Annotated in this window: 428 protein-coding genes, 3 tRNA genes and 7 pseudogenes (1 of these 438 running past the window's edge); 190 read left to right on the top strand and 248 right to left on the bottom strand. The window is 69.6% G+C overall.

What is annotated here, in order from left to right; genetic code table 11:
- Positions 1–6 precede the first annotated feature (6 nt).
- Complete coding sequence (locus QM772_RS02440; protein ID WP_415133810.1) at positions 7–1,308, bottom strand: M48 family metallopeptidase; 1,302 nt, start codon at positions 1,306–1,308, stop codon at positions 7–9.
- A gap of 59 nt (positions 1,309–1,367) precedes the next feature.
- On the opposite strand from QM772_RS02440, the gene orn reads away from it, so the two are divergent.
- Complete coding sequence (orn, locus tag QM772_RS02445) at positions 1,368–1,952, top strand: oligoribonuclease (protein WP_415133812.1); 585 nt, start codon at positions 1,368–1,370, stop codon at positions 1,950–1,952.
- 137 nt (positions 1,953–2,089) lie between these two features.
- Here the strand turns inward: orn and QM772_RS02450 are convergent, their stop codons facing one another.
- Positions 2,090–2,317, bottom strand: coding sequence for a BrnA antitoxin family protein (locus QM772_RS02450; protein WP_415133814.1), 228 nt, complete (start codon positions 2,315–2,317; stop codon positions 2,090–2,092).
- 13 nt (positions 2,318–2,330) lie between these two features.
- A complete protein-coding gene (locus tag QM772_RS02455; RefSeq protein WP_415133816.1) occupies positions 2,331–2,606 on the bottom strand; it encodes a BrnT family toxin in 276 nt (91 codons plus the stop codon).
- 122 nt (positions 2,607–2,728) lie between these two features.
- Between QM772_RS02455 and QM772_RS02460 the strand changes: the two genes are divergently transcribed.
- The gene (locus QM772_RS02460) at positions 2,729–2,920 is read left to right on the top strand and encodes a hypothetical protein (protein WP_415133818.1); all 192 of its coding nucleotides are present in this window, start codon (positions 2,729–2,731) and stop codon (positions 2,918–2,920) included.
- Between the two features lie 558 nt (positions 2,921–3,478).
- On the opposite strand, the gene QM772_RS02465 is transcribed toward QM772_RS02460, so the two are convergent.
- The 5 genes from QM772_RS02465 to QM772_RS02485 all read right to left on the bottom strand — a co-directional run bounded on the left by QM772_RS02465 (position 3,479) and on the right by QM772_RS02485 (position 6,765).
- Positions 3,479–3,943 carry a helix-turn-helix domain-containing protein gene (locus QM772_RS02465; RefSeq protein ID WP_415133820.1) on the bottom strand — a complete coding sequence of 155 codons (465 nt, stop codon included), beginning with the start codon at positions 3,941–3,943 and terminating at the stop codon, positions 3,479–3,481.
- 8 nt (positions 3,944–3,951) lie between these two features.
- Positions 3,952–4,269 (bottom strand): DUF4258 domain-containing protein, encoded by a 318-nt coding sequence (locus QM772_RS02470; protein ID WP_415133822.1) that lies wholly within the window; start codon positions 4,267–4,269, stop codon positions 3,952–3,954.
- Between the two features lie 54 nt (positions 4,270–4,323).
- Positions 4,324–4,881 carry a hypothetical protein gene (locus tag QM772_RS02475; protein WP_415133824.1) on the bottom strand — a complete coding sequence of 186 codons (558 nt, stop codon included), beginning with the start codon at positions 4,879–4,881 and terminating at the stop codon, positions 4,324–4,326.
- 68 nt (positions 4,882–4,949) lie between these two features.
- Entirely contained in the window at positions 4,950–5,957 is a 1,008-nt protein-coding gene (locus QM772_RS02480; RefSeq protein ID WP_415133826.1) for an MlaD family protein, read from the bottom strand.
- A 4-nt stretch (positions 5,958–5,961) separates the two neighbouring features.
- On the bottom strand, positions 5,962–6,765 hold the full coding sequence (locus QM772_RS02485) for an MlaE family ABC transporter permease (protein WP_415133828.1): 804 nt from the start codon (positions 6,763–6,765) through the stop codon (positions 5,962–5,964).
- 263 nt (positions 6,766–7,028) lie between these two features.
- Between QM772_RS02485 and QM772_RS02490 the strand changes: the two genes are divergently transcribed.
- Positions 7,029–8,354, top strand: coding sequence for a polyhydroxyalkanoate depolymerase (locus QM772_RS02490; RefSeq protein ID WP_415133830.1), 1,326 nt, complete (start codon positions 7,029–7,031; stop codon positions 8,352–8,354).
- 25 nt (positions 8,355–8,379) lie between these two features.
- Complete coding sequence (gene rsxB / locus QM772_RS02495) at positions 8,380–9,051, top strand: electron transport complex subunit RsxB (RefSeq protein WP_415133832.1); 672 nt, start codon at positions 8,380–8,382, stop codon at positions 9,049–9,051.
- A 3-nt stretch (positions 9,052–9,054) separates the two neighbouring features.
- Here the strand turns inward: rsxB and QM772_RS02500 are convergent, their stop codons facing one another.
- The 17 genes from QM772_RS02500 to scpA form a co-directional block, all read right to left on the bottom strand.
- Complete coding sequence (locus QM772_RS02500) at positions 9,055–10,614, bottom strand: DHA2 family efflux MFS transporter permease subunit (RefSeq protein WP_415133834.1); 1,560 nt, start codon at positions 10,612–10,614, stop codon at positions 9,055–9,057.
- A gap of 78 nt (positions 10,615–10,692) precedes the next feature.
- Positions 10,693–11,919 carry an efflux RND transporter periplasmic adaptor subunit gene (locus QM772_RS02505; RefSeq protein ID WP_415133836.1) on the bottom strand — a complete coding sequence of 409 codons (1,227 nt, stop codon included), beginning with the start codon at positions 11,917–11,919 and terminating at the stop codon, positions 10,693–10,695.
- 20 nt (positions 11,920–11,939) lie between these two features.
- Positions 11,940–13,361, bottom strand: coding sequence for an efflux transporter outer membrane subunit (locus QM772_RS02510; RefSeq protein ID WP_415133838.1), 1,422 nt, complete (start codon positions 13,359–13,361; stop codon positions 11,940–11,942).
- Entirely contained in the window at positions 13,358–13,900 is a 543-nt protein-coding gene (locus QM772_RS02515; RefSeq protein WP_415133840.1) for a MarR family winged helix-turn-helix transcriptional regulator, read from the bottom strand. The genes QM772_RS02510 and QM772_RS02515 overlap by 4 nt, the downstream gene beginning before the upstream one ends.
- A 94-nt stretch (positions 13,901–13,994) precedes the next feature.
- A complete protein-coding gene (locus QM772_RS02520; RefSeq protein ID WP_415133842.1) occupies positions 13,995–14,456 on the bottom strand; it encodes a VOC family protein in 462 nt (153 codons plus the stop codon).
- Positions 14,457–14,528: 72 nt separating this feature from the next.
- Complete coding sequence (locus QM772_RS02525; RefSeq protein WP_415133844.1) at positions 14,529–15,587, bottom strand: serine hydrolase domain-containing protein; 1,059 nt, start codon at positions 15,585–15,587, stop codon at positions 14,529–14,531.
- On the bottom strand, positions 15,580–15,876 hold the full coding sequence (locus QM772_RS02530) for a DUF167 domain-containing protein (RefSeq protein ID WP_415133846.1): 297 nt from the start codon (positions 15,874–15,876) through the stop codon (positions 15,580–15,582). The genes QM772_RS02525 and QM772_RS02530 overlap by 8 nt, the downstream gene beginning before the upstream one ends.
- A gap of 17 nt (positions 15,877–15,893) precedes the next feature.
- A complete protein-coding gene (locus QM772_RS02535) occupies positions 15,894–17,954 on the bottom strand; it encodes an acetyl-CoA carboxylase biotin carboxylase subunit (protein WP_415133848.1) in 2,061 nt (686 codons plus the stop codon).
- 19 nt (positions 17,955–17,973) lie between these two features.
- Positions 17,974–18,612, bottom strand: coding sequence for a hypothetical protein (locus QM772_RS02540; protein WP_415133850.1), 639 nt, complete (start codon positions 18,610–18,612; stop codon positions 17,974–17,976).
- A gap of 95 nt (positions 18,613–18,707) precedes the next feature.
- Positions 18,708–19,313 carry an HNH endonuclease gene (locus QM772_RS02545; protein ID WP_415133852.1) on the bottom strand — a complete coding sequence of 202 codons (606 nt, stop codon included), beginning with the start codon at positions 19,311–19,313 and terminating at the stop codon, positions 18,708–18,710.
- A 38-nt stretch (positions 19,314–19,351) separates the two neighbouring features.
- A complete protein-coding gene (locus QM772_RS02550; protein WP_415133854.1) occupies positions 19,352–19,792 on the bottom strand; it encodes a PH domain-containing protein in 441 nt (146 codons plus the stop codon).
- A gap of 63 nt (positions 19,793–19,855) precedes the next feature.
- The gene (locus QM772_RS02555; RefSeq protein WP_415133856.1) at positions 19,856–21,388 is read right to left on the bottom strand and encodes an acyl-CoA carboxylase subunit beta; all 1,533 of its coding nucleotides are present in this window, start codon (positions 21,386–21,388) and stop codon (positions 19,856–19,858) included.
- A gap of 24 nt (positions 21,389–21,412) precedes the next feature.
- Positions 21,413–22,243 carry a hypothetical protein gene (locus tag QM772_RS02560; protein WP_415133858.1) on the bottom strand — a complete coding sequence of 277 codons (831 nt, stop codon included), beginning with the start codon at positions 22,241–22,243 and terminating at the stop codon, positions 21,413–21,415.
- Positions 22,240–23,067 (bottom strand): hypothetical protein, encoded by an 828-nt coding sequence (locus tag QM772_RS02565; RefSeq protein WP_415133860.1) that lies wholly within the window; start codon positions 23,065–23,067, stop codon positions 22,240–22,242. The genes QM772_RS02560 and QM772_RS02565 overlap by 4 nt, the downstream gene beginning before the upstream one ends.
- A gap of 2 nt (positions 23,068–23,069) precedes the next feature.
- Entirely contained in the window at positions 23,070–24,116 is a 1,047-nt protein-coding gene (gene meaB, locus QM772_RS02570) for a methylmalonyl Co-A mutase-associated GTPase MeaB (protein WP_415133862.1), read from the bottom strand.
- Positions 24,113–24,526, bottom strand: coding sequence for a GIY-YIG nuclease family protein (locus QM772_RS02575; protein WP_415133864.1), 414 nt, complete (start codon positions 24,524–24,526; stop codon positions 24,113–24,115). Before QM772_RS02575 ends, meaB begins: the two co-directional genes overlap by 4 nt.
- A gap of 85 nt (positions 24,527–24,611) precedes the next feature.
- A complete protein-coding gene (gene scpA, locus QM772_RS02580) occupies positions 24,612–26,771 on the bottom strand; it encodes a methylmalonyl-CoA mutase (protein ID WP_415133866.1) in 2,160 nt (719 codons plus the stop codon).
- Positions 26,772–26,869: 98 nt separating this feature from the next.
- On the opposite strand from scpA, the gene QM772_RS02585 reads away from it, so the two are divergent.
- The 6 genes from QM772_RS02585 to QM772_RS02610 all read left to right on the top strand — a co-directional run bounded on the left by QM772_RS02585 (position 26,870) and on the right by QM772_RS02610 (position 31,454).
- A complete protein-coding gene (locus tag QM772_RS02585; RefSeq protein WP_415133868.1) occupies positions 26,870–27,520 on the top strand; it encodes a GntR family transcriptional regulator in 651 nt (216 codons plus the stop codon).
- 60 nt (positions 27,521–27,580) lie between these two features.
- On the top strand, positions 27,581–28,585 hold the full coding sequence (locus QM772_RS02590) for a helix-turn-helix transcriptional regulator (protein ID WP_415133870.1): 1,005 nt from the start codon (positions 27,581–27,583) through the stop codon (positions 28,583–28,585).
- Positions 28,586–28,632: 47 nt separating this feature from the next.
- Positions 28,633–29,694, top strand: a complete 1,062-nt coding sequence (locus QM772_RS02595) for an IS630 family transposase (RefSeq protein WP_415133872.1) — start codon at positions 28,633–28,635, stop codon at positions 29,692–29,694.
- Between the two features lie 124 nt (positions 29,695–29,818).
- Positions 29,819–30,526, top strand: a complete 708-nt coding sequence (locus QM772_RS02600) for an IPTL-CTERM sorting domain-containing protein (protein ID WP_415133874.1) — start codon at positions 29,819–29,821, stop codon at positions 30,524–30,526.
- 64 nt (positions 30,527–30,590) lie between these two features.
- Positions 30,591–31,277, top strand: a complete 687-nt coding sequence (locus QM772_RS02605) for an IPTL-CTERM sorting domain-containing protein (RefSeq protein WP_415133876.1) — start codon at positions 30,591–30,593, stop codon at positions 31,275–31,277.
- Between the two features lie 96 nt (positions 31,278–31,373).
- The gene (locus QM772_RS02610) at positions 31,374–31,454 is read left to right on the top strand and encodes an IPTL-CTERM sorting domain-containing protein (RefSeq protein ID WP_415139426.1); all 81 of its coding nucleotides are present in this window, start codon (positions 31,374–31,376) and stop codon (positions 31,452–31,454) included.
- Between the two features lie 20 nt (positions 31,455–31,474).
- On the opposite strand, the gene QM772_RS02615 is transcribed toward QM772_RS02610, so the two are convergent.
- Entirely contained in the window at positions 31,475–31,678 is a 204-nt protein-coding gene (locus QM772_RS02615) for a hypothetical protein (RefSeq protein ID WP_415133877.1), read from the bottom strand.
- Positions 31,679–31,862: 184 nt separating this feature from the next.
- Between QM772_RS02615 and QM772_RS02620 the strand changes: the two genes are divergently transcribed.
- From QM772_RS02620 to QM772_RS02655, 8 genes are all read left to right on the top strand, one after another.
- On the top strand, positions 31,863–32,555 hold the full coding sequence (locus QM772_RS02620) for an IPTL-CTERM sorting domain-containing protein (RefSeq protein WP_415133879.1): 693 nt from the start codon (positions 31,863–31,865) through the stop codon (positions 32,553–32,555).
- A 108-nt stretch (positions 32,556–32,663) separates the two neighbouring features.
- Positions 32,664–34,067: an agmatine deiminase family protein gene (locus QM772_RS02625; RefSeq protein ID WP_415133881.1), complete on the top strand. Its 1,404-nt coding sequence runs from the start codon at positions 32,664–32,666 to the stop codon at positions 34,065–34,067.
- Positions 34,068–34,159: 92 nt separating this feature from the next.
- On the top strand, positions 34,160–35,176 hold the full coding sequence (locus tag QM772_RS02630; protein ID WP_415133883.1) for a helix-turn-helix transcriptional regulator: 1,017 nt from the start codon (positions 34,160–34,162) through the stop codon (positions 35,174–35,176).
- Between the two features lie 129 nt (positions 35,177–35,305).
- Complete coding sequence (locus QM772_RS02635; RefSeq protein WP_415133885.1) at positions 35,306–35,983, top strand: IPTL-CTERM sorting domain-containing protein; 678 nt, start codon at positions 35,306–35,308, stop codon at positions 35,981–35,983.
- 64 nt (positions 35,984–36,047) lie between these two features.
- On the top strand, positions 36,048–36,698 hold the full coding sequence (locus QM772_RS02640; protein ID WP_415133887.1) for an IPTL-CTERM sorting domain-containing protein: 651 nt from the start codon (positions 36,048–36,050) through the stop codon (positions 36,696–36,698).
- 5 nt (positions 36,699–36,703) lie between these two features.
- Positions 36,704–37,396 (top strand): IPTL-CTERM sorting domain-containing protein, encoded by a 693-nt coding sequence (locus QM772_RS02645; protein WP_415133889.1) that lies wholly within the window; start codon positions 36,704–36,706, stop codon positions 37,394–37,396.
- A gap of 65 nt (positions 37,397–37,461) precedes the next feature.
- Complete coding sequence (locus QM772_RS02650; protein ID WP_415133891.1) at positions 37,462–38,133, top strand: IPTL-CTERM sorting domain-containing protein; 672 nt, start codon at positions 37,462–37,464, stop codon at positions 38,131–38,133.
- 65 nt (positions 38,134–38,198) lie between these two features.
- Positions 38,199–38,879: an IPTL-CTERM sorting domain-containing protein gene (locus tag QM772_RS02655; protein ID WP_415133893.1), complete on the top strand. Its 681-nt coding sequence runs from the start codon at positions 38,199–38,201 to the stop codon at positions 38,877–38,879.
- Between the two features lie 109 nt (positions 38,880–38,988).
- On the opposite strand, the gene QM772_RS02660 is transcribed toward QM772_RS02655, so the two are convergent.
- On the bottom strand, positions 38,989–39,495 hold the full coding sequence (locus QM772_RS02660; protein ID WP_415133895.1) for a bacteriohemerythrin: 507 nt from the start codon (positions 39,493–39,495) through the stop codon (positions 38,989–38,991).
- 148 nt (positions 39,496–39,643) lie between these two features.
- On the opposite strand from QM772_RS02660, the gene QM772_RS02665 reads away from it, so the two are divergent.
- The 4 genes from QM772_RS02665 to nth all read left to right on the top strand — a co-directional run bounded on the left by QM772_RS02665 (position 39,644) and on the right by nth (position 43,932).
- Positions 39,644–40,498 carry a peptidoglycan DD-metalloendopeptidase family protein gene (locus QM772_RS02665; protein WP_415133897.1) on the top strand — a complete coding sequence of 285 codons (855 nt, stop codon included), beginning with the start codon at positions 39,644–39,646 and terminating at the stop codon, positions 40,496–40,498.
- A gap of 158 nt (positions 40,499–40,656) precedes the next feature.
- Positions 40,657–41,718, top strand: a complete 1,062-nt coding sequence (locus QM772_RS02670) for a formylglycine-generating enzyme family protein (RefSeq protein WP_415133899.1) — start codon at positions 40,657–40,659, stop codon at positions 41,716–41,718.
- 471 nt (positions 41,719–42,189) lie between these two features.
- Positions 42,190–43,269: an acyltransferase family protein gene (locus QM772_RS02675; protein ID WP_415133901.1), complete on the top strand. Its 1,080-nt coding sequence runs from the start codon at positions 42,190–42,192 to the stop codon at positions 43,267–43,269.
- A gap of 24 nt (positions 43,270–43,293) precedes the next feature.
- A complete protein-coding gene (gene nth, locus QM772_RS02680; protein ID WP_415133903.1) occupies positions 43,294–43,932 on the top strand; it encodes an endonuclease III in 639 nt (212 codons plus the stop codon).
- Between the two features lie 57 nt (positions 43,933–43,989).
- On the opposite strand, the gene QM772_RS02685 is transcribed toward nth, so the two are convergent.
- From QM772_RS02685 to QM772_RS02715, 7 genes are all read right to left on the bottom strand, one after another.
- Entirely contained in the window at positions 43,990–45,438 is a 1,449-nt protein-coding gene (locus QM772_RS02685; protein WP_415133905.1) for an efflux transporter outer membrane subunit, read from the bottom strand.
- Between the two features lie 191 nt (positions 45,439–45,629).
- A complete protein-coding gene (locus QM772_RS02690) occupies positions 45,630–48,866 on the bottom strand; it encodes an efflux RND transporter permease subunit (RefSeq protein WP_415133907.1) in 3,237 nt (1,078 codons plus the stop codon).
- The gene (locus QM772_RS02695) at positions 48,863–52,096 is read right to left on the bottom strand and encodes an efflux RND transporter permease subunit (protein WP_415133909.1); all 3,234 of its coding nucleotides are present in this window, start codon (positions 52,094–52,096) and stop codon (positions 48,863–48,865) included. Before QM772_RS02695 ends, QM772_RS02690 begins: the two co-directional genes overlap by 4 nt.
- 670 nt (positions 52,097–52,766) lie before the next feature.
- Positions 52,767–54,236: an efflux RND transporter periplasmic adaptor subunit gene (locus tag QM772_RS02700; RefSeq protein WP_415133911.1), complete on the bottom strand. Its 1,470-nt coding sequence runs from the start codon at positions 54,234–54,236 to the stop codon at positions 52,767–52,769.
- A gap of 115 nt (positions 54,237–54,351) precedes the next feature.
- Entirely contained in the window at positions 54,352–54,669 is a 318-nt protein-coding gene (locus tag QM772_RS02705) for a DUF2322 family protein (protein WP_415133913.1), read from the bottom strand.
- A gap of 205 nt (positions 54,670–54,874) precedes the next feature.
- Positions 54,875–55,699 (bottom strand): undecaprenyl-diphosphate phosphatase, encoded by an 825-nt coding sequence (locus tag QM772_RS02710; protein ID WP_415133915.1) that lies wholly within the window; start codon positions 55,697–55,699, stop codon positions 54,875–54,877.
- A 104-nt stretch (positions 55,700–55,803) separates the two neighbouring features.
- Complete coding sequence (locus QM772_RS02715) at positions 55,804–56,511, bottom strand: ankyrin repeat domain-containing protein (protein WP_415133917.1); 708 nt, start codon at positions 56,509–56,511, stop codon at positions 55,804–55,806.
- 159 nt (positions 56,512–56,670) lie between these two features.
- On the opposite strand from QM772_RS02715, the gene QM772_RS02720 reads away from it, so the two are divergent.
- The 8 genes from QM772_RS02720 (at position 56,671) to QM772_RS02755 (ending at position 62,723) form a co-directional block, all read left to right on the top strand.
- The gene (locus tag QM772_RS02720; protein WP_415133919.1) at positions 56,671–57,087 is read left to right on the top strand and encodes a DUF2306 domain-containing protein; all 417 of its coding nucleotides are present in this window, start codon (positions 56,671–56,673) and stop codon (positions 57,085–57,087) included.
- 44 nt (positions 57,088–57,131) lie between these two features.
- Positions 57,132–57,692 carry a DUF6622 family protein gene (locus QM772_RS02725; protein ID WP_415133921.1) on the top strand — a complete coding sequence of 187 codons (561 nt, stop codon included), beginning with the start codon at positions 57,132–57,134 and terminating at the stop codon, positions 57,690–57,692.
- A 13-nt stretch (positions 57,693–57,705) separates the two neighbouring features.
- Complete coding sequence (locus tag QM772_RS02730; RefSeq protein WP_415133923.1) at positions 57,706–58,002, top strand: 2TM domain-containing protein; 297 nt, start codon at positions 57,706–57,708, stop codon at positions 58,000–58,002.
- 17 nt (positions 58,003–58,019) lie between these two features.
- Positions 58,020–58,985 carry an alpha/beta hydrolase gene (locus tag QM772_RS02735; RefSeq protein ID WP_415133925.1) on the top strand — a complete coding sequence of 322 codons (966 nt, stop codon included), beginning with the start codon at positions 58,020–58,022 and terminating at the stop codon, positions 58,983–58,985.
- A gap of 45 nt (positions 58,986–59,030) precedes the next feature.
- Positions 59,031–59,699, top strand: coding sequence for a glutathione S-transferase (locus tag QM772_RS02740; RefSeq protein ID WP_415133926.1), 669 nt, complete (start codon positions 59,031–59,033; stop codon positions 59,697–59,699).
- Between the two features lie 62 nt (positions 59,700–59,761).
- A complete protein-coding gene (locus QM772_RS02745; protein ID WP_415133928.1) occupies positions 59,762–60,853 on the top strand; it encodes an alpha/beta hydrolase family protein in 1,092 nt (363 codons plus the stop codon).
- Positions 60,850–61,887 (top strand): sensor histidine kinase, encoded by a 1,038-nt coding sequence (locus tag QM772_RS02750; protein ID WP_415133930.1) that lies wholly within the window; start codon positions 60,850–60,852, stop codon positions 61,885–61,887. Before QM772_RS02745 ends, QM772_RS02750 begins: the two co-directional genes overlap by 4 nt.
- Before the next feature lie 2 nt (positions 61,888–61,889).
- A complete protein-coding gene (locus QM772_RS02755) occupies positions 61,890–62,723 on the top strand; it encodes a LytR/AlgR family response regulator transcription factor (RefSeq protein ID WP_415133932.1) in 834 nt (277 codons plus the stop codon).
- Positions 62,724–62,824: 101 nt separating this feature from the next.
- Here QM772_RS02755 and QM772_RS02760 read toward each other — a convergent pair whose 3' ends face one another.
- Entirely contained in the window at positions 62,825–63,166 is a 342-nt protein-coding gene (locus tag QM772_RS02760) for a hypothetical protein (RefSeq protein WP_415133934.1), read from the bottom strand.
- A gap of 154 nt (positions 63,167–63,320) precedes the next feature.
- Between QM772_RS02760 and QM772_RS02765 the strand changes: the two genes are divergently transcribed.
- The 4 genes from QM772_RS02765 to QM772_RS02780 all read left to right on the top strand — a co-directional run bounded on the left by QM772_RS02765 (position 63,321) and on the right by QM772_RS02780 (position 68,068).
- Positions 63,321–65,174, top strand: a complete 1,854-nt coding sequence (locus QM772_RS02765; RefSeq protein ID WP_415133935.1) for a glutamine--tRNA ligase/YqeY domain fusion protein — start codon at positions 63,321–63,323, stop codon at positions 65,172–65,174.
- A gap of 252 nt (positions 65,175–65,426) precedes the next feature.
- Entirely contained in the window at positions 65,427–65,975 is a 549-nt protein-coding gene (locus tag QM772_RS02770) for a YagU family protein (RefSeq protein WP_415133937.1), read from the top strand.
- Positions 65,976–66,062: 87 nt separating this feature from the next.
- Positions 66,063–66,902: a DUF4377 domain-containing protein gene (locus QM772_RS02775; protein ID WP_415133938.1), complete on the top strand. Its 840-nt coding sequence runs from the start codon at positions 66,063–66,065 to the stop codon at positions 66,900–66,902.
- Positions 66,903–66,991: 89 nt separating this feature from the next.
- The gene (locus QM772_RS02780) at positions 66,992–68,068 is read left to right on the top strand and encodes an acyltransferase family protein (RefSeq protein ID WP_415133939.1); all 1,077 of its coding nucleotides are present in this window, start codon (positions 66,992–66,994) and stop codon (positions 68,066–68,068) included.
- Here the strand turns inward: QM772_RS02780 and QM772_RS02785 are convergent, their stop codons facing one another.
- The 20 genes from QM772_RS02785 to QM772_RS02880 form a co-directional block, all read right to left on the bottom strand.
- Positions 68,069–68,593, bottom strand: a complete 525-nt coding sequence (locus QM772_RS02785; protein WP_415133940.1) for a phosphoribosyltransferase — start codon at positions 68,591–68,593, stop codon at positions 68,069–68,071.
- Positions 68,594–68,667: 74 nt separating this feature from the next.
- Positions 68,668–69,996, bottom strand: a complete 1,329-nt coding sequence (locus tag QM772_RS02790) for an adenylosuccinate synthase (RefSeq protein WP_415133941.1) — start codon at positions 69,994–69,996, stop codon at positions 68,668–68,670.
- Positions 69,993–71,177, bottom strand: coding sequence for an ATP phosphoribosyltransferase regulatory subunit (locus tag QM772_RS02795; protein ID WP_415133942.1), 1,185 nt, complete (start codon positions 71,175–71,177; stop codon positions 69,993–69,995). Before QM772_RS02795 ends, QM772_RS02790 begins: the two co-directional genes overlap by 4 nt.
- 164 nt (positions 71,178–71,341) lie before the next feature.
- Positions 71,342–71,530: a DUF2065 domain-containing protein gene (locus QM772_RS02800; protein ID WP_415133943.1), complete on the bottom strand. Its 189-nt coding sequence runs from the start codon at positions 71,528–71,530 to the stop codon at positions 71,342–71,344.
- 10 nt (positions 71,531–71,540) lie between these two features.
- The gene (gene hflC, locus QM772_RS02805) at positions 71,541–72,431 is read right to left on the bottom strand and encodes a protease modulator HflC (protein WP_415133944.1); all 891 of its coding nucleotides are present in this window, start codon (positions 72,429–72,431) and stop codon (positions 71,541–71,543) included.
- A 16-nt stretch (positions 72,432–72,447) separates the two neighbouring features.
- Positions 72,448–73,815: an FtsH protease activity modulator HflK gene (gene hflK, locus QM772_RS02810; RefSeq protein WP_415133945.1), complete on the bottom strand. Its 1,368-nt coding sequence runs from the start codon at positions 73,813–73,815 to the stop codon at positions 72,448–72,450.
- Positions 73,812–75,029, bottom strand: a complete 1,218-nt coding sequence (hflX, locus tag QM772_RS02815) for a GTPase HflX (RefSeq protein WP_415133946.1) — start codon at positions 75,027–75,029, stop codon at positions 73,812–73,814. Before hflX ends, hflK begins: the two co-directional genes overlap by 4 nt.
- 85 nt (positions 75,030–75,114) lie before the next feature.
- Entirely contained in the window at positions 75,115–75,360 is a 246-nt protein-coding gene (gene hfq / locus QM772_RS02820) for an RNA chaperone Hfq (protein ID WP_415133947.1), read from the bottom strand.
- A gap of 122 nt (positions 75,361–75,482) precedes the next feature.
- Positions 75,483–76,820 (bottom strand): ribosome biogenesis GTPase Der, encoded by a 1,338-nt coding sequence (der, locus tag QM772_RS02825; RefSeq protein WP_415133948.1) that lies wholly within the window; start codon positions 76,818–76,820, stop codon positions 75,483–75,485.
- A 25-nt stretch (positions 76,821–76,845) separates the two neighbouring features.
- Positions 76,846–77,979 carry an outer membrane protein assembly factor BamB gene (gene bamB, locus QM772_RS02830; RefSeq protein ID WP_415133949.1) on the bottom strand — a complete coding sequence of 378 codons (1,134 nt, stop codon included), beginning with the start codon at positions 77,977–77,979 and terminating at the stop codon, positions 76,846–76,848.
- A complete protein-coding gene (locus tag QM772_RS02835) occupies positions 77,976–78,653 on the bottom strand; it encodes a YfgM family protein (RefSeq protein ID WP_415133950.1) in 678 nt (225 codons plus the stop codon). The genes bamB and QM772_RS02835 overlap by 4 nt, the downstream gene beginning before the upstream one ends.
- Positions 78,654–78,670: 17 nt before the next feature.
- Complete coding sequence (gene hisS, locus QM772_RS02840) at positions 78,671–79,987, bottom strand: histidine--tRNA ligase (RefSeq protein WP_415133951.1); 1,317 nt, start codon at positions 79,985–79,987, stop codon at positions 78,671–78,673.
- A gap of 66 nt (positions 79,988–80,053) precedes the next feature.
- Positions 80,054–81,313, bottom strand: a complete 1,260-nt coding sequence (gene ispG, locus QM772_RS02845; protein WP_415133952.1) for a flavodoxin-dependent (E)-4-hydroxy-3-methylbut-2-enyl-diphosphate synthase — start codon at positions 81,311–81,313, stop codon at positions 80,054–80,056.
- Between the two features lie 5 nt (positions 81,314–81,318).
- The gene (locus QM772_RS02850; RefSeq protein WP_415133953.1) at positions 81,319–82,188 is read right to left on the bottom strand and encodes a helix-turn-helix domain-containing protein; all 870 of its coding nucleotides are present in this window, start codon (positions 82,186–82,188) and stop codon (positions 81,319–81,321) included.
- Complete coding sequence (pilW, locus tag QM772_RS02855) at positions 82,181–82,999, bottom strand: type IV pilus biogenesis/stability protein PilW (RefSeq protein WP_415133954.1); 819 nt, start codon at positions 82,997–82,999, stop codon at positions 82,181–82,183. Before pilW ends, QM772_RS02850 begins: the two co-directional genes overlap by 8 nt.
- Positions 82,996–84,153: a 23S rRNA (adenine(2503)-C(2))-methyltransferase RlmN gene (rlmN, locus tag QM772_RS02860; RefSeq protein WP_415133955.1), complete on the bottom strand. Its 1,158-nt coding sequence runs from the start codon at positions 84,151–84,153 to the stop codon at positions 82,996–82,998. The genes pilW and rlmN overlap by 4 nt, the downstream gene beginning before the upstream one ends.
- 25 nt (positions 84,154–84,178) lie before the next feature.
- A complete protein-coding gene (gene ndk / locus QM772_RS02865) occupies positions 84,179–84,604 on the bottom strand; it encodes a nucleoside-diphosphate kinase (protein ID WP_415133956.1) in 426 nt (141 codons plus the stop codon).
- Positions 84,605–84,682: 78 nt separating this feature from the next.
- Positions 84,683–85,936, bottom strand: a complete 1,254-nt coding sequence (locus QM772_RS02870; protein ID WP_415133957.1) for a pseudouridine synthase — start codon at positions 85,934–85,936, stop codon at positions 84,683–84,685.
- On the bottom strand, positions 85,933–86,721 hold the full coding sequence (gene scpB / locus QM772_RS02875; protein ID WP_415133958.1) for an SMC-Scp complex subunit ScpB: 789 nt from the start codon (positions 86,719–86,721) through the stop codon (positions 85,933–85,935). Before scpB ends, QM772_RS02870 begins: the two co-directional genes overlap by 4 nt.
- A gap of 130 nt (positions 86,722–86,851) precedes the next feature.
- On the bottom strand, positions 86,852–87,805 hold the full coding sequence (locus QM772_RS02880) for an RluA family pseudouridine synthase (RefSeq protein ID WP_415133959.1): 954 nt from the start codon (positions 87,803–87,805) through the stop codon (positions 86,852–86,854).
- Positions 87,806–87,855: 50 nt separating this feature from the next.
- Between QM772_RS02880 and QM772_RS02885 the strand changes: the two genes are divergently transcribed.
- Together QM772_RS02885 and QM772_RS02890 are read left to right on the top strand one after the other, a co-directional pair.
- On the top strand, positions 87,856–88,659 hold the full coding sequence (locus tag QM772_RS02885; RefSeq protein ID WP_415133960.1) for an outer membrane protein assembly factor BamD: 804 nt from the start codon (positions 87,856–87,858) through the stop codon (positions 88,657–88,659).
- A 134-nt stretch (positions 88,660–88,793) separates the two neighbouring features.
- Complete coding sequence (locus QM772_RS02890; protein WP_415133961.1) at positions 88,794–89,747, top strand: hypothetical protein; 954 nt, start codon at positions 88,794–88,796, stop codon at positions 89,745–89,747.
- 95 nt (positions 89,748–89,842) lie between these two features.
- Here the strand turns inward: QM772_RS02890 and QM772_RS02895 are convergent.
- The 3 genes and pseudogenes from QM772_RS02895 to QM772_RS02905 form a co-directional block, all read right to left on the bottom strand.
- Positions 89,843–90,019: pseudogene (locus QM772_RS02895) on the bottom strand (helicase C-terminal domain-containing protein); the annotation flags it as partial.
- A gap of 177 nt (positions 90,020–90,196) precedes the next feature.
- A complete protein-coding gene (locus QM772_RS02900) occupies positions 90,197–90,574 on the bottom strand; it encodes a helix-turn-helix domain-containing protein (RefSeq protein ID WP_415133962.1) in 378 nt (125 codons plus the stop codon).
- Positions 90,571–90,984, bottom strand: a complete 414-nt coding sequence (locus QM772_RS02905) for a type II toxin-antitoxin system HigB family toxin (protein WP_415133963.1) — start codon at positions 90,982–90,984, stop codon at positions 90,571–90,573. The genes QM772_RS02900 and QM772_RS02905 overlap by 4 nt, the downstream gene beginning before the upstream one ends.
- On the opposite strand from QM772_RS02905, the gene QM772_RS02910 reads away from it, so the two are divergent.
- The gene (locus tag QM772_RS02910) at positions 90,983–91,276 is read left to right on the top strand and encodes an AbrB/MazE/SpoVT family DNA-binding domain-containing protein (RefSeq protein ID WP_415133964.1); all 294 of its coding nucleotides are present in this window, start codon (positions 90,983–90,985) and stop codon (positions 91,274–91,276) included. The two genes, QM772_RS02905 and QM772_RS02910, sit on opposite strands and share 2 nt — an antisense overlap.
- Entirely contained in the window at positions 91,273–91,680 is a 408-nt protein-coding gene (locus QM772_RS02915; protein ID WP_415133965.1) for a PIN domain-containing protein, read from the top strand. Before QM772_RS02910 ends, QM772_RS02915 begins: the two co-directional genes overlap by 4 nt.
- A 52-nt stretch (positions 91,681–91,732) precedes the next feature.
- On the opposite strand, the gene QM772_RS02920 is transcribed toward QM772_RS02915, so the two are convergent.
- Positions 91,733–93,724, bottom strand: a complete 1,992-nt coding sequence (locus QM772_RS02920) for an ATP-dependent DNA helicase (RefSeq protein WP_415133966.1) — start codon at positions 93,722–93,724, stop codon at positions 91,733–91,735.
- Positions 93,721–93,924, bottom strand: coding sequence for a YdcH family protein (locus tag QM772_RS02925; RefSeq protein WP_415133967.1), 204 nt, complete (start codon positions 93,922–93,924; stop codon positions 93,721–93,723). The genes QM772_RS02920 and QM772_RS02925 overlap by 4 nt, the downstream gene beginning before the upstream one ends.
- Before the next feature lie 91 nt (positions 93,925–94,015).
- Between QM772_RS02925 and QM772_RS02930 the strand changes: the two genes are divergently transcribed.
- Positions 94,016–94,816 carry a PP2C family protein-serine/threonine phosphatase gene (locus tag QM772_RS02930; protein WP_415133968.1) on the top strand — a complete coding sequence of 267 codons (801 nt, stop codon included), beginning with the start codon at positions 94,016–94,018 and terminating at the stop codon, positions 94,814–94,816.
- Positions 94,817–94,830: 14 nt separating this feature from the next.
- On the opposite strand, the gene QM772_RS02935 is transcribed toward QM772_RS02930, so the two are convergent.
- The 18 genes from QM772_RS02935 to iscR form a co-directional block, all read right to left on the bottom strand.
- Entirely contained in the window at positions 94,831–95,256 is a 426-nt protein-coding gene (locus tag QM772_RS02935; RefSeq protein WP_415133969.1) for a hypothetical protein, read from the bottom strand.
- On the bottom strand, positions 95,253–96,359 hold the full coding sequence (zapE, locus tag QM772_RS02940) for a cell division protein ZapE (protein WP_415133970.1): 1,107 nt from the start codon (positions 96,357–96,359) through the stop codon (positions 95,253–95,255). The genes QM772_RS02935 and zapE overlap by 4 nt, the downstream gene beginning before the upstream one ends.
- A 68-nt stretch (positions 96,360–96,427) precedes the next feature.
- The gene (lpdA, locus tag QM772_RS02945; protein WP_415133971.1) at positions 96,428–97,849 is read right to left on the bottom strand and encodes a dihydrolipoyl dehydrogenase; all 1,422 of its coding nucleotides are present in this window, start codon (positions 97,847–97,849) and stop codon (positions 96,428–96,430) included.
- Positions 97,850–97,922: 73 nt separating this feature from the next.
- Positions 97,923–99,194 carry a 2-oxoglutarate dehydrogenase complex dihydrolipoyllysine-residue succinyltransferase gene (gene odhB / locus QM772_RS02950; protein ID WP_415133972.1) on the bottom strand — a complete coding sequence of 424 codons (1,272 nt, stop codon included), beginning with the start codon at positions 99,192–99,194 and terminating at the stop codon, positions 97,923–97,925.
- Between the two features lie 96 nt (positions 99,195–99,290).
- Complete coding sequence (locus tag QM772_RS02955) at positions 99,291–102,164, bottom strand: 2-oxoglutarate dehydrogenase E1 component (RefSeq protein WP_415133973.1); 2,874 nt, start codon at positions 102,162–102,164, stop codon at positions 99,291–99,293.
- A 168-nt stretch (positions 102,165–102,332) separates the two neighbouring features.
- The gene (locus QM772_RS02960; protein ID WP_415139428.1) at positions 102,333–104,261 is read right to left on the bottom strand and encodes a propionate--CoA ligase; all 1,929 of its coding nucleotides are present in this window, start codon (positions 104,259–104,261) and stop codon (positions 102,333–102,335) included.
- Positions 104,262–104,383: 122 nt separating this feature from the next.
- Positions 104,384–104,803 (bottom strand): polyhydroxyalkanoate granule-associated phasin, encoded by a 420-nt coding sequence (locus QM772_RS02965; RefSeq protein ID WP_415133974.1) that lies wholly within the window; start codon positions 104,801–104,803, stop codon positions 104,384–104,386.
- Between the two features lie 101 nt (positions 104,804–104,904).
- Positions 104,905–105,504 (bottom strand): isochorismatase family protein, encoded by a 600-nt coding sequence (locus tag QM772_RS02970; protein WP_415133975.1) that lies wholly within the window; start codon positions 105,502–105,504, stop codon positions 104,905–104,907.
- A gap of 64 nt (positions 105,505–105,568) precedes the next feature.
- Positions 105,569–105,643 (bottom strand) — tRNA-Val (locus tag QM772_RS02975).
- A 28-nt stretch (positions 105,644–105,671) separates the two neighbouring features.
- Positions 105,672–106,379 carry a DNA polymerase III subunit epsilon gene (gene dnaQ / locus QM772_RS02980; RefSeq protein ID WP_415133976.1) on the bottom strand — a complete coding sequence of 236 codons (708 nt, stop codon included), beginning with the start codon at positions 106,377–106,379 and terminating at the stop codon, positions 105,672–105,674.
- An 88-nt stretch (positions 106,380–106,467) separates the two neighbouring features.
- Positions 106,468–106,806 carry an ISC system 2Fe-2S type ferredoxin gene (gene fdx / locus QM772_RS02985; RefSeq protein WP_415133977.1) on the bottom strand — a complete coding sequence of 113 codons (339 nt, stop codon included), beginning with the start codon at positions 106,804–106,806 and terminating at the stop codon, positions 106,468–106,470.
- Positions 106,807–106,809: 3 nt separating this feature from the next.
- Positions 106,810–108,669 carry a Fe-S protein assembly chaperone HscA gene (gene hscA, locus QM772_RS02990; RefSeq protein WP_415133978.1) on the bottom strand — a complete coding sequence of 620 codons (1,860 nt, stop codon included), beginning with the start codon at positions 108,667–108,669 and terminating at the stop codon, positions 106,810–106,812.
- 4 nt (positions 108,670–108,673) lie between these two features.
- Positions 108,674–109,189, bottom strand: a complete 516-nt coding sequence (hscB, locus tag QM772_RS02995) for a Fe-S protein assembly co-chaperone HscB (RefSeq protein ID WP_415133979.1) — start codon at positions 109,187–109,189, stop codon at positions 108,674–108,676.
- Positions 109,186–109,380, bottom strand: coding sequence for a hypothetical protein (locus tag QM772_RS03000; protein WP_415133980.1), 195 nt, complete (start codon positions 109,378–109,380; stop codon positions 109,186–109,188). Before QM772_RS03000 ends, hscB begins: the two co-directional genes overlap by 4 nt.
- Before the next feature lie 172 nt (positions 109,381–109,552).
- On the bottom strand, positions 109,553–109,876 hold the full coding sequence (iscA, locus tag QM772_RS03005) for an iron-sulfur cluster assembly protein IscA (RefSeq protein ID WP_415133981.1): 324 nt from the start codon (positions 109,874–109,876) through the stop codon (positions 109,553–109,555).
- 5 nt (positions 109,877–109,881) lie between these two features.
- On the bottom strand, positions 109,882–110,268 hold the full coding sequence (iscU, locus tag QM772_RS03010; protein WP_415133982.1) for a Fe-S cluster assembly scaffold IscU: 387 nt from the start codon (positions 110,266–110,268) through the stop codon (positions 109,882–109,884).
- 71 nt (positions 110,269–110,339) lie between these two features.
- Positions 110,340–111,560, bottom strand: a complete 1,221-nt coding sequence (locus QM772_RS03015; RefSeq protein ID WP_415133983.1) for an IscS subfamily cysteine desulfurase — start codon at positions 111,558–111,560, stop codon at positions 110,340–110,342.
- 73 nt (positions 111,561–111,633) lie between these two features.
- Complete coding sequence (gene iscR, locus QM772_RS03020; RefSeq protein WP_415133984.1) at positions 111,634–112,167, bottom strand: Fe-S cluster assembly transcriptional regulator IscR; 534 nt, start codon at positions 112,165–112,167, stop codon at positions 111,634–111,636.
- 236 nt (positions 112,168–112,403) lie between these two features.
- On the opposite strand from iscR, the gene QM772_RS03025 reads away from it, so the two are divergent.
- Positions 112,404–112,961, top strand: a complete 558-nt coding sequence (locus QM772_RS03025; protein ID WP_415133985.1) for a BON domain-containing protein — start codon at positions 112,404–112,406, stop codon at positions 112,959–112,961.
- An 89-nt stretch (positions 112,962–113,050) separates the two neighbouring features.
- On the opposite strand, the gene uvrB is transcribed toward QM772_RS03025, so the two are convergent.
- Positions 113,051–115,141 (bottom strand): excinuclease ABC subunit UvrB, encoded by a 2,091-nt coding sequence (uvrB, locus tag QM772_RS03030; protein WP_415133986.1) that lies wholly within the window; start codon positions 115,139–115,141, stop codon positions 113,051–113,053.
- A gap of 100 nt (positions 115,142–115,241) precedes the next feature.
- Between uvrB and QM772_RS03035 the strand changes: the two genes are divergently transcribed.
- From QM772_RS03035 to QM772_RS03060, 6 genes are all read left to right on the top strand, one after another.
- Entirely contained in the window at positions 115,242–116,291 is a 1,050-nt protein-coding gene (locus QM772_RS03035) for a GlxA family transcriptional regulator (protein WP_415133987.1), read from the top strand.
- A 112-nt stretch (positions 116,292–116,403) separates the two neighbouring features.
- Complete coding sequence (locus tag QM772_RS03040) at positions 116,404–117,573, top strand: MFS transporter (protein ID WP_415133988.1); 1,170 nt, start codon at positions 116,404–116,406, stop codon at positions 117,571–117,573.
- A 55-nt stretch (positions 117,574–117,628) separates the two neighbouring features.
- Positions 117,629–118,825 (top strand): aromatic amino acid transaminase, encoded by a 1,197-nt coding sequence (locus tag QM772_RS03045; RefSeq protein WP_415133989.1) that lies wholly within the window; start codon positions 117,629–117,631, stop codon positions 118,823–118,825.
- Positions 118,826–118,941: 116 nt separating this feature from the next.
- Positions 118,942–119,325 (top strand): c-type cytochrome, encoded by a 384-nt coding sequence (locus tag QM772_RS03050; RefSeq protein WP_415139430.1) that lies wholly within the window; start codon positions 118,942–118,944, stop codon positions 119,323–119,325.
- 69 nt (positions 119,326–119,394) lie between these two features.
- On the top strand, positions 119,395–119,793 hold the full coding sequence (locus QM772_RS03055; RefSeq protein ID WP_415133990.1) for a cupin domain-containing protein: 399 nt from the start codon (positions 119,395–119,397) through the stop codon (positions 119,791–119,793).
- 22 nt (positions 119,794–119,815) lie between these two features.
- Entirely contained in the window at positions 119,816–120,412 is a 597-nt protein-coding gene (locus tag QM772_RS03060) for a nucleotidyltransferase family protein (RefSeq protein WP_415139432.1), read from the top strand.
- A gap of 38 nt (positions 120,413–120,450) precedes the next feature.
- On the opposite strand, the gene QM772_RS03065 is transcribed toward QM772_RS03060, so the two are convergent.
- From QM772_RS03065 to QM772_RS03095, 7 genes are all read right to left on the bottom strand, one after another.
- Entirely contained in the window at positions 120,451–121,416 is a 966-nt protein-coding gene (locus QM772_RS03065) for an NAD(P)H-dependent flavin oxidoreductase (RefSeq protein ID WP_415133991.1), read from the bottom strand.
- An 85-nt stretch (positions 121,417–121,501) separates the two neighbouring features.
- Positions 121,502–123,319: an acyl-CoA dehydrogenase gene (locus QM772_RS03070; protein WP_415133992.1), complete on the bottom strand. Its 1,818-nt coding sequence runs from the start codon at positions 123,317–123,319 to the stop codon at positions 121,502–121,504.
- 69 nt (positions 123,320–123,388) lie between these two features.
- Positions 123,389–124,321, bottom strand: a complete 933-nt coding sequence (locus QM772_RS03075) for an electron transfer flavoprotein subunit alpha/FixB family protein (protein ID WP_415133993.1) — start codon at positions 124,319–124,321, stop codon at positions 123,389–123,391.
- Positions 124,322–124,335: 14 nt separating this feature from the next.
- A complete protein-coding gene (locus QM772_RS03080) occupies positions 124,336–125,085 on the bottom strand; it encodes an electron transfer flavoprotein subunit beta/FixA family protein (protein WP_415133994.1) in 750 nt (249 codons plus the stop codon).
- A 122-nt stretch (positions 125,086–125,207) separates the two neighbouring features.
- Positions 125,208–126,542: a mechanosensitive ion channel family protein gene (locus QM772_RS03085; RefSeq protein ID WP_415133995.1), complete on the bottom strand. Its 1,335-nt coding sequence runs from the start codon at positions 126,540–126,542 to the stop codon at positions 125,208–125,210.
- Positions 126,530–127,324, bottom strand: a complete 795-nt coding sequence (locus tag QM772_RS03090) for an enoyl-CoA hydratase (RefSeq protein WP_415133996.1) — start codon at positions 127,322–127,324, stop codon at positions 126,530–126,532. Before QM772_RS03090 ends, QM772_RS03085 begins: the two co-directional genes overlap by 13 nt.
- A gap of 69 nt (positions 127,325–127,393) precedes the next feature.
- On the bottom strand, positions 127,394–128,347 hold the full coding sequence (locus QM772_RS03095; RefSeq protein WP_415133997.1) for a histone deacetylase family protein: 954 nt from the start codon (positions 128,345–128,347) through the stop codon (positions 127,394–127,396).
- A 52-nt stretch (positions 128,348–128,399) separates the two neighbouring features.
- Between QM772_RS03095 and QM772_RS03100 the strand changes: the two genes are divergently transcribed.
- From QM772_RS03100 to QM772_RS03135, 8 genes are all read left to right on the top strand, one after another.
- On the top strand, positions 128,400–129,320 hold the full coding sequence (locus QM772_RS03100; RefSeq protein ID WP_415133998.1) for an AAA family ATPase: 921 nt from the start codon (positions 128,400–128,402) through the stop codon (positions 129,318–129,320).
- 126 nt (positions 129,321–129,446) lie between these two features.
- Positions 129,447–130,397: a tRNA (adenosine(37)-N6)-dimethylallyltransferase MiaA gene (gene miaA, locus QM772_RS03105; RefSeq protein WP_415133999.1), complete on the top strand. Its 951-nt coding sequence runs from the start codon at positions 129,447–129,449 to the stop codon at positions 130,395–130,397.
- A gap of 141 nt (positions 130,398–130,538) precedes the next feature.
- A complete protein-coding gene (locus QM772_RS03110) occupies positions 130,539–132,269 on the top strand; it encodes a DUF1800 domain-containing protein (RefSeq protein WP_415134000.1) in 1,731 nt (576 codons plus the stop codon).
- A gap of 11 nt (positions 132,270–132,280) precedes the next feature.
- Positions 132,281–133,684, top strand: a complete 1,404-nt coding sequence (locus tag QM772_RS03115) for a DUF1501 domain-containing protein (RefSeq protein WP_415134001.1) — start codon at positions 132,281–132,283, stop codon at positions 133,682–133,684.
- A gap of 100 nt (positions 133,685–133,784) precedes the next feature.
- Entirely contained in the window at positions 133,785–134,672 is an 888-nt protein-coding gene (locus tag QM772_RS03120) for an inositol monophosphatase family protein (RefSeq protein ID WP_415134002.1), read from the top strand.
- Entirely contained in the window at positions 134,650–135,414 is a 765-nt protein-coding gene (trmB, locus tag QM772_RS03125; RefSeq protein WP_415134003.1) for a tRNA (guanosine(46)-N7)-methyltransferase TrmB, read from the top strand. The genes QM772_RS03120 and trmB overlap by 23 nt, the downstream gene beginning before the upstream one ends.
- Positions 135,415–135,479: 65 nt before the next feature.
- Positions 135,480–136,403, top strand: coding sequence for a pseudouridine synthase (locus QM772_RS03130; RefSeq protein WP_415134004.1), 924 nt, complete (start codon positions 135,480–135,482; stop codon positions 136,401–136,403).
- 13 nt (positions 136,404–136,416) lie between these two features.
- Positions 136,417–137,349, top strand: coding sequence for an MBL fold metallo-hydrolase (locus QM772_RS03135; protein WP_415134005.1), 933 nt, complete (start codon positions 136,417–136,419; stop codon positions 137,347–137,349).
- 84 nt (positions 137,350–137,433) lie between these two features.
- Here QM772_RS03135 and QM772_RS03140 read toward each other — a convergent pair whose 3' ends face one another.
- The 21 genes from QM772_RS03140 to alaS all read right to left on the bottom strand — a co-directional run bounded on the left by QM772_RS03140 (position 137,434) and on the right by alaS (position 160,121).
- The gene (locus tag QM772_RS03140) at positions 137,434–137,802 is read right to left on the bottom strand and encodes a RidA family protein (protein WP_415134006.1); all 369 of its coding nucleotides are present in this window, start codon (positions 137,800–137,802) and stop codon (positions 137,434–137,436) included.
- A gap of 16 nt (positions 137,803–137,818) precedes the next feature.
- Entirely contained in the window at positions 137,819–138,703 is an 885-nt protein-coding gene (locus QM772_RS03145) for an alpha/beta hydrolase (RefSeq protein ID WP_415134007.1), read from the bottom strand.
- A 61-nt stretch (positions 138,704–138,764) separates the two neighbouring features.
- Positions 138,765–139,748 carry a Bug family tripartite tricarboxylate transporter substrate binding protein gene (locus QM772_RS03150; protein ID WP_415134008.1) on the bottom strand — a complete coding sequence of 328 codons (984 nt, stop codon included), beginning with the start codon at positions 139,746–139,748 and terminating at the stop codon, positions 138,765–138,767.
- 26 nt (positions 139,749–139,774) lie between these two features.
- Positions 139,775–141,049, bottom strand: a complete 1,275-nt coding sequence (locus QM772_RS03155; protein WP_415134009.1) for an MFS transporter — start codon at positions 141,047–141,049, stop codon at positions 139,775–139,777.
- Positions 141,050–141,254: 205 nt separating this feature from the next.
- Entirely contained in the window at positions 141,255–142,226 is a 972-nt protein-coding gene (locus tag QM772_RS03160; RefSeq protein WP_415134010.1) for a PDR/VanB family oxidoreductase, read from the bottom strand.
- A 37-nt stretch (positions 142,227–142,263) separates the two neighbouring features.
- Complete coding sequence (locus tag QM772_RS03165) at positions 142,264–143,292, bottom strand: Rieske 2Fe-2S domain-containing protein (protein ID WP_415134011.1); 1,029 nt, start codon at positions 143,290–143,292, stop codon at positions 142,264–142,266.
- 41 nt (positions 143,293–143,333) lie between these two features.
- Positions 143,334–143,594, bottom strand: a complete 261-nt coding sequence (locus QM772_RS03170) for a recombinase-like helix-turn-helix domain-containing protein (RefSeq protein WP_415139434.1) — start codon at positions 143,592–143,594, stop codon at positions 143,334–143,336.
- Positions 143,595–143,661: 67 nt separating this feature from the next.
- Positions 143,662–144,657, bottom strand: a complete 996-nt coding sequence (locus tag QM772_RS03175; protein WP_415134012.1) for a Bug family tripartite tricarboxylate transporter substrate binding protein — start codon at positions 144,655–144,657, stop codon at positions 143,662–143,664.
- 7 nt (positions 144,658–144,664) lie between these two features.
- Complete coding sequence (locus QM772_RS03180; protein ID WP_415134013.1) at positions 144,665–145,636, bottom strand: VOC family protein; 972 nt, start codon at positions 145,634–145,636, stop codon at positions 144,665–144,667.
- A gap of 37 nt (positions 145,637–145,673) precedes the next feature.
- Positions 145,674–146,924: an MFS transporter gene (locus tag QM772_RS03185; RefSeq protein ID WP_415134014.1), complete on the bottom strand. Its 1,251-nt coding sequence runs from the start codon at positions 146,922–146,924 to the stop codon at positions 145,674–145,676.
- Between the two features lie 28 nt (positions 146,925–146,952).
- A complete protein-coding gene (locus tag QM772_RS03190) occupies positions 146,953–148,437 on the bottom strand; it encodes an aldehyde dehydrogenase (protein WP_415134015.1) in 1,485 nt (494 codons plus the stop codon).
- Positions 148,438–148,460: 23 nt separating this feature from the next.
- Positions 148,461–149,264 (bottom strand): aspartate dehydrogenase, encoded by an 804-nt coding sequence (locus tag QM772_RS03195; RefSeq protein WP_415134016.1) that lies wholly within the window; start codon positions 149,262–149,264, stop codon positions 148,461–148,463.
- 7 nt (positions 149,265–149,271) lie between these two features.
- Positions 149,272–150,963, bottom strand: coding sequence for a thiamine pyrophosphate-binding protein (locus QM772_RS03200; protein WP_415134017.1), 1,692 nt, complete (start codon positions 150,961–150,963; stop codon positions 149,272–149,274).
- A 39-nt stretch (positions 150,964–151,002) separates the two neighbouring features.
- A complete protein-coding gene (locus QM772_RS03205) occupies positions 151,003–151,830 on the bottom strand; it encodes an SDR family oxidoreductase (RefSeq protein WP_415134018.1) in 828 nt (275 codons plus the stop codon).
- Complete coding sequence (locus tag QM772_RS03210) at positions 151,830–152,690, bottom strand: IclR family transcriptional regulator (protein ID WP_415139437.1); 861 nt, start codon at positions 152,688–152,690, stop codon at positions 151,830–151,832. Before QM772_RS03210 ends, QM772_RS03205 begins: the two co-directional genes overlap by 1 nt.
- Before the next feature lie 34 nt (positions 152,691–152,724).
- The gene (locus QM772_RS03215) at positions 152,725–153,591 is read right to left on the bottom strand and encodes an alpha/beta fold hydrolase (RefSeq protein WP_415134019.1); all 867 of its coding nucleotides are present in this window, start codon (positions 153,589–153,591) and stop codon (positions 152,725–152,727) included.
- An 11-nt stretch (positions 153,592–153,602) separates the two neighbouring features.
- Positions 153,603–154,154: a cupin domain-containing protein gene (locus QM772_RS03220; RefSeq protein ID WP_415134020.1), complete on the bottom strand. Its 552-nt coding sequence runs from the start codon at positions 154,152–154,154 to the stop codon at positions 153,603–153,605.
- 33 nt (positions 154,155–154,187) lie between these two features.
- Positions 154,188–154,934, bottom strand: a complete 747-nt coding sequence (locus QM772_RS03225; protein ID WP_415139439.1) for an SDR family oxidoreductase — start codon at positions 154,932–154,934, stop codon at positions 154,188–154,190.
- A 95-nt stretch (positions 154,935–155,029) separates the two neighbouring features.
- Complete coding sequence (locus QM772_RS03230) at positions 155,030–155,998, bottom strand: Bug family tripartite tricarboxylate transporter substrate binding protein (RefSeq protein WP_415134021.1); 969 nt, start codon at positions 155,996–155,998, stop codon at positions 155,030–155,032.
- A gap of 386 nt (positions 155,999–156,384) precedes the next feature.
- Positions 156,385–157,422, bottom strand: coding sequence for a 2-dehydropantoate 2-reductase (locus QM772_RS03235; protein WP_415134022.1), 1,038 nt, complete (start codon positions 157,420–157,422; stop codon positions 156,385–156,387).
- Between the two features lie 68 nt (positions 157,423–157,490).
- Positions 157,491–160,121 carry an alanine--tRNA ligase gene (gene alaS / locus QM772_RS03240; protein WP_415134023.1) on the bottom strand — a complete coding sequence of 877 codons (2,631 nt, stop codon included), beginning with the start codon at positions 160,119–160,121 and terminating at the stop codon, positions 157,491–157,493.
- 268 nt (positions 160,122–160,389) lie between these two features.
- On the opposite strand from alaS, the gene QM772_RS03245 reads away from it, so the two are divergent.
- Entirely contained in the window at positions 160,390–160,728 is a 339-nt protein-coding gene (locus QM772_RS03245) for a hypothetical protein (protein WP_415134024.1), read from the top strand.
- Between the two features lie 33 nt (positions 160,729–160,761).
- On the opposite strand, the gene QM772_RS03250 is transcribed toward QM772_RS03245, so the two are convergent.
- From QM772_RS03250 to tilS, 7 genes are all read right to left on the bottom strand, one after another.
- On the bottom strand, positions 160,762–161,349 hold the full coding sequence (locus QM772_RS03250; protein WP_415134025.1) for a 2'-5' RNA ligase family protein: 588 nt from the start codon (positions 161,347–161,349) through the stop codon (positions 160,762–160,764).
- Positions 161,349–164,918, bottom strand: coding sequence for a PHP domain-containing protein (locus QM772_RS03255; RefSeq protein ID WP_415134026.1), 3,570 nt, complete (start codon positions 164,916–164,918; stop codon positions 161,349–161,351). The genes QM772_RS03250 and QM772_RS03255 overlap by 1 nt, the downstream gene beginning before the upstream one ends.
- Positions 164,919–165,053: 135 nt before the next feature.
- Positions 165,054–166,658, bottom strand: coding sequence for a hypothetical protein (locus tag QM772_RS03260; RefSeq protein ID WP_415134027.1), 1,605 nt, complete (start codon positions 166,656–166,658; stop codon positions 165,054–165,056).
- 163 nt (positions 166,659–166,821) lie between these two features.
- Entirely contained in the window at positions 166,822–167,760 is a 939-nt protein-coding gene (gene imuA, locus QM772_RS03265) for a translesion DNA synthesis-associated protein ImuA (protein WP_415134028.1), read from the bottom strand.
- A 276-nt stretch (positions 167,761–168,036) separates the two neighbouring features.
- Positions 168,037–168,129 (bottom strand) — tRNA-Ser (locus tag QM772_RS03270).
- A 111-nt stretch (positions 168,130–168,240) separates the two neighbouring features.
- Positions 168,241–169,509 carry an aspartate kinase gene (locus QM772_RS03275; RefSeq protein ID WP_415134029.1) on the bottom strand — a complete coding sequence of 423 codons (1,269 nt, stop codon included), beginning with the start codon at positions 169,507–169,509 and terminating at the stop codon, positions 168,241–168,243.
- Between the two features lie 56 nt (positions 169,510–169,565).
- On the bottom strand, positions 169,566–170,552 hold the full coding sequence (gene tilS, locus QM772_RS03280) for a tRNA lysidine(34) synthetase TilS (protein WP_415134030.1): 987 nt from the start codon (positions 170,550–170,552) through the stop codon (positions 169,566–169,568).
- A gap of 90 nt (positions 170,553–170,642) precedes the next feature.
- On the opposite strand from tilS, the gene QM772_RS03285 reads away from it, so the two are divergent.
- A complete protein-coding gene (locus tag QM772_RS03285; RefSeq protein ID WP_415134031.1) occupies positions 170,643–170,936 on the top strand; it encodes a YkvA family protein in 294 nt (97 codons plus the stop codon).
- Positions 170,937–170,938: 2 nt separating this feature from the next.
- Here the strand turns inward: QM772_RS03285 and QM772_RS03290 are convergent, their stop codons facing one another.
- From QM772_RS03290 to cysS, 3 genes are all read right to left on the bottom strand, one after another.
- Positions 170,939–171,913 (bottom strand): acetyl-CoA carboxylase carboxyltransferase subunit alpha, encoded by a 975-nt coding sequence (locus tag QM772_RS03290; RefSeq protein ID WP_415134032.1) that lies wholly within the window; start codon positions 171,911–171,913, stop codon positions 170,939–170,941.
- Positions 171,914–172,008: 95 nt separating this feature from the next.
- The gene (locus tag QM772_RS03295; RefSeq protein ID WP_415134033.1) at positions 172,009–172,659 is read right to left on the bottom strand and encodes a DNA-3-methyladenine glycosylase family protein; all 651 of its coding nucleotides are present in this window, start codon (positions 172,657–172,659) and stop codon (positions 172,009–172,011) included.
- Positions 172,660–172,704: 45 nt separating this feature from the next.
- Positions 172,705–174,081, bottom strand: coding sequence for a cysteine--tRNA ligase (gene cysS, locus QM772_RS03300; RefSeq protein ID WP_415134034.1), 1,377 nt, complete (start codon positions 174,079–174,081; stop codon positions 172,705–172,707).
- A 143-nt stretch (positions 174,082–174,224) separates the two neighbouring features.
- Here cysS and QM772_RS03305 point away from each other — a divergent pair, with 143 nt between their 5' ends.
- From QM772_RS03305 to QM772_RS03325, 5 genes are all read left to right on the top strand, one after another.
- Entirely contained in the window at positions 174,225–174,794 is a 570-nt protein-coding gene (locus tag QM772_RS03305; RefSeq protein ID WP_415134035.1) for a tetratricopeptide repeat protein, read from the top strand.
- A 72-nt stretch (positions 174,795–174,866) separates the two neighbouring features.
- A complete protein-coding gene (locus QM772_RS03310) occupies positions 174,867–175,532 on the top strand; it encodes a peptidylprolyl isomerase (protein WP_415134036.1) in 666 nt (221 codons plus the stop codon).
- A gap of 21 nt (positions 175,533–175,553) precedes the next feature.
- Positions 175,554–176,063, top strand: a complete 510-nt coding sequence (locus QM772_RS03315) for a peptidylprolyl isomerase (RefSeq protein ID WP_415134037.1) — start codon at positions 175,554–175,556, stop codon at positions 176,061–176,063.
- Between the two features lie 11 nt (positions 176,064–176,074).
- Complete coding sequence (locus QM772_RS03320; protein ID WP_415134038.1) at positions 176,075–176,860, top strand: UDP-2,3-diacylglucosamine diphosphatase; 786 nt, start codon at positions 176,075–176,077, stop codon at positions 176,858–176,860.
- Between the two features lie 5 nt (positions 176,861–176,865).
- Positions 176,866–177,699 carry a zinc-dependent peptidase gene (locus QM772_RS03325; protein WP_415134039.1) on the top strand — a complete coding sequence of 278 codons (834 nt, stop codon included), beginning with the start codon at positions 176,866–176,868 and terminating at the stop codon, positions 177,697–177,699.
- Positions 177,700–177,748: 49 nt separating this feature from the next.
- On the opposite strand, the gene QM772_RS03330 is transcribed toward QM772_RS03325, so the two are convergent.
- Positions 177,749–178,399, bottom strand: coding sequence for a DsbA family oxidoreductase (locus QM772_RS03330; protein ID WP_415134040.1), 651 nt, complete (start codon positions 178,397–178,399; stop codon positions 177,749–177,751).
- Between the two features lie 149 nt (positions 178,400–178,548).
- Here QM772_RS03330 and QM772_RS03335 point away from each other — a divergent pair, with 149 nt between their 5' ends.
- The 4 genes from QM772_RS03335 (at position 178,549) to QM772_RS03350 (ending at position 183,479) form a co-directional block, all read left to right on the top strand.
- Positions 178,549–181,026: a TonB-dependent siderophore receptor gene (locus QM772_RS03335; protein WP_415134041.1), complete on the top strand. Its 2,478-nt coding sequence runs from the start codon at positions 178,549–178,551 to the stop codon at positions 181,024–181,026.
- Between the two features lie 175 nt (positions 181,027–181,201).
- Positions 181,202–181,534, top strand: a complete 333-nt coding sequence (locus tag QM772_RS03340) for a DUF3649 domain-containing protein (RefSeq protein ID WP_415134042.1) — start codon at positions 181,202–181,204, stop codon at positions 181,532–181,534.
- Positions 181,510–183,189, top strand: coding sequence for a PepSY-associated TM helix domain-containing protein (locus QM772_RS03345; protein WP_415134043.1), 1,680 nt, complete (start codon positions 181,510–181,512; stop codon positions 183,187–183,189). Before QM772_RS03340 ends, QM772_RS03345 begins: the two co-directional genes overlap by 25 nt.
- Positions 183,186–183,479, top strand: coding sequence for a DUF3325 domain-containing protein (locus QM772_RS03350; protein ID WP_415134044.1), 294 nt, complete (start codon positions 183,186–183,188; stop codon positions 183,477–183,479). Before QM772_RS03345 ends, QM772_RS03350 begins: the two co-directional genes overlap by 4 nt.
- Here QM772_RS03350 and QM772_RS03355 read toward each other — a convergent pair.
- A complete protein-coding gene (locus QM772_RS03355) occupies positions 183,476–184,351 on the bottom strand; it encodes an alpha/beta fold hydrolase (RefSeq protein ID WP_415134045.1) in 876 nt (291 codons plus the stop codon). The two genes, QM772_RS03350 and QM772_RS03355, sit on opposite strands and share 4 nt — an antisense overlap.
- An 85-nt stretch (positions 184,352–184,436) precedes the next feature.
- Between QM772_RS03355 and QM772_RS03360 the strand changes: the two genes are divergently transcribed.
- From QM772_RS03360 to QM772_RS03370, 3 genes are read left to right on the top strand one after another with little or no spacing between them, the layout of a single operon-like run.
- Entirely contained in the window at positions 184,437–184,718 is a 282-nt protein-coding gene (locus tag QM772_RS03360; RefSeq protein WP_415134046.1) for a type II toxin-antitoxin system RelE/ParE family toxin, read from the top strand.
- Positions 184,719–184,730: 12 nt separating this feature from the next.
- A complete protein-coding gene (locus tag QM772_RS03365; RefSeq protein ID WP_415134047.1) occupies positions 184,731–185,033 on the top strand; it encodes a HigA family addiction module antitoxin in 303 nt (100 codons plus the stop codon).
- 41 nt (positions 185,034–185,074) lie between these two features.
- Positions 185,075–185,305, top strand: a complete 231-nt coding sequence (locus QM772_RS03370) for a hypothetical protein (protein ID WP_415134048.1) — start codon at positions 185,075–185,077, stop codon at positions 185,303–185,305.
- A 205-nt stretch (positions 185,306–185,510) separates the two neighbouring features.
- Here the strand turns inward: QM772_RS03370 and QM772_RS03375 are convergent, their stop codons facing one another.
- The 3 genes from QM772_RS03375 to QM772_RS03385 are packed head-to-tail and all read right to left on the bottom strand — an operon-like array spanning position 185,511 to position 187,966.
- The gene (locus tag QM772_RS03375) at positions 185,511–186,392 is read right to left on the bottom strand and encodes a thioredoxin fold domain-containing protein (protein WP_415134049.1); all 882 of its coding nucleotides are present in this window, start codon (positions 186,390–186,392) and stop codon (positions 185,511–185,513) included.
- A 12-nt stretch (positions 186,393–186,404) separates the two neighbouring features.
- Complete coding sequence (locus tag QM772_RS03380; protein WP_415134050.1) at positions 186,405–187,127, bottom strand: hypothetical protein; 723 nt, start codon at positions 187,125–187,127, stop codon at positions 186,405–186,407.
- A gap of 23 nt (positions 187,128–187,150) precedes the next feature.
- Entirely contained in the window at positions 187,151–187,966 is an 816-nt protein-coding gene (locus QM772_RS03385) for a hypothetical protein (RefSeq protein WP_415134051.1), read from the bottom strand.
- Positions 187,967–188,131: 165 nt separating this feature from the next.
- On the opposite strand from QM772_RS03385, the gene QM772_RS03390 reads away from it, so the two are divergent.
- From QM772_RS03390 to QM772_RS03400, 3 genes are all read left to right on the top strand, one after another.
- Positions 188,132–188,575 carry a transcriptional regulator gene (locus tag QM772_RS03390; protein ID WP_415134052.1) on the top strand — a complete coding sequence of 148 codons (444 nt, stop codon included), beginning with the start codon at positions 188,132–188,134 and terminating at the stop codon, positions 188,573–188,575.
- 276 nt (positions 188,576–188,851) lie between these two features.
- Positions 188,852–189,070: an AbrB/MazE/SpoVT family DNA-binding domain-containing protein gene (locus tag QM772_RS03395; RefSeq protein WP_415134053.1), complete on the top strand. Its 219-nt coding sequence runs from the start codon at positions 188,852–188,854 to the stop codon at positions 189,068–189,070.
- Complete coding sequence (locus QM772_RS03400) at positions 189,067–189,486, top strand: putative toxin-antitoxin system toxin component, PIN family (RefSeq protein ID WP_415134054.1); 420 nt, start codon at positions 189,067–189,069, stop codon at positions 189,484–189,486. The genes QM772_RS03395 and QM772_RS03400 overlap by 4 nt, the downstream gene beginning before the upstream one ends.
- A gap of 186 nt (positions 189,487–189,672) precedes the next feature.
- Here QM772_RS03400 and QM772_RS03405 read toward each other — a convergent pair whose 3' ends face one another.
- A complete protein-coding gene (locus QM772_RS03405) occupies positions 189,673–190,122 on the bottom strand; it encodes an RNA-binding S4 domain-containing protein (protein WP_415134055.1) in 450 nt (149 codons plus the stop codon).
- A 114-nt stretch (positions 190,123–190,236) separates the two neighbouring features.
- Here QM772_RS03405 and QM772_RS03410 point away from each other — a divergent pair, with 114 nt between their 5' ends.
- The 5 genes from QM772_RS03410 (at position 190,237) to QM772_RS03430 (ending at position 195,184) form a co-directional block, all read left to right on the top strand.
- Positions 190,237–190,869, top strand: a complete 633-nt coding sequence (locus QM772_RS03410) for a LysE family translocator (protein ID WP_415134056.1) — start codon at positions 190,237–190,239, stop codon at positions 190,867–190,869.
- Positions 190,870–190,975: 106 nt separating this feature from the next.
- A complete protein-coding gene (locus tag QM772_RS03415) occupies positions 190,976–191,944 on the top strand; it encodes a Bug family tripartite tricarboxylate transporter substrate binding protein (RefSeq protein ID WP_415134057.1) in 969 nt (322 codons plus the stop codon).
- A 79-nt stretch (positions 191,945–192,023) separates the two neighbouring features.
- Positions 192,024–192,584 carry a tripartite tricarboxylate transporter TctB family protein gene (locus tag QM772_RS03420; RefSeq protein ID WP_415134058.1) on the top strand — a complete coding sequence of 187 codons (561 nt, stop codon included), beginning with the start codon at positions 192,024–192,026 and terminating at the stop codon, positions 192,582–192,584.
- 15 nt (positions 192,585–192,599) lie between these two features.
- On the top strand, positions 192,600–194,093 hold the full coding sequence (locus tag QM772_RS03425) for a tripartite tricarboxylate transporter permease (RefSeq protein WP_415134059.1): 1,494 nt from the start codon (positions 192,600–192,602) through the stop codon (positions 194,091–194,093).
- A 101-nt stretch (positions 194,094–194,194) separates the two neighbouring features.
- Positions 194,195–195,184 carry a Bug family tripartite tricarboxylate transporter substrate binding protein gene (locus tag QM772_RS03430; protein ID WP_415134060.1) on the top strand — a complete coding sequence of 330 codons (990 nt, stop codon included), beginning with the start codon at positions 194,195–194,197 and terminating at the stop codon, positions 195,182–195,184.
- 171 nt (positions 195,185–195,355) lie between these two features.
- On the opposite strand, the gene QM772_RS03435 is transcribed toward QM772_RS03430, so the two are convergent.
- From QM772_RS03435 to QM772_RS03445, 3 genes are all read right to left on the bottom strand, one after another.
- The gene (locus QM772_RS03435) at positions 195,356–196,975 is read right to left on the bottom strand and encodes a hypothetical protein (protein WP_415134061.1); all 1,620 of its coding nucleotides are present in this window, start codon (positions 196,973–196,975) and stop codon (positions 195,356–195,358) included.
- A 250-nt stretch (positions 196,976–197,225) separates the two neighbouring features.
- Positions 197,226–198,593, bottom strand: coding sequence for an MATE family efflux transporter (locus QM772_RS03440; RefSeq protein WP_415134062.1), 1,368 nt, complete (start codon positions 198,591–198,593; stop codon positions 197,226–197,228).
- Between the two features lie 61 nt (positions 198,594–198,654).
- Positions 198,655–199,245: a DUF2239 family protein gene (locus tag QM772_RS03445; RefSeq protein ID WP_415134063.1), complete on the bottom strand. Its 591-nt coding sequence runs from the start codon at positions 199,243–199,245 to the stop codon at positions 198,655–198,657.
- Between the two features lie 75 nt (positions 199,246–199,320).
- Here QM772_RS03445 and QM772_RS03450 point away from each other — a divergent pair, with 75 nt between their 5' ends.
- From QM772_RS03450 to QM772_RS03480, 7 genes are all read left to right on the top strand, one after another.
- Positions 199,321–200,841 (top strand): sigma-54 interaction domain-containing protein, encoded by a 1,521-nt coding sequence (locus tag QM772_RS03450; RefSeq protein WP_415134064.1) that lies wholly within the window; start codon positions 199,321–199,323, stop codon positions 200,839–200,841.
- Positions 200,842–200,998: 157 nt separating this feature from the next.
- On the top strand, positions 200,999–202,189 hold the full coding sequence (locus QM772_RS03455; protein WP_415134065.1) for a substrate-binding domain-containing protein: 1,191 nt from the start codon (positions 200,999–201,001) through the stop codon (positions 202,187–202,189).
- Positions 202,190–202,258: 69 nt separating this feature from the next.
- Positions 202,259–203,020: an ABC transporter ATP-binding protein gene (locus QM772_RS03460; protein ID WP_415134066.1), complete on the top strand. Its 762-nt coding sequence runs from the start codon at positions 202,259–202,261 to the stop codon at positions 203,018–203,020.
- Entirely contained in the window at positions 203,017–203,742 is a 726-nt protein-coding gene (locus QM772_RS03465; protein ID WP_415134067.1) for an ABC transporter ATP-binding protein, read from the top strand. Before QM772_RS03460 ends, QM772_RS03465 begins: the two co-directional genes overlap by 4 nt.
- A gap of 71 nt (positions 203,743–203,813) precedes the next feature.
- Positions 203,814–204,797 carry a branched-chain amino acid ABC transporter permease gene (locus QM772_RS03470; protein ID WP_415134068.1) on the top strand — a complete coding sequence of 328 codons (984 nt, stop codon included), beginning with the start codon at positions 203,814–203,816 and terminating at the stop codon, positions 204,795–204,797.
- 96 nt (positions 204,798–204,893) lie between these two features.
- Positions 204,894–205,994 (top strand): branched-chain amino acid ABC transporter permease, encoded by a 1,101-nt coding sequence (locus tag QM772_RS03475; RefSeq protein ID WP_415134069.1) that lies wholly within the window; start codon positions 204,894–204,896, stop codon positions 205,992–205,994.
- A complete protein-coding gene (locus QM772_RS03480; RefSeq protein WP_415134070.1) occupies positions 205,991–206,893 on the top strand; it encodes an alpha/beta fold hydrolase in 903 nt (300 codons plus the stop codon). Before QM772_RS03475 ends, QM772_RS03480 begins: the two co-directional genes overlap by 4 nt.
- A 56-nt stretch (positions 206,894–206,949) precedes the next feature.
- Here QM772_RS03480 and hemH read toward each other — a convergent pair whose 3' ends face one another.
- The gene (gene hemH, locus QM772_RS03485; protein ID WP_415134071.1) at positions 206,950–207,993 is read right to left on the bottom strand and encodes a ferrochelatase; all 1,044 of its coding nucleotides are present in this window, start codon (positions 207,991–207,993) and stop codon (positions 206,950–206,952) included.
- Positions 207,994–208,008: 15 nt separating this feature from the next.
- Between hemH and QM772_RS03490 the strand changes: the two genes are divergently transcribed.
- Positions 208,009–208,752 carry an HAD family hydrolase gene (locus tag QM772_RS03490; protein ID WP_415134072.1) on the top strand — a complete coding sequence of 248 codons (744 nt, stop codon included), beginning with the start codon at positions 208,009–208,011 and terminating at the stop codon, positions 208,750–208,752.
- Between the two features lie 71 nt (positions 208,753–208,823).
- On the opposite strand, the gene QM772_RS03495 is transcribed toward QM772_RS03490, so the two are convergent.
- The 12 genes from QM772_RS03495 to QM772_RS03550 all read right to left on the bottom strand — a co-directional run bounded on the left by QM772_RS03495 (position 208,824) and on the right by QM772_RS03550 (position 221,766).
- Positions 208,824–208,900: transfer RNA gene (locus QM772_RS03495), tRNA-Pro, on the bottom strand.
- A 12-nt stretch (positions 208,901–208,912) separates the two neighbouring features.
- The gene (locus tag QM772_RS03500; protein WP_415134073.1) at positions 208,913–209,383 is read right to left on the bottom strand and encodes a MerR family transcriptional regulator; all 471 of its coding nucleotides are present in this window, start codon (positions 209,381–209,383) and stop codon (positions 208,913–208,915) included.
- Positions 209,384–209,511: 128 nt separating this feature from the next.
- Positions 209,512–209,883, bottom strand: a complete 372-nt coding sequence (locus QM772_RS03505; RefSeq protein ID WP_415134074.1) for an integration host factor subunit alpha — start codon at positions 209,881–209,883, stop codon at positions 209,512–209,514.
- 25 nt (positions 209,884–209,908) lie between these two features.
- On the bottom strand, positions 209,909–212,344 hold the full coding sequence (gene pheT / locus QM772_RS03510; protein ID WP_415134075.1) for a phenylalanine--tRNA ligase subunit beta: 2,436 nt from the start codon (positions 212,342–212,344) through the stop codon (positions 209,909–209,911).
- 25 nt (positions 212,345–212,369) lie between these two features.
- A complete protein-coding gene (gene pheS / locus QM772_RS03515; RefSeq protein WP_415134076.1) occupies positions 212,370–213,443 on the bottom strand; it encodes a phenylalanine--tRNA ligase subunit alpha in 1,074 nt (357 codons plus the stop codon).
- Between the two features lie 119 nt (positions 213,444–213,562).
- Positions 213,563–213,919, bottom strand: coding sequence for a 50S ribosomal protein L20 (rplT, locus tag QM772_RS03520; protein WP_415134077.1), 357 nt, complete (start codon positions 213,917–213,919; stop codon positions 213,563–213,565).
- A gap of 26 nt (positions 213,920–213,945) precedes the next feature.
- Positions 213,946–214,149 (bottom strand): 50S ribosomal protein L35, encoded by a 204-nt coding sequence (gene rpmI, locus QM772_RS03525; RefSeq protein WP_415134078.1) that lies wholly within the window; start codon positions 214,147–214,149, stop codon positions 213,946–213,948.
- A gap of 157 nt (positions 214,150–214,306) precedes the next feature.
- The gene (gene infC, locus QM772_RS03530) at positions 214,307–214,918 is read right to left on the bottom strand and encodes a translation initiation factor IF-3 (protein ID WP_415139441.1); all 612 of its coding nucleotides are present in this window, start codon (positions 214,916–214,918) and stop codon (positions 214,307–214,309) included.
- Between the two features lie 80 nt (positions 214,919–214,998).
- Positions 214,999–216,906: a threonine--tRNA ligase gene (gene thrS / locus QM772_RS03535; RefSeq protein WP_415134079.1), complete on the bottom strand. Its 1,908-nt coding sequence runs from the start codon at positions 216,904–216,906 to the stop codon at positions 214,999–215,001.
- A gap of 527 nt (positions 216,907–217,433) precedes the next feature.
- Positions 217,434–218,415, bottom strand: a protein-coding gene (locus QM772_RS03540) for an IS5 family transposase (RefSeq protein WP_415134080.1) whose coding sequence is annotated in 2 segments (ribosomal slippage) — positions 217,434–218,060 and positions 218,062–218,415 — 981 coding nt in all. Because the reading frame shifts where the segments join, the coding sequence is not laid out codon by codon here.
- A gap of 68 nt (positions 218,416–218,483) precedes the next feature.
- The gene (locus tag QM772_RS03545; protein WP_415134081.1) at positions 218,484–220,487 is read right to left on the bottom strand and encodes an acyl CoA:acetate/3-ketoacid CoA transferase; all 2,004 of its coding nucleotides are present in this window, start codon (positions 220,485–220,487) and stop codon (positions 218,484–218,486) included.
- Positions 220,488–220,761: 274 nt separating this feature from the next.
- Positions 220,762–221,766: a helix-turn-helix transcriptional regulator gene (locus QM772_RS03550; protein ID WP_415134082.1), complete on the bottom strand. Its 1,005-nt coding sequence runs from the start codon at positions 221,764–221,766 to the stop codon at positions 220,762–220,764.
- A gap of 150 nt (positions 221,767–221,916) precedes the next feature.
- Between QM772_RS03550 and QM772_RS03555 the strand changes: the two genes are divergently transcribed.
- On the top strand, positions 221,917–223,278 hold the full coding sequence (locus QM772_RS03555; RefSeq protein ID WP_415134083.1) for an IPTL-CTERM sorting domain-containing protein: 1,362 nt from the start codon (positions 221,917–221,919) through the stop codon (positions 223,276–223,278).
- 44 nt (positions 223,279–223,322) lie between these two features.
- Here the strand turns inward: QM772_RS03555 and QM772_RS03560 are convergent, their stop codons facing one another.
- Complete coding sequence (locus tag QM772_RS03560) at positions 223,323–224,312, bottom strand: AraC family transcriptional regulator (RefSeq protein WP_415134084.1); 990 nt, start codon at positions 224,310–224,312, stop codon at positions 223,323–223,325.
- Positions 224,313–224,429: 117 nt separating this feature from the next.
- Between QM772_RS03560 and QM772_RS03565 the strand changes: the two genes are divergently transcribed.
- From QM772_RS03565 to QM772_RS03575, 3 genes are read left to right on the top strand one after another with little or no spacing between them, the layout of a single operon-like run.
- The gene (locus QM772_RS03565) at positions 224,430–226,646 is read left to right on the top strand and encodes an IPTL-CTERM sorting domain-containing protein (RefSeq protein WP_415134085.1); all 2,217 of its coding nucleotides are present in this window, start codon (positions 224,430–224,432) and stop codon (positions 226,644–226,646) included.
- Positions 226,647–226,698: 52 nt separating this feature from the next.
- Positions 226,699–227,799, top strand: coding sequence for an IPTL-CTERM sorting domain-containing protein (locus QM772_RS03570; RefSeq protein WP_415134086.1), 1,101 nt, complete (start codon positions 226,699–226,701; stop codon positions 227,797–227,799).
- Between the two features lie 41 nt (positions 227,800–227,840).
- Positions 227,841–229,058 (top strand): hypothetical protein, encoded by a 1,218-nt coding sequence (locus QM772_RS03575; protein WP_415134087.1) that lies wholly within the window; start codon positions 227,841–227,843, stop codon positions 229,056–229,058.
- Positions 229,059–229,070: 12 nt separating this feature from the next.
- On the opposite strand, the gene QM772_RS03580 is transcribed toward QM772_RS03575, so the two are convergent.
- Positions 229,071–230,072 carry a helix-turn-helix transcriptional regulator gene (locus QM772_RS03580; protein WP_415134088.1) on the bottom strand — a complete coding sequence of 334 codons (1,002 nt, stop codon included), beginning with the start codon at positions 230,070–230,072 and terminating at the stop codon, positions 229,071–229,073.
- Between the two features lie 178 nt (positions 230,073–230,250).
- Here QM772_RS03580 and QM772_RS03585 point away from each other — a divergent pair, with 178 nt between their 5' ends.
- Positions 230,251–231,555, top strand: coding sequence for a hypothetical protein (locus QM772_RS03585; protein WP_415134089.1), 1,305 nt, complete (start codon positions 230,251–230,253; stop codon positions 231,553–231,555).
- A gap of 189 nt (positions 231,556–231,744) precedes the next feature.
- Here QM772_RS03585 and aceA read toward each other — a convergent pair whose 3' ends face one another.
- A complete protein-coding gene (aceA, locus tag QM772_RS03590; RefSeq protein ID WP_415134090.1) occupies positions 231,745–233,073 on the bottom strand; it encodes an isocitrate lyase in 1,329 nt (442 codons plus the stop codon).
- A gap of 245 nt (positions 233,074–233,318) precedes the next feature.
- Positions 233,319–233,744, bottom strand: coding sequence for a gamma-glutamylcyclotransferase family protein (locus tag QM772_RS03595; protein ID WP_415134091.1), 426 nt, complete (start codon positions 233,742–233,744; stop codon positions 233,319–233,321).
- A 90-nt stretch (positions 233,745–233,834) separates the two neighbouring features.
- On the opposite strand from QM772_RS03595, the gene QM772_RS03600 reads away from it, so the two are divergent.
- The gene (locus QM772_RS03600; RefSeq protein ID WP_415139443.1) at positions 233,835–234,725 is read left to right on the top strand and encodes a DMT family transporter; all 891 of its coding nucleotides are present in this window, start codon (positions 233,835–233,837) and stop codon (positions 234,723–234,725) included.
- 146 nt (positions 234,726–234,871) lie between these two features.
- Positions 234,872–236,101 (top strand): MFS transporter, encoded by a 1,230-nt coding sequence (locus QM772_RS03605; RefSeq protein ID WP_415134092.1) that lies wholly within the window; start codon positions 234,872–234,874, stop codon positions 236,099–236,101.
- 26 nt (positions 236,102–236,127) lie between these two features.
- Here the strand turns inward: QM772_RS03605 and rraA are convergent, their stop codons facing one another.
- Positions 236,128–236,628: a ribonuclease E activity regulator RraA gene (gene rraA, locus QM772_RS03610; protein WP_415134093.1), complete on the bottom strand. Its 501-nt coding sequence runs from the start codon at positions 236,626–236,628 to the stop codon at positions 236,128–236,130.
- 304 nt (positions 236,629–236,932) lie between these two features.
- On the opposite strand from rraA, the gene QM772_RS03615 reads away from it, so the two are divergent.
- On the top strand, positions 236,933–237,340 hold the full coding sequence (locus QM772_RS03615; RefSeq protein WP_415139445.1) for an SWIB/MDM2 domain-containing protein: 408 nt from the start codon (positions 236,933–236,935) through the stop codon (positions 237,338–237,340).
- Positions 237,341–237,460: 120 nt separating this feature from the next.
- Here QM772_RS03615 and QM772_RS03620 read toward each other — a convergent pair whose 3' ends face one another.
- Both QM772_RS03620 and QM772_RS03625 read right to left on the bottom strand, forming a co-directional pair.
- Positions 237,461–239,152, bottom strand: a complete 1,692-nt coding sequence (locus tag QM772_RS03620; protein ID WP_415134094.1) for a thiamine pyrophosphate-binding protein — start codon at positions 239,150–239,152, stop codon at positions 237,461–237,463.
- A 37-nt stretch (positions 239,153–239,189) separates the two neighbouring features.
- Positions 239,190–240,431 (bottom strand): MFS transporter, encoded by a 1,242-nt coding sequence (locus QM772_RS03625; protein ID WP_415134095.1) that lies wholly within the window; start codon positions 240,429–240,431, stop codon positions 239,190–239,192.
- A gap of 117 nt (positions 240,432–240,548) precedes the next feature.
- On the opposite strand from QM772_RS03625, the gene QM772_RS03630 reads away from it, so the two are divergent.
- From QM772_RS03630 to QM772_RS03645, 4 genes are all read left to right on the top strand, one after another.
- Positions 240,549–241,391: an AraC family transcriptional regulator gene (locus QM772_RS03630; RefSeq protein WP_415134096.1), complete on the top strand. Its 843-nt coding sequence runs from the start codon at positions 240,549–240,551 to the stop codon at positions 241,389–241,391.
- A gap of 390 nt (positions 241,392–241,781) precedes the next feature.
- Positions 241,782–242,753 carry an isopenicillin N synthase family dioxygenase gene (locus QM772_RS03635; RefSeq protein WP_415134097.1) on the top strand — a complete coding sequence of 324 codons (972 nt, stop codon included), beginning with the start codon at positions 241,782–241,784 and terminating at the stop codon, positions 242,751–242,753.
- Positions 242,754–242,773: 20 nt separating this feature from the next.
- Positions 242,774–243,745 (top strand): ABC transporter substrate-binding protein, encoded by a 972-nt coding sequence (locus QM772_RS03640; protein WP_415134098.1) that lies wholly within the window; start codon positions 242,774–242,776, stop codon positions 243,743–243,745.
- Between the two features lie 140 nt (positions 243,746–243,885).
- A complete protein-coding gene (locus QM772_RS03645; RefSeq protein ID WP_415134099.1) occupies positions 243,886–244,725 on the top strand; it encodes an outer envelope protein in 840 nt (279 codons plus the stop codon).
- A 30-nt stretch (positions 244,726–244,755) separates the two neighbouring features.
- Here the strand turns inward: QM772_RS03645 and QM772_RS03650 are convergent, their stop codons facing one another.
- The 3 genes from QM772_RS03650 to QM772_RS03660 all read right to left on the bottom strand — a co-directional run bounded on the left by QM772_RS03650 (position 244,756) and on the right by QM772_RS03660 (position 248,382).
- Positions 244,756–244,926 carry a hypothetical protein gene (locus QM772_RS03650; protein ID WP_415134100.1) on the bottom strand — a complete coding sequence of 57 codons (171 nt, stop codon included), beginning with the start codon at positions 244,924–244,926 and terminating at the stop codon, positions 244,756–244,758.
- A 243-nt stretch (positions 244,927–245,169) separates the two neighbouring features.
- Positions 245,170–247,773, bottom strand: coding sequence for an ATP-dependent chaperone ClpB (clpB, locus tag QM772_RS03655; protein WP_415134101.1), 2,604 nt, complete (start codon positions 247,771–247,773; stop codon positions 245,170–245,172).
- 57 nt (positions 247,774–247,830) lie between these two features.
- Complete coding sequence (locus tag QM772_RS03660) at positions 247,831–248,382, bottom strand: thermonuclease family protein (protein WP_415134102.1); 552 nt, start codon at positions 248,380–248,382, stop codon at positions 247,831–247,833.
- Positions 248,383–248,584: 202 nt separating this feature from the next.
- Between QM772_RS03660 and QM772_RS03665 the strand changes: the two genes are divergently transcribed.
- The gene (locus tag QM772_RS03665; protein ID WP_415134103.1) at positions 248,585–249,421 is read left to right on the top strand and encodes an acid phosphatase; all 837 of its coding nucleotides are present in this window, start codon (positions 248,585–248,587) and stop codon (positions 249,419–249,421) included.
- A 189-nt stretch (positions 249,422–249,610) separates the two neighbouring features.
- On the top strand, positions 249,611–250,483 hold the full coding sequence (locus QM772_RS03670) for an EamA family transporter (protein ID WP_415134104.1): 873 nt from the start codon (positions 249,611–249,613) through the stop codon (positions 250,481–250,483).
- Between the two features lie 23 nt (positions 250,484–250,506).
- Here QM772_RS03670 and QM772_RS03675 read toward each other — a convergent pair whose 3' ends face one another.
- Positions 250,507–251,067 carry a molybdenum cofactor biosynthesis protein MoaE gene (locus tag QM772_RS03675; RefSeq protein WP_415139447.1) on the bottom strand — a complete coding sequence of 187 codons (561 nt, stop codon included), beginning with the start codon at positions 251,065–251,067 and terminating at the stop codon, positions 250,507–250,509.
- 171 nt (positions 251,068–251,238) lie between these two features.
- Between QM772_RS03675 and QM772_RS03680 the strand changes: the two genes are divergently transcribed.
- From QM772_RS03680 to QM772_RS03690, 3 genes are all read left to right on the top strand, one after another.
- A complete protein-coding gene (locus QM772_RS03680) occupies positions 251,239–251,640 on the top strand; it encodes an RcnB family protein (protein WP_415134105.1) in 402 nt (133 codons plus the stop codon).
- A 255-nt stretch (positions 251,641–251,895) separates the two neighbouring features.
- A complete protein-coding gene (gene dapA / locus QM772_RS03685) occupies positions 251,896–252,831 on the top strand; it encodes a 4-hydroxy-tetrahydrodipicolinate synthase (protein ID WP_415134106.1) in 936 nt (311 codons plus the stop codon).
- Positions 252,832–252,874: 43 nt separating this feature from the next.
- Positions 252,875–253,663, top strand: a complete 789-nt coding sequence (locus QM772_RS03690; protein WP_415134107.1) for a transporter substrate-binding domain-containing protein — start codon at positions 252,875–252,877, stop codon at positions 253,661–253,663.
- A gap of 3 nt (positions 253,664–253,666) precedes the next feature.
- On the opposite strand, the gene QM772_RS03695 is transcribed toward QM772_RS03690, so the two are convergent.
- The 7 genes and pseudogenes from QM772_RS03695 to QM772_RS03725 form a co-directional block, all read right to left on the bottom strand.
- Complete coding sequence (locus tag QM772_RS03695) at positions 253,667–253,921, bottom strand: MoaD/ThiS family protein (protein ID WP_415134108.1); 255 nt, start codon at positions 253,919–253,921, stop codon at positions 253,667–253,669.
- Positions 253,918–255,172: pseudogene (gene glp, locus QM772_RS03700) on the bottom strand (gephyrin-like molybdotransferase Glp). Before glp ends, QM772_RS03695 begins: the two are co-directional and overlap by 4 nt.
- Positions 255,169–258,354: a bifunctional cytochrome P450/NADPH--P450 reductase gene (locus tag QM772_RS03705; protein WP_415134109.1), complete on the bottom strand. Its 3,186-nt coding sequence runs from the start codon at positions 258,352–258,354 to the stop codon at positions 255,169–255,171. Before QM772_RS03705 ends, glp begins: the two are co-directional and overlap by 4 nt.
- A 110-nt stretch (positions 258,355–258,464) precedes the next feature.
- Complete coding sequence (gene mobB, locus QM772_RS03710; protein WP_415134110.1) at positions 258,465–259,001, bottom strand: molybdopterin-guanine dinucleotide biosynthesis protein B; 537 nt, start codon at positions 258,999–259,001, stop codon at positions 258,465–258,467.
- A gap of 61 nt (positions 259,002–259,062) precedes the next feature.
- On the bottom strand, positions 259,063–260,502 hold the full coding sequence (thrC, locus tag QM772_RS03715; RefSeq protein ID WP_415134111.1) for a threonine synthase: 1,440 nt from the start codon (positions 260,500–260,502) through the stop codon (positions 259,063–259,065).
- Positions 260,502–261,842 (bottom strand): homoserine dehydrogenase, encoded by a 1,341-nt coding sequence (locus tag QM772_RS03720; protein WP_415134112.1) that lies wholly within the window; start codon positions 261,840–261,842, stop codon positions 260,502–260,504. The genes thrC and QM772_RS03720 overlap by 1 nt, the downstream gene beginning before the upstream one ends.
- 38 nt (positions 261,843–261,880) lie before the next feature.
- A complete protein-coding gene (locus QM772_RS03725; RefSeq protein WP_415134113.1) occupies positions 261,881–263,155 on the bottom strand; it encodes a pyridoxal phosphate-dependent aminotransferase in 1,275 nt (424 codons plus the stop codon).
- A gap of 82 nt (positions 263,156–263,237) precedes the next feature.
- On the opposite strand from QM772_RS03725, the gene QM772_RS03730 reads away from it, so the two are divergent.
- The 4 genes from QM772_RS03730 (at position 263,238) to QM772_RS03745 (ending at position 266,881) form a co-directional block, all read left to right on the top strand.
- Positions 263,238–263,633, top strand: a complete 396-nt coding sequence (locus QM772_RS03730) for an Mth938-like domain-containing protein (RefSeq protein WP_415134114.1) — start codon at positions 263,238–263,240, stop codon at positions 263,631–263,633.
- A gap of 119 nt (positions 263,634–263,752) precedes the next feature.
- Complete coding sequence (locus QM772_RS03735) at positions 263,753–264,229, top strand: peroxiredoxin (RefSeq protein WP_415134115.1); 477 nt, start codon at positions 263,753–263,755, stop codon at positions 264,227–264,229.
- A gap of 180 nt (positions 264,230–264,409) precedes the next feature.
- Positions 264,410–266,095: a PhoH family protein gene (locus QM772_RS03740; protein WP_415134116.1), complete on the top strand. Its 1,686-nt coding sequence runs from the start codon at positions 264,410–264,412 to the stop codon at positions 266,093–266,095.
- A gap of 240 nt (positions 266,096–266,335) precedes the next feature.
- Positions 266,336–266,881 carry a superoxide dismutase family protein gene (locus QM772_RS03745; RefSeq protein ID WP_415134117.1) on the top strand — a complete coding sequence of 182 codons (546 nt, stop codon included), beginning with the start codon at positions 266,336–266,338 and terminating at the stop codon, positions 266,879–266,881.
- 17 nt (positions 266,882–266,898) lie between these two features.
- Here the strand turns inward: QM772_RS03745 and QM772_RS03750 are convergent, their stop codons facing one another.
- Positions 266,899–267,915 carry a zinc-binding alcohol dehydrogenase family protein gene (locus QM772_RS03750; RefSeq protein ID WP_415134118.1) on the bottom strand — a complete coding sequence of 339 codons (1,017 nt, stop codon included), beginning with the start codon at positions 267,913–267,915 and terminating at the stop codon, positions 266,899–266,901.
- Between the two features lie 107 nt (positions 267,916–268,022).
- Here QM772_RS03750 and QM772_RS03755 point away from each other — a divergent pair, with 107 nt between their 5' ends.
- From QM772_RS03755 to QM772_RS03775, 5 genes are all read left to right on the top strand, one after another.
- Entirely contained in the window at positions 268,023–268,388 is a 366-nt protein-coding gene (locus tag QM772_RS03755) for a winged helix-turn-helix transcriptional regulator (protein ID WP_415134119.1), read from the top strand.
- Between the two features lie 177 nt (positions 268,389–268,565).
- The gene (locus tag QM772_RS03760; RefSeq protein ID WP_415134120.1) at positions 268,566–268,937 is read left to right on the top strand and encodes a VOC family protein; all 372 of its coding nucleotides are present in this window, start codon (positions 268,566–268,568) and stop codon (positions 268,935–268,937) included.
- A 19-nt stretch (positions 268,938–268,956) separates the two neighbouring features.
- Positions 268,957–269,391, top strand: a complete 435-nt coding sequence (locus QM772_RS03765; protein WP_415134121.1) for a PaaI family thioesterase — start codon at positions 268,957–268,959, stop codon at positions 269,389–269,391.
- The gene (locus QM772_RS03770; RefSeq protein ID WP_415134122.1) at positions 269,388–269,825 is read left to right on the top strand and encodes a GFA family protein; all 438 of its coding nucleotides are present in this window, start codon (positions 269,388–269,390) and stop codon (positions 269,823–269,825) included. The genes QM772_RS03765 and QM772_RS03770 overlap by 4 nt, the downstream gene beginning before the upstream one ends.
- 17 nt (positions 269,826–269,842) lie before the next feature.
- Entirely contained in the window at positions 269,843–270,538 is a 696-nt protein-coding gene (locus QM772_RS03775; RefSeq protein ID WP_415134123.1) for a helix-turn-helix transcriptional regulator, read from the top strand.
- An 87-nt stretch (positions 270,539–270,625) separates the two neighbouring features.
- Here QM772_RS03775 and QM772_RS03780 read toward each other — a convergent pair whose 3' ends face one another.
- Positions 270,626–273,967, bottom strand: coding sequence for an SNF2-related protein (locus tag QM772_RS03780; RefSeq protein WP_415134124.1), 3,342 nt, complete (start codon positions 273,965–273,967; stop codon positions 270,626–270,628).
- Between the two features lie 232 nt (positions 273,968–274,199).
- Positions 274,200–274,796: a TetR/AcrR family transcriptional regulator gene (locus QM772_RS03785; RefSeq protein ID WP_415134125.1), complete on the bottom strand. Its 597-nt coding sequence runs from the start codon at positions 274,794–274,796 to the stop codon at positions 274,200–274,202.
- Between the two features lie 69 nt (positions 274,797–274,865).
- Between QM772_RS03785 and QM772_RS03790 the strand changes: the two genes are divergently transcribed.
- The 7 genes from QM772_RS03790 to QM772_RS03820 all read left to right on the top strand — a co-directional run bounded on the left by QM772_RS03790 (position 274,866) and on the right by QM772_RS03820 (position 281,816).
- Entirely contained in the window at positions 274,866–275,903 is a 1,038-nt protein-coding gene (locus QM772_RS03790; RefSeq protein WP_415134126.1) for an NADP-dependent oxidoreductase, read from the top strand.
- A gap of 80 nt (positions 275,904–275,983) precedes the next feature.
- A complete protein-coding gene (locus QM772_RS03795) occupies positions 275,984–276,511 on the top strand; it encodes a MarR family winged helix-turn-helix transcriptional regulator (protein WP_415134127.1) in 528 nt (175 codons plus the stop codon).
- Between the two features lie 46 nt (positions 276,512–276,557).
- Positions 276,558–277,730 carry an MFS transporter gene (locus QM772_RS03800; protein ID WP_415134128.1) on the top strand — a complete coding sequence of 391 codons (1,173 nt, stop codon included), beginning with the start codon at positions 276,558–276,560 and terminating at the stop codon, positions 277,728–277,730.
- Between the two features lie 61 nt (positions 277,731–277,791).
- Positions 277,792–278,451, top strand: coding sequence for a hypothetical protein (locus QM772_RS03805; RefSeq protein ID WP_415134129.1), 660 nt, complete (start codon positions 277,792–277,794; stop codon positions 278,449–278,451).
- Between the two features lie 32 nt (positions 278,452–278,483).
- Entirely contained in the window at positions 278,484–279,389 is a 906-nt protein-coding gene (locus tag QM772_RS03810) for an SMP-30/gluconolactonase/LRE family protein (protein WP_415134130.1), read from the top strand.
- A 73-nt stretch (positions 279,390–279,462) separates the two neighbouring features.
- Positions 279,463–280,443: an SDR family NAD(P)-dependent oxidoreductase gene (locus QM772_RS03815; RefSeq protein ID WP_415134131.1), complete on the top strand. Its 981-nt coding sequence runs from the start codon at positions 279,463–279,465 to the stop codon at positions 280,441–280,443.
- 95 nt (positions 280,444–280,538) lie between these two features.
- Positions 280,539–281,816, top strand: a complete 1,278-nt coding sequence (locus tag QM772_RS03820; RefSeq protein ID WP_415134132.1) for an NTP/NDP exchange transporter — start codon at positions 280,539–280,541, stop codon at positions 281,814–281,816.
- A gap of 39 nt (positions 281,817–281,855) precedes the next feature.
- On the opposite strand, the pseudogene QM772_RS03825 reads toward QM772_RS03820, so the two are convergent.
- The 5 genes and pseudogenes from QM772_RS03825 to QM772_RS03845 all read right to left on the bottom strand — a co-directional run.
- A pseudogene (locus tag QM772_RS03825) lies at positions 281,856–281,945 on the bottom strand (DUF4102 domain-containing protein); the annotation flags it as partial.
- 39 nt (positions 281,946–281,984) lie between these two features.
- Positions 281,985–284,582 (bottom strand): bifunctional aconitate hydratase 2/2-methylisocitrate dehydratase, encoded by a 2,598-nt coding sequence (gene acnB / locus QM772_RS03830; protein ID WP_415134133.1) that lies wholly within the window; start codon positions 284,580–284,582, stop codon positions 281,985–281,987.
- 82 nt (positions 284,583–284,664) lie between these two features.
- Positions 284,665–285,228 (bottom strand): hypothetical protein, encoded by a 564-nt coding sequence (locus tag QM772_RS03835; protein WP_415134134.1) that lies wholly within the window; start codon positions 285,226–285,228, stop codon positions 284,665–284,667.
- Positions 285,229–285,273: 45 nt separating this feature from the next.
- Complete coding sequence (locus QM772_RS03840) at positions 285,274–286,263, bottom strand: HpcH/HpaI aldolase/citrate lyase family protein (protein WP_415134135.1); 990 nt, start codon at positions 286,261–286,263, stop codon at positions 285,274–285,276.
- Positions 286,264–286,364: 101 nt separating this feature from the next.
- Positions 286,365–287,351 (bottom strand): malate dehydrogenase, encoded by a 987-nt coding sequence (locus QM772_RS03845; RefSeq protein ID WP_415134136.1) that lies wholly within the window; start codon positions 287,349–287,351, stop codon positions 286,365–286,367.
- A 157-nt stretch (positions 287,352–287,508) separates the two neighbouring features.
- On the opposite strand from QM772_RS03845, the gene QM772_RS03850 reads away from it, so the two are divergent.
- From QM772_RS03850 to QM772_RS03880, 7 genes are all read left to right on the top strand, one after another.
- The gene (locus QM772_RS03850; RefSeq protein ID WP_415134137.1) at positions 287,509–288,288 is read left to right on the top strand and encodes a GntR family transcriptional regulator; all 780 of its coding nucleotides are present in this window, start codon (positions 287,509–287,511) and stop codon (positions 288,286–288,288) included.
- Positions 288,289–288,394: 106 nt separating this feature from the next.
- Positions 288,395–288,826 carry a succinate dehydrogenase, cytochrome b556 subunit gene (sdhC, locus tag QM772_RS03855; RefSeq protein WP_415134138.1) on the top strand — a complete coding sequence of 144 codons (432 nt, stop codon included), beginning with the start codon at positions 288,395–288,397 and terminating at the stop codon, positions 288,824–288,826.
- 26 nt (positions 288,827–288,852) lie between these two features.
- Complete coding sequence (gene sdhD, locus QM772_RS03860; protein WP_415134139.1) at positions 288,853–289,218, top strand: succinate dehydrogenase, hydrophobic membrane anchor protein; 366 nt, start codon at positions 288,853–288,855, stop codon at positions 289,216–289,218.
- Between the two features lie 35 nt (positions 289,219–289,253).
- Positions 289,254–291,059: a succinate dehydrogenase flavoprotein subunit gene (gene sdhA, locus QM772_RS03865; RefSeq protein ID WP_415134140.1), complete on the top strand. Its 1,806-nt coding sequence runs from the start codon at positions 289,254–289,256 to the stop codon at positions 291,057–291,059.
- 28 nt (positions 291,060–291,087) lie between these two features.
- Entirely contained in the window at positions 291,088–291,792 is a 705-nt protein-coding gene (locus QM772_RS03870) for a succinate dehydrogenase iron-sulfur subunit (protein ID WP_415134141.1), read from the top strand.
- A gap of 31 nt (positions 291,793–291,823) precedes the next feature.
- The gene (locus tag QM772_RS03875) at positions 291,824–292,135 is read left to right on the top strand and encodes a succinate dehydrogenase assembly factor 2 (RefSeq protein WP_415134142.1); all 312 of its coding nucleotides are present in this window, start codon (positions 291,824–291,826) and stop codon (positions 292,133–292,135) included.
- 14 nt (positions 292,136–292,149) lie between these two features.
- A complete protein-coding gene (locus QM772_RS03880; protein WP_415134143.1) occupies positions 292,150–293,445 on the top strand; it encodes a citrate synthase in 1,296 nt (431 codons plus the stop codon).
- A 50-nt stretch (positions 293,446–293,495) separates the two neighbouring features.
- Here the strand turns inward: QM772_RS03880 and QM772_RS03885 are convergent, their stop codons facing one another.
- Entirely contained in the window at positions 293,496–294,734 is a 1,239-nt protein-coding gene (locus QM772_RS03885; RefSeq protein ID WP_415134144.1) for an MFS transporter, read from the bottom strand.
- 280 nt (positions 294,735–295,014) lie between these two features.
- Here QM772_RS03885 and QM772_RS03890 point away from each other — a divergent pair, with 280 nt between their 5' ends.
- The 13 genes from QM772_RS03890 (at position 295,015) to accD (ending at position 309,202) form a co-directional block, all read left to right on the top strand.
- Positions 295,015–295,950, top strand: a complete 936-nt coding sequence (locus QM772_RS03890) for a LysR substrate-binding domain-containing protein (protein WP_415134145.1) — start codon at positions 295,015–295,017, stop codon at positions 295,948–295,950.
- Between the two features lie 30 nt (positions 295,951–295,980).
- Positions 295,981–297,432: a 3-isopropylmalate dehydratase large subunit gene (leuC, locus tag QM772_RS03895; protein ID WP_415139449.1), complete on the top strand. Its 1,452-nt coding sequence runs from the start codon at positions 295,981–295,983 to the stop codon at positions 297,430–297,432.
- Positions 297,433–297,495: 63 nt separating this feature from the next.
- On the top strand, positions 297,496–297,687 hold the full coding sequence (locus QM772_RS03900; RefSeq protein WP_415134146.1) for an entericidin EcnAB: 192 nt from the start codon (positions 297,496–297,498) through the stop codon (positions 297,685–297,687).
- A gap of 55 nt (positions 297,688–297,742) precedes the next feature.
- The gene (gene leuD / locus QM772_RS03905; RefSeq protein WP_415134147.1) at positions 297,743–298,399 is read left to right on the top strand and encodes a 3-isopropylmalate dehydratase small subunit; all 657 of its coding nucleotides are present in this window, start codon (positions 297,743–297,745) and stop codon (positions 298,397–298,399) included.
- Between the two features lie 82 nt (positions 298,400–298,481).
- Positions 298,482–299,549, top strand: coding sequence for a 3-isopropylmalate dehydrogenase (gene leuB, locus QM772_RS03910; RefSeq protein ID WP_415134148.1), 1,068 nt, complete (start codon positions 298,482–298,484; stop codon positions 299,547–299,549).
- Between the two features lie 17 nt (positions 299,550–299,566).
- Positions 299,567–300,268, top strand: a complete 702-nt coding sequence (locus tag QM772_RS03915; RefSeq protein WP_415134149.1) for a haloacid dehalogenase type II — start codon at positions 299,567–299,569, stop codon at positions 300,266–300,268.
- 303 nt (positions 300,269–300,571) lie between these two features.
- Positions 300,572–301,708, top strand: coding sequence for an aspartate-semialdehyde dehydrogenase (asd, locus tag QM772_RS03920; RefSeq protein WP_415134150.1), 1,137 nt, complete (start codon positions 300,572–300,574; stop codon positions 301,706–301,708).
- Between the two features lie 204 nt (positions 301,709–301,912).
- The gene (locus QM772_RS03925) at positions 301,913–304,582 is read left to right on the top strand and encodes a FimV/HubP family polar landmark protein (RefSeq protein ID WP_415134151.1); all 2,670 of its coding nucleotides are present in this window, start codon (positions 301,913–301,915) and stop codon (positions 304,580–304,582) included.
- 78 nt (positions 304,583–304,660) lie between these two features.
- Positions 304,661–305,443: a tRNA pseudouridine(38-40) synthase TruA gene (gene truA / locus QM772_RS03930; protein WP_415134152.1), complete on the top strand. Its 783-nt coding sequence runs from the start codon at positions 304,661–304,663 to the stop codon at positions 305,441–305,443.
- Entirely contained in the window at positions 305,440–306,234 is a 795-nt protein-coding gene (locus tag QM772_RS03935; protein ID WP_415134153.1) for a phosphoribosylanthranilate isomerase, read from the top strand. The genes truA and QM772_RS03935 overlap by 4 nt, the downstream gene beginning before the upstream one ends.
- Positions 306,231–307,496 (top strand): tryptophan synthase subunit beta, encoded by a 1,266-nt coding sequence (gene trpB / locus QM772_RS03940; RefSeq protein WP_415134154.1) that lies wholly within the window; start codon positions 306,231–306,233, stop codon positions 307,494–307,496. Before QM772_RS03935 ends, trpB begins: the two co-directional genes overlap by 4 nt.
- The gene (trpA, locus tag QM772_RS03945; protein WP_415134155.1) at positions 307,493–308,302 is read left to right on the top strand and encodes a tryptophan synthase subunit alpha; all 810 of its coding nucleotides are present in this window, start codon (positions 307,493–307,495) and stop codon (positions 308,300–308,302) included. Before trpB ends, trpA begins: the two co-directional genes overlap by 4 nt.
- A 27-nt stretch (positions 308,303–308,329) precedes the next feature.
- Positions 308,330–309,202 (top strand): acetyl-CoA carboxylase, carboxyltransferase subunit beta, encoded by an 873-nt coding sequence (gene accD / locus QM772_RS03950; RefSeq protein WP_415134156.1) that lies wholly within the window; start codon positions 308,330–308,332, stop codon positions 309,200–309,202.
- A 9-nt stretch (positions 309,203–309,211) separates the two neighbouring features.
- Here the strand turns inward: accD and QM772_RS03955 are convergent, their stop codons facing one another.
- A complete protein-coding gene (locus QM772_RS03955) occupies positions 309,212–309,781 on the bottom strand; it encodes a YggT family protein (protein WP_415134157.1) in 570 nt (189 codons plus the stop codon).
- Between the two features lie 26 nt (positions 309,782–309,807).
- On the opposite strand from QM772_RS03955, the gene QM772_RS03960 reads away from it, so the two are divergent.
- Complete coding sequence (locus tag QM772_RS03960) at positions 309,808–310,458, top strand: LON peptidase substrate-binding domain-containing protein (RefSeq protein ID WP_415134158.1); 651 nt, start codon at positions 309,808–309,810, stop codon at positions 310,456–310,458.
- A 386-nt stretch (positions 310,459–310,844) separates the two neighbouring features.
- Positions 310,845–311,495 (top strand): hypothetical protein, encoded by a 651-nt coding sequence (locus tag QM772_RS03965; protein ID WP_415134160.1) that lies wholly within the window; start codon positions 310,845–310,847, stop codon positions 311,493–311,495.
- Between the two features lie 150 nt (positions 311,496–311,645).
- On the opposite strand, the gene QM772_RS03970 is transcribed toward QM772_RS03965, so the two are convergent.
- The 8 genes and pseudogenes from QM772_RS03970 to QM772_RS04005 all read right to left on the bottom strand — a co-directional run bounded on the left by QM772_RS03970 (position 311,646) and on the right by QM772_RS04005 (position 319,959).
- Positions 311,646–313,496 (bottom strand): polysaccharide biosynthesis protein, encoded by a 1,851-nt coding sequence (locus tag QM772_RS03970; protein ID WP_415134161.1) that lies wholly within the window; start codon positions 313,494–313,496, stop codon positions 311,646–311,648.
- Positions 313,497–313,584: 88 nt separating this feature from the next.
- A complete protein-coding gene (locus tag QM772_RS03975) occupies positions 313,585–314,190 on the bottom strand; it encodes a sugar transferase (protein WP_415134162.1) in 606 nt (201 codons plus the stop codon).
- Positions 314,187–314,882, bottom strand: a complete 696-nt coding sequence (locus tag QM772_RS03980; RefSeq protein ID WP_415134163.1) for a methyltransferase domain-containing protein — start codon at positions 314,880–314,882, stop codon at positions 314,187–314,189. Before QM772_RS03980 ends, QM772_RS03975 begins: the two co-directional genes overlap by 4 nt.
- A complete protein-coding gene (locus tag QM772_RS03985) occupies positions 314,879–316,042 on the bottom strand; it encodes a DegT/DnrJ/EryC1/StrS family aminotransferase (protein WP_415134164.1) in 1,164 nt (387 codons plus the stop codon). Before QM772_RS03985 ends, QM772_RS03980 begins: the two co-directional genes overlap by 4 nt.
- 1 nt (position 316,043) lies before the next feature.
- On the bottom strand, positions 316,044–317,072 hold the full coding sequence (locus QM772_RS03990) for a glycosyltransferase family 2 protein (protein ID WP_415139451.1): 1,029 nt from the start codon (positions 317,070–317,072) through the stop codon (positions 316,044–316,046).
- A gap of 117 nt (positions 317,073–317,189) precedes the next feature.
- Positions 317,190–318,146: pseudogene (locus QM772_RS03995) on the bottom strand (glycosyltransferase); the annotation flags it as partial.
- Entirely contained in the window at positions 318,143–318,727 is a 585-nt protein-coding gene (locus QM772_RS04000; RefSeq protein WP_415134165.1) for an acyltransferase, read from the bottom strand. The gene QM772_RS04000 and the pseudogene QM772_RS03995, both read right to left, overlap by 4 nt.
- Entirely contained in the window at positions 318,724–319,959 is a 1,236-nt protein-coding gene (locus tag QM772_RS04005; RefSeq protein ID WP_415134166.1) for a lipopolysaccharide biosynthesis protein, read from the bottom strand. The genes QM772_RS04000 and QM772_RS04005 overlap by 4 nt, the downstream gene beginning before the upstream one ends.
- A gap of 237 nt (positions 319,960–320,196) precedes the next feature.
- Here QM772_RS04005 and lysS point away from each other — a divergent pair, with 237 nt between their 5' ends.
- Positions 320,197–321,744 (top strand): lysine--tRNA ligase, encoded by a 1,548-nt coding sequence (gene lysS, locus QM772_RS04010; RefSeq protein WP_415134167.1) that lies wholly within the window; start codon positions 320,197–320,199, stop codon positions 321,742–321,744.
- Between the two features lie 5 nt (positions 321,745–321,749).
- Positions 321,750–322,337, top strand: coding sequence for a mechanosensitive ion channel domain-containing protein (locus QM772_RS04015; protein ID WP_415134168.1), 588 nt, complete (start codon positions 321,750–321,752; stop codon positions 322,335–322,337).
- A gap of 76 nt (positions 322,338–322,413) precedes the next feature.
- Here QM772_RS04015 and QM772_RS04020 read toward each other — a convergent pair whose 3' ends face one another.
- From QM772_RS04020 to QM772_RS04130, 23 genes are all read right to left on the bottom strand, one after another.
- Complete coding sequence (locus QM772_RS04020; protein WP_415134169.1) at positions 322,414–322,791, bottom strand: hypothetical protein; 378 nt, start codon at positions 322,789–322,791, stop codon at positions 322,414–322,416.
- Positions 322,792–322,822: 31 nt separating this feature from the next.
- Positions 322,823–323,878 (bottom strand): beta-N-acetylhexosaminidase, encoded by a 1,056-nt coding sequence (gene nagZ / locus QM772_RS04025; RefSeq protein WP_415134170.1) that lies wholly within the window; start codon positions 323,876–323,878, stop codon positions 322,823–322,825.
- Between the two features lie 70 nt (positions 323,879–323,948).
- Positions 323,949–324,341: a holo-ACP synthase gene (gene acpS, locus QM772_RS04030; protein WP_415134171.1), complete on the bottom strand. Its 393-nt coding sequence runs from the start codon at positions 324,339–324,341 to the stop codon at positions 323,949–323,951.
- 57 nt (positions 324,342–324,398) lie between these two features.
- Positions 324,399–325,148, bottom strand: a complete 750-nt coding sequence (locus tag QM772_RS04035) for a pyridoxine 5'-phosphate synthase (RefSeq protein WP_415134172.1) — start codon at positions 325,146–325,148, stop codon at positions 324,399–324,401.
- On the bottom strand, positions 325,145–325,903 hold the full coding sequence (gene recO / locus QM772_RS04040) for a DNA repair protein RecO (RefSeq protein WP_415134173.1): 759 nt from the start codon (positions 325,901–325,903) through the stop codon (positions 325,145–325,147). The genes QM772_RS04035 and recO overlap by 4 nt, the downstream gene beginning before the upstream one ends.
- A 121-nt stretch (positions 325,904–326,024) precedes the next feature.
- The gene (era, locus tag QM772_RS04045; RefSeq protein ID WP_415134174.1) at positions 326,025–327,008 is read right to left on the bottom strand and encodes a GTPase Era; all 984 of its coding nucleotides are present in this window, start codon (positions 327,006–327,008) and stop codon (positions 326,025–326,027) included.
- A complete protein-coding gene (gene rnc / locus QM772_RS04050; RefSeq protein WP_415134175.1) occupies positions 327,005–327,694 on the bottom strand; it encodes a ribonuclease III in 690 nt (229 codons plus the stop codon). Before rnc ends, era begins: the two co-directional genes overlap by 4 nt.
- A 4-nt stretch (positions 327,695–327,698) precedes the next feature.
- Positions 327,699–328,067 carry a DUF4845 domain-containing protein gene (locus tag QM772_RS04055; RefSeq protein WP_415134176.1) on the bottom strand — a complete coding sequence of 123 codons (369 nt, stop codon included), beginning with the start codon at positions 328,065–328,067 and terminating at the stop codon, positions 327,699–327,701.
- Positions 328,068–328,095: 28 nt separating this feature from the next.
- Positions 328,096–329,064: a signal peptidase I gene (gene lepB / locus QM772_RS04060; protein WP_415134177.1), complete on the bottom strand. Its 969-nt coding sequence runs from the start codon at positions 329,062–329,064 to the stop codon at positions 328,096–328,098.
- Entirely contained in the window at positions 329,064–330,872 is a 1,809-nt protein-coding gene (lepA, locus tag QM772_RS04065; RefSeq protein ID WP_415134178.1) for a translation elongation factor 4, read from the bottom strand. The genes lepB and lepA overlap by 1 nt, the downstream gene beginning before the upstream one ends.
- Before the next feature lie 484 nt (positions 330,873–331,356).
- Positions 331,357–332,838, bottom strand: a complete 1,482-nt coding sequence (locus tag QM772_RS04070) for a DegQ family serine endoprotease (protein WP_415134179.1) — start codon at positions 332,836–332,838, stop codon at positions 331,357–331,359.
- A 34-nt stretch (positions 332,839–332,872) separates the two neighbouring features.
- Entirely contained in the window at positions 332,873–333,871 is a 999-nt protein-coding gene (locus QM772_RS04075) for a MucB/RseB C-terminal domain-containing protein (RefSeq protein ID WP_415139453.1), read from the bottom strand.
- A gap of 65 nt (positions 333,872–333,936) precedes the next feature.
- Entirely contained in the window at positions 333,937–334,569 is a 633-nt protein-coding gene (locus tag QM772_RS04080; RefSeq protein ID WP_415134180.1) for a sigma-E factor negative regulatory protein, read from the bottom strand.
- Positions 334,570–334,603: 34 nt separating this feature from the next.
- Entirely contained in the window at positions 334,604–335,236 is a 633-nt protein-coding gene (gene rpoE, locus QM772_RS04085) for an RNA polymerase sigma factor RpoE (protein WP_415134181.1), read from the bottom strand.
- Between the two features lie 30 nt (positions 335,237–335,266).
- Positions 335,267–335,734: a hypothetical protein gene (locus QM772_RS04090; protein ID WP_415134182.1), complete on the bottom strand. Its 468-nt coding sequence runs from the start codon at positions 335,732–335,734 to the stop codon at positions 335,267–335,269.
- Between the two features lie 58 nt (positions 335,735–335,792).
- Positions 335,793–337,037, bottom strand: a complete 1,245-nt coding sequence (gene fabF / locus QM772_RS04095; RefSeq protein WP_415134183.1) for a beta-ketoacyl-ACP synthase II — start codon at positions 337,035–337,037, stop codon at positions 335,793–335,795.
- A 6-nt stretch (positions 337,038–337,043) separates the two neighbouring features.
- Positions 337,044–337,280, bottom strand: a complete 237-nt coding sequence (gene acpP, locus QM772_RS04100) for an acyl carrier protein (protein ID WP_106703654.1) — start codon at positions 337,278–337,280, stop codon at positions 337,044–337,046.
- Positions 337,281–337,374: 94 nt separating this feature from the next.
- Positions 337,375–338,124 carry a 3-oxoacyl-ACP reductase FabG gene (gene fabG, locus QM772_RS04105; RefSeq protein ID WP_415134184.1) on the bottom strand — a complete coding sequence of 250 codons (750 nt, stop codon included), beginning with the start codon at positions 338,122–338,124 and terminating at the stop codon, positions 337,375–337,377.
- Positions 338,125–338,129: 5 nt separating this feature from the next.
- Complete coding sequence (fabD, locus tag QM772_RS04110; protein ID WP_415134185.1) at positions 338,130–339,086, bottom strand: ACP S-malonyltransferase; 957 nt, start codon at positions 339,084–339,086, stop codon at positions 338,130–338,132.
- 61 nt (positions 339,087–339,147) lie between these two features.
- Positions 339,148–340,128: a beta-ketoacyl-ACP synthase III gene (locus tag QM772_RS04115; RefSeq protein WP_415134186.1), complete on the bottom strand. Its 981-nt coding sequence runs from the start codon at positions 340,126–340,128 to the stop codon at positions 339,148–339,150.
- Entirely contained in the window at positions 340,125–341,165 is a 1,041-nt protein-coding gene (gene plsX, locus QM772_RS04120; protein ID WP_415134187.1) for a phosphate acyltransferase PlsX, read from the bottom strand. Before plsX ends, QM772_RS04115 begins: the two co-directional genes overlap by 4 nt.
- 129 nt (positions 341,166–341,294) lie before the next feature.
- Entirely contained in the window at positions 341,295–341,477 is a 183-nt protein-coding gene (gene rpmF, locus QM772_RS04125) for a 50S ribosomal protein L32 (RefSeq protein ID WP_415134188.1), read from the bottom strand.
- Between the two features lie 134 nt (positions 341,478–341,611).
- On the bottom strand, positions 341,612–342,160 hold the full coding sequence (locus tag QM772_RS04130; protein ID WP_415134189.1) for a YceD family protein: 549 nt from the start codon (positions 342,158–342,160) through the stop codon (positions 341,612–341,614).
- Between the two features lie 27 nt (positions 342,161–342,187).
- Here QM772_RS04130 and QM772_RS04135 point away from each other — a divergent pair, with 27 nt between their 5' ends.
- The 3 genes from QM772_RS04135 to QM772_RS04145 all read left to right on the top strand — a co-directional run bounded on the left by QM772_RS04135 (position 342,188) and on the right by QM772_RS04145 (position 345,943).
- On the top strand, positions 342,188–342,790 hold the full coding sequence (locus QM772_RS04135) for a Maf family nucleotide pyrophosphatase (RefSeq protein ID WP_415134190.1): 603 nt from the start codon (positions 342,188–342,190) through the stop codon (positions 342,788–342,790).
- A gap of 61 nt (positions 342,791–342,851) precedes the next feature.
- Entirely contained in the window at positions 342,852–343,619 is a 768-nt protein-coding gene (locus QM772_RS04140; protein ID WP_415134191.1) for an SAM-dependent methyltransferase, read from the top strand.
- Between the two features lie 11 nt (positions 343,620–343,630).
- A complete protein-coding gene (locus QM772_RS04145) occupies positions 343,631–345,943 on the top strand; it encodes a tetratricopeptide repeat protein (RefSeq protein WP_415134192.1) in 2,313 nt (770 codons plus the stop codon).
- Here the strand turns inward: QM772_RS04145 and QM772_RS04150 are convergent.
- The 4 genes from QM772_RS04150 to QM772_RS04165 form a co-directional block, all read right to left on the bottom strand.
- On the bottom strand, positions 345,918–346,874 hold the full coding sequence (locus QM772_RS04150; protein WP_415134193.1) for a S49 family peptidase: 957 nt from the start codon (positions 346,872–346,874) through the stop codon (positions 345,918–345,920). The genes QM772_RS04145 and QM772_RS04150 overlap by 26 nt on opposite strands.
- A 66-nt stretch (positions 346,875–346,940) precedes the next feature.
- Positions 346,941–347,309 carry a Rieske (2Fe-2S) protein gene (locus QM772_RS04155; RefSeq protein ID WP_415134194.1) on the bottom strand — a complete coding sequence of 123 codons (369 nt, stop codon included), beginning with the start codon at positions 347,307–347,309 and terminating at the stop codon, positions 346,941–346,943.
- Between the two features lie 67 nt (positions 347,310–347,376).
- Entirely contained in the window at positions 347,377–348,039 is a 663-nt protein-coding gene (locus tag QM772_RS04160; RefSeq protein WP_415134195.1) for an HAD family hydrolase, read from the bottom strand.
- Positions 348,036–349,031: an RluA family pseudouridine synthase gene (locus QM772_RS04165; RefSeq protein ID WP_415134196.1), complete on the bottom strand. Its 996-nt coding sequence runs from the start codon at positions 349,029–349,031 to the stop codon at positions 348,036–348,038. Before QM772_RS04165 ends, QM772_RS04160 begins: the two co-directional genes overlap by 4 nt.
- Positions 349,032–349,611: 580 nt before the next feature.
- Between QM772_RS04165 and QM772_RS04170 the strand changes: the two genes are divergently transcribed.
- Positions 349,612–352,476, top strand: coding sequence for an Rne/Rng family ribonuclease (locus QM772_RS04170; protein ID WP_415134197.1), 2,865 nt, complete (start codon positions 349,612–349,614; stop codon positions 352,474–352,476).
- 258 nt (positions 352,477–352,734) lie between these two features.
- On the opposite strand, the pseudogene QM772_RS04175 reads toward QM772_RS04170, so the two are convergent.
- Positions 352,735–353,303 (bottom strand): annotated as a pseudogene (locus QM772_RS04175) (IS5 family transposase); the annotation flags it as partial.
- Between the two features lie 378 nt (positions 353,304–353,681).
- On the opposite strand from QM772_RS04175, the gene QM772_RS04180 reads away from it, so the two are divergent.
- The 9 genes from QM772_RS04180 (at position 353,682) to QM772_RS04220 (ending at position 361,705) form a co-directional block, all read left to right on the top strand.
- On the top strand, positions 353,682–354,671 hold the full coding sequence (locus QM772_RS04180; protein WP_415134198.1) for a Bug family tripartite tricarboxylate transporter substrate binding protein: 990 nt from the start codon (positions 353,682–353,684) through the stop codon (positions 354,669–354,671).
- Positions 354,668–356,287 (top strand): GMC family oxidoreductase, encoded by a 1,620-nt coding sequence (locus QM772_RS04185; RefSeq protein ID WP_415134199.1) that lies wholly within the window; start codon positions 354,668–354,670, stop codon positions 356,285–356,287. The genes QM772_RS04180 and QM772_RS04185 overlap by 4 nt, the downstream gene beginning before the upstream one ends.
- On the top strand, positions 356,284–356,979 hold the full coding sequence (locus QM772_RS04190; RefSeq protein WP_415134200.1) for an EthD domain-containing protein: 696 nt from the start codon (positions 356,284–356,286) through the stop codon (positions 356,977–356,979). The genes QM772_RS04185 and QM772_RS04190 overlap by 4 nt, the downstream gene beginning before the upstream one ends.
- Before the next feature lie 138 nt (positions 356,980–357,117).
- On the top strand, positions 357,118–357,813 hold the full coding sequence (locus QM772_RS04195) for an EthD domain-containing protein (protein WP_415134201.1): 696 nt from the start codon (positions 357,118–357,120) through the stop codon (positions 357,811–357,813).
- Between the two features lie 69 nt (positions 357,814–357,882).
- Positions 357,883–358,428, top strand: a complete 546-nt coding sequence (locus tag QM772_RS04200; RefSeq protein WP_415134202.1) for a VOC family protein — start codon at positions 357,883–357,885, stop codon at positions 358,426–358,428.
- Between the two features lie 192 nt (positions 358,429–358,620).
- Positions 358,621–359,625, top strand: coding sequence for a Bug family tripartite tricarboxylate transporter substrate binding protein (locus tag QM772_RS04205; protein ID WP_415134203.1), 1,005 nt, complete (start codon positions 358,621–358,623; stop codon positions 359,623–359,625).
- A gap of 34 nt (positions 359,626–359,659) precedes the next feature.
- On the top strand, positions 359,660–360,361 hold the full coding sequence (locus tag QM772_RS04210) for a Crp/Fnr family transcriptional regulator (RefSeq protein ID WP_415134204.1): 702 nt from the start codon (positions 359,660–359,662) through the stop codon (positions 360,359–360,361).
- Positions 360,362–360,493: 132 nt separating this feature from the next.
- The gene (locus tag QM772_RS04215; protein WP_415134205.1) at positions 360,494–361,249 is read left to right on the top strand and encodes an SDR family NAD(P)-dependent oxidoreductase; all 756 of its coding nucleotides are present in this window, start codon (positions 360,494–360,496) and stop codon (positions 361,247–361,249) included.
- Between the two features lie 93 nt (positions 361,250–361,342).
- Complete coding sequence (locus tag QM772_RS04220) at positions 361,343–361,705, top strand: hypothetical protein (RefSeq protein ID WP_415134206.1); 363 nt, start codon at positions 361,343–361,345, stop codon at positions 361,703–361,705.
- Between the two features lie 131 nt (positions 361,706–361,836).
- Here QM772_RS04220 and crcB read toward each other — a convergent pair whose 3' ends face one another.
- Positions 361,837–362,220 carry a fluoride efflux transporter CrcB gene (crcB, locus tag QM772_RS04225; RefSeq protein WP_415134207.1) on the bottom strand — a complete coding sequence of 128 codons (384 nt, stop codon included), beginning with the start codon at positions 362,218–362,220 and terminating at the stop codon, positions 361,837–361,839.
- Positions 362,221–362,458: 238 nt separating this feature from the next.
- Between crcB and ahpC the strand changes: the two genes are divergently transcribed.
- Together ahpC and ahpF are read left to right on the top strand one after the other, a co-directional pair.
- A complete protein-coding gene (ahpC, locus tag QM772_RS04230; protein WP_415134208.1) occupies positions 362,459–363,028 on the top strand; it encodes an alkyl hydroperoxide reductase subunit C in 570 nt (189 codons plus the stop codon).
- Positions 363,029–363,169: 141 nt separating this feature from the next.
- Positions 363,170–364,774 (top strand): alkyl hydroperoxide reductase subunit F, encoded by a 1,605-nt coding sequence (ahpF, locus tag QM772_RS04235; protein WP_415134209.1) that lies wholly within the window; start codon positions 363,170–363,172, stop codon positions 364,772–364,774.
- A gap of 66 nt (positions 364,775–364,840) precedes the next feature.
- Here ahpF and QM772_RS04240 read toward each other — a convergent pair whose 3' ends face one another.
- The 10 genes and pseudogenes from QM772_RS04240 to QM772_RS04285 form a co-directional block, all read right to left on the bottom strand.
- Positions 364,841–366,181, bottom strand: coding sequence for an MFS transporter (locus tag QM772_RS04240; protein ID WP_415134210.1), 1,341 nt, complete (start codon positions 366,179–366,181; stop codon positions 364,841–364,843).
- A 100-nt stretch (positions 366,182–366,281) separates the two neighbouring features.
- Positions 366,282–367,151 carry a 3-hydroxyacyl-CoA dehydrogenase family protein gene (locus QM772_RS04245; RefSeq protein WP_415134211.1) on the bottom strand — a complete coding sequence of 290 codons (870 nt, stop codon included), beginning with the start codon at positions 367,149–367,151 and terminating at the stop codon, positions 366,282–366,284.
- A gap of 39 nt (positions 367,152–367,190) precedes the next feature.
- Positions 367,191–368,099, bottom strand: coding sequence for a 3-hydroxyacyl-CoA dehydrogenase (locus tag QM772_RS04250; protein WP_415134212.1), 909 nt, complete (start codon positions 368,097–368,099; stop codon positions 367,191–367,193).
- 218 nt (positions 368,100–368,317) lie between these two features.
- Entirely contained in the window at positions 368,318–369,589 is a 1,272-nt protein-coding gene (locus tag QM772_RS04255; RefSeq protein WP_415134213.1) for a heme biosynthesis protein HemY, read from the bottom strand.
- A 5-nt stretch (positions 369,590–369,594) separates the two neighbouring features.
- On the bottom strand, positions 369,595–370,659 hold the full coding sequence (locus QM772_RS04260) for a uroporphyrinogen-III C-methyltransferase (RefSeq protein WP_415139455.1): 1,065 nt from the start codon (positions 370,657–370,659) through the stop codon (positions 369,595–369,597).
- Complete coding sequence (locus QM772_RS04265) at positions 370,656–371,060, bottom strand: uroporphyrinogen-III synthase (RefSeq protein ID WP_415139457.1); 405 nt, start codon at positions 371,058–371,060, stop codon at positions 370,656–370,658. The genes QM772_RS04260 and QM772_RS04265 overlap by 4 nt, the downstream gene beginning before the upstream one ends.
- Positions 371,061–371,175: 115 nt before the next feature.
- Positions 371,176–371,505, bottom strand: a pseudogene (locus QM772_RS04270) (uroporphyrinogen-III synthase); the annotation flags it as partial.
- A gap of 140 nt (positions 371,506–371,645) precedes the next feature.
- Positions 371,646–372,551: a hydroxymethylbilane synthase gene (gene hemC, locus QM772_RS04275; RefSeq protein WP_415134214.1), complete on the bottom strand. Its 906-nt coding sequence runs from the start codon at positions 372,549–372,551 to the stop codon at positions 371,646–371,648.
- A 30-nt stretch (positions 372,552–372,581) separates the two neighbouring features.
- Positions 372,582–373,322 carry a LytR/AlgR family response regulator transcription factor gene (locus QM772_RS04280; protein WP_415134215.1) on the bottom strand — a complete coding sequence of 247 codons (741 nt, stop codon included), beginning with the start codon at positions 373,320–373,322 and terminating at the stop codon, positions 372,582–372,584.
- Positions 373,319–374,374, bottom strand: coding sequence for a sensor histidine kinase (locus QM772_RS04285; protein ID WP_415134216.1), 1,056 nt, complete (start codon positions 374,372–374,374; stop codon positions 373,319–373,321). The genes QM772_RS04280 and QM772_RS04285 overlap by 4 nt, the downstream gene beginning before the upstream one ends.
- Positions 374,375–374,475: 101 nt before the next feature.
- Here QM772_RS04285 and argH point away from each other — a divergent pair, with 101 nt between their 5' ends.
- Entirely contained in the window at positions 374,476–375,927 is a 1,452-nt protein-coding gene (argH, locus tag QM772_RS04290) for an argininosuccinate lyase (protein WP_415134217.1), read from the top strand.
- A gap of 69 nt (positions 375,928–375,996) precedes the next feature.
- The gene (locus QM772_RS04295; RefSeq protein WP_415134218.1) at positions 375,997–380,274 is read left to right on the top strand and encodes an Eco57I restriction-modification methylase domain-containing protein; all 4,278 of its coding nucleotides are present in this window, start codon (positions 375,997–375,999) and stop codon (positions 380,272–380,274) included.
- Positions 380,275–380,686: 412 nt separating this feature from the next.
- Here the strand turns inward: QM772_RS04295 and QM772_RS04300 are convergent, their stop codons facing one another.
- Both QM772_RS04300 and QM772_RS04305 read right to left on the bottom strand, forming a co-directional pair.
- Positions 380,687–381,121 carry a type II toxin-antitoxin system VapC family toxin gene (locus QM772_RS04300; protein ID WP_415134219.1) on the bottom strand — a complete coding sequence of 145 codons (435 nt, stop codon included), beginning with the start codon at positions 381,119–381,121 and terminating at the stop codon, positions 380,687–380,689.
- On the bottom strand, positions 381,118–381,366 hold the full coding sequence (locus tag QM772_RS04305; protein ID WP_415134220.1) for a hypothetical protein: 249 nt from the start codon (positions 381,364–381,366) through the stop codon (positions 381,118–381,120). The genes QM772_RS04300 and QM772_RS04305 overlap by 4 nt, the downstream gene beginning before the upstream one ends.
- Before the next feature lie 101 nt (positions 381,367–381,467).
- On the opposite strand from QM772_RS04305, the gene QM772_RS04310 reads away from it, so the two are divergent.
- Complete coding sequence (locus tag QM772_RS04310) at positions 381,468–387,371, top strand: alpha-2-macroglobulin family protein (RefSeq protein WP_415134221.1); 5,904 nt, start codon at positions 381,468–381,470, stop codon at positions 387,369–387,371.
- Positions 387,372–387,453: 82 nt separating this feature from the next.
- On the opposite strand, the gene QM772_RS04315 is transcribed toward QM772_RS04310, so the two are convergent.
- Positions 387,454–388,113 (bottom strand): aspartate/glutamate racemase family protein, encoded by a 660-nt coding sequence (locus QM772_RS04315; RefSeq protein WP_415134222.1) that lies wholly within the window; start codon positions 388,111–388,113, stop codon positions 387,454–387,456.
- On the bottom strand, positions 388,110–389,522 hold the full coding sequence (locus QM772_RS04320) for an MFS transporter (RefSeq protein WP_415134223.1): 1,413 nt from the start codon (positions 389,520–389,522) through the stop codon (positions 388,110–388,112). The genes QM772_RS04315 and QM772_RS04320 overlap by 4 nt, the downstream gene beginning before the upstream one ends.
- Positions 389,523–389,933: 411 nt before the next feature.
- Here QM772_RS04320 and pobA point away from each other — a divergent pair, with 411 nt between their 5' ends.
- The 7 genes from pobA to QM772_RS04355 all read left to right on the top strand — a co-directional run bounded on the left by pobA (position 389,934) and on the right by QM772_RS04355 (position 399,066).
- Positions 389,934–391,136 carry a 4-hydroxybenzoate 3-monooxygenase gene (gene pobA / locus QM772_RS04325; protein ID WP_415134224.1) on the top strand — a complete coding sequence of 401 codons (1,203 nt, stop codon included), beginning with the start codon at positions 389,934–389,936 and terminating at the stop codon, positions 391,134–391,136.
- A gap of 89 nt (positions 391,137–391,225) precedes the next feature.
- Positions 391,226–392,131: a CoA transferase gene (locus tag QM772_RS04330; RefSeq protein ID WP_415134225.1), complete on the top strand. Its 906-nt coding sequence runs from the start codon at positions 391,226–391,228 to the stop codon at positions 392,129–392,131.
- Positions 392,132–392,403: 272 nt separating this feature from the next.
- Entirely contained in the window at positions 392,404–393,867 is a 1,464-nt protein-coding gene (locus QM772_RS04335) for an RNB domain-containing ribonuclease (protein ID WP_415134226.1), read from the top strand.
- A gap of 208 nt (positions 393,868–394,075) precedes the next feature.
- Positions 394,076–395,056 carry an IS5 family transposase gene (locus QM772_RS04340; RefSeq protein WP_415134080.1) on the top strand — a complete coding sequence of 327 codons (981 nt, stop codon included), beginning with the start codon at positions 394,076–394,078 and terminating at the stop codon, positions 395,054–395,056.
- 180 nt (positions 395,057–395,236) lie between these two features.
- Positions 395,237–396,580 (top strand): choice-of-anchor Q domain-containing protein, encoded by a 1,344-nt coding sequence (locus QM772_RS04345; RefSeq protein ID WP_415134227.1) that lies wholly within the window; start codon positions 395,237–395,239, stop codon positions 396,578–396,580.
- Between the two features lie 96 nt (positions 396,581–396,676).
- Complete coding sequence (locus tag QM772_RS04350) at positions 396,677–397,333, top strand: response regulator transcription factor (RefSeq protein ID WP_415134228.1); 657 nt, start codon at positions 396,677–396,679, stop codon at positions 397,331–397,333.
- Positions 397,330–399,066 carry an ATP-binding protein gene (locus QM772_RS04355; RefSeq protein ID WP_415134229.1) on the top strand — a complete coding sequence of 579 codons (1,737 nt, stop codon included), beginning with the start codon at positions 397,330–397,332 and terminating at the stop codon, positions 399,064–399,066. Before QM772_RS04350 ends, QM772_RS04355 begins: the two co-directional genes overlap by 4 nt.
- 96 nt (positions 399,067–399,162) lie before the next feature.
- Here QM772_RS04355 and QM772_RS04360 read toward each other — a convergent pair whose 3' ends face one another.
- Together QM772_RS04360 and QM772_RS04365 are read right to left on the bottom strand one after the other, a co-directional pair.
- Entirely contained in the window at positions 399,163–399,606 is a 444-nt protein-coding gene (locus QM772_RS04360) for a PaaI family thioesterase (protein ID WP_415134230.1), read from the bottom strand.
- 4 nt (positions 399,607–399,610) lie between these two features.
- Complete coding sequence (locus QM772_RS04365) at positions 399,611–400,333, bottom strand: leucine-rich repeat domain-containing protein (protein ID WP_415134231.1); 723 nt, start codon at positions 400,331–400,333, stop codon at positions 399,611–399,613.
- A gap of 229 nt (positions 400,334–400,562) precedes the next feature.
- Here QM772_RS04365 and QM772_RS04370 point away from each other — a divergent pair, with 229 nt between their 5' ends.
- From QM772_RS04370 to fusA, 4 genes are all read left to right on the top strand, one after another.
- Entirely contained in the window at positions 400,563–401,498 is a 936-nt protein-coding gene (locus QM772_RS04370) for an alpha/beta hydrolase (RefSeq protein ID WP_415134232.1), read from the top strand.
- Positions 401,495–401,719, top strand: coding sequence for a hypothetical protein (locus QM772_RS04375; protein WP_415134233.1), 225 nt, complete (start codon positions 401,495–401,497; stop codon positions 401,717–401,719). Before QM772_RS04370 ends, QM772_RS04375 begins: the two co-directional genes overlap by 4 nt.
- Positions 401,720–401,858: 139 nt before the next feature.
- Positions 401,859–405,407 (top strand): hypothetical protein, encoded by a 3,549-nt coding sequence (locus QM772_RS04380; RefSeq protein ID WP_415134234.1) that lies wholly within the window; start codon positions 401,859–401,861, stop codon positions 405,405–405,407.
- Positions 405,408–405,747: 340 nt separating this feature from the next.
- Positions 405,748–407,796: an elongation factor G gene (gene fusA, locus QM772_RS04385; protein WP_415134235.1), complete on the top strand. Its 2,049-nt coding sequence runs from the start codon at positions 405,748–405,750 to the stop codon at positions 407,794–407,796.
- Positions 407,797–407,833: 37 nt separating this feature from the next.
- On the opposite strand, the gene QM772_RS04390 is transcribed toward fusA, so the two are convergent.
- On the bottom strand, positions 407,834–408,145 hold the full coding sequence (locus QM772_RS04390; RefSeq protein ID WP_415134236.1) for a type II toxin-antitoxin system RelE/ParE family toxin: 312 nt from the start codon (positions 408,143–408,145) through the stop codon (positions 407,834–407,836).
- A complete protein-coding gene (locus tag QM772_RS04395) occupies positions 408,142–408,441 on the bottom strand; it encodes a YlcI/YnfO family protein (protein ID WP_415134237.1) in 300 nt (99 codons plus the stop codon). Before QM772_RS04395 ends, QM772_RS04390 begins: the two co-directional genes overlap by 4 nt.
- Positions 408,442–408,546: 105 nt before the next feature.
- On the opposite strand from QM772_RS04395, the gene QM772_RS04400 reads away from it, so the two are divergent.
- Complete coding sequence (locus tag QM772_RS04400) at positions 408,547–409,515, top strand: ROK family protein (RefSeq protein ID WP_415139459.1); 969 nt, start codon at positions 408,547–408,549, stop codon at positions 409,513–409,515.
- Between the two features lie 204 nt (positions 409,516–409,719).
- Here the strand turns inward: QM772_RS04400 and QM772_RS04405 are convergent, their stop codons facing one another.
- From QM772_RS04405 to QM772_RS04435, 7 genes are all read right to left on the bottom strand, one after another.
- Complete coding sequence (locus QM772_RS04405; protein ID WP_415134238.1) at positions 409,720–411,105, bottom strand: alpha,alpha-trehalose-phosphate synthase (UDP-forming); 1,386 nt, start codon at positions 411,103–411,105, stop codon at positions 409,720–409,722.
- Positions 411,102–412,889, bottom strand: coding sequence for a glycoside hydrolase family 15 protein (locus tag QM772_RS04410; protein WP_415134239.1), 1,788 nt, complete (start codon positions 412,887–412,889; stop codon positions 411,102–411,104). Before QM772_RS04410 ends, QM772_RS04405 begins: the two co-directional genes overlap by 4 nt.
- Positions 412,886–413,653, bottom strand: coding sequence for a trehalose-phosphatase (otsB, locus tag QM772_RS04415; RefSeq protein WP_415134240.1), 768 nt, complete (start codon positions 413,651–413,653; stop codon positions 412,886–412,888). Before otsB ends, QM772_RS04410 begins: the two co-directional genes overlap by 4 nt.
- Positions 413,654–413,842: 189 nt before the next feature.
- Entirely contained in the window at positions 413,843–414,703 is an 861-nt protein-coding gene (gene ygiD / locus QM772_RS04420; protein ID WP_415134241.1) for a 4,5-DOPA dioxygenase extradiol, read from the bottom strand.
- Positions 414,704–414,797: 94 nt separating this feature from the next.
- Positions 414,798–417,077, bottom strand: coding sequence for a YgiQ family radical SAM protein (locus tag QM772_RS04425; protein ID WP_415134242.1), 2,280 nt, complete (start codon positions 417,075–417,077; stop codon positions 414,798–414,800).
- Positions 417,078–417,138: 61 nt separating this feature from the next.
- Positions 417,139–417,630, bottom strand: a complete 492-nt coding sequence (locus QM772_RS04430) for a CHRD domain-containing protein (protein WP_415134243.1) — start codon at positions 417,628–417,630, stop codon at positions 417,139–417,141.
- Between the two features lie 24 nt (positions 417,631–417,654).
- Entirely contained in the window at positions 417,655–418,317 is a 663-nt protein-coding gene (locus QM772_RS04435) for a CHRD domain-containing protein (RefSeq protein ID WP_415134244.1), read from the bottom strand.
- A 192-nt stretch (positions 418,318–418,509) separates the two neighbouring features.
- Between QM772_RS04435 and QM772_RS04440 the strand changes: the two genes are divergently transcribed.
- Positions 418,510–418,938: a PaaI family thioesterase gene (locus QM772_RS04440; protein WP_415134245.1), complete on the top strand. Its 429-nt coding sequence runs from the start codon at positions 418,510–418,512 to the stop codon at positions 418,936–418,938.
- On the opposite strand, the gene QM772_RS04445 is transcribed toward QM772_RS04440, so the two are convergent.
- On the bottom strand, positions 418,910–419,371 hold the full coding sequence (locus QM772_RS04445; RefSeq protein ID WP_415134246.1) for a SixA phosphatase family protein: 462 nt from the start codon (positions 419,369–419,371) through the stop codon (positions 418,910–418,912). The two genes, QM772_RS04440 and QM772_RS04445, sit on opposite strands and share 29 nt — an antisense overlap.
- 9 nt (positions 419,372–419,380) lie before the next feature.
- A complete protein-coding gene (locus QM772_RS04450) occupies positions 419,381–420,214 on the bottom strand; it encodes a GNAT family N-acetyltransferase (protein WP_415134247.1) in 834 nt (277 codons plus the stop codon).
- A 137-nt stretch (positions 420,215–420,351) separates the two neighbouring features.
- Here QM772_RS04450 and QM772_RS04455 point away from each other — a divergent pair, with 137 nt between their 5' ends.
- The 5 genes from QM772_RS04455 to QM772_RS04475 all read left to right on the top strand — a co-directional run bounded on the left by QM772_RS04455 (position 420,352) and on the right by QM772_RS04475 (position 423,795).
- Positions 420,352–420,897: a DOMON-like domain-containing protein gene (locus QM772_RS04455; protein ID WP_415134248.1), complete on the top strand. Its 546-nt coding sequence runs from the start codon at positions 420,352–420,354 to the stop codon at positions 420,895–420,897.
- Positions 420,898–420,976: 79 nt separating this feature from the next.
- Positions 420,977–422,176, top strand: coding sequence for an exo-beta-N-acetylmuramidase NamZ domain-containing protein (locus QM772_RS04460; RefSeq protein WP_415134249.1), 1,200 nt, complete (start codon positions 420,977–420,979; stop codon positions 422,174–422,176).
- 9 nt (positions 422,177–422,185) lie between these two features.
- Entirely contained in the window at positions 422,186–422,542 is a 357-nt protein-coding gene (gene arsC, locus QM772_RS04465) for an arsenate reductase (glutaredoxin) (protein ID WP_415134250.1), read from the top strand.
- 75 nt (positions 422,543–422,617) lie between these two features.
- Positions 422,618–423,202 (top strand): chromate transporter, encoded by a 585-nt coding sequence (locus QM772_RS04470; RefSeq protein ID WP_415134251.1) that lies wholly within the window; start codon positions 422,618–422,620, stop codon positions 423,200–423,202.
- A complete protein-coding gene (locus QM772_RS04475; protein ID WP_415134252.1) occupies positions 423,199–423,795 on the top strand; it encodes a chromate transporter in 597 nt (198 codons plus the stop codon). The genes QM772_RS04470 and QM772_RS04475 overlap by 4 nt, the downstream gene beginning before the upstream one ends.
- A gap of 32 nt (positions 423,796–423,827) precedes the next feature.
- On the opposite strand, the gene QM772_RS04480 is transcribed toward QM772_RS04475, so the two are convergent.
- Positions 423,828–424,580: an SIR2 family NAD-dependent protein deacylase gene (locus QM772_RS04480; RefSeq protein ID WP_415134253.1), complete on the bottom strand. Its 753-nt coding sequence runs from the start codon at positions 424,578–424,580 to the stop codon at positions 423,828–423,830.
- 178 nt (positions 424,581–424,758) lie between these two features.
- Positions 424,759–425,403, bottom strand: coding sequence for a TetR/AcrR family transcriptional regulator (locus QM772_RS04485; RefSeq protein ID WP_415134254.1), 645 nt, complete (start codon positions 425,401–425,403; stop codon positions 424,759–424,761).
- A 115-nt stretch (positions 425,404–425,518) separates the two neighbouring features.
- Here QM772_RS04485 and QM772_RS04490 point away from each other — a divergent pair, with 115 nt between their 5' ends.
- The 6 genes from QM772_RS04490 to QM772_RS04515 all read left to right on the top strand — a co-directional run bounded on the left by QM772_RS04490 (position 425,519) and on the right by QM772_RS04515 (position 429,239).
- Positions 425,519–426,019: a VOC family protein gene (locus QM772_RS04490; RefSeq protein ID WP_415134255.1), complete on the top strand. Its 501-nt coding sequence runs from the start codon at positions 425,519–425,521 to the stop codon at positions 426,017–426,019.
- A gap of 156 nt (positions 426,020–426,175) precedes the next feature.
- Entirely contained in the window at positions 426,176–426,628 is a 453-nt protein-coding gene (locus QM772_RS04495; RefSeq protein WP_415134256.1) for a VOC family protein, read from the top strand.
- 10 nt (positions 426,629–426,638) lie between these two features.
- Positions 426,639–427,103, top strand: coding sequence for an SRPBCC domain-containing protein (locus QM772_RS04500; RefSeq protein ID WP_415134257.1), 465 nt, complete (start codon positions 426,639–426,641; stop codon positions 427,101–427,103).
- Positions 427,104–427,189: 86 nt separating this feature from the next.
- A complete protein-coding gene (locus QM772_RS04505; protein WP_415134258.1) occupies positions 427,190–427,636 on the top strand; it encodes an SRPBCC family protein in 447 nt (148 codons plus the stop codon).
- A 13-nt stretch (positions 427,637–427,649) separates the two neighbouring features.
- Positions 427,650–428,027 carry a DUF1428 domain-containing protein gene (locus tag QM772_RS04510; protein WP_415134259.1) on the top strand — a complete coding sequence of 126 codons (378 nt, stop codon included), beginning with the start codon at positions 427,650–427,652 and terminating at the stop codon, positions 428,025–428,027.
- A gap of 6 nt (positions 428,028–428,033) precedes the next feature.
- On the top strand, positions 428,034–429,239 hold the full coding sequence (locus tag QM772_RS04515) for an MFS transporter (protein WP_415134260.1): 1,206 nt from the start codon (positions 428,034–428,036) through the stop codon (positions 429,237–429,239).
- Here QM772_RS04515 and rlmB read toward each other — a convergent pair.
- Entirely contained in the window at positions 429,236–429,973 is a 738-nt protein-coding gene (gene rlmB, locus QM772_RS04520) for a 23S rRNA (guanosine(2251)-2'-O)-methyltransferase RlmB (RefSeq protein ID WP_415134261.1), read from the bottom strand. The genes QM772_RS04515 and rlmB overlap by 4 nt on opposite strands.
- 193 nt (positions 429,974–430,166) lie before the next feature.
- Here rlmB and QM772_RS04525 point away from each other — a divergent pair, with 193 nt between their 5' ends.
- The 3 genes from QM772_RS04525 to QM772_RS04535 all read left to right on the top strand — a co-directional run bounded on the left by QM772_RS04525 (position 430,167) and on the right by QM772_RS04535 (position 434,007).
- Positions 430,167–430,928 (top strand): hypothetical protein, encoded by a 762-nt coding sequence (locus QM772_RS04525; protein ID WP_415134262.1) that lies wholly within the window; start codon positions 430,167–430,169, stop codon positions 430,926–430,928.
- A 64-nt stretch (positions 430,929–430,992) separates the two neighbouring features.
- Entirely contained in the window at positions 430,993–432,249 is a 1,257-nt protein-coding gene (locus tag QM772_RS04530) for a hypothetical protein (protein WP_415134263.1), read from the top strand.
- A 93-nt stretch (positions 432,250–432,342) separates the two neighbouring features.
- A complete protein-coding gene (locus QM772_RS04535; protein WP_415134264.1) occupies positions 432,343–434,007 on the top strand; it encodes an AfsR/SARP family transcriptional regulator in 1,665 nt (554 codons plus the stop codon).
- A gap of 52 nt (positions 434,008–434,059) precedes the next feature.
- On the opposite strand, the gene QM772_RS04540 is transcribed toward QM772_RS04535, so the two are convergent.
- A complete protein-coding gene (locus QM772_RS04540) occupies positions 434,060–434,788 on the bottom strand; it encodes an ABC transporter ATP-binding protein (RefSeq protein ID WP_415134265.1) in 729 nt (242 codons plus the stop codon).
- A gap of 44 nt (positions 434,789–434,832) precedes the next feature.
- Between QM772_RS04540 and QM772_RS04545 the strand changes: the two genes are divergently transcribed.
- From QM772_RS04545 to QM772_RS04560, 4 genes are all read left to right on the top strand, one after another.
- Positions 434,833–435,429, top strand: coding sequence for an arylesterase (locus tag QM772_RS04545; RefSeq protein ID WP_415139461.1), 597 nt, complete (start codon positions 434,833–434,835; stop codon positions 435,427–435,429).
- Positions 435,426–436,151, top strand: coding sequence for a Crp/Fnr family transcriptional regulator (locus QM772_RS04550; protein ID WP_415134266.1), 726 nt, complete (start codon positions 435,426–435,428; stop codon positions 436,149–436,151). The genes QM772_RS04545 and QM772_RS04550 overlap by 4 nt, the downstream gene beginning before the upstream one ends.
- A gap of 94 nt (positions 436,152–436,245) precedes the next feature.
- A complete protein-coding gene (locus QM772_RS04555; protein WP_415134267.1) occupies positions 436,246–436,992 on the top strand; it encodes an SDR family NAD(P)-dependent oxidoreductase in 747 nt (248 codons plus the stop codon).
- Positions 436,993–437,028: 36 nt separating this feature from the next.
- Entirely contained in the window at positions 437,029–438,006 is a 978-nt protein-coding gene (locus tag QM772_RS04560) for a Bug family tripartite tricarboxylate transporter substrate binding protein (protein WP_415134268.1), read from the top strand.
- Here the strand turns inward: QM772_RS04560 and QM772_RS04565 are convergent.
- From QM772_RS04565 to QM772_RS04625, 13 genes and pseudogenes are all read right to left on the bottom strand, one after another.
- Entirely contained in the window at positions 437,993–438,142 is a 150-nt protein-coding gene (locus QM772_RS04565; protein WP_415134269.1) for a hypothetical protein, read from the bottom strand. The genes QM772_RS04560 and QM772_RS04565 overlap by 14 nt on opposite strands.
- A gap of 273 nt (positions 438,143–438,415) precedes the next feature.
- The gene (locus QM772_RS04570) at positions 438,416–438,973 is read right to left on the bottom strand and encodes a hypothetical protein (protein WP_415134270.1); all 558 of its coding nucleotides are present in this window, start codon (positions 438,971–438,973) and stop codon (positions 438,416–438,418) included.
- Positions 438,970–439,215, bottom strand: a complete 246-nt coding sequence (locus QM772_RS04575; protein ID WP_415134271.1) for an AHH domain-containing protein — start codon at positions 439,213–439,215, stop codon at positions 438,970–438,972. Before QM772_RS04575 ends, QM772_RS04570 begins: the two co-directional genes overlap by 4 nt.
- Positions 439,113–440,774 carry a hypothetical protein gene (locus tag QM772_RS04580; protein WP_415134272.1) on the bottom strand — a complete coding sequence of 554 codons (1,662 nt, stop codon included), beginning with the start codon at positions 440,772–440,774 and terminating at the stop codon, positions 439,113–439,115. Before QM772_RS04580 ends, QM772_RS04575 begins: the two co-directional genes overlap by 103 nt.
- A 301-nt stretch (positions 440,775–441,075) precedes the next feature.
- Complete coding sequence (locus QM772_RS04585; protein WP_415134273.1) at positions 441,076–441,747, bottom strand: hypothetical protein; 672 nt, start codon at positions 441,745–441,747, stop codon at positions 441,076–441,078.
- A 50-nt stretch (positions 441,748–441,797) separates the two neighbouring features.
- Positions 441,798–443,861 (bottom strand): hypothetical protein, encoded by a 2,064-nt coding sequence (locus QM772_RS04590; RefSeq protein WP_415134274.1) that lies wholly within the window; start codon positions 443,859–443,861, stop codon positions 441,798–441,800.
- Positions 443,862–444,136: 275 nt separating this feature from the next.
- On the bottom strand, positions 444,137–444,706 hold the full coding sequence (locus tag QM772_RS04595; protein ID WP_415134275.1) for a hypothetical protein: 570 nt from the start codon (positions 444,704–444,706) through the stop codon (positions 444,137–444,139).
- Between the two features lie 2 nt (positions 444,707–444,708).
- A complete protein-coding gene (locus tag QM772_RS04600) occupies positions 444,709–445,032 on the bottom strand; it encodes a hypothetical protein (RefSeq protein ID WP_415134276.1) in 324 nt (107 codons plus the stop codon).
- Positions 445,033–445,291: 259 nt separating this feature from the next.
- Positions 445,292–445,834, bottom strand: a pseudogene (locus tag QM772_RS04605) (IS110 family transposase); the annotation flags it as partial.
- A 517-nt stretch (positions 445,835–446,351) separates the two neighbouring features.
- A complete protein-coding gene (locus tag QM772_RS04610; protein WP_415134277.1) occupies positions 446,352–448,403 on the bottom strand; it encodes a hypothetical protein in 2,052 nt (683 codons plus the stop codon).
- Positions 448,404–448,793: 390 nt separating this feature from the next.
- Complete coding sequence (locus QM772_RS04615) at positions 448,794–449,036, bottom strand: hypothetical protein (protein ID WP_415134278.1); 243 nt, start codon at positions 449,034–449,036, stop codon at positions 448,794–448,796.
- The gene (locus tag QM772_RS04620) at positions 449,033–450,052 is read right to left on the bottom strand and encodes a hypothetical protein (protein WP_415134279.1); all 1,020 of its coding nucleotides are present in this window, start codon (positions 450,050–450,052) and stop codon (positions 449,033–449,035) included. Before QM772_RS04620 ends, QM772_RS04615 begins: the two co-directional genes overlap by 4 nt.
- Positions 450,049–450,393 carry the final stretch of a hypothetical protein gene (locus QM772_RS04625; RefSeq protein ID WP_415134280.1) on the bottom strand. It continues 522 nt past the right edge of the window, so the window shows 345 of its 867 coding nt (coding positions 523–867); its start codon lies beyond the right edge, outside the window; it ends in the stop codon at positions 450,049–450,051. Before QM772_RS04625 ends, QM772_RS04620 begins: the two co-directional genes overlap by 4 nt.

A 450,393-nucleotide genomic window follows, 5' to 3' on the forward strand; every position in this document is an offset into this window, starting at 1 on the left:
GGTGGGTCATAGAACCTGCGCGCCCATGCGCGCGATGCGCTCGCTGGCGGGCGGGTGCGAGTAGTAGAAGCGCACGTACACCGGGTCGGGCGTGAGCGTGCTGGCGTTGTCCTTGTAGAGCTTGACCAGCGCGTTGCTCAGGTCTTGCGCGCTGGCCTGGGCGGCGGCGTAGGCGTCGGCCTCGAACTCGTGCTTGCGCGACAGTTGCGCCATCAGCGGCGACAGGAAGAAGCTGAACACCGGCACCACCAGCATGAACAGCAGCAGCGCCAGCGCGTGGTTGGGCACGGTTCCGCCCAGTTCGGCCGGCAGGTTGGGCGTGACGCCCAGGCCCGCATAGAACCAGCTCTGCCGCGCCAGCCAGCCCAGCAGCGCCAGCCCGCCCAGGCTGAGCGCGAACATCCCGGCGATGCGCTGGGCGATGTGCCGGTGCTTGAAGTGGCCCAGCTCGTGCGCCAGCACGGCCTCCACCTCGGGCGGGGTGAGCTGCTCCAGCAGCGTGTCGAAGAACACCACGCGCTTGGCGGCGCCGAAGCCGGTGAAATAGGCGTTGGCGTGCGCGCTGCGGCGGCTGCCGTCCATCACGAACAGGCCCTTGGCGGCAAAGCCGCAGCGGGCCATCAGGCCGGTCACCCGCGCCTTCAGCGACTCGTCCTGCAAGGGCTGGAACTTGTTGAACAGCGGCGCGATGAACATCGGGTAGACCACCAGCATCAGCAGGCTGAAGCCCATCCACGCGCCCCAGGTCCACAGCCACCACCAGGCGCCGGTGGCGTTCATCAGCCACAGCACCAGCGCGGCCAGCGGCACGCCGATGGCGATGCCGAGCAGCGTGGACTTCAGCAGGTCGCCCAGCCACAGCCCGAGCGTCATCTTGTTGAAGCCGAAGCGCTGCTCCAGCACGAAGGTGTTGAACAGCGCCACCGGCAGGTCGATCAGCCCGTTGATGGCGGCAAAGGCCACCAGCAGCGCCAGCGGCTGCAACAGCGGGCGCTGGGCGCCCATCAGGTCCAGCAGGGCGCCGTTCAGCCCGTCCAGCCCGCCCAGCAGCGTCCAGCCCAGCAGCACGGCGGCGCCCAGGGCCAGCTCGATCAGGCCGAAGCGCAGCTTGGCCACCGTGTAGTCGGCCGCGCGCTGGTGCGAGGCGAGCGGAATCGCCTGCGCGAACTCCGCCGGCACCTGGGCGCGGTGGCGGGCCACAGCGCGGATCTGGCGCGAGGCCAGCCACAGCTTGACCAGCAGGTTGGCCAGCAGCGCCGCGCCCAGGATGAGGCTGACGACGAGGGCGGGAGTGAGCGGTTCGTTCAAGGTGAAAGGTCGGGTTGGCGGCCGAAGCGCCGAGTGTAGAACGTGGACAATCGCCCCCCATGACCGACCAAGCCCCCTCCCCCAGCGACGCCCTGCCCAAGTCCGACCAGAACCTGGTCTGGCTGGACTGCGAGATGACCGGCCTGGACCCGGAGAAGGAACGCATCATCGAGATCGCCGTGGTCGTCACCGGCCCGCAGTTGACGCCGCGCGTCGAAGGGCCGGTGCTGGTCGTCCACCAGAGCGACGCCGTGCTGGACGCCATGGACGCCTGGAACAAGGGCACGCACGGGCGCAGCGGGCTGATCGACAAAGTGAAGGCCGCCACCACCACCGAGGCCGAGGCCGAGGCCAAGCTGATCGCCTTCCTCTCGCGCTACGTGCCCAAGGGCGCCTCGCCGATGTGCGGCAACACCATCGGCCAGGACCGGCGCTTCCTGGTCAAGTACATGCCGCGGCTGGAGGCGTTCTTCCACTACCGCAACATCGACGTCAGCACGCTGAAGGAACTGGCGCGCCGCTGGCGGCCGGAAGTGGTCGATGCCTTCACCAAGCGCCAGGCGCATACGGCGCTGGCGGACGTGCATGAGTCGATTGATGAACTGGCGCACTACCGCGAGCGCTTCATCCGGCTGCACGGCTGACACCCCCTGTCGGCCCGCATCTCGCCCACCTGCCGAGAAACACCGGCATTGCGCCGGGCCGCCTCGGTGCGCGTCCAGTCGAGCACATCAACGCCCAAGCTCAGCGGGTGCCGCAGGCGGTCTATTAGAGTGAAGAGTCAGACCGCAGAGGCATCCCGAAAAGCGCGAAGAACAGAGTTGATCCGCGTCTGGTAGCCAGCGCCTTGTGCCTTGAACCACTCAATAACGTCCTGGTCAATGCGCAGCGAGATCAGTTCCTTATTGGGAACTGGCGCAAGCCCGCGCCGGACGATGCCGCGAACGATGTGATCCGGGTCGAACTCGGGATGCTCTTGAGACGGTTGGGCCTGGGTGTTGGGCGACATGAGCTGGGGCCAGTCAGTTCTGGACTTGGCTGAAGAAGAAGCGCGCTTCTCGATCGGTTGCTTTGCGGAAGGAGATGATGCGGATTTCATCGTTGGTCTCCGTGTGAGCGATGGACACAGGCACCCCGGCCAGAAGGCCCAGCGTGACGAAGCGTTGTTCACCGTAGTCGAAGCGGTCATCCTCGTAGGTGAAGGTCAAGCCTTCAAAGACGCGCGGTGCATCAACGAAATCAAGGCCATGATCCTTGAGATTGATCCCGCGCTTGCGCTCTGACCATGTGAAACGCATGCAGCATTGTAGCTACAAGGCGTAGGTGCATCAAGGGCGGGGGATTCCTGCGACTCAAGGATTTAATTTTCATCTGACCCTGATTTCCTCAAATTTTCATCTGACCCTGATTTCCTTCAGACGTGGCCGGCCTGATCGACGCCGTGCACGTGAAAAATGTTCTTCGCCAGATCGATGCCAACGGTGGTAGCTTGCATGGGGGACGCTCCTGTCTGGATGACAAGTGGTTGTTCGGACCTCCACTTTGGCTCTTCAGGGCCGATCAGGTGGGGGCGTCCATTCCATTAATTACCCCGCTGATTTTCCCGCCCTGATTTCTCATGACCCAAATTTCCCCCTGATTTTTCCTAGTGGTTTGATGAACCGTTCAGGAGACATCAGGCCCTTGCTCCTTATTCCCTCGTGGCTGAGATAACAAGCTGGCCACAGCTGAAAAGGCCATGCTAGTCAACCAAAAATAGAAGCCTAAACCCACTGTATATGGAAAGTCTCCCGCGCTTCCAACTGGGATTGTGGTGCCGAGTGGAAACAATGCGGCCACGACGAGTGCCAATGAAGCGAGCATGAACCCTAAGCCAGGGTCTGTGCGCTTACCCCAAGCGAACCATAAAAGCACGTTGGCCAGCCAAGAAAAGTGGCCCGCAAATATGCCTATTGGCCCAAGTAGCAGTGCCTCAAGGCCGTAGTGGGGCTGTAGCTTCCCATAGTAGTCAGCAAAGTACGCCGGAAACGCAAGGCTTGCTGCATACAAGCCAATGCTGAGCCAGCCGCACAACTGCGACAGAATTTGAGAGCGACGTCGCACGCGTCTCCTAACGGACAAAGTAAGAGGGAAAATTAGGGAAAATTAGGGTCAGATCACAATTTATTCCCTATGCCACGGCTTCCTCGGGTTCACTCTGGGTGTGTCCTACCCATTTGCCGCGCCGTTCGGTGGCGACCAACTTCTGGTTGCAGAGCCGGTCAACGGTGTTGATCCGGTCCAGAATTTCAGTGACCTTGCCGTTGCCCTTGAACTTCTCGAAGGCAACGATGCGCAGCAGGGCATCGGCCTGGGCGGGTACTCGGCCGGTTCTCTCCCACAGGGAGACGGATTGCTCGGTCGTCAGCAGCACGCGCTGCGCCAGCGACTGCTGCGACAGGCCCAGCAGCGTGCGCAGAAAGCGCAGCTCCTTGCCGGTGATGCGACCAGGCTTCTTGATGATCGACTGGGCGATGACGAGGTGCAGGCCGTCGGTGTCTTCAATGGACACGCCTTTGCCGTAGGGCGTGCGGTGGATGGTGTAGCCGTTTTCCAGCCACACGTTGTCGAGGCCGGATTCCGTGTAGTGGTACATGTCAGCTCTCATTCAATATAGAAGACCGTGACCATGATGACGTTGGGCGTGTCGTCGCTGATGGCCGCGACGACGCAGCAGTTGTGGCCTGAGCAGAAGTGCTCCATCCGGCACTCCAGTGTTCCCTTGTAGGTATTGGGCTCGGGAGTGCGCCGAATCACACCTCTGCGCAGACACTCGATGGCTACGTGCAGCGGCATCTTCCGATCCTTCATCTGCTTGCGGGCATGCGCGGTGATGATGACCTTTGCAGAATCGCCCGCCGCAGACCTGATGAGCTTCGCAAGCTGCGATTTCGATAGCGTGAAGACCGAGCCTGTGACCATAAAATTTATGGGTTCATGGTACCCCATAAATCAAGGGTCAGATCAAGATTTTTCTTACCGCCCTGCCCCCACCAAATCCATCCGGCGCCTGAGCCGCGCCGCCTCGTCCGCGCCGCCCCGCTCGTCGGCCAGCCGCGCCTGCACGCCCAGCCAGGCCAGCAGCGGGCGGCGCCAGCCTTGTTGGGACGCGGTATCGACCGCACGCGCCACCACGTTGGGGCTGGCGTCGGCGCGGCGCAGTTGCACGCCGGCGGCGATCAGGCGGGCGAAGGGGTCGGCGGGCGGGGTGGCGCTGCGGTGCGGTTCGGGCAGCAGCGCGGTATCGGCGGCGGTGAGCCGCTCGCCGGCCAGGTAGCGGGCATAGGCGCGCTCGGCGTCGCCGGCGTCGGCGCGCAGCGGCTCGAAGCCGGCGCAGGGCTCGAACACCAGGCTGGCGACCTGCGCGGCGCAGCGCGTCAGCTCGATGCGGGCCACCAGCTCGGGGCGACCGGTGCGGGCGGTTTCGGCGCGGGCCTGCTCGAACTCGCGCGCGGCGACGCGGGCGTCGCCTTTCAGGTAGGCCTCGGCAAAGCGCTCGGCGTGGCCGACGGCATTGATGCTCCAGTCAGGCACTTTCGGGCCACCAGCGCAGGCGCAGAGCGCGCCGGCAGCTATCAGAAGTGAAGCAATGGTGATTCGCCTCATGGCAGCTTCACCTCCTTCTCCTTCGGGGCGAAGGGCCACTTGCGGTTCAGCTCGGCGATCAGCGCGTCGATCTTGCGCAGGCTGCTTTCCACGTCGGCGCGCAGGCCGCCCAGGTCGGCGGTGGCCTCGCGCGCGTTGCCGGCGACGGCCTGCACGTCCTTCAGCACGGCATCGACCTGCGCCATGCTCTGGCGCACGTCCTTCAGCAGCGCGTCGAGCTGGCCGACGGCGGCGCGGGCGCCGTTGACCAGGCCGTCCTGGCCCAGCACCTGCTGGTCGGCCTTCTTGAGTACGCCGTCGGTGCGCACGGCCACGGCGTCGAGGTTCTTCACCAGCTGGTTGGTGCGCTCCAGCAGCTCGGCCACGCGGCGGGCGTCGGCCTCGTTGCCGGTCAGCGCGCCCAGCAGGCCGCCCTGGGTGCTGTTCATCTTCTGGGTGAAGGCGCGCACGTCGGCCAGCATGCCGGCCAGCGCGGACTGCTCGGCGGTGAGCTGGCTGAGGTTCTGCAACACGTCGCGCGCGTCGGCCACCATCTTGGGGATCTCGGCCGACACGTCGCCGCGCAGCACGGTGCGCTCGGCGCCGGCGGGCAGCGGCGGGTCGTCCAGGATGCCGGTGAAGGCGCGCAGCCGGGCGGCGCCGACCAGCCCTTTCTCCAGCGTGAAGATGCTGGAGGTGCGCAGCCAGTGCGCGTCCTTCAGCGGCACGTCCACCGCGATGCGCACGGTGCCCTGCTCGACCAGCTCGATGCCGCTCACGCGGCCGACGGGAAAGCCGGAGAAGGTCATGTCCATGCCGACCACCACGCCCTCGGAGTCGTCGGTGGCCAGGTACAGGCGCTGCGTGGCCTCGAAGGCACCGCGCGCCCACATCAGGTACAGCACCACGCCGGCGATCAGCGCCGCCATGAACAGCAGCAGCAGCGCGGCGCGCACCTCCAGGCCGCGCTGGGCGCGGCTGGCGGCCAGCGGGGGCGGGTCGTCGTCTTGGGGGGGGCTGCTCATGCCCTCAATAGTAGTTGCCCACCAGCGACGCGATCTCGATCACCAGCATCAGCACGAACATGCGCACCAGGCCCTGCAACTCCACGCTGGTGCGCGAGGCGCGGTGCGGCATGTCGCGCAGCGCGTTGGCCACCGGCAGCAGCGCCACCGCCAGCGCGAACAGCAGCGTCTTCAGCCCGAAGATCAACGACACCACCGGGTTGAAGATGTGCCCCACCCCCCGGTTGTACGCCGCCATGCCGGCCAGGTTGAAGCCGTGCACGCCGATGTAGGCCAGCACCAGCGAGATCACGCAACTGAACGCCGCCAGCAGCAGCACGGCGGCCACGCCGGCCAGCACGCGCGGCAGCACTTCATGCACCAGCGGGTCGATGCCGCGCGCGCGCAGCGCCTGAAAACCGCCGTCGCGCTTGAGTTTGTACAGCTCCGAGCCGCTCGGGATGCTGTATTCCACCGCCACGAACAGCGCCGCCGCCAGCGGGATCAGCTCCAGCACCAGCACGCGCACCACGGCGTCCAGCGCGTACTGCGTCAGCCCGTAGGCGAAGGCGGTGACCACCACGATGCGGATCACCACCACGTTGAACAGCGCCATCAGCGTGGTGAAGCCCGGCAGCCCCGGCCCGGCGGCGGCGTACACCTGCCGCAGCACGGCGCCGCGCGTCTCGCGCCGCCAGCTGGACGGCGACAGCGCCAGCACCGCCACCTGCGCGCCGATGAAGGCCATCAGCCACCAGCCCCGCAGCCATTGCAGCACCTCGCGCCCCAAGTGCAGCAGCCAGCCGTACAACGAGAAACCCGTGGTCATGCGGGCATGATACGACGGGCGCCGCGTTCAGGCATTAAATTGGCCTTCAGCGCTTATGGGGCAATCGCTGGCAGCTATCATTATTGAAGTCATCGCGCGCATGCGCCGGGCACGTTTTCGCGTCCGGCGCCACACTGGCGCAATCTGCGCCACACTGGCGCAATCTGCGCCACAACTGCCCTCGTTTAGAGATTCATGCCCACTGCAATCCGCGCGCGCCTGCGCTATATTGCACCGCAGCATCCGCCCATAACAACCGCCCCATGCTCTACCAAATCTACGACGCCCAGCGCTCCCTGATCGAACCCTTCGCCGACATGGCCGACGCCACGGCCAAGCTGTACAGCAACCCGCACACGCTGTGGGGCCAGATGCCGATGGCGCAGCGCGTGGCGGCCTCCTTCGCGCTGTTCCACCGCCTGGGCAAGGACTACGAGAAGCCCGAGTTCGGCATCCGCCACGTCGACGTCGACGGCGTGCACGTGGCCATCGACGAGCGCATCGAGCTGGAAAAGCCCTTCTGCCAGTTGCGCCGCTTCAAGCGCTTCACCGACGACACGGGCACGCTGGGCAAGCTCAAGGGCCAGCCGCCGGTGCTGGTGGTCGCCCCGCTGTCGGGCCACTACGCCACCCTGCTGCGCGACACCGTGCGCACCCTGCTGGAGGGCCACAAGGTCTACATCACCGACTGGAAGAACGCCCGCATGGTGCCGCTGTCGGAGGGCAGCTTCCATCTGGACGACTACGTGAACTACGTGCAGGACTTCATCCGCCACCTGCAAGGCATCTACGGCAACTGCCACGTGATCAGCGTGTGCCAGCCCACCGTGCCGGTGCTGGCCGCGGTGTCGCTGATGGCCAGCCGGGGCGAGAAGACCCCCATCACCATGACCATGATGGGCGGCCCCATCGACGCGCGCAAGTCGCCCACCGCCGTCAACAACCTGGCCGTGCAGCGCAGCTTCGAGTGGTTCGAGAACAACGTGATCTACCGCGTGCCGCCCAACTACCCCGGTGCCGGCCGCCGCGTGTACCCGGGCTTCCTGCAACATACCGGCTTCGTGGCGATGAACCCCGACCGCCACGCCAGCAGCCACTACGACTATTTCAAGGACCTGATCAAGGGCGACGAGTCCAGCGCCGAGGCGCACCGCAAGTTCTACGACGAGTACAACGCCGTGCTCGACATGGACGCGGACTACTACCTCGAAACCATCCGCACCGTGTTCCAGGACTTCAGCCTGGTCAACGGCACCTGGGACGTGCGCAACCCCGCCGGCGAGCCCGAGCGCGTGCGCCCGCAGGACATCCACGCCACCGCCCTGCTCACCGTCGAGGGCGAGTTGGACGACATCTCCGGCTCCGGCCAGACGCGCGCCGCGCATGGGCTGTGCACCGGCATCCCCGAGGCGCAGCGCGACCACCTGGAGGTGCCCGGCGCCGGCCACTACGGCATCTTCAGCGGCCGCCGCTGGCGCACGGTGGTCTATCCGCGCGTGAAGGCGTTCATCGCCGAGCACGCCCAGGCCCTGGCCGCGCCGGCCCTGGCCGCCGCGCCCAAGGCCCCGGCACGCCGCCGCGCCGGCTGACCGCCGGCATGCCCGGGCCCGGCCGGTGACCGCCCTGCCCGCCGCCGACCTGGCCCGCCGCGTGCTGGACGCGCTGCCGCAGACGCAGTGCACGCGCTGCGGCTACCCCGACTGCGCGGCCTACGCCGAGGCCGTCGCCCTGGGCGAGGCCGGCATCAACCAGTGCCCGCCCGGCGGCGCCGAAGGCGTGGCGCGGCTGGCCGCCCTCACCGGCCGGCCGGCCGGGCCGCTCAACCCCGGCAACGGCCTGGAAGGCCCGCGCGGCGTGGCCTGGATCGACGAGAGCTGGTGCATCGGCTGCACGCTGTGCATCGCCGCCTGCCCGGTGGACTGCATCGTCGGCGGCAACAAGCGCATGCACACCGTCGTCGAGGCGCAGTGCACCGGCTGCGCGCTGTGCATCCCCGCCTGCCCGGTGGACTGCATCGCGCTGGAGAACGTCACCGGCACCCGCACCGGCTGGGACGCCTGGTCGCCCGCCCAAGCCGGCGAGGCCCGCGATCGCTATGAATTCACGAGCTGGCGGCGCAAGCGGGAAGCGGGCGAGCAGGCCAAAAGGCTTGAAGAAAAGGCCGCGCGCAAGCTGGCCCATCTGCCTGAGTTGACGCACGGCGCCGAGGGCGCCGAACAGGGCCGCAAGCGCGCCGTGATCGAGGCCGCGCTGGCGCGCGCGCGTGCCCGAAAGAACGCCGGCTGATCTTCAATGCGCCCCGGCGGCGGCATCGCCCCCCGCCCCGCCGTGCGTGCGCCTGGCGAACCACACCAGCCCGATCAGCGCCAGGAACAGCAGCGCCGAGCCGTAGAAGATCTCCTGCGTGGACAGCATGAAGGCCTGCTGCGTCAGCAGGTTGTTCACCATGCCCAGCGCCTGCTCCTGCGTCAGGCCGCTGGCGCGCAGGCCGTCGAGCGTCTGCATGGCGACGGGGTTGCCGGCATTGATCGACTCGGCCAGTTGCGCGTGGTGCAGCGCGCTGCGGTTCTCCCACAGCGTGGTGCTGATCGAGGTGCCCATGGCGCCGGCCGTGATGCGCGTGAAGTTCGACAGCCCCGAGGCCGCCGGGATCCGCGCCGGCTCGATGCCCGAGAGCGTGATCGTCACCAGCGGGATGAAGAAGAACGCCATCGCCACGCCCTGCACCAGGGTCGGGATCATGATGGTGGTGAAGTCGGTCTGCGTGGTGAACAGCGAACGCATCCACAGCACCACGGCGAACACGAGGAAGGCGAAGCTGGCGTACAGGCGCGGATCGACCCGGTTCACCGTCAGCCCCACCAGGGGCGACAGCACGATGGCCAGGATGCCCACCGGCGCCAGCACCATGCCCGCCTGCGTGGCGGTGTAGCCCATGAACTGCTGCAACCACAGCGGCAGGATCACCACGTTGCCGAAGAACACGCCGTAGCCCACCGCCGTGGCCAGCGCGCCCGACCAGAAGTTGCGCCGCGCGAACAGCGACAGGTCCACCACCGGGTGCTCCTCGGTCAGCTCCCAGACCAGGAAGAAGGCAAAGCCCACCACCGCCACCACGGCGAAGGCCACGATCTGCGGCGAATGGAACCAGTCCAGCTCCTTGCCCTTGTCCAGCATGAGCTGCAGCGCGCCCACCCAGACCACCAGCAGCGACAGGCCGATGGCGTCGATCGGCAGCTGGCGCGTGGCCGACTCGCGCTCGCGGTAGATCAGCCAGGTGGCGCCGGCCGCCAGCAGGCCCACCGGGATGTTGATGTAGAAGATCCACGGCCAGCTCACGTTGTCGGTGATCCAGCCGCCCAGCAGCGGCCCCATGATGGGCGCCACCAGCGTGGTCATGGACCACATCGCCATCGCCAGCCCGGCCATGGCCCGCGGGTAGCTGGACAGCAGCAGCGTCTGCGACAGCGGGATCATCGGCCCGGCGACGAAGCCCTGCAGCGCGCGGAAGGCGATCAGCAGCGTCATGTTCGGCGCCAGCCCGCACAGCCACGAGGCCAGCACGAACAGCAGCACGCTGGCCATGAACAGGCGCACCTGGCCCACGCGCTGCGTCAGCCAGCCGGTCAGCGGTACGGCGATGGCGTTGGCCACCGCGAAGCTGGTGATGACCCAGGTGCCCTGCACCGGGCTCACGCCCAGGTCGCCCGAGATGGCGGGCAGCGACACGTTGGCGATGGAGGAGTCCAGCACGTTCATGAACGTGGCCGCCGACAGCGCGATGGTGCCCAGCACGCGCGCGCCGCCGGTCAGCGGCGGGTGCGCGGCGTGGGCCGGGGTGGCGCTCATGAGGGTTCGCCTTCCTGCACGGATTTATGAATCAAATCGGCCTCCAGCGCCCGCCAGGCAAGCGCTGGCAGCTATCAATCATGAAGCGTGGCGGGCGCCCATGTTGCGCGCGATGATCTCGCGCACCAGCGCCTCGGCGCCGCCGTCGGCCTGGGCGAACACGCGGGTCTGCGCCAGCGGCTCGGTGCGCGCGGCGGAGGCCAGCTCGGCGCCGCTCTGGTCGGCCACGTCCACGCGCGCCTCCATCGACAGGCCGACGCGCAGCGGGTGCGCCTTGACCTGCTCGGGCTCCAGCGCGATGCGCACCGGCACGCGCTGCACCACCTTGATCCAGTTGCCGGTGGCGTTCTGCGCCGGCAGCAGCGCCGAGGCGGCGCCGGTGGCGATGCCCAGGCCCGCCACCCTGCCGCGGAATTCGACCTTGCCGCCGTACATGTCGGCCGTCAGCGTGACGGGCTGGCCGACACGGATGTGGCGCAGCTGGTTCTCCTTGAAGTTGGCATCGACCCACAGCTGGTCCAGCGGCACCAGCGCCATCAGCGGCGCGCCGGGCGCCACGCGCTGGCCGAGCTGCACGCTGCGCTTGCTGACGTAGCCCGACACGGGCGCCGGCAGCTCGGTGCGGTGCGCGGCCAGCCAGGCCTCGCGCAATTTGGCGGCGGCGGCCAACACGCTGGGGTGCTGGTCCACGTCGGTGCCGTCGGTCAGCGCCTGGTTGCTGGCCAGCTGCTCGCGCGCGGCGGCCACGGCGGCCTGGGCGGCGTCGAGCGCGCTCTGCGCCGCCGCGACCTGGGCGCGCGCGTGCGCCAGCTCCTCGCCCGAGACGGCGCCGCCGCCGGCCAGGCCCTGGCGCCGCGCCAGGTCCTGCTGCGCGGTGGCGAGCTGGGTGCGGGCCTTGGCGGCGTCGGCCTCGCGCAGCTTGACCTGCGCGCCGAAGGAGGCGTTGTTGGCGTACAGCGTGCGCACCTGGCGCACCGCCTGGCCCAGCGCGGCCTCGGCCTGCGCCTGCGCCACGCCGGCGTCGGCCGGGTCGAGCCGCACCAGCGGCTGCCCGGCCTGCACGGGCTCGGTCTCGTCGGCGAAGATGGCGGTGACGGTGCCGCCGATCTGCGGCGTGATCTGCACCAGGTTGCCCTGCACGTAGGCGTTGTCGGTGTCCTCGAAGTGGCTGAGCACCAGCCAGTCGTACACGCCCCAGGCGATGGCGGCCAGCAGGACGACGCCGGCGAGCCCGGCCAGGGCGCGCCTGCGGCGCGGGTTGCCGTTGGGAGCCGGCTGGCTTGGGGCGGATGTGGGATCGGCCATGGTGTTCTTCTCTGAAAGGTTCAGTGGTTCGACGGCAGGTCGGGCGTCGGCTGCCAGCCGCCACCCATGGCCTGCGCCACGCCGGCCTGGCTGATGAAGGCCTGGGCCGCCAGGTCGGCCTGCTGGCGGCGCTGCGCCAGCACGGCGGTCTCGGCCGTCAGCACCTGGAGGTAGTTGCCCAGGCCCGCCTGGTAGCGCTGGCGTGCGATGTCGTAGGCGCCCTCGGCGGCTTGCAGCGCGCGCGCCTGCTCGGCCTGCTGGCGGGCGGTGGCGCGCACCGCCTGCGACTGGTCGGCCGCCTCGCGCATGGCGTCGATCACGGTGGCGTTGTAGGTCTCGATGGCGGCGTCGACGTCGGCGCTCCTGGCGGCCAGGCCGGCGCGCAGGCGCCCGGCCTCGAAGATGGGCAGGCGGATCGCCGGGCCCACGCCCCACTGGAAGCTGTCGCCCTTGAGCAGGTTGCCGAAGCCCAGGCTCTGGAAGCCGGCGAAGGCCGCCAGGTTGATGTTGGGATAGAACTGCGCCCTGGCCACGTCCACCTCGCCGCGCGCGGCCTCCACGCGCCAGCGCGCGGCCACGATGTCGGCGCGGCGCGCCAGCCAGTCGGCGTGCAGTTCGGACGGCACGGCCAGCGGCCGCAAGGCGGACAGGCTGGGCGCCTGCACGTCATCGGCCAGGCGCGGCTGGCCCAGCAGCGCGGCCAGGGCGTTGCGGCTGGCTTCGATCTGCTGGTCGAAGGCGGCGATCTGCGTGCGCGAGTCGGCGCGCACGGTCTCGTTCTGGCGCACTTCGAGCTGCGTGTCCAGGCCCGCCTGCACGCGGTCCCGCACCAGCGCCACCATCTGCTGGCGCTGTGCCAGCGCGCGTTCGGCCAGCGCGCGCTGCCCGGCCAGGCGCGCCCACTGCACGTAGCCGCGCACGACGTTGGTGGCCAGCAGCACGCGGGCGGCGTCGGCCTCGGCCTCGGCGGCGCGCAGCTGGCCGACGGCGGCGCGGATGGCGCCGGCGTGCCTGCCGAAGAAGTCCAGCTCCCAGCCGCCGTTGATCTGCAGGTTGCCCAGGTTCTGGGTGGAGCCGCCGAGCGGCGCCGGGTAGATGTAGTTGCCGGAGAAGGCCTGGCGGTTCAGGTCGAGCGCGCCGTTGACCTGCGGTTGCAGCGCGGCGGCGGCCACCTGCTCGGCGGCGCGCGCCTTGGCCACGCGCGCGGCGGCCACTTGCAGGCCGGGGTTGCGCGCCAGCGCCTCGGCGACCAGGCGGTCGAGCTGCGCGTCGCCCAGCGCCGTCCACCAGTCCTGCGCCGGGGCGATGGTGGGCGATTCGGCATCGAGGCCCAGCGCGGCGGGCTCGGTGAGTTGCGCCGACGAGCGGATGCCCCGCGTGTCGGCACAGCCGGCCAGCAGCGCGAGCGCGGCGAGGCCGATGGCGGCGGTCCGGCGGATCATGGCCGGGTCTCCTGCGCGGCAGCCCGGCCCAGCAGGGACTCGGCCTTGCCGGCCACGCGGTCCAGCAGCATGCGCAACTGCGCCCACTCCTCGGGCGTGAAGTCTTCCAGCACCTCGTTGTAGACGCGGGCCAGCACGCGCGGCATCTGCTCGGCGGCGGCCACGCCTTCGGGCGTGAGCGCGATGTGCACCACGCGGCGGTCGGTCTCGGAGCGCACGCGGCGGCACAGGCCGCGCGCCTCCAGGCGGTCGAGCAGGCGCGTCATGTAGCCGGCGTCCACGGTGCAGCGGCGCGCCAGGTCGGCCACGGTGTCGGCCTCGCCGCGGTGGATCTTGTAGAGCGGCACCCATTGCGGCACGGTGGCGCCGCCCAGCTCGGTGGCCTCGCTGACGAGCTGGCCGATGGCCACCTGCGCGCGGCGCAGCATCCACAGCACGCTGGTCTCGGGGCGGATGCCGTCGTTGTCGAAGAAGGGCTTGGACGCGCGGCGGCGGCTGGCGCGGGGCGCGGGTTCGGGCGCGGATGCGGTGGCGGGCATGGCGGCGGGTTCGGGCTGAACGGCCGCCATCTTATTTGCCCATGCAAACATTGTGATCACAATGTTTGCATGGGCACGTTCATGGCAGGGGCATTCAGCCCAGCGCGGCGATCACCTCGGGCGGCGCCTGCACCAGCTCGATCAGCACGCCCTCGCCGGCAATGGGAAATTCGTCGTTCGCCTTGGGGTGCAGGAAGGTGATGTCGTGGCCCGCCGCGCCCTTGCGGATGCCGCCGGGCGCGAAGCGCACGCCCTGGGCGCTGAGCCATTCCACCGCCTGGGGCAGGTCGTCGATCCACAGGCCGATGTGGTTCAGCGGAGTGGCGTGCACGGCGGGTTTCTTCCCGGGGTCGAGCGGCTGCATCAGGTCCACCTCGACCTTGTGCGCGCCGTGGCCCATGGCGCAGATGTCCTCGTCCACGTTCTCGCGCTCGCTTCTGAAGGTGCCGGTCTTTTCCAGGCCGAGCATGTCCACCCAGAGCTTTTGCAGCCGGTGCTTGTCGGGGCCGCCGATGGCGACCTGCTGGATGCCGAGGACTTTGAAGGGACGGGTCATGGTGTGCTCCGGTTGACTACGAATTCGATAGCTGCTTGCGCTTGCCAGTCAAGCGCTGGAGGCCTATTTTCCTCATGAACGCGGCACGGCGGGCAGGATCTCGCGCCGGATCAGCGCCAGCGCCTGGTTGCGCGCGGCGCTGTCGGGCGTGCGGCGCGAGGTGGCGGCGATCACCGCCTGGCGTTGCGCATCGACGTAGATCCACTGCCCGCCGTAGCCGCTGGCCATGACGGCCTCGGGCGACACCCACCACAGGTAGCCGTAGGGCGTGAACGCCGGCCAGCCGCCGGCGTTGCGGCGCGTGGTGGCCTGGCGCAGGTAGTCGGCCGGCACCAGTTCGCGGCCCTGCCAGCGGCCGCCGGCCAGCACCAGCTCGCCCACGCGCGCCATGTCGCGCGGGCTCAGCATCAGCCCGAAGGCGCCGATGGCGTGGCCCTGCGCGCCGCGCCGCCAGTCGAAGCGCGCGATGCCCAGCGGCCCCAGCAGCCGCTGGCGCGCGTAATCATCCAGCGGCCGGCCGACGGCGCGCGCCAGCGCCAGGGCCAGCACGTTGGTGGCGCCGTTGTCGTAGGCGAAGCGCGCGCCCGGCTCGGCCACGAAGGGGCGGCGCGCCAGCCAGCCCAGGTTGTCGTCGCGGTCGCGCCGCGCGGTGACATCGGCGGTCCAGCCGGCCGTCATCGTCAGCAGGTGGGCGAAGCGCAGGCGCTGCAAACGCGCGTCACCGCCCAGGCGCAGCATCTCGGGCAGGCGCATGGCCACCAGTTCGTCCACGCCGCGCACGTGCCCGTCGGCCAGCGCGCAGCCGAACAGCAGCGAGAGCACGCTCTTGGTGACCGACTGCACGTCATGCAGGCTGTCCGCCGTCGTGCCGGGTCGATAGAACTCGAAGGCCAGCGCGCCGCGCTGTACCACGGCCACGCTCAGCACGTCGGGCGCCAGCGTGGCGATGCGGGCGGCGAGGCCGCCGAAGCCGCGGGCGCGCTGCGCATGCACGGCGGGCCAGCCGGCCAGGCCGGCGCCCAGGACCAGCGTACGGCGGCGCAGGGCTGGATAATTTGAATCAAATCGGCCTCCAGCGCCCGTCCAGCAAGCGCCAGCAGCTATGTTTATAGAAGCATCCGGCTCACGCATCGCCCACCGCCATCCAGTCCGCGACCAGCGCCCGGGCCGCCGCCAGCGCCGCCGCATCGTCGAAGCGCACGCCCAGCGTCTTCTGCCGGCCGGCGGCGCCGTGCAGCAGCTCGACACGGGCCTTGGGCACGCCGAAGGCGCGGGCGGCCCAGTCGATCAGCGCGGCATTGGCCTTGCCGTCCACCGGCGGCGCGCCCAGCCGCACGCGCAGCGCGCCGGCGTAGGCGCCCGCCGCTTCGGTGCGCTTCGCGCCTGGCGTGGCGTGGACGGGGAGTTTCAGCACGTGCATCGCGCGCGGCGCAGCGCTTACTCGAACTCCACGATGGCCTGGTCCACCGCCAGGCTCTCGCCCTGCCGGGCCTTGACTTCCTTCACCACGCCGTCGGCGCTGGCGAACAGCACGTTCTCCATCTTCATCGCCTCGATCACGGCCACGCGCTCGCCGGCCTGCACCTTCTGGCCGGGCTGCACGGCCACCTGCACCAGCAGGCCGGGCATGGGCGAGAGCACGAAGCGGCTCATGTCGGGCGGCGCCTTGTAGGGCATCAGCCGGTGCAGCTGGGCGGTGCGCGGGTGCATGACGATCACGTCCATCTGCGTGCCGTTGTGGATGACGCGGATGGCCAGCGGGTTGCGCGCGGCGCCGCGCTCCAGCTGCGCGGTGAACGGCCGGCCGTCGACGGTGCCGGTGACGCGCGCCTCGCCCAGCGCCTGGTCCACCACCAGCTCGTACACCTTGTCGCCGCCAGGCAGATGCAGGGTGACGGTGGCCGGGCCGTCGGGTTCGGCCTCGCCCACGGTGCAGTCGGTGTAGGTGTTGCTGCCGCCCTCGCCCAGCACGCAGAGGCTGAAGTCGCGCCGCACCGGCGGCCGGTAGCCGGCCCAGAACTGGCCCTGCAGGCCGGTGGCGCGGTCGCGGTAGGCCATGTGCAGCCGCGCGGCCAGCGCCTGCAGAAAGCCCGGGTCGTCGTGCGGCACGTCCTCTGCGCGGAAGCCGTGGGCGTAGTGCTCGGCGATGAAGCCGGTGTTGAAGTCGCCCGCCACGAACCTGGGGTGCGCCAGCAGCGCGGCCTGGAACGGGATGTTGCTCTGCACGCCGCGGATGACGAAGCCGTTGAGCGCCTCGCGCATCTTGCCGATCGCCTCCAGGCGGTCCTTGCCGTGCACGATGAGCTTGGCGATCATCGAGTCGTAGTGCATCGGGATCTCGCCGCCGTCGACCACGCCGGTATCCACGCGCACGCCCACGTCGGTGGTGGCCTGGCCCTGGAACAGGTTCTGCTCCGGCGGCGCGAAGCGCACCAGCCGCCCGGTGGAGGGCAGGAAGTTGCGGAACGGGTCCTCGGCGTTGATGCGGCACTCGATGGCCCAGCCGTCGCGCCGCACGTCCTGCTGCGTGAACGCCAGCTTCTCGCCCGCCGCCACGCGGATCATCTGCTCCACCAGGTCCAGGCCGGTGATGCACTCGGTCACCGGGTGCTCCACCTGCAAGCGGGTGTTCATCTCCAGGAAGTAGAAGTCCTGCTCCTTGCCGACCACGAACTCCACCGTGCCGGCCGACTGGTACTTCACCGCCTTGGCCAGCGCCACGGCCTGCTCGCCCATGGCCTTGCGCGTGGCGTCGCTGATGAAGGGCGAAGGCGCCTCCTCGATCACCTTCTGGTGGCGGCGCTGGATGGAGCATTCGCGCTCGTTCAGGTACACCACGTTGCCGTGGCTGTCGCCCAGCACCTGGATCTCGATGTGGCGCGGCTGCTCGACGAACTTCTCGATGAAGATGCGGTCGTCGCCGAAGCTGTTGCGCGCCTCGTTCTGGCAGGCGGTGAAACCCTCCAGCGCCTCCTTGTCGTTGAAGGCCACGCGCAGCCCCTTGCCGCCGCCGCCGGCGCTGGCCTTGATCATCACCGGGTAGCCGATGCCCTTGGCGATCTCCACCGCCTTCTCGGCGGATTCAATCGCGTCGTTGTAGCCCGGGATGGTGTTGACCTTGGCCTCGTTGGCCAGCTTCTTGGAGGCGATCTTGTCGCCCATCGCCGCGATGGAGTGCGCCTTGGGGCCGATGAAGGCGATGCCTTCGTCCTCGCAACGCTGGGCGAAGGCTTCGTTCTCGCTCAGGAAGCCGTAGCCCGGGTGCACGGCCTGCGCGCCGGTCTGCTTGGCTGCCTCGATGATCTTGTCGGCCAGCAGGTAGGACTCGCGCGATGGCGGCGGCCCCAGGCGCACGGCCTCGTCGGCCATCTGCACGAAGCGCGCGTCCTTGTCGGCGTCGGAATACACCGCCACCGTGGCGATGCCCATCTTGCGGGCGGTGGCGATGACGCGGCAGGCGATTTCGCCGCGGTTGGCGATGAGGATTTTTGTGAACATGGGGACTCCAGAGCTGCGTTCAGATGCCGCAGGATTTCAATAAAAGTTGTGAAAGCTCGCGGCGCTGCGCTGCCGGGGGCATGCGCTCCAGCAGGGAACGCGGGCCACCGCGCCAAGTGGTCATCGTCTTGAGGGGTGTTTGAAACCAGCCGATGTTGAAACACACCTCGTCGGAGTGCTCCGGCGTGGCGAAGAATTCGACATGGCTCCACTCCGCCAGGTTGTCGTGCATCCACCATGCGAGCGCCTCATAGGGCATCTGGCCGCTCAGAACAACGCGCGAGATTCGGGGGATGCTGATGCAGGCGGTGGCGCCCATGCCGTTCTTGCGGCCGGGGTGATCCCAGGTATGAAGGCCATCGTTGTCCGCCGCGCAGTTGTGTTTGCCGACGCCTGCTTCATTCACCGCGCGGCTGCGGTAGCCGGAGCGCACATGGATGCGGCCAAACCGCGCCTGCAAAGGCTCCAGCAGCAGGGTGCATAGCTTGGAGCCCGCCTTGATCGCGGTCTCGATATGCGCCGCATCGGGCACGTTGCGCAGCCCGTAATGCACGGCGATTTCGCTGTGGAGAAATTCGCGCAGGTGGAAACTGTCGGACAGCGGGATGCGCCCGAGCCGATCCAGCCCCGAGTAGGTCTGAGGATCAAGACGAATCACGGGTAATCCTTGGGGGTCTGAAGGTCGAACAATCAAGTGCTCCGAAATGCACCGTTAACTACTGGAATCAGGGTTTTCTGTTCAAAAGAGAACGCTTATATCGAGGCCATCTGGCGCCCCATCCGGGTCAAGCCGTCCCAGGCATCGCGGATGGGAGGGAACGCACGTGGATCGATGAAGCCCACCTCCTCCAGCGTCCACTGCCCACGGCCGAACTGGCAGGCATTGCATGCCGTCACGAGATTCGGTTCGTCGTTGGTGCCGCCCCGGCTGTGCGGCACGACGTGGTCCAGCGAGGCGCTCAACGCGGCCAGCGCGCTGTGCTTGTCGGCGTTGCGCGCACCCCAGCGGGCCGCCTCGGGCATCAGCCGATGCAGCCGGGTGCGCATGGCGCGCTCGACGACGCGCGTGCCGCAGTAGCGGCAGCGCCAGCCGTCTCTCATGTAAATGGCGCGCTCCCGGCTTGCGGAGGGCATGCGCGGGGCGCTGCGCGCCAGCCCCGGGGCTGCGGCGGGCATGGTGCGCTGCCAGTGCACCAGGGGGTTGACCGCGCCGGTGATGAATGCCGTGTACTCGGCGATCAGCGGCAGGTCGGCACGCGCGACGAGTTGGCGCGCCTCGGCCATCCGGCCCGCCACCACGCAATCGGCCGCCTCGCCCAACAAATCGGCCGCTGCGGCCAGTTCGGGGATCGGCGTCATGAAGCAGCGCCTGGATGGGACATGCTGGCCAGGCATGGTCAGGCACCCTCCGCCTGAATGTGCGGGTTGCCGTGCCGCAGCGCCTGCACGAACGCCCGCGGGTCCTTCGGCGACACCAGCACCTGCCCGGCGCGGCCGTGGCGGATGCGCAGCCGGTCGAGCGACAGCGCGGGCGAGGACAGCCAGCTGCGCGAAGGCTCCACCGCGTGGATGTCCTTCAGCGGAATGCGCCAGCGGAACGGGCCGCTGCGGATCACCAGCGCGTCCTGCCCCACCCGGTAGCCGGTGGCCGCCAGCACCCACAGCGGCAGGCCGGCGCCCAGGGCCAGCACGGCGACCAGCAGCACGGCGTGGGCGGGCGCTGCCTGGCGCGGCCAACCGGTGATCACCGCAGCCAGCACCAGCAGCGCGCTGGCCAGCAGCACGGCCGCCAGCCAGGCATCGACCTTGGAGGGGAAGGTGTGCGTCGCTTCGGACATGGCGATTATTCAAGCGTTTTATGCCTCCAGCGCTTATGTGTCATGCGCTGGCAGCTATCAAAATCAAAGCGGCATGTTCCCGTGCTTGCGCCACGGGTTCTCCAGCTTCTTGTCCTTGAGCATGGCCAGGCTGCGGCAGATGCGCTTGCGCGTCTCGTGCGGCAGGATCACGTCGTCGATAAAGCCGCGGCTGCCGGCGACGAAGGGGTTGGCGAAGCGGGCCTTGTATTCGGCCTCGCGCGCGGCGAGCTTATCGGGGTCCTTCTTCTCCTCGCGGAAGATGATCTCCACCGCGCCCTTGGCGCCCATCACCGCGATCTCGGCGTGCGGCCAGGCCAGGTTGACGTCGCCGCGCAGGTGCTTGGAGGCCATCACGTCGTAGGCGCCGCCGTAGGCCTTGCGGGTGATGATGGTGATCTTGGGCACGGTGGCCTCGGCGTAGGCGTAGAGCAGCTTGGCGCCGTGCTTGATGATGCCGCCGTACTCCTGGCTGGTGCCGGGCATGAAGCCGGGCACGTCGACGAAGGTGAGGATGGGGATGCTGAAGGCGTCGCAGAAGCGCACGAAGCGCGCGGCCTTGATGCTGCTCCTGATGTCCAGGCAGCCGGCCAGCACCAGCGGCTGGTTGGCGACGACGCCCACCACCTGCCCGTCCATGCGCGCCATGCCGATGACGATGTTGGCGGCGTAGTCGGGTTGCAGCTCGAAGAACTCGGCGTCGTCCACCACCTTGGCGATGGCTTCCTTGATGTCGTAGGGCAGGTTGGGGTTGTCGGGCACCAGGGTGTCGAGGCTGGCGTCGGCGCGGTCCACCGGGTCGTGCGTGGGGCGGTGCGGCGCCTTCTCGCGGTTGCTGGCGGGGACGTAGTTGAAGAAGCGGCGCAGCATCAGCAGCGCCTCGACGTCGTTCTCGAACGCCAGGTCGGCCACGCCGCTGCGGGTGGTGTGGGTGACGGCGCCGCCCAGTTCCTCGGCCGTGACTTCCTCGTGGGTGACGGTCTTCACCACCTCGGGGCCGGTGACGAACATGTAGCTGGAGTCCTTCACCATGAAGATGAAGTCGGTCATGGCCGGCGAGTACACGGCGCCGCCGGCGCAGGGGCCCATGATCATGCTGATCTGCGGAATGACGCCGGAGGCCATCGCGTTGCGCTGGAACACCTCGGCGTAGCCGCCCAGGCTGGCCACGCCCTCCTGGATGCGCGCGCCGCCCGAGTCGTTGAGGCCGATGACGGGCGCGCCCACCTTCATGGCCTGGTCCATCACCTTGCAGATCTTCTCGGCGTGCGCCTCGCTGAGCGCGCCGCCGAAGACGGTGAAGTCCTGGCTGAAGACGAACACCAGCCGCCCGTTGATGGTGCCGTAGCCGGTAACCACGCCGTCGCCGGGAATGTGCGTCTCATCCATGCCGAAGTCGGCGCAGCGGTGCTCGACGAACATGTCCCATTCCTCGAAGCTGCCGACGTCGAGCAGCACCTCGATGCGCTCGCGCGCGGTGAGCTTGCCCTTCTTGTGCTGCGCCTCGATGCGCTTGGCGCCGCCGCCCAGGCGGGCGGCGGCGCGCTTGCTTTCCAGTTGTTCGAGTATCTGCTTCATGGTCTCGTGCCTTCAAAGAATCGGTCAGGAAGCCTGGCCCGTCGCGGAGGACGTGCCATGCCGTTGGGAGAATCGGTGAGCGGCGGCGGCAGCGGCTTGCAGGGCCACGGTGTCGCGGCCGAAGCGCCTGCTGCGCGGCAGGTGGCGCAGCCAGCCCAGGCCGCGGCCCGCTCGCAGGAACAGCGCGCGCACGGGCGGCGGCTCGGCCGCCATCCAGGCGTCCAGCCGGGCATCCACTGCGTCGGCAGGCAGCGCCAGCGTCCACAGCGTGCTCTGCAGGAAAGCCAGCCAGTCGCGCACCTGTGCCTCGGGCACGCTCATCACTTCGGCCGGATCGTCCTCGAAGTCGATGGCGCCGGCCAGGCGCGGGGGCTGGGCCTGGGTATCGACGATCAGGTTGCGCGCGAAACCCTGGCTGAGGTACTGCCCGCGCTCGTGCATGCGCACCAGCGCGTCGCCCGCCTCGCGCCACAGCGCGGGCGCATGCGGGTGGTGGGCTTGCAGCAGCGTGCCCAGGTGCTCGTCGCCCAGCCACTGCATGACGAAGTGGTCGGGCGCCACGTGCAGCACCTGGGGCACGTGGGCACCAGCGGCGTGCAGCGCGCGCAGGCGCGCCACCTCCACCTGCTGCGCCCGCGCGCCGCCGTGCATGGGCGCGGCCTTGAGGAAGGGCGCGCCGGTGAGCCGCGCCAGCGCGTTCAACAGGCGGTACAGGGCCGGATGCCGCTCGGGCCGCTGGCCCTTGGCCAGCACCTTGCCCAACGCGGTGTCGAACACCTCGATGCGGCGCGCGCGCCAGCCGGGGGACTGGCTGATGCGCGCCAATTCTTGCGTGGAGAGGGTCATCGCGGTCACGCCGTCTGCTCCTCGGCAACCCGCTCGCCGCGCGCCGATTGACGCACCAGCCCGAAGATGCCCGCTTCGATGCGCGCCAGCGAATGCGGCAAGGCGTACCGCCGCCTGAACCGGCGCAACTCGTGCATGAAAAAGGCGTAGCCCGCGGGGTTCAGGGCGAAGCCCAGGCCGATCGACAGCACTTCGTCCAGCACGGCATAGCGTTCAGGCGCCAGGAAGCGCAGATGCTTGCTGGCGAAGGAAACGCCCAGGCCCTTGATGTCGAGTCCCCCTGCAATCGCGTCTCTGTCATCGTCTGAGGCTCCCACGCGGTCGAACCATTCGCGCAACGCCTTCTCCAGCGCGTCCTGCGTGTAATGCCTCTCCAGGTTGCCCCAGACGCGGTGCCCCCGCCCCCATTTGCAGGTGTGTTGCGAGAACTTGTAGGCTTCGCGCGACGTGCCTGCCAGCAGCGCACTGCCCCGCACTTCCAGCTTCTCGATTTCGATCCCCGTCTTTTTGTCTTCCACCTGGAGCCAGTGCAGCGAACTCTCGAAGGCCGACACGGTGAACCGGAACTGGCAGAACTCATAGACCGAAGGCGCCGCCCCATCAAAGTCGCGCACCGTGGCCATCAGCCCCTGGCTGGTGGAAAACGGAATGGGGTTCTGGAGCTTGGCCCCCAGAAGATCAGCATGTGCGCGCGGATCAACCGGCACCCGATCTTTCGGCCGGAAAGGACCGTTGGGATGCGTGACTCCCGTCTCGGATGAAACCAGGCGCAGCGTCCTGCCATTGATCCAGCAGCCGCGCGTGTCCAGTGGCTCGAAGGTCGGCGGTGGCATGGTCAGTTCGCAATGTCCTGCGGCTGGGCCGCCTGCGCCAGCAGCAGGCCTCGCGCGGCGGTGCTGGCCGCGATGCGCCCCTCGGCCACGTCGGCCTGCAACTGCGGCAGCAGTGCCTTGACTCGCGGATGCGCGCGGAAGGCTTGTTTGAGCCCGGCGTCGATGCGCTCCCACATCCACGCCAGCGACTGCCGCTGACGCCGCTCGGCCAGCCGGCCGTTGGCGGCCTGAACGTCGCGGAAGCGGGTGACGGCGGACCAGAACGCATCCAGCCCCTCGCCCTTCAGGCCGCTGATCTGCATCACCTCCGGCTGCCACTGCGCGGCGGCGGCTTCGGCATGCGGGTCGCCCCGGGCCGGGTTGCCGTGCAGGCCGAACAGGCGCAGCGCCGACTGGATCTGCGCCCGCGCGCGCGTGGCGGCGGCGGGGTCGATATCGGCCTTGTTGATGACCACCAGGTCGGCCAGCTCCATCACACCCTTCTTGATGGCCTGCAAGTCGTCGCCGGCGTTGGGCAGTTGCAGCAGAACGAACATGTCGGTCATGCCGCTGACGGCGGTCTCGCTCTGGCCCACGCCCACGGTCTCGACCAGCACCACGTCGTAGCCGGCGGCCTCGCACACCAGCATGCTCTCGCGCGTCTTCTCGGCCACGCCGCCCAGCGTGCCGCTGCTGGGGCTGGGGCGGATGTAGGCGTGCTCGTGCAGCGACAGGCGCTCCATGCGCGTCTTGTCGCCCAGGATCGAACCGCCCGACAGCGTGGACGACGGGTCGATGGCCAGCACCGCCACGCGGTGGCCGCGCTCGATGAGGAAGAGGCCGAGCGTCTCGATGAAGGTGCTCTTGCCCACGCCCGGCACGCCGCTGATCCCTAAGCGCAGCGCATGGCCGGTGTGCGGCAGCAGGGCCGTCAGCAGCTCGTCGCCCTGCGCGCGGTGGTCGGCGCGGGTCGATTCGAGCAGCGTGATGGCCTTGGCCATGGCGCGGCGCTGGGCGGCGGGCGTGCCGTGCAGGATGGCGTCGGTGCTTGCGACGGCAGGCAAAGTCATCGGCTCGGCTCCTCTGGTAGAGGCTCTTCCCCCCACCGTTCGGGCTGAGCTTGTCGAAGCCAGGGACCAGCCGCTGTCGTACCCTTTTGCCCTTCGACAGCGCCAGAGGATGCGGGTGAACGGGCAAGGCCTGTGCGGGAACGCGCCAACTGCTGAATCGCGGCCCAGTCCCCACGGATCAGCGCTTCCTTCTTGGCTCGGGACCACCCTTTAATCTGCCGCTCGAATGCGATCGCGCCTTCGCGCGCCTCGAATTCGCCCTGCCAGAGCAATTCGACCGGCTTGCGCGTCGCGGTGTAGCCGATCAAGCCGTCAGCGTGCTGCCGCATGCGTAACTCTATATCGTCGGTTTGTCCTACGTAGTAAGACCCATCCGAACAACACAGCAGATAGACAAAGAAGGGTTTCAAGCGATGGGGCGAGAAAGGGCTTCGACAAGCTCAGCCCGAACGGTGGAGCATAAGCATCGCACGGGCAAGACGCGATACACCGAAGTCAGGCAGCCATCGTCGCTCTGATCTGCTCCAGCACATCCTTCGCACTCGCCGGAATCGGTGTTCCCGGCCCATAGATGCCCTTGACGCCCGCCTCGTACAGAAAGTCGTAGTCCTGCCGCGGAATCACCCCGCCGACGAAGACGATGATGTCGTCCGCGCCCTGGCGCTGAAGCTCGGCGATGATGGCCGGCACCAGGGTCTTGTGGCCGGCGGCCAGGGTGCTCACGCCGACGGCGTGCACGTCGTTCTCGATCGCCTGGCGGGCGCACTCCTCGGGCGTCTGGAACAGGCTGCCGATGTCCACGTCGAAGCCCAGGTCGGCGAAGGCCGTGGCCACCACCTTGGCGCCACGGTCGTGGCCGTCCTGGCCCAGCTTGGCGATCATCACGCGCGGGCGGCGGCCCTGGGCTTCGGCGAAGCCGGCGATCTCCTTCTTGAGGTTCTCCCAGCCCTCGGCCGAGTCGTAGGCGGCGGCATAGACGCCGGTGACTTTCTGCGTGTCGGCGCGGTGGCGCCCGAAGACTTTTTCCATGGCGTCGCTCACTTCGCCCACGGTGGCGCGGGCACGGATGGCCTCGACGGCGGCGGCCAGCAGGTTGCCGTCGCCGCTCTCTGCTATTTTTGTGATAGCTGCCAGCGCTTGGCTGACGCGCGCCGCGTCGCGTTTTTGCTTGATATCGTTCAGCCGCGCGATCTGCGCGTCGCGCACCTTGACGTTGTCCACCTCCAGGATCTCGACCGGGTCCTCGTTCTTCAGCCTGTACTTGTTGACACCGACGATCACGTCCTTGCCGGAGTCGATCATGGCCTGCTTCTCGGCCGCGGCGGCCTCGATCTTCAGCTTGGCCCAGCCCGAGTCCACCGCCTTGGTCATGCCGCCCATGGCCTCGACCTCCTCGATGATGGCCCAGGCGGCGTCGGCCATGTCCTGCGTCAGCTTCTCCATCATGTAGCTGCCGGCCCAGGGGTCCACCACGCTGGTGATGTGCGTCTCCTCCTGGATGATGAGCTGCGTGTTGCGCGCGATGCGGGCGCTGAATTCCGTCGGCAGCGCGATGGCCTCGTCGAGCGCGTTGGTGTGCAGGCTCTGCGTGCCGCCGAACACCGCCGCCATGGCCTCGATGGTGGTGCGCACCACGTTGTTGTAGGGGTCCTGCTCGGTCAGGCTCCAGCCGCTGGTCTGGCTGTGCGTGCGCAGCATCAGGCTCTTGGGATTCCTGGGGTTGAACTCTTTCATGATGCGGCACCACAGCAGGCGCGCGGCGCGCATCTTGGCGATCTCCAGGTAGAAGTTCATGCCTACCGCCCAGAAGAACGACAGGCGCCCGGCGAAGGCGTCCACGTCCAGGCCCTTGGCCAGCGCGGTCTTCACGTACTCCTTGCCGTCAGCCAGGGTGAAGGCCATCTCCAGCGCCTGGTTGGCGCCCGCCTCCTGCATGTGGTAGCCCGAGATCGAGATCGAGTTGAACTTGGGCATGTGCTGCGCCGTGTACTCGATGATGTCGCCGATGATCTTCATCGACGGCTCGGGCGGGTAGATGTAGGTGTTGCGGACCATGAACTCCTTGAGAATGTCGTTCTGGATGGTCCCCGCCAGCTGGTCCTGGCGCACGCCCTGCTCTTCCGCCGCCACGATGTAGCCGGCCAGGATGGGCAGCACGGCGCCGTTCATCGTCATCGACACGCTGACCTTGTCGAGCGGGATGCCGTCGAACAGGATCTTCATGTCCTCCACGCTGTCGATCGCCACGCCGGCCTTGCCCACGTCGCCCGTCACGCGCGGGTGGTCGCTGTCGTAGCCACGGTGCGTGGCCAGATCGAACGCCACCGACACGCCCTGCCCGCCCGCGGCCAGCGCCTTGCGGTAGAAGGCGTTCGATTCCTCGGCGGTCGAGAAGCCCGCGTATTGGCGGATCGTCCACGGCCGCACCGCGTACATGGTGGCCTGCGGACCGCGCAGGAAGGGCTCGAAGCCCGGCAGCGTGTTCGCGTAGGGCAGGCCCCGCACGTCCTCGGCGGTGTAGAGCGGCTTGACGGTGATGCCGTCGGGCGTGACCCAGTTCAGCGCCGCCACGTCGCCGCCGGGGGCGGACTTGGCGGCGGCCTTGTGCCAGTCGGCCAGGGTCGAGGGCTTGAATTCGGGGTGGTCGGTGCTCATGGCGCGCGCGTGATGGAGATCGGCTGATCGATACCCGTAATTATTAATTCAAAACCCTCTCGGCGGCTTACAATCGCCGAAATTTTTTCGCCCGACCGATGAACGCGCCTCCACCGCTCGCCCCCCGCGCCTTGTACGAAGAGGTGGCCGAGCACCTGCGCCAGCGCATCTTCAACCGCGCGCTGGCGCCGGGCGACTGGATCGACGAGGTGCGCATCGCCGAAGCGCTGGGCATCAGCCGCACGCCGCTGCGCGAGGCGCTGAAGGTGCTGGCCGCCGAGGGCCTGGTCACCATGAAGGTGCGGCGCGGCGCCTACGTCACCGAATCCAGCGCCAAGGACATGGCCGACGTGTACCACCTGCTCGCCCTGCTGGAGGCCGACGCCGCCGCCGCCACGGCCGAGCGCATCACCGATGCCGAGCTGGCCGAGCTGCGCGCCCTGCACGCCGAGCTGGAGGCCGCCGCCCGGGCCGGCGCGGCGGGGCGCGAGCACTTCTTCGCCCTCAACGAGCGCTTTCACCTGCGCCTGCTCGAAATCGCCGACAACCGCTGGCGCCTGCAGATGGTGGCCGACCTGCGCAAGGTGATGAAGCTGCACCGCCACAACTCGCTGCTGAAGACCGGCCGCATCGCCGATTCGCTGGCCGAACACGGCGCGGTGATGGCCGCCGTCGAGCGGCGCGACGCCACCGCCGCCGCCGCGCGCATGCGCGAGCACTTCGCCAGCGGGCTGGAAGCGGCCGCCTGATGCTCCCAAGACCATAGCTGCCCGCGTTTGACGGACAATGGCTGGAGCCCTCTTCGAGCCATGAACGCAGCTACCCCGCCGTCCGCCGTCCAGCACGCCCGCGTCTCCTCGCACGACCTGCCCGCGCGCCACAAGGCCAGCGCGCTGCGCGAGCTGCTGGGGCGCGAGCTGATGCGCGTCGACCTGCTGCCCGCCGACGCCGACGCGCGCCCCATCGAAGCCTTCCGCTACGACGCGGCCGTCAGCACCCTGGGCAGCGGCACCGCCTACGCCCACGTGCGGCATACGCCCGTGCACTACCGGCGCACCGCCGAGCTGATGCACGACGGGCTCGACGACCTGTTCCTCACCACCACCCACAGCCGGGGCGGCTACGTGCTGCGCCACCGGCAGGGCGACATCGCCGTGCCCTCGGGCAGCATCGCGCTGCTCTCCAAGGCGCGCCTGCACGACGGCATCACGCCGTGGGGCGGCACCAGCACCTGCATCCAGGTGCCGCGCGCCGCCCTGGCGCGCCTGCTGCCCCGGCTCGAAGAAGCGCCCCTGCACGTCTTCACCCCCGGCACGCCAGGCGCCGACAGCGCCGCCCTGGCGCTGGCCTACGCCGGGCTGCTCACCAGCCAGGGCACCCTGGCCGGCGCGCCGCTGGCCAGCGCCGTCGCCCACCTGCACGAGCTGATCGCCGGCGCCATCGCACCCCGCTGGGCCGCCGGCCAGCCGCCCGGCGGCGAGGCGCAGCGCGCACCCCTGCTGGCCCTCGTCCAGCAGAGCATCCGCGCGCGGCTCGAATGGCCGGGGCTGGACCTGGCCCACGTCGCCCGCCTGCACCACACCACCCCGCGCCAGTTGCAGCGCCTGTTCGCCAGCCAGGGCACCTGCTTCACCGACTTCCTGGCCGAGGCGCGCATGCAGCGCGCCCGCGCCCTGCTGGCCAGCCCCGCGCAGCGCCACCGCCGCGTGCTCGACATCGCGCTGGACTGCGGCTTCGACAACCTCTCGGCCTTCGGCCGCGCCTTCCGCCGCCGCTTCGGCATCACGCCCGGCGACGCGCGCCAGGCCGCCTAGTCCATTGAAACATTGAAATCGGATGCATTGACCTCAGATGATGAGGCATGCAACGAATCATGCTGACGCCCGACCAACGCGAGGAACTTGAAGCGATGCTGCGCAAGCACAGCGGTGGGGCGGCGCAGGCGCGCCGCGCACGGTGTGTTCTGCTTTGGGCCGATGGCCAGCGGCGGGTAGACATCCGCTCGAAGCTGGCTTGCAACGACGCGTTCGTCACCCGTTGGACGACCGCGTATGGCGAGCAAGGCGCGGCGGGCCTGGTGTCGCTTTATCCGGGCCGCAAGCCGACCAAGCCGGTGGCGCGCCTGGAGGCACGGGTGTTGGACCGTACGCTCAAGCACAAGCCCAAGGATGGGTCCACGCACTGGAGCAGCCGCAAGCTCGCTGCGGAACTCGGCGATATCTCCTTCATGACCGTGCAGCGTATCTGGAGCAAGCACGGGGTGCGGCCTCACCGTTTGGAGCGCCACATGGTGTCCAACGATCCCGACTTCGAGGCCAAGGCGGCCGACGTGATCGGTCTGTACCTGAGTCCGCCGGCACACGCGGTCGTCTTCTGCGTCGATGAGAAGACCGCCATCCAGGCCCTGGACCGCAAGGACCGGATGCTGCCGCTGTCGCCGGGCCGCGCCGAAAGCCATGGGTTCGAGTACAAGCGCAATGGCACCCTGAGCCTGTTCGCCGCGCTGAACACAGCCACGGGCCAGGTGCTGGGCAAGACAGCTGCGCGCCACACCAGCGAACAGTTCGTCGCGTTCCTGCAAGACATCGTCTCCTCGCAATCGCCGCGGCGCGAGATTCACGTCATCTGCGACAACGTCAGCAGCCACAAGACCGAACTGGTCGAGCAGTTCCTGGCCAAGCATCGTCACGTGCAAATCCACTACACCCCCACGTACTCGTCTTGGTTGAACCAGGTCGAGAACTGGTTCGCCCGCATCCAGCGCGACGTGATCACCCGCGGCATCTTCACGTCCACCAAGGACCTCGACAAGAAGCTCATGCGATACATCCGCCAGTACAACCAGCAAGCCAAGCCCATCATGTGGAAGTACTCCGATCCGGGGCGCCGCATCACATCCAGTTCTTCTGTTTCAGTGGACTAGTTCCCCCGCGCAGGCGCACCGGCGCGCGATTGTCGCGCCGGGCACAACCGAAAGTCGGTTTCGGCACAGCCGCGCGGCGGCCGTTTTCCAAGAATCGGCGGCTGTCCGCTCTTTACGCCCGCCCATGCCCCTGCCCGTCCACCCCATCCGCGTGCTCACCCGCGCCCTCGCCCCCGCCCTGCTCGCCTGCGCCGCCGCCAGCGCCCAGGCGGCGCCCTACGCCACCACCTACGGCAGCCGCATCGGCACGTCCACCATCCCCCAGGTCATCTCCGGCGAGGACTACACCGTCACCCTGGTGTTCGACAACGGCGGCGCCAGCGCCGCCAGCCAGACCTGGAACGCCTCGCACCTCACCTGCGTCATCTGGCGCATGAACGACGCGGGCAACGTCGTCCACGCGCAGAACATGGCCGCCGCGCCGCCCTACCAGTACCAAGGCAGCATCGTCACCAACGCCAGCGGCGCCATCCTCTTCTTCTTCGGTTCGCTGCGCGGCCGGGACGCCCCCGCCAGCGCCACCTATTCCAGCGGCTTCGCCCCCGGGGCGGGCGTGGCCGACTGGTTCATCGGCGGCCTGGCCTCGCCCGCGCCGCTCGTGCTGCCAAACACCCAGCAATCCTTCTACGACGCCGACGGCAACGGCGGCGTGCCGGTGGATCCCGCCGGCTGGAGCGCCCCCGCGCCCTACGCCGAGTCCTGCCCCGCCGCCGCCCCGTCCGCGCCGCCTGCGCCCGCCGCCATCCCCACCCTGGGCCATGCCGCGCTGGCGCTGCTGGCGGGCCTGGTGGGCGCGGCGGGCTTCGTCAGGCGCCGCAACCCATCTTCTTGAAACCTTTTTGGTCCACAGCGCTTGCCAGTCAAGCGCAAGCAGCTATCAACCCAGGAGCAAACCCATGACCTCTTCCACCCCCCGCCACACCCTGGCGGCCTGCGCGCTGGCGGCCTGCGCCCTGGCCGCCACCAGCACGCAGGCTGCGCCGTTTTCCACCACTTACTTCGGCCAGCTTGGCCCCGGCACCAACTTTGCCGACATGCATGCCGGAGAGCCGTTTACCGTGTCGCTGGTGTTCGACAACGGCGGCAACTCGGCCAACGGCCAGACATGGGAGGCGGCGCACCTGACCTGCGTGCTCTGGGCCTTCAACAGCGCGCAGGACGTGGTGTATGCGCAGAACCTTTCGGCCGTGCCCGCCACCACGGTGGCCGGCACGGTTTCGTCCAACGCGGGCGGCACGCTGACCGGCATGTTCACCGAAGTGGTGGCGCAGAACGTGGCGCCCGGCGCCTATGCGGCCAGCGGCTTTGCGGCCGGGCCGGGAGTGGTGAGCTGGTTCATCAATGGCGTGAATGCCGTTTTTTTCAGCGGAGCCAACGACCCACGCGCCACCGGCAACCCGGCGGGCGTTTCCGTCAGCCCCGCCGACTGGAGCGCGCCCGCGCCCTACGCGGGCCCCTGCCCAGCGCCCACGCCCGGCCCGTCGCACGCCACCCCCGTGCCCACGCTGGGCCATGCCGCGCTGGCGCTGCTGACCGGCCTGCTGGGCGTGGCGGGCTTCATCAGCCGCCGCAAGAAAGTTTGAAGCCTTTTTGACCCTTGGCGCTTGCAAATCAAGCGCTGGCAGCTATCAAAGAAGAAGCAATACCATGAAACACGCCACATCGCCACGCCGGTGCCCGTGCTGGGGCCGGTGGGGCTGGGGTTGATGGCGGGGTTGGTGGGAGTGGCTGGTTTTGTGGGGCAGCGCAGGACGGCTTGAAGAAGCCCCGGCCAGCGTCTTCAAGCCAGCGAGTTCGAGCGCAACCCCAGCTCGGGCAGATTGCGCACGGCCCTCACCTCTGCCACCAGCGTCTTTTTCTCGTCGGCGGTGAAGGTCTGCAAGTCGCCGTCGTTGAAATACACCAGCGCCTTCAAGCTCTCGCTGGGTTGAAAGTTCGGCCCAAAGAGCTGGCGGGCGGATGCCAGCCCGCGCGGCAGGCTCACGCCGGCCTGGCGCCTGCGCGGCGGGCCGTGGGTGCTCGCGCGGATGCCGATAACGGCTCGGGGACGAGCCGAACAAAAAAAGTCGCGCCAGGCACATCGAATGTCGGGCGGAGCACAGCAGGGCGGCGCGGGTTTTTTCAGAATCGCCGCCCATCGTATCACAACATCCAGAGGGAACCTTTCCATGCCCATCCACCACCACACCGCGCGGCGCCACCTGGGCACGCTGCTGGCGGGCGCCGCGCTGGCGGCGGCCACGGGCGCCAGCGCGGCGCCGTTCGCCACCACCTACGCGGGGCAGGTCGCCGAGAGCGGCTTCGGCACGGTGTCCGGCGAGCAGGACTTCCGCATCACCCTGGTGTTCGACAACGGCAACGCCACGGCCGGCAACCAGACCTGGGAGGCCAGCAACCTGCGCTGCATCCTCTGGCGCTTCAACAACTCGCAGAACGTGGTGTACGCGCAGAACCTGGTGGCCGCGCCGCCCACCGATTTCGGCGGCGCGGCCCACACCGATGCCAGTGGCGCGCTGGACGGCTTCTTCAGCTCGCTGATCGCCCACGACGTGACCAGCGCCCAGTACACGGCCAGCGGCTTCGTGCCGGCGCTGAACGTCGTGCACTGGCACATCAACAACCAGGACTCCATCTTCTCCAGCCAGGCAGGCGCGGACTTCCTCAACATCGAAGCCGTGGGTGATGGCGTTTCAACGGCGCCGGAGCGCTGGTCGAACCCCGCTCCCTACGCCGGCAACTGCGCGGCGGCGACCACCACCACGCCACCCGCCGCCGTGCCCACGCTGGGCCACGCGGGGCTGGCGCTGCTGGCCGCCGCGCTGGGCGCGCTGGGCTGGCGCGGGCGCCGCCGCGGCACGTGAATCGGGGAAACGCGGGAGCCGCCGCGCTCCTGCTTCGATAGCTTCCAGCGCTTGTCTGGCGGGCGCTGGAAGCTTTTTTTATTCATGAATTCACCTCAAGGAAACACCATGTCCACATCCACTTTGGTGCGCCGCCGCAGCCTGCTGCTGAGCGCCGCCGCATCCGCCGCGCTGGCCGCCTGCGGCGGTGGCGATGACGACGGCGCCGCCGACGCGCCCGCCGCGTGGCGCGTGCCGGCCGAGACCGAGCCGCAGCAGGCGGTGATGCTGGCCAGCATCGGCTACGACTACAAGGTGGGCTGGTCCATCCTGGAGACGCAAGCCGCGATGATCGCGGCGCTGGCGCCCTCGGTGCCGGTGGTGTACCTGGTGAACAGCGCCGAGGAGCGCGAGGCCATGCGCCTGGCGCTGGGCGCGGCGCAGATGTCGGGCACCCAGATCGCGCAGCGCGTGCGCTTTTTGACGGTGGAACACGCCGAGATGTGGGTGCGCGACTACGGCGGCATCTTCCAGACCACGGCGCGAGGGGATCTGCGCATGGTGGACTTCGACTTCGACGGCTATGGCTACAACGCCTTCTCGGGGCCGGACACCAACGACACCTACAACACCGACAACGACCTGGCAGTGCGCGTGGGCGCGGCGATGGGCGTGGAGTGCGTGCGCTCGCCGCTGGTGTGCGAGGGCGGCAACCTGCACTTCAACGGCCGGGGCACGGTGATCGCCCTGCTGGGCGACGGCACCGAGGGCGTCGGCCTGCTGGGCCGCAACAAGGGCTGGACGGCCGCGCAGATCGAGGCGGAACTCAAGCGCGTATTCAGCGTGACCAAGGTGATCTTCCTCAAGCGCAACATGCCCAGCGACGCGCACACCGTCATGCAAACGCCCTACCGCATGCCCGACGACGTATGGGCCTACAACGTGGGCGTGACCCACATCGACGAAATGATCGCCTGGGTGGACGAACGCACCCTGCTGCTGCCTGAGGTGACCGGTGCCGAGCTGGCCGCCGCCATCGCCGCCGGCGACCCGGTCACGCAGCTCGCCCACGACGTGCTGCAAGAAGCCCACGCCATCCTGAGCGCCGCCACCGACCAGGACGGTCGGCCATTCACCATCGTGCGCGTGCCCGAACCCGGCCCCATCGTGGTGGAGCTGACGCCCGACGACAACGCCTGGTGGATGATCGCCGACATGAACCAGCACCCCACGCACAAGCTCAAGGGCGCGGAGCGCTTCGCCAACGAAGAGCCGGTGAGCTACCTGCTGCCCGCCAGCTACATGAACTTCGTCGTCTCCGACGGCGTGGTGCTGGTGCCCCGCTTCTACCAGCCAGGGCGCGACCTGACGCTCAAGGACAAAGACGCCGCATTCGCCCAGATCATCGCCGCGCGCTACCCCGGCCGCCGCGTCGTGCAGATCGCGCCGGATGCGCTGCTGGCCGGCGGCGGCGGCCTGCACTGCATCACGCAGCAGATTCCGAAGCAGGTGGCCTGGCAATTCGCGGTGTAGCTCGCCCCCGGCACGGCAATTTGTCGCGCCGGGAACAGCGAATGTCGTGCTGGGCACAACGCAGCCGCCGCCGCATCTGAAAAATCGCGGCCATGCCTGACGAAGCCGCCCCGCCCCCCGCCATCCAGCACCTGCGCATCTCCACGCACGACCTGCCCCACGGCGACTACGTGGCCGCCGTGCGCGAGCTGCTGGGGCGCGACCTGCTCGGCTCCGACCTGCGCCACGCCGACGGCGGCGTGCGCCCGCTGGCCGGCTTTCGCTACCACGCCACCCTCAGCCTGCTCGGCCCCGGCGCCGCCTACATCCACGGCGCGCACACGCCCATGCAGGCGCGCCGCACCGCCGCGCTGATGGCCGACGGCATGGACGACATCTTCATCGCCCTCACCCACGGCACCGCAGGCAGCGCCACCCTGTGCCACCCCAAGGGCGAAATCGCCGTGCCGCAAGGCAGCATCGTGCTCATGTCCAAGGCGCGCGAGCACTGCGGCATCAACCCCTGGCACGCCGTCACCACCGGCCTGCAAGTGCCCCGCGCCGCCCTGGCGCGGCGACTGCCCCGGCTGGAAGAAGCGCCCATGCACGTCTTCCACCCCGGCGCGCCCGGCACCGACAGCGCCGCGCTGGCGCTGGACTACGCCGCGCTGCTCGCCCGCCAGGGCAGCCTGTCGTGTACCGCCCTCACCGCCGCCGCCGAACACCTGCACCAGCTGCTCGCCAGCGCCATCGACGCCCCCCGCGCCGCCAGCCGCCCCCCGCCCGGCCAAGCCCAGCAGGCCCGCCTGGCGCTGATGCGGCGCGACATCCACAAATACCTCAACCAGCGCGGGTTCGATCTGCGCCAGCTCGCCCGCCTGCACAACACCACCCCGCGCCAGGTGCAGCGCATGCTGGCCACGCAAGACACCAGCTTCACCGGCGTGCTAGGCGAAGCGCGCATGCAGCACGCCCACGCACTGCTCACCAGCCCCGCGCACCAGCACCTGCGCGTGCTGGAGATCGCGCTGGACAGCGGCTTCGACGGCATCTCGGCCTTCAGCCGCGCATTCCGCAGGCACTTCGGCATCACCCCCACCGAGGCCCGCGAAGCCGCGCAAGCCCGCTAGTTCCCCCGCCGCGCGGCGGGCGCGCACGAAAGTCGCGCCGGGTATGCCGAATGTCGTGCCAGGGCCAGACAGGCCACGGCGGTTTTCCAAGAATCGGCGGCTTTACCCTTGCCGCCCTCTCGCAAAACCATGCACAACACCCGTACCGCCCGCACTACCCTCGCCCTCCTCGCCACCGCCGCCGCCCTGGCCGCCCCAGCCCACGCCGCGCCCTACGCCACCCTGCACAGCGGCATGGTCGATACCTCCAGCGTCCCCGGCGTCAACGCGGGCCAGTCGTACACCGTCACCATCATCTTCGACAACGGCGGCACCAGCGCCGCCAGCCAGACCTGGGAGGCCGCGCACCTGGTCTGCGCCATCTGGCGCTTCAGCAACGGCAGCACCCAGTTCACCCAAAGCCTGGCGGGCGCATCGCTCTCCTACATGGGCCATGCCCGCTCCAACCCCGCCGGGGCGCTGGGCGTCATGTTCGACAGCATCCAGGAAGACGACGCCAGCACCTACACCGCCACCGGCTTCACCACGCCGCTGACGCAGCCCGTCGAATGGCGGATCACCGACAGCAACCCCATCTTTGCCGACACCAACGGCACGGGCGGCACCGTCACCGCCGTCGGCGGCGTGCCCACCAACGCCCAGTACTGGTCGGCCCCCGCGCGCGTCACCGCCGCCTGCGACGACGAGCCCTACACCGCGCCGCCCGCCACCCCCACCGCCGTGCCCACGCTCGGCCACGCCGCGCTGGCGCTGCTGTCGGGCGTGCTGGGCGCTGCGGGCTGGCTTAACCGCCGCCGCAAGGCTTGAAGCCATTTCAGCCCCCAGCGCTTGCCAGACAAGCGCCACCAGCTATCAAAACAGAAGCAACACCATGACAACACGCCACATTGCCGCCGCCCTGCTCGCCTGCGCCGCCGCCACCGCGCAGGCCGCGCCCTTCGCCATCACCTACAACGGCACCATCGGCACATCCAGCCTCCCTGAAATCCACAGCGGCCAGCCCTACAGCATCACGCTGGTGCTGGACAACGGCGACACCAGTGCGTCAGATCAGAGCTGGAACGGGGCACACATCACCTGCGTCATCTGGCGCATGAACACCGCGCAGAACGTGGTGCTGGCGCAGAACGGGCCGATCACGAACACGGCCAACACCGCCAGCACCAACATGAGCGGCACGCTGACCGGGTTCTTCGACTATGTGGTCGCCAACCCCGTAGCTGCGGGCAGCTACACCACCAGCGGCTTCACCTCGCCGTTGGGTGATCCGGCCTGGTTTATCAACGGGGACAACGCGGTCTTCTCCTCGAACACCCTCGACCACTTCGACGATGCCAGCGGCGGCGTACCCACCACGCCCGCCAGTTGGAGCAACCCCGTGCCCTTTACCGGCTCCTGCGCCGCCCCCACGGCCCCCACCGCGCCCAACGCCACGCCCGTGCCCACGCTGGGCCACGCCGCGCTGGCGCTGCTGGCGGGCCTGCTGGGCGCGGCGGGCTTCATCACCCGCAGAAAGGCGTAAACACCATGCAGCGCACGCTCCACCACGCCGTCGCCGCCCTGCTGCTCGCCTGCGCCGCCACCGCCGCGCAGGCCGCGCCCTTCGCCATCCAGCAAAGCGGCAGCATCGCCTTCACCCAACTGCCCGGCGTGAACGTGGGCGACGGCTACACCGTCACCCTCATCTTCGACAACGGCGGCACCAGCGCCGCCAGCCAGACCTGGAGCACCGCGCACCTGACCTGCGCGCTCTGGACGGTGGACGGCGGCGGCCCCATCGCCTACACGCATCCCATCAGCCCCAGCGTGAACAACTTCGTCGCCAACGGCAGCGCCACCACCGGCGCCAACGGCGCGCTGACGGGCCTGTACACCTTCGTGTTGGGCGCCACCCCGGCGGGCCAGTTCGCGCAGACCGGCACCACCGCGCTGGTGCCCATCGTGGAGTGGTCAATCAACGGCGCAAACCCCGTGTTCATGGACAGCTCGGGCACCGGCAACCTCCTGCGCGAGCTGTCCGCCACCGGCGGCGGCGTCAGCGTGGCCCCCGCCGCCTGGACCGCCCCGCAGCGCGTGACCGGCCCCTGCGACCCCGCGCCCTACACCGCGCCGCCCGTGCCCAACGCCACGCCCGTGCCCACGCTGGGCCACGGCGCGCTGGCGCTGCTGACGTGCGCCCTGGGCGTGGCCGGGTTCACCCGCCGCCGCCAGCGGGGTTGAAGCCTTTTTGGCCTCCAGCGCTTGTCCACCAAGCGCCACCAGCTATCAAAGCAGAAGCAATCACCATGAAAAAAGCCCTTGCCGCCGCCACCCTGGCCCTGCTGGCCGCCGCCGCCGCGCACGCCGAGCAATTCGCCACCCGGTATGCGGGCACGGTGGCCAATTCCGACATCCCCGACGTTACCAACGGCCAGCCCTACTACGTCACGCTGGTGTTCGACAACGGCGGCAATACCGTGCTGAACCAGTCCTGGAGCGTCAGCCAACTCACCTGCGTGATCTGGGAAATGGCGGGCGGCACCATCGTCTATGCGCAAGACCTGGCCGCCCATCCGTCCGAAGGCGCTGGCACCTTCACCACGGGCGCCAACGGCTACCCGACCAGCGTGTTCAGCACCGTTTCCACCACGCACTACGCCAACTACAGCGCCACCAGCCCCATCACGGGCAACGCCGGATGGGTGGCCAATGGCACGAATCCCGTCTTTGGCTACCAGCCAACCCCGTCGGTTGACTTGGGCTTTCACGACGCCGACGGCGGCGTGCAGATGGCCGCCAATCGCTGGGGCCCGCCCCAGCAATTCAGCGGCATCGGCAACGGCCAGTGCGCCGCGCCCGCCGCCCCGCCACCCACGCCTGCGCCCACGCCCGTGCCCACCCTGGGCCACGGCGCGCTGGCGCTGCTGGCGGGCGCCCTGGGCGTGGCCGGGTTCACCCGCCGTCGCCAGCGGGGTTGAATCCTTTTTGGCCGCTGGCGCTTGTCCAACAAGCGCTGGCAGCTATCAAAACAGAAGCGATCACCATGAAGAAAACCCTTGCCGCCGCCGCCCTGCTGGCCGCCGCTGCCGCCGCGCAGGCCGTGCCCTTTGCCATCACGGCCGAGGGTGCGATCAGCAACTCCGAATTTCCCGACATTGCCAACGAGACCTACAGCGTCACCTTCATCTTTGCGAGCGGCGGCAACACCACCGACACCAGCACCGCCAGCCGGGTGTGGGACTGGGACTATCTCACCTGCACCATCTGGCGCATGAACACGGCGCGCGACGTGGTCTACCAGCAAGACCTGGCGGCCACGCCGCCCACCAGCGGGCAGGGCAGCTTCGTCACCGACGCCAGCGGCGCGCTGACGATGGTGCCCACCCGCGTGGAGGTGGACTCGCCCGCCGCCCAGCCCGGCCAGTACGCCGCGCAGGGCAGCATCCAGGGGGCGGTCAAGTGGTTTGCCAGCAATGGCGGCGCGGGCGTGGTCTTTATCGACCGCGTGGGCAGCGCCAGCCCGCGCACCTTCTCCACCGGCAGCGGCCTGATGCAGCCCAGCCGCTGGAGCGCCCCCGTGCGCGTGGCGGGCCCCTGCGACCCCACGCCCTACGCCGCCCCGCCCGCCGCCACGCCGGTGCCCACGCTGGGCCACGCGGGCCTGGCACTGCTGGCGGGTTTGCTGGGCGCGCTGGGCTGGCGCACGCGGCGGCGCGGCGCGTAGCCGCGCGGCAACTGCCGGGAGGTTTTCGCTCCTGTTTTCGTAGCTTCCAGCGTGTGTCTGGTGCGTGCTGGGAGCTCTTTCGTGAGCGCCCTGCGCGGCCCGCCCGCCCTCAGCCGAACAGGCGCGCCAGGATGCCCCGCCGGCGCGGCTGCCGCGACAGCTCGCGCAGCACCTCGGCCTTGATCTGGTCCAGCTCGGCCGCGCGGCCCTTGCCGGTCATGCGCTGGTAGGCCTTGACGGCATCGATGTAGCCGTGGTCCTCGTTGCGGATGTGGTTGAACAGCCAGCGCGAGAGCATGCCGTGCAGCTCGGCGGTGACGTTCTCGCCGGCATCGAAGCGGCTCTGCATCTCGGCCACCTTGCGCGTGAACAGCTCGTGCACGCGCTTGTGCGGGCCGGCGAACATGTAGCCGGCGGCCTCGATCACGCCCTCCTCGAAGGCGAAGTGCGAGATGGTGTAGTCCACCGTCTCGGCGATCACGTCCGCCAGCGCCTCGCGGTCGGGGCTGTCACGCAGCTCGTACAGGCGGTTGATGTAGTCGACGATGCGCCGATGCTGGACGTCGATTTCCTCGATGCCGGTGTCCAGCTCGGGCACCCAGTGCAGGATGGCCATGAAATGCTTTCAAGCAGAGTTTTTGGGGATGCGCGCAGTATCTGTTTGATACATCTTCATCGGATTGACACACGTCAAACGGGCCGCACGGTCGCCCTGTCGCTACACTATTCATAGCTTCCGGCGCACAGTGCATCCACGGCAGACCATGTTTTCATCCTCAAGACTTCAGCTCCCCGGGCGCCGGCGCGCGCTGCTGGCCGCCGCCGCGTGGCCGCTGGCGGCGCGCGCGCGCGGCGACGGCCCCGGCCTCTGGCCGCGCCCGGCCGCCGTGCCCGGCGGCGTGGCCCGGCTCGACCTGGGCCCGGCGGCCGAGCGGCCGCGCGCCTTCGCGGACGACGTGCCGCTGCTGGTGGTGGGCGACGCCATCAGCTGGACGGCGCTGGTGGGCATCCCACTGTCGGCCACGCCGGGCACCGCGCGTATCCGCGTGCCGGGCGCGGGCGGCGAACGCGAAATCGCCTACGACGTGGCCGGCAAGCAGTACACCGAGCAGCACCTGAAGGTGCCGCCGCGCACGGTGGACCTCTCACCCGCCGACCTGGCGCGCCACGAGCGCGAGCGCGCGCACCAGCAGCAGGTGATCGCCACCTTCAGCGCGCCGCCGGCGGGCGAGCTGCGCATGCGCCAGCCGACGCCGGGGCGCCGCTCCAGCTCGTTCGGGCTGCGGCGCTTCTTCAACGGCCAGCCGCGCAACCCGCACAGCGGCATGGACATCGCCGCGCCCACCGGCACGCCGGTCGTAGCGCCGATGCCAGCCACGGTGATCGACACCGGCGACTACTTCTTCAACGGCCGCACCGTGTGGCTCGACCACGGCGGCGGCCTGCTGTCGATGATGTGCCACCTGAGCCGTATCGACGTGCAAAACGGCAATCGGCTGGCCGTGGGCGAGCGCCTGGGCGCCGTCGGCGCCACCGGCCGCGTCACCGGCCCTCACCTGCACTGGACGGTGGCGCTCAACCGCGCGTCGGTGGACCCGGCGCTGTTTCTGGAAGCATGAGCGCGCCGGGCCGCCCCCAAGCGCTCATCCCGCAGCGCGCTGCGCGCTGCGCGAAGGGTCGTCCAGTACCGCGCCCCGCCCGCTGGGAACGATCCGCGTTGACAGCCCCTGACTCAACTGAGAGCATCGTCGCCGTTCGCTTAACCGCTCGCATGCCCATGACCCTCGCACTTCGCGGCTTCGCGCCACTGGCCGCCGGCCTGGCCGTCTCCCTGGCTGTCCTGGGCGGCTGCGCCGCGCCGCCGGCCGGCACCGCACCGGCATCGACCGCTGCGCCCCGCGCCGCCGCCGCAGGCGGCTTCACGGACAGCATCGGCATGCGCTTCCAGCACATACCGGCGGGCGAGTTCCTGATGGGCGGCGACGAGTCGCCGCAGGCGCTGGCGCGCGCCTTCCCCCATGCCGACCCGAAACGCCTGAAGGAGCTGACCGACGAGGCCCCGGTGCACCGCGTGCGCATCTCGCGCGACTTCTGGCTGGGCGCGCACGAAGTCACGGTGGGGCAGTTCCGCCGCTTCCTGCAGGCCTCGGGCTACGTGCCCGAGTCGGTGCGCGACGGCACCGGCGCCTACGGCTTCAACCCCGACTACGACCCGGCGCGCAGCGAGCGCGGCGACCTGTTCGAGGGGCGCGATCCGCGCTATTCATGGCAGGCCACCGGCTTCGCGCAGACCGACGATCACCCGGTGGTCAACGTCACCTGGAACGACGCCCTGGCCATGGCCCGGTGGCTGAGCCAGCGCGAAGGCGTGACCTACCGCCTGCCGACCGAGGCCGAGTGGGAATACGCCGCGCGCGGCGGCACGCGCACGCGCTTTCCCGCCGGCGACGACCCCGCCGTGCTGCCGGCCACCGCCAACACCTTCGACCGCGAGACCGCCCTGCGCTGGCCGCGCTGGCGCGAGCAGGCCGGCGACGGCAGCGACGGCTACCCCTTCACCGCGCCCGTGGGCAGCTTCGCGCCCAACGCCTTCGGCCTGTACGACATGATCGGCAACGCCTGGGAATGGTGCGCCGACTGGTACGGCGAGGACTACTACGCCCAATCCCCCGCCGCCGACCCGCCCGGCCCCGCCACCGGCAACGCCCGCGTGCGGCGCGGCGGCTCCTGGCATACGTGGCCGCTGTACGCCCGCGTGGCCTTCCGCAACTGGAACACGCCCGAGACGCGCTACGTGCTGGTGGGCTTCCGCCTGCTGCGCGAGCAGGGGCCGCGCTAGGAGTCTGCGCGGCAGAACCTGCGCCGGCTGCAACGCGCGAGAAAACGGTCCATCGCGGCGCTACCGCCTGCGCCCAGGGGGCCTACCCTGGGCTTGTCGGTATCACCACGCTGTCCTCGTTTTTCGCGCGTTTCGCTTCGGCGGCTTCTGCCGCGCAGACTCCTAGCTCCCGGCATCCCCGCGCCCATTCCCGGCATCCTCGCGCAGGCGGGGATCCGCGTCCGCCCCGGCCTCAGCCCGGCGCCTTCGCCAGCCGCCGATACGCCCCAGCGCTACTCCTGGCGGTGTCTTGCAAAAAGCAAAACCTGTGTCGGCGGCTCACATTTGCACCCATCGGCACGCATCGGCCGCTATAGTTTTTCGATCCGCAGGGCTGGCCCGCGCCGGCTCCGCATGTGCGCGGCATCCCCTCGCCCGCCGCGATCGAGGACAGCAGTTTTGTCGGCTCATCACCTCCCCTACAACCCCGCGATGGACGGCCTGCGCGCGGTGGCCATCGTGCTGGTGTTTTTCTCGCACGCGCACGTGCCGATGTTCGACGGCGCGTTCTTCGGCGTGGACATCTTCTTCGTGCTCAGCGGCTTTCTCATCACCTCGCTGCTGCTGATCGAGCACGGGCAGAGCGGGCGCATCGACTGCTGGCGTTTCTACCGCCGCCGCTTCTTCCGCCTGATGCCGGCGCTGCTGCTGTTCCTGGCCGTCTATTGGCTGGTGGCGCCCCGGATCTGGCCCGAGGACGACAGCACCACGCAGGACGTGCTGGTCTCCATGCTGTACCTGGCCGACTACGGCATCGCCTTCTTCGACAGCCCCGACGCGCTGCTGCACATGTGGTCGCTGTCGGTGGAGGAGCACTTCTACCTGGTCTGGCCGCTGCTGCTGGGCCTGCTGCTGCGCAAGCTGCCGGCGGCGCGCGTCTGGGGCACGGTCGCGCTGCTGTACGTGCTGGGCTTCGTGTGGCGCCTGTACTGGGTGCAGTCGGGGCAGCTCTTCTACGAGGTCTTCTTCCGCTTCGACACCCGCGCCACCGGCATGCTGCTGGGCAGCCTGCTGGCCACGGTGGCGGTGCAGCGGCCCCAATGGTTCGCCGCATTGGTGGCGCGCCAGCGCTACCTGCTGTGGCTGGTGCTGGCCTTCCCGTTCGCGGTGGCGGGCTTCGCGTGGGACGGCAACGGCGCCCTGCTGTGGGGCATCGCCCTGACCGAGCTGGCGGCTGCGGCGGTGATCATCGCCATCCACCAGCGGCAGGGCGTGGTGTTCGACATGCTGAGCATCCCGGCCCTGGTGTGGCTGGGCCGCATCTCCTACGGCGTCTATCTATGGCACTACCCGGTGGTGCGCGTGCTGCGCAGCGAGTTCTCGTGGCCGCTGGTGGTGGCGCTGGGCCTGCCGCTGTCGATGGGGCTGGCGGCGCTGTCGTTCTACACCGTCGAGCGCTGGGCGCTGCGCTGGCGCGACGGCCAGCGCCTCCCGGCCGGACGAGCGGCACCGGCGAAGGTCAAGGCACCGGCCAAGCCGCCCAAGCTGGCGCAGGCCGCCAACGCCGCCTAAGGCGGCGCCCGATAATCCGGGCGCATGACGCCCACCCAGATCGAGACCTTCTTCGCCACCCTGCAAGCAGCCAACCCGCAGCCGCAGAGCGAGCTGGAATTCACCAGCGTGTTCGAGCTGCTCGCCGCCGTGCTGCTGTCGGCGCAAGCCACCGACGTGGGCGTGAACAAGGCCACGCGACGGCTGTTTCCGGTGGCCAACACGCCGCAGCGCATCCTGGACCTGGGCGTGGAACGGCTGGAGGGCTACATCAAGACCATCGGCCTGTACCGCAGCAAGGCCAGGCACCTGGTGCAGACCTGCCGCATCCTGGTGGAGCGCCACGGCGGCGAAGTGCCACGTACGCGCGAGGAGCTGGAGCAGCTCCCCGGCGTCGGCCGCAAGACCGCCAACGTGGTGCTGAACGTGGCCTTCGGCGAGCCCACGATGGCGGTGGACACGCACATCTTCCGCGTCGGCAACCGCACCGGCCTGGCGCCGGGCCGGACGCCCTACGAGGTAGAGATGAAGCTGCTCCAGCGCGTACCCGCCCGGTACATGGAGCACGCCCACCACTGGCTGATCCTGCTCGGCCGCTACGTGTGCGTGGCGCGCAAGCCGCGCTGCTGGGAGTGCCGGGTGGCACCGTGCTGCGACTATTCGCCGAAGACGCCGGCGCCCTGATACTTCTCTTTTGATAGCTACCGGCGCTTGCCTGGCAGGCGCTGGCGGCCTATTTCATCAAGAACCAGCCGGCGCCTGGGCCCACGGCGCCTGCCAGCCCCCGCCCAGCGCCTGGATCAGCCCCAGCGCGGCCTGCTGGCGCTGCACCTGCAATTGCAGCAGGCTGCGCCGGGCGCTGAGCGCGCTGGCCTGCGCGGTGACGACCTCGGTGTAGGACGTCAGGCCCGCCTGGTAGCGGTTCAGCATCTGCTGCTCGATGCGCTCGGCCAGTTCGGCGGCGGCGCGCGCATGGTCGGTCTGCGTCGCCAGGGTGGCGAGGGCATTGAGCTGGTCCTCCACCTCCTTCATGGCCGTCAGCGCGGACTGGCGGTAGCGCGCCACGGCGGCGTCGCGCGCGGCCAGGGCCTGGTCCACCTGGGCGTCGCGCGCGCCGCCGTCGAACACGGTCTGCGCCAGCGCCACGCCCAGCGACCACAGCAGGCTGGGCGCCGACAGCAAATCGCCCAGATGGCTGCCGCTGGCGCCCAGTCCGGCGCTCAAGGACAGGCTGGGAAAGTACGCGCCGCGCGCCACGCCGATCTGCTGGTTGGCGGCGCTGACGGCGCGCTCGGCGCTGGCCACGTCGGGCCGGCGCAGCAGCAGCAGCGAGGGCACTTCGGCCGGCACGACGGGTACGGCGCCCGTCCACGGCGCGGGGCCGACGGCAAAGCCCGCCGGCGCCTCGCCCGCCAGCAGGGCGATGGCGTGCTCGTAGCCGGCGCGCGTGCCCTGCAGCGCCACGCGCGAGGCCTGCGCGTTGCGCAGCGTGGCCTCGGCCTGGAAGGTGTCGGTGCGCGGCACCACGCCAACGTCGTAGCGGTTCTGGGTGATGCGCGCGCTGCGCTCGTAGCCGGCGATGATCTCGTCCATCAGCGCCAGCTCGGCGTCGGTCTCGCGCAGGGCGAAGTAGGCCTGCGCCAGGCTGGCCTGGGCGTCGAGCCGCGCGCCGGCCAGGTCGGCCTCGCTGGCCTGCGCGCTGGCCGCCTGCGCATCCACGGCGCTGCCGATGCGGCCCCACAGGTCGGGCGCCCAGCTGGCGGTGAGGCTGAGGCTGGCCGAGCGGGTGGTGGCGCTGTCGTCGCCGCCGCTGCGCTGCTGGCTCGCCTGCGCGCCGAGCTGCGGCCACAGCCCGGCACGCTGCTGGCGCAGCAGCGCCTGCGCCTGCGCCACGTTGGCGGCGGCGGCCTTCAGGTTCTGGTTGTTCAGATCGACGCGCGCCAGCAGGCCGTGCAGCACCGGGTCGTCCCACAGCAGCCACCACTGGCCGGCGTGCCAGGCGCGCGCGGCGTCGGCGCTGACCCAGCCGGGGGCGGTGGGCGCGTGCTTCCACGCGGTGGGCGTGGGCAGGGGCTCCATGGCCGTCTCGGGCGCCAGCGAGCAGGCCGAGAGCAGGCACGCGGCGCTGACGCAGATTGCAAGTGTTTTTGGCCTCCAGAGCTTGTCTGGCGTGCGGTAGCAGCTACTCATTCAATAGCACTCCGTGATTCGTTTCAGATGTCCATGACGCCGCATACCGTCGGCAATGAGTGAAATCCGAAGAGCCCAATGGCTGCGGAGCAAGCCACACCAGCGAACGCCGTGGACGGACCTGCGCCGGCCGCTGGCGTTGTCCCCCTCCCGAAGAGAGAGGGGGAAGGCGCGAAGCGACTCAGGGGGTGTCATCCGATGCCCCGCGCCAGCTTCGCCTCGCCCACCGGGTGGCGGCGCAGCTTGTCGAGCAGGATATAGACCGCCGGCGTGGTCAGCAGGGTGAGCATCTGGCTGGCGATCAGGCCGCCGACGATGGTCACGCCCAGCGGCTGGCGCAGCTCGGCGCCCTGGCCGAAGCCGATGACCAGCGGCAGCGCGCCCAGGCCGGCGGCCAGCGTGGTCATCAGGATCGGCCTGAAGCGCAGCAGGCAGGCTTCGCGCGCGGCCTGCACCGCCGTGAGGCCGCGCGAGCGCTCGGCGTCGAGCGCGAAGTCGATGATCAGGATGGCGTTCTTCTTGACGATGCCGATCAGCAGGAACACGCCGATCAGCGCCATGATGGAGAAGTCCATGCGCATGGCCAGCAGCGCCAGCAGCGCCCCGAAGCCGGCCGAGGGCAGCGTGGTGAGCACCGTCAGCGGGTGGATCAGGCTCTCGTACAGGATGCCGAGCACGATGTAGATGACGACGACGGCGGCCAGCACCAGCACCCACTGCTGCGACTGCTGCTGCTGCGCCGCCCCGGCCGCGCCGGCGAACATGCCGCGCACGGCGTTGGGCATGCCGATGGCCGCCTCGGCCTCGCGCACGGCGCGGCGGCCTTCCTCGATCGAGACGCCGTCGGCCAGGTCGAACGACAGCGTCCACGACAGCTCGCCGCCGTCGTGCATGACGGTGGTGGGCACGGCGCGCTCGCGCACGCTGGCGAAGGCGGACAGCGGCACCATGTAGCTGGCGCTGGCCGACAGCGGCTGGCCGGTGGAGGCGCCGCGCTGCCCGGGGTTGGCGGACGTGCTCGTGGCCGTGGCGGTGGCGGTGCCGGAGGTGGCCGCCGTGGCCGCGCTCACCCGCCCGGCGGGCACGTATACGTCGCGCAGCGCCACGGGCGAGCGGATGTACTCGGGCGCCCACTCCATCACCACCGAATACTGGTTCAGGTCGGCGTACATGGTGGCCACGCTGCGCTGGCCGAAGGCGTTGTAGAGCGCGCCGTTCAGCGCGCTGGTGGTCACGCCGAGCTGGGCGGCGCGGTCGCGGTCCACCTCGACGAGGGTCTCCACGCCGTTCTCGCTCTGGCCGCCGTCCACGTCGACCAGGCGCGCATCTTGTTGCAGCGCGGTGGTCAGGCGCGTGGCCCAGGTCTTCAGGTCGGCCTGGTTGTCGGACTTCAGCGTGAACAGGTAGCTGGAGCTGGCCGAGCGCCCGCCGCCGCCCATGCGCAGCTCCTGCGCGGGGCTGAGGAACACGCGCAGGCCGGTGATCTGGTTGAGCTGGGGGCGCAGGCGGTTGATGACCTGGCGCGTGCTCTCGCGCCGCTCGCCGCCTTGCTTGAGCGTGGCGCCCAGGAAGCCACCCGCGCCGCGCCCCGAGAAGCCCACCACCGTGGCCACCGCCGGGTCGGCGCGGATGATGTCCACCGCCTGCTGCAACTTGTCGGCCATGGCGATGGACGAGATGCTCTGGTCGGCGCGCAGCCCGCCCATGATCTGGCCGTTGTCCTGCTCGGGAAAGAAGCCCTTGGAGACGGCGGCGAACAGGTAGACGTTGAGCGCCACCACCACCGCCAGCACCGCGACCACCGTCCAGGGCGAGGCCAGCGTCCAGTCCAGCGCGTGGCCGTAGATGCGCTCCAGCCCCGCCTGGGCGCGCTCCAGCGCGCGCGCGATGGCGCCGCGCCCGCGCTGCGCCAGGCTGCGCCGCTCGCCGTGGGCCGGCCCGGCCTTGAGCAGCAGCGCGCACATCATCGGCGTGGTGGTCAGCGAAATGACGAGCGAGATCAGCACCGCCACCGACAGCGTCATGGCGAACTCGCGGAACATGCGCCCGGTCTGCCCGCCCATGAACAGCAGCGGGATGAACACCGCCACCAGCGAGACGCTGATGGTCAGCACGGTGAAGCCGACCTCGCGCGCGCCGCGCAGCGCCGCCTGCCGGCGCGGCTCGCCGCGCTCGATGTGGCGCGAGATGTTCTCCAGCACCACGATGGCGTCGTCCACCACGAAGCCGGTGGCCACGGTCAGCGCCATCAGCGTCAGGTTGTTGAGCGAGTAGCCCAGCAGGTACATGGCCGCGAAGGTGCCCAGCAGCGACGCCACGGTGGCCACGGCGGGGATCAGCGCCGCGCGCAGGTTGCGCAGGAACAGCCCCACCACCAGCACCACCAGCGCGACGGCGATCACCAGCGTCAGCTCCACCTCGTGCACCGAGGCGCGGATGGTGCCGGTGCGGTCGATCGCCACGTCCAGTTCGATGTCCTGCGGCAGCTGCGCGCGCAGGCCGGGCAACAGCGCGTCGATGGCGTCGGCGGTCTCGATCAGGTTGGCGCCGGGCTGCTGCGTGACGTTGACGATGATGGCCGGCCGGCCGTTGAACATGCCGCGCGTGCGCGAGTTCTCCACGCCATCGCTCACGCGCGCCACGTCCGACAGGCGCACCTGCGCGCCGTCGCGCGAGGCGACGATCAGCCCCTGGTAGTCCGCCGCGCGCAGCCCGGGCGCGGGCGTGAGCACCTGCAGGGCGCGCCCGTCCTGGCTGCCGCCCACCTCCACCGTGCCCTTGGGGCGGTTGGCGTTGTTGGCCTGGATGGCGGCGCGCACGTCCTCGCTGGACAGGCCCAGCTCGTGCAGCGCGAAGGGGTTCAGCTCCACCCGCACGGCGGGCAGCGAGCCGCCGCCCAGTTCCACGTCGCCCACGCCCGCCACCTGCAGCAGGCGCTGGCTGACGACGTTGCTCACGGCGTCGTAGATCTGCCCCGGCGTGCGCGCGGCCGAGGTCAGCGCCAGCGTCAGGAAGGGCTGCGCCGCCGGGTTGGCCTTGCGGTAGGTGGGGTTGCTGCGCAGCGTGGCCGGCAGGTCGGCGCGCGCGGCGTTGATGGCCGCCTGCACCTCGCGCGCGGCGCTGTCGATGTCGCGGTTCAGATCGAACTGGAGCGTGACGCGGGTGGAGCCGACGTTGCTGTCGGAGGTCATCTCGTTCACCCCGGCGATGCTGCCCAGCGTGCGCTCCAGCGGCGTGGCGACCGAGCGCGCCATGTCGGACGGGCTGGCGCCCGACAGGCTGGCGTTGACGGTGATGACCGGGAAGTCCACCGCCGGCAGCCGCGCCACCGGCAGCAGGAAGAACGACACGATGCCCGCCAGCGCCACCGCCACGGTCAGCAGCACCGTGGCCACCGGGCGCTCGACGAAGGGGCGCGACAGGTTCACCGCCCCGCCCCCGGGGATTCAGCATCCAATTGGCCTCCGGCGCCCGTCTGGCGGGCGCCGGCAGCTCCGTTTTTGGGAGCATTTCGGGCCAGCCGGTCGAACGCGAGGTAGACCACCGGCGTGGTGAACAGCGTCAGCAGCTGGCTCAGCACCAGGCCGCCGAAGATGGCGATGCCCAGCGGCCGGCGCAGCTCGGCGCCGTCGCCCCAGCTCAGCATCAGCGGCACGGCGGCGGCCAGCGCCGCCAGCGTGGTCATCAGGATGGGCCTGAAGCGCAGCAGCGCCGCCTGGTGGATGGCCTGGCGCGCCGGCATGCCCTGCCCGCGCTCGGCGTCGAGGGCGAAGTCGATCATCATGATCGCGTTCTTCTTGACGATGCCGATCAGCAGGATCAGGCCGATGATGCCCACCACGTCCAGCGCGTGCCCGGTGACCCACAGCGCCAGCAGCGCGCCGACGCCGGCCGAGGGCAGCGTGGACAGGATGGTGAGCGGGTGGATGTAGCTCTCGTACAGCACGCCCAGCACGATGTACACGCACACCACCGCCGCCAGGATCAGCCACAGCTGGTTGCCGAGCGAGCCCAGGTAGGCGCCTGCCGTGCCCGTCATGCGCAGCGTGATCGAGGGCGGCAGCCCCTCGGCCGCCGCGTGGGCGCGGATGGCGGCCACCGCCGCGCCCAGCGACACGCCGGGCGCCACGTCGAAGCCCACGGTGGCGGCCGGGTACTGCGCCACGCGCGTGACCTGCAACGGCGCCGGCTGCTCGGCGATGCGCGCGATGGACGACAGCGGCGTGGTGCCGCCGCCGCTGGTCTTCAGCGGCAGGTCCAGCAGCGCGTGCAGCGAGGCCGCCTCGTCGCGCCCGGCCTCCAGGATCACGCGGTACTGGTTGGTCTCGGTGAAGATGGTGGAGACGATGCGCTGGCCGAAGGCGTTGTAGAGCGCGTCGTCGAGGCTGCTGGCCGTCACGCCCAGGCGCGCGGCGCTGTCGCGGTCCACCTGGACGAAGGCCGCCAGGCCCTGCGCGCCGGCGTCGGTGGTGGCGGCGCGCAGCTCGGGCAGCCGGCCCAGGCCCTCGGCCAGGCGGCGCGCCCACTGGTCCACCAGGGCGGTGTCCACGCCTTCGAGGGCGAAGCGGTATTCGGTGGGGCCGCTCTCGCTGTCCACCGTCAGGTCCTGCGTGGGCTGCGCCTGCACGGTGACGCCGGGCGCCGCCGCTTCGGCGCGCTCGCGCAGCCGCTGCATCACCGCCGCCTGGCCGCCGTCCAGCACGCCCAGCGGGCGCAGGTTGACCACCACGCGGCCGCTGTTCAGCATGGTGTTGTTGGCCGCGTCCACGCCGACCACCGAGCTGAGCGAGCGCACCGCCTCGTCGGCCAGCACCGCCTCGGCCGCCGCCTGCTGGAGCGCGGCCATGCGGTCGAACGACACGTCGGGCGCGGCCTGCACGCGCAGCTGGATCTGGCCGGTGCTCTGCGTCGGGAACAGGCCCTTGGGGCTGACCCAGTACATCAGCGCCGTCAGCACCAGCGTGCCCACGGCCACCAGCAGCGTCAGCCCGGCGTGCGCCAGCACCCAGGTCAGGCCCTGGTCATAGCGCGCGACGATGCGGTCCATCCAGCGCTGAACAAACCCACCCACGCCGCCGCCCGGCCGCCCGAAGGCGGCGTGCGCCCCCTCGGGGGGCAGCGCGCCATGCGCAGCAGGGGAGCGTGGGGGCGAAGTGCTCAGCCAGCGCGCGGACATCATGGGCACCAAGGTCAGCGACACGACCGCCGAGATCAGGATGGTGATGGCCAGCGTGACGGCGAACTCGCGGAACAGCCGCCCGATCACCTCCTGCATGAACAGCAGCGGGATCAGCACCGCGATCAGCGACACCGTGAGCGAGATGATGGTGAAGCCGATTTCGCCCGCGCCGCGCATGGCCGCCTCGAACGGCGGCACGCCGCGCTCGCGGTGGCGCGAGATGTTCTCGATCATGACGATGGCGTCGTCCACCACGAAGCCGGTGGCGATGGTCAGCGCCATCAGGCTGAGGTTGTTCAGCGAGTAGCCCAGCAGGTACATCACCCCGGCCGAGCCGATCAGCGAGATCGGCACCGCGATGCTGGCGATGACGGTGGCGCGCAGGCTGTGCAGGAACAGGAAGATCACCAGCACCACCATCACCACCGCCAGCAGCAGCTCCATCTGCACGTGGCGCACCGAGGCGCGGATGCCCTGCGTGCGGTCGGCCAGCACCTGCACGCGCACGCTCTCGGGCAGGCCGGCCTGCAGCTCGGGCAGCTGGCGCGCGATGGCGTCGGCGGTGGCGATCACGTTGGCGCCCGGCTGGCGCTGCACGTTCAGGATGATTGCAGGGGCCAGCGGCGCGCTGGCCGCGCCGTCGGCCTTGATGCCGGCCCAGGCGCCCAGGCGGCTGTTCTCGGCGCCGTCGATGACGCGCGCCACGTCCTTCAGCCGCACCGGCGCGCCGTTGCGCCAGGCCACCACCAGCTCGCGGTACTGCTCGACGGTCAGCAGCTGGTCGTTGCTGTTGATGGTGTAGGCGCGCGTCGGCCCGTCGAAGCTGCCCTTGGCGCCGCTGACGTTGGCCGCGGTGATGGCCGAGCGCAGGCTGTCCAGCCCCAGGCCCATGGCGGCCAGCGCGTCCAGGTTGCCCTGCACGCGCACGGCCGGCCGCTGGCCGCCGGCCAGGGTGACCAGGCCGACGCCGCTGATCTGGCTGATCTTCTGCGCCAGCCGCGTGTTGACCATGTTCTGCACCTCGGTCAGCGGCAGGCTGTCGGAGCTGATGGCCAGCGTCAGGATGGGCGCGTCGGCCGGGTTGACCTTGGCATAGACCGGCGGCGCCGGCAGGTCGGCCGGCAGCAGCGAGCCGCCGGCGTTGATGGCCGCCTGCACCTGCTGCTCGGCCGCGTCCATCGACTCGGTCAGCGCGAATTGCAGGGTGACGATGGACACGCCCGCCGCGCTGGTGCTGCTCATGCGCGCCAGGCCCGCCATCTGGCCGAACTGGCGCTCCAGCGGCGCGGTGACGGTGCGGCTCATCACGTCGGGGCTGGCGCCGGGGTAGAGCGTCTGCACCTGGATGGTCGGGTAGTCCACCTGCGGCAGCGCCGCCAGCGGCAGGAAGCGCAGGCCGACCAGGCCGGCGAGCACGATGGCCAGCATGAAGAGGCCGGTGGCGACCGGGCGCTGGATGAAGAGGCGCGAGACGTTCATCGTCGCTTGGAGTTAGGGACGCTGCTGGCCGGGAGTTCGCCCCGGCGGGCGACCTACTTTCTTTGCTTCGCCAAAGAAAGTAGGCAAAGAAAGGCGACCCCAAGTCTGCGACCCCTCCGCTGCGCTGCGGGGCAAACCTGCGTCGCGGGGCTTGCGGGGTGCGCCGCAGAACTCACTTCGCGCCTGCGGCGCTCCGTTCAAACAACCGCGGCGAGTCAGTCCACGAAGCGCGTGCATGCTGCGCTGCACGCGCCACCCCGCAAGCCCCGCGCCGCAGGCGCAGCCACAGGGGGCTTGAAGTCCACACGGGCCATCGCTGCGCTCGGCCTCGCTTTTGGGGCCGAGCGCAGCGATGGCCCGTTGGGGTTCCCCCTCCCCTCTGCGCGTGCCGAGGAGCGCAGGGCGTGGGGCGGGCGCATGCACCGCAGGATGCATGCGCTTCGTGAACTGACTCACTGCGGTTGTCTGAACGCAGCGCCGCAGGCGCGAAGTGAGTTCCGCAGTGCCGCACCACGACCGAGCACCGCAGGTTGCCCCGGAGCGCAGCGCAGGGGACACGCGAAGTGGGGTCGCCTTTCTTTGCCTACTTTCTTTGGCGAAGCAAAGAAAGTGAGTCGCCCGCCGGGGCGAACTCCCGGCCAGCGGCGCAGCCAACACCCCAAGAAACAATTCAACGCCCCTCACGCTGCTCGCGCTGCTTCTGGAAGAACGCCCGCCGCTCCTCCGGCGACATGGCCTGCACCTTCTCCCGCATCTCCGGCGGCAGGCGCTCCATGAAGTTCGCGCGGCTGCCCCCGCCGGCCGGCGCGGAAGCGCCGCTTGCTCTTCTTTCAGGAGCTGCCAGCGCCCGCCCCACGGGCGCCGAAGCCGTATTCGATGCCGAACCCGCCGTCGGCGCCGCCAACTGCACCCGGCCGCCGTCGCGCACGCGGTCGCCGCCCTCCGTCACCACCGTCTCGCCGGCCTGCAGGCCGGAGGCGATCAGCACGTCTTCCACCGTGGCGCCGCCGCGCCGCACGGCGCGCATGCGCGCCACCTGCTCGCCGTCGACCACGTACACGTAGTCGCCCTGCGGCCCGGTGCGCACCGCCGTCACCGGCACCAGCACGCCGGGCGTGGCGCCCAGGCGCAGGCGCACGTTGACGAACTGGTTGGGGAACAGCTCGCCGCCCGCGTTGTCGAAGCGCGCCTTGCCCAGCAGCGTGCCGGTGGTGGTGTCGATCACGTTGTCCAGCGTCAGGAAGGTGCCGCTGGCCACCACGTCGTCGCGCCCCCGGTCCAGCGCCTGGACGGGCAAGGTTGCGGCGCGCTGTGCCTTCAGCACCTCGGGCACGCGGTCCTGCGGCACGGCGAACTTGACGTCGATGGGCGCCATCTGCGTGATGGTGGCGATGCCGGCGGCGGCGCCGGCCGTGACCATGTTCCCCGGGTCCACCGCGCGCAGGCCGATGCGCCCGCCGATCGGCGCGGTGATGCGCGCGTAGCCCAGGTTGATGCGCGCGCTGTTCTCGGACGCCTTGTCGGCCAGCACGGTGCCTTCGAGCTGCTTGACCAGCGCCGTCTGCGTATCCACGTCCTGGCGGGCGATGGAGTCCTGCTTCCAGAGCTGCTCGTAGCGGCCCAGCGTCACGCGGGCGGCGGCCAGCTGCGCCTCGTCGCGCACCCGCTGGCCCCGCGCCTGCGCCAGCGCCTGCTCGAAGGGCGCCGGGTCGATGCGCGCCAGCAGCTCGCCCTTCCTCACCGTCTGGCCCTCGGTGAACAGCACTTCGGTCAGCACCCCCGACACCTGCGGGCTCACCACCACCTGGGTGACCGGCGTCACCGTGCCCAGCGCGTTGATGAGGATGGGCAGCTCGCCCTGGCGCGCCACCGCCACGCCCACCGTGGCGGACAGGCCGCCACCGCCCGCGCCCGGTCCGCCGGGGCCGCCCGGCCCTCCTGGCCCGCGCGCCCCCCCCGGAACGCCCGCACCCTGCGTCGGCCCGGCCGGCGTCTTGGCGCGCTGCACCAGCCACCAGGCGCCGCCCGCCAGACCCAGCACCAGCAGCAGCGCGAGAAAACGCCCCAGCCAGCGGCGCGGCGGCGGCGGCGGCGCAGGGTCGGCCGCTGGGGGATCGGTCGGAAGCTCGGGGCTGGGCATGGTCGCTGCGTGGGTGTGGGAAATCGGGCTCGCGCCATCCTATCGGCCCACTCGCGCGGCCCGGTGACTGGCGCTTGAAGAAATGTAAAGCCGGCCGAGCCCGGCCGGATCGGGCTCAGGCCGGCAGCGGCACCAGGCGCCAGCCCGCCTGCGCGGTGGCGGGCGCCAGCAGCAGGTCGATGTTGGGGTGCGCGCCGGGCCGCGCGCGGGCGTCGGCCGCGTGCTCGGCGAACCAGGCCAGGCCCTGGGCCACGGCCTCGGCATGCAGCGCGCCGCCGAAGCGCTCGGCCAGCGCGTTGTACACGCGCAGCGAGCCCATCTTGCCCGGCGCGGCCGGGATGTGGTGTACCACGGCGCCGTGGCCGTCCACCACGTCGAGGCCGCGCAGGTGGTCGGCGCTGGGCAGGGTGGCGAGGGTGTCCTGGAAATTCATGGCTTTATCCATCAGGTCAAAAGAAATCAGTTCTCGACGGTGCTGCCCACCACCGGCAGCGCTTTAAACCCCAAGAGCCCAAAGGCTGCGGAGCAAGCCACGCCAGTGCACCCGTGGCCGGGGTTCCCCCGGCCAGTGGGTGCGCCCCCTTCAAGGGGGGCAGCGCAACATCGCGCAGCGAGTGAGGCAACGGGGGTGATTCACTTCAGTCGGCCCAGGTCACCCAGCCCGTCCACCACGTCAGCAGCACGACGGCGCCGAACGCCAGCCGGTACCACGCGAAGGCCACGAAGCTGTGGCTGGAGATGTAGCGCAGCAGCCAGCGCACGCACAGCCAGGCGCTGAGGAACGAGAACAGCAGCCCCACCGCGAACATCGGCGCGTCGGCCCAGGACAGCAGCGCGCGCTCCTTGTAGAGCGAATACACGCCCGCCCCGATCAGCGTGGGCATGGCCAGGAAGAAGGAGAAATCCGTCGCCGCCTTGCGCGACAGCCCCAACAGCATGCCGCCGATGATGGTCGCGCCCGAGCGGCTGGTGCCCGGGATCATGGCCAGGCACTGCGCCAGGCCGACCTTGAGCGCGTCCCACACGGTCATGTCGTCCACGCTGTGCACGCGCGCGGCGCTTTGCGGGCGCCGCTCGGCCCACAGGATGACGAAGGCGCCCAGGATGAAGGTGGTGGCCACCACCTGCGGCGTGAACAGGTGCGCCTTGATCGCCTTGCCCGCCAGCAGCCCCAGCACCACGGCCGGCGCGAAGCCGATCAGCACGTTCAGCGCGAAGCGCCGCGCCTGCCGGCTGCTGGGCAGCGCGACCAGCGTGTCGCGGATCTTCTGCCAATACACGATGATGACCGCCAGGATCGCCCCGGTCTGGATGGCGATCTCGAACACCTTGGCCTTGGCGCCGGTGAAGTCGAGCAGGCTGCCCGCCAGGATCAGGTGGCCGGTGCTGGAGATGGGCAGGAATTCGGTCAGGCCCTCCACGATGCCCATGATCGCGGCCTTGACCAGCAGAACGGTGTCCAAACGCTGTCCTCGGAGAATGTCGAAACGGCCCGGATGCTACACCATTTGTAGCTGCCGGCGCTTTCTGCACGGGCGCTGGAGGGCGATTTTGCTTGGAATCACCGTCAGCGCCCGCCCGCCGCGCGCAGCAGCGCCGCCACCTCGGCCTGGCCCTGGCGCAGCGCGTGCCGCAAGGGCGTGATGCCGTCGCGGTCGGCCAGGTTCACGCGGGCGCCGCGCGCCAGCAGCAGGCGCACGATCTCCTGGTGCGGCGCGCCGCCCTGCCCCAGGATCACGGCCTCCAGCAGCGCCGTCCAGCCCAGGCGGTTGACGTGATCGACGTCGATGCCGGTGGTGAGCAGCAGGCGCACGGTCTCGACGTGGCCGCGCTCGCAGGCCGGGATCAATGCCGTGCCGCCGTAACGGTTGGTGATGCGCCAGTCGGCCCCCGCCGCCAGCGCCGCGCGCACGATCTCGGTCAGCCCGCGCGCGCCGGCCAGCAGGAAGGCGCTGTCCTGCTGCGCGTCCTGCGCGTTCACGTCGGCGCCGCGCGCGATCAGCCGCCGCGCCGCCGCCACGTGGCCGCCCTGCGTGGCCAGCAGCACCGGCGTGCGGCCGCGCGCGTCACGCGTCTCCAGCTCGGCGCCGGCGGCCAGCGCGCGCTCGATGGCCGGCACGTCGCCGGCGGCGGCCGCGCGCAGCAGGTCGAGGATGGCGGGTGACGGCGCGGACATGGCGGGGGTGGCGGCGGCGACGCCGGCCAGGCCCGCCAGCAGCGCCAGCACCCGGCGCCGGCGGGCACCGGGCAAGCAGGCGCGTGGAGCGTCGAACATGCCGCCGATTATCGGCGCCGCGCCCCGCGGCCGCCCCGCCGTTCGCGCCCGCCTGGGCGCGTTTCGCGCCGCGCCACCGCATTCCATCGCAAGCCGCTCGCCCGGCGCGTGGGCGGGCGGCACAGTGGCGCCCGTCGCAGCCCCACCGGACATCGCGCCATGCAACTCACCCCCCTCATCGCCGTGCACATGAGCGTCGCCACCGCCGCCCTCGCGCTGGGCCCGGTGGTGCTCTGGGCCCGCCTGGGGCAGCGCCAGCGCCCGCGCCTGCACCGCGCCATGGGCTACACCTGGGTAGCGCTGATGGTGGCCACCGCCCTCACGGCCGTCTTCATCCGCGACTTCAAGCTGCCCAACCTGGCCGGCTACACGCCGATCCACCTGCTGGTGCCCGTCGTGCTGGGCAGCCTGGTGGCGGCGTTCTGGTGCCTGGCCCGGCGCGACGTCAGGGGGCACTCGCGCTGGATGCGCAACCTCTACTTCCTGGCGTGCATCGGCGCCGGCATCTTCACCCTGCTGCCCAACCGCTACCTCGGCGGGCTGCTGTGGGGCAGTCTGGCCCGCGTGCTGGCCTGACGCTCTTTTCATCGGCACCGCTTCACCCACCTGGAGACCTCGCCATGCTGCTCACCGACCTGCTCGCCCAGCACCCCGAAGCCCTCATCGACATCGTGCGCCGGACCCCGCCCTGGGTGGCCGGCGTGCTGGCCGCGCTGCTGGCGCTGGGGTTCTCGTCCGCGCGCCCGCGCCGCATGCCCCTGGCGCGCCTGCTGGCCATGCCGGCCGCCATGGGCGCGCTGGCGCTGTGGGGCGTGCAGTCGGCCTTCGGCGCCACCGGCCACCTGCCCGCGCTGCTGGCGCTGTGGGCTGGCGGCTGGGCCGCCGTCGTGGCCATCGGCGCGCGCCTGGCGCCGCCCGCCGGCACCCGCTGGGACGCCGCCGCGCGCAGCTTCCACCTGCCCGGCAGCTGGGTGCCGATGGGGCTGATCCTGGCCGTGTTCCTGATGAAGTACGGCATCAGCGTGCAACTGGCGATGGAACCCGCGCTGGCGCGCGATGCCGGCTTCGCCTTCGCCGTCACCGCGCTGTACGGCCTGCTGTCCGGCCTGTTCGCGGCCCGCGCGTTGCGCGTGCTGCGGCTGGCGCGCGGCGCTTCGTCCACGCACCTCCACCAAGCCTGAAAGGAGTCCTTCCATGTCCCACGTTCAACACACCGAAGATGACCACATCGAACGCCTGGCGCGCCGACGCGCCGGCGCCAAGATGGGCTGGCACCTCCACGCGCTGGTCTACCTCTGCGTCAACGCCGGCCTGGCGCTGATCGCCTGGCAGACCGGGCGCGCCTGGGCCATCTACCCGTTGGCGGGCTGGGGCCTGGGCCTGGCGCTGCATGGCGTGGCCGTGTGGCTGCTCGGCCCGGCCGCCAGCCTGCGCGAGCGCCTGGTCGAGACGGAAGTCCGCCGGCTGCGCGAACGCGAGGCGCGCCGATGAGCGCCCGAGGCATCGCCATGGCCGCACTGCTGACCGGTGTGATTTGCATGGCCGCGCTGGGCAGCGCCCTCTGGCTGGGCGGCCCGGCGCCGATCGCGCCGCTGGCCAGCATCAACCAGCCCTTCAGCCGCGTCGACTTCAGCCGGCTGCCGCCGCTGGCGCGCTACGCAGCGCGCGACGGCCAGGCGCTGGCCTACCGCCGCTACGGCCCCGCGCCGGACGCCGCCGATGCGCGGCGCCGCATCGTGCTGGTGCACGGCTCGTCGGCCCACGGGCAATCCATGCATCCGCTGGCCGAGGCGCTGGCGCGGGCGGGCTTCACGGTAGACGCGCTGGACATGCGCGGCCACGGCAGCTCGGGCCCGCGCGGCGATATCGCCTACGTCGGCCAGCTGGAAGACGACCTGGAGGACTTCGTTCGCCAGGTGCCCTTCGCCGGCCCGGGCACGCTGCTGGGCTTCTCGTCCGGCGGCGGCTTCGTCCTGCGGGTGGCCGGCGGCGCGCGCCAGGGCTTGTTCGACCGCTACGTGCTGCTGTCGCCCTACCTGCGCCACGACGCGCCCACCGCCCGCCCCGACAACGGCGACTGGGCCAGCGTGGGCGTGCCGCGCCTGCTCGCGCTGAGGCTGCTCAACCGCCTGGGCGTGACGCGGTTCAACCACCTGCCAGTGGTGCGCTTCGCGCTGGACGACGCCGCGCGCGCCCACCTCACGCCCAGCTACAGCCATGCCCTGGCCGCCAGCTTCGGGCCGAGGGGCGACTATGCCGGCGACATCGCCCACGCGCCGCCGGCGCTGCGGGCGCTGGTGGGCGGCAGCGACGAACTCTTCTACCCCGATCGCTTCGACGCCGTGTTCGCGGCGGCCGGCAAGCCTGGCGTGGTCACCGTGGTGCCCGGCATCGACCACATCGGCATGACGCTGGCGCCCGCCGCGCTGGACGCCGTGGTCGCGGCGTGCCGGCAGGCGCCGCCGAAACTCTGATTCAATCGTCCCTGCGCCCCCAACCCTCACGCCCGCACCCTCGCCATGCCGCCCACCATCACCGTCCACCACCTGAACGCCTCGCGCTCGCAGCGCATCCTGTGGCTGCTGGAAGAACTCGAACTGCCCTACGAGGTCGTCCGCTACCAGCGCGACCCGAAGACGATGCTGGCGCCGCCCGCGCTGAAGGCCGTGCACCCGCTGGGCAAATCGCCGGTGGTGGAGGTCGATGGCGAGGTGCTGGCCGAGTCCGGCGCCATCGTCGAGACGCTGGCCGAGCGCTTCGGCGCCGGCCGGCTGGCGCCGCCGCCCGGCACGCCCGAGTCCACGCGCTACCGCTACTGGTTGCACTACGCCGAGGGCTCGGCCATGCCGCCGCTGCTGCTCAAGCTGGTGTTCGACCGCATCGCCGCCGCGCCGATGCCCTTCTTCGCCAAGCCCATCGCCCGCAGGATCGTCGGCCAGGCCATGGCCGGCTTCATCGGCCCGCAGCTCAAGCTGCACCTGGGCTACCTGGAGGGCGAGCTGGCCCGGCGCGACTGGTTCGCCGGCGACGCCTTCAGCGCCGCCGACGTGCAGCTCAGCTACCCCATCGAAGCCGCCCGCCAGCGCGCCGGCCTGAACGCCACGGATCACCCGCGCCTCACCGGCTGGCTGGCCCGCATCCACGCGCGGCCCGCCTACCAGCGCGCGCTGGCGCGCGAGGCGGCGTGATGCGGATTCAGTATCAAATCAGCCCCCAGCGTTTGCTGGACAAGCGCTGGCAGCTATCTTTTATGAAGCAAATTTGCATCGGCTTGAGCCGGCGCGGCGCACGATGGCTGGCCTTCTGCCTGGCAACGCTGGCCGCCACCGCCCACGCGGGCCTGGGCCTCGCCACCCTGCCGGGCCGGCAGGGCGACTGCCCGGTGACGGTGTTCTACCCCACCGCCCAGGCCGATGCGGCCACCCGGCGCGGCCCGTTCAACCTGCACGCGGCGCCCGACGCGGAGCCCGCGCGCGGCAACGGCCGGCTGGTGGTGGTCTCGCACGGGTCGGGCGGCTCGCCCTGGGTGCACGCCGACCTGGCCCGCGCGCTGGTCGAAGCAGGCTACGTGGTGGCGCTGCCGGAGCACGCGGGCGACAACTACCGCGACCCCTCGCGCCCCGGCCCCGACAGCTGGAAGCGCCGCCCCGCCGAGGTCTCCCGCGCCATCGACGCCGTGGGCGCCGACCCGCGCTTCGCCCCGCTGCTGGACCTGGGCGCCGTGGGCCTGTTCGGCGGCTCCTCCGGCGGGCACACGGCCCTGGTGCTGGCCGGCGGCCAGTGGTCGCCCGCGCGCATGCGCGACCACTGCATGGCCCACATCGCCGAGAACTTCTCTGCCTGCGCCGGCTACGTGCTGCAATTGAAGGGCAACGCGTGGGACGGCCTCAAGCAGTGGGCCGTGCTGACCGTGCAGCGCTGGAGCTTCAGGGACGACACGCCCCAGGCGGCGCACGATGCGCGCATCCGCGCCGCCGTGGCCAGCGTGCCCTACGCCGCCGACTTCGACATGGACACCCTGGCCGCGCCACGCATCCCGCTGGGCCTGGTCACGGCCGCGCTCGACCTCGACATGGTGCCGCGCTTCCATTCCGAGCGCGTGCTCGCGGCCTGCGGCGGCCGGTGCGAACAGCTCGCGCACTTCGCCGACGGCGGGCACAGCGTGATGCTGTCGCCCTGGCCGCCCGAGGGCATGGCCCTGCCCGCGGCCATCGCGGCCGTCATGACCGACCCGCCGGGCTTCGACCGCGCCAGCCTGGCCGCCGTGGACCGGCGGATCGCCGACTTCTTCGGCCGCCACCTGGCCCGCCCGGGCGACGCGGCGCGGAGGCAAGTCCGATGACCATCGCCTGGCGAAGCATCGCGCACCACCTGCTGCAGGTGGTGGCGTTCTGCTGCGTGATCGCGGTGCTCACCACCGCCATCTGGCCGCGCCACAGCTACGGGGTGCAGCTGGTGGGTTCGCTGTGCATCGGGCTGGTCACCTGGGCGGTGATCGAGTTCGGCCGCCTCCTCGTGCCCGCGCGCCTGTGCCATACCGACAGCGAAGGCGGCCACGGCTGGCCCAAGGGCTGGCGCGGTGGGGCTCTGGCGGCCGCGGGCATCGGCACCGGCTTTCTGCTGGGCGATCCGCTCGGCCAGTGGCTGACGGGCACGGGCGGCTACCGCTCGGCGCGCGACGGGCAGCTGAGCCTGCTCATCACCATCGCCGCCGGCGCCGTGGCGACCTACTACTTCCACATGCGCGGCCGCGCCGCCGCGCTGGAGGCCGCCCGCAACGCCGCCGAGCGCGACGCCAGTGAGGCGCGCCTGAAGCTGCTGCAAAGCCAGCTCGAACCGCACATGCTGTTCAACACGCTGGCCAACCTGCGCGCGCTGATCGGTGTCGATCCGGCCGCCGCGCAGCAGATGCTGGACCGGCTGAACGACTACCTGCGCGCCACGCTCGCCGCCTCGCGCGCCACCCGGCACCCGCTGGCGGCCGAGTTCGAGCGCCTGCGCGACTACCTGGCGCTGATGGCGATCCGCATGGGCCCGCGGCTGGCGTTCGAGCTGCGCCTGCCCGATGAATTGCGCGAGTCGCCCGTGCCGCCGCTGCTGCTGCAACCGCTGGTGGAGAACGCCATTCAGCACGGGCTGGAGCCGCGCGTGGGCGGCGGGCGCATCGACGTGTCGGCCGCGCGCGAGGGCGATGCGCTGGTGCTCGCGGTGCGCGACACCGGCGTCGGCTTCGACCCCGCCCATCGGCCCGCCGGCCGCTTCGGCATGGCGCAGGTCACCGAGCGCGTGCTGTCGGCCTACGGCGGGCGCGGGCGCGTGGACGTTCAGTCGCGCCCCGGCGAGGGCGCCATGATCCGCCTCACCCTGCCCCTGTGACCATGCCCACCGCCCTGATCGCCGAAGACGAGCCCCTATTGGCCGCCGCGCTGCAAGCCGAGCTGGCGCGCGCCTGGCCCGAGCTGAGCATCGTCGCCACCGTGGGCGACGGCGCCAGCGCGGTCGATCAGGCGCTGGCGCTGAAGCCCGACGTGCTGTTCTTCGACATCCGCATGCCGGGCATGAGCGGCCTGGACGCCGCCGCCGAGCTGGCCGACGCCTGGGACGAAGCCGCCGCGCCCTTCCCCGCGCTGGCCTTCGTCACCGCCTACGACCAGTACGCCGTGCAGGCGTTCGAGACGCAGGCGCTGGACTACGTGCTCAAGCCCGTGCAGCCCGCGCGCTTGCAGAAAACAGTGCAAAAACTGCGTCTGGCGCTTGACCAGCGGGCGCTGGCAGCTATTAATCCAGGAGCAATCGGTGATACGGGCGTGGACGCGGCTGCCGCGCAGCTGCGCCAACTGCTGGCCGCGCTGCAGGGCGCCGCCGGCGCGCAGGCGCCGCTGCGCCAGTTGCAGGTGGCCGCCGCCGGCTCGGGCGGCGCCACCCTGCGCATGGTGCCGCTGGCCGACGTGCTTTACCTGCAAGCGGCCGACAAGTACGTGCGCGTGGTCACCGCCGAGGGCGAGCACCTGCTGCGCACGCCGCTGAAGGACCTGCTGCCGCAGCTCGACGCGCGGCAGTTCTGGCAGATCCACCGCTCCACCCTGGTGCGCGCCGACGCCATCGACAGCGTGCGGCGCGACGAAGCCGGCAAGCTGCACCTGCACCTGCGCGGCCACCCCGACCGCCTGGCGGTCAGCCGCCTGTACGCCCACCTGTTCAAGGCCATGTAGCCCAAGAAAAAGCCCGCTCGGAGAGCGGGCCGCAAGGGTGGTCACCTTGGAGAATGCCGGCCTGGGCACTGGGGCCCATTCACCGGCAAGGATGAACGGTCTCAGTAGCGGTAGTAGGGGTCGCCACGGTAGCCGTAAGGGCGGGGAGGGCGATGCCCCGGCCGGGCGTGGTAGCCCGGCGGGCCGTAGTACCCGCGCGGCGGCCCGTAGTAAACGGGCGGCGGGCCGTAATAGACCGGACGCGGCCGCACGTACACCGGCGGCGGCCCGTAGTAGACCGGCTGCGGGTACACCACCGCCGGCGCGTTGCCCACGCCGATGGCCACCCCGGGCGCGCCCACGCCGACCGACCAGTACACGTCCCGCGCCTGCGCCACGCCAGCGGCGCCCAGGGCGCCGGCAGCCAGCAGGCCGGTGGCCAGAATGCGCTGTATCGTCTTCATGACTCGAAACTCCTCTTGGATCTGTGCGGCCGGGCAGCCCGGACGCGTTGGACACGCCCATTAAACGGCCCAGGACGCGATACAGACCACGGTGATCGCGTGAAACCCGTATCCAGCGGTAACCGGCCGCCGAACCCCCGCCTAGAATTCCGCCATGTCCACCACGCATGCACCGCCCGAGGGCGACGCCAAGCCGCACAACTTCATCACCCAGGTCATCGACCACGACCTGGCCCAGGGCACCTACGCCGGCCGCCAATGGGGCGGCGCGCCGGGCGATGCCGCCGCGCACCAGGCCGGCATGCCCGACCCGGCGCGCATCCGCACGCGCTTTCCGCCCGAGCCCAACGGCTACCTGCACATCGGCCACGCCAAGAGCATCTGGCTGAACTTCAGCCTGGCGCGGCAGTACGGCGGCGTGTGCCACCTGCGCTTCGACGACACCAACCCCGAGAAGGAGGAGCAGGAGTACGTGGACAGCATCCGCGAGACGGTGCGCTGGCTCGGCTGGGACCACCATTTCGCCGACGACCCCGCGCGCCCCGGCGTGAAGCAGCCGCACGAATACTTCGCCAGCGACTACTTCGACTTCATGTACCGCGCGGCCGAATACCTGATCGAGGCCGGCCACGCCTACGTGGACGAGCAGACCGCCGAGGAAATGCGGGTGAACCGCGGCGACTTCGGCACGCCCGGCGTGGACAGCCCCTTCCGCAGCCGCACGCCAGCCGAGAACCTGGCGCGCCTGCGCGAGATGCGCGAAGGCAAACATGCCGACGGCGCCATGGTGCTGCGCGCCAGGATCGACATGCAGTCGCCCAACATCAACCTGCGCGACCCCACGCTCTACCGCATCCGCCGCGCCACGCACCACAACACCGGCGACCAGTGGTGCATCTACCCCATGTACACCTACGCGCACCCCATCGAGGACGCGCTGGAGCAGATCACCCACAGCATCTGCACGCTGGAGTTCGAAGACCAGCGCCCGTTCTACGACTGGCTGCTGGCGCGCCTGGTGGAAGGCGGCCTGCTGCTGGCGCCGCCGCCGCGCCAGTACGAGTTCGGCCGCCTGAACGTCGGCCACGTCATCACCAGCAAGCGCAAGCTGCGCCAATTGGTGGAAGAAGGCCACGTCGCCGGCTGGGACGACCCGCGCATGCCGACGCTCGCCGGCCTGCGCCGGCGCGGCTACACGCCCGAAGCCCTGCGCCTGTTCGCCGAGCGCAGCGGCGTCACCAAGACCGGCAACGCCTGGACCGACTACGCCGCCCTCGACGCCGCCCTGCGCGAGACGCTGGACCCCGTCGCCCCGCGCGCCATGGCGGTGCTGGAGCCGATCAAGCTCGTCATCGAGAACTGGGCCGAGGTGTTCGGCAGCGACGGGCACCTGGAGCCCTGCCACGCCCCCGCGCACCCGCACCACCCCGAGATGGGCGAGCGCCGCTTCATGCTGGGCAAAGAGCTGTGGATCGAGCGCACCGACTACGAGGAGACCCCGCCCAAGGGCTTCTTCCGCCTCTATCCGCCGCGGCAGGCGGCGGACGGCTCCATCACGCCCGGCAACAAGGTGCGGCTGAAATACGGCTACGTCATCGAGTGCCTGGGCGCTACCAAAAACGAAGCTGGCGGCGCAAGCGTGGTGCGCGCCAGGCTGCTGAAAGACACCAAATCCGGCACCCCCGGCGCCGACAGCGTGAAGGTCAAGGGCGTCATCACCTGGGTCGGCGCCCACGACGGCCTGCCCGCCGAGGTGCGCCTGTACGACCGCCTGTTCACTGAGGAGCAGCCGGATGCCGGCGGCCGCGACTTCCTGAGCGTGCTGAACCCGGCCAGCCTGAAGACCGCGCAGGCCGTCGTCGAGCCCGGCCTGGGCCAGGCGCAGCCGGAGGAGCGCTTGCAGTTCGAGCGGCATGGCTTCTTCATCGCCGACCGGCGTGAACACCAGCCGGGCGGCCGGCTGGTGTTCAACCGCGTGACGGGGCTCAGGGATTCGTGGGGCAAGTAGCCGGAATTGCGGCGGCCATTTCCGGAAACAGCGTGCTGCCCAGCGCGCGCGCCGCGAGCGGAATGCGCAGCGTGGAGGGAACCGCGGAAAGGACGGGAGGCCGTGTGGCCATGATGGCAAGGTCCACTGGTCGGGATCAAGGGTTTTCCAGCCACCTGACGCGGATACTGATCTACATTAGTCAATCATCATTTTCATCAACGGAAGGCCCTTGGCGGACAGGGGCCGGCTTTTCTTGCAGGAAACCGATCCATGCTGGACAACAAGGTCAATCGCCAGGTCGTCGTCTGGGGCACGCTCGTCGGGGGCTTCATCAGCTCGCTCGTCAAGTGGGGCTCCGAGGTCAACATGCCCCCGCGCGTGCCCGGCGAGGTCTCGCCGCCGGGCGCGCACATCGACGCCTGGCTGGGGTGGCTGGGTGTCAACTCGCACTCGATGGACTACATCTACCAGGGCGTGAAGGTGGCCGGCGCCGTCACGCTCTACCACTGGCTGTTCAGCTTCGCCTTCGCGTTCGTCTACGTGCTGGCGTCGGCCTACTGGCCGCGCGTGCGCCTGTGGTACGGCGCCGCGTTCGGCCTGGTGATCACGGTGGTCATGCACGGCTTCCTGATCCCGCTGCTGGGCTTCAGGAACCCGGTCTACGCCAACGGCGCGACGGGCTGGCTGTGGAACCTCAACGGCTACGAGCTGTGGAGCGAGATCCTCGGGCACATGTACTGGTCGGTGTCCATCGAGGTCTGCCTGATCGCCGTCCTGGCCCACTTCGGCCGGCCCATCCGGGGCGCCTGGACGCAGTGACCGGCGAACCCGATGGCCGAGGCGGTGGCGCCCCGCCCACATGCGCTATGGTTCGTCCTGCCGCTTTCTTCCCGGAAAGAACCTGAGATGACCTCCTTGCCCCAAGCCATCGGTTCCCTGGCCCTGGCCGCCCTGCTGTCGGCCTGCGCACAATCGCCGCAGACGCCGCCCGCCCCGCCACCCCAGGCGCGGCCCGCGCCCCCACCCGCACCGATGGACTTCAGCCAGACCCTGCCCGCCTACGACTGGGACCTCGCCGCCGCCTACGACGCGCGCGGCCAAAGCATGCCGGGCTGGCGGCTGCCTGGCCGCCAGCCGCTGCGGCTGCATTTCCAGGACGACCGGCTGGCCGTGCAGAACCTGTGCAACGCCATCGGCGCCAGCTACCAGCTGGCGGGCGAGCGTATCGAGGTGGGCCTGGGCGTGATGACCAAGCGCCTGTGTCCCGAGGCCGGCCTGATGGCGCTGGAGCAGCGCGTGGCCGCCCAGCTGCCGCTGGCGCAGCGGCTGGTGCTGCGGCGCGGGGCCGGCAATGCCGCGCCGCAGCTGGCGCTGCACTTCACCGACGGCGCGCGCTGGGAGCTGGTGGGCGCGCCCACGCCTGCCACGCGCTACGGGTCGGCCGGCGAACGGGTGTTCCTGGAGGTGGCGCCCCGCACCGTGCCCTGCAACAACCCGCTGATGCCGCGCGCCCAGTGCCTGCGCGTGCGCGAGCTGCGCTACGACGACCGCGGCCTGCGCCAGAGCGCGGGCGAATGGCGCGTGCTGCACGGCGGTATCGAGGGCTTCGAGCACGAGGCGGGATTCCGCCAGGTGCTGCGCGTGCAGCGCTTCCCGACGGCGCGCCCCGGCCAGCCCACGCCGGCCGACGCGCCCACCCATGCCTACGTGCTGGACACGGTGATCGAGACCGAGCGCGTGCGCTGAGTGCGCCGGCACCACGGCGCCCGGCCAGCGCCTAGAATCCGGGTCTTCCCGAAAGAGACGGCTGCGGTCGGCCGCGCCGTCCATGCATCATGCCGCCCGCCCTTACCGCCAACGCCCAGCCCTGGGTGACCTGGGGCAAGGCCATCGCCTCGCAGGTCATCGTCTGGCACCACCTGCTCATCTACGGCCCGCTGGCGCCCGCGATGGAAGACGCCTGGCCGGCGGCCACCGACTTCCTGCAGGCGCACGGCCGCCTGGCGGTGCAGGTGTTCCTGGTGGCGGGCGGCTTCCTGGCCGCGCGCAGCCTGTGGCCGGCGCCCGGCGCGCCGCGCGTGACGGCGCGCGGCTGGGCCGCCCGCGTGTGGGCGCGCTACCTGCGGCTGCTGCCCATGCTGCTGCTGGCGCTGGCCGCCGCCGTGGCCGCCGCCGCGCTGGCGCGCGCCTGGATGCCGGATGCCGACACCCCCGCCGCCCCCACCCCGGCGCAGCTGCTGGCGCACGTGCTGCTGCTGCAGGACATCGCGGGCGAACCGGCGCTGAGCGCGGGCGTGTGGTACGTGGCGATCGACCTGCAGCTGTTCGCCCTGCTGGCGGCCCTGGCCGCGCTGGCGCATGCGGTGCCGGCCGCCCTGCGCGCGCCGGCGGGCGCGCTGGCGGTGCTGGCGGGCACGGCGGCGTCGCTGGCCTGGTTCAACCTGCGGCCCGGCGCCGACATGTGGGCGCCCTACTTCCTGGGCGCCTACGGCCTGGGCGTGCTGGCGGCCTGGGGCCAGGGCGGCCCGCGCCGGGGCGGCGCCACCGCGCTGCTGGCGGCGTTGACGGCGCTGGCGCTGCTGATCGACTGGCGCGAACGCATCGCCGTCGCCGGCGCCACCGCGCTGCTGCTGCTGTGGCAGCCGGGGGCGGCGGCGCTGGCGCGCTCGCGCCTGGCGGCGCCGATGGCCTGGCTGGCCGCCACGTCCTACGGCGTGTTCCTGCTGCACTACCCGCTGAGCCTGGCCGTCAACGCGGCGGTGATGCACGCCACGCCGGCCACGCCCGCCTGGCGCCTGGCCGGGCTGGTGGCGACCTGGCTGCTCAGCCTGGTCTGCGGCGGGCTGGCCTGGCGCTGGCTGGAAGCCGGCGGATCGCGCGCGCCGCGCGGCGCGGCGCTGGCGCGGGGCTGACTACACCTTCCACTTGGCCAGCAGCTTCTCCGGCGTCAGGCTGTCGTACATCTCGAAGGGCTGGTGGATCCAGGGGTTGGTGGGCAGGTGCTCGACGGAATAGTCGGACTGGAAGGTGGAGCAGCCTTTGGTCCAGATCACCGCCGTGCGCAGTTCGCTGATGGGCTGGTAGTTGTTGCGCAGCCGGTCCACCACCGCCTGCAGGGTGACCCCGGTGTCGGCCAGGTCGTCCACCAGCAGCACCTTGCCGGCGATCTGGCCCTTGGGCGTGGTGATGTAGTGGGCGATGTCCAGGTGGCCCTGCACCTTGCCGTCGTCGGCGCGGTAGCTGCTGGTGGACATGATGGCCAGCGGCACGTTGAAGATGCGGCTGAGGATGTCGCCCGGCCGCATGCCGCCGCGCGCCAGGCACAGGATGGTGTCGAACTTCCAGCCCGACTGCTGCACCCTGATGGCCAGCTTCTCGATCAGGCTGTGGTACTCGTCGTAGCTGACGTAAAGGTGCTTGCCGTCTTCTGTCAACATCCTTGTTTCTCCTTTTTTGATAGCTGCTGGCGCTTGCTGGACGGGCGTTGGAGTCCGATTTGGCTTGAAAAACTTCAGGCGAGGAACGGGTGCCGAACCATGATGGTGTGGTCGCGGTCCGGGCTGGTGGAGATGATGTGGATCGGCACGCCGGTGGCGTGCTCGATGCGCTGCAGGTACAACCGCGCGTTGACCGGCAGCCTGTCGTAGTCGGTGACGCCGACGGTGCTCTCGCTCCAGCCGGGCATGGTCTCGTAGATGGGCTTGCAGCGCGCGATGTCGTCGGCGCCCAGCGGCAGGATGTCGATGTGCTCGCCGTCCAGTTCGTAGCCGGTGCACAGTTGCAGTTCGGGCAGGCCGTCGAGCACGTCGAGCTTGGTGATGCACAGGCCCGACAGGCCGTTGACCTGCGCGCTGCGCTTGAGCAGCGCGGCGTCGAACCAGCCGCAGCGGCGGCTGCGCCCGGTGGTGACGCCCTTCTCGGCGCCGACGGTGCTCATGTGCCAGCCGGGCGTGCCCGGGTTTTCCCAGTCCAGCTCGGTCGGGAACGGGCCGCCGCCCACGCGCGTGCAATACGCCTTGGTGATGCCCAGGATGTAGTGCAGCAGGCCCGGCCCCACGCCGGCGCCGGCGGCGGCGTTGCCGGCCACGCAGTTGCTGCTGGTGACGTAGGGGTAGGTGCCGTGATCGACGTCCAGCAGCGTGCCCTGCGCGCCCTCGAACAGCAGGTTGGCGCCGTCGCGGTGCGCCTCGTTCAGCTCGCGCGAGACGTCGGCGATCATCGGCTTGATCTGCTCGGCGTGGCGCATGGCCTCGGCGTACACGCTGTCGAAATCGATGGCGGCGGCGCCCAGCACCTCGGTCAGCACGTGGTTGTGCAGCGCCAGCAGCTCGTGCAGCTTCTCGGCGAAGCGCGCGGGGTGCTTCAGGTCCTGCACGCGCAGGGCGCGGCGGGCGATCTTGTCTTCATAAGCCGGGCCGATGCCGCGCCCGGTGGTGCCGATCTTCTCGACGCCGCCCTTCTCGCGGTAGGCCTCGCGCGCCACGTCCAGCGCGGCATGGAAGGGCAGGATCAGCGGGCAGGCCTCGCTGATGCGCAGGCGCGAGCGCACTTCGACGCCGGCCTTCTCCAGCCCCTCGATCTCCTCCAGCAGCTTGGCGCACGAGAGCACCACGCCGTTGCCGATGTAGCAGGTGACGCCGGCGCGCATGATGCCGCTGGGGATGAGGTGCAGCGCGGTCTTGACGCCGTTGATGACCAGCGTGTGGCCGGCGTTGTGGCCGCCCTGGAAGCGCACCACGCCCTGCGCGCTTTCGGTCAGCCAGTCGACCAGTTTGCCCTTGCCCTCGTCGCCCCATTGGGTGCCGACGACGACGACGTTGCGTCCGGTGGTGGGTTTCATTGCGTGCTCGGTTTCCTGTGATGCCTGTCCATGACGACCCACTGCCCGGCGGCTTCGGTCAGCTCGCGGTCGCAGTCGAATTCGTCGATCTCGTCCTCGTGCCCGGGCAGCACGCAGACCACGGTCTCGCCGCGCGCGCGCAGCGCCGCCACCGCGGCGCGCAGGCCGGGCGCGTCGCTCCAGGGCGCGCGGATGGCGGCGCGCAGCGGGCGGGCGGCGGTCGCGCGCGCGAGCTGCCGCACGTCGAGGCTGAAGCCCACGGCCGGGCGCTCGCGGTCCAGCTTGTGGCCGAACACGGCGCCCACGCCGTCGTAGCGGCCGCCGCGCAGCACGGCGTCGCCCGCGCCGTCGGCGTAGACGGCGAAGCGCAGGCCGGTGTAGTAGCCCCAGCCGCGCGCATCGGCCAGGTCGAAGACGACGCGCACGCCTTCCAGCCGCTCGGCCAGCCACCTCAGATTTGATAGCGCTTCGCGCACGCCTGGCGAGCCCTGGAGGGCTTTTTCGGCCTCATCCAGCACCTCGGCACCGCCGTACAGGCGGATCAGCGCGCGCAGGCCCTCGCGCGCGGCGGGCGCGAAGCCTTTGGTGAGCTGCGCCAGCGCGCTGGCGTCCTTGGCCGCCAGCGCGGCGTGCACGGCGTTCAGCACCTGCGCATCGACCATCGCGCCGGCCAGCAGCGCGCGCGGGATGCGGGCGTCGGCCAGGTCCACCGTGAGGCCCTCCACGCGCGCGGCGCGCAGGCAGTCCAGCGCCAGCAGCAGCGCCTCCAGGTCGGCCTCGCGGCCGGCGTGGCCGTAGATCTCGGCGCCGAACTGCAAGGGCTCGCGCGTGGCGTGCGGGCGCTCGGGCCGCGTGTGCAGCACCGGGCCGCAGTAGCACAGGCGGGTGACGGCCTGGCGGCCGAGCAGGTGGGCGTCGATGCGCGCCACCTGCGGCGTGGTGTCGGCGCGCACGCCGAGCGAGCGGCCGGAGAGCTGATCGACGAGCTTGAAGGTCTGCAACTCCAGCGCCTCGCCGGTGCCGGTGAGCAGCGAGTCCAGGTGCTCGACCAGCGGGGGTATCACCAGCTCGTAGCCGTAGCCACGGGCGGTGTCGAGCAGTTCGCGGCGGAGTTCCTCGATGTGCCGGGCCTCTGAGGGCAATACATCGGCGATGTGATCCGGCAGGAGCCAGGCGGACATGGCTTAAGCAGCTTTCGCGGGGCTGTTAAAAACGTGATTCTACCGACTAGAAACGTGCCCCCACGCTTCCCCGCTGCGCGTGGTCCGCTGCCCCCCGTGGGGGCCCCGGCCGCCTTGGGAGCGGCCCGGCGGCGGCCGGCGTTGACTCCCGCGCACGCCCCTGCTCAGCTCGCGATCCAGATCAATGCCAGACCGGCCATCAGCCCAAGCAGGCCGAAGAAGCGGATCTGCCCGTCCTGCATCTGAAGGAGTTGGCTGAAGGCGCTGCGCCACGCGCGCGGCGCGATGAAGGGCAGCAGCGCCTCGATGATCAGCGCCAGACCGAGCGCGGCCAGCAGCGTGTCGCCGTCCACGCGCGCCGCTTCAGCGCCGGCCCGAGACCGGCGGGTTGCGCATGTTGCGGAAGAAGTCCGACGAGGCCGGGTCGATCACCAGCACGTCGCCCGGCTTGCCGATACTGGCGCGGTAGGCGTCCAGGCTGCGGTAGAACTCGGCGAACTGCGGATCCTTGCCGAACGAGTCGGCGTAGATGCGGGTGGCCTCGCCGTCGCCCTGGCCGCGTACCTTCTCGGCGTCGCGGTAGGCGTTGGCCACCGTCACCTCGCGTTGGCGGTCGGCGTCGGCGCGGATCTGCTCGCCCTCGGCCTGGCCGGTGGAGCGCAGTTCGTTGGCCACCTGCTGGCGCTCGGCCTGCATGCGGCGGTAGACCGACTCGGTGATCGACTCCACGTAGTCGGCGCGCGTGATGCGCACGTCCACGATGTCGATGCCCCAGGGCTTGCCGCCCTTGACGGATTCGGTGACCTCGCGCTTGACGTCGGCCATCAGCGTCTCGCGGCGGGTGGAGATGAGTTCGCGCACGGTGCGGCGGTTGATCTCCTCCTGGAAGGCGTTGCGCACCACGCGGTTGAGCTGCTGCGCGCCGGCCATCTCGTCCAGGCCGACGTTGCGGATGTAGGCCTGCGGGTCGGTGATGCGCCAGCGCACGTACCAGTCGATCACCACGCGCTGCTTCTCGGCGGTGAGCACGGGCTCGGTGTCCATGCTGTCGAGCGTGAGCAGGCGCTTGTCGATGTAGTTGACGTTCTGCACCAGCGGCAGCTTGAAGTTCAGGCCCGGCTGGGTGATGACTTCCTTGATCTGGCCGAGCTGGTAGACCACGCCGAACTGGCGCTGGTCCACCACGAACATGGTGGCGCCGAGCAGCGCCAGCACGATGAGGACGGTGGTTCCGATGAATCCGACTTTGTTCATGTCCGTGGCCTGGTCTTTATCGGGATTCACGGTCGCGGCTGCGCGCGGCGTCGCGTGAACGGCCATTGGCGGCCGCGTTGGCAGCCGGCGCGGCCGGCACGGCGGCGGCGGGCGCCGGCGCGGTGCTGGCCGCTGCTGGCGCAGCGCCGGCGGCCTGCATGACCTTGTCAAGCGGCAGGTACATCAGGCTGCCGGAGCGGCTGTCCACGATGACCTTGTTCACGCCGCCGTAGATGTCCTGCATGGTGTCGAGGTACATGCGCTCGCGCGTGACCTGCGGCGCCTTCTGGTACTCGGCCAGCACGGATGCGAAGCGCTGCGCGTCGCCCTCGGCCTGCGCCACCACGCGGGCCTTGTAGCCGTCGGCCTCCTGCTTCAGGCGCGCGGCGGTACCGACGGCCAGCGGCACGACCTGGTTGGCGTAGGCCTGCGCCTCGTTCTTGACGCGCTCGCGCTCCTGGGTGGCCTTGAGCACGTCGTCGAACGCGGCCTGCACCTGCTCGGGCGGACGCGTGCCGCCCTGCTGCATGTTGACGGCCACCACCTCGATGCCGACCTGGTAGCGGTCGAGGATGGCCTGCATCAGGTCGCGCACGCGAGGGGCGATCTGGTCGCGCTCGTCGGCCATGGCGTTGTCCATGGTCATCTTGCCGACCACCTCGCGCACGGCGCTCTCGGCGGCCTGCACCACGGCGTCGTCGGGGCTCTTGCTCTCGAACAGGTAGGCGCGCGCGTCGTTCAGGCGGTACTGCACGGCGAACTTGATCTCGACGATGTTCTCGTCCTGGGTCAGCATGGCCGACTCGCGCAGGCCGGTGGCCTTGACCACGCTGTCGCGGCCGACGTCGACCGAGCGGATCTGCGTCACGCGCACCGTCTCGTGCCGCTGGATGGGGTACGGCAGGCGCCAGTTGAAGCCGGCGCTGACGGTGGAGTGGTACTTGCCGAACTGCGTGATGACGGCCTGCTGGCCTTCCTGCACGATGAAGAAGCCGGTGCCGAGCCAGATCAGCGCGGCGATGCCGGCGATCACGCCCACGCCGAAGCCGGCGCTCTTCATGTCGGGCTGGAAGTTCCCGCCACCGCCGCCGGAGCGGTTGCCACCGCCGCGGCCGCCGAACAGGCCGCCGAGCTTGCGGTTGAAGTCGCGCCACAGCTCGTCGAGATCGGGCGGACCCTGGTTGGGGCCCCGGCCGCCGCCGCGCGGCGGCTCGGGCGGCTGGCGCGGGGGCTCGGCGGGGCGTTGCGGCTGGTCGTCCGGGCGCGGCTCGCCCTGGCCGGACGGCTCGTCGCCGCGGCCCCAGCGCGGATCGTTCAGGTTGAACATGCCCCGGATGCGGGCCGGCCAGGCGGCCAGGCGCAAGGCGCTGGAACGGTCTTTCATTCGTCGGAGTCTCGGCTGTCGGTGTCTCGGCTGTGCAACCCGCCATTGTGCCCAATCGCGACGGGCTCCTCGGCGGCGCCGGCCTGCGCCTGGGCGCGGCGCGCCAGTTCGGCGCGCAGCAGCGGCAGGCCCTCGCCGGACCGGGCGCTGGCGAAGATGCGGGTGTGGCGGCGGCCGTCCAGTTCGATCTCGTCCTGCAAGGCCAGCGGGCGGCGGGCGGCGTCGAGCGTGTCGAGCTTGTTGAACACCAGCAATTGCGGCAGTTCGCCGGCGCCGATCTCGCGCAGCACGCGCCGCACCTCGTCCATCTGCTCGGGGAAGGCGGGGTTGCCGGCATCGACCACGTGCAGCAGCAGGTCGGCGTCGGCCGCCTCCTGCAAGGTGGCCTCGAAGGCGTCCACCAGACCGTGCGGCAGGTCGCGGATGAAGCCCACGGTGTCGGACAGCGAGACGGAACGGCCGCCCATGCCGTCGGTGTCGCCCAGGTAGAGCTGGCGCGTGGTGGTGTCGAGCGTGGCGAACAACTGGTCGGCCGCGTAGGCGCGGGCCTTGACCAGCGCATTGAACAGCGTGGACTTGCCGGCGTTGGTGTAGCCGACCAGCGAGATGTTGAAGGTCTCGCGCCGCTCGCGCTGGCGCCGCTGCGTCTGGCGCTGGCGCTTGACCTTGACCAGGCGCTCCTTGGTCCGCTTGATGGCCTCGCCGATCATGCGGCGGTCGAGTTCGATCTGCGTCTCGCCGGGGCCGCCGCGCGTGCCGATGCCGCCCTGCTGCCGCTCCAGGTGCGACCAGCGGCGCACCAGGCGCGTGCTGAGGTATTGCAGGCGCGCCAGTTCCACCTGGAGCTTGCCCTCGTGGCTGCGCGCACGCTGGGCGAAGATTTCCAGGATGAGCAGCGTGCGGTCGTTCACCGGCAGGCCGATGGCGCGCTCCAGGTTGCGCTGCTGCACCGGGCTCAGCGCCTGGTCGAACAGCACCTCCTGCGCGCCTTCGCTGGCGGCGAGCAGGCGGATTTCCTCCGCCTTGCCGCTGCCGACGAACAGCGCCGCGTCGGGCGCCTTGCGCTTGCAGGTGAGCCGGGCCACGGGGTGCAGCCCGGCGGTCTCGGCCAGCAGGCCCAGCTCTTCCAGCTCGCCGTCGAAATGCGGCACGCCCAGATCGACGCCCACCAGTACGGCGGCGGCGCTTCGGTCAGGTGTGGTGACGGTGGGCAATGGGCTGGATGGGGTGTTCAGCCACCCCACCAGCTACAAAAAGATGAGCTACTGGCGCAGGTGGCATAAGCGCTGGAGGCCGATTTCAATCAGATTCCTGACTGTCCGCATTGGCCGAGAAGTTGACCGCGCGTCCCGGCACGATGGTCGAGATGGCGTGCTTGTAGACCATCTGCGTGACGGTGTTGCGAAGGAGCACGACGTATTGATCAAAAGACTCAATCTGGCCCTGCAATTTGATCCCGTTCACCAGGTAGATGGAGACCGGGATGTGCTCGCGGCGCAGGGTGTTGAGAAACGGGTCTTGTAGAAGCTGCCCTTTATTGCTCACGATATTCTCCGTGTTCGAGAAGTTTGAAGGAGTTGGAACTTACCACATGGGGATGATCTGCTCTATCGCAAGGGTCTACAACGAACGATCCTTGCGATAGAGCCAGGCCCCGCAGGGCCTGCTTAGGACTCCTTGTCGGCGTAAGGGTTCCGCGCCGACTTCATTTCGATGCGCAGCGGCGTGCCGGTGAGGTCGAACGCCTTGCGGAAGCGCCCTTCCAGGTAGCGCTTGTAGGCGTCGGTCACGCCGTCGAGCGAGTTGCCGTGCACCACGATGATCGGCGGATTCACCCCACCCTGGTGCGCGTAGCGCAGCTTGGGCCGGTACATGCCCGAGCGCCGGGGCTGCTGGAACTGCACCGCTTCCTGCAACAGGCGGGTGAGCTGGGGCGTGGGCATCTTGCGCAGCGCCGCCTTGTGGGCGCGCGCGATGGAGCCCCACAGCGGCCCCAGGCCCTGGCGCTTCCTGGCGGAGATGAAGTGCAGCTCGGCGAACTTCAGGAACGGCAGCCGCGCCTCGATGGAGCGCTGCACCAGCTCACGCTGGTAGGCGTCGATCGCGTCCCACTTGTTGACGGCCAGCACCACGGCGCGCCCGGCGTCGAGAACGAAGCCGGCGATGTGCGCGTCCTGGTCGGTCACGCCCTGCGTCGCGTCCAGCAGCAGCAGCACGACGTTGGCCGATTCGATGGCCTGCAGCGTCTTGACCACCGAGAACTTCTCGATCGCCTCGAACACCTTGCCCTTGCGGCGCAGGCCGGCGGTGTCGATCAGCTCGAAGCGTTGGCCGTTGCGCTCGAAGGGCACCGTGATGGCGTCGCGCGTGGTGCCCGGCAGGTCGAAGGCGACCAGCCGCTCCTCGCCCAGCCAGGTGTTGATGAGGGTGGACTTGCCGACGTTCGGGCGCCCGGCCACGGCCAGGCGGATGAGGTTCTGGTCCTCGGCGGGCGCTTCTTCCTCGTCCGGCAGGTCGAGCGAATCCAGCGCCGCCTCCAGCAGGCTGCGCACGCCCTGCCCGTGCGCGGCTGAAACCGGCACCACCTCGCCCAGGCCCAGCTCGTAGAACTCGGCCAGTTGCGCGCCCTCGCGCATGCCCTCGGCCTTGTTGGCCACCAGCAGGCAGTGCTTGCCCAGGCGGCGCAGGTAGCCGGCGATGTCGTGGTCCTGCGCCGACAGGCCGGCGCGCGCATCGACGATGAACAGCACCACGTCGGCCTCGGCCACGGCCTGGCGCGTCTGCTTGGCCATCTCCTTGAAGATGCCGCTCTCGGCGTCGGGCTCGAAGCCGCCGGTGTCGATGACGATGTATTCGCGCTGGCCCAGCTGGCCCTGGCCGTAGTGGCGGTCGCGCGTGAGGCCGGCGAAGTCGGCCACGATGGCGTCGCGGCTCTTCGTCAGCCGGTTGAACAGCGTGGACTTGCCGACGTTCGGCCGGCCGACGATGGCGATGACGGGCTTCATGCGCTCGGCCGGCCTGTGGTCGGCCTCACTCGGGCACGAAGCCGTAGACGCCGCCCGACTTCGTGACCACCACCAGCGTGTTGCCGGCGGCCACCGGGGTGGCGGCGACGCCGGAGCTGTCGGTGGTCAGGCGGTTCATCGGGCTGCCGTCCTCGCGCGAAAGCAGGTGCACCAGGCCGGTGCTGTCGCCGAAAACCACCGAGCGGCCCAGCACCAGCGTGCCGGTCAGCACACGCCACTGCAGCGCATCGACGGCCCAGGCGCGATCGCCGGTGTCGGCGCGCCAGGCCAGCACGCGGCCGTCGGATTCGGTGCCGTACACGCGCTCGCCGTCGCCCGACACGCCGGTGCCGCCGTTGGCCGGGCGGCTCCAGCGCACGCTGCCACCGGCGGTATCGACACAACCGACGGCGGTCTGGAACGCGCGCGCGCAGACCACGCCGCCCTGGCGGCTGACGCCGCCCACCAGGTCGACCAGCCGCTCGACGTCGTTGGTGCCGCGCGCCGAGGCCACCGGGGCCTCCCAGCGCACGTCGCCGGTGTCGGGGTCGACGCCGATCATGCGGCCCGCCACGCCGGCCACCAGCGTGTTGCCGACCGGCAGCAGCACGCCGGCCTGGCGCAGCACCAGCGGCTCGGCGGGGCGCTGGGTATTCCACAGCAGCGCGCCGCTCTGGCCGTCGAGCGCGGTCAGCGAACGGTCGGCGCCCAGCACGAACACGCGGCCGCCGGCCACCAGCGGCGCGGTGTAGCTCTGCGTGGGCAGGCGGTGGCGCCACAGTTCGCGGCCGCCTTCCAGCGCCACCACCTGGTTGGCGCGCGTCACCACGGCGGTCACGCGGCCGTCGCCGCCGACGCCGCCGGACAGTTCGGCGCCGACGCTGGCGCGGCCCAGCTCGCGGCCGGAGGCGGCGTCCAGCGTCACCACGGTGCCGTCGCTGCCGGCCACCAGCACCTGGCCGCCAGCGGCATGCACCTGCAAGGGGAAGTTGACGGCCGGCACGCGCGCCGTCCAGGCCTGCCGCACGGCGACCACGGGCACGACGGGCTTCAGCTCGGCCGGCTTGGGCCGCGCCGTGCCGCCGGCGCAGCCGGCCAGCACGGTGGCCGCCAGCAGCGCGCCGCCCAGAAAAGTCCAGCGATTCTGCCGGCTCGTCATGATGCGGCTCCGGTGCGGGTGCCGCCGGCCTCGGGATCGATGCCGAGCGCGTTCAGCTTGATGCCGACCAGGCGGCGGTAGTCACCGGCGTCGGCGCCCAGGCCCTGGTAGGCCTTGCCGAACTCCACCGCCGCCTCGGCGCGCTTGCCTTGCAGCAGCAGCACGTCGCCCCGGCGGTCGGCCGCCAGTGGCACGAAGGGCTCGGGGAAGCTGGCGGACAGGGTTTTCAGCGCCTCGTCGTAGGCCTTGTCGCCGGTGTGCAGCGAGGCCAGGCGCAGGCGCGCGACGGCCTTCAGGCCATCGCCCGGCGCCTTCTCGGCGGCCCAGGCCAGCGCGGCCTTGGCCTCGGCGGGCTTGTCCTTGTCGTGCAGCAGCTTGGCGGCCAGCAGCGCGCCCTGGGCGGCGTAGGCGGTGCCGCCGTACTTGCCCTTCATGTCGGCCAGCGCGCGCTCGACGCGGGCGATGTCACCCGCCTGGGCGCTGCGGCCGATCTCGTCGTACAGCACTGCCGCCAGGCCGGCCTGGCGGCGCTCCCAGTACTGCCAGCCGGTCCAGGCGGTGTAGGCCGCCAGCACGGCGATCAGCAGCCAGGTGATGAGGTTGCCCCACCGGTTCCAGAAGTGCTTGAGCGCGTCAAGCTGTTCCTGTTCTTCGAGATCGAGATTGGTCGCCATGATTGGTTGGTGTTCGCTTAATCGGTCGATTTTAGGGTGCCGGCCCAGGCGGGCACATCGGCCAGCGGCCGGGCGAGCTGGTCGCCGCCGCCCCGCAGCGCCTTCACGGTGACTTCGCCGCGCGCCAACTCGTCGTCGCCGAAGACCAGCGCGAAGCGCGCGCCGCTGGCGTCGGCCTTCTTGAACTGGGCCTTCATGCCGCCGCCGCCCGCGTGCTGCACCACGGCGATGCCGGCCGCGCGCAGTTGCTCCAGCACGGGCATGACCCGCGGCAGCGCGGCGGCCGAGGGCACGACGGCGTAGGCGTCGGGCGCGGCGCCCGGCAGCGGCAGTTGCAGCGCCTGGATCAGCAGCAGCAGCCGCTCGATGCCCAGGCCGAAGCCCACCGCCGGCGCCGGCTTGCCGCCCATCTGGCCGATCAGCCCGTCGTAGCGCCCGCCGCCGCACACCGTGCCCTGCGCGCCGAGCTGGTCGGTGACCCACTCGAACACGGTGAGGTTGTAGTAGTCCATGCCGCGCACCAGGCGCGGGTTGACGCGGTAGGCCAGGCCGGCGGCGTCCAGCACGGCGCGCACGGCGTCGAAGTGCGCGCGCGATTCGTCGCCCAAAAAGTCCATCAGCCGCGGCGCCGCTTCCACCACGGCCTGCATGGCCGGGTTCTTGGTGTCGAGGATGCGCAGCGGGTTGCTGTGCAGGCGGCGGCGCGCGTCCTCGTCCAGCACGTCGGCATGCGCCTCGAAGTGCTTGACCAGCGCCTCGCGGTGCGCCTGCCGCTCGGCCGGCTGGCCCAGGCTGTTGATCTCCAGCCGCACGTGCGCGCCCTCCAGCAGGCCCAGCTCGCGCCAGAGCGCGCGCGCCATCAGGATCAGCTCGGCGTCCACGTCCGGCCCGGGGAAGCCCAGCGCCTCCACGTCGAGCTGGTGGAACTGGCGGTAGCGGCCCTTCTGCGGCCGCTCGTGGCGGAACATGGGGCCCAGCGTCCACAGCCGCAGCGGCCCGTTGTAGAGCGCGTTGTGCTCCACCATGGCGCGCACGATGCCGGCCGTGGCCTCGGGGCGCAGCGTGAGCCTGTCGCCGTTCATCGAGTCGGTGAAGGAATACATCTCCTTCTCTACGATGTCGGTCACCTCGCCCAGCCCGCGCACGAACAGCGCCGTGGGCTCGACCACCGGCGTCAGGATGTACTGGTAGCCATAGCGCGCCAGCACGCGCCGCACCACCGACTCGAACCAGTGCCACAGCGCCGAGTCGGGCAGCTTGTCGGTGCGCGGCACGCTGGCCGGCAGGATGTCGTTCATGCCTTTGACGGCAGCGATCAGCGGGGGTTTGGACATTGATGAAACTATTATTTTGATAGCTGCCAGCGCTTGCCTGGCGGGCGCTGGAGGCCTATTTTGTTCTCAACCGAAGCGCTGGGCGATGTAGCGCTCGACGATGGCGTGGAACTCGGCCGCGATGTGGTCGCCGCGCAGCGTCATCGCCTTCTCGCCGTCGATGAACACCGGCGCGGCCGGGCTCTCGCCGGTGCCGGGCAGGCTGATGCCGATGTCGGCGTGCTTGCTCTCGCCGGGGCCGTTGACGATGCAGCCCATCACCGCCACCTTCAGCTTCTCGACGCCCGGGTAGCGGCTGCGCCACACCGGCATCTGCGCGCGCAGGTGGTCGTCGATCTGCTTGGCCAGTTCCTGGAAAGTGGTGCTGGTGGTGCGCCCGCAGCCCGGGCAGGCGGTGACGCTGGGCACGAACACGCGCAGGCCCAGCGCCTGCAATATCTCCGACGCGATCACCACCTCCTGCGTGCGCGCCTCGCCCGGCTGCGGCGTGAGGCTGACGCGGATGGTGTCGCCGATGCCCTCCTGCAGCAGGATCGACAGCGCGGTCGCGGAAGCCACCGTGCCCTTGGTGGCCATGCCGGCCTCGGTCAGGCCCAGGTGCAGCGGGTAGTCGCAGCGGCGCGCCAGCGCGCGGTAGACGGCGATCAGGTCCTGCACGCCGCTGACCTTGCAGCTGAGGATGACCTGCGCCGGGTCCATGCCCAGCTCCACCGCCTGGCCGGCCGAGCCGACGGCCGAGCTGATCAGCGCCTCGTACATCACCTGGCGCGCCTCCCAGGGCTGGGCGCGGCGGCTGTTCTCGTCCATCAGGCCGGCCAGCAACTCCTGGTCCAGGCTGCCCCAGTTGACGCCGATGCGCACAGGCTTGTCCCACTTCAGCGCGGCCTCGATCATCTGGCCGAACTGCGCGTCGCGCTTGGCGCCCTTGCCGACGTTGCCGGGGTTAATGCGGTACTTGCTGAGGGCCTCGGCGCAGGCCGGATAGTCGGTCAGCAGCCGGTGGCCGTTGTAGTGGAAGTCGCCGATCAGCGGCACGTCGATGCCCATGCGATCGAGCTGCTCGCGGATGTAGGGCACCTGCGCGGCCGCCTCGGGCGTGTTGACGGTGATGCGCACCAGCTCGCTGCCAGCCAGCGCCAGCTCCTTGACCTGGATGGCGGTGCCGATGGCGTCCACCGTGTCGGTGTTGGTCATCGACTGCACGCGCACCGGCGCGTCGCCGCCCACGGTGACCACGCGCCGGCCCCAGGCCACGCGCGCCTGGCGCGTGCGGCGCGGCGCGGGCTGGGCCACTTCCACCGGCTGCGGGATCAAGGGCGCGTCCATCGGGTTCATTTGACGGTGAAGCGCGCCACGTTGGACGGCCCGAGCGACTTCAGGTCGAACGGCTGGCCGCGCACCGTGACGGTGACCGCATCCTTGCGGCCGATGGTGACGGCCAGCGGCGGCTCGCCGGCGACGCCCAGCGTCTCGCCCGCCGCCAGCGCGCGATTGACCAGCGGCTTGCCGGCGGCGTCGCGCACGGTGATCCAGGTCTCGCCAGCGGCGGTGAAGGCCAGCACGCCGGCGGGCGCGGCTTCGACGACGGCCGATGCGGCGGCGGCGGGCATCGCCGCGCCCTGTTCGACGGACGCGGCGCCGGCCGGCAACTCGGCGGGCGCGGGCTCGGCCGCCAGCGTGGGCTCGACGCTTTCGCGCACCATGCCGCCGTCGGCGGGCCTGGCCGCCTCGGGCGGCGCGCCGAGCTGGATCGGCAGCGTCGGCAGCAGCCACAGCGCGGCGGCGCCGAGCAGCAGCGCGGCAATGGCGATCAGCGCCGGTTTGGAGAAGCTGCCCGTGCCCATCGGCGCCGGCCGGTCGCCGGCGCGGCGAAACGGCTGGTTGATGGCGTGGTCGCTCGCGCGCAGGCCGGGCGCGGACACCGGCATGCGCTCCAGCACGGGCGCCGGATCGGCGCCGAAGGCGCGGCAGATCGCCGAGGCCAGGCCGCGCGCGAAGGTGATGTCGGGCAGCTCTTCCAGCCGGTCGCTTTCCAGCGCCTCCAGCTTCTGCAGGGACACCTTCATGGCGCTGGCCACCAGCGCGGCATCGACGCCGGCCGATTCGCGCATCTCGCGCAGCATGGCGCCGGCGGTCGGGCGGCCAGGGGACGCGGCCGCCGCCTCGGACAGGCCGGCCAGCCCGGAGTCGCGCTCACTCATCGAAAGCCCTCCGCTCGTAGGCCTGCAGCTCGCGCGACTGCGGGAAGCGCCGGCGCAGCTGCGAGGCCAGTTGCTCCATGGCCTGGCGGTTGTTCAGCCGGTTCTCGACCCGGATGCCCAGCCACAGCGATTCGGCGTTGGCCCGCTCGCTGTTGTTGAGGCGCCGGATGTAGAACTGCGCGCGGCCGTAGTCGCCGCGCTGGTACAGCAGGTGCGCCAGGTTGTAGCCCGTCACGGGATTGCCGGCGTCCAGCTCGTAGGAGCGCTGCAGCGTGGCCTCGGCCTTGGCCGCGTCGCCGCCGCGCGCCTCGCAGATGCCTTGCGTCATCAGCGTCTTGGCGCGCTCCTGGTAGGTGGGCACCGCGACCGCGCGCTGGAACGACTGCGTGGCCGCCGCGTACTGGCCCTGCTGGCATTGCAGCCAGCCGAGGTTGTGCATGGCGCTGGCGTCGCGCGGGTTGAGCGCGATGGCGCGTTCGAAATGGCTCTGCGCCAGCGGCCGCTCGCCCAGCGCCATGTAGATCAGGCCGCCCAGGTTGTAGACATCGGGGAAGGTCGGGTCGGCCTGCATGGCCTTCTTCATCTCGTCCAGCGCGACGGTGGTCTGGCCGTTCTCGTAGTAGCTGGAGGCCAGCATCAGCCGCGTGCGGGCGCGCTTGCGGGCGTCGGTCTCGTCGGAGGCGGTCTGCAGCTCGATGGGGGTATCGCCCAGGCCGGGCCGGGTGGCGCAGCCGGCCAGCACGCCCAGCAGGGCCAGCGCCGCCCAGGCACGCAGCGGCAGCCGGCTGGAGAGCGAGGTCGCAATGATCATGAATGAGCCTTTCTCGTCGGCGCGGGGGCGCGCGCCGGATGCAGCACCACCGTGCGCTGGCGCGCCATGCGCTCGCGCACGCGGGTGCGGTCCTGCACGTCGCCGGCCAGTTGCCCGCAGGCGGCGTCGATGTCGTCGCCGCGCGTCTTGCGCACCGTGGTGACGATACCAGCATCGTTCAGCAGTTTGCCGAACGCCAGCACGCGCGGCAGGGGCGAGCGCACCAGGCCCGACTGCGGGAACGGGTTGAACGGGATCAGGTTGAACTTGCAGCGCAGGCCCTCGGCGCCGTGCCGCCGCACCAGCGCGATCAGCGCCTGCGCGTGCTCGGGCGCATCGTTGACGCCGTCGAGCATGCAGTATTCGAAGGTGATGAAGTCGCGCGGCGCGCTGGCCAGGTAGCCGGTGCAGGTGCGCAGCAGTTCGTCGATGGGGTACTTGCGGTTCAGCGGCACCAGGTGGCTGCGCAGCTCGTCCATGGGGGCGTGCAGCGACACCGCCAGCGCCACCGGACAGTCGCGCGCCAGGCGCTCGATCATCGGCACCACGCCGGAGGTGGACACCGTCACGCGCCGGCGCGACAGCCCGTAGCCGTGATCATGAAGCATGGTGCGCAGCGCGGGCACCAGCCGGTCGTAGTTCTGCAGGGGCTCGCCCATGCCCATCATCACCACGTTGGAGATGACGCGCTCTCCCGTGCCCAGGTGCTTGCGCAGGAAGTGCTCGGCGAACCAGAGCTGGGCGACGATCTCGCCCGTGGTCAGGTTGCGGCTGAAGCCCTGGTGACCGGTGGAGCAGAAGCGGCAGCCGACCGCGCAGCCGGCCTGGGACGAGATGCACAGCGTCCCCCGGTCGTCCTCGGGGATGAACACCGCTTCGACGGCGTTCCCGCCGCCGACGTCGAACAGCCACTTGATGGTGCCGTCCTTCGATTCGTGCTGGCTGATGATGGGCAGGCCCGCCACCATGGCGCGGCCAGCCAGCTTGTCGCGCAAGGACTTCGCCAGATCGCTCATCTGGTCGAAGTCGGCCGCGCCGCGCTGGTGGATCCAGCGAAAGAGCTGGGTGGCGCGAAAGCGCTTCTCGCCCAGGCCCTCGCAGAACGCGGCCAGCCCGTCGAGGTCGAAGTCGAGCAGGTTGACCGGAGTGTTCATGCCAGCGGGGCCGGGCCGCGCGCGCTCAACGCGAGTAGATCGCCAGGCCGGGGAAGAAGAAGGACACCTCGACGGCGGCCGTCTCGGGCGCGTCGGAGCCGTGCACGGCGTTGGCGTCGATGGAGTCGGCGAAGTCGGCGCGAATGGTGCCCTTGTCGGCCTTCTTGGGGTCGGTGGCGCCCATCAGCTCGCGGTTCTTGGCGATGGCGCCCTCGCCTTCCAGCACCTGGATCATCACCGGGCCGGAAATCATGAAGTCCACCAGGTCCTTGAAGAAGGGGCGCTCCTTGTGCACGGCGTAGAACTGCTCGGCCTCGCGGCGCGACAGGTGCTGCATGCGGGCGGCGATGACCTTCAGGCCGGCGGCCTCGAAGCGGGCGTAGATCTGGCCGATGACGTTCTTGGCGACGGCGTCGGGCTTGATGATGGAGAGGGTGCGTTCGGTGGCCATGCTGATGGTTTCCTGGGTTTTGATTGAAACGGCGAAGCCCGCATTGGGCAAAGCCCTTGATTTTAACCGGCGGGCGTGTCAGCGGCGTGGCCCGCCGCTGCGCTTGCCGCCGGGTTTGGCATTGGGCTTGCCCTTGGGCGCGGCGCGCTGGCGCGACAAGGCGTCGGCGCCGATGTAGCCCTGGGAGGTCTTCAGCGGATCGGGCTGGCCGGTCTTCCTGGCGGGGCCGCGCCGGCGCTGCTCGGGCGGCGGGGCCTCGCCGCGCGGCGCACCGCCCACCATGGCGGGCCGGGGGCCGCTGCCGCGCCCGCGGTCGGCGCGGGCGCGGCGCGGCTTGTCGGCCGGCTGCGGGCTCGGCTCGCGGCCGCCGCGGATCACGCGCTCGGGCGTGTCCGACGCCTCGCCCAGCGCGCGGATGTCGCGCTCGCCCAGCTCCATCCACATGCCGCGCCGCAGGCCGCGCGGCAGCAGCATGGCGCCGTAGCGGATGCGTATCAGGCGGCTGACGGCGTGGCCCACGGATTCGATCATGCGGCGCACCTCCCGGTTGCGGCCCTCGGAGATGGTCACGCGGTACCACTGGTTGGCGCCCTCGCCCAGCCCCTCGGCCTGGATGGCGCTGAACTGCGCCGGGCCGTCGTCGAGCTGCACGCCGTCGAGCAGGCGCTGCTTTTCCTCGTCGCTCAGGGCGCCCAGCACGCGCACGGCGTACTCGCGCTCCAGCCCGAAGCGCGGGTGCATCAGGCGGTTGGCCAGCTCGCCGGAGTTGGTGAAGAGCAGCAGGCCCTCTGTGTTCAGGTCCAGCCGGCCGACCGACTGCCACTTGCCCTGGCCGGGCAGCAGGCGCGGCAGCTTGCGGAACACGGTGGGGCGGTTCTGCGGGTCGTCGGCGGTCACCACCTCGCCCACCGGCTTGTGGTAGGCCAGCACGCGCGCCGGCGGCGGGGCGATGCGCAGCGGCACGGGCCGTCCGTTGACCTTGACCTGGTCGCCGTACTGGATGCGCTGGCCGACGTGCGCCGGCTGGTTGTTGACCGAGATGCGCCCATCCAGGATGAGCTGCTCCATCTCCAGCCGCGAGCCCAGGCCGGCCTGGGCCAGCACCTTGTGCAGCTTGGGGCTTTCGGGCTGGGGCAGCAGCACGCGCTTGGGCGGCGCGGCGGGGGCGGCGGCTTCGTCGTCGAAGCGGCCGGAGAGCACGTCGTCGATGGCGACGGGTGCGTCATCGGCGGTTTTTGCTACATCTTCAGGAGCTGCCAGCGCTGTACTGGCGGGCGCTGGAGGCTTATTTTCCTCGAAATCCGGGGCAGGGATCGGCTCGTCGGGGTTCATGGCGCGGGGGACTCCGGTGAAGAGGGTTCGGCCAGCTCGTCAGGTTCCGGTGCCTCGGCTTGCGGCGATTCGGGGAGCAGATCGTCAGCCTGCGGCCCGGCAGCGGCCGGCGCGATGGACGCCGATTCGTCGGCAAGCGGCTCATCGGCCGGAGATGCGAGTTCGGGCCCTTCGGCAACTTCACTGCCGAACGACTCCTCGGCCTCGGGCGCTTCGACAGCAGCCTCCGCCGCCGCCGGCCCCAGTGCGTCGAACATGCTCGCGGCCTGCTCGGAAGGCGATTCCAGCACCGGCAGCTGGTCCAGCGACTCCAGCCCCAGGTCGTCAAGGAACTGGCGCGTGGTGGCGTACAGCCCCGGGCGGCCGACGGTCTCGCGGTGGCCGATGACCTCGACCCAGCCACGGTCCTCCAGCTGCTTGAGCAGTTGCGAGTTGACGGTGACGCCGCGGATGTCCTCGATGTCGCCGCGCGTCACCGGCTGGCGGTAGGCGATGATGGCCAGCGTCTCCAGGGTGGCGCGGGTGTACCGGGGCGGCTTCTCGGGGTGCAGGCGGTCGAGGTATTCGCGCATCTCCGGCCGGCTCTGGAAGCGCCAGCCGCTGGCCACCTGCACCAGTTCGACGCCGCGCTGCGCCCATTCGTCCTGCAATTCGAGCAGCATGTTCTTGAGGGTATCGGCCCCCAGCTCGTCGGCGAACAGCACGCGCAGCTCGCGCACCGGCATGGGCTGCTGGGCGCAGATCAGCGCCGTCTCCAGGATGCGCTTGGCGTCGGTGGAATTCACGGGGCGCCTCCGGGGCGCGGTGGGAAGCCTGTGCGGGTCATGCGTGCGAGGGGGTTGGCGCGCGGCGGACGGCGGCGCGGGATGCCGGGGCATCCGGTACGGAGGTCGTCACGGGCCGGACGACGAAGGCTCAATTGTAGTCAAGCCCCCAGGCCGCCAGCGCGCCGGCCAGGTCGGCCGGCAGCGGCGCCTCGAAGGCCAGCGCGGCGCCGGTCACAGGGTGCTCGAAGGCCAGCCGCCGCGCGTGCAGCGCCTGCCGCGCCAGCCCGGCCGCCGACGCGCCGCCGTACAGCGCGTCGCCCACCAGCGGGTGGCCCAGGTGCGCCATGTGCACGCGGATCTGGTGCGTGCGCCCGGTGCGCAGCAGGGCGCGCACCAGGCAGCCCTGCGGCGCGTTGGCGATCAGCTCTAAGCGGGTCTGCGCCGGCTTGCCGGGCTGGCGCTGCAAATCGACCACCGCCATGCGCAGGCGGTTGCGCGCGTCGCGGCCGATGGGCGCGTCCACCTCGCGCCCAGGCAAGCCGGCCCAGGAGCGGTGCGCCAGCGCCAGGTACTCGCGCCGTACCTCGCGGGCGGCGATGCGGGCCACCAGCGCGTCCATCGCCGCGCGCGTGCGCGCCACCACCATCAGGCCGCTGGTGTCCTTGTCCAGCCGGTGCACGATGCCGGCGCGCGGCAGCCGCGCGGCCTGGGCGTCGCGCGCCAGCAGCGCGTTCAGCAGCGTGCCGCTCCAATGGCCGGCGGCGGGGTGCACCACCAGGCCGGCGGGCTTGTCGATGACCAGCAGGTGCGCGTCCTCGTGCACCACATTCAGAGGGATGGCCTGCGGCACGAAGGCCTGGCTCATGGGCGTGGGGCGCAGTTCCACCGCCAGCTGGTCGCCGGCGCGCACCTTGTGCGCAGGCTTGCGCACCGGCTGGCCGCCCAGTTGCACAGTGCCCTCCCCCACGAGCTGGCTCAGGTAGCTGCGCGAGAACTCGGGCACCAGCGCGGCCAGCGCGCGGTCCAGGCGCTGGCCGTGCAAGTCGGCGGCGACAGTGAAGGCGCGGCGCTCGGACTCGGCCTCCACATCGCCTTCGTCCAAGGGGGTGGCCGATATAATCGAGACAGCTTGATTCAAGAGGTTTGCCACTGATGCAACGTGCCCGATTATCGGCCGCTGGTGTAGGTATTCTGGCGCTGGCGGCGCTGCTGGCCGGCTGCTCGTCCAAGCCGGTGGACAAGACCAGCGGCTGGAGCCCCAACCGCATCCAGGCCGAGGCCAAGGACGAGTTAGGCGCCGGCGCCTACGACAAGGCCATCCCCCTGCTCGAAACGCTGGAGGGCCGCGCCGCCGGCACGCCGCTGGCGCAGCAGGCGCAGCTCGACAAGGCCTACGCGCAGTTCAAGGACGGCCAGAAGCCCGAGGCCATCGCCACGCTCGACCGCTTCATGCGCCTGCACCCGGCCAGCCCGGCCATCGACTACGCCCTGTACATGAAGGGCGTGATCAACTTCAACGACGAGCTGGGGCTGTTCTCCTTCCTGTCGCGGCAGGATCTGTCCGAGCGCGACCAGAAGGCCGCCAAGGAGGCTTTCGAGTCCTTCAACGAACTGGTCACGCGCTTCCCCGACTCCCGCTACACGCCCGACGCGCGCGCGCGCATGCGCTACACCGTGAATGCGCTGGCGCAGTACGAGGTGCACGTGGCGCGCTACTACTACACGCGCGCCGCCTACGTGGCGGCGGTGAACCGCGCGCAGCAGGCCCTGTCGGACTACCGCGACGCGCCGGCGCTGGAAGAAGCGCTCTACATCCTGGTGCAGTCCTACGACAAGCTGGGCATGAACGACCTGCGCGACGACGCCCGCCGCGTGCTCGACCAGAACTACCCCGGCAGCGAATACCTGGCGCGCGGCTTCAGGAAGGCCGACAAGCCCTGGTGGCAGTTGTGGTGACGCGGCGCCTGGCGCTCTTGTTTCGATAGCTTCTGGCGCTTGATTGGCGGGTGCTGAAGCCCGATTTCATTCAAACCCGCAGCCGGAGTGGTGCAGCGCATGGAGCGAACACCCCTTCAAGCAGAATCCGCCTCATGAGCCGCCTGCTGCTTCTCCCTGGCCCGCGCCTGCTGCGGCGCAACGAGCACCCTGGCGATGGGCCGGCCGGCGCCGAGGCCGATGTCACCGAATCGGCCCACGAATACCTTTTCGACCCGCTCGAACTCGACCCCGCGTTCACGCTGGGCGATCTGTTCCGGCTGCTGGCCCGCTGCGAGGATTTGCAGCGCGTGTTCCGGCGCGACTTCGCGGCCGAGTTGTGCGCCGAGGCGCGCAAAGGGCCAGTGCCCCCCCGGCGCGGCAGCGATCCGCCCGAGGTAGGCGGCATCGAGTACCTGGAGCTGTACCGGAACTGGCAGCTGAATACAGGCGACTCCACGTATTCGTGGGTGGATCACCTGGATCTGCATGGCGTGGGCAAGGTGCTGGCCGTCGATGCGCCAGACCACGGCCGCAAGGCCGGCGAACGCATCCAGTGGGCTGTTTCGCTGACGCCGCTGCGCGAAATGCTGGTGCTGCCGCTGCGCTTCAACCCGACGCTGAAGGTGATCGAGGACGACCTCGATACCCTGGCCTACGGCGATACCCTCGCCCGGGCGCGCTGCGCCGAACTGTGCCTGGGGCAGTTCGTCCATGCCGTGCTGTGGGAGCTATCGTTCCACGGCGCGCCGGCGGATCAGGCAGCCGTCGTGGCCGAACTGACCGAGCGCAAGGCGGAACTCGACACCGGAACGCCCCGGTATGTCTCGGGCGACGACCTGTTCGCCGAGCTTGATCGCCCCGGATTCGACACGCTGTTCGAAACCCTGGCCGACGTGCCCCCGTCGCAAGTGCGCAGGGCGATCCGCGACTTGGCGGACGACGCGCCCGCCGCCGCGCACTTGGCGCAGGTGTTCGGCGGCCGGGTCATCGTCCGGCCGGCCTTCCGCGCCTTGGCGGGGCGGGCCTTTCGCAAGGCGTTTCGCACGGCCGGTGACGCTGAGCCTTGAGCGAATCTGTGCCGAATCCGGGCGATGGGCACATTTTTACTACAAATTCAATAGCTGCCAGCGCTTGATGGGCGGGCGCTGGGGCCACTTTTTCCTCAAATCTCCGCAGGCGCGGCCAGCGCCTCCAGCGCCGCCTCGAACTCCGCCGCCGAGCCCAGCCGCCGCATCGGCGGCAGCGCCGCCAGCAGGCGGCGGCCGTAGCCCATCGTCGTCAGGCGCGTGTCGCAGATCAGCAGCAGACCGGTGTCGGTCTCGCGCCTGATCAGCCGCCCGGGCTTCCTGGGGTCAGATCAAGATTTCCACTCAACGCTCATGATTCGATAGCTCCCGACGCTTGACTGGCGCGCGTTGGAGCTTCTTTTTCCTATAAATTTTCCCCATCATTCCAGCGCGGGCGGGAATGACGAGTCAAAGCGAAATCAGGGGTAGATAAAAATGGCCCCTCCCCGCTATGCCGCCATACCGATCAGCACATCGGTCGGAATACCCAAGCCCCGATGCAGCTTGCGGATCATCGCCAACGACAGCGGGCGCTTGCGTGCCAGCACTTCATAGACCCGGTTGGGCTGGCCGATCATGGGGGCCAGGTCCTTGATGGTCAGGCTGCGCTGCTCCATGCAGAACTTGATGGCCTCGATCGGGTCGGGCGGGGCAATGGGGTAGTGCTTGCGTTCATACGCCTCGATCAACGTGACCAGCGCATCGAATGCCGCGCCCTCCTCGCTGTCCGCGTCGGGTTCGGCAGGCGCGTCGAAGAAGGCTTCCGCCACCTTCAGCGCGGCCTGGCAATCGGCTTCGGTGCGGATGGGTTTGAGCTGGAATGTCATGCCTTGTGCTCCACGGTTGCAACGTCGATCCTGTCGTACCTCTCATGTGTGCCAACGAACTTGACGAGCAGCACGCCCGCCCGGTAGACGACAGCCACCACCAAGCGGAAATTTAGTCCCATTTTGGGATTGCCGTGAATCAGCCATCGGCGCTTGAAGCAGAATCCGGCCTCATGAGCCGCCTGCTTCTTCTCCCCGGCCCGCGCCTGCTGCGGCGCAACGAGCACCCTGGCGACGGGCCTGCCGGCACCGAGGTCGGCCAGTCCGGCCTTCCGTAGCCTGACGGAGCGCGCCTTTCGCCAGGCGTTCCGCACGACTGGCAACGATAGGTGAAACAGATTCACCCTGTTGGGAAATTTTCCGAATTTCATGATAATTTCCGAAAATCCCCTGAACAGGAGAAAACCCATGCACGCCACCGTCAGCAACAAGGGGCAAGTCACCCTGCCCAAGGCCATCCGCAATCAATTGGGGCTGGTGGAAGGCACGCGGCTGGATCTGGACATCGTCGATGGCGCGATCCGCGCCCGGCCCATCAGTCGCACCGCGCTGGACATCTTCGGCGCGTTGCACCGGCCCGGCGCGCGGCCCGTCAGCGTGGAAGACATGGCGCGCGCCATCGAGGCCGCGGCCGTGGCCCGGTTCGCGGCCACCACCACCGACGCGCCGAAGGCAGCGGGCCGCCGCAAGAAGGCCGCATGATCGGCTTTGACACCAACGTGCTGGTGCGCCTGCTGGTCAACGACGACCCGGCACAGGCCCAGGCCGTGCGCGATCTGTTGGAGCCGATCAACGACGTGCCCGAAGCGGTTCTGCTCAGTGATCTGGTGCTGGTGGAAACCATGTGGGTGCTGAAGGCGCGCTACGGCATGGACAAGGCGGCGCAGGCGGGCGTGATCGATCTGCTGCTGACGGTCAAGACCTTTGCCTTCGAGCATCGCGCCACGCTGGAACAGGCAGCCAGCGCCTTCCGCCACGGCAAGGCCGGCTTTGCCGACTGCCTGATCGCGGCCCGCAACCGCCGCCTGGGCTGCGAGCACACCGTCAGCTTCGACAAGGCGCTGGCACAGCATCCGGACGTTCGCTGGCTGGCCGCAGATAGCTAGCGTTTCAATAGCTGCCAGCGCTTTACTGGCGCGCGCTGGGGCCACTTTTTCCTCAAATCTCCGCAGGCGCGGCCAGCGCATCCAGCGCCGCCTCGAACTCCGCCGCCGAGCCCAGCCGCCGCATCGGCGGCAGCGCCGCCAGCAGGCGGCGGCCGTAGCCCATCGTCGTCAGGCGCGTGTCGCAGATCACCAGCAGGCCGGTGTCGGTCTCGCGCCTGATCAGCCGCCCGGCGCCCTGCTTGAGGGCGACCGCCGCCTCGGGCACCGAGTAGTCGGTGAAAGCGCTGCGCCCCCCGGCCTCGATGCGGCGGCAGCGCGCCTCCACCAGCGGGTCGCCGGGCGGCGGGAAGGGCAGCTTGTCGATGACCACCAGCTGCAACGCCTCGCCGGGCATGTCCACGCCCTCCCAGAACGAGGCGGAGGCGACCAGCACGCAGCCGGGCTCGCCGTTGGCGTTGCCCTGACGGAAGCGCTCCATCAGCACGCGCTTGGGCAGTTGGCCCTGCACCAGCACCTCGATGCCGCTGCCGGGGCCGAAGCGCTCGGCCAGCGCGTCGCCGATGCTGCGCAGCGCGCGCAGCGTGGTGGTCAGCACCATGGTGCGCCCGCCCAGGCGCGCGGCGGCATCACCGGCCAGGCGCGCGACCTGCGCGCTGTGCGCCGGGTCGGCCGGGCGCGCGATGTGCGCGGGCACGTACAGCGCGGCCTGGCGCGCGTAGTCGAACGGGCTGCCGACGCGCAGCACCTCGGCCTCCTGCAAGCCGCAGGGCTGGGTGAACCACGTCAGCCGCGCGTCGTCGCCCAGCGTGGCGGAGACGAACACCCAGGCGCGGCCGCGCCCCTCGGCATCCGGCGCGGCGAGCAGCCGCGTGCGCACGGCGTCGGCGATGTCCAGCGGCGACTCGACCAGGCGCAGGCCGGCGCCGACGTCGGCCCAGCGCACCAGGGCCGGGTCACAGGGGGCGCCGAAGCGCTCCACGCGCGCGGCCAGCGCGAGCGCGCGCTCGTGCAGGCGCGTGAAGTCGGGCGCCAGCTCGCTGACCGTATCCAGCGCCTCGGCGGCCTGGGCCAGGGCGCCGCCCAGCCGGGCCAGGCTGCGCTGCCAGTCGGCCCCATCCAGCCCCTCGGGCGCCGCGCCCAGCCAGCGCAGGCGCGCGCCGGCGCGGGCGCCGCCGGCGGCCAGGCGCAGGTCGCGCGCGGCCACCTCCACCCCGCCGGCCAGCGTCATCCAGTCGGCCAGCCCGCGCGCGTGCTGCAGGCCGGCGGCCAGCAGGTCGCGCGCCAGGTCCAGCAACTGCCCGGTGGCCAGGTGCTGGCCGAGGAACTGGATGCCGGTCTCGTTGAGCTGGTGCGCCTCGTCGAAGATCGCCACGCGCGCGGTGGGCAGCAGCTCGGCCATGCCCGATTCGCGCACCGCCAGGTCGGCGAAGAACAGGTGGTGGTTGACGACCACCACGTCGGCCGCCATCGTCTGCCGCCGCGCCAGGTTGACGTGGCAGGCGCGCCACTGCGGGCATTCGGCGCCCAGGCAGTTCTCGCGCGTGGAGGTGACCAGCGGGATGACGGGCGAGTGATCATGAAGCCCTGGCAGCTCGGCCAGGTCGCCGGTGCGCGTGGCCTGCGCCCAGCGCTCCACCTGGGCCAGCGCGTGGCGCACGCGCGGCTCGGCCGCCTGCCCTGCGAAGCCCAGGCGGTGCAGGCACAGGTAGCTGGCGCGCCCCTTCAGCAGCGCCATGCGCGCCGGCACGCCCAGCGCCTGCGCCAGGCGCGGCAGGTCGCGCCCGAAGAGCTGGTCTTGCAGCGTCTTGGTGGCGGTGGACAGCAGCACGCGCTCGCCCGACAGCAGCGCCGGCACCAGGTAGGCGAAGGTCTTGCCGACGCCGGTGGCGGCCTCGGCCACCAGCACGCCGCCCTGCTCCACCGTGCGCGCCACGGCCAGCGCCAGCTGCGTCTGGCCGTCGCGGGTGCGGAAGCCCTCGGCGGCGACGGACAGCGGGCCGCCGTCGGCGAACACGGCCTGTACGGTTTCCCCCAGAGCGCTCATGCGGGTTCTTTGGGGTCCAGCGCCAACTCCAGCCGCGCGATGGCGTCGCGCAGCGCCAGCCGGCGCTTCTTCAGGCGCTGGAGCATGAGCTGGTCGAGCGGGGACTGCTCGGCCAGGCGGTCGATCCAGGCGTCGAGGTCGGCGTGCTCGATGCGCAGCTCGATGAGCTGTCTTTCCGGGGAATGCAGGTTGAACGTCACGAAAACGATGCCCGGCGCGCGAGAGCGCGGCCGGGACTTCGTTCAATAATACGGCCTCGCCAAACAACGGCGTGCGGAAGGGCCGAGAAAAATGGACAAGGGTTATCGACTGAACGCCGCCACCGGCTTGCACAAGGGAGACCGGGAGTACCAGCAGGACCAGGTGGGCCTGTTCGCGCACCCGCGCGTCAATGGCTGCGTGATGGGCGTGGTGGCCGACGGCATGGGCGGCCGCACGGGCGGGCGCAAGGCCTCGGACCAGGTGCTGCTGACCTCGCGCCAGCTGTTCGAGCGCTACGCGCCCGACCAGGAAGACGCCGGCGCGCTGCTGCGCCAGATCGGCCAGGAGGCGCACCTGGTCATCAAGCTGACCGCCATCGCCGCCGAGCAGGAGCCGCACAGCACGATGGCGGCCTTCCTCATCAACCCCGGCGGCGAATGCCACTGGGTGCACTCGGGTGACTCACGGCTGTACCACTTCCGCGGCGCCACGCTGGTGCGGCGCACCAAGGACCAGTCCTACGTGCAGGCGCTGGTCGACCAGGGCGAGATGACCGAGGACGAAGCCGCCGTGCACCCCAAGTCCAACGTGCTGCTGGGCTGCCTGGGCACCGAGGAGGAGCCCAAGCTGGAGGCGCACTACATCCCGCAACTGCAGATCGGCGACTCGCTGCTGGCCTGCACCGACGGGCTGTGGCACTACTTCACGGTGGACGAACTCGGCTCGGTGCTGCAATCGCTGCCGCCCCGCGAGGCCAGCCAGTTCCTGGTGGAGAAGGCGCGCACGCGTGCGATGGGCGGCGGCGACAACCTGGGGCTGGCCATCGTCAAGGTGGAGCCCTTGATGCCGGACAAGCCGGTCGTCGGCTCGGCCTTCGCCCCCCTGCGCTGAGCGCGGGAATCCCGCTACGGCGCGGCGCCTTTGCGCGCCGCGTCTTCCTGCTTCTGCCGAAGCTGGCGCAGGCGCGTCTCGGTCAGGCGCTGGCGCTCGACCTCGTTCAGCGCCAGGTCTTCCTGGCGCAGCCGGTCCAGCACGGCGCGCCGCTGCTGGCGCGCCTCGCGCAGGCAGGCGTTGACGGCGAAGCGCTGCCAGCAGGTTTTCTCGGCCTCGTCGAACCGCTGCCGCGCCGCGCCGCGCGCGGCCTCGATGCGCGCGCGCTCGGCCGACAGCCAGGGCGCCAGCGGCGCGCCGTCCGGCGGGGCGGTGGCGGCCAGCGCCTGGGCGGCGGCGCGGTCGGCCGCCTCGGCGGCGTCGCGCTCGCCGGCGGGCGGCGTGGAAGAGCACGCGGCCAGCAAGGCGGCGAGCAGCAAAAGCGGTGTGGCGCGGGTCATGTCAGGTGGGTATCGACGGTGCGACGCTCCAGGGCCAGGTATTCGGCCGACTGCATCTCGTTCAGGCGCGAGATGGTGCGCGGGAACTCGTGCGCCAGCGGCCCCTCGGTGTAGAGCTGCTCGGGCGGCACCGCCGCCGAGAGGATGAACTTGCAGCGCCGGTCGTACAGCACGTCCACCAGCCAGGTGAAGCGGCGCGCCTCGGAGGCGTGGCGCACGAACATCTGCGGCACGCCGGACAGCAGCACGGCCTGGAACTGGCTGGCGATCTCCAGGTAGTCGTTCTGCGAGCGCGGGCCGCCGCACAGCTCCTTGAAGTCGAACCACACGGTGCCGCCGGCGCGGCGGCGGGCGCGGATCTCGCGCGCCTCGATATGCAGCACCGGGTCTTCGTCGCGGCCGGTGGCCAGACTCTCGAAGGCGGCGGCCATGGCGGCGTCGGCCTCGGGCCCCAGGGGCGCATGGTAGAGCTGCACCTGCTCCAGCGCGCGCTGGCGGTAGTCGGTGCCGTTGTCCACGCTGAGCACCTCCATGCGCTCGTTCAGCAGCGCGATGGCGGGCAGGATGCGGTCGCGGTGCAGGCCGTTGGGGTACAGGTCGTCGGGCCTGAAGTTGCTGGTGGTGACGAAGCCCACGCCGTTGTCGAACAGCGCCGCCAGCAGGCGGTGCAGGATCATGGCGTCGGTGATGTCGGCGACGTGGAACTCGTCGAAGCAGATCAGCTTGTAGCGCGCGGCGATGCGCCGGCCCAGCTCGTCCAGCGGATTGGCGGTGCCCTTCAGGCCGTTGAGTTCGCGGTGCACCTCGCGCATGAACTCGTGGAAGTGCAGCCGCGTCTTGCGGCGGATCGGCACGGCATCGAAGAAGCAATCCATCAGGAAGCTCTTGCCGCGGCCGACGCCGCCGTGCATGTACACGCCCTTCGGAACGTCAGGGCGATTGAACAGCTTCTTGAGCGTGTTGGAGCGCTTGTCCTTGTAGGCCGCCCAGTCGTCGGCACAGCGCTGCAGCGCCTCGACGGCGCGCAGCTGGGCCGGGTCGCTGTGGAAGCCGCGCGCCTTCAGCTCAGCCTCGTAGGTGGCGCGCACGCTGGTCGGGGTCAAGCCATCTCCGCTATTCAATCAATAGCTGCCCGCGCTTTCTGGATAAGCGCTGGCGGCCGTTTTGCAACTCAAAAGTTGAGCGTGCGCTTGTCCACCGCCAGCGCCGCTTCCTTGGTGGATTCGCTCAAGGACGGGTGCGCGTGGCAGATGCGCGCGATGTCCTCGCTGCTGGCGCGGAAGGCCATGGCGACACACGCCTCGGCGATGAGCTCGCTGGCCATGGGGCCGACGATGTGCACGCCCAGGATTTCGTCCGTGGCCGCGTCGGCCAGGAACTTGACCATGCCGGTGGTGTCGCCCAGCGCGCGCGCGCGGCCGTTGGCGAGAAAGGGAAAGGTGCCGGCCTTGTACTTGACGCCCTGCTCCTTCAGCTGCTGCTCGGTCCTGCCGACCCAGGCGATCTCGGGGCTGGTGTAGATGACCCAGGGCACGAGGTTGAAGTCCACGTGCCCGTGCTGGCCGGCGATGCGCTCGGCCACGGCCACGCCCTCCTCCTCGGCCTTGTGCGCCAGCATGGGGCCGCGCACCACGTCGCCCACGGCCCACACGCCCTTCAGGCTGGTGCGGCAGTCGTCATCGACCACGATGGCGCCGCGCTCGTCCAGCTTCAGGCCCACGGCCTCGGCGTTCAGGCCGGTGGTGTTGGGCACGCGGCCGATGGAGACGATGAGCTTGTCCACCTCCAGCGCCTGGGCCTCGCCCTTGGCGTTGGTGTAGGCCACGCTCACGCCCTTCTTGCCGGACTTGATCTCGCCGACCTTCACGCCCAGCTCGATCTTCAGGCCCTGCTTGTCGAAGGCCTTTTTGGCTTCCTTGGCGATCTGCTCGTCGACGGCGCCCAGGAAGGTCGGCAGCCCTTCGAGCACCGTCACCTCGGCGCCCAGGCGGCGCCACACGCTGCCCATCTCCAGGCCGATCACGCCGGAGCCGATCAGGCCCAGCTTCTTCGGCACGGCGCCGATGCGCAGCGCGCCGTCGTTGGAAAGGACGTTCTCCTCGTCGAACGGCACGCCGGGCAGCGCGCGGGCGTTGGAGCCGGTGGCGACGACGACCTGCCGGCCCACCAGCGTCTCGTCGCCCGCCTTGATCTCGTAGCCGCCATCGACCGCCTTCACGAACGACCCGCGGCCGTGGAAGAAGGTGACCTTGTTCTTCTTGAACAGGTACAGGATGCCGTCGTTGTTCTGCTTCACCACGGCGTCCTTGCGGCCGATCATGGTGGCGACGTCGATCTTCACGTCCTTGGCGGTGATGCCGTGCTCGGCGAAGTGCTTGTTGGCGTGCTCGAAGTGCTCGGAGCTTTGCAGCAGCGCCTTCGACGGGATGCAGCCCACGTTGGTGCAGGTGCCGCCCGGCGCGGGGCCGCCCTGGGCGCTCTTCCACTCGTCGATGCAGGCCACGTTCATGCCCAGCTGGGCGGCCCGGATCGCCGCGATGTAGCCGCCGGGGCCGGCGCCGATGACGATGACGTCGAATTGTTTGTTAGCCATGTGAATTCTTCAGTTCCGGGTCAGGCCCGCTACACACAAGGACACGGCCCGTGAGGGCCGTGTTTCCATCCGTTCAGATATCGAACAGCAGGCGCGCCGGATCCTCCAGCGCCTCCTTCATCGCCACCAGGCCCAGCACGGCCTCGCGGCCGTCGATGATGCGGTGGTCGTAGCTCATGGCGAGGTAGTTCATCGGGCGGACGACGACCTGCCCGTTCTCGACCACGGCGCGATCCTTGGTGGCGTGCACGCCCAGGATGGCCGACTGCGGCGGGTTGATGATGGGCGTGGACATCATGGAGCCGAACACGCCGCCGTTGCTGATCGAGAAGGTACCGCCGGTCATCTCCTCGATACCCAGCTTGCCGTCGCGCGCCTTGGCGCCGAACTCGGCGATCTTCTTCTCGATGTCGGCGAAGCTCATCTGGTCGGCGTTGCGCAGGATCGGCACCACCAGCCCGCGCGGCGAACCGACGGCGATGCCGACGTCGAAGTAGCCGTGGTAGACGATGTCGTTGCCGTCCACGCTGGCGTTGAGCACCGGGTACTTCTTGAGCGCGTGCACCGCCGCCTTGACGAAGAAGCTCATGAAGCCGATCTTGACGCCGTGCTCCTTCTCGAACTTCTCCTGGAAGCGCTTGCGCATATCCATCACCGGCTGCATGTTCACTTCGTTGAACGTGGTGAGGATGGCGTTGGTGGCCTGCGACTGCAGCAGGCGCTCGGCCACGCGGGCGCGCAGGCGCGTCATGGGCACGCGCTGCTCGGGGCGGTTGCCCAGATTGGGCGCGGCGGGGCTGGCGACCTGGGGCAGGCTGCCGGTCGGCGCGCCGGTCGGGATTTGAGCGGGTTTTTGGCCCGCAGCGCCCGCCTGGCCTGCGCCGGCAGCTCCTGATTGAATAGCACCGAGCACGTCGCCCTTGGTCACGCGGCCGTCCTTGCCGGTGCCCGCGACGCCGGACAGGTTGTTGTCCGCCATCAGCTTGGCGGCGGCCGGCATGGCGATGCCGGATTTGTCGCCGCCCGCCGGTGCGGCGGCTGCGGGTGCGGGTGCGGGCGTTGCCGCCGGTGCGGCAGCCGGCGCGGAGGCGGCGCCGGCCACGGCGGCGGTGTCGATGCGGGCCAGCAGCTGGTCGGCCACCACGGTGGCGCCGTCGGCCTCGACGATCTCGGCCAGCACGCCGGCGGCGGGCGCGGGCACTTCCAGCACCACCTTGTCGGTCTCGACCTCGATCAGGATCTCGTCGGCCTTGACGGCCTCGCCGGCCTTTTTCTTCCACTGCAGCAGCGTGGCCTCGGCCACGGACTCGGACAGTTGCGGGACTTTGACTTCAACGATAGCCATGTTCTTTTCCGTTCAGCGTTGGGAGTTGAGCGTTTAGCGCGGGACGTTGGAGCACCTGGGCGCCGAGCGCGAAACGCCCGGCGCCCAACGCTCAACTTATTTCTGAAGCACGAAGCCCTTGATGCGACCGAAGGCGGCGTCGATCAGCCCCTTCTGCTGCTCCTGGTGCAGGTGCGCATAGCCGACGGCCGGCGAGGCCGAGGCGGCGCGGCCGGCGTAGCCGAGCTTCTGGCCGGGCAGCATGTTCTCGTGCACGAGGTGCTGCACGAAGAACCAGGCGCCCTGGTTCTGCGGCTCGTCCTGGCACCAGACGATGTCGGTGGCGTTGGGGTACTTCTTGATCTCGGCGGCGAAGGCCTTGTGCGCGAACGGATAGAGCTGCTCGACGCGGATGATGGCGACGTCGTCGGCTCCTCTCTCGGCGCGCTTCTTGACCAGGTCGTAATACACCTTGCCGGAGCAGGCGATCACGCGCTTGACCTTGTCGGCCTTCAGCTCGCCCTTGTCGCCGATGACAGGCTGGAAGCCGCCCTTGGTGAACTCGGACAGCGGCGAGGTGGCGTCCTTGTTGCGCAGCAGGCTCTTGGGCGTCATGATGACCAGCGGCTTGCGCAGCGGGCGCACCATCTGGCGGCGCAGCACGTGGAAGATCTGGCTGGCGGTGGTGGGCTGCACGACCTGCATGTTGGTGTCGGCGGCCAGCTGCATGAAGCGCTCCAGGCGCGCCGACGAGTGCTCGGGGCCCTGCCCTTCGTAGCCGTGCGGCAGCATCAGCGTGATGCCGTTGACGCGGCCCCACTTGACCTCGCCGGAGGCGATGAACTGGTCGATGAGCACCTGCGCGCCGTTGGCGAAGTCGCCGAACTGCGCCTCCCAGATCACCAGCGTGTTGGGGTCGTTCGACGCATAGCCGTATTCGAAGCCCAGCACGGCCTCCTCGGACAGAATGGAGTCGATGACGACGAACGGCGCCTGATTGTCATTGACGTGCTGCAGCGGGATGTAGGTGCCCTCGTCCCACTTCTCGCGCTTCTGGTTGTGCAGCACGGCGTGGCGGTGCACGAAGGTGCCGCGCCCGCAGTCCTCGCCCGACAGGCGCACCGGGTAGCCGCTGGCCACCAGCGTGGCGAAGGCCATGTGCTCGCCCATGCCCCAGTCGACGTTGACCTCGCCGCGGCCCATGGCGGCGCGGTCCTCCAGCACCTTCTTGACCAGCGTGTGGACGGCGAAGCCCTCGGGCACGGTGGTGATGCGCTCGGCCAGGCGCTTCCACTCGGCCAGCGGGATGGCGGTCTCGGCGGCGTCGGTCCACTTGTGGTGCAGGAAGGGCGACCAGTCGACGGCGTACTTGCTCTTGAAGTTGGTCAGCACCGGGTCCACGGTGTGCTTGCCGGCGTCCATGGCGGCGCGGTAGGCGGCGACCATCTGGTCCGGCCCCTCGGGCGGCAGCACGCCTTGCGTCACCAGCTTGTCGCCGTACAGCTTGCGGGTGCCGGGGTGCTGGCCGATCTTGGTGTACATCAGCGGCTGCGTCAGCATCGGCGTGTCCTGCTCGTTGTGGCCGAGTTTGCGGAAGCACACGATATCGACCACCACGTCCTGGTTGAACTCCTGGCGATATTCCAGCGCGAGCTGGGTGCACAGCACCACGGCCTCGGGATCGTCGCCGTTCACGTGCAGCACGGGCGCCTCGATCATCTTGACGATGTCGGTGCAGTACAGCGTGGAGCGCGAATCGCGCGGGTCGCTGGTGGTGAAACCGATCTGGTTGTTGATGACGAGGTGCACCGTGCCGCCGGTGTAGTAGCCGCGCGTCTGGGCCAGCGCCAGCGTCTCCATCACCACGCCCTGGCCGGCGAAGGCGGCGTCTCCGTGCACCAGCACGGGCAGCACCGAGTCGCCTTCGGCGTCGCCGCGGCGGTCCAGGCGGGCGCGCACGCTGCCTTCCACCACGGGGTTGACGATCTCCAGGTGCGAGGGGTTGAAGGCCAGCGTCAGGTGCACCGGGCCGCCGGCCGTGGACACGTCGGAGCTGAAGCCCTGGTGGTACTTCACGTCGCCGGCCGTCAGTTCCTCGGGGGCGGTGTGGTCGAACTCCGCGAACAGCATGCCGGGCATCTTGCCCAGCGTGTTGACCAGCACGTTCAGGCGGCCGCGGTGGGCCATGCCGATCACGATCTCCTGCACGCCGGCCTTGCCGGCCTCGTTGATCAGCTCGTCCATCGAGACGATGAAGCTCTCGCCGCCTTCCAGCGAGAAGCGCTTCTGGCCGACGTACTTGGTGTGCAGGAAGCGCTCCAGGCCCTCGGCCGCGGTCAGGCGCTCCAGCACGTGCGTCTTTTCCTCGGCGTTGAGCTGCGGGTTGGTGCGCGCGCTCTCCAGCTTCTGCTGCCACCAGCGCTTCTGCGTCTGGTCGGTGATGTACATGTACTCGGCGCCGATGGTGCCGCAGTAGGTCTCGCGCAGCGCGTTCAGCAGTTCGCGCAGCGGCATGTTGTCCTTGCCGAAGAAGGTGTTGCTGGTGTCGAACACCGTCTCCATGTCGGCGTCGGCGAAGCCGTAGAAGGACGGCTCCAGCTCGGGGATGGACGGGCGCTCGGCGCGCTTGAGCGGGTCCAGGTCGGCCCAGCGGGCGCCGACGTTGCGGTACGCGGCGATCAGTTGCTGGACGGCGGTGCGCTTGCGGCCCAGGTCGGAGTCGGCCCCGGAGGCATCGACCACCCGCGTGCCGCCCTGCTTGGCGCGCTCGGCGAAGGCGTTGATGACCGGCATGTGCGGCACGTCGCGCGTGTTGCTGCCGTCGGCGGCGGGCACGTGCTGCAGCGCGTCGAAATACTCGCGCCAGGAATCGGGCACGCTGCCGGGGTTGGCCAGGTAGTTCTCGTACATCTCCTCGACGTACGGCGCGTTGCCGCCGAAGAGGTAGGTGTTGCCCTGGTAGGTCTGGTAAACGGACTTTGTCTCGCTCATTGCTGCGCTGGCCTTTCGCACCCCTGCAGGGCGCTCAAGTTGGTAAATACACCTTCCGCGTCACGGCTGAACCGTAGGGCGGACGCGACTGGCTGGGAAGGGCCGGGTACTTCGCAAAGGGGTGATTCTGCCACCGAACGGCGCGAGGCCGCCGGGCAGAGGAAGTCCTCAGGCCCGGCCTTCGACCATGTCCTTGATCTGCTGGAGCGCGGCCGGGTCTTCCATGGTGGTCAGGTCGCCGGGGTCGCGCCCCTCGCACACCGCCTGCACGGCGCGGCGCAGCAGCTTGCCGGAGCGGGTCTTGGGCAGTACGTTGACGAAGCGCACGCGCGCCGGCCGCGCCACCGCGCCGAGCGAGGCATCGACGGTCTTCATCACCTCGCCCTCCAGCTTGAGCAGCGCGTTCTCGTCGCCCAGGACGCTGGCGTCCCTGAGCACGGCGAAGGCCATGGCGACCTGGCCCTTGAGCTGGTCGGCCACGCCGACCACGGCCACCTCGGCGATGGCCGGGTGGCCGGCGATGGACTCCTCGATCTCGCGCGTGCCCAGGCGATGGCCGGCGACGTTGATCACGTCGTCGGTGCGGCCGAGGATGAAGTAGTAGCCGTCGGCGTCGCGGATGCCCCAGTCGAAGGTGCTGTAGACCAGCTTGTTCGGCACGCTGGACCAGTAGGTGTTGACAAAGCGCTTGTCGTCGCGCCACACGGTCTGCATGCAGCCGGGCGGCAGCGGGCCTTCGATGGCGACCACGCCCTTCTGGTGGGCGCCGGTCAGCTCGGCGCCGGTCTGGTCGTCGAGCAGCTTCACGTCGTAGCCGTACACGGCCTTGCCGGGCGAGCCGAAGCGCGAGGGCTGCGGCTCGACGCCGTTGCAGACGGTGAGGATCGGCCAGCCGGTCTCGGTCTGCCAGTAGTTGTCGATGATGGGCTTGCCCTTGAGGCCCTCGCTGATCCACTGGGCCGTGGGCTCGTCCAGCGGCTCGCCGGCCAGGAACAGGGCGCGCAGGCTGGAAAGGTCGTATTTGCCCAGGTAGGCCGGGTCCTGCTTCTTCAGCACGCGGATGGCGGTGGGCGCGCTGAACATGACGGTGACCTGGTACTTCTCGACCAGCTGCCACCAGATGCCGCCGTCGGGCCGGATGGGTGTGCCCTCGTACATGAGGGTGGCCATGCCGGCGATCAGCGGGCCGTAGACGATGTAGCTGTGGCCCACCACCCAGCCGATGTCGCTGGTGGAGAAATAGGTCTCGCCCGGGCGGCCGTCGAAGATGTATTTCATCGACGCCGCCAGCGCCACCGCGTAGCCGCCGGTGTCGCGCTGCACGCCCTTGGGCTTGCCGGTGGTGCCGCTGGTGTAGAGGGTGTAGCTGGGGTGCGTGGCGTCCACCCACTCGCAGGGCACCTGGGTATCCAGGTGCTGCTCGCGCAGCGGCGCCCACAGGTGGTCGCGGCCTTCGGTCAGCTGCATCGGCGCCAGGCCGCGGTCCACCAGCAGCACGGCCCGCGGCTTGTGCTGGGCCAGGTTGATCGCCTCGTCCAGCAGGTGCTTGTAGGGCACGGCCTTGCCGCCGCGCGAACCGGCGTCGGCGCTGACGATGACGGTGGGTTCGGCATCGTCGATGCGGGTGGCGAGCGAGCCGGAGGCAAAGCCGCCGAACACCACGCAGTGCAGCGCCCCGATGCGCGCGCAGGCCAGCATGGCGAAGGCGGCCTCGGCGATCATGGGCATGTAGATCAGCACGCGGTCGCCCTTGCCCACCCCCAGGCTTCTCAGCGCGGCGGCCATGCGCTGCACCTCGGCGTGCAGCTCGCGGAAGGTGTAGGTCTTTTCCTGCCCGGTCTCGGTGGAGACGAAGATCAGCGCCGGCTGCTCGGCGCGGTCCTTCAGGTGCCGATCGACGGCGTTGTGGCACAGGTTGGTGGTGCCGCCGGCGAACCATTTGGCGAACGGCGGATTGCTGTAGTCGCAGACGGTCTGCGGCGGCGTCTGCCAGTCGATCAGGCGGGCCTGCTCGGCCCAGAAGGCATCGCGGTCGTCGATGGAGCGGCGGTAGAAATCGGCGTAGCGGGTCATGGTGTCTCCTCGGTCCCTGTGGATGGCCTTCGGGCGCGCGCCTTGACCGATGTCAAGAGCGCGATCACCGCGACGGCATTCGGATGGCGCAGCCCTTATTCTGGCGGCCGGGCACTTGCTCGAAGCTGACGCCGGCGCCCGCGCCGTCAGCGCGCCGGGCGGCTCAGGCGCCGGGCGTTGTCCACGGCCCGGCGGTGCACCGGGGCCATGCCGCGCAAGGCCACGTCCAGCGCGGAATCCATCAGATGCCGGCCGGCGTGCGCCGACAGGTGGCCCACGGTCGGCGGGTTCATCCAGCCGCCCAGCGCCACCCGCCACCAGGTCTGGAACCACCACAGCGCGAAACGCTGCTGCGCCAGCACGCCCTGCGACGCCATGGCCAGCCACGATTCCCAGAACGCCTCCACCTTCTCGGCGCCCATGCGGTAGAACTCCCGCTGGTCGCGCGCGTTCGGCACCGGGCCGGCCGCCAGCATGCGGCCGATGCGCAGGGCAACCACCTGCGGCACTGCGCTGGCCAGTTGGCCGGAGCGGCGAGAGAGGCGATAGGGTTTGGTGGACTTCATGGGGTCACTACGCTTTCGATAGCTGCTCGCGCTTGACCAGCAAGCGCTGGAGGCCGATTTCATTCATAAGCCTGGTCAAAGCCGGCTGCGAGGCCGCAGCCTCACCTGATCAGCGCCAGCCAGTCCTTGAAGCGCGGATGCTCGCAACCGCGCAGCCATTCGAAGCCCACCATCTCGGTCGTCACCAGCTCGCAGCCGGCGCCGGCCAGGCGGTCGAAGGCGGCGTCGCGGCTGCGATCGGTGCGCGAGCCGCAGGCGTCGGTCACCACGCACACGTCCCATTCCTGCTCCAGCAGCTCCAGCGCGGTCTGTAGCAGGCAGACGTGGGCCTCGCAGCCGGCCAGCACCAGGGTGCCGCGCTCGGGCTCGGCGGGCTGGGCTTTTTGCAGGTGGCGCGGCAGGCTGCGCGCGTTGCCGCGCGGAGCCTGCGCGGGTGGCGCCAGCACGGCTTGCAGCGCCTCGGTGGCACTGAAGGCCATCTTGTGCACGATGCGGTCGCACAGCAGCGCCAACTCCGGTTCGGTGCCGCCCAGGCGCGCGGGGTTCTGCTCCGACGCCCACACCGGCACACCCAGCAGGCGCGCCATCTGCGCCAGCCGGCGCGCGTTGGCCAGCACGGCAGGCGCGTCGTGGATGGCGGGCATCAGGCGGGCCTGGTAGTCGACCAGCACCAGTTGGGAGTCGTCGGCGTCGAGCAGCATCGGGGAATCTCCTGGGCCAGAAAGCACAAAGGCCGCTGCGGGCGGCCTTTGTGCTGAAACATTCTGGTGGGTGATGCAGGGTTTGAACCTGCGACCCCTGCCGTGTGAAGGCAGTGCTCTACCGCTGAGCTAATCACCCGTCTCCGCCAAACTGGCGAAAGATGGAATTATAGCTCAGCGCGCCGCCACACCGCCTGGACGCCGGCGGCCTTGTCGAGCTGGGCCAGCACTTCCTCGTGCGCGGCCAGCTCCTGCGCGTTGGCGGCGAGCACGGGCAGCGCGAACGTGCTCAGGTCCACGCGTTCGCTCACCGCGCCGGCGGGGCCGACGTCGCCCAGGTCGATCAGCAGCGCCTCCTGCCCGCGCGTGAGGTTGATGTACACGTCGGCCAGCAGCTCGGCGTCGAGCAGCGCGCCGTGCAGCGTGCGGCCGGAGTTGTCCACGCCCAGGCGGTCGCACAGCGCGTCGAGGCTGTTGCGCTTGCCGGGGTAGAGCTGCTTGGCCATGGCCAGCGTGTCGGTGATCTCGGCGACGAAGCTGCGCAGGGGCGGCTTGCCGAGCAGCTCCAGTTCCTTGTTCAGGAAGCCGACGTCGAACGCGGCGTTGTGGATGATGAGTTCGGCGCCTTCGAGGTAGCGCAGGATCTCGTCGGCCAGCTCGGCGAACTTGGGCTTGTCGCGCAGGAACTCGTTGCTGATGCCGTGCACCTTCAGCGCGTCCTCGTGGCTGTCGCGCCCGGGGTTGAAGTAGAAGTGCAGGTTGTTGCCGGTCAGCTTGCGGCCGACCAGCTCCACGCAGCCCAGCTCGATGATGCGGTCGCCGCTTTCGGCCGACAGGCCGGTGGTTTCGGTGTCGAGGACGATCTGGCGCATCATGCCCTCCGCCGGGCCGCCCCAAGGAGGGCATGCGCCCCCTCGGGGGGCAGCGCAGACACGCAGTGCGGCGCGTGGGGGCGAACGTTCATCAGTGATTCTCCTTCGCGTGGTTGATGGAGTAGCGCGGAATCTCCACCGTCAGGTCTTCCTTGGCGACGATGGCCTGGCACGACAGGCGCGACTGCGGCTCCAGGCCCCAGGCGCGGTCGAGCAGGTCTTCCTCCTCCTCCTCGGGCGGGTTCAGCGAGCCGCCGCCCTGGCGCACGATGACGTGGCAGGTGGTGCAGGCGCAGCTCATCTCGCAGGCGTGCTCGATCCCGATGTCGTGCTCGAGCAGCGCCTCGCAGATCGAGTCGCCGACGTTGGCCTGGATTTCGGCGCCTTCGGGGGCGTATTCGGGGTGGGGCAGGATTTTTATCGTGGGCATGTTCTACAGGGACTCGACGCGCTTGCCGGCCAAGGCTTTCTGGATGCTGGCGTTCATGCGCGCGGCGGCGAAGGCTTCGGTGCCGTCGGCCAGCGCTTTGGTGGCCGCCTCGATGGCGGCGGCGTCTTCGCTGTTGGCGGCGATGGCGCGCAAGCCGAGCATCAGCGCGTCGATCCCGGCGCGTTCGACGGCGCTCAGCAGCGCGCCGTCGGCGTCCAGCGCGCTCCGGGTGGCGAGCAGCATGCGGTCGGCATCGACGCGCGCCTCGGCCAGCGCGCGCGCCTTCACGTCCGCCTCGGCGGTGGTGAAGGACTCTTGCAGCATGCGGGCGATCTGCTCGTCGGACAGGCCGTAGCTGGGCTTGACGTCGATGCGCGCCTCCACGCCGCTGGTCTGCTCGCGCGCGCTGACGCTGAGCAGCCCGTCGGCATCGACGGTGAAGGTGACGCGGATGCGCGCCGCCCCCGCCGCCATCGGCGGGATGCCGCGCAGCTCGAAGCGCGCCAGGCTGCGGCAGTCCCGCACCAGGTCGCGCTCGCCCTGCACCACGTGCAGCGCCAGCGCGGTCTGGCCGTCCTTGTAGGTGGTGAAATCCTGCGCCATCGCCACCGGAATGGTCTGGTTGCGCGGCACGATGCGCTCGACCAGGCCGCCCATGGTTTCCAGCCCCAGCGAGAGCGGGATCACGTCCAGCAGCAGCAGGTCGCCCGCCGCATCGTTGCCGGCGAGCTGGTTGGCCTGCACGGCGGCGCCCAGGGCCACCACCTCGTCGGGGTTGAGGTTGGTGAGCGGCTCGCGGCCGAACAGCCCGGCCACCGCGCGGCGGATGACGGGCATGCGGGTAGAGCCGCCGACCAGCACCACGCCCTGGACTTCAGCCGGCGACAGCTTCGCGTCGCGCAGCACGCGGCGCACGGCGTCCGTGCAGCGCACGGTGAGGTCCGCGGTGGCGGACTCGAAGTCAGATTTCTTCAGATCAAATCGGGCTGTAGCGCCCGCCAGACGAGCGCTGAAAGCTACAATTTCGGTAGCGCTCAGCGCCTCCTTGGCGGCGCGGGCGGCAGCGTGCAGCGCGGCCTTGTCGGCGGCGCGGACGGCCTGCCAGCCGGTCTGCGCCAGCACCCAGTCGGCCAGCGCGCGGTCGTAGTCGTCGCCGCCCAGGGCCGAGTCGCCGCCGGTGGCGATGACCTCGAACACGCCCTGCGTCAGCCGCAGGACGGAGATGTCGAAGGTGCCTCCCCCTAAGTCGAACACGGCGTAGACGCCCTCGGCCGCGTTGTCCAGCCCGTAGGCGATGGCGGCGGCCGTGGGCTCGTTGATGAGGCGCAGCACGTTCAGGCCGGCGAGCTGCGCGGCGTCCTTGGTGGCCTGGCGCTGCGCGTCGTCGAAGTAGGCGGGCACGGTGATGACGGCGCCGTACAGGTCGTCCCCCATCGTGTCCTCGGCACGCTGGCGCAGCGTGGCCAGGATCTCCGCGCTGACCTCGACCGGCGACTTGGCACCCTGCACCGTCTGCACGGCCACCATGCCGGGCTGGTCGATCAGCTGGTAGGGCAGCTTGTCGCGGCCGGCGATGTCGGCGATGCCGCGGCCCATCAGGCGCTTGGCGGATGCGATGGTGTTCTCGGCATCCTCGGCGGCCTGGGCCAGCGCGTCGTGGCCGATGCGGCGCCCGCCGCCGGCGAGGTAGCGCACGACGGAGGGCAGCAGCACACGGCCGTCGGCGTCTGGCAGGCACTCGGCCACGCCGTGGCGCACGGCGGCCACCAGCGAATGCGTGGTGCCCAGGTCGATGCCGACGGCGATGCGCCGCTGGTGCGGGTCGGGCGACTGGCCGGGTTCGGAGATTTGCAGCAGGGCCATGGGCTTAGGAAATTGTTGAGCGCTTGCGGTCGATTTCATCCGCCAGGCGGTCCAGGAACATCAGCGCGCGCACCGACTGGGCAGCGGCTGGCCAGTCGGCCTCGGCGTCGATCTGACGCTCAATTTTCGAGAGCAGCTCGCGCCGCAGCGACGCCGACTGCTGGTCGATCTTCTCCATCGACGCGGCGTCATCGGCCTCGTCCAGCGCCTCGCGCAGTTCCATCTGCTGCATCAGGAACTCGGGCGGCATGGCGGTGTTGCGCTCGGCGTCGATGGGCGCGCCGTGCAGCTCGCACAGGTAGGCAGCGCGCCGCATCGGGTCTTTCAGGCGGCGGTGCGCCTCATTGATGCGCGCCGACCACTGCATGGCCACGCGCTGCGCGGCCGGCCCCTGCGCGGCGAAGCGGTCGGGGTGCGCCTCGCGTTGCAGCGCCTTCCAGCGCGCGTCGACGGCGCCCGAGTCCTGCGCGAAGCGCGCGGGCACGTCGAACAGCTCGAAGTCGGTGGATTGCAGGTTCATGAAGACACCATTTCGCGCGGCAGTTCGCTCAGGGCCTCGGGCGGCGCCTCGACGCGCCAGATGTCGACGCAGCAGCCGCAGCCGTCGTTGTCCGAGCAGCGGATGCGCGGGCCCCAGCGGCGGAACCAGGCGTTGACGGCGGCGACCTCGCGCTCGTTGTCTATCGTGACGATCACGGTCGCCGTCGCCATGGCCAGCGGTCAGAGGCTGAGAGTTTTTTGGCCGTGCCCGAAAGGCGCGTCAAAACGCCCCGGATCTAGGCGCAAAGCGCAGACATAGCCTGAGCTATGGCGAGCATTTGCAACGACGAGCCGGGGTGTTTTGGCGTGCAAGGCGGGCATGGACAAGAGACTCTCAGCCTCTCTAGACCCGGAACGATTCGCCGCAGCCGCAGCGGTCGCGCTCGTTCGGGTTGTTGAAGCGGAAGCCCTCGTTCAGCCCCTCGCGCACGTAGTCCAGCTCGGTGCCGTCGATGTAGGCCAGGCTCTTGGGGTCGACCATCAGCTTGACGCCGTGCTGCTCGAACAGCGCGTCCTCGGGCGCGACCTCGTCCACGTATTCCAGCTTGTAGGCCAGGCCCGAGCAGCCGGTGGTCTTGACGCCCAGGCGCACGCCCACGCCCTTGCCGCGCCGGGCGAGGTATTTGGTGACGTGCCGCGCGGCGGCTTCGGTCAGCGAGACGGACATCTCTCTCAGGCGGCGTGCTTGTTCTTGTAATCGGCCACGGCCGCCTTGATGGCGTCCTCGGCCAGGATCGAGCAGTGGATCTTGACCGGCGGCAGCGCCAGCTCCTCGGCGATCTGGCTGTTCTTCAGCTCGGCGGCCTGATCCAGCGTCTTGCCCTTGACCCATTCGGTCACGAGCGAGCTGGAGGCGATGGCCGAGCCGCAGCCGTAGGTCTTGAAGCGCGCGTCCTCGATCACGCCCGTGCTGGGGTTGACCTTGATCTGCAGCTTCATCACGTCGCCGCAGGCCGGCGCGCCGACCATGCCGGTGCCGACCGATTCGTCGCCCTTGTCGAAGCTGCCGACGTTGCGCGGGTTCTCGTAGTGGTCGATGACTTTTTCAGAATAGGCCATGATGTTGCTCCTTCTTTGATAGCTGCCAGCGCTTGTCCATAAAGCGCTGGAGCCCGATTTCATTCAAAACTTCAGTGCGCCGCCCACTGGATGGTGGACAGGTCGATGCCTTCCTGGTGCATCTCCCACAGCGGGGAGAGTTCGCGCAGCTTGGCCACGTTCTCGCGGATGGCCTGGATGGCGTAGTCGATCTCCTCCTCCGTCGTGAAGCGGCCGATGGTCATGCGCAGGCTGCTGTGCGCCAGCTCGTCGCTGCGGCCCAGGGCGCGCAGCACGTAGCTGGGCTCCAGGCTGGCCGAGGTGCAGGCCGAGCCGGACGACACCGCCAGCCCCTTGATGCCCATGATGAGCGACTCGCCTTCGACGAAGTTGAAGCTCATGTTCAGGTTCTGCGGCACGCGGCGCGCCATGCTGCCGTTGATGAACACCTGCTCCACGTCCTTCAGGCCGTCGAGCAGGCGCTTTTGCAGCCGCGCGGCGTGGGCGTTGTCGTCGGCCATCTGTTCCCGGGCAATGCGGTACGCCTCGCCCATGCCGACGATCTGGTGCGTGGGCAGCGTGCCGCTGCGCATGCCGCGCTCGTGGCCGCCGCCGTGCATCTGCGCCTCCAGCCGCACGCGCGGCTTGCGGCGCACGTACAGGGCGCCGATGCCCTTCGGGCCGTAGGTCTTGTGCGCGGTCAGGCTCATGAGGTCGATGGGCAGCGCGCTCATGTCGATCTCGACGCGGCCCGTGGCCTGGGCGGCATCCACGTGCAGCAGCACGCCCTTCTCGCGGCAGATGGCGCCAATGGCGGGAATGTCCTGGATGACGCCGATCTCGTTGTTGACAAACAGGATGCTGGCCAGGATGGTGTCGGGGCGGAGGGTGGCCTTGAACTTCTCCAGGTCGAGCAGGCCGTCTTCCTGCACGTCGAGGTAGGTCACCTCGAAGCCCTGGCGCTCCAGCTCGCGCATGGTGTCGAGCGTGGCCTTGTGCTCGGTCTTGAGCGTGATGAGGTGCTTGCCCTTGCCTTTGTAGAAGTGCGCCGCGCCCTTGAGGGCCAGGTTGGTGGACTCGGTGGCCCCCGAAGTCCAGACGATCTCGCGCGGGTCGGCGCCGATCAGGTCGGCCACTTGCCCGCGCGCCTTCTCGACCGCGGCCTCGGCCTCCCAGCCCCAGGCGTGGCTGCGGCTGGCCGGGTTGCCGAAGTGCTCGCGCAGCCAGGGGATCATGGCGTCCACCACGCGCGGATCGACCGGCGTGGTGGCGCCGTAGTCCATGTAGATGGGGAAGTGCGGCGTCTGGCTCATGGCGTTTTCTTCAAGCTTTTTCGTGGGTTTTCGCAGGCGGGGCAAGCGCCGGCAGCTATTTATTCAGTAGCAATCATTTGCTCGCCACGCCGCCCAGCGCGAACACCGAGTTGGGCGCGTTCACGCGGATCGGCTTGACCACCGGCTGGGCCGAGATGGCGCGCTTGGCGGCGGGCTTGTCCTCGATCTCGACGCCCCTGGCGTGCTGCTCGTCCACCAGCTTCTGCAGGGTGACGGACTCCAGGAATTCGAGCATGCGGGCGTTCAGCGTGGTCCACAGGTCGTGCGTCATGCAGCGGGTGCCGTCGCTCTGGCAGTTTTCCTTGCCGCCGCAGTGGGTGGCGTCCAGCGGCTCGTCCACCGAGACGATGATGTCCGCCACGGTGATCTCGCCCGCCTTGCGCCCGAGCGAATAGCCGCCGCCCGGCCCGCGGGTGGACTCGACCAGTTCGTTGCGGCGCAGCTTGCCGAACAGCTGCTCCAGGTACGACAGCGAGATGTTCTGCCGCTGGCTGATGGCCGCCAGCGTGACCGGGCCGCTGTCCTGGCGCAGCGCGAGGTCGATCATGGCGGTGACCGCGAACCGTCCCTTGGTGGTGAGGCGCATGTGGATTCTCCTGCTCGCTGGGTTGCACTGCGGACTCGGATCGCGGCCCCAAGGGTTTACCCCGGGATTTCGCGGCTCAATTCCGAGTGATTTGATCAAGTATACCGCAAATCCGAGTGCCGCGTGGGGCTTTGCCCGAGCCCGCTTTGTCCTACACGAGGCCGCCACGCGCACCGACATCGTGCGCGGCGGTGCGACGGAACAATGAGCTTTGCATCTACAAAGGAGCGATTGACATGCAACGACCCACTTCCCGCCTGGCCGTGCTCGCCGCCGCCGCCGCACTGGCCGCCGGTCTGGCCGCCTGCAACAAGGCCGACCAGGAAGCCGCCAGAGCCGAGGCGGACAACGCCGTCGCCCGCACCGAGCAGGCCGCGCGCGACGCCCAGGCCCGCGCCGCCGAGGCGGCCCGCGAAGCCCGGCAGGCCACGACCGAGATGGGCCGCGACATCAGGCAGTCGGCCCAGTCCGCCGCCGCCGACGCGAAGGTCGCCGCAGCCAACGCTGGCGCCGACATCAAGCAAGGTGCCAGCGAGCTGAAGGCCGAGGCCGGCGCCGCGCTGTCCAGGGCCGGCGACGCCATCGACGACGTGGCGATCAGCGCCTCGGTGTCGGCCGGCCTGGCGAAAGACCCGGACCTGAGCGCGCTGCGCATCACCGTGGACACCCAGGACGGCGTGGTGTCGCTGAGCGGCCCCGCGCCCTCGGCCGCCGCCAAGGCGCGCGCGGAGACCATCGCCAGGAACGTGAAGGGCGTGAAGTCGGTCCAGAACAACCTGGCCGTGAGCGGCTGACGCGCTGGAGTGCTTTCTGACCGATCCCGTCATCCCCGCCCGCGCGGGGATGAGGGAGGTTGTCGCTGCTGTCTTCTTCGAAAAGCGCGCTATGCCGCCGCGCTGCCCTCGCCCGCCGCGCCGAACACGCGCGACTTCAGCAGCGCCAGCTGGTCGCGCACCCGCGCGGCCTGCTCGAACTCCAGATTGCGGGCGTGGCCCTGCATCTGCTTCTCCAGCCGCTTGATTTCCTTGGCCAGGTCCTTCTCGGACAGCACCAACTCTTCCACCGGCCCGGCAACAACGCTGCGGCGCTCGGCGTCCTTGCCGCTCTTTTCGCTGTACACCCCATCGATCAGATCGCGCACTTCCTTCACGATGCCGCGCGGCGTGATGCCGTGCTCGGCGTTGTAGGCGATCTGCCTGGCGCGCCGGCGCTCGGTCTCGCCGATGGCGCGCTTCATCGAGTCGGTGATGCGGTCGGCGTACAGGATGGCCTTGCCGTTGACGTTGCGCGCGGCGCGGCCGATGGTCTGGATCAGGCTGCGCTCGGCGCGCAGGAAGCCTTCCTTGTCGGCATCCAGGATGGCCACCAGCGACACCTCGGGGATGTCCAGCCCCTCGCGCAGCAGGTTGATGCCCACCAGCACGTCGAACTGCCCCAGCCGCAGGTCGCGGATGATCTCCACCCGCTCCACCGTATCGACATCGCTGTGCAGGTAGCGCACCTTCACGCCGTTGTCCGACAGGTATTCGGTGAGCTGCTCGGCCATGCGCTTGGTCAGCGTGGTGATCAGCACGCGCTCGCGCTGCTCCACGCGCAGGCGGATCTCCTGCAACACGTCGTCCACCTGGTGGGTGGCGGGGCGCACTTCCACCTGCGGGTCCACCAGGCCGGTGGGGCGCACCACCTGCTCCACCACCTGGCCGGCATGCGTCTTCTCGTAGTCGGCCGGCGTGGCGCTGACGAAGACCACCTGCCGCATGCGGCGCTCGAACTCGGCGAACTTCAGCGGCCGGTTGTCCATGGCCGAAGGCAGGCGGAAGCCGTATTCCACCAGCGTGGACTTGCGCGCGCGGTCGCCGTTGTACATGGCGTTGAGCTGGCCGATCATCTGGTGGCTCTCGTCCAGGAACATCAGCGCGTCGCGCGGCAGGTAGTCGGTCAGCGTGGCGGGCGGGTCGCCCGGCTGCGCGCCGGAGAGGTGCCGCGTGTAGTTCTCGATGCCCTTGCAGTGGCCCAGCTCGGTCAGCATCTCCAAATCGAACCGGGTGCGCTGCTCCAGCCGCTGCGCCTCGACCAGCTTGCCCTCGCCGACGAAGTATTTCAGCCGCTCGGCCAGCTCCAGCTTGATGGTCTCCACGGCCGCCAGCGTCTTCTCGCGCGGGGTGACGTAGTGGCTGCTGGGGTAGACCACGAAGCGCGGCACCTTCTGCTGCACGCGGCCGGTGAGCGGGTCGAACAGCGACAGCGCCTCGATCTCGTCGTCGAACAGCTCGATGCGCACCGCCAGCTCGCTGTGCTCGGCCGGGAACACGTCGATGGTGTCGCCGCGCACACGGAAGGCGCCGCGCGCGAAGTCGGTGTCGTTGCGCTGGTACTGCATGCGCACCAACTGCGCGATGCCGTCGCGCTGGCCCAGCTTGCCGCCCACCTTCAGGATCAGCCGCATCTGCAAGTAGTCGTCCGGCGCGCCGATGCCGTAGATGGCGCTCACCGTGCCCACGATCACCACGTCGCGCCGCTCCAGCACGCTCTTGGTGGCCGACAGGCGCATCTGCTCGATGTGCTCGTTGATGGCCGAGTCCTTCTCGATGAACAGGTCGCGCTGCGGCACGTAGGCCTCGGGCTGGTAGTAGTCGTAGTAGCTGACGAAGTACTCCACCGCGTTCTTCGGGAAGAACTCGCGGAACTCGCTGTAGAGCTGCGCCGCCAGCGTCTTGTTGGGCGCGAACACGATGGCCGGCCGCCCCAGCCGGGCGATGACGTTGGCCATGGTGAAGGTCTTGCCCGAGCCGGTCACGCCCAGCAGGGTCTGGAACGCCTCGCCGTCCTGCACGCCCTCCACCAGCGCCTCGATGGCCGCCGGCTGGTCGCCCGCCGGCGGGTAGGGCTGGTAGAGCTGGAACGGGGAATCGGGGAAGCTGACGAACTGGCCGCCCGCCTGCGGGGGGGCGATGGAGACTTCTTGCACGCGCATGCCGGCATTGTCCTCCCGCCGCGCCGAGCGCGGCGCGGTGGCAGAAAACGCGCGACGAATGTCGTTGCTGCCAGCGCCGCGCGCTGCCATAGTCGCCGGCATGCCGCGCCAGCCCCGCTCCACCCGCCCTGCCCGCCCGCCCCTGGCCGCCCGGGGCGCGCCGCACCGGGTCGTCTGCCTGGCCTTCCCGCAGGTGATGAGCCTGGACGTCACCGGCCCCTTGCAGGTGTTCGCCACCGCCAACGACCTGCGCCGCAGCCACGGGCTGGCGCCGCGCTACCAGCTGGAGCTGGCCGGGCCGGAGGCGGGCGTGGTCGCCACCTCGGCCGGCATCGGCCTGGTGGCCACCCGCGCCTGGCGCGACGTGAAGGGCGGCGCCCGCTGCACGCTGCTGGTGCCCGGCGGTGACGGCATCGACGCCGCGCTGCAGGGCGGCGAGCTGCTGGCCCAGCTGCGGCGGCTGGCGCCCCGCGCGGGCCGGGTGGGCTCGGTGTGCTCGGGCGCCCTGGCGCTGGGGCAGGCCGGGCTGCTGGACGGCGTGCTGGCCACCACGCACTGGTCGCGCGCCGAGCAGCTGCGCCAGTGCGCCCCGCGCGCCAGCGTGGAGACCGACCGCCTGCACACCTTCGACGCCGCGCACCCGGTGCGCTCGCGCCGCTTCACCTCGGCCGGCGTCACCGCCGGCATCGACCTGGCGCTGGCCCTGGTGGAGGCCGACTGCGGCCGGCCGCTGGCGCTGGCGGTGGCGCGGCAGCTGGTGATGTTCATGCGCCGCCCCGGCGGGCAGGCGCAGTTCAGCCCGCTGCTGGCGCCCGGGCCGGTGCACGCGCCGCGGCTGGCGCGGCTGCTGGAGTGGATCCCGGGCCAGATCGGCGCCCCGCTGACGGTGGACCGGCTGGCCGAGCAGGCCTGCCTGCCGCCGCGCACGCTGGCGCGCGCCTTCCGGCAGGAGCTGGGCACCACGCCGGGCCGCTACGTCGAGCAGGTGCGGCTGGAAGCCGCCTCGGCCCTGCTGGGGCAGCGCCAGGCCTCGGTGGCGACGGTGGCGCGCCTGTGCGGCTTCGGCCACCCGGACACGCTGCGCCGCAGCTTCCAGCGCCACCTGGCGATCAGCCCGCGCGCCTTCAGCGAGCGCTTCGGCGACGGCTAGGGCGCGCCGCGCCTCGGCATCGAAAACTACATTTTTCATAGCTGCTCGCGCTTGATGGGCGGGCGCTGGAGCCACTTTTTTCCTAAAACCCACTCGCCCAGGCACCTCCGTCATGAAAACCCCTGCCCAGGATCTCGCCGTGCTGGCCATCGGCCAGGCGCTCACCAGCACCGTCGTCTCGCTGCTCACCGCCGTCTCCAGCCTGTCGGGCGAGCACCTGGCGCCCTCGCCCGCGTTCAGCACCCTGCCGGTGACGGCCACCGTGCTGGGCGCGCTGGCCATGGTGTACCCGGCCTCCACGCTGATGGGCCGGCTGGGCCGGCGCAGCGGCTTCCTGCTCAAGGCGCTGGCCGGCATCGCCGGCGGCGCCCTGGGCTGCGCGGCGCTGTGGGCGCACAGCTTCGCCCTGCTGGTGGCGGGCGCCTTCCTGCTGGGCGTGTTCAGCGCCTTCGGCCAGTACTACCGCTTCGCCGCCATCGACGCCACCCGCGACGCCACCGAGCGCACCCGCGCCGTATCGCTGGTGATGGGCGCGGGCGTGGCCGGCGGCATCGCCGGCCCCTGGCTGGGCAGCGCCAGCGGCGCGTGGTGGCCCGGCGTGCCCTATGCCGGCGCGTTCGCCGCGCTCGCGCTGGTGTGCGTGGCGCTGGCGGTGTCGCAGCTCTTCCTGTCCACCGGGCTGGGGCGGCAGGACGCGGCGGCTCCCCTGCCCACGGACAGCGCGGGCGGCCGCGCCGCGCTGGGCGCGGACTTCTACGCCGCCACCGCGCTGTGCGCCATCGGCTTCGCCGTGATGACGCTGGTGATGAACGCGGCGCCGCTGTCCATGCACCATGGCGGGCATTCGCTGCGCGACTCCTCGCGGGTGTTGCAGGCGCACTTCGCGCTGATGTACCTGCCGGCCTTCGCCACCCCCTGGCTGGCGGCGCGGCTGGGCCTGCGCGGGCTGGTGGCGGCCGGCCTCGCGGCGGGCGCGGCCGGCTGCGCACTGGCCCAGTGGCCCACACAAAGCTTCGGTCTGTACATGGTCGAGCTGGGCCTGGCCGGCGTGGCCTGGAGCTTCATCTTCAACGGCGCCACGCTGCTCACGGCCCAGACCTACCCGGCGGCGCAGCGCGCGCGGGCGCAGGGCCTCAACGCCAGCCTGGTCTACCTGGCCAACGTGGCCGCCGCGCTCGCCGCCGGCGGGCTGCTGCACTGGCAGGGCTGGGCGGCGGTCAACCTGGCCTGCCTGCCCTTGCTGGCGGCGGGCGCGTGGCTGCTGGCGCGGCGGGCGGCATAGAATCCAAGGGTTATCCAGTACTGGACTTTCTCCCCTCAACACCGCAGGCCCTGCCATGTCCCTTTTCTCCGCCGTCGAACTCGCCCCGCGTGACCCGATCCTGGGGCTGAACGAGCAATTCGCCGCCGACACCAACCCCCGCAAGGTCAACCTCGGCGTCGGCGTGTACTTCGACGACGACGGCAAGCTGCCCCTGCTGAAATGCGTGCAGGCGGCCGAGAAGGCGCTGATGGACGCGCCCAAGCCGCGCGGCTACCTGCCCATCGACGGCATCGCCGCGTACGACGCCGCCGTCAAGGGGCTGGTGTTCGGCGAAGGCAGCGAGCCCGTCAAGAGCGGCCGCGTCGCCACCGTGCAGGGCCTGGGCGGCACCGGCGGGCTGAAGATCGGCGCCGACTTCCTGAAGAAGCTCTCGCCGGACGCCAAGGTGCTCATCAGCGACCCGAGCTGGGAGAACCACCGCGCCTTGTTCACACAGGCCGGCTTCGAGGTCGGCACCTACCGCTATTACGACGCCGCCAAGCGCGGCGTGGATTGGGGCGGCATGCTGGCCGACCTGAAGGCCGCCGCGCCCGGCACCATCGTGGTGCTGCACGCCTGCTGCCACAACCCCACCGGCTACGACATCACGCCCGCGCAGTGGGACCAGGTGATCGCCACGGTGAAGGAGCGCAAGCTCACGCCCTTCCTCGACATGGCCTACCAGGGCTTCGCCCAGGGCATCGCCGAGGACGGCGCCGTGGTCGGCAAGTTCGTCGCCGCCGGGCTGGACTTCTTCGTCTCCACCTCGTTCAGCAAGAGCTTCAGCCTGTACGGCGAGCGCGTGGGCGCGCTGTCGGTGCTGTGCGCCAGCAAGGACGAGGCCGACAAGGTGCTGAGCCAGCTCAAGATCATGATCCGCACCAACTACAGCAATCCGCCCACGCACGGCGGCGCCGTGGTGGCCATGGTGCTGGGCGATCCCAAACTGCGCGCGCAGTGGGAGGAGGAACTGGCCGGCATGCGCACCCGCATCAAGGCCATGCGCCAGAAGCTGGTGGAGGGCCTCGCGGCCGCCGGCGTGAAGCAGGACATGGGCTTCATCACCACCCAGGTGGGCATGTTCAGCTACTCGGGCCTCAGCAAGGAACAGATGCAGCGCCTGCGCAGCGAGTTCGGCGTGTACGGCACCGACACCGGCCGCATGTGCGTGGCGGCGCTGAACAGCAAGAACGTGGACTACGTGTGCCAGGCCATTGCGAAAGTCGTGTAACACGCCCCCGACTCGCTTCGCGCTTTCCCCCTCCCTCGAATTGCCATGCAATTCGGGAACGGGGACACCGCCAGGGCCTGCCCTCGATTCCGATCTGACCCATGCAGCAGGGCCGCATGAAAACAAAAATACTATTCGTGGCCTGGCTAGGAGCATGGGCAACAGCCCAAACACCCCCATCCTTCGCCGATGAGGCCAATGGGAAGAGCCTCTATTCGCAAAGATGCGCCATGTGCCACGGGGTAGATCTCAAAGGAACAGGGCCGCTGGCGAATAAAAGCAACCCTCCTACACCTGACCTGACGACACTCGCCTTCAAAAAACGGCTGAATGATTATCCGGGCGTTATCGTGTCGTCGGTCGTACTCCGCCCCAATGGAGACTTGATTCCAAGAACCTTGCAAGAGAATGGCGTGAAGCTGCCGCCGTTTGCTTGGAGGATCAAGGACCTGCGCGATGTGAATCAATACATGAGCGGGATGATTTCAAGAAGCCGATGATCTTGAAATGAGAAGTGCGACTTGAGAGCCCGTGTGACGCTGCCAGCCCATTCGTTGCCAGGAGGTGAAATGAGCTCTGTCAAAGACATTTCCAGCACTTACCTGCACTTCCAGGACAGCGGACGAGTCGATGCGATTCCTGTCTCGGCGTCGTTCTGGGCGGAGGTGATGGCGGGCAGACATCCACAGCTGAATCAGGGCCGGCTCATGACGGCCTTCACCTTCTCCGAACCGTGGGCCACGTGGGAGCGTCATCCCGCCGGGGAAGAACTGGTCATGCTGCTCTCGGGCGCCGTCACCCTGCTGCTCGAAGAATCCGGGCAGGAGCAAGCGGTACAACTGAACAGTCCCGGCTCGTACGTCGTCGTGCCGAGAAACGTCTGGCACACGGCGAGAACCGCAGCGCCCACCACCATGCTGTTCATGACCCCTGGCGCCGGCACGGAGCACCGTCCGGTGGTCGCCTAGCCATTCATCCAGCTTGCTTGTTATCGACCAAGCGCTGGCCAACCCGGCCAACCGCGCCATCCTGCAACGCCTGCCGGCGCTCGGCCTGCCCGATGCCTGGCTGGTGGCCGGCTGCCTGTTCCAGACGGTATGGAACCTGCGCGGCGGCCGTCCGCCGGCCGAGGGCATCCGCGACTACGACCTCTTCTACTTCGACGCCGCTGACCTGTCCGCCGAAGCCGAGAACGCCGTCGGCCACCGCGTGCAGGCCGCCTGCGCCGACCTGGGCGTGACGCTGGAGGTGAAGAACCAGGCCCGCGTCCACACCTGGTACGAGGCGTACTTCGGCGCGCCCTACAGCCCGCTGCGCAGTTCGACGGAGGGCATCGACCGCTTCCTGGTGGACGGCACCTGCGTCGGCCTGCAACCGCGCCCCGGCGGCCTGACGCTCTACGCACCGGACGGCCTGGACGGGCTGATGCAAGGCGTGCTGCGCCCCAACCGGCGCAGCCCCGACGCGCGCCTGTACGCGGCCAAGGCGCGCGACTACCAGCGCCGCTGGCCCTGGCTGCGGGTGCTGGACCAGGTGGCACAGCCGGCTGCCGAGGCCCTTCTCGTGCACGGGATGGCCGCGCCCTAACCCCAGGTCCTCTCCCGGGTGCGATTCGCGCCGATCGGCTATAGCGCCAGCTGCTCCCGCGCCGCCCGGTATTCGCGCTGGAGCCGCGCGATCAGCACCGCCGCCGGTTCGACCGCCTTGATGGCGCCGATGCCCTGGCCGCAGCCCCAGATGTCCTTCCAGGCCTTGGCATTGTTGGCGCCCTGGCCGGTGCCGAAGTTCATCCTGCTCGGGTCGCTCTCGGGCAGGTTGTCCGGGTCCATGCCGGCGTTGCGGATGCTGCCCTTCAGGTAGTTGCCGTGGATGCCGGTGTAGAAGTTGCTGTAGACGATGTCGTCGGAATCGCAGTCCACGATCATCTGCTTGTAGCCCTCCACCGCCCTCGCCTCCTCGGTGGCGATGAAGGCCGAGCCGATGTAGGCGAAGTCGGCTCCCATGGCCTGCGCGGCCAGGATGGCGCCGCCCGAGGCGATGGCGCCCGACAGCGCCACCGGGCCGTCGAACCACGCGCGGATCTCCTGCACCATGGCGAACGGGCTCTTCACGCTGGCGTGGCCGCCAGCGCCGGCGGCCACCGGGATCAGGCCGTCGGCGCCCTTCTCGATGGCCTTGTGCGCGAACACGTTGTTGATGACGTCGTGCAGCACCACGCCGCCCCAGCCGTGCACGGCCTGGTTCACGTCCTCGCGCGCGCCCAGGCTGGTGATGACGATGGGCACCTTGTACTTGGCGCAGAGCGCCATGTCGTGCTCCAGCCGGTCGTTGCTCCTGTGCACGATCTGGTTGATGGCGAACGGGGCGGCGGGGTTGTCAGGGTGCGCCTTGTCCCACGCGGCCAGCCCTTCGGTGATCTCGGCCAGCCATTCGTCGAGCTGCTCGGCCGGGCGGGCGTTGAGCGCCGGCATGGAGCCGACCACGCCCGCCGTGCACTGCGCGATCACCAGCTTGGGGTTGCTGATGATGAACAGCGGCGAGCCGATGACGGGGAACTTCAGTCGCTGGAGAACGGGGGGCAGTCGGGACATGGCGAACCTTGTTGAAGGATTTGAATGAAATCGGCCTCCAGCGCCCTTCAGCCAAGCGCCGGCAGCTATCAAAAACGTAGTTCTCTCAGAACGACTCCAGCGGCAGCGCCGTGACGCTGCCGGCGCCGTGCACGATGGCGTCGCGCACGCCCGGCGCGCGCGCGAGGATGTGCTCGGCGTAGAAGCGCGCGGTGGCGATCTTGGCCCGCATGAAGTCCGCGTCCTGGCCGGCGGCGAGCTGCCGCTCGGCCGCCAGCAGCGCGCGGCCCATCTGCCAGCCGGCCACCAGGTTGCCGGCCAGCAGCAGGTAGGGCACGCTGCCGGCGTAGGCGGCATTGGGATCGGCCTTGGCCTGCGCGGCGATGAAGTCCACCGCGTCGACGAAGGCCTGGCGCGCCGCGCCGAGTTGCCGGGCGACCACCTGCGCATCGGCGCTTGCGGCGGCCAGCTCTTTCTCGGTGGCTTCGATCTGCGCCGCGATAGCCTTGGCCGTCTGGCCGCCGTCGCGCGCCGTCTTGCGCCCCACCAGGTCGTTGGCCTGGATGGCGGTGGTGCCTTCGTAGATGGTCAGGATCTTGGCGTCGCGGTAGTACTGCGCGGCGCCGGTCTCCTCGATGAAGCCCATGCCGCCGTGCACCTGCACGCCCAGGCTGGTGACCTCCAGGCTCATCTCGGTGCTGTAGCCCTTGACCAGCGGCACCATGAATTCGTAGAAGGTCTGGTTCTGGCGCCGCACCTCGGCGTCGGGGTGGTGGTGCGCGGCGTCGTAGGCAGCGGCCGCGGCGCTGGCCATGGCGCGGCAGCCCTCGGTCAACGCGCGCATGGTCATCAGCATGCGGCGCACGTCGGGGTGGTGGATGATGGTGGCCGGGCCCCTCACGCTGCCGTCCACCGGGCGGCTCTGCACGCGGTCGCGGGCGTATTCCACGGCCTTCTGGTAGGCCCGGTCGGCGATGGCGATGCCTTGCACGCCCACGGCGTAGCGGGCGGCGTTCATCATGATGAACATGTATTCGAGGCCGCGGTTTTCCTCGCCGACCAGGTAGCCCACGGCGCCGGGTCCGGCGCCGTTCTTGCACATCGCCGCCGTGCCATCGCCGTATTGCAGCACCGCCGTGGGGCTGGCCTTGATGCCCATCTTGTGCTCGATGCTGACGCAGTACACGTCGTTGCGCTCGCCCAGCGCGCCGCCCTGCTCGACCAGGAACTTGGGCACCACGAACAGGCTGATGCCCTTCACGCCCTCGGGCGCACCCTGCACGCGCGCCAGCACCAGGTGGACGATGTTGTCCGCCATGTCGTGCTCGCCGTAGGTGATGAAGATCTTGGTGCCGAAGACTTTGTAGGTGCCGTCCGGCTGCGGCTCGGCGCGCGTGCGCACCGCGGCCAGGTCGCTGCCGGCCTGCGGCTCGGTCAGGTTCATGGTGCCGGTCCACTGGCCGGAGATCAGCTTCTCCAGGTAGGTCGCCTTCAACTCGTCGCTGGCGGCGGTGAGCAGCGCCTCGATGGCGCCGTCGGTCAGCAGCGGGCACAGCGCGAAGCTGAGGTTGGCGGCGTTGAGGATTTCGCCGCAGGCCGAGCCGATGGTCTTGGGCAGGCCCTGGCCGCCGAAATCCGCCGGGTGCTGCAAGCCCTGCCAGCCGCCCTCGGCGTATTGCTCGTAGGCTTCCTTGAACCCCGCGCTGGTGGTCACCGAGGTGCCCGAATGGCTGGACGGCGCCTTGTCGGCCTCGAAGTTGAGCGGCGCCACCACGCCTTCGTTGAAGCGGGCGCACTCCTCCAGCACGGCCTGCGCCGTCTCCAGGCCGGCGTCCTCGAAGCCGGGCAGGCGCGCGATCGCGTCGATGCGCGCGAGGTGCTCGATGTTGAACAGCATGTCCTTGACGGGGGCTCGGTAACTCATGGCATCTCCTGGTATCCAATGAAAACGGGGCACCGCGCGCGATGCCCCGTGGGTGTGGCGCGGCCCGGCTTACAGCGCCTTGACGAGTTCCGGCACGGCCGTGAACAGATCCGCTTCGAGGCCGTAGTCGGCCACGCTGAAAATCGGCGCCTCCGGATCCTTGTTGATCGCCACGATCACCTTGGAGTCCTTCATCCCCGCCAAGTGCTGAATCGCCCCCGAGATGCCCGCCGCGATGTACAGCTGCGGCGCCACGATCTTGCCCGTCTGCCCCACCTGCAGGTCGTTGGCCGCGTAGCCCGCGTCCACCGCCGCCCGGCTGGCCCCGATGGCCGCGCCCAGCTTGTCGGCCAGCGGGGTCATCACTTCGTCGAACTTCTCCTTGCTGCCCAGCGCTCGCCCACCGGAGACGATGATCTTGGCCGCCGTCAGTTCGGGCCGGTCGTTCTTGGCGATCTCGCTGCCCACGAAGCTGCTCTTGCCGCTGTCGGCCGTGGGGGCCGTGGTTTCCACTGCGGCCGATCCGCCGGTGGCCGCCGCGGCGTCGAAGCCGGTGGTGCGCACGGTGATGACCTTGGTGGCATCGCCGCTCTGCACGGTGGCGATGGCGTTGCCGGCGTAGATGGGCCGCTCGAAGGTGTCGGCGCCCACCACCTTGGTGATGTCGCTGATCTGCGCCACGTCCAGCTTGGCGGCCACGCGCGGGGCGACGTTCTTGCCGCCGGCGGTGGCGGGGAACAGGATGTGGCTGTAGTTGCCGGCCACGGCCAGCACCTGGGCGGCCACGTTCTCGGCCAGGCCGTGGGCGAAGGCTTCGCCGTCGGCGTGGATCACCTTGGCGACGCCGGCGATCTGGGCGGCGGCCTGGGCGGCGGGGCCGGCGTTCTGGCCGGCCACCAGCACGTGCACGTCGCCGCCGCAGGCAGCAGCCGCGGTGACGGTGTTGAGGGTGGCGCCCTTGATGCTGGCGTTGTCGTGTTCGGCGATGACGAGTGCGGTCATTTCTCTCTGGCTCCTCAGATCACTTTGGCTTCGTTCTTGAGCTTGTCGACCAGGGTGGCGATGTCGGGCACCTTGACGCCGGCGCCGCGCTTGGGCGGCTCGGACACCTTGAGGGTCTTCAGGCGGGGCTTGACGTCGACGCCGAGGTCTTCGGGCTTGACGGTCTCCAAAGGCTTTTTCTTGGCCTTCATGATGTTGGGCAGCGTGACGTAGCGCGGCTCGTTCAGGCGCAGGTCGGTGGTGACCACGGCGGGCAGGCTGATGGACAGGGTTTCCAGGCCGCCGTCGATCTCACGGGTGACTTTGGCTTTGCCGCCTTCGATTTCCACTTTGCTGGCGAAGGTGGCCTGGGGCAGATCGGCGAGAGCCGCCAGCATCTGGCCGGTCTGGTTGGCGTCGTCGTCGATGGCCTGCTTGCCTACGATCACCAGGCCGGGCTGCTCCTTGTCCACCAGGGCCTTGAGCAGCTTGGCGACGGCCAGGGGCTGCAGCTCTTCCGTGGTTTCCACCAGGATGCCGCGGTCGGCGCCGATGGCCATGGCGGTGCGCAGGGTCTCCTGGCTCTGCGCCACGCCGCAGGAAACGGCAACGACTTCGCTGACGACGCCTTTCTCCTTCAGGCGCACGGCCTCCTCGACGGCGATCTCGTCGAACGGGTTCATGCTCATCTTCACGTTCGCGATGTCCACTCCCGTGCCGTCCGATTTCACTCGGACCTTCACGTTGTAGTCCACCACGCGCTTGACCGCGACTAGGGCTTTCATGGGCTGGGTCTCCAGGGGGTTGTGATTCGATGCGGGCGCGGGCGCCACGTGCCGACGCATTCTAGGGGCCGGAATCGGCGCCGCAGAAAAGAACGATCGTTCTTTTCATTATAGGCAGCCGCTCAGCCGTCCGGCGGCGCCTGGGCGGCCGCGGCGTGCACCACGCGCTGCGGGTACGGGATGTCGATGCCGTGCGCCCGCAGTCTGCGCAGGACGGCCAGGTTGACCTGCGAGCGCGGCCCGCCCGCGCCGAGCCGCGCATCGGCCACCCAGAAACTCAGGGTGAACTCCAGCCCATCGGCGCCGAAGTTGGCGAGCAGCGCCGTCGGCGCCGGATCGCGCAGCACGCGCTCGCCCTCCAGCGCGGCCTCCAGCAGCAGGCGCTGCACCAGCTCGACGTCGCTGCCGTAGCCGACGGAAACGGTGGTGGACTGCTGGATGCGCGCATCGGTCGAGGCGAGGTTCTCCACCGTGCTGGTCATCAGCGTCTCGTTGGGCACGATGGCGTCCACCCCGGCGCCGGAGCGGATCACCGTGTAGCGCGCGCGGATGTCGGTGATGCGGCCCTCGAAGCCGGCCACGCGCACCGGGTCGCCGATGCGCACGCTGCGCTCGGCCAGCACCATGAAGCCGCTGACGTAGTTGGCGGCCAGCTTCTGCAGGCCCAGCCCGATGCCGACGCCGACGGCGCCGCTCAGCACCGACAGCGCCGTCAGGTCGATCCCCACCGCCGACAGCCCCAGCAGCAGGCCGATGAAGACCATGAACGCGCGCACCGCATTGGCGATCACCTTGCGCACCGACAGCACCGCACCGGAGGCCGACTTCAGCAGCCGCGCCTCGATCAGCGAGGACACCCACAGCGCCAGCAGCATCAGCGCGCCGGCGGTGAGCGCGCCCTCGATCAGCGTGCGCACCGACACCTGGGTGCTGCCCATCTTCCAGGTGATGCCGTCCAGGAACTCCAGCACCAGCGGCAGCACGCCGCCGACCCACAGCACCATCGCGGCCCAGGCCGCCCAGGAGATGGTGCGCTCCAGCACGCGCACGATGGCCAGGTTCGGGAAGGCCGCGCGCAGCACGGTGACGCCGCCGCGGATGGCCACCAGCGCCACCAGCACCGGCAGCGCCACGCGCATCACCGGCGCCGGCTGCCAGTGCAGGATGACGAAGCGCGCGACGCTGGCCAGCAGCAGCCACAGCAGCGGGAACAGGATGCCTTGCAGGCCGCGCTCGCCCAGCAGCACGCTCGGGCGATGATTGGCCTCGGGCGCGGGGTCGGCCTGCGCGCCGGCGCGCGCGCGGCGCAGCGCGTGCGTGATGCCCCAGGCCAGCAGGCCGCACAGCGCCAGCGCCAGCAGCTCGACCAGCACGCCCTGCTCGGTGATGGCGTCCCACCAGGCCTGCCAATCGTCGATGTAGAGCACCGCCGGTTCGGCGCCCTTCACCGCCGCCACGCCGGCTCCCGCTTGTCGATGAAGGCTTGCACGCCCTCCTGGGCCAAGTCCAGCATCATGTTGCAGGCCATCGCCTGGCCGGCCAGCTGGTAGGCCGCCTCGATGCCCAGCTCGCGCTGGCGGTAGAACACGTCCTTGCCGCTGGCGATGGCCTCGCGCGGCTTGGCCAGGATGGCGGCCACCAGCTCTTCCACCGCCCGGTCCAGCTCGGCCGCCGGCACCACGCGGTTGACCAGGCCGCGCGCGCGCGCCTCCTCGGCCGTGATGAAACCGCCCGTCAGCAGCATCTCCATCGCCTGCTTGGGCAGAACGTTGCGCACCAGCGGCACGCTGGGCGTAGCGCAGAACAGGCCGACGTCGATGCCGTTGACGCCGAAGCGCGCGCCCTCGGCCGCCACCGCCAGGTCGCACTGCGCCACCAGCTGGCAGCCCGCCGCCGTGGCCAGGCCCTGCACGCGGGCGATGACGGGCACCGGCAGGCGCAGCAGCGACAGCATCATGCGGCTGCACTGCGCGAACAGGCCCTGGTAGTAGTCGAGGCGCGGATTGGCCTTCATCTGCTTGAGGTCGTGGCCGGCGCAGAAGGCCCTGCCCTCGGCGGCAACGATGAGCACGCGCGCGCCCTGGTCGGCGGCCACGGCGTCGATCTGCCGCTGCAATTCGCCCAGCACCGCCTCGCTCAGCACGTTGAAGGCGCGCGGCTGGTTCAGCGTCAGCACGTGCACGCCGCGCGCGTCGCGCCGGTGCAGGACAAGGGGCTCGGGGGGTGCGGCGTCGGTCATGGTACTACTCTATTGATAGCTGCCAGCGCTTGACTGGCGGGCGCTGGAGGCCAATTTGACTTATAAAAACTACAAGTCCGCCAGCACCCGCACGTGCGCCTCCACGCTGCGCGCCAGCGCGTTCAGGTTGTAGCCGCCCTCCAGGCAGCTCACGATGCGGCCCTTGGCATAGCGCTCGGCGATGTGCTTGATGCGCTGGGTGATCCAGGCGTAGTCGGACTCGACCAGGCCGAGCTGGCCCATGTCGTCCTCGCGGTGGGCGTCGAAGCCGGCGCTGATCAGGATCAGCTCGGGCCGGTGCGCCTCCAGGCGGGGCATCCACATCATCTCGACCAGCTCGCGGATGTCCATGCCCTTGGTGTAGGCGGGCACCGGGCAGTTGACCAGGTTGGCGTCGTGCTTCTTGGCCCCGCCCTCGGGGTAGAACGGGTGCTGGTAGAAGCCCACCATCAGGATGCGCTCGTCGCCGGCCACGATGTCCTCGGTGCCGTTGCCGTGGTGCACGTCGAAATCGACGATGGCCACGCGCTCCAGGCCGTGGCGCTCGCAGGCGTACTTGGCGGCGATGGCGACGTTGCTGAAGAAGCAGAAGCCCATCGCCTGGTTGCGCGTGGCGTGGTGGCCGGGCGGGCGGGTGCAGCAGAAGGCGTTTTCCAGCTCGCCGGCCAGCACCGCGTCCACCGCGTCGATGGCGGCGCCGGCCGACAGCAGCGCGGCGCGGTAGGTGGCCTGGTTCATCGAGGTGTCCGGGTCCAGCGCGTAGTGGTCGGGGCCGCCGGCCTGGATTTCCTCGGTCAGGATGTCGCTCAGGCCGCGCAGCGCGGCCACGTGGCGGCGGCCGTGCGCCAGCAGCAGCTCGCCCATGGCGGCAGGGGTGGCCTCGCGGCGGTCCAGCGCGTCGCCCACGCCGGTGATCAGCAGCCGGTCTTCGATGGCGTCCAGCCGCTGTGGGCATTCAGGGTGCCCCGCACCCATGTCATGCTTGCGGCAATCGGGGTGTGTGAAATACCCGGTTCTACCCACGACAGTCTCCTCTTACGGCGATACGGCATTGAATATCCGTTACCTTCCTCGCATGGAAGTAACCAAGACCATCAATGCCGTCCTGAACCAGCTTAACACGGTGATGGCGGGCAAACCCGAACAGGTACGCGACGGCGTGACCTGCCTGCTGGCCGGCGGCCACCTGCTGATCGAGGACGTGCCCGGCGTGGGCAAGACCACGCTGGCGCACGCATTGGCGCGCACCTTCGGCTTGCAGTTCTCGCGCGTGCAGTTCACCGCCGACCTGATGCCGAGCGACCTCTCGGGCGTGTCGGTGTACGACCGCGGGCAGGAGAAGTTCGTCTTCCACCCCGGCCCGGTGTTCGCGCAGGTGCTGCTGGCCGACGAGATCAACCGCGCCAGCCCCAAGACGCAGAGCGCGCTGCTGGAGGCGATGGAGGAAAAGCAGGTCACGGTGGAAGGCGCCACGCGCCCGCTGCCCTGGCCGTTCTTCGTCATCGCCACGCAGAACCCGCACGACCAGCTGGGCACCTACGCGCTGCCGGAGTCGCAGCTCGACCGCTTCCTGATGCGCATCAGCCTGGGCTACCCCGAGCGCGCCGCCGAGCGCGAGTTGCTGGCCGGCCACGGCCGGCGCGACCTGGTGGCGACGCTGCCCGCCGTGCTGAACGCCACCGACCTGGCGGCGTTGCAGCAGGCCGTGGGCCAGGTGCACGTGGCGCCGCCGCTGCTGGACTACGTGCAGGACCTGATCGCGGCGACGCGCTCGGGCCGCTGGTTCCTGCAGGGGCTGTCGCCGCGCGCGGGCATCGCGCTGGTGCGGGCGGCGCGGGCTGCTGCCTTGGTCAGCGGGCGGGACTACGTGGCGCCGGACGACGTGCAGGCCATCCTGCCGCAGTGCGTGGCGCATCGGATGATCCCGGTCGGCGATGCCGGGCGGGGGGCGGTGGAGCAGGTGCGGGCGATGATCGATGTGGTGCCGCTGGCTTGAGTTTTTCGTACCCGACATGCCTGTAGCGCTTGACAGCAAAGCGGCGGCAGCTGCTTTTTTTCATGGTTTTCCGCCCTTGCCCGATCCTGCGGCGGAGGCCGGGCGCGCACCCCGGCCTGTAGCGGCATGACCCCCAGACCGCATACGCCCATCTGCATCGCCGGCCCCACCGCCAGCGGCAAGAGCGCCCTGGCGCTGGCCCTGGCCGCGCACCTGCCGGTCGAGATCGTCAGCGTCGATTCCGCCCTGGTCTACCGTGGCATGGACGTGGGCACCGCCAAGCCCACGCCCGCCGAGCGCGCCGCCGTGCCGCACCACCTGATCGACATCCGCGACCCGCGCGAAGCCTACAGCGCGGCCGACTTCGCGCGCGACGCCACGCGGCTCATCGGCGAGATCCAGCGCCGTGGCCGCCACCCGGTGCTGGTGGGCGGCACCATGCTGTATTTCAAGGCGCTGCGGGAGGGCCTGGACGAATTGCCCCCCGCCGACCCCGCCGTGCGCCGCCAGCTCGACGAGCGCGCGCGCCAGCTCGGCTGGCCGGCCCTGCACGCCGAGCTGGCGCGCGTGGACCCGGCCACCGCCGCCCGCCTGCCGCCCGGCGACAGCCAGCGCATCCAGCGCGCGCTGGAGGTGTGGCAGACCACGGGACAGCCGATGTCGCACTTCCACACTACAAAAAAAAGAGCTGCCGGCGCTTTCCAGACGGGCGCTGGAGCCCTTTTTTCCTTGGAACCCCTGGACCGCGCCTGGCTGCACGAGCGCATCGCCCGGCGCTTCGACGCCATGCTGGCCGGCGGCCTGCTGGACGAGGTGGCCGCGCTGCGCGCGCGCGGCGACCTGTCGCCGGATCTGCCCTCGATGCGCTGCGTCGGCTACCGGCAGGCGTGGCAGGCGCTGGACGCCGGCTGGCCCCTGCCTGAGCTGCGCGCGCGCGGCATCGCCGCCACGCGCCAGCTGGCCAAGCGCCAGCTCACCTGGCTGCGCGGCATGCCGGGGCGCCAGGCGCTGGCGGCGGATGCCCCCGGCGCGCCGGAACAGGCGCTGGGCGCGCTCCTGTCCGCCATCCGGTCCTGAGCGCCAGCGCACACACGCGAACACTTTGCAACCCGTGCTTTCCATCGCGCGCGCCGAAGCGCCTCCAAAAACGAGTTAAATCCGCCCTGGCCAAGATACAACCACGAGGAGCGGCCGGGCGCCCCCCGGCCGGAGGAGCGTATGGAAACACTTGAACTCGACGTCCCCCCACCTGCCCTGGTGGAGGAAGCCGCCCCCGCGCCGCGCGGCCCGCTGGCCGCAGGCGCACTGCTGTCCACCGCCGCCTTGGCCGCCTGTGGCGGCGGCAGCGGCGATGGCGCCACGTCCGGCACCTCGGGCGCGGGCAGCGACACGGCACCCGACCCGACCGCCGGCAACATCACCCCCGCGCAGGCCGCCCGCTTCCTGCAGCAGGCCCAGTTTTCCTCCAGCGAGGCCGAGATCGCCGCCGTGCAGTCCCAGGGCTACACGCGCTGGCTGGACGAGCAGATGAGCGCGTCCAGCCACACCAGCGGCTGGGACTGGCTCGTCGCGCACGGCTACCAGCAGGTCAGCATCCGCTTCAACAGCGGCTACGCCGACCACATGATGTGGAACCAGCTGATCGCCGCCAAGGACGCGGTGCGCAAGCGCGTGGCGCTGGCCTGGTCGGAGATCATGGTCGCTTCCACCAGCGGCATCGACGGCTACTGGCCCTCGTTCGCCATGGCGGCCTACTGGGACCTGCTCAACCACCACGCCTTCGGCAACTACCGCGAGCTGCTGGAGGCCGTCACCCTGAACCCGGCCATGGGCGCCTACCTGAACACGCTGGGCAACAAGAAGGCCAACGCCGCCGGCCGCGTGCCGGACGAGAACTACGCCCGCGAGGTGATGCAGCTGTTCACCATCGGCCTGCACGAACTCAACGCCGATGGCACGCTGCGCGGCGGCACGGCGCGCGAGACCTACGGCCCCGACGACGTGAGCAGCCTGGCCTGCGTCTTCACCGGCTACACGCTGGATGCCGCCAGCCGCGAGCAGGAGACCAACCCGGCGCCGTTGCGCCGGCCCATGAAGCTCGACCCCACCCTGCACGCGGGCGACGCCGTCACCGTGCTCGGCCAGAGCATCCCCGCCGGGGACGGCGCGGCGCGGCTGCAGCGGGCGCTGGACATCCTGTTCAACCACGCCAACGTCGGCCCCTTCATCGGGCGCCAGCTCATCCAGCGGCTGGTCTCCAGCCACCCCAGCGCCGCCTACGTGGGCCGGGTGGCCGCCGCCTTCAACGACAACGGCGCCGGTGTGCGCGGCGATCTGCGCGCCGTCACCAAGGCCGTGCTGCTCGACCCCGAGGCGCGCCAGGACCCGGCGCAGAACGGCCCGGCCTGGGGCAAGCTGCGCGAGCCCATGATCCGCTTCGTCCAGTGGGCGCGCACCTTCGGCGCCACCTCCAGCGACGGCGAATGGATCCTGTGGAACCTGTCCGACCCGTCCACCTCGCTCGGCCAGAGCCCGCTGCGCAGCCCCTCGGTGTTCAACTTCTTCCGCCCCGGCTACATCCCGCCGGGCACCGCGCTGGCCGAGCGCAAGCAGCCGGCGCCTGAATTCCAGATCACCAACGAGAACTCGGTGGCCGGCTACCTGAACTTCATGCAGAACACCATCGCCTGGGGCGCCTGGGGCAGCAGCACCAGCAAGATCTGGGTCGAGAGCTACACGCGCGAGATGGCGCTGGTGGCCGACTCGGCCGCGCTGGTCGACCGGGTCAACCTGCTGCTGGCGGCCGGGCGGCTGTCGGCCGCCACGGTGGCGACCATCCGCAGCGCCATCGACACCATCAACCCGACCAGCGACTGGGCGCGCAAGCAGCGCGTGTGGTCGGCCATCATGCTGACGATGGCCTGCCCCGAATACCTGGTGCAGCAGTGAAAGGCGCCGCCATGACCTCTCTCGACGCTTCCTCCCGCCGCGCCTTCCTGCGCCGCCTGGGCCACCTGGGCATCGCGGGCACCGCCGCGCCCTGGGCCCTGAACCTGGCCGCCATCGGCGAGGCGGCGGCGTTCAGCGCCGACGGCTACAAGGCGCTGGTCTGCGTCTTCCTCTACGGCGGCAACGACAACGGCAACACCCTGATCCCCTATGACGACGCCGGCTACGCCGAATACGCCAGGGTGCGCGACGCGCTGGCGCTCTCGCGGGCCTCGCTGGGCGCCACGGCCCTCGCCGGCAGCGGCCTGCCCGCCGGGCGCCAGTACGCGCTGGCGCCGCAGCTCGCGCCGCTCAAGCCCCTGTTCGACAACGGCCGGCTGGCGCTGCAGCTGAACGTCGGGCCGCTGCAGCAGCCGACCACGCTGGCGGAGTACCAGGCGCGCTCGGTGCCGCTGCCGCCCAAGCTGTTCTCGCACAACGACCAGCAGTCGGTCTGGCAGAGCTCGGCCGCCGAGGGCTCGGTCCGCGGCTGGGGCGGCCGGCTGGGCGACCTGGCGCTGTCGAGCAACGGCGGGCAGTCGCTGTTCACCTGCATGTCGGTCACCGGCAACGCGGTGTTCCTGTCGGGCGACCAGGCGCTGGCCTACCAGATCGGCACCGGCGGCGCCGTGGCCATCCAGGGCGTGGCCAGCAGCAGCGGCATGTACGGCGCCGCGGCCTGCCGCGAAGCGCTGCGCACGCTGATCACCCAGGGCCGCGACCATCTGCTGGAGAACGAACTCAACCGCATCACCAGCCGCTCGCTCGACTCGCACGCCGCGCTGGCCGGCGCGCTGGCCGGCAGCGCGGGCCAGTTCGATGCCGCGCTGCCCGACGCGGTCGGCGACCGCGCGCGCACGCTCAACCAGCAGCTCAAGATGGTGGCGCGCCTGATCGCCGCGCGCGGCCAGCTGGGCCTCAAGCGCCAGGTGTTCCTGGTGTCGCTGGGCGGCTTCGACACGCACGACAACCTGCTCGCCCGCCACCCCGTCCTGCTGACCGATCTGGGCGCGGCGCTGGCCGGCTTCCAGCAGGCCATCGACACGCTGGGCGTGGGCGCGCAGGTGACCACCTTCACCGCCTCCGACTTCGGGCGCACGATGACCTCCAACGGTGGCGGCTCCGACCACGGCTGGGGCAGCCACCACCTGGTGCTGGGCGGCGCGGTGCGCGGCGGCGCGTACTACGGCCAGGCGCCCGAGGCGCTGCTGGGCGGGCCCGAGGACGTGGGCCAGGGCCGCCTGCTGCCCGGCACGGCCGTCGACCAGTACGCCGCCACGCTGGCGCGCTGGTTCGGCGTGAGCGAGGGCGAGATGGCGCTGGTGGCGCCCAACATCGGCAACTTCGGCGAGCGCAGCCTGGGCTTTCTCGGCTGAGGCGCACCGCGCCGACCTTCAGGCCCGCGCCAGTCGTGGGAAAATGCGCGCCTCGCCCGCCGCCATCGCGCGCCGCGCCTTTCCGCTCTTCGCACAATCCATGTCGTCCTCCCTGCACCCCATGCTCAACGTGGCCATCCGGGCCGCGCGCGCCGCTGGCGCCATCATCAACCGCGCCGCGCTCGACGTCGAGGCCGTGCGCATCTCGCAGAAGCAGGTCAACGACTTCGTCACCGAAGTCGACCACGCCAGCGAAGAAGCCGTCATCGACACCCTGCTGACGGCCTACCCCGGCCACGGCATCCACGCCGAGGAATCGGGCCGCGCGCGCGGCAACCCCGGCGCCGACCACGTGTGGATCATCGACCCGCTGGACGGCACCACCAACTTCATCCACGGCTTTCCGGTCTACTGCGTCAGCATCGCGCTGGCCGTCAAGGGCCGCGTCGAGCAGGCCGTCGTCTACGACCCCACGCGCAACGACCTGTTCACCGCCACGCGCGGGCGCGGCGCGTTCCTGAACGAGCGCCGCATCCGCGTCAGCAAGCGCACGCGCCTGCCCGAGTCGCTGGTCTCCACCGGCTTTCCCTTCCGCAAGGGCGACGACTTCCCCACCTACCTGAAGATGATGGGCGACGTCATGCAGCGCACCGCCGGCCTGCGCCGCCCCGGCGCCGCCGCGCTGGACCTGGCCTACGTCGCCGCCGGCTTCACCGACGGCTTCTTCGAGACCGGCCTCAAGCCCTGGGACGTGGCCGCCGGCTCGCTGCTGGTCACCGAGGCCGGCGGCCTGATGGGCAACTTCACCGGCGAGACCGGCGACCTGCTGGAGCAGGGCGAATGCCTGGCCGCCAACCCGCGCGTCTACGCGCAGCTGGTGCAGGTGCTGCGCAAGTACTCCCGCTTCGATAGCGCCCCGCGCACGCCCGGCGAGCGCCGCGAGCCGATTTCACTCAAGAAGACGGATGAGTCCCACGACGCCGCCTGAGGCCGCGGGCGAGTCGTCCGGCGCGCCGATCGGTGAGCAGGTGGCCCACCCGCGCGCCATCCGCAGCTTCGTCACCCGCGCCGGCCGAACCACCACCGGCCAGACCCGCGCGCTGGCGGAGCTGGGGCCGCACTTCATCCTGCCCTACGACATCGCCACTACCGATTTGGTAGCTGCCAGCGCAGGCCCGGCGGGCGCTGGCGGCCAAAAATATTCAAAAACCGTGCTGGAGATCGGCTTCGGCATGGGCCAGGCCACCGCGCACATCGCCGCGCTGATGCCGGACACGCTGTTCATCGGCTGCGAGGTGCACGAGCCCGGCGTCGGCGCGCTGCTCAAGCTGGTGGGCGAGCAGCACCTCGCCAACGTCCGCATCGTGCAGCACGACGCCGTGGAGGTGCTGACGCACATGGTCGCGCCCGCCACGCTGCACGGCGTGCACGTGTTCTTCCCCGACCCCTGGCACAAGAAGCGCCACCACAAGCGCCGCCTGATCCAGCCGCCCTTCGCGCGCCTGCTGGCCGAGCGCATCGCCCCCGGCGGCTATCTGCACTGCGCCACCGACTGGCAGCCCTACGCCGAGCAGATGCTGCAAGTGCTCGGCGCGGAGCCCCTGCTGGCCAACACGGCAGACGGCTACGCGCCCCGCCCCGCCTACCGGCCCGAGACCAAGTTCGAGCGCCGCGGCCTGCGCCTGGGCCACGGCGTGTGGGATCTGGTGTTCCGGCGCATCGGCGCCTGACTATGCTTCTGATAGCTGCCAGCGCTTGATGGACGGGCGCTGGAGCCCGATTTGATTCATAACCCATGAGCCGCCCCAGCCGCCCCGCCCTGCCCCCGCGCGACGGCGTGGGCGCCAGCTGCGTGGCCGTGCCCTCGGCCGGCTGGGCGACGGTGCTGGACTTCCTGGCCGACCGCCTGCCCGCCCTCACGCGCGCCGATTGGCAGGCGCGCCTGGACGCCGGCGCGGTGCTGGACGAAGCCGGCCATCCGCTCGCCGCCCACGCACCCTGCCGCCCCGGCCAACGCCTGTTCTACTACCGCGGCTGGGCCGGCGAGCCGCCCGCGCACGAGGCCGAACACATCGTCTTCCAGGACGACTGGCTGGTGGTCGCCGACAAGCCGCACTTCATGCCCGTCACCCCCGGCGGGCGCTTCGTGCAGCGCAGCCTGCTGGTGCGGCTGCGGCGCCGGCTGGGCCTGGCCGCGCTCAGCCCGCTGCACCGCATCGACCGCGAGACCGCCGGCCTGGTCGCCTTCGCCGTGCAGCCGCACACGCGCGATGCCTACCAGGCGCTGTTCCGCGCGCGCCGCGTGCACAAGCTGTACGAGGCCGTGGCGCCGCACGCGCCCGCGCTCGAACTGCCGCGCACCCACCGCAGCCGGCTGGCGCCCGACCCCGAGCGCTTCTTCGTCTCGCGCGAGGTGCCCGGCGCGCCCAACAGCGAGACACACGTCGAGCGCGCCGCCGTGCTCGGCGCCCACGCCCTGTACCGCCTGCGCCCCGTCAGCGGCCAGCGCCACCAGCTGCGCCTGCACATGCACGCGCTCGGCATCCCGATCCTGGGCGACGCCTTCTACCCGCGCGTGCTGCGCCCCGCCGGCGCGGACGACGACGCGGCGCGGCCGCTGCAACTGCTGGCGCGCGCGCTGGCGTTCGACGACCCCGTCACCGGCCAGCCGCGCCGCTTCGAATCGGCCCGCACCCTGGCCGCCCTGGCCGGGTGGTAAAACCTCCGCCGCCATGCACGAAGCCGCCCTGCCCCCCGACCTGCGCGTGTTCGTGCGCGGCTGGCTGTCGTCCAACAACCTGCTGTGCCTGGGCGAGCAGCCGGCGCTGATCGACACCGGCCACGTCAAGCACGCGGGTGAAACCACGCGCCTCGTGGCCAACGCGCTGCAAGGCCGCCGGCTGGCCGCCGTCGCCCACACCCACCTGCACAGCGACCACTGCGGCGGCACGGCCGCATTGCAAGCCGCCTGGCCCGGCGTGCCGACCTGGGTGCCCGAGCCCACCCTGCCCCACGTGCAGGCGTGGGACGAGGACCAGCTCACCTTCGGCGACACCGCGCAGCGCTGCGCGCGCTTCACCGCCGGGCACGCGCTGGCGCCCGGGCAGCGCGTGCGGCTGGGCCAGCGCGACTGGGAAGTCCACGCCGCGCCCGGCCACGACGCGCTGGCCGTGCTGCTGTTCCAGCCCGACAGCGGCGTGCTGATGGCTGGCGACGCGCTGTGGGAGCACGGCGTGGGCGTGATCTTTCCGCACATCGACGGCTCGGGCGGCTTCGAGCCCTTCGTGGACACGCTGGCGCTGATCGAGCGGCTGGCGCCGGCCGTCGTCGTACCCGGCCACGGCGCGCCGTTCGCGCGCGAAGGCGGCGGCATCGACGCCGCGCTGGCGCGCGCCCGCCAGCGCATCGCCTACTTCGCCGACCACCCCGCGCAGCACGCGCTGTACGCCGCCAAGGTGCTCATCAAGTACCAGCTGCTCGACGCCGAGCGCATGCCGCGCCCCGCCTTCCGCGCCTGGCTGGACGCCGCCCCCTCGCTGCGCCTGCTGCACCGCCAGCACCGCCCCGACCTGGCGTGGGACGACTGGCTGGACGCGGTGCTGGCGCCGCTGTTCGACAAGGGCGCGCTGCGCATCGACGCCACGCACGTGCACGACGGCGACTGAAGCCCGCCCATCCGCTGGATTGCTATGTTAACGATAGCTTCCAGCGCTTGATGGACGGGCGCTGGAGCCCGATTTCATTCAAAATCACGCGGCCACGTAGGCCACCACCTCGATCTTCATGCCCGGCACCACCAGCGCCACCCCGGCGCTGGAACGGTTCGGCCACGGGGGCCGGAAGTACTCGCGGTACACGGCGTCGATGGCCGGCATGTCGGCCACATCGGTCATGTAGATCAGCACCTGCGCCACGTCGTCCAGGCTCCGGCCCGCGCGCTCCACGGCGCGCCGCAGGTTGTCGAAGGTCAGCCGCGCCTGCTGCTCGATCGGGCCGGTGTCGATGCTGCCGTCGGCCCGCACCGGGCCGTGCGCCGTGTACAGCACGCCGCCGGCGCGCACCATCCAGGAAAACGGCTGCTTCAGCGGCGGCAGCCCGACGTCGATGGTTTCTCTCATGGTCCGCTCCGTTTCTTCAAGCAGTGGCCTCGACCCGCGCCAGCAGGCGCCGGTACCAGGGGTGGCCGGGCTCGCGCAGGTCCAGGTGGGTGTCGAAGTGGTCGCGCCCCTCCAGCTCCTGCCAGGTCGCCGGCACCTGCTGGGCCTCCAGCAGGGCCAGCAGGCGGCGGTTGGAGCGCCGCACGCGCTCGCTGTCGCGCTCGCCCACCGTGAGGTCGAAGGGCACGCGGCAGCCGGCCGTCCAGTACAGCGGGCTGAACACCACGTCCTGCGCGGCGCTCTGCCCGCGCAGCACGTGGGTGTACACGCGCGCCTCCAGGCTGCCCGGCGCCGGCGCGCTGGCGTGCAGGTCCTGGATGCCGCTGATGGGCAGGCAGGCGCGCACCGCGCCGTCGGGCACCTGGCGCCGGCGCAGGCCGTCGCGGCCGAGCGCGGCCATGGCCGCCAGGTGGCCGCCGGCCGAATGACCGCCGAGGTAGAGCCGGTCGGGCGCGCCGCCCCAGGCCGGCAGGCGCTGGCGCAGCGCGGCCAGCAGGTCCAGCGCGTCGTCGATGGGCGCCGGGAACGGGTGCTCGGGCACCAGGCGGTATGACGGCGCCACCAGCAGCAGGCCGAGCCGCGTCACGGCGGGCGCCATGAAGCGCACCCATTGCCGGTAGCCGTTGGTCCAGCCGCCGCCATGCCAGAACACCAGCACCGGCGCGGCCCGCGCGCCGGCGGGCGCGTACACGTCGAAGCGCTGGAGGCGGTGCGGCCCGTAGGCCTGGTCGGCCGCCACCTGCACCGAGGCGGGCAGCGGCTCGCGCGCCAGCGCCATGACGGCGCGCGCGTAGTCCGCCGCCGCGGCGAACGGCAGCGGCGGCTGGCCGTCCGGGTCGTCCTCGGGCGCCAGCAGGCTCACCGGACTACCCTCCGCCCTTCGGGCCGCGGGTGCGAGCGCCTTCGGGGCGGCCGGGCGGCGCTCATTCGACGACGATCCCCGCTTCCTTGATGACCTTGCCGAAGCGGCTGTTGTGGTCGGCCACCAGGCGGCTGAGGGCCGCCGGCTCGCCGCCGGCCGGTATCAGCGCCAGCGCCTTCATGCGCTCCGCCACGTCGGGCATGCGGATGATCTCGTTCAGATGGCCGTTGAGCAGCTTGACCACCGCGTCCGGCATGCCGCGCGGCCCCATGAAGCCCTGCCAGGCACCGACCTCGACCCCTTTCACGCCCACCTCGGCCAGGGTCGGCACCGCAGGCTGCAGCGGCGAGCGCTGCGGGTCGGCCACGGCGATGTTGACCAGCTGGCCCTTGGCCAGGTATTGCGCCACCGGCCCCAGCGTGGTGTACATGGCCGTGATGTGGCCGGCCACCAGGTCGACGATCGCCGGGCCGCTGCCGCGGTACGGCACCTGCGCCAGCTTGACGCCGGCCGCGCCGTTGAACATCTCGCCCAGGATGTGCATGGGCGAGCCCGTGCCCGGCGTGGCGTAGTTGGCCACCTTGCCGGCCTGCACCGCGGCCAGGAAGTCCTTCATGCTGCGGATGCCCGTGGCGGCGTTGACCACCAGGAAGAGCGACTGCGTGCCGGCCAGGAAGACCGGCGTGAAATCCTTGACCGGGTCGTAGACGGCGCCGGTGCCGGGCTTGAGCACCAGGGGCGCGGTGGCCATGGTGTTGGGCGTGAACAGCAGCGTGTGGCCGTCGGGCGCGGCCTTGGCGACGAAGGCGTTGCCGATGGTGCCGCTGGCGCCGGTCTTGTTGTCCACCACCACCGGCTGGCCGAGGCGGGTGGACAGCTTTTCGGCGAAGACGCGCGCCAGCGCATCGGTGTCGCCGCCCGGCGGGAACGACACCACGATGTTGACCGGGCGGCTGGGATAGTGGGCCTGCGCGAACGCGGTGCGGGTGGAAGCGAGCAGCAGGCCCGCAGGGCCGGCAATGACCAGTTGACGTCGATTCATCATGATTACTCCAGGGGTTGCAATGATGTTCAGAGCCCGGGCGCGTTCCGCTCGCGCACCCAGAGCAGCAGGCCGCACAGCAGCACCACCACCTGGGTGCCGATGAGTGCCGCGAAGCCGGCGAAGAAGCCGGCGCCGGTGCTGCTGCCGGCGCCGCCGCTCACGGCGGTGATCACCGCGCCCATGATGGCCGGCATGAAGCCCGCCACCAGGCTGCCCACGCCGTTGACCACGCCGTAGGCGCTGGCCACGTGCTCGGGCTGCGCGCAGTACTGCACCGTGCTGGGGTAGGCCGGGCTCATCAGGCCCCAGCACAGGCTGGCCGCCACCAGGCTGTAGGCGGCGCCGTAGGGGTTGGTGAACTCGATGGCCGCCAGCACCGCCAGCGCCACGCCGATGCTGCACACCACGAACATCAGCGGCACCTGGCGGCGCGGGATGCGGTCGATGATCGCGCCGCCCAGGAACACGCCCAGCACCGTGGCGTACTGCGGCAGCGAGGCCAGCCAGCCCATCTCGCGCATGGAGAAGCCGCGCGCCTCCTTCAGGTAGGCCGGCAGCCAGCTGCTGGCGCCCCACAGGTAGGACAGGAAGGCCGCCGTCATCACCGTGAGCAGCACCAGGTAGCGCGTCTTGAGCGCGCCGGCCACGATGCGGCCCACCTGGACGAGCGGCGGCACGGGCGCGGCGGCCCTGTCCGCGCCCTGCGCGGGCGCAGTCCTGGGCATGGCGACGAAGGCCAGCACCAGCGGAATGCCCACCACGATGTTGATGATGCCCAGCACGTGGAAGGAGGTCTGCCAGTCGTGCCCCGCCACCAGGTAGCCGATGAAGGGGTAGCCGATGGCCAGCCCCAGCCCCGTGCCCATGTTGACGAAGGCATTGGGCTTGCCGTTCTCGCGGGTGGCGAAGTAGGCCTTGATGTAGTGGCCGGCGAGCGAGAACAGCGGCCCCTCGGCCACGCCCAGCAGCACGCGCGAGGCCACCAGCAGCTCGAAGCTGTGGAAGTGCGGCGAGAAGAAGGTCACCACGCCCCACAGCACCAACCCCGCCAGCAGGCTGCGGCGCACGCCCAGCAGGGTGGAGCAGAAGGGCGTCAGCACGATGGCCGACACGCCGTAGCCGACCAGGAAGGCCGTGGTCAGCAGGCCCTGGCTGACGCGGTCGCCACGGCCGATGCCCATGTGGTCCAGGAAGGCCGGATCGGTGATCAGCACCGCGATGTTGATGCGGTCGATGTACGAGATGGCGACGATCAGGAACAGCGTGATCACGCCATACCAGCGGAGGGTTCTGCTTTGCATTGCGATGGCCTGCCTGGGTCAGTGGATGAACGCGGCGCCGGTCGGCAGAAATGCCGCGGGCCCACCTCGGCCCCGGAGGCGCCACGGCTCGGGGTGTTGGCCGGCAAGGTCATGCCCTGGGCGCCGCCGGCGAATGCGTGCCGCCGCCATCGTGTAGTTCCGCATCGCGATCTCCTGTGCCGTGAATGGCTTGTCGAGCGGTGCCTCAGACGTCGAGCACCAGCTTCTTGCCGGTGCAGCGCGAGACGCAGATCATCATGGTCTTGCCCGACTGGCGTTCGAGCTTGGTCAGGATGCCGTCGTGGTGCTCCAGCTCGCCGTCGAAGTCCAGCACCGGCGTCTCGCAGGCGCCGCACACGCCTTCCTTGCAGCTGTGGTCGGGGCTCAGGCCGGCGTCGATCAGGGCGTCGAGGATCGACTTGCCGGCGGGCACGTCCACCGTCTTGCCGGACTTCTCGCACACCACCTCGAAGCCATGCTGGTCTCCCGCCGGGGGCGCCGCCACCGCCGCGAAGCGCTCGATGTGCGCGTTGGTGTAGCCCAGTTGCTCGCAGGTCTTCTCGAAGGCGTCGAGCATCGGCGTGGGGCCGCAGCAGTAGTAGTGGCTGTCGGCGCCGCGCCCGGCCAGCAGCTTGGGCAGATCGGGCGGCGCGCCCTGCTCGTCGTCGAAGTGCCAGGTAACCCCGGCCGTCTTGCCGGCCAGCGCCTCGATGCGCTCGATGAAGGCGGCTTCCTTGCGGGTGCGCGCGCAATAGACCACCTCCACCGGCCGGCCCAGCGCGGCCAGGCGCTGGAGCATGCAGAAGATGGGGGTGACGCCGATGCCGCCGGAGACCAGCACGCTCTTGGGCGCGCCCTCGTGCAGCTCGAAGTTGTTGCGCGGCGCCGAGATGTCGATCACCTGCCCCACCCGCAGCTGCTGGTGCACGTAGCGCGATCCGCCGCGGCTCTTCTTGTCGTTGAGCACGCCGACCACGTAGCGGCCCGTGTCGCTGGACGGATTGCACAGCGAGTAGCTGCGCACCAGCCCGTTGCCCAGGTGCAGGTCGATGTGTGAGCCGGCCGCGAAGGGCGGGAACTCCACGCCCGGCGCCCCCGGGCGGAACTCGACGCTGACGATGCCGTCCGCCTCGTAGCGCATGGTGTGAACGAGGGCTTTGAGCGTAGGCGCGGTCATGGGCTTCTCTCCGGGGAGCGTGGATGGGGCGTCAGCTTCAGGCGGGCGCCTTCGCGGCGTCCATCTGGGCCTGCGCCAGGCCGCGCAGGTGGCGGCGCAGGCGCACGATGCCCAGGTCGTGCTGGTACAGGTTCTCGTGCTGGATGGCGTCGGCCGGCATCTGTTCGAGCATCACGCGGTCCTGCTCCAGCACGTGCCAGTGGCGCGCCTCCAGGCGGTTGCGGTAGAGGAAGCGCCAGGTGTCGCGCTGCCAGCCCGGCGCCAGCCTGCGCACGCGCCAGAAGAACACCGCCGTCAGGCGGGGCGAGATCGGCGTGCACATGCCGACGATGATGAAGTTGCCGCCGGGCCCTCCCGTCTTGGGGTAGGGGATTTCCAGCCTCATCCACTGGATGCCGGTGTCGGCGAACTCGGTCCAGTCGAAGTTGACGTTGCGCTGGCCTTCCTTCTCGAACACGAAGCCGTCGTCGGTGGGGCGCACGGCGAACTTGGCCGTGCTGTCGCCCTCGGCCATGGAGTGCGACTGCTTGTGCAGGAAGGTGCCGTGCATGGGGTCCATGACGTTGTCCAGCGCGTAGCGGTAGTCGCACTTCCACTCGATGTAGCACAGGAACGACGAGTAGGCGGCATCGTCCGACAGTTCGGCGGGCAGCCTGAGCGGCGGCGGCTCGTCGACCGGGGCGCTGGCGTTGTAGAGGAAGATGACGCCGGCCTGCTCGCGCACATGGAAGGCGCGCGTGGCCCGCTGGCCTTCGAGCTTGCAGCCCGGGCTGCCCGGCACGCGCGTGACGGTGCCGTCACAGCGCACTTCCACGCCGTGGTAGGGGCAGGACAAGCGGTCGCCCAGGATCACGCCCTGCGACAGCGGCGCGCCGCGGTGCGGGCAGCGGTCTTCGAGGGCGTGCACCGTGCCGTCATGGTCGCGCCACAGCACGATCCGGGTGCCAAGGCGGTCGATGGCGATCGGCTTTTCCTTGACGAAGCTGGACGGGCATGCCGGGTACCAGAGGTCTCTCAGGCCGGTCTCCAGCCATTGGTCGACGGCGTCTTGCTTTAGGGTGGTCATCGTGAGTCTCTCCTGTCTTGACTGCGGGCGCGGAACGGGTGTCAGCGACTCATCTCGGCCATCACGGGGCCGTAGTTGGCTTCGGTCCAGGGTTCGCCCGAAGGCGTGGTCGTACCCTGGCGGTTCAGGCTTTCCACCAGGCCGGCGAGGTCGTGCACACCCGCCGCGAAGGTGCGCTCGATGGCGTCGCCCAGCAGGTCCTCGTACAGCGTGGGCCTGCGCCGCTGCGCCTGCTTCGGCTGGAGATAGCGGTCGTGCGCCTGGCTGGGCTCGGGATGCAGGTCTTCGACGATTTGCAGCATCTGGATCATGCGTTCGGACATGGCAGGTCTCCTTGGTGATCGGGAATGAAAAGGGTCGGGCCGCGGTTCACTCGGCCTTGATTCGGCGGCTCTTGATGACGCCGGCCCACACGGCCGTCTCGTCCTGGATGTATTTGTCGAAGGCGGCGGGCGACATGGTGTTCTGCGCCATGCCCTGCGCCTTCAGGCGCGCCTGAACGTCGGGCTGCGCGAGAAAGTCGGCCGCGTCGCGCGCGAGTTGCGCCACCACCGCGGCCGGGGTGCCGGCCGGCGCCAGCATGCCGTACCAGGAGGTGACGTTCACGCCCTGGATGCCCTGCTCCGACAGCGTCGGGATGTCGGGCGCCACCGGGGTGCGCTGCGCCTCGGTGACACCCAGCGCCACCAGCTTGCCGCTCTGCAAGTGCGGCAGCGCGGCCGGCAGGTTGGTGAACATCAGCGGCACCACGCCGCCCAATACATCGTTGAGTGCCGGCGGCGTGCCCTTGTAGGCCACGTGCAGCAGGTCGGCGCCCGTGTGCTGCTTGAACAGCTCGCCGGCCAGGTGCAGGCCGCTGCCGATGCCCGGCGAGGCATATGACAGCGTGCCTGGCTTGGCCTTGGCCTGCGCGACCAGATCCTTGGCGCTCTTGATGCCGCTGGCCGGCGAAGTCACCAGCACGTTGGGCGCCTTGGTCAGCATGGTGACGGCCACGAAGTCCTTCTGGATGTCGAAGGGGAAGTTCGGCATCAGCGTGGGGTTGATCGTGAGGTTGCCGGCAGGGATCAGCAGCAGCGTGTGGCCGTCGGGCCTGGCGCGCTTGACCTTGTCCATGCCGATGTTGCCGGCCGCGCCGGGCGCGTTGTCCACCACGGCCGGCTGGCCGTAGCGCTTGGACAGTCCCTCGGCCATCACGCGCGCCAGCGTGTCCACCGGCCCGCCCGGCGGAAACGGCGAGACGACCGTGAACTTGTCGCTGCTCAGCAGCTTCGTCGCCTCGGGGTTGGCCTGGGGATTGCCCTGAGACAGCGCGGGCAGGGCCAGCGCGGCGAATGCGACAGCGACGAAAGTCTTGCGCGGCATGATGGGATCACCTCTTCTCGGTCAGGAACTTGCCGCCTGCCTCGGCGCCCTTCTGGCGGCGGGTGTGGCCGTCCAGGCCGCCGTCGACGGCCCATTCGGCGAACACCGTGGGGCCGGGCTCGAAGTCGCGCGGCTGCCAGTCGGCGGTCAGTTCGTCCTCGTCGGCGTAGTACTCGATCAGCCCGCCGGACGGGTTCTTGAAGTACCAGAAGTAGGCCGAGGACACGGGGTGCCGGCCCGGGCCGAGCTGGGTTTCCCAGCCGCAGCGCGAGAAATGCAGGCCGCCGCCGAAGACCTCGTGGATGTCGCGCACGGTGAAGGCCACGTGGTTGACGCCGCGCTTGCCCGTGGGCAGTTGCAGCAGGAACAGGTCGTGGTGGCCACCCTTGGGCGCGCAGCGCATGAAGGCGCCGCGATTCGGATAGCGGTCGGACGAGACGAAGCCCAGGCGGCTGGCATAGAAGGCTTCCACCGCCTTCACGTCAGCCACGAAGAAGACGACGTGGCCCACCTCGATGGGCGTGGCACGCTCGTAGACAGGCGCGGGGGCATTCACTCGGGGCCGGTCGGTCCAGGTATTCATCTGTGCGCTGCGGACTTCGGGCACGGCGTGCTTGCGCGTGACTTGCAGGCGCACAGCCAGGCCATTGGGATCGGCGCAGCCGATGCGGCGCGCGCCATCCACCGCCACGTCCATGAAACCGGGATCGTTGCGGATGGCGTCGGCGTAGCGGTCCAGGTCTGCCTCGCTTTCCACGGCCCAGACCACCTCGCGCAGCGTCGGGCCTTCCTCAATGGCCGGCGGCAGGCCGGCCTTGTCCATCGCGGCCACGATCACGCGGCAGCCGTTGAGGCACTCGAAGACGAGTTCGTCGGCGCTTTCGCTGACCAGGGACAGGCCCCAGTCCTGGAAAAAGCGGCGCGCGAGCAGCAGGTCGTCGGTGCCGTAGGTGATCTGGTCGATGCCGAGAACGCTCATGTCGGACTCCGGTCGAAAAATGTAGGTGCTGTCCGGCTCATGCGGCGGACAAGGGAGATGCTGCCCCGGCGCCGCGCGAGGCGTGCCAGCGCCACGTGATCCAGAGGCCGCCCAGGGCAGCGCCGATCTGCGAAATCACGAGCAGGGAGAACCCACCGGCCACGTGCTGCTTCATCATGCTGCCCATGGCCAGGGGCATGAACGCGGCGGCCATGTTTCCCACGCCATTGATGATCCCATAGGCGCTGCCCACGCTTTGCGCTGGCGACAATTGCTGCACGATGGATGGGATGGCTGCGCCCTGCAGGCTCCAGAACGCGCTGGCAGCCAGCAAGAACGCCAGCGTTTCCATGGTGGTGGTGGTCTGGATCAGGCAGGCGACCGATGCGGCGCACAGCAGGCCGAAGACCGTGAAGATCAGCGGCACGCGCCGGGCCGGCAGCATGTCGACGAACACGCCGCCCAACAGGTTGGCCGCGATGCCCACGATGAAGGGTAGCGAAGACATCCATCCCATCTGCCGGATCGACAGGCCCTTGTCGCTCACCAGGTAGGCCGGCAGCCAGGAGGTGCTACCCCATAGGTACGCCAGCGTGAAAATCTCCACCAGCAGCATGGCGCCCAGGTGCGGCATGCGCAGAGCGCCGCGAACCGTCTGCGCCAAACTCCGCGGGGTGGCCTTCACCCCGGACGCACCTGGCCGGGACGGATGCTGGTGCACGAAGAAATGGATCAGCGGCAGGCCGAACAGCAGATTGAGCGCCGCCAGCACATGGAAGGACGCATGCCAGCCATGGTGCTGCAGCAGCCAACTGACCAGCGGGAACCCTACCGCCAGCCCGAGCGAAACTCCCATGGAACTCACCGCGTTGGGCTTGCCGCGCTCCTGGGGCGAGAACCAATCGCTGACGTACATGGTCTTGAGCGAAAACAGCGGCCCCTCGCTGGCACCCAGCAGCGCCCGCACCACCAGCAGTGCGAACAGCGAGCCCATGAGCGGGGACAGGGCAGTCAGCGCCGCCCAGGCGCCCACGCTCAGCAGCAGCCCGCGGCGATAGCCCAGGAAACGCTCGTACACCGGCGTGAGCACCAGGGCCGCTATGCCGTAGCCGAACAGGAAGGTCGTCATGAGCGCACCCTGTCCAGCCCGGTCGCCTTCGATGCCGAAGGCCTTCAGGAAGTCGGCATCCACGATCAGCACCGAAACGGTGACCCGATCGACGTAGGCGATGACCACGGCCATCATCAGCGTAACGACGCCCCACCAGCGGCCGAGACCCTGTTTCATGATTGCGAACCTTTCATCCAATGCCCCGTCACGCTACCGGGTTGGCCCAGGGAATGGGCTGCTCGTTCGTGCCCCAGTACATGCTTTTCTGCTCCATGTACTGGAAGATGCCCTCGCGCCCCTTCTCGCGGCCCAGGCCCGAGTCGCGCCAGCCGCCGAAGGGCGTGGAGACGGAGAACTGCTTGTAGGTGTTGACCCATACGGTGCCGGCCTGCACCGCGCGGCCGAGCTTCCAGGCGCGCTTGAAGTCGCGGCTCCACACGCCAGCGGCCAGCGCATAGACGCTGTCGTTGGCCTGTGCGATCAGCTCTTCCTCTGTGTCGAAGGGCATCGCCACCAGCACCGGGCCGAAGATTTCTTCCTGCGTGATGCGGGCGCTGTTCGTCAGCCCTTCCAGGATGGTGGGCGTGTAGAAGTAGCCCTTGTCGAACCCGGCGCCTTGCGGACGCACGCCGCCGGTGCGGATGCGGCCGCCCTCGTCCACGCCAAGCTGCACGTAGCGCTCGATGCCCTCGCGGTGCTTGGCGGTGATCAGCGGGCCCATCTGCGTGCGCTCGCTGGCGGGGTCGCCCACGCGCAGGTTCTTGGCCGCCTCGGCCACGCGCGTGACGAACTCGTCGTAGATGCCGCGCGCCACGAACAGGCGCGAGCCGGCGATGCACGACTCGCCCGAGCTGCTGAAGATGCCGTAGAGCACGCCGTTGACGGCGTGGTCGAGGTCGGCGTCTTCCAGCACCATGGTGGGCGATTTGCCGCCCAGCTCCAGCGAGACCGGCATCATCTTGTCGGCCGCGATGTGGGCGATGTGCTTGCCGGTGGTGGTGCCGCCGGTGAAGGAGACGCGCTTGACCAGCGGGTGCTTGGTGATGGCGTCGCCGATCACCGAGCCCTTGCCCGGCAGCACGCTGACGATGCCCTTGGGCACACCGGCCTCTTCGCAGATCTTCGCCAGTTCCAGCGCCATCAGCGGCGTCACCTCGGCGGGCTTGACCACCACGGCGTTGCCCGCTGCCAAGGCGGGCGCCAGCTTCTGCGCCTCGCTGGCGATGGGCGAGTTCCACGGCGTGATCGCGGCGACGACGCCCATCGGCTCGTGCACGCTCATCGTCACGTAGGCGCCGCGCGAGGGCGTGATGGCGTCTTCCAGCGTCTCCAGCGCGGCGGCGAAGAACTGGAAAGTGGCGGCCGCGCTGGCGACCAGCGCGCGCGTCTCGTTGATCGGCTTGCCGTTGTCCAGGCGCTGTTTCTGCGCCAGTTCCTCGCCGCGTTCGCGGATGAGGGCGGCCACGCGGTGCAGCACGGCCGCGCGCACATGCGGCAGCATCTGCGCCCAGCCGCTGGTGCGGAAGGCGTGGTCGGCGCGCGCGATGGCCTCCTCCACGTCGGCCGGGCTGGCGGCCTTCACGCGCGCGATCGGCTCGCCGGTGGCGGGGTACAGGCTTTCGTACACGTCGCCGCCGCCCAGGCGCCATTCGCCGGCCACGTTGATGGGAAGCAGTTCAAGCTGGGACATCGTGGGTTCTCTCGTTCGTGGGATCAGATGACAAGCGGCGCGACACGGCCACGCAAGGCCCGTGCCGCGCTGTAGACCGTCAGCGCCGAAGTCTTGGGATTGGCGGCCAGCGCCTGGTTGCGCATGGTCAGCTCGAAGCGGCCGAAGGCGCCGGACGCCTCGACCTGGTGCACGTTCTCGCTCACGCCGGGATCGGCGATCAGGCGCACCGTGGTGCGGTCCAGCCCCAGGCCGGCCAGCGAGACGGTGGCCGCCACGTTGGCGTTCTTGGGGTAGAGGCGCGCGGCCTCGCGCGCGCTGCCTTCGAAGATCACCGTCTCGGCCGTCAGCGCGGCCAGGTCGCGGCCTTCCTCGGCGGGCGTGCCGGTCCAGGCATGGGGCGGCTTGCGGCCGGTGTAGCGCACCGTCTCCAGCCCGCCGATGCGCGCGGCGGCCAGTGCGTCGATGGCGCCGATGGCGCCGGCGATCAGTTGCGCTTGCGTCCCGCCTTCGCGGGCGGAGGCTTCCAACTGCTCTGGCAAGCCCGGCGCCGACAGCGCACCGACCGAAGCCACGATGGCCGGCACGCCGCGCCGCAGGGCGGGCAGCACGTGCTGCTCGATGGCCGCGTGGCCGGCGGCCTCGATCACCAGGTCGATGCCCTCGGCGGGCACGGCCCGCGTCACTTGCGCGCCGGGCGCCAGGCGCTGCGCCACGGCCTGCGCGGCGGCCGCGCCCTCGGCCGGCACGACGATGGCGCCGGCCTGAAGGCCCGCATCGTCCTTCACCAGTTCCAGCAGCGCGGTGCCGATGGCGCCGCAGCCGATCAGAGCGAATCGCACAGTCATGGCGTCCTCACGCGGCCGGCGTGGCCGGCACCTGGTCCAGCTTGTTGACCGGCGGGCCGGAGAACGCCGTCTTGAAGCTGCCGATGGCGCGCATGTCGATCTCCAGCAGGAAGGGGCCTTTCTTCGCCATCGCCGCGCCCAGCACGCCGGGCAGCGCGTCCAGGCTCTGCACGCGGGCGTGCGGCAGCTTGATCGAGGCGCAGAGCTGCGCATAGTCCGGCGTGTGCAGTTCCACGTAGCAGCGGCGGCCGCCGTAGGAGGCGTCCTGGATGTTCTGGATCACGCCATAGCGCTGGTCGTTCATCAGCACGATCAGGGCGTCGCAGTCCTCCTGCACCAGCGTGGCGAGTTCGCCCAGGTTCAGGATGAAGCCGCCGTCGCCCGCCAGGCCCAGCGTCTTGCGGCCCGAGCCGCTCTCCGCCGCGCCCACCGCCGCGCCGATGGCCATCGGCATGCCCATGCCGATGCCGCCGCCCGTGGCGTGCACGCCCGCGTTGGCCTCGAAGAAGCGCAGCTCGCGGTTGCCCCAGGTACTGTTCGACACGGTGACGTCGCGCACCCAGTTGAAGTTGCGGCCGGCCGCCTGCTGCAACTGCTGCACCAGCGCACCGTACGGGCCCAGGCCGTCGCGCAGGGTGGCGACCACCTCGTCGTGGGTCTTGCGCAGGTCAGTCAGCAGTTCAGGGTCGGCCTGGTAGCCACGCTTTTCCAGGCGATCGGCCAGGCCGGCCAGCACCAGGGCCGAATCGCCGCAGACGAAGCCATCGTCGGCATAGCAGCGGCCGGATTGCGCGGCGTCCACGTCCACGCGGTAAAGCGGGCGCGGCAGCTTCAGCTCGTACTTCAGCGTCTCGTTGCTGCGCAGGCGCGTGCCCACGGCCAGCATGGCATCGCAGCGCTCGTAAAAGGCTTCGACAGGCTTGTGGATGTTGTAGGCCCCCAGCGAGGCCGGGTCATCCTCGGCCACGATGCCGCGCCCCTGCACGGTGGTGACGATGCCGAAGCCCAGAGCCTTCAGGCGCCGCACCTGCGCACCGGCATGGCGCGCACCGCCGCCCAGCCACAGCAGCGGGCGTTTGGCCTTCGCCAGTTGTTCGGCCAGCGCGTCCAGCGCGGCCTCGCTCGGCGCCGCCACGGCGATGGGCAGCGGCGAGAGGTCGGCCGGCATGTCGATCACCGATTGCTGGATGTCGATGGGAATCTCCACGCTCACCGGGCCGGTGGGCGCGGTCAGCGCGGCCTGCACGGCGGCCTTGAGCGTGGACAGGCAGGTCTCGGCGCTGCGCACGCGGAAGGCGGCCTTGGAAACGGCGCCCAGCATCGTGAGCTGGTCCGGCGCCTCGTGGATGTACGAAAGCTTCTGGTCCAGGTACTGGGTCTCGATCTGGCCCGTGATGTGCAGCAGCGGCGTGCCGGCGGTATAGGCCTCCACCAGGCTGCCGGCGATGTTGCCGGCGGCCGGGCCGGTGCTGGTGATGCACACGCCCAGGCTGGAGGTGGAGCGGGCATAGGCGTCGGCCATGTTGCCGGCGCCGGCCTCGCCGCGCGCCATCACGAAGCGCGTCTTGCCGCGCTGCGCGAAGGCATCCAGGATCGGCATGTTGTGGATCGAGATCACGCCAAAGGCGGCCTTCACGCCGCACTGCTCGAGGAAGGCGGCCACGACGGCGCCGACGGTCACTTGCTGTTTGGAGGTCATGGGGTTCCTGAGGGTTGCTGGTTTTTTGGGGGGCGGCCGTCAAATGCCGCGCGAGTGGCCGCCGGAGACGTCGATGTGGCTGCCGCTCGTGTAGGAGGCGAACGGCGAGACGAGGAAAGTGAGCGCGCGCGCGGCTTCGACGGGAAGGCCGAGCCGGCCCAGCGGGATGTGTTTCTGCACGGCCAGCTCGGCGCTCCAGGCAGTCCAGTCCTGGGACTTGTCCTCGCGCGCCTCGAAGCGGCGGCGCCACTGGCCCGACTCGACCAGGCCGATCAGGATGCCGTTGACGCGCACGCCCTGCGGCGCGAACTCCGTGGCCAGCGAGCGCACCAGGTTCAGGATGCCGGCGCGCGCCGCCGAGGTGGCGACCATGTGCGGCTCGGGCTGGCGCGCCAGCAGCGAATTGGCGCAAGCGATGGCCGCATCCCCCAGGCGCAGGCGCTCGGCCGCGAGCTGCGGCAGGAAGGCGCGCGTGGGATGGATGATGGAGAAGAACTTGAGCCTGAGCTCGTCCATCCAGGCCTGATCGTCGGTGTTCGCGAAGGTGGACACGCGCCCCTGCCCTGCGTTGTTGACCAGCATGGCGGCCGGCCCCAGCGCGGCCTGGCTGGCGGCGGCGAAGGCCTTGACGGACTCGGCATCCAGCACGTCGCAGGGGTGGGCGAACAGCTTGGCCTGCGGGAACCGCGCACGCAGCTGCGCCACCGCGCCGTCCAGGCGCTCGGCATTGCGCCCGCACAGGGCCACGGCGGCGCCGGCCGACAGCAGCACCTCGACCGTGGCCAGGCCGATGCCTGAGGAACCGCCGGTCACCACGGCCGTGCGGCCGGCCAGGGCGTCGGGCGCAAGAAAAAGAGAAGCCGCCATCATGTGCTCCAACCGCCGCGCAGCGGCACCACGTTGCGGCCGCTGGCCGCGGGCGCGTAGTTCAGCAGCGCCGACAGCTCGTCGGCCGTTTCGCGCACCTGCGAGACCAGCGTGCCGATCTGGTCGTCCTGGATGCGGCCGGTGTTCATGGTCATGCCCAGGGCCGCCACCACGCGACCCGTGTCGTCGCGCACCGGCGCGGCGATGGTGGAGATGTTGGGCTCGAAGTAGCCCTGGCTCAGCACGTGGCCGCGCTGGCGCTGGGCCTGCACCACGTCGAACAGCTCGACCGCCGTGCGCGGCGTGCTCGACGAGAAAGCTTCCAGGCGCTCCTCCGGGTACAGCCGCCGCAGTTCGGGCAGGCTCAGGTCGCCCAGCAGCACGTGGCCGAGGACCGTCGCGTGCGCCGGCAGCCGCGTGCCGACGTTGACCGCGCTGACGAAAGGCGACGGCGGCGACACGCGCGCCACGTAGACGATCGAGCGGCCATCGCGCACCACCAGGTTGCACGGCTGCTGCGTCTGCTCGCTCAGCCGCTCCAGCAGCGGCAGGCCCAGCTCGTTGAGCGGCAGTGACGCGAGGTACTCGAAGCCCAGGCGCAGCACGGCCAGGCCCAGGCCGTACTCGCGCCCGCCTTCGGCGCGCTCGATGAAACCCATGCTCTCCAGCGTGCTGAGCAGGCGGAACACCGTCGAGCGCGGCAGCTTGAAACGGCGCGCCAGCTCGGGCGCGCTGAGCGTGCGGTTCTCGCGGCTGAACTCGCACAGCACGCGCAGGCCGCGCTCCAGCGCGGGCACGTTGTAGCGGTCCGCGCCATCGTCCACCGGTTCGCTCGCTTCGGGAAGGGTTTCTTCGCTCATGGCTTCCTCGTCGAAGTCTTCGTTCTTCACGGCTTCATCCGTCTACGCTGTGCAGCACCCGGCCCAGCAGCGCAGCGACGGCCTCGGGCCGCTCCACGTAGCAGGCATGGCCGGCGTCGGCGATCGATTCCAGCACCACGCCGCAGTGCTGTGCCACCTCGGTACAGCCGGCCGGCGGCGTGACCACGTCGAGCGCGCCGCAGGCTACGGTGACGGGCACGGGCGCCGGCAGGTCGGCCAGCAGGTCGCCACCGCACAGCAGCTCGATGGCCTGGCGGTAGCCCCGCTCGTGCAGGCGCGTCATGTTCCAGCGCACCCACTGGCGCGCCAGCGGCGAGGCGTGCTCGGACACCAGCCGCGCCGATCGCCGCGCGGCCATGCCCGCGATGCCCAGCTCGTTGAGCGAGGCCATGCGCTCGGCATGCACCCGCGCGCGCTCGGTCTCGCGGCCCGGCGCGCCGTAGCCCTGCGCGGGGCTGATCAGCACCAGCGCCGCGATGCGGCTGTCCACCCGCGCCGCCGGCGCCGCCATCAGCGCGCCCAGCGAATGCCCCACCAGCACGCAGCGCGCGATGCCCAGCGCATCGAGCAGTTCACGCAGGCGCTGCGCGTAGTCGGTGCCACGCGGCGCGTCCACCGCCAGCGGGGTCGATTCACCGTAGCCCGGCGCATCCCAGGCGATCAGCCGGGCGCGCGGCGCCAGGGCCTGCGCGACCTCCAGCCAGGAGGCCGAACCGGAGCCGATGCCGTGCAGACAAACCAATGGCAAGTCGCTCCCGCCTCCGCATTCGCGCACCGACACCTGCACGCCCTCGCCCACCGCGACCCCGCGCGCGGGAAAGCGGGCGCCCAGGCGCACGACCTCGCTCTCGGGCAATGCGGACGGCAGCGCGTCGGCCATGGTGCAACCACTCAGGCGCCGGTGCTCGATGCGTCCGCTGCGACCAGGTCACGCTTGATCTTGGCCAGCGGGTGATCCGCGGGATAGGTCGGCGTGATGGGCTTCTGGGCGCCCAGCATCACGCACATCAGCGCGTCCTCGTCGCCGATGTTGATCTCCTCCCGGTACACGCCCGGCGGCACCGAGACCAGGTCGCGGTCGGTCAGCACGGTCTCGTAGCGCTCGCCCTCGGGCGTGGTGATCACCAGCTTGAGCTTGCCGCGCATGACGAAGAACACTTCTTCCACGTCGGTATGGATGTGCGGCGGACCTTCGTGGCCGGCCGGGATCACCATGGTGGAGAAGGTGAAGTTCTGCGAGGGCACGGTGTTCACATCGCTGGCCACGCCGGTGCCGCCGGTGCCCACGTAGCGCATCTGCGCACGGCGGAACTTGGGGTCGTAGTCGGCCTGGAACTTCAGCGCGTTCCAGTCGTACTTTCGGGTGGCGTAGCGCGCGATGCGCGTGTTCATCCAGCTTTCGAGGCTGGCGCCCGCGGGGCGGTCCCAGGTCTTGTCGCTCATGGGGGAATCTCCTTGAAGTGGCTCGGGAAAAAGTCAGTGCATCACGAAGCCGCCGTTGACGGCGAGCAGTTGGCCCGTCACGAAGCGCGACAGGCCCGACAGGGCGAACAGCACCGCGCCGCAGACGTCGGCCGCCTGCTGCTCTCGCGGCAGCGCGCGGCCTTCGAGGTACTTGTCATGGCGCGCCTGGGGCACGTATTCGGTGGCCTCCACCAGCGTGAGGCCCGGCGCCACCGCGTTCACGGTGATGGCGTCGCCGCCCCATTCGCGCGAGAGCGAACGCGTCATCGAAATGACGGCTCCCTTGCTCGCGGCATAGGCCAGCAGGTTGGGCGCGCCCCACAGCGCTGTGTCGGAGGCCAGATTGACGATGGCGCCGCGTCCGCTGGCGGCCAGCGCGGCATGGCAGGCGCGGCTCATGAGCCAGGTGCCGCGCACGTTGACGTCCATCACGCGGTCCCACACGTCGATCTGGAGTTCGTGGGCGTCCTTGCCGCCGGAGTTGGTGATGGCGGCGTTGTTGACCAGCCCGTCCAGCCCGCCCAGCAGGCGTGCGGCCTCGGCGGCGCAGGCTTCGACGGAAGTGGCGTCGCACAGGTCCAGCGCCAGCGCCTGCACGTCGAAACCCCGCCCGCGCAGCGCCTCGGCTTCGGTGGCGGCGAGATCGGCCAGCACGTCGGCGATGACCACGCGCCCGCCCGCCCTGGCGATGGACCGGGCGAAAGCCAGGCCCAGCCCGCGCGCCGCGCCCGTGACCAGCACGCGCCGCCCTTGCAGCATGCCCGGCGGCACCTCGGCCAGCAGCTTCTGCAGACTGGCGGCGTCGACCTGACCCGTGGCTTCACTCATGGCGCTTCCCCTTTCGGCCTTCGCGTTCAATCGGCCTGGATGCCGAGTTCCTTGATCACGCGCGTGAAGCGCTCCAGATCGTCGATGGTGGTCTTGCCCAGCACCTCGGGCGCGCCGCCCAGGGGCAGCACGCCCAGCGTCTTCATCTTCTCGCTCACCTCGGGCATGCGGATGATCTCGTTCAGGTGCGTGTTGAGCGTCTTCACGATTTCGGGCGGCAGACCCTTGGGGCCGTACAGCCCGTTCCAGGCGCTGACCTCGACGCCCCTGTAGCCCAGCTCGGCCAGCGTCGGCACCGCGGGCGCGAGCGGCGAGCGCACGGCCTGCGCCACGCCCAGCAGGCGCAGCCTGCCATCCTTGAGGTAAGGCTCGACGGGGCCGTAGGTCATCCAGCTCAGCGGCACGTGGCCGCCCGCCAGGTCGGTGAGCACCGGCGCCACGCCGCGGTAGGGCACGTGGCGGAAGTTGGCGCCGGCGGTCTTGTTGAACATCTCGCCCAGCACATGCATCGGCGAGCCGGTGCCGGGGCTGCCGTAGGCCAGCGCGCTGCCTTTGGATTCGGCCATGACGGCCTTGAGCGTGGTGGACTTGGTGCCGGGGCCGCTCACGATGAACAGCGGCTGCGTGCCCGCCTGGATGATGGGCGTGAAACCGCGCACGTCATAGCCGGTCGAGGGGCTGGTCTTGAGCACCAGCTGCGCCATCGTGAAGGTGCTGGGCGCCATCAGCAGCGTATAGCCGTCGGGCGCGGCCTTGCCCACGTAGCCGCTGCCGATCACGCCGCTGGCGCCGGGCTTGTTGTCCACCACCACAGGCTGGCCCAGGCGGGGAGCCAGCTTCTCGGCGAACACGCGCGCCAGCGCGTCGGTGTCGCCACCGGCCGGATAGGCCACGACGATGGTGATGGGCTTGGCAGGCCAGCCCTGCGCCATGGCGGCGGCCGCGCCGACCAACAGGCCACCCACCAGGCATTTCCCTATCCAACGCTTCACCATCGCGAGTCTCTTTATTTCATTAGTGGAACATTGATTTATTCTTGGAACAACTGCGCAAGAATACGCGATTAATCCACTTCCAATATAGGTGTTAACCCTGATATCTGATGCCATTTTGTTTCATCCTGGGATCGTTGATTCGTTGACGCGACAACATGAAGCAAGCATCATTCGTGCCAGACTCCAGCCTTGGAGGGGATAGCGCGCGCAACCGCGGAGCGGCGCCGGCACCACGCAGGAGCGCACTGCGCGGCGGGCAGGGGAGGACGGATCGATGAACGCGCCGCGCAGCAGGCAGCGCGCGCGGCGCCCACGCCGAGGGCGCCAAGGTGTCGTCAGCGGATCGCCCGCATTGAAGGCGCGGCGCCCGCGACGCGGCGCACGCGCTATGCGACGCCCAGTTCGCGCAGCACTTGCCGAGCGGTCAGCACCGGCGGCGGCTCGGGCCAACCGCCGTCCAGCAGTTGCACCATCTTCGCGTTGCGCGGCGCCTGAACGCCGTGACGCCGGGCCAGGCGCACCACTTCGCCGCACAGCGCGTCCACCTCGGTGCGGCGCCCCAGGGCCAGGTCGTCGGCCGTGCTGGAGCGCGCCTTGGCGTCCATGGTCAGCATGCGCCGCGCGACGATGCGGAACAGCCAGTCGGGCAGGCGCAACACGCGCACCATCCTGGCCTGCGGCAGGGCGCCGAAGGGCGCGGGCTGGATGCCGGCGGCGGCCAGCACCTGCAGGCCCTCCTCCATCAGCGCGGCGAAGCAGCGGCGCCAGCCGGCGTGCATGAACTCGTCGCGCAGGCTCAGGCGCGACAGCGCGTTGACCGGGTTGTTGAGGTTGATGAGCAGCTTGCCCCACTGCACCGCGCGGATGTCGGGCACCAGCGCCAGCGGCACGCCAGCAGCGGCGAAGACCGGCACCCAGGGCGCCAGCGCCGCGTCCTGCGGCGCGGCCAGCCGGCCGCCCGTGCCGCGATGCCAGGCGCCGGGCGCCACCTCGGCGACGTTGAAGGGCACCATGCCGGGCAGCACGCGCAGGGCCGGCGCCGCCTGCTGCGCCACCTCGGCATTGCCGACGCCGTTCTGCAACGACAGCACGGGCGTGCCGGCCGGCAGCGCCGCCGCCAGTTGGCCAGCCGCCTCGGCGGTGGCCGCGCTCTTGACGCACAGCAGCACCAGCGCCGGCCGCGCCCCGGCGGGCACCGCCTCGGTCAGCGCGAGCCGCGCCGCCGGCACCACGCGGCGCGCGCCGTCGCGGTCGGTCAGCGTGAGGCCGTCCGCGGCCAGCGCGCCCAGCACGCGCGGGCGGCCGACGAAGGTGACCGGCACGCCCGCCGCCGCCAGGCAGCCGCCGACGTAGCAGCCCACGGCCCCGGCGCCCATCACCAGCACGGGGCCGGGGGCGTCCGGCGGGCGGTCAGCGGGATTCATGGTCGAATTGGCCTCCAGCGCTTATGGGGCAAGCGCTGGCAGCTATCAAAAAGTGAGAATAGAAGCCGTCACACCCGCTCGGCCACCCAGCCCTGAACCGAAGCCAACGCCTTGGGCAGGCCCGAAGCATCGGTGCCGCCGGCCATCGCCATGTCGGCCTTGCCCCCGCCCTTGCCGCCCACCTGCTGGGCGACGAAGTTGACCAGCTCGCCGGCCTTCAGCTTGCCCACCGCGTCGGGCGTGACGCCGGCGGCCAGCTGCACCTTGGCGCCATCGACGGCGGCCAGCACGATGGCGGCGGACTTGAGCTTGTCCTTGAGCTTGTCCAGCGTCTCGCGCAGGGTCTTGGCGTCGGCGCCGTCGAGCTTGGCGGCCAGCACCTTCAGGCCACCCACGTCGACGGCCTGGCCGGCCAGTTCGTCGCCCTGGCTGGAGGCCAGCTTGCCCTTCAGCTGCGCGACTTCCTTCTCCAGCGCTCTCACCTGCTCCAGCATCTGGCCCAGGCGCGCGGGCACTTCGGCCTCGGGGGCGCGCAGGGTGGCGGCCACGCTGTGCAGGCTGGCTTCCAGCCCCTGCAGGTAGGCCAGCGCGTTCTCGCCCGTCACCGCCTCCACGCGGCGCACGCCGGCGGCCACGCCGCTTTCGCTGACGATCTTGAACAGGCCGATGTCGCCCGTGCGCTGCACGTGCGTGCCGCCGCACAGCTCGCGGCTGGCGCCGATGTCGAGCACGCGCACGGTGTCGCCGTACTTCTCGCCGAACAGCATCATGGCGCCGGTCTTCTGCGCGCTCTCGATGTCCATCACGCGCGCCTGGGTGGCGGCGTTGGCGAGGATCTCGGCGTTGACGCGGCGCTCGATCTCGGCCACCTGCTGCGGCGTGACGGGCGCGTTGTGCGCGAAGTCGAAGCGCGTCTTCTCGGCATCGACCAGGCTGCCCTTCTGCTGCACGTGCGCGCCCAGCACCTCGCGCAGCGCCTTGTGCATCAGGTGCGTGACGCTGTGGTTGCGCATGGTGGCGGCGCGGCGTTCGACATCCACGCGCGCATCGACCGCATCACCGACGCGCAGCGTGCCCTGCTGCACCACGCCGTGGTGGCCATACACGTCGGCGCGGATCTTCTGCGTGTCCTCGACGCCGAACGCCACACCCTCGGCGGCCAGCACGCCGGCATCGCCCACCTGGCCGCCGCTTTCGGCGTAGAAGGGCGTGGCGTCCAGCACGACGATGCCGGACTGGCCTTCGTTCAGGGCGCTGACGCTCGTGCCGTCCGCGTACAGCGCCACCACCTTGCTGGCGTGGCGCAACTCGTCATAGCCGGTGAACACGTTGGCCGCGCCGCCGTAGTCCACCTGCTTGTCCATCTTGAACTTGCCCGCCGCGCGGCCGGCGGCCTTCTGCGCGGCCATGGCCTCGTCGAAGCCGGCCACATCGACGGTGACGCCACGCTCGCGGCACACGTCCTGCGTCAGATCCAGCGGGAAGCCGTAGGTGTCGTGCAGCTTGAAGGCGACGTGGCCCGGCAGCTCCTTGCGGCCGGCGATCAGCGCGTCGTCGAGGATCTCCATGCCGTTGGCCAGGGTCTCGAAGAAGCGCTCTTCCTCGGCCTTCAGGACGGCTTCCACCCGCTGGCCTTCGGCTTGCAGGCGCGGGTAGGCCGCGCCCATCAACTCGACCAGGGTGGGCACCAGCTTGTGGAAGAACGGCGCCTTGCAGCCCAGCTTGTAGCCGTGGCGGATGGCGCGGCGGATGATGCGGCGCTGCACGTAGCCGCGCCCTTCGTTGCCGGGGATCACGCCGTCGCTCACCAGGAACGACGTGGCGCGGATGTGGTCGGCGATGACCTTGAGCGAGGGGTTGGCGAGGTCGCTGGTGCCCGTCGCGCGCGCCGCCTCGGCGATCAGCTTCTGGAACAGGTCGATCTCGTAGTTGCTGTGCACGTGCTGGAGGATGGCGGCCAGGCGCTCCAGGCCCATGCCGGTGTCGACACAGGGCGCGGGCAGCTTCTCGACGCTGCCGTCCTCCTTCATGTCGAACTGCATGAACACGTGGTTCCAGATCTCGATGAAGCGGTCGCCGTCCTCGTCGGGGCTGCCGGGCGGGCCGCCGGGGATGTGCGCGCCGTGGTCGTAGAAGATTTCCGAGCACGGGCCGCAGGGGCCGGTGTCGGCCATCATCCAGAAGTTGTCGGACTTGTACTTGCCGCCCTTGTTGTCGCCGATGCGGATCACGCGCTCGGGCGGCAGGCCGATGTCTTTCGTCCAGATGTCGTAGGCCTCGTCGTCGTCGATGTAGACGGTGGCCAGCAGCTTCTCGGCGGGCAGACCATAGACCTTCGTCAGCAGCTCCCAGCCCCATTGGATCGACTCTTTCTTGAAGTAGTCGCCGAAGGACCAGTTGCCCAGCATCTCGAAGAAGGTGTGGTGGCGCGCGGTGTAGCCCACGTTCTCCAGGTCGTTGTGCTTGCCGCCGGCGCGCAGGCAGGCCTGCACCGAGGCGGCGCGCACGTAGGGGCGCTTGTCGGTGCCGAGGAACACGTCCTTGAACTGCACCATGCCCGAGTTGGTGAACATCAGCGTCGGGTCGTTGCCCGGCACCAGCGGGCTGCTGGGCACCACGGTGTGGCCCTTGCCCTCGAAGAAGTCGAGGAAGCTCTTGCGGATATCCGCCACCGACATGGGGGTCTGCGATGATTTCATGGGTTTTCGGCCTTCAGCCCGCGTGGGGCAAGCGCCGCCAGCTACTGTAAAGATAGCGCTCTGCCGCCAGGGATGCGGCGCGAACGCAAAGCGGTCGATTTTATCTGGCCGGGGCATCCGCCGCATGGCCGCCAGCCCCGCGCCCGGGGCGCAGCACTGGTGAACAGATCACCAGGCGCGGCCGGCGGCTTACCACGCACGAGGGACGTGCGCCTGCGCGGCAGCGCCGAAACTCACCTCGCCCACCGCCGCCCCAGGCCACCACGCCATGAACCCGCCCGCCTCCATCGCCCCGCCCCTGGCCAACGCCGTGCCGCGCCGCATCGGCTGGCGGGCCTGGTACCTGCGAGGGCTGACCTGGGCCTTCATGCTGTTCACCACCGCGCGCCTGGTGGCCTACGCGCCCACCGTGTGGGCCATCGTGCTGAGCCGCGACTCCAGCCAGCACTCGCTGTGGACCTGGCTCACCTGGGTCGGTGCCAACGTCACCATGGCCGCCTGGCTGTACGAGCACAACGGCCAGCGCCTGGACAAGGCCATCGGCGTGAGCCTGGCCAACGCGGCGGCCTGTTTGCTGACGACGGTGGTGATCCTGTGGTACCGCTGAACAGGCCCGGCGCGCAGCCGTCGGCGGGCGCGCTCACGCCGGGAAGCGCCCCAGCGGGTGGTAGCGCAGCGGCCGCGGGCGCAGCTCCGAGCAGATGAGATCGACGCCACGCACGGTCCAGCGGATGGGTTGGCGCAGGGGCATGGGGCCGGTGGACAGGGCATGACGCAGCGTGGTCAGGTGCGGGCGGAAGCCCTGCGTGTCGGCGTACAGGCCGGCCCGCCGGGCGAGTTGGGCGGTGGCGCGGTGCAGCGCCGCCAGCGCGGCGCTGGGCGCGGGGCGCAGGACCACGATGAGGTCCTTGTCGGTGCGCCACGGCTCGGCCCGGTCCAGGACGATCTCGAACGGGTCGAAGCGCAGGGAGCGCAGGCTCTGGAGCCAGGCGCGTTCGCTCGACACGGACACCCGGTGGAAACATTGCAGTGTGAGGTGCAGGCGCTCGGGCACGGGATGCAGACGCCCCTGCGGCACGCCGGGCCAGTGGCGGCGCGCGGCGTCGATGGCGGCGAGGACCGCGGCGTCGGGGAACAGCCCGGTGAACAGGCGCCGGGGCGCGGCGGGCGTGGGCAGCTCGTCGAGGTCGAACAGGCTGGGAGGTGCATCTGCGGTGGTGGCAGGCATCAGTGGAAGTCCCGGCTGGCGATGCTGCCCGCCAGGCGGCCGAGCAGCGGCGTCAGGTCGTGCAGGCGGCGGGCGATGAGGTGGCGCACCTGGCCGCTGCCGGGCCGCCCCAAAGCGGCCAGCACCCCTTCGGGGGGCAACGGGCCATGCGAAGCAGGGAGGCGTGGGGGCCTGATGCTCTCGTCGCCGCCGTCGGCGCACTGCCACTCGCCTTCCACCGCCAGCAGTTCGGCGCGCAGCAGGGCGTTGCGCTGGGCTTCGCCCTCGCGCACGCTCTTCCAGACGATGACGTTGACGGGGCCGGTCTCGTCCTCCAGCGTGACGAAGATGGTGCCCTTGGCGGTGCCGGGCTGCTGGCGGCCGGTGACCAGGCCGCAGGCGATGGCGCGGCGGCCGTGCGGCAGCGCGGCCAGCTCGGCGCTGCTCTGCACGCCGCGCCGCGCCAGCCGCGCGCGCAGCAGCGCCAGCGGGTGGCGGCGCAGGGTCAGGCCGAGGGCGGCGTAGTCGTGCGCGATCTCCTCGCCCTCGGGGGCGGCGGGCAGCGTGAGCGGGGCTTCGTGGATGGGCGCGTCGTGCAGCAACGCGGGCGATGGCAGCAGGCCCGCGCCCTGCCATGCCTGCTGTCGGCGGTGGCCGGCCAGGCTGGCGAGGGCGTCGGCGGCGGCCAGGCGGTTCAACTCGCGCGTGCCCAATTCGGCGCGGCGCGCCAGGTCGTCCACGCTGGTGAACGGCGCCTGCGCGCGGGCCTGGGTGATACGTGCGGCGGCGGCCTCGCCCAAGCCCTTGACCAGGCGCAGACCCAGGCGCACAGCGGGGCGCGCGAGGTCGTTTGCTTCTGTTTTGGTAGCTGCCAGCGCTTGATGGATGGACGCTGGAGGCCGATTTGATTCAAGAAAATCGTGATCTGACCCCAATTTGGAAACCGATTCGGAAAGCGTGCAGTCCCAGTCGCTGGCGGTCACGTCGGGCGGCAGCACCTGCACGCCGTGGCGCTGCGCGTCGTGGATGAGCTGCGCGGGGCCGTAGAAGCCCATGGGCTGTGAATTGAGCATCGCGGCCAGGAAGGCTTCGGGCTCGTGGCACTTGAGCCAGCTGCTTTCGTAGGCGATCAGGGCGAAGCTGTAGGCATGGCTTTCGGGGAAGCCGTATTCGCCGAAGCCCAGGATCTGCTGGAAGATGCGGTCGGCGAAGTCGGCGCTGTAGCCGCGCTGGCGCAGGCCCTCCTTCAGCGGCGCCTCGAACTTGTGCACGCCGCCGCTGCGCTTCCAGGCGGCCATGGAGCGGCGCAGTTCGTCGGCCTCGCCGGGCGTGAAGCCGGCGGCGATGATGGCGATCTCCATCACCTGCTCCTGGAAGATGGGGATACCCAGCGTGCGCTTGAGCGCCTTGTCGAGCGCGGGCTCGGCGCCTGGCGGCTCGTGCGCCGAGCGCTCGCAGGCGTAGGTCTGCTCGCGCCGCCAGCGCTCGCGCGCCTTCAGGTACGGGTGCACCATGCCGCCGGTGATGGGGCCGGGCCGCACGATGGCGACCTGCACCACCAGGTCGTAGAACGTCGCGGGCTTGAGGCGCGGCAGCATGCTCATCTGCGCGCGGCTTTCGATCTGGAAGGTGCCGACGGTGTCGGCGCGCTGGATCATCTCGTAGGTGGCCTCGTCCTCGCGCGGGATGTCGGCGCGCCCGAAGGGCCGGCCGCGCCGCCGGCCCACCAGGTCGAGGCAGCGGCGCATGGCGGTGAGCATGCCCAGGGCCAGCACGTCCACCTTCAGCATGCCGAGGGCTTCGAGGTCGTCCTTGTCCCACTGGATGACCTGCCTCAGCGCGGGCCGAGGCGGCAGCCATTCAGTGAGGTCCGGCTGGCCCGCGCTGACAGCTGCCTGCGCTGGTCGATCCCCATGCTGCGCATGGGGCCCCTCGCCCCACGCTTCGGCACCTGGCATGGCCGCGGGCTCGACCGGCACCAGGCGGACCAACGGCGTCTCGGTCAGCACGAAGCCGCCGACGTGCTGGCTGAGGTGGCGCGGGCGGCCCTTGAGCTGCATCGCCATCTCCAGCCACAGGCGCGCCCGTGCCGGCGGCAGCGGCACGCCCAAGTCCACGGCCATCGCGCACAGCCGGGCCGACACCTCGCCGGCGTGCAGGCCGGCGTCGAACCACTGGTGGTCCTTGGCGAAGGCGTCCACCAGCCGCGCGTCGATATCCAGCGCGGCGCCGGCGTCACGCAGCGCGCTGCGGGCGCGCCAGGTGATGACGGTGGCCGCCAGCGCGGCGCGGTGGCGGCCGTACTTGCCGTAGATGTACTGGATGACCTCCTCGCGCCGCTCGTGCTCGAAATCGACGTCGATGTCGGGCGGCTCGTTCCTGCGCTCGCGGCTGATGAAGCGCGCCAGCAGCGGGTGCGAATGGCGCGGGTCGGCCTCGGTGATGCCGAGGCAGTAGCACACCACCGAGTTGGCGGCCGAGCCGCGGCCCTGGCACAGGATGCCCTGCGCGCGCGCCCAGCGCACGATGTCGTGCACGGTGAGGAAGAACATCTCGTACCGGCAGGCGGCGATCAGCGCCAGCTCCTGGTCGATCCACGCCTGGATGCGGGGCTCCACGCCGTCCGGGAAGCGCCAGGCCGCGCCCTCGCGCGTGAGCTGCGCCAGTGTCCCGGTGGGCGTCAGGCCCGCGCGCACCGACTCGCGCGGGTAGTGGTAGCGCACCGCCTCCAGCCTGAAGACGCAGCGCGCGGCGATGGGCAGCGTGGCGGCCAGCAGCTCGGACGGGTAGCGCTCGGCCAGGTGCTCGTGCGAGTGCAGGTGGCGCTCGGCGTTGGGTTGCAGGTCGAAGCCGCATGCGTGCACCGGCCGGCCCAGGCGGATGGCGCACAGCACGTCGTGCAGGCGCTTGCGGGCGCGCACGTGCATCTGCACGTCGCCGGCGGCGGCCAGCGGCAGGCCGCTGGCGGCGGACAGGTCGTGCAGCGCGGCCAGCCAGAGCGCGTCGTCGGCGTCGCCGTGCAGTTCGGCGAGCAGTGCGGATATCGAGCCAAAATGGCCTCCAGCGCTGATGGGACAAGCGCTGGCAGCTATGAAATCATGAGCAACCGGCGCCGCGCGCGCAGGCGCCCACAGCAGTTCGCAGCCGGGGAGCAGGGCCAGCGCCTGGGCCAGCGGCGGCAGGCGGTACTCGCCCTTGGGCGCGGCGGCGCGGCATTGGGTGATGAAGCCGCACAGGTCGCCCCAGCCGGCCAGGTCGCGCGCCAGTGCCACCAGCGTGCCTTGCTCAGCCGGCTCTCTCGCCGATCGGAAGCGGAATTCGCTGCCGTAGAGCAGCCGCATCGGCCCGGCCGCGCCGAGGGCGGCGCGGGCGGCGTGCAGCAGCGCCAGCTCTTCCTCGTCACCGGAGCGCGTGCCTTCCAGCTCGCTCAGCGCCTGCCAGGCGCGCACCACGCCAGCCACGGAGCATTCGTCGGTGATCGCCAGCGCCGCGTAGCCCAGCGCCCAGGCGCGACGCACCAGTTCCTCGGGGCTGCTGGCGCCGCGCTGGAAGCTGAAGTGCGTCAGGCAGTGCAGTTCCGCATAGAACATGCCCCCACGATCGCCCGCTGCGCGCGGTCCGCTGCCCCCCGAGGGGGCCCCGCCCGCCTGGGGGCGGCCCGGCGGCGGGCGGATCGCGCCTGAAGACGGGCGCAGGACGTGGACGGCGGCCGATGCGTGCATGGCTCACCCGTACAGGCCGTGCAGGAACCAGCGTGGCGTGGCATCGGGCAGCCGCACCGTGGGCCGCTCACGGAACACCCAGAGCAATTCGGCTGCCACCCCCTGAGCGATGAAGTAGTCACGAGAAACGGCTTCACTCCACCAACCCGCTTCGACGCGGCGCGGCGAAGTCAGCAGACGCAGCGCGGCGCCGCGATGGCAGGGCCGGCCGTCCCGCACGGCCAGGGGCTGCGGCTCGGGCAGCAGCCAGGTGGGCGCCAGCGCATCCGGCCATGGGAACAAGCCCCCACGCTCCCCCGCTTCGCATGCTGCGCTGCCCCCCAGGGGGGCGCTCGCCGCCTTCGGGCGGCCGGGCGGCAGAAACGTACCCCCACGCTCCCCCGCTTCGCGTGGTCCGCTGCCCCCCAGGGGGGTGCTCGCCGCCTTCGGGCGGCCGGGCGGCAGAAACGTACCCCCACGCTCCCCCGCTTCGCGTGGTCCGCTGCCCCCCAAGGGGGCGCTCGCCGCCTTCGGGCGGCCGGGCGGCGACTCGGGGCCCCCACGCTCCGCTGCTTCGCATGCTGCGCTGCCCCCCAGGGGGGTGCTCGCCGCCTTCGGGCGGCCGGGCGGCGACTCGGGGGCAACTTTGCGCACCGTTGCCTCGGCCAGCACTGCATCGGCGGGACGCCAGACCTGACGGCACTCGGGCCGATGATCGGCGCGTGGCTCGGCGGCCAGCACCTGCCCGGCGCCCAGGCGCGCGCCGACGCGCTCGATGAAGACGTGCAGCGCCTCGCCCTGACGCTGCTCATCGGGCAGCAGGCTGTGGCTCTCGGCGCGCCAGGGCGCGGTGTGCAGCGCGCGCAGGCGCAGGGCCACGGCGGGGGCGAGCATGGCGGTGCGCGCCAGCCGCTCGGCCAGCAGGCGGCGCAGGTGCGCCATGCGCTGCACCGGCTGCGCGGTGCGCAGGACGAGCGACTGCGTGGGCGGCAGCTCGCGCCCGTTCAGGCGCCGCACGTCCAGCCGCCAGCGCAGCTCGATGGCCAGCACGCTGAGCTGGCGCGCCTGGAGCCACAGTTGCAAGTTGGTGAGCAGGCGGTTGGCGGCCCACAGCAGGGCGGGCGCGTCGTCCACCCGCGTGGGCAGCTCCAGTGGCTGGACAAAGCGCTCAGGCAACGTGGCCCAGGGGTAGGCGTCGGGCGCGCGGCCGAAGGCGCGGTCCAGCGCCTGGCCCAGCGCCGGGCCGCAGCGCCGCGCCAGCCCGGCGCGCGGCAGCGCCATCGCCTCGCCCCAGGTGCGGCAGCCCAGCTGCGCGAGCAACGGCAGGTGCGGCCGCGCGGCGCTGAGCGCGTGCAATGGCATGTCTTCTGCGCGTGCTGCACCCGGGGTGCGCAAGCGCGCCAGTGCTATCAGGCTGGTAGCTGCCTGCGCTTGACTGGCGGGCACTGGGAGCGGATTTGATTCATGAATGCGTTGCAGCAGGGCACGCCGCCCGCCCCACAGGCGCAGCGTGCCCGACACCTCCAGCAGCAGCGCCTCGTCCACCCAGGCGACGTGCGGGGTGAAGCGCAGCGCCCACCAGGCCAGCGCCTCGGGCGCGGGCGCGTCGGCGGCTGGAATGCCCCCCACGCTCCGCGGCTTCGCTTGGCTGGCGGCCCCCCGAGGGAGCTCCGGCCGCCTTGGGAGCGGCCCGGCGACGGCCGGGGTGGCCCCCACGCTCCCCCGCTTCGCGTGGTCCGCTGCCCCCCGAGGGGGCTCCGGCCGCCTTGGGAGCGGCCCGGCGACGGCCGGATCAGGCGGCCACTGCAAGGCGATCCACATCGCGCGCTCCTTCTGGCCCGGCGGCCGGCCGGGCCGCGAACGACAGCACCCGCGTGCCCGTGCGCCGACGCGCCGCGCCAGCCGCCAGCAGCGCGCGCAGCGCCGGCGGCTGCGCGTGCAGGCGCAGCGGCGCGGCCAGCGGCGGGCCGCGCCGCTTGACGATGTCCACCATCAGCGGCGCCAGCCCCATGGCGGGATCGAAAAGGCCCCCACGCTCCCCCGCTTCGCGTGGTCCGCTGCCCCCCAGGGGGGCGCTCGCCGCCTTCGGGCGGCCGGGCGGCGGCTCGGGGCCCCCACGCTCCGCTGCTTCGCATGCCGCGCTGCCCCCCAAGGGGGCGCTCACCGCCTTCGGGCGGCCCGGCGGCGGTTCTGGCATATCCCATTCCAGCCGCAGCCGCAGCGGTGCCGGCGAAGCCTCGCGCGCCGCCGGCGCGGGCCGCACCACGAACAGCAGCCCATCGCCCCGCTGCGCCGCCGCCAAATGCAGCCGCCGCAGCTCAGTCTGGCGGGCATGCGGCAGCCAGGCCAGCACGGCCGCCACGTCGGCGCAGCGCAGCGCCTGCTCGGCCGCCCACAGGCACTCGTCCGGCACCCACAGCACCCGCTGCGGGGGCAGCCCGGCGGCCGCCAGCGCCGGCAGATAAGGCAGCCGCGCCCCCACCAGCACCACCGCCCTGCCCGGCCGATGCGCCGCCAGTGCCGGCAGCAGCAGCGGCCACAGGGGCACGCCGCCCAGCACGGGTTGCAGCAGCTCGACCATGCCGTCCAGCGGCCAGCCGCCGCCGGGCAGTTCGGCATCCAGCGCGGCATGGCCCGTGGCCACCACCTTGGCCGACGCGCCCGCGTGCAGCAGGTCGGCCCGCCACACGGGGTTGCGCGCAGAGGATGGAGCCAGGGACAGGGCAGACATGGGGCCGTACTTTCTGCTCAAGCAACACCCAAACGACTGGATGCATGCAAGGGGGGTAACCCAATCCAATCAGCGCCAACAGGCCATCCAACTGGATATAAATACAGCACTCTACACCTTGTCTGACAACTTGGCGCAAGCCTTGGCGATATCGCCGCAGGCGCAGCGCCCGGCGCAAGTGCGGGCGCTGCCGGGCCCGCTTGAGGCGGGTGTTTGGGCGGGAAGTTGTTTCGCCAAAGAAAAAGCCCAAGTGAATCGATCACTCGGGCTCGTTCTTGGCGGAGACGGAGGGATTCGAACCCTCGATGAGGCTCTACACCCCATACTCCCTTAGCAGGGGAGCACCTTCGGCCACTCGGTCACGTCTCCTGGCGCGAAGCCGGCATTATGCCACCGTCAGCGCCGCCCGGCCGCCCGAAGGCACTGACACGCCCCCTTGGGGGCAGCGATACGCGAAGCGATGAGCGTGGGGGCCTGGGTTCAGGCGGCCGGCTGGTCCAGGTCGAAGGCGCGGTGCAGCGCGCGCACGGCCAGCTCCATGTATTTCTCGTCGATCACCACCGAGGTCTTGATCTCGCTGGTGGAGATCATCTGGATGTTGATCCCCTCCTCGCTCAGCACGCGGAACATCCGCGCCGCCACGCCCACGTGGCTGCGCATGCCGATGCCGACGATGCTGACCTTGCAGATGCGCGTGTCGCCGACGACCTCGGCCGCGCCCAGGGCCGGCGCCACCCTGTCCTTCAGCAGGTCGACCGCGCGCGCGTAGTCGTTGCGGTTGACGGTGAACGAGAAGTCGGTCTTGCCGTCCTTCGACAGGTTCTGGATGATGACGTCCACCTCGATGTTGGCGTCGGCCACCGCGCCCAGGATCTGGTAGGCGATGCCGGGGCGGTCGGGCACGCCCAGCACGGAGATCTTGGCTTCGTCGCGGTTGAAGGCAATGCCGGAAACGACGGCTTGTTCCATGGGTTCGTCTTCCTCGAAAGTGATCAGGGTGCCGGACTGGGCTTCCTCGGCGATGTCGATGTCCCAGGGCGTGAAGCTGGAGAGCACGCGCATGGGCACCTTGTACTTGCCCGCGAACTCGACCGAGCGGATCTGCAGCACCTTGCTGCCCAGGCTGGCCATTTCCAGCATTTCCTCGAAGCTGATGCGCGCCATGCGCCGCGCCTCGGGCACCACGCGCGGGTCGGTGGTGTAGACGCCGTCCACGTCGGTGAAGATCAGGCACTCGTCGGCCTTCAGCGCCGCCGCCACCGCCACCGCGGACGTATCGCTGCCGCCGCGCCCCAGGGTGGTGATGTTGTCGTCCTCGTCCACGCCCTGGAAGCCGGTGATGATGACCACCTTGCCGGCGTCCAGGTCGGCGCGCACCCGCTGGTCGTCGATGCTGTCGATGCGCGCCTTGGTGTAGGCGCTGCTGGTGCGGATGGGCACCTGCCAGCCGGCGTAGCTGACGGCGGGCTGCCCTTCGGCCTGCAGGGCGATGGCCAGCAGGCCGACGGAGACCTGCTCGCCGGTGGAAGCCAGCATGTCCAGCTCGCGCAGGTATTCGGGGGTCTGCTTGGCCGGCGCCAGTTCCTTGGCGAGGCCGAGCAGGCGGTTGGTTTCGCCGCTCATGGCGCTGGGGACCACCACCATCTTGTGGCCGGCGCGCGCCCATTTGGCCACGCGCTTGGCGACCTGGGCGATGCGCTCGGTGGAGCCCATCGACGTGCCGCCGTATTTGTGAACTATCAATGCCATCGCATGCCTGGGTTGTGGGCGCCGGCGCCACACGCGGCGCCGGCAAACCGCGCATTTTAGCTTTCGGGTGACCAGTCGATGGCCCCGTCCTGCCGCTCGACGAAACCCTGCCCCACCTTGAGGCGGATGTGGTGCCCGCGCGTGGTGCAGGCGGCCAACTGGCCCAGCAGCGCTTCGAGCTGCGCGGCGCTGGCCTGCTGGCCGTGGTCGCGCCGCAGCCAGTGGCGCAGCGCGTTGGCCTGGCGCGGCCTGGAGAGGGACTGCAATGCGGCGATGGCGGGTGGATGGCCGCAGGCGAGCAGATCGCCGGCCGCCACCTCGTCCAGCACCTGCTGCGCCTGCGCGGCGTGGGCGGCGCTGCGCGCGAAGGTGGCGCGGAACTGCGGGAACGCGGCTTCCAGCGCCGGCAGCAGCTGCGCGCGGATGCGGTTGCGGGTGTAGCGCGCGTCGCCGTTGCTGGGGTCTTCCACCCAGCTTTCGCCGCGCGCGCGCAGCCAGGCGCGCACGGCGGGGCCGGGCACGCCCAGCAGCGGGCGCCGGTAGGTGACGCCGCCACGCCGCCAGCTGGCCGGCATGGCCGCCAGCCCGGGCAGGCCGGCGCCGCGCGACAGCGCCAGCAGCACGGTCTCGGCCTGGTCGTCGGCGTGCTGGGCGATGACTACTGTTTTGATAGCTGCCAGCGCTTGCCCCGCCTGCGCCAGAGCATCAAAACATGCATAACGGTGGCGGCGGGCGGCGTCTTCCGGGCTTTGACCGGGCGCATGGCGGGCATCGACGCGCCGCACGCGCAGCGGCACGGCGAGGCGCGCGCAGAGCTGCGCGCAGTGGCGCTCGAACCCGTCCGCCGCCATCTGCAAACCGTGGTGCACGTGCCAGGCCTCCACCTGCCCCGGCCAGCGTTCGGCGCAGGCCAGCAGCAGCGCGGTGGAATCGGCGCCGCCGCTGAAGGCCACGGCCAGCGGCAGCGCGGGCGGCTCGGCGGCGAAGCGCGCCATCGCGGCGTCGAACAGCGCGGGGGCGGCAGGTGGCGAGGTGGGCGGCATGACGGCGTCCGCATTTTGCGGGATGATGGGCTTGTCATCCCCCGCCGCGCCCCGACGTTAGGGGCTGTCTACCTGCAGGAGGTCAACACGATGTGGAAGCTGGGTCGAATCTTCGCGCTGTTCCGCCGCGAGCTGCTGCTGGCCTGGAGCCTGCTGCGCGACCCGCGCGCGCCCTGGTCGGCCAAGCTGGCCACGGTGGCGGCGGTTCTCTACGTGGTCAGCCCGGTGGACCTGGTGTCCGACTTCATCCCCGTCCTGGGCTGGCTGGACGACGGGCTGATCGGCTACCTGCTGCTGCAGCTGGCCTTCAAGTTCCTGCCGCCGGAGCTGATGGCGGCGCTGCGCGACAAGGTGCAGACACGGACCAAACCGGTCGGGCAGTAGTCTCAGCGCTCGGCTTTGGTGTCGTTGAAGCGCCCGCAGCTCATCAGCCGCTCGTAGCGGCGCTCCAGCAGTTCCTTCGGCTTCAGGTCGCTGACCTGCCGCCAGGCATCGCCCAGCGCGCGCTTCAGAAACGCCGCCATCTGGCGCGGGTCGCGGTGCGCGCCGCCCACGGGCTCGTTCACGATCTTGTCCACCAGGCCCAGCGCCTTCAGGCGGTGCGCGGTGATGCCCAGCGCCTCGGCGGCTTCCTGCGCCTTGTCGCTGGTCTTCCACAGGATCGAGGCGCAGCCTTCGGGGCTGATGACGGAGTAGACCGAATACTGAAGCATCAGCACCTGGTCGGCCACGGCCACGGCCAGCGCGCCGCCGGAGCCGCCCTCGCCGATGATGGTGGCGATGATCGGCACCTCCAGCTGCGCCATCTCGTAGATGTTGCGGCCGATGGCCTCGGACTGGCTGCGCTCCTCGGCGTCGATGCCGGGGAATGCGCCCGGCGTGTCCACGAAGGTGAACACCGGCAGCCGGAACTTCTCGGCCGTCTTCATCAGCCGCAGCGCCTTGCGGTAGCCCTCGGGCCGCACCATGCCGAAGTTGCGCAGGGTGCGCTCCTTGGTGTCGCGCCCCTTCTGCTGGCCCAGCACCACGCAGGCGTTGCCGTTGAAGCGCGCCAGCCCGCCGACGATGCTCTGGTCGTCGGCGAAGTGGCGGTCGCCGTGCAGCTCGACGAAATCGGTGAAGCAGTCGCGCACGTAGTCCAGCGTGTACGGGCGCTCGGCGTGGCGGGCGATCTTGGTGATCTGCCACGCCGTCAGGTCGGCGTAGATGTCCTTGGTGAGCTGCAGGCTCTTCTTGCCCAACTGGTCGATCTCCTCGGAGATATCGACCGCGCTCTCGGTCTGCACGTAGCGCAGCTCTTCGATCTTGTTTTCCAGCTCGGCGATCGGCTGCTCGAAATCAAGGAATGTTTTCTTGGCCAACAGGGGCTCCTCGGCTATCAGGTCGCGCCAATGTTACCGGATGTGGGGCGGCGTTCGCCCCTTTACAAAACAAGGACTTGCAGCCAGAACCTGCGTCAATACGCCACCGGCAGGGGATCGAGCGAGCGCCACATGTACCAGGTGGCCACGCTGCGCCAGGGCGCCCAGGCTTCGGCCACCTCGCGCGCCTCGACGCGGCTGACGGGCTCGCCGGAGAAGTAGTTGACGCTGATGCCCTTGATCAGCCCCACGTCGTCCAGCGGCAGCACGTCGGGGCGCATCAGGTGGAAGATGAGGAACATCTCGGCCGTCCAGCGGCCGATGCCGCGGATGGCCACCAGCTCGGCGATGATGGCCTCGTCGTCCATCTGCTGCCACTGCCGGGCGTGGATGGCACCGTTGTCGAAGTGCAGCGCCAGGTCCACCAGGTACTCGACCTTGCGCGCCGACAGGCCGGCGGCGCGCATGTCGTCCACCTTGAGCTTGAGCACGTGGCCCGGCGCCATGCGCCTGGGCAGCGCCTCGAAGCGGTTCCACACCGACTGCGCGGCCTTGACCGAGATCTGCTGGCCGACGATGGAACGCGCCAGGGTGACGAAGGCGTCGCCGCGCGACTCCAGGCAGGCGCCGCCGAAGCGCGGGATGAGCCGCTTCATGACGCGGTCGCGCTTGCACAGGTGGGCGCAGGCGTCGGCCCAGTAAGCCGGTGTGGCGACGCCGTTTGCTTCTTTTTTTGTAGCTGCCACCGCTCTACCCGCCTGCGCTGGGGGCCGAAATGACCATGAACATATTCACTGCGCCGCCTCCCAGGTGGTGCCGCTGGGCGAGTCCTTCAGGACGATGCCGGCGGCCAGCAACTCGGCGCGGATGCGGTCGGCCTCGGCGAAGTCCCTGGCCTGCTTGGCGGCGGCGCGCGCTTCGATCTGCGCCGCGATGGCCGCCTCGTCCAGCGTGCTGCCGGCGCGCAGGAAGGCCCTGGGGTCGCCCTGCAACAAACCCAGCACGCCGCCCAGCGCCTTCAGCAGGCCGGCGTCCTCCGGCCGGCGGCCGCGGTTGACTTCGCCGGCCAGCTCGAACAGCACGGCCACCGCCTCGGGCGTGCCGAAGTCCTCGTCCATGGCGGCCTTGAAGCGGGCGGCGAAGGGGTGGGCCCAGTCGATGGCCACGTCGGCGGCGGGCACCGCGTCCAGCGCCGTGTACAGGCGCTTGAGCGCGGCGCGCGCGTCCTGCAGGTGCACATCGCTGTAGTTCAGCGGGCTGCGGTAGTGCGCGCGCACGATGAAGAAGCGGATCGTCTCGGCGTCGAATTGCCGCAGCACCTCGCGGATGGTGAAGAAGTTGCCCAGCGACTTGGACATCTTCTCGTTGTCGATGTTGACGAAGCCGTTGTGCATCCACACCCGCGCCAGCGGCACGCCGTTGGCGCCCTCGCTCTGGGCGATCTCGTTCTCGTGGTGCGGAAACTGAAGATCGGCGCCGCCGCCGTGGATGTCGAAGGTCTCGCCCAGCAGCGCGCCGCACATGGCCGAGCACTCGATGTGCCAGCCCGGCCGGCCCAGGCCATAGGGGCTGTCCCATTTGGCGCCCTCGGGCTCGCTGGGCTTGGCGGACTTCCACAGCACGAAGTCCAGCGGGTCGCCCTTGCCCTCGGCCACCGCCACGCGCTCGCCGGCCTGCAATTCGTCGAGCGACTTGCCCGACAGCTTGCCGTAGCCCGGAAAGCGGCGCACGGCGTAGTTCACGTCGCCGTTGGTCGCGCGGTAGGCCAGGCCCTTGTCTTCCAGCCTGCGCACGATGTCCAGCATCTGCGGCACATAGTCGGTGGCGCGCGGGTCGTGCCGCGGGCGCTCCACGCCCAGGGCGTCGAAGTCGCGGTACATCTCGGCGATCATGCGGTCGGTGAGCTGGCGGATGGTCTCGCCGTTCTCCAGCGCGCGGCGGATGATCTTGTCCTCGATGTCGGTGATGTTGCGCACGAAGGTGACCCGGTAGCCGCTGGCCTTCAGCCAGCGCTGCACCACGTCGAACGCCACCGCCGAGCGCGCGTGGCCGACGTGGCACAGGTCGTACACCGTGATGCCGCACACGTACATGCGCACGTGGCCGGGTTGCAGCGGCGAAAAGTCTGCCAGCGCACGCGTCAGCGTGTTGTGGATGCGCAGGGTCATGGAAGGGGTTCGGACGGCGGGGTGGGCGCGCCGCCCGTCTGGTCTGGTCGCGGGTTCGGCGCACGGCGGCGGGCCCTGCCTCGGTGGCCCGCTTGGCTACAATGGCCCGCAGTATATGCCGCTGTCCGGGCGCGCCGAAAGCCATGAATTCCCGGGTTGCCCGCCAGCCGATGAACCGTCTTCACCCCTCCCCGCGCATCCGCCTGTCCGCCGTGCTGCTGGCCTGCGGCCTGTGGCTGGCGCAGCCGGCGCTGGCCGACGAATACGCCGAGGTGCAGCGCCTGCACGGCGCCGGCCAGACCAGCGAGGCGCTGGCGCGCGCCGACAAATACATCGCCGCCCACCCCGCCGATCCGCAGATGCGCTTCATCAAGGCCAACCTGCTGTCCGCCAGCAAGCGCCCAGCCGAGGCCGAGGCCCTGCTGCTGCAAATGACGCGCGAAACCCCCGAGCTGGCCGAGCCCTGGAACAACCTGGCCGTGCTGCACGCCGCCCAGGGCCAGCTCGACGTGGCGCTGACCGAGCTGCAAACCGCCCTGCGCCTGAACCCCGGCTACGCCACCGCGCTGGAGAACCTGGGCGACGTGCAGGCGCGCCTGGCCGCGCAGGCCTACCAGCGCGCGCGCCAGCTCGACGGCGGCAACAAGCGCCTGCCGCCCAAGATCGACGCCCTGCGCGGCCTGCTGGATGCGCCGCCCAAGCCCGGCGGCTGACCCGCCGCGCGGGAACTTGCCCGCGCCGCCGCCACACCAAACCCCGTTCCAAGCCTTCAGGAGTCTTTGCGCATGACGATCACCCGCCGCACGCTGGCCGCCCTGGCCGCCGCCACCCTGCTTGCCGCCCTGCCCGCCCACGCCGCCGAACCGCGCGTGAAGTTCGTCACCAGCGAGGGCGAGTTCGTGATCGAGGTCTATCCCGACAAGGCGCCCAAGACGGTGGCCAACTTCCTGCAATACGTGAAGGACAAGCACTACGACGGCACCATCTTCCACCGCGTCATCAAGAACTTCATGGTGCAGGGCGGCGGCTACGACAAGGACTACAAGGAAAAGGAAACCCGCGCCTCCGTCATCCACGAAGGCCGCGCCGCGCTGGCCAAGGGCCTGAAGAACCAGCCCGGCATGGTGGCCATGGCGCGCACCAACGACCCGCATTCGGCCACGGCGCAGTTCTTCATCAACGTGGTGGACAACTCGCGGCTCGACCCGGTGATCATCCCCCCGGGCGACCCGGTACCCAAGTTCGAGTACATGGGCCAGACCTACGAGAACGTGCCGCGCAAGAACCTGATCAACCACCCGCAGCTGTTCGGCTATACCGTGTTCGGCAAGGTCGTCAGCGGCATGGACACGGTGGAGAAGATCCGCAACACACCCACCGGCGCCGGCGGCCCCTTCCCCGCCGACGTGCCGCAGAAGCCCGTGGTCATCGAATCCGCCCGAATCCTCTGATCCCCCCTCCGAAAGCCACCCATGCCCAATCCCCAAGTCGAACTGCACATCGCCGGCCAAGGCGTCATCACGCTGGAGCTCGATGAAGCCAAGGCGCCCAAGTCGGCGGCCAACTTCCTGAATTACGTCAAGAGCGGCCACTACGACAACACGGTGTTCCACCGCGTCATCAAGAACTTCATGATCCAGGGCGGCGGCTTCGAGCCCGGCATGAAGCAGAAGCCCACCCAGGCCCCGGTCGCCAACGAGGCCGACAACGGCCTGAAGAACGACCAGTACACCGTCGCCATGGCGCGCACCAGCGACCCGCACTCGGCCACGGCGCAGTTCTTCATCAACGTGGTGGACAACGACTTCCTCAACTTCAAGGCACCCACCGCGCAGGGCTGGGGCTATGCCGTGATCGGCAAGGTCGTGAAGGGCCAGGACGTGGTGGACGCCATCAAGGCCGTGCCCACCACGCGCAAGGGCTTCCACGACGACGTGCCGCGCGACGACGTGGTGATCGAGAAGGCCGTCCTCGTCGGCTGAGCCTGCGCGCCATGACGACCGTGCCCCGGTTCGCCGCGCTGTCCGCGCCGGCGCACTGGCGCACGGTCGATTTCATTTCCGACCTGCACCTGAAGACCGAGGAGCCCGCCACCTTCGAGGTGTGGCAGCGGTACCTGCGCCACACGCCGGCCGACGCCGTGTTCATCCTGGGCGACCTGTTCGAGGTCTGGGTGGGCGACGACGCCGCCGTGCCCGGCAGCTTCGAGGCGCGCTGTGGCCAGGTGCTGAGCGCTGCCCGCGCCGAGCTGTTCTTCATGTGCGGCAACCGCGACTTCCTGGTCGCAGGCGCCTTCCTCGCGCGCCACGGCGTGCGGCCGCTGGCCGACCCCACGGTGCTGGCCTTCGGCGGCGCCCGCTGGCTGCTGACGCACGGCGACCTGCTGTGCACCGGCGACGTGGCCTACCAACGGTTCCGCGCCCAGGTGCGCACGGCCGATTGGCAGCAGGCCTTCCTGGCCCGCCCGCTGGCCGAGCGCCAGGCCATCGCGCGCCAGATGCGCGCGCAGAGCGCGCGGCACCAGGCCGATGCCGGCTTCTACGCCGACGCCGATGCCGGCCTGGCGCGCCGCTGGCTGGTCGAAGCCGGCGCCGCCACCCTGATCCACGGCCACACGCACCGGCCCGGCGACCACGCGCTGGGCACCGACGCCACCGGCCGGCCGCTCGCGCAGGTGGTGCTGAGCGACTGGCACATCGACGGCGGCACGCACCGCGCGCAGGTGCTGCGCCTTTCCGCCGACGGGGCACTTGCACGGATCGACCTCGGCACCATCTGAAGCCGATGGTCCTCAGCACCCTCGCCCGCTGGCTCCGCCGCGCCCCCAAGCCCATCCCCGACGACCTGTGGCTGGCCACGCTGGTGCAGTACCCCTTCCTGGCCCGCCTGTCCCTGTCCGAGCAGGCGCGGCTGCGCCGCCTGTCCAGCCACTTCCTGGACCAGAAGGAATTCACCGGCGCCCACGGCCTGGAGGTGACCGACGCCATGGCCCTGGCCGTGGCCGCGCAGGCCTGCCTGCCGCTGCTGCACCTGGGCCCTGCCGACGCGCCCGAAGAAGCCCTGCACTGGTACGGCGACTTCGTCGGCATCGTCATGCACCCCGACAGCGCCGTCGCGCGCCGCCGGTCGATCGATGAAGCCGGCGTGCAGCACCATTACGACGAGGTGCTGTCCGGCGAGGCCATGCACCGCGGCCCGGTGATGCTGAGCTGGCCCGCCGTGCAGCAGGCCGGCGCGCGCGGCGATGCCGGCTACAGCGTGGTCATCCACGAGTTCGTGCACAAGATGGACATGCAGGGCGGCGGCGCCGACGGCGCGCCGCCGCTGCCGCGCGGCTTCATGGGCGCGCGCGGCCCGCGCGAGGCCGCCCGGCACTGGCAGCACACCTGGGCGCCCGCCTACGCGCGCTTCCGCGAGCAGTGGGTGATGGCCGAGCGCTTCGGCGCCCCCGCGCCCTGGCTGGACGCCTACGGCGCCACCGCGCCGGCGGAGTTCTTCGCCGTCGCCTGCGAGGCGCACTTCGTGCAGCCCGAGCGCTTCGCCGCCGAGTTCCCCGAGCTGAGCGCGGCACTGCGCGCGTTCTTCGGGCAGGACGCCGGGATACTATTAAAACAATAGCTGCCTGCGCTTTCTGGACGGGCGCTGGAGGCCGATTTGGCTTGAAACATCAAGCCTGCGCGAGCTGCCGCAGCGCCTGCTCGAACACCTCGGCCGGCTGGCCGCCGGAGATCAGGTGGCGGTCGTTGATGACCACCGCCGGCACCGACTGGATGCCCGCCCGCAGCCACTGCTGCTCGGCGGCGCGCACCGCGTCGGCGTATTCGCCGCCGGCCAGGACGGCGCCTGCGCGCGCCTCGTCCAGGCCCGCCGCGCGCACGGCGGCCAGCAGCACGCCAGGCTGGTCCACCCGCTCGCCCCGGCCGTGGTAGGCCGCCAGCAGCGCGCGCTTCAGCGCCAGTTGCGGCGCCTCGCCCTGCAAACCCGCCCAGTGCAGCAGCCGGTGCGCGTCGAAGGTGTTGACGATGCGCCCGCGCCCCTCGGGCTTGAAGGCGAAGCCGGCCGCCGCCCCGCGCGCGCGGATGGTGGCCTGGATCTGCGCCTGCTGCGCGGGCGTGGAGCCGTACTTGCGCGTCAGATGCTCGGTGAGGTCTTCGCCCTCGGGCGGCATGTCGGGGTTCAGCTCGAAGGGCTGCAAGCGCAGCGTGGCCTGCACCGCGCCCTGGCTGCGCGCCAGCGCCTGCTCCAGCGCGGCCAGGCCGATGGCGCACCACGGGCAGGCGATGTCGGAGACAAAGTCGATCTTGAGCGGGGTAGGCATGCAGGCATCCTATCGCAGCGCGTGGCCGCGTGGCCTGCGCCGGCCCGCCCCAGCGCAGGCGCCGCTGCTACCTCTTTACATCGCGACCCTTCTTTAAATGCAAATATTATGGATTATCATTTGCATCACAACTCTTGATTTAGCCACAAATGCCTCACATTGCCTCCTCCAAAGCCGCCGCCGCACCCGTAAGGTTCCGCTCCAGCCTGCTGGCCTGCGCCATCCATTGCATGCTGGCTGGCGCCGCCGGCCTGGCGATCGGCTCTGGTGCCGCGCTGGCCGCGGAACCGGCCGCCGATGCCACGGCGCGCGAATACGCGATCGCCCCCGGCAGCCTGGGCGGCGCGCTGGCGCAGTTCGCCGCCGCGTCGGGCGTGCGGGTGGTGTTCGACGCCCAGGTGCTGGCCGGCCGGCAAAGCCCTGGGTTGCAGGGCCGCTTCAACGCACGCGAAGGGCTGGCGCGCCTGCTGGCCGGCACCGGCTACGAGGCGGCCGCCCTGAATGACGGCCGCTATGCCGTGCGCCCGGTGGCCACGGCCGGCGGTGCTTCCGAGGCCGGCGCGGAAGCAGCGGCCACGCTGCCCGCCGTCACCGTCACCGCCACCCAGAGCGCCACCGGCACCGCCGCCGAAGGCTACCGCGAGGACCGCGTCTCCAGCGTCGGCCCGTGGCAGGGCCGCGACCTGCAGGACACGCCCTACTCCATCACGGTGTTCTCCGAGGAATTCATCGAGAACCTGCAAGCCAGCAGCGCGGACCAGGTCTACCGCGTCAACCCCACCTTGCAGCAGACACGCTCGCAGTACGAGAACAACCAGCCCACCATCAACCTGCGCGGCTTCACCCTGTGGGGTTCGTACCGCGACGGCGTGCGGGACGACCAGTACGGCCACGGCACCACGATGGAGGACACCGAGCGCATCGAGGTGCTCAACGGCCTGTCGGGCTTCATCTACGGCCCCAGCAACGTGGGCGGCCTGGTGAACTACGTGACCAAGCGCTCGACCGACGAACGCCTGAACAGCGTCACCGTGTCCAGCCTGGGCAACAAGGCGTGGTACCTGCATGGCGACTTCGGCGGCAAGTTCGACGCCGACGGCCGCTTCGGCTACCGCGCCAACGTGGCCAAGCAGGGCGGCGACACGTCCATCCGCGGCCAGCGCATCGAGCGCGACATGTACAGCCTGGTCCTCGACGCCAAGCCGCGCAACGACCTGTACCTGCAGGTCAGCGCGATGAACATGGACTACGACATCCACGGCGCGCAGGCGCGCATCGCCGCGACCGCGGCCACGCGCCCCTCCGTCAACGCGCTGCGCAACGACATCTCCTACGGCCCGGCGTGGACCTACCGCCACTACAACACCGACCGCTACACCGCCCATGCCAAGTGGGATGTCAACGATGCCGTGAGCCTGCGCGCCACCTACCTCTACAGCACGGGCGTGCGCGACTCCGAGGGCGCGCCGATCACCAACACCATGACCTCGCCGACCACCTACAACCAGACCCTCAGCTACTTCTACGCGCCGGGCGTGGACAGCACGCTGAGCTACGTCTACGACAAGAGCGGCGCGGTCTACGGCGACTTCAAGTTCGACACCGGCGCCGTCGGCCACAAGGTGACGCTCGGCTACCAGCACACCAACAACCGTCAGGACCGTTGGACTAACAGCGCGAGCGCCATCCCCCTCGGGTCTTCCACCATCGACGATCCGCAGTACTTCGACAAGCCCGACGTCGCGCCCATCGACCGCGGCGCGAAGAACATCAACTGGTACGGTGGCGTTCGCAGGAGTCTGGTGCTGGGCGACGACATCACCTTCAACGACCGGTGGTCGGCGCTGGTTGGCGTGTCGCACGTCACGCTGTCGTCCAAGACCTACGACAAGTCGGCCCTGACGCCCGCGCTGTCGCTGCTGTTCAAGCCGATCCCCGCGCTGACCACCTACGTCAGCTACATGGAGTCGCTGGAGACGGGTGGAACCGCCGCCGACCAATACCAGGGCGTGGCCGTGGTCAACGCCGGCCAGGTCTTCGCCCCCCTGACCAGCAAGCAGATCGAGATCGGCGCCAAGTATTCCTGGAACGGCATGTTGCTGAGCGGCGCGCTGTTCCAGATCGACAAGGGCTTGCAGTACTACGACCTGCGCGACCCGACGCGGCCCGTCTACGTGCAGGACGGCCGGCAGGTGCACAAGGGCGTGGAATTCACCGCCGTCGGCAAGCTCACGCGCGAGCTGAGCCTGATGGGCGGCTTCACCCTCCTCGACGCCAAGGTCAAGCAGCAGAAGCAGAACCCGCTGATGGAAGGCAAGCGCCCCACCCAGGTCGCCAACAAGATGTTCAAGGCGCGCGCCGAATACGCCGTGCCCGCCGTGCCGGGCCTGAGCCTGTCGGCCAGCCTGAACGCCATGGGGGCCAGCTACGCCGACAACATGAACACCGACCGGCTGTCGGGCTACGTCATCTATGACCTGGGCCTGCGCTACCAGATGAAGGTGGGCCAGAAGCCCATGACGATCCGCATGGACGTGTTCAACGTGACCGACAAGCACTACTGGGCCAACTCCTCGGCCCTGGGCATGCCGCGCACCGTGGTGCTGTCGGCCAACTACAAGTTCTGATTTGATAGCTGCCAGCGCTTGCTGGGCGGGCGCTGGCGGGTGATTTCCCACATGACTCGGCACCCGGCCGCGACCGCCAGCCCTCGCGGCCCGGCAGGCCTGGGGCCGCAGGGCGAGGACACCCCGCGCACATGCGTTGAATCATCGTTTCCATCAAATCTCGAATCCCTCACGAATGCCTGACCTGGCCTCCACCCAAGCCGCCGCCGCACCGGCGGTGTTCGCCAAAGCACTCGGCGCCGCGCCGCTGGTCTCGCGCATCGTCGCCGCCGTCTTCGGCGGCTACGCGCTGGCGGCGCTGACCAGCGTGGCCGCGCTGGTCCTGCCCATGGCGCGCCCGCAGGCCGTGATCGCGGGCATGCTGGCCAGCTTCGTCGTCTACACCTGCGCGGTGATCTGGGTGTTCGCCGCGCGCAGCGCGCGGCGCGCCTGGGCCGGGCTGCTGGTGGCGGCCGCGCCGCTGGCGCTGGCGGCCTGGCCGGTATGGAATGGAGGAGCGTCCGCGTGATCCGCCAGAGCGCCGACAAGCCCGCCAAGGCCGCGCCGCAGCCGCGCGGCATCCGCCAGGCCATGTCCGACCTGCACATCTGGTCGGGGCTGCTGCTGGGCTGGTTCCTCTACGCCATGTTCCTCACCGGCACGGTGAGCTACTTCAAGGACGAGATCTCGCAGTGGATGCGGCCCGAGCTGCCGCACCAGGCCCAGGTGCCCGACGCCGCGCAGGCCACCGCGCTCATCGCGCGCGAGTTGCAGACGCTGGCGGCCGGCAGCCCGCAGTGGACCATCAACCCGCCCGACGCGCGCAACCCCGGCGCCAGCGCCTCCTGGCGCAAGCCCGGCGTGGAGGGGCGCGCCGCCTTCCAGAACGCCAGCCTCGACCCCGCCACCGGCCGGCAGGCGGCGGCGGCGCGGGAAACGCGCGGGGGCGACTTCTTCTACCGCTTCCACTTCAACTTCCACTACATGCCGGTGCTGTGGGGGCGCTGGCTGGCGGGCCTGGCCACCATGTTCATGCTGGTGGCCATCGTCAGCGGCGTCATCACGCACAAGAAGATCTTCATCGACTTCTTCACCTTCCGCTGGGGCAAGGGCCAGCGCAGTTGGCTCGACGCGCACAACGCGCTGTCGGTGTTCGGGCTGCCCTTCCACGTCATGATCACCTACACCGGGCTGGTCACGCTGATGACCATGTACATGCCCTGGGGCGACCAGGCGGCCTACAAAACCCAGGCCGAGCGCCAGCAGGCGCGCGTGCAGATGAACGGCACCCCACCGACCCCCAAGCCCAGCGGCCAGCCGGCCGAGCTGGCGCCGGTGGACGACATGGTGCGCCAGGCGCAGGCGCGCTGGGGCCGCGACAACGTGGGCCGCGTGACCATCGCCAACCCGGGCGACGCCAGCGCCAGCGTGCGCATCACGCGCGGCGAGGACGGCCGCGTCTCCACCAGCGCGCAGTTCCTCCTGTTCGAGGGCAGCACCGGCCGCCTGCTGCAAGCCAAGGACACCAGCGCCGGCGGCGCCGCCGAGACGCGCGGCGTGCTGGTGGCGCTGCACCTGGGCCGCTTCGGTGACACGGTGGTGCGCTGGCTGTACTTCCTCGTCAGCCTGGCCGGCACGGCCATGGTGGGCACCGGCCTGGTGCTGTGGACCGTCAAGCGCCGCGCCAAGCTGACCGACCCCGAGAAGCCCTACTTCGGCTTCTGGCTGGTGGAGCGGCTGAACATCGCCGCCATCGCCGGCCTGTCGATCGCCATGGCCGGCATGCTGTGGGCCAACCGGCTGCTGCCGCTGGACATGGCGCAGCGCGCGGCGTGGGAGATCCATGCCATGTTCATCGTGTGGGGCGCCACGCTGGCCTGGGCGATGGCGCGGCCGGCCAAGCGGGCCTGGGTGGAACTGCTGTGGGCCGGCGCCGCCGCACTGGCGCTGCTGCCGCTGCTCAACGCCCTGACCACCGAGCGCGGCCTGCTGGCCAGCCTGCGCGCCGGCGACTGGGTGTTCGCCGGGCTGGACCTCACGCTGCTCGCGCTGGCGGCGCTGCACGCCATGCTGGCCGCGCGCACGGCGCGCCACAAGCCCAAGGCGCGGCGGCAGGCCGCGCCGGCGGAACCCAGCGGCGGCGGGCCGATGGCCGAGCCCGTGCTGCAAGAGGCCGCGCGATGATGCTGCTGAACCACGCCGCCACCGCCGCCGTGTCGCTGCTGGCCTTCGCGCTGCTGGCGCTGGCGATGGGCCGGCCCCAGCAGACCCTGTTCGGCCGCGAACTCGCCGCCGGCCGCACGCGGGCGCTGCGCATCGGCGGCTGGGCGGCGTTGGTCGCCTCGCTCGCCATTGCCGTCAAGGCGCAGGGCTGGGCGCTGGGCTTGGTGGCCTGGTGCGGCCACATCGGCCTGGGCGCGGGCCTGGTCATCCTGGCCCTGATCGCCTGGGACCGCCGGCAGGCACGCCGCTAAGCGGGGTTCAACGCCGCCCTCAGCGCCGCGTCGAAGGCGGCCGGCGCCTCGAACTGCACCCAGTGGCCGGCCTCCTCGATCAGCCGCAGGCCGCGGAAGTCCGGCGCGGCGGCGGCCAGGGCGGCTTCGAGCTGGGGCATGCACTGGCGGTACAGCACATCGTGCTCGCCGTAGAGGGCGTGCACCGGGCAGCGCACGCGCGGCAGGCTGCGCGCCAGGATGTCGGTGCGCGACAGGCGCCGGCGCGGCAGGCGGTCGCGCTGCACGTTGGCGATGTGCACCTCCAGCGCCAGGCCGTCGATCAGGTCGTGGTCGTGCAGCATCAGCACGCCCAGGTTGTGGCGGTGCGCCTCGGCCTGCGCCTGCGGCGTGGCGTGGTGGCGCCAGCCCTTCAGGTCGAGCGGCGGCCCCGGCCCCACGCCCATGGCCGGCGCGCCCACCAGCACCAGGCGCCGCGCCAGCGCGGGGTGCGCGGCCAGCAGCATGCCGGCCGTCATGCCGCCGAAGGAAAAACCCACCACGTCCGCCGGCTCGCCGGCCAGCAGCGTGCGCAGGCCGGCGGCCAGCGGCTCGATCATGGCGTCGGCATCGGTGCCGCCGGCCGGCGGATCGGAATCGCCGAAGCCCGGCAGGTCAACCGCCAGCACGCGGCGGCCGGCATCGAGCAGCGGCAGGATGTTCTTCACCCAGTGCGTCCACGAGCCGCTGCCGCCGTGGAACAGCACCACGGGCGGTGCGGCGGGCGCGGCGGCGGGCTGCCAGGCGTGCCAGACGATCTGGTGGCCGGCCTCCCCCGTCGTCAGGCGCTGGCCGTTCGCCAGCCGCGCACGCTCGGTCAGGGAAAGCAGCGAGGGAATTTCAATGGCGGACATGGCGGGGAATTGTCGATCACGGCGCTCTTCACATATGCATACCTGCCTGCCGCAAAGAAATAAACAAAACGTTTATGATCGAGTCATGATCGAAAGCTTTGCCAGCAGCGAGACCGAGCGCTTGTTCGCCACCGGCAAATCGCGTCGTCTGCCGCCCGACATCCTGCGCCGTGCCATGATGCGGCTGACCCAGTTGGATGCGGCCAAGGTGCTGGACGACTTGCGCCAACCGCCTTCCAACCGGCTCGAAGCCCTGGCCGGCGACCGTGCCGGGCAATGGAGCATTCGCATCAACGACCAGTGGCGCCTGTGCTTCCGCTTCGAGCACGGTCACGCACAAGACGTTGAAATCGTGGACTACCACTGAGGAGAAAAGACCATGACCACCCCGCGCAACGGCCTGCCCGCCATCCACCCCGGCGAATTCCTGCGCGAAGCGCTTGACGACCTGGGTCTGACACAAGCCGCCTTCGCCAGTGCCCTGGGCGTTTCGCCCATGCGCATCTCGCACCTGCTCAGGGGCGACCGGCCCGTCACCGCCGAGCTGGCGCTGCGCCTGGGACGCGCGCTGGGCCAGACACCGCAGTACTGGCTGAACCTGCAAACCGCCTACGACCTGAAGGTGGCGCAGGCAGCCATGAAGGACAGCTTGCGAGCCGTGAAAGAACTGGCGGCCGCCTGAAGCTCGCGCACTCCGGGCGAACCCGTTGCATGGAGAACGCCATGAAGAAGAAAACAGCCACGTCAACCATACAGCCATGTCCTTTCACGCCCGACGAGCTGGCGCGCATGACCCCTTCGGCACGCAAGCTGTGCGAAATGGTCGGCAAGTACCCTGCCCCGCGTGATCTGACACCGGAAGAAATCGAACTGCTGCGAGCCAGCAAGCATGAACTGGCCGCGCTGGCGTTCGCCACGCACACGCGCGCCGGGGCGCGCAAGGTCGCCGTCTGACACTGGTTCCGACCAGCTACTACCCCACTCCCGCCGTCTTCAGGGCGCGCCATAACTGGTGCTATCGGTAGTTTTCGTGCCATTTCGACCTCCAGCGCGCACTAATCATGCGACAGCAGCTATCTATTTAAGAGAAATCAGGGAAAATCTTCATCTGACCCTAATTTCCCCTCTGACCCTAATTTCCCCTGGAGCCCGATTTGGCTTAATTTTTCCGCAACCCTACGGGCCGAGGATTGAAATCTGCGGCGCCAACCTGCGGGGCGCCCGCAAGCCAATAGGCAGAGGGTGATGACAGCTCCAGCGGCGCCTGATCCTTCCACTGCAAGCCATCTGGGCGCACAAAGGCAGGCGTTCCGGTGAGCTTGACACCGACGCCCTTCAGCATGCCCCACAAGTAGTCCTGCGCACGCTCGGCGGCCTTGGGATCGGAGAACGGGCATGCGCCCCCAGCGGGCACAGAACCCGTAGCCCAATAGGTTTTCCAGGCTCGCGCCGGATCCGTGGCGCACCAGATGGCGGCTACCTTCTGCCATTGCTGGCGGCCTTGCGGTTGGTTCATGTGCCGCAAGGACGAGGGAACGACGTAGAAGGCAATGTTTTCCGACTTCGCGCCGCGCAGCTTGTCTTCCAGTTCCTTGCAGTGCGGGCAGTCGATGGCGGAAAACAGAAACAACTCCGTGGCACCGTTGCCGTAGCGCACGCTGATGAGTTGGGACTTGTCGATGTGGGCGGCGATCTCCCGGCGCAGTTGGGCGGCTTGGTCAGGCGCGAGCGGGGCGAAAATGGCGGCGCCCTCAGGCCGTCCGCTGAAGCCCCGCGAATCACCGAACAGCGTGCCCGCCTCGTTGGTGTAGCCCACGAATCGGCCTTGCGCCGTGGACACGACGTACATACCGCGCACGAGTGTCGGCGCGACGTAGGCGTCGGCCATCTTCATGCCGATGTCCTGCCCGCCAGCCGCGAGATGGTTGAACAGGTTCCGGGCCGCGGCCGGGCCATCGGCCTGCACCGCGCCAGCCGCATACACGGCCATCGCGAGGATGAGCGCGCGCATCTTCATGCGCCTTGCTCGCATGGATTTCATCTGGTCATGCTCCTATTGCTGCGCCAGTACCCTGCCCTGCTTGTCCACCAGCTGGATGCGCATGATCTGGGCCTTGGCCTTGGTTTGGCCCAACTCGGTGTCGTTGACGAAGGCATACACCCTCAAGCGCAGTTCCTGGTACTTGCTGCGCAGGCCTTCGATGGAGCGTGCGGTGTCTTCGTCCGCCACCTTCAGGCTGCTGAACGCCTGGGCGTCGGAAAAGCCCATCCGGTAGGCGCTGAGGTCGTAGAAATAGCGGGAGGCGCTGGCATCGCTCAGCTCGGGAATGCGGAATGCCTGTTGCGAGAAGTCGTACTTGTCGAGCACGTTGCCACCGATCGTCATGACGTAGTACGGATGGACCTTGGCCTTGTCCACCTCGCGCTGGATGGCGGGCTGGAGTGCCACGAGCAAGTCGCGCTTCTTGAACTCGTCACGCTCCCCGCTGTATTCGGGCGAGATGTGCTCCGCCACCTTCTCGAAGTTGATGGGCAGTGTGCTGGCCGCGAGAAAGGCATACAGCAATTGCTTGCCACTGGTGAGTTCCTGGTAGGACTCCAGCGGTACTGCTGCGTCGCCGCGCGGCGCGGCGGCCGATTGCTTGGCCTGCACGACCTGCCGCGCCTGGGTGACGGACGTCGCGGCGTCCAGAGTCGCGGGTGGTTCGGCGTTTTTCTCGCCGCAGCCGGCCAGCATCAGAGCAGCGCCTGCCGCAAGTACGATCGAATTGTTCAACATGATGGACGGCTCTCCCGGGTTCAAGCGTGGGCGCGGCCAGCCAGGAATCTGCGAACCCCGACGAACGCCAGAAAGCCCGCCGCCAGCAGCGCCACGTACAGGCCAGGGCCGAAAGAAACCGACGACAGGGCGCGCGAAACCATCTCGTCCATCATCTTCTGGACCATGGCTTGCGACTGCGCACCGCCCAGCATGCCGCCCAGGCCCGAGGCCATCTCCGACGCGCCTGAAATCTGGCGCTTGAACTGGACGTACGCGCCCGCCAGCAGTGCCACCATGAACGCCAGCGGCGCGCAGTACCCCCAGACCAGGTGGCGGTTGGCATGAAAGTGCGGCGCGAGCGGCAGCAGCAAACACACCCACATCAGCAGCCCATAGAACCCTGCGCCAGTGGTGGGTAGCATGCCCAGCCCTTGCAGGCCCACCCCGGCATTGACGGCTTTCAGCAAGTCGTGGAACGTCAAGCCCAGACCCTGGCGAGCGCTCAAGCGCACCGTGATGGTGTCCAGGAGCAGCCAGGCCACCAGCAGCACGCCCAGAGCCGCCAGGGTGCGAACGCCAACCCGGCCGACGAGGGCCAGGGCACCTTGCCTGCCGTGTGTGGACAGCGCGCCCAGCGCCTTCTGCGCCTGCTCCTTCGCCAGCTGGGTTTCATCGACCTGGGTGACGGACTCGACCTCGCCCGCCTCGCTCAAGGCAACGGCGACGGTCATGCCCACCGAAGGCGGAACGCCCGAGCGCCAGTGGCGCTCCAGCGAGAAGACCTTTTGCCCGCCGCCGACGAAGACGATCCCATCGCCCGCGCTGGTGTCGCGCAGGACCTTGCCTCTTTCCATTCGTGCCTCCTTTCAGGAATGAAGTGAACGCTGCTCATGCATGAGATGGCTTCGCCTCCTCCCCCGCGAAACCAATGGCGCCGGAGCGCTCTTTTGAACAAAAAATTCAATCAATCATACAACACGAAATTGAATAAGAATTCAACTGAAATTTAGCTTTCGAGCATGGACAACAAGCTCGAATTCGCACGCCGGCTGCACGAGGCCATGCTGGCTGCCGGGTTGGAGCCCAGGCCCAGCGTGCTGTTGAACCTGTTCAACACGCATTACTGGGGGCGCTCGGTCACGTTCCAGGCGGTCTCGCGCTGGCTGAAGGGCCAGGCGATTCCGGCGCAGGACAAGCTGACGGTCCTGGCGGACCTGCTCAAGATCGAACCGGAGGTGCTGCGCTTCGGCAGCGCGGTACGCTCATCCGTGCAGACCCGCCGCCAACGCTGGGACGAAGGCGTCGGCTACCTGGAGCGCGAAACCTTCGACGCCTTCCTGCAACTGCCCGCCCCGCAGCGCAAGCTGATCCGCGAGGTCATCCTGACCTTCGCCCAGGTGCACGGCGCCGAGCAGCAGGGTGCGCAGGCAGGCAAGGCCCCATCGACGCCATCAAAACGATAGCTGCCAGCGCCCGCCCAGCAAGCGCTGGCGGCCGATTTCTTTCTTAATTCGATCAGCCCCGGGCGCTAGCGGCGCGGCGTGCCGGCGCCGTCGTCCAGCGAAGCCGGCCAGCGCTCGCCCCAGCCACCCCGGCGCCAGAAATATCAGCAGAAATACCAGGGTCAGGTCACGATTTCCACCGATCCGCTCCCTGACCTCGGCCCGGCCAAGATAGTTTAGTTGCATGCAGCAAAGCAAGGAAGTAAGATTTCCCTACTCCATCCTACAGAGGACCTTATGCTCGCCAAGCTGACATCCAAGAACCAGATCACCCTGCCCAAGGCTGCTGTCTCGCAGGTGGACATGGCGGACTACTTCGAGGTGACGGTGGACGACGGCCGCATCGTGCTCACGCCTGTGCGCGTGCAGCAGGCCCAGGCCGTGCGCGACAAGTTGCAGCAGTTGGGCATCACCGAACAGGACGTGGCGGACGCCGTGGCCTGGGCGCGCCGGTGAGCCGTGTCGTTCTGGACACCAACGTGGTGCTCTCGGCGCTGCTGTTCACGTCGGGCCGCCTGGCCTGGGTACGCCGCGCCTGGCAGCACCAACGGCTGCGGCCCCTGGTGTGCAGGGAAACGGTGAACGAGCTGCTGCGCGTGCTGGCCTACCCCAAGTTCAGGCTGACGGACGGCGAGCAGCAGGCCCTGCTGGGGGAATTCCTGCCGTATGCCGACGTGGTCCAACTGCCGCAGCCGTGGCCGGCCTTGCCGGCGTGCCGTGATGAGAAGGACCAGATGTTCCTGGTGCTGGCGCACGTTGGCCAGGCCCGGGCGCTGATCACGGGCGATGGCGACCTGCTAGCGATGCGCGGCGAGTTCCCCGGCCTGGTCATGACGCCCGATGAATGGGCCGGACGACAAGGCGGCGTATAACCCACAGCGCCGGCTGCCGCGCGCACCTGACCTTGAGAAACTGGCCGCAGCCCTTGCAGTGGCGGCGCAGCACGCGGCACGATGCCGCGCGCTGCCCGCACCGGCGCCATCAAAACGATAGCTGCCAGCGCCCGCCCAGCAAGCGCTGGCGGCCGATTTCACTCCTAATTCGATCAGCCCCGGGCGCTAACTGCGCGGCGTGCCCGCGCCGTCGTCCAGCGAGGCCGACCAGCGCTCGCCCCACCCTCCCCGGCGCTGCCCGTCCAGCGCGCGGCGGTCGCGCTTGGTAGGGCGGCCCTGGGCCATGGCGTGCGCGGGCTCGGGCGCCAGGCGGCGCGCGGCGGCGGCCTGCTCGCGCGCGGCGATGCTGGTGGGCGTTTCCTCGTAGAGCTGCTGCGCCACGGGCGCCGGGCCGCGCATGGCACTGAGTGCCTTGACCACCACCTCGCGCACGACCAAGCCCTGGCGCAGCGTCACCACGTCGCCGGCCTTCACCTCGCGCGCGGGCTTCACGTCCTGCCCGGCCACCTGCACGCGGCCGCGGCCGATCTCCTGCACGGCCAGCGCGCGCGTCTTGTAGAAGCGCGCGGCCCACAGCCATTTGTCCAGGCGTTGTCTGTCCAGCGGGTCGCTCATGAGGCAGCGATTCTGCCCGGCCTGGCCGGCATGCGCAGCGCGGGCGGCGCGTTGCGTTGCGTTGCGTTGCGGCATGATCCGTGGCTCACTGTCCCGCTCCACTGCCGCCACCTCATGACGATCTCCACCTGGCTCCTGTATGTCGCCGCCGTGTTCGTGCTCACCGTCACCCCCGGCCCGAGCGTGCTGATGAGCGTGTCCACGTCCGTGCAGCACGGCCCGCGCGCCGCGCTGATGGCCGCCTGCGGCAGCACCTGCGCCATAGCGCTGGTCATGCTGATGTCGATGCTGGGCCTGGGCAGCGTGCTGGCGGCGTCGGAGACGCTGTTCGCCATCGTCAAGTGGCTGGGCGTGGGCTACCTGGCCTATCTGGGCCTGGCGGCCCTGCTGTCCAAGAGCCAGCGCATCGACATCGACGCGGGTGCTCCGGCAGCCGGCGCGCGCACGCTGTTCAGGCGCGGTTTTCTCGTCGGCGCCAGCAATCCGAAGGCGCTGCTGTTCTTCGGGGCGCTGTTTCCGCAGTTCATCGAGCCGGCGGCGCCACAGGCGCCGCAGTTCATCGTCCTCGGCCTCACGTTCGTGTGCTTCGAGATGTTCTGGCTGTGCGTCTATGCGCTGACGGCCGCGCGGGCGCGCGTCTGGCTGTCGCGGCCGCGCCGGGCGGCGCTGTTCAACCGCGTCACGGGGACGGTGTTCCTCGCCGCGGCCGGGTGGCTGGCGCTGGCGCGCCGCAGTCCCTCCGCCTGAGCGGCGCACGCCTGGGTCCGCCGGGCCGGGCTTCTGGAAAACCTCATCGACCGGGCCGACACCGCTGCGCTAGCATGCGGAACTTCAAACACAGGAGACACCAGCCATGCGTCGCGCCGCCTTTCTCAAATCCCTGGCCGCGCTGGCGGCCGCCGGCGCCGTGCCGGGCGCCTGGGCGCAGCCGGGCGCCAACCTGAAGATGCTGATCCCCGCCAACCCCGGCGGCGGCTGGGACATCACCGGCCGCGCGCTGGGCAAGGCGCTGCTGGACGCCAGGCAGGCCGCCACCGTGGTGTACGAGAACAAAGGCGGCGCGGCCGGCGCGCTGGGCCTGGCGCCGTTCCTGGCCGGCGCCAAGGGCGACGCGAACCAGCTCATGGTGATGGGCGCCGTGATGCTGGGCGGGCTGATCACCTCCAAGTCGCCGCTGAACCTGATGCAGGCCACGCCGCTGGCGCGCCTGACGACCGAGTACAACGTGTTCGTGCTGCCGGCCAATTCGCCGCACAAGACCATGGCCGACGTGGTGGCCCAGCTCAAGAAGGATCCGGGCAGCGTGAAGTGGGGCGGCGGCTCGCGCGGCTCCACCGAGCACATCGCGGCGGCCATGATCGCGCAGAAGGTGGGCTCGGACCCGGGCAAGATCAACTACGTGGCCTTCCGCGGCGGCGGCGAGGCGACGGCGGCCATCCTGGGCGGCAACGTCACGGTGGGCGGCTCGGGCTACAGCGAGTTCGCCGAATACATCGCTGCCGGCAAGATGAAGGCCATCGCCGTCACCTCCCCGCAACGGCTGCCGGGCCTGGACGCGCCGACGCTGAAGGAGCAAGGCATCGACGTCGAGATCGGCAACTGGCGCGGCGTGTTCGGCGGCCCCGGCATCACGCCGCCGCAGCGCAAGGCGCTGATCGACGCGCTGGTGGCCACCACGCAGTCGCCCTCGTGGCAGGAGGCGCTGAAGAAGAACGGCTGGACGCCGGCGCTGCTGGCGGGCGACGAGTTCACCAAGTTCGTGGAGGCCGAGTTCACCAACCTGCGCACCATCATGACGCAGTCGGGCATGATCCAGGGTTAAGAGCCAAATCGGCCTCCAGCGCTTTCTGGTCAAGCGCTGGCAGCTATAAAAAAAATAGCGACCAGCGCGAGGAGACCGCATGGCCAGCCCGCCACCCCACCTGCCGCTCGATCTGCGGCCCGACCACCCCGAGCCCGCGCACCCTTCGCGCAAGACACAGCGGTGGGAGGCGCTGGTCAGCGCCGGCATCATCGCCGTGGGTGCCGCCCTGGCCTGGGGCGCCGTCGATATTCCGTCCGAGGCCGGCTACGGCGGCGTCGGCGCCAACTTCCTGCCCTGGGTGGCAGCCATCGCGCTGATGGCCTGCGGCGCCGTGCTGCTGCGCGAGGCGCTGACCGGCGGCTACCGCGCCATGGAAGAGGCGCCAGGCGACGGGCACCCGGACTGGCGCGGCTTCGTCTGGGTCTCGGCCGGGCTGCTGCTGAACGCCGCGCTGATCGCGCACCTGGGCTTCATCCTCAGCTGCGCCCTCACCTACGTGCTGGCGGTGCAGGGCCTGAAGCGCGCCTTCGGCCGGCCGCACGACACCTGGCTGGTGGACGGCATCGCCGGCCTGGTGCTGGCGGCGCCGGTGTACTGGCTGTTCGGCAAGTTCCTGGCCATCAGCCTGCCGGGGCTCACGTCCACCGGCTGGCTCTGACCTGCGGGGCACGCGATGGACACGTTCGATCTGCTGCTCCAGGGCTTCGCCACCGCCCTCACCCCCGCGCACCTGCTGTGGGCGCTGCTCGGCTGCGCGCTGGGCACGGCGGTGGGCGTGCTGCCCGGCATCGCGCCGGCCACCACGGTGGCCATGCTGCTGCCCATCACGGCCAAGGTGGACGTCACGTCGTCGATGATCTTCTTCGCCGGCATCTACTACGGGGCGATGTACGGCGGCTCCACCACCTCCATCCTGCTCAACACGCCGGGCGAGACGGCCAGCATGGTCACCGCGATGGAGGGCAACAAGATGGCCAAGAGCGGCCGCGCCGGCCAGGCGCTGGCGACGGCGGCCATCGGCTCCTTCGTGGCCGGCACCATCGCCACCGTGGTGGTCACGCTGTTCGCCCCGGTGGTGGCCGAGTACGCCGTGCGCCTGGGGCCGCCGGAATACTTCCTGCTGATGGTGCTGGCCTTCACCACCGTCAGCGCGGTGCTGGGCCAGAGCACGGTGCGCGGCCTCACGGCGCTGTTCATCGGCCTGGCGGTGGGACTGATCGGCATGGACCAGATCAGCGGCCAGCCGCGCTACACCGGCGGCAAGGCCGAATTCCTGGACGGCATCGAGATCGTGCTGGTGGCCGTGGGCCTGTTCGCCGTGGCCGAGGTGCTGCACGCGGCGCTGTTCGAGGGCAAGGTGGCCGAGACGCAGAACCGCCTGAGCCGCGTGCGCATGAGCCGCCGCGACTGGCGCCGCAGCGTGCCGGCCTGGCTGCGCGGCGCGGCCATCGGCGCGCCGTTCGGCTGCGTGCCGGCGGGGGGCACCGAGATCCCCACCTTCCTCAGCTACGCCACCGAGAAGAAGCTGGCCAAGGGCGAGGATCTGGCCGAGTTCGGCACCACCGGCGCCATCGAGGGCGTGGCCGGCCCCGAGGCGGCCAACAACGCCACCGTGACCACCGCGCTGATCCCGCTGCTGACGCTGGGCATCCCCACCAGCAACACCACCGCCGTCCTGCTGGGCGCGTTCCAGAACTACGGCATCCAGCCCGGGCCGCAGCTGTTCGCCACCAGTGCTGCGCTGGTGTGGGCGCTGATCGCCTCGCTCTACATCGGCAACCTGATGCTGCTGGTGCTGAACCTGCCGATGGTGGGCCTGTGGGTGAAGCTGCTGCGCATCCCCAGGCCGCAGCTCTACGCCGGCATCCTGATCTTCGCCACCGTGGGCGCCTACGGCATGCGGCAGAGCACGTTCGACCTGTTCCTGCTGTACGTCATCGGCGCCGTCGGAGTGGTGATGCGGCGCTTCGACTTCCCCACCGCGCCGGTGGTGGTGGGCATGATCCTGGGGCCGCTGGCCGAGGCGCAGCTGCGCAACGCCATGTCCATCGGCGAGGGCAAGTGGAGCGTGTTCGCCCTGCGGCCGGTCTCGCTCGCGCTGATCGTGGTCATCCTGGCGGTGCTGGCCCTGCCGCGGGTCATGAAGCGGCGCGCCGCCCGGCACTGACGGGCGAGCGCGGGCCGGCCGTGTCTCGCGGGTGATTCCGCGCCGCCCGGGCTGCGTTAGCATTGACCCTGGGCATCACCAACTTACAAAGGAGACAAATCATGCGCCGCGACACTTTCCTCAAATCCCTGGCCGCGCTGGCGGCCGCCGGCGCCGCCCCTGGCGCCTGGGCGCAACCGGGCGCCAACCTGAAGGTGCTGATCCCCGCCAGTGCCGGCGGCGGCTGGGACACCACCGGCCGCGCGCTGGGCCAGGCCCTGCTGGACGCCAAGCAGGCCGCTTCGGTGAACTACGAGTACAGGCCCGGTGGCGCCGGCGTGCTGGGCATGGGGCCGTTCGTGGCCAGAGACCGGGGCGACGCCAGCCAGATCATGGTGATGGGCGCGGTGATGCTGGGCGGGCTGATCGGCTCCCGCTGGCCGGTGAACCTGATGCAGGGCACGCCGCTGATGCGCCTGACGACGGAATACAACGTGTTCGCGCTGTCCCCCAATTCGCCCTTCAAGACCATGGGCGACGTGATCGCGCAGTTCAAGAAGGACCCGGACAGCGTGACCTGGGGCGGCGGCTCGTCCGGCTCCACCGAGCACATCGCGGCGGCCATGATCGCGCGCGCGGTGGGTGTGAACCCGCTCAGGCTCAACTACGTGGCGTCCAGCGGCGGCGGCGAGGCGGCGACGGCCGTCATGGAGGGCAAGGTCACCGTGGGCGGCAGCGGCATCGGCGAGTTCGCCGAGCACATCCGCAGCGGCCGGATGAGGGCGCTGGCCGTGACCAGCGGCGCGCGCCTTGCGGCATACCAAGCCATCCCCACGCTCAAGGAGCAGGGCATCGACGTGGAGATCAGCAACTGGCGCGGCGTGTTCGGCAAGCGGGACCTCGCGGCCGATCAGCGCCAGGCGCTGATCGGCGCGCTGACGGCGGCCACGCAGTCGCCCACGTGGCAGGAGGCGGTGAAGAAGAACGACTGGGTACCGGCGGTGCTGGCGGGCGACGCGTTCGGCAAGTTCGTGGAGAACGAGTTCACCAGCCTGCGCGCCACCATGGAGCGGGCGGGCATGGTCGTGGTGCCGATCGGGTTCCAGCCGTAACGGCGCCCTGGCCCACAGGGTCGTGCGGGCGCGGGAAAGCCGACAGCGAGTAGCCCGCGGGTAAGCGAAGCGTACCCGGGAAGTGGCGGCCGGGCCGGGTGGTCAAAGCCGGTCGGTTCAGTGATGATGATGCGGCGGCCGCCGCGATAGACACGCTGGCCGCCGACCCACTCAGCGCTTCGCCGGCTTGACCGGCTTGACCGGTATGCGGGCTTCGACCGACTTGAGCGCGGTCAACCACGGCTGGATGCGTTTCACGTCGGCCTGCACTGCTTGCTCGAAAGCGCGCAGGCCGTCGAGTGCGCCACCCAGCAGCACCTCTGCCTCCTCGGCATCGTTCACCGGCAGATCCAGCTTACGGTGTTGCAGCAGCAGTTCGACCGACTTGGCGTGCTGCTTCATCGAGGCTTGCATGACGGCGCCAAGCACGTGGGCCTCGAAGGCATCCCAGCCCGGCCCGCTCAGGCCAGCCAATTCGCTGGCCGCCTTGCCACCGAAGTCCTCGCCCAGGAACGTCGGCCCCAGCAGATCGAACAGTCGGGGGTGCACTTCGAGCACCAGGTCGAGCACGAACTGGCGTACCCAGCACGGGCCGAGGATGGGCCGCAGGTACGACGAAGTAATTTGACCGAGTTCGAGCAGGCTCCTGGCCGTGCGCAGTTCCTGGAAGCCGACATAGTTGTAGTGCGCGGTGGTGAAGTACCAGCGCGCCATGCAGCGGCGCTGCTGCGGGGTGGCCAGCCAGACCGCGATGTTGACGAAGTACTCGCGAATCTTCTCCCAGTTGGCCACCGCCTGTGCACTGGCCCCGGGCGCGGTGCCCGCCGCTTCCAGCCCGATGATGTTGAGGTCCATCCAGTGGTGCCAGGTCGAATCCACCACGACGCGGCCGATGCCGATCGACTGACCGTCGTAGACGCTGATCATCGGAAAGCGCTTGGCCGGGCTGTCGCCCTTGGCGAAGTTGTAGGGCGGATCGGGCAACGTGGTCCCGTACGCGATCACCGTGGGCAGCGGCCGCACGCCGTTGCGGGTCGGGTATTCGGTGGCGCTGGACACATCGACCTCGAAGCGCCCGGGGGCAGTGTCGAAGCACACGCCCTCGTGCGGGTGGTCGGGCATCACGTCGATGGGGCCGTGTTGCGGGTGGCACAGGATCGGGTGCGGCGCGCGCCAACCCAGCAGGCCGCCGCCGCTGCGCATCCAGGTCACCCATTGGACGCGCTGGGGCACCGCATCGCTTTGCGCGCCGATCGGGATCTGGGCGTAGGTCGGTGCCCCTTGCGAGGCATTGGCGGGCCGGTTGGTGTCCACCCGCGCAGGACCAGCTCCCGGCGGCACGCCCTGGGCCTGGGTCCAGCGACGCATGGTGCCGGCGCGGGGCACCTGCCGGCACAGCGCGGCGCCCAGGTCGTCATGGTCGCCGGTGGCGAACACGCCGCCCCGGCGCTCGTCCATCCACTTGAGCAAGGCCGTGCGCTCGCCGCTGGACAGCGACCCGTTGCCACCGTTGTAACCGAACAGCCAGACTTGGTGGTACGGCCTGAGGGAGGCATCGCTGAAGGTGATTTCCGACTTGAACTTGGTATCGACCTGGAAATCGACCCACCCGCGGGCGGTGTCGTTCAACAGCGCCGCCACTCGGCCAACGCCGAAACTGGTGTTGTAGGTGATGGCGCCGTCGACGACGAACAGAATGCGCAGCGGACCGCAAAGCCTGAGCTTGGGTCGAATCGCCTTGATCGCCTCGAATACGGCAGGGTCCAGTGTGTTCAGAAACCGCGTGTCCATGATGCTCTCCTGTGGGTTGGCGCACCACAGCAGGTACGCCAGTCCATTACAGGATCAAAGTCACGTAGCGCCGTCCCCAAGGGAGAGGACAAACAGGTCTGTCCAGCCGCTCGAAATACCAGGAAAATCGGCCATCAGCACGCTTCAGTAAATCGCTGACAGCTATAAAAATAGTAGTTTCTTACTGCTGAAGACGGCTGGACAAGCGCTGGCGAACGCCGGTGCTGCCGCGCGCCACGCGGCAGCACGTTCAGACCAGCCGCTCGATCTTGCGGTAGCGCCACACCAGCCGGTAGAAGGTGCTTTGCAGCAGCAGCATGGCGCTGAACACCACCGGGTACGACATCCACACGCCCTGCAAGCCGAAGCGCGCCGACAGCAGGTTGGCCGCCGGCAGCTGCACCAGCAGGATGCAGCCGATGCTGATGCCCGTGGGCACCCACACGGTGCCGCTGGCGCGCATCACGCCCGCCACCACGGCCTGCATGCCGAACACCACGCTGGCCCACAGCATCACGTGCAGCAGGGTCTGCGCCATGTCCAGCACGTGCGGCGTGGTCAGGAAGAAGCCCAGCAGCCAGCGCGACAGCGCGTAGCCCAGCAGCACCAGGCCGCCCGTCAGCACCACGTTCATCAGCAGGCCCGTGCGCACGATGGCCGACAGCCGCTCGCTGCGCCCCGCGCCGATGGCCTGCGCGCCCAGGATCGAGGCCGTGATGGCGATGGAGATCGCCGGGAACTGCACGTAGTTGACGATCTGGTTCACCGCGCCGTACGCCGCCGTGGCGTCCGCCCCGTAGGCGTTGACCAGGCCCAGGATGGCCAGCTCCGCCATGGCGATGGTCACCATCTGCACGCCGGTCGGCACGCCGATGCGCAGCACGGCGCGCAGCAGGGCCGGGCTGATGCGCAGGTGGCGCAGCAGCTCGGCGTCGGGCGCCAGCGGGTGGCGCTTGCGGCGCAGGTAGAACCACAAAAAGGCCAGCGCCACCGTGAAGGCCACGAAACCCGCCGCCGCCGCGCTGACCACGCCCAGCCGAGGCAGGCCCAGCCAGCCGCGGATCAGCGCCGGCGTCAGCAGCAGCCCGACGCTGGTGGACAGACACAGCGCCAGCAGCGGCGTCACCGTGTCGCCCACGCCGCGCAGCAGCTGGGTGTACAGGATGAACACCAGCAGCAGCGGCATGCTCAGCATCATCACGCGCGCATAGGCCACGGCATCGGGCAGCAGCTCGGGCGCGGTGCCCAGCGCCGCCAGCGCCGGGCGCGCGAACAGCTCGCCCAGCGCGGCGGCGGTGAGGCCGATCAGGCCGCCCAGCGCCAGCGCGGTGCCGGCGATGGCCTTGGCCTTGCGCGGCTCGCGCGCGCCCCAGGCCTGGCCGATCAGCACCGAGGCGCCCGCGCCCACGCCGATGATCAGCGCGATGAAGAAGAACACCACCGGGAACATGCCCGCCACGGCGCCCAGCGCGGTCGTGCCCAGCATCTGGCCGATGTAGACCGCGTTCACGCTGCCCGACAGCGATTGCAGGATGTTGGCCAGCACCATCGGCCCCAGGAAGGCCAGGTAGGTGCGCCACAGCGGGCGCGTGGTGGTAATGGGAGGCTTGGCGCTCATATCGGATACCTCCGTGCTTCGCACTGCGGTGCGAGCGCCCTTCGGGCGGCCGGGCGGGCGCTCATTCGGCGGCCTCGTCGTCGGAGGGAGCGTCGAAAGCGCCCTGCGCCAGTTCGTTCAGATGGGCGCGCACGTCCTTCGGCCAGCGCGCTGTGTGCGCCGCGAAGGCGTGGCCGTCGGCCGCGAACAAGGCGCGCGCGGCTTCCTCGAAGCCGGGTTGGTGGCCGGCGATGGCGCTCATGAATCTGTAGCTTCTCTCGCTGGCCTGGCGCCGGCTGTCGGCCTTTTCGTTCGACTTCCGGGCCTGGTCCACCAGGCGACGCAGGGCAACCGAGGCGCCGCCCGGCTGCGCGGCGAGCCAGTCCCAGTGGCGCGGCAGCAGCGTCACTTCGCGCGCCACCACGCCCAGGCGCGGGCGGCCGGGCGCGGGACGCGGCGGCGCGGCGGCGTCATCGGCGCGCGCGAGCCGCGCGGCGTGTTCGGGTGGCGGCGGCGCGTCCACCTGCGCGCCGGTGGCGTCGTCGAAAACCAGCACCGGCCGGCCCTGGAAATCATCCGCCGCCAGCGCCCGTGTCACCTCGGCATACGCGCCGCGGGCGACCAGCTGGTCGCCCGCGAAGGCCGTGTAGAGGGAAGGAAAAATCGTATTCATGCACTCATTATATCCGGGTCAAATAATTTTGCCCGGGTATTTATGCGGCAAGTCGCGCAGGCTACCATCGCCCGCATGCCCGCCGCCACGCCGCCCGCCTCGCCCGCGCTGCCGCGCGACGCCGCCAGCATCCTGGAGCTGGCCGCGCGCTCCATGTTCGACCTGTTCGCCAGCGCCAGCGAGGGCATGGTGCTGGTGGACCGCGACGCGCGCGTGGTGTGGATCAACGACCAGTACCGGCGCTTCCTGCCCGCGCTGGGCTTCCCGCGCGAGGAGGACTTCGTCGGCCACCCGGTGTCCGACGTGATCCAGAACACGCAGATGCACGAGGTGCTGCGCACCGGCAAGCCGATGCTGATCGACGTGCTGAGCAACCGCGCCGGCACCTTCGGCGTCAGCCGCATTCCGCTGCGCGACGACGCCGGCGAGGTCATCGGCGCCCTGGGCATCGTGCTGTTCGACCAAACCTCGCACAACCTGCAACCGCTGATCGCCAAGTTCGCCCGCATGCAGCAGGAGCTGCACGAGGCGCAGCAGCAGCTGGCCGCCAAGCGGGCCGGCGGCCGGCACGGGCCCAGGCAGGCGCGCTACACGTTTGCGAGCTTCGTGGGCAGCAGCCCGGCCGCGGTGGAGGTCAAGCGCCAGGCGCGGCGCGCCGCGCAGTCGCATAGCCCGGTGCTGCTGCTGGGCGAGACGGGCACCGGCAAGGAGCTGCTGGCGCACGGCATCCACGCCGCCTCGCCGCGCGCCGACGGCCCCTTCGTCAGCATCAACATCGCGGCCGTGCCCGACACGCTGCTGGAGGCCGAGTTCTTCGGCGTCGCCCCCGGCGCCTTCACCGGCGCCGACCGCAAGGGCCGCATGGGCAAGTTCAAGCTGGCGGACGGCGGCACGCTGTTCCTCGACGAGATCGGCGACATGCCGCCCGGCCTGCAAGCCAAGCTGCTGCGCGCGCTGCAAGAGGGCGAGATCGAGCCGCTGGGCAGCAACGAGCTGGTGCCGTTCGACGCCCGCGTCATCGCCGCCACCAGCCGCGACCTGCCGGCCCTGGTGCGCGAGGGGCGCTTCCGTGAAGACCTGTACTACCGCCTGAACGTGCTGCCGGTGCGCGTGCCGCCGCTGCGCGAGCGGCGCGGCGACGTGCGCGCGCTGATCGAGGTGCTGGGCGAGGACATGGCGCACCGCGGCAGCCCGCCGCCCGAGCTGAGTGACGGCGCCATCGCCCTGCTGGCGGCGCAGCAGTGGCGCGGCAACATCCGCGAGCTGCGCAACGTGCTGGAGCAGGCCGCGCTGCGCGCCGACGCCGACCGGCTGGACGCCGGCCACATGGAAGCCCTGCTGCGCCAGTCGGGCCTGGCCCAGGTGCAGCCCGCGCTGCCGCCGGAGCCGGCGCCGCAGGACGCGGCCGACCTGCTGCGCCCGCTGGGCAAGCAGATCGCCGAGCTGGAGCGGCGCGCCATCGCGGCGGCGCTGAAGGCCACCGGCGGCAACAAGCTGGCCGCCACACGGCTGCTGGGGATCTCGCGCGCCACCTTGTACGAGCGGCTGCGGGACGAGGCGGATCCAACGAAGGCCATGGTTAACCCTGATCCATGATCAGACATTTGCTCTGATTTCAGACAATCCATTTGTCTGAATTTTGATCATTCGCGCGTTAACCCAGCACCAATCTCTCGCAGAATCAACGACTTGCGTGCTGGCACGGGTCATGCACTTTGTGCCCTGCATCCCGAACCATCAGAGGAGATTCCCCATGCACCGCCGCTCGCTCATCGCCCTGGCCGCCCTGGCCGCCGTCGTCAGCGCCCCTGCCCTGGCGCAGTCCGGCGACATCAAGATCGCCCACATCTATTCCAAGACCGGCCCGCTCGAAGCCTACGGCAAGCAGACCCAGGTCGGTCTGATGATGGGCCTGAACTACGCCACCGGCGGCACCATGGCCGTCAATGGCCGCAAGATCACCGTGATCGAGAAGGACGACCAGGGCAAGCCCGACGTGGGCAAGAGCCTGCTGGCCGCCGCCTACGCGGACGACAAGGTGGACCTGGCCGTCGGCCCCAGCTCTTCCGGCGTGGCGCTGGCCATGCTGCCGGTGGCCGAGGAGTACAAGAAGATCCTGCTGGTCGAGCCCGCCGTGGCCGACTCGATCACCGGCGACAAGTGGAACAAGTACATCTTCCGCACCGGCCGCAGCAGCAGCCAGGACGCCATCAGCAACGCCGCGGCGATGGACAAGGACGGCGTCTCCGTCGCCACGCTGGCGCAGGACTACGCCTTCGGCCGCGACGGCGTAAAAGCCTTCAAGGACGCGCTCAAGCACGCCAGGATCGTGCACGAGGAATACCTGCCGCAGACCACCACCGACTTCACCGCCGGCATCCAGCGCCTGATCGACGCGCTGAAGGACAAGCCCGGCCGCAAGGCCATCGAGGTGATCTGGGCCGGCGGCACGCCGCCCTTCAACGCGCTGGCCGCGGCCGACCTGAAGAAGCGCTTCAACATCGAGGTCTTCACCGGCGGCAACATCCTGCCCGCCATGGCGGCCTACAAGAACTTCCCCGGCATGGAAGGCGCCACGTACTACTACTTCGGCATTCCCAAGAACGCGGTCAACGATGCGATGGTGGCGGCGCACTACAAGGAGTTCAAGCAGCCGCCGGACTTCTTCACCGCCGGCGGCTTCTCGGCCGCCATGGCCCTCGTCACCGCGCTCAAGGCCACGGGCGGCGACACCAACACCAACAAGCTCATCAAGACCATGGAAGGCATGAGCTTCGACACGCCCAAGGGCAAGATGACCTTCCGCAAGGAAGACCACCAGGCCATGCAGAGCATGTACCACTTCCGCATCAAGAACGACCCGGCCTTCGCCTGGGGCGTGCCCGAGCTGGTGCGCGAGATCAAGCCTGAGGAAATGCAGGTGCCGATCCGCAACAAGCGCTGATCGCCCTTCTCATTTTTTGATAGCTGGCGGCGCTTGCCTGGCAAGCGCTGCGGCCTCTTTTCGTCTGAAATGCTGGAAACCCAGGACCTCACCATCCGCTTCGGCGGCCACGTGGCCGTGAACGCGGTCACGTGCCGCTTCGCGCCCGGCACGCTGACGGCCATCGTCGGCCCCAACGGCGCCGGCAAGACGACCTACTTCAACCTCATCTCCGGCCAGCTCAAGGCCAGCGCGGGCAGCGTGCGGCTGGGCGGGCAGGACTTGTCGGGCCTGTCGCCGGCCGCGCGCACGCGCGCCGGGCTGGGGCGGGCGTTCCAGCTCACCAACCTCTTCCCCAACCTCTCGGTGCTGGAGAACGTGCGCCTGGCCGTGCAGGCGCGGCACTCAGGCGGCCTGAACCTGTGGAGCATCTGGAGCGACCACGCCGGGCTGACGCGCCGCGCGCTCGAACTGCTGGAGCAGGTCAGCATGACCGAGCGCCAGCACATGCCCGTGGCCAGCCTGCCGCACGGCGACCAGCGCAAGCTGGAGGTGGCGCTGCTGATGGCGCTTCAGCCTTCGGTCTACATGTTCGACGAGCCCACCGCCGGCATGAGCCACGACGAGGCGCCGGTGATCCTGAACCTGATCCGCCAGCTCAAGCAGGACAAGAGCAAGACCATCCTGCTCGTCGAGCACAAGATGGACGTGGTGCGCGAGCTGGCCGACCGCATCATCGTGCTGACCAACGGCACGCTGGTGGCCGACGGCGAGCCGGCGGAAGTCATCGCCTCGCCCGTCGTGCAGCAAGCCTACCTGGGCGTCAGCAAGGACGAAGAGGTTGCCCAATGAGCGATGTGTTGCTGAAACTCGAAGGCGTGCACACCCACATCGGCGCCTACCACATCCTGCACGGCGTGGACTTGGAAGTGCCGCGCGGCCAGCTCACCATGCTGCTGGGCCGCAACGGCGCCGGCAAGACGACCACGCTGCGCACCGTCATGGGCCTGTGGCAGGCGAGCCAGGGCCGCGTCACGTTCAACGGCCAGGACATCACCAGGAAGCACACGCCGCAGATCGCGCAGCTCGGCATCGCCTACGTGCCCGAGAACATGGGCATCTTCGCCGACCTCACCGTGAAGGAGAACATGGTGCTCGCCGCCCGAGCCGCCCGCAACGCGGCGCAGATGGATCAGGCACGCCTGCAATGGATCTTCCAGCTCTTTCCCGCCGTCGAGAAGTTCTGGAACCACCCGGCCGGCAAGCTCTCGGGCGGGCAGAAGCAGATGCTGGCCGTCAGCCGCGCCATCGTCGAGCCGCGCGAGCTCCTGATCGTGGACGAGCCCAGCAAGGGCCTGGCGCCAGCCATCATCAACAACATGATCGACGCCTTCCGCCAGCTCAAGGCGCAGGGCGTGACGATTTTGCTGGTGGAGCAGAACATCAACTTCGCCAAGCGGCTGGGCGACACCGTCGCCGTGATGGACGACGGCCGCGTGGTGCACGCCGGCACCATGGCCGCGCTGGCGCAGGACGAGGCCTTGCAGCAGCGGCTGCTGGGGCTGTCGCTGTGATGACGTTTACAAGCCAAATCGGCCTCCAGCGCCCGCCCATCAAGCGCTGGCAGCTATCACTGCAATAGCACATGACATCCACCGACCTCGACTACAAACCCCTGCTGCTGGTGCCGCTGCTGATGCTGGCGGCGCTGCCGCTGATCGGCTCCGGCTCCACCTGGCTCACGCTTACCGTGGCGGGGCTGGCGATGGGCATGATCATCTTCATCATCGCCTCGGGCCTGACGCTGGTGTTCGGCCTGATGGACGTGCTGAACTTCGGCCACGGCGTGTTCATCGCCCTGGGCGCCTTCGTCGCCACCAGCGTGCTGGGCGCCATGGGCGACTACACGCAAAGCGCCGACCTCTGGCGCAACCTGCTGGCCGTGCTGCCGGCGATGGTGGTGGCGATGCTGGTGGCCGGCGCCATCGGCCTGGCGTTCGAGCGCTTCATCGTGCGGCCGGTGTACGGCCAGCACCTCAAGCAGATCCTCATCACCATGGGCGGCATGATCATCGGCGAGGAGCTGATCAAGGTCATCTGGGGCCCGCAGCAGATTCCGCTGCCGCTGCCCAGCGGCATGCAGGGCTCCTGGCTGATCGGCGACGCGGCGGTGGAGAAGTACCGCGTGGTGGCGGTGGTCGTCGGCGTGGTGGTGTTCGCGCTGCTGGCCTGGACGCTCTCGTGCACCAAGGTGGGCCTGCTGATCCGCGCCGGCGTGCAGGACCGCGAGATGGTCGAGTCGCTGGGCTACCGCATCCGCCGCCTGTTCGTGGGCGTGTTCGTGGTCGGCAGCGCGCTGGCGGGCCTGGGCGGCGTGATGTGGGGGCTGTACCAGCAGAACGTGGTGCCGCAGATGGGCGCGCAGGTCAACATCCTGATCTTCATCGTCATCATCATCGGCGGGCTGGGCAGCACCACCGGCGCGCTGATCGGCGCGCTGATGGTGGGGCTGATGGCCAACTACACCGGCTTCCTGGCGCCCAAGGTGGCGCTGTTCTCCAACATCGCGCTGATGGTGGCCGTGCTGCTGTGGCGGCCGCAGGGCGTCTATCCGGTGGCCAACCGCTGATGGAACGCTATGGCAACGATAGCTGGCAGCGCTTGTTCCACGCGGGCTAAGGCCGTATTTCATTCAGATTCCACACCGCACACCCCTCGAAGCCCCATGTTCAGCCGCCTGCTCTCCAACGACCTGCCGCGCAACAAGCTGCTGGCGCTCATCCTGCTGGCCATCCTCGTCGGGCTGGCGGTGGCGCCGTTCATGTTCCCGGGCGTCAAGGCGCTGAACGTGGCGGCCAAGGTGCTGATCTTCATCGTGCTGGTGGCGGCGTTCGACCTGCTGCTGGGCTACACCGGCATCGTGAGCTTCGCGCACACCATGTTCTTCGGCATCGGCGCCTACGGCATCGCCATCGCCAGCGAGCGCATGGGCGCCTCCTGGGGCGCGCTGGCGGTGGGCGTGGCGGGCGCGCTGGCGGTGTCGCTGGTGCTGTCGCTGGCCGTGGGCCTCTTTTCGCTGCGGGTGCGGGCGATCTTCTTCGCCATGATCACGCTGGCGGTGGCGGCCGCGTTCCAGACGCTGGCCTCGCAGCTGTCCGCATTCACCGGCGGCGAGGACGGCCTGACCTTCAAACTGCCCGAGGTGCTGATGCCCAGCTTCGAGCCGTTCGAGAACGAGGTGCTCGGCGTGCTGGTCGACGGCAAGATCATCACCTACTACGGGCTGTTCGTCGTGGCCGTGGTGCTGTTCCTGGCGCTGCTGCGCATCGTCAACTCGCCCTTCGGCCGCACGCTGCAAGCCATCCGCGAGAACGAGTTCCGCGCCGAGGCCATCGGCTATCGCGTGGTGGTGTACCGCACGCTGTCCAGCGTGCTGTCGGCGCTGTTCGCCACCCTGGCCGGCTGCATGCTGGCCGTCTGGCTGCGCTACAACGGGCCGGACACCTCGCTCAGCTTCGAGATCATGATGGACGTGCTGCTGATCGTCGTCATCGGCGGCATGGGCACGATGTACGGCGCGGTGATCGGCTCGGTGCTGTTCCTGGTGGCGCAGAGCTACTTGCAGGACCTGCTGCGCTTGGGGCACGACGCCACCGCCGGCGTGCCCGCGCTGTCCGCCCTGCTCTCGCCCGACCGCTGGCTGCTGTGGCTGGGCGTGCTGTTCGTGCTCTCGGTCTATTACTTCCCCACCGGCGTGGTCGGGCGGCTGCGCGCGCGCAGCCAGCAGGCCGCCGCGCCCCGCACCGTCCGCGAGAAGACGTCATGAGCTTTGCGTCCCACTACCTCACCTGCGCCGGCCGCGAGATCCACTACACCGACTGGCAGCCGCCCACCGGCACGGCGCGCGGCACCGTGGTCGCCTGGCACGGGCTGGCGCGCACCGGCCGCGACATGGACGAGCTGGCCGCGCACCTCTGCAACCTTGGCTGGCGCGTGCTGTGCCCCGACACCGTGGGCCGCGGCCTCAGCCAGTGGGCCGCCAACCCGCGCGACGAGTACTGCCTGGCCTTCTACGCCCGGCTGGCGCGCGAGTTCGTGGTGCAGCTCGGCATCGAGCGCTGCCACTGGGTCGGCACCTCGATGGGCGGCGCCATCGGCATGGTGGGCGCGTCGGGCTACTTCGAGCCCGAGCTGCAAAAGCGCATCCGCAGCCTGGTGCTGAACGACAACGCGCCGCAGCTCGCGCAGCCCGCCGTGGAACGCATCAAGGCCTACGCCGGCAACCCGCCCGCCTTCGCCACCGTGACCGAGCTGGAAGCCTTCTTCCGCGCCGCCTACAAGCCCTACGGCCGGCTGACCGACGCGCAGTGGCGCCGCCTGGCGGAGACCAGCACGCGCCGCCTGCCCGACGGCCGCGTGACGCCGCACTACGACCCCGCCATCACCGGCCAGTTCATCCACTACCCCGACGACTACCTGATCTGGCACCACTACGACGCGCTGGCGCTGCCCGTGCTGCTGCTGCGCGGCGCCGATTCCGACCTGGTGCTGCGCGAAACCGCCGAGCAGATGGCCGCCCGCGGCCCCGGCGCGCGCGGGTTGCTGCAATGGGCCGAGGTGCCCGGCTGCGGCCACGCGCCGGCGCTGAACGTGCCGGAGCAGTTGAACCTGGTGAGCGATTTCATCGAGCGCGCCGAACAGCCCGCCGCGCCGCTGGATTCTTAAGCCAAATCGGCCTCCAGCGCTTGTCCATCAAGCGCTGACAGCTATTGTTCGGATAGCTAATTGGCCGCCGGCCGCCCGCGTGTCGGCCAGCCCTGCAAGTGCTCCTGCACGATCTCAGCCAGCGCCGCCAGCCAGCTCGGGTGGTCGTTGAGGCAGGGGACGTAGTGGAACTCGCGGCCGCCGGCAGCCAAGAAAGCGTCGCGGTTCTCCATGGCGATCTCCTCCAGCGTCTCCAGGCAGTCGGCGGTGAAGCCGGGGCAGATCACGTCCACGCGCGGCACGCCGGCGCGGCCCAGGTCCTCCAGCACCGCCTGCGTCGCCGGCTCCACCCACCTGGCCTTGCCGAAGCGCGACTGAAAGCTGACCACCCACTCGTCCTCCTTCAGCGCCAGCCGCCCGGCCAGCAGGCGCGCCGTCTCCAGGCATTCGTCCACGTAGGGGTCGCCCAGCGCGCGCGTGCGCTCGGGCACGCCGTGGAAGCTCATCACCAGCCTGCTCGGCCGCCCGTGGCTCTGCCAGTGGTGATGCACCAGCCGCGCCAGCGCGCGGATGTAGCCGGGGTCGTCGTGGAAGCGGTTCACGAAGCGCAGCTCCGGCACGTGGCGCACGCGCCGCGCCCAGGCGCCCACGGCGTCGATCACGCTGGCCGTGGTGGTGCCGGAATACTGCGGGTACATCGGCACCACCAGGATGCGCGTGCAGCCGCGCGCTTTCATCTCGTCCAGCTGCGAGTCGATCGATGGCTGACCGTAGCGCATCGCCAGGCGCACGCTCACCGCGTGGCCGCGCTCGCCCAGGTAGCCACGCAGCATCGTCGCCTGCCTGCGGCTCCACACCATCAGCGGCGAGCCCTCGGGCAGCCAGATCGACTTGTACTTGGCGGCCGACTGCGCCGGCCGTGTGCGCAGAACCACGCCGTGGAGGATGGGCTTCCAGAGCGTCGGCGGAATCTCCACCACGCGCCGGTCGCTCAGGAACTCGGCCAGGTAGCGGCGCGTGGCCGCCGGCGTGGGCGCATCGGGCGTGCCCAGGTTGCACAGCAGCACGCCGGTGCGGCCTGCGTGGCCGGGCCGCACGGCGGGTTCGGGTCGGAAAGGCATGCGCTATTCTCGGTCATGCCCTCTACGCCAAAGAGCGCGCCGCCGCTCGATTTCCGGCGCATCCGTGCCATTACGCTCGATCTGGACGACACGCTGTGGCCCGTGTGGCCGACCATCGAGCGCGCCGAAAACGCCCTGCGCGGCTGGCTGGACGAGCGCGCGCCGCGCACCGCCGCCCTGGCGCGCGATGCCGATGCCGCACGGTCCGCGCGCCGCGCCGTCGCAGCCGCTCATGCGGACCGCGTGCACGACCTGGGCCTGCTGCGCCGCGAGATGATCCGCCACCTGCTGCGCGCGGCCGGCGACGACCCCGCCTTGGCCGAGGCCGCGTTCGAAGTCTTCCACGCCGAACGCCAGCGCGTCGAACTGTACGCCGACGCCCTGCCCGCCCTGGCCTGGCTGAGCGCGCGCTTTCCGGTCGTGGCACTCAGCAACGGCAACGCCGACGTGCACCGCGTCGGCATCGGCCGCTACTTCCAGGCCGCCATCAGCGCGGCGCAGATCGGCGCCGGCAAGCCCGACCCGCGCATCTTCAAAGCCGGCGCGCGCGCCGCCGGCGTGCAGCCGCACGAGGTATTGCACGTCGGCGATGACGTCCAACTGGACGGCATCGGCGCGCTGCGCGCCGGCATGCAGTCGGCGTGGGTCAACCGTGCGCAGGCGCCCTGGCCGCGCGACGCGGGGCTGGCGCCGCAGGTTGTCGTTGAAGACCTGACGCAGCTCTGTGAATGGCTTGGTCGACCAGCGCATCGACGCTGACGCCGAAAGGCACGCACCCCGGAAAGAGACAAGGGGCTACAACTTTAAGAGTTGTAGCCCCTTACGGATAGTGGTCGGCGTGGCGGGATTCGAACTCGCGACCCCTTGCACCCCATGCAAGTGCGCTACCAGGCTGCGCTACACGCCGACAAGCCTGCCATTATAGCGTGTGCAGGTCGTGCCACTGCGAGACGGTGAGCAGGTCGCGGATTTCCTTCAGCTCGCGCTCGACCTGGCGGATCTGCTCGGGCACGACGTGCTCGTCCTCGAAGATCACGCTGTCGCCGAACTCGCTGGGCACCGGCTCGTCGGCGTCGAACTCCTCCACGCCCGTCAACATGACCTCGCCGGCACGCTGGCGGTCGCGCTCATGCTGCGCCAGCTCCTGCAGCTTGGCGCGCGCGCCGTTGATGGTGAAGCCCTGGTCGTACAGCAGCTCACGGATGCGGCGGATCATCAGCACCTCGTGGTGCTGGTAGTAGCGCCGGTTGCCGCGCCGCTTCATGGGGCGCAGCTGGGTGAACTCCTGTTCCCAGTAGCGCAGAACGTGCGGCTTGACGCCGCACAAATCCCCTACCTCACCGATGGTGAAGTAGCGTTTGGCGGGGATGGGGGGAAGCTGTGTTTCCACTGCGGAAGGACGTCTTGCGCGAGAACTCAAAAGATTAGCGCAAGTGCCGTCCGGCGGCTACAACGGGAATGTGACGTTGTGCATGGTTCCAACGTCGTCGCGCGCCGTGCACCACCGCGCCGGCACGCTCAGAAGTCTTCGACCACGGTGGCGCCGGCGCCCGGTTCGGCCTGGATCATTTCCTTGAGCTTCTGGCTGGCGTGGAAAGTGACGACCTTGCGCGCCTCGATGGGGATCAGTTCGCCCGTGCGCGGATTGCGCCCGGGGCGCGGCGCCTTGATACGCATCTGGAAATTGCCGAAGCCGGAGAGCTTGACCTCCTCGCCCGCGATCAGGCGCGCGCAGATGAGGTCGAAGAACGCATCGACCATGTCCTTGGATTCGCGCTTGTTCAGGCCGATCTGCTCGAACAGCATCTCGGCCAGCTGCGCCTTGGTCAGCGCCGACGTTTCCAGGCTGTCGACGGCCAGCTCGATGACCGGATTGGGCTGGGTGACCATGGTCTTCTCCCTCAGGTTCCTGGTGTCAGCCGCGCAGGCGCGCGCCGAGGTCCGCCCGCAGGCGCTCGACCACCGATTGGACGGCGCCGTCGATGCGCTCGTCGGTGAGCGTCTCGGCCTCGCTGCCCAGCACCAGCCGCACGGCCAGGCTCTTGTCGCCGGCCGCCATGCCGGCGGCGCCTTCGCTGCCGGCCTTGGGGCGGTAGATGTCGAACAGCGTGGCGTCGCGCAGCAGGTCATCAGTGGGCGCGGCGTGCACGGCGGCCATCAACTGGTCGTGCGTCACGGCCTCCTTGACGACGACGGCGACGTCGCGCTCGACCGGCTGCTGGCGCGGCACGGGCTGCGCCTGCGGCAGCGTGCCTTGCAGCACGGCATCGAGGTCCAGCTCGAACATCACGGGCGCGTGCGGCAGTTCCCAGCGCTGGCGCCAGCGCGGGTGCAGTTCGCCGACGACGCCGATGGCGCGGCCGTCCAGCAGCACGCGGGCGGCACGGCCCGGATGCAGCGCGGGGTGCGCGGCCGGCTCGAACACCGCGCGGCGGGCGCCGAGCAGCGCCTCGACATCGCCCTTGGCGTCGAAGAAGTCGGCCGGCGGCTGCCTGCCCTCCCAGCCCTGGCGCCCGGCCGGGCCGTAGATGATGCCGGCCACGCGCATGGGCTGGGCGACGCCTTTCACGTCGCGGTCGGTCGCCGCCACGGCCGCGTCGCGCATGAACACGCGCCCGACCTCGAACACGCGCACGCGGTCGGCACGCCGATCCAGATTGCGCTTCACAACCTGTAGCAAGGAACCCAGCAGGGACGAGCGCATGACGCTCATTTGGCTCGCAATCGGGTTCAGCAGGCGGACCGGATCGGCGTTGCCGGCCAGTTCGCGCTCCCAGCTTTCATCGACGAAGCTGAAGTTGATCGTCTCCAGGTAGCCCAGCGCCGCCACGGCGCGGCGCAGCTCGAAGCGGCCCTGCCGCGCCTCGGCACGCACGCGCGGCACGATGGGCGCCAGCGGCGCCGTCTCGGGCAGGTTCTGGTAGCCGACGATGCGTGCCACTTCCTCGATCAGGTCTTCCTCGATGCGCAGGTCGAAACGGCAGGCCGGCGGCGTGACCGTGAGGGTGCCGTCGCCTTCGGTGAACGCGAGGCCCAGCCGGCGGAACACGTCGGCGCATTGCGCCTGCGTGACCGGCATGCCCAGCACCTTGGCGGCGCGCGCCACGCGCAGGGTGACGGGCCGCGGCTGCGGCATGTTCGGCTGCTGGTCGTCGATGGGGCCGCACACGGTCTGCGGCGTGCCGCAAATGTCGATGACGAGCCGGCTGATGCGCTCGATGTGCGCCGCCGTCAGCGCCGGGTCCACGCCGCGCTCGAACCGGTGCCCGGCGTCGGTGGCGAAGTTGAAGCGGCGCGAACGGCCGGCCACGGCGTCGGGCCACCAGAAGGCGGCCTCGACATAGACGTTGCGGGTGTCGTCGGACACGGCGGTGGCGTCGCCGCCCATGATGCCGGCCAGCGACTCCACCTCGCGCTCGTCGGCGATGACGCCGACCGTGGCGTCCAGGGCGACGGACTCGCCGTTCAGCAGCCTGAGCCGCTCGCCCGGCTTGCCCCAGCGCACGTCGAGCCCGCCGTGGATCTTGTCCAGATCGAAGATGTGCGTCGGCCGGCCGTACTCGAACATCACGTAGTTGGAGATGTCCACCAGCGCCGTCACGCTGCGCTGGCCGCAGCGCGCCAGGCGGTCGACCATCCACTGCGGCGTGGCCGCCTGGGTATCGACGTGGCGGATGACGCGACCCGAGAAGCGCCCGCACAGGTCGGGCGCGCTCACCTTCACCGGCAGCACGTCGGGCGTGCCCACGGGCACCGGCGGCAGATCGGGCGTGTTCAGCGGCGCACCGGTCAGCGCCGACAGCTCGCGTGCGATGCCGTAGACGCTGAGCGCATGGCCCAGGTTGGGCGTGAGCTTGAGCGTGAACACGGTGTCGTCCAAATCGAGCACCCGGCGCACGTCGGCGCCGACCGGCGCCTCGGCGGCCAGTTCCAGCAGGCCGCCGTGGTCGTCGGACAGGTGCAGCTCGCGCGCCGAGCACAGCATGCCCTGGCTCTCGACGCCGCGCAGCTTGCCCAGCTTGATCCTGAAGGGCTTGCCGTCCTCGCCCGGCGGCAGCTCGGCGCCCACCAGCGCGCACGGCACCTTGATGCCCACGCGCGCGTTCGGCGCGCCGCACACGATGTTCAGCAGCGCGCCCTGCCCCGCATCCACCTGGCACACGCGCAGGCGGTCGGCGTTGGGGTGCTGCTCCGCCTGCTTGATCTCGCCCACCACCACCTGCGTGAAGGGCGGCGCCACCGGGCGCAGCTCTTCCACCTCGAAACCGGCCATCGTCAGCGTGTCGGCCAGCTGTTCGGTGGTGATCGGCGGATTGCAGAACGCGCGCAGCCAGGATTCAGGAAACTGCATGGAAACTCTCGAACTCTCGTCTCGGTTAGCGGAACTGGCTCAGGAAGCGGATGTCGCCGTCGAAGAACAGGCGCAGGTCGTTCACGCCGTAGCGCAGCATCGCCAGGCGGTCGATGCCGGAGCCGAAGGCGAAGCCGACGAAGCGCTCCGGGTCCAGCCCCATGTTGCGCACCACCTGCGGATGCACCTGGCCGGAGCCCGACACCTCCAGCCACTTGCCGGCCAGCGGGCCGGAGGAGAACTGGATGTCGATCTCGGCGCTGGGCTCGGTGAACGGGAAGTAGCTGGGCCGGAAACGCAGGATCAGGTCGTCGGTCTCGAAGAACGCCTTGCAGAAATTCAGGTAGGTGACCTTCAGGTCCTTGAAGCTGACGTTCTCGCCCAGCCACAGGCCCTCGACCTGGTGGAACATGGGCGAGTGCGTGGCGTCGTTGTCCACGCGGTAGGTGCGGCCGGGCACGATGACGCGGATCTCGCTCGCCTCGCCGCGCGCCAGCGCCGCCGCGTGCCGCTTGGCGTGCGCCACGGCGTAGCGGATCTGCATGGGGCTGGTGTGGGTGCGCAGGCAGTAGGGGTGGCCGTCCTCGTCGTTCATGTCGACGTAGAAAGTGTCCTGCATCGACCGCGCCGGGTGGTTGGGCGGGTTGTTCAGCGCGGTGAAGTTGTACCAGTCGTTCTCGACCTCGGGGCCGTCGCCGACGTCGAAGCCCATGCCGCCGAAGATCTGCTCGATGCGCTGCCACGCCAGGCTGATGGGGTGCAGGCCGCCTTGGCCGCGCTGGCGCCCGGGCAAAGTCACATCCAGCGCCTCGGCTTGCAACTGGCGCTCCAACTCGGCGTCGGCCAGCGCCTGGCGGCGCGCCGACAGGGCCGCTTCGATGGCCTGCTTGGCCTGGTTGATGGCGGCGCCGCGCGTCTTCTTTTCTTCGACGCTTAAAGAGCCCATGCCTTTCATCAGCTCGGTCACGCGGCCGGTTTTGCCCAGGAACTGGGCTTTGGCGTTTTCCAGCTCGGCCGGCGTGGCGGCGCGGGCGAAGCGCTCGGCAGCGCTCTGGACGATGGCGTTCAAGTCCTCGGCGGCGGTGGCGGCAGTGCTCATCTAAGGCTTACACAAACAGGGCGAAAACTAAAAAGGGATTGAAGCCAGATCGGCCTCAACCCCTGGAACCACCAGCGCTAGCAGCTATCAGATCGAGAGCATCGGCGCCGGTGCCGGAATCAGGCCAGCTTGGCCTTGGCCTGCTCTACGATGCCGGCGAAAGCGGCCTTGTCGTGCACGGCGATGTCGGCCAGGACCTTGCGGTCCAGCGTGATACCGGCCTTGTTCATGCCGTTGATGAACTGGCTGTAGGTGATGCCGCATTCACGCGCGGCGGCGTTGATACGGGCGATCCACAGGCGCCGGAAGACGCGTTTCTTGTTGCGGCGGTCACGGTAGGCGTACTGGCCCGCCTTCATCACCGCCTGCTTGGCAACGCGGTAGACGTTCTTGCGGCGGCCGCGGAAACCCTTGGCGAGGGCCAGCACCTTCTTGTGACGAGCACGGGCGGTGACGCCACGTTTGACGCGAGGCATATGTGTTCTCCTTGTCCGTCAGTCGATCAAAGGCCGGCGAAGGGCAGCATCTGCGCCATGTGACCCATGTTGGTCTCATGCACATTCACCGCACCGCGCAGGTGGCGCTTGGTCTTGGTGGTCTTCGAGGTCAGGATGTGACGCTTGAAGGCTTGGCCGCGCTTGACGGTGCCACCGGGACGGACGCGAAAACGCTTCTTCGCGCTGCTCTTGGTCTTCATTTTGGGCATTTGAAATGCTCCTGTTTAAGTTGTGCTCGCGAGGCGTGCGCAAAACTGCTTTGCGCCCTTGGATGGGCCCCGAGCCACTTCTTGTCGGCAGGCCTTGCAGCCTGCCCGTTCGCCGGGCGAGCCCGGCAAATCCTTCAAACCTTCGTCATGCCGCCGGTCAAGCCGCTTGAGCCTGCTCGGCCGAAGCCGGCTTGGGCTGCGCGCCACCGGCCGCCTTCTTGCGCGCCGGCGCGATCATCATGATCATCTGCCGCCCTTCCAGCTTGGGGAACTGCTCGACGATGATGCTGTCGACCAGCTCGTCGCGGATGCGGTTGAGCAGCGCCAGGCCCAGTTCCTGGTGCGTGATCTCGCGGCCCCGGAAGCGCAGCGTGACCTTCACCTTGTCGCCATCGGCCAGAAAGCGGCGGATGTTGCGCATCTTGATGTTGTAGTCGCCATCGTCGGTTCCGGGGCGGAACTTGACTTCCTTGATCTCGATGACCGTCTGCTTGGCCTTGGCCTCGGCCGCCTTCTTCTGTTCAAGGTACTTGAACTTGCCGTAGTCCATCAGGCGGCAGACCGGCGGCGTGGCCGTGGCGACGATTTCCACCAGGTCCACATCCAGATCGCCCGCCATGCGCAGGGCTTCCTGTATGGGGACGATACCCAGTGGCTCGTTCTCGGGGCCGTTCAGGCGGACTTCGGGGGCAGCGATTTCCCGGTTCAGACGGTGCGCACGCTCCTCACGTTGGCGGCGATCACGGAAGTTGGTAGCGATGGTAAAAATTCCTCAAGTCAAAATGCTACGAATAACATAGCTGTTACCGCCCTGCCCACAAGCGCCAGAGCCGTTTTTGCTTCTACAAATCAGGCTTTGGCGGCGATGTCCCTGGCGATGCGTTCGGCGAACGCTTCGACCGACATCACGCCCAGGTCTTGGTTGCCCCGGGCCCGCACAGCGACGGCGCCGGCCGCCTTTTCCTTGTCGCCCGCGACCAGGATGTAAGGCGGCTTTTGCAACGAATGCTCGCGTATTTTATACGTGATCTTCTCGTTGCGCAGGTCGGCCTCGACCCTAAGCCCTTGATTTCGCAGCGTTTTCGCCACGCTCTGAACGTAGTCGGCCTGCGCATCGGTGATGCCGGCAACCACCACCTGCACCGGCGCCAGCCACACCGGCAGCGCGCCGGCGTGGTGCTCGATCAGCATGCCGATGAAACGCTCCAGACTGCCGACGATGGCGCGGTGCAGCATCACCGGGTGGGCACGGCCGCTGGATTCGGTGACGTACTCGGCGCCCAGGCGCTCGGCCATGTTGAAGTCCACCTGGATCGTGCCGCACTGCCACTGGCGGCCGATGGCGTCGCGCAGCGTGTATTCGATCTTGGGACCGTAGAAGGCACCGTCGCCCGGCGAGATGCCGAACTCGACGCCCGAGCGGCGCAGCGCCTCCACGCAGGCATGCTCGGCCTTGTCCCACAGCGCGTCGGCGCCCACGCGCGCCTCGGGCCGCGTGGCCACCTTGTAGAGGATGTCGGTGAAACCGAAGTCGGCGTAGACCTTCTGCAGCTGCGCCGTGAAGGCCACGCACTCGTCCAGGATCTGGTCTTCCGTGCAGAAAATATGGCCGTCGTCCTGCGTGAAGCCACGCACGCGCATGATGCCGTGCAGGCCGCCCGAGGGCTCGTTGCGGTGGCACTGGCCGAATTCGCCGTAGCGCAGCGGCAGGTCGCGGTAGCTGCGCAGGCCGTGCTTGAAGATCAGCACGTGGCCGGGGCAGTTCATCGGCTTGAGCGCGTAGTCGCGCTTTTCCGACTCGGTGACGAACATGTTCTCGCGGTAGTTCTGCCAGTGGCCGGTCTTCTCCCACAGCGTCTTGTCCAGGATCTGCGGGCCCTTGACCTCCTGGTAGCCGGTGTCGCGGTAGATCTGCCGCATGTACTGTTCCACCGCCTGCCAGATGGCCCAGCCCTTGGGATGCCAGAACACCACGCCGGGCGCCACCTCGTCGATGTGGAACAGGTCCAGCTCCTTGCCCAGCTTGCGGTGGTCGCGCTTCTCGGCCTCCTCGATGCGCTGGACGTAGGCGTCGAGCTGCTTCTTGTCGGCCCAGGCCGTGCCGTAGATGCGCTGGAGCTGCTCGTTCTTCGCGTCGCCGCGCCAGTAGGCGCCAGCCAGCTTGGTCAGCTTGAAGGCCTTGAGAAAGCGCGTGTTGGGCACGTGCGGGCCGCGGCACATGTCCACGTATTCCTGGTGGTAGTACAGGCCCATCGCCGTTTCGCCGGGCATGTCATCCACCAGGCGCAGCTTGTAGTCCTCGCCGCGCGACTTGAAGACCTCGATGACCTCGGCGCGCGGCGTCATCCTCTTGACCACGTCGTAGTCCTGCGCGATCAGCTCGCGCATGCGCTGCTCTATGGCCGCCACGTCCTCGGGCGTGAAGGGCCGCTCGTAGGCGATGTCGTAGTAGAAGCCCTCCTCGATCACCGGGCCGATCACCATCCTGGCCGCCGGGTAGAGCTGCTTGACAGCATGGCCCACCAGGTGCGCGCAGGAGTGGCGGATGATCTCCAGCCCCTCCTCGTCCCTGGGTGTGATGATCTGCAACCTGGCATCGTGGTCGATGACATCGCTGGCGTCGACCAGCCGGCCGTCCACCTTGCCGGCCACCGTGTTCTTGGCGAGGCCCGCGCCGATGGCCTGCGCCACCTCGGCCACCGTCACCGGCCCGGGAAATTCGCGGCGCGAGTTGTCGGGAAGCGTGATGTGAATCATGGAAAGAACTCCGTGTCCTGGAATGGCGAGCGATCAAGAAGGGAAGGTGGGTCGATCGGGCAACAAAAAAGCGCGGAAGGCGCCGCGCTTTGGTACTGTTTCCATAGCGCCTCCCGCGGGACGCGCTTGGATGAACACCGCAAACGGCCTTAAACCATGCTCCTTGTCGAGGTAGTTCGCGGTGTCATAACCAAAGATGCCTTTCTCGCTCTTGCCGGGGTGTGAAATCAAGTCGTCGCCGCACTGCGGAGAATGCGCCGCGAAAATCGTATTTTACCCGCTGGCCGAAGAAGCCGGGGAATGGCGCGACACCCGCGACCCATGCCGCGGGCCCGGTTCGCGGCACCGTCACCCACCGTGCCTCGTATTCCTGACGCCTAGGGATGCTCTTCACCAATCCCATGCGAGCGTGCTGATGTGCTGAGGCGGTGGGAAATTTCATCGCTTGCGCGCCGCTGAGCCGAATGAATGCGCTGGCAGCCTGTTTTGAGCGCTTGCACACGCTCCTGGCAGGCACTTTGGGCCCTTCATCCCTGCTGCGGGCGCACCTGTCCCATCAGCACGTGGCGCACCATCCACAGATTGCTCAGCGCAAACAGCGTCTTGAGTTGAGCCGTGTTCTTGGCCAGCCCCCGATAGCGCACCTTCACATGGCCGAACTGGCGCTTGATCACCCGAAACGGGTGCTCCACCTTGGCCCGAACGCTGGCCTTGAGCTTCTCGATCCTGTGCGTGAGCGCGTCGATGGGGTTGTTGTCCACATCCAGCGCCCGGCGCTTGCCCGGGCCCAGCGCCACATGCCAGGTCACTTTCGCGTTCGCATCGGGGCGCTTGGCCACCCCCTGGTAGCCCGCATCCCCGAAGGCCACCTCTTCCTGGCCATGCAGCAGGCTGTTGCCCTCGAGCACGTCGCTGACGTTGCCGGCCGTGCCGCGCACGGTGTGCACCAGCCCCGACTCGGCATCCACCCCGATGTGTCCCTTCATGCCGAAGTAGTACTGGTTGCCCTTCTTGCTCTGGTGCATCTCGGGGTCTCGGGCGCCGTTCTTGTTCTTGGTCGAACTGGGTGCGGCAATGAGCGTGGCATCCACCACGGTGCCGGCCTTCAGGAGCAGGCCCCGGCCGCTGAGCAGGTCGTTGACGGTGGCCAGGATTCTGATCGGCCAACTTGTGTTGCTCCAGAAGGCGACGAAAGCGCAGGATGCTCGAATCGCTGGGCAGTGCGTCGCCCCAGTTGCTCAGGAGCGCGAAATCGCGAAACACGGGCACGTCGTGCAGTGCTTCTTCCATGGCCGGGTCCGACAGGTTGAACCACTGCTGCAGGAAGTGGATGCGCAGCAGCACTTCGACGCCAAAGGGCTGCTGGCCGCGCCGGCCGGCTTCGGGGGCGTAGGGCTCGATCAGGCAAACCAACTCGGCCCACGGGATGACGCGATTCATCTGATCCAGGAACTCGCGCTTGCGTGTGCGGCGGGTGCTGGTGCCAAGGCCAAGGCTGTCTTGCTGCATGAGGCGCATGTTCGCTCACCGGGCAGATTCAACCAAGCACGCGAGTGACTGATTCGTGAAGAGCATCCCTAGGTTCGCGGAAGCGTGTCGCGAACCGCGCTCTTGGCCTCTTCCTCCGATTCGAAGATGTGCGGCGCCACACCACGGCCGGCAAGATCCTCGCCCAGCTTCGCCCGCATGAAGGCGCTGGTCGTGAAGCGGGTCACGCCAAGGTAGTACTTCTCGTACAAGTTCTTGACCGAACTGAGGTAAACGTCCTCCACTTCCGGAGCGATCTCGAAGCCGTCGTAGTTGACCACCGCATACACCTTGTGGCCCAGCGGCTCGACGATCGACCTGACCTTGTCCCACCCGCGCTCGATATCGTCCGGCGACCTGACCTTGAGCTGCGAGAAGTTCAGGAACAGGATGTTGCTCTCCTCGTCGTAGCTGAAGCGTGCGTCGTAGGGAATCTGCAGCAGGTCGTCGCGCAGGCCCATGGGCTCCGCCCGGAAGATGCGCGCGTCCATCAGGCGGGGCTGGCCGCGGATGATCGGCTCGAAGTCCATGCGGTCGAGAATGTCGCGCCGCACGTCGATGCCCGGCGCGACCTCGATGAGCTCCAGCCCTTCGGTGGTCAGCTTGAAGACGCAGCGCTCGGTGACGTAGAGCACCTCCTTGCCGTTCTGCGCCGCGAAGGTGCCCGAGAAGGTGCGCTGCTCGATCTCGCTGACGAACTTGCGGGTCTTGCCGTCGCGCTCGATGACCAGCTTGCCATCGACCACCGAGACCTCGAGGCCGCCGGCCGTGAAGGTACCCAGAAACACCACGCGCTTGGCGTTCTGGCTGATGTTGATGAAGCCGCCCGCGCCGGCCAGCTTCGGGCCGAAGCGCGAGACGTTGAGGTTGCCCTCCTTGTCCGCCTGGGCCAGGCCCAGGAAGGCGGTGTCGAGCCCACCGCCGTCGTACAGGTCGAACTGATAGGGCTGGTCGATGATGGCATGCGCGTTGGTGGCGGCGCCGAAATCATCGCCGCCGGCCGGAATGCCGCCGATCACGCCCGGCTCGGCGGTCAGCGTCATCAGGTCGGCCGCCTTCTCTTCCGCGGCCACGGCGGCGACGCCCTCGGGCATGCCCACGCCCAGATTCACCACGCTGTTGGCCCGCAGTTCCATGGCCGCGCGGCGCGCGATGATCTTGCGCTCGCTCATCGGCATCGGCTCGATGGAACCCAGCGGCACCCGCACCTCGGCGGCAAAGGCCGGGTTGTAGGCCACCCCGAAGGTCTGCGTATGGTTTTCCGGCTTGGCCACCACCACGCAATCGACCAGCACGCCGGGAATCTTCACCTGGCGGGGGTTCAGCGTGCCCCTGTCGGCAATGCGCTCGACCTGCACGATCACCAGCCCGCCGGAGTTGTGAGCGGCCATCGCGATCGACAGGCCTTCCAGCGTCAGCGCCTCGCGCTCCATGGTGATGTTGCCGTCGGGGTCGGCGGTCGTGCCGCGGAGGATGGCCACGTCGATCGGGAATGCCTTGTAGAACAGGTACTCCTGGCCGCCGACGTTCATGATCTGCACCAGATCCTCGGTGGTCCGGTCGTTGATCTTGCCTCCGCCCAGGCGGGGATCGACGAAGGTGCCCAGGCCCACGCGCGACAGGTGCCCCGGCTTGCCCGCCGCGATGTCCCGGTACAGATGCGAAATGACGCCCTGCGGCAGGTTGTAGCCTTCGATCTGCCCCGTCACCGCCATCTGGCCGAGCCCCGGGGTGGCGCCGAAATGGCCGCCGATCACCCGCCTCACCAGGCCCGGGTGCGCCAGATGGTTGAGCCCGCGGGTTTCGTAGTCGCCCTGCCCCGCGCAAAAGACCAGCGTCAGATCGCGTGGACGGCCCAGGCTCGTCAACTCGTCCTTGCCGGCCAGGAAGGCCTGCTCGAGCTCGATCACGACCTCTTCGGCGAACCCGACGCCGACGAAGCCGCCGGTGGCCACTGTGTCGCCGCTGCGGATCAGCCGGACCGCCTCTCGCGCGGTGACGATCTTGCTGGTATCTCCGGCACGGGCCGTGGGAACGATCTGGGTCGGCTTCATTTGCTGTCTCCTCGGTAGGTGGTTGCCGCGCATGGGCGCTGCACAACCTTTGGGAAAATCAGTCTAGCACCAGGCCGCCGGCCGGATGTCGCGGCGCAGCATGGGCTTGCCTAGGCTGCCCGCCGTGGGCAGGCCGGCGTGCGCAGCCTTGAAGGCGGTGCGCCAGCTGACGCGCGCGACGGCCGGCTTCAGCGGCCGAGGGACTTCTTCCGTCGTCGTTCGCGTGTCTCAACCGGCATGGCGTTTCTCGCCCTGGCGCGTTGCAGATTCCGCTCTACCCCTGGACGCCGCCCTCCCGCCGCGCCTGCCCCGGCGTCATGCCGTAGTGCTGCCGGAAGGCCCGGTTCAGCGCCGACGCCTCCGAGAACCCGCAGGCGTGCGCGATGGCCGAGATGCTCAGCCCCGCGTTGCGCGCGTCGGCCAGCATGGCGCGGGCGGCTTGCAGGCGGGCCGTGCGCAAGGCCTCCTGGTAGCTGGTGCCCGCCGCAGCCAGCAGGCGCCGCAGGTGCCGGGCCGAGATGCCCTGGCGCGCGGCCAGCCAGTCCGGGCCGAGGCGCTCGTGCCCCAGGTGGGCGGCGATGTCGGCCTGCACGGCGCGCAAACGGACGGCGGGCAGGCTGTGGTCTTCGGCCCATTGCGTGAAGTCGCGCGACTGCCCCAGCACCACGGCCAGCATGTCCTGCCATTGGCGCGCCGCCAGTTGCTGGGCGGCGGCGCCGCGCAGCGGGTCGGCGTCCAACAGCCGGCCCAGGCGCGGCAGCAGGTGCAGGAGCGGCGTGCCCGCGTTCAGCGCCAGCAGCGGCGCCGCCGACAGGCGCGGCAGCCGCCAGGCCAGGTCGCGGTGCGGCACGCGCAGCGCCCGCAGGGTGCCGGCCTGCTCCTGCACCACGCGCATGGGCCGCGCCTGCGACACCAGCGCCGCCCCGCCGGGCAGGATGCGCAGCGCCTCGCGCCCCGGCTGCTCGATGGTCATGGGCGCGGTGGAGATGAACAGCATCACGTCGTCCTGCCCGTCCTGGCACAGGGCGGCGCTGCGCGCGCTGCTCACGGGGGCGAAGCGCGCGCTGCTCCAGCTCGCGCCCGGCACGGTGCGCATGGCGCCCTGGTAGTGCCAGGGCTGGCCGGCGTGCAGCGGCGCGATCTCCACCCGCGCCATGCTGGCCAGGTGCTCGCTCATGGCGCGCAGGTCGCGGTCGCCCGGCATCCCGGCCAGGCGCAGCCGGCGCACGGCCAGCGCGTCGCCGAACGGTGCCGAGGGTGGGTTGGAAGAGGCTTGCATGCGTGTAGTTTGCAGGCTTTCGGGTGAGCCAGGGCGCATGTCCGCTGGCGTCAACGCGGGGGCCGGCGGCGTCAAGACCAAGGCGGAGGGCTTTTCACAGAATCGCCGCAGTCCGTTCCGGCTGTAACACCGAAGAAACACTCCGCCACCATGCACACCCCCGCCCTCTTCCGCCGCCCCGCGCTGCCCTGCCTCGGCGCATTCATGGCCCTGGCCCTCGCGCTGCCCGCGCAAGCCGCCGTGGGCTCCGGCACGGCGGCCAGTTGCACCGAGGCCGCGCTGGACTTGGCGCTGGCTGGCGGCGGCGCGGTGTCGTTCGACTGCGGCCCCGACCCCGTCACCATCCCGATCACCAGCACCAAGGTGCTCACCGAAGTCGTCCACATCGACGGCGGCAACCTCGTCACCCTGCAAGGCAACGGCAGCGTGCGCCTGTTCGACCTGAGCGGCCCGGTGAACTACATCATGGCGAACCTGGTGCTGAGGGACGGCATGGCGCTGAACGGCAACGGCGGCGCCATCCGCATCGAAACCAGCACGCTGCTGCTGAGCAATGTGACTCTCTCAGGCAACACCGCAACCGGCATGTACAGCCGGGGCGGTGCCATCTATTCGCTCAGCGGCGCGGAAGTCACGCTGCAACGGGTGACGGCCACGGGCAACACGGCGCAGTACGGCGGCGCCATCTACACCGGGGGCGCCACCGACAGGCTCACGCTGACCGAAGTCATCGCGCAGGGCAACAGCTCCGTCGTCGACGGCGGCGCCATCCTCCACACAGGCGTCGCGCTGAACATCGCGCAAAGCCTGTTCATCGGCAACCAGTCCAGCACCTACGGCGCCGGCGGCGGCGCCATCATCGTCAGCCCCGACAGCACCAGCACGCTGACGATCGCCAACAGCACTTTTCACAACAACCTGCGCTCCGGAGGCGGCGGCAACGGCAGCGCCATCAGCGTCCTGAACGGCGTGGCTGCAGGCGCCATCGTCAACAGCACGTTCGCCGACAACGGTGGCTCGCCGGGCACCATCGCGGTGTCTGGCAACTCACAACTGACGCTGACCAACACCATCGTGAGCAACACCATGGGCCAGCCCAATTGCGCCGTCTTCGGCACCGCGGGCGCCGCCATCGTGGACGGCGGCCGCAACCTGCAATGGGGCGGATCGGTGCCGCAATCGTGCGGCACCGGCATCCCCGTGGTCGACCCGCAGCTCGCGCCGCTGGCCGACAACGGCGGCTTCAGCCAGACGCTGGCCTTGCAGGCGGGCAGCCCGGCCATCAACGCCGGGAGCGGCTGCGCGGCGGTGGACCAGCGCGGCGTGGCGCGCCCCATCGGCCCCGCATGCGACATCGGCGCCTTCGAGTCGCCGCTGGGCTCGGCAGGCGACGGCCCCGCCGCTGCGCCCACCGCCGTCCCCACCCTGGGTCACGCGGGGCTGGCGCTGCTGTCGGCCGCGCTGGCGGGCGCGGGCGCGCTGCGGCGGCGCAGGATCACGCCCAGGAAATAAGCCAAATTGGCCCTCAGCGCCCGTCCATCAAGCGCTGGCAGCTATCATTTTTGATTGACGCTGCCATCCCACCGCGCCTGCCCCGGCGTCATGCCGTAGTGCTGTTTGTAGGCCCGGTTCAGCGCCGACGCCTCCGAGAACCCGCAGGCGTGCGCGATGGCCGAGATGCTCAGGCCCGCGTTGCGCGGCTCCAGCAGCATGGCGTGGGCGGCCTGCAGGCGGGCGTGGCGCAGCGCCTCCTGGTAGCTGGTGCCCGCCGCCGCCAGCAGCCGCTGCAAGTGGCGCACCGACAGGCCCTGGCGCGCGGCCAGCCAGGGCAGGCTGAGGTAGCCGCTGGCCAGGTGCGCCGCCATGTCGGCGCGCACGGCCTGCACGCGAGCGGCGCGCAGGCTGTCCTGGTCCGCGCAGGCGTCGCCGCCGTCGGGCGATTCGCGCAGCGCCATGGCCAGCATGTCTTGCAGGTGGCGGGCGGCCAGGTGTTGCGCGGCGGGGCCGCGCAGCGGTTCTGACTCCAGCAGGCGACCGTAGCGGCGCAGCAGTTGCAGCGTGGGCGCGCGCGGGTTGAGCGCGCGCATGGGGCTGCCCTCCAGGCGCGGCAGCCGGCGGGCCAGGTCGGCGTGGGGCACGCGCAGCGCCCAGGTGGCGCCGGGCTGCTCCATCACGATGCGCTGGGGCCGCGCCAGCGACAGCAGCGCGGCGTCGCCCGGCGCCAGGCGCAGCGGCTCGCGGCCGGGCTGCTCGATGGTCATGGGCACCGAGGGCATGACCAGCATCACGTCGTCCTGCCCGTCCTTGCACAGTTGCGCGGTGCGCGCAAAGCCCACCGGGCGCGACCACGCGCCGCCCCAGGTGGCGCCGGGCACGGTGCGCAGGCGCGACTGGTAGCACAGCGGCTCGCCCTCGTGCAGGGGGTTGAAGTCCACCCGCGCCAGGTCGGCCAGGTGCTCGCGCACGGCCTGCAGCTGCCGGGGCTGGGCCAGGCCGGACAGGCGCAGCGAGGTGCGGGGGGCGGGGGCAAGGTCGGGCGTGTTCATGCTGGCAACGTCCACGGAGTTGCGAAGTGTTGCAGATTTGCCGCCATGTCGCGTGGCGTCAATGGCAAGTCGCGCGGCGTCAAGACGGCAGGCGGCGGCTTCCAAAGAATCGCCGGCATGCCCTACCGTCGATTTCTCGCGACGGCGCCGCTCTGCGCCGCCCTGCTCGCCACCAGCGCGTGGAGCGCCACCTTCATCGTCAACAGCACGGGGGACGAGCCGCTGGGCGGCCCCGTGCATTGCAACCCCGGCAGCACCACCTGCACGCTGCGCGCCGCCATCGAGCGCGCCAACAACTGGGGCGGGCCGGACACCATCGCCTTCGACTTCGGCGGCGTGCCCACCACCATTGCGCTGACCCAGCCGCTGCCCCTGATTACCAGCGAGGTGGTGATCGACGGCACCACCAACGGCGGCACGCCCAACAGCGCGGCCACGGGCACCAATGCGGTCATCACCGTGCGCATCGACGGCGCGAATGCCGGGGCCAGCGTGAGCGGGGTGCCCTTCGGCCCCGGCGCCAGCAACTCGGTGCTGCGCGGCGTGGCCGTCACACGGTTCAGCTACGCGGGCGTGATCGTCACGGCCAACAACGTGGTCAACGGCCTCTCCGGCGTGCGCATCCACGGCAACTTCATCGGCACGGATGGCAGCAATTCGCCTGACGACGTGGCGGGCCTGCTGGCGAACCAGCGGGGCATCGCGGTGCTCAACAAGGCGTTGTCCACCCGCATCGGCAGCGACGACGCCGACGCGCTGGCCAACCGCAACCTCATCATCGCCACCGCCAGCGGCGATGGCATTGCCAACTACACCAGCAATTCGCAGCTGCGCAACAACCTCATCGGCACCGACCGCAGCGGCACCGTGCAGCGCGCCACCGGCACGGCCATTGCCATCGGCGGCAACAACAACACGGTGCAAGGCAACGTGATCGGCGCGGCGGTTCACGGCGTGGACATCACCAACGAGAGCGACTGGAACCGCCTGCTCGGCAACCGCATCGGCGTGGGCGCGGATGGCGTCAGCGCCATTGCGGGCAGCGGCCATGGCGTGTTCATCCACAACGAGGGCAACATCAACAAATCCATCCCGCGCTACACCTTCGTGGGCGGCACGGGCGCGGGCGAGGGCAACACCATTGCCCATTGGGGCGGCAACGGCATCCGGCTGGAGCGCAACAACACCTTCGTGAACTACCCGCAGGGCCACAACTGGCAGGGCAACAGCATCCACGGCAATGGCGCGCTGGGCATCGAGATCATCGACACGGCCTTCAACCAAGGTGCCAACCCCGCCCTGCCCCCGCCCGTGTGGGCGCAGCGGCCGCCGATGATTGGCGGCGCCACCGGCACCCTGGGCAGCACGCAGATCAACTACACGCTGATGAACGCCGACGCCAGCGCCAATTACCGGCTGGAGGCGTTCGCCAACACCACCTGCGACCCCACCGGCTTTGGCGAGGGGCGGGCGTACCTGGGCGCGGTGCAGGTGCAAACCTTCCCCAGCGGCTCGATAGCGGGCACCATGAACCTGCCCGCCATGCCCGGCGGCCACACGCATGTGACGCTGACGGCCACGCGCATCGGCGTCAACGGCTACTTCGCCAGCTCGGAGTTCTCGCACTGCAAGGCCGTGCAGGGCAACCTGCCCGCCAGCACCCCGCCCACCGTCGGCCCCGGCAGCGCCGCCGTGCAGGTGAATACGCTGTTGAGCCACGATCTGGCGCAGTACGTGGCCGCCACCGATGGCGACCCCATCCTGTCTTACGCGCTGGTCGGCACGCTGCCGCCGGGCCTGGGCTTCAACACCAGCACGGGCCTGCTGTCGGGCACGCCCACCGCCGTGGGCGACCACGCCTTCACCCTGCAAGCCACCGACAAGGACGGCACGGCCAGCGCCCCCTTCGCCCTGAGCGTGACGGCGGCCCCGCCGCCCGCGCCGCCGCCGGGCACCCCGCCCAGCGTGGCCCCCGGCAGCGCCACCGTGCAGGCTGGCCAACCCCTGAGCCACGGCCTGGCGCAGTACGTGACCGCCACGGATGGCGACCCGATCCTGCTGTACGTCCTCATCGGCGACCTGCCGCAGGGGCTGGTGCAGGACACCGACACCGGCCTGCTGTCGGGCACCACGGCCGAGACGGGTGAATTCCCCCTGCTGCTGGGCGCCCAGGACAAGGACGGCTGGGGCATGCAGGTTTTCACGCTAACCGTGACTACGGCGGGGCCGGGCAACGGCCCCATCACCCCCGTGCCCACGCTGGGCCACGCGGCGCTGGCGCTGCTGTCCCTGCTGCTGGCTGCATTGGGCATCACGCTGCGGCGCGCGCGCTGAGCCGTGAATTCCTTTTCCCTTTCTCTCCCCTGACTCTCCAAGGACCATCCCCATGCACCCGACGACCCCACCCTTGCGCCGAGCCGCCCTGTGCGCGGCGGCCTTCGCCCTGGCCGCCCTGCACGGCCAGACCCAGGCGGCGCTGTGCACCTGGACGGGCGCCGGCGGCTCCAACGCCACGTCCAACCCGGCCAACTGGGATTGCCTGGGCGGCCCCGCTGCAACGGGTGATTCGGCCCTCTTTCCGGCCAGCGCGGCCAACAAGACGGTGTATCACGACGTGCTGCTCGTCAGGTTCGACAACGTGACCATCGAGCCTGGCTATCAGGCCAGCGGCGAGCTGTGGTACCGCGGCGTGCTGACCGTGAACGCCCCCTTCACCGGGATCGACCTCATCGCCAACGGCGAGGATCAAGGCCGTGCCGTGATTCAGGGCACGGGGCTGGCCGAGATGGGCTATGTGGACTGGCTGGGAAATTCGCCGGCCAATATCCAGATCACGGGCGGCGCCCATGGCCGCATCCGCTCGTCCACCTCGTCCTACGCCGTGCCCCTCGCCGTGGGCGCGGGCAGCCAGCTTTCCGCCGGACCGAGCGTGCAGGTCGGCGCCTTGAACGTGGCGGCGGGCGGCACGCTGGCCGTGTCGGAGCCGTACACCGGCGCGGCGGCGGGCGGCACCGTGGGCAGCCTGACGGTGACCGGCGCCGCCACGTTCGCGGCGGGGTCGACATTCGAATACCTGGCGTCCACCACCTACGCCCCGGGCCACCTGGTAGCGCAAGGGGGCCTGGCGCTGAACGGCGCCACGCTGCGCATCGTGGTGGAAGACCCGGCCAACCCCGACGCCCTGGGCTACACGCGCACGCTGGCGGGCTATTCCAACGCGGCCCTGCTCTCGGGCCGCTTCGCGGGCCTGCCCGCCACCGGCGCGCTGATCGAGGCCAGCAACGCGCCGGGCATCTGGTACAGCATCTCCTACGGCGCCACCAGCAACCCCTTCGTGCAGATCACGCGCGTGGCCGCGCCCGAGGTGCCGCCGCCCGGCCCGGGCGGGGCGACGCCCGTGCCCACGCTGGGCCACGCGGCGCTGGCGCTGCTGTCGCTGCTGATGGCGGGCCTTGTCGCTATCAGAAAAAGAGCTGCTCGCGCTTGATGGACAAGCGCTGGAGGCCCAAAATACCCCTGACCGCCGCCATGTTCCGCACCCTGCTCTGCGCCGTGCTGATCGCCTCCGCTGCGCAGGCAGAGACCCTTCGGCACGGGCCGTTCGAGATCGTCGCCAGCGGCCGCCGCATTTCCACCGGCACCTTTCCCAACCAGGGCGGCAGCCCCTTCGCCACGCAGGAGGTCACGTCGTTCTCGCTGCGCTGGCGCGGTCAGCTGGTGCAGGTGCCGGGGCGGGGTGATCGTTTCTGGCAGGTGCTGCGCCTGCCGGACGCGCCCCGGCCGGCACTGCTGCTGGTCGAGCGCGATTTCACCCTGGTGACCGAGGACGGCGGGCAGTTGAAGGTCGAGCCGCTGCGCAGCCAAAGTTCGTCGCTGGCCGAGGCGCAGTGGCTCGACAGCGAGGCCGGCCAGCCGGGCGAGCCGATGATCTGGGGCATCGCCAAGGCGGATATGACGCAGACCGCGTTGCAGGGCGGACGCTTTCTGCTGCTGGGTTCGGCGCTGGTGTTGGATGTGCAGCGCCTGCAACTGCACTCGGTGAGCCCCAGCGTATTCGTGCCCTCCGGCCAGCCGGACACCGGCCTGGCGCGCGACGGCGACCGCGCGCGCGCCTTCTCGCCCGGCCGCAGCCAGTACGTGCTGGCCGCCTCGCAGACCGACTACGCGCGCGGCGACGGCCGGGTGCATGGCCTGCTGGTGGTGGACATGGCGCGCGGCAGCGCCTACGAACTGCGCGTGGACCGCAAGCGCATGCCCTTCGCCGACACCGATGACATGGATCTGCGCTGGATCAATCATTACTTCGTCTGGCGGCGCGACGGCCAGGGCCAGGAGCGGCTGACGCCGCGCCCCGATGCACGGCGCTTGCCGTGGCGCGGGCGGCTGAGCGCGCCGCCCGGCAGGGTTGCGCAATATTCCATCGCCCGCGTGCAGCCGGCGCTGCTCGACGTGCTGCGGCAGGTGGTGCTGGCGCAACCGGGCGCGGCGTCGGCGCCGGACGGGATCAGCCCCAGGCAAGGCATCGACCGCGACACGCTGCGCGTTGGCGACTGCCTGCTGAGCCTGTCGGCCAGCGACTACGGACGGATGCCCGACGAGCCGGCGTTCGTGCGCCTCAGCGTCCACGCCGTCGAGTCCAGCGCCGCCAAGCGCAGCCAGTGCAACGAAACGGTAGCCCGCATCGCCGCCGCGATGGACGCCGAGCTCGCCACGGGCCGGCATGACCGGCTGGTGGTGCTGGATTGAGCGGCTGCGCGGTCAGCCACCGGCCTGGCGCGGCGCCGGCGGGTGCGCCGCGCGGCCCAGCGCCTCCTGCCGCACCTGGGACGGCGGCACGCCGAAGCGCCGCTTGAACAGCCGCCCGAACGCCGCCAGGTCGGAAAAACCCGCCTCGTAGGCCAGCGTGCCCACCATCTGGCGCGCGTGGCGCGGGTCGGCCAGCAGGCGGCGCACGTGGGCCAGGCGGCAGCCCTGCAAGAAGGCGGTGAAGGTGGTGCCGTCTTCCTCGAACAGGCGCTGCACGTAGCGCACGCTCACGTGGTGGCGCGCAGCCAGGTGCGCCACCGACAGGGCGGGGTTGCGGTATTCGCGCGCCACGTCGGCACGCAGGGCGGCCAGACGGGCGGCGCGTTCGCCGCCGGCGCGGGCGTGCTCGGCGGCATCGCCCCGGGCGCCCAGGGCCAGGGCGAGCAGGTCGGTCAGGTGCGCGGCGGCCACGCCCGCCAACGGTGCGTCGAAGGCCGCGTCGCGCCGGACGCTATCGGCATAGCCGAACAGCAGGTCCAGGCGCGGGCTGGGCGGCAGACGGCGCGCGCGGCCGTCCATGCGAGGCAGCAGCTTGCGCAGCGCGGCGCGCTGCACCCACACCGAGCGGATGGCCCCGGCGGCGGGGTAGACGTGCTCGAACGCCTCGTCCATGGGTGCCACCAGCGTGTCGCCCGGCGCCAGTTCCATCAGCGGCAGCGCCCCGCCGGCGAAGTGGTAGGGCTGCGAGAAGCGCGTGAGCAGCACGGCGTCCACCCCCGCGCGCGCGGCCAGCGCGGGGCTGCGGCGGAAGGCGCAGGGCGAGAACAGGCCGCTGGTCACGCCCGCATCGGCGCTGAGCGGAAAGACCGTCATGTCCAGCCGAAACGCACTGTCGTGGCAAAGGGGCTTCAGGTCCACCGCCATCGCCACGCGCGCGTAGCTGTCGCGCAGGTATTCCATGCGCGTGGCGGCGGGCAGCGCGTCGGTGGTGAAGCGTGTGATGGCGGTGCTCATGGGTGAAGGCGGCGGCGGGGCGATGGGCGAGTATCTCCAGCGCACGTGGCATGGGTCAAGGCGCGCGCGGGCCGGCGGGCGCGGCCGTGTCGCTTGCGGTCATGCCGCAGTCGTTTGCGGCAATGCGCGGTGCGTTTGCGGCAGCGACGGCGGCGCGGCGCTTGCGAAGAATCGCCGCGTGTCTTTCTTCACCACCACCCTGCCCATGACCACCCTGAACCCTTCCCTCCTGCGCCGCCACGCCGTGCGCGCACCGGCGCTACTGGCACTCGCCGTGTGCGCCTGCGCATCGGCCCAGGCCGCCACGGCCAGCTTCACGACGCCCACGCCCACAGCCACGACCTGGACGGTGCCGCCCGGCGTGACGCAGATCAGCGTGGTCGTCACCGGCGCGGGCGGCGGCGGCGGCAGCATCTATTCGTCGACCGGCGGGCCGGGCGGGCAGATCACGGCCAGCGGCTGGCCGGTGGCGCCCGGTGACGAGCTGGCCATCGTGGTGGGCGGGGGCGGCGGCGCGGGCGGCCAGGTAAGCGGGGGCAACGGCGGCAATCGCGGCGGCGGCGGGGGCGGCGCCAGCAGCGTGATCCTGGGCAGCACCTTCATCGTTGCCGGCGGCGGCGGCGGCGGCTCCGGGACGGCGAACGCCAACTACGGCATGGGTGGCCACGGCTGCGGCGGCCACGGCGCCGCGGGCGGCAACGACCCGACCTTTGACGGGCAAGGGGGCACCGGCGGCGCGGGCGGCTTCGGCGGCGCGGGCGGCGCCGCCAGCACCAACTCAGGCACTGCCACCGTCAGCCCCGGCAGCACGGGCGGCAACGGCCCGGGCGGCCCGGGCGGCAGCGGGGGGGCCGCCAGCAACGCGGGCATCGGCAGCGGCCCCGCAAACGGGGGCGACGGCGGGCTGTTTCAGACCCTAGGCTTCAACGGCGGCGGCGGTGGCGGGGGCGGCGGCTATGGCAGCGGCGGCGGCGGGGGCGCGGGCTTTGGCTACAACGGTGGCGGCGGGGGCGGCTTCAGCAACGGCAACATCGGCGGCACCTGCGAGCTGGCCAGCAACGGCGGCGCGGCGGAAGGGGTCGGCATTCCCCCTGCCCCCGGCGGCCATGGCTCCGTCGTCATCACCTGGGAGGTCACGACCTTCACCGTCACCGGCACCATCAGCGGCCTGACCGGCGGCGCCCAGACCACGCTGCGCAACAACAACGACCCCGCCAGCGCCCAGACTCTGGGCAACGGCCCGTTCAGCTTTACCTCCATCTACGGCAGCGCCTACGACATCACCGCCAGCAACCCCGCGGGCCACACCTGCGCCGTGAGCGGCGGCAGTGGCACCGTCATTAGCAACGTAGCCGGCGTGGCCGTGGACTGCCAGGTCAGCGCCGCTGCCGTGCAGGCCGTACCCACGCTGTCGACCTGGCTGCTGGGGGTGCTGGGCGCCTTGCTGATGGCGCTGGGTTGGCGCGCGAGCCGCCAGGCCTGACCGATTCAGCTATTTATTCGATAGCTTCCCGCGCTTTTCCAGCGAGCGCTGGAGGTCTTTTTCTGCCTCAACGGCGCGAGCTGCGCAGCGCGCACGCATCGGCCCATATCGGTGGCGACCTGTAAAAAAGGCGCTCAGCAAAAAGCCCGCCAAGGGGCGGGCTTTTCTTACCGGATCGCCGGAGTCAGATCAGTGGAACTGCTCTTCCTCGGTGGAGCCGGTCAGCGCCTTGACGCTGGAGCTGCCGCCCTGGATCACGGTGGTCACGTCGTCGAAGTAGCCGGCGCCGACTTCCTGCTGGTGCGACACGAAGGTGTAGCCCTTGTCGCGGGCGGCGAATTCGGGCTCCTGCACCATCTCGGTGTAGTGCTTCATGCCCTCGCCGCGCGCATAGGCGTGCGCGAACTTGAAGGTGTTGTACCAGTTGATGTGGATGCCGGCCAGCGTGATGAACTGGTACTTGTAGCCCAGCGCGGACAGCTCGTCCTGGAACTTGGCGATGGTGGCGTCGTCCAGGTTCTTCTTCCAGTTGAACGAAGGCGAGCAGTTGTACGACAGCAGCTTGCCGGGGCAGGCGGCGTGCACGGCCTGGGCGAACTCGCGGGCGAAGCCCAGGTCGGGCGTGCCGGTCTCGCACCACACCAGGTCGGCGTAGGGGGCGTAGGCCACGCCGCGGCTGATGGCCTGCTCCAGGCCGTTCTTGACGCGGTAGAAGCCCTCTTGCGTGCGCTCGCCGGTGAGGAAGGGCTTGTCGTTGGCGTCGTGGTCGCTGGTGATCAGGTTGGCGGCCTCGGCGTCAGTGCGGGCCAGCACGATGGTGGGCACGCCCATCACGTCGGCGGCGAAGCGGGCGGAGATCAGCTTCTCGACCGCTTCCTGCGTGGGCACCAGCACCTTGCCGCCCATGTGGCCGCACTTCTTGACGGCGGCCAGCTGGTCTTCGAAGTGCACGCCGGCGGCGCCGGCGGCGATCATGTTCTTCATCAGCTCGAAGGCGTTCAGCACGCCGCCGAAGCCGGCCTCGGCATCGGCCACGATGGGCAGGAAGTAGTCCACGAAGTCCTTGTCGCCGGGGCCGACGCCGCGGCTCCACTGGATCTCGTCGGCGCGCTTGAAGGTGTTGTTGATGCGGCGCACCATGGTCGGCACCGAGTCGTAGGCGTAGAGCGACTGGTCGGGGTACATGGTTTCACTGGTGTTGCCGTCGGCGGCCACTTGCCAGCCCGACAGGTACACGGCCTCCAGGCCGGCCTTGGCCTGCTGCATGGCCTGGCCGGCGGTGATGGCGCCGAAGGCGTTGACGTAGCCCTTCTTGGCCTCGCCGTTGACCAGGCCCCAGAGCTTCTCGGCGCCGCGCTTGGCCAGCGTGTAGTCGATGGGCAGGCTGCCGCGCAGGCGCACCACGTCGGCGGCGCTGTAGCCGCGCTTGACGCTCTTCCAGCGCGGGTTGCTGGCCCAGTCTTTTTCCAGGGCGGCGATCTGCTGGTCGCGGCTGAGTTGCTCGTTGGTGTTCGGCATGAAAAGCTCCAGTGGGTGAGGGTGGAAACGCAGGGTGGGCGGCACTAGGCCGGTGGCGGAATCATAACTCTTGTATAAGACATCATGCGATTCTTATGTCTTATACAAGACAAATTTTTTGTCTTTTCAAATCAAGAGGTTACCCGCAGAATTTCTCGATGCGAGATCATTTTTCCCGTATCGAGAAATTTTGCGGCAGCGCAGCATGCGTTGATTCCGCAATACGAAAACACTTCCCATGCACATCACCGCCCGATGACCCAGTCGCCGCCGGCGATCACCGGCGCGCCCTTCAGGTGGACGGGGTTGTATTCGTAGCAGATGCATTGCAGCGTGGCCTGGCCGCCGCTGGCCAGCGCCACCGCCAGCGGGATGTGGCGCTTGAAGTATTCGTCGCGCTGCTGCGGGTAGATCATCTCGATCTCGTCCAGCCGCGCCTCCAGCACGGGGTCGATGGCGTACACCTCGCCATGCACCAGGCCGGTGCCGCCCAGCACGACGCCGGGGTAGTCGCCCAGGTGGTGCAGCGTGCCGCGCACGCGGGCGGTGCCCAGCAGGATCGGGGCCGGCTGCAGGCGCGTGATGTCGTTGGCCTGGCCCTGGCGCAGCGTGCCGTAGACGAACACGCAAAGCGGGTGCGGATCCTGGTGCATGATGCCGAGCGTAATCAAGATTGATGCCAGCCGCTGGCCGCCCCGACCTTGCCGACCTCCGCTCCCCCGCTGCCGCGCCCGCTGGCCTATGGCTGCCTGGCGCTGTCCATGGCGCTGGTGGGCAGCTACGTGGCGCTGTCCAAGCCGCTGGCGGCCACGTTCCCGGTGCTGCTGCTGGCCTGGCTGCGCTTCGGCATCGGCGGCGTGGCGATGGCGCACTGGCTGAGGAAGCCGCCGGGCGAGCCGCCGCTGACGCGCCAGACGCGCGGGCTGCTGTTCCTCGAATCGTTCCTGGGCAACTTCCTGTTCACGCTGTGCATGATCTCGGGCGTGAAGCTGACGACGGCGGTGTCGGCGGGCGTCATCATGGCCGCCATTCCGGCGGCGGTGGCGGTGCTGTCTTGGCTGTTCCTGCGCGAGCGCGTGGCGCCGCGCGTGTGGGTGGGCGTGGCCTGCGCGGTGATCGGCATCGGCCTGCTGTCGCTATCGAAACATGAGCTGCCGGCGCATGCCAGCCCTGCGCTGGCGGCCGAAAGCGCTCACAACCTGGCCTGGCTGGGCAACCTGCTGCTGATCGGCGCCGTGCTGTGCGAGGCCAGCTACGCGGTGATCGGCAAGAAGCTGACCGGCGCCCTGGGCCCGCGCCGCATCAGCGCGCTGATCAACCTGTGGGGCTTCGCGCTGAGCACGCCGTTCGGGCTGTGGCTGGCGTGGCGCTTCGACTTCGGCGCCGTGGGCGCGGGCACCTGGGTGCTGCTGGTGGTGTACGCGCTGGCCGCCTGCATGTGGACGGTGTGGCTGTGGATGACGGGGCTGAAAAGCGTGCCGGCCGCGCAGGCCGGCGTGTTCACGGTGCTGCTGCCGGTCAGCGCGGCGCTGGTCGGCGTGCTGGCGCTGGGCGAGCGCGTGGGCGGCGCGCAGCTGCTGGCCTTCGCCGTGGCGCTGGCCGGGGTGCTGCTGGCCACCTTGCCCGCGCGCGCCGCGCCGCGCCGCGCGTGAAGGCGCGCTGATCGGCGGCGCCTCTTCGCTTTATTTTTGATAGCTGCCGGCGCTTGCCGCACGGGCGCTGTAGCCTGTTTTTACCTTGAATCCTCGGCGGGGCCTGCGCACCGGACGCCCGCGGCTCGGCTATGCTGCCCCGCCCCATGCCCGACGCCTCTTCCCCGACCAGCCTGCGCCAGCACCGCGCCTTCATGCACCTGTGGCGCTCGCGCCTGCTGGGCGGCGCCAGCTCGCAGATGCTGATGCTGGCCATCGGCTGGCGCATGTACGACCTGACGGGCAGCGCCTGGGACCTGGGGCTGGTGGGGCTGTTCCAGTTCGCCCCCGCGCTGCTGCTGGCGCTGCCGGCCGGGCAGGTGGCCGACCAGCGGCACCGCGGCCGCGTGGTGTCGGCGTGCCAGGCGGTGGTCACCGGGGTGGCGCTGGTGCTGCTGGCGGCGCACGCCTGGCGCGCCGATTCGCGGGCGCTGCTGCTGGGCGTGTCGCTGGTGCTGGGCGCCGTGCGGGCGTACCAGATGCCGGCGCAGCAGGCGCTGACCCCGCTGCTGGTGCCGCCGCTGCTGCTGCCGCACGCCATGGCCTTCAGCGCGGCGGGCGTGCAGGCGGCGGTGATCGGCGGGCCGGCGCTGGGCGGCGCGCTGTACGCATGGGACGCCAGCGTGGTCTACGGCGCCTGCGCGCTGCTGTCGGGCGCGGCGGCGGCCTTCATGGCGGCCGTGCGCTACGCGCACCAGCCGCCGCCGCGCCAGCCGTTCAGCGCCGAGACGCTGCTGGCCGGCGTGCGCTTCATCGCCTCGCGCAAGCCGGTGCTGGGCGCCATCTCGCTCGACCTGTTCGCGGTGCTGCTGGGCGGCGCGGTGGCGCTGCTGCCGATCTTCGCCAAGGACATCCTGCACACCGGGGCCTGGGGCCTGGGCCTGCTGCGCGGCGCGCCGGCGGTGGGGGCGCTGGGCATGTCGCTGTGGCTCACGCGCCACCCGCCGGCGCGGCGCATCGGCCGCACGCTGCTGGCGGCGGTGGCGGTGTTCGGCGCCTGCATGGTGGCGTTCGGGCTGTCGCGCAGCTTCTGGCTGTCGCTGGCGGCGCTGGCGGTGTCGGGCGCGGCCGACATGGTCAGCGTGGTGATCCGCCAGACCCTGGTGCAATTGGAGACGCCCGACGCCATGCGCGGGCGCGTGAGCGCCGTCAACTCGATCTTCATCGGCGCCAGCAACCAGCTGGGCGAGTTCGAGTCCGGCGCCCTCGCCGCCTGGCTGGGCCCGGTGGGCTCGGCGGTGCTGGGCGGCGTGGGGACGATGCTGGTGGCGCTGGGCTGGGTGCGGCTGTTCCCGTCGCTGGCGCGGCGCGACCGCATGGACGAGCGGCGCGGCTGAGCGCCGCCGCGCACGCGGCCGGCCCGTCAGGCCAGGGGCTTGGCCGACACCACGATGCCATCCTCGTCGGCGTACAGCCAGTCGCCCGGGCGCACCCACACGCCCTGGATGCGCACCGGCTCGCCGGCCTGGCCTTCGCCGCGCTTGTCGGTGCGCAGCGGCATCAGCGCCAGCGCGCGGATGGGGATGCCGGCGGCGCGCAGCTCGGCCACGTCGCGCACGCAGCCGTCCACCACGATGCCGGCCCAGCCGTTCTTCGCCGCCGCCACCGCCAGGTTGCCGCCGACCAGCGCGCGGCGCAGCGAGCCGCCGCCGTCCACCACCAGCACGCGGCCCTCGCCGGGCGAGTTGACGGCCTCGCGCACGCGCGAGTTGTCCTCCGGCGCGCGCAGGGTGTGCACCGGGCCGCAGAACGCGCGCCCGGCGCCGAAGTCGCGGAAGACCGGCGGCAGCACGCGGAAGGCGCCGCTGGTGTCGCCCTCTTGGGCGTCGCACAGGTCGCAGGTGGTGAAGGCGGGTGAGGTCATGCGGGGCTTTCGGCAGGTTGGGAGAGACAGGTCGGCGCAAGCATACCCAAGCACAAAACCCAGCGTCCGCGCGAAGTTGCGCGCGCTTGCTGCGGCAGTGCCTGAAGCCCAGGCAAGGCCCGCTATCGATGTCGCGGCAAGCTGCGCCCGCGGGCGCAGCAAAAAAAGCAACAGTGCCGAGGGAAAAACAGCATTTCCCCCTTGGAAGCGTGCTCCTTATCCAGTAGCATCGCGCTCAGCCAGTTGGATGACGGTGGTCACGCTGGCCAGTCAACTCAACATCCAACAAAGAGGATCATCCATCATGGCAACTGCGAAGAAAGCACCCGCGAAGAAAGCGCCCGCCAAGAAGGCGGCCCCGGCCAAGAAAGCCGCGCCGGCGAAGAAGGCCGCCGCACCGGCGAAGAAAGCGGCCCCTGCCAAGAAAGCTGCCGCGCCGGCCAAGAAAGCCGCCGCCAAGAAGCGCACCCCCAGCGCCGCCTTCATGAAGGCGATGACCCCCAGCGCCGCGCTGGCTGCCGTGATCGGCGCCAAGCCGATGCCGCGCACCGAGGTCACCAAGAAGGTGTGGGAGTACATCAAGTCCAACAAGCTGCAGGACGCGGTGAACAAGCGCATGATCAACGCCGACGCCAAGCTGAAGGAAATCTTCAAGAAGGCCCAGGTGTCGATGTTCGAGATGACCAAGCTCATCAACAACCATCTGTCTTGATCGCGGCGCCTGCGGGCGCGGGTCAACGGAAAAGCCGGCTTACCGACAGCCGGTTTTTTTATGGCTTTTTGGCCTCCAGCGCCCGCCAGGCAAGCGCCGGCAGCTATTAAAACCAGAGCATCAGCTCTGCTCCAGCGCCTTCTGGCGGATGCTGCTGAGCGTGCCTCGGGTGGTGATGACCTCGGCGTCCAGCATGACCTCGATCAGCGTGCCCTCGGCGCGCGCCAGCGCGGCGCGCAGCGCGGGCTCGAACTGGCCGGTGCGCGCCACGCGCTCGCCGGCCCAGCCGTAGGCGCGCGCCAGGGCGGCGAAGTCGGGGTTGCGCAGGTCGGAGCCGCTGACGTGCGCGGGGAACTCGCGCTCCTGGTGCATGCGGATGGTGCCGTAGCTGCCGTTGTTGAGCAGCACGATGATCGATTTGGCGCCGTGCTGCGCGGCGGTGGCCAGTTCCTGCCCGTTCATCAGGAAGTCGCCGTCGCCGGCGATGGTGAACACCGGGCGGCCGGTGGCGATCGCCGCCGCGATGCCCGCCGGCACGCCGTAGCCCATGGCGCCGCTGGTGGGCGCCAGCTGCGTCCTGCCGCCCTTGGCGATGCCGTGGTAGCGCCAGAAGCGGTGCACCCAGCTGGCGAAGTTGCCGGCGCCGTTGGTCACCACGGCGTCGGCCGGCAGCAGGCGTTGCAGCGTGGCGACGAGGGCCGGCATGTCGATGGCGCCGGGCAGCGGCTGAGGTTGCAGGTTGGCCAGGTAGTCGGCGTGGGCGGCGTCGGCCCAGGCGCGCCAGCGCACATCGGCGGGCGTGGGCAGCTCGTCCAGCATGGCGGCGGCGCCGGGCATGGTGGCGGCCAGGCCCAAGTCGGCCTGGTAGACGCGGCCCAGCTCCGTCGGGTCGGGGTGGATGTGCACCAGCGCCTGCGCCGGGCGCGGCGGCGTGAGCAGCGTGTAGCCGCCGGTGGTCATCTCGCCCAGGCGCGGGCCGACGGCCAGCAGCAGGTCGGCGGCGCGCACGCGCTCGGCCAGCGCCGGGTTGATGCCGATGCCGACGTCGCCCGCATACAGCGGGTGGTGGTTGTCGAAGGTGTCCTGGAAGCGGAAGGCGTTGGCCACCGGCAGGTGCCAGCGCTCGGCGAAGCGCTGCAAGGCCTGGGCGGCGGCGGGCGTCCAGCCGGGGCCGCCGGCCAGGACCAGCGGTTGCTTCGCTTTCAATAGCTGCTCGCGCAGTTCCAGCGCGCGCTGGGGCGTGTTTTGGTATTGAACCGGCTCCACGCGCGGCAGCGGGCGCACGTCCACCGGCTGCGTCAGCATGTCCTCGGGCAATGCCAGCACCACCGGGCCGGGGCGGCCGTTCATGGCGGTGGCGAAGGCGCGCGCCACGTATTCGGGGATGCGCCGCGCGTCGTCGATGCGCTCCACGCGCTTGGCCATGCCGCCGGTGCTGGGGCCGAAGAAGACGCGGTAGTCCAGCTCCTGGAAGGCCTCGCGGTCGCGCTGGTCGCTGGCCACGTCGCCGACGAAGACCACCAGCGGCGTCGAGTCCTGGAACGCGGTGTGGATGCCGATGCTGGCGTTGGTCGCCCCCGGCCCGCGGGTGACGAACAGTACGCCCGGCCGGCCGGTGAGCTTGCCCGTGGCCTCGGCCATGAAGGCCGCGCCGCCCTCCTGCCGGCAGGTGACGAAGCGGATGCGGTCGCGGTACTGGTGGAAGCCGTCCAGCGCCGCCAGATAGCTCTCGCCCGGCACCCCGAAAGCGTGGGTGACGCCCTGGGCCAGCAGGCATTCAACGAGGAGGTGGCCGCCGATCTGCGTGGTCATGCCGGCGATTGTGGCCGAACCGCCGACCGCCGCCGCCCTACGCGCGCGCCGTTCGCTGGCCCACCCCCAGCGCCGCCCCCACCGACAGCAGCAGCACGACCGCCGCCGCCAGCAGCGTGGCCGAGTACCACCCCCGGTCCATGAACAGGCCGAAGATCAGCGGCGAGACGGCGAAGCCCAGGTCCAGCCCCGAGTACACCGTGCCATACACGCGCCCGGTGGCGCCCTTGGGCGTGGCCTTCTTGATCATCATGTCGCGGCTCGGCCCGCCCACGCCGACGGCGAAGCCCGTGACGGCCAGCACCGCCATGGTGCCGGCGCCGCCCAGCCAGCCGGTGGCCGCCAGCGCCATCAGCGCGGCGCCGGCCGTCATGCACCAGGCCACCACGCGGTCGCTCTGCGCCGGCACGCGCGTGGCCACCACGCCGCCGACGAACATGCCCGCCGCGCCGGCCACCATGTAGGCCGTGAGCGTGGTGGTGGCGGCCTCGAAGCTGGCGCCGTGCACCGCCTGCAGGATGGAGGCCGAGAAGTTCTGCACCACCGCCAGCGTCATGGTCGAGAGAAAGAAGAAGCCGAAGCACCACCACACCACCGGCAGCTTCATGAAGGCCAGGTCGCTGCCGCGCGTGGCCTCGGGCGCGCGCACCACGACCTCGCTGCGCAGCCGGTCGCGGTTGAGCACCAGCACCGCCAGCACCAGCGCATACAGCACGATGGCCGCCAGGTAGCCATAGCGCCAGTGGCCGAAGGCGCCGCCGAAACCCATCAGGAACACCGGCGCCAGCGCCCAGCCCAGGTTGCCCGACAGGCCGTGCGCGCTGAAGGCGTAGCCCAGGCGCGGCGGCGACACGCGCTGGTTGAGGATGGTGAAGTCCACCGGGTGGAAGGGCGCGTTGCCCACGCCGGCGAACACCGCCACCAGCATCAGCCCCATGTAGCCGTGCGCCATGAAGCCCGACAGCGCCGCCAGCATGAAGCACACGATGGCGCCGAACAGCACCGGCCGCGCGCCCACCCGGTCCACCACGAAGCCGGCGCACGCCTGCCCGATGCCGGAGATGGCGAAGAACACCGTGGCCAGGAAGCCCATCTGCGCGAAGCTGAGGCCGAAGTCCTTCATGAAGATCGGGAACAGCGGCGCCAGCAGCAGGTGCGAGAAGTGCGAGCTGGCGTGCGCCAGCCCCACCAGGCCGATGACGGCGGCGTCCTGCCGCAGCGGAACGGCGGGTGGCGAAAGCGCGGCGCCGGGCAGCGCGGCGGAGGTGGCGGGGTTCATAAGCGAAAGCGGATCAACGGACACATGATGGTAGGCAAGGCGCTTGCCCGCCGCCAGTTGCAGGAATGCGATTGTTTGACAACAATCGTCGCGAATCCGCCAAACCCGCCAGCGCCCATGCCCTCCCCCAAGCTGCGCACCGTGCCCCTCTCGGCCTCGGGCGACCCCATGTCCTACCGCCCCTCGCCCGAGCGGCCGGTGCGCGGCAAGCGCTCGCACGCCATGGGGCCGGACACGCACTTCGAGCCGCACGCGCACGCCTGGGCGCAGGTGGCCTTCTGCGCCAGCGGCGTGATCCAGGTCGGCGTGCAGCAGCGCCCGCGCGGCGACGCGCCCGCGGGCACCGAGGTGAGCTACATCGTGCCGCCCTCGCGCGCGGTGTGGATCGCCGCCGGCGCGCCGCACGCCGTCACCGTGCAGCAGCGGGCCGAGCTGCACACGCTCTACGTCGAGCCCGCCGCCATGCCCGCCGGCTGGGACGCCGAGAGCCGCGTCATCGCCGTCTCGCCGCTGCTGCGCGAGCTGATCCTGGCGCTGGAGGACACCCCGCCCGGCGAGCGCGAGCGCCAGTTGGGCCTGCTGGCCATCGACGAGATCGTGCGCGCGCCCACGCAGAGCCTGGGCGTGCCGCTGCCGCACCCGCAGCAGGGCGACAAGCGCCTGCGGGCGCTGTGCCAGGCGGTGCTGCGCGAGCCGGCGCGCGCCGCCACGCTGGCCGAGCGCGCCGCCGACGCCGGCGCCAGCGAGCGCACCGCCGCGCGACTGTTCAAGGACGAGCTGGGCACCACCTACCAGCAGTGGCGCCAGCAGGTGGTGCTGGCGCACGCGCTGCCGCTGCTGGCCAGCGGCCGGCCGATCGCCCAGGTGGCGGGGGCGTGCGGCTATGCCAGCGAAAGCGCCTTCAGCGCGATGGTGAAGGCGCAGCTGGGTCAGCCGCCCAGCGCGTTTCAAGCCAAATAGGGCGCCAACGCCCATCGGGCAATCGCCGCCAGCTATCTATTTGATATCAATCCAGCGCACCCGCCGAAGCGGTGAGGGCCTGCCGGCGCTTCCCGCGCAGGAACGGATAGCCACCGACCCACCCACCTCTGGCACAGATCGTGCGTATCGATCGGCGGAGTAGAAGCGTTCACCGCTGCGGTCCGCGATAGCCCAGGCATCGCGGACCCCCAGCGCTCGGAAATTGCTCTTGATGTGCGCATTTGGTGCGCCATGAGAGTTCGCCGCGCATGAACGGCATCCATCGCGCTCGCTCTCTGGCACCACCTCGTCGCGCATCGACGCGCCGGCGCGGGCGGGCCCCAGGCACCTGCACCGGCAACTTCGGTCAACCATCCACTAGGTGCTTTCATGCTCAGTCCCATCCCGATCATCGACCTGGCCGATGCATTGCAGCCGGGGTCGCCCCGCAGCGCGGAAGTGGCGCAGGCCATCCGCGCCGCCAGCATGGCTTCAGGATTCTTCTACGTTCGCAACCACGGGGTGCCGCCGGAAGTCGTCGCCCGGCAGTTCGATCTGGCTCGCCAGGTCATGGCCCTGTCCTTGTCCACCAAGCAGGCCTTGAACGTGCACGCCTCGCCCGCCATGCGCGGCTTCGAGATCGAGGGTTCCCAGACGCTGGATGCCAGCGCCCGGCCCGACGTGAAGGAAAGCTTCCAGTGCGGCATGGACTATCCGGATGACCATCCTTATGTGCGGGCGGGCTACCACTCCTACGGCCACAACCAGTGGCCCGCCGAAATGCCGGAGCTGCCCGCGCAATGCAGTGCCTACATCCAGCGCATGCTGGTGCTGACACGCCGCCTGATGGAACTGATGGCGCTGTCCCTGAACCTGCCCGAGCACTACTTCGACCACACCGGCCACAGCCCCATGGTCACGCTGCGGATGATCCGCTACCCGGCACATCCGCCCGATGCCGACGAGCGCACTTTTGGTGCCGGTGCGCACACCGATTGGGGCGCGATCACCGTGCTGGCGCAGGACGCGCACGGCGGCCTGGAGGTGCAGACGCCCGAGGGCGACTGGGTGCCCGCCACCCCCATCGACGGCTGCTTCGTCGTCAACCTGGGCGACATGATCCCGCGCTGGACCAACGGCCTGTACCACTCCAACCCGCACCGCGTGCGCAACGTGCATTCGGGCGGCGTGCCGCGCTATTCCATCCCCTTCTTCTACGACCTGGACTACCTCGCACGGATCGAGGCCGTGCCCGGCACGGTGCCGCCCGGCGAGCAGCCGCGCTTTCCGCCGTGCACCGCCGGCGAGCACCTGCACCACATGTACCAGACCACTTACGGCACGGCCGCCAAGGCCGCCTGACAACAGAAAGAACCCGTCCCATGAACGCAAGAATCAACGCCCTGCTGCTGGGCCTGGCCCTCTCCGGCCCCGCCCTGGCCAGCGACAGCTTCAACTTCATGACCAACTGGTACGCGCAGGCCGAGCAAGGCGGCTTCTATCAGGCGCTGGCCCAGGGTCTCTACAAGAAACACGGCCTGGATGTCACCATGCGCATGGGCGGCCCCCAGGTCAACGCGGCGCAGATCATGGCCGCCGGCCAAGCCGATTGCATCATGGGGTCGAGCGACATCCAGATGATGCAGATGCGCGAAGGCGGGCTGCCCGTGGTCAACGTCGCGGCCTTCTTCCAGAAAGACCCGTCCGTGCTCATCGCGCACGACGACGTCAACAAGCTGGAAGACCTCAAGGGCAAGACCCTGCTGCTGGCGGCCCAGTCCAGCCGCAGCTTCTGGCCCTGGCTCAAGCTCAAGTACGGCCTGAGCGACGACCAGGTGCGGCCCTACACCTTCAACATCCAGCCCTTCCTGAGCGACCGCAACGCCGCGCAGCAGGGCTATCTGACGTCGGAGCCCTTCGCGATCCAGAAGGCCGGCGCCAAGGCCACGGTGATGCTGCTGGCCGATGAGGGCTTCCCGGCCTACGCCACCACCGTCACGTGCATGGACAAGACCCTCAAGGCGCGGCCCAAGCAGGTGGCCGCCTTCATCAGGGCCACCGCCGAAGGCTGGAAAAGCTACTTCGCCGACCCCGCGCCCGGCAACGCCCTGATCAAGAAGGACAACCCCAACATGAGCGACGAACTGCTGGCTTACGGCATCGCCAAGCTCAAGGAGATGGCCGTGGTCACCGGCGGCGATGCGGGCAAGCTCGGCATCGGCGTGATCACGGATGCGCGGGCCAAGGCCAGCTATGACTTCCTCGTCAACGCCAAGCTGCTGGATCCGGCCAAGGTGAAGCTGGAGCAGACCTATTCCACCGAGTTCGTGAAGAACCTCAAGGTCATGCCATGACGGCCTGAGCGAACACCTGCCCGGGGTCGCCGACGCACCCCGGACACCCTCATCCATCCAACGCCACTTCGTTGCCCCGGCCCTGGCCGCGGCCGGGTGCGTGCGCCCCATCCATTTTTCACACCGAAGGAAATATCGCCATGAAATCACCCACAGACACCCGATCCGCCCGCCTTCTGGCCGTCGCCACGCTGGCCCTGGCCACCCTGGCTCCGGCCGCCCATGCCCTCGACTGGAGCGACACGTCCGTCGGCTTCCGCTATGGCACGCGCTTCGCAGAACCCTACATCGGCGACCACATCGCCAAGCGCGCGGTGAACCTGACCCACGCCAACGGCTACAAATGGGGCAGCAACTTCCTCAACATCGACCTGATGGCGTCGGACGCCAAGGACAGCCATGCCAAGGAAGCCTACGTGGTGTACCGGCACACGCTGGACTTCGGCAAGGTCACGGGCCACGACCTGAGCTTCGGCCCCGTGCGCGGGGTAGGCCTGACCGCCGGCCTGGACTGGAACACCAAGAACGACCCGGGCTACGGCTCGCGGCAGCGCCGCTGGCTGCTCGGCCCCACCGTGATGATGGACGTGCCGGGCTTCCTGAACCTCAGCGTCCTGGCGGCGTGGGACTCGAACCGCCCGGCCGCCGGCAGCCCGTGCAACTGCCGCTACAAGTACGACCCCCAATGGGTCTTCAACGCCAACTGGGGCTTGCCGCTGGGCGGCACGGGCCTGTCGTTCGAGGGCTACGTGAACTACTACAGCAGGAAGGGCGTCGATGAGTACGGCACCACCACGGTGCCGCAGCTCGACGTGGACGTGGCCCTGATGTACGACGTGGGCGCGGCCATGGGCTGGGGCAAGAAGTCGCTGCGGGTCGGCGTGGGCTACCAGTACTGGCGCAACAAGTTCGGCCAGCCGTCGAGCGTGCCGGGCTCACTGGCGCGCACGCCCATGCTGAAGGTGGACATGCATTTCTGACGGCGTCATGGTGGTGCGCCACGGGGGGCATCAAGCCGAGCCCTTCGGGTCTCTCACCCCCATCCCCGCCCGCACGTCCTGCCGGATGCCATGAGGCGGAAACGGATAGCGCAACCCGTTCTTCGACAGCGCCGCCATCCCGGCCAACGCCTTGGCGGTGCCGGCCGGCCTCAGGGCCACCAGCATCTCGTCGTCCAGCACGCCGCCGCAGCGCCGCGCGGCGAAGCACGGGATGGAGAGACTGGGCTGCCCGGTGGCCAGCGCCCTGCCCCGCGAATCGCGCGGACTCGAACAGCTTCATGCCGATGGACGGCGTGCGCAGCTGGAGGGCGCGCTCCAACGCGGGCGTCTCCTTGTTTCCCTGATTCTGAATGAAAAACGCCTTGCGCCGGCATGCAGCCAGCGCAAGGCGCTATCAATGAAAGAGCGTGCGCGGGGGCCGCGTCAGCCCTTGGCCTGCCCCACCGCGAAGTGGAACACCCCCGGCGCCTTGATCGGATCGACGCTGACGTCGATCTCGCTCTTGGGTGGGAAGCGCCCTTCCAGCAAGTCCTTCGACAGCGGGTTCTCGATGCGCTGCTGGATCGCCCGCTTGAGCGGCCGCGCGCCGAACACCGGGTCGAACCCCACCTTGGCCAGCTCGGCCAGCGCCTGGTCCGACACCTTGAGGCGCAGGTCCATCCTGGCCAGCCGCTCGCTGAGCGTCCTGAGCTGGATCTTGGCGATCTCGCCGATCTGGCCCGCGTCGAGGCCGTGGAACACCACGATCTCGTCGATGCGGTTCAAAAACTCGGGGCGGAAGTGGTTCTTCAGCTCGCCGAACACCGCGTCCTTGACCTCCTCGTACGGTTGCCCGGCCATGCTCTGGATCATCGGGCTGCCGATGTTGCTGGTCATGATCAGCACCGTGTTCTTGAAGTCCACGGTGCGGCCCTGGCCGTCGGTCAGGCGGCCATCGTCCAGCACCTGCAGCAGCACGTTGAACACGTCCGGGTGCGCCTTCTCGATCTCGTCGAACAGCACCACGCTGTAGGGCTTGCGGCGCACCGCCTCGGTCAGGTAGCCGCCCTCGTCGTAGCCCACGTAGCCGGGCGGCGCGCCGATCAGGCGGGCCACGGAGTGCTTCTCCATGAACTCGCTCATGTCGATGCGGATCATGTGCTCGGCGCTGTCGAACAGGAAGCTGGCCAGCGCCTTGGTCAGCTCGGTCTTGCCCACGCCGGTGGGGCCGAGGAACAGGAAGCTGCCGAGCGGCCGGTTCGGGTCCGACAGGCCCGAGCGCGAGCGGCGGATGGCGTTGGCCACGGCCGAGATGGCCTCGTCCTGACCCACCACGCGCTGGTGCAGCGCGTCTTCCATCTTCAGCAGCTTCTCGCGCTCGCCCGTCATCATCTTGCTGACAGGGATGCCGGTGGCGCGCGAAACGACCTCGGCGATCTCCTCGGCGCCGACCTGGGTGCGCAGCAGCTGCGGCGCGGCCTTCTCGCGCTGGTTCTCGCTGGCCTGCGCTTCCTTGAGCTGCTTTTCCAGCGCGGGCAGCTTGCCGTATTGCAGCTCGGCCACCTTGTTGAAGTCGCCCTTGCGGGTGAACTCCTCGATCTGGAACTTGATCTGGTCGATCTCCTTGCGCAGCTGCTCGCTGCCCTGGGCATGGGCCTTCTCGGCCTTCCAGATTTCCTCCAGGTCGGCGTACTCCTTCTCCAGCTTGGCGAGGTCTTCCTCGATCAGTTGCAGGCGCTTGGCGGAGGCCTCGTCGGTCTCCTTCTTCATCGCTTCGCGCTCGATCTTGAGCTGGATGATGCGGCGGTCGAGCTTGTCCATGGCCTCCGGCTTGGAATCGATCTCGATCTTGATCTTGGCCGCCGCCTCGTCGATCAGGTCGATCGCCTTGTCGGGCAGGAAGCGGTCGGTGATGTAGCGCGCGGAGAGCTCCGCCGCGGCGACGATGGCCGGGTCGGTGATGTCCACGCCGTGGTGCACCTCGTACTTCTCCTGCAGGCCGCGCAGGATGGCGATGGTGTCCTCCACGCTGGGCTCGCCCACCAGCACCTTCTGGAAGCGCCGCTCCAGCGCCGCGTCCTTCTCGATGTACTTGCGGTATTCGTCCAGCGTGGTGGCGCCGATGCAGTGCAGCTCGCCGCGCGCGAGGGCGGGCTTGAGCATGTTGCCGGCGTCGATGGCGCCCTCGGCCTTGCCGGCGCCCACCATGGTGTGCAGCTCGTCGATGAAGAGGATGATGCGGCCCTCCTCCTGGGCCACTTCCTTCAGCACCGACTTCAGGCGCTCCTCGAACTCGCCGCGGTACTTGGCGCCGGCCAGCAGGCCGGCCATGTCCAGCACCAGCACCTGCTTGTCCTTCAGCGTGTCGGGCACCTCGCCGGCGACGATGCGCTGGGCCAGCCCCTCGACGATGGCGGTCTTGCCCACGCCGGGCTCGCCGATCAGCACCGGGTTGTTCTTGCTGCGCCGCTGAAGCACCTGGATGGCGCGGCGGATCTCGTCGTCGCGACCGATCACCGGGTCCAGCTTGCCCAGGCGGGCGCGCTCGGTCAGGTCGAGCGTGTACTTCTTCAGCGCCTCGCGCTGGCTCTCGCCCTCGGCCGAGTCCATGGTCTGGCCGCCGCGCACGGCGTCGATGGCCGCCTCCAGGCTCTTGCGCGCCAGGCCCGCCTCCTTGGCGATGCGGCCGGCCTCGCCCTTGGCGTCGGCCAGCGCCAGCAGGAACATCTCGCTGGGCACGAACTGGTCGCCGCGCTTGATGCTTTCCTTCTCGGTGGCTTGCAGCAGCTTGACGAGGTCGGGGCCGGGCTGCACCTGCTCCTGCCCGGTGACGCTGGGCAGTCGCTTGACGGCGGCCTCGGCCTCCTGGGCCAGCTTGGCGACATTGACGCCGGCGCGCGCCAGCAGGGCACGCGGGCCGTCGGCCTGGCGCAGCATGGCGGCCAGCAGATGCACGGGTTCGATGTAGGCGTTGTCGTTACCCAGCGCGAGCGACTGGGCGTCGGCCAGGGCTTCCTGGAACTTGGTGGTGAGCTTGTCGATTCTCATGGTGGTGGTGTGTGCGTTGGCGAAGGCGGCCGCGCGGGCCGCCTCCTCGGTCACTCCTCAAATGATGACCGCCGCCGCGTTTTCAAGCGCCGAGCCGGGCGGCGCGCAGACCCCGTGGCGGCGCCGGAAGCCGGCCGGTGTTTCCGGCGGCGCGGCGTCCTGGAACAGCCCGAGGCCCTGACGGCGCGCCAGGTCGGCCTCGCGCTGGTACTTGCCCGCACGGCCACGGAAGCCCTCGGACCAGGCCCAGCCCTCTTCGACCATCCGCGCGCCCACGTCCAGGCCGTCCGATGCGCGCGCCACTTCGGCGATGGCGCGGTGGTAGCGGTCGTAAGCCCGCACGCGCACCCGCACCGCCTGCCCCAGCACCAGCGCCTGGAGCGCCTGGCGCGCCTGCTCGCCGCCGGACTGGCAGATCTCGGGCGCATCGACCCCGTCGAGCCGCACGCGCACGCGCTGGCGGCCGTCCTCGGCGCGCACCCAGAGCGAGTCGCCATCCACCACGTGGCTCACGCGCCCCGCCCAGGGCGCATCGGCGCGCGCGCTCGCGTGCGGCCACCCCAGCAGCGCCGCCAGCATGAAAGCGCAGGCCGCCGCGCCTTTCGTCATTCCACCTCGAACCATGCACCCATTCTGCCCCGCCCCTGTCGCCTGTGCGATCCAGGACGGAACGGCCCGCGATATACATTCCGAGACGCGTCACCGCCTGCCTCTGCTGCCGAGGGCTCGCCCTCGCTGACCCGCGGGCGGTACGCGGAAATTCGGTGCGCCGCTGCGCACCTCCCTACAACGTCCAGGAGACCTCCCCATCATGTCCACCCGCACCCTCATGGCGGTCGCCGCCGTCGCCGTGTTCGCCGCCGGCTGCTCCACCACGCCCAAGCCCCCCACCGCCATCGCGGAAGTCGGCGAGACCCAAGGTTATGCCAAGGGCTACATGACGCGCGACGACATGCCCGACAGCCTGGCGCTGGTGCCCCCGCCCCCCGCCGAGGGCTCGGCCGCGCTCAACGACGACATCGAGGCCTACCGCGCGCTCACCGCGCTGCGCAGCGGCCCGCGCGGTGCGCAGGCCACCAAGGACGCCGAGCTCAGGTTCCCCGCCGCCGCCGGCCACTTCGCCTGCGCGCTGGGCGTGCAGATCTCCGAGCAGAACACCCCGCACCTGAACATGCTGCTGCGCCGCACCCTGGCCGATGCCGGCGGCGCCACCTACAAGGCCAAGGACAAGTACCAGCGCACCCGGCCCTTCGTGCGGTTCAACGAAGGCACCTGCACGCCGGCGTCGGAGCCGGCGCTGCGCAAGGACGGCTCCTACCCCTCCGGCCATTCGGCGCTGGGCTGGGCCTGGGGGCTGGTGCTGACGCAGGTCGCGCCCGATCGCGCCGACGCGCTGGTGCAGCGCGCCCGCGCCTATGCGCAGAGCCGCGGCGTCTGCGGCGTGCACTGGAAGAGCGACATCGAGGCCGGCCGCCTGGTCGGCTCGACCGCCGTGGCCCGGTTGCAAACCAACGACGTCTTCCTGGCCCAGGTGGCCGAGGCCCGGAAGGAAGTCGCCAAGGCGCGCGCGGCCGGCCAGGTGCCGGCGGCGGCCGACTGCCAGGCGGAGGCGGCGGCGCTGTCGCTGTCCAAGCACCTGGCGCCCTGAAAGCGCCGCGCCAGCCACCATAATGCTGGTTCGACTGAGTGACAACTAGGGTTCCGGGTGGCCGGTTTTCAGCCACTGTCTGGACCGAGCGTTGTAGAGACTGCGGCGGGGCCGCAGCTGCACCCGAGGGAGAAAAACCCAGAGGCGGAGACGTCGAGTCTTCCCTATGGGTTTCACCTTGGAGTGCTCATGTCATTGCTTGCCTTCGCGCTGGTCGTCCTGGCCGCGTTCATTCATGCCACCTGGAACCTGCTCGCCAAGCGGGCAGCCCACGCTGGCCCTGCTTTCGTGTTCACCTACACAGGGGTGGCCTGTACCGCCTACCTGCCCTGGGTCGCCTGGCTGATCGGCTCGGAAGCGGTCTCTTGGAGCGGCGCCGGCATGGCCTGCATCGTGGTCAGTGGCGCGCTGCACCTGGCTTACAGCCTGTGTCTACAGCGCGGCTACCAGGTGGCCGATTTGTCGGTGGTCTATCCGGTGGCACGGGGCAGCGGACCGCTGCTGGCCACTATTGGAGCCCTCGTGCTGCTGGGAGAACGGCCGGGCATCGTGGGCATTGCCGGCCTGCTGGCCGTAGTCACCGGGATCGTGCTGATCTCCACGCAAGGGCGGTTGTCCCGATTCGCCGATCCCGCCAGCCGCAAAGGCGTGCACTGGGGAACGACGACGGGAGCGGCCATCGCCGGGTACACCGTGGTCGATGCATATGGGATCAAGATGCTGGGTATTCAGCCCGTGGTGCTGGATTGGTGCGCCAACGTCGTGCGGCTGGCCATGCTGCTGCCCTGGTTCCTCGCGAACCGGCGCGACGCCATGGCACGCATGCGGGGCCACTGGGGGTTAGCCATCGCCGTGGGCGTGTTATCGCCGCTGTCGTACATCCTGGTGCTGTCTGCTTTGCGGTTGGGCGCGCCGTTGAGCCTGACGGCCCCGGCCCGGGAGATGTCGATGATGGTGGGCGCCCTGCTCGGCGCGTGGATTCTGAAGGAGTCCGTCGGGTGGGGGCGGCTGTCGGGTTGCCTGGTGATGATCGTCGGCGTGGCGCTGCTTGCCAGCGCATGAGTCAAGCACGCCGCCGCGATGGCTCAGGCGTTGCGCGAACCTAGCCCCCAGCGCGCCAGCGCCGCGTCGTCGGCCACGCGCGCATCGACCCAGCGCGCGCCCGCCGGCGTGGTTTCCTTCTTCCAGAACGGCGCCTGGGTCTTGAGGTAGTCCATCAGGAACTCGCAGGCCTGGAAAGCCTGGCCGCGGTGCGGGGAGGCCACCGCCACCAGCACGATCTGCTCCTGCGGCCGCAGCCGCCCCACGCGGTGCACCACGCGCGCGCCGAGGATGTCGAAGCGGCGCTGCGCCTCGTCGATCATGGCCTCGATGGCTTTTTCGGTCATGCCGGGGTAGTGCTCCAGTTCCATCTCGCTGACCGCGTCGCCCTCACCTGTCGCTGCCGGGCCGCCCCAAGGCGAAAGCGCCCCCTCGGAGGGCAGGGAACCACGCGCAGCGGGGAGCGTGGGGACACTGTTTCTGTCACGCACCATGCCGACGAAACTGCACACCGCGCCCACGCGGCCATCGCCCGCGCGCAGGGCGGCCACCTCGGCGGCAAGGTCGAAGTCCCCGGTCTGGATGGAAACGCGCGGCGCTGGCACGGCGGGTGCGGGCATGGCGCGGATTGTGGCACCGGCGCGGGCCACTCCGACCCGGCGGCCCCCTCACTCCGTTACATCGATTCAGCCAAATTTGCGCATGGATACCCCTGTGTTACGCGATCGACCAGATGGCCCCCTACGCTCACCCTACTTACCGCGAAGGAGAAACACATGAGGAATCACCGGATCATCGCCGTCGCACTCGCCGCTTCATTGGGGTTGCCATCGCTGGCGGGCGCCCAGCCCGGCGGCCCCGAGCGCCGGCCGGGCGATCCCCCGCGCAAGACGGCCCCCGCGAAACGGGAGCCGAACCACGCGCGCGCGCCCCAGCAACGGCAGCCGGCGGGCCAGCCCGCGCCCCACATGGCGCGCGGCGCGGGACCGGACCACCGCTTTCACCAGGGGCAACGCCTGCCCTCCGAATGGCGCCACCAGCAGTACGTGGTGAACGACTGGCGCGCCCACCACCTGCGGCAGCCGCCGCGCGGCTATCAATGGGTTCAGGTCGGCGCCGACTACGTGCTGATCGCGGTGGCCACGGGCGTGATCGCCTCGCTGATCCTGAGCAACTGAGCCGCGAGTTCGCCCCTACGATGGCGCCCATGTTTGCCGCCCTGCCCTTCGCCTGCACCCGCGCCCCGCGCGCGGCGGCGCCGGCGCGTGGCGGCAAACAGGCCAAGAAACCGCAGCTCGCCTGACCGGAGCCGCGGCCTCCGTCGTCAGAATGAACGACGGCGGCGCCTGGCCTCACTCCCCTTTCCCCCTGGCACCCGTTGCGCATCCTGGCGGCGATGGCTTTGTTCCATCGGTCGTTCTGAAAGGATGCTCATGCCTGCCACCTCCGTTTCCTCGTCCATACCGTGCCCACGCGGCGATTTCCCCGGCCTGTGGGTCGCCCTGGTCACGCCGTTCCAGCCCGGCGGCGGCATCGACCACGCCGCGCTGCGCCGGCTGGTATCGCGGCTGGCCGCCGAGGGCGCGCGCGGCCTGGTGGCCTGCGGATCCACCGGCGAAGCCGCCGCGCTGGACGGCGCCGAACAGCTGGCCGTGCTCGACACGGTGCTGGATGCCGCCCAGGCCGCCGGCGGCCTGCCCGTGGTCATGGGCGCTGGCGGCCACCACCTGGGCGAGATGCGCGCGTGGCTGCGCACGCTGAACGGCCGCCCGCTGGCGGGCGTGCTGGCGCCGGCGCCGCACTACATCCGCCCCTCGCAGGCCGGCGCGCGCGACTGGTTCACGGCGCTGGCCGACGACAGCGCGACGCCGCTGGTGCTGTACGACATCCCCTACCGCACAGGCGCCACGCTGGCGCGCGACACGCTGCTGGCGCTGGCCGCGCACCCCAACATCCACGCCATCAAGGACTGCGGCGGCGACGCCGCCAAGACCCTGGCGCTGATCGCCGACGGCCGGCTGCAGGTGCTGGCGGGTGAAGACCTGAACCTGTTCGCCACCGTGGCGCAGGGCGGTGCCGGTGCCATCGCCGCCTGCGCCAACCTGCACACGCGCCGCTTCGCCGAGGTGATCCGCCTGCTGCGGCACGGCGAGCTGGCGGCGGCGCGCGCGCTGTGGCTGCCGCTGCTGCCTTTCATCGAGGCGGCGTTCGCCGAGCCCAGCCCCGCCGGTCTCAAGGCCGCGCTGGCGCTGCACGGAGAGATGAGCGACGAACTGCGCCCGCCCATGCAGCCGGCCGGCGCCGCATTGCGCGAGCGCCTGGCCGCCATCAACCGCACGCTGAACGAACCCCCGGCGCCCGCGCGCTAAGCTCGCATGCCCGACACCCCGACTTCCCACAAGGAGATTTCCCATGGCAAACCGTTTCGGCTGGCGTTCCGCCGCTCCCGCCGTCGCCCTCGCTGCCGCGCTGGCGTCCGCCTCCGCCGCCTGGGCCGGCGAGCGGCTGGACAGAATCATGGAGGCCAAGGTGCTGCGCGTCGGCACGCCGGGCGACTACCGCCCCTTCGCCATCAAGGAAGGCGGCGGCTACGCCGGCCACGACATCGACACCGTGGACGCCATGGCCAGGGAGTTGGGCGTGAGGGTGGAATACGTGCCCACCAGCTGGCCCGATCTGCTCAAGGATCTGCAGGCGAACAAGTTCGACATGGCGGTGGGCGGCATCACGCGCAACGTGGCGCGCCTCCGCGCGGTGGCCATGCTGCCGGGCTACGCGCCCTTCGGCAAGGTGGCGCTGGTGCGCGCGGCCGACAAGGACAAATTCAAGAGCGTGCAGGACCTGAACCAGCCCGGCGTGCGCGTGATCAAGAACCCCGGCGGAACCAACGAGACCTTCGTGCTGCAAAACCTGAAGAACGCGCAGGTCAGCACGCACGACAAGAACGCCGAGATCCCCGGCCTGATCGCCGAAGGCAAGGGCGACGTGATGATCACCGAGACCTACGAGGCCCTGCACTATGCCAAGGCCGACCCGCGCCTGGCCGCCGCCTTCGTCGGCGCGCCGCTCACGCCCACCAGCTGGCTCGGCTTCATGCTGCCGGCCGACGATGCCGACTACCAGCGCGTGATGAGCTTCGTGTGGGACCTGCTGGCGCAGCGCGGCACGCTCAAGGCCATCGACGACAAGTGGCTGCGCTGAACGTCAGCCACCCGTGACGGGCGGAAAGAACGCCACCTCGGCGCCGTCGGCCAGCGGCGCCGACTCGTCGCTCATCACCTGATCGATGGCCGCGCGCACCGCCCGCCCGCGCGCCAGCGCCTGCGCATGGGCGCCGCCGCGCGCGATCAGCTCGTCGCGCAGCGCCGCGACGGTGGGCGCATCGGTGGCGACGCGCTCACCGTCGCAATCCAGCGCCTCGCGGATCGAGGCGAAGTAGCGCACCGTGACCTGCTTCATGACGCCAGCAGCGCCGACAAGGGGATGAGGCGCACCGTGTCGCCCTGCGCGATGGTGGCGCCGGCCGGCAGGTCGATCAGTCCGTCGGCCCAGTGCACGGAGGTGAGCACGCTCGAATTCTGGTTGGGGAACAGGTCCAACCCGCCCTGCGTGTTGCGCCGCGCGCGCAGGAATTCACGGCGTTTATCGGGCCTGGCGCGCGTGAAATCTGCGCGGGCAGCTATCGATGGCATAGCAACGTTGGCAGCGCCTTGCAGCTTGAGCAGGAACGGCCGCACCAGCACCAGGAAGGTGACGAAGCTCGACACCGGGTTGCCCGGCAGGCCGATGAAGTGCGCCCGGCCTCCGCCCTCGCGCCGCAGGTGGCCGAAGGCAAAGGGCTTGCCGGGCTTCATGGCGATCTGCCAGAGGTCGAGCGCGCCGAGCTGCTCGACGGCGGGCTTGACGTGGTCCTCCTCGCCGACCGAGACGCCGCCGCTGGTCAGCACCAGGTCGTGATCGCGCGCGGCCGCTTGAAGGGCTTGCAGCGTGGCCTCACGCCGGTCGGGCACGGCGCCCAGGTCGGTCACCACGCAGCCGGCGCGGCGCAGCAGCGCGTGCAGGACGTAGCGGTTGCTGTTGTAGATGGCGCCGGGCGGCATGCGCTCGGGCGCCACGTCGCCGGGCATGACGAGTTCGTCGCCCGTGGAGAACAGCGCCACGCGCGGGCGGCGCGAGACGGGCAGTTCGTTCAGGCCAATTCCGGCCGCCAATCCAATACTGGCGGGCGCTAGCAGCTCTCCTTTTCGGAGCACCACGGCGCCGCGCGCGATGTCTTCGCCGGCCGGGCGCACCCACTGCCCTGGCTTGGGCGGCACGTCGATACGCACGCGGGCGCCGCCGTCCTGCGCCGGGGCGTCTTCCTGCATCACCACGGCGTCGGCACCGGCGGGGATGGGCGCGCCGGTGAAGATGCGCGCCGCGCTGCCCGGCGCCAGCGGCTGGCCGACGCTGCCTGCGGGGATGCGCTGCGTGACGGGCAGCACCGTCCCAGCCGCCGCGCAGTCGGCGGCGCGCACGGCGTAGCCGTCCATGGCGCTGTTGTCGTGCGGCGGCACGGTGAGGGCCGAGACCGAGATCCCGCGCCAGCACGCGGCCGTCGGCCTCCATGGTCGGCACGGTCTCGGCGTCCAGCGCGGGCGCGGCCTGCGCCAGCAGGCGCTCCAGCGCCTCGTCCAGCGGCATCAGGGGCGGGCGCGGCGCTGCGCTCATGCGAACACGTCCGATACGTAGCGGCCGTGCTCGCGCTCCACACGCTCGGCCCATTGCTCGGCCTGCTCGACGCTCTTGCCCATGGCCTCCTGGTAGATGCGTACGAAGGTCTCGCGCACGGCGGGGGCCATGCGGCGGCCGTCGCCGCACACGTACACGGTGGCGCCCTGCTGGAACAGCGCGGCCACGTCGGCACGGTCTTGCCACAGGCGGTGCTGCACGAAGGCGACGTCGCCCTGCGGCTGCTTGAAGAAGGCGGGGCGCACGCTGACGATGCCGGCCGTTTCCCACCGGGCCAGCTCGTCCTTGTAGAGGTAGTCCACGTCGGGGTGGTCGCAGCCGAAGAACAGCAGCGACTTGCCGACGCTGCGGCCGCTTTCGGCCTGCCGGGCGCGCTCTTGCAAAAAGCCGTGGAACGGCGCGAGGCCGGTGCCGGCGCAGACCATGATCATGGGCGTCTCGGGGTTGGCGGGCGGATGGAACAGGTCGTTCGACGGCCGCACCGCCACCGCCACGCGCGTGCCGGGCGCGGCGTTGGCGAGGAAGGTGGAGGCCATGCCCTGGAAGCGACCCTGGCCGGAGAGGGCCGGCCCATCGACCACGGCCACGGTGAGCGTGCAGCGCTCGGCGTTCCACAGCGGCGAGGACGAGATGGAGTATTGCCGCGCGCGCGCTGGCGGCAGCATCTCCAGGAAGGCGGCGAAGCTCAGGCGGCAGGCGGGGTAGCGCTCCAGCAGTTCCAGCAGGCTGACGCGCTTAGGCAAAAGGTCGCGCTGGTAGGTGGCCTCTTCGGCCAGGGCGTTCAGCTCGGCCTGCTGCGGGCCTTCGGTGACGGCGGCCAGTTGCGCCACTTGCCCGCGCGTGACGGGCTGGGCCAGCTCGACGTAGTGGAACAGCACTTCGCTGGCGTTCACCGGCAGATCCACCGGCAGCGAGGTGACGCCGCCCTCGGGCTTGCGGATGATGATCTGGCTGTCGGAGGCGAGGTCGAAGCGCTTGAGCGCGCGCATGGTCACGCCGATGGGGTTGTGCGGCAGCACGGCCAGGTAGTCGCCGGCGCGGTAGCCCATGCCCTCGGGCAGTTGGATGTCGATGTGGCGCTTGGAGCGGCCCAGGGGCGAGCTCATGTCCACCAGCTCGCGGTTTTCCACCACCTCGCCGTATTGCAGGTCGGCCAGGCGCAGCAGCGAGGCGCGCGCGTCCTTCACCACCTCCACCTGCAGTTGCGCGCCGCTGGGCGCGGCCTGCACCTGCTTGCCCAGGGCCTGGCCGAAGTCGGCCCACAGGCCCGCGTACCACTCGTCGAAGGCGCCGAAGAAGTCGCCGCCGGCATCGGTCTCGCCGCGCGCGCGCAGGCGGGTGGCGCCGGCCGCCTCCAGCGCGGCGTCGAAGCGCTGGGGCACGGCCTGGTAGGTGCGCGCCCACTGGCGGTTGCCGCAGCCGAACACGGCGTAGCGCACGCCGGCCAGGTCGCCGGCCTTCAGGCCATCGACCCAGGCGGCGAACTGGCGCGCGTTGTCGGGCGGCTGGCCTTCGTACGAGGCGGTGACGAGGACCACCGCGCCCTCGGTGGGCAGCTTGCCGGTGTAGTCGTCCAGCGTGGCCATCTGCGCGCCGTAGCCCTGGGCGGCGGCCTCGTTGGCGATGCGCTCGGCGAAGGCTTCGCACGAGCCGGTGTTGGAGCCGTAGAGCACCAGCAGCGGCGTGGCGGGGCCGCCGGGCGCCACGCGCGCAGCGGGCGCATCGGCTGGCTTGGCGGCGGGCGCGGCCGGCGCCAGCACGCCGCGCGGCTTGAACGAGGCGCTGCCGCGCCGCTTGACGCGGATGCGCAGGCCGTCGGGCTTGAGCGTCAGCGTCTCGGCCACCTTGAGCTGGTAGCCGGGGTCGTCCTCGATCAGGTCGAAGCGCTGCAGGATCATGCCGATCAGCAGGATGGCTTCCTGCATGGCGAACGGCCGGCCGATGCAGGCGCGCTGGCCGTTGCCGAAGGGCTTCCAGGCGTTGGGCGGCAGCTTGGCCATTTCCTCGGGCGCGAAGCGCTCGGGGCGGAAGGTTTCCACGTCCTCGCCCCACACGCTGGTGTCGCGGTGCAGCATGGGCGCGAGCACCAGCACCGTGTCGCGTTTGGTCAAGGGGTACTTGCCGGCGAGCGTGGTCTCTTGCAGCGGCTTGAGCGAGAAGGCCGGCGCCGTGGGCCAGATGCGCAGCGTCTCCATCAGCACCTGCTCGATGTACTTGAGCTTGCCGACGTGCTCCACGCGCGGCACCTCGTCGCCCAGCACGGCGTCCACCTCGGCGCGGGCCTTGGCGAGCACCTCGGGGTTCTTCATCAGGAAGTAGGTGGCGAACGAGAGCATGCCGCTGGTCGTCTCGTGCCCGGCGATGAGGAAGGTGATGAGCTGGTAGCGGATGTTCTCGTCCGACAGGCCCTCGCCGGTGACCGGATCGCGCCCTTGCAGCATGATGCCCAGCAGGTCTTTCTTGCTCGCGGCGTCGGGATCGCGCTTGCGCTCGGCGATCAGCTCGTCGGCCACGCGGCGCATCAGCTCCAGGTCGTGCTCGTAGGCGCGGCGCTTGCCCACCATCAGCTTGCTGGCGATCTCGGGGCGGCGCGTGCGCGCGCCCGATTCGGCCAGCGCATCGACCATGGCGCCGACGAAGGGGTGCATCTCGCGCTGGTAGAAGCTGTTGAAGCGGAAATCGAACGCGCACAGGGCGATGGTGTCGAGGGTCATGCGCGTCATGTCCTCGGTCACTTCGATCACGTTGCCGGGGCCGAAGCGCTCCCAGCGCAGCAGCATCTGGTCGGCGATCTCCAGCATGCGGTCGAACATGCCGCGGATGCCCAGCGGGCCGAAGGCCGGCATCAGCAGGCGGTGCGCCACGCCCCAGTTGGGCTCGTCGGTCTTGGCGGTGAACAGGCCGTCTCCCGCGAAGGCGCGGATGTTCTTCAGCGCGCCGGCCACGCGCTTGTCGAAGCGCTTCTCGTCGCAGACCTCGTTGACCAGCGCCTGCGAGCTGACGATGACCACCGGATTGCCGAAGAAGTCGAGCTGGTAGATGGGCCCGTACAACTGCGCCAGGCGCATGAAGCTCTGGATGGGCGTGTCGCCGTCGATGGCGCGCAGGTTGCCGATCAGCGGGTCGGTCTTGGGCTGCGGAATGGGTGCGCTGCGTGCCATGTCGAATCCTCTCCTCGTGGTTGTGCTGGCCGGCGGCGGGAGCCGGGGCGGCCATCGTACGCCATGCGCGGCGCGCGGCGGGCTGGCGAAAACGCCTGAACGCGCCTGCGTCAGCCCGCGTGGCGGCGATGGTCGTAGTCGAAGCGCTCGCCGTGCGTGACGAGCCAGTCGGCCACGGCTTGGGCGTCGTTCAAATCCAGGACGGGGCGCGGAGTGGCCAGCGGCAGGCGCTCGGGCGAATCGGTGGCGATGGCGGCGACGAAATCGTCGTCGGGGTAGCGCGCCGGCTGGCCGGCGTCGGCGCGCCAGACCTCCAGCTTGCGCAGGTCGCTGTCCCTGAAGCCCTCGACCAGCACCCAGTCCACGCCGTCGTGCAGCTCGGCCAGCAGCTGGTGCACCGACAACCCGGCCCCGCGCTCGAACTCGCGCATCAGCGCCAGGCGGTGGCTGGAGGCCACCAGCACCTCGAACGCGCCGGCCTGGCGGTGACGGTAGCTGTCCTTGCCCGGCTGGTCGATGTCGAAGCGGTGGTGCGCGTGCTTGACCACCGACACGCGCAGCCCCCGCGCCTTCAGCGCCGGGATGAGCTGCTCGATCAGCCGCGTCTTGCCGGCGTTGGAATAGCCGGCGATGCAGATCACCTTCATGGCCGGTTACTACATCATTGATAGCTGCCAGCGCTTGTCCAGCAAGCGCTGGGGGCCGATTTCATTCACATTCCTGGGCGATCAGCGTCTTCACCCTCGCGGCGTCGGCCGGCAGCACCTGCACGCGCTTGGGCAGGTCTTCGATGCCGATGAACCTGGCCGGCCGCTCGGGCTCGCGGCCCAGCGCCTCGGTGATGGTGGCGGCGAACTTGATGGGCAGCGCCGTCTCCAGCACGATCATCGGCACGCCCGGTTGCAGGTGCTCGCGCGCCACCTTCACGCCGTCGGCGGTATGGGTGTCGATGGTGACGCCGTGCCGCTGATGCACGTCGCGGATGGTGGCCAGGCGGTCGGCGTGGGTGCTCTTGCCGCTGGCGAAGCCGTAGCGCGCGGCGGCGTTGGCAAAGCGCGTGTCGCCGCTCAGGTCGAAGCGGCCGTCCCTGCCCAGCGCGTCGTGGAACAGCGCGCGCGTGGCAATGCCGTCGCGCCCCAGCAGGTCGAACACGAAGCGCTCGAAATTGCTGGCCTTGCTGATGTCCATGCTGGGGCTGCTGGTCTCGTGCGTGTCGGCGCTGCCGCGCACGCGGTAGACGCCGGTGCGGAAGAACTCGTCCAGCACGTCGTTCTCGTTGGTGGCGACCACGAGTTGCGCAATCGGCAAACCCATCTGGCGCGCCACGTGGCCGGCGCAGACGTTGCCGAAGTTGCCGCTGGGGACGGTGAAGCTGACCTTTTCGTTGTCCGACTTCGTGGCTTCGAAATAGCCAGCGAAGTAATAAACGACTTGGGCCAGCAGCCGCGCCCAGTTGATCGAGTTGACGGTGCCGATCTTGTACTGGCGCTTGAACGCCAGGTCGTTGCTGACGGCCTTGACGATGTCCTGGCAGTCGTCGAACACGCCCTCGACGGCGATGTTGTGGATGTTGGCGTCTTGCAGGCTGAACATCTGCGCCTGCTGGAACGGGCTCATGCGGCCGTGCGGGCTGAGCATGAACACGCGGATGCCGCGCTTGCCGCGCATGGCGTACTCGGCCGCGCTGCCGGTGTCGCCGCTGGTGGCGCCCAGGATGTTGAGCTGCTCGCCCTTCCCTTCGTTTCTTCGGGCCAGCTCATACTCGAACAAATTGCCCAGCAGCTGCATCGCCATGTCCTTGAAGGCCAGCGTGGGGCCGTTGGACAGGGCTTCGAGGACCAGGCCCTCCTCCAGCTTCTTCAGCGGCACGATCTCGCGCGTGCCGAACACCTCGGCGGTGTAGGTCTTCTCGCAGATCGCCTTCAGGTCGGCGGCGGGAATGTCGTCGATGTAGAGGCCGAGGATCTCGAACGCCAGCGCGGCGTAGCCTTGGCTCGCGTGCACGCGGCGCAGCGCGGCCAGGCGGGCGGCGTCGATCCGGGGGTAGTGCTCGGGCAGGTACAGGCCGCCGTCGGGCGCCAGGCCTTCGAGCAGGATGTCGCAGAACTTGCGGGGTGTGGCGTCGCCGCGCGTGGAGAGGTAGCGCATCAGGCCAGCTCTTCCTTGCGGATGCGCACGATCGGCGCCAGCACGCTGGGCAGGCCCTGCAACTGCGCCATGGCGGTGTTCATGGCGCCCTCGCGCGCCTCGTGCGTGAGGATGATGAGGTCGGTCTGCGTGCTGCCTTCGCCGCCCACCTCGTCGGCCTCGCGCTGCAGCAGCGCGTCGATGCTGATGCCGGTCTCGGCCAGGATGGCGGCCACGCGCGCCAGCACGCCGGCCTGGTCGGCCACGCGCAGGCGCAGGTAGTAGCTGGTGACCACGCGCTCCATCGGCAGCACGCTCACGTCGCGCAGGGCGCCAGGCTGGAAGGCCAGGTGCGGCACGCGGTGCTGCGGGTCGCTGGTGGCCAGGCGCGTCACGTCCACCAGGTCGGCGATGACGGCGCTGGCGGTGGGCTCGCTGCCGGCGCCCTTGCCGTAGTAGAGCGTGGTGCCCACGGCGTCGCCGTTGACGACCACCGCGTTCATCGCGCCCTCGACGTTGGCGATCAGGCGCTTGGCCGGCACCAGCGTGGGGTGCACGCGCAATTCAACGCCACGGTTTTGCACGCCCTCGCCTTCGCGCCGCTTGGTGATGCCCAGCAGCTTGATGCGGTAGCCCAGGTGCTCGGCGTAGCGGATGTCGGTGGCCGACAGCTTGGTGATGCCCTCGACGTAGGCCTTGTCGAACTGCACCGGGATGCCGAAGGCGATGGCGCTCATCAGCGTGGCCTTGTGCGCCGCGTCCACGCCCTCGATGTCGAAGGTGGGGTCGGCCTCGGCGTAGCCCAGGCGCTGCGCTTCTTTCAGCACGACGTCGAAGTCCAGCCCCTTGTCGCGCATCTCGGACAGGATGAAGTTCGTGGTGCCGTTGATGATGCCGGCGATCCACTGGATGCGGTTGGCCGTCAGGCCCTCGCGCAGCGCCTTGATGATGGGGATGCCGCCGGCGACGGCCGCCTCGAAGGCGACCATCACGCCGTGCCTCTGCGCGGCCTCGAAGATTTCGGTGCCGTGCACGGCCAGCAGCGCCTTGTTGGCGGTGACCACGTGCTTGCCCGCGGCAATGGCCTCCAGCACCAGCTCGCGCGCCAGTTGGTAGCCGCCGATCAGCTCGACCACGATGTCGATGTCGGGGTGGCGGATGATCTCGCGCGGATCGGCCACCACCGCCGCGGTGTCGCCCACCAGCGCCCTGGCGCGCGCGGTGTCGCGGCGCGACACCATCGCCACCTGGATGCCGCGGCCCGCGCGGCGTTCGATCTCTTCATGGTTGCGGCGCAGCACCTCGTACACGCCCGCCCCTACCGTGCCCAGGCCCATCAGGCCCACTTGAATCGGTTTCATCAAACTATTGAAATAAAAACAGCCCCAGCGCCCGCCCATCAAGCGCGAGCAGCTTCTTTTTTGGTAGCAAAATCGACCACCGCGCCCGCCTTGGCGTGGCGCATGCGGTACTGTTCCAGGAACTTCGCCAGCCGCCCGATGGCCTCGCGCAAATCATCTTCATGCGGCAGGAAGACGATGCGGAAGTGCTGGTTGTCCGGGTAGTTGAAGCCCGAGCCCTGCACCAGCATCACGCGCGTGGCGCGCAGCACCTCCATGAAGAACTGGCGGTCGTCGGCGATGGGGTACATCCTCGGGTCGAGCCGCGGGAACATGTACAGCGCCGCCTGCGGCTTGACGCAGGTGACGCCGGGGATCGCGGTGATCAACTCATACGCCAGGTCGCGCTGGCGGCGCAGGCGCCCACCCTCCTTCACCAGGTCGTTGATGCTCTGGTAGCCGCCCAGCGCCGTCTGGATCGCCCACTGGCCCGGCACGTTGGAGCCGAGCTTGAGGTTGGCCAGCATGTTCAGGCCCTCGACGTAGTCGCGCGCGGCCGCCTTGTCGCCCGACACCACCATCCACCCGGCGCGAAAGCCGCACGAGCGATAGGCCTTGGAGAGCGAGTTGAAGGTGAGCGTGAGCACGTCGGTGGACAGGCTCGCCAGCGAGGTGAACCGCGCGCCCTCGTACAGCACCTTGTCGTACACCTCGTCCACCAGCAGCACCAGTTCGTGCTCGCGCGCGATCTGCACGATGCCCTGGAGCAGCTCGGTGGAATACAGCACGCCCGTGGGGTTGTTGGGGTTGATGACCGCGATGCCGCGCGTGCGTGGGCCGATCTTGGCGCGCATGTCGGCCAGGTCGGGCATCCAGCCGTCTTCCTCGCGGCAGGCGTAATGCACCGGCCTGCCGCCGGCGAGGCTGGTGGCCGCCGTCCACAGCGGGTAGTCGGGCGAGGGCACGAGCAGTTCGTCGCCATCGTCGAGCAGCGCGTTGGTCGCCATCACGATCAGCTCGCTCGCGCCGTTGCCCAGGTAGATGTCGTCCAGCGTCACGCCAGCGATGCCGAGCTGCTGCGTGTAGTGCATCACCGCCTTGCGCGCGGCGAAGATGCCCTTGCTGTCGGAGTAGCCGGCCGAATCCGGCAGGTTGCGCGCCATGTCCTGCACCACCTCCTCGGGCGCGTCGAAGCCGAACGGCGCCATGTTGCCGATGTTCAGCTTGATGATCTTCTGGCCCTCGTCCTCCATCTGGCGGGCCGCGTCCACGATCGGTCCGCGCACGTCGTACAGCACGTTGGCCAGCTTGGCCGACTTGAGGATGGGCTTCATGGGAACACCTCGCGCAAAGGCTCGCGTTGCAGGGAAACATAGAATTGGAACACATCCGTCCACAGCGCCCCGCGCCACCCGCATGAAATTCCAGCCCGACCAGTTCGGCTCCGCCATCACGGGCTACGGACCGGGCTGGGTCGCCGTGGCGGGCCAGCGCATCGCCCACAGCCTGGTGCTGCATCCGGACGGCCAGCGCAGCGCCTGGCCGCCGCGCCACTTCGCCGACCTGGGCGCCGCCGACTTCGCGCCGCTGGCGCGGGAACGCCCCGAGCTGGTGGTGTTCGGCAGCGGGGAGCGCCTGCGCTTCCCCAGGCCCGCCTGGGTGCGCGCCCTGATCGAGGCCGGCATCGGCATCGAGACCATGGACACGCCCGCCGCCTGCCGCACCTACAACATACTGGCCGGAGAAGGCCGCCGCGTCGTCGCGGCCTTGCTGGTGGAGCCGGGCGAAGCAGGGCCGGATGCGCTAAAATAAGGAGGTGGTCAGTGTTGCCCGAATCTCCCGCAAGCGCTTGTTCGGCGCGGCGGGATTTGCTCTTCTGGGGCAGGCATCGGGCGGCATGTCAGTAGAAACCTTTGGAGATTCAAGCGCTTATGGCTGTCGTCGTCAACAAACCCCTCCCCGAATTCGAAGCGATGGCCACCAGCGGCGCCAAGGTCACCAACACCTCCCACCTGGGCCAGGCCCTGATCCTGTACTTCTACCCCAAGGACAACACCCCCGGCTGCACCACCGAGGCCATGCAGTTCCGCGACAAGTACAAGGACTTCGTCAAGGCCGGCGCCGTGGTCTACGGCGTGAGCCGCGACAACATGAAGTCGCACGAGGACTTCAAGGCCAAGCTGGAGCTGCCCTTCGAGCTGATCGCCGACACCGAGGAGAAGATGTGCCACATGTTCGGCGTGGTCAAGAACAAGATCATGTACGGCAAGAAGGTCAAGGGCATCGAGCGCAGCACCTTCCTCGTCAATGCCGAAGGCATCCTGGTGCAGGAGTGGCGCGGCCTGAAGGTGCCGGGCCACGTGGAAGAAGTCCTGAAAGCCGTGAAAGTCCTCAAGAAGGCCGCCTGAACGCCGGCGCCCGGCGTCACCGGGCTCATGCATAATGGGCCGCGATGTGGTTGCAGCCGTTTCGTCATCCAGCTCTTGAAGAAGCCGCCTTGGCAGCCAAGGCGGCTTTTTCATTGGGGCTTGCGATGGACGTGGCGGCAGCGCCGCTTCCCTTGAGCTGAACCACGAGCCGACACGCGCATGCCCCTGCCTCCCCCGCCCGCCAAACGCGGCGCCCAGTTGTCCTCCGACGTCATCGACCTGGCCGCGCGCCGCGCCAAGTCCCGCCCCGCCCCCGCGCAGCAGGCGCTGCCGCGACCGGAGAGCGAAGCGCCCGCCGCCGCGCAGCCGATGGCCCTGATGCGCCCGCCCGCACAGGCACAGGCTCCGCAGGCGCGCGCCCCCGAGTACCCCGCCGCGCCGCCGCCCGCCGCCAGGCCGCCCCGCGCCGCCCCGCCCGAGCGCCCCGCGCCCAAGCGCAAGGCGCGCGGCAGCGGCCCCACGCGCCTGTTCGTGCTCGACACCAACGTGCTGCTGCACGACCCGTCGGCGCTGTTCCGCTTCGAGGAGCACGACATCTTCCTGCCGATGATCGTGCTGGAAGAGCTGGACGCGCACAAGAAAGGCATGACCGAGGTCGCCCGCAACGGCCGCCAGACCAGCCGCCTGCTGGATGCGCTGGCCGGCGTCAAGGGCGCCGACATGGCGCAGGGCCTGAAGCTCGACTCCACCGGCTACGCCGACGCCGGCGGCAAGCTGTACTTCCAGACCTCGCCGCTCGACGCCACCATGCCCGCCGCCCTGCCCCCGGGCAAGGCCGACAACCAGATCCTGGGCGTCGTCGCCGCGCTGGAGAAGCAGCACGCCCCGCGCGAGGTCATCCTGGTGTCCAAGGACATCAACATGCGCGTGAAGGCGCGCGCGCTCGGCCTGGCCGCCGAGGACTACGAGAACGACAAGACGCTGGAAGACGGCGACCTGCTCTACTCCGGCGTGCAGCAGCTGCCGCCCGACTTCTGGACGCGCCAGAGCAAGACGGTGGAGAGCTGGCAGAGCGGCAGCGCCACCTACTACCGCATCGGCGGCCCGGCGGTGGCCAGCCTGCAGATCAACCAGTTCGTCTATTTCGAATCGCCCGGCGAGCCCAGCCTGTACGCCCGCGTCACCGAGATCCGCGACAAGACCGCGGTGCTGCGCACGCTGAAGGACTACGCCCACCTGAAGAACGCCGTCTGGGGCGTGACGGCGCGCAACCGCGAGCAGAACTTCGCCCTCAACCTGCTGATGGACCCGGAGATCGACTTCGTCACCCTGGCCGGCACCGCCGGCACCGGCAAGACCCTGCTGGCGCTGGCCTCGGGCCTGACGCAGGTGCTGGACGATCGCCGCTACACCGAGATCATCATGACCCGCGCCACCGTCAGCGTGGGCGAGGACATCGGCTTCCTGCCCGGCACCGAGGAGGAGAAGATGGGCCCCTGGATGGGCGCGCTGGACGACAACCTGGAGTTCCTGGCCAAGGGCGACGCCAGCGGCGCCGGCGAGTGGGGGCGCGCCGCCACCAACGAGCTGATCCGCAGCCGCATCAAGATCAAGAGCATGAACTTCATGCGCGGGCGCACCTTCATGAACAAGTGGATCATCATCGACGAGGCGCAGAACCTCACGCCCAAGCAGATGAAGACCCTGATCACCCGCGCCGGCCCCGGCACCAAGATCATCTGCATGGGCAACCTGGCGCAGATCGACACGCCCTACCTCACCGAAGGCTCCAGCGGCCTCACCTACGCCGTGGACCGCTTCAAGGGCTGGCCGCACGGCGGCCACGTCACCCTGGCGCGCGGCGAGCGCTCGCGGCTGGCGGACTTCGCCAGCGAGGTGCTCTGAGCACCTGCCGGTTTCAAGGGAAATCGGCCTCCAGCGCCCGCCAGTCAAGCGCTGGCAGCTATTCTTTCAAGAGCATTCGCGGTGCGGGTGCCGCCCCCGCCCCGGTTCCAGTCGCCCGCAGACGCGGCATCCGCTGACATGCGCACGCCAGCGGGCTCGGCTATGCTGGCCTCTCACCTTCCAGCCAGCCAGCCCCGACGGCCCGCCAGCCATTTCCCTCACCCACCGGAGAGCACTGAAATGATCCGCTTGAACACCTTCACCACGGCCGCGGCCGTCATCGCCGCCGGCGCCGCGCTCACGGCCTGCGGCAGCATGGACAAAGGCGGCGCCACGGCGCGCGCCAGCCTGGCGCCCACCGCCGCCATCGCCCCCAACCCGACCACCGGCAGCGCGACCTTCACCGCGCTGGCGCACGGCGTGCGCGTGGCCGGCGAGGTGCGCGGCCTCCCGCCGGGCAGCGAGCACGGCTTCCACATCCACGAAAAAGGCGACTGCGGCGACAACGGCAACGCCTCGGGCGGCCACTTCAACCCCGCCGGCGGCATGCACGGCAAGTTCGGCGCCGCCGGCACCCACGCGGGCGAACTGCCCAGCCTGGTGGCCGACGCCGCCGGCGTGGCGCGCTTCAGCGTGGACGCGCACAGCATTTCACTCACCGACGGCGCGGCCAACAGCGTCGTCGGCCGCGCGCTGGTCGTGCACCGCGACCCCGACGACTTCACCACCCAGCCGGCCGGCAACTCCGGCCCGCGCATCGCCTGCGCCGTGATCACGCGCGGCTGAGCGGCGGGCGCCCGTCGTCAGCGCCAGCCCGAGAGCACGATCTTGCCGATGGCGCGGCCGCTCTCCAGCAGCGCATGCGCCTCGCGCAGGTTCTGTGCATCGATGGCCCCGAGGGACTGCGTGCGGGTGGTCGCCACTCTGCCCTGGTCGGCGAGTTCGGCCACCTTGCGCAGAATGGCCTGCTGGCGGGCGATGTCGGCCGTGCCCAGCAGCGGGCGCGTGAACATGAACTCCCAGTGGACCGACAGGCTCTTGCGCTTGAGCGGGACGATGTCGAGCGACGCCGGGTCGTCCACCAGCGCGATGCGGCCCTGCGGCGCGATCAGCTCGGCGATGCCGGGAAGATAGGCGTCGGTGCCGGCCGTGGAGAACACGAAGGCCGGCGCCCCCAGGCCCAGCGCCTCGACCTGTGCCGCCAAGGGCTGGCGGTGGTCGATCACGTGGTGCGCGCCCAGCTTCCTGGCCCACGCCACCGTTTCCGGGCGCGAGGCCGTGGCGATGACGGTCAGGTCCGTCAAGGCGCGCGCGAGCTGGATCGTCATCGACCCCACGCCGCCCGCGCCGCCGATCACGACCAGGGCGTTCGCCGCGCCCGCCACGGGCCGCTCGACGCACAGGCGGTCGAACAGGGTTTCCCAGGCGGTCAGCGCGGTCAGCGGCAAGGCGGCCGCGTCCTCCGCGGACAGCGTGGCCGGCGCATGGGCGGCGATGCGTGCGTCCACGGCCTGCAGCTCGGCATAACAGCCCGGGCGGTCGATCGCGCCGGCGTAGAACACCTGGTCCCCGGCCTTGAAACCGGTGGCGCGGGCACCGACCGCGCGCACGCGGCCGACGGCATCCCAGCCGAGGATGCGCCACGTGCCGGCGGCCGGCTGCGCGGAGGCCCGCACCTTGGCGTCCGCCGGGTTGACGGCGATGGCCTGCACCTCGACGAGCAGATCCTGCTCGCCGTATTCGGGCTCGGGCAGGTCCAGATCGAGCAGGGAACGGGGATCGGAAACGGGCAATGGTTGGTTGAAACCGATGGCTTTCATGAGGACTCCATGTCGCAAAACGATGCGCGCCATTCTTGCCGCTATTGCCGATTTATGTAAGAACGCACATACTTTGCATATAGTGTCGAAAAAGGTACTGCACTGCCATGGCCCGTGTTCCCCATGAGACCTTCACCTGCGCCACCGGCTGCACGGTCGAGGCCACGCTCGACCTGATCGGCGGCAAGTGGAAGGGCGTCATCCTCTACCGCCTGCTCACCGAGGAAGTGCTGCGCTTCAACGAACTGCGCCGCCTGCTGCCCAGCATCACGCAGCGCATGCTGACCAACCAGCTGCGGGAGCTGGAGGGCGACGGGCTGATCGCCCGCAAGGTCTATCCGGAAGTACCGCCCAAGGTCGAATACCGGCTGACGGCCTACGGCCAGACCTTGAAGCCGGTGATCCACGCCTTGAAGAAATGGGGCGATGCCCACGTCGAGAGCCTGTCCGCGCGGGCAGATGCGGCACGGTAAGGCCCGGGGTCTCGCCGCCGCTTCCGACGAATCGCTACGCTATCGATAGCTGCCAGCGCTCGCCCAGCAAGCGTTGGCAGCCTTTTTTATTCCACACCGTCAAGCTCCTGACAACACGCTGTCAGGAGCGGGTGCGCAGCATCGGGGCTCCTCAACTTTCAACCCAAGGAGCCCCTCATGCAGAACGCCAACACCTGGTTCGAGATCCCCGTGCGCGACCTGGCCGCCGCGCAGCGCTTTTACGAAGCCCTGCTCGGCCGGCCGATGCGCGGCACCGAGGACGTGGGCGGCGAGAACATGGCCGTGTTCGCCCACGACAAGCCCGGCGCCGGCGGCTGCCTGGTGCAGCGCGACGGCCACCGCGCCGTGCAGGGCGGCACCCTGGTGTACCTGGACAGCGCGCCCAGCGTGCAGGCCGCGCTCGACCGCGCCCAGGCCGCCGGCGGCCGCGTGGTGGCCCCGCGCACGCTGATCGCGCCGGGCATCGGCTACTTCGCCCACGTCGCGGACGTGGACGGCAACGTGGTCGGCCTGCATGCGGCCGACTGAAGCTGAAGCGCGCGCCGCCATGGACCCGCAAGCCTTCTTCTGGCGCACGATGGCCGGCGAGCTGCCGCCGCCCCGCGCCTTCCAGACCCTCGGCGGACGCATCGTGCATGCGGACGCCGAGGCCGGCACCGTGGAAGCCACCTTCCAGGCCACCGAAGCCCTCGCCAACCCGATGGGCCACGTGCAGGGCGGGTTCCTGGCGGCCATGCTCGACGACACCCTGGGGCCGGCGCTGGCCGCCACCCTGGCGCGCGACCAGTTCGCGCCGACGCTGCAACTCAGCGTCACCTTCCTGCGCCCCGCGAAGACCGGCCTGCTGCACGGCACCGGGCGCGTGCTGCGGCGCGGCCGCGAGGTCTGCCACCTGGCCGGCGAGCTGCGGCAGGACGGCGAGGTGGTGGCATCGGCCCTGGCCACGGCGCTGGTGCGACAAACCGCACCCCACACACCATGAGCACCACCGCCCTCTCCTCCTTCGCCATCGACCTGGCCTGCCGCTGCGGCGCCGCGCGCCTGCGCGTGGCCGGCGAGCCCGTGGCCCAGCTCTACTGCCACTGCGACGACTGCCGCGCCGCCCACGCGGCCGCGTACGTGGCGGCGGCCATCTACCCCGCGGCCGCCGTCACCGCACATGGCGGCGCGCTGGCCGCCACCGTGGTCCGCGCCACCCCGCGCATGCGCTGCGCGGCCTGCGCCACCCACCTGTTCTCCGAGCTCGCCGCGCCGGGCCTGCGCAGCGTCAACGCCTTCCTGCTGCCCGCCGGCGCGTTCCGGCCGCAGATACACGTGCAGTGCCAACACGCCGTCCTGCCCGTGCGCGACGCGCTGCCGCACTTCAAGGGCTTTCCGCCCGGCTTCGGCGGAACCGACGAGCGGGTGGCCTGGTAGCCGGGCGATACTGCCCCATGCGCCGCGCCGACCGCCTGTTCCAGATCGTCCAGCTCATCCGCGGGCGGCGGCTCACCACGGCCGCCTTCCTGGCGCGTCGGCTCGAAGTGTCGGAGCGCACCGTCTACCGCGACGTGGCCGATCTGCAAAGCCAAGGGGTGCCGATCGAGGGCGAGGCCGGCATCGGCTACCGGCTGGGCGCGGGCTTCGAGCTGCCGCCGCTGATGTTCACGCAGGACGAGGCGCGCGCCCTGGTCGCCGCCGCGCGGCTGGCGCAGAGCTGGCTGGATGCGGGCATGGCCGGCGACGTGGAAGGCGCTCTAGGCAAGATCCTCTCCGTGCTGCCGCCGGCGGCACGCGCCTCGGCCGAGTCGCTGGCGCTGTATGCGCCGCCCATGTTCCTCGATGAAGCCGCGCGCCAGCGCCTGCAGACGCTGCGCGAGGCCGTGCAGTCGCGCCACAGGCTGGGCCTGGACTACCGCGACGTGCAGGAAGCGCCCTCGCGGCGCACGGTGCGGCCGCTGGGCTGCTTCTACTGGGGCAAGGTCTGGACGCTGGCGGCATGGTGCGAACTGCGCGGCGACTTCCGCAGCTTCCGCATCGACCGCATCGATGCCGTGCAGGTGCTGGACGAGCGCTTCGCCGACGAGCCCGGCAAGACGCTGGCGGAGATGCTGCGCCGCCTGCGCGAACACAGGCCGCGGCCGGTTTAGCTACGCTATCGATAGCTGCCAGCGCTTGCCAGACAAGCGCTGGAGGCCGATTTGGCTTGAATTTCCCGGCAGAGCACCCGCGCGCGCCTACCCTCCTCCACCGAGCGGCTTGAGCAGCTCCGCCACGTCGCTTTCGGTGAACAGCGGCTGCTCGCGCGCGGCCGCGCCGGTCAGCAGGCCCTGCGCCAGCGCGGCCTTGCGCGCTTGCAGGGCGAGGATGCGCTCTTCGATGGTGCCTTCGGCCACCAGCTTGTAGGCCAGCACCTGGCGCGTCTGGCCGATGCGGTGGGCGCGGCCCGTGGCCTGGGCTTCGACGGCGGGGTTCCACCAGGGGTCGTAGTGGATCACGGTGTCGGCCTGTTGCAGGTTCAGGCCCGTGCCGCCCGCCTTCAGGCTGATGAGGAACAGCGGCACCTCGCCGCTGGTAAAGCGCGCTATGGCTTCTTCGCGCTTTTGCGTTTGGCCCGTCAACTTGGTCCAGCGCAGGCCCTCGGCTTGCAGGCGTTCTTCGATCAGCGTGAGCATGCTGGTGAATTGCGAGAACAGCAGCACGCGGCGGCCTTCCTCGATGAGGGGCGGCAGCAGTTCCATCAGCAGGTCGAGCTTGGCCGATGCCTTGCACTTTTGCGCGGCATCGGTCTTGAGCAGGCGCGGGTCGCAGCAGACCTGGCGCAGCTTGAGCAGGGCGTCGAGCACCTGGATCTGCGAGCGCGCCAGGCCGCGTTCGGCCAGGGCGTCGCGCACGGCTTTCTCGGTGGCGAGGCGGATGGTTTCGTACAGGTCGGCCTGCTTGCCCGGCAGGGTCACGCGCAGCACGCTCTCGGTCAGCGGGGGCAGTTCGGCGGCGACGGCGGTTTTGGTCCGGCGCAGCATGAAGGGGGTGACGCGCTGGCGCAGCCGGGCCAGCGCGCCGGTGTCGCCCAGCTTTTCGATGGGGGTGCGGAACAGTTCGCCAAAGCGCTTGTGGCTGCCCAGGAAACCGGGCATCAGGAAGTGGAACAGGCTCCACAGCTCGCCCAGGTGGTTTTCCAGCGGCGTGCCGGACAGGGCGATGCGCTGGCGCGCGTCCAGCCCGGCCACGACTTGCGCGGCCTGGGTGCTGGCGTTCTTGATGTGCTGCGCCTCGTCCAGCACCACGGCGTGCCAGCGCTGGCCCAGCCAGCGTTCGCGGTCGCGTTGCAGCAGCGAATACGGGGCGATGAGCAGGTCGCAGTCTTCGGCAAAGCCGGTGCCGTGCCGGCCCGCGCCGTGCCACACGCGGGTGCGCAGGCTGGGGGCGAAGCGCGCGGCCTCGCTGCGCCAGTTGCCCAGCAGGCTGACGGGGGCGATGACGAGGCTGGGCCGGTCCAGGCGCCCGTCTTCCTGCTCGCGCAGCAGGTGGGCCAGGGTTTGCAGGGTCTTGCCCAGGCCCATGTCGTCGGCCAGCACGCCGCCCAGGTGGTGGGCGCGCAGGAATTGCAGCCACGCCAGGCCGTGGCGCTGGTAGGGGCGCAGCTCGGCGTGCAGGCCGGCGGGCACGGGCACGTCGGGCAAGGCGCCCGCGCCCGTCAGTTGGGCGACCATGGCGCGCAAATGCGCCGCGCCGTCCCACACCGCGCCCTCGCCCAAAGATGCGGCCAGGCGCAGGGCCTCCAGGCGCGAGAGGCGGCCATCGCCGATGTCGCGCTCGCCCACCAGCTCCAGCAGGGCGCGCAGCCAGGGTTGCAGCGGGGCGGAGGGCAGGCGCAGCCAGCGGCCATCGGGCTGCTCTTGCCACAGCCATTCGGGCAAGGCGGGGCCTTCGGGCGTGGGCCGCACCTGCGCGAGCCAGCCGGGCAGCCAGGGCAGCACGTCGATGCGCTGGCCGCCCAGGTCGATGCCGAGCGAGAGGTCGAACCACGCGCTGCCGTCACCATCGCCCTGCCCTTCTTCGGCCATGCCGACGTGCAGTTCGTCGATGGTCTGCACCAGCTCGTCCACGCCGGGGGCGAGGTCGAGCACGAAGCCCGCCGCGCGCAGCGGCGCCCAGTCTTGCGCGGCCCAGTCCAGCCAGACGGTGGGGTGGGCTTGGCCAAAGCGGCCCAGGCCCCGGTCCGCCAGGCCCAGCGCGTGCAGGCGGACGATGGCGGCGTCTTCCTGCGCCAGGTCGCGCGTGAGCAGCACGGCATTGCCGTGGGGGCTGTCGGCCAGCACCACCGCATCGCGCCCCGGCCACCAGCCGCGCAGGCCGCCGTAGCCAAAGCGCAGCGCCGCGGCCACCAGCCCTTGCGCGGCGCGCTCGGCGGGCGGCGACAGGGCCAGCACCAGGTGCGGCACGGGCACGCACGGCGGCCAGCGCTCGGGTGCCTGCACGCCGGGCGGCCAGGGCAGCGGGGCCAGTTGCCTGAGCAGGCGGGCCGATGGCGCGGCGAAGGCCGAGGCGGGCAGCGGCGGCGCGGCCAGCATCAGCGGCAGGTGCGCGGCTTCCACCTGCGGCGCATGCACGCTGCCGCAGGCGTGGGCGGCCTGGTCGGCATACAGCACCCCCGGCGGGCAGGCGAACAGATCGGCCGGGCCGCCTTGCAGGCTGGGGGCGAGCTGCCAGAGCGGCTCTTGCCCGGCGGCGGCGGGCGCGGGCTGCCAGGCCCAGTCGATGGCGCGCTCGCCGCCCCAGGCCAGCGGCTCGCCGGTGATGCCGCCCTGCGCGTCGGCCAGGTACAGCCGCCCGGTCGCCGCGCAGGCTTGCAGCGCCAGCAGGCCCACGCTGCCTTGCACCGGGTGCCAGGTGGCGGAGGCGTAGCCGTAGCGCATGTCCTGCAACGCGCGCACCAGGCGCACGGCCTGGGCGTCTGGCGACTGCGGGCCCAGGCGCTGCTCCGCGCCATACGGCGGGGTGTGCGGCCGGGACCAGCCGCCGCGCTTGAGCGGGCGGGCCATCTGCCAGGCCAGCTCCAACCCGCGCAGCGGGCCGGATCCCCCGGCCACGGCACGCAGCAGGTAAACGGATTGATCCTGGTAGCCCTCGGGCGCGGGCGGCGGCGGCACGTGCAGGCTGTCGATGTGGCGCAGCCACTGCTCCACGCGCTGCATGGGCGGCGGCTCCCCACGGGCCTGGGCGGGTGCCGGCGGTGCGCCTTCCCAGCGCGCATGCTGCGCCCCGGCGTGCAGGGCCAACGCCACGGCGTGCTTGCAGTCGAAGCCCACGGGGCAGGTGCACTCGCCAAGGAAATTCACCAGCGCGCCGCCTTCGGAAAACTCCAGCCGCACATCCACGCCGTAGGGCTGCCGCTGGCTGCCCTGCACCTGCCCCTCCAGCACCCAGATGCGCAGCACGCGCTTGCCGTCGTCCTCTTCGTCCTCGTTCACGATGCACTCGCGCACCTGGCCGCCGCGCGCCAGCGCCCGGCCCCGCTCCAGCGTGGCGGCGCCGACGTGGCCGCGCAGTTCATCGGGGTGGGAGAGGAAGCTCATGGATGGATTATTCAAAAATGATAGCTGCTCGCGCTTGTATTTACTCGTTTTCAGACACAAAAGTTCCTGAAATTCAGGATAGGCAAGCGCCAGCCGCTATGAAAAATGTATGTTGCCAGGCCATCCGCGTACGACCGGGCGGCGGCTGGGGCAGCAGATCGCCGCAGCGGTGCGCGGCGGCGGCGTGTCGCGGGAAACCGGAAGGCAGCGGGGCCTCGGTGTGCCATAGCCGCTACCCGTTTCCACTGGTGCCACGTCCCGAATCCGAATCGTCAGCACGACGACGATCCACCAGGATCGCGCTGGCGATCACGTTGAAAAGATGATCGGCACGGGGCGCGTGCGAGGGCTGCTCGCGCAGCCACGCCAGCGCGGCGATCAGGTCGAACAGCGCCGCCCCGTCCAGATCGGCCCGCGCATGGCCTTCGGCCTGGGCGCGGGCCAGCAGCGCCGCACCCGCCGCGCGCAGCGAAACGCACGACGCGTGCAGCGCGGAGTTTTCATCCTCGATGGCGTTCATCATCGGCGCGATGACGCCGCGGTGCCCGTGCGTGAACGCGATGATTTCCCGCAGCCACGCCAGCAGCGCATCGTCCGGCGCGCCAGACGCTTCGAGCCCCTGGGCCCTGGCCGCCAGCGCGTCGAAGCTGGAGCGCAGCAAGGCTTCGAGCAAGGCCTCTCGCGTCGGGAAGTGCCGGTACAGCGTGCCCAGGCCAACGCCGGCCCGGCGCGCGACGTCGCGCAAGGACGCATCGGCGCCTTGTTCGGTGAAAACGTCGCGGGCGACCGCGAGTAGCTGGTCGTAGTTCTTTTTCGCGTCGGCTCGCATGGGGCTCCTTGACAAACGGAACAGTGCTCCATATATTCGGAGCACTGTTCCGTTCACGATAACCCATTTTTGCAGAAGGACAAAGCCATGCCAGCCAGGACGATGAAAGCGGTTCGACAACATGCGTTCGGCGGTCCCGACGTGCTGCGCTACGAAGACGCGCCCATCCCCGAACTGAAACCGGGGGAAGTGCTCGTGCGCGTTCACGCGGCGGGCGTCAATCCACCCGACGGGTATCTGCGCGACGGGTACAGGATGCTGCCGCCGCAGTGGCAGCCGCAGGTGTCCTTCCCGCTGATCCTGGGGACGGACATTTCGGGTGTCGTCGCGGCGGTGGCCGATGGCGTCACGGCTTTCTCGGTGGGGGATGCGGTGTATGCGATGGTTCGCTTTCCGGGCGGCCTGGCCGGCGGCAGCCGGGCCTATGCCGAGTACGTCAGCGTGCCGGCGGCGGAAGTCGCGCTCAAGCCGACCGGCATCGACCATGTGCATGCGGCGGCGGCACCGATGTCCTTGCTGACCGCATGGCAGTTCCTGGTGGCGCTGGGACACGACGAACCGAACCCGCTCCAGCCTCATCGGCACGCGCCGGTGCCGCTCGCAGGCAAGACCGTGCTCGTCAACGGCGCCGCCGGGGGCGTGGGGCACTTCGTGGTGCAGGTCGCCAGATGGAAGGGCGCGCGCGTGATCGCCGTGGCGTCGGGCAGGCATGAGGCGCTGGTGCGCGATCTGGGGGCGGACGAATTCATCGACTACACCCGGACGCAGGCCGACGCCGTGGTTCGCGATGCCGATCTGGTCGTGGATGCCGTGGGGGGGCCGGCCTCCGGGCGTTTCCTGCGCACGCTCCGGCCTGGCGGGGCCTTGTTCCCGGTCTTTCCCTTGGGCTTCGACGGCGCCGAGGAGGCCGCGAGGCGGGGCGTCACCGTCTCGGCCACCCAGGTGCGCTCGAATGGCGCGCAGCTTGCGGAACTCGCGCCTTTACTGAACGCCGGCACGATTCGCGCGGTGATCGACAGTTGCCATCCGCTGGCGGATGCGGCCAAGGCGCACGAGCGTGCGGCGCGCGGGCACGTTCAGGGCAAGATCGTGCTCGCCGTGGGGTGAATCGCATCGCCCACGTTTGCAGCAGCCTCTCGGGTTGACAAGAAATATGTAGCTGGCTACATTTAAAGAAAGGAGAGCGTATGCCGATGTTCGAGCTCAAAGACCTGCCCAGCTATGACACCTTGGAAGCCTTTGCGGCGCGCTACGGCAATCCCGACGTGAAGGGCCTCCAGACTTGGCTGATCTGGTCATCCGCGACGCAGGAAATGCTGTCGGCGTTCGAGGCCAATCTGGCGCGTGCCTGCGGCCTGTCGCAGACCCAGTTCTTCGTGCTGCTGCTGCTCAAGCGCAACCCGGATGGTTTGAGCGTCGGCGCGTTGGCCGATGGGGTGTCGGTGACTTCGCAGACCATGACGCGGATGATCGACCGCATGGTGGGCGCGGGCCTGTGCAGCCGCGACGTCGATCCGGCTGACGCCCGCGCCCGGCTGGTGAAGATCACGCCCGCCGGCGAAGACATGCTCGGCAAGGCATTGCCCAGCCATTACGCCTGGGTGGCCCGACTGATGAGCCACTTCGACGAAGACGAACGCCAGATGCTCAACCAACTCATGCTCAAGCTCCGCAAGGCGGGCGTGTTGCCCGGTGCCGCGACCGGGACGGATTGACCTTTTTTTACGTATTTATGTAGCTTGCTGTCTATTTGGAGAACCCATGCAACCCCAGCACCTGCCGTCCTTTCCCCTGCGCGCCTTGCTGGTGGCGTGCGCGCTGGCCGTGGTGTCCCTGCTGTACCTGCCGCTGCCGATCCTGCCGCAACTGGCGCGGACCCACGGGCTCGGCGCAGCGGCAGCCGGCGTCATCAGCGCCTTTGGCCTGGCGTATGCGTCGGGCTTCCTGATCTTCGGCCCGCTGTCGGACCGGCTGGGCCGCCGCCGCGTCATGGTGTCCGGATTGGCGGCGCTGGCGCTCGTCACGGCACTGCTGGCCGCGGCCAAATCCGCGCCGCTGCTGCTGGCCGGCCGCGCCGTACAGGGGCTGGCCGCCGCCGCATTTCCGCCGGTCGTCATCGCCTACCTGGCCGAGCGCGGGACGCCGCGCCAACGGGTGTGGAGCGTCGCGTGGCTGAGCACCGCCTTCCTGTCGGCCGGACTGCTCGGGCAGATCTATGGCGCGTCGGTTGCGGGGCGCTGGGGGCTGGGCGCGGCGCTGCTGCCCCTGGCCGCCATCTTCACCCTGACCGCCGGCTGGCTGTGGCGCACGCCGGCCGATCCGGCCCGCGCTTCCCCTGCGCCACCGGCGGGCGGATACCGCCAGTTCGGCCGGCTGCTGGCCGATCCGCAGCTTCGCCGCGTCTATGCCCCGGCGCTGTTGCTATTGATGTGCTTCGTCGCGTTCTACCTCGTGCTCGATGCGCGGCTCGGGCCGGCGCTGCAAGCGCAGGGCATCTCGGCGCTGGCCGCACGCGAGCTGGCCCTGCCGGGCTTCCTTGCACCGCTGGCCGTGGCAGTCGTCATGCCGCGCTGGGGCGCCGGGCGTGTCGTTGCGATCGGGCTGGCCGTTGCCACCGCTGGCCTGGGCTTGTGTGCCTGGGCCGGCCGTGCGCACCTGTACGGGCTGCTGGCCGCCAGCGTGGTGTTCATCACCGGCATCGGCATCAGCGTGCCGGGCTTGATCACGCGGGTGGCAGGCGTTGCCGAAGCGCCGCTGCGCGGCCTGGCCGTGGCGTTCTACACCTTCGTGCTGTTCGTCGGGGCCAGCCTGGGGCCGTGGCTGGCGCGGCAGACCGCTGCCTGGCCGGTGGAGAACGCCTTCCTGCTGCTGGCCGTGCTGCTGGGCGCCGCAGCGGTGTACGCGATTTCGGGGCGCCGCACGCTTTCCCCGTAAGCCTTTTTCTCCACTGCCCGAAAGGACTTCCGCCATGAAAACGTCGCCAACCGCCATCGCCTTGTTCTCGGCCGCCATCGCTGCCACCGCAGCGCTGCCGGCCACTGCCAAAAACGCCTCTCAGGAGCCAAAGACCATGACCCGCGCCGCCGCCACAGACGCCATCGCCGCCTTGATCCCCGCCACACACCACGAAGTCGGGCACCGCGCCGTGGCCGTCGATGGCGAGACGGCCAGGCTCACCCGGCATGAACGCAGCGATGGCCGCAACACGGGCCTGGAAGGCGAGCATTTCAGCACCGTGGTGGCGGCCGATGGCACGCTCAAGGGCTTTGCCAACATTGCGCTGGACCTGGCCGGCAAACCGCTGCCTTCGCGCGAGCGCGCCGAGGCCGTGGCGCGCGACTTCCTGAAAGCCCATGCGCCTGATCTGCTGCCGCGCATGGAGATTCACTGGATCGACGCTCACGACGAACCCATCCGCGTTCAGCGCGCCGGCCGCCCCGAAACAGTGACGCTGACCGGCATGAAGGTCAAGGCGCGCAACCTGGCCGATGGCCGCTGGTTCTGGGTCATCGTCGGCGCCGACGAAAAGCCGATGGTGTTCGAGCGCGACATCGTGTGGATCAACTTCCCCGGCCGCCGCAAGACGGAAAAGTGGCTGCATGACGCCTGGCTCAAGGAACAAGGGCAGACCGTCGGCAAAAGCGCGCACGCATGAAGCAACGAGGACTTGAAACAAGGAGCGTCACCATGTCTTTCCTGCACCTGAACCTGAAAACCTGGCTGGCTTCGGCCCTGCTGGCGCCCGCCGTGGCCCTGGCCGCCGAGCGCATCACCGTCGAAAACGCGGGCCTGGCCGCGCCGGAGTCCGTGGTCCACGACACGGTGGACGACGTTTACTACGTCTCCAACGTCAATGGCGGCATCGCCGACAAGGATGGCAACGGCTTCATCAGCCGCATCGCGCCAGACGGCCGCGTGCTCGCGCTCAAGTGGGCCGATGGCGCAACCCCCGGCACCACGCTGCACGCGCCCAAGGGCCTGGCCATCGCGGGCCGCACGCTGTACGCGGCCGACATCGACACCGTGCGCCTGTTCGACCTGGCGACCGGCAAGCCGCTGGGCGATGTTCCGATTCCCGGCGCCACCTTCCTCAACGGTCTGGCGGCGCTGCCCTCCGGCGATGTCGTCGGCACGGAAAGCGCGTTGCTGGTGGAAGGAACGACGGTCACGCCGACAGGCAAGGACTTCATCTACCGCATCGGCACCGACCGGCGTGTCACCACCGTGGCCCAATCACCCCTGCTCAACCAGCCCAATGGCATCTCGGCACTGGCTTCGGGCGACTTCCTGGTCGCCACGCGCGGCGCGGCCGAAATCTACGAACTCACGCCCGCGGGCGAGAAGCGCAACGTTCGCACACTGCCCGGCAAGATCGTCGATGGCGTCGGCGTGGCGCCGGACGGGCGCGTGTTCGCATCGTCCTGGGAAACGGCCGAAGTCTATGCCGTGGCGCCCGACGGCAAGGTATCCAGTCCCTTCGGCAAGCTGGCCGCGCCGGCGGCGGACTTCCATTTCGACGTCAAGCGCAACCGCATCCTGCTGCCACTGCTCCGGGCCAACAGCGTGGTGCTGGTTCCTCTGCCTGCGCAATGAGCCCGGGATGGACTGCGAAGCAGGATGCCCCCAGCACAGACGCACCAGCCGGCCACTGAAAGGAACCGACCCAATGACCAAACTCACCGAACACGCACGTGAAGCCGTCTTGCAGGCCACACCGGATGCCTGCTCCGAACAACGCGAGCGGCGGCGGTTCCTGACGACGCTTTCATTAGCGGCTGGAGCTGCTTTTGCACTACCCGTGATCGCACAGCAAGGCGCAAGAATGAACGGAGCGAATGCGTCCGGGAAACGGACGATCTTCATCACCGGATCGACAAGCGGCATGGGGCGCAGGCTCGCCGAACGTCTGGCTGCGCCCGGAACCACGATCCTCGTTCACGGCCGCAGCCGCCAGCGCGGCGACGAGGTGATGAAAGCCATTCAGGATGCGGGTGGCGAAGCGCGTTTCTACGCCGCCGACTTCTCCTCTCTTGCCGACGTCAGCAGCCTGGCCGACGCGGTGATGAAGGACAACGACCGCCTCGACGTGCTCGTCAACAATGCCGGGATCTATCTGGGCGAGCCAGAGAGTCGCCAGATCAGCCAGGATGGGCACGAGCTGCGCTTTGCCATCAACTACCTCGCCCCGTTCGCATTGACCCATCGGCTCGCACCGCTGCTGAAAGCGAGCCGGCCGGCCAGGATCATCAACGTCGCATCCGCCGGGCAGAACGCCATCGACTTCGACAATGTGATGCTGGAGCGAGGCTACAGCCACCAGCGCGCCTACGGCCAGAGCAAGCTAGCGCTCATCATGTTCACCATCGACATCGCGCAAGAGCTGAAAGGCGCGGGCGTCACGGTGAACGCGGTCCATCCCGCCAACTACATGGACACGCCGATGACCCGCGATGCAGGCATCCGGCCATGGAACAGTGTCGATGAGGGTGCCGATGCGGTGCTGCGCCTCATCAACGCTCCCGAGTTGGCGGAGACGACCGGACTCTACTTCAGCGGAGAGCGGCCATCGCGGGCGAGTTCGCAAGCCTACGACGCGGCCGACCGCGCGCGCCTTCGCACCCTCAGCCGCCAGCTCGCCAATATCTGATCGCTCATGACAAGGCCGCGCATGGCGGGCTCCGGCGCAATTCCAATCATGCGGGGCGCTGCCGCCTCGTACCGCTCCAAGCGATCAACACACCCATGATGCCGTCCTTCATCACACGTTTGCTGAACATCCATCGAAGCGAAACCGCGCCGGTGATCTCGGGCTTCCTGATGCAGTTCACGCTGTTCGTCTGCTACTTCTCCATGCGGCCCATCCGCGAGACGATGGGTGTGGTCGGCGGCGTGAACCATCTTCAATGGCTTTTCACCGCGACCTTCGTGGTCACACTGGCCGTCGCGCCGCTGTTCGGCTGGCTGGCTTCGCGCGTGAGGAAGCGCAACATCACGCGCTGGGTCTTCGGCTTCTTCGGCCTGAACATCCTCGGCTTCGCGGCGGCGATCTACCTGTACGGCGAAGCCGTCTGGCTTGCGCGCGTCTTCTTCGTCTGGCTTTCCGTCTTCAACCTGATGGCGATCTCGCTTGCCTGGAGCGTGCTGGTCGATGTATTCAATTCCGCGCAGGCGAAACGCCTGTTCGCGATGATGGCCGCCGGCGCCAGCCTTGGCGGCTTGGCCGGGCCGCTCATCGGGGTTCTGTTCGTCACCCGCATCGGCAATGCGGGGCTGCTGGTGGTCGCCGCGACGATGCTGATCATCACGTCCTTGTGCGCCGACTACCTGCAGGCGCGCCATCTCCCCACGCAAGACAATCGCCGGGCATCGAACGACGGCCCGGAGGATGCGGGGCTTGGCGGCAATCCCTTCGAGGGTGCGGTTCACGTCTTCACCACGCCGCTGCTTCTTGGTATCGCCGTCTTCGTTGTGCTGCTCGCCAGCGTCAACACGTTCCTGTATTTCGAGCAGGCCCGGTTCGTCGCCGAACGTTTCACCGACCGCGCCGAGCAGACCCGGTTCTTCTCCGGCATCGATGCGCTGGTGCAGTTCCTGACGCTGCTGATCCAGATATTCCTGACCGGGCGCATCGCATCGGCCTTCGGCATTCGCGCACTGCTGCTGACCGTGCCCGTCATGATGACGGCGGGCTTCCTGATGCTCAGCTTTTCGACGCTGCTCGGCATGTACGTCGTGGTCATGGTGATCCGCCGGGTTGGCGAATACGCACTCGTTCGTCCCGGCCGCGAGATGCTCTACACATCGGTGCCGACAGCCGACAAATACAAGGCGAAGAACTTCATCGACACCGTGGTTTATCGCGGTGCCGATGCCGTCAGCGGGTGGGCGAAGTCCGTGTCCGATCTGCTGCTGAACCCCCAGATGGGCGCGATCGCCGGTGCCGGGCTTGCTGGCGCATGGACGTTATCGGCTCTCTACACCCTCCGGCAACATAGGCGAATGGTTGACAGGTCGGCTTGAGCTGGTTCATCGCAACGAGCGCACAAGCCGCCACCGAACTCCGGGCACCAGCGTATCCCGGAGTTCGACGGCTTGCGCCTGGAGTTGAGCCGCATCGACTGCGGACCTGGTGGGCCTGAGCTTCGCCACGAGGACTCCCCGGAACGACCCGATTCCGGGGAGCGGCGTTCAGACCTTCTCAGCGACTTCCGCGTACTCGGGAATTTCGTTGAAGTTCATGTAGCGGTACACGCTGGCCTTGTCCGCGTCGATCACGCCCATTTCCTTGAGGTATTCCTCACGGGTGGGCAGCTTGCCCAGGCGCGACGCGATGGCGGCGAGTTCGGCCGAGCCCAGGAACACGTTGGTGTTCTTGCCCAGGCGGTTCGGGAAGTTGCGCGTGCTGGTGCTGATCACCGTCGCGCCCTCGCGCACCTGCGCCTGGTTGCCCATGCACAGCGAGCAGCCGGGCATTTCGGTGCGCGCGCCGGCGGTGCCGAAGGCGGCGTAGTGGCCTTCCTTGATCAGCTCGCTCTCGTCCATCTTGGTCGGCGGCGCGACCCACAGCTTGACGGGAATGTCGCGCTGGCCGCCCAGCAGCTTGGCTGCCGCGCGGAAGTGGCCGATGTTGGTCATGCACGAGCCAATGAAGGCTTCGTCGATCTTGGTGCCGGCCACTTCGGACAGGAACTTGGCGTCGTCAGGATCGTTCGGGCAGCAGACGATGGGTTCCTTGATGTCGGCCAGGTCGATCTCGATGACGGCGGCGTACTCGGCGTCCTTGTCGGCTTCGAGCAGGTCGGGCTTGGCCAGCCAGGCTTCGACCTTCTCGATGCGGCGTTGCAGCGTCTTCGCGTCCTGGTAGCCGTCGGCGATCATGTTCTTCATCAGCACGATGTTGCTGGTGAGGTATTCCTTGATCGGCTCGGGGTTGAGCTTGATCGTGCAGCCAGCGGCGGAGCGCTCGGCGGAGGCATCGGACAGCTCGAACGCCTGCTCCACCTTCAGGTCGGGCAGGCCCTCGATTTCGAGGATCTTGCCGGAGAAGACGTTTTTCTTGCCGGCCTTGGCCACGGTCAGCAGGCCAGCCTTGATGCCGTACAGCGGGATCGCGTGCACCAGGTCGCGCAGCGTCACGCCGGGTTGCAGCGCGCCCTTGAAGCGCACCAGCACCGACTCCGGCATGTCCAGCGGCATCACGCCCGTGGCGGCGCCGAAGGCCACCAGGCCGGAGCCGGCGGGGAAGCTGATGCCGATGGGGAAGCGCGTGTGCGAGTCGCCGCCCGTGCCCACGGTGTCGGGCAGCAGCAGGCGGTTGAGCCACGAGTGGATCACGCCGTCGCCCGGGCGCAGGGCCACGCCGCCGCGGTTGCTGATGAAGGCGGGCAGCTCGCGGTGGGTCTTCACGTCCACGGGCTTGGGGTACGCGGCGGTGTGGCAGAAGGACTGCATCACCATGTCGGCGCTGAAGCCCAGGCAGGCCAGGTCCTTCAGTTCGTCACGGGTCATGGGGCCGGTGGTGTCTTGCGAACCCACGGTGGTCATGCGCGGCTCGCAGTAGGTGCCGGGGCGGATGCCCTGGCCTTCGGGCAGACCGCAGGCGCGGCCGACCATCTTCTGCGCCAGCGTGAAGCCGGCCTTGGATTCGGCGGGCGCTTGCGGCAGACGGAACGCGGTGGAAGCGGGCAGGCCCAGGAACTCGCGCGCCTTGGCGGTAAGCGAGCGGCCGATGATGAGGTTGATGCGGCCGCCGGCGCGCACTTCGTCCAGCAGCACGTCGCTCTTGAGCGCGAAGGATGCGACTTCAGCGCCGTTCTTGAGCAGCTTGCCGTCATAGGGCAGCACGTCGATCACGTCGCCCATCTCCAGCTTGGACACGTCCACCTCGATGGGCAGCGAGCCGGAGTCCTCTTGCGTGTTGAAGAAGATGGGGGCGATCTTGCCGCCCAGCGTGACGCCGCCGAAGCGCTTGTTGGGCACGAAGGGAATGTCCATGCCCGTGGCCCAGATGATGGAGTTGGTGGCGGACTTGCGGCTGGAGCCGGTGCCCACCACGTCGCCGACGTAGGCGACCAGGTGGCCCTTTTTCTTCAGGTCGTCGATGAACTGCATCGGGCCACGCTTGCCGTCTTCCTCGGGCTTGAAGGCCGCGTCGGGACGGGTGTTCTTCAGCATCGCCAGGTAGTGCAGCGGGATGTCGGGGCGGCTCCAGGCGTCGGGCGCGGGCGAGAGGTCGTCGGTGTTGGTCTCGCCAGGCACCTTGAAGACGGTGACGGTGATCTTCTTCTCGACTTCGGGGCGGCTGGTGAACCACTCGGCGTCGGCCCAGCTCTGCATCACTTCCTTGGCCTTGGCGTTGCCGGCCTTGGCCTTGGCGGCCACGTCATTGAAGAAGTCGAACATCAGCAGCGTCTTCTTCAGCGCCTCGGCGGCCACGCCGGCGACTTCGGCATCGTCCAGCAGTTCGATCAGCGGATGCACGTTGTAGCCGCCCACCATGGTGCCCAGCAGTTCCGTGGCCTTGGCCTTGCTGATCAGGCCCACCTGGATGTCGCCGTGCGCCACGGCGGCCAGGAACGATGCCTTGACCTTGGCCGCATCGTCCACGCCCGGGGGCACGCGGTGCGTGAGCAGGTCGAGCAGGAAGGCGTCCTCGCCCTGAACTTCAGGGTTGTGCGGGTTCTTGATCAGCTCGATCAGCTCGGCCACCTGCTTGGCGTCGAGGGGCAGCGGGGGAATGCCAAGCGCGGCGCGCTCGGCGACGTGGTCACGGTAGGCTTTCAGCATGGGACTCTCCTGGTAGGGGTGTGGGCTCTTTGCTTGGAATTGTTCCGGGTACGCGACCACGCCGCCGGCGCGGCGGCTACGTTCAGCGCTTGGGGCTGTCGAGCAGGTTCTGCTGCGGGTTGGCCTGCAACTGCGCCGCGAACTCGCGCTGCACGGGCGTGGCGCACTCGTCGGCCACGCGCTGGCCCAGCTTCTGGTTCATCAGCATCGACTTGTTGCCCAGTTGCAGCCACAGGGCGCCGGCACGGTTGTCCTCCAGGCGGATGGCGCCGGTGCGGCTTTCCACCGGGTGCATGTAGTAGCGCTGCCTGCCCGAGACGACGTGGAAGAAGCCGGGGTTCTGCTCGTCCGCCGTCACGCTGACGTTGGCGCCCAGCTCGCACTGGATGGTGCCGGTATGGATGCTGCGGGCGATGGCCAGCTCGGCATCGCTCAGGCGCTCGCTCGGGGTCTGCACGGGCGTGGCCTTCTCGACGGCCTTGGCCGTCTTGGCGGGCACTTTCGCCGTGGCTTTCCTGGCCGCGGTGGTTTTCTTGGCGGGCGCGGCCTTCACGGCGGCGGGCTTGCTGGCGGCGCTGGTCTGCGCCTGGGCGCCGGCGGCGGCCAGCGCCAGGGCGGCGGCGAGAGCGATCAGAGGGGTTTTCATGGACGGGAATCCTTTTCTTGGCGACTTCAGTGAGCCTGGGTGATGCTACTTGGACGGCTGGAACCACGCCAGCGCCTCGGCCGGCAGCGGCCGGCCGGTGGCGTGGGCGCGCTCCAGCACCTGCCAGAAGTGGCGGTAGCTGGCGCGGTCGTGCAGCGCGCCGCCGTGGCTGATGGGCGCCCAGTCGGCGCGGGCGGCGGCCAGCAGGATGTCGGTGGCGGTATCGATCTGGCGCTCGTCGGGCGCGAACGCTTCGAGGATCGGGCGGATCTGGCTGGGGTGGATGCTCCACATGCGCGTGTAGCCGAACTCGCGCGCCGCGCGGCGGGCGGCGGCGCGCATGGCGTCGGCGTCGTTGAACTCGGTCACCACGCAGTGCGAGGGCACCTTGCCGGAGGCGTGCGCGGCGGAGGCGATGGCCAGCTTGGCGCGCCGCACCAGCGGGTGCGAGAACTGGCCCTCGATGCCCATGCCTTCGGCCGGAATGGCGCCGCCGTGCGCCGAAACGAAGTCCATCAGCCCGAAGCTGAGCGACTGCACGCGCGGGTGCGCGGCGATGTCGAAGGCGCGCTGCACGGCGCCCGGCGATTCGATCAAGACCTGTAGCGGCAAATCCTTGCTGGACGTGCGCTGGATGGCTTTTTCAGCCTTGGCCACGTCGTCCACCGACTCCACCTTGGGGATCATGATGTGGGTCAGGCGATGACCCGCCTTGCCGGCGATCTGGGCCATGTCGGCCTCGAACGCCGGATGGTCCACCGGGTGCACGCGCACGCCCACGCGCGCGCTGGGCGCGGCGGCCAGCGCCAGCTCGGTGACCAGCTGCGCGTGCTCGGCCTCGCCGCCGACGGGCGCGCCGTCCTCGCAGTCGAGGGTGACGTCGAACACGCAGGTGCCGAACTCCTGCGTCATCTCGGCCTGCAATTGCAGGCTCTTGCGCATGCGCGCCTCGACGCCACTGTAGTGGTCGCACACCGGCAGCGTCACCGCGCCGGCCTGGGCGCCTTGGAGGATTTCGCTGGGGTGGGCCGCCATATATGTTATAAAAAAGTGAGCTGCTCGCGCTATTACTGCAAGGGTTTCAGGGTGTTTTCATATCCAAATTACCATGTACCGGGCGCCAGCAGCTACTGTTTTCAGAGCAGGTGCTTGACGCCGTCCTTCTCGCCTTCGAGCTCGGCCAGGGTCTTGTCGATGCACTTCTGGCTGAAGGCGTCGATCGGCAGGCCCTCGACGACCTTGTACTCGCCGTTCTCGGTGGTGACGGGGAAGCCGAACATCACGTCCTTCGGAATGCCGTACCAGCCCTGCGACGGGATGCCCATGGTCACCCACTCGCCGTTGGTGCCCAGCGCCCAGTCGCGCATGTGGTCGATGGCGGCGTTGGCGGCCGAGGCGGCGGAGGACAGGCCGCGCGCGTCGATGATGGCCGCGCCGCGCTTGCCGACCGTGGGCAGGAACACGTTCTCGTTCCAGTCCTGGTCGTTGATCATGTCCTTGACGTTCTGGCCGTCGATGGTGGCGAAGCGGTAGTCGGCGTACATGGTGGGCGAGTGGTTGCCCCACACGGTGAGCTTCTTGATGTCCTTCACGGCCTTGCCGGTCTTGGCGGCGATCTGGCTCAGCGCACGGTTGTGGTCCAGGCGCAGCATGGCGGTGAAGTTCTTGGCCGGCAGGTCGGGCGCCGACTTCATGGCGATGTAGGCGTTGGTGTTGGCCGGGTTGCCCACCACCAGCACCTTGACGTTGCGGCTGGCCACGGCGTTCAGCGCCTTGCCCTGCGCGGTGAAGATCTGGGCGTTGGCCGCCAGCAGGTCGGCGCGCTCCATGCCGGGGCCGCGCGGGCGGGCGCCCACCAGCAGCGCGTAGTCGATGTCCTTGAAGGCGGTCATCGGGTCGCTGTGCGCCTGCATGCCGGCCAGCAGCGGGAAGGCGCAGTCTTCCAGCTCCATCATCACGCCCTTGAGCGCCTTCTGCGCCTTCTCGTCCGGGATTTCCAGCAGTTGCAGGATCACCGGCTGGTCCTTGCCCAGCATTTCGCCGGAAGCGATGCGGAACAGCAGGGCATAGCCGATCTGGCCAGCGGCGCCGGTGACGGCCACGCGAACGGGCTTCTTGCTCATGTCGAAAACTCCAGAGGGTTGTGATTGAACGGAAACTGCGGCGGAAAGAGGGTTCCGCCTTGGAGTTTATCCGCGAAAACCCTGGGTGGTCAATTTGTCTTGTGTCTTATATAAGATATGATTCAAGCACGTTCCCGTCCGCCGACCGACCGTTTCCATGGCCACCGCAGCGCGCCCCTCCTCCCCGCCCGACACGCCGGCCACCAGCCAGGCGCCGGCGTTCAGCCCGCTCTACCAGCAGATCAAGGGCCTGATCCTGCAAAGCCTGCAGCAGGGCGAGTGGAAGCCCGGCGAGGCGATCCCCAGCGAGATCGACCTGGCGGCGCGCTATCGCGTCAGCCAGGGCACGGTGCGCAAGGCCATCGACGAGCTGGCGGCCGACAACCTGCTGGTGCGCCGCCAGGGCCGCGGCACCTTCGTCGCCACGCATGCCGAGCAGCACGTGCAGTACCGCTTCCTGCGCCTGCTGCCGGACCACAGCACCCCCAGCGAGGAAGGGCCGGCGCAGCGCGACGTCGTCGAATGCCGCCGCCAGCGCGCCAGCGCCGACGTGGCGCGCGCGCTCGGCCTGCGCGCGGGCGACCCGGTGCTGCAGGCGCGCCGCCTGCTGCGCTTCGCCGGCGTGCCCACCATCCTGGAAGACCTCTGGCTGCCCGCCGGCCCGTTCAAGGGCCTGACGGCCGAGCGCCTGTCGGACTACCACGGCCCCATGTACGCCCTGTTCGAGGCCGAGTTCGGCGTGCGCATGGTGCGCGCCGACGAGAAGCTGCGCGCCGTGCTGCCCGACGAGCCGCAGGCCGCGCTGCTGGCCGTCACCCCCGCCACGCCGCTGCTGAGCGTGGAGCGCATCGCCTACACCTACAACGACGTGCCGATGGAGCTGCGGCGCGGCCTGTACCGCACCGACACGCACCACTACCGCAACCAGCTCAGCTGAAGGCGCGGGCCAGCTCGCCGCCGGCCTGTTGCATTGCAATAGAATTTACAGGCTGTCCCGACCAATAATTACAACGCCGTTACCCCTTTCCACGAGAGATGACCTCATGAGCGAAGCCGCCAAGCCCAGGCCCGAATTCCGGAACATCAACGTCTTCAACGACCTCAGGACCTACCGGATGCCGGTGGCGGCCTACGTCTCGATCCTGCACCGCGTCAGCGGCGCGCTGATGTTCGTGCTGCTGCCGTTCATCATCTGGCTGTTCGACAAATCGCTGTCCTCCGAGATCTCCTTCGGCCAGTTCACCGCCGCCTTCACCGCCGGGCTGTGGATCTTCCCCGGCTGGTTCGTCAAGCTGGTCGCGCTGGCGCTCATCTGGGCCTATCTGCACCACTTCATCGCCGGCGTGCGCCACCTCTACATGGACGCCACGCACTCGGTCACCAAGGAGTTCGGCAAGAGCTCCGGCGCCGTCACGCTGGTGCTGAGCGTGGCGCTGACCGTGATCCTGGGCGCCAAGCTGTTCGGCCTGTACTGATCGTCGAGAACCAAGGAGCAATCAACATGGCTGTCAACTACGGCTCCAAGCGCACGGTGGTCGGCGCGCACTATGGCTTGCGCGACTGGCTGGTCCAGCGCTTCACCGGCGCCCTCATGGCGATCTTCACCGTGGTGGTGCTGGCCCAGGTGCTGTTCACGAGCGGCCCCATCGGCTACGACAAGTGGGCCGGCATCTTCGCCTCGCAGTGGATGAAGGTGCTCACCTTCTCGGTCATCGTGGCCCTGATCTGGCACGCCTGGGTCGGCGTGCGCGACATCTGGATGGACTACGTGCAACCGGTGGGCGCGCGCCTGGTGCTGCAGGTTCTCACCATCATCTGGCTCGTCGGCTGCGGCGGCTGGGCCCTGCAGGTGCTGTGGCGCCTCTGATGTGCCGCGCCAGAACGAAAAACTGAACCACGATCATGAGCTACACCAAAGACAAAGTCCTCACCCGCAAATTCGACGTGGTGATCGTCGGCGCCGGCGGCTCCGGCATGCGCGCGTCGCTGCAGCTGGCGCGCGCCGGCCTGAACGTCGCCGTGCTGTCCAAGGTCTTCCCCACCCGCTCGCACACGGTGGCGGCGCAGGGCGGCGTCGGCGCCTCGCTCGGCAACATGTCCGAGGACAACTGGCACTACCACTTCTACGACACCATCAAGGGCTCCGACTGGCTGGGCGACCAGGACGCCATCGAGTTCATGTGCCAGGAAGCGCCCAAGGTGGTCTATGAGCTGGAGCACTTCGGGATGCCGTTCGACCGCAACCCGGACGGCACCATCTACCAGCGCCCCTTCGGCGGCCATACCGCCAACTACGGCGAGAAGCCCGTGCAGCGCGCCTGCGCCGCCGCCGACCGCACCGGCCACGCCATGCTGCACACGCTGTATCAGCAGAACGTGCAGGCCCGCACCACCTTCTTCGTCGAATGGATGGCGCTGGACCTGATCTGCGACGCCGACGGCGACGTGGTCGGCGTCACCGCCATCGAGATGGAAACGGGCGATCTGTACGTGCTGCATGCCAAGACCGTGCTGCTGGCCACGGGCGGCGCGGGCCGCATCTTCCAGGCTTCCACCAACGCCTTCATCAACACCGGCGACGGCCTGGGCATGGCGGCGCGCGCCGGCATCCCGCTGCAGGACATGGAGTTCTGGCAGTTCCACCCCACCGGCGTGGCCGGCGCGGGCGTGCTGCTGACCGAGGGCTGCCGCGGCGAAGGCGCCATCCTGCGCAACTCCAACGGCGAGCGCTTCATGGAACGCTATGCGCCCACGCTGAAAGACCTGGCGCCACGCGACTTCGTGTCCCGCTCGATGGACCAGGAGATCAAGGAAGGCCGCGGCTGCGGTCCCAACAAGGACTACATCCTGCTCGACATGACCCACCTGGGCGCCGACACCATCCGCAAGCGCCTGCCGTCGGTGGAGGAGATCGGCCACAACTTCGCCAACGTGGACATCACCAAGGAGCCCATCCCCGTGGTGCCCACCATCCACTACCAGATGGGTGGCATCCCGACCAACATCAACGGCCAGGTCTGCGTGCCCAGGGGCAGCGACCCGACAGCACCCATCCAGGGCCTGTACGCCGTCGGCGAGTGCTCCTGCGTCAGCGTGCACGGCGCCAACCGCCTGGGCACCAACTCCCTGCTCGACCTGCTGGTGTTCGGCAAGTCGGCCGGCAACCACATCATCGCCCACCACGCCAGGGGCGCGCACAAGCCGCTGCCCGCCAACGCGGCCGACTACTCGCTGGAGCGCCTGAACCGCCTGGAAGCCGCCAGCAGCGGCGAATACGCTCAGAACATCGCGGGCGACATCCGCGCCACCATGCAGAGCCATGCCGGCGTGTTCCGCACCCAGGCCAGCATGGACGAAGGCGTCCAGAAAATCGCCGAACTGCGCGAGCGCGTGAAGGGCCTGGGCCTGCAGGACCACTCGCGCGTATTCAACATGGCGCGCCAGGAGGCGCTGGAGGTCGAAAACCTGATCGAAGTCGCGCAGGCCACCATGGTATCGGCGGCCGCCCGCCACGAATGCCGCGGCGCGCACACGGTGCTTGACTACGAGCGCCCCGCCGACGACGCGCAGGCGCCGCTGGGCCGCGACGACGTGAACTGGATGAAGCACACGCTGTGGTCGTCCGAGACCAACGGCCTCAGCTACAAGCCGGTGCGCACCCAGCCGCTGACGGTCGAGACCGTTCCGCCGAAAGTCCGCACGTTCTGACCCGAGCCCCGGCCCAAAGGAAACCACGATGCAAAAACGCACCTTCAAGATCTACCGCTACGACCCGGAGAAAGACGCGAAGCCTTACATGGAGACGGTGGAGATCGAGCTCGAGGGCAACGAGCGCATGCTGCTCGACGCGCTGATCAAGCTCAAGGCCAAGGACCCCACGCTGTCATACCGCCGCTCCTGCCGCGAAGGCGTGTGCGGCTCCGACGCCATGAACATCAACGGCAAGAACGGCCTGGCCTGCCTGACCAACCTGCGCACGCTGAAAGACCCGATCGTCCTCAAGCCCCTGCCCGGCCTGCCCGTCATCCGCGACCTGATCGTGGACATGACGCAGTTCTTCAAGCAGTACAACTCGATCAAGCCCTACCTCGTCAACGACACGCCGCCGCCCGAGAAGGAGCGCCTGCAGTCGCCCGAGGAGCGCGAGGAACTCAACGGCCTGTACGAATGCATCCTGTGCGCGAGCTGTTCCACGAGCTGCCCCAGCTTCTGGTGGAACCCTGATAAATTCGTCGGCCCGGCCGGCCTGCTGCAGGCCTACCGGTTCATCGCCGACAGCCGGGACACCGACACCGGCGAACGCCTCGACAACCTCGAAGACCCCTACCGCCTGTTCCGCTGCCACACCATCATGAACTGTGTGGACGTGTGCCCCAAGGGCCTCAACCCTACCAAGGCCATCGGCAAGATCAAGGAGCTGATGGTGCGCCGCGCCGTCTGACGGGCACTTTCCGCCCAGGCAGAATGACAGCATGGACACACAGCGCATCGACGGTCATGCCCTCGGCAAGCTCAAGTGGCGCTGCCGCCGCGGCATGCTGGAGAACGACCTGCTGATCGAGCGCTTCTTCCAGCGGCACGAATCCGCCCTCACCCAGCGCCACGCCTCAGCGCTGGCGCGGCTCATGGATCTCTCGGATAACGATTTGCTCGATCTGCTGCTGAGGCGGAAAGAGCCTGGAGACGACATCAACACGCCCGATGTTCGCGAAGTGCTCGGCATGCTGCGGCCCCCTATCCGCGGCAGCCACCGGCCCGGCGCGTCCTTGCCCGCCAACCACTGAGGAAGCAACACGACATGAAACTCTCCGACAACAAAGCCACGCTCGCGTTCTCCAGCGGTAGTCCCAGCATCGAGCTGCCGGTCTACCAGGGCGCCGTCGGCCCGGACGTCATCGACATCCGCAAGCTGTACGCCCAGACCGGCATGTTCACCTACGACCCGGGCTTCCTGTCCACGGCGGCGTGCCAATCGGCCATCACCTACATCGACGGCGACAAGGGCGAGCTGCTGTACCGCGGCTATCCCATCGAGCAGCTGGCCGAGAAGTGCGACTACCTCGACACCTGCTATCTGCTGCTGAAGGGCGAGTTGCCGGACGCCAAGCAGCGCACCGACTTCCACAAGCTCGTGACCAACCACACCATGGTGCACGAGCAGATGCAGCTCTTCCTGCGCGGCTTCCGGCGCGATGCCCACCCCATGGCGGTACTCACCGGCCTGGTGGGCGCGCTGTCGGCCTTCTACCACGACAGCACCGACGTGCACAACGCCGAGCACCGCGAGATCGCCGCCATCCGCCTGATCGCCAAGATGCCCACGCTGGTGGCCATGGCCTACAAGTACGGCATCGGGCAGCCGTTCATGTACCCCAAGAACGACCTCAGCTACGCCGGCAACTTCCTGCGCATGATGTTCGGCAACCCTTGCGAGGAATACCAGGTCAACCCGACGCTTGAAAAAGCGCTCGACCGCATCTTCATCCTGCACGCCGACCACGAACAGAACGCCTCCACCTCCACGGTGCGCCTGTGCGGCAGCTCCGGCACCAACCCGTTCGCGGCCATCGCGGCCGGCGTGGCCTGCCTGTGGGGCCCGGCGCACGGCGGCGCCAACGAGGCGGCGCTGAACATGCTGGAAGACATCCAGCGCCAGGGCGGTGTGGCCAAGATCGGCGAGTTCGTCGCCAAGGTCAAGGACAAGAACAGCAGCGTCAAGCTGATGGGCTTCGGCCACCGCGTCTACAAGAACTACGATCCGCGCGCCAAGCTGATGCAGCAGACCTGCGACGACGTGCTGCTGGAACTCGGCCTGCAGAACGATCCGCTGTTCGCCCTGGCCAAGGCGCTGGAGAAGATCGCGCTGGAGGACGACTACTTCGTGCAGCGCAAGCTCTACCCGAACGTGGACTTCTACTCCGGCATCGTGCAGCGCGCCATCGGCATCCCGGTCAGCCTGTTCACCGGCATCTTCGCGCTGGCCCGCACCGTGGGCTGGATCGCCCAGCTCGACGAGATGCTGGCCGACCCCGAGTACAAGATCGGCCGCCCGCGCCAGCTCTACACCGGCTCGCCGCGCCGCAACGTGCCCTGAGCCGGCTGCCCGAGCCCTCGACAAACCCGCCCGCGTGGCGGGTTTTTCATTCATGCCGCCCGCACCTGCGCAGGTGGCTGCCGCAAGGCGCGCACGCTACGCGCACCCAGGATCAGCAACGCCTGCAACATGAACCCTGTCAGCGCCAGCAGCAAGCAAGCCGGCTCCCCCCAGCGTGCCCCCGCCAGCCCGCCGAGAGCGGCGCCCACGGGGCGGGCGCCCGCGTTGACCGTCAGAAACACGGCCGACACGCGGCCCAGCATGGCATCGGGTGTCATGTTCTGGCGCAGTGTGGCGGTCGTGATCGTCCAGACCATCGGCCCGCTGCCCAACAGGAAGTAGCTCAGTCCGGCCAGCCAGGCGCGGGGAAAGATCAGCGTCGCGGCCAGGAAGGCGGCGGCCAGCATGCCGCACAGCGGGCCGATCTGGATAGCCTGCCCCAGCGGCAGCGCGGCTACCAGACGAGGCGTGAGCAGCGCGCCCACGATCATGCCGACGCCATACCATGCCAGGGTGGCGCCGACGGCGGCAGCGTCCAGCCCCAGCGTACGAATGGCATAGGGCACATAGACGGTCTGCAGTACGAACCACGACAGGTTGAAGACCACGCCCGTCAGCAGGATGGGGCGCAGCAGCGCGTCCCGCCAGACGAAGGCGGCGCCGTCGGCCACCTCGCGCAGCGGATGCCGCCGCGCGGCCGCCCGGGCGGAAGCAGGGACATTCAGCCGGAGCAGCAACGCGATGGCGCTGGCCGACAGCAGCGCCGCCAGCACGAAGGCCGACGCAGCGCCCGCCCAGGACACGAGCGCGCCCGCCACTGCCGGGCCAGCGGCGAAGGCAGCGCTGCGGGCCAGTTCCAGGCGGCCGTTGGCCCGCGCCAGCAACTCGCGCGGCACCAGCGCGGACACCAGGCCCGGCGCGGCCACGCTGAAGCCGACCGTCCCCAACGCCCCCACGAAGCCCAGCACGGCCAGCCGGGCCAGGGTCAGTGATGACGACCACAGGAGCACCAGCATGGCCACCAGCGACAGCAGGCGCAATCCTTCGCCCCAGCGCATCAGGCGCTGCCGGGAAACTCGGTCGGCCAGCACGCCCAGCGGCATCGACAGCAACAGGAAGGGCAAAGTCTGCATGGCCGTCAGCAGGCCGATCTCGTCCGCGCCGGCGTTCAGGGCCAGCACGGCGATCAGCGGCGCGGCGGCCAGACTCAATTGCTCGGCCGATTGCGCGGCCAGATTGGACCAGGCCAGCGGAGGGAAGGCGGGAGGCAGCGGGTTGATCATCGACATGCAGGCAGTTCTGCAGCGCGAGCACCGCACGAATCGCGCGCAGTGTGTCAAGTGCGAACGTGGGCGTCTCGCCATTTGCGGACATGTGAAGCCGGCCCACGAGCCGCCGGCCTACCGAGGCGGTAGCAGCTCTATCAATTACATAGCTGGATGCGCCCGCCCATCGGGCGCTGACGCCGCTTTTCCTTGCATATCCGGACAGGCAAGGCACTCATCGCCATTCAAGATGTCAAACTACATCAAATATAAGGAAAATCGCTTTTCGCCATCTCTGATTGCGATGACCAGCACCGCCCCATTTCCACCTTCCGAACGCAGCTTCGCCCGCCGCATCGACCTGACGTCGCTGCAGTTGTTCGTGGCCGTCTGCGAAACGGGCAGCATCGGCCGCGCGGCCGAGCGCGAGTTCATCGCCGCCTCTGCCGTCAGCAGGCGCCTGTCCGACCTGGAAGCCGGCCTGGGCACCGCCCTGCTCTACCGCCACGCGCGCGGGGTCGATCTGACGCCGGCGGGCCAGAGCCTGCTGCACCACGCGCGCGCGGTGCTGTTCGGGCTGGAGCAGATGCAGAGCGAGCTGTCCGAATACGCCGACGGCGTGCGCGGCCACGTGCGCGTGCACGCCAGCATCTCGGCCATCGTGCAGTTCCTGCCCGAAGACCTGGGCAGCTTCGTGCGCCAGTACCCCAGCGTGAAGATCGACCTGCAGGAGCAACTCTCGGGCGACGTGGTGCGCGCCGTGCGCGAGGGCGCCGCCGACCTGGGCATCTGCAACGCCAGCGCGCTGGCCCTCGGCGGCGAGGCGCTTCAGGCGCGGCCCTACCGCACCGATCGTTTGGCATTGATTGTGCCCGCAGCGCACGCCCTGTCTGCGCTGGCAGCTATCAAATTTGAAGAATCGCTGGACGAGGACCACGTCGGCCTGCACGCCAACAGCTCGATCGCACTGGCCATGCACCAGGCGGCGGCGCGTGCCGGCCGCGCCATCCGCCTGCGCATCCGCGTGACCGGGCTGGACGCCATGTGCCGCATGATCGACAACGGCCTGGGCGTCGGCGTCATGCCGCTGGGCGCGTTCGAGTCGATGCGCGGCAGCGGCCGGCTGCGCGCCGTCCCGCTGGCCGACGACTGGGCCGCGCGCCAGATCAGCCTGATCGCGCGCGACTTCGACACCCTGCCCCTCACCGCCCGCTCGCTGGTCGAGCACCTGCGGGCATAAAATCCGCACCCCACGAAGGCCCACGCCATGATCGCCAGAACCCTCTACGACAAGATCTGGGACGAGCACGTCGTCCACACCGAGGAGGACGGCACCGCCGTGCTCTACATCGACCGCCACCTGGTGCACGAAGTCACCAGCCCGCAGGCCTACGAGGGCTTGCGCCAGGCCGGCCGCAAGGTCTGGCGCGTCAGCTCGGTCGTCGCCACGGCCGACCACAACACGCCCACCACCGGCTGGGAGCGCGGCTACGACGGCATCGACGACCCCATCAGCAAGGAGCAGGTCACCACGCTGGACGCCAACATCCGGGCCAACGGCGCCGCCGCCTTCTTCCCCTTCCTGCACCAGCGCCAGGGCATCGTGCACGTGATCGGCCCCGAGAACGGCGCCACCCTGCCGGGCATGACGGTGGTCTGCGGCGACAGCCACACCAGCACCCACGGCGCCTTCGGCGCGCTGGCGCACGGCATCGGCACCAGCGAGGTCGAGCACGTGCTGGCCACGCAGACGCTGCTGGCCAAGAAGGCAAAGAACATGCTGGTGCGGGTCAACGGCCAGGCCGCGCCCGGCGTGACCGCCAAGGACATCGTGCTGGCCATCATCGGTCGCATCGGCACGGCCGGCGGCACCGGCTACACGATCGAGTTCGCCGGCGACGCCATCCGCGCGCTCAGCATGGAAGGCCGCATGACGGTGTGCAACATGGCCATCGAGGCCGGCGCCCGCGCCGGGCTGGTGGCCGTGGACGACAAGACCATCGAGTACGTCAAGGGCCGCCTGCTGGCCCCGGGCACCGACGCCGCCACCGGCCGCTTCGCCGGCGGCCCCGAGTGGGACCAGGCCGCGGCCTACTGGAAGACGCTGTTCTCCGACCCCGGCGCGAAGTTCGACACCGTGGTGGAACTGGACGCCGCCCAGATCGTGCCGCAGGTCACCTGGGGCACCAGCCCCGAGATGGTGCTGGGCATCGACGGCCGCGTGCCCGACCCCGACAAGGAGAAAGACCCCAGCAAGCGCGGCGCCATCGAGCGCGCCCTGACCTACATGGGCCTCACGCCCAACAAGGCGATGGACGACATCGCCGTGGACAAGGTGTTCATCGGCAGCTGCACCAACAGCCGCATCGAGGACATGCGCGAGGCCGCCGCCATCGTCAAGCGGCTGGGCCTGCGCGTGGCGCCGGGCGTGAAGCTGGCGATGGTGGTGCCCGGCTCGGGCCTGGTGAAGCGGCAGGCCGAGGCCGAGGGGCTGGACAAGGTCTTCACCGCCGCCGGCTTCGAGTGGCGCGAGCCCGGATGCAGCATGTGCCTGGCCATGAACGCCGACCGCCTGGAGCCCGGCGAACGCTGCGCCTCCACCAGCAACCGCAACTTCGAAGGCCGCCAGGGCAACGGCGGCCGCACCCACCTCGTCAGCCCCGCCATGGCGGCGGCGGCGGCGGTGCACGGGCATTTCGTCGACGTTCGGCGTTTTGTCTGACGCGCGCGGCGGCCCGGTTTGCTACGCTCTGAATCCTCTGCATTCGCAACCAAGGAGACCCTCATGAAAAGCACGCTTTCGCTGCTGCTGGCCGCCGCCGCACTCGCCCTGGGCGGCTGCAACACCTGGCAAGGCGCCAAGACGGATGCCAAGCAGGTCGGCGGCACCGTCACCCACGCCGTGGGCACCGGCCTCGACAAGGCCGGCGATGGCCTGAACAAGGCAGGCGAGAAGGTCAAGGAAGTCGGCAAGTAAGCCAGCCCGGCGTACCCCTGGCGGTGCGCCGAGGATGGCGATCGGAAAAGGCAGCATGGAAAAATTCACCGTACACCAGGGGCTCGTCGCCCCCATGGACCGCGAGAACGTCGATACCGACGCCATCATCCCCAAGCAGTTCCTCAAGTCGATCAAGCGCACGGGCTTCGGCCCCAACCTGTTCGACGAGTGGCGCTACCTCGACAAGGGCGAGCCAGGCATGGATCCGGCCACGCGCAAGCCCAACCCGGACTTCGTGCTGAACCAGCCGCGCTACCAGGGCGCCTCGATCCTGCTGGCGCGCCGGAACTTCGGCTGCGGCTCCAGCCGCGAGCACGCGCCCTGGGCCATCCAACAGTACGGCATCCGCGCGCTGATCGCGCCGAGCTACGCCGACATCTTCTTCAACAACTGCTTCAAGAACGGCCTGCTGCCCATCGTGCTGCCCGAGAGCACCGTGGCCAAGCTGTTCGACGAGGTGGCGGCCTTCCCCGGCTACCAGCTCACCATCGACCTGGAGCGCCAAACCGTCGTCAAGCCGGACGGCGGCGAGATCGCCTTCGACGTGCAGCCCTTCCGCAAGTACTGCCTGCTGGGCGGCTTCGACGACATCGGCCTCACGCTGCGCCACCGCGACAAGATCAAGGCTTTCGAGGCCAACCGCCTGGCCAGCAAGCCCTGGCTCGCGCATACCGTGAACACGGTCGCCTGAGCGGCCGGCCGTTTAATAGCCAAATCGGCCTCCAGCGCTTGCCAGACAAACGCTGGCAGCTATCAAAATAAAAGCAAGCAACATGAAGATCGCAGTTCTCCCCGGTGACGGCATCGGCACCGAGATCGTGGCCGAGGCCGTCAAGGTGCTCCAGCGCCTGGACCTGAAGTTCGAGCTGGAGCACGCCGACGTCGGCGGCACCGCCTACGACAGGCACGGCCACCCGCTGCCCGAGGCCACGCTCAAGCTCGCGCAGGCCGCCGACGCCGTGCTCTTCGGCGCCGTCGGCGACTGGAAGTACGACAAGCTCGACCGCCCGCTGCGCCCCGAGCAGGCCATCCTGGGCCTGCGCAAGCACCTGGGCCTGTTCGCCAACTTCCGCCCGGCCATCTGCTACGAGCAGCTCACGCACGCCTCCAGCCTCAAGCCCGAACTGGTGGCGGGCCTGGACATCCTCATCATCCGCGAGCTGACGGGCGACATCTACTTCGGCCAGCCGCGCGGCAAGCGCACGGCCGTCGACGGCCACTTCCCCGGCACCGAGGAAGCCTTCGACACCATGCGCTACAGCCGGCCCGAGATCGAGCGCATCGCCCGCGTCGCCTTCGACGCCGCGCGCAAGCGCGGCAAGAAGGTCACCAGCGTCGACAAGGCCAACGTGCTGGAGACCTTCCAGTTCTGGAAGGACGTGGTCACCGAAGTCCACAAGGACTACCCCGACGTGACGCTGGAACACATGTACGTCGACAACGCCGCCATGCAGCTCGTCAAGGCCCCCAAGGCGTTCGACGTGATCGTCACCGGCAACATGTTCGGCGACATCCTCAGCGACGAAGCCTCCATGCTCACCGGCTCCATCGGCATGCTGCCTTCGGCTTCGCTGAACGACAAAAAGCAGGGCCTGTACGAGCCCAGCCACGGCAGCGCGCCCGACATCGCCGGCAAGGGCGTGGCCAACCCGCTGGCCACCATCCTCAGCGCCGCGATGATGCTGCGCTTCAGCCTGAACCAGCCCGAGGCCGCCGACCGCATCGAAGCCGCCGTCAGGAGGGTGCTGGCGCAAGGGCTGCGCACGCCCGACATCCACAGCGAAGGCACCACCAAGGTGGGCACGCGCGAGATGGGTGAGGCGGTGGTCAAGGTGCTGTAGAGAACCGCCGCGCCGCCGTGGCCCAGCCCGCCCCCAAGGTCCTCGCCTTCGACGTGTTCGGCACCGTCGTGGACTGGCACAGTTCCATCGTTGCCGAGATGGCGGTGCTGTACCCGCAGGTCGACGGCGACGCCTTCGCCCTGGCCTGGCGCGAGGGCTACCAGCCAGCCATGCAGCGCGTGCGCGCCGGCGAGCTGGGCTGGACGCGCATCGACGAGCTGCACCGCCTGATCCTCGACGACCTGCTGCCCCGCTTCGGCCTCGACGGCCTGGCCGAGAACGAGCGCCGCCACCTCAACCGCGTGTGGCACCGCCTCAATGCCTGGCCGGACGTGGTCGAGGGCCTGTCGCGCCTGAAGACGCGCTACACGCTCACCACGCTGTCCAACGGCAACATCGGCCTGCTCACCGACATGGCCAAGCACGCCGGCCTGCCCTGGGACTGCGTGCTCTCGGCCGAGGTGTTCCGCGCCTACAAGCCCGATGCGGCCGTCTACCAGGGCGCGGCCGACGTGTTCGACATCGCCCCCATCGACGTGATGCTGGTCGCCGCCCACCACGACGACCTGGCCGCCGCGCGCGCCTGCGGCCTGCAAACGGCCTACGTCGAGCGGCCGCTGGAGTTCGGCGCCGCCCACCCGAAGGACGTGTCGCCCCATGCCGACAACACGCTGCACGCGCGCGACTTCCTTCACCTGGCGCAGCAGCTCGGCGTGTGATTGCTATTTCTTCCATAGCTGCCAGCGCTTGTCTGGCGAGCGCTGGAGGCCCATTTCATTCAAAAACCCACAGCCTCCGGCCGCACCCGTGCGCTGCGCTAAAATCTCGCCCCATGAACGCGCCTGATCGCTCCGATCTCCCCGCCCCGGCCGCCGCGCCGGGCGTTGGCGCGCGCATCACCTCCAAGACCACGATCACCCAAAAAGGCTGACCAGCCTGGGTTCGTCGTGCGCGCCGCCTCCGGAGCCAGACGAGCCCGGCAGGCCAGACAGATTCACTTTGTTTGAAAGGCGCGAAAGCACATGAAAGTCGGCAACGTTGTAGGCCTCGTCGGATGGCGCGGCATGGTGGGCTCTGTCCTGATGGACCGCATGCAGGCCGAGGGCGACTTCGACCTGATCGAGCCCGTGTTCTTCTCCACCAGCAACGCCGGCGGCCCCGCGCCCGCCATGGCCAGGAACGAGAAGACCCTCAAGGACGCCACCGACATCGCCGCGCTGTCCAAGTGCGACGTCATCATCACCTGCCAGGGCGGCGACTACACCAACGAGGTCTATCCCAAGCTGCGCGCCGCCGGCTGGAAAGGCCACTGGATCGACGCCGCCAGCGCCCTGCGCATGAAGGACAACGCCGTCATCGTGCTCGACCCGGTGAACATGCCCGTCATCAAGAACGCCCTGGCCAAGGGCGGCACCGACTGGATCGGCGGCAACTGCACCGTGAGCTGCATGCTGATGGGCGTGGGCGCGCTCTACAAGGCCGGCCTGGTCGAGTGGATGAGCACGCAGACCTACCAGGCCGCCAGCGGCGGCGGCGCGCAGCACATGCGCGAGTTGCTGACGCAGTTCGGCACCCTCAACGCCGAGGTGCGCGACCTGCTGGCCGACCCCAAGAGCGCCATCCTCGAGATCGACCGCAAGGTCATCGCCAAGCAACGCGCGCTCGGCGCCGACGAGACCGCCAACTTCGGCGTGCCGCTGGGCGGCTCGCTGATCCCCTGGATCGACAAGGACCTGGGCAACGGCGTCAGCCGCGAAGAATGGAAGGGCATGGCCGAAACCAACAAGATCCTCGGCCTGGGCGAAGGCTTCGGCTCGGCGCCGATCCCGGTGGACGGCTTCTGCGTGCGCATCGGCGCCATGCGCTGCCACAGCCAGGCGCTGACCTTCAAGCTGAACAAGGACGTGCCGGTGGCCGACATCGAGGCCCTCATCGCCGCCGACAACCCCTGGGCCAAGGTGGTGCCCAACACCCGCGAGGCCACCATGCGCGACCTGACGCCGGTGGCCGTGACCGGCACGCTCGACATCCCCGTCGGCCGCATCCGCAAACTGGCCATGGGCCCCGAGTACGTCGGCGCGTTTACCATCGGCGACCAGTTGCTGTGGGGCGCGGCCGAGCCGCTGCGGCGCATGCTGCGCATCCTGCTCGAGGCTTGAATCGAGACCCCGAACGAACTACGGGCGACCCCTTCGAAAAGGGTGCCGCCCGTTGTCACCAGGCAACATGGCACGAACAGATTCCGGCCAGACGCCAACTTGTGAAGATACTTAACCAGTGTCTCAGCTTGTCAGCCTAATTTGTTGATGTTAATGTCGATTTTCAAATTCGTTCCGGCGAGGTTTGGCCTGGCCCCATCATCTATGCACAACAAGACCGCCCAGATCCCGGAGGGATCGATCGACTTCACAGGCATGAGCCGCCAGCCCTGGAAAGCCTCCGCTTTGGCCGCCGCCGCAGCGCTGGCCCTGCTGGGCGCCAGCTTCAACGCGCAGGCCGTGGCCCTCGGCGCGGTGACGGTGCGTTCGGCCCTGGGCGAACCGCTGCGGGCCGAGATCGAGGTACCGCAGATATCGTCCGAAGAAGCCGCCAGCTTCCAGGCCAGCGTGGCATCGCCGCAAGCCTTTCGCGCCGCAGGCGTCGAATACACCCAGGCCTTGGCCGGCGCGCGCGTCACCCTGCACCGCCGCGCCAACGGCGAAGCCTATCTGCGCGTGGCGGGCGAGCGCCCCATCAACGAACCCTTCCTCGGCGTGGTGATCCAGGCCAACTGGGCCGGTGGCAGCATCGTGCGCGACTACACCATGCTGGTCGATCCGCCCGGCCGCGCCGCGCCGCCCCCGGTGGCGGTCACGCGGCCGCAGGCCACGCCGCCCGTGGTGCAGGCGCCCGCCGGCGAAGCGCGCCGCCCGGCGCCGCAGCCGGCCGAAGCGGCGCGCCCCGCCGCCCGCCGCGCCGCGCCAGCGGCGCCCGCGCCCAGCGGCGACGGCACGCAAGTCACCGTCCAGCGCGGCGACACCGCCTACGGCATCGTCAGTGCGCACGCGGCGGAAGGCGTGTCGCTCGACCAGATGCTGATCGCCCTGCTGCGCGCCAACCCCCAGGCCTTCGTCGGCGGCAACGTGAACCGCATGCGGACCGGAGTCGTGCTGAACATGCCGACCGCCGAGCAGGCCAGCGCCGTTTCGCGCCAGGCAGCCCGGCGCGCAGTGGTCGCGCAGGCGCGCGACTTCAACGCCTACCGCCGTGGCGTGGCCCAGAACGTGCGCGACACCCCTGTGGCATCCGCCAGCCGCAGTGCCTCGGGCAGCGTGCAGACGCAGGTCCAGGAAAGCCGTGCGCCCGCGCCCAGCCAGGATCGCCTGACGCTGTCGCGCGGCGGCGCACCCACCGGCGCCGAGTCGGCCACCGCCCAGTCGCGCCAGGCCCAGGAACAGGCCGGCCGCGTGGCCGAATTGAACAAGAACATCAGCGACCTGGCGCGCATTCAATCCGCCTCAGGCGCGGCCGCCGCAGCCTCGGCGCCGGGCATCGGCGTGCCCACGGGCACCGCGCCCGGCACCACAGCGCCCCCGCCACCCACCGCCGCACCCGCCACCGAGGCCGCATCGGCCGCACCCGCTGCGGCGCCAGCCGGCACGGCATCCGGTGCCGAAGCAGCCGCCACGGTGGCGGCCGACGCCGCGTCCGCGGCTGCCGCAGCAGCTTCGGCCGGTGAGGCCGCTGCATCGGCTGCCGCAGCCGCGGCTTCCGAACCGGCGCCCATCGCGTCGGCCCCCGTCATCGTGCCGGCGCCGGTCCCCGCGCCCCCGCCCGCTCCCGTGGCGGAGCCCAGCTTCCTGGATTCGCTGACGGAAAACCCCCTGCTGCCGATCGCCGGCGCGGGCCTGCTGGCGCTGCTGGCCGGCTATGGGGTCTACCGTTCGCGTCAGCGCAAGAAGGAAGCCGCGCCGCTGGACAGCTCCTTCATCGAAAGCCGCCTGCAACCCGATTCGTTCTTCGGCGCCAGCGGCGGCCAGCGCGTGAACACGCGCGAAACCACCGGCACCGGCAACTCGTCGATGGCGTATTCGCCCAGCCAGCTCGACGCGGCGGGCGACGTCGATCCGGTGGCCGAGGCCGACGTGTACCTGGCCTACGGCCGCGATATGCAGGCCGAGGAAATCCTCAAGGAAGCCCTGCGCACGCACCCGGGCCGCATCTCCATTCACCGCAAGCTGGCCGAGATCTACGCCAAGCGCCGCGATGTCCGAGCGCTGGAATCCCTCGCGGTGGATGCCTACGATGTGACGGGAGGCGAAGGCCCGGACTGGCTGGCCATCACGGCCTTGGGCAGCGAGCTCGACCCCGGCAACCAGCTCTACAAGCCCGGTGGCGCGCCAGTGGCGCGCACCGCTCCGGTACCGGTGCGCGGCAGCTTCGGCGCCGACACCGAGCCGCAGACCGCGCAGTTGCTGGACAAAAAGCGCAGCAGCAGCATCCCGCTGGACGTCAACCTGGATCTGGACGACGCCCCCGTGCGTGGCGCCGGCCCCGCCGCCGCCAGTGCTGCGACGGCGGCCGCCGCGGCCGCGCCGGTGAGCGCCCCCATCGACCTCGATCTGGACCTGGGCCTGGAGGACGCCCCCGTGCGCGCCTCGGACGCAGTTCCCTTGTCCTCCGCGCCAGCCAGCCGCCCGGTGGATTCGGATCTGGACATGGATTTCGCCCCGCCGTCCGAACTGGGCCCCGAAACCCGCCCCCCGCTCGCTGCCGCACCGGCAACACCGAAGGCGGGCGAGAACTCCGGCATGATCGAGTTCGACATGGCCGCGCTGTCGGTCGACCCTGATTCGCGCTCCGGCGGCGAACTGCAGACCGAGCAATCGCCCGACGCCGACGACGACCCCATCGGTACCAAGCTGGCGCTGGCGCAGGAATTCCACGCCATCGGCGACACCGACGGCGCGCGCAGCCTGGTGAAGGAAGTCATCGCCGAGGCCTCGGGCGCGCTCAAGGCGCGCGCGGAGCGCTTCCTGGCCGAACTGGGCTGACGCCCCCTCTTCGCCCCTCGTGACCGGCGCCCCTGCGGCGCCGGTTTTCTTTGGGCCCGACCGCACGACAATAGCGCCGTGAGAATCGCCCTCGGCCTCAGCTACCTCGGCACCGCCTACCAGGGCTGGCAGAGCCAGCCCTCCGGCTGCACGGTGCAGGACCGGCTGGAAGACGCCCTGGCCCGTTTCACCACCACCCCGGTGACCACGCTCTGTGCCGGCCGCACCGACGCCGGCGTCCACGGACTGATGCAGGTGGTGCATTTCGACACCGAACTCGCGCGCGAGCCCTTTTCATGGGTGCGTGGCACCAACCGCTTCCTGCCGGCCGACATCGCCGTGCAGTGGGCCCAGCCCGTGCCGGACGACTTCCACGCGCGCGCCAGCGCCCTCGCCCGCCGCTACGCCTACGTGGTGCTGGAATCGCCCGTGCGGCCCAGCGTGGAAGCGGGCCGGGTCGGCTGGACGTTCAGGCCGCTCGACGGCGAGGCCATGCGCGCCGCCGTCCGGCACCTGATCGGCCAGCACGACTTCACTTCGTTCCGCGCCAGTGCCTGCCAGGCCCTCTCGCCCGTCAAGCAGCTGCGCCGCATCGACATCATCCGCAAGGGTGCCTACTGGCGCTTCGACTTCGAGGCCGATGCCTTCCTGCACCACATGATCCGCAACCTCATGGGTTGCCTGCTGCAGGTCGGTCAGGGCTTGCAGCCGCCGGATTGGATGGCCGAGGTGCTGGCGGCGCGTGACCGCGATGCCGCTGCACCCACCTTTGCGCCCGACGGCTTGTATTTCCTCGGCCCGGTGTACGACCCGCGCTGGGGCTTGCCGGAGCGCACCGCGGCCTATGATGGGCTGCCATGAAGAAACAAGCCCCCACGCTCTCCGCTGCGCGAGGTTCGCTGCTCCCCGAGGGGGCTCACCCCGCCTTGGGGCGGCCCGGCGGCGGGGTAGCCCGCACCCGCATCAAGATCTGCGGCCTCACCCGTGAGCAGGACGTGGACGCCGCCGTGGCAGCCGGTGCCGACGCGATCGGTTTCGTGCTCTATCCCAAGAGCCCGCGCCACGTCACGCCGGCACGCGCCGCCGAATTAGCCCGCCGGCTTCCGGCCATGGTCACGCCGGTGCTGCTGTTCGTGAACGCCGATGCTACAAATATAGAAGCTACCAGTGCAATGGTGGCGGGCGCTACGCTGCAATTTCATGGTGACGAATCGCCGGTTGACTGCGCCGCCGCGGCCCGCCGCTGCACGCGCCCCTACTGGCGCGCCGCGCGCATTCCGATGCAGACCGCCACACCGTTCGACTTGGTAAAATTCGCACGCGACTTTGATTCGGCCCAGGCCATCCTGCTCGACGCGCTCGTCGACGGATTCGGCGGCGGCGGAAAGACATTCGATTGGTCACGGCTACCACCAAACGTTCCCGCTCACCTCGTCTTGTCTGGTGGGCTCACACCTGCAAACGTGGGCGAGGGTCTGCGCGCCTTGCGTGGCCGCGGGTGCTCGCTCGCGGTTGACGTTTCCTCCGGCGTCGAAGCCGAAGGCCCTGACGGCAAACTGCTGAAGGGCATCAAGGACGCCGACAAGATCACCCGCTTCGTGGCCGCCGTACGCGCGGCCGACGAGCTGTTTGCAGGATCCCTTTCACCATGACCGACTACCACCAGCCCGATGCATCCGGGCATTTCGGCCGCTACGGCGGCAGCTTCGTCAGCGAGACGCTGACCTACGCCATCAACGAGCTGAAGGATGCCTACGCCAGGTACCAGCATGACCCGGCATTCCTGGCTGAATTCCAGTATGAGTTGGCGCACTACGTGGGCCGCCCCTCGCCCGTCTATCACGCCGCGCGCACCAGCCGCGAGTTGGGCGGCGCGCAGATCTACCTGAAGCGCGAAGACCTCAACCACACCGGCGCGCACAAGATCAACAACGTCATCGGCCAGGCCATGCTCGCCAAGCGCATGGGCAAGCCGCGCATCATCGCCGAGACCGGCGCCGGCCAGCACGGCGTGGCCACCGCCACCATCTGCGCCCGCTACGGGCTGGAATGCGTGGTCTACATGGGCAGCGAGGACGTCAAGCGCCAGAGCCCCAACGTCTACCGCATGAAGCTGCTGGGCGCCACCGTGGTGCCCGTCGAATCGGGCAGCAGGACGCTGAAGGACGCGCTGAACGAGGCCATGCGCGACTGGGTGGCCAACGTGGACAACACCTTCTACATCATCGGCACCGTGGCCGGCCCGCACCCCTACCCGATGATGGTGCGCGACTTCCAGAGCGTGATCGGCACCGAATGCCTGGCGCAGATGCCCGAGATGCTGGCCGCGCAAGGCATCGCCACAGCGCAGCCCGACGCCGTCATCGCCTGCGTGGGCGGCGGCAGCAACGCCATGGGCATCTTCTACCCCTACATCCCGCACGAGAAGACGCGCCTGATCGGCGTCGAGGCCGCCGGCCAGGGGCTGGACAGCGGTAAGCACTCCGCCAGCCTGCAACGCGGCAGCAGCGGCGTGCTGCACGGCAACCGCACCTACGTGCTGCAAGACGCCAACGGCCAGATCACCGAGACGCACAGCATCTCGGCCGGCCTGGACTACCCCGGCGTGGGCCCCGAGCACGCCTGGCTCAAGGACATCGGCCGCGCCGAATACGTCGGCGCCACCGACGCCGAGGCGCTGGCCGCCTTCCACCACCTGTGCCGTGCCGAGGGCATCATCCCGGCGCTGGAATCCAGCCACGCTTTTGCCCACGCCATGAAGCTGGCGCCGACCATGCGGCCCGACCAGTCCATCCTGGTGTGCCTGTCGGGCCGGGGCGACAAGGACATCGGCACCGTGGCCGATCTGGATGGCGCCGACTTCTACGACCGCCCCTCCATGCGCGGCCACGTCGTGAAGGGGGCCAAGGCATGAGCCGCATCACCGCCACTCTCGACGCGCTGAAGGCCCAGGGCCGCAAGGCGCTGATCCCCTACGTCACCGCCGGCTTCCCCTACGCCGACATCACGCCCACGCTGATGCACGGCATGGTGCAGGCCGGCGCCGACATCATCGAGCTGGGCGTGCCCTTCTCCGACCCCAGCGCCGACGGCCCGGTGATCCAGAAGGCCGGCGACCGCGCGCTGGCGCTGGGCATCGGCCTGGCACAGGTGCTGGCCATGGTGCGCGCCTTCCGCCAGAAAGACGACAAGACGCCCGTAGTGCTGATGGGCTACGCCAACCCCGTCGAGCGCTACGACCAGCAGCACGGCGCGGATGCCTTCGTGCGCGACGCCGCCGCGGCCGGCGTGGACGGCGTGCTGATCGTCGACTACCCGCCCGAGGAATGCCGCGAGTTCGCGTCCAAGCTAAAGGCGAACGGCATGGACCTGATCTTCCTGCTGGCGCCCACCAGCACCGAGCAGCGCATGCGGCAGGTGGCCGAGGTCGCCAGCGGCTACGTGTACTACGTGTCGCTCAAGGGCGTCACCGGCTCGGGCACGCTGAATACGACTGAAGTCGAGGCCATGCTGCCGCGCATCCGCCAGCACGTGCACATCCCTGTCGGCGTGGGCTTCGGCATCCGCGACGCCGAGACGGCCAGGGCCATCGGCCAGGTGGCCGACGCCGTGGTCATCGGCAGCCGGCTGATCCAGGTGATCGAGGAGCAGCCGCACGAGCGCGTGGCCGCCGCCGCGATGGACTTCCTGCGCCCGATCCGCGCCGCGCTGGACGCATAATCGACGCTATCACTCAAGGAGCAACGCATGAGCTGGCTCGAAAAACTCCTGCCCCCCAAGATCCAGAAGTCCGACGCCGCCGAGCGCCGGCAGATGCCCGAGGGCCTGTGGATCAAGTGCCCCGAATGCGAGACGGTGCTGTACAAGACCGACCTGGAGCAGAACCAGAACGTCTGCCCGCACTGCGGCCACCACCACCGCATCGGCGCGCGCGCGCGGCTGAATGTGTTCCTCGACGGCGAAGGCCGTTACGAGATCGGGCAGGAGGTGGTGCCGGTCGATGCGCTGAAGTTCAAGGACAGCCGCAAGTACCCCGAGCGCCTGAAGGAGGCGCTGGAGGACACCGGCGAGACCGACGCGCTAGTCGTCATGGGTGGCGCGGTGCACTCCATCAGCGTGGTGGCGGCGGCGTTCGAGTTCGACTTCATGGGCGGCTCGATGGGCAGCGTGGTGGGCGAGCGCTTCGTGCGCGGGGTCGAGACCGCCATCGAGCAGAAGGTGCCCTTCATCTGCTTCACCGCCACCGGCGGCGCGCGCATGCAGGAGGGCCTGCTGTCGCTGATGCAGATGGCCAAGACCAATGCCGCCCTCACCCGCCTGGCCAAGAAGGGCCTGCCCTACGTCAGTGTGCTGACCGACCCGACCATGGGCGGCGTCTCCGCCGGCTTCGCCTTCGTGGGCGACTTGGTGATCGCCGAGCCCAAGGCGCTGATCGGCTTCGCCGGCCCGCGCGTGATCGAGAACACCGTGCGCGTGAAGCTGCCCGAAGGCTTCCAGCGCGCCGAATTCCTGCAGACCAAGGGCGCGGTGGACTTCATCTGCGACCGGCGCGAGCTGCGCGCCAAGATCGCCAGCGTGCTGGCGATGCTGCAACGCCAACCGGCCGACGCGGTGCAATAACGGATGGGGTCAGGCGGCGCCCAGCACGGCGCCGCCGCCCAGCAGCCCGGCTTGCAGCGAGCCGAGCACGATACTCAGCACCTGCAGCGCCACGATCACCACCAGCGGCGACAGGTCCACCCCGCCCACCAGCGGCAGCCGCTTGCGCACCGGCGCCAGCAGCGGCTGACACAGGCGCTCGACCACGTCGCGCGCCACCGTTCGGTTCTGCATCCACGACAGCACGGCCGCGATGATGACCACCGCCGTCGCCACCGACACCGCCAGCCGCGCCACGCCCAGCAGCGCCGCCAGCGGCAGCGCGGCCCAGCCGGAAAGCCCCAGCAACGCCAGCAGCACGGCGTATTGCGCCAGCTTGAGCAGCCACGCCGCCAGCAGGCTGGCCGCGTCCAGCCCGCCGCGCGGCGGGATCAGGCGTTGCAGCGGCAGCACCAGCCAGTCCGACAGCGCCTGCACCAGGCGCCCCACGGGGTTGCCCATGGGCAGGCGCTGCCAGCGCATGTACAGGCGCAGCAGGCAGGCGCCCCCGGTCAGGGTGACCGCCACTTCCAGCAAGAAGGCCAGGATTTGATAGAGCATGGGCGTGCGATGATAGCCGCGCCATCATGACCGATCCCCTGCTCACCCTCAGCTCCCTGCCCCTGTTCCCGCTCGGCACCGTCCTGTTCCCGGGCGGCGTGCTGCCGCTGCGGGTGTTCGAAGTGCGCTACCTCGACATGATCGGCAAGTGCCACCGCGCCGGCGCGCCCTTCGGCGTGGTGGCACTGGCGCAGGGCAGCGAGGTGCGCGTGGCCGGCGCGCCCGACGAGCAGCTGGAGCCCGTGGGCACGCTGGCCCGCGTCACGCACCTGGAGCAGCCGCAGGCCGGCCTGCTGCTGGTGCGGTGCCAGGGCGAGCAGCGCTTTCGCACCGGCCACGCCAGCCGCCTGAAGAACGGCCTGTGGGTGGCCGACGTCACCCTGCTGCCGCACGACCCGGCGGTGGCCGTGCCCCAGCACCTGCGCCACGCCGCGCAGGCCCTGCGGCAGGTGCACGAGAACCTGCGCAGCCGCTCGCCCGCGGCGCCGATCCCGCCCGAGGCCGAGGCGCGCTACGACGACTGCGCCTGGGTCGCCAACCGCTGGTGCGAGCTGCTGCCGCTGCCGGTGGGCATCCGCCACCGCCTGATGGCGCTGGACAACCCGCTGCTGCGGCTGGAGCTGGTGGCGGACCTGCTGGCCAAGACCGGCATCGATTCCGGCACCAATGACAAATGACTTCGCTGCGCTTCAATGACAGATGACTTGTCTGGTTATCTGTCATACCCCGTCGCAGCCGGGTAGTCATTCGTCGTTCTCTCGATCGCTCAGTCAAACAGAACTACGATTTTGATAGCTGCTGGCGCTTGTCAGGCGCGCGCTGGGGCCTTATTGGGGCATCACTCCAACTGGTAGGGTTACTCAGTACCGTTCGTCATCCGCAAGACTAGAATCAACCCAGTTCGCGCCACCCGCGAACCGTGGATACAGCCGCCGCCACATCCATGCCACCCGATGGGTTCCGGGCACGGAGAGGCACAACGTTGGCGGCTGCAAGCTCTGCAAACGCCGGACGGCCCACCAGCCCTAGACCGGGCCCCATTCTCTTTCATAGGAGATTGACGATGCTTGAGCAAGTTCGACGCTATTTTTCCACCATTTTCTTAGGTCTATCATTTTTATGTATAGGCTCAGTACATGCTCAGAGCGACAAGTACCTGAAGGTGAATTTAGATATTTCCGCGCAAATCGTGAATATGAAACACTCAGCCGTGGTCGAGAGCGGAAGAGAGGCAACTATATATAAGAAATTAGATGATGGCTCAACTGCAAAACTAAAATACACCGCAGATAACCGAGGACCTATCGGAAGCTTTAAAGAAACCGTTGGTCTGAAAGGTTCCATCTATATTCCAGATGACGCTACAGATGAATGGAAGTTACTTCGTAACTTCGAGATGGTCGTTGCAAAGGGTGGTTCTGGAATCATGGAATACTCCTCGAAGGAGGCAAATAATCCCGGGCAAATTTCAATTTCTTTTAGTGCGGAAGGTGTGAACGAAGATCAAATAATTTCAAAATATGGGAAAATACCGGAACCACGATCCTGCCCCGGGTTCTCTCCAAATGAAATTCTGTCAGGCTTGAGTACACTCAATAACGTGCCAGGTTGCTGCGATGAATACTGTGGAGACAGATATATATATTGCTGTCAAGTATTCTTTTGTTGCGATGGCAGTGCATCCGTGCCATGCTGTTGCATCACTCCTATGTAAGGATATTTCTTATACGGGCGGCATCTCATCCCTGCAAATGTCAGCTTGGGCTGGGTGCCGCCCACGAACCTCTAGTTTTCTTCTTGGTTGCCGTGAAGATCGGAATGGCGGTCATACCTCAATCGAGTGAAGACTAAGTAGCCACCCCGGCTATGACTCCCCGGGCTGCGGCCGGTACTCCGGCACACGCCGCCGCAACCCCTCGCGCACCGCAGCGGCGCCGGGCGCGGCGCCCAGCGAATCGATCCACGCGGTGATGACCACCGCCGCGTCGGCCGCCGCCCCGGGCACCTTGGCCACGCGCAGCTTGGGGTGCGGCGTGGGCTCGGTGGTCTCGTCGTCGGCCAGCAGTTCCTCATACAGCTTCTCGCCCGGGCGCAGGCCGGTGAAGGCGATGGGCACGTCCTGCTCGGCCTTGCCCGAGAGGCGGATCAGCAGGCGCGCCAGGTCGGCGATCTTCACCGGCTCGCCCATGTCCAGCACGAAGATCTGGCCCGAGCGGCCCATCAGCCCCGCTTGCAGCACCAGTTGCGCCGCCTCCGGGATGGTCATGAAGTAGCGCACGATCTCCGGGTGCGTGACGGTGACCGGCCCGCCCTGCTCGATCTGCGCGCGGAACAGCGGCACCACCGAGCCGCTGGAGCCCAGCACGTTGCCGAAGCGCACCGACACGACCTGCGTGCCCGGGTGCTCCAGCGCCACCGCCTGCACCACCTGCTCGGCCAACCGCTTGCTGGCGCCCATCACGCTGGTGGGGTTCACGGCCTTGTCGGTGGAGACCAGCACGAAGCGCGCCGCGCCCGCCTCGCCCGCCGCGCGCGCGGCGTGCAGCGTGCCCAGCACGTTGGTGCGCAGCGCCTCGATCTCGTTGTGCGCCTCCATCAGCGGCACGTGCTTGTAGGCGGCGGCGTGCAGCACCACGCCGGGCCGGTGCGCGCGCATCAGGGCGCGCAGGCGGTCGGGCTCGCGCACGCTGGCGGTGTAGTAGGCGGCGGGCAGCGCGGGGTGGCTGCGCCGCAGATCCTGCTCCAGCGCGTAGGTGGCGTATTCCGACACATCGACACACACCAGCCGCGCCGGGCCGAAGCGCGCCACCTGGCGGCACAGCTCGGCGCCGATGGAACCGCCCGCGCCCGTCACCAGCACGGTCTGGCCGCGCAGCAGCGCGGAGAGGCCGGCGTCGTCGAGCTGCACCGGCGCGCGGCCCAGCAGGTCTTCCAGCCGCACCTCGCGCGGGGCGGGCGCGGCGCCGGGGCGCAGCAGCTCGTCGGCGGTGGGCAGGGTGAGCAGGTTCAGGCCGGCGCCGGCCCAGCGCAGCATGATCTCGCGCCGCAGCGGCGCGCCGGGGGCGCTGGCCAGCAGCACGGTGCCCACGTGGTGCGCGGCAGCGATGCGGGCCAGCTCATCGGGCGCGCCCAGCACGTGCACGCCTTGCAGCGTGCGACCCTGGTCCGGCGTGTGCGGCGACACCACGCCCGCCACGCGCCAGCCAGCCACGCCCTTGAGCGTGCGCAGCGCCTGGTCGGCCTCCTCCAGCGTGCCGACGATCAAGAGCGGCTGCGGCGGCGCCGCGCCGGGCTGCGCCTGCGCGCGCGTGTGCGCCTGCTCCACCAGCGTGCGCCAGGCGGCGCGCGCGCCGGCCAGCAGCACCAGCACCAGCGGCGCGCTGATGAGGAACACCGAGCGCGGAAAACCCTCGATGCGCAGGCCCATCACCACGGCGGTGGTCAGCACGGCGCCCAGCGCCACGCCGCCCGCCAGTTGCCGCAGGTCGGACAGGCTGACGTAGCGCCACGACTGGCGCGGCACGCGCGCCAACGCCAGGCCGAGCGCCATGCACGACAGCGCGATGGACGTGGTCTGTACCGCGTGCTCGAAGTACGGGTGCGGCAGCCCCAGGTTGAAGCGCAGCCAGAACGCCGCCCACCAGGCCAGCGCGATCAGCGGCAGATCGACCAGCCAGCTCTTGCTGGCCAGGCTGCGGCGCAGGGCGGTCAGCATGCGGGCCTCCGCATGAGGCGGTTTACTACGGTATTCATAGCTGCTGGCGCTTGATGGACGAGCGCTGGAGCCCTATTTTGCTTGTAATTCATGGCCGCCCTGCGATGGCGCGCAGCGTGTCGAGCAGGATGCGCAAATCGCTTGCCACCGAGTGATGCGCCACGTAATCGAGGTAGTGGCGCTGCTTCGCCGGCATGACCTGCTCGACGTAGATGCGCTCGGGATCGTCGGCGGTGGCCAGCAACCGCTCCTCGTCGCGGAACTCGATCGCCGCGCGGTCGGTGATGCCCGGCCGCACGGAGAGGATGCGCCGGCGCGCCTCGTCAGGGTACAGCGCCATGAAGCGCGGCACCTCGGGGCGCGGGCCGACCAGGCTCATGTCGCCCTTCAGCACGTCGATGAGCTGCGGCAGCTCATCCAGCTTGGTGCGGCGCAGCCAGCGGCCGGCGCGGGTCACGCGCGCGTCGCCCGCCGCCGTCACCTGCGGCCCCGCACCGTCCGCGCGCATGGTGCGGAACTTGTGGATGCAGAACGGCCGACCGCCCCGCCCCACGCGCTCCTGCCTGAACAGCGCGGGGCCGGGCGAATCCAGCCGCACCCACAGTGCGATGGCGGCCATCAGCGGCAGCGCCAGCGGCAGCGCGGCCAGCGTGAGGCCGAGGTCCAGCGCGCGCTTGGCGAGGTCTGAACTCATGACGCAGCCCGGTACACGTGCAGATGCACCGCATGCTGGCGAGCCAGCGGCGACAGCAGCCGGTCGGCCAGGTACAGCGCGTCGTCGATGCGCGCGCCCAAGGCGCCCAGGCGCGTGGCGGCCGACGCGACGCCGAGCACGCCGAAGGAAAAGCGCGCCTCGGCCGGCGGAAAGTCCTCGCGCCGGAAGAAGCGCCAGCCGTTGCGCCGCGCGCCCAGGCGCGCCAACAGCGGCTCCAGCGCCGTGCGGCCGTTGTCCAGCGTGACCAGCAGACCGCCGGGGTTCAGGTGCTGCGCGGCGAGGCGCGCCAGCGTGGCATGCACGTCCATCAGCCGCGAGTCGTGCACGCGGTGCACGCCGCCCAGCACGGACTTGAGCACGATCACGTCCCAGCGGCCCTGCGGCGCGCGCACGTCCTGCCGCGTGTACGCGATGCGCGCGGCCTGCGCGGGCGGCAGTAGGCGCGCGTTCAGCGCCTGGATGGCGGGCAGCTGCGCCGCATCGAAGGCCGAGCACTCCACCCGCTCGGTGAAGGCCAGCATCAGCGGCGCCAGCGACGAGCGCGGGCCGGCGCCGATCTCCAGCCCGGTGTTGAAACGCATGCCCGGCCGGCTGCGCACGAACTGCGTCCACGGCCGCGCCCAGGCCCGCGCGCTCCAGCCGAAGCAGGCGGCTGCCGGCGGAACGATCACCGAACGGCGTCCTTCAGCGCCGCGATCACGCGCCCCTGCTCGTCGTCACTCATCGCCGTGAACAGTGGAATGCTGAACATGCGCTGGTACGCGGCTTCGGCGACCGGAAACTGCTCGGGCGTCAGCCCATAGCGATCGCGCCAGTAGGGCTGACGGTGCAGCGGCACGTAGTGCACGCTGGTGCCGATGCCGGCATCCGACAGTGACTGGATCACTTCGTCGCGCGTCACCGTGGCCTCGTCGGACAGGCGCAGCACGAACAGGTGCCAGGCGTGCACCTCGCCAGCGGGCGCGTCGGCAGGCAGTACCAGCGGCAGGTCTTTCAGTTCAGCGAGGTAGCGCGCGGCCAGTTGCTGGCGGCGCTGCAAGAAGGCCGGCAGGCGCGTGAGCTGCACGCGGCCCAGTGCGGCGGCCGGGTCGGTCAGGTTGTATTTGAAGCCGGGTGCGACGATCTCGTAGTACCACGCGGGCGTGCGGCTGGTGAAGCGGTCGAAGGCGTCGCGGCTGATGCCGTGCAGGCGCATCACCTTCATGCGCGCGGCCAGCTGTTCGTCGCGCGTGACCACCATGCCGCCCTCGCCGGTGGTCATGGTCTTGTTGGCGTAGAAGCTGAAGACGGTCGCAGCGCTCGCCAATTGGCCGATAGGCGCTCCTTGATGCGTAGCAGGCAGCGCATGTGCCGCGTCCTCCACCACCTGTACACCGTGGCGGCGGGCGATGGCGAAGATCGCGTCCATGTCGCAGGCCAGGCCGCCGTAGTGCACGGGCAGGATGGCCTTGGTACGCGGCGTGATGGCCGCTTCCATGCGCGCCGGGTCGATATTGAGCGTGACCGGATCGACGTCCACCAGCTTCGCGTCGGCGCTCAGGTAGCGCGCCACTTCCACCGTCGCGGTGAAGGTGAGCGTGGGCGCGATCACCTCGTCGCCCGGCTGGATGCCGATGGCCTCCAGCGCCAGGTGCAGGCCGGCGGTGGCGGAGTTGACGGCGATGGCGTGCAGGTTGCCGCCCAGGTAGTCGGCGAATTCCTGCTCGAAGGCGCGTGTCTCCGGCCCCGTGGTCACCCAGCTGGAGCGCAGCGCGCGCGTGACGGCGGCGATCTCGTCGTCGCCGATGTCGGGGCGGGCGAAGGGGATGAAAGCAGGGGAGGTGTCAGTCATGTCAGCGGGTGATTTTCGCCGAGGCCCCTGTGACGCGGCACCCGCGCAGCAGATCCCACAGGCCGCGCCAGGTGCCCAGGCCGTAGCCGAAGTGGTAGGCGGCGATCACGGCCGGCAGGCGGAGCAGCGTGCCGGCGTCGCGTGCCTGCCGGGCCGCCGCGCACGATGCGAAGACCAGGTACAGCGCATACGCCACCAGCAGCGCGACGAATGGAAAAGAAAACAACGGCGCAGCCAGCACCGATAAAGCGCAAGCAGCCACGAAAACCATGGGAACGAGCTGCCGCAGCGAACCCGGCTGCCCATGCTTGCGCATGACGAACGGCCGCCAGTAGCCGTACTGGAACTGCTGGCGGAACAGGGGTGCCAATGCATCGCGCGGGGCGTACCACGAGCGGATGCGTGGGCTCTGCCACACGCGCCTGCCGGCCAGGCGCAGGCGCAGGTTGTGTTCGTCGTCCTGGTTGCGCACCAGGGTCTCGTCGAAGCCACCCAGACGCGCCAGCGTGGCGCGCGGCCATGCGCCCAGGTACACGGTGTCGGCCTCGCCCTCGTAGGCGGCATCGCGCGAGCGCGCGCCACCCACCACCCAGCGGCACTGGAAGGCGGCGGCGATGGCACAGCTCATCGCGCCCTGCCCACGCGCCACCCAGGGACCGCCTACGTTGTCGGCACCGCTACGCGCCAGCGCGTCGATGCATTCGGCTACGTAGTCAGGCGCGAAGCCGGTATGCAGATCCATGCGCACCAGCACCGCGCCGCGTGCGCGCCGCAGGCAGGCGTTGAGGCCGGTGGAGACGATGCGGCCCGGGTTGTCCACCACCACCAGGCGCTCGTCGCCGGCCGCGCGCGCTTCCAACTGCTCGCGCGTGCCGTCGTCGCTCAGGCCGTCGGCCACCAGCACCTCCATGCGCCAGCCTTCGGGCAGGCGCTGCGCCAGCACGGCGTCGCAAAAGGCATCGACGTAAGCAAGCTCGTTGCGGCAGGGGGCGATCACGCTGACCAGATTTGCCTCGCCCGGCGCGGCCAGCTCGGGCAGGGGCGGGTTCGCCGCATCCTGTGCCAACAGACGGCGGTAGGCGGCGTCCATGGCGTCCATCTGCACACGGCGGTCGCCGTTCCGGGCGATGCGCTCGGCGTTGCGCGCGCCCAGGTCGGCCGCGTGGGCGTCGTCCTGCAACAGGTCCAGCCAGCGCGCGGCGAGCGCGGCCTCGTCTCCCGCCGGCACCAGCGCCTCGGCCGCCAGCCATTCGCGGTTGGCCGGCAGGTCGCTGGCGATCACGGCCAGACCGCAGGCCATGCTTTCCAGCACCGAGACGGAGGTGGCGTCGCTCTCGGGCACGCTGATCGACAGCTTGGCTGCCGCCAGCACGGCGGCCATGCCGGCGTCGTCGAGCCGGCCGTGGAACCGCACTGAATTCTGTAGCGCGAGGTCGGCCACCAGCGTGCGCAGCAGCCCTTCCTGGCTGCCGCCGCCCAGCAGGTGCAGGCGCGCGCCGGGCCGCCGGGCGCGCACCTGGGCGAAGGCGCGCACGATCAGGTCGATGCGGTAATTGGGCTCCCAGCTGCGCAGGCTCACGGCATCAAAGGCGGGCTTGCGCGGCCACGGCGCGGGCGCGAAGCGGCTGCGCTCCACGCCCCAGTGCACGAGCTGCGTCGGCACGCCGGGCGCCAAGGCTTGCGACACGGCCAACAGGTCCTGCGAATCGCCCGTTACGAGCTGCGCGCGGCGCAGCGTCCAGGCCGTCAGCCAGCGCATCAGCGCGCTCCGCCGGGGCGTGACCAGCAGGTCGGTACCCCAGGCTGTCATCACCAGCGGCTGCCGCCCGGCGCGCGCGGCCAGGTAGCCGTAGGAGGTGACGTAATGCGCGTGCACGATGTCCGGTTGCAGCCGCGCCAGCGCGCGCCGCGCCGCGCCAGCGCGCCACAGCCAGTCGCGCGAGCGCCGCACGGGGCTCAGCACGATCTGCTCCGCGCCCTCGATGGGCGCGGGCCGCGCGGTGACCAGCGACACGCGCCAGCCGCGCGCGCGCATCTCGCGCGCCCAGCGCTGCACGTGCACGCTGGTGGCGTCGCCTAGAAGGCAGAGATGGGGAGCCGTCACGAACTCAGACCTTGCCGCCAGTACCAATACGCCTCTTGCAGCTCAGGATGCGCCACCCACCAGCGCTCGTCCACCTCGCGCGTATCGCCGACGACCTGCGCCGGGCTGCCGGCCAGCACGGCGAAGTCCGGAAACTGCCCGCGCACGCGGCTGTGCGCCGCCACCAGCGTGCCGTGGCCCAGCGTGGTGCCGGCCTCTATGGTGCTGTGCGGGCCGATGAAGCAGCGCTCGCCGATGACGATGGGCGCGCGCAGCACGGCCACCTCCAGCTTGGCGCCCGACAGTCCGGCCGCCACCCGCACCGCGCGGTGCGTGCTGTGGCTGACGATGCTGACGAAGTTGGTCACCTGCGTGCCGCGCCCGATGCGCACGCCGGCGCTGGCCTCGATGAAGCAGAAGTGGCCGATGAACACGTCGTCGGCCAACACGAGCGCGCTTTCATGTTCGATGCACACCGTGGGCGACAGCCGCGTGGCCGGCCGCAGCGCGCCACCGCTGGCCTCGCCGAACAGCGTGCGGAAGAACAGCAGCCGCCACAGCCGGCGGCGCAGGCGGTTGAGGGCGGCGCGCAGCGCGGTCATGCGGCGCCCTCCTTCCACGTCGCCAGCCGCCAGAAGTACCAGCCGAAGTACGGCACCATCACCGCCGACACCGCCCAGGCCCCGCCCAACAGCCCGCCTTGCCACAGACCGACGGCCAGCGCCGCGATGAAGGCCACCTGCCCCAGCACCGCCAGCCGGAAGGCCCAGCGCTGCGCGCGCCACGCCATCGTCACCACCGCCAGCGGCGAGGCGACCAGGTGCGCCGCGATGTACGGTGCCAGCGCGCGCGCCAGCTCGCCCGCCTCGCGCCAGGGTGCGCCGAACACGCGCTCGAACAGCCACGGCCCGGCAGCCAGCAGCACCACCATCAACGCTAGCGCAACGCCGCCCAGCAGCGCCATCACCTGCCGCACCAGGCGCCGCCCCTCCTCCGGCCCGGCCGCCGCCAGGCGCGGATACAGCGCCTGCGATACCGCGCTGCCCACCAGCGTGGCCGGCGCCTTCAGGTAGCGCAGCGCCAGCCCCCAGAAGCCCGCCGCCGCCTCGCCCGACCAGGCCACCAGCAGGGCCACGGCCAGCGCGTCCTGCAAAGTGCCCAGAAAGGCGTGCGGCGTGTTGACCCAGGCGAAGTCCCTGTGCCGGCGCGCGGCCTCGCGCACCGCCGCGCGGCCGGTCGCCATCACCGTGCGCCAGCCACCCGCGGGCGCGGGGCGCAGCAGCCACAAGCTGGCGAGCCCCTGCGCCAGCAGCGGCGCCAGCACCAGCGCCCAGGCGTCCTCGCGCCCGGCGGCGGCGCCCTGCCACATCGCCCAGCCCAGCCCCAGTTGCAGCGCCACGCCGCCGCCGTACTGCACCACGCGGCTCGCGGCCAGGGCCTGGAAGCGCTGCGCCCGGTTGGCCCACAGCGTCAGCACCTGCAACACGCCGGCGGCCCCCACGGCCAGCGGCAGCAGCGCGGGCAGCGGCAGCCAGCCGGCGGCGTGCAGCACCCAGGCCAGCGGCACGCTAATCACCACCGCCAGCGCCAGCAGCCGCGCGGACAGCGCCAGCAGCGCTCGCGCCTCGCTTTCATCGCGCGCCAGCGGCAGCGCCTGCTCGTAGCGCAGGCTGGCGGCCACGGCCAGCGCGGCGGCGATGGTGGCGAACTGGGTGAACAGGCCCATGGCCTCGGGCGTGAACAGGCGCGCGATGAACGGCCCCAGCAGCAGCGGCACGAGCTGCGCCAGCGCGCCGCCGGCCAGCAGCGTGAGGGTGGCGCGCGCAAGGGTCAAATGCCACCCCCGTTGCTCCACTCGCTGCGCGATGTTCCGGCACCCCCCCTCAAGGGGGCGCACCCACTGGCCGGGGGATCCCCGGCCACGGGTGCACTGGCATGGCCTGCTTCGCGGCCTTCGGGCTCTTTGGGTTTCATGCGATGCGTATGGCGCGCGAGCGCTGTGACTAACTAAAATGATGGGCTTTGCCATCGACTCGGGGCGCGGGCGAATTATCCCCGCCCCTGCGACACCATGACCCAGCCCCCCGCCCCCGCCGCCCCCGAACAAGACGAGAACAAGCTGATCGCCGAGCGGCGCGACAAGCTCAAGGCCCTGCGCGACGCGCAAGGCCAGGGCGGCGCCATCGCCTTCCCCAACGATTTCAAGCCGAAAGACCGCGCAGCGCCCATCCACCAAGCGCACGGCGCTACTGAAAAAGAAGCATTCGAGGCCGACATCGCCGCCGGCCGCAAGGTCACGGTGAGCGTGGCCGGCCGCATGATGCTCAAGCGCGTGATGGGCAAGGCCAGCTTCGCCACCCTGCAGGACGCCACCGGCCGCCTCCAGGTCTACGTGGTGCAGGGCGACGTGGGCGAGCAGGACTACGCCGCCTTCAAGCACTGGGACCTGGGCGACATCGTGGCCGCCGAGGGCCACCTGTTCAAGACCAAGACGGGCGAGCTGTCGGTGCACGCCACGCGCATCCGCCTGCTGACCAAGAGCCTGCGCCCCCTGCCAGACAAGTTCCACGGCATGCAGGACCAGGAGCAGAAGTACCGCCAGCGCTACGTCGATCTGATCGTGGACGAGGCGGCGCGCGCGCGCTTCGCCGCCCGCAGCGCCACCCTGTCGGCGATGCGCGCCTTCATGACCGGCCACGGCTTCATGGAAGTGGAGACGCCCATGCTCCACCCCATTCCCGGCGGCGCCAACGCCAAGCCCTTCGTCACGCACCACAACGCGCTGGAGCAGCAGATGTTCCTGCGCATCGCGCCCGAGCTGTACCTGAAGCGCCTGATCGTCGGCGGCTTCGAGCGCGTGTTCGAGATCAACCGGAGCTTCCGCAACGAAGGCATCAGCGTGCGGCACAACCCCGAGTTCACGATGATGGAGTTCTACGCCGCGTACTGGAACTACCAGGACCTGATGGACTTCACCGAGGCGCTGCTGCGCGACACGGCGCAGCGCGCGGCCGGCACGCTGCAACTCAGCTACCAGGGCCGCGCCGTGGACCTGAGCCAGCCCTTTAAGCGCCTGACCATCCGCGAGGCGCTGCACGCCCACACCGACATCGGCGCCCACGTGGACGATGCGGCCGAGCTGATCCGCCGCCTGAAGAAACTCGGCCTGAGCGAGGAGAAGGACAAGCTCGGCGCCCGCAGCCTCGCCAGCCTGCAAGTGATGTACTTCGAGGAAGAAGTGGAGCAGCACCTGTGGCAGCCCACCTTCATCATGGAGCACCCGACCGAGATCAGCCCGCTGGCGCGCGCCAACGACGCGCGGCCCGAGGTGACCGAACGCTTCGAGCTCTACATCACCGGCCGCGAGATGGCCAACGGCTTTTCCGAGCTGAACGACGCCGAGGACCAGGCCGCGCGCTTCCAGGCCCAGGCCAGCGCCAAGGACGCGGGCGACGACGAGGCCATGTTCTACGACGCCGACTTCGTGCGCGCGCTCGAATACGGCATGCCGCCCACCGGCGGCTGCGGCGTGGGCATCGACCGGCTGATGATGCTGCTGACCGACAGCCCCAGCATCCGCGACGTCATCCTCTTCCCCGCCCTGCGGCGCGAGGGCTGAGATCGATGAAAGAACGCCTGCGCCTGCACCTGCCGCCGTGGCTGCACGAGTGGCTCGACGTGATCGTGCCGCTGGCGCAGGTGGCCGTCATCCTGCTGCTGGCCTGGCTGCTGCAATGGCTGCTGCGGCGCCTGCTGACGCGCCTGGGCACGCGCTACCAGCTGCCCGACGCCGTGGTCAAGCCGGCGCGCAACCTGCTGCGCTGGCTGATCTACTTCGTCGCGGCGCTGATGGCGCTGGAGCGGCTGGGCGTGTCGTCCGACGTGCTGTGGACCGGCATCACCGGCTTCGTCACCGTGGGCGCGGTGGCCTTCTTCGCCGCCTGGAGCGTGCTGTCCAACCTGTTCTGCGCGCTGCTGATCTTCACCACGCGGCCGTTCCGCGAGGGCGACGTGATCGAGCTGATCGACACCGGCGACAAGCCCGGCATCAAGGGCCGCGTGACCGACATCCGGCTGATCTACACGATCCTGGAAGACCACGACCCCGCCCACCCCGGCGCGCTGCTGCAAGTGCCCAACACGCTGTTCTTCCAGAAGGCGCTGCGGCGCTGGCGCGGGGGCCTGGACACGCGGGTGGCGGCGGCTGGCTGAGAGCCGGTGCGGCTTTGAACGGAATCGGGCGCCAGCGCCCGCCCATCAAGCGCCGGCAGCTATTATTTTTGGAGCTTCAACGACGGGCGTCGTCCTCGGCCGGCACGTCGCGCCAAACCACGTCCTGCACGGCGGCGGGCTCGGCCGCGGTGGCCTGGGTGGCATCAGCGCGCGGGGTGGTGCTGTCGGCACCGGGCCGCCGGGGCCAGCGCTGGCGCGCCATCTCGCGGTAGCGGCGCCACAGCAGCGTCACCGTGGCCGGCCGCCCGGTGAAAAGGCTCGACACCAGGCTGGCCACCACCATCACCGCCAGCCAGACCAGCAGGCTGGCCAGGAAGACCAGCCCCATCAGCGCCAGCGCCGCCCACACCAGCCCGCCGAGCAGGCGGGCGAAGAAGCGGTCCAGCGCGCCGCCGGACGCGGGGGGCAGGGATGGGGATGACGTGCCGTTCATGCCCTTTCAGATGGCGCGCGGGCGCCAAAGTTCAAGGGACCAGGGCCAGCGCGTGCAGGTAGGCCGGCGCGCGCATCAGCGCGTCCCAGTCCGGCGCGGGGCCGCGCGGCAGCAGCGCGCGGCGGCGTGCCTCGCTGGCTTCGCTGGGCAGCCAGCGGCCGCCGAGCTGTGCCTGGACCAGGGCGTCGAGGGTGTCGTCGATCACCTCGCCCTGCCCCAGCGACTGGTTGCACAGCAGCGCCAGGTCGCAGCCGGCGTCCAGCGCGGCCAGCACGGCCTCGGCGGGGCTGACGGTGCGGCCCTGGATGTGGCGCGCGGCCTCCATGCTGAGGTCGTCGGTGACGATGGCGCCCGCGAAGCCCAGCCGCCCGCGCAGGATGGCTTGCAGCCAGCGCGCCGAGAAGCCCGCGGGGCGCGCGTCCACGCGCGGATACACCACGTGCGCCGGCATCACGGCGGCGAGCGTGCTGCGCAGCCAGCCGTAGGGCGCGGCGTCGTCTTGCAGGATGGCCTTCAGTGGGCGGGTGTCGCGCGGCAGGTCGGTGTGCGAGTCGGCCGCCACCCAGCCGTGGCCGGGAAAGTGCTTGCCGCAGTGCGCCATGCCGGCGCGCAGCAGGCCGTGCGCCAGGCTCTTGGCCAGTATCGTCACCACGCGCGGGTCGGCGTGGAAGGCGCGGTCGCCGATCACACCGGACGGCCCCCAATCCAGGTCGAGCACGGGGGTGAAGCTGAAGTCCACCCCGCAGGCACGCAACTCCGCGCCCAGCACGTAGCCGCAGGCGCTGGCGGCGTCCTGCGCGCGCATCGCGTCCTGCATCCACAGCTCGCCCAGCGCGCGCATGGGCGGCAGGTGGGTGAAGCCGTCGGTGCGGAAGCGCTGCACGCGGCCGCCTTCGTGGTCCACGCAGACCAGCAGGTCGGGCCGCAGGCGCTTGATCTCGGCGGCAAGGCGCGTGAGCTGCGCGCGGCCCGCCCAGTTGCGCGCGAACAGGATCAGGCCGCCCACCAGCGGGTGCGCCAGACGGCGGCGGTCGTCGTCGGTGAGCGCGGTGCCGGCGATGTCGATGAGGAGCGGGGCGTGCTGCATGGGTGATCTAGATGCTATTTATTCGATAGCTTGCAGCGCTTGATGGATAAGCGCTGGAGGCCGATTTCGTTTATAACTTTTCCACCACGCAGAAGCTGGCGGCGTAGTCGCTTTCGTCCGTCACGCTGATGTGCGCCACCCACTGGCGCGCCTCGAACCAGTCCTTCAGCTCGCCGTGCAGCACGATGAAGGGCTCGCCGCTGGGGCGGTTGGCGACTTCGCACAGCCGCCAGTGCATGGGCAGGCGCATGCCCAGGCCGATGGCCTTGCTGAACGCCTCCTTGGCCGAGAAGCGCGTGGCCAGGTAGCGCAGTCCGCGCTCGGGCCAGCGGCTGCTCCGGCGGCGCCAGGCGGCCAGCTCGGCCTCGGACAGGATCTTCTCGGCGAAACGGTCGCCATGCCGCTCGAAGCTGGCGCGGATGCGGCGCACGTCGCAGATGTCGGTACCGATGCCCTGGATCATGGTTTCAAGCGAAATCGGCCGTCAACGCTTATGCAGCAAGCGTCGGCAGCTATCAAATCAGGAATTATCGAAGGCATCGCCGATGCAGCGCAGGTATGCCTGCACGGTGGCGGCGTAGCCCAGCTCCAGCGCGTCGGCGATCAGCGCGTGGCCGATGGAGACCTCGGCCACGCCGGGCACGGCGCGCAGGAAGGGCGCGAGGTTGCCCTGGTTCAGGTCGTGCCCGGCGTTGACGCCCAGGCCGGCGGCCTGCGCGGCGCGGGCGGCGTCGGCGTAGCGCCGCAGCTGGGCGGCCTCTTCCGGCGTGCCCCAGGCGGCGGCGTAGGGCTCGGTGTACAGCTCGACGCGGTCGGCACCCACGGCGCGTGCCGCGGCCATCTGCTCGGGCTCCGGGTCCATGAACAGGCTCACGCGCACGCCCAGGTCGCGGCACTCGGCGACGAGGGGCCGCAGGCGCTCGGCGTCGTGCGGAAAACGCCAGCCATGGTCGCTGGTGAACTGGTCCTCGCTGTCGGGCACGAAGGTGGCCTGATGCGGGCGCACCTCGCGGATGAAGGCCATCAGGTTCTGCGTCGGGTTGCCCTCGATGTTGTATTCGCGGCCGGGCCAGCGCTTCAGCAGCGCGGCCAACTCGCGCACGTCCTGGGCGCGGATGTGGCGCTCGTCCGGGCGCGGGTGCACGGTGATGCCGTGCGCGCCGGCTTGCAGGCAGATTCCGGCGGCGCGGGTGACGCTGGGGATGCCCAGGTGCCGCGTGTTGCGCACCAGGGCGACCTTGTTGACGTTGACGGAGAGCCGGGTTTTCATAGCGATTGCAGGTCCATCAGGAGCTGGCGCGTGCGCAGCGTGCCGATGCCGCAATGGTAGTGGAGCAGTTCGCGCAGTTGCTGGCGCAGCGCGGCGCGGGCCTCGCCCGGCAGCTGGGACACGGCCCGCAGCGTGGCGCCGAGCGGCGCCTCGTCGGCCAGCGCATCGGCCAATGCCTGCCACTGGGCACCGGCGAGCCAGGCGCCGTCGTCGGCGTGCGCGGCGCGCAGGCCGCCTTCGGCCACCAGGCGGTACGGCTCGCCCGCCGCCAGCGACGCGAAGGTGAGCGTCTGCGCGCGCAGCGCCGGCAGGTGGCCGGCCTCGCGCAGCAGCAGCAGCTCGAACGCGCGCAGGCCGCTGGCGACCACCGCCTCGGACTGGCCCGAGGCCAGCACGTGCACCAGCGCGGCATAGGCGTCGAACAGGCGCGGGTGCGCGTCCTCGCGCGCCAGCAGGCGCATCAGCAGTTCGTTGGCGTAGTAGCCCGAGAGCAGCGCCTCGCCCGTGGGCATGACCAGGCCGCCGCCCCATTCGGCGCTTTTCAGCGTGCGGATCTCGGCGTCGCCGCCCCAGGCCAGCAGCAGCGGCTGCATCGGCAGCAGCACCGGGCGGAAGTTGGACGACGGCCGCTTGGCCCCCTTGGCCACCAGCGCCACGCGGCCGTGCGCGCGCGTGAACGCCTCCACGATGACGCTGGACTCGCTCCAGTCGTAGTGGTGCAGGACGTAGGCGGGTTCGTGAGCGACGCGCCGCATTAACGCCCCCACGCTCCACGGCTTCGCCTGTTGCGCTGCCCCCCGAGGGGGCTTTGGCCGCCTTCGGGCGGCCGGGCGGCGGCCAAGGGCTCCGCTCGTCGCCGGGCCAAGAACACGTTGCTCACTCGTAGCCGAAGCTGCGCACGCGCGCCTCGTCGTCGGCCCAGCCGGAGCGCACCTTGACCCAGAGTTCGAGGAACACCTTGCAGTCCATCAGCTTCTCCAGCTCCTGCCGCGCCTCGGTGCCGATGCGCTTCAGGCGCTCGCCCTTGTCGCCGATGACCATCGCCTTGTGGCCGTCGCGCTCGACCACGATGGTGGCGGCGATGCGCACCAGGCGGCCGTGGGCGCGGCTCTTCTCCTCGTCGAATTTCTCGATGACCACGGTGGAGGTGTAGGGCAGCTCGTCGCCGGTCAGGCGGAACAGCTTCTCGCGCACCACCTCGCCGGCCAGGAACTTCTCGCTGCGGTCGGTCAGCTCGTCCTCGCCGTACCACCAGGGCTGCTCGGGCAGGTAGCGGGCGCAGATGTCCAGCAGGCGCCGCACGTCGCGCGGGTTCTTGGCCGACAGGGGCACGTACTCGGCGAAGGGGTGGCGCTCCTGCATGTCCTTCAGCCAGGGCGCGATCTCGCCGCGGCGGTGCACGGTGTCGAGCTTGTTGGCCACCAGCAGCGCAGGGGTGCCGGCCCGCAGCAGCGACAGCACCTTGGCGTCGCCCAGGGTGAAGTTGCCGGCCTCCACCACGAACAGCACCAGGTCCACGCCGTCGATGGCGCCCAGCACGGTCTTGTTGAGCGACTTGTTCAAAGCCGTGCTGTGCCGCGTCTGGAAGCCCGGCGTGTCGACGAAGACGAACTGCGTGCCGCCGCCCTGCCCGTCCGCCAGCGTGCGCATGCCGGTGATGCGGTGGCGCGTGGTCTGCGCCTTGCGCGAGGTGATGCTGATCTTCTGCCCCACCAGCGCGTTGAGCAGCGTGGACTTGCCCACGTTGGGCCGCCCGACGATGGCGATCAGGCCGCAGCGCTGCGTACCGGGTTTTGAATCAAATGGGCCTTCAGCGCTTGCTGTACCTGCGCTGGCAGCTATGTTTTCAGGAGTATTCATGCTTTCGACGATGACCTCAGCGCCTCCAGCATGGCGGCGGCGGCGGCCTGCTCCGCCGCGCGGCGCGAGGCGCCCTGCCCCAGCGCGCGCAATGCCAGCTGCGCCACGGTGCAGGCCACCTCGAAGGTCTGGCGGTGCGCCGCGCCCAGCACCTGGACGACGTCGTACTGGGGCAGCGGCATCTTGCGGCCTTGCAGCCATTCCTGCAAGGCGGTCTTGGCGTCCTTGGCCGCCGCCGACATGGCAGGCGAGATCTGGATGCGGTCGAACAGGCGGCGCACCAGCGCGTCGGCGGCGCCGAAGCCACCGTCCAGGTACACCGCGCCGATGACGGCCTCCAGCGCGTCGGCCAGGATCGAGGGGCGGCGCTGGCCGCCGGAGCGCAGTTCGCCCTCGCCCAGCCGCAGCAGGCTGGGCAGGCCGAGGTCCAGCGCCAGGCCGTGCAGGCTGTCCTGCCGCACCAGCTGGGCGCGCACGCGCGACAGGTCGCCCTCGGGCAGCTCGCCCAGGGCCTCGAACAGCATGTGGGCCACCGCCAGGTTGAGCACGGAGTCGCCCAGGAACTCCAGCCGCTCGTTGTGGTCGGCCGAGTGGCTGCGGTGCGTCAGCGCCTGCGCCAGCAGCCGGAGGTCGTTGAAGGCGTAGTGCAGCCGCGACTGCAGGTCTTCGAGCGGGGCCGCCGGCACCACCTCAGCGGTAGCCCTCCGCGGAGGAGCCGCGGTACTTGATCAGCAGGTAGGCCGGGCCGAACAGGGGGATTTCCTTGTCGTAGGCGAAGCTCACCACCACCTTGTCGCCGTCCTTGGTGACCTCCAGGTCCTTGCCGCTGATGGAGTCGATGTAGTCCACCGACGCCGTGCGGTCGAACGCGGCGCGAACGGCCGGCACGGTGCCGCCCTCGGCCGCGGCCTTCTTGACCGCCTTCTGGATCGTCATGTATTCGCTCGCGGTCGGCACCACCCGGGCGCCCACGATGCCGAGCAGGGCCAGCACCACGCCCAGAAACAGCAGCCCCAGGAACGAGATCCCGCGCTGGGAATTGCGACGCTTGATGTTCATCACTTGCCTACCCTCGATTGACTTGAAATCAGTTGAACGAGCCGATGCGCTTGAGATCGCCGAAGTTCATCCACACGAAGAACGCCTTGCCGACGACGTTGGCGTCGGGCACGAAGCCCCAGTAGCGCGAATCGAGCGAATTGTCGCGGTTGTCGCCCATCATGAAGTAGTGCCCTTCGGGCACCTTGCAGGTGACGCCCTCGACGCTGTAGCGGCAATTCTCTTTGTATTTGAACTCGTCGGCCGCGGCGATGAAGGCCGGCCGCCGCTCGTCGATGATGATCCGGTGTTTTTTCACGCCCAGGTCTTCGTCGAACTGCTTGAAATAATCCATGGCCGACTCGTCGAAGAAGTCCGACACCGCCGTCTGCGGCGCCGGCTGGCCGTTGATGGTGAGTTTCTTGTTCAGGTAGGCCACCTCGTCACCCGGCAGGCCGACCACGCGCTTGATGTAGTCCAGGCTGGGCCTGGGCGGGTAGCGGAACACCACCACGTCGCCGCGTTGCAGGGGGTTGCCCGCCGTCAGCCGCGTGTTGACGACCGGCAGTTTCAGGCCGTAGGTGAACTTGTTGACCAGGATCAGGTCGCCCACCAGCAGGGTCGGAATCATCGAGCCGGAGGGAATCTTGAACGGCTCGAACACGAAGGAGCGCAGCAGGAACACGATCAGCACGACCGGGAACAGCCCCGCCGTCCAGTCCAGCCACCAGGGCTGCGCCAGGTGCCGCTGGCGCGCCGCGTCCTCGAAGCTGGTATCGACCTGCTCGATACCCTGGCGGGCCAGTTCCTCGCGCCGCGCGCGCGCCTCGGCGGCGGCCTGCTCGGCGGCGCGGCGGCGGCGCGGCAGGAACACGAAGCGCTCGGCCAGCCAGTAGACCCCCGTCACGACGGTGGCCAGAAAGAGCAGCAGGGCGAAATTGCCCTCGATGGCACCGAAGTACCAGGCGGCGCCGTAGCCGACAAAAGCGGCCAGAACGATCGATGTGAGGATCGGCATCATTCCTCCACCTGCAGGATGGCCAGGAACGCCTCCTGCGGCACCTCCACCGAACCGATTTGCTTCATGCGCTTCTTGCCTGCCTTCTGCTTTTCCAATAGCTTGCGTTTGCGGGTGATGTCGCCCCCGTAGCATTTTGCCAGCACGTTCTTGCGCAGCGCCTTGATGTTCTCGCGCGCGATGATGTTGGCGCCGATGGCCGCCTGGATGGCGACGTCGAACTGCTGGCGGCTGATGATCTCGCGCATCTTGGCCGCCACCGCGCGGCCACGGTATTGCGACTGGCTGCGGTGCACGATGATCGACAGCGCATCGACCTTCTCGCCGTTGAGCAGGATGTCCACCTTCACCACGTCGGACGGCCGGTATTCCTTGAACGTGTAGTCCATCGACGCGTAGCCGCGCGAGACGGACTTGAGCTTGTCGAAGAAGTCCAGCACGATCTCGCCCAGCGGCAGGTCGTAGGTCAGCATCACCTGGCGGCCGTGGTAGGCCATGTTGAGCTGCACGCCGCGCTTCTGGTTGGCCAGCGTCATCACCGGGCCCACGTAGTCCTGCGGCATGTACAGGTGCACGGTGACGATGGGCTCGCGGATCTCCTGGATGCGGCCCTGCTCGGGCATCTTGGACGGGTTCTCGACCATGATGACCTCGCCGTCGGCCTTCTCGACCTGGTAGACCACGCTGGGCGCGGTGGTGATCAGGTCCTGGTCGAACTCGCGCTCCAGCCGCTCCTGCACGATCTCCATGTGCAGCAGGCCCAGGAAGCCGCAGCGGAAGCCGAAGCCCAGCGCCTGCGACACCTCGGGCTCGAAGTGCAGCGAGGCGTCGTTGAGCTGGAGCTTCTCCAGGCTGTCGCGGAGCTGGTCGTACTGGTTGGCCTCGGTCGGGTACAGGCCCGCGAACACCTGCGGCTGGATCTCCTTGAAGCCCGGCAGCGGCTTGTCGGCCGGGCCCAGGTTGTTGGGCAGCTTCTTCTCCAGCGTGACGGTGTCGCCCACCTTGGCGGCCTTCAGTTCCTTGATGCCGGCGATGATGTAGCCCACCTCGCCCGCCGAAAGCAGCTCGCGCGACTGCTGCGCCGGCGTGAACACACCCAGGTTGCCGGCCTCGTAGGCGGCGCCGGTGGCCATCAGCTTGATGCGCTCGCCCTTCTGCAGGCGGCCATCGACCACGCGCACCAGCATCACCACGCCCACGTAGCTGTCGAACCAGCTGTCGATGATCATGGCGCGCAGCGGGGCATTCGCCTGGCCGCGCGGCGCCGGCACCTTGGCGACGATCTGCTCCAGCACGTCGTCGATGCCCATGCCGGTCTTGGCCGAGATGGCGATGGCCTCGCCGGCGTCGATGCCGATCACGTCCTCGATCTCGGCCTTGGCGTTGTCGGGGTCGGCCTGCGGCAGATCCATCTTGTTGAGCACCGGCAGCACCTCGACGCCCAGGTCGAGCGCGGTATAGCAGTTGGCCACCGTCTGCGCCTCGACACCCTGCGACGCATCGACGACCAGCAGCGCGCCCTCGCAGGCCGAGAGCGAGCGCGAGACCTCGTAGGAAAAATCCACGTGCCCCGGCGTGTCGATCAGATTGAGGTTGTAGACGCGGCCATCGCGCGCCTTGTAGTGCAGCGCGGCGGTCTGCGCCTTTATGGTTATCCCCCGCTCTTTCTCGATGTCCATCGAGTCGAGCACCTGCGCCTGCATCTCGCGCTCGGCCAGGCCGCCGCAACGCTGGATGAGCCGGTCCGCCAGCGTGGATTTGCCGTGATCGATGTGCGCGATGATTGAAAAATTTCTGATGTGATCCATCAAGGAATCCAGGCAACTGATTGTTTTACCGAGGAGCGCACATGAAAAAAGGGCGCGTCGGATTGGTGACGCGCCCTCAACCAACAATCTATGGCAACTGCGATAGTTGGAACTTCATTGTAGGCACAAAGCAGGGGCTTCCGGGCCTGATCGACTGAAATTCCCGCTCGTTGCGACGCGGCAACAGGAAAGTTATCTACAAATTATCAACAGTCTCGCATGAACAACGGCGGGGCAAACTGTGGGTGGACTGTGGACTTCCGGTGGACGGGTGGATTTCATCCCATATCGTGGATTGAATCTGCTTCCATATGGCCGGAAACCCATGGATCATCCCATCGATTCTATCCAAATCGATATTTGAAGCAGCGCCCTGATGCGCCCGGCCTCCGGGTTGACCTCGCCGATCGCCGGCGACCGGGCGTCGCGAAAACCCCCTCAAACCCGAGTACCGTTTGGGGTCTTAAGGGGAGGCAGGCTGTCCTCAGCGCGTCGGGCGAACCAGGACGTACTGCACCAGTTCGCCACGCTGAACCAGCATGTTCACCGGCTTGCTGCGGTCGGCCTTGGCGACGGCGGCCTCGAAATCGCGCGCGCTCGCGATCTCGGTGTTGCCGACCGACAGGATCACGTCGCCCTCGCGCAGGCCGGCGCGCGCGCCGGCCTCGGTGGCGGCCTCGACGTAGACGCCGCGCTTGACCTTGAGCTCCTTCCTGCGCGCTTCGGTCAGGTCGCTCACCGTCAGCCCCAGAGCCTGGCCTGCTGCCGCGGCCTTGGGCTCGCTGCCCGGGCTGGCGGGCTTGCGTGCGGCCTGCTCGGGCTCCAGTTCGGCGATGGTGACGCTCAGGTCGCGGTTCTGGCCGCGGCGGAAGACCGTGATCGCGCTGCGCGTGCCCGGCTTGGTGCTGCCCACCATGCGCGGCAGGTCCGACGCCTTCTCGATGGCGCGGCCTTCGAAGCGCGTGATGATGTCGCCCGCTTCCACGCCCGCCTTCTCGGCTGGCGAGCCGGCCTCGACGCTGCGCACCAGCGCGCCCTGGGTCTTGCCCAGGCCGATCGACTCCGCCACCTCGCGCGTGACCTCGGCGATCGACACGCCGATGCGCCCGCGCGTCACCCGCCCGCTGACGCGCAGTTGCTCGCTGACGCGGATCGCCTCGTCGATGGGGATGGCGAACGAGATGCCCATGAAGCCACCCGAGCGCGAGTAGATCTGGCTGTTGATGCCCACCACCTCGCCGCGCAGGTTGATCAGCGGCCCACCCGAGTTGCCGGGATTCACCGCCACGTCGGTCTGGATGAAGGGCAGGTAGTTGCCGGTGTCGCGTTGCTTGGCGCTGACGATGCCGGCGGTCACGGTGTTCTCCAGGCCGAAGGGTGAGCCGATGGCCATCACCCACTCGCCGACGCGCAGGCGGTTCACGTCGCCGATGCGCACGGCCGGCAGGCCGGTGGCCTCTATCTTGACCACCGCGACGTCGGTGCGGCTGTCCGCGCCCACGATGCGTGCCTTGAACTCACGCTTGTCGGTCAGGGTGACGATCACCTCGTCGGCGCCTTCGACCACGTGCGCATTGGTCATCACGTAGCCGTCGGGCGAAATGACGAAGCCGGAGCCGACGCCGCGCGGCACTTCCTGCTCGGGCTGCTGAGGCCGGGTATTGGGCCGCGGCGTCTGGCGCGGCGTGCCCGGCAGCGGAATGCCGAAGAAACGGCGGAAGAACTCCTGCATCTCCTCGTCCACCGGGCCATTGGCCGCGCCGGCGCGCACCCGCTCCACCGTGCGGATGTTCACCACCGAGGGGCCGACCTGCTCCACCAGGTCGGTGAAGTCGGGCAGCCCGCGCGCCGTGCCGGCGGCGGGCGCGGACTGCGCCTGCGCCGTGGCCGGCAGCGACACCGCGGCGCCCAGCAGCATCGGCGCCGCCAGGGACGCCAGCATCCATGTTCTGAAGCTCATCGTCATGTCACTCAACCTATCAGCAAAAATCCCGTCCCCATCACTGGCGCCGTTCCAGGCTGTCGATGAACACCTGCAGCGTGGAAACCGGCACCTCGCCCACGGCCGTGACCCACCAGTCGGCATCGGACAGGGTCAGGCGCTTCACCAGCGTGTGCGTGGCGCCCAATGTGGCCGTACCTTCGCTCGCGTGGCGCGCGGCGTCGAAGGGCTCCATGAAAAGCGACACCGTGGCCAGGCCGTCCGAGAAGATCCACTGGACGGCGGGCGCCGATGCCGCAGCCGCCGCCCGGTAGCAACTCTGCGGCGAGAAGCCCGGAACCGGCGCCTTCAGGGCCCAGCCCTGGGCCTCGGCGGTGGTGCGCACGCGCTCGGCCTTCTCGACCCGGTAGCCCTGGGTGCTGTTCATCATGCGCCGCAGCGCCGATGCCTTGACGGGCGCGTCGAGCTGAAGCTCCGAGAAGGCCGTCTGCTCCAGCACGCGGCCCGACGAGTCGAGCGTCTGCGTCTTGATCACCAAGCCGGTGCGCTTCTCGCTCCAGATGCGGTAGCCGAAGCGCAGCCGGTCGGTAGGTTTGAACTGCACGATGTCGGCCTCGAAACCAGCGACGCGGCCTTCGCCGATCTGGCGCGCGGCGTAGAAATCGGCGGTCGCCCCCAGGGCGCCGGCGGTGAACAGGTTGGGGAAGACACCGCCGCCCTCGCGCCGCTCGATCCTGATGGTGCGCGCGTCGGGCAGGAAGGTCATCACCGCGTCGTTGCGGCGAAAGGTCGAACGCGGCGCACCCGACAGCGCTTCGACGCGCTCCATCTGCACGTCGCCCTCGCACACGTGCCAGATGCGCGCGCTGGCCATGGCACCGCTCGCCGCCGACACCACGAAGGTGCCCATGTACGAGGGCACGCGCGAAGCCTGCTGCAAGCGCACCAGCCATTCGTCCACGCTGCGCTCCTGCGGCCCCACCGGCGGCGCGCCGAACGCGCCGAGCTGCGCCTGGGCCAGACCCACCGCGCCGCCGGCGCAGCACACCAGGGCCACGCCGCGCAAGCCGCGCAGCCAACGCCCCCACCGGTGCCGCGCGCCCGCCGCCAACCGCGCCGCCGTCAACGCCCAGGCCCCTCGAAGGTGGCGTTGCGCAGGAACCCGGCCGCATTGCCCAGCGCGGAAGCGCCGGCCGCCGCGCGATGCGCGGCCAGCAGTTCGTCCAGCCGCGGGTCGCGCAGCATGACGGGCGGCGACTCGGCCGGCTGTGTCGGCAGCGATGCGGCCGGGGCGGGCATGGCGGCCACCGCCACCACCTGCGCGCCGCCCGCAGCGGGCGCGGCAGGCACCTGCGCCATCCGAGGCCCCGCCGGCGGCGTGCCGACAGTGCCCAGCGCCACCCAGCCCATGGCGGCCACGGCCGCGAACGATGCCAGGCCGGCCACCATCTTCCAGCGGAACACGCCATCGTTGGCGGCCGACTGGTCGGCCTTCCGCACCATGACCGGCGCCGGCCGCGCCTGCGGCCCCAGATGGCGGCAAACGCGTTCAGCCAGGGCCAGGTCGTGGCGGCCATGCGCCAGTTCGGACGAGCGCAGCACGTCCCCCACCAGGTGGTAGAGCAGCCAGCTTTCGCGCGCCTCGGCCGTTTCCATGTCGCGCAGGGCGGCCGACAGTTCGGCGCCGCGCAGTTGCCCGTCCATCAGGGCAGACATCGTTTCGTGGTCCATGCGAGTCTCGATCTGCGTGTTCATGTCGATCACCGTGTTGCCTTGTCCGCCCGCCCCGCTACCAACGCTTGCCCGTCTGGTGGCTCAGCAAGGGCTTGACCTTGGCCGAGATGGCTTCGCGCGCCCGGAAAATCCGGGACCGCACCGTGCCGATGGGGCAATTCATGGCTTCCGCGATCTCTTCGTAGCTGAGGCCCTCGATCTCGCGCAGGGTGACGGCCTGGCGCAGATCGTCGGGCAGAGCCTCCATCGCCGCGTTGACGGCGGCGGCGATCTCGCGGGCCGCCAGTTCCGTCTCCGGCGTCGATTCGGACGTTAGTTCGTTCTCGCGCCGGTAAGTTTCATCGTCGTCGTCGGACGATTGCAGGGCCGCCTCGGTCACGATGGGGTCGCGCTTGAGCTCCATCAGCGACTTCTTGGCCGTGTTGACGGCGATGCGGTAGAGCCAGGTGTAGAACTGCGCGTCGCCCCGGAACTGGTGCAGCGCGCGCCAGGCGCGGATGAAGGTCTCCTGGGCGATGTCCGGCACCAGGTCCACGTCGCGCACCATGCGGCCGATCAGCCGCTCGATGCGGCGCTGGTACTTGATGACCAGCAGTTCGTACGCCCGCTCGTCGCCGGCGGCCGCGCGCTCGACCAGCAGCTGGTCGCTGTCGGCCGGGCTGGCGGTGGTGGCGGGCTGGTCGGGCACGGGAGGGTATAAAAAACGACGCGCCCGAACTCAGGCGCGTTCGTCCGTTGCGGGTTCGGCGGCAACGGACAGGGCTGAGGAATATAGCGCACAGCGCAGCAGGTGCCAGCGCGCCGCATCGTGTGCCGCCTCGGCCCACAGCCAGACGGGGCGGCGCGCGGGCGGCGCTTCGAGGCATAGCAGCATCACGTGCTGGAGATCCATCCGCACATGCAGCCGGGTTGCGTCGTCGGGTTCGGATTCCAGGCCCCAGCGCGCGCCGTCCCAAACCAGGCTGCGCGGTGGCTGGCTGCGCCAGAACATCCAGCAGGCGGCCCCGGAGAAAGCGACCGACGCTATCAATGAAATAGCTGCTGGCGCTTGCTGGATAAGCGCTGGAGCCGAAATCAAGGCATAAAACACGGCCGCCACACCCGCCAGCCACAAACCGGCCAGCAGCCCTGCCAGCCGGAGCGTGCGCCCGACCGGGTAGGTTACCGGGGGAGCGTCGTCGTGCATGCTTGAAATGCAAAACAGGCCGGTCGGAGCCGGCCTGTTCGCGCAGTGATGGCCAGCCTCAAACCCGCTTGAACACCAGCGAGCCGTTGGTGCCGCCGAAGCCGAAGTTGTTCTTCAGCGCGAAGTCGATCTTCATGTCCCGCGCCTGGTTGGCGCAGTAGTCCAGGTCGCACTCCGGATCCTGGTTGACCAGGTTGATCGTGGGCGGCGCCTTCTGCTCGCGCACGGCCAGGATGGTGAACACGCTCTCCACCCCGCCGGCGCCGCCCAGCAGATGGCCGGTCATCGACTTGGTGGAGCTGACCACCGTGGACCTGGCGTGGTCGCCCAGCGCCGCCTTGATGGCGTTCGACTCGTTGATGTCGCCCAGCGGCGTGGAGGTGCCGTGGGCGTTGACGTAGTCGATCTGGTCGGCGTTGACGCCGGCGTCGCGCAGCGCCGACACCATGGCGCGGCGCGGGCCGTCCATGTTGGGCGCGGTCATGTGGCCGGCGTCTGCGCTCATGCCGAAACCGACCAGCTCGGCGTAGATCTTGGCGCCGCGCGCCTTGGCGTACTCGTACTCCTCCAGCACGACGACGCCGGCGCCCTCGCCCAGCACGAAGCCGTCGCGGTCCTTGTCCCAGGGGCGCGAGGCGGCCTTGGGGTCGTCGTTGCGGGTGGACAGCGCGCGCATGGCGGCGAAGCCGCCCACGCCCAGCGGCGACACCGTGGATTCGGTGCCGCCGGCCACCATCACGTCGGCGTCGCCGTACATGATGATGCGCGCCGCCTCGCCGATGGAATGCAGCCCCGAGGTGCAGGCGGTGACGATCGACAGGTTCGGCCCCTTGAAGCCGAACTTGATCGACACGTGCCCCGACGCCAGGTTGACCAGCGAGGCCGGCACGAAGAACGGCGAGATGCGCCGCGCGCCGCGCGCCATCCAGTCGCCGTGCGTCTCCTCGATCATCGGCAGGCCGCCGATGCCCGAGCCGATCAGGCAGCCGATGCGCTCGGCCCGGGCGTCATCCAGCGCCTCGCCCGTGGGCAGGCCGGCATCCACCACCGCCTCGGCGGCGGCCATGATGCCGTAGTGGATGAAGGTGTCCATGGTGCGCGCCTCCTTCGCCGAGATGTACGGCGAGATGTCCAGCCCGCGCACCTCGCCGGCGATGCGGCAGGCGAACTGGCTGGCGTCGAAGCGCGTGATGAGGTCGATGCCCGAGCGGCCCGCCAGTGCGTTGGCCCAGCTCTCCGCCACCGTGTTGCCCACGGGGCTGACGCAACCCAAGCCTGTGACAACTACGCGGCGTCGGGTCATCGTGCGTCAGGCCTTCTTGCTGTTGGCGTAGTCGATGGCGGCCTGGACGGTGGTGATCTTCTCGGCGTCTTCGTCCGGAATCTCGATGCCGAACTCGTCCTCCAGCGCCATCACCAGTTCGACCGTGTCGAGAGAATCGGCGCCCAGGTCGGCCACGAAGGCCTTCTCGTTGGTGACCTGGGATTCTTCCACGCCGAGCTGCTCGGCGATGATTTTCTTGACACGTGCTTCGATATCGCTCATGGGTTCCCTCTGAGGGTAATGAAAAATGGGGATTTTAGCCGCGCTTGAACACACATTCATGCGTGACAAACGGCCGCCGAAGGGTTATAGGCGCTCAGGCCATGTACATGCCGCCGTTGACGTGCAGCTGCTCGCCGGTGACGTAGCCCGCCTCCGGGCTGGCCAGGTAGACGACGGCGTGCGCGATGTCGGCCGGCTGGCCCAGGCGGCCGAGCGGGATCTGGCCGGCCAGCGCCTTCTGCTGCTCGTCGCCCAGGGCGGCGGTCATGTCGGTGGCTATGAAGCCGGGCGCCACGCAGTTGACGGTGATGCCGCGGCTGCCCAGCTCGCGCGCCAGGGCGCGCGTCATGCCAGCCACGCCGGCCTTGGCGGCGGCGTAGTTGGCCTGGCCGGGGTTGCCGGAGGCGCCGACCACGCTGGTGACGCTGACGATGCGGCCGTAGCGCTGCTTCATCATGGGCCGCATGACGGCACGGCTGAGGCGGAACACGGCCTTCAGGTTGGTGTCGAGCACGGCGTCCCAGTCGTCGTCCTTCATGCGCATGGCGAGCTGGTCGCGCGTGATGCCGGCGTTGTTGACCAGGATGTGCAGCGCGCCGTGCTCCTTGACGAGGGATTCCACCAGCGCCTCGGCCGCGGGGCCGTCGGTCACGTCCAGGCGCACGCCGCGGCTGCCTTCGTGCCCGGCCAGCGCGGCGGTGATCCTGCCGGCGCCGTCGTCGGTGGTGGCGGTGCCGATCACCTTGACGCCGCGCTCGGCCAGCGCCAGCGCGATGGCGGCGCCGATGCCGCGCGTGGCACCTGTCACCAGGGCGACCTGCCCCGCGTAAGTCGTTTCAGCCATCGCCTTCAGCCTCCGTTCAGCAGCGTCTTCACCTCGGCCAGCGTGGCCGGATCGACCAGCGCGGCGCCGATCAGCTCCGCGTCGATGCGCTTGGTCATGCCGGCCAGCACCTTGCCGGGGCCGCATTCGACCACGGCGGCGACGCCCATCGCCTTGATCCGGCGCACGCATTCCACCCAGCGCACGGGGCCGAAGGCCTGGCGGTAGAGCGCGTCGCGGATGCGGCCCGGGTCGGACTCGGCGGCGACGTCGATGTTGTTCACCACCGGGATCGCCGGCGCCTTCACGTCCACCAAGGCCAGCGCCGCCTTCAGCCGCTCGGCCGCTGGCTTCATCAGGCTGGAGTGGAACGGCGCCGACACCGGCAGCGGCAGCGCGCGCTTGGCGCCCAGTCCCTTGAGCACCTCGCAGGCCTTCTCGACCGCAGCCTTGCTGCCGGCGATCACCGTCTGCGCCGGGTCGTTGAAGTTGACGGCCTCCACCACTTCAGTGCCATTTTGGCCCATGGTGCCCGTCACGTCTGCGCAGCCAGCTATCACTTTCTGAGCATCGAGGCCCAGGATGGCGGCCATGGCGCCGGTGCCGACGGGCACCGCCTCCTGCATGGCGGCGGCGCGCAGGCGCACCAGCGGCACGGCCTGCGCCAGCGTCAGCGCCTCGGCGGCGACCAGGGCCGAATACTCGCCCAGCGAATGCCCAGCCACCGCGGCGGGCAGCGCCCCGCCCTCGGCGCGCCAGGCGCGCCAGCAGGCCACGCCGGCCACCAGCATCACCGGCTGGGTGTTGGTGGTGAGCGCCAGCGCCTCCTTGGGGCCGGCGGCGATCAGCGCGGCGAGGTCCTCGCCCAGCGCCGCGCTGGCCTCGGCCAACGTCTCGCGCACGGCGGGGTGGTCGCCCCAGGCGTCGAGCATGCCGACGGACTGCGAGCCCTGGCCGGGAAAGACGAATGCAAAGGGTTTCATGGTCAGATCGAGAAATCAGAGCAAAAAACGGCTCCAGCGCCCACCAATCAAGCGCCAGCAGCTACAGAACGAGGAGCACCGCGCCCCAGGTGAAGCCGCCGCCCACGCCTTCGAGCAGCACCGTCTGCCCCGGGCGCACCTGGCCGCTGCGCACGCCGTGGTCCAGCGCCAGCGGGATGGAGGCGGCCGAGGTGTTGCCGTGGTCGTGCACGGTGACCACCACGCGCTCCGGCGGCACGCGCAGCTTGCGCGCGGTGCTCTGCATGATGCGGATGTTGGCCTGGTGCGGAATGAGCCAGTCGATGTCGGCTTCCTGCTTGCCGGCCTTGGCCAGCACGGCGCGCGCGGACTTCTCCAGCACGCCCACGGCCAGCTTGAACACCGCCTGGCCGTCCATCTTGAGCAGCGGATCGCCCAGCACCTGCCCGCCCGAGACGTTGCCGGGCACGCACAGGATGCCGACGTGCCTGCCGTCGGCGTGCAGGTCGGTGGCCAGGATGCCGGGGCGGTCGCTGGCCTCCAGCACCACGGCGCCGGCGCCGTCGCCGAACAGCACGCAGGTGGTGCGGTCCTTGAAGTCGAGGATGCGGCTGAACACCTCGGCGCCGATCACCAGCGCCTTGCGGGCGGTGCCGTTGGCGATCATCGCGTCGGCCACCGCCATGGCGTAGACGAAGCCGCTGCACACCGCCTGCACGTCGAACGCCGGGCAGCCGGCGATGCCGAGTTTGTGCTGCACGATGGCGGCCGTGGAGGGAAACACCATGTCCGGCGTGGACGTGGCGACGATGATCAGGTCGATCTCGCCGGGCTGCGCGCCCGCCGCCTCCAGCGCCGCGCGCGCGGCCGGCACCGCCAGCTCGCTGGCGGGTACGTCGGGGGCGGCGAAGTGGCGCGCCCGGATGCCGGTGCGCTCGACGATCCAGGCGTCGGAGGTCTCGATGCCGCGTGCGGCCAGTTCGGCCACCAGGTCGTCGTTGGTCACGCGGCGCGGCGGCAAATAGCTGCCGGTGCCGGCGATGCGGGAATAGCGTTGTGTCATCTGACGTCTTCTTGCGGAATGGCGCGCGGCGCAACCAATAAAGGGGCCGCGTGCGCGATGCGCGCCTGCACCCGGGCCAGCAGCTGGTTGCTGGCGGCATCATAAGCACGGCGCAGCGCCTGCTCGAAGGCCAGCGCGTCGGCCGAGCCGTGGCTCTTGAACACCAGCCCGCGCAGGCCCAGCAGCGCGGCGCCGTTGTAGCGGCGGTGGTCCATGCGCTTCTTCAGCGCGGTCAGCACCGGGTAGGCGACGGCGCCGGCCAGCTTGGTGGGCAGGCTGCGCGAGAACTCCTCGCGCAGGAACTGCGAGATCATGGTCGCCAGCCCTTCGCTGGTCTTGAGCGCCACGTTGCCGACGAAGCCGTCGCACACCACGATGTCGGCGGCGCCGGTGAAGATGTCGTTGCCCTCGACGTTGCCGACGAAGTTCAGGTCGCCCGCCGAGGCGGCGGCGCGCAGCAGCTCGCCGGCGCGCTTGATCTCCTCGCTGCCCTTGATGGCCTCCTCGCCGATGTTCAGCAGGCCGACCGTGGGCTCGTCGTCGTTCTTCAGCACCGACACCAGGGCCGAGCCCATGACGGCGAACTGCAGCAGGTGCTCGGCCGTGCAGTCCACGTTGGCGCCCAGGTCCAGCACGGTGGTGGCGCCGCCGCGCGCGTTGGGCAACTGGGTGGCGATGGCGGGGCGCTCGATGCCTTCCAGCGTCTTCAGCAGGTAGCGCGCGATCGCCATCAGCGCGCCGGTGTTGCCGGCCGACAGCGCGGCCTGCGCGGCGCCGTCCTTGACCTGCTGGATGGCCACGCGCATGGACGAATCCTTCTTCTTGCGCAGTGCCACCTCGACCGCATCGTCCATGCCGACCACCTCGCTGGCCGGCACCACCCGCGCGCGGGCGTGGCTGAAGGCGGCCAGCGCATCCGGCCGGCCGACCAGCAGCAGTTCGGCGTCGGGATGGGCGTCGAGGAACTGGCGGCAGGCGGGCAGCGTGACCACGGGACCGTGGTCGCCACCCATGCAGTCAACAGCCAGAACGATCATGCAAGCCCCATGAAGGCAGAGAAAAGGCTCGGCCGGGAAGGGCCCGGCCAGAACGGCAAAAGGCCCGAAGCTGCGCGAACGCAGCGCCGGGCCAGTATAGGACGGGCGCCTGGAATGCCAGCGCCGGTGTCAGGCTTCGGCCTTGGCCTTGATGACCTGGCGGCCGCGGTAGAAGCCGTTGGGGCTGATGTGGTGGCGCAGGTGCGTCTCGCCGGTGGTCGGCTCGACGGCGATGCCGGGCGCGCTCAGGGCGTTGTGCGAGCGGTGCATGCCGCGCTTGGACGGCGACTTCTTGTTTTGCTGAACGGCCATGAGGGCTCCTTCGAAATCGGGTTGATGCCCGTCGCCCGAGATCCCATCTCTTTGGCGGCGAACTGGATGAAGCCCGCGATTATAGCCCGCAAACGCGCTTTTCGCCAATCCTGGCAAGCAGTTAGGGGCGCGGCTCAGTCCGGCTTGCGCCCTTTCAGCGCGGCCAGCGCGGCGAAGGGGTTGGGCTTGTCGGCCTCGGCGGCGTCGAACCCCTCATCCTGCGCAGAGAGCTTGACCTCCCCCGGGCAGGTTTCATGGCGTGGCACCAGCGGAAGCGCCATGAGCAGTTCGTCCTCGATCAGCGCGTGCAGGTCCAGCGCCGGGGTCAGCTCCAGCACGTCGTCCTCCGACTCGTCGTCCAGCGCGGCGGCGGCGGCCTCGTCGGGCATGAAGACGAAATGGCGGTCGATGCGCACCGGCACCGTCATTGGCCCCATGCAGCGCTGGCAGGTCAGCGGCAGATCGGCCTCGGCGCGCAGGTGCAGCGCCGGGCGCACGCTGCCATCGGCGGCGGTGCGGTGCTCGCCCAGGGCCTGCCACTTGAGCATCGAATCGGGCTCCAGCGCCCGCAGATCAAGCGCCAAACGCTCGTATTTTTGTAGCGGATCATGGCCTCCGACCGCCGCCTGCGCCTGGGCGAAGGCCGCCACGTCGAGCCGGCCGGGCTGGAAGATCTTGGTCATCGACCCAGTGTAAGAGAATCGCTGCCCATGAACGCCGCGCCGCCCTCCACCGCCCGCCCGCTGGTGCTGGGCTCCACGTCCCGCTACCGGCGCGAGCTGCTGGGCCGCCTGGGCCTGGCCTTCGAGGTCGAGGCCCCTCAGGTGGACGAAACCCCGCAGCCCGGCGAGGCCCCCGCGGCGCTGGCGCGGCGCCTGGCGCTGGCCAAGGCGCGCGAGGTGGCCGCGCGCCGCCCCGAGGCCATCGTCATCGGCTCCGACCAGGTGGCCGACCTGGACGGCGAGCCGATCGGCAAGCCCGGCACGCACGAGCGCGCCGTCGCCCAGCTGCTCCGCATGAGCGGCCGCACGGTCATTTTCCAGACCGCGCTGGCCGTGGTGTGCCAGGCCAGCGGCTTCGAGCAGCAGGATCTGGCACCGGTCGAAGTGCGCTTCCGCGAACTGTCGGACGGCGAGATCGAACGCTACCTGCGCGCCGAGCAGCCCTACGACTGCGCCGGCAGCGCCAAGAGCGAGGGCCTAGGGGTAGCCCTGCTGGACGCCATCGTCAGCGACGACCCGACGGCGCTGGTCGGCCTGCCGCTGATCCGCACCGCGCGCCTGCTGCGCGTCGCCGGGCTGGTGCTGCCGTGAGCGCCGCCCGGCCGCTCCGAAGGCGCGCACACCCGCAGTCCGCAGGACGGAGGGTGAACCGATGAGCACGGGCACGCTGTACCTGGTGCCGACGCCGCTGGACCACGGCTGCGACAGCCAGGCGCCGCTGCCCGACGTGCTGCCCCTGGGCACGCTTCGCATCGCGGCCGGGCTGACGCACTGGATCAGCGAGAACGCCAGATCGACCCGCGCCTTCCTCAAGCGCGTCGATGCCGAGCTGCCGCTGGCGCAGCCGATCCAGGCGCAGCAGGTCACCGAGCTGCCGCGCGCCGTGCACAAGAAGGGCGACCACGCCAGCGGCTTCGATGCGCGCCCGCTGCTGGCGCCGGCGCTGCAAGGGCACGACCTCGGCCTGGTCAGCGAAGCCGGCATGCCCGCCGTGGCCGACCCCGGCAGTTCCGTGGTGCGCGCGGCGCACGCGCTGGGCATCCCGGTGGTGCCGCTGGTCGGCCCCGTCTCCATCCTGCTGGCGCTGGCCGCCAGCGGGCTGAACGGGCAGAGCTTTGCCTTCGTCGGCTACCTGCCGCAGGACGCCGCTGCGCGCACCGCCCGCATTCGCGAACTCGAAGCCCTGGCGCTGCGCACCAGGCAAACGCAGCTATTCATAGAAACGCCCTACCGCAACCAGGCGCTGCTGCAAGCGCTGGCGCACACGCTGGCGCCCACCACCTGGCTGGCTGTCGGCGCCGGCCTGACGCTGCCCGATGCCCGCATCGTCGGCATGCGCGTGTCGGACTGGCGGCGACGCCTGGCCGACGAGCCACCCCAGGCGCGCGCCCTGCCCGCCATCCACGCCATCGGCCCCTAGAACACGACGCCATGAACCAAAGAATCCCGCCACGCCCCATTCTTCCGCCGCGCCGGCCAAGCACGCCGGCCACGCCGCTGGCGCGCGCCGCGCAATGCTTTCAGCAGGGCGACGCGGCGCAGGCCGCTCGGCTGTGCGAGGAGATCGTGCGCAAGGAGCCTGCCGACGCCCGAGCCTGGCAACTGCTGGGCATGGCGCGCATCGTGGGCGAGCAGTTCGCGCCGGCCACCGAGGCGCTGCAACAGGCGCTGGCGCTCGACGGTCGCAATGCGCAGACGCTGTGCCTGCTGGGCACGGCCTATTCCCGGCTGGGCCGCGGCGACGAGGCCATCGCCTGCTTCGACCGTGCGCTGGCCATCGACGTGCGCCAGGCTCCGGTCTGGTACGACCGTGGCAACGTGCTGCACACCCTGGGCCGGCATGCGCAGGCACTCGAAAGCCTGGAACGCGCGCTGATGCTGGCGCCCAACTTCGCCAACGCCTGGCTCAACCGTGGACATGTGCTTGCGCACCTCAAGCAGTCCAAGGAGGCGCAGGCGAGCTACAAAGAGGCACTGGCGAGCTACAGGAAGGCAGTCGAGGCCGATCCCAAGTCGCCCACGGCGTGGTTCACGCTGGGCAAAGCGCTGACGCAGGTGCACCGGCTGCCCGATGCGTTGACCTGCTATGAAAAGGCCGTCGCCCTGGACGACAGGAACGCCGAAGCGTGGATCAGCTACGGCGCGACGCTGCTGAACCTCGGCGGCATCGACGATGCGCTGAAAGCCTTCGACAAGGCCGAGGCGCTGAACCCGAATGCCCCCAGCCTGTGGAGCCACCGAGCCATGGCGCTGCATAAGCAGGGAGGCCGTGCGACCGAGGCCGTCGCGGCGCTGCAAAAGGCACACGCGCTGGCGCCACACTCGGTCAGCATCACGATGGAGCTGATGCACATGCTGCAAAACGCCGCCGACTGGCAACCGCTGCCGCCCCTGCTGGATGCGGTGCGCGACTTCATCCGCGCGGGCGAGGCGGCCTCGCCGTTCGCCATGCTGGCCCACCCCGGCCTGACGGCCGACGACCTGCTCAAAGCCAGCGTCAGGGCGGCAACGCAGCCCGACGACGAAGCAGTGCTCCCGACTCGCCTGGACACCCCGGCGACGCCCGTGGGGCAGCGCCGCCTGCGCATCGGCTACCTGTCGTCCGACCTGCACCAGCACCCGGTCGGCCGACTGATGGCCGGCGCGTTCGGCGCGCACGACAAATCACGCTTCGAAATCTTCGCCTTCTCGACCAACCCGCTTCACAAGGACCAATCGCCGCTGGGCCAGCGTATCCACGGCGCGTTCGACCACTTCATCGACCTGCACACCGGCAGTGACGCCCAGGCGGCCGATCTGATCGCCTGGCACAAGATCGACATCCTGGTCGATCTCAACGGCCCCACGGCCAATGCGCGGCCGGGCATCACGGCACGCCGGCCGGCACCGATCCAGGTGGCTTACCTGGGCCACCCCGGCACCACCGGCATGGGGCAGATGGACTACATCCTGGGCGACCGGTGGGTCACGCCCCCCGGCGCGGCCGCGGAGTTCAGCGAACACATCGTGCGTCTGCCCGAGTGCTTTCAGGCCAACGACAACCTGCGCGAGCCGGTGGACGAGCCGCCACCCCGAACGGAACTGAAGCTGCCCGAACAGGGCTTCGTGTTTTGCTGCTTCAACAACACCTACAAGCTGAACGCGCCCATGTTCGACATCTGGATGCGCGTGCTGCGCCAGATACCCGGCAGCGTGCTGTGGCTGGTGGCCGGCGAGCCGCAGGCCGAGGACAACTTGCGCGCCGAAGCGCGCGCGCGCGGCGTGGACGGCGCGCGCCTGGTGTTCGCCCCGCGCGCCGGCTACGACCTGTACATGGCGCGTTACCGCCAGGCCGACCTGTTCCTCGACACCCTGCCCTTCAACGCCGGCACCACCGCCAGCGATGCGCTGTGGGCCGGCCTGCCGGTGCTGACACAAGTGGGCCACAGCTTCGCCGGCCGCATGGCCGCCAGCCTGCTGGACGCGGTGGGGCTGCCGGAGCTGATCGCGCGCTCAGCGGAGGAATACGAAGCGACGGCGCTGCGCCTGGCGACCGAGCCGGGCCTGCTGGCGGGCCTGCGCGAGCGGCTGGCGGCCAACCTCCAGACCACGCCGCTGTTCGACACCCGGCGCTTCACGCGCCACCTGGAGCGCGCCTACGAGATGGTCTGGACGCGCCACGTCCAGGGCCTGCCGCCGGCCGAGATCGACGTGCCGGCGCTGGAGGCCGCCGTGCCCCTCAGCGCAGCGGCGGCATCGACCTGAGCGCGCTCACCGCGCCTTGTCCCACCGCCGCGCCGAAGCGCTTGGCGAAGCGCTCGGCGATGTTCTCCTTGTTGGTGTAGTCCACCAGCTTCTCGGCCTTGGCCACGTCGCGCGCGACCGAATCGAGGCTGCCGTAGCCGTCGGCCAGGCCGAGCCGGATCGACTGCTCGCCGGTCCAGAACAGGCCGCTGAAGGTCTCGGGCGTCTCCTTCAGGCGATCGCCCCGGCCCTGCTTGACGACGCTGATGAACTGCTGGTGGATCTGGTCCAGCATCTTCTGGGCGTAGCGGCGATGCTCCTCCGTCTGCGGGCTGAACGGATCGAGGAAACCCTTGTTCTGGCCGGCGGTGAGCAGCCGGCGCTCCACCCCCAGCTTGCCCAGCGTATCGACGAAGCCGAAGCCGTCCATCAGCACGCCGATGCTGCCGACGATGCTGGCCTTGTCCACGTAGATCTGGTCGGCGGCCGAGGCGATGTAGTACGCGGCGGAGGCGCAGGTTTCCTCCACCACGGCGTAGATCGGCTTGCCGTGCTTGGCGCGCAGGCGGCGGATCTCGTCGTTGATCAGCCCCGCCTGCACCGGGCTGCCGCCGGGCGAGTTGATGAGCAGCACCAGCGCCTTCGAGCCCGAGTCCTCCAGCGCGCTGCGCAGCGCGGGCAGCACGTATTCGGCGCTGGCCTCGCCCTGGTCGGCGATCTCGCCCTTGATGCTGACCAGGGCGGTGTGCGGCGTGCTGGGCGCGCCGGTGGGCAGCTGGTCGGAGGCCAGCGCCCAGACCAGCGCGCCGAACAGCAGCATCCAGATGACGCTCTTGACGATACGCCAGCGGCGCGCGGCGCGGCGCTCGCGCACATCGGCCAGCAGCAGCTTCTCGATCGCCTCGCGTTCCCAGTGAATCGTCTTGGCGTCCAGGGTGACTTCATTTTCCATAGCTGGCAGTGTCCGTTGGATGAGCGGTAGGGGGCGGATTGTTCACGAATCCCGGCATCCCGGGTTTCAGAATGCAAGCGGCTTGAGCAGGTGCGTGGCGTGCCAATAGACCACGCCGTCCGCCTCGGTCAGCGCGACCTTCACCAGCCCGCCGTTGCAGGGGCCACCCCCGCACTCGCCGGTGTCGGGCGCGTAGGCGGCGCCGTGCGTGGCGCACAGCAGCCAGCGGCCGCTGTCGTCGAAGAAGCGGTCGGGCTGGTAGTCCATCTCCATCGCCACGTGGGTGCAACGGTTGAGGTAGGCGTGCACCTGCCCCCCGAAGCGGATGGCGAAGGCGCGGCAGGTCTGGCCGCCATAGACCACGTCGAAGGGCACGGCCAGGGCGCCTTCCTGCAAGTCGGCGCTGTTGCACAGGGCAATCACCTCCTCGGTCATTGAATCACCTCCGTGCTTCGCGCTGCGGCGCGAGCGCCCCCTTCGGAACGGCCGGGCGGGCGGGCGCTCACGCACTGTCCTCCAGCCAGCGCCGCAACTCGGCCACCGAGTGCGCGACGTGGCGCGGGCGCAGGGCGCCGAACTCGTGCGGCTCGTGCGCGCCGTAGCTCACGCCGACGCTGGCGCAGCCGGCGTTCAGCGCCATCTGCAAGTCGTGCGTGGTGTCGCCGATCATCAGCGTGCGCTCGGGGTCGGCGCCGAACTCACGCATCAGCTCGTGCAGCATGCGCGGGTCGGGCTTGCCGGCAGTCTCGTCGGCGGTGCGCGAGCCGTCGAACACGCCGTGCAACTGGCGCGAGGCCAGCACGTCGTTCAGGCCGCGGCGGCTCTTGCCGGTGGCGACGGCCAGCCAGTGGTGGCGGCCTTTAAGCTCGGCCAGCATCGCCGGCACGCCGTCGAACAGGCTGATGTCGTTCTGGTGCGCCAGGTAATGGTGGCGGTAGCGCGCGGACAGCTCGGGGTGCTTCTCGGGCGGCACGTCGGGCGCGGCGCGCGCCAGCGCCGGCCCCAGCGCCAGGCCGATGACCCAGGCGGCCGATTCGTCGCTGGGCCGGGCGCCACCCACGTCCACCACAGCCTGCTGGATGCTGCGCACGATGATCGCGGTGGAGTCGAACAGCGTGCCGTCCCAGTCGAAGCAGATCAGGTCGAACTGGCGGGGGCGGGTCATGGAGTGTTGATGAAGGAAGTCAGCTCGGGCGGCAGCGGCGCCAGCAGCTCGGCGCGCTCGCCACTGGCCGGGTGCGTGAACTGTAAACGCCAGGCGTGCAGGAACATGCGCTTGAGGCCCTGTTTCTGCAAGGCTTTGTTGCGCTCGAAGTCGCCGTATTTGTCGTCGCCGGCGATCGGGTGGCCCTGCGCCGCCAGATGCACGCGGATCTGGTGCGTGCGGCCGGTCTTGATGGTGACCTCCAGCAGCGTGAAGCCGGGCAGCCGCTCGCGCACCTTGACCAGGGTGATGGCGCGCTGGCCATCCGCATCGTCCTTGCCGACCACCTTCACGCGGCGCTCGCCGTCGGCTTGCAGGTATTTGTGCAGCGGCGCGTCGATCACCTTCAGCCGCTCGGGCCAGTCGCCCAGCACCAGGGCCAGGTAGGTCTTGCCGGTTTCGCGTTCGCGGAACTGGTCCTGCAAGGTCTTCAGCGCGCTGCGCTTGCGGGCCACCAGCAGGATGCCGCTGGTCTCGCGGTCGAGGCGGTGCACCAGCTCCAGAAAGCGGGCCCCACCCGCTTCTCCGTACTGCCGCGCCTGCCGCAACTGCTCGATGACGCCGAAGCTCACGCCCGAGCCGCCGTGCACGGCCACGCCGGCCGGCTTGTCGAGGGCGATGAGGTGCTCGTCCTCCAGCAGCACGGGGAACTCGCGCGCCGGCGCCGGCCGCTCGGCCTTGCGCGCCGCCGCGTCGGACGTGCGCACCGGCGGCACGCGCACCACGTCGCCTTCGGCCAGGCGCGTATCGGCGCCGGCGCGCGCCTTGTTCACGCGCACCTCGCCGCTGCGGATGATGCGGTAGACGTGCGTCTTGGGCACGCCCTTCAGGTGGCGCAGCAGGAAGTTGTCCAGCCGCTGGCCGGCGCCGCCCTCGTCCACGGCGATCCGGCGCACCTCGGGTTTGCCCGTATCCGGAGGAAGGCCGCTCGGGGCCCCTATAATGCGATTCACTGGCACCCGGCCGTAAGTGGTTGAATTTGAATTGGAAGTTGCCGCCCGCAAGACGGGAAGTTTATTCCAAGGCCCCCCACGCCCCGCGCCAGTAACCAAGTCGATGCCCGCGCCAGCGCCGTCCAGGCAGTTGCCCGAACCCCGCAGGCCGGCCGACGCGATGAAACACTGACCACGGAATACCCATGGCTGGCAGGCCGCCCCTGAAGGCAGCGCCTGCGAGCCGGATCGAAGCGAGAACAAGCGATGCCGATGGCACTGGTGATGGCTCTTGGGCGCTGGCTGCGGCTGGCGTTCTTGGAGCTTTTTATGCCGCCAGCGCCCGCCCATCAAGCGCCAGCAGCTACTCTTTTGGTAGCACATGCCGAGCCGGCGCCGCTCGCCCCCATCCACGCGCCCCCGCCTGACCCCGGCCGCTGAACCACCCGTTCAGCAGCCCGCCGAAGCGCGCGCACCGCGCGCTGAAGGCCCGCAGTCAGTCGCACCCGGCAATTCCATCCGTTTCAACGCGCCGTCCGAGGCATCTCCGGGCGTCCTCCGGGCCGCCATTGACTGCTTTTGACAAAGAGGAAGACGCATCATGAAACGGATGCTGATCAACGCCACGCAGGCCGAAGAGCGCCGCCTGGCGATCGTGGACGGACAGAAACTGCTCGATTACGAGATCGAGATCGAAGGGCGCGAGCAGCGCAAGGGCAACATCTACAAGGCCGTGGTGACGCGCGTGGAGCCGTCGCTGGAAGCCTGCTTCGTCGACTACGGCGAAGAGCGCCACGGCTTCCTGCCGTTCAAGGAAATCTCGCGCCAGTACTTCGCCGAGGGCGTCTCGGTCAGCCAGGCGCGCATCAACGACGTCATCAAGGAAGGCCAGTCGCTGCTGGTGCAGGTCGAGAAGGAAGAGCGCGGCAACAAGGGCGCCGCGCTCACCACCTTCGTCAGCCTGGCCGGCCGCTACGTGGTGCTGATGCCCAACAACCCGCGCGGCGGCGGCGTCAGCCGGCGCATCGAGGGCGACGACCGCGCCGAGCTGAAGGAGGCGATGGACCAGCTCGAATACCCCAAGGGCGCCAGCATCATCGCGCGCACCGCCGGCATCGGCCGCACCGCGCCTGAATTGCAGTGGGACCTGAACTACCTGCTGAAGCTGTGGGACGCCATCGACGGCGCCGCCAAGGCCGGCAAGGGCGCCTTCCTGATCTACCAGGAAAGCAACCTGGTGATCCGCGCCATCCGCGACTACTTCAACGCCGACATCGGCGACATCCTGATCGACACCGACGACATCTTCGAGCAGGCCCACCAGTTCATGAGCCACGTGATGCCCGAGCAGGCGCATCGCGTCAAGCGCTACCGCGACAACGCGCCGCTGTTCAGCCGCTTCCAGATCGAGCACCAGATCGAGTCGGCCTACAGCCGCACCGTCACCCTGCCCTCCGGCGGCGCCATCGTCATCGACCACACCGAGGCGCTGGTGTCCATCGACGTCAACTCCGCGCGCGCCATCAAGGGCGGCGACATCGAGGAGACCGCCACCCGCACCAACCTGGAAGCCGCCGACGAAGTGGCGCGCCAGATGCGCCTGCGCGACCTGGGCGGCCTGGTGGTGATCGACTTCATCGACATGGAGGAGAGCAAGAACCGCCGCGAGGTCGAGAACCGCCTGCGCGACGCGCTGCGCCAGGACCGCGCGCGCGTGCAGTTCGGCACCATCAGCAAGTTCGGCCTGCTGGAGATGAGCCGCCAGCGCCTGAAGCCCGCCCTCTCCGAAGGCGCCTCCATCCCCTGCCCGCGCTGCGGCGGCTCCGGCCACGTGCGCGACACCGAATCGTCGGCGCTGCAGATCCTGCGCATCATTCAAGAAGAATCGATGAAGGACAACACCGCCGCCGTCAACGTGCAGGTGCCGGTGGAAGTGGCCAGCTTCCTGCTGAACGAGAAGCGCCCCGAGATCGCCAAGATCGAGCTCAAGCAGCGCGTCAACGTCACCCTGGTGCCCAACAAGACGCTGGAAACACCCCACTACAAGCTGGAGCGCCTGAAGCACGACGACCCGCGCCTGGACGACCTCGACTCCAGCTACAAGCTGGCCGAGGAGTTCGAAGACCCCACCACCGTCACCCGCCGCAGCCAGGAGCCGACCAACCGCCAGCAGCCCGTCATCAAGGGCGTGCTGCGCGACACCCCGGCGCCGCAGCCCGAGGCGCGGCCCGAGGTGGCGGAACCCGCGCCCACGCCCGCCGCGCCCGCGCCCAGCGCGCCCGCCAGCTTCACCCCTGCGGCCACACCGGCGACCGGCGGCCTGATGGGCTGGCTGAAGGGCCTGTTCGGCGCCGCGCCGCCGCCCGCGCCGGTGCCCGCGCCCGCCGCGCAGCCCGCCACCGAGGAGAAGAAGGAAGCCCGCGGCGGGCGCGATGGCGAACGCCGCGGCAACCGTGGCGGACGCAGCGGCCGGGGTGGCCGTGGCGAGGGCCGTGGCGAGGGTCGTGGTGAAGGTCGTGGTGAGGGCCGCGCCGAAGGCCAGGGCAGCAGCCGCGACGGCCAGCCGCGCGACGCTGGTCCGCGCGACGCCAACCGCCGCAACGGTGAACGCGGTGAACGCAACGGCCCGCAGCGCGAGCGCCGGGAAGCCCCCGTGGCCGAACAAGCGGCGAACGTGGCTGACGCCATCGCGGCCGAACCCGGCAGCGACGCCGCCAATGCGCGCCCACCACGCGGCGAGCGCGGCGAAGGCCGCCGGGGCCGTGGCGAAGGCCGCCGCGAGCGCGGCGAGCGCCCGGCCGAGCCGCGCGATGAAGCGGCCCTGCCCCAGGACGGCGCCGCACCCAGCGCAACCGAAGCGCCTGCCGAAATCGCCGCCAGCGAAGAGCGCCGCGAGCGCCGCCCGCGCGAGCGTGGCGGCCGCGAACGCCGTGAGCGCGGCGGCGAGCGCCAGGGCGAAGCGCGCGAGCCGCACACCAGCGCCGAACCGGTGGAATCGCACGCCGACGCCAGCGACGGCAGCGCCCCGCGCTCGTACTTCGCGCGCCGCATCGATGCCGATGCGCCCGCGGCACCCGTGGACATGACGAATGAGGCATCAAATATGCCCGCAGCGCCCGTCCATCAAGCGCCAGAAGCTACAAATCATGTAGCAGTTGGCACGCCGGTCCAGCCCACGGCAGCGCCGATCGCGGCCGCGCCCGCCGGCCTGCCCAAGGTCGCGCCCTTCAGCCTGCCAGCGGACGAACTGGCACGCATCGCCGACGCCGCCGGCCTGAACTGGGTGAACTCCGACGCCGACAAGGTGGCCGCCGTGCAGGCCGCCATCGCCGCCGAGCCCCAGCCCATCCGCGTGCCGCGCGAGCGCCCACCGGTGGTCGAACTGGACGACGGCCCGCTGGTGCTGGTCGAGACGCGCCAGGACCTGCGCGAAGTGACACTGCCCTTCGAGCAGGCGCAGCGCTGACCTCCGCGCCGCTGCGGCATACAGGGCCGGACGGGTGACCGTCCGGCCTTTTTCATTTCGCCATGACTCCAGTGCCGCATCTCGCTGGACTGCGCCGAAACCTGATACAGCAGATTTATCAATCACTTAGGGACGCTCTTCACGAACGGCTTCGTGCCGTGCTTATGTCTGTTGTGGCTGGTTTCAGCCGCAGTAGGGCGAGCATGATCTGCGGTCCATCACTGCGAGCGCTCGATGTGCCTCGTATCGGGTCTTTTGCAGGCCGTTGCCCTCGACCACGTCATTGACGTTGCCGGCCGTGCCGCGCACCGTGCGCACCAGGCCCGAGTGGGCATCCGCCCCGATGTGTGCCTTCATCCCGAAGTGCCACTGGTTGCCCTTCTTGCTCCGGTGCATCCCGGGGTCTCGAACTGCGTCTTTGTTCTTGGTCGAGTTGGGCGCGGCGATGAGCGTGGCGTCCACCACCATGCCGGCCTTAAGCAGCAGCCCTTGAGCGGTGAGCAGTTCGTTGACACTGGCCAGGAGTTGCTGGGCCAGCCCGTGGCTCTCCAGCAGCCGGCGAAAGCGCAGGATGCTCGAATCGCTGGGCAGAGCTTCTTCCATGGCCGGGGCCGACAGGTTGAACCACTGCTGCATAAAGTGCACGCGCAGCAGCACTTCAACGCCAAAGGCTGCTGGCCGCATAGTCCGGCCTCGGGCGCATACGGTTCGATCAGCGCCACCAGATCAGACCACGGCACCACCCGGTCCGTCGCATCAAGAAACTCGCGCTTGCGCTTGCGCGTGCACCCGGTCGAGTTGGCAAGGCCCAGATTTGTTTGCTTCATGACCGCCTGGGCAGCAAGCGCCGCGCCAACACGGTCAGCACGCCGTAGATGCATTCGTGAAGAGCGTCCCTAACAGCCCAGGCCGCAAACAGCGTGGTCGTGCCATGGTGAATGCAGTCGTGCGTGACGCCCTGGACGCAGCCCCGTGATTTCCCTAGTCCCTTTCTTTGCCCGACGCACTAACATATTTACTTAACATGTTAAGCAATCGGAGGGGGCTCTCGCACGCGCTCATAGAGAGGATGAATCACCTGCTCCCAGCCTCTACGCACGGCGACTACCCGGGCGGAGGCACACCCCTCGGCCCTGCCAGGGTGTTCGGTCACATCGCCGAACGACACGCTTCGACAACCATAAATTCCTGAACTGGAGACAAATGTGAACACACTCAAGTACCGGCGCCTTGCACTCGCCGTATGGATTGCAACTGCCGCTTCGTTTTCGCTCTTGCCGCTTGCCGCGCAAGCGCAAGCCTGGCCGGCCAAGTCCATTCGCCTGGTTGCGCCACAGCTGCCAGGCGGTGCCGTCGATACGCTGGCCCGCATCGTGGCGCAAAAGCTCAGCGAACGGCTGGGGCAGCCGGTTGTCGTGGACAACCGGCCCGGCGCAAACGGCGTCATCGGCACCGGAGAAGTTGCACGCCTTCCTGCCGATGGATACACGCTCTTGATGGCCAGTGACGGCTCGCACGCCATCAATCCGGCGCTGTACAAATCGCTCACGTACGACTCCGTCAAGGACTTCGCGCCGATTGCGATCGTCGGCCGCGTGCCAGCCGTTCTCGTAACCGGAGCGAAGTCGCCATTCAACTCCGTCGACGACGTGGTCGCCGCATCGAAAAAAGGCACCATCACCTACGCCTCGGCGGGGAACGGCTCCACCAACCACTTGATGGCAACCATGGTGCAGTCGCGCACGGGCGCAGACTTCACGCACGTTCCGTACAAGGGGGCCGCGCCCGCCCTGTTGGACGTCGTCGGAGGTCGGATCGAGATCATGTGGGCAAGCATCTCCGCCGTCGCTCCGTTCGTGAAGAGCGGGCAAGTGAAGGCGCTCGCCGTGTCGAGCGGCAAGCGGTCCCCTGCGCTGCCCAATGTGCCGGCACTCGGCGAAAGCAAGCTCTTTCCCGGCTTCGATGCTACCCCGTGGTACGGTTTGCTGGCCCCTGCGGGTACACCTCTGGAAATCGTCAACAGGCTCAACAGCGAGGTTTCAGCCATCCTGGACCTTCCCGACGTCCGCAAGCAGCTTGAAACCTCAGGAGCCTATGTGGACAAGGTCACGCCGGAAGAATTTGCCAAGGTGGTGCGGGATGACCTGGCACGCTGGGCAAAGGTCGTGAAGGAATCTGGCGCCGTAGTCGAATGAGCCTTCCCGAGAAAAACGAATACGACTACATCGTGGTCGGCGCCGGCTCTGCCGGCTGCGCTGTCGCCGCACGCCTGGCGGAGTCAGGCGAACATTCGGTGCTCCTGGTTGAAGCGGGTCCGCGGGACACCAGTCCCTGGATCCATATACCGCTCGGCTATGGAAAGCTCTTCAACAACCCACGGTTCAACTGGATGCTGGAGTCCGAACCGGAGCCGTTCCTGAACGGCCGGCGCACGTTTCAGCCGAGAGGGAAAGTCCTTGGCGGCACGGGTTCGATCAACGGCATGCTGTACATCCGAGGGCAGCGCGAGGACTACGACGCTTGGTCGCAATCCGGTGCCGAGGGATGGTCGTATGCGGATGTCTTGCCGTGGTTCAAAAAATCCGAAGACCAAAGCCGCGGGGCAGACGCCTACCACGGCACCGGCGGGCCGATACGCGTATCCGACCAGCCCCAGAGACATGAGTTGGCCGATGCATTCATTGAAGCCGCGGCGCAACGCGGCCATCCGCGCCGGGAAGATTTCAACGGCGAGCAGCAGGAGGGCGCCGGCTACTTCCAGCTGACGACGCGCAATGGCATGCGCTGCAGCAGCGCCGCCGGTTTCCTGCGCGGCAAGCTCGGGCATTCGAGGCTGGAAGTTGCCGTTGGGGTCAAAGTCACACGGCTGCTGCTTGAAGGCCAATCTGCCGTTGGCGTTTGCCTTCGGAACCACGCCAGGACTTCGAATGTCATGGCGCGCCGCGAAACCATCGTCTGCGCCGGCACTTTCCACAGCCCACAACTGCTTCAGGCTTCAGGCATCGGACCCGCGTCGCTGCTCGAAAAACACGGGATCGGAGTCGTCCTCGACCTTCCTGGGGTGGGGCAAAACCTCCATGACCACTTCCGCACCAACAGCGTCTACGTCTGCAACCAGCCGATCACGCACAACGACACGATGCGTGGCCCCCTCCGAAAGGCCAAAGCGGCCATTCAGTACGCGCTGACCCGAAGGGGGCCGTTGGCAACAGGCCTCTATGCGGGCGGATTTTTCCGATCATCGACCGATCTCGAGCGCCCCGATCTCCAGATCACCATGTGGACGTCCAGCCTCAAACGCCGCGACGCACGCTGCGTCGAGTTGCACGACTTTTCCGGCTTCACGATGAATGCCATCGTTCTTCGGCCGAAAAGCCGCGGGTCGGTGTCGATTGCGTCCGCAGACATCGACGCGCCGCCCATCATTCAGTTCAATTACGCGCATCATGAAGATGACGTCCGTTTGGCGACCCAGGGCGTGAAATTGCTCCGCTCGCTATCGACCGCCCCCGCCCTCGCCCAATTGATCGAACGCGAACACACGCCAGGACCATCGGTTCAAACAGATGCCCAGATCGAGGCCTATGTCCGCGCCAACAGCGGCTCCACCTTTCATGCCGTCGGCACGTGTCGCATGGGCACCGACAGGAACGCGGTGGTGGACGGCAGGCTGCGCGTACGCGGCATTGCGCGGCTGCGCGTCGTGGATGCTTCCGTGTTCCCCACGATTCCGTCCGGCAACACCCATGCGCCGACGATGATGGTGGCGGAGCGAGCCTCACAAATGATTCTCAAGGAGACCCATTCATGAAATCACCCCATGAACTACTCGTGCTCGTGCAGTTCCGATCCGGCACTCAGCCATCGAGCGGCTGGGAAGAGTATCTGGGGAACCTCAAGCGCCTGCCCGGTGCTGTCCGTCTCGTCGAAAACGTCGCGACCGGGGAAGACGTGCCGATGCCGATGCCGCTTGGCCCTCTCGTCTTCGACCGCCTGGTACAGGTTGTCTTCCCGAGCCGGGATGCGCTGCTGGCCGCGCTCCAGCATGACAGCCTGCTCACGCCTGCGTCTTCTTTGGAGGCGGGCCTCAAGTATGCAATCGCGCTTGCGGCCCATCGCAGAGAGGTGATCGTGAAGGACCCGACCATCACGCCGCCCCTCAAACGCATGTCGCTCCTCTTCCCTGATCCCACCAAGACACGCGGAGAGTTCCAGGCCTGGTGGACGGATGTGCACGGACCCAAGGTCGCCAAGCTCGATGCGATGCTGGGTGTCGCGCAGCTTCATGTCATCGCAGAAAGATGCATGTACCTGGCGGAAAACTCGCCGGACATCCGGTTTCCCGACGGGGTGACCGAGCTCTACCTCCAGAGCATCGAGTCCATGTTGGCCACACTCCAGCCGCAGGGCACCGGAATCACGGGACAGGCGGCGCAAATGATCCACCAGCTTAGTCCGCACATCGTGCGCGAAGAGGTGGTGCGACTTCCAGCCGATATGTGATGACACGCTGAGTCTTCGCAATGTCATCCTGCAACTTGTGCAGTTCCACCAAGGTGAAAGTTTGAGTACAAGGCTCCCGCTCGTAACAGCGACATCGGGACGACACATTACACAAATGATTCTCAAGGAGACCCATTCATGAAATCACCCCATGAACTACTCGTGCTCGTGCAGTTCCGATCCGGCACTCAGCCATCGAGCGGCTGGGAAGAGTATCTGGGGAACCTCAAGCGCCTGCCCGGCGCTGTCCGTCTCGTCGAAAACGTCGCGACCGGGGAAGACGTGCCGATGCCGATGCCGCTTGGCCCCCTCGTCTTCGACCGCCTGGTACAGGTTGTCTTCCCGAGCCGGGATGCGCTGCTGGCCGCACTCCAGCATGACAGCCTGCTCACGCCTGCGCCTTCTCTGGAAACTGGCCTCCAATATGCCATCGCACTTGCGACACACCGCAAGGATCTGATAGCGAAGGACGCGGCCATCACGCCGCCTCTCAAACGCATGTCACTCCAATTCCCGGATCCCGCCAAGACGCGCGGAGAGTTCCAGACCTGGTGGACGGATGTGCACGGACCCAAGGTCGCCAAGCTCGATGCGCTGTTGGGTTACTCGCAGATTCATGTCATCGCAGAAAGATGCATGTACCTGGCGGAAAACTCGCCGGACATCCGGTTTCCCGACGGGGTGACCGAGCTCTACCTCCAGAGCATCGAGTCCATGCTGGCCACATTCCAGCCGCAGGGCACCGGGATCACGGGACAGGCGGCACAAATGATCCACCAGCTCAGTCCGCGCATCGTGCGCGAAGAGGTGGTGCAACTTCCAGCCGATGCGTGATGACGCAGGCAAGAGTTTGGTGCCCCGTCTCTTGCCCTTCGGCCGCATCTTCATGTCTGACTGGTTCAAATGAAAAAAAACTCAACTCTGCCCGGGCTGCGCGGCGCCGACCACATCGGGATTACCGTTCCTGATCTGGAAGAAGCCACGAGATTCTTTGTCGATGTTTTAGGTTTTGAACCTTATTTCGATAAAGGACCATTCAGTTCATCGGGAACATGGATGCAGGATGAACTTGATGTGCATCCTCGCGCCGTCATGCGGAAGCTGAGGTTGTTCCGGTGCGGTCATGGCTCGAATATCGAAGTGTTTGAGTACGAGGCTCCAGGTCAACGAACAACCCCTCCCCGCAACAGCGACATCGGTGGGCATCACATTGCATTGTTCGTAGATGACATTGATGCAGCTGTCGAGCATCTGCGATCCCATAACGTAAGAGTCCTCGGTGAGCCCAAACGTGTTCCGCCATCCGACCCTAACGGTGGGATGCGGTGGGTGTATTTCAAGAGTCCCTGGGGCATGCAGTTCGAATTGGTTAGCTATGCCAAGGATGAAAAACCATATGAAAGACATCTGACGCGAAAACTATGGAACCCCTGCCATCCGGCAGATTGACGCTGAATTGAGAGGTCCTGACCAAGAAAGAAGTTACTCGCCGCACTCACGTTAAGAGCCTTGGCGGATGGAAGCCCATGCAGCGAGAAGAGCGCAAATGATGCGGCCTTCTGCAGTATCGACGGATACCGCGCACGCCTCGGTTCGCCACCCATGATTCCGGAACATCACGATAAATACCAGGAGACACTGATGAAGAAGGTCGAATGCCAGGAGACACCGATGAGGGTCAATCGCCGCCGCCTGCTCATTGCCGCAGCGGGTGCATCCGCGTGTGCGTACGCGCAGCCCGCCCTGGCGAGCTATCCCAGCCGTCCGATCAAGCTGGTTGTGCCGTATCCGGCCGGCGGACCAAACGACATCACCGCGCGCCTGATCGCGGAAGGGTTGCGCCGCATGCTGGGACAGCCGGGGATCGTTATCAACCAGCCCGGCGGCGCGGCAACCATAGGCACGCGCACCGTGGCCACGGCCGATCCCGACGGCTACACGTTGCTGTTGGGCAGCAACCAGACACACGGCGCAAACCCGCTGCTGATGAAGAACCCAGGCTACGATGCCTTTCGGGACTTCGTGCCGATCATCGGCATCGCCCGGCTGCAGCACATGCTGGTGGTCCGCAAAGGGCACGCCGCGCGCGACCTGCGCGAGCTGATCGCGCTGGGGCGCCAGGGACGCTTGACCTACGGCTCCTCCGGCAACGGCTCCGGTTCCCATCTGGCCGCCGAGTTGTTCAAGAAGACGACCGGCATCGTCAACGCGGTACACGTACCCTACCGCGGCTCGGCCCAGGTGCTGCCCGATATGCTCGGCGGACGGCTGGACTTCTGGTTCGCGACGCTGCCCGGCGTGCTCAGCCACATCCGAGACGGCAGTCTCGAAGCGTACGCGGTCGCGTCTCATGCACGTTCGCCGGGGCTGCCCCACATCCCGACGCTGGCAGAACAGGGAGTGACGGACTGCGAGGCCGACGCCTGGTCGGGACTGTTCGCGCCGGCGAAGGTCGCGCCCAAGATCGTCCAGCAGCTGGTCGAGACCACGACCGCGACCTTCAAGGATCCGGCGGGCAAGGCACGAATGATCGAGTCGGGGTTCTTGCCGGAGCTGATGCCGCCCGATGCGTTCGCACGCTTCATGCACGACGAGATGGCCCGCTGGGCGGAAGTCATCCGCACCGCCAACATCACCGTGGAGTGAGCTCGTCGGGTCGCCGCCGGCGCGGCATGCCTGCATGAAGCGAACCGGCGGCGACCCGACCAACCCGTCGCGCGTCTACGCTTCGTGGGACGCGTCGCTGAAGCTCTCCGAGCTCTGGCAGCAGATGGCCGGGCTGGGGACGCTCGTGCCGCTCAGGCCCGGCTGCGTATTGTTCCACCAGGGTGCGCACGCACCGTGCTTCTATCGGGTGCGCAGCGGCTTCGTCGACGCATCGGTGGTACGGCGCAACGGCAAGACGCTACTGCTCGAGATCTTCGGACCCGGCGCGATGTTCGGCGAGGGGGCGGCCTTCACCGGCCTGCCGCACACGACCACCGTCACGGCGGTCTCGTACGTGGAGCTGATCCGCTATGAGCCCGAGGAAATCCGCGCCGTCGCGCATCTGCGCCCCGACCTGGCAATCTCGCTGATCGAACTGCTCGGCGTCAAGAACCGCGTGCTAGTCAACAAGCTCACCCGCTTCGCGTCCGGCGACCCTGAGGAACGGCTGGTCGAGCTGCTCGCGCGCATCGCGGCGTCGCAGCGGCACGTGCCGGGCAGCACCACGACGGTGTCGCTGACCCACGAACAGCTCGGCGAGATGGCCGGCCTCAGCCGCGTGACGGTGACTCGCAAGCTGAAGCTGCTCGCCTGCAAGGGGCTGGTCTCCACGCATCCGTCGCACGTCGAGATCATCGACCACGAGGGCCTGATCCGGCTGCTCGGCAGCAAGTAGTCCGCGCACCGGGGTGAGTACACGCGCGATTCCGACGCGTCGAGTATCTGCGGATACCGCGCCACGCGTGCTGCGCTGCTATCCTCGAACAAACTGGTGGCCACTGCGGGAGACGCGATGAATCGGACAGACATGAATTTCGACCTAGAGGGCCGCGTCGCGATCGTGACCGGAGCGGGGCAAGGCAACGGCGCGGCGATCGCCCGCGGCCTCGCCCGGTTCGGCGCGCGGGTCGTCGTCGCCGACATCGATGCCGAGAAGGCCGCCGCGACCGCGCGTGACATCTCAGCCAGCGGCGCCTCTGCCTGGCCGCTGGCGCTGGATGTTCGCGACGCTGCAGCCTGCCGCGACGCGGCGCACCGGGTCGACGAGATCGCCGGGCCTGCCAGCATCGTCGTCAACAACGCCGGCATCCGGCCCTACCATGCGTTCGACGCCGACGACCGCGACCGTCTGTGGCGCGACGCGATGGACGTGAACGTCGAAGGCGTGCGCAACATGAGCCTCGCGTTCCTGCCAGCGCTGCGGGCGACGCGCGGCACGATCATCAACATCACGTCGACGGCGGCGAGCTTCGCGTCGCCGCGCTCGATCGCGTACTCCACCTCGAAATCGGCCGCGCAGATGCTCACCCGCGTGCTCGCGGTCGAACTGGCCGAGCACGGCATCCGCGTCAACGCGATCGCACCCGGCGTGATCGAGACGGCGATGACCGTGCGGTCGCGGCAGGATCCGGTCCGGCGCGAGCAGTTGCTCGCGCGCATCCCGATGAAGCGCTTCGGACAGCCGGAAGAACTCGTCGGACCGGTCGTCCTGCTCGCTTCTCCAATGGCGAGCTTCATGACTGGGTCCGTCATCACGGTGGACGGAGGATTCCTGACCAGTTGAGTTGGGTGTCGAGCCGCCTCGAGCCAGATGCCCCTCCCCCATCCCACCCCGTCCCACACTGCACAACCCACAATCCACGAACGGGAGGCAGCCATGAACCAGAGGCGCCAGCTCATCCAGGAAACAGCCGCGGGCACGCTGCTGGACATTCCCGGCCAGCATCCCGCCACCGCGCTGCTGGAAATGGCGATGCCCGGCGTGCGGCGGCGGCAGGCGGGCTTCGTCTACGACCGCACGCACCGGCAGGTGATGCCGCCGGCCGATCTGCCAGTAGACGGTGTCACCCAACTCTGGCTCGACGACTACACCGCGCTGCGTGCCGCGCTCGTCTCGCAAGCATTCGCACGACGCCGAGAAGCGCTGGCCGCCGTCGATGGGTTTTCGGCAGCCCCGGGCTTGTCACTGGCCGCCATGGGCTTTCCGGCCGGATGGGAAGGCCATCCACTTTGGCGATAGCGGCCGATCCCGCTTGCCTTGGCTTGCCCCGGCAATGGTCATCGCCGGGCCGCCCCAAGATGAAAAAGTCCCCTCGGGGAGCAGCGGACCACGCGCAGCGGGGAAGCGTGGGGGGGGCATGGCAATGGCCCTCAGAACGACTTGAGCCACACCACCGTGCCGATCCCCGCCAGCGTCATCAGCAGCGAGCCGCAGACGTGGATGGCGATGGCCCCGCCGGCCCAGGCGTACTGGCCTCGGTGCAGCAACTCGACCACCTCGGCGGAGAACGTGGAGAAAGTGGACAGCCCGCCGCAGAAGCCCGTGATGACCAACAGCCGCCATTCCGGCGACATGCTGGGCGCCTGGGCGAAGAAAGCCACGGCCACACCGACGATGTAGCCGGCGATCAGGTTGGCCGCCAGCGTACCGAGCGGGAGGGCGGACAGCAAGCCGTTGAGCCTGAGGCCCAAACCCCAGCGCAAAAGCCCGCCGAGCACGGAGCCCGTGGCAATCGCGAGAATTGGTTTCCACACGGTGCATATCCTTGGTCGGCCGTCAGATGATAGGGGACGACCCGCGCGCCCGCATGGCTTGTCCTGCGTCATCACCGGGGCGCTGGTTCTGCGTTAAGCTGCCCCGTGCGGCAGCCGCAAGGGCTTCGCCCCATAGCCACCGGCTAAAAATAGATTAGGCAAAATGAATTGAAAATTCAATAGTTCAAATCTATAATTCATCTCATCGAATCCGTTTCATCAACCTAGGAGAACACACATGTCCCTGATCAACACCAAGGTTCAGCCCTTCAAGACCCAGGCCTTCCACAACGGCAAGTTCGAGGAAGTGACCGAGAAGAACCTGTCCAACGGCAAGACCTGGTCCGTGGTGATCTTCATGCCCGCCGCCTTCACCTTCAACTGCCCGACCGAGATCGAGGACGCGGCCGACAACTACGCCGACTTCCAGAAGGCCAATGCCGAGGTCTTCATCGTCACCACCGACACGCACTTCTCGCACAAGGTGTGGCACGAGACGTCCGACGCCGTCGGCAAGGCCAAGTTCTTCCTGGTGGGCGACCCCACGCACCAGCTGACCCACGCCTTCGGTGTGCACATCCCCGAAGAGGGCCTGGCCCTGCGCGGCACCTTCGTGATCGACCCCAGCGGCACCATCAAGACGATGGAAGTGCACTCCAACGAGATCGCTCGCGACGTGAAGGAAACCGTGCGCAAGCTCAAGGCCGCCCAGTACACCGCCGCCCACCCCGGCGAGGTCTGCCCCGCCAAGTGGAAGGAAGGCGAGAAGACGCTCAAGCCCTCCATCGACCTGGTCGGCAAAATCTAAGCCGCCGCCCTCCCAAGCGATCCCCGGCCGGACGCCGACAGGGCTGACCACAGCCCTGCCGTCCGGCTTTTTTATGAACAAAATCAGGCTCCAGCGCCCGCCAGTCAAGCGCCGGCAGCTATTGAAACAGGAGTAACCGCCATGTTGGACGACGACATCAAGCAGCAACTCGCCGCCTACCTCGAGCGCGTGAAAGAGCCGTTCGAGATGGTGGCTTCGCTGGACGACGGCGACAGCGCGCGCGAGATGCGCGAGTTGCTGAACGAGATCGTGGCCGCGCGCCCCGACAAGATCACGCTGCGCGCGGACGGCAACGACGCGCGCAAGCCCTCCTTCACCCTGGCGCGCCCCGGCGGCGGCACGCAGCTGCGCTTTGCCGCCATCCCGATGGGGCACGAGTTCACCTCGCTCATCCTGGCCCTGCTGTGGACCGGCGGCCACCCGCCCAAGGTGGAGGCCGACACACTGGCGCAGATCGCCGCGCTGGACGCCGACCTCGACTTCGAGGTCTACATGAGCCTGTCGTGCCACAACTGCCCGGACGTGGTGCAGGCGCTCTCGCTCATGGCCGTCTACAACCCGCGCATCAAGGTCACGGTGATCGACGGCGGCCTGTTCCAGAAGGAAATCGAAGAGCGCGAGATCATGGGCGTGCCCACCGTGTACCTGAACGGCGCGTTCTTCGCCAACGGGCGCATGAGCGTGGAGGAAATCCTCCAGAAGGTGGACACCGGCGCCGCCAAGCGCGACGCCGAGAAGCTGAGCGCCAAGGCGCCGTTCGACGTGCTGATCGTCGGCGGCGGCCCGGCCGGCGCGGCGGCGGCCATCTACGCCGCGCGCAAGGGCATCCGCACCGGCGTGGTGGCCGAGCGCTTCGGCGGCCAGGTCAACGACACCATGGAGATCGCCAACTACCCCGGCGTACCCGAGACCGACGGCCCGCACTACGCCGCCGCGCTGGAGCAGCACGTGCGCAACTACGAGGTGGACATCATGAACACCCAGCGCGTGGCCCAGCTGGTGCCGGCCGAGCAGCCGGGCGGCTACGTCACGGTGAAGCTGGACAACGGCGGGCAGCTCAGGAGCCGCACCGTCATCCTCGCCACCGGCGCGCGCTGGCGCAACGTCAACGTGCCCGGCGAGCAGGAATACAAGACCAAGGGCGTGGCCTACTGCCCGCACTGCGACGGCCCGCTGTTCAAAGGCAAGGACGTGGCGGTGATCGGCGGCGGCAACTCCGGCGTCGAGGCGGCGATCGACCTGGCCGGCGTGGTGAACCACGTGGACGTGATCGAGTTCATGCCCGAGCTGAAGGCCGACGGCGTGCTGGTGAAGAAGCTGCACAGCCTGCCCAACGTGGCGGTGCACACCAACAAGCAGACCACCGAGATCCACGGCGAGGACGGCAAGGTCAGCGCCATCGAATTTAAGTGCCGCGAGAGCGGCGAGGCCACGAGGCTCCCGCTGGCCGGCGTGTTCGTGCAGATCGGCCTGGTGCCCAACACCGAATGGCTGGGCGACACGGTGGAGCGCACGCGCTTCGGCGAGATCGTGGTGGACGCGCGCGGCGCCACCGACGTGCCGGGCGTGTTCGCCGCCGGCGACTGCACCACCGTGCCCTACAAGCAGATCGTGGTGGCGGCGGGCAGCGGCTCGACGGCCGCGCTGTCGGCCTTCGACTACCTGATCCGCACGCCGGCGCCGGCCGATGCCGACGCGGCGCAGCCGGAAGCCGTCGCCGCCTGACCGGCACCCCGCCGGCGCACAAAGAAAAAGCCCGCCGGCCGGCGGGCTTTTTCATGGCTCAAGCTGTCAGGCCGGTTGCGGCACCACCCCGGCGGGGGTCCGCTTGCGCGCCACCGCCACCATGATGATGGCCGCCAGGATGTACAGCGAGATGATGAAGAGCAAACTGTACTTGGCTTCGCCGGTCGTGGTCAGGATCCAGGTGCTGATGGACGGCGAGATCGCCGGGCCCAGGTTGCCCAGCGAGCTGATCAGCGCGATGCCGCCAGCCGCCGTTTCCTTGGACAGGTACTCGCTGACGAAGGCGAAGAACAGCGGCGTGGCAGCCGAGGTGCCCACGGTCGCGAGCGAGTACAACGCCAGCGACGGGCCCAGGCTCGGCGCCAGCATGGCGATCAGGCCCAGGCCGGCGACGATGCAGCTGATGGCGAACGCGAAGTGCCAGCGCCGGTCGTTCAGGCGGTCGGAGCTGCGCCCGATCAGCACCATGCCGATGATGCCGCAGACGCTGGCCACGGCCTTCAGCATGCCGATCTGGAACACGTCGGCCACGCCCCAGCTGCGAATCAGCGTCGGCGCCCAGAACAGCAGGGCATACACGGCGGCGCTCATCAGGAAGTAGGTCAACGCCAGGATGAACACCTTCGGGTCCTTCAGCAGCGTTCTCATGGCGCCGTGGCCGTGGCCGCCGGTGGAGGTCTTCTCGCCCTCCACGCGGTCGATGAGGATCTTCTTCTCCTCAGCCGTGAGCCACTTGGCCTCTGCCGGAGAGTCCACCAGCATGAAGAAGACCAGCACCGCGATGATCAGGCAGGGCACGCCGTTGGCGATGAACATCCACTGCCAGCCGTGGTAGCCGAGGAAGCCCTCGCCGTACTTCATCAGGGCGCCGTTCAGCGGGCCGACGAGGACGCCGGCCAGCGCGGTGGCGGTCATGAAGATGGCGATGGCCCGGCCGCGCCGCGCCGTCGGGTACCAGAAGGTGAAGTAGAGGATCACGCCGGGGAAGAAGCCGGCCTCGAACGCGCCCAGCAGGAAGCGCAGCACGTAGAACTGCCAGGGCGCGTTGACCCAGGCCATCGCCGTGGCGCAGGCCCCCCAGCAGATCATGATGCGCAGGATGGTCTTGCGCGCGCCGATCTTCTCGAGCGCCAGATTGCTGGGCACCTCGAACAGGAAGTAGCCGACGAAGAACAGGCCCGCGCCGAGCGCGAACACGGCGTCGCTCAGGTGCAGGTCGGTCTTCATCTGCAACTGCGCGAAGCCGATGTTCACGCGGTCGATGAAGGCGAAAACATAGGCCACCAGCAGCAGGGGCAGGATGTGCCAGTTGACCTTGGAATAAATCTTCTTCTCGGCCTCGGTCTCGATGAGCGGGCCGCCCTTGGGGGCGTGTGCGACTGCCATGAATGTCTCCTGTATTTATTTGCGGCGAATGCGGGTACTGGTACTGTCCGGGGAAGCGCGCCGATCGGGGGTCTTCTCCAGGGGCCGGGGGAAAAAGCCCTTACTTCTTCGGCGGGTAGTCGTAGAAGCCCTGGCCGCTCTTCACGCCCAGCTTGCCCTCGGCGATCATCTTCTTGAGCAGCGTGCGCGGCGCCTCCGGCAAGCCGGGAATCTCGTGCGCGTAATGCTCCTCGATGGAGAGCACCACGTCCAGGCCCACGTTGTCCATGGCGCGGCAGGGGCCGACGCGCGTGCCCATGGCCTGGCGGAAGATGGCGTCGATCACCTGCGGCTTGGCCACGCCCTGCGCGATCACGCAGAGGGCCTCGCGCTTGATGGCGGCCCAGATGCGGTTGTAGATGAAGCCCATGCTCTCGGCTTCCACGATGTAGGGCGTGAGGCCGTAGCCGGGCAGCAGCTTGGCGATCAGCTCGATCACGGCCGGGTCGGTCTTGCCGCAGGACATCAGTTCCACCGGCGTCGCCTGCGGCGGCATCAGGTAGTGCATGTTGAGCAGGCGCGCCGGGTTCTTCACGCTGTCCGAGAAGGCGCTGGTGGGGTAGGACGAGGAGTTGCTGGCCAGGATGGCGTCGGGGTCGGACAACTCGTCGATCTGCTTGAAGATGCTCTTCTTCAGCTCCAGCTTCTCGGGCACGGCCTCGACCACGTGCCAGGCGCCCTTGAGCGCGGCACCCAGGTCGTCGAAGCCCACGATGGTGCCGGCCTTGCCGTCGGGGATGGTTTCCAGCAGCTTGGGCAGTTGCTCCTGCGCGTAGGCGACGCCCGCCTCGCGCACTTCGGCATTGGGGTCGTACAGGCGCACTTCGGCGCCGCGCGTGGCCATCATCAGCGCGATGCGGCGGCCCAGGGTGCCGGCGCCCAGGATGGCGATGGGACGGGTGTCGATGTTTTGGGGCAGTTGGAAGGTCATGGTTCTGTCTCCGCGTTCTTTCGCTTGTTGTTTCGCCGTTCAGGCCCGCAGGTAGGCCATGCCCACCAGACGGCCCTTGGTTTTGTAGATGACCTTGCCCTCGCCCGGGTTGTCCAGGTCCACCACGCGCACGGCGCCGGCCAGCAGCTCGGTGACGAAGGCGCGGCGGCCCGGCAGATCCAGCGCCAGGCCGATGGCCTCCTCCAGGTTCGACAGCAGAATCTCGTGGTCCACCAGCTTGCCGCCCCGCATCTTGGCGCGGTTGAGCGTGTTGCCCTTGGGTGGGTCGCCGCGGTCGGTCCAGTAGAGCGAGTCGGTGGATTCGTCCCACTCCATGTCGATGGGCTCGGGCAGATCGTTCAGCAGGATCTCGATGTCGGTGCGCGCGGCGGGATCGGTTCCGGCGGGCAGTTGCAGCGGCGCGCGGGCGATGCGGCCCTCGTTGCCGTTGGGCTTGCCCTTGAGCGTCCAGTACAGCCAGCCGCCCTTGGCGTCCACCGCCACGCCGACGCAGTGGTTGCGCGCGTCGAGCCGGTCGTCGCCGCTGCCGGTGCGCACCTCGGTGCGCAAATCGGACCCGTCGGGGCGGCAGCTCAGCACGGCCATGCCCTCGCGGTCGCTCCAGTACAGGCGCTGCATCGCGTCGTTGAACACCAGTTGCTTGCCGGTGACGAAGCTGCCCACGGGCACCACCACCTGGCGGTCGGAACCGTCGTAGTTGCAGCGCTCGATGTGGCCTTCGCGCTCCCAGAAGTCCTCGCCGTCGCGCGTGAAGCCCATGAAGGAGTAGAAGATGTGGCGGCCCCCGTGGTCCACGGTGATGCCGTCGGGCATGGATTCGAGGCCTTCCACCAGCATTTGCGGGTCGCTGCCGTCGGTGCCCATGGACAGGATGCGCGACTTCAGGCCCAGGCTGAGGACGATCAGACGATCGGAGGGGTTGCTCACTTTGTTGTCTCCTGTGTTGGTATCCGTAGGAATGGCGGCCAGCCTGCGAGGCTACCGGATTGTGGCCCCGGCTGACAGGGAAATGCGGTCAGATCGCAGGGGAAATTCGGCCAGGCGAGGATGGTCCCAGCTGGCGAGTCATGCACCACTTACTATCATTTAAATAGCTGTCACCGCATGGCCCACAAGCGCTGGAGGCCGATTTTAATCAGAAAACCTCAACCCAGCGCCGCCTGCTTCCATGCCTCGGCCGCGGCTGGCTCGTCGCCGCGCTGCTCGGCCAGGTCGGCCAGCGCCTGCCAGGCGTGGCGGCGCAGGCCGTCGTCGGGCAGCGCGCGCACGGCCTGGGTCAGCAGCAGTTGCGCCCTGCCCCACAGGCCGCGGTGCAGGCAGGCCATGCCGGCCATGTATTGCAGGATGGCGCTGCGCGGGTTGGCCTGGTGGGCGGCTTCGACGCGGGCCAGCCATTCGTGGTCGGCCGAGGCGGCCATGCCGGCTTCGAGCACGCGGGCCAGCCGCACGCGCTCGGCATCGTCGAAGGCGTCGGGCACGGCCAGCATCTGCTCCCACACGGGCCGCAGCCACTGGCGCACCACGGCGTGGTCGCCGCCCAGGGCCAGCATGCGCTGGGCCGCGCGCAGGGCCAGCTCGGGCATGGCGCGCTCGGCCGCGTCGAGCCCGGCCCAGACCTGCTGCAACTGCACCGGGTCGTGCGCGCCCTGGATCAGGTCGGCCGCCAGCCCGCGCACCAGGCTGCGCGCGGCCTCGGGCGAGAAGGCGCGGTGCTTGGCCAGCAGGCGCGCGGTTTCCATCGCCTCGGCCAAACGGCCGGCCTGGCGCGCGGCCTTGAGCTGGATGCGCAGCGCGGCGGTGCGGCGGCGCGCGCCGGTGGGCAGCTCTTCCAGCCGCGCCAGGGCGCCGGCCGGGTCGCGGTCGTTCAGCGCCCAGCGGGCGGCGCGCAGCAGCACGCCTTCGCGCAGCTCGGGCGCGGCGCCGCCGGCTGAGGCGGCGGCCAGCGCCAGGTCGAGGTGCTGGTCGCGCGTGGCCTGGTCTTGCAGCGCGTGGGCGCTTTCGGCCACGGTCAGGTGCGAGAGCACGCGCAGGCCGCCGGCGTGCGGCGGCGATTCGCCGCTTTCGGCCAGCGCCTGCTCGCGCGCCAGCGCGGCCTCGGCGGCCTTGCGCGCGCGCAGGTAGCGCCCGGCGGTGTGCTGCGCGGTGGCGTCGATCAGCAGCGCGTGAGTGGCGCGCTCGCGCTGCTGGGTGCGCCAGCGCCGCGCCTGGCGCGGCAGCTCCAGCAGCGCGCCGAAGGCCCGCAGCGCCAGGTACAGCAGGGTGAAGGCCAGCCCCAGCAGCAGCAGCGCCAGGTTGGCCGACAGGTCGATGCGGTGCGGCGGCCAGAAGACGGTGACGGTGCCTTCGTTGTCGCCGGCGAACAGCGCCAGCGCCACCGCGACGGCGAACAGGCCGACCAGCCACAGCGCGGCGCGCATGGGGCCTACCTGCTCCCCGCTGGCGCGGTGGTGGTGGCGACGGCGGTGGCCAGCGCTGCCAGCGTGGCCTGCACGCGCGGCAGCTCGGCCGCCTTGGTCAGGCCCTGGATCTGCTGCAGCAGCGTGGCGGCGGCCTGGGTGCGGCGCGAGGCGGGGTCGAACCAGGCGCCCAGCGCGCCTTGGGCGGCGGCCAGGTCGGCGCGGGCGGACTCGTACTGGCGCGCCAGCAGGCCCAGGCGCGCGCCCTGCAGGCGCAGCTTGAGGTTCTCGCGCACGAAGAAAGCCTGCTCGGGGCTGAGCATGCTGGCCTCGGGCCGCTCGACGCGGCTGACGCGCAGCAGCTCGTGCGCCTCGCCCAGGAACGCGTGCCACCAGCGGCCCCACCACGATTCGGGCGGCTCGGCGGCGTCGCCGCGCGGCGACGGGTCCTGCGCGGCGTGGCCGACGTCGTTGGCCAGGGGCAGATCGTCCACCTGGCGCAGCAGCTGGTCGATGCGCGCCAGCAGGCCGGCGGTGTCGGGGATGCTGGCGGCCTTGACGCGCTCCAGATCCTTGCCGACGGCGCGTGCCACCGGCGCCAGGCGCGGGTCGGTGCTGCGGGCCAGGCGCCGCTCGGCGGTGCGCAGCGCGGCCAGCAGGGGCTCGACGCTGCCGGTGAGCTGCGTCTGGTCCTGCGCCACGCGCAGCGCGGCCTCCAGCTCGACCGCCAGGTTCTCGTCGCGCACGCGGGCGACGGTCTGCACCAGGTCTTCGAGCTGCGCGCGGTAGGCGCTCATGTCGCCGACACGGCTTTCCAGCACGGCCACCTTGGCGGCGGTGTCGCGCACCGTCTCCTCGGCCTGGCGCGCCAGCGTGCGCGCCTCCACCGACTTGCTGCCGGCGTCGGCGCTCTGGCGCGCCAGCTGCTGCTGCATGCCATCGACCTTCATCCACAGCAGCACGCCGACGGTGATGGCCACGGCGGCCAGCAGCCACGCCGCCACCAGGCCGGGCTGCAGGCCGGCGTGGCGCGCGTGCGGCGCGGGCGTGGGTGCCGGACTCGCCTGCGCGTTCGTCGGCTCGGGATTCATGCGCCGGATTCTATCGACGCCACCACCGCGTCGAGGCTCGGCGGCACGTCGCGCACGCGGCCGAAACCGGCGGCGCGCGCGGCCTCGGCGATGCGCGGGTGCGTGGCCAGCGCGGCGGCGGCCGACCAGTCCTGCGCCGGCAGCGCGGCGCGCAGGTTGGCGATGGCCTCGGAGCTGCTGAACAGCCAGCGGCTGCCGCCCTGCGCCGCGGCTTCGGCCAGCGCGCGCTGCGCGGCGTCCAGCACGGGCGCGCGGCGGCGGTAGGCGACGACCTGATCCACCACGGCGCCGGCGGCGCGCAGCTGCTCGGCCAGCCAGTGGCGGCCGGCGAGGCGGCCCTGGGCATCGCCGCCGCGCACGATCAGCACGCGCAGGCCGGGGCGGATTCTGGTGCTGCACACGGGCCCACAGCGCTTCGGAATCGAACTGCGTGTTGTCCGGTGGCGGCGCGTCGAGGCGCCCGGGCGGCCAGCCGGCCGCCAGCACGGCGCGCGTGGTGCCGGGGCCGGTGGACCATGCTCTTGTATTAATAGCTGTCAGCGCTTGCTGGACGGGCGTTAGAGGCGTTTTTTCCTTAAAAAAACCATGCGCGGCATTGGCGCTGACGAACATCGCCGCGTGGTAGCCGTGCAGCGCTTCGCGCGCGGCGGCCAGCGGGCCGGCGAAGGGCTCCGGCGTGATCTCGATCAGCGGCAGGGCCTGGGCATCGATGCCGCGCGCTCGCAGTTCGTCCACCCAGCGGGCGGCTTCGGCGGCGGGGCGGGTGACGATGAGGCGCGGCAACGGGTGCACGTCAGTTGTCCATAGCGCAGCACGCCACCCGGAGCTGATGAAACAGCACTGCACTCCTCCCTCTCCCCTCGCGGGAAAGGGCCGGGGAGAGGGGGCTGCGATGCTCAAGGCAACGCTGCGCTCCCCCTCTCCCCAACCCCTCTCCCGCAAGGGGAGAGGGGCTCGCGGACCGTGCGAAGGTGGGCTGTTTCATTTCAGCGCGCACCGCGTGCCCGCAACGCCTCGGCCACGCGTTGACCCAGCGCAGCAGCCTGTTCCAGATCACCGACCTGCGCCTCGCCCTGCGCGGTGACCAGGGCCGCGCTGCCTTCCGGGTCACCCCATGCGGCACGCAGGTGCAAGCACCCGCCGTCCAGCGTGGCGTGCGCGGCCAGCGGCATCGAGCAACTGCCGCCCAGGGCGCGACTGACGGCGCGCTCGGCCGCGACGGCCAGCCACGTCGTCTGGTCCGCCAGCGGCGCCAGCGCATCGGCCAGCTCGGGGCGGCCGGCGCGCGTCTCGATGCCGAGCGCGCCCTGCCCGGCGGCGGGCAGCATCTCGTCGGTGGAGAACACGTGGCGGATGCGCTCGGCCAGGCCCAGGCGCTTGAGGCCGGCGGCCGCCAGCACGATGCCGGCGTACCGGCCTTCGTCCAGCTTGCGCAGGCGCGTGTCGAGGTTGCCGCGCAGCGGCTCGATGCGCAGGTCCGGCCGCAGCGCGCGCAGCAGCACGGTGCGCCGCAGGCTGGAGGTGCCGACGACGGCGCCCGGCGGCAGGTCGGCCAGCGTGGCGTGGCGCGGCGACACCCAGGCGTCGCGCGGGTCCTCGCGCTGCATCACGCAGGCCAGCGCGAAGCCGGCGGGCAGCGCCATCGGCACGTCCTTCAGCGAATGCACGGCGATGTCGGCGCGGCCTTCTTCCAGCGCCGTTTCCAGCTCCTTCACGAACAGGCCCTTGCCGCCGACCTTGCTGAGCGTGCGGTCCAGGATCTGGTCGCCGCGCGTGGTCATGCCCAGCAGGGTGACGGCATGGCCGCGTGAGGCCAGCAGGCTCTTGACGTGCTCGGCCTGCCACAGCGCGAGGCGGCTTTCGCGGGTGGCGATGGTGATGGGAAACGGCATGGGCGGGGATGGTAACCGCGCGCTACGCGGCTACTCGCCCAGGGCTTCGCGTACCGCCGCCACCTGCCGGCGCGACACCATCAGCACCTCGTCCACGCCGGCCAGGCGCACGGCCCAGCCTTCGCCCTCCTCGGGGTCGTGGTGGCGCACCAGGGCGCGGATGGCGTGGCGCGCCACCAGCGCGTTGCGGTGGATGCGCAGGAAGCGCGCGGGGTACTTGTCCTCCAGCTGGCTCAGGCTGCCGTCCAGCAGGTGGCTGGCTTCTGCCGTGCGCACGGTGACGTACTTCAGCTCGGCCTTCAGGTACAGCACCTCGGCCAGCGGCACGCGCAGCGTGCGGCCGCGCTCGCTGATGAGCAGCCATTCCTGCGCCGAATCGACCTCCCGCGCAGGCTGGGCGCGCGCCAGCCGCTCCACTTTTTGCAGCGCGGCTTGCAGGCGCTCCAGCCGCACGGGCTTGGTCAGGTAGTCCACCGCCTCGATCTCGAAGGCGTGCACCGCGTGCTCGGCGTGCGCGGTGACGAACACCACCAGCGGCGGCTCGGGCGCGGCGCGCAGCGCGGCGGCCAGTTGCAGGCCGTCGGCGCCGGGCATGTGGATGTCGAGCAGCGCCACGTCGAAGCGCTGGTGCTGCACCAGCGCCAGCGCCTGCGCGGCGCTGCCGGCCTCGGCCGCCGCCAGCGCGGCCGGCGCGCGGCAGTCGGCCAGCAGGGTGCGCAGGCGGGAACGCGCCAGCGGCTCGTCGTCCACGATGAGCACTTGCAGCGTCATGCGGCCGCCTTGGGTGGCATGGGCACCTCGATGCGCGCTTGATACACGTCGCCTTGCAGCGCGGTGCGGAAGCTCCCCTCCAGGTCGTGCAGCAGGCGCAGGCGGCCGTGCACGTTGTCCAGCGCGATGCCGTGGCCGGCGTCGCCCTGCCCGGCCGGCACGGTGTTGGTGACCTTGACCAGCGCCATCTGCCCGCGCAGCTGGGTGGAGATGCGCAACTGCGCGCCGTGGGGGCTGGGCTCGACGCCGTGCTTGACGGCGTTCTCCACCAGCGGCTGCAGGATGAGCGGCGGCAGGCGCGCGGCGTGCACGCGCTCGTCCAGCGCCCACTCCACGCGCAGCCGCCTGCCGAAGCGCACCTGCTCGATGGCCAGGTAGCGCCGCGCCAGCTCGATCTCCTGGCCGACGGTGGAGCTGCCCTCGTGCTCGGCCAGCGCGTGGCGGAACAGGTCGGACAGGTCTTCCAGCACCGCCTCGGCCCGGGCCGGGTCGTCGCGCACCAGCGCGATGGCGCTGTTGAGTGTGTTGAACAGGAAGTGCGGCCGGATGCGCGCCTGCAACTCGGCCAGCCGCGCCGCCGTGGCCGCCGGCGTGCTGCCCCGCGCCCGCCACAGCAGGCCCGCCACCAGCCCGGCGGCCAGCAGCGCGCCGGCGCAGGCGCTGGCCAGCCAGGGCGCCGGGCTGGCGAAGCCCAGCGCGGCCAGCATGCCGCAGGCCGCCAGCCCCGCCAGTGCGCCCAGGGCCACGCCCACCGCCACCTGCGCCGCCCAGGGCAGGCGCGCCAGCGGCGCCTTCATCCCGCACGCCGCCACCAGCCACAGCAGCGTGGCCGGCAGCGCGCCGCCAGTGACCAGCGCCACGCGCGTGAGCCAGTCCAGCACGCCGTCGGTGACGAACATCAGCCCGGCCGCGACCACCACCTCCACATACAACACGGCGCGCAGCACCACGCTGGCCTGGCAGGCGTCGAACACCAGCAGCGGCGCGGGCTTGCGCGGCACGCGCGGCAGCGTCCGCTCGGCGAAGGTCGATAGAATTTGCGAATCTTTCATGCGCTGCAAGGCCCTGCGGCACAGTGTAGGCGGCCCGCCCCCGCACTCGTCCGCCGGGCGCCGCCGCTGGTCGCCCGGCGGCGCCACTTCTTCACACCCCCATGTCCTCCAACCAACTCGACAAAAAATCCCAGGCCTGGTCGGCGCTGTTCTCCGAACCCATGAGCGAGTTGGTGCAGCGCTACACCGCCAGCGTGTTCTTCGACAAGCGCCTGGCCGCGGCCGACATCGCCGGCAGCCTGGCGCACGCCGAGATGCTGGCGGCGCAGGGCATCATCTCGCAGGACGATCACGCCGCCATCCAGCGCGGGATGAGCGCCATCAGCTCTGAAATCGAGAGCGGTGCGTTCGACTGGAAGCTGGCGCTGGAAGACGTGCACCTGAACATCGAGGCGCGCCTGACGCAGCTCGTCGGCGACGCCGGCAAGCGCCTGCACACCGGCCGCAGCCGCAACGACCAGGTAGCCACCGACATCCGCCTGTGGCTGCGCGGCGAGATCGACCTGATCGCCGGCCTGCTGCGCGAATTGCAGGGTGCGCTGGTGGCAGTGGCGGAGAAGAACGTCGAGGTCATCCTGCCCGGCTTCACGCACCTGCAAGTGGCGCAGCCGGTGAGCTTCGCGCACCACCTGCTGGCCTACGTGGAGATGTTCGCGCGCGACGAGCAGCGCATGCTGGACGTGCGCCGGCGCGTGAACCAGCTGCCCCTGGGCAGCGCTGCGCTGGCCGGCACCACCTACCCGCTGGACCGCGAGCGCGTGGCGCGCACGCTCGGCATGGTGAATGACGAAGGCGAGGCCTGCGTCTGCCAGAACAGCCTGGACGCCGTGAGCGACCGCGACTTCGCCATCGAGTTCACGGCCGCCGCCAGCCTGGCGATGGTGCACGTCAGCCGCCTCTCAGAGGAGCTGATCCTGTGGATGAGCCAGAACTTCGGCTTCATCCGCATCGCCGACCGCTTCACCACCGGCTCGTCGATCATGCCGCAGAAGAAAAATCCTGACGTGCCCGAGCTGGCGCGCGGCAAGACCGGCCGCGTGGTCGGCCACCTGATGGGCCTGATCACCCTGATGAAGGGCCAGCCCCTGGCCTACAACAAGGACAACCAGGAAGACAAGGAGCCGCTGTTCGACACCGTGGACACGCTGCGCGACACGCTGCGCATCTTCGTGGAGATGATCGGCGGGCAGGTGAATCCACAGACCGGCGCCAAGGAAGGCGGCATCACGGTCAACGCGGAGGCCATGCAGGCCGCCGCGCAGAAAGGCTACGCCACCGCCACGGATCTCGCCGACTACCTGGTGAAGAAGGGCCTGCCCTTCCGCGACGCGCACGAGACCGTGGCGCACGCCGTGAAGGCCGCGCAGTCGCACGGCTGCGACCTGTCGGAACTGCCGCTGAGCGTGCTGCAAGGCTTCCACCCGGCGATCGAGAAGGACGTGTACGACGTGCTCTCGCTGCGCGGCAGCCTGAACGCGCGGAACACGCTGGGCGGCACGGCGCCGGCGCAGGTGCGCGCGCAGATCGCGCGGCATCGGGCGCGGCTGGACTGAGCTTCAAGCCAAATCAGCCTCCAGCGCCCGACACACAAGCGCCAGCAGCTACCAATCCAATAGCAAACCATGCAAGGCCAGCTCTTCTCGCAGGACTTCCTGGCCCGCGGCATCCTGGAGACGCCGCCCTGGCAGCAGCAGGGCGCTGTGGCTTTCGACGCCTTCAAGGCCGACCTGGCGAGCATCTTCCAGGGCCTGGACGCCGCCAGCACCATCAACGAGGCGCAGACCGAAACCCTGGTCATCCACAGGGTGCTGACGGCGCTGGGCTGGGGCGACGACTTCCTGCCCCAGGTCAACCTGTCCGGCAAGCGGCGCGAGGACGTGCCCGACGTGCTGCTGTTCGCCAGCCCCGACGCCAAGGCCGCCGCCCTGCCCCTGCGCGACGACCAGCGCTACCGCCACGGCCTGGCGATCCTGGAGGCCAAGCGCTGGCTGCGTCCGCTGGACCGCGGCGACACCAGCGAGCCCACCGACCCCGACGCCCCCTCGTCGCAGATGCTGCGCTACCTGAGCCGCGCTGACGTGGTGAGCGACCGCGCCGTCAAGTGGGGCATGCTGACCAACGGCGCCGTGTGGCGCCTGTACTGGCAGGACGCCCGCTCGCGCTCGGAGGAGTTCTTCGAGGTCGACGTGGCCTGCGCCCTGGGCCTGCCCGGCATGCAGCCCGCGCTGGACGAGGTGCCGCCCGACCACGCGCTGCGCCTCTTTCACATGCTGTTCTCGCGCAACGCCTTCGCGCCGCAGGACTGGGACAGCGGCGGGCGCAGCCTGCATACCTACGCACTCAACGAGGCACGACTGTACGAGGAGAAGGTAGCCCAGGATCTGGGCGCGCGCGTGTTCACCGAGGTTTTCCCGCAACTGGCCGACGCGCTGGCGCGCGGCGACCTAGAGGCCCGGACGCACAAAGTCGGCTACGGCCAGTTCACCCGCCCGCAGTTCACGCCCGCCTACCTGGACGAAGTGCGCGAGGCCGCGCTGGTGCTGCTGTACCGCCTGCTGTTCCTGTTCTACGCCGAAGACCGCCGCCTGCTGCCCGTGCACGACGAACGCTACGCGCCCTACAGTGTGCGGCGCATCCGCGAACACGTGCGCGACCTGATGGACCAGGGCGCCAAGCTCTCCGGCACCGTCGGGCGCATCTGGCTCGATCTGCAAGGCGCCTTCACCCTCATCAACGTGGGTGACGACACCATCGGCATGCCCGCCTACAACGGCGGCCTGTTCGACCGCGCCCGCTCGCCGCTGCTGGAGCGCACCAACGTGCCCGACAAGGTGATGGTGCCCATCATCGACGCGCTGTCGCGCCGCACAGAGGAGGTTCTGCGCGGCTGGATCAACTACCGCGACCTGTCGGTGGCGCACCTGGGCGGCATCTACGAGCGCCTGCTCGAATACGCGCTGGTGCACGAGGTGCAGGCGCGGGACGACTACAAGGACAAGCCCGAGATCAACCGCATCGTGGCCCAGCCTGCCAGCTTCGCGCGCAAGATCTCGGGCAGCTACTACACGCACGACGACCTGGTACGCCTGGTGCTGCGCGAATCCGTGGGCCTGCTCGCGCGCGAGCGTGTGGCCGCCTTCGAATCCCACCTGAAGAAGCTGGGCAAAAAAGCCGCCCTCAACCCCGCCGACTGGGACGCGCTGGACGCCAAAGATCCCGCCAGCACCATCCTGGAGTTGAAGATCTGCGACCCCGCCATGGGCAGCGGCCACTTCCTGGTGGCGCTGGTGGACGACATGGCCGACCGCGTGCTCGAAGCCATTGCCCACGCCACCGAACAGGTCAACGCCCAACCCTGGGCTGCGCACCTGGCGGAAAAAGGCCGCCCCTGGCAAAGCCCGGTGCTGCAACGCCTGGCCGCCATCCGTGCCAGCATCAAGGCCACCGCGCACGAGCGCGGCTGGGCCGTGACCGACGCGCAGCTGGACGACCGCCACATCGTGCGCCGCATGATCCTGAAGAAGGCCATCTTCGGCGTCGACAAGAACCCCATGGCGGTGGAACTGGCCAAGACCGCGCTGTGGCTGCACACCTTCACCGTGGGTGCGCCGCTGTCCTTCCTCGACCATCACCTGAAAGTGGGCGACAGCCTGCACGGCGAGCGGCTGGAGACTGTGCAGCGCGGCCTGCAAAACCTGGGCGCGCTGCTGCTGCAAAGCGAATTCGACCGCCTGGCGCACGCCGGCCGCAGCCTGGCGCAGGTGGCCGACCTGACCGACGTGGACATTGCCGAGGCGCGCCTGTCCAAACAGCTGGCCGAAGAAGCCGCCGCGCAGATGGCCCCGCTGCACGCCGTGCTGGACTTCTGGCGCGCGCTGCGCTGGCTCATCCCCGGCTGGCCCGTCGCCAAGGCCGCGCAACTCACTCGCCTGCTGCCACCCGTGGATGGCCAGCCCCACCCCTGGCTGGAGGCCCTGGTCAAGCTGCTCGACCCCGGCCTGAACCTGGTCACCGTGCTGGGCGCAGGCGAGTTGCACGAGGCCAGCGCCGCCGCCCAGCCCGCCAACGCGCTGATGGCCCAGGCGCGCGCGCTGGCGCGGCGCGAGAGCTTCTTCCACTGGTGGACGGCCTTCCCCACCGTGTTCGGCGCGGGCAGCCAGGGCGGCTTCGACGCCGTCATCGGCAACCCACCGTGGGACCGCATCAAGCTGCAAGAGGTGGAATGGTTCGCCGAGCGCGACTTCGGCGTTGCCGCCCAGCCCCGCGCCGCCGACCGCAAGGCCCTGATCGCCACGCTGGAGCAGAAGAAGTCCCCCCTGTGGACGGCCTACCAGCAGGCCGTGGAGCGCGCCGAAACCAACGCCCGCGTGCTGGGCAACGGCAAGCAGGGCGCAGGCGACTACCCGATGCTGGGTGGCGGTGACGTGAACCTGTACAGCCTGTTCGTCGAGCGCGCGCAGGCGCTGATCCGTCCGCAAGGACTGGTGGCGCTCGTCACGCCCAGCGGCATCGCGGCCGACAAGGGCGCGGCGGCGTTCTTCCGCTCCATCAGCGAAACCGGGCGGCTGGGCGCGTTGTTCGACTTCGAGAACCGCAAGGTTTTCTTCCCCGACGTGCACGCCAGCTTCAAGCTCTGCACCCTGGTGTTCGGCGGCCCCGAGCGCCGCTTCGCGCAGACGCGCTGCGCCTTCTACCTGCATGCCCTGGACGAACTGGATGCCGACCCGGCGCGCACGCTGCTGCTGTCGGCCGACGACTTCGCTCGCGTCAACCCCAACACCGGCGCCGCGCCCATCTTCCGCAACCGGCGCGACGCCGACATCACCCTGGGGCTGTATGCGCGCCACCCGGTGCTGGTGCGGCACGGCGGCATGAGCGCCAGTACCGGCGCGCAGCCAGACGCGAGGGCCTGGCCGGTGAAATACGTGCGCATGTTCGACATGACCAACGACTCGCGCCTGTTCCTCAAGGAAAGCGAGCTGCGGGCGCGAGGCTACGCGCCTGCCGCACTGAACCGATGGACGAACAGCGCGGGCGATGAAGCCGTCCCGCTGTACGAAGGAAAGATGGTGCAGATGTTCGACCACCGCGCGGCCGACGTGGTGTTGAACACGGACAACCTGCACCGGGCAGCGCAACAGCGGCCCATCGAACCTCATGAGAAAGCTGACCCTGCACGGTTCCCCGCGCCGCAGTTCTTCGTGCAGGCGCAGGAGACCACCGCCAATCCCTGGGCCTGGGCGCTGGGCTACAAGGAAATCACCGCCCCCACCAACGCCCGCAGCATGATCGCTGCTCTGCTGCCCGGCGTGGGCTTCGGCAACAAGGTGCCGCTGCTGATCCCGCAAGCCGAGGCGCCACGGGAGGCTGCGCGCATCGCCGCCCTGCTGGGCGCCAACCTCAATGCCTTCACCTTCGATTTCGTGCTGCGCCAGAAGCTGCAAGGTCAAACGATCAACCTGTTCATCCTGGAGCAACTCCCCGTCATCGCCCCCGAGCGCTTCGACGAACGCCTGCCCAGCCGCTTCGTAGTCGCCATGCGCGAAGCCCGTCTGATGAACGGCCACCACGCGCATCCCACGGTGGCGGACTTCGTCATCCCGCAGGTGCTGGCCCTGTCCTACACCGCGCACGACCTGGCCCCCTTCGCGCGCGACCTGGGCTATGTGGACGAATCCGGCCAGCCGCTGCCTCCCTTCGCCTGGGACGAGGAAGAGCGCCGCGCCCGCCAGGCCGCGCTGGATGCCGTGTTCTTCTGGCTCTACGGACTGGACGCGCGCGACGCCGCCTACGTGCTGGGCACCTTCCCCATCGTCCGCGAACAGGACGAGCGCGACTTCGGCCGCTATTACACCAGCCAGGACATCCTGCGCCTGCTGGCCGTTCTGGCTTCCGGATAGCCGCCGGCGCCTTCCACGGCGACGATCCGCCCCATGTCTCGCAAAAATTCCAGCCCGTCCACACTTCCCGGTTTCGCACTCTGGTGGATGGTTTTTGCCGTGTGCGCAGGCTTACGCCTGGGTAGTTCGCTGCTGCTGTTCGCGGGAATCACGGTGCCGCCTGTGCTGCTGACGCTTTGGGTGCTGCGGCGCCTTTGATCGGCGCGACCTGGGCTTGAGAGGTACCCGCCTGCCGCGTGCCAGCATTTCTGCAGCCTTGGGCCTAACGCCCGGAACGAACGGCGGGAGTAGGCGATTCTATTGGACTGAAGCGAGGCACCTGCCCGCTGCGTGCTCCTTGCGGCGCCTTCAGCCAACGTCCGCGACGTCGGCAGGATGGGTGCACGGGTATCGACGCGGAGTCGGGTCTGCCTCAAGCCACCAGCGGGTTGCGCACGCGCAAGGCCGGAAAGCGGCTGAAATCGCGGTCCGCGCTCCACAGCTCGCGCACGCCGTGCGCCAGGCACAGCGCGGCGACGCGCGCGTCGTGCACCAGCGCGCCCTGTACCTTGCCCTTGCCCAGCAGGCCGCGCAGCTGCGGCCAATGCGCCTCGGTTTCCGAAAGCAGATGCAGGGTGGGCGATTCCAGCCAGAAATCGATCTGCTGAAGGGCCTGTGCCGGCGTGCTCGGCGGCGCGTACACGCGCGGATGGGTGGCGATGGCGTAGAACTCGTGCAGGCAGGGCCACGGAATCGCCCAGGCCGAACCGCCTTCGGCCAGTTGCCGCACCAGCGGCGCGGCGGCGGCATGGAAAGGGCTGTCGGCGCGGTGCGCGTACACCAGCAGGTTGGTGTCCAGCGCGATCATCGGCCGCTGACGGGGTCGTGGATCAGGTCGCGGATTTGCTCCCATCTCGCGTTCTGGAACTCGGGCGTCAGGCCCCTGCCCTTGACGCTGGCGTCGCGCAGCTTGAAGGGTTCCTCGGGCTTCTTCTCGGCCATGACCTTGCGCAGGCCCTGCTCGATCAGGGCCTTCATGGTCATCTGGTGGCGCTCGGCGTGGCGCCGTGCCTGCTGGAACAGGGGGTCGGGCAGTTCGATGGTGGTCTTCATAAGGGCACCCTCATCAATCAATATGGGCACCCATATTATCGTTGGAACCACGGTGGATGCAGAGGCGTCCAGCGACAGGCGGTTTGCTACCCTACGGCCCCATGACCGCCACCCCCTTCGCCCGCCTCCTCGCCCTCGCCGCCTGCCTGGCGGCCGCCCAGGCGCAGGCCCTCACCATCACCGCGCTCAGCCCGCAGGGCGAGGTGGCGCGCGTGCGGCAGGTGGTGGCCAAGTTCAGCGAGAACGCCGTCGCCTTCGGCGACCCCCAGGCGCCGGCGCCGCTGGCGGTGCGCTGCGACGACGCCGCGGCCTCGCGCGGCCAGGGCCGCTGGACCGGCGCGCGCGAGTGGGTGTACGACTTCGAGGCCGACCTGCCGCCCGGCGTGCGCTGCCGCGTGGACGTGGCTTCGGGGTTCAAATCGCCCTCTGGCGCAGGACTGGCGGGCGCCAGCAGCTATCAATTCCATACCGGCGGGCCGTTCGTGCAGCGCATCGCGCCGGGCACCTCGCAGCGCATCGAGGAAGACCAGGTCTTCGTGCTGCGCCTGAGCGGCCCGGCCACGGCGGAAAGCGCGCAGGCCGGCATCTGGTGCGCCGTCGACGGCCTGGGCGAGCGGGTGCCGGCCCAGCCGGTGGAAGGCGAGGCGCGCGCCGGCCTGCTGAAGGCGCTGGGGCTCGACAAGGACGCGGCGCGCGAGCCGCAGCGCATCCTCAGCTTCCGGTGCGCGCGGCGCCTCACGCCGGCCAGCCGCGTGCAGGTGGTCTATGGCAAGGGCGTGGCCACGCCCAGCGGCATCACCAGCAACATGGAACAGCGCTTCGCCTTCCAGGTGCGCGAACCCTTCACCGCCAGCGTCGGCTGCGAGCGCGAGAACGCCCAGGCCGCCTGCATGCCGATCCGCCCGATCGAGCTGCGCTTCAGCGCCCCGGTGCCGCGCCGCCTGCTCGAACACGCGCGCCTGCGCGGAGGCAAATCCGAATACAGCCCCGTGATCCCCGAGGGCGACGCCGACGCGCTGCTGGACCAGGTGCAGTTCCCCGCCCCGCTGCCCGAGCGCACCGGCTTCACCCTGAGCCTGCCGCCCGACCTGAAGGACGCCAGCGGCCGGCCGCTGGCCAACGCGGCCAGCTTTCCGCTGAAGGTCGCCACCGGGCCGATGCCGCCGCTGGCCAAGTTCGCCGCCGCGCCCTTCGGCATCGTCGAGCGCTTCGCCGAAGGCCCTGACGGCCCGGCGCTGCTGCCGGTCACGCTGCGCTACGTCGAGCCGCACCTGAAGGCGCAGGCGCTGCGGATCAGCCAGTTGCAGCCGCAGAGCGACGCCGAGATCATCGCCTGGTTCACCCGCGTGCAGCGCTACGACGCCTGGCTGGTGCCGCGCGCGCAGGCCGCCAAGGAGCTGGGCCTGCCGCTGCCGCCGCCCGTGGGCGAGGAGACGCGCGACATGGTGGAGTCGCGCACGCTGTCGCTGCTGGCGGGCAAGCCGGAGGTGACGGCCATCGACCTGCCGCCTCCGCCAGGCGGCGCGGCCGAGCGGCCGTTCGAGGTGGTGGGCGTGCCGCTGGCGCCGGGCTTCCACGTGCTGGAGCTGGCCTCGCAGCGGCTCGGCCAGTCGCTGCTGGACCCGAAGTACGGCGCCCAGCGGACGATGGTGGTGCGCACCTCGGCCCTGGTCACCAACCTGGGCGTGCACTTCAAGCTGGGGCGCGAAAACGCGCTGGCCTGGGTCACCACGCTGGACAAGGGCAAGCCGGTGGAAGGCGCGGCGGTGCGCGTATCCGACTGCCGCGGCAAGGCGCTGGCCAGCGCCACCACCGACGCGCAGGGCATCGCCCGCTTCAAGGGCCTGCCGCCGCGCGCGCCCCACTGCGGCGGCGACGAGTACATCGGCGACTTCCAGTCGGCCTACTTCGTCAGCGCGCGGGCCACGAGCGAAGGCGTGCAGGACATGGCCTTCACCTGGTCGTCGTGGCAGCGCGGCATCGAGCCCTGGCGCTTCAACGTGCCGACCAGCAGCGAGCCCCAGCCCGACCTGCGGGCGCACACCGTGTTCGACCGCACCCTGCTGCGCGCGGGCGAAACGGTGTCGATGAAGCACCTGCTGCGCACGCAGACCGGCGCCGGCTTCGGCCTGCCCAAGGCCAGCCCGGCCACGCTGGTCGTCACCCACGTCGGCAGCGGGCAGGAATACACGCAGGCGCTGGCCTGGCGCAACACCGCCACCGGCGGGCGCAGCGCCGAATCCAGCTTCGCCATCCCGCCCGCCGCCAAGCTGGGCGTGTACCAGGTGGCGCTGCGCGGCAAGGACGCGGACGGCGGCGACCAGCTGATCGAGACCGGCCAGTTCCGCGTGGAGGAATTCCGCCTGCCCGTGCTGCAAGGCCGCGTCGGCCCCGAAAGCAAGGAGCCGCTGGTGGCCGCCGCCAGCGTGCCAGTGCAGGTGCAGGTCAACTACCTGGCCGGCGGGCCGGCCGGCGCGCTGCCGGTGCGCGTGTCGGCCCTCACGCGCGACAAGGCGCTGCGCTTCGCCGACTACGACGCCTTCAGCTTCGATCCGCCGCGCGCCACCGATGCCACCACGACCAGCGACGACGGCGAGGAAGAAGCCGCCGCCCGCCAGGACCAGCGCGTGGTGGCCGACAAGCTGCCCCTCACGCTGGACCGCAACGGCGCCGGCAAAGTGGCGCTGGCCGACCTCAAGCCCGCGCCGCGCGCGCAGGATCTGCTGATCGAAGCCAGCTTCGCCGACCCCAACGGCGAGATCCAGACCCTGCGCGGCAACGCCACCCTGTGGCCCGCCGCCGTGGTGGCCGGCCTCCAGGCCGAGGGCTGGGCGTCGGCCCGGCAGTCGCTCAAGTTGCAGGCGCTGGCGCTCGACCTGGCCGGCAAGCCGCAGGCCGGCGTGCCGCTCGACGTGAAGGCCGTGGCGCGCATCACCACCACCAGCCGCAAGCGCATGGTGGGCGGCTTCTACACCTACGACAACCGCACCGAGACCAGGGACCTGGGCACCGTCTGCACCGGCAGCAGCGATGCGCGCGGCCTGCTGGTGTGCGACGTGAAGCTGTCGCAGCCGGGCGAGGTGGAGCTGATCGCCAGCGCGCGCGACGGCCAGGGCCGCAGCGCGCGCGCCGCCAGCACCGTGTGGGTCACCGGCCAGGGCGAGCTGTGGTTCGGCGGCGAGAACCACGACCGCATGGACGTGCTGCCCGAGAAGAAGCTCTACCAGCCCGGCGAGACCGCGCGTTTGCAGGTGCGCATGCCCTTCCGCTACGCCACCGCATTGGTCGCCGTCGAACGCGAGGGCATCGTGCACACCGAGGTGGTGGAGCTGCGCGGCGACGACCCCACGGTGACGCTGAAGGTCGATGAAGCCTGGGGCCCCAACGTGTACGTCAGCGTGCTGGCGCTGCGCGGGCGCCTGCGCGAAGTGCCGTGGTACAGCTTCTTCACCTGGGGCTACAAGGCGCCGCGCGACTGGTGGCGCGCCTTCTGGCACGAGAGCAAGGACTTCGCCCCCGCCACGCCGCTGGTGGACCTGAGCAAGCCCGCGTTCCGCCTCGGCATGGCCGAGATCCGCGTCGGCACCCAGGCGCACGAGCTGGCGGTGGAGGTGAAAGCGGACAAAGACAGCTACCCGGTGCGCGGCAAGGCGCAGGTCAGCATCCAGGTCAAGCGCCCCGACGGCCAGCCCGCCGCCAACGCCGAGGTGGCGCTGGCCGCCGTCGATCAGGCGCTGCTGGAGCTGATGCCCAACGGCAGCTGGAAGCTGCTGGAGGCCATGCTCCAGCGCCGCGCCTGGGGCGTGGAGACGGCCACCGCGCAGATCGAGATCGTCGGCCGCCGCCACTACGGCCGCAAGGCCGTGCCCGCCGGCGGCGACGGTGGCGGCAAGAGCCCCACGCGCGAGCTGCTCGACACTCTGCTGCTGTGGCAGCCGCGCATCCCGCTGGATGCGCGGGGCCAGGCCAAGGTGGAGGTGCCGCTGAACGACGCGCTGACCAGCTTCCGCATCGTCGCCGTGGCCGACGCCGGCACCGGCCTGTTCGGCACCGGCGAGACCAGCGTGCGCGCCACGCAGGACTTGCAGATTATCAGCGGCCTGCCGCCGCTGGTGCGGGGCGGCGATGAGTTCCGCGCCCTGCTCACCCTGCGCAACACCACCGGCCAGCCGATGAAGGTGGAAGTCGCCCCGCGCGCCACGCGGCTCGACCTGAAAGCGCAGACGGTGGACATCCCCGCCGGCGAGGCGCGCGAACTGCACTGGGACGTGACCGCGCCGCCGCAGCTCGCCGCCACGCGCGCCGAGGCCCTCCTGTGGGAGATCGAGGCGCGCGACACCGCCGGCGGCGCCCGCGATGCGCTCAAGGTCAGCCAGCGCATCGTGCCCGCCGTGCCGCTCACCGTGCAGCAGGCCGCGCTGGTGCAACTCGACGGCCCCTACACCCTCCAGGTCGCCGCGCCCGCCAACGCGCTGCCCGCCAGCGGTGCCAAGCGCGGCGGCCTGCAACTGGCCCTGCAACCCTGGCTGGCCGAGGGCCTGCCCGGCGTGCGCGACTGGCTCCTGCGCTACCCCTACGCCTGCCTGGAGCAGAACACCAGCAAGGCCATCGGCCTGCGCGACGAGAAGCTCTGGCAGCAGACGGCCGCGCAGCTGCCCGCCTACCTGGACGGCGACGGCCTGGCCGGCTACTTCCCGCCGCAGGATGGCGACGCCGACCAGGGCAGCGACACCCTCACCGCCTGGCTGCTGGCCGCCACGCACGAGGCCGCCCAGCTGCACCCCGCCTTCGCCCTGCCCGACGAGGCCCGCGCGCGCATGCTCGCCGGCCTCGCCGCCTTCGTCGAAGGCCGCATCGAGCGCAAGCACTGGTCGCCGCGAGACGACCTGGGCGTGCGCAAGCTGGCCGCCATCGAGGCGCTGGCGCGCCACGGCGCCGCTAAACCGGCAATGGTCAGCACGCTGAGCATCGCGCCCAACCAGTGGCCGACCAGCGCCGTGATCGACTGGATCAGCGTGCTGCAACGCATGCCCCGCATCGACGGCCAGCCGCGCCTGCTGGCCGAGGCCCGGCAGGTGCTGCGCGCGCGCCTGTCCACGCAGGGCACGCGCCTGGTCTTCAGCACCGAGCAGGACGACCACTGGTGGTGGCTGATGGCCGGCGGCGACGTCAACGCCGCGCGCCTGCTGCTGACGGTGATGGACGATGCCGCCTGGAAGGACGACCTCGGCCGCCTGGTGGCCGGCTTCATCGCCCGCCAGCAAGGCGGCGCCTGGTCCACCACCACCGCCAACCTGTGGGGCGGGCTGGCGCTGGAGCGCTTCTCGCGCGCGCACGAATCCGCGCCCGTCGCCGGCGCCACGCGTGCCAGCCTGGGCGGCGCCGCGGCCGAGGTGGACTGGGCCAAGGTCACGCGCCCGGCCGGCGGGCCGATGGCGCACAACACCATGCAGCTGCCCTGGCCCGAGGGCGCCGCGCCGCTCGCCGTCACCCACGCCGGCAGCGGCAAGCCGTGGCTCACGCTGCAATCGCTGGCCGCCATCGACCTGAAGGCGCCGCAGGCTTCGGGCTACCGGATCAGGCGCACGGTGACGCCCATCGAGCAGGCCGACAAGTCGCTGCCCGCCGGCCAGTACACGCGCGGCGACGTGCTGCGCATGACGCTGGAGATCACCGCCGCCAGCGACATGACCTGGGTGGCGGTCAACGACCCGGTGCCCGCCGGTGCCACGCTGCTGGGCAGCAGCCTGGGGCGCGACTCGGCCATCGCCACGGCGGGCGAGAAGGCCCCGCGCGGCGCGCGGCCCGCTTTCGAGGAGCGCGGCTTCGAGGCGTACCGCGCCTACTACGCCTTCCTGCCCAAAGGCACGGCCACGCTGGACTACACGCTGCGGCTGAACAGCGCCGGCACCTTCCAGTGGCCGCCGACCCGGGTGGAGGCGCTCTATGCGCCCGAGATGTTCGGCGTGGCGCCGAATGCGGCGATCACCGTGAAGGCGCCTTGAAACTACAGTTTCTGTAGCTGCCAGCGCTTGCTGGGCGGGCGCTGGAGGCCAATTCGATATGTATCCGGCGCGGTGGATGCGTTCAGGCCGTCAACGCCTTGCGCAGCAGCGCGCAGGCCGATGGCACCGGCTCGACGATGACGCCGATGCCCAGCTCCGCCAGCCGGCGGGCGGTCGCGCTCAAGGGGCCGCCGCCGATGATCACGGCCTCGGCCCCCTTGCCGACGCATGCCTGCACGGCATCCCGAAGCTCCTCGAACTGCCGCTCGGGGTCGGCGGCCAGCGCCGTCGGTTCCGACCGGGTCACGCTGACGCCGACGAAGCGCGCGCCTCCCCTGGCCGACTCCACCATCGCGTTGATCGGCGGCACCAGGCCCGGGGTGCTGGTGGCGATGCCGAAGCTGCGGCCGCCGGCCGAGGCCGCCAGGATGGACGCCCTGCCGATGCCGACCACCGGAATGTCCAGCAGGTCTTCGAGGATGTCGCGCCCCGGGTCGCCATAGGCGGCGACCACCAGGCCGGCGATGCCGTCGTCCTCCTGCAGGGCGCGCAGCGCGGCGGCGACGACGTAGCGGCGCGACTGCCGCAGCGCGGTCTCCTCGACGATCATCCGGGGGCCGCCCGCCGCCGTCGCCCCGACCACCTCGAACCCGGGCAGCTCGGCCTGCGCGAGCCGGCACATCATCTGCGTGGTCGCCTCGTTCGAATTCGGGTTGACCAGCAGCACGCGCTGCCTGCTCATCGCGCGGCTTCCAGCACTTCGTCCTCTTCCTCCAGCGGCTGCCCGAGCGTTTCCCGGATGAACTGGATGACGAGGCCGATGACGAGGAACAGGCAGGCCAGCATGGCGAACATCGACGCCAGCCCGTAGGCATCGAAGATCCTGCCGGCGATCATCGGGAACAGGCCGCCGGACAGCGAGCCCACCGCCAGGATGAAGGCGGTGCCGAAGCCGCGGATGCGGGTGGGGTAGTTCTCGGGGGCGAACACCCAGATGGTGGTGTTGCAGATGATGACCGCGAAGTTGAATATCCAGCCGCAGACGATGATCATGCCGATGGTCGATCCGCCCATGGCGCCGAGCACCCCCGCGGCGGTCAGGCCGATCGCCGCCGCGATGCTCAGCGTGACCTTGCGGGGCAGGCGGCGGGCGAAGAACGCCGCCGTCAGCGCGCCCACCAGCGAGCCCGACTGCATCACCAGCGTGTACCACAGCGAGGTGTTCACCGTGTAGCCCGAAGCCACGAGGATCGTCGTCATCAGGGTGAGCACCGAGAACTGGGCGGCGTAGGAGCAGGCCACGCCGATCGCCAGCACGATGGTGCGCCGCAGGTACTTGCCGCGGAAGATGTCCAGGCGCGTGCCCTCCAGCCCGGGCGCCAGCGCCGGCACCATTTGCCGGTGGGCGGTCTCCGTGGCATCCGGCTTGGTGATGTATTCGGTCACCTCCACGTGCTTCTGGGTCAGGTTGCCGGTGGCCAGGCGGGAGATGACCTCGTTCGCCTCGTGGATCTTGCCCTGCTGCGCCAGGAAGCGCGGCGTCTCCGGCACCCAGCGGCGGAAGAAGATCACCAGCAGCGCGGGAATGAACAGCAGCCCGAACACCCAGCGCCAGCGGTCGTCCCCCGGAAAGAGGGTGAAGACCAGGATGCCGAAGGCCGGCGCCAGCATGTTGCCGAAACCCGCCGCCGTCACGTTGATGAGGGCCACCGCCGTGCCGCGCTGCTTGGCGCCGAAGTACTCGGAGGCCATGACGACCGCCACCGCGATCTCGCCCCCCAGCCCGAAACCGACGATGCCGCGCCCAACCGCCAGCATCGCGTAGTTGGGGGCGAGCGCGCACAGCAGCGACCCCCCCGCGAAGATCAGCAGGTTGACGATCAGGAGCGTCCGGCGGCCGTAGCGGTCGGCGATGGCGCCCGTGAGCAGGCGGCCGAGCGCCACCATCGTGAAGGTGACGGTATTCAGGAACCCGATGTCGCCGGTGGTCAGCCCCCAGTATTTGCGCAGCACCGGGCCGGTGATGCCCACGGCGTTCTGCTCGAGGGAGTCGAAGAAGACGCCCAGCAGGAGCATCGCCAGGACGTAGTAATGGGCCTTGTTGAGCTTGATGCCCGAGTAGGCGTTCTCGATCTGTTCGGCAAGCGGCACTCGCGCGGAAGCCGGCGGCGCCGGGGTCGCGGAAACCTCCGCCGCTGCGCTGTGTTGATCACGGGACATGAGTTCTCTCCATTGCAAGTGATCGAACCGGCCGCCATGCTGGCTTGGTTTTCTCGGGGCCGGCCCTCCATAGAGATTTCAAATCGTGATTGTTTGATTTCTCCACCCGAAATGAGCGTAGCAGAGATGACAGGGGTTGCCCAGCGCTTGTTTAGAGTCCCCGTTCTTTTTTTCCCACGGGGCCGTCCCGATGAAAGACGGTGGCCGGAAAACCGGCCCGCGGCGCGTAGCCCCACGCGCCCGGCAGCGCGAAAGCGCTCGGCCGCGATTGCGCGATGATCGCGCAACATCCCGCGCGCCCCAGCTCGCGGGCTGCCTGACCAGGACAACGAGGAGCACACCATGACCACCACCCGCACCCAGGTCGCCATCGTCGGCGCCGGCCCGTCCGGACTGCTGCTGGGCCAGTTGCTGCACAAGGCCGGCATCGACGCCGTGATCGTCGAGCGCGTCAGCGGCGACTACGTGCTGGGCCGCATCCGCGCCGGCATCCTGGAGCAGGTCACCATCGACCTGGTGGACGAAGCCGGCGTGGGCCGGCGCATGCGCCAGGAGGGCCTGGTGCACGGCGGGATCGAAATGCTTTGGGGCGGCAAGCGCCACCGCGTGGACCTGAACAAATACAGCGGCGGCAGGCACGTGATGGTCTACGGCCAGACCGAGCTGACGCGCGACCTGATGGACGCGCGCGCCGCCGCCGGCCTGAAGACCGTCTACGAGGCGAAGAACACCGCCGTGCACGGCTTCGACACCGCAAAGCCTCACGTCACCTACGAGAAGGACGGCGCCACGCACCGCATCGACTGCGACTTCATCGCCGGCTGCGACGGCTTCCACGGCGTGTGCCGCGCCAGCGCGCCGCGCGCGGCGATCAGGGAGTACGAGAAGGTCTACCCCTTCGGCTGGCTGGGCCTGCTGTCCGACACGCCGCCGGTGTGCGACGAGCTGATCTACGTGAACAGCCCGCGCGGCTTCGCCCTGTGCAGCCAGCGCAGCACCACGCGCAGCCGCTACTACCTGCAAGTGCCGCTGACCGACAAGGTGGAGGAATGGAGCGATGACGCCTTCTGGCAGGAGCTGAAGCTGCGCCTGGACGACGAGGCGCGCGCGCGCCTGGTCACCGGCCCCAGCATCGAGAAGAGCATCGCCCCGCTCCGCAGCTTCGTCACCGAGCCGCTGCGCTTCGGCCGCCTGTTCCTGGCCGGCGACGCCGGCCACATCGTGCCGCCCACCGGCGCCAAGGGGCTGAACCTGGCGGCCACCGACGTCAAGTACCTGCACGACGCGCTGGTGGAGTTCTACACGGACAAGAGCGAGGCCAGCCTCGACGACTACTCGCGCAAGTGCCTGGGCCGCATCTGGCGCGCCGAGCGCTTCTCGTGGTGGTTCACGCAGCTCATGCACCGCTTCCCGCACGACGAGCAGATCACCGCCAAGTTCCAGCACGCCGAGCTGGACTACCTGATGCACTCCGAGGCCGGCCTGCGCACCATCGCCGAGAACTACGTCGGCCTGCCGCTGGACTTCGGCGCGCGCGTCCATTGATGGCGGCCTGCCGGGAAGCTTCAAGCAAAATCAGCCTCCAGCGCCCGCCAGGCAATCGCGGGCAGCTATTATTTTCATAGAATCCACCGATGGCCAGCTCCCCCCGCTTCCAGCCCCTGCGCGGCGTGCGCGCCGTCAGCCTCGCGCTCAACCTGCCCGGCCCGGCGGCGCTGATGCGCCTGCGCGCGCTGGGCGCCCGCTGCCTCAAGGTCGAGCCGCCCGGCCCCGCCGCCGCCAGCGGCCGCCCGGCCTGCGGCGACCCGATGGGCCAGTACAACCCCGGCGCCTACGCCGAACTGCACGCCGGCATCCGCACCCTCGCCGTCGATCTGAAAAGCGAGCGCGGCCAGGCCCGCCTGGCGCGCGAGCTGGCCGGCGCCGACCTGCTGCTGACCTCGTTCCGCCCCTCCGCGCTGGCCAGGCTGGGCCTGAATTGGCCGGCGCTGCGGCGCGCGCACCCGCGGCTGTCGTTGGTCGAGATCGTCGGCGCGCCGGCCGAGCGCGCCGAAGAGCCCGGCCACGACCTGACCTACCTGGCCGAGGCGGGCCTGGTCACCGGCCTTGAGCTGCCACCCACCCTGCTGGCCGACATGGCCGGCGCGCTGATGGCCAGCGAGGCCGCGCTGGCCTGCGTGCTGGCCGCGCGCACCAGCGGCAAGGGCCAGTGCCGGCAGGTGGCGCTGTCGCAGGCCGCCACCTGGCTGGCGCTGCCGCGCACCTGGGGCCTGACGCTGCCCGGCGGCGCCGTGGGCGGCGCGCACGCCGGCTACCGCGTGTACCCGTGCAGGGACGGGCGCGTGGCCGTCGCCGCGCTGGAGCCGCACTTCGCCCGCGCGCTGTTCGCGGTGGCGGGGCTGCCGGCGCCGGGCGCGCAGTCGCCCTTCGCGCCCGAGGCGCATGCGGCCGTGGCGGCCTGGGCGGCGGGAAAAACGCGGCGGCAGCTCGATGCGCTGGGGGCGAGGCACGACATTCCGCTGTATACGCTGAATCGATAGTTCACGCCGGCTCTTGATCGGGCGCCGGAGGCCGGGAATTCGCCCCGGCATGCAGCGCATCAAAAAAACAAGCCCCGCCGCACCATCGCCACCGGCCGCGACTGCGCGCTGTCCAATCGCACCGACGTGCACGCCAACCTCATGCACGGCCGCATCACCGGCGGCAAAAGCGGCACCAGCCACGCCGTCGGCATCCGCCACCGCGCCTGACCTCGGCAGCGCCGGCCACACGCTCCGCTAAGATCGTCCGCGACGATCTGGCGGAGTTTTTCATGGCGCTGCACCCCCACCAAAAAGAAGAACTGGCCGAACTGGCCGTGGCCGCCATGCGCGAGCGCGGGCTGGCGCCCGAGTTCTCGCGCGACGCCCTGCGCCAGTTGGGCGCCATCGACGAGCCGGGCCAGGACGGCCCCAACGTGGTGGACCTGACCGCCCTGCCCTGGTGCTCGATCGACAACGACGACTCGCGCGACCTCGACCAGCTCACCGCCAGCGAGGTGCTGGAAGGCGGCGCGGTGCGCATCCTGGTGGCCGTGGCCGACGTGGACGTGCTGGTGGCCAAGGACACCCCGCTCGACCGCCACGCGCAGATCAACACCACCAGCGTCTACACCTCGGCGCGCATCTTCCCGATGCTGCCCGAGAAGCTCTCCACCGACCTCACCTCGCTCAACCCGAACCAGGTGCGCCTGGCCGTGGTGACCGAGATGGTCTTCCAGCCCGACGGCGCGCTGGCGCGCAGCACCATCCGCCGCGCGCGCGTGCACAACAAGGCGCAGCTGGCTTACGACGCGGTGTCCGCCTGGCTCACCGGCGACGGCCCGCTGCCCGAGGCCGCCGACCGCGTGCCCGGCATGGACCAGCAGCTGCGCACGCAGGACTCGGTGGCCCAGCAGCTGCGCGCCAACCGGCGCGAGCAGGGCGCGCTCGACTTCCAGACCTTCCAGCCGCGCGCGGTGTTCGACGGCGACCGGGTGGTGGACGTGGTGCAGCAGGCACAGAACCGCGCGCGCCAGCTCATCGAGGAGTTCATGGTCGCCACCAACGGCGTGACGGCGCGCTTCCTCGACGGCAAGCGGCGCGCGTCGATCCGGCGCGTGGTGCGCTCGCCCGAGCGCTGGGCGCGCATCGTGCAAGTGGCCGCCGAGTACGGCGAGACGCTGCCGGCCGATCCTGATTCGCTGGCGCTGGAGCAGTTCCTGGCGCGCCAGCGGCGGCGCGACCCGTTGCGCTTCCCCGACCTGTCGCTGGTCATCGTCAAGCTGATGGGGCGCGGCGAATACGTGGTGGAGGCACCCGGCGGCGAGAAGCTCGGCCACTTCGGCCTGGCCGTGCGCGACTACGCGCACTCCACCGCGCCCAACCGCCGCTACCCCGACCTCATCACCGCCCGCCTGCTGAAGGCCGCGCTGGCGGACGAGAAGCCGCCCTACTCGCCCACCGAGCTGGAATACCTGGCCAACCACTGCACGCGGCAGGAAGACGCGGCCAACAAGGTCGAACGGCAGATGCGCAAGTCCGAGGCCGCCATGCTGCTGGAGGCGTGCATCGGCGAGTTGTTCGACGGCGTGGTGACGGGCGAATCCAAGGGCAACACCTGGGTGCGCGTCTTCAGCCCGCCGGCCGAGGGCAAGCTGCTGCCCAGCCGCGCGGTGGCCGTGGGCGACAAGGTGCGCGCGCGGCTGGTCGCCACCAACGTGGAGCGCGGGTTCATCGACTTCGAGCAGGTCGATTGACGCAGACAAGCCACAACTTGCTACCTCATTGATAGCTGCCGGCGGTTGCCCGGCAAGCGCCAGAGGCCGATTCTTCTTGCAATCGGCCAGCCGGGCCGCATGACCAATGTCATGTTCCGCCCCGGCCCCGCAATCCCTAGGGATGCTCTTCACGAATCAGTCACTCGCGTGCTTGGTTGAATCTGCCCGGTGAGCGAACATGCGCCTCATGCAGCAAGACAGCCTTGGCCTTGGCACCAGCACCCGCCGCACACGCAAGCGCGAGTTCCTGGATCAGATGAATCGCGTCATCCCGTGGGCCGAGTTGGTTTGCCTGATCGAGCCCTACGCCCCCGAAGCCGGCCGGCGCGGCCAGCAGCCCTTTGGCGTCGAAGTGCTGCTGCGCATCCACTTCCTGCAGCAGTGGTTCAACCTGTCGGACCCGGCCATGGAAGAAGCACTGCACGACGTGCCCGTGTTTCGCGATTTCGCGCTCCTGAGCAACTGGGGCGACGCACTGCCCAGCGATTCGAGCATCCTGCGCTTTCGTCGCCTTCTGGAGCAACACAAGTTGGCCGATCAGATCCTGGCCACCGTCAACGACCTGCTCAGCGGCCGGGGCCTGCTCCTGAAGGCCGGCACCGTGGTGGATGCCACGCTCATTGCCGCACCCAGTTCGACCAAGAACAAGAACGGCGCCCGAGACCCCGAGATGCACCAGAGCAAGAAGGGCAACCAGTACTACTTCGGCATGAAGGGACACATCGGGGTGGATGCCGAGTCGGGGCTGGTGCACACCGTGCGCGGCACGGCCGGCAACGTCAGCGACGTGCTCGAGGGCAACAGCCTGCTGCATGGCCAGGAAGAGGTGGCCTTCGGGGATGCGGGCTACCAGGGGGTGGCCAAGCGCCCCGATGCGAACGCGAAAGTGACCTGGCATGTGGCGCTGGGCCCGGGCAAGCGCCGGGCGCTGGATGTGGACAACAACCCCATCGACGCGCTCACGCACAGGATCGAGAAGCTCAAGGCCAGCGTTCGGGCCAAGGTGGAGCACCCGTTTCGGGTGATCAAGCGCCAGTTCGGCCATGTGAAGGTGCGCTATCGGGGGCTGGCCAAGAACACGGCTCAACTCAAGACGCTGTTTGCGCTGAGCAATCTGTGGATGGTGCGCCACGTGCTGATGGGACAGGTGCGCCCGCAGCAGGGATGAAGGGCCCAAAGTGCCTGCCAGGAGCGTGTGCAAGCGCTCAAAACAGGCTGCCAGCGCATTCATTCGGCTCAGCGGCGCGCAAGCGATGAAATTTCCCACCGCCTCAGCACATCAGCACGCTCGCATGGGATTGGTGAAGAGCATCCCTAGCATCGCGCCCCTGGAGCTATGGAGAACCCTTTGACATCGATCATCCCAATGCGCCTGCGCGCACTGTCGGCGCTGCTGGGCCTGGGCGCGGCACTGAACGCGCAGGCCGACATCTACACCTACCCCGCAACGGATGCGCCGTGCAACACCACGCTGCAAGCCTGCGTCAACGGCGTCAATGCCGCTGACAGCATCGAGCTGCACACCGACAACCACATCAACGAGGACGTGGTGATCGCCAAGGACCTGGAGCTGAGGGCCGCGCCGGGCAGGCGGCCCAGCGTGCGCACCGTCACCGCGCGGGCTTCCACCGACAGCGCGCAGGTGAGGGTCGATGGCCTCACCTCGTTCAACGGCGCCAGCCGCGTGCGCGGCGTCCTGAACCCAGGCGGAGGCGACCTGGTGCTCTACGTCGTCAACAGCCAACTGCTCGGCACGGCCCTGGACTCGGCGCTGTCCATCGTCACGTCCAACAACGCGGGCAGCTATGGCACCGCATACCTGTACGCCGAGGGCAACACCATCAGCCAGAGCGGCACCAACGACTACTGCGCGCCTGCCATCCAGGCGATCGGCCTGGTGTCGCGCCTGTCCATCGACATCTTCCGCAACGACGTGCTGGCCACCAGCCTGGGCCAGTGCGCGGCGATCAGCCTGTACAACGGCAGCCCCGATCTGCTGAGCGCACGGGTGCACAACAACACCGTGCGCGGCAACGGGGCGGATGCGGGCATCATGGTGCGCAGCGGCAGCCGTCAGATGCAGGCCGTCGTCGCAGGCAACCTGGTGGCCGGCGGCTTCGATGCCGGGCTGAGGGTCTCGGCCGACAACACCAACACCGTCGCCACCGTGAACCTGCTGAACAACACCGTGGTGGGCACCCAGCACGGGCTGATCGCCTCGGCCCGCTCCGACCTGGGCGCCGACATCACCGGCGTGGTGGCCAACAACGTGTTCGCCCGCCACCCCGTCTTCGGAATGCTCATCGGGGACCTGCCCCGCCTGCTGGACCACCACAACCTGGTCTTCGCCAGCCCCCAGTTTCCGGGCACGCGGCCCTACGGCCCGAACACGCGCCACGGCAACCCGTCGTTCGCCAACGAGGCCGGTGCCGACTACCGCCTGCGCGCCAACTCCGACGCCATCGACCACGGCGATGACGGCGCGGTGGAGAGCACGCACACGCTCGACCTGGACGGCCAGCCGCGCCGGGTGCGCGTGGTGGACATGGGTGCCTACGAGTTCCAGGGCACGCCCATGCCGCGCGCCGACGGGCCGATCACCCCCGTCCCCGCCACCGGCCCGTGGGCGTTGGGCTGGGGCGCCGCCCTGCTGGCGCTGGTGGCCGGCGCGCGGCTGCGGCGCCGGCGCTGAGGCCATTGCCGCATACCCTTTCGGGGGGATGACGTGACCAAAGTCATTCCCCGGAAGGATTGTTGCCAGACTGGTAGGCGCCTAAGATTGCGCGCCATGACGACCGAAGAACAACACCCAACTGAAACCGAGGCGCCCAGCGCCTCCCCGACGATCCTGATCGCCGACGACCACCAGCTCGTGCGCGACGGCATGCGCATGCTGGTGGCCAGCACCTGGCCGTGCGCCCACCTGCGCGAGGCGGCCAACGCCGACGCCCTGCTGGCGCAGGCGCGCCAGTTGCGCCCGCCCGCGGTGGCGCTGGTGGACCTGAACATGCCGGGCATGGACAAGGGCACGCGCCTGGCCGCGCTGGCGCACGAATGCCCCACGCTGCCGGTGGTGGTGGTCTCGGCGCTGACCTCGCCCGACGTGGTGCGCCGCACGCTCGATTTGCCCACGGTGCACGCCTTCGTGGCCAAGAGCACGGGCAGCGCCCGGATGCGCGAGGCCATCAGCGCCGCGCTGGCCGGCCGCAAGCTGCCGTACCAGCCGCCGGCGCCGGCCAGCGCCGAGCCGGCGCCGGACACGGCGCTGACGCCGCGCATGCAGGAGATCCGCCACCTGCTGCAACAGGGCCTGTCCAACAAGCACATCGCGCGGGAGCTCAACCTGTCGGAAGGCACGGTGAAGAACTACATGAGCGAGATCTTCCGGCTGCTCCAGGTCTCCAACCGCACGCAGGCCGCGCAGTACGACACCGAGACCTCGTGATCATCCTGCCCCCGCTCGGCGGTGAACGCGGCCTGACGCAGCCGCTGCCGCTGTACCTGCTGACCCGCGCCTGCGAGCTGCTGGGCGCGCTGCTGTTCATGCTGGTCCTGCCCGTCTGGCAGCCGCTGCTGTGGTTCGCGCTGGTGGCGGCCACCGGCACCTGGGGCTTCCTGAAAGTGCGGCAGCCGGGCTTCAAGCTGCTGCCGCCCGAGCAGCGCCGCGCCCGCTACCGGCGCTACGTCTGGCAGCAGGCGGCGGCGGTGGGCAGCGCGGCCTGGCTGCTGTACGTGCCCGGCAACCACAGCATGCACGCCCTGCTGGGCATGTACCTGGCCTCGGCGGCGGGCCTGGTGGCCATGTGGGGCGTGCGCGACGTGCCGCGCACCGCGCTGGCCGTCGGCCTCACCCTGGGTCCGACGGCGCTGCGCCTGATGACCGAAGGCGTGCTCGACCAGCGCCCCATGGTGTTCCTGTTCGGCGCCTGCGGCGTGATCCTGATCGCCATCATCGTGTACACGTCGGCGCTCTATGCCCGGCACGTCGCGCGCGAGCTGCTGCTGCGCGAGCAGGCCGAGCGCGCCGCCGACGCGGTGGCGGAGACGAGCCTGGCCAAGTCGCGCTTCTTCGCCGCCATCAGCCACGACCTGCGGCAGCCCGTGCACGCCATCGGCCTGTACCTGGAACCCCTGGCGCAGATGCTCGCCCGGGTGCCCGAAGACCTCGACGCGCACCGCGCCGTCAGCGGCATACGGCAGTCGTGGCAGGCGCTGGACGGGCTGCTGTCGCAGGTGCTGGACCTCACGCGCATGGACGCGGGCACGCTGCGCGCCAACCTGGCGCCGGTGGAGCTGGCGCCGGTGGTACGCGCCGTCGTGATGCAGCACAGCGCCATGGCCGAGCGCGCCGGCGTGCGCGTGGTGGCGCTGACGCAGGGGCGCAGGCCCCGCATCGCGATGACCGACGAGCTGATGCTGCGGCGCGTGCTGTCGAACCTGCTCGACAACGCCATCAAGTTCTCGCCGCCGGGCGGCTGCGTGCTGATCGCCGTGCGCGCGGGGGCCGGAACCTGGCGCATCCAGGTGCGCGACAGCGGCCCTGGCATTCCCGCCGACCAGCAGGACAGCGTGTTCGAGGAGTTCGTGCAGATCGACAACCACGCCCGCAACCGCCAGCAGGGTTACGGCCTGGGGCTGGCCATCTCGCGCCGCTTCGCCCGTGCGATGCTGGGCGAGCTGACGCTGGACTCGGCGCCAGGGCGCGGCAGCTGCTTCACCCTGGCGCTGCCGCGCACCCACACTGCGCTCATGCCCGCGGCGGCGGACGACGACGGACCGCCCAGCGAGCTGCCGCAGGAAGCATTCCCGGCGCTGGCCGCGCGCGACATCCTGCTGGTGGAGGACGATCCACTGGTGAGCGATGCCATGTGCCAGTTGCTGGAAGGCTGGGGCCTGCACGTGCGCCACGCCGAGACGGCGGCCGACGGCTGGCGGCAGCGCGCGTTCGGCGAGGTCGCCATCTGCGACGTGCGCCTGCCCGACGGCGAAAGCGGACTGGACCTGGCGCTGCGCCTGCGCACCCTGGGCAGGCAGGTGCTGCTGCTGAGCGGCGAGACCGACACCGCGCTGCGCACGCGCGCCGCGGCCAGCGGCCTGCCGCTGCTGATCAAACCGGTTTCCAGCGCCGACCTGCGGGCCGCGCTGGCGGCCATCAGGCTGACGGACGCTACTGTTTGAGTAGCTATTGGCGCTTGTTGCACAAGCGCTGCACGGCTATTCGACGCTTTTTTCAAGAGCCGTGCGAGCAACCCGTCAAAGCCCGACACCCAGGCATCACCTGGGCCAAGAAAGAGCGACGATGGTCCCTTGCGCGATGGCACCCAGCATTTCATCTTCGCCGTCAATACAGAAAATTCTGCAACTGCATACGGCCTGGGTCCTGCCCGCATGAACCACGTTGGCGCGTGCCACGAGCACCTGCCCCAACGCGGGGCGAACGTAATTTATTTTGAATTCGGATGTGACGACGGCCGCGCCCAAGGCCAATCCGCCGGCGAAGGTGAGTGAGTTGTCGGCGGCGTATGAAACAACGCCGCCATGCACGAAGCCGTTTTGCTGCTTGATCCGTTCCGTGATCGGGATCCGAAGCTCGACGCCCTCGCTGGAAAACCGGGTCAGATCAGCTCCAAGCTGTTGACTGAAGGGCTGCGATCGCAGCACCTGTTGAGCAATTTCAAGGGAAACATGTGGCATAGGGTTGGTCTCGCGGCTGTTCATGGTTCTACAACGCCGAGGCGTTGCCCTCCAGATCGACCGTCGTCGTGCATGAAGCCTGCCCGCGCGCCAGCCGCAACTGATTGAACGAGGCGTCGAAGCGGCGCAGGCTGTCCAGCCCGGCCAGCGCCGGCACCACGCCGCGCAGCAGGTTGTTGGAGACATCGAACTCGCGCAGCTCGGCCAGGCCGCTCAACGCCGGCAGCGTGCCGTCGATGCGGTTGTTCGCCAGCCGCACGCGCTCCAGGCGGTCCAGGTGCCGCAGCTCGGGCAACGGGCCGCGCAGCAGGTTGTCGTGGGCCGCCAGCTCGCGCAGCTCGGCCAGCGCATACAGCGGCGGCAGGGGGCCCTCCAGGCGGTTCAGCGCCACGTTCAGCGTGCGCAGTTTCTTCAGGTCATCCAGGCGCGGCAACTGGCCACGCAACTGGTTGTTGGCCAGGTTCAGGCCGATCACGTGGCGCCGTTCGGCATCGCAGCGCACGCCGTGCCAGTCGCATTCGGTGCCGGCGGCGCCGAGCCAGCCGGTGCGCACGCTCCACAGCCCGCCGCGCGTGCGTTCGTGCAGGTCGAGCAGCGCCTGGCGCTCGGCGACGGGAATGGCGGGCATGGCGGTGCCGCTGGCCAGCGTGACCAGGACGAAGCCGCCCAACACGCCGGCCAGCGCCAGCAGGTGCCCATGCCGCGCTCGGTGGGCGCGCGGCTGCTGGTGAATGGAGTCTGGAGAGGTCATGGTGTTGGTTCCTCGAAGGAAATTGGGGAGGCCCGCAGACTAGGCCGCCGCCGCAGCAGCGTCAGCCTGAGAAAAGTCATGCCCAGGCCGGTGCGCGCCGGTTCATCCCCCATGCGAGGTAAGCGCGCGCGCCGGCATGACGAAGTTCACCTGTGCGCGAAGCGGCGCGATTTCTACAGTGCCTCCCACACCACGGCACATCGCCCGGGAAACCACAGGAGATCACCCCATGTCCAGTCTTTCGACGCTTCAACCCTCGCCCCTGCACGCGCCGGCCGCGGCGCCCGGCCAGGGCACGCGCGCGGTCGGCCGCTTCGCCGAAACGCCCGCCGTGCGCTACCTGCGCCGCGTGTTCGCGGTGCTCCAGCACACCTCGCCCGGCATGGCCGCCCGGCTGGCCTACACGCTGCTCACGCGCCCGCCGCGCGTGGCGGAACGGCCGTGGCAAGCCAGCCTGCGCGCGCAGGCCCGCACGCAATGGCTGCCGTTCAGCGGCGGCCGGCTGGCGGTCTATAGCTGGGGCGCCGGGCCGACGGTGCTGCTGGTGCACGGCTGGGGCGCGCGCAGCACGCACCTGGGTCGCATGGTGCAGCCGCTGGTGGAGGCCGGCTACCGCGTGGTGGCGTTCGACGCGCCAGGACACGGCCACTCCAGCGGCCGCACGGCCACGCTGCCGCAGTTCGCCGAGGCGATCGCGGCGGTGGGCCTGAGCGTGGGCGAGGTGCACACGCTGATCGCGCATTCGTTCGGTGTCTCGATGGCCCTGTGGGCGCAGGTGGACTGGGGCCTGCGTGCGCAGCGGCAGGTGCTGTTCAGCTCGCTCGACCACTGCAACTGGGTGACGGAGGAGTTCGGGCGCCTGGTCGGCCTGCCGCCGGCGGTGATGGAGCGTGGGCGGCAGCTGATGGTCAGGCGCAGCGCCGGCCGCATGGACTGGGAGCGCCTGTCGGTGGGCGACCTGCTGGCGCACACCGAGGAGCCCACGCTGCTGCTGCACGACGTGCTGGACCCGGAAGTGCCCATCGAGCATCTGTTCAGCATCATGGCGCGCTGCGCCGACCGGCCGCTGCAAGTGCACGTGACCGACGGGCTGGGCCACCACCGCCTGCTGGGCGATGCGGCCGTGATGCGGCGCGTGCAGGCTTTCATGGGGAATGCCGCATGACGGCCTCGATGTTCGTTCACGAGGTCGCGCGGATGGCCGCGATCTCCCCCCTGTCCCTGCTGGTGCTGATATTCGGCATGGTGTTCGCCCTGGCCGGGCTGGCCGGCGTGGTGTGCGCGGTGTCGTTCATGCTGCGCACGGCGCGGCGACTGCCGAGCCGGAACGAGGACCTGGTGCTGACCGAGCATCCGCGGCGCGAGCCGAGGGGCCTGCGTTCCTGACGCTTATTGCTATCTTATAAGTAGCTGCCAGCGCTTTTTCAATGCGGTCTGAATACCGATTTCATTCAAAATCCGATTCGCCGCCGACTACTCCATCGGATGGTTGACGGCGGCGCCGCGCGCGCCTACCGTGCGCTCCATGGCCAGCCCCCCGCAACCCCGCCCGGCGCAGGAGCAGCTGCGGCGCGACGAACGCGCCGCCATCCTGCGGCGGCGGCGCCGGGCGGGCTTCTCCAACGCGCAGGCGCGCCAGCTGCCCACCGTGGGGCTGGCGCTGTCGGGCGGCGGCGTGCGCAGCGCCACCTTCGCGCTGGGCCTGGTGCGCGGGCTGGCGGCGCAAGGGCTGCTGCGGCGCATCGACTACCTCTCCAGTGTGTCGGGCGGCGGCTTCACGGCCGCCATGCTGGGCCGGCTGGTGTGCGCGCTGGGCATCGACGGCGCCCAGGCACAGCTGGCCGACGGCCGGTCGAAGGTGCTGGACTGGCTGCGCCGCAACGGCCGCTACCTGTCGCCCGCCGGCGCGCGCGACTGGGGCATCGCCGGGGTCAGCTACCTGCGCGCCTTCATCGCCATCCACCTGGAGACCTTCTTCGCCCTGATCCCGCTGGCGCTGCTGGTGACGCTGCCGCACATGGCGCACGACGCCGCGCGCTGGCTCGACCCGGTGGCCTGGGCCGGCTGGCCCTCGCCCTGGCTGGCGCTGGCAGCGCTGTGGCTGGCGGCGAGCGCGCCCGGCCTGCTGCTGGGCTACTGGGCGGCGCCGGAAGCGCGCCCCGGCCGCGCGCGGGCGGTGTTCCCGGGCGACGTGGCGCTGCTGGCGCTGCTGGCGGGCGCGGCGCTGTGGGCGGGCTGGACGGTCCTCGCCAGCCCGGGGCCGGCCACGGCCATCCAGCAGGCCCGGCTGCTCCGGCCGCTGTTCGCGCTGGCGCTGTGGTCGGGCGTGCTGGGGCACGGCTGGGCCATGTGGCGGCTGGCCCGCAGCGGCGAAGGCCGCGCGCTGGCCGTCGCCCGGCTGCGCAGCGAGCTCACGCGCGCGCTGCGCGCGGCGCTGGGGCTGGCGCTGGCGCTGGCCGGCATCGGCCTGCTGGACCGCGCCAGCTGGACCCTGCTGCACACCCTGTCTGCCGCCGACGACGCGGCCTGGCTGTGGAGCGGACTGGGCCTGGGCGGCGCCGCGCTGGTGGTGCTGCGCGCGGTGGCGCCGGCGCTGCAGCAGCTGGCCATGCAGGCCAGGAACGACAGCGCGCGCGCGCTGGGCCCCCTGCTGCTGGACATCGCCGGCCGGCTGGCCACCCTGCTGCTGGTGCTGGCCTGGCTGGTGGCGGCGCAGTGGTGGGTGTTCAGCCAGGCGCCGACGGAATGGCTGCGGGCCTTGCCGGCCTGGCTGCGCTGGACGCTGCTGCTGGCGGTGGCGGGGCTGTGGTGGGCCACCACGGCGGGCTACGCGCAGGCGGTCAATTCGTCGTCGCTCTACGGCTTCTACATGGCGCGGCTGGCGCGGGCCTACCTGGCCGTGGGCAACGCGCGGCGCGGCCTGTGGTCGATCTTCACGCCGCTGGACGCGCGCCTGCGCAGCGTCACCCAGGTGGCCGACGGCGACGACGTCGGCCTGGCCGCGCACCGGCCGGAGTGCGCCGGCGGCCCGATCCAGCTCATCAACACCTGCCTGAACCAGACGCGCGACGACGCCAGCGGCCTGTTCAACGCCGACCGCAAGGGCACGCTGCTGACCGCCTCGGCGCGGGCGCTGGAAGTGGGCCCGCAAGCGGTGGTGCGCTGCGACGGCGCGGCGCAGGCGGCGGACGCATCCGGCCAGGGCCTGGGCACGCTGGGGCACTGGGTGGCCGTCTCCGGCGCGGCGGCGGCGCCGGGCGCGGGCTCGCTCACATCCACCGGCTGGGCGCTGGTGATGTTCCTGCTGGGCATCCGCCTGGGCCACTGGATGCCGGCGCCGCTGTGGCGGCCGGATGCCATGCGCGGCCTCACGGCCTGGGCCTGGCGCCACGCGCCCAAGCCGCTGATGCTGTGGGCCGAGGCCAGCGCCACCTTCCACGGCCAGGCGCGGCCCTGGTGGTACGCCTCCGACGGCGGGCACTTCGACAACACCGGCGTCTACGCGCTGATCAAGCGCGAGTGCGACTTCATCCTGTTGTCCGACGCCGGCACCGACGCCGACTTCGAGTACGAGGACATCGAGAACCTGGTGCGCAAGGCGCGCATCGACCTCGACGCCGAGATCGAGTTCTACCCCCGCCACGAGGCCGCGCGCCTGTTCACCCTGGCCGGCGGCGGCATCGGCGTGCTCTCGCCCGACGACCTGGCCGACCACGCCGGCGGCCGCGGCGTGCTGCTGGCGCGCATCCGCTACCGCCGCAGCGACGCCCGCGTGGGCGAGCGCGAGGGCACGCTGCTGGTCGTCAAGCCGCGCCTGCACGCGGCGCTGGACCTGGACCTGCTGGCCTACGCGCGGCGCCACGCCAAGTTTCCGCACGACTCCACGGCCGACCAGTTCTTCGACGAAGCGCAGTGGGAGAGCTACCACCGCCTGGGTGAGGACATGGGCCGCGCGCTGTACGACCGCTGGCTGGGCCAGCTGCCCGGCTGGGACCGCCCGCAGCTGCACAAGCTGGCCGCGCCCGCGCCCCTGCGCCGCGGCGCCGCGCCCGACGCGGCGGGCGGCGAGCCGCGCTGGCGGCGCGGTGCCAAGGCGGCCGTCATCGGCGGCTCGGTCGGCCTGGGCGCGGTCGGCGCGCTGCTGCTGGGGCTGTGGCAGGCGCAGGACCAGATCCGCCGCGGCGGGGATGAGCGCCGCCAGGCCGTGCAGCAAATGCTGGTGGAGGTCTCGCGCGAGCTGCGCGACCTGCAAGGCACCTGCCCGCGACTGTCGGTCCACACCGTGGGCCAGGTGGCGCGGCTGCGCACGCTGCAAGGCAGCCCGGCCGTCACGCCGCAGGACGAGCAGACCCTGGGCCTGCTGCTGGGCGAGGTGGCGCAGGCCTGCCGGCGCCGCGCCGAAGGCCCCGCCGCCTGCCCGGGCGCCGGCAGCGCCGTCGAGCAACTGCTGTGCGCCGAGGCCACCAAGCCCGCCGCCGAGACCGACGCGCTGAACTACTGGGATCCGCCGCAGCGCCCGCCCGGCGCCGTGCGCGGCCTGGCGGACGTCTGGGCCCTGGTGCGCGCCAACACCTGGGCCCTGGTGCGCGAGCGGCCGGCCACCGCCGTGGCCGAAGCGCCCGAGCGGGCACGCCCGGCACCAGCCCCGGCCCCGCCGCCGCCCGGCGCCGCGCCCGATGCCTGCCGGATCACCAGCGCGAAAACGTGCGGCGACATCACCGTCTACACACAGATCTACGACGAGTCGGCCCGCGAACGCGCCGAGCGGCTGCGCGCCGACTTCAGCGCCCAGGGCTACCGCGTGGCGGCGATCGAGAACGTCAACCGCAGCGCCGAGGCGCGCCAGCAGCGCCGCCCCGTGCCGTGGTTGCAGCCCACCTTCATCGCCCATGACGCCGCCGCGCGTGCCTGCGCCAACGAGATGGCGCAAGCGGTGAAAGACAACGCCTGCTGGCCGCGCGATGCCGAGCGCTCGGTCTGGGTCACCGACCTGCCCACCAGCCTGAAGGCCCGGCCCGCCACCCTGGAGCTGTGGCTGCCCACGCCACCGCAGGACCGCGCGGCGGCACGCTGATACTCCTGTATCGATAGCTGCTGACGCTTGCTGGACGGCCTCTGCAGGCCGATTTCTTATAAATTTCCCTGAAAGCCAGCATCCGGCTGCGCCAGGCAGGCCATGTGCCCCGCCGCGCTGGCACGGCCCCGGATGGCGTTGCGGCGCGCGAAGCGGCCCAAGCGCGCGAGCACGTCCTGGTCGCGGCGCGCGCAGTCTCCAGCGCCGGCCAGCGCGGCCTCGGTGGCGCCGCCGTGAGGGTGTGCGCCCGGCCCGAAGCGCAGCACGTCTTCGGGAAATCCGGCCCCTTGTGCCCGCCGTGCGGCCGGGCTACCCTGCGAACCGAGGAGACACCACCGCCATGCCCGCCAGCAGCCCTTCCGTCGAGAACATCCGCACCCTCGCCCTGGTCGGCCCCGCCGCCGCCGGCAAGACCACCCTGGCCGAAGCGCTGCTGCAAGCCTGCGGCGCCATCGGCGCGGCCGGCAGCGTGGAGCGCGGCAGCACCGTCAGCGACCACGATCCGCTGGAGGCCCGGGCCCAGCACTCGCTGCAATCGGCCGTGATGCACGCCGGGCACGCCGGCTGTCGCATCCACCTGATCGACACGCCCGGCGCGCCGGACTTCATCGGCCAGAGCCTGCCGGCGCTGGAGGCAGTGGAAACGGCCGCCATCGTCATCAACGCCACCGCCGGCATCGAGCCCATGGCGCGCCGCATGATGGACTATGCCGCCGAGCGCCAACTCGACCGCCTGGTCATCGTCAACAAGATCGATGCCGAAGGCGCCGACCTGCCCGCGCTGCTGGCCGACATCCAGGCCGCCTTCGGCAAGGAATGCCTGCCGCTCAACCTGCCCGACGCCGGCGCCACGAAGGTGGTGGACTGCTTCTACAACCGCGAGGGCCACAGCGACTTCGGCGCCGTCGCCGACGCGCACCGCGCGCTGGTGGAGCAGGTGGTGGAAGTCGATGGCGCCTTCGTCGAGCGCTACCTGAACGAGGGCGACGTGGACGCCAGTGAACTGCACGCCCCGCTGGAGCAGGCGCTGCGCGAAGGGCACCTGATCCCCGTCTGCTTCGTCTCCGCGCGCAGCGGCGCCGGCGTGCGCGAACTGCTGGACGTGATCGCGCGGCTGCTGCCCAACCCGACCGAAGGCAACCCGCCGGACTTCCTGAACGGCCAAGGCGACGGCGCCGAACTGATGCACGCCCAGCCCGACCCGGCGGCGCACGTGCTGGCCCACGTGTTCAAGATCAGCATCGACCCCTACGTCGGCAAGCTCGGCTTCGTGCGCGTGCACCAGGGCACCATCACGCCCGGCGCGCAGCTCTACGTGGGCGACGGGCGCAAGCCCTTCAAGGTGGGGCACCTGTACCTGCAACAGGGCAGGCACCACGTCGAGGTGCCCAGCGCCGGGCCGGGCGACATCTGCGCCATCGGCAAGATCGACGAGCTGCACTTCGACGCCGTGCTGCACGACGCGGCGGAGGACGACCACATCCACCTCAAGCCCCTGCCCTTCCCCGTGCCGGTGCACGGCATCGCCCTGGCGCCCAAGCGGCGCGGCGACGAGCAGCGCCTGTGGGAGATCGTCGGCAAGCTGGTGGCCGAGGACCCGTGCCTGAAGCTGGAGCACGCGGCGCAGACCAACGAGACCATCGTGTACGGCCTGGGCGAGCTGCACCTGCGCGTGCTGCTGGAGCGGCTGCGCGAGGTGCACAAGGCCGACGTGGACACGCGCCCGCCGCGCATCCCCTACCGCGAGACCATCACCCAGCAGGCGGCCGCGCAGTACCGCCACAAGAAGCAGAGCGGCGGCGCCGGCCAGTTCGGCGAGGTGCACCTGCGCATCGAGCCGCTGCCGCGCGGCGGCGGCTTCGAGTTCGTCGATCAGGTCAAGGGCGGCACCATCCCCGGCCAGTTCATGCCGGCGGTGGAAAAGGGCGTGCGCGAGGCGCTGGGCGAAGGCGTGATCGCCGGCTACCCGGTGCAGGACGTGCGCGTGATCGTGCACGACGGCAAGCACCACCCGGTGGACAGCAAGGAGATCGCCTTCGTCACCGCCGGCAAGCGGGCCTTCCAGGCCGCCATCCGCGAGGCGCGGCCGGTGGTGCTGGAGCCGATCGCGCGCATCCAGGTCACCGCGCCGGAGAGCGCCATGGGCGCCATCACCGGCGATCTGTCGTCGCGCCGCGGCCTGGTCAGCGGCACCGACAGCGGCAAGCTCGGCACCCTCACCGTCAGCGGCCAGGCGCCCATCGCCGAGCTGGCCGACTACCAGAGCCGGCTGAACGCCATGACCGCCGGCCAGGGCAGCTACGCCCTGGCCCTGTCGCACTACGAAGTGGTGCCGCCGGGGGTGCAGCAGGCGCTGGTGGGGCAGTACAAGGGGCGGGATGAGGATTGAGTCGGGCCACGCCGTGCCCCGATGATGCCCTGCCTCTTCAGTGGTAGTCGTCCTCCCGCTGATGGCGGATCGCCGAAACCACGACCTCCTGCTCGCTGACGATGTGGAACAGCGCCACATGGCCCGCCGCGCCGAACGGGATCACCAGCTCACGCTCCAGCCTGTCGTCGAAGGCGATGCGGCAGGTGAACGGATTGCTTTCGAGAATCCGGAACTCCCTGCGGATGGCCGCCAGTGCGCGGCCGGGCAGATCGAAGTCGCCGTGCTCGAGGGCTGCGTCCATGAGGAAACCCTCCAGTCGCTGCAAGTCCTCCAGCGCCTCGGCGGTGAGGCTGACGGTGTAGGTCACGAACCGCGCTTGGCAGCGCGCTCGCGCGGCCGATGCGCTGCCAAGCGGGCTTCGAGCCGGCCCTGCATCGCATCGAGCACCTCAGCGGCGGCGTGGTACTGCCCGGTCTGGCGTGCGCGGGCCAGGGAAGCGCGGCCACGGGCCACGAATTCCATCTGGGCCTTGCGGCGCTGCGCGGCTTCGAGGGCGGCCTGCTCGACGAATTGCGACAGCGTTTCCCCGTCGTGCAGGACGCTCTCGATCTGGTGCCGCACATCGGGCGTGACGCGCACCGGGGGCAATTGGGCAGTCTTCATGTTCGTCAATGTAGCGCATTTGTTATGCAGCAGCGCATGGAACGGGGAAGCACACGGCATCATGGAGGTATGTCGCAGCCTTCTCTTCCCCCCATGCCATCGGGCGTGCGCGCCGGCGTGGACATCGGCGGCACCAAGGTCGCCGCGTGCCTGGCCAGGCCGCCGGACGGCGATGCGCCGCCGGCTTTGCTCGTGCGCCTTGCCGAACCGACGGTGACAACTGGCGAGCCCGATGCGCTGGCCCGCCAGGTGCTGCGCCTGCTCGACGACGCCTGCGCCCGGCACGGCCTGGCGCGCAGCGACCTGGCGGCCGTGGGCGTGGCGTCCTGCGGGCCGTTCGTGCGACCAGGCGGCCTGGCCGAGCTGGCCAACCCCAACCTCTGCGGCGGCCTGGCCGGCGCGCCGCGCGGCCTGGGCAACGACTGGACGCGCGTGCCGCTCGAAGCACCACTGGTCCAGGCGCTGGGCGCGCAACGCGTGCGCATCGCGGGCGACGCGGTGGCCGCGCTGCAAGCGGAGCGGCGCTGGGGCGCGCTGCGCGGCATCCGGGACTGCGCCTACGTGACCTGGAGCACCGGCATCGGCACCGGCCTGTGCGTGGACGGCCGCGTGCTGCACGGCAAGCACGGCAACGCGGGCCATGCGGGGCATTCGTTCGTCGGGGAGGCGCCGGGCCAAAGCGGGCAGGAGGGGCCGCTGTGCGGCTGCGGCAACCGGGGCGACGTGGAATCGCTGGTGGCAGGCAGCGCATTGATGCGCCGGCTGGGCGCGAACGCGCCCGCGCTGCTGCGGGCGGCCGATGCAGGCGACGGTGCGGCGCTGGCCGAGGTGCGCGGCCTGTGCGTGCTGATGGGGCGGCTGCTCTACAACCTGGTGGCGACGCTGGACCTGCGGCGCATCAGCCTGGGCGGCGCGGTGTTCCTGCACCACCAGGCGCTGCTGCTGCCGCTGCTGCGCGCGGAGCTGGCGCGCTACTTTCCGGCACTGACGGATGAGGTGGAACTGGTCAGCACGGACCTGGGCGAGCGGGTGGGCGACTACGCGGCGCTGGCGCTGCTGGAAGACTCCTTTTGAGTCTTACTCAAAAAAGATAGCTGCCAGCGCTTGCTGGACAAGCGCTGTAGGCCAATTTGACTTAAATTCTCAGCGTGTTTTCCAGACAGCCCTGTCCTCCCCGCGCAGGCAGGGATCCAGTGCCTCCTTTCGACGTCCCCTGGATTCCCGCCTGCGCGGGAATGACGGCGAAGGCAGCAACGGCCAACACTTGAACGAAACGCGCTAGCCCTGCACCTCATGCTCTTCCAGCGCGGCCAGGAAGCCGCGCCGCCACCAGTGCACGTCGTGCTCGCGCACGCGCTCCAGCAGCCGCTGGTGGCGCCACTGGCGCTCGGGCAGGGGCATGCGCAGGGCGGTCTGCATGGCGTCGGCCATGCCCTGCGTGTCGTAGGGGTTGACGAGCAGCGCCTCCTGGAGCTGCTCGGCCGCGCCCGCGAAGCGCGAGAGCACGAGCACGCCGGGGTCGGCCTCGTCCTGCGCCACCACGTATTCCTTGGCGACCAGGTTCATGCCGTCGCGCAGCGGCGTGACCAGCCCCACGCGCGCGGCGCGGCACAGGCCGGGCACGCGCCTGCGCGCCACCGTGCGGTGGATGTAGCGCAGCGGCATCCAGTCCAGGTCGCCGTAGTCGCCGTTGATGGCGCCGCACAGGCCCTCCAGCTCCTGGCGCAGGTCGGTGTAGGCGTGCACGTCGTCGCGGCTGGGCGAGGCGATCATCACCAGCGTGGCGCTGTGTTCGTTCTCGGGATAGCGCTCCAGCAGCTGGCGGAAGGCGCGCACGCGCTGCGGGATGCCCTTGGAATAGTCCAGCCGGTCGATGCCCAGCAGCAACTGGCGGCGCGAGTATTCGGCGCGCATGGCCTCGAAGGTGCTCACGGCCTCGGGCGCGGCGGCCAGGGCCTGGAATTCCTCCACGTCGATGCCGATGGGAAAGGCTGCCACGCGCACCGTGGCGTTGTAGGCGCGCAGGCGCTGCGCGCCCAGCTCCTCCGCGCCGGCCTCCGTCACCATGCAGCGTGTGAAGTGGGCCACGTCGGTCTCGCCCTGCAAGCCCACCAGGTCGTAGGCGAAGAACGAGCGCAGCAGCCATTCGTGCTGCGGCAGCGCGGCCATGATGAGCGGCGGCGGCACGGGGATGTGCAGGAAGAAGCCGATGCGCTGGCGGCAGCCCAGCGCGCGCAGCTCGGCCGCCAGCGGGATCAGGTGGTAGTCGTGCACCCAGATCACGTCGTCCTCGCGCAGCAGGGGCAGCAGCTTGCGCGCGAACATCTGGTTCACGCGCCGGTAGCCGGCGAGGTAGGCGGGGTTGAAGTCGGCGAGGTCGAGCCGGTAGTGGAAGACTGGCCAGAGCACGCTGTTGGAGTAGCCCAGGTAGTAGGCGGCGTGGTCTTCGGCGCACAGGTCGACGGTGGCGAGCGTCACCTTGCCAGCCTGGCGCACGTGCAGCCGGCCCTCGCCGGGCGCGATGTCCGCGGCCGTGGCGCCGCTGGAGCCGAACCAGAGCCCGCCCGTGCGCGCGAGCGTCTCGCCCAGCGCCACGGCCAGCCCGCCGGCGGCGGGCTTGCGCGGGTCGGCAAGGCGGTTGGAGACGACGACGAGGCGGCTCATATCACCGTGTCCCACGGCGCCGAGAGGCGCATGGCGGCGTTGATGACGCCGACCATCGAATACGTCTGCGGGAAGTTGCCCCACATCTCGCCCGTCACGGCATGCGTGTCTTCCGACAGCAGGCCGAGCGGACTGCGCACGGCCAGCATGGCCTCGAAGATCTCGCGTGCCTGCTCGCGCCGGCCGATGCGCGCGAGCGCGTCGATGCGCCAGAAGGTGCAGATGTTGAACGAGGTCTCGGGCTTGCCGAAGTCGTCTGGCGCCTCGTAGCGGCGCATGTAGGGGCCGTCGCAGAGCGTCCCCTCCATCGCGTCGAGCGTGCTCACGAAGCGCGGGTCGGAGGGGTGGATCAGGCCGACCTCGGCCATCAGCAGCACGCTGGCGTCCAGCTCGCTGCCGCCGAAGCTCTCGGCGAAGGCCTGGCGCGCGGGGCTCCAGGAGCGCTCCAGGATCTCCTCGCGCATCTGCCGCGCGTGCAACTGCCAGTAGCGCGCGCGCTCGGGCAGGTCCAGCGCGGCGGCTATTTTCGCCAGCCGGTCGCACGCGGCCCAGCTCATGAGCGCCGACGAGGTGTGCACGCGCGCGCGGGTGCGTAGCTCCCACATGCCCGCGTCGGGCTGGCCGTAGACCTGCACGGCGAGATGGCCGATGCGCTCCAGCCGCGCGAACTCGGCGCTGCCCGCCGGGTGCAGCAGGCGCTTGTCGTGGAAGGCCTGCGCGGCGCCGAGCACGATGTTGCCGTACACGTCGTGCTGGAAGTGCTCGGCCGCCTGGTTGCCCACGCGCACCGGCCCCATGCCCCGGTAGCCCGCCATGTGCGGCACGATGGATTCGGGCAGCTCGTGCTCCAGCCCGATGCCGTAGAGCGGCTGGATGTGCCCCTCGCCCGCCTTGGCGACCACGTTGCCGAGCCAGCGCAGGTAGTCCTCCATCGTGCCCACTTCCGACAGGCTGTTGAGCGCGCGCACCACGAAGAACGCATCGCGCAGCCAGCAGTAGCGGTAGTCCCAGTTGCGGCCGCTGTTCGCCGATTCGGGAATGCTCGTGGTCATCGCGGCGACGATGGCGCCCGTGTCCTCGAACAGTGACATCTTCAGCGTGATGGCCGCGCGGATCACCGCGTCCTGCCATTCGAGCGGCAGGTGCAGGCGCTGCGTCCAGTGCTTCCAGTACGACACCGTCTCCTGCTCGTAGAGGCGCGCCGTGTCGGCGATGCCTTCGGACAGGGTTTCGTCGGCGCCCAGCAGGAAGTTGTACTCGCGCTGCGCGGTGAAGGGCTGGCCCGAGAGCACGTAGGTCACGGGTGCGTCGGTATTCAGTCGCAGCGTGAAGGCGCTGCCCACGTAGCGCACGTGGTTGCTGCCGCGCGTGATCTCGGGCCGGGTCTGGCCCCAGTCGTAGCGCACGTCGAGCAGCACGCGGATGCGCGGCGCGCCGCGCACCGGCCGCACGCGGCGCACCAGCATGTTGGGACGGAAGAACCGCGCGCGCGCCTGGAAGCGCGGCGCGAAGTCCGTCACCTCCAGGCAGTTGCCGTGCAGGTCGGTCAGGCGCGTGTGCAGCACGGCGGTGTTCGGTTCGTACCACTGGTCGCTGGCGGCGAAATCCTCCAGCACGATGGCGAAGCGGCTGCCCCCTTCGCCGGGCTGCAGCAGCGCGTTGAACACCGGGTCGCCATCGAAGCGCGGCATGCAGCACCAGACGATGCACGCGCGCGCGTCCACCAGCGCGCTGATGGCGCAGTTGCCGATCATGCCGAGCTGGAGCGAAGGCTCGATGGTCATGCGTCGTCCTCCCCGGCGATGGCGGGCGAACGGATGCCGGCCAGCGCCTGCGCGGACGACCGCAGCCACGCGCGCACGTCGGCCGGCGCGCCGATGCGCGCATGCGCCTGCGTGGCGCCCTCGCCCACCTTCACGCCCAGGCCGCCCAGCGCCTGCACGGCGGCGAAGCCGGCCTCGTCGGTCACGTCGTCACCCATGAACAGCGGCATGCGGCCAGCGAAGGGCGGCCGGCGCATGAAGTCGCCGATGGCGCGGCCCTTGCTGGGGCCGGCGGGCTTGATCTCCAGCACGCACTTGCCGCGCAGCAGCTCGGCGCCGGGCACGCCGTTCAGCACGCGGGTCAGCGCCTGCACGCACAGCGGCTCCAGGTGGGGCGCCTGGCGGTAGTGCAGCGCGAGGCCGGTGCGCTTGGCCTCCACCAGCAGCCCGGGGTGGCGCGCCACCAGGGGGCGCAGGGCTTCCAGCACGGGGGCCAGGTCGAGCGCGGGCGTGGTGCCGACGTGGCCATCACTGGCACGGATATGAGCGCCATGCTCGCAGGCCACAGGCAGGCGCAGCGGGGCGAGGAAGTGATCGGCGTCGGCCATCGCGCGGCCGGTGACGATGGCCAGCGCGCCCCCCAGCGCCGCGTGCAGCGCCCGCAGGCTGGGCACCACGTCGGCGTGCACGCGCACGGCCTGGGGCTGCGCGGCGATCTCGGCCAGGGTGCCGTCGAAGTCGAGGAACAGGGCGTGGCGCGCGCTGAGCGCGAACGGCATGGACATCGCCGCCGACTTTAACAAGCCCGGCGCCGCGTGGCTGTAGGCCAAGGGCGCGCGGGCCGTCGCGCCGCGCATGCACGGCGCTGGCGCGGCGGCAGCCCGTGTTCTATGCCAAATCAGCTTCCAGCGCTTACTGGGCGAGCGCCAGAAGCTACATTTTCAAGAGCAATCTGGATTCCACGGCCGCCATCTTCAGCCCCAGATCATCGACCGCATCGAGAGGGAGCCGAACTGGAAACCCGCGTTGAAGAAGCGCGGCATTTCCGTGGCATCGACCGCGCCCGCCGCGTAGAGCAGCGGCAGGTAGTGCTCGTGCGTGGGGTGGGCCAGCGGCGCCATCGCGCCCCACTGCTGGAACTCGGCCAGCGCTGGCAGGCGCGCGGACGCCACCTCGCTCTGCACGCGGGCGTCGAACTCGGCGGCCCAGTCGTAGGCGGTGTCGGCGGGCGCGTCGCGGCGCACCGCGCGCAGGTTGTGCACCACGTTGCCGCTGCCGACGATCAGCACGCCGCGCTCGCGCAGCGCGCGCAACTGCCGCCCGAGCGCGAAGTGCTCGGCGGGCGCGCGGCTGTAGTCCATGCCGAGCTGCAGCACGGGGATGTCGGCGGCGGGAAACATAGGCTTGAGCACCGACCAGGTGCCGTGGTCCAGGCCCCATGCGTCCACGTCCACGCCCAACGGCTGCTGGGTGGCGGGCGAACGCAGCTCGCGCGCCAGCGTTTGCGCCACCGCCGGCGCGCCCGGCGCCGGGTATTGCTGCTCGAACAGCTCGGGCGGAAAACCGCCGAAGTCGTGGATGGTCCTGGGCTGGGCCATGCCCGTCAGGTACCAGCCGCCGCGCGTCAGCCAATGGGCGGACACGCACAGGATGAGCTGCGGCCGGGCCTCGCGCGCCAGCAGATCGCGGCCCATCTGCTGCCAGGCGCGGCGCCAGGCGTTGTCCTCGATCGCGTTCATGGGGCTGCCGTGGCCGACGAACAGCACCGGCATGCGCGGCGAGGGGCGCAGCGCCTGAAGCTGCGGCAGGTTGGCGGCGCCGGACAAGGGGGTCATGAGCGTGGCTCCAGAAAGCGTGGCTGCACCGGCGAGGGCGGCGAAGTGGCGTCGATGCATGAAGCGCGGTTGAAAGTCGGGTGGCTCCGGGCGCTCAGCCGCGCGCCGAGCCCTTGCGGGCGGCGCCGGTCTGGCGCGGCGGCAGCCCGGTGTGCTGCGTCAAAACCCGGCCGCGCGCAGGCGTGGAGTTCTTGCGCCGCGCGCTCTGGTAGCCGCCGCCGTCCAGCGGCTGCCAGGTGGGGATCAAGTGGTGCTTGCCGTTGCCAATGAGGTCGGCGCGGCCCATGTCCTTGAGCGCCTGGCGCAGCAGCGGCCAGTTGTTGGGGTCGTGGTAGCGCAGCAGGGCCTTGTGCAGGCGCCGGCGGCGCTCGCCCTTGACGGTATCGACCCTCTCGGCGCGCTCGTCGCGGTGGATGCCCTTGAGCGGGTTCAGGCCGGTGTGGTACATGGCCGTGGCGGTGGCCATGGGGCTGGGGTAGAAGGCCTGCACCTGGTCGGCGCGGAAGCCGTGGGCCTTGAGCCACAGCGCCAGGTTCAGCATGTCTTCATCGGTCGTGCCGGGGTGCGCGGCGATGAAGTACGGGATCAGGAACTGCTGCTTGCCCGCCTCGGCGCTGAACTTGTCGAACAGCTGCTTGAAGCGGTCGTAGCTGCCGATGCCGGGCTTCATCATCTTCGACAGCGGGCCCTCCTCGGTGTGCTCGGGGGCGATCTTCAGGTAGCCGCCGACGTGGTGCTGCACCAGCTCCTTCACGTAGGCGGGCGACTTCACGGCCAGGTCGTAGCGCAGGCCGGAGCCGATCAGCACCTTCTTCACGCCGCGCAGCTTGCGCACGCGGCGGTAGATGCCGATCAGCGGGTCGTGGTTGGTCGTCAGGTTGGAGCAGATGCCGGGGTACACGCAGCTCGGCTTGCGGCAGGCGGCCTCGATCTCGGGGCTCTTGCAGCCCAGGCGGTACATGTTGGCGGTGGGGCCGCCCAGGTCGCTGACGACGCCGGTGAAGCCCTGCACCTGGTCGCGCATGGCCTCGACCTCGCGCACGATGCTGTCCTCGCTGCGGCTCTGGATGATGCGCCCCTCGTGCTCGGTGATGGAGCAGAAGGTGCAGCCGCCGAAGCAGCCGCGCATGATGTTCACGCTGAAGCGGATCATCTCCCACGCGGGGATCTTGGTGGCGCCGTCGTGGCGGCCGCGTTCGTCGGCGTAGCGCGGGTGCGGGCTGCGGGCGTAGGGCAGGTCGAACACCCAGTCCATCTCGGCGGTGGTCAGCGGGATGGGCGGCGGGTTGAGCCACACGTCGCGCGCGGTGGCGCCCTCGCCGTGCGCCTGCACCAGGGCGCGGGCGTTGCCGGGGTTGGTCTCCAGATGCAGCACGCGGTTGGCGTGGGCGTAGAGCACCGCGTCGCGCTTGACCTGCTCGTAGCCGGGCAGGCGGATCACGGTGCGCTCGCGCGGCGCGGTGCGGCCGCGCAGCGCGGGATTGGGCACGAAACGCAGGGGCTGCGGTTCAGCGCCAAATTGGCCCGCAGCGCCCGTCTGGCAAGCGCTGGCAGCTATCGAATCGGTAGTATTCTCCGTCTGCTCGCCGGTGGTCTGGTAGGGGCTCTGGTGCGCGTCCACGCGGCCGGGCTGATCAACCTCGGTGGAGTCGATCTCCATCCAGCCCGGCTCCGACGCGCGGCGCACGAAGGCGGTGCCGCGCACGTCGGTGATCTGTTCCACCGGCTCGCGCCGCGCCAGGCGGTGCGCCACCTCGACCAGCGCGCGCTCGGCGTTGCCGTACAGCAGCAGGTCGCACTTGCTGTCCACCACGATGGAGCGGCGCACCTTGTCGCTCCAGTAGTCGTAGTGGGCGATGCGGCGCAGGCTGCCTTCGATGCCGCCGAGGATGATGGGCACGTCGCGGTACGCCTCGCGGCAGCGCTGGCTGTAGACGATGGCGGCGCGGTCGGGACGCCTACCGCCTTCGTCGCCGGGGGTGTAGGCGTCGTCGCTGCGGATCTTCCGGTCGGCCGTGTAGCGGTTGATCATCGAATCCATGTTGCCCGCCGTCACGCCCCAGAACAGGTTGGGCCGGCCGAGCGCCTTGAAGGCGTCGGCGCTCTGCCAGTCGGGCTGGGCGATGATGCCGACGCGGAAGCCCTGCGCCTCCAGCACGCGGCCGATCACGGCCATGCCGAAGCTGGGGTGGTCCACGTAGGCGTCGCCGGTGACCAGGACGACGTCGCACGAATCCCAGCCGAGCGCGTCCATCTCCGCCCGGCTCATGGGCAAGAAGGGCGCGGTGCCGAAACGCCTGGCCCAGTAGGGCTTGTAGCTGGCGAGGGGCTTGGCGGCGCGCGGGAAAAAGGAGACGTCGATCGGCGCGTTCATCGGGGGTGTCGGCCGCGCGCTGCGGTGGCGCGGCGAAGCCCTCGATTCTAGGCGGATGGGTTCAACGCTGCTCGATCAACTGCCCGCGCAGCTCGCCCTCGGGGAAGCGCGCGGTGCGCAGGTTGACGTACCACTGCCCGGCCAGCAGGTCGGCGCGCTGGCGCGGCGTGAGCAGGGCGCGGCCTTCGTAGGGGCTGCTGAAGTTGCGGCCGATGGCGATCACCGGCGCGGCCACCTCGCCGCCCATCGCCGGGCTGTGGAAGTGCGCGGCGCGCACGGGGCCGGTGAGGCCGCTGTAGCTCAGCTTCCATTGCAGCAGGCCGGTGTTGCGGTTGAGCACGGCCACCAGTTCGCCCCGGGCCGGGCTGTCGGCGGGCGGCACGGCCTCGGACGCGCTCAGCACGGCCTTGAAGGCGGCCAGCTCCTTCAGCCGCGGCTCCACCGGCGCCGGCTGGGTGACGGCCGGCGGCGCCGGGCGGGGCGGGGGCGCGGCGCAGCCGGCCAGCGCCGCCAGCAGCACCAGCGCGGCGCCCCGGCGCGTGGGAGAAAGCATCGTCGGCATGGCTGAGAAACCGCCTCAGCGCACCACGCGCAGCTGCCCGCGCAGCTCGCCGGCGGGGTAGGCGGCGGTGGAGATGTTGACGTACCAGCGGCCCTCCGCCAGATCGGCGGCCTGCTGCGGCGTGAGCGTGGCGCGGCCCTCGTAGGCGGGGCCGAAGGGGCCGGGCCACATCATGGCCGGCGGGCCGTTCTGGTCCATGCCGGCGGGGCCGTGGAACTGCACGCCGGTGATCGGGCCGGACAGGCCGGACCACGACGCCTTCCAGCGCAGCAGGCGCGTGCCGGCGTCGTACAGCGCGTCGAGCTGGCCGGTGCCGGCGCTGCGGGTGGGCGGGTTGACGGCGGCGCCCTCGATGCGCGTGGTCAGCGTGACCAGGCCCCGCGGCGCGTCGGCCGGAGCGGCGGGCGGCGCCTGCGGTGGCGGCGGTGCCGGAAAGGCACCTTCGGCGCCGATGGGCGGCAGCGGCTGGCCGATGGGCTGGCCGGGCACGACCGGCTGCGCCGTGGCCAGCGGCGGCAGCGCGGCCGGGGCCGACGGGGCGGGCAGCGGCTGCGGCATGCGCACCGGCGGCGGATCGTAGCGGGGCCCGAGATCCACCGTCGAGCAGCCGGCGGCCAGCAGCGCGAGCACCAGCGCGGCCGGCGCGGCGCGCGAGGAAACCGAAACGAAAGTGGGCATGCGGCAAGACTCCTGGTCAGATCGGCGCCGCCCTACGCGCGCGGCGGTCGCAGCGGGCCATTTTAGGCACAGCCGCCAGGCAGTCCAAGCCACGCCGAAAGCTATGTTTTAGATAGCTGCCGGCGCTTTCCAGACAAGCCCCGGAGCCCGATCTATGCAAAAATCCACAACAACGGAACCCAGGAGGCCCGCATGCCCGACCTCGCCACCCTGCAACGCCACATCGACCCGCTGCTGCCCGGCACGCTGGGCATCCGCCTGCTGGAGGCCGCGCCCGAGCGCGTGCGCGCCGAGATGACGGTGCGGCCCGATCTGTGCACGCTGGGCGGCATCCTGCACGGCGGCGCCTACATGGCGTTCGCCGACACGCTGGGCGCGGTCGGCACGGTGGTGAACCTGCGGCCCGGGCAGATGACGACCACCACCGACTCCAGCACCAAGTTCATCGCCGGCGCCAAGGTGGGCACGGTGGTCACGGGCGAGTCGGTGGCGTTGCACCGGGGCCGGCGCACGCAGGTATGGCAGACCAGCGTGTACAGCGCCGAGGGCCGGCTGTGCGCCGTCGTCACGCAGACGCAGCTGGTGATGGACGCTACAGCAGCTCCGCCGTCTGCACCGTGACCACCACGGTCTGCGCCGCGCCGCCGCGCTCGCGGCTGCGCAGCCACCAGACGGCGCCTTTCTTCACCGCGCACTCGGGGTCGTTCATACCCAGCAGCTGCGCGATGGTCTGCCCCAGCGTGGGCTGGTGGCCGACGACCAGCACCGGCCCCTTGGCGTCGGGCCAGCCGGCCAGGCGCAGCAGCGCCTCGGGCGCGGCGCCGGGCAGCAGCTCGTCGCGCGGCCTGAACTTGCGCTGCAAGGCCCGCGCCGTCTGCACGGTGCGCACGGCCGGGCTGGCGAGGATGCGCGTGCCCTCGGGCAGCTGGCGGTCCAGCCAGGCGGCCATGCGGCTGGCCTGCTGCTGGCCGCGGCGCGTGAGGGCGCGCTCCAGGTCGCTCATGCCCTCTTCCGGCTCCTGCGCCTCGGCGTGGCGCCACAGGATCAGGTCCATCGCATCGCCTCACTCGCCCAGGAAGTGCCTGCGGTAGCGCGGGTGCAGGTCGGCGATGCGCATCAGCATCGGCAGGTCGGCGGTGTTGAAGTCCGGGTCCCAGGCCGGCGCGCCCAGCACGCGCGTGCCCAGGCGCAGGTAGCCCTTGATGAGCGCCGGCGGCTCGACGTCGAGCTGGTCGTTCAGCCGCTCCAGGGGCAGCGGCACGCGCGGGCGCACCTGGAACTCGATCGGCGCCAGATGGCGCTCGCGCACCTGGCGCCAGATGCTGGCCGCCATGTCGCCGCTGAACACACCGCCCTGCATCATGGGGATGCTGGCGCAGCCGAGCATGGTGTCGAGCTGGTTACGCACCATGAACTCGCCCAGGGCGCCCCACAGCGCCAGGATCACGCCGCCCTGCCGGTGCGCGGGGTGCACGCAGCTGCGGCCCACCTCCACCATGCGCTCGCGCAGCGCGCGCAGGCGGGTCAGGTCGAACTCGGTGTCGGTGTAGGTGCCGCCCAGGCGGCGCGCCTGCACGGGCGTCAGCACACGGTAGGTGCCGACCACCTCGCGCGTGGCCTCGTCGCGCACCAGCAGGTGCTCGCAGTAGTCGTCGAACAGGTCGACGTCGTGGCCGGCGACGGGCGTGGCCAGGCGCGCGCCCATCTCGCCGGCGAAGACCTGGTGGCGCAGGCGCTGCGCCGCCCTCACCTCGTCCAGATGGCGCGCCCAGCCCACCTGAATGCCGCCGCCCAGCGCGCGGGCGCCGCCACCGCCCGGATGAAGCGCCCCCCTGGCCCGCCGCGGCGAACCGGCGGCGGGCGAAAAGGCAAAAGTGGGCGTTGGCAGTTCCTTCACGATCAGTACTCCATGCGGCTTCTTCGTGCGCTCGATCCTCGTCGGCCAACGTGACCGCCGGGTGACAAACCGATGAAAGAACGGCGACCTTACACCCGTCGGACAACCCCCTGGCGCGCTGAGACAATAGCGCCGCCATGCCCGCCACGCCGCGCACGTTCACGCTCCAGTGCCACCCGGCCACGCCCTGCGCGGCGCTGGCGGCGGCGGCCGTGAGCGTCGCGCCGGCGCCCGGCGGCGGCTGGCGGCTGGCCTTCACGCTGGCGGGTGATATGGCGCGGCTGCGCATCCCCGCACCCGCCGCGCGCCCGGCGGCCGCCGACGGGCTATGGCGGCACACCTGCCTCGAAGCCTTCGTGGGCGACCCGCAAGGCCCCCGCTACCACGAGTTCAACTTTTCCCCCTCGGGCGACTGGGCCGCCTACGCGTTCGCCGCCGAGCGCCAGCGCGCGCCCGCCACCGCGCCGTTGCCGCCACCGCGCATCGCCTGCACGCAGGATGCCCGCTCGCTGCGCCTCGATGCCTGGCTACCCCCTGCGTACAGTGGCTGGCAAATGGGCCTGGCCGCCGTCATCGAAAGCGCCGACGGCAGCCTGAGCTACTTCGCCCTCGCTCATCCGCGCGCGGTGCCCGACTTCCACCAGCGCGCCGGCTGGACAACTCATCTCCCCACCCTCGCATGAAAACTGCCCCCCACGCTCCCTCGCTTCGCGCAGTGCGCTGCCCCCCAAGGGGGCTTTTCATCTTGGGAGCGGCCCGGCGATGAAAACCGGCCTCGAACGCTTCCTCCAGGACCCCGCCCTGCGCGCGCCGCTGCAAGGCCGCCGCGTTGCCCTGCTGGCCCATCCCGCCTCCGTCACGCGCGACCTGACGCACTCGCTCGACGCCCTGGCCGCCCTGCCCGACCTGAAGCTGACGGCCGCCTTCGGCCCCCAGCACGGCCTGCGCGGCGACAAGCAGGACAACATGGTGGAGTCGCCCGACTTCACCGATCCGCAGCACGGCATCCCCGTCTTCAGCCTGTACGGCGAGGTGCGCCGCCCCACCGCCGCCATGCTGGCCCCGTGGGACGTGCTGCTGGTGGATTTGCAGGACCTCGGCTGCCGCATCTACACCTTCATCACCACGCTGCGCTACGTGCTGGAGGCCGCCGCCGCTTCGGCCAAGGCCGTGTGGGTGCTCGACCGCCCCAACCCCGCCGGACGGCCCGTGGAGGGATTGAGCCTGCGCGACGGCTGGGAGAGCTTCGTCGGCGCCGGCCCCATGCCCATGCGCCACGGCATGACGATGGGCGAGCTGGGCCACTGGTTCATCGCGCACCTGGGCCTGCAAGTCGAGTACCGCGTGATCACGATGGAAGGCTGGCGGCCCGAGGCCGCGCCCGGCTTCGGCTGGCCCCCCGAAAGAACCTGGGTCAACCCCAGCCCCAACGCCGCCAACCTGAGCATGGCGCGCGCCTACGCCGGCACCGTCATGCTGGAAGGCACCACGCTGAGCGAGGGCCGCGGCACCACGCGCCCGCTGGAGCTGTTCGGCGCGCCCGGCCTCGACACCCGGCGCCTGCTGACCGACATGCGCGCGCTGGCGCCCGAATGGCTGCACGGCTGCGTGCTGCGCGAATGCTGGTTCGAGCCCACCTTCCACAAGCACGCGGGGCAGCTCTGCGCCGGCGTGCAGATCCACACCGAGGACCCGGCCCACTACGGCCACGCCGCCTTCCGGCCCTGGCGCTTGCAGGCGCTGGCGTTCAAGGCGCTGCGCCGGCAGGCGCCCGGCTACCCGCTGTGGCGCGACTTCCCCTACGAATATGAAACGCGCCTGGCCATCGACGTGATCAACGGCAGCCCGCTGCTGCGCGAATGGGTGGACGACCCCGGCGCCACGCCCGCCGACCTTCATGCCCTGGTCGCCGCCGACGAGGCCGCGTGGCTGCGCGCGCGCCAGCCCTATCTGCTTTACTGAGGACAGCCGATGCGCGACGTCACGATCTACCACAACCCCAAGTGCAGCACCTCGCGCAACGCCCTGGCCCTGCTGCGCGAGCGCGGCATCGAGCCGCGCATCGTCGAATACCTGAAGACCCCGCCCAGCCGCGACGAGCTGAAGCGCATCGCCCGCGCCACCGGCCGGCCGCTGCGCGCGCTGCTGCGCACCAAGCAGCCCGAAGTCCTGGCGCAGGGCCTGGACGACCCGGCCCTGACCGACGAGCAACTGCTGGACGCCATGCTCGCCACCCCGGTGCTGATCGAGCGCCCGATCGTCGTCACCCCGCTGGGCGCGCGCCTGGGCCGGCCGGTGGAGGCGGTGCTGGACGTGCTGCCCGCCTGATCGGCATATTACAAGCCCAAAGTGCCTCCAACGCCCGCCAGTAAAGCGCCAGCAGCTATTTAATCGAGAGCATCCATGTCCTCCGCCGAGCCCGCCGCCGCCCCGCGCTCCTGCGCCGACCTGTTCTGGTCCTTCACCTGGCTGGCCCTGCAGGGCTTCGGCGGCGTGCTGGCCGTGGTGCAGCGCGAGCTGGTCGAGAAGAAGCGCTGGCTCACGCGCGAGCAGTTCATCGAGGACTGGGCGGTGGCGCAGATCATGCCCGGCCCCAACGTCGTCAACCTGTCGATGATGATCGGCGACCGCCACTTCGGCCTGCGCGGCGCCGTGGCCGCGCTGGCCGGCATGCTGGCCCTGCCCACCGTGCTGGTGCTGGTGCTGGCGGCGCTGTTCGCCACCGTGGCGGACTCGGAACTGGCCCAGCGCGCGCTGCGCGGCATGGGCGCCGTGGCCGCCGGGCTGGTGCTGGCCACCGGCCTCAAGCTGGCCGGCGCGCTGCGCGCCAGCGTCATGGGGCCGCCCGCCTGCATCGCCGCCGCCGCGGCCACCTTCGCCGCCGTGGCGCTGCTGCGCGTGCCGCTGGGCTGGGTGGTGCTGGCGGTCGGCGGCGGCGCCTGCCTGTGGGCCTGGCACCGCCTGGGCGCCGCGAAGCGGCCATCATGACCATCGCCCTCGCCCCGGCGGACTGGCTGGACCTGTTCGCGCACTTCCTGTCGCTGTCGCTGCTGGCGGTGGGCGGCGCCATCTCCACCGCGCCCGACATGCACCGCTACCTGGTCGATGCGCGGCACTGGCTCGGCGAGGCGCAGTTCAGCTCGTCCATCGCCCTGGCGCAGGCCGCGCCGGGGCCCAACGTGCTGTTCGTCGCCCTGATGGGCTGGAACGTGGGCCTGAACGCCGGCGGCGGCCCGGCGGCCGGCTGGCCGGCCTACGGCCTGGCGCTGCTGGGCGTGGCCGTCACCATGGTCGGCATGATGCTGCCCTCCGCCGTGCTGACCCTCGCCGCCACGCGCTGGGCGCACCACAACCGCGAGCTGCGCGCGGTGCGCGCCTTCAAGGCCGGCATGGCGCCCATCGTGGTGGCGCTGCTCATCGCCACCGGCTGGCTGCTGACCGGCGCCCACGACCAGCCGGCGCGCGACGGGCCGCTGTGGCTGCTCACCGCCGCCGCCACGCTGATCGTCTGGCGCACGCGCCTCCACCTGCTGTGGCTGATCGGCGCCGGGGCCGTGCTGGGGATGCTGGGCATCGTTTAGGGCTCCAGCGCCCGCCAGACAAGCGCGGGCAGCTATCGATTACATAGCCCGCCGAGCAGTTCGGGCAGCAGCCGCGCCGACGTGCCGGCCAGCACCAGGTGCGCCGTGTCGTCCAGCTCGGTCGGCTCCGGGTTGACGATGACCACGCGCGCGCCGGCGCGCCGCGCCAGGTGCGCCAGCCCCGCCGCCGGATAGACCTGGCCCGAGGTGCCGGCCACCAGCATCACGTCGCAGGCGTGCGCCGCGCGCTCGGCGGCTTCGAGCGCGGCAAAAGGCAGCGCCTCGCCGAACCACACCACGCCGGGGCGCACCAGGTTGCCGCAGCCGTCGCAATGCGGCGGGCTGCCGGGCGCGGCGGCGTCGAGACGGCAGCAGGCGCGGGCCGGGTCGAGCCAGCGGTCGGCGAACAGGTCGCCGTGCAGGCACAACACGCCCTCGCTGCCGGCGCGCTGGTGCAGGCCATCGACGTTCTGCGTGACCAGCGTCAGCCGGCCCGGGTAGCGCTGCTGGAACGCCGCCAGCGCGCGGTGGCCGGCGTTGGGCAGCACATCGCGCAGCATCCGGCGGCGGTGCTGGTACCAGTCCCACACGCGGGCGGGGTCGCGGCGGAAGGCGCCCTCGGTCGCCAGCTCTTCCGGCCGGAAGTTGGCCCACAGCCCGGTGAGCGCGTCGCGGAACGTCGGCACGCCCGATTCGGCGCTGACGCCGGCGCCCGTCAGCACGGCGACGTGGGCGGCGTCGGCGATCCAGCGGCGCGCCATGTCCAGATCCAGGCAGGCGTTCATTTCTGTTTTCCGTAGCGCAATGCACCACCCACGGCGCGTGAAACACGAAGAGCCGGAAGGCCGCGGAGCAGGCCACGCCAGTGCGCTCCTGGCCGGGGTTCCCCCGGCCAGCGGGCGCGCCCCCTTGAGGGGGGAGGCGCAACATCGCGAAGCGAGTGGAGCAACGGGGGTGGTTTCATTACAGCCCCACCTCGACCATGTGCAGCAAGCGCGCGCCCAGCGCCGTGCGCACCGCCAGCGGCGCGCGGCGCAGCGGCCCGTCGATGATGAGCAGCGCCATGCCGTGCACCGACGACCAGGCCAGGAACTCGGCGCCCGGCCGGCGCTCTTGCGGCAGCACGCCGGCCTGCACCATCGCGTCCAGCGCGTAGCCCAGCAGCTCGAACGGGTTGAGCCCTTTGTCGGCGGTGCGCGCCGCGTCGCTCGGCGGCTCGACGTCGAACGCACCTGACGCGAATGCGGTCAGGAACCACCCCGTCTCCGCCTGCGCGAAGCCCAGGTAGCCGCGCCCCACGGCCGCCAGCAGCCCGCGCGCGCGGGCGGCCGGGTCGGGCAGCGCCTCGGCCGGCTTCATCTCCCGCTCGATCGCCCCCGCCAACGCGCCCAGCGCGGCCGCGCGCACCGCCTCGAACAGCGCGGGGTGGCCGGCGAAATGGCGGTACGCCGCATTCGGCGCCACGCCCGCGCGGCGCGTGGCCTCGCGCAGCACCACCGCCTGCGGGCCGCCCTCGCGCGCCAGCGCCAGGCCGGCCTCGACCAGCGCGGCCCGCAGGTCGCCGTGGTGGTAGGTCGCGCGGGGCTTGGGGCGGCGGGCCGTGGCCATGGGACTCTTCTGCTTGAACAAAAAATTACAGCCCCATGGATCTGCCATGTGGACAGTGTTCATTTTAACGCCTAGGATGTGAACATCGTCCACACAACAACGGAGTCAACGCCCCATGGCCCAGTTCTCACGCATCCAGCCCTGCCTGTGGTTCGACACCCAGGCCGAGGAAGCCGCCAGGTTCTACACCGGCATCTTCCCCGACTCGCGCATCCAGAGCGTCTCGCACTACGGCGAAGCCGGGCAGGAAGAGCACGGCAAGCCGCCCGGCTCGGTGATGGCCGTGTCCTTCACGCTGGACGGCCAGGCCATGCTGGCGCTGAACGGCGGCCCGCACTTCAAGCTCAACCCCGCGGTGTCGCTGATGATCAACTGCGACAGCCAGGCCGAGATCGACCACTACTGGAACGCCCTGGGCGCCGGCGGCGACCCGGCCGCCCAGCAGTGCGGCTGGCTGGCGGACCGCTACGGCCTGTCCTGGCAGGTGACGCCCGGCGACTGGGAGCGCCTGATGAACGCGCCCGACCACGCCGCCTCGCAGCGCGCCATGCAGGCCATGATGAAGATGAAGAAGCTCGACATCGCCGCGCTGCAAGCGGCCTTCGACGGGCGCTGAGATGCCGCCTCCCATCTCCCCTCGCGGGAGAGGGGCCGGGGGAGAGGGGGAATGCCGGCGGCCGGCACCCACCAGGCAGCAAGCGCTACCCCCTCTCCCCCACCCTCTCCCGCGAGGGGAGAGGGAGCCATATCCCAAACCACCCGGAGACCCACCATGCAATTCGTGCCCTACCTCAACTTCGACGGCAACTGCGCCGAGGCGCTGGACTTCTACGCCCAGCTGTTCGGCGGACAGATCGTCTTCAAATCCACCTTCGGCGACATGCCGCCCGAGGAAGGCATGCCGCCGCTGCCCGATGCGGCCAAGGGCCTGCTGATGCACGCGCAACTGCAAGTGGGGGCGCAGCTGCTGATGGCCTCCGACGCGCTGCCCGCCATGGAAGGCATGGACCCCGAAGCCTGCGGCGGCGGCTACCGCAAGCCGCAGGGCCTGTGGGTGTCGATCGGCGTCGAGACCGAGGTGGAAGGCCAGCACGTGTTCAACGGCCTGTCCGAAGGCGGCCAGGTGACCATGCCCTTCACCAAGACCTTCTGGTCGCCCGGCTTCGGCATGGTCACGGACCGCTTCGGCACGCCGTGGATGGTCAACGTCGCTAGCGCAACCTGAGGAGCCGCCCGTGAACATCGCCACCGAAGACAGAACACTGCGCACGTCCAGAACCCTGCCCTATTCGCCCGAGGAAATTTATGGGGCCTTTGCGTCGCCCGACCTTCTGGCTGCGTGGTGGGGGCCGGAAGGCTTTTCCAACACCTTCGAGATCTTCGAGTTCACCGCGGGCGGCCGCTGGAAGTTCGTCATGCACGGCCCCGACGGGACGGACTATGCCAATGACAACATCTTTGAAGCGTTGACCCCCGATGCCAAGGTCGTCATCCGGCATGACTGCGCGCCGTACTTCACACTGACCATTGAACTCACGCCCGTCAGCGGCGGCACGCACCTGACATGGAACCAGGTCTTCGACAACGCCCGGACGGCGCAGGCCGTCAAGCAGCGCGCCGCTCCGGCCAACGAGCAGAACATAGACCGGCTGACGCATGTGCTCAACCAAGCCGCCAGCGCAGCCCCCAAGGAACAATGACCATGCAACCCAACCGCCACCGGTGGTGGACACCGAGGGCCATTGCATCGGCCTGCATTCAATGATTTGACCAGGAGAACACCACCATGCCCACCGGAACCGTCCGCCTCCACCGCGTGCTGCGCACCACGCCCGACAAGGTCTTCCGCGCCTTCACGCACGGCGCGGCGCTGGCCAAGTGGCTGCCGCCCTACGGCTTCATCTGCCACGTCCACCAGTTCGAGGGCCGGGTCGGCGGCAGCTTCAGGATGTCGTTCGAGAACTTCTCGACCGGCCACCGCCACTCGTTCGGTGGCGAATACCTGAAGCTGATCCCCGGCGAACTCGTCGAGTACACCGACCGCTTCGACGACCCCCACCTGCCCGGCGAAATGCACGTGACGGTGAGGCTGCGCGCGGTGTCCTGCGGCACCGAGGTCGACATCGCGCAAGCCGGCATTCCCGAAGTCATCCCCACCGAGGCGTGCCACCTCGGCTGGCAGGAATCGCTGGCGCAGCTCGCCCATCTGGTCGAGCCCGATATCACCGAGTGAACAAGGACTGCTCATGCACTACGTCGATGGCTTCGTCGTGCCCGTGCCCCGCGCCAAGCTGGACGCCTACCGCGCGCTCGCGCAGAAGGCCGGCGAAGTGTGGATGGAACACGGCGCGCTGCAGTATTTCGAATGCGTGGGCGACGACGTGCAGCCCGGCAAGCTCACCTCGTTCCCGCAGGCCGTGCAGCTCAAGGACGACGAAGTGGCCGTGTTCGCGTGGATCGTCTATGCCTCGCGCGCCGAGCGCGACCGCATCAACGCGCTGGTGATGAAGGATCCGCGCATCGACTGCAAGCCCGAGGACATGCCCTTCGACGGCATGCGCATGTTCTGGGGCGGCTTCACCGGGCTGGTCGAGCGGGGCTGGGGCGCCGCCCCGCAAGGCTGAACAGCGATGAATCACCCCTACCGCTGGGTCATCGTCGCCGCCGGCGGCCTGCTGGGCTGCGTGGCCTTCGGCGCGATGTTCTCGCTGCCTGTGTTCCTGCGGCCGATGGCGCAGGACACCGGCTGGTCGGTCACCGGCATCTCCACGGCGATGACCTTCGGCTTCCTCGCCATGAGCGCGGCCAGCCTGGCGTGGGGCAGCCTGTCGGACCGCTTCGGCCCGCGCCCGGTGGTGCTGGCGGGCTCGGTGGTGCTGGCGGGCAGCCTGGCGCTGGCCAGCCGGGCCGAGTCGCTGGCCGGGTTCCAGCTGCTGTTCGGCCTGCTGGTCGGCGGGGCGACGGCCGCCATCTTCGCGCCGATGATGGCCTGCGTGACCGGCTGGTTCGACACGCAGCGCAGCCTGGCCGTGTCGCTGGTCTCGGCCGGCATGGGCATGGCGCCGATGACGATGGCGCCGCTCGCCGCCTGGCTGGTCACCGAATACGACTGGCGCAGCGCGATGCTGGCCATCGCCGGCATCGCGGCGGCGCTGATGGCCCCCGCCGCGCTGCTGGTGCGCCGGCCGCCGGCGCTGGACGCCGCGCAAGAGATGGTGCTGGACGGCCCGCAGTCGGACATGACCGTCGCCCAGGCCGTGCGCTCGCGCCAGTTCATCCTGCTGATGCTGGCCAACTTCTTCTGCTGCGCCACGCACTCGGGCCCGATCTTCCACACCGTGAGCTACGCGGTGACCTGCGGCATCCCGATGATCGCGGCGGTGACGATCTACAGCGTCGAGGGGCTGGCCGGCATGGCCGGCCGCATCGGCTTCGGCCTGGCGGGCGACCGCTTCGGCGCCCAGCGCGTGCTGGTCATCGGCCTGCTGGCGCAGGCCTTCGCCGTGCTGGCCTACGCGTCGGTCAGCCGGCTCGGCGGCTTCTACGCCGTGGCGGTGGCGGTGGGCTTCATCTACGCCGGCACCATGCCGCTGTACGCGGTGATCATCCGCGAGAACTTTCCGCTGAAGATGATGGGCACCATCATCGGCGCCACGGCGATGGCCGGCAGCCTGGGCATGTCCACCGGCCCGCTGCTCGGCGGCCTGGTCTACGACCGCCTGGGCAGCTACACGCTGATGTACGTCGGCTCGTGGGGCATGGGGCTGGCGGCGATGGGGGTGCTGATGGCCTTCCGGCCGTTCCCCGCGCGGCGGACCGGGGCGATGCCGGCTTAGAGCCCGCGCTGGCGCAGCGCCTCGTACAGGCACACGGCGCTGGCGACGGAGACGTTCAGGCTCTCCACCGCGCCCTTCATCGGGATGCGCACCAGCTCGTCGCAGGTCTTGCGCGTGAGCTGGCGCATGCCCGGCCCCTCGGCGCCCAGCACCAGGGCCGCCGGGCCTTTCAGGTCCACCTGGTAGAGCGTGCGGGGCGCGTCGTCGCTGGTGCCGATGCACCAGATGCCGCGCTCCTTCAGCTCGTTCAGCGTGCGCGCCAGGTTGGTGACCATGAAGTACGGCACCGTCTCGGCCGCGCCGCTGGCCACCTTGGCCACGGTGGCGCTGATGCCCGCCGCGTGGTCCTTGGGCGCGATGACGGCGTGCGCGCCGGCGCCGTCGGCCACGCGCAGGCAGGCGCCGAGGTTGTGCGGATCGGTCACGCCGTCCAGCACCAGCAGCAGCGGGGGTTCCTGCAAGCCGTCCAGCAGGTCGTCGAGCGAGCGCGCGGGCTCGATCGCCTGCACGCGCGCCACCACGCCCTGGTGGCCGACGCCGCCGCACAGCCTGGCCAGGCGCGCGCCGTCGGCCTCGATCACGCGCACGCCCGCCTCGGCCGCGCGGGCCAGGAACTGCCTCATGCGCGCGTCGCGCCGCGTGGCATCGACGTAGACCTCGACGACCGACGCCGGCGCGGTCTTGACGCGCACGCCGACGGCATGGAAGCCGAACAGAACCTTGGGAGCGGACATAGGGAGGCGATTATCGGCGCATGGCTCCGAGCAACGCTGGCGAAACGCCGGCTGCCTACGCTGGCCTCCGCAACCGCCCGCCGCGCATGGCGCGGAGAAGGCCCGCAGCAGTCCAGGGAGAAGTTCAACGCAGGAGCCCCATCGTGCGCCAAGCCGCGCCCATCGCCCTCGCACCCGCACCGGAGGCCCGGCCATGACCGCGGCCTCCCCGTCCGACCTGGCCGACGCGCCCCTGCTGGCGGCCGTCGCCTGGCTCTACCTGGTGATCAACTCCACGCGCGTCGTCACTTACGTGCCGCAGATCGTGGCCGCCTGGCGCTGCACCGACGGCGCGCGGGCGATCTCGCTGCTCACCTGGGGCTCGTGGACGGTGTCGCACCTGAGCGGCCTGGCCTACGGCGCGCTGGTGCTGCACGACGCGTTCTTCGTCGCCATCACCGCCGTCAACCTGCTGGGCTGCGCCAGCGTCACCGCCATCGTGTCGATGCACCGCTGGCGCCTGCGGGCCTCGGCGAGCGGCGCGCCGGGCTCCGGCGGATCGACCCTGTCCCGGAAACGCTGGCCGCCGGCCGTCCTGGCCACCGCCTGCGCCGGCGCGCTGGCGGCGGCGCTGTGGCTGCCCGGGCGCTGGCAGCCCGCCCCGGCACAGGCCGCGGCCCTGGCCGCGCTGCCCGCGGCTGCCCTGCCCGCGGCTGCCCTGCCCCCGATCGACACCTTGCGCGCCGACGCCGCGATCGGCCGGCCCTACGCCGCGGCGGACCTGATCGCCGCCCTGCTGAACCGCTACGAAGCCCAGCGCGACGAGGCGTCGCTGGTCGAGGCCATGCTGGTGCTCGACCGCGAGTGGGACCAGCCCGAGGTGCTGCGCTCCGGCGTGATCCAGCGGGTGCTGCGGACGCACTGCCCCACCGAACGGCTGCTGAGGCACTTCTGGCTGTGCGAGCCGGGCGAGTAGCCCGGCGCCATGCGCGCCTCTTGCAGAACCTATTGATTCAGAAAGTGCTCACGGGAAATCGAATATGAACGACATCACAGCCCTTGCCGAGCCGCAGCCTAGCAATGTTCACGTGATCATGGTGCACGGCACCTGGGCGCGCGGCTTCTGGCACCCAACGCCCTGTCGGCCGGAGTCGCCACGCTGGTTCGAGAAAGGTTCGAAACTGGAGTGGCAAATGCAGGGGTTACTCATCGGTCTCGGATACACACCCATCGTCGAGGAGCCGCTCCTGTGGAGCGGCAGGAACGCCCTTTTCGACCGGGGCGAGGCGGCGCAGCGTCTGGCGGCCAAGCTCAAAGGTCTTCCGCCCGAACCGTGCCTCGTGATTGCGCACAGCCATGGCGGCAACGTCGTGCTGCGCGCGCTGGAGGAGCTGGACGACGAACAGCTTCGGCGCGTCGCGGTCGTCACGCTGGCCACCCCTTTCGTCGAGATGTACCTGCCCGAGCCGGGGCGCGCAAACTACGAACGGCTGCAGCTCGCGGGCCTGCTTTGCTGCCTGGGGTGGGCCGTCGGCACCGCGTCCGTTCCAGCCCTGTTCGCGGGCACCCTGAGCATGTGGCCGCTCGCGCTGCTCGCGGTCGTCCTGCTGTGGCCCGGCATCTACCTGTTCATGACCGAGCGGCCACGCCAATGGCCTGACGATCTCGCTCTGCGCATCGCCAAGTCCGCCGCCTACGACAAGTTCAAGGATCGTCCACCCCACCTGCTGGTCCTTCGCGGCGTCGAGGACGAGGCTGCGCTCGTCATCAGCACCGCGGCCACGCTCGGCCGCCTGTCGCAGTGGCTTCGTGACCTCATCCTGTGGGCGTGGCACCACAAATTCGCGTCGGTGATCGCCGCCGGCGGCCTCGTGGCCGCCTCCCTGCTGGCGGTCTTCGTGTACGCCCGAATCCACGGCGCCGAGGCGCCGCTCAGTCAGGCTTTCATCGACAACCTGCGAGCGGTCCAATGGCCCGCCCTCGCGGTGATCGTGGGGCTGCCGCTCGCCGTGACCGCGATCGCGGTCGCCGCCCGGGCGCTGGCGGGATGCGCGACGGGCCGGGAGCTGTTCCTCATGCCCCACCTGGAGGTCTCGGTGTCCACGGCGCCCGATTTCAACGCCGACAAAGCCGCATCGGCAGGGCGCATCGTGCGGACCCTGACGCTGCCCCGCCGCGGCCGGTTCACCCGGCGCATCCGGCACAGCGTGTACGACGATGAAGGCATCGTCTCTTTTGCGATTTATCCCTGGCTCAGGCAAGTGTTCGGATCAGGCCGGATGCCACCGGCAGCTTGAAATACGCAGCACCCGAATCGGAAGCCACGCGGTGCCGGGATATTGCGCAGCGCCCCCGAACCTGTCTACGATGGTTGCCTTCCGCCCGCACCCATGACCACGCCACCCACCCCCGGCCTGCAGCTCCTGGGCAGCGTGTGCTGGCACGGCCCCGGCGGCGAGCGCATCGCCTTCGACGGCGAGCGGCGCTTCCAGCTGCTGGCGCTGCTGGCCTGCCAGGAGGCGACGCTGCCGCGCAGCCAGCTCGCCGACTGGCTGTGGCCCGAGCGCGATGCCGCCGACGCGCGCCGCAACCTGCGCAAGGTGCTGCTGCACGCGCGCCGGCTGTGCGCCGAGCTGCCGCAGGCCCCGCCGCTCGCCCTGCAGGGCGACCTGCTGCGCTGGCAGCCGGCCACCGACCTGCGCGGCTTCCTGGACGCCTGCCACGCGCAGGACCACGCCCGCGCCGTGCGGGCCTACCGCCCCGGCCTGCTCGCCGGCCTGGAGGCGGGCCTGGGCGACGATGCGCTGGCGTGGCTGGCGCGCCGCCGCGCCTGGCTGGACGAACGCTGGCACGCCGCCGCGCGACAGTGGCTGGGCGGCCTGCGGCACGAACCGCAGGCCCAGGCCGACGCCGCCGAGCAGGTGCTGGCGCGCGACCCGCTGGACGAGGCGGCGCTGCGCACGCTGCTGGGCGCCTGCGCGGCGCTGGGCGAACGCACGCGCGGCCTGCGCGCCCTGCACGCCTACGCCGAGCGGCTGCGCCGCGAGCTGGACGCCGCGCCCTCACCCGAGCTGGCCGCGCTGGGCCAGGCGCTGCACGCAGCGCCAGCGCCGCTGGTCACGCCGCGCGTGCGCGGCACCCCGGCCCGCGCCGTGCAGGGCATCGTGGAGGCGGCCATGGACACGGTGGCCGACGCCACCGAATGGCCCGTGCTGCTGCGGCGCCTGACGCAGGCCGCGCACGGGCTGGGCAGCATGATCGTCGGCTGCAACGTCGTCCGTGTACAGGACGGCGTGCTGTTCCAGCATGGGCTGGATGCGGCGCTGGGCGAACACTTCCTGATGAACCACCAGGACAACCTGCGCACGCGCACGATGGTGCCGTTGCGTCCCGGCCACGTTATCGACCCGCTGCTGGTGGCCGGCCCGGCGCTGCTGCGCACCGCCTTCCACGAGGAGATCCTGCTGCCGCAGCGTATCGTCGCCGCCGCTGCGATGTCGCTGCCGATGGACGCGCAGTTCATCGCCGGCGGCGTCAGCATCGAGTTCAGCGGCGCGCATGCGCGCGAGCGTGCGGCCCAGGCTATACCCGTGCTGGAGCACCTGGCGCCCTACCTGCAGCGCGCCGCGGCCGCGCTGATGCGCTGGCACCGCCTGCCCAGCGCCGAGACGCTGGCCGCCGGCCTGGACCTGCTGCCCGGCGCGGTGCTGATCCTGTCGGCGCGCGGGCGCGTGCTGTTCGCCAACGCGCCCGCCGAGGCGCTGCTGGCCGCCGCCGACGCCCTGTGCCTGCGCGAGGACCGGCTGGCCGCCGCCCGGCCCGCCGACGCGCCGCAACTGGACGCGCTGCTGGCGCAGGCCGCCCAGGCGCCCGGCCCGCTGGCCACGCTGCGCGCGCAGCTGCGGCTGCGCCGGTCCGCCGGCCGGCCGGCGCTGCAGGTCAGCGTGATGCCGATGCGCGACGGCCAGGACCGTCTGCAACTGCGCGGGCGCGCGGCGGTGCTGGTGCTGGCCGACGAGATGGCGGAGTCGCCCCCGAAACTATCGTTTTCATAGCTGCCCGCGCTTGCTGCACAAGCGCTGGAGGCCGAAAACGCTTGAAACCCCCTCAGGCCGCCAGCGCCGCGCTGTCCTCGGCGATGCGGCCCGCCTCCACCGTCAGGCGGCGCTGGCACAGCGCGGCGATGGCGCGGTCGTGCGTGACCAGCACCAGGGTGGTGCCCTGCTCGCGGTTCAGGTCGAACATCAGCTCCATCACCTTCTCGCCGGTGGCGAAGTCCAGGCTGCCGGTGGGCTCGTCGGCCAGCAGCACCGCCGGGCGCACGACGAAGGCGCGCGCCAGCGCCACGCGCTGCTGCTCGCCGCCCGACAGCACCTTGGGGTAGTGCCCCAGGCGTTCGGCCAAGCCCACGCGCGCCAGCATCTCGGCGGCGGCGGCGCGGGCGTCGCGCCGGCCGGCCAGCTCCAGCGGCAGCATCACGTTCTCCAGCGCGGTGAGGTTGCCCATGAGCTGGAAGCTCTGGAACACGAAGCCCAGCTTGCGCGCGCGCAGCGCGGCCCGCTCGTCCTCGCCCACGGCGAACAGGTCGTCGCCGTCCAGCCGCACCGTGCCGCGCGTGGGCACGTCCAGGCCCGCGATGATCGACAGCAGCGTGCTCTTGCCCGAACCGGAGGCGCCGACGATGGCCGCCGTCTCGCGCGGCGCCAGGCTGAAATGGATATCGCGCAGAATATCCAGCGTGCCGGTGGAGTCGGTGACCGACTTGAAGACATGCTCCACCGCCACGATGGGGGAGCGGGGGGCGTCGGGCTGCGTGCCGGGCGAGGATTGCGTCATTGGAGAGTTCGAGTTTGATTCGCCGCCACTTTATCCGCAGCGCCCTGGGCGCCGTTTTCTTCACGCAGGTGCACGCCGCCGAGCCGAAGACCATCCTGGTCGTCGGCGACTCGCTCAGCGCCGAATACGGCATCGCGCGCGGCAGCGGCTGGGTGGCCTTGCTTGAAAAGAAACTGGCCGCCGAGAAGATCGCCGCCAAGGTGGTCAACGCCAGCATCTCGGGCGACACCACGGCCGGCGGCCGCGCGCGCCTGCCGGCGCTGCTCAAGACGCACCAGCCCGCCGTGGTGGTGATCGAGCTGGGCGGCAACGACGCGCTGCGCGGCCTGTCGCTGGAGATGACCGAGGCCAACCTGGCCGCCATGACGCAGGCCAGCAGCCAAGCCGGCGCCAAGGTGCTGCTGGCCGGCATGCAGATGCCGCCCAACTACGGCGCCGACTACGGCCGGCGCTTTCAGGATTTGTTCGCCCAGGTCGCCAAGGCCAACAAGGCCGCGCTGGTGCCTTTCTTCCTGAAGGGCGTGGCCGACCGGCCGAACGCGCTGGAATGGTTCCAGGCCGACCGCATCCACCCCACGGCCGAAGCACACCCCACCATCCTGGCCACCATGTGGCCCGAGATACGGAAGCTGATCCAGTGAGCGTGCGGCGCATCTCCGGCGAGCAGGCGCCGCCTCCCGCCATGGTGGCGCCCTCCCCGGCCTCCGCGTTCGCGTCATGGGACGCCGCCCGCACGCTCAGCGCGCCGTGGATGTCGGACACGTCCCTGGGCACGCTCCAGCGGCTGGCGCCCGACGAAGTGCTGTTTGCGCAGGGCGATCAGCACGACCGCTTCTACCTGGTGCGCTCGGGCTGCATCCACACCACCGTTCTGCGCAGCGACGGCAGCCAGCTGCTGCTGGAGATCTTCGGCCCCGGCGCGATCTTCGGCGAGGCGTCGGCCTTCATCGACCGGCCCCGCTACGTCACGGCCACGGCGGTCGCGGAAACGGTGGTGACGCGCTACCGCGCCGGCGAGATCCAGGCGCTGCTGGCGCGCAGCCCCGAGCTCGTGCTGGGGCTGCTGCGATTGCTGGGCATCAAGCACCGCATCCTGATCGACAAGCTGTCCAGCTTCGCATCGTCCAGCCCCGAGGCGCGGCTGGTCGACCTGTTCGGCCGCGCGGCGCTGGGCCAGCGGCAGGAGCCGACCCCGCTGCTGCGCCTGACGCACGCGCAGATCGGGTCCATGACCGGGCTGAGCCGCGTGACGGTCACCCGCACCCTGAAGACGCTGGCGGCCCGAGGCTGGATCGCCACGCGCTCGCGAGGCGTGGAGATCACCAACCCCGGGGCGTTCATCGCCCTGCTGGAAGCGCGCTGACGAAAAAAATCGCGCGGACCTGTATCGCTGGATACCGTGCGACGAGCCGCGTCCGCCTATCTTCCGTCGATCCCGAGCCATCGATGGAAGACGCATGCTGCTGAACAGTCACCTGGCCCTCGTGACCGGCGCCGCGCGCGGCATCGGCGCCGCCATCGCGCACGGCCTGGCCGGAGCCGGCGCCTGCGTGATCGTGACCGACATCGACGGCGGCGGCGCGCGGCGGGTGGCCTCCGACATCGAAGCCGCCGGCGGCACCGCGCATGCCTTCGAGCTCGACGTGACCGACCCCGCGCAGTGCGCCCGCGCGGCACGCGCCGCCGAAGCGATCGGCGCGCTCTCCGTGCTGGTCAACAACGCGGGCGTACGCCCCCGGCACGCCTTCGACAGCAGCGACCGCGACGCCCAGTGGCATCGCGCCATGGCGGTGAACGTCGACGGCGTGCGCAACATGACGCTGGCCTGCGTCGATGCGCTGGCGCGGACGCGGGGCAGCGTCGTCAACGTGACCTCGATCACCGCGTTCAACGCCTCGCCGATGTCGATCGCCTATTCCACCTCCAAGGCGGCGGCGCAGATGCTCACCAAGGTGCTGGCGCTGGAGCTCGCGCCGCGCCATATCCGGGTCAACGCCGTGGCGCCCGGCGTGATAGAGACCGAGATGACAGCCACCTCGCGAGGCAACCCCGCGCGCAGCCAGCGGCTCCTGGACCGGATCCCCATGGCGCGCTACGGCACCGCCGGCGAACTGGCCGGCCCCGTGGTCTTCCTGGCCTCGCCCCTGTCGAGCTACATCACCGGCGCCGTTCTCAACGTGGACGGCGGCTATCTGGCCGCATAGAGTGGCCCCATAACTCAACCTTTCAAAGGAGACATCGTGAAACCAACCCGTCGCACCCTGCTGCTGGCCGCCGCGGCCATGCCCCTGACCCTGCCGCTTGCGGGCCGGGCCGAGGGCTACCCGTCCAAAGTGGTCCGCGTGATCGTGCCCTACCCCGCCGGCAGCTCGCTGGACCTGGCGGCGCGCATCTTTTCGGAAAGCTTTCCCAAGCAGTTCGGCCAACCCGCGATCGTGGTCAACCAGCCCGGCGCCGCGGGCACCATCGGCACCCGCGCGACGGCCAGGGCCGAGGCCGACGGCTACACGCTGATGCTGGGCACCAACCAGACGCACGGCGCCAACTCCGCGCTGATGCCCAATCTGGGTTACGACGCGCTGGCCGACTTCGCCCCCATCGCCGGCATCGCCCGGCTGCAGCACGTGCTGGTGGTGCGCAAGAGTCTCGGCGTCTCGACGCTGGCCGAATTCATCGCGCTGGCGCGCAAGCCAGGCCAGCAGATCAACTACGGCTCCAGCGGCAACGGCTCGGCGTCGCATCTGGCGGCCGAGATGTTCAAGATGGCTACCGGCGTGCCGATGGCGCACATCCCCTACAACGGCAGCAGCCAGGTGGCGCAGGCGCTGATGGGCAGCCAGATCGACGCCACGTTCTCCACCCTGCCCAGCGTGCTGGGTTTCATCAAGTCCGGCGGCATCTTGGCGCTGGCCATGGCCTCGAAGGATCGCGCGCCCCAGCTGCCCGAGGTCAAGACGCTGGCCGAGCAAGGCGTGGCCAACTCGGAAGCCGATGCATGGACCGCGTTCTTCGCGCCAGCCAAAACACCGGCGCCCGTGCTGGCGACGCTGACCGACTTCGCCCTGAAGACCTTCAAGACGCCGGAAGTGCGCGAGAAGCTGGAAGCCGCCGGCTTCGCGCCCGACGTGACTCCGGGCACCGCCTTCCGCGCCTTCCTGGCCCAGGACATGAAGCGCTGGGCCACGGTCGTCAGGCAGGCGAACGTCAAGCTTGAATGACCGGCGCCTTCAAGCCCTTGGCGCCGCCCAGCAGGCGCTGACGCAGCGCCAGGCAGACGCGCCAGAGGCGCGCATCTGAAGCCCCGACAGGCGGCCGGCGAAGCGCGCCAGCCAAGTGCGGCGTGCCCAGCGTCATCCTCTCTTCTGGCTGCAACTGCTCGTATCTCGCTCCCATTTGCGTGCAGTACCCTCAGTGAGGGTGTTGCACTTCAGAGTTGAAACTGCCCCGATCAGGTGGGAGCATCTATTCCATTAACTTTCCCCTCGTCTGGGAAATCGTGATCTGACCCCCGGTTATTCCCCGCAGAAATAAATTCTAGTTTTTGTCGGTCGAATACCCCAGCCACTCCAGAATATTGCCAAAAGAAGAAAGCTGTAATCTGGTCCACTGCTGTCGGGTAGTTTTTAGCTAGCGTTCGAAGAGTAGATCGAATCGAAAGCCCGTCAGCCCTGTATCTCTTACCTTCGTCACGAACGCCTCGTTGACATAGGTAGTATTGCGCCGAGTCTGTGGAATCTTGAAAATCGGTGGCAACGAAGTGACCGAGTCTAGCAAGACATGCTTGTTAACTTTCATCACCCGGCCACTGCTAAAGCGCACTATATCCGAGCGCGATTCATCCAGGATATCGACGATAGTTGTTGGGTTGAAGCCGAAATAGCGGACTGGCTCATCCAAAGCAATAGCCGCGAATTCCCCATGCTCACTCAGCAAGAGGTCGAGGACTTGAATAGCATGCTCAGAAAATGTTGGGATGGGCCTCAACCCCATACCTGTAAAATCAGGCAATGCATCAGGATACGGCGGATCGCCTTCATAATTTCTCATCCCAGCCGGAACTGGATAGCCCTTCACATGACACTCGCCTGTGAACATCGGGGGCGCCCATTTATCATGTTCCGCCGAATTTTTAAATAAGAATGATATGAAATCATTGGAATTGAATCTAAGATCAAATAATTTCATTTTTCGGGTCGAAGCCTAGAGCCTGGATATGTGCCACTCAATAATTGATCACGAATATTTCTCAGAACATCCAATGCCTCTTGTCTAGATGAAACGCCTTCGAAATCTATGTTTAGCTGCTCATAGTAGTCACGATTATTCAATCTAGGATGATATGAGCCGGGCGCTTCACTGCTCGGCTTGTTCGGTAAGAACACCCCATTATCGGGTGAATTGATGTCAATATCGAAGCGCTCCAGCAATCTGCGTAGTTGAGTTGCCCGCGCGTCACCATATGGAACATATGGTGTGCATCCGTGTCTGCGGGGCGGACAACACCAATTGCCTCCAAGTTATCAGACAGGATGCCCGAGGCCCGCCTGTCCATCAGGTAATCAGCAATGCTCGCCGTCCCAAGCGCCGGCAGTATGGTGAGCATACTGGCTGGCGGAACCACTACCTGAAACGGCGGGGTCCTAATGCCCAACCCGGGATCGGCGGGCCTGTAGCCTGGCGCACCGGTGGGCAGGTCGTATAGAGGATCGTATCCAGGTGGCCCGCCCGCGCCATCCGGTCGCACCACCTGGTAGCCGCCCGCGCCAACGCCTAATCCACCTGTCACCGGATTAAGGGGAGGCGCCAGCCACGCCACAGGTGTATCAACCGCGTTGACTGGTTCCCGGGCTTCTGGGTCCCATACGCCTTCAGGATCGAAGTCGTAGATGGGACGTGGCGCTGGAGAGACCACTTCCACATCGTCATCAGCCCGCGAACCTCCCCAACGCATGCCTTGGCCACCACCAGGCCGCAAGCCCAGCCCATCGTCACCGGTGCCCAATCCATAGTCTGGCGCGGGACCGCCATCCGCCGGAGCGGGCAACGGATCATTCGGTTGGGCGGGCGCTGGCTCCGATGGCTGGATCGAGGCGTCCTCGCCGTTCACGAGCGGGTTGTCGGATCCGCCCCGGGAAAGATCCCCCATGACCCCATTGAGGAAGTCCGCCGCGAACCCCGCCGCCGGGTCGTCGCTGCCCACGATGCGCAGCGCGCTGCCCGTGGCGCGCGTGAGCAGGCGCAGGGCGCTGGCCTGGCCGGCATCGAGCCCTTGCCCTTGCAGCTCGCTGATGCTCATCTCCAGCTGCGCCGTGACCTCGCCGGCCACGCTGCCCATCAGGCTGTTGACGAAGCCGTCCTTGAACTGCCCGCCCATGACCGTCTGGATCGCGCCTTGCACCGTGGCGCGGCCGGTGTATTCCATCAGCCGCTGGCTGAATGTCTCGGCAAGGCCGTCGATGTGCTGGCCCACGCCGGGCAGGTGGCTCAGGCCGGCGGTCACGCCGCCGGCCAGGGCCGATTGCAGCAGTTGCCCGAAGTCGATCCTGCCGTTGGCGGCCAGTTGCAGCGCGGCGCTGCCGACGGCGCCGGTGGCCGCGCCCACGGCGATGGTGCCGGCGGTGCCTCCGCCGGCGGCGGCGGTGATGCCGGCGGCCACGGTGCTGCCGGCGCCGAAGGTCATGGCGGTGATGGCGCCGGCAAAGATGTAGGGGAACGCCCGGTCGATGCCGTCGGGCTTGAGGTTCTTCTTGTCGGTGACGAAGCCGTGCTCGGGGTCGAACCAGACCAGCTCCTGGTCGATCAGCTGGGTGATGCGGTCGGGGTCGAGGTGGTGGTAGGGGCGCGTGATGTCCGAGGGAATCCAGCCGTCGTGGGTCGACAGGGCCTGGAGGCCGTCCTCGAAGTCCGCGCGGCGGCCTTCGCGCACGGTCAGGCCGCAGAGCTCCCAGTGGGCGGGGGCGCCGCTCTCGCTGTCGGGGGCGGGCACGAACCGCAAGGGCTCGCTGCCGTGCAGATGGGCGATGGCGCGCTGCGCGGGGCTGTCACCCTGGGCGTAGGCGCGGGCGAAGGCGCCGGGGTCGAACTGCCAGCTGGGGGCACTCCAGTTGTCGGCATGGCCGCCGCCGGGGTGGTAGGCCCAGCCGGGCTGAAATCATCGTGATCTGCCCCTATTTTTCCGACCCTATTTTTCCCCAACTAGACGGCCGCCCCTTTATATGCCATTGTTGTGGCCATATCATTCAGAAAAATTCGCGATCCGACTTTGCCGAGATTTCTCGATAATTATTTTAATGCTTTCTGGCAGGGAAATTCTCCAGCCGTTGCCCATCGGGTGGATTATAAGAATTCACTATGCAGCCATAGCCGGAATAAAAATCGGGATCGAAAATCTCAATTTTTAAGCTTGCACAATAGCGTTCCACCATATCGATAGTTAATCGATCTTTGATGCTGCGAGAAGCGTACTTCTCCGTTTCCTCGAAAGCAAGCGGATCACCGCTCGAATGAAATTCCCATCTGCTCTCCTTGTGAGCAGCAATCGAACGCACAGGATATCGATATTGAGTTCCATGCCTTGTCTGAACTGGACTGGCTTTCTGCCCGTCTCGAAATACAAACTGTACAGATCCAAGTCTCTTATTAGGCACATCGGTGTTAAGCACAATGGAGACTGAACGCACTCGTAAAATTCCGGCCAGATAGTCTGGCTGGGAATGCACATCTCCCCCATTTATTCCATTGGGAATATAGGCGCACCAGTTCGAACTGGTCTCAGATATCAGAACTTTATCGCTGATCGGACCCGTCAACGGCAGCAGTTTTTCAAGTTTTTCTTCAAGCTTACCCTCGGTCGGCAACTTCTGCACATCCCCGGGGAGATCAAAGCGCTGATTAATCTCGACTGTGCGCTTAAACACGAAATCTGCAAGATCACCGGCGGCCATCTCAAAGAAAGCCATATGAGTAGTTACAGGCTCATAGTCAATTAGGAAAAGTTCTGGATTTCTCATTAGTCCACTTGCCTCAGGATTACAATAATCGATGGGTCATTATTCAATGTGCGTGTGGCGTGGGCAGCACCCCGATTGGAGGAGTATTTGTCATATTCGATAGAAATCCGACGGCCATTGGGCAGCGTTGCCTGAACATCTGGCCGATTAATTCCAACTCTGCGCCCTGATCCATCAATTTGCTGTTGATTGATTCTAATATCTGTTGCGCCAATATTTGCCAAATACTCGACATCACTCTGCATCGCCGCGTTTTGAGTTTCACTGGCTCCAATCCCTCGCCCAGCTATTGGTTGCCGATCTGGGCGAACTGGACTTACGTTTATGTCTTGGGGCAAGCGCGTTCCTGAGGCAGAACCACTGCCAACAATCACAACATCGTTCGCCGTTGCTATCGAAGCTATTACCTCTTGTTCGATAGATGGTAGCTTATTAGATGCGCCGACATTGCGTGTGCTACTGTCAATAATTTCCGTGTTCGTTCTATTCGGTCGGTTCAGTCGTCCCAAAATAGCACTAAACATCAGCGCATTTCCTGCGCCGACTCCACCACGAACGTCAGCACCAAAACGTACCTCTTCCGGTATCGCGCCCGATTGACGTGCGAAATCAGCCGCCATTCGCATCGCCAAGTCGGCCCGTCTCGCTTCCAGGCTTCCGGGCTCCAGTCCTATGGCCGCTCGGCCATTGCCCGAATTGAGTTCGTTGGCGTAGTCGTCCAGCGTCGCCAATACTTCCATCTGTCCGGCGGGGCTGAGGTCTCTGAAACGATCGAGGACCAGCTGGTTGTACAGCCCCGCGCGGGTCAGGCCGCCGCTGCCTTGGGTTGCCAGCAGGTCATCCACGCGGGCCAGTTCCGCCCGAGCCTCGTCGCCGCTACCCGGGTCGCCCAGCAATGCGTCCCGCAACTGCTCGTATCTCAGGTCATCCGCCGTCAGTATTTCCCGCGGAACACGGATCGTGACTTCGGGCAGCGTACCGGCCACCTCCTCGCCATCGTCGCTGGCATCCCCAACGGCCCCTGTACCGTAGGTTTCGTCTGCCGCGTCCGCGAACGCGTCGGAGGCCGCTGCTATCTCCAGATACGCATCCAGATCGGCCTGGCGATCAGACCAGCGTTGAAGGTCGGTATCGGTGGGCTTGCCTTGATCAATCGGCGTCGGTCCATCCACGTCCGGTGTCTGCGCACTATCTTCGGCAGCCGCCCGAGCGACTTCGTCCCGCACGGCCTCTCCCAGCACGCCGCCGAGGAAGTCACTGGCGAACCCGGCAGCCGGGTCCCCGGGGTTGGCCACCACCCGCAGCGCACTGCTGGTGGCCCGCGCCAGCAGCCTCATCGTGCTGGCCTGCGATTCGCTCAGGCTGCCGTTCCTGCTCATCTCGGCGATCTCGGCGTTCAGCATCCCGCTGACTTCGCCGGCCACGCTGGCCATCAGGCTGTTGACGAAGCCGTCCTTGAACTGCCCGCCCACCACCGCCTGGATGGCCCCTTGCAGGGTGGCGCGGCCGGTGTATTCCATCAACCGCTGGCCGAAGGTGCCGGCCACGCCGTCGATGTGCTGGCCCACGCCGGGCAGATTGGCTATGCCGGCGGTCAACCCGCTGGCCAGCGCGGAGGTGAGCACGCTCTTGAAGCTGACGTGGCCGGTGGAGACGTATTGGTTCAGGGCGCTGCCCACGGCCCCGGCGGCGGCGCCCTGGGCGACGACGCTGCCGGTGGCCTGGGCCACCGCGTTGCCGACGCCCCAGGCGCCCACGGCGGCGAAGGCCGCGCCCATGATCTGGGGGAAGTAGCGGTCCAGCCAGTTGCCCTTGAGGTTCTTCTTGTCGGTGACGAAGCCGTGCTCGGGGTCGAACCAGACCAGCTCCTGGTCGATCAGCTGGGTGATGCGGGCGGGGTCGAGGTGGTGGTAGGGGCGCGTGATGTCCGAGGGAATCCAGCCGTCGTGGGTCGACAGGGCCTGGAGGCCGTCCTCGAAGTCCGCGCGGCGGCCTTCGCGCACGGTCAGGCCGCAGAGCTCCCAGTGGGCGGGGGCGCCGCTCTCGCTGTCGGGGGCGGGCACGAACCGCAAGGGCTCGCTGCCGTGCAGATGGGCGATGGCGCGCTGCGCGGGGCTGTCACCCTGGGCGTAGGCGCGGGCGAAGGCGCCGGGGTCGAACTGCCAGCTGGGGGCACTCCAGTTGTCGGCATGGCCGCCGCCGGGGTGGTAGGCCCAGCCGGGCTGAAATAATCGTGATCTGACCCTATTTCCTCTCTATTTCCCCTATTTGACCCTATTTCCCCTATTTCCCCCGCTTACCCTCACGGATGGCCGATGGCCGGCCTTGGCCCCGTCCCTCACTTCGAAGTCAATTCACCCCATCCGTGAACGAGCCCTGTCCATCGTTCTCCGGTGCATGCGTAGTCAAGCACTGCGTTCTCCTGCGCAGCTCGAAGCGCCGCCGAAGGCAAAGCGTTGGCTGTCACCAGCAATCGTGCACCCACGGAACTGGGCGTGAGTTCGTATGTGTTCCACGTGGTCACCGTGGATAGCTGCTCGCGTCCGTTGAACGATGAGAAAAACACCCGCAGTTGATCGAGCACCTCCAACTGGTCTTCGAGTTCAATGAAGCTATCCAGAGCGGCGAACGTGAACCGCCTCTTGTTAAAGATGAACACGCCATGTCGGTTAACCAATGCGTCGGCACCAGCCAGTTCGGCCTGCGCCAGCCAGTGCTGCTTCCACGCTTGCAACAGCTCATCACGCCGAGCATGCGCATCTAAGCAGCTCCGATGCACGCAGCTATCGGCAAGCTCGCCGAGTCCCACCGGCAGCTTCGTGTTCGGGAACCCCACGATGCCTGCGTTGGACGTGAGCACTTGACCGCAGATCCGGCACCTAGTCTTACCTTTGATGAATATCGCCATGTTCAGCTCCCCGGTGTCATCTTCGGCTTCGGCATGAAGACTGACGATGAAGGTCCATTAGGCCCGAAGGTGCGCCATGCGCCACTTTCATTGAAGATGGCAGAGCGCCCTTGGTTTAAAAGACCCAGCGCGCGCATATCCTCGACGCTGGGCGTCAGTCCCATAAAGCTCTCTCCAGGATGAACGTGACCAATCAAGGTCGAACCCTCTGGAATGGCCGTCGTGTTGGCCGTGCCACGCACAATGTACCGGTCACCATTCAAGCGGATGACAGCGAATTCCGCCCCTTCACTCGACGCCAGACTTCCGAGGTCTTGCAGCCCCACGGCCCCACGTGGAAGCGGGACCATATCGCCCGGTCGGACAAGCTGTTCAGCGAAACCTCGGGCAGCCGGCGTCGCCTGCAAACTGCCCCAAGTGCCGCGGCTCGTCGCCAAATCGACGGGGCTATTTCCGATATTGCCAACACTAGCCCGCATGCTACCGGATGGCATTTGTGTTCGCGGCCCAATGGCCCACGCCCCGGCTTCGCTGAACGCTTCTGTGGGAAATTAGTGGGAAATTAGGGTCAGATCAAGATTTTTACACGATCAACTGGCGCATGGGCGCGGGCAGCGCGGCACGTTCATCGGCGGCGATCTGGCCGACCTGGCCCAGCACCACGCGCAGGCCCTGCGCCATGACGATGCCGAACTCGGTGAGCAGGCCGCGGATCTGGTTGGCCAGCGCGGTGCGCATCTTCACGAAGCCCTGGCGGGCGCGATGCACGGCCAGCAAAGCCTGTTGCTCGGGTGTCTTGACGGCCACGAAGCGCATGCTCGGGCGCCCGGTCGCTTCGCAGATGGCCTGCGCATCGGCCCGGTCGCTCTTGTTGGACTTGACGTAGGGCTTGACGAACTGCGGCGAGATCAATCGCACCGTGTGGCCCATCTGCTGCAACTGGCGCGCCCAGTAGTGGGCGCCAGAACATGCCTCCATGCCGATCAGGCAGGCGGGCAGGTTGGCAAAGAAAACCATCATTTGCGCGCGCCGCGGCGGCTTGCTGAAGACAACGTGGCCGGCCTGATCGACGCCGTGCACGTGAAAAATGTTCTTCGCCAGATCGATGCCAACGGTGGTAGCTTGCATGGGGGACGCTCCTGTCTGGATGACAAGTGGTTGATCGGACCTCCACTTTGGCTCTTCAGGGCCGATCAGGCGGGGGCGTCCATTCCATTAATTATTCCCCGATTATTCCCCCAGCGGCAGGGCCCCGAGGATCGACGGTAAAAACAAATTCTTTACCTGCTTTTATTTGTTGATCCAAGAACGCGCGATTTATATTCCACATATTTTCGGCGCCCAATTGACCCGCAACGTTACTCCAGTCATCCATGCCATTCCACCGGTGACTACAGCGGGCAAACACAAGGCACATCAAGGGCTTGCGAATTGTTCGGGGCGGACTAATTAGGCCTAATCAAGCGCAAGAAGTTGACGGCTCCACATCTCGGGCACTCCATTTTTCGTTCAATCACCGATGAGTCCAGCGTGCTTCTAGAGTCCTCCACGATTAATTTCGCTTCTTCGCACTGCGGGCAAAGAACGGTAGCGTACGGATCTTGCGCAAGCAAGTTCCCTGCTGAAATCCATTTTTTAATGATGCTCATTTTAATCTCTCCACTGCCCAAGCTGCGAAGTCCGCGGCCGCTCTTGTTTCATTTGCAGCCAATGCACCACTCACCCCATTTCCTGCATTGCTCGTAGATAATCTATGCAGCTCATGTAGCACGGTTTGTTGGAGCTCCCGGTATGACGAGAATGCTTCTCCGCCAATTAGAAAACCATTTTCTCCAAACATCGTCATACCAGATGCGGGAAGGTTGGGTTCGTATTGAATAAGGCGATTGTTGATCATTAAGGAAGCTGGCTTCCCTGCTTCGTGAGCCGCAAGAATTATTTGAAAATCAGATGAATTCAAGATGCTGTCTGCCTCATTAATAATTTGGCTTTCAAGTCTAGTCGGACTACGATTCGGAGCTCTATCCAAGTCCCCAACAGCTCCCAACTGTGCCCGCCGCCCCCCCGCCGCTGGTCCACCAAACGCATTTTCGCCCACTGCCGTGGTCACAGCCGCCGCGGGCTTGATCAAGCGGCCGGCTGTATAGCCCAGCCCCGTCGCCGACTGGCCCACGTCGTTGAACAACTCCCCCAGTGCCCGACTCTGCTCGTAGGGATCGGCCAGCGCCATCGCGGCGTTGTAGCGGTTGACCACGTTCTCCATGGCAGCCGTGGCGGTTTCTCGCGGGCTAAGAATGGTATTGACGATGCTCTGACCCAGTTGCTGCTGCCGGCTCCAGGCCTGTTGAACCAGTGGGTGATCGTGGTTGTATCCCAGTGTCAGCAGATCACCCACCTGCACCGCGCTGTCAAGGGCAACCTGCGCCGCAGTGCCAGCCATGTTGGCAAAGCTATTGAAGGCGCCCACCATGGCCCCTGGGGTTCGCTGAGCAATTTCATGCAGGACTTGGGTGACGGCACTCTCGTCCTGCGGGCGGTAGACGATTTCGCGCACGCCATCGATGACATTGTCCCGAACGGGCTCATACCCAAGGAGCGCGGGCACCGGGCCATTCAAAGGCACATCGCCGATCATGCGCAGGTCTTGATCCGCGGCACCAGCGCTCGGACGCACCACAACAGTACCGTCGGGCAGGACCGAATCACGCTCCCATCCCGAGCCTGTCACCTCAACCCGGTAACGTGGGCTGAGTTCCGCATCGGCCTCATCTTGCAGCTCAGCGATTCGGTCTCCACGCGTGACCCATTCCTGTTCGTTGTCGGCAATGAAGTCCCCCAGAGGATCGGCCTCCGCCTGGGCAGCCTGATTGGGCTCGCCCTGCACATCCTGCGTCGGGACTTCCGCCAGGGCGCCGGCCAGGAAGTCGCTGGCGAAGCCCGCGGCCGGGTCGTTGCTGCCCACCACGCGCAGGGCGCTGCCGGCGGCGCGGCTGAACAGCCGCAGCAGGCTGCTTTCGCTGGCGCCCAGGCCCTGCTGCTCCATCTGCGCGATCTGGCTGTTGAGGCTCTGGGTGACCTCAGAGGCCACGCTGCCCATGGCGCTGTTGATGAAGCCGTCTGCAAAGCGCCCGCCGCTGGCCTGCTGGATGGCCCCTTGCAGGCCGGCGCGGCCGGCGTGGCCGAGCAGGCGCGTGGCGGTGTCGCCGCTTTGCAGCATCTGGCCGAGGCCGCTGAGCTGGGTCACGCCGGCCGCGACGCCGCCCGAGACGGCCGAGATCAGCACCTGCCTGAAGCTGAACCGGCCCCCGCCGATCATGTTCACCACCTGGTTGGTGGCGCCGCCCACGGCGCCGAGGATGGCACTCTGGCCTATGGTGGTGGCGGTGGCGCCGGCGGCAGTGCAACTGGTGGCGGCGCCCAGGCCCATGGCGGCGCTGGCCGCTCCCATGCTCATGAACGACATGGCGGCGCCGAAGACGATGGGCATGGCCCGGTCGATGCCGTCGGGCTTGAGGTTCTTGCGGTCGGTGACCCAGCCGCGCTCGGGGTCGAACCACACCAGGTCGTTGTCGATGAGCTTGGGCGGGCGCTCCAGGTCGATGCGGTCCCAGCCGTCGGTCAGCTTGCTCTGGGCGGTGTCGTGGTCGGCGTCGCCGCTGCGCTGCGTGGCCAGGTGGAGCTTCTGGCCGGCCAGCATCCAGGACTACAGGGAAAATCGTGATCTGACCCCGATTATTCCCGATATTTCAAGGGAAATTAGGGTCAGATCAAGATTTTTACAGGCTGGCGTGGCCGAGCAGGCGCGCGGTGGGGGATCAGGGTCAGATCAAAATCTCTTTGCCTCTCAACTCTTCCAACATCAGGTGATCGCCGATCCCTCTCTCGCCTGCGATAGGGAAAATCGTGATCTGACCCCGATTATTCCAAGGCGGGTGGGGCCGGCGTCCTTGGCCCAAGCCCCCCCGCTGACGATCCGGGCGACAAGCGCTGGGCCTTGATTCCGAATCCGTGATCTGGCCTTCATTCGATGCAGTCAGAGAATTGTGATCTGACCCCGATATTTCCCCGATATTTCGATCTTTTTCCGCTACTCACTGGCAAGAGCCTCTGGCAAAAATTTAATAGCTCGCTCTCTAATTTTCCTCCAATCATCATCATCAAGCTCTATTATTTTTGCACTTGGATAGATTGCATATCTTATCTTGCCATCATCAGTAACGCCGATTTCCATGAATGGATTAAGATCATCACAAGCATTATAAATACATAAATATGGATACTTTGAATCCACATCTCCAACTTTTTCGAACTTTAGCGCACCCTGCATCATTTCTTTGCCCCTCTAAATCCAATGAAGTCACCATTAGCATGCCAGCTTGCTGCACGCCCATCAGGTAGAGTATAGGTAACCCATCCAGATGGGTAGCGACCGCCTGCGCCAGTTGTTCTAACTCCGCTTGTTAGAATCTCCGCAATATTGCGTTGTGCAAGCAAATTGAGGTCTTGCTCTGTTCGATATACAGCTCTGAGCATCTCCGCACTGTCAAAACCAAAATACTCCGGATGTTTCGTGGTTGCACGACCTGCAACAGTAAGCATTGATACCCCGTTTAGCGGGGTATCTGCCGCTTGTGCAAGCGCTTGCACTTCGGGGACGCCCGGACCTCGATTCTCACTACCGATACCCCCCCTCTGTGCGTTCCGCCCTCCGGCCGCCGGCCCCGTAAACGCATTCTCCCCCACAGCCCTCGCCAGCGCCGCCCCCGGCCGCACCAGGCTGCCCGCCGTGTAGCCCGCGCCCAGCGCCGCTTGCCCAACATCGTTGAACAGGTGGCTCAAGGCTCGGCTCTGCTCGTACGGGTCGCTCAGCGCCATCGCCGCGTCGTAGCGGTTGACGACGGCCTCGATGACCCGGCTGGTGGTTTCTCTCGGGCTGAGCATGGCGTTGACCAGGGTCTCGCCCAATTGCTGCTGCTCGCGCCACGCCTGCTGGATGACGGGATGATCGTGGGTGAGGTCGCCTGTGAGGATGCTTCCCACCTGTATGAAGCTGTTGGCCGCCACGCGGGCCGCGCCGCTGGCCGCCTCGCCGAACGATTCGATCGTGCCGACGGTGGCGCCCACGGTGCGTGACGCCACTTCCTCCAGCATCTCCAGTACCGAGCGGTCGCCGGTATCACCCCGGCCTACGATGGTTATCTCGCCGGCGGCGTTGTAGTACGCGTAGCTGTCGTTCGATGCGGGATCAGTGCCCCCGGTGCTGCCGACGGGGTACGGATTCGGCGACGTGATGTCACCGTCGGGCGCCGGCTTCGATGGCTGGATCGAGGCGCCCTCACCGTTCACGAGCGGGTTGTCGGATCCGCGCCGGGAAAGATCCCCATGACCCCATTGAGGAAGTCACTGGCGAACCCGGCAGCCGGGTCCCCGGGGTTGGCCACCACCCGCAGCGCACTGCTGGTGGCCCGCGCCAGCAGCCTCATCGTGCTGGCCTGCGATTCGCTCAGGCTGCCGTTCCTGCTCATCTCCGCGATCTCGGCGTTCAGCATCCCGCTGACTTCGCCGGCCACGCTGGCCATCAGGCTGTTGACGAAGCCGTCCTTGAACTTGCCGCCCACCACCGCCTGGATGGCCCCTTGCAGGGTGGCGCGGCCGGTGTATTCCATCAACCGCTGGCCGAAGGTGCC

This window comes from Ottowia sp. (assembly GCF_047601385.1).
Taxonomy (GTDB): Bacteria; Pseudomonadota; Gammaproteobacteria; order Burkholderiales; family Burkholderiaceae_C; genus Ottowia.

What these genes read in the sequence shown, in the direction of transcription:
- QM772_RS04245 (WP_415134211.1), bottom strand. Translation starts at nt 367,151, where the DNA reads ATGACCTTCCAACTGCCCCAAAACATCGACACCCGTCCCATCGCCATC.
- QM772_RS02905 (WP_415133963.1), bottom strand. Translation starts at nt 90,984, where the DNA reads ATGGGTTTTCTCCTGTTCAGGGGATTTTCGGAAATTATCATGAAATTC.
- QM772_RS03450 (WP_415134064.1), top strand. Translation starts at nt 199,321, where the DNA reads ATGCCCGCCGCCACGCCGCCCGCCTCGCCCGCGCTGCCGCGCGACGCC.
- QM772_RS03135 (WP_415134005.1), top strand. Translation starts at nt 136,417, where the DNA reads ATGCACGAAGCCGCCCTGCCCCCCGACCTGCGCGTGTTCGTGCGCGGC.
- QM772_RS02450 (WP_415133814.1), bottom strand. Translation starts at nt 2,317, where the DNA reads ATGTCGCCCAACACCCAGGCCCAACCGTCTCAAGAGCATCCCGAGTTC.
- QM772_RS04610 (WP_415134277.1), bottom strand. Translation starts at nt 448,403, where the DNA reads ATGCTGGCCGGCCAGAAGCTCCACCTGGCCACGCAGCGCAGCGGCGAC.
- QM772_RS03560 (WP_415134084.1), bottom strand. Translation starts at nt 224,312, where the DNA reads ATGAACACGCCCGACCTTGCCCCCGCCCCCCGCACCTCGCTGCGCCTG.
- fdx (WP_415133977.1), bottom strand. Translation starts at nt 106,806, where the DNA reads ATGCCCACGATAAAAATCCTGCCCCACCCCGAATACGCCCCCGAAGGC.
- QM772_RS04000 (WP_415134165.1), bottom strand. Translation starts at nt 318,727, where the DNA reads ATGACCGCGCTGCGCGCCGCCCTCAACCGCCTGCGCCGCCGGCTGTGG.
- QM772_RS02770 (WP_415133937.1), top strand. Translation starts at nt 65,427, where the DNA reads ATGCTGGACAACAAGGTCAATCGCCAGGTCGTCGTCTGGGGCACGCTC.
- QM772_RS03435 (WP_415134061.1), bottom strand. Translation starts at nt 196,975, where the DNA reads ATGGACACGCGGTTTCTGAACACACTGGACCCTGCCGTATTCGAGGCG.
- cysS (WP_415134034.1), bottom strand. Translation starts at nt 174,081, where the DNA reads ATGACCCTGCGCATCCACAACACGCTGACGCGTGCGCTGGCAGACTTT.
- miaA (WP_415133999.1), top strand. Translation starts at nt 129,447, where the DNA reads ATGACCCCCAGACCGCATACGCCCATCTGCATCGCCGGCCCCACCGCC.
- QM772_RS02850 (WP_415133953.1), bottom strand. Translation starts at nt 82,188, where the DNA reads ATGAGTGAGCGCGACTCCGGGCTGGCCGGCCTGTCCGAGGCGGCGGCC.
- hflK (WP_415133945.1), bottom strand. Translation starts at nt 73,815, where the DNA reads ATGAAAGACCGTTCCAGCGCCTTGCGCCTGGCCGCCTGGCCGGCCCGC.
- accD (WP_415134156.1), top strand. Translation starts at nt 308,330, where the DNA reads ATGAGCTGGCTCGAAAAACTCCTGCCCCCCAAGATCCAGAAGTCCGAC.
- hemC (WP_415134214.1), bottom strand. Translation starts at nt 372,551, where the DNA reads ATGCCGTTTCCCATCACCATCGCCACCCGCGAAAGCCGCCTCGCGCTG.
- QM772_RS04195 (WP_415134201.1), top strand. Translation starts at nt 357,118, where the DNA reads ATGAAATCACCCCATGAACTACTCGTGCTCGTGCAGTTCCGATCCGGC.
- QM772_RS03180 (WP_415134013.1), bottom strand. Translation starts at nt 145,636, where the DNA reads ATGAGCGTTCTCGGCATCGACCAGATCACCTACGGCACCGACGACCTG.
- QM772_RS03455 (WP_415134065.1), top strand. Translation starts at nt 200,999, where the DNA reads ATGCACCGCCGCTCGCTCATCGCCCTGGCCGCCCTGGCCGCCGTCGTC.
- QM772_RS02795 (WP_415133942.1), bottom strand. Translation starts at nt 71,177, where the DNA reads ATGTCCGCCTGGCTCCTGCCGGATCACATCGCCGATGTATTGCCCTCA.
- QM772_RS03165 (WP_415134011.1), bottom strand. Translation starts at nt 143,292, where the DNA reads ATGACCACCCTAAAGCAAGACGCCGTCGACCAATGGCTGGAGACCGGC.
- acpS (WP_415134171.1), bottom strand. Translation starts at nt 324,341, where the DNA reads ATGATCCAGGGCATCGGTACCGACATCTGCGACGTGCGCCGCATCCGC.
- QM772_RS04540 (WP_415134265.1), bottom strand. Translation starts at nt 434,788, where the DNA reads ATGACGCAATCCTCGCCCGGCACGCAGCCCGACGCCCCCCGCTCCCCC.
- QM772_RS03090 (WP_415133996.1), bottom strand. Translation starts at nt 127,324, where the DNA reads ATGACCGACGCCGCACCCCCCGAGCCCCTTGTCCTGCACCGGCGCGAC.
- trmB (WP_415134003.1), top strand. Translation starts at nt 134,650, where the DNA reads ATGAGTCCCACGACGCCGCCTGAGGCCGCGGGCGAGTCGTCCGGCGCG.
- QM772_RS02510 (WP_415133838.1), bottom strand. Translation starts at nt 13,361, where the DNA reads ATGATCCGCCGGACCGCCGCCATCGGCCTCGCCGCGCTCGCGCTGCTG.
- ahpC (WP_415134208.1), top strand. Translation starts at nt 362,459, where the DNA reads ATGTCCCTGATCAACACCAAGGTTCAGCCCTTCAAGACCCAGGCCTTC.
- QM772_RS03250 (WP_415134025.1), bottom strand. Translation starts at nt 161,349, where the DNA reads ATGCCTGCCACCACCGCAGATGCACCTCCCAGCCTGTTCGACCTCGAC.
- QM772_RS02780 (WP_415133939.1), top strand. Translation starts at nt 66,992, where the DNA reads ATGCCGCCCGCCCTTACCGCCAACGCCCAGCCCTGGGTGACCTGGGGC.
- QM772_RS04525 (WP_415134262.1), top strand. Translation starts at nt 430,167, where the DNA reads ATGACCGCGGCCTCCCCGTCCGACCTGGCCGACGCGCCCCTGCTGGCG.
- QM772_RS02835 (WP_415133950.1), bottom strand. Translation starts at nt 78,653, where the DNA reads ATGGCGACCAATCTCGATCTCGAAGAACAGGAACAGCTTGACGCGCTC.
- QM772_RS02915 (WP_415133965.1), top strand. Translation starts at nt 91,273, where the DNA reads ATGATCGGCTTTGACACCAACGTGCTGGTGCGCCTGCTGGTCAACGAC.
- QM772_RS02740 (WP_415133926.1), top strand. Translation starts at nt 59,031, where the DNA reads ATGCCGCCCACCATCACCGTCCACCACCTGAACGCCTCGCGCTCGCAG.
- QM772_RS03765 (WP_415134121.1), top strand. Translation starts at nt 268,957, where the DNA reads ATGGACCCGCAAGCCTTCTTCTGGCGCACGATGGCCGGCGAGCTGCCG.
- QM772_RS04135 (WP_415134190.1), top strand. Translation starts at nt 342,188, where the DNA reads ATGAACGCCGCGCCGCCCTCCACCGCCCGCCCGCTGGTGCTGGGCTCC.
- QM772_RS04335 (WP_415134226.1), top strand. Translation starts at nt 392,404, where the DNA reads ATGGCGCTGCACCCCCACCAAAAAGAAGAACTGGCCGAACTGGCCGTG.
- QM772_RS02545 (WP_415133852.1), bottom strand. Translation starts at nt 19,313, where the DNA reads ATGACGCCGATCCCCGAACTGGCCGCAGCGGCCGATTTGTTGGGCGAG.
- QM772_RS03190 (WP_415134015.1), bottom strand. Translation starts at nt 148,437, where the DNA reads ATGTCCCAGCTTGAACTGCTTCCCATCAACGTGGCCGGCGAATGGCGC.
- QM772_RS04315 (WP_415134222.1), bottom strand. Translation starts at nt 388,113, where the DNA reads ATGAGCAGGCAGCGCGTGCTGCTGGTCAACCCGAATTCGAACGAGGCG.
- QM772_RS03275 (WP_415134029.1), bottom strand. Translation starts at nt 169,509, where the DNA reads ATGGCATTGATAGTTCACAAATACGGCGGCACGTCGATGGGCTCCACC.
- QM772_RS04435 (WP_415134244.1), bottom strand. Translation starts at nt 418,317, where the DNA reads ATGCCCACTTTCGTTTCGGTTTCCTCGCGCGCCGCGCCGGCCGCGCTG.
- fabG (WP_415134184.1), bottom strand. Translation starts at nt 338,124, where the DNA reads ATGGCTGAAACGACTTACGCGGGGCAGGTCGCCCTGGTGACAGGTGCC.
- QM772_RS03340 (WP_415134042.1), top strand. Translation starts at nt 181,202, where the DNA reads ATGCCTGACCTGGCCTCCACCCAAGCCGCCGCCGCACCGGCGGTGTTC.
- otsB (WP_415134240.1), bottom strand. Translation starts at nt 413,653, where the DNA reads ATGTCCATGCCGTTCGCGCTCAGCGCGCGCCACGCCCTGTTCCTCGAC.
- QM772_RS03780 (WP_415134124.1), bottom strand. Translation starts at nt 273,967, where the DNA reads ATGAGCTTCCTCTCCCACCCCGATGAACTGCGCGGCCACGTCGGCGCC.
- QM772_RS02590 (WP_415133870.1), top strand. Translation starts at nt 27,581, where the DNA reads ATGAACGCAGCTACCCCGCCGTCCGCCGTCCAGCACGCCCGCGTCTCC.
- leuD (WP_415134147.1), top strand. Translation starts at nt 297,743, where the DNA reads ATGGAAAAATTCACCGTACACCAGGGGCTCGTCGCCCCCATGGACCGC.
- QM772_RS04185 (WP_415134199.1), top strand. Translation starts at nt 354,668, where the DNA reads ATGAGCCTTCCCGAGAAAAACGAATACGACTACATCGTGGTCGGCGCC.
- QM772_RS03080 (WP_415133994.1), bottom strand. Translation starts at nt 125,085, where the DNA reads ATGAAAGCCCTAGTCGCGGTCAAGCGCGTGGTGGACTACAACGTGAAG.
- QM772_RS03200 (WP_415134017.1), bottom strand. Translation starts at nt 150,963, where the DNA reads ATGACCTCCAAACAGCAAGTGACCGTCGGCGCCGTCGTGGCCGCCTTC.
- clpB (WP_415134101.1), bottom strand. Translation starts at nt 247,773, where the DNA reads ATGAGAATCGACAAGCTCACCACCAAGTTCCAGGAAGCCCTGGCCGAC.
- QM772_RS04340 (WP_415134080.1), top strand. Translation starts at nt 394,076, where the DNA reads ATGCAGCAAGACAGCCTTGGCCTTGGCACCAGCACCCGCCGCACACGC.
- QM772_RS03935 (WP_415134153.1), top strand. Translation starts at nt 305,440, where the DNA reads ATGAAGAAACAAGCCCCCACGCTCTCCGCTGCGCGAGGTTCGCTGCTC.
- QM772_RS03470 (WP_415134068.1), top strand. Translation starts at nt 203,814, where the DNA reads ATGACATCCACCGACCTCGACTACAAACCCCTGCTGCTGGTGCCGCTG.
- QM772_RS03820 (WP_415134132.1), top strand. Translation starts at nt 280,539, where the DNA reads ATGATGCCGTCCTTCATCACACGTTTGCTGAACATCCATCGAAGCGAA.
- QM772_RS04445 (WP_415134246.1), bottom strand. Translation starts at nt 419,371, where the DNA reads ATGGACCTGATCCTGTGGCGCCACGCCGAGGCGCAGGAGCCGGAAGAG.
- argH (WP_415134217.1), top strand. Translation starts at nt 374,476, where the DNA reads ATGTCCTCCAACCAACTCGACAAAAAATCCCAGGCCTGGTCGGCGCTG.
- QM772_RS04360 (WP_415134230.1), bottom strand. Translation starts at nt 399,606, where the DNA reads ATGAACAGCCGCGAGACCAACCCTATGCCACATGTTTCCCTTGAAATT.
- QM772_RS02935 (WP_415133969.1), bottom strand. Translation starts at nt 95,256, where the DNA reads ATGACCCGCGCCACACCGCTTTTGCTGCTCGCCGCCTTGCTGGCCGCG.
- QM772_RS03600 (WP_415139443.1), top strand. Translation starts at nt 233,835, where the DNA reads ATGGCGCTGGTGGGCAGCTACGTGGCGCTGTCCAAGCCGCTGGCGGCC.
- QM772_RS02790 (WP_415133941.1), bottom strand. Translation starts at nt 69,996, where the DNA reads ATGAAACCCACCACCGGACGCAACGTCGTCGTCGTCGGCACCCAATGG.
- QM772_RS02455 (WP_415133816.1), bottom strand. Translation starts at nt 2,606, where the DNA reads ATGCGTTTCACATGGTCAGAGCGCAAGCGCGGGATCAATCTCAAGGAT.
- QM772_RS03955 (WP_415134157.1), bottom strand. Translation starts at nt 309,781, where the DNA reads ATGCTCTATCAAATCCTGGCCTTCTTGCTGGAAGTGGCGGTCACCCTG.
- QM772_RS03285 (WP_415134031.1), top strand. Translation starts at nt 170,643, where the DNA reads ATGTGGAAGCTGGGTCGAATCTTCGCGCTGTTCCGCCGCGAGCTGCTG.
- QM772_RS03720 (WP_415134112.1), bottom strand. Translation starts at nt 261,842, where the DNA reads ATGAAACCGATTCAAGTGGGCCTGATGGGCCTGGGCACGGTAGGGGCG.
- tilS (WP_415134030.1), bottom strand. Translation starts at nt 170,552, where the DNA reads ATGCCGCCCACCTCGCCACCTGCCGCCCCCGCGCTGTTCGACGCCGCG.
- QM772_RS03220 (WP_415134020.1), bottom strand. Translation starts at nt 154,154, where the DNA reads ATGAGCGACAAGACCTGGGACCGCCCCGCGGGCGCCAGCCTCGAAAGC.
- QM772_RS03015 (WP_415133983.1), bottom strand. Translation starts at nt 111,560, where the DNA reads ATGAGCCAGACGCCGCACTTCCCCATCTACATGGACTACGGCGCCACC.
- QM772_RS04430 (WP_415134243.1), bottom strand. Translation starts at nt 417,630, where the DNA reads ATGCTTTCTCCCACGCGCCGGGGCGCCGCGCTGGTGCTGCTGGCGGCG.
- QM772_RS03690 (WP_415134107.1), top strand. Translation starts at nt 252,875, where the DNA reads ATGGCAAACCGTTTCGGCTGGCGTTCCGCCGCTCCCGCCGTCGCCCTC.
- ygiD (WP_415134241.1), bottom strand. Translation starts at nt 414,703, where the DNA reads ATGACCCCCTTGTCCGGCGCCGCCAACCTGCCGCAGCTTCAGGCGCTG.
- QM772_RS02550 (WP_415133854.1), bottom strand. Translation starts at nt 19,792, where the DNA reads ATGTCCGAAGCGACGCACACCTTCCCCTCCAAGGTCGATGCCTGGCTG.
- QM772_RS03055 (WP_415133990.1), top strand. Translation starts at nt 119,395, where the DNA reads ATGAGCTCTGTCAAAGACATTTCCAGCACTTACCTGCACTTCCAGGAC.
- QM772_RS02600 (WP_415133874.1), top strand. Translation starts at nt 29,819, where the DNA reads ATGCCCCTGCCCGTCCACCCCATCCGCGTGCTCACCCGCGCCCTCGCC.
- QM772_RS03840 (WP_415134135.1), bottom strand. Translation starts at nt 286,263, where the DNA reads ATGGCGGCCCACCCCAGCGAAATCCTCCAAGGCGCCCAGGCCGGCGCG.
- QM772_RS04495 (WP_415134256.1), top strand. Translation starts at nt 426,176, where the DNA reads ATGCAATTCGTGCCCTACCTCAACTTCGACGGCAACTGCGCCGAGGCG.
- QM772_RS02625 (WP_415133881.1), top strand. Translation starts at nt 32,664, where the DNA reads ATGTCCACATCCACTTTGGTGCGCCGCCGCAGCCTGCTGCTGAGCGCC.
- hflC (WP_415133944.1), bottom strand. Translation starts at nt 72,431, where the DNA reads ATGAACAAAGTCGGATTCATCGGAACCACCGTCCTCATCGTGCTGGCG.
- QM772_RS04370 (WP_415134232.1), top strand. Translation starts at nt 400,563, where the DNA reads ATGTCCAGTCTTTCGACGCTTCAACCCTCGCCCCTGCACGCGCCGGCC.
- QM772_RS02640 (WP_415133887.1), top strand. Translation starts at nt 36,048, where the DNA reads ATGACAACACGCCACATTGCCGCCGCCCTGCTCGCCTGCGCCGCCGCC.
- QM772_RS03745 (WP_415134117.1), top strand. Translation starts at nt 266,336, where the DNA reads ATGATCCGCTTGAACACCTTCACCACGGCCGCGGCCGTCATCGCCGCC.
- fabD (WP_415134185.1), bottom strand. Translation starts at nt 339,086, where the DNA reads ATGAAACCCTTTGCATTCGTCTTTCCCGGCCAGGGCTCGCAGTCCGTC.
- QM772_RS04470 (WP_415134251.1), top strand. Translation starts at nt 422,618, where the DNA reads ATGTCCTCCGCCGAGCCCGCCGCCGCCCCGCGCTCCTGCGCCGACCTG.
- rlmN (WP_415133955.1), bottom strand. Translation starts at nt 84,153, where the DNA reads ATGAACACTCCGGTCAACCTGCTCGACTTCGACCTCGACGGGCTGGCC.
- QM772_RS04150 (WP_415134193.1), bottom strand. Translation starts at nt 346,874, where the DNA reads ATGGAAAATGAAGTCACCCTGGACGCCAAGACGATTCACTGGGAACGC.
- plsX (WP_415134187.1), bottom strand. Translation starts at nt 341,165, where the DNA reads ATGATCGTTCTGGCTGTTGACTGCATGGGTGGCGACCACGGTCCCGTG.
- ndk (WP_415133956.1), bottom strand. Translation starts at nt 84,604, where the DNA reads ATGGCCACCGAACGCACCCTCTCCATCATCAAGCCCGACGCCGTCGCC.
- arsC (WP_415134250.1), top strand. Translation starts at nt 422,186, where the DNA reads ATGCGCGACGTCACGATCTACCACAACCCCAAGTGCAGCACCTCGCGC.
- QM772_RS04155 (WP_415134194.1), bottom strand. Translation starts at nt 347,309, where the DNA reads ATGACCGAGGAGGTGATTGCCCTGTGCAACAGCGCCGACTTGCAGGAA.
- QM772_RS03385 (WP_415134051.1), bottom strand. Translation starts at nt 187,966, where the DNA reads ATGGAAAGAGGCAAGGTCCTGCGCGACACCAGCGCGGGCGATGGGATC.
- QM772_RS03750 (WP_415134118.1), bottom strand. Translation starts at nt 267,915, where the DNA reads ATGAAAGCCATCGGTTTCAACCAACCATTGCCCGTTTCCGATCCCCGT.
- QM772_RS02670 (WP_415133899.1), top strand. Translation starts at nt 40,657, where the DNA reads ATGACCCTCGCACTTCGCGGCTTCGCGCCACTGGCCGCCGGCCTGGCC.
- QM772_RS03195 (WP_415134016.1), bottom strand. Translation starts at nt 149,264, where the DNA reads ATGACTGTGCGATTCGCTCTGATCGGCTGCGGCGCCATCGGCACCGCG.
- QM772_RS03025 (WP_415133985.1), top strand. Translation starts at nt 112,404, where the DNA reads ATGCAACGACCCACTTCCCGCCTGGCCGTGCTCGCCGCCGCCGCCGCA.
- aceA (WP_415134090.1), bottom strand. Translation starts at nt 233,073, where the DNA reads ATGCCGAACACCAACGAGCAACTCAGCCGCGACCAGCAGATCGCCGCC.
- QM772_RS02515 (WP_415133840.1), bottom strand. Translation starts at nt 13,900, where the DNA reads ATGCCCGCCACCGCATCCGCGCCCGAACCCGCGCCCCGCGCCAGCCGC.
- QM772_RS02470 (WP_415133822.1), bottom strand. Translation starts at nt 4,269, where the DNA reads ATGGTCACAGGCTCGGTCTTCACGCTATCGAAATCGCAGCTTGCGAAG.
- QM772_RS03375 (WP_415134049.1), bottom strand. Translation starts at nt 186,392, where the DNA reads ATGAAATCCATGCGAGCAAGGCGCATGAAGATGCGCGCGCTCATCCTC.
- QM772_RS03775 (WP_415134123.1), top strand. Translation starts at nt 269,843, where the DNA reads ATGCGCCGCGCCGACCGCCTGTTCCAGATCGTCCAGCTCATCCGCGGG.
- QM772_RS04515 (WP_415134260.1), top strand. Translation starts at nt 428,034, where the DNA reads ATGAATCACCCCTACCGCTGGGTCATCGTCGCCGCCGGCGGCCTGCTG.
- QM772_RS04485 (WP_415134254.1), bottom strand. Translation starts at nt 425,403, where the DNA reads ATGGCCACGGCCCGCCGCCCCAAGCCCCGCGCGACCTACCACCACGGC.
- QM772_RS04055 (WP_415134176.1), bottom strand. Translation starts at nt 328,067, where the DNA reads ATGAACATCAAGCGTCGCAATTCCCAGCGCGGGATCTCGTTCCTGGGG.
- QM772_RS03175 (WP_415134012.1), bottom strand. Translation starts at nt 144,657, where the DNA reads ATGCCGCGCAAGACTTTCGTCGCTGTCGCATTCGCCGCGCTGGCCCTG.
- QM772_RS02920 (WP_415133966.1), bottom strand. Translation starts at nt 93,724, where the DNA reads ATGAGCGCTCTGGGGGAAACCGTACAGGCCGTGTTCGCCGACGGCGGC.
- QM772_RS03490 (WP_415134072.1), top strand. Translation starts at nt 208,009, where the DNA reads ATGCCCTCTACGCCAAAGAGCGCGCCGCCGCTCGATTTCCGGCGCATC.
- pobA (WP_415134224.1), top strand. Translation starts at nt 389,934, where the DNA reads ATGACCACCACCCGCACCCAGGTCGCCATCGTCGGCGCCGGCCCGTCC.
- QM772_RS03065 (WP_415133991.1), bottom strand. Translation starts at nt 121,416, where the DNA reads ATGTCCCGACTGCCCCCCGTTCTCCAGCGACTGAAGTTCCCCGTCATC.
- QM772_RS02585 (WP_415133868.1), top strand. Translation starts at nt 26,870, where the DNA reads ATGAACGCGCCTCCACCGCTCGCCCCCCGCGCCTTGTACGAAGAGGTG.
- QM772_RS02705 (WP_415133913.1), bottom strand. Translation starts at nt 54,669, where the DNA reads ATGAATTTCCAGGACACCCTCGCCACCCTGCCCAGCGCCGACCACCTG.
- QM772_RS04490 (WP_415134255.1), top strand. Translation starts at nt 425,519, where the DNA reads ATGGCCCAGTTCTCACGCATCCAGCCCTGCCTGTGGTTCGACACCCAG.
- iscA (WP_415133981.1), bottom strand. Translation starts at nt 109,876, where the DNA reads ATGTCCGTCTCGCTGACCGAAGCCGCCGCGCGGCACGTCACCAAATAC.
- QM772_RS02675 (WP_415133901.1), top strand. Translation starts at nt 42,190, where the DNA reads ATGGACGGCCTGCGCGCGGTGGCCATCGTGCTGGTGTTTTTCTCGCAC.
- odhB (WP_415133972.1), bottom strand. Translation starts at nt 99,194, where the DNA reads ATGGCTATCGTTGAAGTCAAAGTCCCGCAACTGTCCGAGTCCGTGGCC.
- trpA (WP_415134155.1), top strand. Translation starts at nt 307,493, where the DNA reads ATGAGCCGCATCACCGCCACTCTCGACGCGCTGAAGGCCCAGGGCCGC.
- rpmF (WP_415134188.1), bottom strand. Translation starts at nt 341,477, where the DNA reads ATGGCCGTTCAGCAAAACAAGAAGTCGCCGTCCAAGCGCGGCATGCAC.
- QM772_RS03570 (WP_415134086.1), top strand. Translation starts at nt 226,699, where the DNA reads ATGCACCCGACGACCCCACCCTTGCGCCGAGCCGCCCTGTGCGCGGCG.
- alaS (WP_415134023.1), bottom strand. Translation starts at nt 160,121, where the DNA reads ATGAAATCATCGCAGACCCCCATGTCGGTGGCGGATATCCGCAAGAGC.
- QM772_RS03100 (WP_415133998.1), top strand. Translation starts at nt 128,400, where the DNA reads ATGGAAGTAACCAAGACCATCAATGCCGTCCTGAACCAGCTTAACACG.
- QM772_RS03445 (WP_415134063.1), bottom strand. Translation starts at nt 199,245, where the DNA reads ATGAATACGATTTTTCCTTCCCTCTACACGGCCTTCGCGGGCGACCAG.
- QM772_RS04140 (WP_415134191.1), top strand. Translation starts at nt 342,852, where the DNA reads ATGAGCACGGGCACGCTGTACCTGGTGCCGACGCCGCTGGACCACGGC.
- QM772_RS03505 (WP_415134074.1), bottom strand. Translation starts at nt 209,883, where the DNA reads ATGGTCACCCAGCCCAATCCGGTCATCGAGCTGGCCGTCGACAGCCTG.
- QM772_RS04070 (WP_415134179.1), bottom strand. Translation starts at nt 332,838, where the DNA reads ATGACGATGAGCTTCAGAACATGGATGCTGGCGTCCCTGGCGGCGCCG.
- QM772_RS02620 (WP_415133879.1), top strand. Translation starts at nt 31,863, where the DNA reads ATGCCCATCCACCACCACACCGCGCGGCGCCACCTGGGCACGCTGCTG.
- QM772_RS03225 (WP_415139439.1), bottom strand. Translation starts at nt 154,934, where the DNA reads ATGCTGCAAGGGCGGCGCGTGCTGGTCACGGGCGCGGCGCGCGGGCTG.
- QM772_RS03120 (WP_415134002.1), top strand. Translation starts at nt 133,785, where the DNA reads ATGTCGTCCTCCCTGCACCCCATGCTCAACGTGGCCATCCGGGCCGCG.
- QM772_RS04405 (WP_415134238.1), bottom strand. Translation starts at nt 411,105, where the DNA reads ATGAGCCGCCTCGTCGTCGTCTCCAACCGCCTTGCCGACCCGCGCAAG.
- ahpF (WP_415134209.1), top strand. Translation starts at nt 363,170, where the DNA reads ATGTTGGACGACGACATCAAGCAGCAACTCGCCGCCTACCTCGAGCGC.
- QM772_RS03970 (WP_415134161.1), bottom strand. Translation starts at nt 313,496, where the DNA reads ATGCTGACCGCCCTGCGCCGCAGCCTGGCCAGCAAGAGCTGGCTGGTC.
- QM772_RS04375 (WP_415134233.1), top strand. Translation starts at nt 401,495, where the DNA reads ATGACGGCCTCGATGTTCGTTCACGAGGTCGCGCGGATGGCCGCGATC.
- QM772_RS03365 (WP_415134047.1), top strand. Translation starts at nt 184,731, where the DNA reads ATGACCACCCCGCGCAACGGCCTGCCCGCCATCCACCCCGGCGAATTC.
- QM772_RS04440 (WP_415134245.1), top strand. Translation starts at nt 418,510, where the DNA reads ATGCCCGACCTCGCCACCCTGCAACGCCACATCGACCCGCTGCTGCCC.
- QM772_RS03635 (WP_415134097.1), top strand. Translation starts at nt 241,782, where the DNA reads ATGCTCAGTCCCATCCCGATCATCGACCTGGCCGATGCATTGCAGCCG.
- lepA (WP_415134178.1), bottom strand. Translation starts at nt 330,872, where the DNA reads ATGGATCACATCAGAAATTTTTCAATCATCGCGCACATCGATCACGGC.
- dnaQ (WP_415133976.1), bottom strand. Translation starts at nt 106,379, where the DNA reads ATGATGCGCCAGATCGTCCTCGACACCGAAACCACCGGCCTGTCGGCC.
- QM772_RS04215 (WP_415134205.1), top strand. Translation starts at nt 360,494, where the DNA reads ATGAATTTCGACCTAGAGGGCCGCGTCGCGATCGTGACCGGAGCGGGG.
- QM772_RS03215 (WP_415134019.1), bottom strand. Translation starts at nt 153,591, where the DNA reads ATGGCCGACGCGCTGCCGTCCGCATTGCCCGAGAGCGAGGTCGTGCGC.
- QM772_RS02525 (WP_415133844.1), bottom strand. Translation starts at nt 15,587, where the DNA reads ATGCGTGAGCCGGATGCTTCTATAAACATAGCTGCTGGCGCTTGCTGG.
- QM772_RS02755 (WP_415133932.1), top strand. Translation starts at nt 61,890, where the DNA reads ATGCCCACCGCCCTGATCGCCGAAGACGAGCCCCTATTGGCCGCCGCG.
- QM772_RS03555 (WP_415134083.1), top strand. Translation starts at nt 221,917, where the DNA reads ATGCACACCCCCGCCCTCTTCCGCCGCCCCGCGCTGCCCTGCCTCGGC.
- der (WP_415133948.1), bottom strand. Translation starts at nt 76,820, where the DNA reads ATGAAGCCCGTCATCGCCATCGTCGGCCGGCCGAACGTCGGCAAGTCC.
- QM772_RS02765 (WP_415133935.1), top strand. Translation starts at nt 63,321, where the DNA reads ATGTCCACCACGCATGCACCGCCCGAGGGCGACGCCAAGCCGCACAAC.
- QM772_RS04555 (WP_415134267.1), top strand. Translation starts at nt 436,246, where the DNA reads ATGCTGCTGAACAGTCACCTGGCCCTCGTGACCGGCGCCGCGCGCGGC.
- QM772_RS03985 (WP_415134164.1), bottom strand. Translation starts at nt 316,042, where the DNA reads ATGACTGACACCTCCCCTGCTTTCATCCCCTTCGCCCGCCCCGACATC.
- QM772_RS04595 (WP_415134275.1), bottom strand. Translation starts at nt 444,706, where the DNA reads ATGGCGATATTCATCAAAGGTAAGACTAGGTGCCGGATCTGCGGTCAA.
- QM772_RS04565 (WP_415134269.1), bottom strand. Translation starts at nt 438,142, where the DNA reads ATGACGCTGGGCACGCCGCACTTGGCTGGCGCGCTTCGCCGGCCGCCT.
- QM772_RS02630 (WP_415133883.1), top strand. Translation starts at nt 34,160, where the DNA reads ATGCCTGACGAAGCCGCCCCGCCCCCCGCCATCCAGCACCTGCGCATC.
- QM772_RS03680 (WP_415134105.1), top strand. Translation starts at nt 251,239, where the DNA reads ATGAGGAATCACCGGATCATCGCCGTCGCACTCGCCGCTTCATTGGGG.
- QM772_RS02760 (WP_415133934.1), bottom strand. Translation starts at nt 63,166, where the DNA reads ATGAAGACGATACAGCGCATTCTGGCCACCGGCCTGCTGGCTGCCGGC.
- QM772_RS04350 (WP_415134228.1), top strand. Translation starts at nt 396,677, where the DNA reads ATGACGACCGAAGAACAACACCCAACTGAAACCGAGGCGCCCAGCGCC.
- QM772_RS04585 (WP_415134273.1), bottom strand. Translation starts at nt 441,747, where the DNA reads ATGGCTTTCTTTGAGATGGCCGCCGGTGATCTTGCAGATTTCGTGTTT.
- QM772_RS04035 (WP_415134172.1), bottom strand. Translation starts at nt 325,148, where the DNA reads ATGAAAACCCGGCTCTCCGTCAACGTCAACAAGGTCGCCCTGGTGCGC.
- QM772_RS04570 (WP_415134270.1), bottom strand. Translation starts at nt 438,973, where the DNA reads ATGAAATTATTTGATCTTAGATTCAATTCCAATGATTTCATATCATTC.
- rraA (WP_415134093.1), bottom strand. Translation starts at nt 236,628, where the DNA reads ATGACCTCACCCGCCTTCACCACCTGCGACCTGTGCGACGCCCAAGAG.
- QM772_RS04255 (WP_415134213.1), bottom strand. Translation starts at nt 369,589, where the DNA reads ATGCGCGCCGCGCTGTGGCTGGTCGGCCTGTTCGCCGTCGCGGTGGCG.
- QM772_RS03425 (WP_415134059.1), top strand. Translation starts at nt 192,600, where the DNA reads ATGGACACGTTCGATCTGCTGCTCCAGGGCTTCGCCACCGCCCTCACC.
- hemH (WP_415134071.1), bottom strand. Translation starts at nt 207,993, where the DNA reads ATGCCTTTCCGACCCGAACCCGCCGTGCGGCCCGGCCACGCAGGCCGC.
- trpB (WP_415134154.1), top strand. Translation starts at nt 306,231, where the DNA reads ATGACCGACTACCACCAGCCCGATGCATCCGGGCATTTCGGCCGCTAC.
- QM772_RS04080 (WP_415134180.1), bottom strand. Translation starts at nt 334,569, where the DNA reads ATGAACACGCAGATCGAGACTCGCATGGACCACGAAACGATGTCTGCC.
- QM772_RS03350 (WP_415134044.1), top strand. Translation starts at nt 183,186, where the DNA reads ATGATGCTGCTGAACCACGCCGCCACCGCCGCCGTGTCGCTGCTGGCC.
- QM772_RS03040 (WP_415133988.1), top strand. Translation starts at nt 116,404, where the DNA reads ATGAAAACCCCTGCCCAGGATCTCGCCGTGCTGGCCATCGGCCAGGCG.
- QM772_RS03565 (WP_415134085.1), top strand. Translation starts at nt 224,430, where the DNA reads ATGCCCTACCGTCGATTTCTCGCGACGGCGCCGCTCTGCGCCGCCCTG.
- QM772_RS02955 (WP_415133973.1), bottom strand. Translation starts at nt 102,164, where the DNA reads ATGAGCGAGACAAAGTCCGTTTACCAGACCTACCAGGGCAACACCTAC.
- QM772_RS03150 (WP_415134008.1), bottom strand. Translation starts at nt 139,748, where the DNA reads ATGATGAATCGACGTCAACTGGTCATTGCCGGCCCTGCGGGCCTGCTG.
- QM772_RS02645 (WP_415133889.1), top strand. Translation starts at nt 36,704, where the DNA reads ATGCAGCGCACGCTCCACCACGCCGTCGCCGCCCTGCTGCTCGCCTGC.
- imuA (WP_415134028.1), bottom strand. Translation starts at nt 167,760, where the DNA reads ATGTCTGCCCTGTCCCTGGCTCCATCCTCTGCGCGCAACCCCGTGTGG.
- meaB (WP_415133862.1), bottom strand. Translation starts at nt 24,116, where the DNA reads ATGACTTTGCCTGCCGTCGCAAGCACCGACGCCATCCTGCACGGCACG.
- QM772_RS03335 (WP_415134041.1), top strand. Translation starts at nt 178,549, where the DNA reads ATGCCTCACATTGCCTCCTCCAAAGCCGCCGCCGCACCCGTAAGGTTC.
- QM772_RS02730 (WP_415133923.1), top strand. Translation starts at nt 57,706, where the DNA reads ATGTCCCACGTTCAACACACCGAAGATGACCACATCGAACGCCTGGCG.
- QM772_RS04460 (WP_415134249.1), top strand. Translation starts at nt 420,977, where the DNA reads ATGAAAACCGGCCTCGAACGCTTCCTCCAGGACCCCGCCCTGCGCGCG.
- QM772_RS03800 (WP_415134128.1), top strand. Translation starts at nt 276,558, where the DNA reads ATGCAACCCCAGCACCTGCCGTCCTTTCCCCTGCGCGCCTTGCTGGTG.
- QM772_RS03890 (WP_415134145.1), top strand. Translation starts at nt 295,015, where the DNA reads ATGACCAGCACCGCCCCATTTCCACCTTCCGAACGCAGCTTCGCCCGC.
- rpmI (WP_415134078.1), bottom strand. Translation starts at nt 214,149, where the DNA reads ATGCCCAAAATGAAGACCAAGAGCAGCGCGAAGAAGCGTTTTCGCGTC.
- QM772_RS03360 (WP_415134046.1), top strand. Translation starts at nt 184,437, where the DNA reads ATGATCGAAAGCTTTGCCAGCAGCGAGACCGAGCGCTTGTTCGCCACC.
- QM772_RS04090 (WP_415134182.1), bottom strand. Translation starts at nt 335,734, where the DNA reads ATGCACGACGACGCTCCCCCGGTAACCTACCCGGTCGGGCGCACGCTC.
- QM772_RS02635 (WP_415133885.1), top strand. Translation starts at nt 35,306, where the DNA reads ATGCACAACACCCGTACCGCCCGCACTACCCTCGCCCTCCTCGCCACC.
- QM772_RS02700 (WP_415133911.1), bottom strand. Translation starts at nt 54,236, where the DNA reads ATGCCCAGCCCCGAGCTTCCGACCGATCCCCCAGCGGCCGACCCTGCG.
- QM772_RS02685 (WP_415133905.1), bottom strand. Translation starts at nt 45,438, where the DNA reads ATGAGTAGCTGCTACCGCACGCCAGACAAGCTCTGGAGGCCAAAAACA.
- QM772_RS02735 (WP_415133925.1), top strand. Translation starts at nt 58,020, where the DNA reads ATGGCCGCACTGCTGACCGGTGTGATTTGCATGGCCGCGCTGGGCAGC.
- QM772_RS02745 (WP_415133928.1), top strand. Translation starts at nt 59,762, where the DNA reads ATGAAGCAAATTTGCATCGGCTTGAGCCGGCGCGGCGCACGATGGCTG.
- QM772_RS03130 (WP_415134004.1), top strand. Translation starts at nt 135,480, where the DNA reads ATGAGCCGCCCCAGCCGCCCCGCCCTGCCCCCGCGCGACGGCGTGGGC.
- QM772_RS03245 (WP_415134024.1), top strand. Translation starts at nt 160,390, where the DNA reads ATGAACCCGCCCGCCTCCATCGCCCCGCCCCTGGCCAACGCCGTGCCG.
- fabF (WP_415134183.1), bottom strand. Translation starts at nt 337,037, where the DNA reads ATGACCCGACGCCGCGTAGTTGTCACAGGCTTGGGTTGCGTCAGCCCC.
- QM772_RS04310 (WP_415134221.1), top strand. Translation starts at nt 381,468, where the DNA reads ATGACCGCCACCCCCTTCGCCCGCCTCCTCGCCCTCGCCGCCTGCCTG.
- QM772_RS03760 (WP_415134120.1), top strand. Translation starts at nt 268,566, where the DNA reads ATGCAGAACGCCAACACCTGGTTCGAGATCCCCGTGCGCGACCTGGCC.
- QM772_RS03645 (WP_415134099.1), top strand. Translation starts at nt 243,886, where the DNA reads ATGAAATCACCCACAGACACCCGATCCGCCCGCCTTCTGGCCGTCGCC.
- QM772_RS03155 (WP_415134009.1), bottom strand. Translation starts at nt 141,049, where the DNA reads ATGCAAAGCAGAACCCTCCGCTGGTATGGCGTGATCACGCTGTTCCTG.
- QM772_RS02665 (WP_415133897.1), top strand. Translation starts at nt 39,644, where the DNA reads ATGTTTTCATCCTCAAGACTTCAGCTCCCCGGGCGCCGGCGCGCGCTG.
- QM772_RS03355 (WP_415134045.1), bottom strand. Translation starts at nt 184,351, where the DNA reads ATGTCCGCCATTGAAATTCCCTCGCTGCTTTCCCTGACCGAGCGTGCG.
- hisS (WP_415133951.1), bottom strand. Translation starts at nt 79,987, where the DNA reads ATGTCCAAACCCCCGCTGATCGCTGCCGTCAAAGGCATGAACGACATC.
- QM772_RS02655 (WP_415133893.1), top strand. Translation starts at nt 38,199, where the DNA reads ATGAAGAAAACCCTTGCCGCCGCCGCCCTGCTGGCCGCCGCTGCCGCC.
- QM772_RS03115 (WP_415134001.1), top strand. Translation starts at nt 132,281, where the DNA reads ATGACCTCTCTCGACGCTTCCTCCCGCCGCGCCTTCCTGCGCCGCCTG.
- QM772_RS04260 (WP_415139455.1), bottom strand. Translation starts at nt 370,659, where the DNA reads ATGAATCCCGAGCCGACGAACGCGCAGGCGAGTCCGGCACCCACGCCC.
- QM772_RS04280 (WP_415134215.1), bottom strand. Translation starts at nt 373,322, where the DNA reads ATGACGCTGCAAGTGCTCATCGTGGACGACGAGCCGCTGGCGCGTTCC.
- QM772_RS04205 (WP_415134203.1), top strand. Translation starts at nt 358,621, where the DNA reads ATGAAGAAGGTCGAATGCCAGGAGACACCGATGAGGGTCAATCGCCGC.
- QM772_RS04530 (WP_415134263.1), top strand. Translation starts at nt 430,993, where the DNA reads ATGAACGACATCACAGCCCTTGCCGAGCCGCAGCCTAGCAATGTTCAC.
- QM772_RS03670 (WP_415134104.1), top strand. Translation starts at nt 249,611, where the DNA reads ATGTCATTGCTTGCCTTCGCGCTGGTCGTCCTGGCCGCGTTCATTCAT.
- QM772_RS02530 (WP_415133846.1), bottom strand. Translation starts at nt 15,876, where the DNA reads ATGCACGTGCTGAAACTCCCCGTCCACGCCACGCCAGGCGCGAAGCGC.
- QM772_RS04020 (WP_415134169.1), bottom strand. Translation starts at nt 322,791, where the DNA reads ATGAACGGCACGTCATCCCCATCCCTGCCCCCCGCGTCCGGCGGCGCG.
- QM772_RS03880 (WP_415134143.1), top strand. Translation starts at nt 292,150, where the DNA reads ATGAAACTCTCCGACAACAAAGCCACGCTCGCGTTCTCCAGCGGTAGT.
- QM772_RS03870 (WP_415134141.1), top strand. Translation starts at nt 291,088, where the DNA reads ATGCAAAAACGCACCTTCAAGATCTACCGCTACGACCCGGAGAAAGAC.
- QM772_RS02535 (WP_415133848.1), bottom strand. Translation starts at nt 17,954, where the DNA reads ATGTTCACAAAAATCCTCATCGCCAACCGCGGCGAAATCGCCTGCCGC.
- QM772_RS02715 (WP_415133917.1), bottom strand. Translation starts at nt 56,511, where the DNA reads ATGTTCGACGCTCCACGCGCCTGCTTGCCCGGTGCCCGCCGGCGCCGG.
- QM772_RS02785 (WP_415133940.1), bottom strand. Translation starts at nt 68,593, where the DNA reads ATGTTGACAGAAGACGGCAAGCACCTTTACGTCAGCTACGACGAGTAC.
- QM772_RS03480 (WP_415134070.1), top strand. Translation starts at nt 205,991, where the DNA reads ATGAGCTTTGCGTCCCACTACCTCACCTGCGCCGGCCGCGAGATCCAC.
- QM772_RS03630 (WP_415134096.1), top strand. Translation starts at nt 240,549, where the DNA reads ATGCCCTCCCCCAAGCTGCGCACCGTGCCCCTCTCGGCCTCGGGCGAC.
- QM772_RS03740 (WP_415134116.1), top strand. Translation starts at nt 264,410, where the DNA reads ATGCCCCTGCCTCCCCCGCCCGCCAAACGCGGCGCCCAGTTGTCCTCC.
- lpdA (WP_415133971.1), bottom strand. Translation starts at nt 97,849, where the DNA reads ATGGCTAACAAACAATTCGACGTCATCGTCATCGGCGCCGGCCCCGGC.
- pheS (WP_415134076.1), bottom strand. Translation starts at nt 213,443, where the DNA reads ATGAGCACTGCCGCCACCGCCGCCGAGGACTTGAACGCCATCGTCCAG.
- pheT (WP_415134075.1), bottom strand. Translation starts at nt 212,344, where the DNA reads ATGCAGTTTCCTGAATCCTGGCTGCGCGCGTTCTGCAATCCGCCGATC.
- QM772_RS02725 (WP_415133921.1), top strand. Translation starts at nt 57,132, where the DNA reads ATGCTGCTCACCGACCTGCTCGCCCAGCACCCCGAAGCCCTCATCGAC.
- QM772_RS03210 (WP_415139437.1), bottom strand. Translation starts at nt 152,690, where the DNA reads ATGAGCGAAGAAACCCTTCCCGAAGCGAGCGAACCGGTGGACGATGGC.
- QM772_RS02485 (WP_415133828.1), bottom strand. Translation starts at nt 6,765, where the DNA reads ATGACCACGGGTTTCTCGTTGTACGGCTGGCTGCTGCACTTGGGGCGC.
- QM772_RS03695 (WP_415134108.1), bottom strand. Translation starts at nt 253,921, where the DNA reads ATGAAGCAGGTCACGGTGCGCTACTTCGCCTCGATCCGCGAGGCGCTG.
- QM772_RS03430 (WP_415134060.1), top strand. Translation starts at nt 194,195, where the DNA reads ATGCGCCGCGACACTTTCCTCAAATCCCTGGCCGCGCTGGCGGCCGCC.
- QM772_RS03785 (WP_415134125.1), bottom strand. Translation starts at nt 274,796, where the DNA reads ATGCGAGCCGACGCGAAAAAGAACTACGACCAGCTACTCGCGGTCGCC.
- QM772_RS02870 (WP_415133957.1), bottom strand. Translation starts at nt 85,936, where the DNA reads ATGAACCCCGACGAGCCGATCCCTGCCCCGGATTTCGAGGAAAATAAG.
- QM772_RS03000 (WP_415133980.1), bottom strand. Translation starts at nt 109,380, where the DNA reads ATGGCGACGGCGACCGTGATCGTCACGATAGACAACGAGCGCGAGGTC.
- QM772_RS04200 (WP_415134202.1), top strand. Translation starts at nt 357,883, where the DNA reads ATGAAAAAAAACTCAACTCTGCCCGGGCTGCGCGGCGCCGACCACATC.
- QM772_RS03315 (WP_415134037.1), top strand. Translation starts at nt 175,554, where the DNA reads ATGCCCAATCCCCAAGTCGAACTGCACATCGCCGGCCAAGGCGTCATC.
- QM772_RS02500 (WP_415133834.1), bottom strand. Translation starts at nt 10,614, where the DNA reads ATGAGCGCCACCCCGGCCCACGCCGCGCACCCGCCGCTGACCGGCGGC.
- QM772_RS03615 (WP_415139445.1), top strand. Translation starts at nt 236,933, where the DNA reads ATGGCAACTGCGAAGAAAGCACCCGCGAAGAAAGCGCCCGCCAAGAAG.
- QM772_RS04475 (WP_415134252.1), top strand. Translation starts at nt 423,199, where the DNA reads ATGACCATCGCCCTCGCCCCGGCGGACTGGCTGGACCTGTTCGCGCAC.
- orn (WP_415133812.1), top strand. Translation starts at nt 1,368, where the DNA reads ATGACCGACCAAGCCCCCTCCCCCAGCGACGCCCTGCCCAAGTCCGAC.
- lysS (WP_415134167.1), top strand. Translation starts at nt 320,197, where the DNA reads ATGACCCAGCCCCCCGCCCCCGCCGCCCCCGAACAAGACGAGAACAAG.
- era (WP_415134174.1), bottom strand. Translation starts at nt 327,008, where the DNA reads ATGAATACTCCTGAAAACATAGCTGCCAGCGCAGGTACAGCAAGCGCT.
- QM772_RS04615 (WP_415134278.1), bottom strand. Translation starts at nt 449,036, where the DNA reads ATGATGCAGGGTGCGCTAAAGTTCGAAAAAGTTGGAGATGTGGATTCA.
- QM772_RS02650 (WP_415133891.1), top strand. Translation starts at nt 37,462, where the DNA reads ATGAAAAAAGCCCTTGCCGCCGCCACCCTGGCCCTGCTGGCCGCCGCC.
- QM772_RS03835 (WP_415134134.1), bottom strand. Translation starts at nt 285,228, where the DNA reads ATGAAAACCCCTCTGATCGCTCTCGCCGCCGCCCTGGCGCTGGCCGCC.
- hscB (WP_415133979.1), bottom strand. Translation starts at nt 109,189, where the DNA reads ATGAACCTGCAATCCACCGACTTCGAGCTGTTCGACGTGCCCGCGCGC.
- uvrB (WP_415133986.1), bottom strand. Translation starts at nt 115,141, where the DNA reads ATGCGCGTGCAAGAAGTCTCCATCGCCCCCCCGCAGGCGGGCGGCCAG.
- QM772_RS02555 (WP_415133856.1), bottom strand. Translation starts at nt 21,388, where the DNA reads ATGAAGCAGATACTCGAACAACTGGAAAGCAAGCGCGCCGCCGCCCGC.
- QM772_RS03815 (WP_415134131.1), top strand. Translation starts at nt 279,463, where the DNA reads ATGACCAAACTCACCGAACACGCACGTGAAGCCGTCTTGCAGGCCACA.
- QM772_RS03370 (WP_415134048.1), top strand. Translation starts at nt 185,075, where the DNA reads ATGAAGAAGAAAACAGCCACGTCAACCATACAGCCATGTCCTTTCACG.
- QM772_RS04295 (WP_415134218.1), top strand. Translation starts at nt 375,997, where the DNA reads ATGCAAGGCCAGCTCTTCTCGCAGGACTTCCTGGCCCGCGGCATCCTG.
- iscR (WP_415133984.1), bottom strand. Translation starts at nt 112,167, where the DNA reads ATGCGCCTCACCACCAAGGGACGGTTCGCGGTCACCGCCATGATCGAC.
- QM772_RS03050 (WP_415139430.1), top strand. Translation starts at nt 118,942, where the DNA reads ATGAAAACAAAAATACTATTCGTGGCCTGGCTAGGAGCATGGGCAACA.
- QM772_RS03810 (WP_415134130.1), top strand. Translation starts at nt 278,484, where the DNA reads ATGTCTTTCCTGCACCTGAACCTGAAAACCTGGCTGGCTTCGGCCCTG.
- QM772_RS03475 (WP_415134069.1), top strand. Translation starts at nt 204,894, where the DNA reads ATGTTCAGCCGCCTGCTCTCCAACGACCTGCCGCGCAACAAGCTGCTG.
- QM772_RS02695 (WP_415133909.1), bottom strand. Translation starts at nt 52,096, where the DNA reads ATGAACGTCTCGCGCCTCTTCATCCAGCGCCCGGTCGCCACCGGCCTC.
- QM772_RS04365 (WP_415134231.1), bottom strand. Translation starts at nt 400,333, where the DNA reads ATGACCTCTCCAGACTCCATTCACCAGCAGCCGCGCGCCCACCGAGCG.
- QM772_RS03885 (WP_415134144.1), bottom strand. Translation starts at nt 294,734, where the DNA reads ATGTCGATGATCAACCCGCTGCCTCCCGCCTTCCCTCCGCTGGCCTGG.
- nth (WP_415133903.1), top strand. Translation starts at nt 43,294, where the DNA reads ATGACGCCCACCCAGATCGAGACCTTCTTCGCCACCCTGCAAGCAGCC.
- bamB (WP_415133949.1), bottom strand. Translation starts at nt 77,979, where the DNA reads ATGACGAGCCGGCAGAATCGCTGGACTTTTCTGGGCGGCGCGCTGCTG.
- QM772_RS03465 (WP_415134067.1), top strand. Translation starts at nt 203,017, where the DNA reads ATGAGCGATGTGTTGCTGAAACTCGAAGGCGTGCACACCCACATCGGC.
- QM772_RS03965 (WP_415134160.1), top strand. Translation starts at nt 310,845, where the DNA reads ATGCTTGAGCAAGTTCGACGCTATTTTTCCACCATTTTCTTAGGTCTA.
- QM772_RS02605 (WP_415133876.1), top strand. Translation starts at nt 30,591, where the DNA reads ATGACCTCTTCCACCCCCCGCCACACCCTGGCGGCCTGCGCGCTGGCG.
- QM772_RS03975 (WP_415134162.1), bottom strand. Translation starts at nt 314,190, where the DNA reads ATGAGTTCAGACCTCGCCAAGCGCGCGCTGGACCTCGGCCTCACGCTG.
- QM772_RS03850 (WP_415134137.1), top strand. Translation starts at nt 287,509, where the DNA reads ATGGCCACCGCAGCGCGCCCCTCCTCCCCGCCCGACACGCCGGCCACC.
- QM772_RS03235 (WP_415134022.1), bottom strand. Translation starts at nt 157,422, where the DNA reads ATGAATCCCGCTGACCGCCCGCCGGACGCCCCCGGCCCCGTGCTGGTG.
- QM772_RS04305 (WP_415134220.1), bottom strand. Translation starts at nt 381,366, where the DNA reads ATGAAGACCACCATCGAACTGCCCGACCCCCTGTTCCAGCAGGCACGG.
- QM772_RS02490 (WP_415133830.1), top strand. Translation starts at nt 7,029, where the DNA reads ATGCTCTACCAAATCTACGACGCCCAGCGCTCCCTGATCGAACCCTTC.
- QM772_RS04170 (WP_415134197.1), top strand. Translation starts at nt 349,612, where the DNA reads ATGAAACGGATGCTGATCAACGCCACGCAGGCCGAAGAGCGCCGCCTG.
- QM772_RS03900 (WP_415134146.1), top strand. Translation starts at nt 297,496, where the DNA reads ATGAAAAGCACGCTTTCGCTGCTGCTGGCCGCCGCCGCACTCGCCCTG.
- QM772_RS04410 (WP_415134239.1), bottom strand. Translation starts at nt 412,889, where the DNA reads ATGACCATCGAGCCTTCGCTCCAGCTCGGCATGATCGGCAACTGCGCC.
- QM772_RS04220 (WP_415134206.1), top strand. Translation starts at nt 361,343, where the DNA reads ATGAACCAGAGGCGCCAGCTCATCCAGGAAACAGCCGCGGGCACGCTG.
- QM772_RS04395 (WP_415134237.1), bottom strand. Translation starts at nt 408,441, where the DNA reads ATGAAGACTGCCCAATTGCCCCCGGTGCGCGTCACGCCCGATGTGCGG.
- QM772_RS03110 (WP_415134000.1), top strand. Translation starts at nt 130,539, where the DNA reads ATGGAAACACTTGAACTCGACGTCCCCCCACCTGCCCTGGTGGAGGAA.
- QM772_RS03960 (WP_415134158.1), top strand. Translation starts at nt 309,808, where the DNA reads ATGACCGATCCCCTGCTCACCCTCAGCTCCCTGCCCCTGTTCCCGCTC.
- thrC (WP_415134111.1), bottom strand. Translation starts at nt 260,502, where the DNA reads ATGCGCTACCTCTCCACGCGCGGCGACGCCACACCCCGCAAGTTCTGC.
- hscA (WP_415133978.1), bottom strand. Translation starts at nt 108,669, where the DNA reads ATGGCCCTGCTGCAAATCTCCGAACCCGGCCAGTCGCCCGACCCGCAC.
- QM772_RS03665 (WP_415134103.1), top strand. Translation starts at nt 248,585, where the DNA reads ATGTCCACCCGCACCCTCATGGCGGTCGCCGCCGTCGCCGTGTTCGCC.
- QM772_RS02900 (WP_415133962.1), bottom strand. Translation starts at nt 90,574, where the DNA reads ATGACATTCCAGCTCAAACCCATCCGCACCGAAGCCGATTGCCAGGCC.
- QM772_RS02965 (WP_415133974.1), bottom strand. Translation starts at nt 104,803, where the DNA reads ATGAAGTCCACCAAACCCTATCGCCTCTCTCGCCGCTCCGGCCAACTG.
- QM772_RS03390 (WP_415134052.1), top strand. Translation starts at nt 188,132, where the DNA reads ATGGACAACAAGCTCGAATTCGCACGCCGGCTGCACGAGGCCATGCTG.
- QM772_RS04510 (WP_415134259.1), top strand. Translation starts at nt 427,650, where the DNA reads ATGCACTACGTCGATGGCTTCGTCGTGCCCGTGCCCCGCGCCAAGCTG.
- QM772_RS02720 (WP_415133919.1), top strand. Translation starts at nt 56,671, where the DNA reads ATGCAACTCACCCCCCTCATCGCCGTGCACATGAGCGTCGCCACCGCC.
- QM772_RS03230 (WP_415134021.1), bottom strand. Translation starts at nt 155,998, where the DNA reads ATGGTGAAGCGTTGGATAGGGAAATGCCTGGTGGGTGGCCTGTTGGTC.
- QM772_RS03410 (WP_415134056.1), top strand. Translation starts at nt 190,237, where the DNA reads ATGACGATCTCCACCTGGCTCCTGTATGTCGCCGCCGTGTTCGTGCTC.
- rlmB (WP_415134261.1), bottom strand. Translation starts at nt 429,973, where the DNA reads ATGTCCGCTCCCAAGGTTCTGTTCGGCTTCCATGCCGTCGGCGTGCGC.
- fusA (WP_415134235.1), top strand. Translation starts at nt 405,748, where the DNA reads ATGCCCGCCAGCAGCCCTTCCGTCGAGAACATCCGCACCCTCGCCCTG.
- iscU (WP_415133982.1), bottom strand. Translation starts at nt 110,268, where the DNA reads ATGGCCTATTCTGAAAAAGTCATCGACCACTACGAGAACCCGCGCAAC.
- QM772_RS03795 (WP_415134127.1), top strand. Translation starts at nt 275,984, where the DNA reads ATGCCGATGTTCGAGCTCAAAGACCTGCCCAGCTATGACACCTTGGAA.
- sdhD (WP_415134139.1), top strand. Translation starts at nt 288,853, where the DNA reads ATGGCTGTCAACTACGGCTCCAAGCGCACGGTGGTCGGCGCGCACTAT.
- QM772_RS04425 (WP_415134242.1), bottom strand. Translation starts at nt 417,077, where the DNA reads ATGAACGCGCCGATCGACGTCTCCTTTTTCCCGCGCGCCGCCAAGCCC.
- leuB (WP_415134148.1), top strand. Translation starts at nt 298,482, where the DNA reads ATGAAGATCGCAGTTCTCCCCGGTGACGGCATCGGCACCGAGATCGTG.
- QM772_RS03405 (WP_415134055.1), bottom strand. Translation starts at nt 190,122, where the DNA reads ATGAGCGACCCGCTGGACAGACAACGCCTGGACAAATGGCTGTGGGCC.
- QM772_RS03620 (WP_415134094.1), bottom strand. Translation starts at nt 239,152, where the DNA reads ATGACCACGCAGATCGGCGGCCACCTCCTCGTTGAATGCCTGCTGGCC.
- QM772_RS03705 (WP_415134109.1), bottom strand. Translation starts at nt 258,354, where the DNA reads ATGGCACGCAGCGCACCCATTCCGCAGCCCAAGACCGACCCGCTGATC.
- QM772_RS04380 (WP_415134234.1), top strand. Translation starts at nt 401,859, where the DNA reads ATGGCCAGCCCCCCGCAACCCCGCCCGGCGCAGGAGCAGCTGCGGCGC.
- QM772_RS03415 (WP_415134057.1), top strand. Translation starts at nt 190,976, where the DNA reads ATGCGTCGCGCCGCCTTTCTCAAATCCCTGGCCGCGCTGGCGGCCGCC.
- dapA (WP_415134106.1), top strand. Translation starts at nt 251,896, where the DNA reads ATGCCTGCCACCTCCGTTTCCTCGTCCATACCGTGCCCACGCGGCGAT.
- QM772_RS03035 (WP_415133987.1), top strand. Translation starts at nt 115,242, where the DNA reads ATGCCGCGCCAGCCCCGCTCCACCCGCCCTGCCCGCCCGCCCCTGGCC.
- QM772_RS04285 (WP_415134216.1), bottom strand. Translation starts at nt 374,374, where the DNA reads ATGAAAGATTCGCAAATTCTATCGACCTTCGCCGAGCGGACGCTGCCG.
- QM772_RS04505 (WP_415134258.1), top strand. Translation starts at nt 427,190, where the DNA reads ATGCCCACCGGAACCGTCCGCCTCCACCGCGTGCTGCGCACCACGCCC.
- rplT (WP_415134077.1), bottom strand. Translation starts at nt 213,919, where the DNA reads ATGCCTCGCGTCAAACGTGGCGTCACCGCCCGTGCTCGTCACAAGAAG.
- QM772_RS03205 (WP_415134018.1), bottom strand. Translation starts at nt 151,830, where the DNA reads ATGGCGGCTTCTCTTTTTCTTGCGCCCGACGCCCTGGCCGGCCGCACG.
- QM772_RS03545 (WP_415134081.1), bottom strand. Translation starts at nt 220,487, where the DNA reads ATGAAGCCGACCCAGATCGTTCCCACGGCCCGTGCCGGAGATACCAGC.
- QM772_RS02480 (WP_415133826.1), bottom strand. Translation starts at nt 5,957, where the DNA reads ATGAGCAGCCCCCCCCAAGACGACGACCCGCCCCCGCTGGCCGCCAGC.
- QM772_RS04480 (WP_415134253.1), bottom strand. Translation starts at nt 424,580, where the DNA reads ATGAACGCCTGCCTGGATCTGGACATGGCGCGCCGCTGGATCGCCGAC.
- QM772_RS03345 (WP_415134043.1), top strand. Translation starts at nt 181,510, where the DNA reads ATGGAATGGAGGAGCGTCCGCGTGATCCGCCAGAGCGCCGACAAGCCC.
- QM772_RS02565 (WP_415133860.1), bottom strand. Translation starts at nt 23,067, where the DNA reads ATGCCACCGCCGACCTTCGAGCCACTGGACACGCGCGGCTGCTGGATC.
- QM772_RS03310 (WP_415134036.1), top strand. Translation starts at nt 174,867, where the DNA reads ATGACGATCACCCGCCGCACGCTGGCCGCCCTGGCCGCCGCCACCCTG.
- QM772_RS03660 (WP_415134102.1), bottom strand. Translation starts at nt 248,382, where the DNA reads ATGACGAAAGGCGCGGCGGCCTGCGCTTTCATGCTGGCGGCGCTGCTG.
- QM772_RS03075 (WP_415133993.1), bottom strand. Translation starts at nt 124,321, where the DNA reads ATGACCGCACTCGTCATCGCCGAACACGACAACGCCAGCATCAAGGGC.
- QM772_RS03770 (WP_415134122.1), top strand. Translation starts at nt 269,388, where the DNA reads ATGAGCACCACCGCCCTCTCCTCCTTCGCCATCGACCTGGCCTGCCGC.
- QM772_RS02595 (WP_415133872.1), top strand. Translation starts at nt 28,633, where the DNA reads ATGCAACGAATCATGCTGACGCCCGACCAACGCGAGGAACTTGAAGCG.
- lepB (WP_415134177.1), bottom strand. Translation starts at nt 329,064, where the DNA reads ATGCCGATCCTCACATCGATCGTTCTGGCCGCTTTTGTCGGCTACGGC.
- QM772_RS04130 (WP_415134189.1), bottom strand. Translation starts at nt 342,160, where the DNA reads ATGACCAAGATCTTCCAGCCCGGCCGGCTCGACGTGGCGGCCTTCGCC.
- QM772_RS04015 (WP_415134168.1), top strand. Translation starts at nt 321,750, where the DNA reads ATGAAAGAACGCCTGCGCCTGCACCTGCCGCCGTGGCTGCACGAGTGG.
- QM772_RS03160 (WP_415134010.1), bottom strand. Translation starts at nt 142,226, where the DNA reads ATGACCGCGCCTACGCTCAAAGCCCTCGTTCACACCATGCGCTACGAG.
- QM772_RS03845 (WP_415134136.1), bottom strand. Translation starts at nt 287,351, where the DNA reads ATGAGCAAGAAGCCCGTTCGCGTGGCCGTCACCGGCGCCGCTGGCCAG.
- pilW (WP_415133954.1), bottom strand. Translation starts at nt 82,999, where the DNA reads ATGATCATTGCGACCTCGCTCTCCAGCCGGCTGCCGCTGCGTGCCTGG.
- QM772_RS04115 (WP_415134186.1), bottom strand. Translation starts at nt 340,128, where the DNA reads ATGACACAACGCTATTCCCGCATCGCCGGCACCGGCAGCTATTTGCCG.
- QM772_RS03730 (WP_415134114.1), top strand. Translation starts at nt 263,238, where the DNA reads ATGAAATTCCAGCCCGACCAGTTCGGCTCCGCCATCACGGGCTACGGA.
- QM772_RS02505 (WP_415133836.1), bottom strand. Translation starts at nt 11,919, where the DNA reads ATGGCCGATCCCACATCCGCCCCAAGCCAGCCGGCTCCCAACGGCAAC.
- QM772_RS03440 (WP_415134062.1), bottom strand. Translation starts at nt 198,593, where the DNA reads ATGAGCGCCAAGCCTCCCATTACCACCACGCGCCCGCTGTGGCGCACC.
- QM772_RS04455 (WP_415134248.1), top strand. Translation starts at nt 420,352, where the DNA reads ATGCCCGCCACGCCGCGCACGTTCACGCTCCAGTGCCACCCGGCCACG.
- sdhC (WP_415134138.1), top strand. Translation starts at nt 288,395, where the DNA reads ATGAGCGAAGCCGCCAAGCCCAGGCCCGAATTCCGGAACATCAACGTC.
- QM772_RS03605 (WP_415134092.1), top strand. Translation starts at nt 234,872, where the DNA reads ATGCCCGACGCCTCTTCCCCGACCAGCCTGCGCCAGCACCGCGCCTTC.
- QM772_RS04240 (WP_415134210.1), bottom strand. Translation starts at nt 366,181, where the DNA reads ATGGCAGTCGCACACGCCCCCAAGGGCGGCCCGCTCATCGAGACCGAG.
- acpP (WP_106703654.1), bottom strand. Translation starts at nt 337,280, where the DNA reads ATGAGCGATATCGAAGCACGTGTCAAGAAAATCATCGCCGAGCAGCTC.
- QM772_RS03625 (WP_415134095.1), bottom strand. Translation starts at nt 240,431, where the DNA reads ATGAACCCCGCCACCTCCGCCGCGCTGCCCGGCGCCGCGCTTTCGCCA.
- QM772_RS03735 (WP_415134115.1), top strand. Translation starts at nt 263,753, where the DNA reads ATGGCTGTCGTCGTCAACAAACCCCTCCCCGAATTCGAAGCGATGGCC.
- QM772_RS03170 (WP_415139434.1), bottom strand. Translation starts at nt 143,594, where the DNA reads ATGCTGCAAATCGTCGAAGACCTGCATCCCGAGCCCAGCCAGGCGCAC.
- QM772_RS03045 (WP_415133989.1), top strand. Translation starts at nt 117,629, where the DNA reads ATGTCCCTTTTCTCCGCCGTCGAACTCGCCCCGCGTGACCCGATCCTG.
- QM772_RS03330 (WP_415134040.1), bottom strand. Translation starts at nt 178,399, where the DNA reads ATGCCTACCCCGCTCAAGATCGACTTTGTCTCCGACATCGCCTGCCCG.
- recO (WP_415134173.1), bottom strand. Translation starts at nt 325,903, where the DNA reads ATGCGGCGCGTCGCTCACGAACCCGCCTACGTCCTGCACCACTACGAC.
- QM772_RS02520 (WP_415133842.1), bottom strand. Translation starts at nt 14,456, where the DNA reads ATGACCCGTCCCTTCAAAGTCCTCGGCATCCAGCAGGTCGCCATCGGC.
- acnB (WP_415134133.1), bottom strand. Translation starts at nt 284,582, where the DNA reads ATGCTGAAAGCCTACCGTGACCACGTCGCCGAGCGCGCCGCGCTTGGC.
- QM772_RS03255 (WP_415134026.1), bottom strand. Translation starts at nt 164,918, where the DNA reads ATGTTCTATGCGGAACTGCACTGCCTGACGCACTTCAGCTTCCAGCGC.
- asd (WP_415134150.1), top strand. Translation starts at nt 300,572, where the DNA reads ATGAAAGTCGGCAACGTTGTAGGCCTCGTCGGATGGCGCGGCATGGTG.
- scpA (WP_415133866.1), bottom strand. Translation starts at nt 26,771, where the DNA reads ATGAGCACCGACCACCCCGAATTCAAGCCCTCGACCCTGGCCGACTGG.
- QM772_RS02930 (WP_415133968.1), top strand. Translation starts at nt 94,016, where the DNA reads ATGGACAAGGGTTATCGACTGAACGCCGCCACCGGCTTGCACAAGGGA.
- QM772_RS03550 (WP_415134082.1), bottom strand. Translation starts at nt 221,766, where the DNA reads ATGCAAGCCTCTTCCAACCCACCCTCGGCACCGTTCGGCGACGCGCTG.
- QM772_RS03640 (WP_415134098.1), top strand. Translation starts at nt 242,774, where the DNA reads ATGAACGCAAGAATCAACGCCCTGCTGCTGGGCCTGGCCCTCTCCGGC.
- QM772_RS04330 (WP_415134225.1), top strand. Translation starts at nt 391,226, where the DNA reads ATGGCCAGCTCCCCCCGCTTCCAGCCCCTGCGCGGCGTGCGCGCCGTC.
- sdhA (WP_415134140.1), top strand. Translation starts at nt 289,254, where the DNA reads ATGAGCTACACCAAAGACAAAGTCCTCACCCGCAAATTCGACGTGGTG.
- QM772_RS03575 (WP_415134087.1), top strand. Translation starts at nt 227,841, where the DNA reads ATGTTCCGCACCCTGCTCTGCGCCGTGCTGATCGCCTCCGCTGCGCAG.
- QM772_RS04160 (WP_415134195.1), bottom strand. Translation starts at nt 348,039, where the DNA reads ATGACCCGCCCCCGCCAGTTCGACCTGATCTGCTTCGACTGGGACGGC.
- QM772_RS03420 (WP_415134058.1), top strand. Translation starts at nt 192,024, where the DNA reads ATGGCCAGCCCGCCACCCCACCTGCCGCTCGATCTGCGGCCCGACCAC.
- QM772_RS03305 (WP_415134035.1), top strand. Translation starts at nt 174,225, where the DNA reads ATGAATTCCCGGGTTGCCCGCCAGCCGATGAACCGTCTTCACCCCTCC.
- QM772_RS02660 (WP_415133895.1), bottom strand. Translation starts at nt 39,495, where the DNA reads ATGGCCATCCTGCACTGGGTGCCCGAGCTGGACACCGGCATCGAGGAA.
- QM772_RS03185 (WP_415134014.1), bottom strand. Translation starts at nt 146,924, where the DNA reads ATGAAACAGGGTCTCGGCCGCTGGTGGGGCGTCGTTACGCTGATGATG.
- ispG (WP_415133952.1), bottom strand. Translation starts at nt 81,313, where the DNA reads ATGGACGCGCCCTTGATCCCGCAGCCGGTGGAAGTGGCCCAGCCCGCG.
- QM772_RS03875 (WP_415134142.1), top strand. Translation starts at nt 291,824, where the DNA reads ATGGACACACAGCGCATCGACGGTCATGCCCTCGGCAAGCTCAAGTGG.
- mobB (WP_415134110.1), bottom strand. Translation starts at nt 259,001, where the DNA reads ATGAAGGTGATCTGCATCGCCGGCTATTCCAACGCCGGCAAGACGCGG.
- QM772_RS03755 (WP_415134119.1), top strand. Translation starts at nt 268,023, where the DNA reads ATGGCCCGTGTTCCCCATGAGACCTTCACCTGCGCCACCGGCTGCACG.
- thrS (WP_415134079.1), bottom strand. Translation starts at nt 216,906, where the DNA reads ATGATTCACATCACGCTTCCCGACAACTCGCGCCGCGAATTTCCCGGG.
- QM772_RS02970 (WP_415133975.1), bottom strand. Translation starts at nt 105,504, where the DNA reads ATGCTGCTCGACGCCGACGACTCCCAACTGGTGCTGGTCGACTACCAG.
- QM772_RS04300 (WP_415134219.1), bottom strand. Translation starts at nt 381,121, where the DNA reads ATGATCGCGCTGGACACCAACCTGCTGGTGTACGCGCACCGCGCCGAC.
- QM772_RS02885 (WP_415133960.1), top strand. Translation starts at nt 87,856, where the DNA reads ATGCAACGTGCCCGATTATCGGCCGCTGGTGTAGGTATTCTGGCGCTG.
- nagZ (WP_415134170.1), bottom strand. Translation starts at nt 323,878, where the DNA reads ATGCAGCACGCCCCGCTCCTCATCGACATCGCCGGCACCGCGCTCACC.
- QM772_RS03395 (WP_415134053.1), top strand. Translation starts at nt 188,852, where the DNA reads ATGCTCGCCAAGCTGACATCCAAGAACCAGATCACCCTGCCCAAGGCT.
- QM772_RS02910 (WP_415133964.1), top strand. Translation starts at nt 90,983, where the DNA reads ATGCACGCCACCGTCAGCAACAAGGGGCAAGTCACCCTGCCCAAGGCC.
- QM772_RS02890 (WP_415133961.1), top strand. Translation starts at nt 88,794, where the DNA reads ATGAGCCGCCTGCTGCTTCTCCCTGGCCCGCGCCTGCTGCGGCGCAAC.
- QM772_RS03580 (WP_415134088.1), bottom strand. Translation starts at nt 230,072, where the DNA reads ATGAGCACCGCCATCACACGCTTCACCACCGACGCGCTGCCCGCCGCC.
- QM772_RS04535 (WP_415134264.1), top strand. Translation starts at nt 432,343, where the DNA reads ATGACCACGCCACCCACCCCCGGCCTGCAGCTCCTGGGCAGCGTGTGC.
- QM772_RS02775 (WP_415133938.1), top strand. Translation starts at nt 66,063, where the DNA reads ATGACCTCCTTGCCCCAAGCCATCGGTTCCCTGGCCCTGGCCGCCCTG.
- QM772_RS02750 (WP_415133930.1), top strand. Translation starts at nt 60,850, where the DNA reads ATGACCATCGCCTGGCGAAGCATCGCGCACCACCTGCTGCAGGTGGTG.
- QM772_RS03320 (WP_415134038.1), top strand. Translation starts at nt 176,075, where the DNA reads ATGACGACCGTGCCCCGGTTCGCCGCGCTGTCCGCGCCGGCGCACTGG.
- QM772_RS04190 (WP_415134200.1), top strand. Translation starts at nt 356,284, where the DNA reads ATGAAATCACCCCATGAACTACTCGTGCTCGTGCAGTTCCGATCCGGC.
- QM772_RS03070 (WP_415133992.1), bottom strand. Translation starts at nt 123,319, where the DNA reads ATGAGTTACCGAGCCCCCGTCAAGGACATGCTGTTCAACATCGAGCAC.
- QM772_RS02465 (WP_415133820.1), bottom strand. Translation starts at nt 3,943, where the DNA reads ATGTACCACTACACGGAATCCGGCCTCGACAACGTGTGGCTGGAAAAC.
- QM772_RS03460 (WP_415134066.1), top strand. Translation starts at nt 202,259, where the DNA reads ATGCTGGAAACCCAGGACCTCACCATCCGCTTCGGCGGCCACGTGGCC.
- QM772_RS03925 (WP_415134151.1), top strand. Translation starts at nt 301,913, where the DNA reads ATGCACAACAAGACCGCCCAGATCCCGGAGGGATCGATCGACTTCACA.
- QM772_RS03725 (WP_415134113.1), bottom strand. Translation starts at nt 263,155, where the DNA reads ATGAAGCCCATCCTCAAGTCGGCCAAGCTGGCCAACGTGCTGTACGAC.
- QM772_RS03140 (WP_415134006.1), bottom strand. Translation starts at nt 137,802, where the DNA reads ATGAGAGAAACCATCGACGTCGGGCTGCCGCCGCTGAAGCAGCCGTTT.
- QM772_RS03325 (WP_415134039.1), top strand. Translation starts at nt 176,866, where the DNA reads ATGGTCCTCAGCACCCTCGCCCGCTGGCTCCGCCGCGCCCCCAAGCCC.
- QM772_RS04145 (WP_415134192.1), top strand. Translation starts at nt 343,631, where the DNA reads ATGAACCAAAGAATCCCGCCACGCCCCATTCTTCCGCCGCGCCGGCCA.
- QM772_RS04210 (WP_415134204.1), top strand. Translation starts at nt 359,660, where the DNA reads ATGAAGCGAACCGGCGGCGACCCGACCAACCCGTCGCGCGTCTACGCT.